Annotated in this window: 423 protein-coding genes, 5 tRNA genes and 2 pseudogenes (2 of these 430 cut by a window edge); 233 read left to right on the forward strand and 197 right to left on the reverse strand. The window is 65.2% G+C overall.

All coding sequences use genetic code 11. The annotated features are described in order from the left end of the window. The 3 genes from AC0KXH_RS05205 to AC0KXH_RS05215 form a co-directional block, all read right to left on the reverse strand. A protein-coding gene (locus AC0KXH_RS05205; protein ID WP_061337653.1) for a putative bifunctional diguanylate cyclase/phosphodiesterase crosses the window boundary here: on the reverse strand, positions 1-673 show its 5' end (the start). It extends 1,379 nt beyond the left edge of the window; only the first 673 of its 2,052 coding nucleotides appear in the window; the start codon lies at positions 671-673; its stop codon lies off the left edge, out of view. Positions 674-942: 269 nt separating this feature from the next. Then, entirely contained in the window at positions 943-1,521 is a 579-nt protein-coding gene (locus tag AC0KXH_RS05210) for a superoxide dismutase (RefSeq protein ID WP_041107408.1), read from the reverse strand. Between the two features lie 338 nt (positions 1,522-1,859). Beyond that, on the reverse strand, positions 1,860-2,471 hold the full coding sequence (locus AC0KXH_RS05215; RefSeq protein WP_043218969.1) for a LysE/ArgO family amino acid transporter: 612 nt from the start codon (positions 2,469-2,471) through the stop codon (positions 1,860-1,862). Between the two features lie 93 nt (positions 2,472-2,564). Between AC0KXH_RS05215 and AC0KXH_RS05220 the strand changes: the two genes are divergently transcribed. Next, entirely contained in the window at positions 2,565-3,455 is an 891-nt protein-coding gene (locus tag AC0KXH_RS05220) for a LysR family transcriptional regulator ArgP (RefSeq protein WP_488224281.1), read from the forward strand. A gap of 7 nt (positions 3,456-3,462) precedes the next feature. Here the strand turns inward: AC0KXH_RS05220 and AC0KXH_RS05225 are convergent, their stop codons facing one another. Continuing rightward, the gene (locus AC0KXH_RS05225; protein ID WP_041107403.1) at positions 3,463-3,729 is read right to left on the reverse strand and encodes a hypothetical protein; all 267 of its coding nucleotides are present in this window, start codon (positions 3,727-3,729) and stop codon (positions 3,463-3,465) included. Positions 3,730-4,055: 326 nt separating this feature from the next. Between AC0KXH_RS05225 and AC0KXH_RS05230 the strand changes: the two genes are divergently transcribed. Beyond that, positions 4,056-4,937 (forward strand): ATPase, encoded by an 882-nt coding sequence (locus tag AC0KXH_RS05230; RefSeq protein ID WP_488224282.1) that lies wholly within the window; start codon positions 4,056-4,058, stop codon positions 4,935-4,937. 327 nt (positions 4,938-5,264) lie between these two features. Beyond that, positions 5,265-6,470 carry a GGDEF domain-containing protein gene (locus AC0KXH_RS05235; RefSeq protein WP_312199524.1) on the forward strand — a complete coding sequence of 402 codons (1,206 nt, stop codon included), beginning with the start codon at positions 5,265-5,267 and terminating at the stop codon, positions 6,468-6,470. Here the strand turns inward: AC0KXH_RS05235 and pncB are convergent. The 5 genes from pncB to hmpA all read right to left on the reverse strand — a co-directional run bounded on the left by pncB (position 6,438) and on the right by hmpA (position 9,868). Further along, positions 6,438-7,637 carry a nicotinate phosphoribosyltransferase gene (pncB, locus tag AC0KXH_RS05240; protein ID WP_061340587.1) on the reverse strand — a complete coding sequence of 400 codons (1,200 nt, stop codon included), beginning with the start codon at positions 7,635-7,637 and terminating at the stop codon, positions 6,438-6,440. The two genes, AC0KXH_RS05235 and pncB, sit on opposite strands and share 33 nt — an antisense overlap. A 42-nt stretch (positions 7,638-7,679) precedes the next feature. Next, a complete protein-coding gene (locus tag AC0KXH_RS05245) occupies positions 7,680-7,865 on the reverse strand; it encodes a hypothetical protein (RefSeq protein WP_076545070.1) in 186 nt (61 codons plus the stop codon). Between the two features lie 154 nt (positions 7,866-8,019). Then, complete coding sequence (locus tag AC0KXH_RS05250; protein WP_041107398.1) at positions 8,020-8,196, reverse strand: con-10 family general stress protein; 177 nt, start codon at positions 8,194-8,196, stop codon at positions 8,020-8,022. Between the two features lie 218 nt (positions 8,197-8,414). Further along, positions 8,415-8,648: a hypothetical protein gene (locus tag AC0KXH_RS05255; RefSeq protein WP_041107396.1), complete on the reverse strand. Its 234-nt coding sequence runs from the start codon at positions 8,646-8,648 to the stop codon at positions 8,415-8,417. Positions 8,649-8,692: 44 nt separating this feature from the next. Continuing rightward, positions 8,693-9,868: an NO-inducible flavohemoprotein gene (gene hmpA / locus AC0KXH_RS05260; RefSeq protein WP_061337645.1), complete on the reverse strand. Its 1,176-nt coding sequence runs from the start codon at positions 9,866-9,868 to the stop codon at positions 8,693-8,695. A 238-nt stretch (positions 9,869-10,106) separates the two neighbouring features. Here hmpA and AC0KXH_RS05265 point away from each other — a divergent pair, with 238 nt between their 5' ends. Further along, positions 10,107-10,331 (forward strand): DUF2188 domain-containing protein, encoded by a 225-nt coding sequence (locus AC0KXH_RS05265; RefSeq protein WP_041107392.1) that lies wholly within the window; start codon positions 10,107-10,109, stop codon positions 10,329-10,331. Here the strand turns inward: AC0KXH_RS05265 and AC0KXH_RS05270 are convergent. The 6 genes from AC0KXH_RS05270 to gcl form a co-directional block, all read right to left on the reverse strand. Continuing rightward, positions 10,304-11,161, reverse strand: coding sequence for an urea transporter (locus AC0KXH_RS05270; RefSeq protein ID WP_488224283.1), 858 nt, complete (start codon positions 11,159-11,161; stop codon positions 10,304-10,306). The two genes, AC0KXH_RS05265 and AC0KXH_RS05270, sit on opposite strands and share 28 nt — an antisense overlap. 78 nt (positions 11,162-11,239) lie before the next feature. Continuing rightward, positions 11,240-12,655: a pyruvate kinase gene (gene pyk, locus AC0KXH_RS05275; RefSeq protein ID WP_488224284.1), complete on the reverse strand. Its 1,416-nt coding sequence runs from the start codon at positions 12,653-12,655 to the stop codon at positions 11,240-11,242. Between the two features lie 20 nt (positions 12,656-12,675). Continuing rightward, positions 12,676-13,947: a glycerate kinase type-2 family protein gene (locus tag AC0KXH_RS05280; RefSeq protein ID WP_488224285.1), complete on the reverse strand. Its 1,272-nt coding sequence runs from the start codon at positions 13,945-13,947 to the stop codon at positions 12,676-12,678. A 330-nt stretch (positions 13,948-14,277) separates the two neighbouring features. Further along, positions 14,278-15,168 carry a 2-hydroxy-3-oxopropionate reductase gene (locus AC0KXH_RS05285; RefSeq protein ID WP_043218982.1) on the reverse strand — a complete coding sequence of 297 codons (891 nt, stop codon included), beginning with the start codon at positions 15,166-15,168 and terminating at the stop codon, positions 14,278-14,280. A gap of 62 nt (positions 15,169-15,230) precedes the next feature. After that, positions 15,231-16,013 carry a hydroxypyruvate isomerase gene (gene hyi, locus AC0KXH_RS05290; protein WP_237145966.1) on the reverse strand — a complete coding sequence of 261 codons (783 nt, stop codon included), beginning with the start codon at positions 16,011-16,013 and terminating at the stop codon, positions 15,231-15,233. A 178-nt stretch (positions 16,014-16,191) separates the two neighbouring features. Further along, positions 16,192-17,973 carry a glyoxylate carboligase gene (gene gcl / locus AC0KXH_RS05295; protein WP_488224286.1) on the reverse strand — a complete coding sequence of 594 codons (1,782 nt, stop codon included), beginning with the start codon at positions 17,971-17,973 and terminating at the stop codon, positions 16,192-16,194. A 114-nt stretch (positions 17,974-18,087) separates the two neighbouring features. Here gcl and AC0KXH_RS05300 point away from each other — a divergent pair, with 114 nt between their 5' ends. Continuing rightward, the gene (locus tag AC0KXH_RS05300) at positions 18,088-18,996 is read left to right on the forward strand and encodes a LysR family transcriptional regulator (RefSeq protein ID WP_013983705.1); all 909 of its coding nucleotides are present in this window, start codon (positions 18,088-18,090) and stop codon (positions 18,994-18,996) included. A 5-nt stretch (positions 18,997-19,001) separates the two neighbouring features. Here the strand turns inward: AC0KXH_RS05300 and uraH (AC0KXH_RS05305) are convergent, their stop codons facing one another. Then, entirely contained in the window at positions 19,002-19,412 is a 411-nt protein-coding gene (gene uraH, locus AC0KXH_RS05305) for a hydroxyisourate hydrolase (RefSeq protein WP_013983704.1), read from the reverse strand. A 16-nt stretch (positions 19,413-19,428) separates the two neighbouring features. Continuing rightward, positions 19,429-19,932: a GlcG/HbpS family heme-binding protein gene (locus AC0KXH_RS05310; protein ID WP_488224287.1), complete on the reverse strand. Its 504-nt coding sequence runs from the start codon at positions 19,930-19,932 to the stop codon at positions 19,429-19,431. A gap of 140 nt (positions 19,933-20,072) precedes the next feature. On the opposite strand from AC0KXH_RS05310, the gene AC0KXH_RS05315 reads away from it, so the two are divergent. The 4 genes from AC0KXH_RS05315 (at position 20,073) to AC0KXH_RS05330 (ending at position 24,315) form a co-directional block, all read left to right on the forward strand. Beyond that, the gene (locus tag AC0KXH_RS05315; RefSeq protein WP_041107372.1) at positions 20,073-20,747 is read left to right on the forward strand and encodes a heavy metal response regulator transcription factor; all 675 of its coding nucleotides are present in this window, start codon (positions 20,073-20,075) and stop codon (positions 20,745-20,747) included. Further along, on the forward strand, positions 20,744-22,102 hold the full coding sequence (locus AC0KXH_RS05320) for a heavy metal sensor histidine kinase (protein WP_488224288.1): 1,359 nt from the start codon (positions 20,744-20,746) through the stop codon (positions 22,100-22,102). Before AC0KXH_RS05315 ends, AC0KXH_RS05320 begins: the two co-directional genes overlap by 4 nt. A gap of 76 nt (positions 22,103-22,178) precedes the next feature. Continuing rightward, positions 22,179-22,976, forward strand: a complete 798-nt coding sequence (gene xth / locus AC0KXH_RS05325; RefSeq protein WP_312200749.1) for an exodeoxyribonuclease III — start codon at positions 22,179-22,181, stop codon at positions 22,974-22,976. Positions 22,977-23,076: 100 nt separating this feature from the next. Further along, complete coding sequence (locus AC0KXH_RS05330) at positions 23,077-24,315, forward strand: sensor domain-containing phosphodiesterase (protein WP_488224289.1); 1,239 nt, start codon at positions 23,077-23,079, stop codon at positions 24,313-24,315. Here the strand turns inward: AC0KXH_RS05330 and AC0KXH_RS05335 are convergent. Beyond that, positions 24,312-24,926 (reverse strand): TetR/AcrR family transcriptional regulator, encoded by a 615-nt coding sequence (locus AC0KXH_RS05335; RefSeq protein ID WP_041107363.1) that lies wholly within the window; start codon positions 24,924-24,926, stop codon positions 24,312-24,314. The genes AC0KXH_RS05330 and AC0KXH_RS05335 overlap by 4 nt on opposite strands. Positions 24,927-25,155: 229 nt before the next feature. On the opposite strand from AC0KXH_RS05335, the gene AC0KXH_RS05340 reads away from it, so the two are divergent. Beyond that, the gene (locus AC0KXH_RS05340) at positions 25,156-27,087 is read left to right on the forward strand and encodes a methyl-accepting chemotaxis protein (protein WP_488224290.1); all 1,932 of its coding nucleotides are present in this window, start codon (positions 25,156-25,158) and stop codon (positions 27,085-27,087) included. Positions 27,088-27,756: 669 nt separating this feature from the next. Here AC0KXH_RS05340 and AC0KXH_RS05345 read toward each other — a convergent pair. The 8 genes from AC0KXH_RS05345 to puuE form a co-directional block, all read right to left on the reverse strand. Beyond that, entirely contained in the window at positions 27,757-28,551 is a 795-nt protein-coding gene (locus tag AC0KXH_RS05345; RefSeq protein WP_488224291.1) for an outer membrane protein OmpK, read from the reverse strand. Positions 28,552-28,986: 435 nt separating this feature from the next. Continuing rightward, positions 28,987-30,537 (reverse strand): cation:proton antiporter domain-containing protein, encoded by a 1,551-nt coding sequence (locus tag AC0KXH_RS05350; protein WP_200293308.1) that lies wholly within the window; start codon positions 30,535-30,537, stop codon positions 28,987-28,989. A 70-nt stretch (positions 30,538-30,607) separates the two neighbouring features. Next, the gene (locus AC0KXH_RS05355; protein WP_488224292.1) at positions 30,608-33,361 is read right to left on the reverse strand and encodes a cation-transporting P-type ATPase; all 2,754 of its coding nucleotides are present in this window, start codon (positions 33,359-33,361) and stop codon (positions 30,608-30,610) included. A 185-nt stretch (positions 33,362-33,546) separates the two neighbouring features. Next, on the reverse strand, positions 33,547-34,776 hold the full coding sequence (locus AC0KXH_RS05360) for a urate hydroxylase PuuD (RefSeq protein WP_439931316.1): 1,230 nt from the start codon (positions 34,774-34,776) through the stop codon (positions 33,547-33,549). A 64-nt stretch (positions 34,777-34,840) separates the two neighbouring features. After that, on the reverse strand, positions 34,841-35,371 hold the full coding sequence (locus AC0KXH_RS05365; protein WP_488224293.1) for an ureidoglycolate lyase: 531 nt from the start codon (positions 35,369-35,371) through the stop codon (positions 34,841-34,843). Between the two features lie 131 nt (positions 35,372-35,502). Further along, the gene (alc, locus tag AC0KXH_RS05370; RefSeq protein ID WP_003298235.1) at positions 35,503-36,498 is read right to left on the reverse strand and encodes an allantoicase; all 996 of its coding nucleotides are present in this window, start codon (positions 36,496-36,498) and stop codon (positions 35,503-35,505) included. A gap of 79 nt (positions 36,499-36,577) precedes the next feature. Then, a complete protein-coding gene (gene uraD, locus AC0KXH_RS05375) occupies positions 36,578-37,093 on the reverse strand; it encodes a 2-oxo-4-hydroxy-4-carboxy-5-ureidoimidazoline decarboxylase (protein WP_041107350.1) in 516 nt (171 codons plus the stop codon). Then, complete coding sequence (gene puuE, locus AC0KXH_RS05380; RefSeq protein ID WP_488224294.1) at positions 37,093-38,022, reverse strand: allantoinase PuuE; 930 nt, start codon at positions 38,020-38,022, stop codon at positions 37,093-37,095. The genes uraD and puuE overlap by 1 nt, the downstream gene beginning before the upstream one ends. Before the next feature lie 293 nt (positions 38,023-38,315). Here puuE and uraH (AC0KXH_RS05385) point away from each other — a divergent pair, with 293 nt between their 5' ends. Further along, positions 38,316-38,669 carry a hydroxyisourate hydrolase gene (gene uraH, locus AC0KXH_RS05385; RefSeq protein WP_488224295.1) on the forward strand — a complete coding sequence of 118 codons (354 nt, stop codon included), beginning with the start codon at positions 38,316-38,318 and terminating at the stop codon, positions 38,667-38,669. An 832-nt stretch (positions 38,670-39,501) separates the two neighbouring features. Here the strand turns inward: uraH (AC0KXH_RS05385) and AC0KXH_RS05390 are convergent. Together AC0KXH_RS05390 and AC0KXH_RS05395 are read right to left on the reverse strand one after the other, a co-directional pair. Then, entirely contained in the window at positions 39,502-40,128 is a 627-nt protein-coding gene (locus AC0KXH_RS05390; protein ID WP_488224296.1) for a LysE family translocator, read from the reverse strand. A 64-nt stretch (positions 40,129-40,192) separates the two neighbouring features. Continuing rightward, on the reverse strand, positions 40,193-41,539 hold the full coding sequence (locus tag AC0KXH_RS05395; protein ID WP_041107342.1) for an NCS2 family permease: 1,347 nt from the start codon (positions 41,537-41,539) through the stop codon (positions 40,193-40,195). A 340-nt stretch (positions 41,540-41,879) separates the two neighbouring features. Between AC0KXH_RS05395 and AC0KXH_RS05400 the strand changes: the two genes are divergently transcribed. Further along, positions 41,880-42,623 (forward strand): GntR family transcriptional regulator, encoded by a 744-nt coding sequence (locus tag AC0KXH_RS05400; RefSeq protein WP_043219002.1) that lies wholly within the window; start codon positions 41,880-41,882, stop codon positions 42,621-42,623. A gap of 671 nt (positions 42,624-43,294) precedes the next feature. On the opposite strand, the gene guaD is transcribed toward AC0KXH_RS05400, so the two are convergent. From guaD to AC0KXH_RS05465, 13 genes are all read right to left on the reverse strand, one after another. Further along, positions 43,295-44,599, reverse strand: coding sequence for a guanine deaminase (gene guaD, locus AC0KXH_RS05405; RefSeq protein ID WP_488224297.1), 1,305 nt, complete (start codon positions 44,597-44,599; stop codon positions 43,295-43,297). 140 nt (positions 44,600-44,739) lie between these two features. Further along, positions 44,740-45,588, reverse strand: a complete 849-nt coding sequence (xdhC, locus tag AC0KXH_RS05410; protein ID WP_269151403.1) for a xanthine dehydrogenase accessory protein XdhC — start codon at positions 45,586-45,588, stop codon at positions 44,740-44,742. Positions 45,589-45,688: 100 nt separating this feature from the next. Beyond that, positions 45,689-48,088, reverse strand: a complete 2,400-nt coding sequence (gene xdhB, locus AC0KXH_RS05415) for a xanthine dehydrogenase molybdopterin binding subunit (protein ID WP_488224298.1) — start codon at positions 48,086-48,088, stop codon at positions 45,689-45,691. Beyond that, the gene (gene xdhA, locus AC0KXH_RS05420; RefSeq protein WP_488224299.1) at positions 48,081-49,529 is read right to left on the reverse strand and encodes a xanthine dehydrogenase small subunit; all 1,449 of its coding nucleotides are present in this window, start codon (positions 49,527-49,529) and stop codon (positions 48,081-48,083) included. The genes xdhB and xdhA overlap by 8 nt, the downstream gene beginning before the upstream one ends. Before the next feature lie 175 nt (positions 49,530-49,704). Continuing rightward, on the reverse strand, positions 49,705-50,679 hold the full coding sequence (locus AC0KXH_RS05425; protein WP_488224300.1) for a 2-oxoglutarate and iron-dependent oxygenase domain-containing protein: 975 nt from the start codon (positions 50,677-50,679) through the stop codon (positions 49,705-49,707). A 139-nt stretch (positions 50,680-50,818) separates the two neighbouring features. Beyond that, positions 50,819-51,901, reverse strand: a complete 1,083-nt coding sequence (locus AC0KXH_RS05430) for a BMP family ABC transporter substrate-binding protein (protein WP_488224301.1) — start codon at positions 51,899-51,901, stop codon at positions 50,819-50,821. Between the two features lie 709 nt (positions 51,902-52,610). After that, positions 52,611-53,966: an 8-oxoguanine deaminase gene (locus AC0KXH_RS05435; protein WP_041107327.1), complete on the reverse strand. Its 1,356-nt coding sequence runs from the start codon at positions 53,964-53,966 to the stop codon at positions 52,611-52,613. A gap of 1,708 nt (positions 53,967-55,674) precedes the next feature. Next, positions 55,675-56,355, reverse strand: coding sequence for an SDR family oxidoreductase (locus AC0KXH_RS05440; RefSeq protein WP_043219013.1), 681 nt, complete (start codon positions 56,353-56,355; stop codon positions 55,675-55,677). Between the two features lie 71 nt (positions 56,356-56,426). Next, entirely contained in the window at positions 56,427-57,353 is a 927-nt protein-coding gene (locus tag AC0KXH_RS05445) for an ABC transporter permease (RefSeq protein ID WP_041107323.1), read from the reverse strand. Between the two features lie 92 nt (positions 57,354-57,445). Continuing rightward, the gene (locus AC0KXH_RS05450) at positions 57,446-58,543 is read right to left on the reverse strand and encodes an ABC transporter permease (RefSeq protein ID WP_041107321.1); all 1,098 of its coding nucleotides are present in this window, start codon (positions 58,541-58,543) and stop codon (positions 57,446-57,448) included. Positions 58,544-58,554: 11 nt separating this feature from the next. Then, a complete protein-coding gene (locus AC0KXH_RS05455) occupies positions 58,555-60,102 on the reverse strand; it encodes an ABC transporter ATP-binding protein (protein WP_395764525.1) in 1,548 nt (515 codons plus the stop codon). Between the two features lie 226 nt (positions 60,103-60,328). Continuing rightward, positions 60,329-61,162 (reverse strand): class I SAM-dependent methyltransferase, encoded by an 834-nt coding sequence (locus AC0KXH_RS05460; protein ID WP_488224302.1) that lies wholly within the window; start codon positions 61,160-61,162, stop codon positions 60,329-60,331. 171 nt (positions 61,163-61,333) lie between these two features. Then, positions 61,334-62,332 carry a DMT family transporter gene (locus AC0KXH_RS05465; RefSeq protein ID WP_488224303.1) on the reverse strand — a complete coding sequence of 333 codons (999 nt, stop codon included), beginning with the start codon at positions 62,330-62,332 and terminating at the stop codon, positions 61,334-61,336. 193 nt (positions 62,333-62,525) lie between these two features. Between AC0KXH_RS05465 and AC0KXH_RS05470 the strand changes: the two genes are divergently transcribed. The 3 genes from AC0KXH_RS05470 to AC0KXH_RS05480 all read left to right on the forward strand — a co-directional run bounded on the left by AC0KXH_RS05470 (position 62,526) and on the right by AC0KXH_RS05480 (position 65,696). Then, positions 62,526-63,833, forward strand: coding sequence for an ABC1 kinase family protein (locus AC0KXH_RS05470; RefSeq protein ID WP_488224304.1), 1,308 nt, complete (start codon positions 62,526-62,528; stop codon positions 63,831-63,833). 17 nt (positions 63,834-63,850) lie between these two features. Next, positions 63,851-64,552: an SDR family NAD(P)-dependent oxidoreductase gene (locus AC0KXH_RS05475; RefSeq protein ID WP_488224305.1), complete on the forward strand. Its 702-nt coding sequence runs from the start codon at positions 63,851-63,853 to the stop codon at positions 64,550-64,552. 136 nt (positions 64,553-64,688) lie between these two features. Further along, positions 64,689-65,696, forward strand: a complete 1,008-nt coding sequence (locus AC0KXH_RS05480) for a potassium channel family protein (protein WP_488224306.1) — start codon at positions 64,689-64,691, stop codon at positions 65,694-65,696. Positions 65,697-65,773: 77 nt separating this feature from the next. Here the strand turns inward: AC0KXH_RS05480 and AC0KXH_RS05485 are convergent, their stop codons facing one another. Continuing rightward, positions 65,774-67,237 carry a sialate O-acetylesterase gene (locus AC0KXH_RS05485; RefSeq protein ID WP_213150792.1) on the reverse strand — a complete coding sequence of 488 codons (1,464 nt, stop codon included), beginning with the start codon at positions 67,235-67,237 and terminating at the stop codon, positions 65,774-65,776. A gap of 212 nt (positions 67,238-67,449) precedes the next feature. On the opposite strand from AC0KXH_RS05485, the gene AC0KXH_RS05490 reads away from it, so the two are divergent. Genes AC0KXH_RS05490 through AC0KXH_RS05520 form a run of 7 tightly spaced genes read left to right on the forward strand, consistent with a single transcriptional unit; the run spans position 67,450 to position 80,980 of the window. Continuing rightward, a complete protein-coding gene (locus tag AC0KXH_RS05490; RefSeq protein ID WP_224109578.1) occupies positions 67,450-68,622 on the forward strand; it encodes an isochorismate synthase in 1,173 nt (390 codons plus the stop codon). Beyond that, positions 68,619-70,244 (forward strand): (2,3-dihydroxybenzoyl)adenylate synthase, encoded by a 1,626-nt coding sequence (locus tag AC0KXH_RS05495; protein WP_488224307.1) that lies wholly within the window; start codon positions 68,619-68,621, stop codon positions 70,242-70,244. The genes AC0KXH_RS05490 and AC0KXH_RS05495 overlap by 4 nt, the downstream gene beginning before the upstream one ends. Before the next feature lie 11 nt (positions 70,245-70,255). Beyond that, positions 70,256-71,122 carry an isochorismatase family protein gene (locus AC0KXH_RS05500; protein ID WP_200628124.1) on the forward strand — a complete coding sequence of 289 codons (867 nt, stop codon included), beginning with the start codon at positions 70,256-70,258 and terminating at the stop codon, positions 71,120-71,122. Then, complete coding sequence (locus AC0KXH_RS05505) at positions 71,119-74,220, forward strand: amino acid adenylation domain-containing protein (RefSeq protein ID WP_488224308.1); 3,102 nt, start codon at positions 71,119-71,121, stop codon at positions 74,218-74,220. The genes AC0KXH_RS05500 and AC0KXH_RS05505 overlap by 4 nt, the downstream gene beginning before the upstream one ends. Before the next feature lie 13 nt (positions 74,221-74,233). Next, positions 74,234-74,986: a 2,3-dihydro-2,3-dihydroxybenzoate dehydrogenase gene (gene dhbA / locus AC0KXH_RS05510; RefSeq protein ID WP_041107305.1), complete on the forward strand. Its 753-nt coding sequence runs from the start codon at positions 74,234-74,236 to the stop codon at positions 74,984-74,986. Between the two features lie 8 nt (positions 74,987-74,994). Further along, the gene (locus AC0KXH_RS05515; RefSeq protein ID WP_488224309.1) at positions 74,995-79,548 is read left to right on the forward strand and encodes an amino acid adenylation domain-containing protein; all 4,554 of its coding nucleotides are present in this window, start codon (positions 74,995-74,997) and stop codon (positions 79,546-79,548) included. After that, entirely contained in the window at positions 79,535-80,980 is a 1,446-nt protein-coding gene (locus tag AC0KXH_RS05520) for an amino acid adenylation domain-containing protein (protein ID WP_488224310.1), read from the forward strand. Before AC0KXH_RS05515 ends, AC0KXH_RS05520 begins: the two co-directional genes overlap by 14 nt. Before the next feature lie 86 nt (positions 80,981-81,066). Here AC0KXH_RS05520 and AC0KXH_RS05525 read toward each other — a convergent pair whose 3' ends face one another. From AC0KXH_RS05525 to AC0KXH_RS05585, 13 genes are all read right to left on the reverse strand, one after another. Continuing rightward, positions 81,067-83,217 (reverse strand): lipase family protein, encoded by a 2,151-nt coding sequence (locus AC0KXH_RS05525; RefSeq protein ID WP_488224311.1) that lies wholly within the window; start codon positions 83,215-83,217, stop codon positions 81,067-81,069. A 6-nt stretch (positions 83,218-83,223) separates the two neighbouring features. Next, a complete protein-coding gene (locus tag AC0KXH_RS05530; RefSeq protein ID WP_234292957.1) occupies positions 83,224-83,988 on the reverse strand; it encodes a hypothetical protein in 765 nt (254 codons plus the stop codon). A gap of 6 nt (positions 83,989-83,994) precedes the next feature. Further along, positions 83,995-84,915, reverse strand: coding sequence for a hypothetical protein (locus tag AC0KXH_RS05535; protein WP_488224312.1), 921 nt, complete (start codon positions 84,913-84,915; stop codon positions 83,995-83,997). A 6-nt stretch (positions 84,916-84,921) separates the two neighbouring features. Then, complete coding sequence (locus AC0KXH_RS05540) at positions 84,922-85,653, reverse strand: hypothetical protein (RefSeq protein WP_200293243.1); 732 nt, start codon at positions 85,651-85,653, stop codon at positions 84,922-84,924. Between the two features lie 65 nt (positions 85,654-85,718). After that, positions 85,719-86,447 carry a hypothetical protein gene (locus tag AC0KXH_RS05545; RefSeq protein WP_488224313.1) on the reverse strand — a complete coding sequence of 243 codons (729 nt, stop codon included), beginning with the start codon at positions 86,445-86,447 and terminating at the stop codon, positions 85,719-85,721. Beyond that, a complete protein-coding gene (locus AC0KXH_RS05550) occupies positions 86,444-87,289 on the reverse strand; it encodes a DUF4123 domain-containing protein (protein WP_488224314.1) in 846 nt (281 codons plus the stop codon). Before AC0KXH_RS05550 ends, AC0KXH_RS05545 begins: the two co-directional genes overlap by 4 nt. Further along, positions 87,286-89,421, reverse strand: coding sequence for a type VI secretion system Vgr family protein (locus tag AC0KXH_RS05555; protein WP_488224315.1), 2,136 nt, complete (start codon positions 89,419-89,421; stop codon positions 87,286-87,288). Before AC0KXH_RS05555 ends, AC0KXH_RS05550 begins: the two co-directional genes overlap by 4 nt. A gap of 137 nt (positions 89,422-89,558) precedes the next feature. Beyond that, entirely contained in the window at positions 89,559-90,509 is a 951-nt protein-coding gene (locus tag AC0KXH_RS05560; RefSeq protein WP_488224316.1) for an ABC transporter substrate-binding protein, read from the reverse strand. After that, positions 90,506-91,345 carry an ABC transporter ATP-binding protein gene (locus AC0KXH_RS05565; RefSeq protein ID WP_041107286.1) on the reverse strand — a complete coding sequence of 280 codons (840 nt, stop codon included), beginning with the start codon at positions 91,343-91,345 and terminating at the stop codon, positions 90,506-90,508. Before AC0KXH_RS05565 ends, AC0KXH_RS05560 begins: the two co-directional genes overlap by 4 nt. Continuing rightward, positions 91,345-92,391, reverse strand: coding sequence for a FecCD family ABC transporter permease (locus AC0KXH_RS05570; RefSeq protein ID WP_488224317.1), 1,047 nt, complete (start codon positions 92,389-92,391; stop codon positions 91,345-91,347). Before AC0KXH_RS05570 ends, AC0KXH_RS05565 begins: the two co-directional genes overlap by 1 nt. A gap of 4 nt (positions 92,392-92,395) precedes the next feature. Continuing rightward, the gene (locus AC0KXH_RS05575) at positions 92,396-93,430 is read right to left on the reverse strand and encodes a FecCD family ABC transporter permease (RefSeq protein WP_488224318.1); all 1,035 of its coding nucleotides are present in this window, start codon (positions 93,428-93,430) and stop codon (positions 92,396-92,398) included. A gap of 58 nt (positions 93,431-93,488) precedes the next feature. Further along, positions 93,489-95,450 (reverse strand): TonB-dependent receptor plug domain-containing protein, encoded by a 1,962-nt coding sequence (locus AC0KXH_RS05580; RefSeq protein ID WP_488224319.1) that lies wholly within the window; start codon positions 95,448-95,450, stop codon positions 93,489-93,491. 63 nt (positions 95,451-95,513) lie between these two features. Continuing rightward, complete coding sequence (locus AC0KXH_RS05585; protein WP_488224320.1) at positions 95,514-96,722, reverse strand: MFS transporter; 1,209 nt, start codon at positions 96,720-96,722, stop codon at positions 95,514-95,516. Positions 96,723-96,886: 164 nt separating this feature from the next. Here AC0KXH_RS05585 and AC0KXH_RS05590 point away from each other — a divergent pair, with 164 nt between their 5' ends. After that, positions 96,887-97,828: a class I SAM-dependent methyltransferase gene (locus tag AC0KXH_RS05590; protein ID WP_313306039.1), complete on the forward strand. Its 942-nt coding sequence runs from the start codon at positions 96,887-96,889 to the stop codon at positions 97,826-97,828. Here the strand turns inward: AC0KXH_RS05590 and rloA3 are convergent, their stop codons facing one another. The 10 genes from rloA3 to AC0KXH_RS05640 form a co-directional block, all read right to left on the reverse strand. After that, complete coding sequence (gene rloA3 / locus AC0KXH_RS05595) at positions 97,829-98,362, reverse strand: retropepsin-like aspartic peptidase RloA3 (protein WP_041107276.1); 534 nt, start codon at positions 98,360-98,362, stop codon at positions 97,829-97,831. Positions 98,363-98,396: 34 nt separating this feature from the next. Beyond that, positions 98,397-98,843, reverse strand: coding sequence for a DUF305 domain-containing protein (locus AC0KXH_RS05600; protein WP_488224321.1), 447 nt, complete (start codon positions 98,841-98,843; stop codon positions 98,397-98,399). Positions 98,844-98,936: 93 nt separating this feature from the next. Then, positions 98,937-99,608 carry a TetR family transcriptional regulator C-terminal domain-containing protein gene (locus AC0KXH_RS05605; protein ID WP_488224322.1) on the reverse strand — a complete coding sequence of 224 codons (672 nt, stop codon included), beginning with the start codon at positions 99,606-99,608 and terminating at the stop codon, positions 98,937-98,939. Between the two features lie 179 nt (positions 99,609-99,787). After that, complete coding sequence (locus AC0KXH_RS05610) at positions 99,788-100,576, reverse strand: outer membrane protein OmpK (protein WP_488224323.1); 789 nt, start codon at positions 100,574-100,576, stop codon at positions 99,788-99,790. A gap of 357 nt (positions 100,577-100,933) precedes the next feature. Next, positions 100,934-102,289: a hypothetical protein gene (locus tag AC0KXH_RS05615; protein WP_041107268.1), complete on the reverse strand. Its 1,356-nt coding sequence runs from the start codon at positions 102,287-102,289 to the stop codon at positions 100,934-100,936. Positions 102,290-102,330: 41 nt separating this feature from the next. Next, a complete protein-coding gene (locus AC0KXH_RS05620) occupies positions 102,331-102,813 on the reverse strand; it encodes a hypothetical protein (RefSeq protein ID WP_041107266.1) in 483 nt (160 codons plus the stop codon). A 257-nt stretch (positions 102,814-103,070) separates the two neighbouring features. Continuing rightward, entirely contained in the window at positions 103,071-103,907 is an 837-nt protein-coding gene (locus tag AC0KXH_RS05625; protein ID WP_043219047.1) for a CsgG/HfaB family protein, read from the reverse strand. A gap of 22 nt (positions 103,908-103,929) precedes the next feature. Beyond that, on the reverse strand, positions 103,930-104,349 hold the full coding sequence (locus AC0KXH_RS05630; protein ID WP_041107262.1) for a curli assembly protein CsgF: 420 nt from the start codon (positions 104,347-104,349) through the stop codon (positions 103,930-103,932). Further along, positions 104,346-104,729 carry a curli production assembly/transport protein CsgE gene (gene csgE / locus AC0KXH_RS05635; RefSeq protein WP_041107260.1) on the reverse strand — a complete coding sequence of 128 codons (384 nt, stop codon included), beginning with the start codon at positions 104,727-104,729 and terminating at the stop codon, positions 104,346-104,348. Before csgE ends, AC0KXH_RS05630 begins: the two co-directional genes overlap by 4 nt. Then, positions 104,726-105,379, reverse strand: coding sequence for a helix-turn-helix transcriptional regulator (locus AC0KXH_RS05640; RefSeq protein ID WP_488224324.1), 654 nt, complete (start codon positions 105,377-105,379; stop codon positions 104,726-104,728). Before AC0KXH_RS05640 ends, csgE begins: the two co-directional genes overlap by 4 nt. Positions 105,380-105,622: 243 nt before the next feature. On the opposite strand from AC0KXH_RS05640, the gene AC0KXH_RS05645 reads away from it, so the two are divergent. The 3 genes from AC0KXH_RS05645 (at position 105,623) to AC0KXH_RS05655 (ending at position 108,227) form a co-directional block, all read left to right on the forward strand. Further along, positions 105,623-106,258, forward strand: coding sequence for a LysE family translocator (locus tag AC0KXH_RS05645; RefSeq protein WP_041107257.1), 636 nt, complete (start codon positions 105,623-105,625; stop codon positions 106,256-106,258). A gap of 91 nt (positions 106,259-106,349) precedes the next feature. Further along, the gene (locus AC0KXH_RS05650) at positions 106,350-107,180 is read left to right on the forward strand and encodes an aldo/keto reductase (RefSeq protein ID WP_488224325.1); all 831 of its coding nucleotides are present in this window, start codon (positions 106,350-106,352) and stop codon (positions 107,178-107,180) included. Positions 107,181-107,255: 75 nt separating this feature from the next. After that, positions 107,256-108,227 (forward strand): SDR family oxidoreductase, encoded by a 972-nt coding sequence (locus tag AC0KXH_RS05655; RefSeq protein ID WP_313281454.1) that lies wholly within the window; start codon positions 107,256-107,258, stop codon positions 108,225-108,227. A 2-nt stretch (positions 108,228-108,229) separates the two neighbouring features. Here the strand turns inward: AC0KXH_RS05655 and metR are convergent, their stop codons facing one another. Further along, complete coding sequence (gene metR / locus AC0KXH_RS05660; protein ID WP_041107251.1) at positions 108,230-109,156, reverse strand: transcriptional regulator MetR; 927 nt, start codon at positions 109,154-109,156, stop codon at positions 108,230-108,232. Between the two features lie 236 nt (positions 109,157-109,392). Between metR and metE the strand changes: the two genes are divergently transcribed. Continuing rightward, entirely contained in the window at positions 109,393-111,699 is a 2,307-nt protein-coding gene (metE, locus tag AC0KXH_RS05665) for a 5-methyltetrahydropteroyltriglutamate--homocysteine S-methyltransferase (protein WP_043219053.1), read from the forward strand. Positions 111,700-111,712: 13 nt separating this feature from the next. Here metE and glpD read toward each other — a convergent pair whose 3' ends face one another. Further along, positions 111,713-113,257 carry a glycerol-3-phosphate dehydrogenase gene (glpD, locus tag AC0KXH_RS05670; RefSeq protein ID WP_488224326.1) on the reverse strand — a complete coding sequence of 515 codons (1,545 nt, stop codon included), beginning with the start codon at positions 113,255-113,257 and terminating at the stop codon, positions 111,713-111,715. A gap of 125 nt (positions 113,258-113,382) precedes the next feature. On the opposite strand from glpD, the gene ybaK reads away from it, so the two are divergent. Beyond that, positions 113,383-113,853, forward strand: coding sequence for a Cys-tRNA(Pro) deacylase (gene ybaK, locus AC0KXH_RS05675; protein ID WP_041107245.1), 471 nt, complete (start codon positions 113,383-113,385; stop codon positions 113,851-113,853). Positions 113,854-113,860: 7 nt separating this feature from the next. Here ybaK and mltF read toward each other — a convergent pair whose 3' ends face one another. Then, entirely contained in the window at positions 113,861-115,321 is a 1,461-nt protein-coding gene (mltF, locus tag AC0KXH_RS05680) for a membrane-bound lytic murein transglycosylase MltF (protein ID WP_041107243.1), read from the reverse strand. Positions 115,322-115,608: 287 nt separating this feature from the next. Here mltF and AC0KXH_RS05685 point away from each other — a divergent pair, with 287 nt between their 5' ends. After that, positions 115,609-115,908: a GIY-YIG nuclease family protein gene (locus AC0KXH_RS05685; protein ID WP_041107241.1), complete on the forward strand. Its 300-nt coding sequence runs from the start codon at positions 115,609-115,611 to the stop codon at positions 115,906-115,908. 56 nt (positions 115,909-115,964) lie between these two features. Next, entirely contained in the window at positions 115,965-116,903 is a 939-nt protein-coding gene (locus AC0KXH_RS05690; protein WP_041107239.1) for a glutathione S-transferase family protein, read from the forward strand. On the opposite strand, the gene AC0KXH_RS05695 is transcribed toward AC0KXH_RS05690, so the two are convergent. Genes AC0KXH_RS05695 through yejK form a run of 3 tightly spaced genes read right to left on the reverse strand, consistent with a single transcriptional unit; the run spans position 116,821 to position 119,559 of the window. Further along, positions 116,821-117,726 carry a DUF4344 domain-containing metallopeptidase gene (locus AC0KXH_RS05695; RefSeq protein WP_488224327.1) on the reverse strand — a complete coding sequence of 302 codons (906 nt, stop codon included), beginning with the start codon at positions 117,724-117,726 and terminating at the stop codon, positions 116,821-116,823. The genes AC0KXH_RS05690 and AC0KXH_RS05695 overlap by 83 nt on opposite strands. Continuing rightward, entirely contained in the window at positions 117,723-118,544 is an 822-nt protein-coding gene (locus tag AC0KXH_RS05700; RefSeq protein WP_488224328.1) for a polyphosphate kinase 2 family protein, read from the reverse strand. The genes AC0KXH_RS05695 and AC0KXH_RS05700 overlap by 4 nt, the downstream gene beginning before the upstream one ends. A 7-nt stretch (positions 118,545-118,551) precedes the next feature. Beyond that, positions 118,552-119,559 carry a nucleoid-associated protein YejK gene (gene yejK, locus AC0KXH_RS05705; RefSeq protein ID WP_041107235.1) on the reverse strand — a complete coding sequence of 336 codons (1,008 nt, stop codon included), beginning with the start codon at positions 119,557-119,559 and terminating at the stop codon, positions 118,552-118,554. A gap of 121 nt (positions 119,560-119,680) precedes the next feature. On the opposite strand from yejK, the gene AC0KXH_RS05710 reads away from it, so the two are divergent. Both AC0KXH_RS05710 and AC0KXH_RS05715 read left to right on the forward strand, forming a co-directional pair. Next, the gene (locus AC0KXH_RS05710) at positions 119,681-120,895 is read left to right on the forward strand and encodes an MFS transporter (RefSeq protein ID WP_061338692.1); all 1,215 of its coding nucleotides are present in this window, start codon (positions 119,681-119,683) and stop codon (positions 120,893-120,895) included. Positions 120,896-121,157: 262 nt separating this feature from the next. After that, positions 121,158-121,349, forward strand: coding sequence for a hypothetical protein (locus AC0KXH_RS05715; protein ID WP_041107232.1), 192 nt, complete (start codon positions 121,158-121,160; stop codon positions 121,347-121,349). A 3-nt stretch (positions 121,350-121,352) separates the two neighbouring features. Here AC0KXH_RS05715 and rlmF read toward each other — a convergent pair whose 3' ends face one another. The 9 genes from rlmF to AC0KXH_RS05760 form a co-directional block, all read right to left on the reverse strand. Beyond that, a complete protein-coding gene (rlmF, locus tag AC0KXH_RS05720) occupies positions 121,353-122,348 on the reverse strand; it encodes a 23S rRNA (adenine(1618)-N(6))-methyltransferase RlmF (RefSeq protein WP_488224329.1) in 996 nt (331 codons plus the stop codon). A gap of 79 nt (positions 122,349-122,427) precedes the next feature. Further along, complete coding sequence (locus AC0KXH_RS05725; RefSeq protein WP_165563797.1) at positions 122,428-123,597, reverse strand: YbfB/YjiJ family MFS transporter; 1,170 nt, start codon at positions 123,595-123,597, stop codon at positions 122,428-122,430. 80 nt (positions 123,598-123,677) lie between these two features. Further along, entirely contained in the window at positions 123,678-125,504 is a 1,827-nt protein-coding gene (locus tag AC0KXH_RS05730; RefSeq protein ID WP_224109597.1) for an SLC13 family permease, read from the reverse strand. Between the two features lie 3 nt (positions 125,505-125,507). Beyond that, positions 125,508-125,804 carry a winged helix-turn-helix domain-containing protein gene (locus AC0KXH_RS05735; protein WP_043219068.1) on the reverse strand — a complete coding sequence of 99 codons (297 nt, stop codon included), beginning with the start codon at positions 125,802-125,804 and terminating at the stop codon, positions 125,508-125,510. 25 nt (positions 125,805-125,829) lie between these two features. After that, positions 125,830-127,212, reverse strand: coding sequence for a sodium:proton antiporter NhaD (gene nhaD, locus AC0KXH_RS05740; protein WP_041107221.1), 1,383 nt, complete (start codon positions 127,210-127,212; stop codon positions 125,830-125,832). A gap of 338 nt (positions 127,213-127,550) precedes the next feature. Then, entirely contained in the window at positions 127,551-130,385 is a 2,835-nt protein-coding gene (locus AC0KXH_RS05745; protein WP_488224330.1) for a valine--tRNA ligase, read from the reverse strand. A 136-nt stretch (positions 130,386-130,521) separates the two neighbouring features. Beyond that, complete coding sequence (locus AC0KXH_RS05750) at positions 130,522-130,890, reverse strand: DNA polymerase III subunit chi (protein ID WP_488224331.1); 369 nt, start codon at positions 130,888-130,890, stop codon at positions 130,522-130,524. A gap of 34 nt (positions 130,891-130,924) precedes the next feature. After that, positions 130,925-131,344 carry a DNA polymerase III subunit chi gene (locus tag AC0KXH_RS05755; protein WP_041107215.1) on the reverse strand — a complete coding sequence of 140 codons (420 nt, stop codon included), beginning with the start codon at positions 131,342-131,344 and terminating at the stop codon, positions 130,925-130,927. Positions 131,345-131,382: 38 nt separating this feature from the next. Continuing rightward, positions 131,383-132,870 (reverse strand): leucyl aminopeptidase, encoded by a 1,488-nt coding sequence (locus AC0KXH_RS05760; protein WP_061340425.1) that lies wholly within the window; start codon positions 132,868-132,870, stop codon positions 131,383-131,385. A gap of 175 nt (positions 132,871-133,045) precedes the next feature. Here AC0KXH_RS05760 and lptF (AC0KXH_RS05765) point away from each other — a divergent pair, with 175 nt between their 5' ends. Continuing rightward, complete coding sequence (gene lptF / locus AC0KXH_RS05765) at positions 133,046-134,164, forward strand: LPS export ABC transporter permease LptF (protein ID WP_041107212.1); 1,119 nt, start codon at positions 133,046-133,048, stop codon at positions 134,162-134,164. Next, positions 134,157-135,218, forward strand: coding sequence for an LPS export ABC transporter permease LptG (gene lptG / locus AC0KXH_RS05770; protein WP_043219078.1), 1,062 nt, complete (start codon positions 134,157-134,159; stop codon positions 135,216-135,218). The genes lptF (AC0KXH_RS05765) and lptG overlap by 8 nt, the downstream gene beginning before the upstream one ends. Before the next feature lie 32 nt (positions 135,219-135,250). Here lptG and AC0KXH_RS05775 read toward each other — a convergent pair whose 3' ends face one another. The 3 genes from AC0KXH_RS05775 to AC0KXH_RS05785 all read right to left on the reverse strand — a co-directional run bounded on the left by AC0KXH_RS05775 (position 135,251) and on the right by AC0KXH_RS05785 (position 136,601). Next, entirely contained in the window at positions 135,251-135,748 is a 498-nt protein-coding gene (locus AC0KXH_RS05775; RefSeq protein ID WP_269262863.1) for an RDD family protein, read from the reverse strand. Positions 135,749-135,843: 95 nt separating this feature from the next. Beyond that, positions 135,844-136,056, reverse strand: a complete 213-nt coding sequence (locus AC0KXH_RS05780; protein ID WP_003298189.1) for a cold-shock protein — start codon at positions 136,054-136,056, stop codon at positions 135,844-135,846. A 458-nt stretch (positions 136,057-136,514) separates the two neighbouring features. Then, positions 136,515-136,601, reverse strand: a tRNA-Leu gene (locus AC0KXH_RS05785). Positions 136,602-136,708: 107 nt separating this feature from the next. On the opposite strand from AC0KXH_RS05785, the gene queA reads away from it, so the two are divergent. The 6 genes from queA (at position 136,709) to AC0KXH_RS05815 (ending at position 142,717) form a co-directional block, all read left to right on the forward strand. Next, positions 136,709-137,755 carry a tRNA preQ1(34) S-adenosylmethionine ribosyltransferase-isomerase QueA gene (gene queA, locus AC0KXH_RS05790; RefSeq protein WP_200628154.1) on the forward strand — a complete coding sequence of 349 codons (1,047 nt, stop codon included), beginning with the start codon at positions 136,709-136,711 and terminating at the stop codon, positions 137,753-137,755. A 17-nt stretch (positions 137,756-137,772) separates the two neighbouring features. Next, positions 137,773-138,888: a tRNA guanosine(34) transglycosylase Tgt gene (tgt, locus tag AC0KXH_RS05795; protein ID WP_165564193.1), complete on the forward strand. Its 1,116-nt coding sequence runs from the start codon at positions 137,773-137,775 to the stop codon at positions 138,886-138,888. A gap of 43 nt (positions 138,889-138,931) precedes the next feature. Then, a complete protein-coding gene (gene yajC, locus AC0KXH_RS05800) occupies positions 138,932-139,261 on the forward strand; it encodes a preprotein translocase subunit YajC (protein ID WP_041107200.1) in 330 nt (109 codons plus the stop codon). Between the two features lie 65 nt (positions 139,262-139,326). Next, positions 139,327-141,195, forward strand: coding sequence for a protein translocase subunit SecD (gene secD / locus AC0KXH_RS05805; protein WP_041107199.1), 1,869 nt, complete (start codon positions 139,327-139,329; stop codon positions 141,193-141,195). Positions 141,196-141,207: 12 nt separating this feature from the next. Continuing rightward, positions 141,208-142,116 (forward strand): protein translocase subunit SecF, encoded by a 909-nt coding sequence (gene secF / locus AC0KXH_RS05810; protein ID WP_488224332.1) that lies wholly within the window; start codon positions 141,208-141,210, stop codon positions 142,114-142,116. A gap of 67 nt (positions 142,117-142,183) precedes the next feature. Then, complete coding sequence (locus AC0KXH_RS05815; RefSeq protein ID WP_041107195.1) at positions 142,184-142,717, forward strand: glycine zipper 2TM domain-containing protein; 534 nt, start codon at positions 142,184-142,186, stop codon at positions 142,715-142,717. A gap of 97 nt (positions 142,718-142,814) precedes the next feature. Here the strand turns inward: AC0KXH_RS05815 and suhB are convergent, their stop codons facing one another. Then, positions 142,815-143,630: a type III secretion system regulator SuhB gene (suhB, locus tag AC0KXH_RS05820; protein ID WP_041107193.1), complete on the reverse strand. Its 816-nt coding sequence runs from the start codon at positions 143,628-143,630 to the stop codon at positions 142,815-142,817. Positions 143,631-143,784: 154 nt separating this feature from the next. On the opposite strand from suhB, the gene trmJ reads away from it, so the two are divergent. From trmJ to AC0KXH_RS05925, 21 genes are all read left to right on the forward strand, one after another. Continuing rightward, on the forward strand, positions 143,785-144,561 hold the full coding sequence (gene trmJ, locus AC0KXH_RS05825; protein WP_041107191.1) for a tRNA (cytosine(32)/uridine(32)-2'-O)-methyltransferase TrmJ: 777 nt from the start codon (positions 143,785-143,787) through the stop codon (positions 144,559-144,561). Next, positions 144,561-145,337 (forward strand): serine O-acetyltransferase, encoded by a 777-nt coding sequence (cysE, locus tag AC0KXH_RS05830; RefSeq protein ID WP_041107567.1) that lies wholly within the window; start codon positions 144,561-144,563, stop codon positions 145,335-145,337. The genes trmJ and cysE overlap by 1 nt, the downstream gene beginning before the upstream one ends. 165 nt (positions 145,338-145,502) lie before the next feature. Further along, complete coding sequence (gene iscR, locus AC0KXH_RS05835; protein ID WP_041107189.1) at positions 145,503-145,994, forward strand: Fe-S cluster assembly transcriptional regulator IscR; 492 nt, start codon at positions 145,503-145,505, stop codon at positions 145,992-145,994. Positions 145,995-146,024: 30 nt separating this feature from the next. Continuing rightward, positions 146,025-147,239 (forward strand): IscS subfamily cysteine desulfurase, encoded by a 1,215-nt coding sequence (locus AC0KXH_RS05840; RefSeq protein WP_041107187.1) that lies wholly within the window; start codon positions 146,025-146,027, stop codon positions 147,237-147,239. A 35-nt stretch (positions 147,240-147,274) separates the two neighbouring features. Further along, complete coding sequence (gene iscU, locus AC0KXH_RS05845; RefSeq protein WP_041107185.1) at positions 147,275-147,661, forward strand: Fe-S cluster assembly scaffold IscU; 387 nt, start codon at positions 147,275-147,277, stop codon at positions 147,659-147,661. A 10-nt stretch (positions 147,662-147,671) separates the two neighbouring features. Further along, positions 147,672-147,995 (forward strand): iron-sulfur cluster assembly protein IscA, encoded by a 324-nt coding sequence (gene iscA / locus AC0KXH_RS05850; RefSeq protein WP_041107183.1) that lies wholly within the window; start codon positions 147,672-147,674, stop codon positions 147,993-147,995. A gap of 7 nt (positions 147,996-148,002) precedes the next feature. Next, complete coding sequence (gene hscB, locus AC0KXH_RS05855; protein ID WP_488224333.1) at positions 148,003-148,524, forward strand: co-chaperone HscB; 522 nt, start codon at positions 148,003-148,005, stop codon at positions 148,522-148,524. A 40-nt stretch (positions 148,525-148,564) separates the two neighbouring features. Beyond that, positions 148,565-150,427, forward strand: a complete 1,863-nt coding sequence (gene hscA, locus AC0KXH_RS05860) for a Fe-S protein assembly chaperone HscA (RefSeq protein WP_200628157.1) — start codon at positions 148,565-148,567, stop codon at positions 150,425-150,427. 2 nt (positions 150,428-150,429) lie between these two features. Beyond that, the gene (gene fdx, locus AC0KXH_RS05865) at positions 150,430-150,768 is read left to right on the forward strand and encodes an ISC system 2Fe-2S type ferredoxin (protein ID WP_043219087.1); all 339 of its coding nucleotides are present in this window, start codon (positions 150,430-150,432) and stop codon (positions 150,766-150,768) included. Between the two features lie 13 nt (positions 150,769-150,781). After that, positions 150,782-150,982 (forward strand): Fe-S cluster assembly protein IscX, encoded by a 201-nt coding sequence (gene iscX, locus AC0KXH_RS05870; protein WP_041107176.1) that lies wholly within the window; start codon positions 150,782-150,784, stop codon positions 150,980-150,982. Positions 150,983-151,105: 123 nt separating this feature from the next. Next, positions 151,106-151,537 (forward strand): nucleoside-diphosphate kinase, encoded by a 432-nt coding sequence (gene ndk, locus AC0KXH_RS05875; RefSeq protein ID WP_041107174.1) that lies wholly within the window; start codon positions 151,106-151,108, stop codon positions 151,535-151,537. Positions 151,538-151,556: 19 nt separating this feature from the next. After that, a complete protein-coding gene (rlmN, locus tag AC0KXH_RS05880; protein ID WP_488224334.1) occupies positions 151,557-152,705 on the forward strand; it encodes a dual-specificity RNA methyltransferase RlmN in 1,149 nt (382 codons plus the stop codon). Positions 152,706-152,715: 10 nt separating this feature from the next. Further along, positions 152,716-153,474 carry a type IV pilus biogenesis/stability protein PilW gene (gene pilW, locus AC0KXH_RS05885; protein ID WP_041107170.1) on the forward strand — a complete coding sequence of 253 codons (759 nt, stop codon included), beginning with the start codon at positions 152,716-152,718 and terminating at the stop codon, positions 153,472-153,474. Then, positions 153,471-154,517, forward strand: coding sequence for a RodZ domain-containing protein (locus AC0KXH_RS05890; protein ID WP_488224335.1), 1,047 nt, complete (start codon positions 153,471-153,473; stop codon positions 154,515-154,517). Before pilW ends, AC0KXH_RS05890 begins: the two co-directional genes overlap by 4 nt. 2 nt (positions 154,518-154,519) lie before the next feature. Then, entirely contained in the window at positions 154,520-155,632 is a 1,113-nt protein-coding gene (ispG, locus tag AC0KXH_RS05895; RefSeq protein WP_041107167.1) for a flavodoxin-dependent (E)-4-hydroxy-3-methylbut-2-enyl-diphosphate synthase, read from the forward strand. 15 nt (positions 155,633-155,647) lie between these two features. Then, entirely contained in the window at positions 155,648-156,937 is a 1,290-nt protein-coding gene (hisS, locus tag AC0KXH_RS05900; protein ID WP_041107164.1) for a histidine--tRNA ligase, read from the forward strand. A gap of 26 nt (positions 156,938-156,963) precedes the next feature. After that, positions 156,964-157,605: a YfgM family protein gene (locus AC0KXH_RS05905; RefSeq protein ID WP_200628160.1), complete on the forward strand. Its 642-nt coding sequence runs from the start codon at positions 156,964-156,966 to the stop codon at positions 157,603-157,605. Next, on the forward strand, positions 157,605-158,753 hold the full coding sequence (gene bamB / locus AC0KXH_RS05910; protein WP_043219095.1) for an outer membrane protein assembly factor BamB: 1,149 nt from the start codon (positions 157,605-157,607) through the stop codon (positions 158,751-158,753). Before AC0KXH_RS05905 ends, bamB begins: the two co-directional genes overlap by 1 nt. A gap of 102 nt (positions 158,754-158,855) precedes the next feature. After that, complete coding sequence (gene der / locus AC0KXH_RS05915) at positions 158,856-160,337, forward strand: ribosome biogenesis GTPase Der (RefSeq protein ID WP_041107158.1); 1,482 nt, start codon at positions 158,856-158,858, stop codon at positions 160,335-160,337. Positions 160,338-160,408: 71 nt separating this feature from the next. Next, positions 160,409-161,557 (forward strand): pyridoxal phosphate-dependent aminotransferase, encoded by a 1,149-nt coding sequence (locus AC0KXH_RS05920; RefSeq protein ID WP_488224336.1) that lies wholly within the window; start codon positions 160,409-160,411, stop codon positions 161,555-161,557. Then, a complete protein-coding gene (locus AC0KXH_RS05925; protein WP_200628163.1) occupies positions 161,545-162,339 on the forward strand; it encodes an amidohydrolase in 795 nt (264 codons plus the stop codon). Before AC0KXH_RS05920 ends, AC0KXH_RS05925 begins: the two co-directional genes overlap by 13 nt. On the opposite strand, the gene AC0KXH_RS05930 is transcribed toward AC0KXH_RS05925, so the two are convergent. The 7 genes from AC0KXH_RS05930 to leuA all read right to left on the reverse strand — a co-directional run bounded on the left by AC0KXH_RS05930 (position 162,330) and on the right by leuA (position 168,221). Continuing rightward, a complete protein-coding gene (locus AC0KXH_RS05930; protein ID WP_061338665.1) occupies positions 162,330-162,533 on the reverse strand; it encodes a hypothetical protein in 204 nt (67 codons plus the stop codon). The genes AC0KXH_RS05925 and AC0KXH_RS05930 overlap by 10 nt on opposite strands. Then, positions 162,530-162,913, reverse strand: coding sequence for a DUF2784 domain-containing protein (locus AC0KXH_RS05935; protein WP_488224337.1), 384 nt, complete (start codon positions 162,911-162,913; stop codon positions 162,530-162,532). Before AC0KXH_RS05935 ends, AC0KXH_RS05930 begins: the two co-directional genes overlap by 4 nt. A gap of 1 nt (position 162,914) precedes the next feature. Further along, a complete protein-coding gene (locus tag AC0KXH_RS05940) occupies positions 162,915-163,550 on the reverse strand; it encodes a DUF2238 domain-containing protein (protein ID WP_488224338.1) in 636 nt (211 codons plus the stop codon). A gap of 67 nt (positions 163,551-163,617) precedes the next feature. Beyond that, positions 163,618-164,331 (reverse strand): endonuclease, encoded by a 714-nt coding sequence (locus tag AC0KXH_RS05945; protein WP_041107147.1) that lies wholly within the window; start codon positions 164,329-164,331, stop codon positions 163,618-163,620. An 82-nt stretch (positions 164,332-164,413) separates the two neighbouring features. Then, positions 164,414-165,277 carry a carboxylate/amino acid/amine transporter gene (locus AC0KXH_RS05950; protein ID WP_488224339.1) on the reverse strand — a complete coding sequence of 288 codons (864 nt, stop codon included), beginning with the start codon at positions 165,275-165,277 and terminating at the stop codon, positions 164,414-164,416. 77 nt (positions 165,278-165,354) lie between these two features. Beyond that, positions 165,355-166,407, reverse strand: coding sequence for an NAD(P)-dependent alcohol dehydrogenase (locus AC0KXH_RS05955; protein ID WP_213150829.1), 1,053 nt, complete (start codon positions 166,405-166,407; stop codon positions 165,355-165,357). Positions 166,408-166,550: 143 nt separating this feature from the next. Continuing rightward, the gene (gene leuA / locus AC0KXH_RS05960; RefSeq protein ID WP_043219106.1) at positions 166,551-168,221 is read right to left on the reverse strand and encodes a 2-isopropylmalate synthase; all 1,671 of its coding nucleotides are present in this window, start codon (positions 168,219-168,221) and stop codon (positions 166,551-166,553) included. Between the two features lie 290 nt (positions 168,222-168,511). Between leuA and AC0KXH_RS05965 the strand changes: the two genes are divergently transcribed. Continuing rightward, positions 168,512-168,931, forward strand: coding sequence for a DUF2946 domain-containing protein (locus AC0KXH_RS05965; protein WP_061338747.1), 420 nt, complete (start codon positions 168,512-168,514; stop codon positions 168,929-168,931). A 51-nt stretch (positions 168,932-168,982) separates the two neighbouring features. After that, positions 168,983-171,181, forward strand: a complete 2,199-nt coding sequence (locus tag AC0KXH_RS05970) for a TonB-dependent copper receptor (RefSeq protein WP_488224340.1) — start codon at positions 168,983-168,985, stop codon at positions 171,179-171,181. Positions 171,182-171,325: 144 nt separating this feature from the next. Here AC0KXH_RS05970 and AC0KXH_RS05975 read toward each other — a convergent pair whose 3' ends face one another. From AC0KXH_RS05975 to xseA, 4 genes are all read right to left on the reverse strand, one after another. Beyond that, positions 171,326-172,618 carry a mechanosensitive ion channel family protein gene (locus AC0KXH_RS05975; protein ID WP_488224341.1) on the reverse strand — a complete coding sequence of 431 codons (1,293 nt, stop codon included), beginning with the start codon at positions 172,616-172,618 and terminating at the stop codon, positions 171,326-171,328. A 92-nt stretch (positions 172,619-172,710) separates the two neighbouring features. Beyond that, positions 172,711-173,253, reverse strand: a complete 543-nt coding sequence (locus AC0KXH_RS05980; protein WP_200293194.1) for a hydrolase — start codon at positions 173,251-173,253, stop codon at positions 172,711-172,713. A gap of 16 nt (positions 173,254-173,269) precedes the next feature. After that, positions 173,270-174,094 (reverse strand): peptidoglycan DD-metalloendopeptidase family protein, encoded by an 825-nt coding sequence (locus AC0KXH_RS05985; protein ID WP_488224342.1) that lies wholly within the window; start codon positions 174,092-174,094, stop codon positions 173,270-173,272. Positions 174,095-174,163: 69 nt separating this feature from the next. Next, on the reverse strand, positions 174,164-175,540 hold the full coding sequence (gene xseA / locus AC0KXH_RS05990; RefSeq protein WP_313307001.1) for an exodeoxyribonuclease VII large subunit: 1,377 nt from the start codon (positions 175,538-175,540) through the stop codon (positions 174,164-174,166). A 111-nt stretch (positions 175,541-175,651) separates the two neighbouring features. Between xseA and AC0KXH_RS05995 the strand changes: the two genes are divergently transcribed. The 5 genes from AC0KXH_RS05995 (at position 175,652) to tadA (ending at position 181,405) form a co-directional block, all read left to right on the forward strand. Then, on the forward strand, positions 175,652-176,203 hold the full coding sequence (locus AC0KXH_RS05995; RefSeq protein WP_313307004.1) for a sugar ABC transporter ATPase: 552 nt from the start codon (positions 175,652-175,654) through the stop codon (positions 176,201-176,203). Positions 176,204-176,296: 93 nt separating this feature from the next. Next, positions 176,297-177,766 (forward strand): IMP dehydrogenase, encoded by a 1,470-nt coding sequence (gene guaB / locus AC0KXH_RS06000; protein WP_041107128.1) that lies wholly within the window; start codon positions 176,297-176,299, stop codon positions 177,764-177,766. A 110-nt stretch (positions 177,767-177,876) separates the two neighbouring features. Beyond that, a complete protein-coding gene (guaA, locus tag AC0KXH_RS06005; protein WP_041107126.1) occupies positions 177,877-179,457 on the forward strand; it encodes a glutamine-hydrolyzing GMP synthase in 1,581 nt (526 codons plus the stop codon). A 68-nt stretch (positions 179,458-179,525) separates the two neighbouring features. Then, on the forward strand, positions 179,526-180,896 hold the full coding sequence (locus tag AC0KXH_RS06010) for a multicopper oxidase family protein (RefSeq protein WP_488224343.1): 1,371 nt from the start codon (positions 179,526-179,528) through the stop codon (positions 180,894-180,896). 17 nt (positions 180,897-180,913) lie between these two features. Continuing rightward, a complete protein-coding gene (tadA, locus tag AC0KXH_RS06015) occupies positions 180,914-181,405 on the forward strand; it encodes a tRNA adenosine(34) deaminase TadA (protein ID WP_488224344.1) in 492 nt (163 codons plus the stop codon). A gap of 3 nt (positions 181,406-181,408) precedes the next feature. On the opposite strand, the gene AC0KXH_RS06020 is transcribed toward tadA, so the two are convergent. Beyond that, positions 181,409-182,518: an ABC transporter ATP-binding protein gene (locus AC0KXH_RS06020; protein WP_488224345.1), complete on the reverse strand. Its 1,110-nt coding sequence runs from the start codon at positions 182,516-182,518 to the stop codon at positions 181,409-181,411. Then, complete coding sequence (gene argF / locus AC0KXH_RS06025) at positions 182,515-183,432, reverse strand: ornithine carbamoyltransferase (protein WP_488224346.1); 918 nt, start codon at positions 183,430-183,432, stop codon at positions 182,515-182,517. Before argF ends, AC0KXH_RS06020 begins: the two co-directional genes overlap by 4 nt. A gap of 277 nt (positions 183,433-183,709) precedes the next feature. Between argF and grxD the strand changes: the two genes are divergently transcribed. Further along, on the forward strand, positions 183,710-184,036 hold the full coding sequence (gene grxD, locus AC0KXH_RS06030) for a Grx4 family monothiol glutaredoxin (protein WP_061340392.1): 327 nt from the start codon (positions 183,710-183,712) through the stop codon (positions 184,034-184,036). A 101-nt stretch (positions 184,037-184,137) separates the two neighbouring features. Here grxD and bfr read toward each other — a convergent pair whose 3' ends face one another. Both bfr and AC0KXH_RS06040 read right to left on the reverse strand, forming a co-directional pair. Then, positions 184,138-184,608, reverse strand: coding sequence for a bacterioferritin (gene bfr, locus AC0KXH_RS06035; RefSeq protein ID WP_041107115.1), 471 nt, complete (start codon positions 184,606-184,608; stop codon positions 184,138-184,140). A 196-nt stretch (positions 184,609-184,804) separates the two neighbouring features. Further along, the gene (locus AC0KXH_RS06040) at positions 184,805-185,020 is read right to left on the reverse strand and encodes a bacterioferritin-associated ferredoxin (RefSeq protein ID WP_041107113.1); all 216 of its coding nucleotides are present in this window, start codon (positions 185,018-185,020) and stop codon (positions 184,805-184,807) included. A 217-nt stretch (positions 185,021-185,237) separates the two neighbouring features. Between AC0KXH_RS06040 and AC0KXH_RS06045 the strand changes: the two genes are divergently transcribed. From AC0KXH_RS06045 to AC0KXH_RS06105, 13 genes are all read left to right on the forward strand, one after another. Next, a complete protein-coding gene (locus tag AC0KXH_RS06045; protein WP_061338590.1) occupies positions 185,238-186,371 on the forward strand; it encodes a GGDEF domain-containing protein in 1,134 nt (377 codons plus the stop codon). 65 nt (positions 186,372-186,436) lie between these two features. Beyond that, the gene (locus AC0KXH_RS06050; RefSeq protein WP_061340760.1) at positions 186,437-186,979 is read left to right on the forward strand and encodes a YaeQ family protein; all 543 of its coding nucleotides are present in this window, start codon (positions 186,437-186,439) and stop codon (positions 186,977-186,979) included. A gap of 112 nt (positions 186,980-187,091) precedes the next feature. After that, complete coding sequence (gene recJ, locus AC0KXH_RS06055; RefSeq protein ID WP_043219124.1) at positions 187,092-188,807, forward strand: single-stranded-DNA-specific exonuclease RecJ; 1,716 nt, start codon at positions 187,092-187,094, stop codon at positions 188,805-188,807. Positions 188,808-188,916: 109 nt separating this feature from the next. Beyond that, positions 188,917-191,016, forward strand: coding sequence for a molybdopterin oxidoreductase family protein (locus AC0KXH_RS06060; RefSeq protein WP_488224347.1), 2,100 nt, complete (start codon positions 188,917-188,919; stop codon positions 191,014-191,016). 89 nt (positions 191,017-191,105) lie between these two features. Further along, the gene (locus AC0KXH_RS06065) at positions 191,106-192,215 is read left to right on the forward strand and encodes an NADH:flavin oxidoreductase/NADH oxidase (RefSeq protein WP_041107103.1); all 1,110 of its coding nucleotides are present in this window, start codon (positions 191,106-191,108) and stop codon (positions 192,213-192,215) included. 24 nt (positions 192,216-192,239) lie between these two features. Further along, on the forward strand, positions 192,240-192,977 hold the full coding sequence (locus AC0KXH_RS06070; RefSeq protein ID WP_488224348.1) for a tellurite resistance TerB family protein: 738 nt from the start codon (positions 192,240-192,242) through the stop codon (positions 192,975-192,977). Between the two features lie 113 nt (positions 192,978-193,090). Then, positions 193,091-194,186, forward strand: a protein-coding gene (gene prfB, locus AC0KXH_RS06075; protein ID WP_102847940.1) for a peptide chain release factor 2 whose coding sequence is annotated in 2 segments (ribosomal slippage) — positions 193,091-193,162 and positions 193,164-194,186 — 1,095 coding nt in all. Because the reading frame shifts where the segments join, the coding sequence is not laid out codon by codon here. 95 nt (positions 194,187-194,281) lie between these two features. Continuing rightward, a complete protein-coding gene (lysS, locus tag AC0KXH_RS06080) occupies positions 194,282-195,787 on the forward strand; it encodes a lysine--tRNA ligase (RefSeq protein WP_488224349.1) in 1,506 nt (501 codons plus the stop codon). 116 nt (positions 195,788-195,903) lie between these two features. Continuing rightward, on the forward strand, positions 195,904-197,199 hold the full coding sequence (locus AC0KXH_RS06085) for a flavohemoglobin expression-modulating QEGLA motif protein (protein WP_213150841.1): 1,296 nt from the start codon (positions 195,904-195,906) through the stop codon (positions 197,197-197,199). A 52-nt stretch (positions 197,200-197,251) separates the two neighbouring features. Continuing rightward, on the forward strand, positions 197,252-197,911 hold the full coding sequence (locus AC0KXH_RS06090; protein WP_488224350.1) for a Bax inhibitor-1 family protein: 660 nt from the start codon (positions 197,252-197,254) through the stop codon (positions 197,909-197,911). 59 nt (positions 197,912-197,970) lie between these two features. Further along, the gene (locus AC0KXH_RS06095; protein ID WP_041107092.1) at positions 197,971-198,717 is read left to right on the forward strand and encodes a TIGR00266 family protein; all 747 of its coding nucleotides are present in this window, start codon (positions 197,971-197,973) and stop codon (positions 198,715-198,717) included. 55 nt (positions 198,718-198,772) lie between these two features. Further along, positions 198,773-199,111 (forward strand): PA3694 family proteiin, encoded by a 339-nt coding sequence (locus AC0KXH_RS06100; RefSeq protein WP_061338582.1) that lies wholly within the window; start codon positions 198,773-198,775, stop codon positions 199,109-199,111. Continuing rightward, the gene (locus AC0KXH_RS06105) at positions 199,108-199,605 is read left to right on the forward strand and encodes an O-acetyl-ADP-ribose deacetylase (RefSeq protein WP_313304647.1); all 498 of its coding nucleotides are present in this window, start codon (positions 199,108-199,110) and stop codon (positions 199,603-199,605) included. Before AC0KXH_RS06100 ends, AC0KXH_RS06105 begins: the two co-directional genes overlap by 4 nt. A gap of 84 nt (positions 199,606-199,689) precedes the next feature. Here the strand turns inward: AC0KXH_RS06105 and lptF (AC0KXH_RS06110) are convergent, their stop codons facing one another. The 3 genes from lptF (AC0KXH_RS06110) to AC0KXH_RS06120 all read right to left on the reverse strand — a co-directional run bounded on the left by lptF (AC0KXH_RS06110) (position 199,690) and on the right by AC0KXH_RS06120 (position 201,448). After that, a complete protein-coding gene (lptF, locus tag AC0KXH_RS06110; RefSeq protein WP_041107088.1) occupies positions 199,690-200,472 on the reverse strand; it encodes a lipotoxin F family OmpA-related lipoprotein LptF in 783 nt (260 codons plus the stop codon). A 38-nt stretch (positions 200,473-200,510) separates the two neighbouring features. Further along, the gene (locus AC0KXH_RS06115; protein WP_488224351.1) at positions 200,511-200,906 is read right to left on the reverse strand and encodes a DUF4398 domain-containing protein; all 396 of its coding nucleotides are present in this window, start codon (positions 200,904-200,906) and stop codon (positions 200,511-200,513) included. Positions 200,907-201,103: 197 nt separating this feature from the next. Beyond that, positions 201,104-201,448, reverse strand: coding sequence for a pilin assembly protein (locus AC0KXH_RS06120; protein WP_041107084.1), 345 nt, complete (start codon positions 201,446-201,448; stop codon positions 201,104-201,106). A 156-nt stretch (positions 201,449-201,604) separates the two neighbouring features. Here AC0KXH_RS06120 and ppc point away from each other — a divergent pair, with 156 nt between their 5' ends. From ppc to AC0KXH_RS06155, 7 genes are all read left to right on the forward strand, one after another. Next, positions 201,605-204,241, forward strand: a complete 2,637-nt coding sequence (gene ppc / locus AC0KXH_RS06125) for a phosphoenolpyruvate carboxylase (protein WP_312571134.1) — start codon at positions 201,605-201,607, stop codon at positions 204,239-204,241. A 232-nt stretch (positions 204,242-204,473) separates the two neighbouring features. Next, positions 204,474-205,121 (forward strand): adenylate kinase, encoded by a 648-nt coding sequence (gene adk / locus AC0KXH_RS06130; protein ID WP_041107080.1) that lies wholly within the window; start codon positions 204,474-204,476, stop codon positions 205,119-205,121. 128 nt (positions 205,122-205,249) lie between these two features. After that, positions 205,250-205,927, forward strand: a complete 678-nt coding sequence (gene tsaB, locus AC0KXH_RS06135; RefSeq protein WP_061338579.1) for a tRNA (adenosine(37)-N6)-threonylcarbamoyltransferase complex dimerization subunit type 1 TsaB — start codon at positions 205,250-205,252, stop codon at positions 205,925-205,927. Between the two features lie 65 nt (positions 205,928-205,992). Then, entirely contained in the window at positions 205,993-206,337 is a 345-nt protein-coding gene (locus AC0KXH_RS06140) for a hypothetical protein (protein ID WP_041107559.1), read from the forward strand. A 3-nt stretch (positions 206,338-206,340) separates the two neighbouring features. Next, positions 206,341-207,198: a DUF72 domain-containing protein gene (locus tag AC0KXH_RS06145; protein ID WP_488224352.1), complete on the forward strand. Its 858-nt coding sequence runs from the start codon at positions 206,341-206,343 to the stop codon at positions 207,196-207,198. Between the two features lie 56 nt (positions 207,199-207,254). Continuing rightward, the gene (locus tag AC0KXH_RS06150; RefSeq protein ID WP_488224353.1) at positions 207,255-207,950 is read left to right on the forward strand and encodes an extensin-like domain-containing protein; all 696 of its coding nucleotides are present in this window, start codon (positions 207,255-207,257) and stop codon (positions 207,948-207,950) included. A 59-nt stretch (positions 207,951-208,009) separates the two neighbouring features. Then, complete coding sequence (locus tag AC0KXH_RS06155) at positions 208,010-208,780, forward strand: class I SAM-dependent methyltransferase (RefSeq protein WP_488224354.1); 771 nt, start codon at positions 208,010-208,012, stop codon at positions 208,778-208,780. 7 nt (positions 208,781-208,787) lie between these two features. Here AC0KXH_RS06155 and AC0KXH_RS06160 read toward each other — a convergent pair whose 3' ends face one another. After that, entirely contained in the window at positions 208,788-209,435 is a 648-nt protein-coding gene (locus AC0KXH_RS06160; protein ID WP_041107070.1) for a TetR/AcrR family transcriptional regulator, read from the reverse strand. Positions 209,436-209,531: 96 nt separating this feature from the next. Between AC0KXH_RS06160 and AC0KXH_RS06165 the strand changes: the two genes are divergently transcribed. Together AC0KXH_RS06165 and AC0KXH_RS06170 are read left to right on the forward strand one after the other, a co-directional pair. Continuing rightward, positions 209,532-210,632 (forward strand): efflux RND transporter periplasmic adaptor subunit, encoded by a 1,101-nt coding sequence (locus AC0KXH_RS06165; RefSeq protein WP_313328266.1) that lies wholly within the window; start codon positions 209,532-209,534, stop codon positions 210,630-210,632. 6 nt (positions 210,633-210,638) lie between these two features. Beyond that, the gene (locus tag AC0KXH_RS06170) at positions 210,639-213,710 is read left to right on the forward strand and encodes an efflux RND transporter permease subunit (protein WP_043219143.1); all 3,072 of its coding nucleotides are present in this window, start codon (positions 210,639-210,641) and stop codon (positions 213,708-213,710) included. A gap of 37 nt (positions 213,711-213,747) precedes the next feature. Here AC0KXH_RS06170 and AC0KXH_RS06175 read toward each other — a convergent pair whose 3' ends face one another. Continuing rightward, on the reverse strand, positions 213,748-214,305 hold the full coding sequence (locus tag AC0KXH_RS06175) for a TetR family transcriptional regulator (RefSeq protein ID WP_224109618.1): 558 nt from the start codon (positions 214,303-214,305) through the stop codon (positions 213,748-213,750). A gap of 224 nt (positions 214,306-214,529) precedes the next feature. Here AC0KXH_RS06175 and AC0KXH_RS06180 point away from each other — a divergent pair, with 224 nt between their 5' ends. The 5 genes from AC0KXH_RS06180 to wrbA all read left to right on the forward strand — a co-directional run bounded on the left by AC0KXH_RS06180 (position 214,530) and on the right by wrbA (position 218,283). After that, complete coding sequence (locus AC0KXH_RS06180; RefSeq protein ID WP_488224355.1) at positions 214,530-215,267, forward strand: MBL fold metallo-hydrolase; 738 nt, start codon at positions 214,530-214,532, stop codon at positions 215,265-215,267. 93 nt (positions 215,268-215,360) lie between these two features. Beyond that, the gene (locus AC0KXH_RS06185; RefSeq protein WP_488224592.1) at positions 215,361-216,140 is read left to right on the forward strand and encodes a PhzF family phenazine biosynthesis protein; all 780 of its coding nucleotides are present in this window, start codon (positions 215,361-215,363) and stop codon (positions 216,138-216,140) included. A 92-nt stretch (positions 216,141-216,232) separates the two neighbouring features. Further along, complete coding sequence (locus tag AC0KXH_RS06190; protein ID WP_041107060.1) at positions 216,233-216,772, forward strand: DUF3087 family protein; 540 nt, start codon at positions 216,233-216,235, stop codon at positions 216,770-216,772. Between the two features lie 122 nt (positions 216,773-216,894). Continuing rightward, positions 216,895-217,593, forward strand: coding sequence for a pirin family protein (locus tag AC0KXH_RS06195; RefSeq protein ID WP_200628187.1), 699 nt, complete (start codon positions 216,895-216,897; stop codon positions 217,591-217,593). A 90-nt stretch (positions 217,594-217,683) separates the two neighbouring features. Next, positions 217,684-218,283, forward strand: a complete 600-nt coding sequence (gene wrbA / locus AC0KXH_RS06200; protein ID WP_061338568.1) for an NAD(P)H:quinone oxidoreductase — start codon at positions 217,684-217,686, stop codon at positions 218,281-218,283. Positions 218,284-218,402: 119 nt separating this feature from the next. On the opposite strand, the gene AC0KXH_RS06205 is transcribed toward wrbA, so the two are convergent. The 7 genes from AC0KXH_RS06205 to AC0KXH_RS06235 all read right to left on the reverse strand — a co-directional run bounded on the left by AC0KXH_RS06205 (position 218,403) and on the right by AC0KXH_RS06235 (position 223,383). After that, positions 218,403-219,062 (reverse strand): c-type cytochrome, encoded by a 660-nt coding sequence (locus AC0KXH_RS06205; protein ID WP_488224356.1) that lies wholly within the window; start codon positions 219,060-219,062, stop codon positions 218,403-218,405. A gap of 14 nt (positions 219,063-219,076) precedes the next feature. Further along, entirely contained in the window at positions 219,077-220,027 is a 951-nt protein-coding gene (locus AC0KXH_RS06210) for a copper resistance protein B (protein ID WP_488224357.1), read from the reverse strand. Continuing rightward, on the reverse strand, positions 220,017-220,337 hold the full coding sequence (locus tag AC0KXH_RS06215) for a hypothetical protein (protein ID WP_488224358.1): 321 nt from the start codon (positions 220,335-220,337) through the stop codon (positions 220,017-220,019). The genes AC0KXH_RS06210 and AC0KXH_RS06215 overlap by 11 nt, the downstream gene beginning before the upstream one ends. Before the next feature lie 11 nt (positions 220,338-220,348). Then, positions 220,349-222,136, reverse strand: coding sequence for a copper resistance system multicopper oxidase (locus AC0KXH_RS06220; protein ID WP_488224359.1), 1,788 nt, complete (start codon positions 222,134-222,136; stop codon positions 220,349-220,351). 139 nt (positions 222,137-222,275) lie between these two features. Beyond that, complete coding sequence (locus AC0KXH_RS06225; protein WP_043219156.1) at positions 222,276-222,626, reverse strand: DUF3147 family protein; 351 nt, start codon at positions 222,624-222,626, stop codon at positions 222,276-222,278. 19 nt (positions 222,627-222,645) lie between these two features. Continuing rightward, positions 222,646-223,092 carry a DUF411 domain-containing protein gene (locus tag AC0KXH_RS06230; RefSeq protein WP_313406409.1) on the reverse strand — a complete coding sequence of 149 codons (447 nt, stop codon included), beginning with the start codon at positions 223,090-223,092 and terminating at the stop codon, positions 222,646-222,648. 21 nt (positions 223,093-223,113) lie between these two features. Next, a complete protein-coding gene (locus AC0KXH_RS06235; RefSeq protein WP_488224360.1) occupies positions 223,114-223,383 on the reverse strand; it encodes a heavy-metal-associated domain-containing protein in 270 nt (89 codons plus the stop codon). 239 nt (positions 223,384-223,622) lie between these two features. On the opposite strand from AC0KXH_RS06235, the gene AC0KXH_RS06240 reads away from it, so the two are divergent. Further along, entirely contained in the window at positions 223,623-224,306 is a 684-nt protein-coding gene (locus AC0KXH_RS06240) for a heavy metal response regulator transcription factor (RefSeq protein WP_213150857.1), read from the forward strand. Further along, positions 224,303-225,685 (forward strand): heavy metal sensor histidine kinase, encoded by a 1,383-nt coding sequence (locus AC0KXH_RS06245; RefSeq protein WP_488224361.1) that lies wholly within the window; start codon positions 224,303-224,305, stop codon positions 225,683-225,685. The genes AC0KXH_RS06240 and AC0KXH_RS06245 overlap by 4 nt, the downstream gene beginning before the upstream one ends. On the opposite strand, the gene AC0KXH_RS06250 is transcribed toward AC0KXH_RS06245, so the two are convergent. Beyond that, positions 225,645-226,985 carry an ATP-binding protein gene (locus AC0KXH_RS06250; RefSeq protein ID WP_488224362.1) on the reverse strand — a complete coding sequence of 447 codons (1,341 nt, stop codon included), beginning with the start codon at positions 226,983-226,985 and terminating at the stop codon, positions 225,645-225,647. The genes AC0KXH_RS06245 and AC0KXH_RS06250 overlap by 41 nt on opposite strands. Further along, positions 226,982-227,659, reverse strand: a complete 678-nt coding sequence (locus tag AC0KXH_RS06255) for a response regulator (RefSeq protein ID WP_488224363.1) — start codon at positions 227,657-227,659, stop codon at positions 226,982-226,984. Before AC0KXH_RS06255 ends, AC0KXH_RS06250 begins: the two co-directional genes overlap by 4 nt. 138 nt (positions 227,660-227,797) lie before the next feature. On the opposite strand from AC0KXH_RS06255, the gene dsbD reads away from it, so the two are divergent. From dsbD to dsbG, 3 genes are read left to right on the forward strand one after another with little or no spacing between them, the layout of a single operon-like run. Next, positions 227,798-229,534, forward strand: a complete 1,737-nt coding sequence (dsbD, locus tag AC0KXH_RS06260) for a protein-disulfide reductase DsbD (protein WP_488224364.1) — start codon at positions 227,798-227,800, stop codon at positions 229,532-229,534. Beyond that, positions 229,534-230,349, forward strand: coding sequence for a TlpA family protein disulfide reductase (locus AC0KXH_RS06265; RefSeq protein ID WP_312379915.1), 816 nt, complete (start codon positions 229,534-229,536; stop codon positions 230,347-230,349). Before dsbD ends, AC0KXH_RS06265 begins: the two co-directional genes overlap by 1 nt. Beyond that, complete coding sequence (gene dsbG / locus AC0KXH_RS06270; RefSeq protein ID WP_488224365.1) at positions 230,346-231,107, forward strand: thiol:disulfide interchange protein DsbG; 762 nt, start codon at positions 230,346-230,348, stop codon at positions 231,105-231,107. Before AC0KXH_RS06265 ends, dsbG begins: the two co-directional genes overlap by 4 nt. 622 nt (positions 231,108-231,729) lie before the next feature. Here dsbG and AC0KXH_RS06275 read toward each other — a convergent pair. The 7 genes and pseudogenes from AC0KXH_RS06275 to AC0KXH_RS06305 all read right to left on the reverse strand — a co-directional run bounded on the left by AC0KXH_RS06275 (position 231,730) and on the right by AC0KXH_RS06305 (position 238,944). Further along, positions 231,730-232,401 (reverse strand): DUF4197 domain-containing protein, encoded by a 672-nt coding sequence (locus tag AC0KXH_RS06275; RefSeq protein WP_041107028.1) that lies wholly within the window; start codon positions 232,399-232,401, stop codon positions 231,730-231,732. Positions 232,402-232,438: 37 nt separating this feature from the next. Beyond that, the gene (gene plsB, locus AC0KXH_RS06280) at positions 232,439-234,925 is read right to left on the reverse strand and encodes a glycerol-3-phosphate 1-O-acyltransferase PlsB (protein WP_043219172.1); all 2,487 of its coding nucleotides are present in this window, start codon (positions 234,923-234,925) and stop codon (positions 232,439-232,441) included. A 163-nt stretch (positions 234,926-235,088) separates the two neighbouring features. Further along, positions 235,089-235,457 (reverse strand): hypothetical protein, encoded by a 369-nt coding sequence (locus AC0KXH_RS06285; RefSeq protein WP_437270553.1) that lies wholly within the window; start codon positions 235,455-235,457, stop codon positions 235,089-235,091. After that, a complete protein-coding gene (locus AC0KXH_RS06290; RefSeq protein WP_488224366.1) occupies positions 235,423-236,127 on the reverse strand; it encodes a class I SAM-dependent methyltransferase in 705 nt (234 codons plus the stop codon). The genes AC0KXH_RS06285 and AC0KXH_RS06290 overlap by 35 nt, the downstream gene beginning before the upstream one ends. A 59-nt stretch (positions 236,128-236,186) precedes the next feature. Further along, positions 236,187-236,969 (reverse strand): class D beta-lactamase, encoded by a 783-nt coding sequence (blaOXA, locus tag AC0KXH_RS06295; protein WP_488224367.1) that lies wholly within the window; start codon positions 236,967-236,969, stop codon positions 236,187-236,189. Positions 236,970-237,047: 78 nt separating this feature from the next. Continuing rightward, positions 237,048-237,617 carry a GNAT family N-acetyltransferase gene (locus AC0KXH_RS06300; RefSeq protein ID WP_437270556.1) on the reverse strand — a complete coding sequence of 190 codons (570 nt, stop codon included), beginning with the start codon at positions 237,615-237,617 and terminating at the stop codon, positions 237,048-237,050. An 8-nt stretch (positions 237,618-237,625) separates the two neighbouring features. After that, a pseudogene (locus AC0KXH_RS06305) lies at positions 237,626-238,944 on the reverse strand (serine hydrolase domain-containing protein). 345 nt (positions 238,945-239,289) lie between these two features. Here AC0KXH_RS06305 and AC0KXH_RS06310 point away from each other — a divergent pair. The 4 genes from AC0KXH_RS06310 to AC0KXH_RS06325 all read left to right on the forward strand — a co-directional run bounded on the left by AC0KXH_RS06310 (position 239,290) and on the right by AC0KXH_RS06325 (position 243,199). Continuing rightward, positions 239,290-240,213, forward strand: coding sequence for an ABC transporter ATP-binding protein (locus tag AC0KXH_RS06310; RefSeq protein WP_043219179.1), 924 nt, complete (start codon positions 239,290-239,292; stop codon positions 240,211-240,213). Further along, positions 240,210-240,941, forward strand: coding sequence for an ABC transporter permease subunit (locus AC0KXH_RS06315; RefSeq protein ID WP_488224368.1), 732 nt, complete (start codon positions 240,210-240,212; stop codon positions 240,939-240,941). Before AC0KXH_RS06310 ends, AC0KXH_RS06315 begins: the two co-directional genes overlap by 4 nt. Positions 240,942-240,954: 13 nt before the next feature. Beyond that, positions 240,955-242,793: a GldG family protein gene (locus tag AC0KXH_RS06320; RefSeq protein ID WP_488224369.1), complete on the forward strand. Its 1,839-nt coding sequence runs from the start codon at positions 240,955-240,957 to the stop codon at positions 242,791-242,793. A gap of 196 nt (positions 242,794-242,989) precedes the next feature. Continuing rightward, positions 242,990-243,199, forward strand: coding sequence for a cold-shock protein (locus AC0KXH_RS06325; protein ID WP_041107010.1), 210 nt, complete (start codon positions 242,990-242,992; stop codon positions 243,197-243,199). Positions 243,200-243,488: 289 nt separating this feature from the next. On the opposite strand, the gene AC0KXH_RS06330 is transcribed toward AC0KXH_RS06325, so the two are convergent. The 4 genes from AC0KXH_RS06330 to AC0KXH_RS06345 form a co-directional block, all read right to left on the reverse strand. After that, positions 243,489-243,860, reverse strand: a complete 372-nt coding sequence (locus AC0KXH_RS06330; RefSeq protein ID WP_043219182.1) for a hypothetical protein — start codon at positions 243,858-243,860, stop codon at positions 243,489-243,491. A gap of 25 nt (positions 243,861-243,885) precedes the next feature. Then, positions 243,886-244,689, reverse strand: coding sequence for a putative RNA methyltransferase (locus AC0KXH_RS06335; RefSeq protein WP_488224370.1), 804 nt, complete (start codon positions 244,687-244,689; stop codon positions 243,886-243,888). After that, positions 244,683-245,831, reverse strand: coding sequence for a succinyl-diaminopimelate desuccinylase (gene dapE / locus AC0KXH_RS06340; RefSeq protein WP_061338546.1), 1,149 nt, complete (start codon positions 245,829-245,831; stop codon positions 244,683-244,685). Before dapE ends, AC0KXH_RS06335 begins: the two co-directional genes overlap by 7 nt. Before the next feature lie 89 nt (positions 245,832-245,920). Further along, on the reverse strand, positions 245,921-248,509 hold the full coding sequence (locus tag AC0KXH_RS06345; RefSeq protein WP_043219185.1) for a glycosyltransferase: 2,589 nt from the start codon (positions 248,507-248,509) through the stop codon (positions 245,921-245,923). Between the two features lie 170 nt (positions 248,510-248,679). Between AC0KXH_RS06345 and tcdA the strand changes: the two genes are divergently transcribed. The 3 genes from tcdA to AC0KXH_RS06360 all read left to right on the forward strand — a co-directional run bounded on the left by tcdA (position 248,680) and on the right by AC0KXH_RS06360 (position 252,221). Next, complete coding sequence (gene tcdA, locus AC0KXH_RS06350) at positions 248,680-249,489, forward strand: tRNA cyclic N6-threonylcarbamoyladenosine(37) synthase TcdA (RefSeq protein WP_043219187.1); 810 nt, start codon at positions 248,680-248,682, stop codon at positions 249,487-249,489. Positions 249,490-249,689: 200 nt separating this feature from the next. Continuing rightward, positions 249,690-251,000: an OprO/OprP family phosphate-selective porin gene (locus AC0KXH_RS06355; protein WP_395764602.1), complete on the forward strand. Its 1,311-nt coding sequence runs from the start codon at positions 249,690-249,692 to the stop codon at positions 250,998-251,000. Between the two features lie 96 nt (positions 251,001-251,096). After that, positions 251,097-252,221 (forward strand): GNAT family N-acetyltransferase, encoded by a 1,125-nt coding sequence (locus AC0KXH_RS06360; protein WP_488224371.1) that lies wholly within the window; start codon positions 251,097-251,099, stop codon positions 252,219-252,221. Positions 252,222-252,256: 35 nt separating this feature from the next. Here AC0KXH_RS06360 and AC0KXH_RS06365 read toward each other — a convergent pair whose 3' ends face one another. The 6 genes from AC0KXH_RS06365 to napE form a co-directional block, all read right to left on the reverse strand. Then, positions 252,257-253,042, reverse strand: coding sequence for a dienelactone hydrolase family protein (locus tag AC0KXH_RS06365; RefSeq protein ID WP_041106996.1), 786 nt, complete (start codon positions 253,040-253,042; stop codon positions 252,257-252,259). A gap of 770 nt (positions 253,043-253,812) precedes the next feature. Beyond that, positions 253,813-254,409: a cytochrome c3 family protein gene (locus tag AC0KXH_RS06370; protein WP_041106994.1), complete on the reverse strand. Its 597-nt coding sequence runs from the start codon at positions 254,407-254,409 to the stop codon at positions 253,813-253,815. A 10-nt stretch (positions 254,410-254,419) separates the two neighbouring features. Next, positions 254,420-254,908 (reverse strand): nitrate reductase cytochrome c-type subunit, encoded by a 489-nt coding sequence (locus AC0KXH_RS06375; protein WP_041106993.1) that lies wholly within the window; start codon positions 254,906-254,908, stop codon positions 254,420-254,422. Between the two features lie 11 nt (positions 254,909-254,919). Beyond that, entirely contained in the window at positions 254,920-257,424 is a 2,505-nt protein-coding gene (gene napA, locus AC0KXH_RS06380; RefSeq protein ID WP_313304568.1) for a nitrate reductase catalytic subunit NapA, read from the reverse strand. Next, entirely contained in the window at positions 257,421-257,684 is a 264-nt protein-coding gene (locus AC0KXH_RS06385) for a chaperone NapD (protein ID WP_041106990.1), read from the reverse strand. Before AC0KXH_RS06385 ends, napA begins: the two co-directional genes overlap by 4 nt. Positions 257,685-257,758: 74 nt before the next feature. Beyond that, the gene (gene napE / locus AC0KXH_RS06390) at positions 257,759-257,932 is read right to left on the reverse strand and encodes a periplasmic nitrate reductase, NapE protein (protein ID WP_041106988.1); all 174 of its coding nucleotides are present in this window, start codon (positions 257,930-257,932) and stop codon (positions 257,759-257,761) included. Positions 257,933-258,205: 273 nt separating this feature from the next. Between napE and AC0KXH_RS06395 the strand changes: the two genes are divergently transcribed. Beyond that, complete coding sequence (locus tag AC0KXH_RS06395; protein ID WP_200628207.1) at positions 258,206-259,390, forward strand: MFS transporter; 1,185 nt, start codon at positions 258,206-258,208, stop codon at positions 259,388-259,390. A 490-nt stretch (positions 259,391-259,880) separates the two neighbouring features. Here the strand turns inward: AC0KXH_RS06395 and AC0KXH_RS06400 are convergent, their stop codons facing one another. From AC0KXH_RS06400 to AC0KXH_RS06415, 4 genes are all read right to left on the reverse strand, one after another. Continuing rightward, positions 259,881-260,375 carry a SprT family zinc-dependent metalloprotease gene (locus AC0KXH_RS06400; RefSeq protein WP_041106984.1) on the reverse strand — a complete coding sequence of 165 codons (495 nt, stop codon included), beginning with the start codon at positions 260,373-260,375 and terminating at the stop codon, positions 259,881-259,883. Between the two features lie 73 nt (positions 260,376-260,448). Beyond that, complete coding sequence (locus AC0KXH_RS06405; RefSeq protein WP_041106982.1) at positions 260,449-261,150, reverse strand: Yip1 family protein; 702 nt, start codon at positions 261,148-261,150, stop codon at positions 260,449-260,451. A gap of 158 nt (positions 261,151-261,308) precedes the next feature. Further along, positions 261,309-261,908 (reverse strand): Yip1 family protein, encoded by a 600-nt coding sequence (locus AC0KXH_RS06410; protein WP_061338541.1) that lies wholly within the window; start codon positions 261,906-261,908, stop codon positions 261,309-261,311. Positions 261,909-262,049: 141 nt separating this feature from the next. Beyond that, on the reverse strand, positions 262,050-262,646 hold the full coding sequence (locus AC0KXH_RS06415; protein WP_165563718.1) for a DNA-J related domain-containing protein: 597 nt from the start codon (positions 262,644-262,646) through the stop codon (positions 262,050-262,052). Between the two features lie 129 nt (positions 262,647-262,775). Between AC0KXH_RS06415 and ttcA the strand changes: the two genes are divergently transcribed. The 12 genes from ttcA (at position 262,776) to AC0KXH_RS06475 (ending at position 272,681) form a co-directional block, all read left to right on the forward strand. Further along, entirely contained in the window at positions 262,776-263,600 is an 825-nt protein-coding gene (gene ttcA / locus AC0KXH_RS06420) for a tRNA 2-thiocytidine(32) synthetase TtcA (protein WP_488224372.1), read from the forward strand. A 578-nt stretch (positions 263,601-264,178) separates the two neighbouring features. Next, positions 264,179-265,255 carry a 3-deoxy-7-phosphoheptulonate synthase gene (locus AC0KXH_RS06425; protein WP_488224373.1) on the forward strand — a complete coding sequence of 359 codons (1,077 nt, stop codon included), beginning with the start codon at positions 264,179-264,181 and terminating at the stop codon, positions 265,253-265,255. 378 nt (positions 265,256-265,633) lie between these two features. Further along, complete coding sequence (locus AC0KXH_RS06430) at positions 265,634-266,305, forward strand: DNA-3-methyladenine glycosylase I (protein WP_212543131.1); 672 nt, start codon at positions 265,634-265,636, stop codon at positions 266,303-266,305. A 74-nt stretch (positions 266,306-266,379) separates the two neighbouring features. Continuing rightward, positions 266,380-266,751, forward strand: a complete 372-nt coding sequence (locus AC0KXH_RS06435; protein WP_041106318.1) for a DUF2946 family protein — start codon at positions 266,380-266,382, stop codon at positions 266,749-266,751. Between the two features lie 88 nt (positions 266,752-266,839). Beyond that, positions 266,840-267,391, forward strand: a complete 552-nt coding sequence (locus tag AC0KXH_RS06440; protein ID WP_041106316.1) for a putative natural product biosynthesis protein — start codon at positions 266,840-266,842, stop codon at positions 267,389-267,391. Between the two features lie 408 nt (positions 267,392-267,799). Then, positions 267,800-267,979 carry a cytochrome oxidase putative small subunit CydP gene (gene cydP, locus AC0KXH_RS06445; protein ID WP_041106314.1) on the forward strand — a complete coding sequence of 60 codons (180 nt, stop codon included), beginning with the start codon at positions 267,800-267,802 and terminating at the stop codon, positions 267,977-267,979. Beyond that, the gene (locus AC0KXH_RS06450) at positions 267,976-269,613 is read left to right on the forward strand and encodes a cytochrome ubiquinol oxidase subunit I (protein WP_043219205.1); all 1,638 of its coding nucleotides are present in this window, start codon (positions 267,976-267,978) and stop codon (positions 269,611-269,613) included. The genes cydP and AC0KXH_RS06450 overlap by 4 nt, the downstream gene beginning before the upstream one ends. Before the next feature lie 10 nt (positions 269,614-269,623). Further along, a complete protein-coding gene (gene cydB, locus AC0KXH_RS06455) occupies positions 269,624-270,766 on the forward strand; it encodes a cytochrome d ubiquinol oxidase subunit II (RefSeq protein ID WP_224109645.1) in 1,143 nt (380 codons plus the stop codon). Positions 270,767-270,917: 151 nt separating this feature from the next. Next, the gene (gene cydX, locus AC0KXH_RS06460; RefSeq protein WP_041106309.1) at positions 270,918-271,043 is read left to right on the forward strand and encodes a cytochrome bd-I oxidase subunit CydX; all 126 of its coding nucleotides are present in this window, start codon (positions 270,918-270,920) and stop codon (positions 271,041-271,043) included. Continuing rightward, positions 271,024-271,326 carry a cyd operon YbgE family protein gene (locus AC0KXH_RS06465; protein WP_041106307.1) on the forward strand — a complete coding sequence of 101 codons (303 nt, stop codon included), beginning with the start codon at positions 271,024-271,026 and terminating at the stop codon, positions 271,324-271,326. The genes cydX and AC0KXH_RS06465 overlap by 20 nt, the downstream gene beginning before the upstream one ends. Before the next feature lie 115 nt (positions 271,327-271,441). After that, on the forward strand, positions 271,442-272,080 hold the full coding sequence (locus tag AC0KXH_RS06470) for a C40 family peptidase (protein WP_041106304.1): 639 nt from the start codon (positions 271,442-271,444) through the stop codon (positions 272,078-272,080). A gap of 79 nt (positions 272,081-272,159) precedes the next feature. Continuing rightward, positions 272,160-272,681 (forward strand): C40 family peptidase, encoded by a 522-nt coding sequence (locus AC0KXH_RS06475; protein WP_312570438.1) that lies wholly within the window; start codon positions 272,160-272,162, stop codon positions 272,679-272,681. 8 nt (positions 272,682-272,689) lie between these two features. Here the strand turns inward: AC0KXH_RS06475 and AC0KXH_RS06480 are convergent, their stop codons facing one another. The 5 genes from AC0KXH_RS06480 to AC0KXH_RS06500 all read right to left on the reverse strand — a co-directional run bounded on the left by AC0KXH_RS06480 (position 272,690) and on the right by AC0KXH_RS06500 (position 277,000). Beyond that, a complete protein-coding gene (locus tag AC0KXH_RS06480; protein WP_041106300.1) occupies positions 272,690-273,496 on the reverse strand; it encodes a metallophosphoesterase family protein in 807 nt (268 codons plus the stop codon). A 159-nt stretch (positions 273,497-273,655) separates the two neighbouring features. Next, positions 273,656-274,750, reverse strand: a complete 1,095-nt coding sequence (gene modC / locus AC0KXH_RS06485) for a molybdenum ABC transporter ATP-binding protein (RefSeq protein WP_061341010.1) — start codon at positions 274,748-274,750, stop codon at positions 273,656-273,658. Then, positions 274,747-275,430, reverse strand: a complete 684-nt coding sequence (gene modB, locus AC0KXH_RS06490; protein WP_061338531.1) for a molybdate ABC transporter permease subunit — start codon at positions 275,428-275,430, stop codon at positions 274,747-274,749. The genes modC and modB overlap by 4 nt, the downstream gene beginning before the upstream one ends. A gap of 1 nt (position 275,431) precedes the next feature. Further along, positions 275,432-276,175, reverse strand: a complete 744-nt coding sequence (modA, locus tag AC0KXH_RS06495; protein WP_488224374.1) for a molybdate ABC transporter substrate-binding protein — start codon at positions 276,173-276,175, stop codon at positions 275,432-275,434. 12 nt (positions 276,176-276,187) lie between these two features. Next, on the reverse strand, positions 276,188-277,000 hold the full coding sequence (locus tag AC0KXH_RS06500; RefSeq protein ID WP_488224375.1) for a TOBE domain-containing protein: 813 nt from the start codon (positions 276,998-277,000) through the stop codon (positions 276,188-276,190). Between the two features lie 147 nt (positions 277,001-277,147). On the opposite strand from AC0KXH_RS06500, the gene AC0KXH_RS06505 reads away from it, so the two are divergent. Further along, entirely contained in the window at positions 277,148-277,693 is a 546-nt protein-coding gene (locus AC0KXH_RS06505; protein WP_312570442.1) for a glutathione peroxidase, read from the forward strand. A 44-nt stretch (positions 277,694-277,737) separates the two neighbouring features. Here the strand turns inward: AC0KXH_RS06505 and AC0KXH_RS06510 are convergent, their stop codons facing one another. Next, positions 277,738-279,030 (reverse strand): OmpP1/FadL family transporter, encoded by a 1,293-nt coding sequence (locus tag AC0KXH_RS06510; protein WP_488224376.1) that lies wholly within the window; start codon positions 279,028-279,030, stop codon positions 277,738-277,740. On the opposite strand from AC0KXH_RS06510, the gene AC0KXH_RS06515 reads away from it, so the two are divergent. After that, complete coding sequence (locus AC0KXH_RS06515; RefSeq protein WP_235366432.1) at positions 278,972-279,127, forward strand: hypothetical protein; 156 nt, start codon at positions 278,972-278,974, stop codon at positions 279,125-279,127. The two genes, AC0KXH_RS06510 and AC0KXH_RS06515, sit on opposite strands and share 59 nt — an antisense overlap. A 113-nt stretch (positions 279,128-279,240) precedes the next feature. Here AC0KXH_RS06515 and AC0KXH_RS06520 read toward each other — a convergent pair whose 3' ends face one another. Further along, entirely contained in the window at positions 279,241-280,083 is an 843-nt protein-coding gene (locus tag AC0KXH_RS06520) for a sulfurtransferase (RefSeq protein WP_488224377.1), read from the reverse strand. Positions 280,084-280,217: 134 nt separating this feature from the next. Here AC0KXH_RS06520 and rnd point away from each other — a divergent pair, with 134 nt between their 5' ends. The 11 genes from rnd (at position 280,218) to AC0KXH_RS06575 (ending at position 288,958) form a co-directional block, all read left to right on the forward strand. Beyond that, positions 280,218-281,342, forward strand: coding sequence for a ribonuclease D (gene rnd, locus AC0KXH_RS06525; RefSeq protein ID WP_312940281.1), 1,125 nt, complete (start codon positions 280,218-280,220; stop codon positions 281,340-281,342). Beyond that, positions 281,339-281,632 carry a YcgL domain-containing protein gene (locus AC0KXH_RS06530; protein WP_041106284.1) on the forward strand — a complete coding sequence of 98 codons (294 nt, stop codon included), beginning with the start codon at positions 281,339-281,341 and terminating at the stop codon, positions 281,630-281,632. Before rnd ends, AC0KXH_RS06530 begins: the two co-directional genes overlap by 4 nt. 87 nt (positions 281,633-281,719) lie before the next feature. Continuing rightward, positions 281,720-282,115: a hypothetical protein gene (locus AC0KXH_RS06535; RefSeq protein WP_224109652.1), complete on the forward strand. Its 396-nt coding sequence runs from the start codon at positions 281,720-281,722 to the stop codon at positions 282,113-282,115. 100 nt (positions 282,116-282,215) lie between these two features. Continuing rightward, positions 282,216-282,665, forward strand: coding sequence for a YcgN family cysteine cluster protein (locus AC0KXH_RS06540; RefSeq protein ID WP_041106280.1), 450 nt, complete (start codon positions 282,216-282,218; stop codon positions 282,663-282,665). A gap of 55 nt (positions 282,666-282,720) precedes the next feature. After that, on the forward strand, positions 282,721-283,938 hold the full coding sequence (locus AC0KXH_RS06545) for a hypothetical protein (protein WP_488224378.1): 1,218 nt from the start codon (positions 282,721-282,723) through the stop codon (positions 283,936-283,938). Positions 283,939-284,186: 248 nt separating this feature from the next. Further along, positions 284,187-286,811, forward strand: coding sequence for an alanine--tRNA ligase (gene alaS / locus AC0KXH_RS06550; RefSeq protein ID WP_488224379.1), 2,625 nt, complete (start codon positions 284,187-284,189; stop codon positions 286,809-286,811). A 93-nt stretch (positions 286,812-286,904) separates the two neighbouring features. Continuing rightward, positions 286,905-288,140, forward strand: coding sequence for an aspartate kinase (locus AC0KXH_RS06555; protein WP_043219228.1), 1,236 nt, complete (start codon positions 286,905-286,907; stop codon positions 288,138-288,140). A gap of 179 nt (positions 288,141-288,319) precedes the next feature. Then, positions 288,320-288,505, forward strand: coding sequence for a carbon storage regulator CsrA (gene csrA, locus AC0KXH_RS06560; RefSeq protein WP_003283978.1), 186 nt, complete (start codon positions 288,320-288,322; stop codon positions 288,503-288,505). A gap of 62 nt (positions 288,506-288,567) precedes the next feature. After that, a tRNA-Ser gene (locus AC0KXH_RS06565) sits at positions 288,568-288,658 on the forward strand. Positions 288,659-288,740: 82 nt separating this feature from the next. Further along, positions 288,741-288,817 (forward strand) — tRNA-Arg (locus AC0KXH_RS06570). Positions 288,818-288,881: 64 nt separating this feature from the next. Next, a tRNA-Arg gene (locus AC0KXH_RS06575) sits at positions 288,882-288,958 on the forward strand. A 41-nt stretch (positions 288,959-288,999) separates the two neighbouring features. Here the strand turns inward: AC0KXH_RS06575 and bamE are convergent. Beyond that, positions 289,000-289,485: an outer membrane protein assembly factor BamE domain-containing protein gene (gene bamE / locus AC0KXH_RS06580; protein ID WP_200628224.1), complete on the reverse strand. Its 486-nt coding sequence runs from the start codon at positions 289,483-289,485 to the stop codon at positions 289,000-289,002. Positions 289,486-289,798: 313 nt separating this feature from the next. On the opposite strand from bamE, the gene mgtE reads away from it, so the two are divergent. Next, on the forward strand, positions 289,799-291,232 hold the full coding sequence (mgtE, locus tag AC0KXH_RS06585) for a magnesium transporter (RefSeq protein ID WP_200628225.1): 1,434 nt from the start codon (positions 289,799-289,801) through the stop codon (positions 291,230-291,232). A gap of 76 nt (positions 291,233-291,308) precedes the next feature. Here the strand turns inward: mgtE and AC0KXH_RS06590 are convergent, their stop codons facing one another. The 3 genes from AC0KXH_RS06590 to AC0KXH_RS06600 form a co-directional block, all read right to left on the reverse strand. Further along, positions 291,309-291,635, reverse strand: a complete 327-nt coding sequence (locus AC0KXH_RS06590; protein WP_041106270.1) for an Arc family DNA-binding protein — start codon at positions 291,633-291,635, stop codon at positions 291,309-291,311. 221 nt (positions 291,636-291,856) lie between these two features. Further along, complete coding sequence (locus tag AC0KXH_RS06595; RefSeq protein WP_041106268.1) at positions 291,857-292,036, reverse strand: PA3371 family protein; 180 nt, start codon at positions 292,034-292,036, stop codon at positions 291,857-291,859. 22 nt (positions 292,037-292,058) lie between these two features. Beyond that, positions 292,059-292,283: a hypothetical protein gene (locus tag AC0KXH_RS06600; protein ID WP_488224380.1), complete on the reverse strand. Its 225-nt coding sequence runs from the start codon at positions 292,281-292,283 to the stop codon at positions 292,059-292,061. A 235-nt stretch (positions 292,284-292,518) separates the two neighbouring features. On the opposite strand from AC0KXH_RS06600, the gene AC0KXH_RS06605 reads away from it, so the two are divergent. Continuing rightward, positions 292,519-292,595: transfer RNA gene (locus AC0KXH_RS06605), tRNA-Arg, on the forward strand. 71 nt (positions 292,596-292,666) lie between these two features. Here AC0KXH_RS06605 and AC0KXH_RS06610 read toward each other — a convergent pair. The 4 genes from AC0KXH_RS06610 to flgA all read right to left on the reverse strand — a co-directional run bounded on the left by AC0KXH_RS06610 (position 292,667) and on the right by flgA (position 295,174). Next, positions 292,667-293,413, reverse strand: coding sequence for a flagellar brake protein (locus AC0KXH_RS06610; protein ID WP_488224381.1), 747 nt, complete (start codon positions 293,411-293,413; stop codon positions 292,667-292,669). 72 nt (positions 293,414-293,485) lie between these two features. Next, entirely contained in the window at positions 293,486-293,956 is a 471-nt protein-coding gene (locus tag AC0KXH_RS06615; RefSeq protein WP_312379965.1) for a flagella synthesis protein FlgN, read from the reverse strand. 28 nt (positions 293,957-293,984) lie between these two features. After that, positions 293,985-294,221, reverse strand: a complete 237-nt coding sequence (gene flgM / locus AC0KXH_RS06620; RefSeq protein WP_488224382.1) for a flagellar biosynthesis anti-sigma factor FlgM — start codon at positions 294,219-294,221, stop codon at positions 293,985-293,987. 197 nt (positions 294,222-294,418) lie between these two features. Then, positions 294,419-295,174: a flagellar basal body P-ring formation chaperone FlgA gene (flgA, locus tag AC0KXH_RS06625; protein ID WP_269262627.1), complete on the reverse strand. Its 756-nt coding sequence runs from the start codon at positions 295,172-295,174 to the stop codon at positions 294,419-294,421. Positions 295,175-295,242: 68 nt separating this feature from the next. Between flgA and AC0KXH_RS06630 the strand changes: the two genes are divergently transcribed. From AC0KXH_RS06630 to AC0KXH_RS06715, 18 genes are all read left to right on the forward strand, one after another. Continuing rightward, positions 295,243-296,175, forward strand: coding sequence for a chemotaxis protein CheV (locus AC0KXH_RS06630; RefSeq protein WP_200628229.1), 933 nt, complete (start codon positions 295,243-295,245; stop codon positions 296,173-296,175). A gap of 32 nt (positions 296,176-296,207) precedes the next feature. Further along, on the forward strand, positions 296,208-297,035 hold the full coding sequence (gene cheR / locus AC0KXH_RS06635) for a protein-glutamate O-methyltransferase CheR (RefSeq protein ID WP_043219241.1): 828 nt from the start codon (positions 296,208-296,210) through the stop codon (positions 297,033-297,035). 173 nt (positions 297,036-297,208) lie between these two features. Beyond that, a complete protein-coding gene (gene flgB, locus AC0KXH_RS06640) occupies positions 297,209-297,613 on the forward strand; it encodes a flagellar basal body rod protein FlgB (protein ID WP_488224383.1) in 405 nt (134 codons plus the stop codon). A gap of 14 nt (positions 297,614-297,627) precedes the next feature. Continuing rightward, positions 297,628-298,071: a flagellar basal body rod protein FlgC gene (gene flgC, locus AC0KXH_RS06645; RefSeq protein ID WP_041106252.1), complete on the forward strand. Its 444-nt coding sequence runs from the start codon at positions 297,628-297,630 to the stop codon at positions 298,069-298,071. A 15-nt stretch (positions 298,072-298,086) separates the two neighbouring features. Continuing rightward, entirely contained in the window at positions 298,087-298,770 is a 684-nt protein-coding gene (flgD, locus tag AC0KXH_RS06650) for a flagellar hook assembly protein FlgD (RefSeq protein ID WP_061340995.1), read from the forward strand. Between the two features lie 30 nt (positions 298,771-298,800). Next, entirely contained in the window at positions 298,801-300,297 is a 1,497-nt protein-coding gene (locus AC0KXH_RS06655; RefSeq protein ID WP_488224384.1) for a flagellar hook protein FlgE, read from the forward strand. Positions 300,298-300,500: 203 nt separating this feature from the next. After that, entirely contained in the window at positions 300,501-301,241 is a 741-nt protein-coding gene (gene flgF / locus AC0KXH_RS06660; RefSeq protein WP_213151086.1) for a flagellar basal-body rod protein FlgF, read from the forward strand. Between the two features lie 28 nt (positions 301,242-301,269). Continuing rightward, positions 301,270-302,055, forward strand: coding sequence for a flagellar basal-body rod protein FlgG (gene flgG / locus AC0KXH_RS06665; protein ID WP_041106246.1), 786 nt, complete (start codon positions 301,270-301,272; stop codon positions 302,053-302,055). Positions 302,056-302,129: 74 nt separating this feature from the next. Continuing rightward, positions 302,130-302,840 carry a flagellar basal body L-ring protein FlgH gene (flgH, locus tag AC0KXH_RS06670; protein ID WP_200628231.1) on the forward strand — a complete coding sequence of 237 codons (711 nt, stop codon included), beginning with the start codon at positions 302,130-302,132 and terminating at the stop codon, positions 302,838-302,840. Between the two features lie 11 nt (positions 302,841-302,851). Further along, the gene (locus AC0KXH_RS06675) at positions 302,852-303,952 is read left to right on the forward strand and encodes a flagellar basal body P-ring protein FlgI (protein WP_061338520.1); all 1,101 of its coding nucleotides are present in this window, start codon (positions 302,852-302,854) and stop codon (positions 303,950-303,952) included. Positions 303,953-303,966: 14 nt separating this feature from the next. Then, positions 303,967-305,142 carry a flagellar assembly peptidoglycan hydrolase FlgJ gene (gene flgJ, locus AC0KXH_RS06680; protein ID WP_213150902.1) on the forward strand — a complete coding sequence of 392 codons (1,176 nt, stop codon included), beginning with the start codon at positions 303,967-303,969 and terminating at the stop codon, positions 305,140-305,142. Between the two features lie 3 nt (positions 305,143-305,145). Continuing rightward, entirely contained in the window at positions 305,146-307,236 is a 2,091-nt protein-coding gene (gene flgK / locus AC0KXH_RS06685) for a flagellar hook-associated protein FlgK (RefSeq protein WP_488224385.1), read from the forward strand. 12 nt (positions 307,237-307,248) lie between these two features. Beyond that, positions 307,249-308,460 carry a flagellar hook-associated protein FlgL gene (gene flgL / locus AC0KXH_RS06690; protein WP_278469369.1) on the forward strand — a complete coding sequence of 404 codons (1,212 nt, stop codon included), beginning with the start codon at positions 307,249-307,251 and terminating at the stop codon, positions 308,458-308,460. Between the two features lie 150 nt (positions 308,461-308,610). Further along, positions 308,611-308,907: a ComEA family DNA-binding protein gene (locus tag AC0KXH_RS06695; RefSeq protein WP_234292983.1), complete on the forward strand. Its 297-nt coding sequence runs from the start codon at positions 308,611-308,613 to the stop codon at positions 308,905-308,907. Positions 308,908-309,224: 317 nt separating this feature from the next. Further along, the gene (locus AC0KXH_RS06700; RefSeq protein WP_488224386.1) at positions 309,225-309,662 is read left to right on the forward strand and encodes a YkvA family protein; all 438 of its coding nucleotides are present in this window, start codon (positions 309,225-309,227) and stop codon (positions 309,660-309,662) included. Positions 309,663-309,779: 117 nt separating this feature from the next. Further along, a complete protein-coding gene (locus AC0KXH_RS06705) occupies positions 309,780-310,106 on the forward strand; it encodes a helix-turn-helix domain-containing protein (protein WP_041106235.1) in 327 nt (108 codons plus the stop codon). After that, complete coding sequence (locus AC0KXH_RS06710) at positions 310,103-310,477, forward strand: hypothetical protein (RefSeq protein WP_041106233.1); 375 nt, start codon at positions 310,103-310,105, stop codon at positions 310,475-310,477. The genes AC0KXH_RS06705 and AC0KXH_RS06710 overlap by 4 nt, the downstream gene beginning before the upstream one ends. Next, positions 310,477-310,944, forward strand: a complete 468-nt coding sequence (locus AC0KXH_RS06715; RefSeq protein ID WP_041106231.1) for an SEL1-like repeat protein — start codon at positions 310,477-310,479, stop codon at positions 310,942-310,944. The genes AC0KXH_RS06710 and AC0KXH_RS06715 overlap by 1 nt, the downstream gene beginning before the upstream one ends. Here the strand turns inward: AC0KXH_RS06715 and AC0KXH_RS06720 are convergent. Both AC0KXH_RS06720 and AC0KXH_RS06725 read right to left on the reverse strand, forming a co-directional pair. Further along, the gene (locus AC0KXH_RS06720) at positions 310,911-312,689 is read right to left on the reverse strand and encodes an EAL domain-containing protein (RefSeq protein ID WP_488224387.1); all 1,779 of its coding nucleotides are present in this window, start codon (positions 312,687-312,689) and stop codon (positions 310,911-310,913) included. The two genes, AC0KXH_RS06715 and AC0KXH_RS06720, sit on opposite strands and share 34 nt — an antisense overlap. Positions 312,690-312,799: 110 nt before the next feature. Further along, the gene (locus AC0KXH_RS06725; protein WP_041106229.1) at positions 312,800-314,887 is read right to left on the reverse strand and encodes a carboxy terminal-processing peptidase; all 2,088 of its coding nucleotides are present in this window, start codon (positions 314,885-314,887) and stop codon (positions 312,800-312,802) included. Positions 314,888-315,059: 172 nt separating this feature from the next. Between AC0KXH_RS06725 and AC0KXH_RS06730 the strand changes: the two genes are divergently transcribed. Continuing rightward, positions 315,060-316,022: an NAD(P)H-quinone oxidoreductase gene (locus AC0KXH_RS06730; RefSeq protein WP_213150921.1), complete on the forward strand. Its 963-nt coding sequence runs from the start codon at positions 315,060-315,062 to the stop codon at positions 316,020-316,022. Positions 316,023-316,060: 38 nt separating this feature from the next. Here the strand turns inward: AC0KXH_RS06730 and AC0KXH_RS06735 are convergent, their stop codons facing one another. From AC0KXH_RS06735 to minC, 5 genes are all read right to left on the reverse strand, one after another. Further along, the gene (locus AC0KXH_RS06735; RefSeq protein ID WP_061338512.1) at positions 316,061-317,350 is read right to left on the reverse strand and encodes a M18 family aminopeptidase; all 1,290 of its coding nucleotides are present in this window, start codon (positions 317,348-317,350) and stop codon (positions 316,061-316,063) included. 65 nt (positions 317,351-317,415) lie between these two features. Further along, positions 317,416-318,051, reverse strand: coding sequence for an RluA family pseudouridine synthase (locus tag AC0KXH_RS06740; RefSeq protein WP_200628239.1), 636 nt, complete (start codon positions 318,049-318,051; stop codon positions 317,416-317,418). Between the two features lie 189 nt (positions 318,052-318,240). Further along, positions 318,241-318,498, reverse strand: a complete 258-nt coding sequence (gene minE / locus AC0KXH_RS06745) for a cell division topological specificity factor MinE (RefSeq protein WP_041106222.1) — start codon at positions 318,496-318,498, stop codon at positions 318,241-318,243. Next, complete coding sequence (gene minD / locus AC0KXH_RS06750; RefSeq protein ID WP_041106220.1) at positions 318,495-319,310, reverse strand: septum site-determining protein MinD; 816 nt, start codon at positions 319,308-319,310, stop codon at positions 318,495-318,497. The genes minE and minD overlap by 4 nt, the downstream gene beginning before the upstream one ends. A gap of 93 nt (positions 319,311-319,403) precedes the next feature. Next, positions 319,404-320,129, reverse strand: a complete 726-nt coding sequence (minC, locus tag AC0KXH_RS06755; protein ID WP_043219281.1) for a septum site-determining protein MinC — start codon at positions 320,127-320,129, stop codon at positions 319,404-319,406. 156 nt (positions 320,130-320,285) lie between these two features. Here minC and AC0KXH_RS06760 point away from each other — a divergent pair, with 156 nt between their 5' ends. Continuing rightward, positions 320,286-321,215: a lipid A biosynthesis lauroyl acyltransferase gene (locus AC0KXH_RS06760; RefSeq protein WP_237145432.1), complete on the forward strand. Its 930-nt coding sequence runs from the start codon at positions 320,286-320,288 to the stop codon at positions 321,213-321,215. A 4-nt stretch (positions 321,216-321,219) separates the two neighbouring features. On the opposite strand, the gene AC0KXH_RS06765 is transcribed toward AC0KXH_RS06760, so the two are convergent. Together AC0KXH_RS06765 and AC0KXH_RS06770 are read right to left on the reverse strand one after the other, a co-directional pair. After that, the gene (locus tag AC0KXH_RS06765) at positions 321,220-321,990 is read right to left on the reverse strand and encodes an MlaA family lipoprotein (protein ID WP_234292952.1); all 771 of its coding nucleotides are present in this window, start codon (positions 321,988-321,990) and stop codon (positions 321,220-321,222) included. Continuing rightward, positions 321,983-323,275 (reverse strand): alpha/beta fold hydrolase family protein, encoded by a 1,293-nt coding sequence (locus AC0KXH_RS06770; protein ID WP_043219289.1) that lies wholly within the window; start codon positions 323,273-323,275, stop codon positions 321,983-321,985. The genes AC0KXH_RS06765 and AC0KXH_RS06770 overlap by 8 nt, the downstream gene beginning before the upstream one ends. Positions 323,276-323,498: 223 nt before the next feature. Here AC0KXH_RS06770 and AC0KXH_RS06775 point away from each other — a divergent pair, with 223 nt between their 5' ends. After that, positions 323,499-323,891, forward strand: coding sequence for a hypothetical protein (locus AC0KXH_RS06775; RefSeq protein WP_488224388.1), 393 nt, complete (start codon positions 323,499-323,501; stop codon positions 323,889-323,891). Here AC0KXH_RS06775 and AC0KXH_RS06780 read toward each other — a convergent pair. Continuing rightward, positions 323,852-325,441: a glycoside hydrolase family 17 protein gene (locus AC0KXH_RS06780; RefSeq protein WP_488224389.1), complete on the reverse strand. Its 1,590-nt coding sequence runs from the start codon at positions 325,439-325,441 to the stop codon at positions 323,852-323,854. The genes AC0KXH_RS06775 and AC0KXH_RS06780 overlap by 40 nt on opposite strands. A gap of 404 nt (positions 325,442-325,845) precedes the next feature. Here AC0KXH_RS06780 and AC0KXH_RS06785 point away from each other — a divergent pair, with 404 nt between their 5' ends. The 5 genes from AC0KXH_RS06785 to AC0KXH_RS06805 all read left to right on the forward strand — a co-directional run bounded on the left by AC0KXH_RS06785 (position 325,846) and on the right by AC0KXH_RS06805 (position 330,563). Beyond that, the gene (locus tag AC0KXH_RS06785; RefSeq protein ID WP_041106209.1) at positions 325,846-326,160 is read left to right on the forward strand and encodes a DUF485 domain-containing protein; all 315 of its coding nucleotides are present in this window, start codon (positions 325,846-325,848) and stop codon (positions 326,158-326,160) included. A 1-nt stretch (position 326,161) separates the two neighbouring features. Beyond that, positions 326,162-327,817 carry a cation acetate symporter gene (locus AC0KXH_RS06790; protein WP_041106208.1) on the forward strand — a complete coding sequence of 552 codons (1,656 nt, stop codon included), beginning with the start codon at positions 326,162-326,164 and terminating at the stop codon, positions 327,815-327,817. A gap of 170 nt (positions 327,818-327,987) precedes the next feature. Then, positions 327,988-328,794 carry an SDR family oxidoreductase gene (locus AC0KXH_RS06795; protein WP_041106206.1) on the forward strand — a complete coding sequence of 269 codons (807 nt, stop codon included), beginning with the start codon at positions 327,988-327,990 and terminating at the stop codon, positions 328,792-328,794. A gap of 106 nt (positions 328,795-328,900) precedes the next feature. Then, complete coding sequence (locus AC0KXH_RS06800; protein WP_437270849.1) at positions 328,901-330,022, forward strand: MFS transporter; 1,122 nt, start codon at positions 328,901-328,903, stop codon at positions 330,020-330,022. 112 nt (positions 330,023-330,134) lie between these two features. Beyond that, a complete protein-coding gene (locus AC0KXH_RS06805) occupies positions 330,135-330,563 on the forward strand; it encodes a hypothetical protein (RefSeq protein ID WP_061338507.1) in 429 nt (142 codons plus the stop codon). 6 nt (positions 330,564-330,569) lie between these two features. On the opposite strand, the gene AC0KXH_RS06810 is transcribed toward AC0KXH_RS06805, so the two are convergent. The 5 genes from AC0KXH_RS06810 to AC0KXH_RS06830 form a co-directional block, all read right to left on the reverse strand. Continuing rightward, on the reverse strand, positions 330,570-330,800 hold the full coding sequence (locus AC0KXH_RS06810; RefSeq protein WP_041106201.1) for a YheU family protein: 231 nt from the start codon (positions 330,798-330,800) through the stop codon (positions 330,570-330,572). Between the two features lie 11 nt (positions 330,801-330,811). Next, positions 330,812-333,556, reverse strand: a complete 2,745-nt coding sequence (locus AC0KXH_RS06815) for a hybrid sensor histidine kinase/response regulator (RefSeq protein ID WP_488224390.1) — start codon at positions 333,554-333,556, stop codon at positions 330,812-330,814. 183 nt (positions 333,557-333,739) lie between these two features. Then, complete coding sequence (locus AC0KXH_RS06820) at positions 333,740-334,933, reverse strand: osmoprotectant NAGGN system M42 family peptidase (protein WP_437270581.1); 1,194 nt, start codon at positions 334,931-334,933, stop codon at positions 333,740-333,742. 103 nt (positions 334,934-335,036) lie between these two features. Then, on the reverse strand, positions 335,037-336,779 hold the full coding sequence (gene ngg / locus AC0KXH_RS06825) for an N-acetylglutaminylglutamine synthetase (RefSeq protein ID WP_041106195.1): 1,743 nt from the start codon (positions 336,777-336,779) through the stop codon (positions 335,037-335,039). A gap of 84 nt (positions 336,780-336,863) precedes the next feature. Continuing rightward, a complete protein-coding gene (locus AC0KXH_RS06830; protein ID WP_041106193.1) occupies positions 336,864-338,636 on the reverse strand; it encodes an N-acetylglutaminylglutamine amidotransferase in 1,773 nt (590 codons plus the stop codon). Positions 338,637-338,813: 177 nt separating this feature from the next. Between AC0KXH_RS06830 and AC0KXH_RS06835 the strand changes: the two genes are divergently transcribed. Beyond that, positions 338,814-339,287 (forward strand): MarR family winged helix-turn-helix transcriptional regulator, encoded by a 474-nt coding sequence (locus AC0KXH_RS06835; RefSeq protein ID WP_041106191.1) that lies wholly within the window; start codon positions 338,814-338,816, stop codon positions 339,285-339,287. A 3-nt stretch (positions 339,288-339,290) separates the two neighbouring features. Here the strand turns inward: AC0KXH_RS06835 and AC0KXH_RS06840 are convergent, their stop codons facing one another. Next, a complete protein-coding gene (locus AC0KXH_RS06840; protein ID WP_041106189.1) occupies positions 339,291-340,145 on the reverse strand; it encodes a LysR substrate-binding domain-containing protein in 855 nt (284 codons plus the stop codon). 93 nt (positions 340,146-340,238) lie between these two features. On the opposite strand from AC0KXH_RS06840, the gene AC0KXH_RS06845 reads away from it, so the two are divergent. Continuing rightward, complete coding sequence (locus AC0KXH_RS06845; protein WP_488224391.1) at positions 340,239-340,478, forward strand: DUF1127 domain-containing protein; 240 nt, start codon at positions 340,239-340,241, stop codon at positions 340,476-340,478. Here AC0KXH_RS06845 and AC0KXH_RS06850 read toward each other — a convergent pair whose 3' ends face one another. The 5 genes from AC0KXH_RS06850 to AC0KXH_RS06870 all read right to left on the reverse strand — a co-directional run bounded on the left by AC0KXH_RS06850 (position 340,479) and on the right by AC0KXH_RS06870 (position 347,429). Then, a complete protein-coding gene (locus AC0KXH_RS06850) occupies positions 340,479-341,234 on the reverse strand; it encodes a sulfite exporter TauE/SafE family protein (RefSeq protein WP_488224392.1) in 756 nt (251 codons plus the stop codon). Positions 341,235-341,326: 92 nt separating this feature from the next. Beyond that, on the reverse strand, positions 341,327-341,884 hold the full coding sequence (locus AC0KXH_RS06855; RefSeq protein ID WP_488224393.1) for a Tll0287-like domain-containing protein: 558 nt from the start codon (positions 341,882-341,884) through the stop codon (positions 341,327-341,329). Positions 341,885-341,957: 73 nt separating this feature from the next. Further along, the gene (gene mnmC, locus AC0KXH_RS06860) at positions 341,958-343,940 is read right to left on the reverse strand and encodes a bifunctional tRNA (5-methylaminomethyl-2-thiouridine)(34)-methyltransferase MnmC2/FAD-dependent 5-carboxymethylaminomethyl-2-thiouridine(34) oxidoreductase MnmC1 (RefSeq protein WP_200628246.1); all 1,983 of its coding nucleotides are present in this window, start codon (positions 343,938-343,940) and stop codon (positions 341,958-341,960) included. 30 nt (positions 343,941-343,970) lie between these two features. Further along, positions 343,971-346,745 carry a response regulator gene (locus AC0KXH_RS06865; RefSeq protein ID WP_488224394.1) on the reverse strand — a complete coding sequence of 925 codons (2,775 nt, stop codon included), beginning with the start codon at positions 346,743-346,745 and terminating at the stop codon, positions 343,971-343,973. 57 nt (positions 346,746-346,802) lie between these two features. Beyond that, positions 346,803-347,429 (reverse strand): trimeric intracellular cation channel family protein, encoded by a 627-nt coding sequence (locus AC0KXH_RS06870; protein ID WP_269262639.1) that lies wholly within the window; start codon positions 347,427-347,429, stop codon positions 346,803-346,805. A 130-nt stretch (positions 347,430-347,559) separates the two neighbouring features. On the opposite strand from AC0KXH_RS06870, the gene AC0KXH_RS06875 reads away from it, so the two are divergent. The 7 genes from AC0KXH_RS06875 to AC0KXH_RS06905 all read left to right on the forward strand — a co-directional run bounded on the left by AC0KXH_RS06875 (position 347,560) and on the right by AC0KXH_RS06905 (position 355,117). After that, positions 347,560-348,453: an HTH-type transcriptional regulator ArgP gene (locus tag AC0KXH_RS06875; protein WP_043219330.1), complete on the forward strand. Its 894-nt coding sequence runs from the start codon at positions 347,560-347,562 to the stop codon at positions 348,451-348,453. A 123-nt stretch (positions 348,454-348,576) separates the two neighbouring features. Further along, positions 348,577-349,479 (forward strand): cysteine synthase CysM, encoded by a 903-nt coding sequence (gene cysM, locus AC0KXH_RS06880; protein WP_041106172.1) that lies wholly within the window; start codon positions 348,577-348,579, stop codon positions 349,477-349,479. Between the two features lie 66 nt (positions 349,480-349,545). Further along, on the forward strand, positions 349,546-350,910 hold the full coding sequence (gene rlmD, locus AC0KXH_RS06885) for a 23S rRNA (uracil(1939)-C(5))-methyltransferase RlmD (RefSeq protein ID WP_061340972.1): 1,365 nt from the start codon (positions 349,546-349,548) through the stop codon (positions 350,908-350,910). Positions 350,911-351,005: 95 nt separating this feature from the next. Beyond that, the gene (relA, locus tag AC0KXH_RS06890) at positions 351,006-353,249 is read left to right on the forward strand and encodes a GTP diphosphokinase (protein ID WP_041106168.1); all 2,244 of its coding nucleotides are present in this window, start codon (positions 351,006-351,008) and stop codon (positions 353,247-353,249) included. Positions 353,250-353,391: 142 nt separating this feature from the next. Beyond that, positions 353,392-354,222, forward strand: a complete 831-nt coding sequence (gene mazG, locus AC0KXH_RS06895) for a nucleoside triphosphate pyrophosphohydrolase (RefSeq protein ID WP_041106166.1) — start codon at positions 353,392-353,394, stop codon at positions 354,220-354,222. A gap of 107 nt (positions 354,223-354,329) precedes the next feature. Then, on the forward strand, positions 354,330-354,869 hold the full coding sequence (locus AC0KXH_RS06900; protein WP_041106164.1) for a DUF2058 domain-containing protein: 540 nt from the start codon (positions 354,330-354,332) through the stop codon (positions 354,867-354,869). 95 nt (positions 354,870-354,964) lie between these two features. After that, complete coding sequence (locus AC0KXH_RS06905; protein WP_165563681.1) at positions 354,965-355,117, forward strand: hypothetical protein; 153 nt, start codon at positions 354,965-354,967, stop codon at positions 355,115-355,117. A gap of 72 nt (positions 355,118-355,189) precedes the next feature. Here AC0KXH_RS06905 and AC0KXH_RS06910 read toward each other — a convergent pair whose 3' ends face one another. Continuing rightward, positions 355,190-356,527 (reverse strand): erythromycin esterase family protein, encoded by a 1,338-nt coding sequence (locus AC0KXH_RS06910; RefSeq protein WP_488224395.1) that lies wholly within the window; start codon positions 356,525-356,527, stop codon positions 355,190-355,192. Between the two features lie 183 nt (positions 356,528-356,710). On the opposite strand from AC0KXH_RS06910, the gene AC0KXH_RS06915 reads away from it, so the two are divergent. Then, positions 356,711-356,941, forward strand: a complete 231-nt coding sequence (locus tag AC0KXH_RS06915) for a hypothetical protein (protein WP_041106161.1) — start codon at positions 356,711-356,713, stop codon at positions 356,939-356,941. Here AC0KXH_RS06915 and pdeM read toward each other — a convergent pair. The 8 genes from pdeM to mfd all read right to left on the reverse strand — a co-directional run bounded on the left by pdeM (position 356,938) and on the right by mfd (position 370,069). Beyond that, a complete protein-coding gene (gene pdeM, locus AC0KXH_RS06920) occupies positions 356,938-357,591 on the reverse strand; it encodes a ligase-associated DNA damage response endonuclease PdeM (protein ID WP_041106159.1) in 654 nt (217 codons plus the stop codon). The two genes, AC0KXH_RS06915 and pdeM, sit on opposite strands and share 4 nt — an antisense overlap. Beyond that, positions 357,588-360,188, reverse strand: coding sequence for a ligase-associated DNA damage response DEXH box helicase (locus tag AC0KXH_RS06925; RefSeq protein WP_041106157.1), 2,601 nt, complete (start codon positions 360,186-360,188; stop codon positions 357,588-357,590). Before AC0KXH_RS06925 ends, pdeM begins: the two co-directional genes overlap by 4 nt. Before the next feature lie 99 nt (positions 360,189-360,287). Then, complete coding sequence (locus AC0KXH_RS06930) at positions 360,288-361,985, reverse strand: ATP-dependent DNA ligase (protein ID WP_488224396.1); 1,698 nt, start codon at positions 361,983-361,985, stop codon at positions 360,288-360,290. Further along, positions 361,982-363,007: a ligase-associated DNA damage response exonuclease gene (locus tag AC0KXH_RS06935; RefSeq protein ID WP_488224397.1), complete on the reverse strand. Its 1,026-nt coding sequence runs from the start codon at positions 363,005-363,007 to the stop codon at positions 361,982-361,984. The genes AC0KXH_RS06930 and AC0KXH_RS06935 overlap by 4 nt, the downstream gene beginning before the upstream one ends. Positions 363,008-363,132: 125 nt before the next feature. Next, on the reverse strand, positions 363,133-363,666 hold the full coding sequence (locus AC0KXH_RS06940) for a hypothetical protein (protein WP_061338492.1): 534 nt from the start codon (positions 363,664-363,666) through the stop codon (positions 363,133-363,135). Positions 363,667-363,741: 75 nt separating this feature from the next. Further along, entirely contained in the window at positions 363,742-366,063 is a 2,322-nt protein-coding gene (locus AC0KXH_RS06945) for a DEAD/DEAH box helicase (RefSeq protein ID WP_488224398.1), read from the reverse strand. A 34-nt stretch (positions 366,064-366,097) separates the two neighbouring features. Beyond that, a complete protein-coding gene (locus AC0KXH_RS06950) occupies positions 366,098-366,619 on the reverse strand; it encodes a CsiV family protein (protein ID WP_200292975.1) in 522 nt (173 codons plus the stop codon). 9 nt (positions 366,620-366,628) lie between these two features. Beyond that, positions 366,629-370,069 carry a transcription-repair coupling factor gene (gene mfd, locus AC0KXH_RS06955; protein ID WP_061338489.1) on the reverse strand — a complete coding sequence of 1,147 codons (3,441 nt, stop codon included), beginning with the start codon at positions 370,067-370,069 and terminating at the stop codon, positions 366,629-366,631. Positions 370,070-370,275: 206 nt separating this feature from the next. On the opposite strand from mfd, the gene AC0KXH_RS06960 reads away from it, so the two are divergent. The 10 genes from AC0KXH_RS06960 (at position 370,276) to sthA (ending at position 380,615) form a co-directional block, all read left to right on the forward strand. After that, positions 370,276-371,727 carry a glyceraldehyde-3-phosphate dehydrogenase gene (locus AC0KXH_RS06960; RefSeq protein WP_041106143.1) on the forward strand — a complete coding sequence of 484 codons (1,452 nt, stop codon included), beginning with the start codon at positions 370,276-370,278 and terminating at the stop codon, positions 371,725-371,727. A gap of 289 nt (positions 371,728-372,016) precedes the next feature. After that, entirely contained in the window at positions 372,017-373,354 is a 1,338-nt protein-coding gene (locus tag AC0KXH_RS06965; RefSeq protein ID WP_061340962.1) for a Na(+)-translocating NADH-quinone reductase subunit A, read from the forward strand. Between the two features lie 3 nt (positions 373,355-373,357). Continuing rightward, positions 373,358-374,569 (forward strand): NADH:ubiquinone reductase (Na(+)-transporting) subunit B, encoded by a 1,212-nt coding sequence (locus tag AC0KXH_RS06970; protein WP_488224399.1) that lies wholly within the window; start codon positions 373,358-373,360, stop codon positions 374,567-374,569. After that, positions 374,562-375,356, forward strand: a complete 795-nt coding sequence (locus AC0KXH_RS06975) for a Na(+)-translocating NADH-quinone reductase subunit C (protein WP_041106138.1) — start codon at positions 374,562-374,564, stop codon at positions 375,354-375,356. Before AC0KXH_RS06970 ends, AC0KXH_RS06975 begins: the two co-directional genes overlap by 8 nt. A gap of 2 nt (positions 375,357-375,358) precedes the next feature. Beyond that, on the forward strand, positions 375,359-376,027 hold the full coding sequence (locus AC0KXH_RS06980) for an NADH:ubiquinone reductase (Na(+)-transporting) subunit D (protein WP_041106136.1): 669 nt from the start codon (positions 375,359-375,361) through the stop codon (positions 376,025-376,027). Continuing rightward, positions 376,027-376,635 carry an NADH:ubiquinone reductase (Na(+)-transporting) subunit E gene (gene nqrE / locus AC0KXH_RS06985; protein ID WP_041106134.1) on the forward strand — a complete coding sequence of 203 codons (609 nt, stop codon included), beginning with the start codon at positions 376,027-376,029 and terminating at the stop codon, positions 376,633-376,635. The genes AC0KXH_RS06980 and nqrE overlap by 1 nt, the downstream gene beginning before the upstream one ends. A gap of 12 nt (positions 376,636-376,647) precedes the next feature. Then, positions 376,648-377,874, forward strand: coding sequence for an NADH:ubiquinone reductase (Na(+)-transporting) subunit F (gene nqrF, locus AC0KXH_RS06990; RefSeq protein ID WP_173425373.1), 1,227 nt, complete (start codon positions 376,648-376,650; stop codon positions 377,872-377,874). A gap of 103 nt (positions 377,875-377,977) precedes the next feature. Continuing rightward, a complete protein-coding gene (locus AC0KXH_RS06995) occupies positions 377,978-378,901 on the forward strand; it encodes an FAD:protein FMN transferase (RefSeq protein ID WP_488224593.1) in 924 nt (307 codons plus the stop codon). After that, on the forward strand, positions 378,898-379,125 hold the full coding sequence (nqrM, locus tag AC0KXH_RS07000) for a (Na+)-NQR maturation NqrM (RefSeq protein WP_041106128.1): 228 nt from the start codon (positions 378,898-378,900) through the stop codon (positions 379,123-379,125). The genes AC0KXH_RS06995 and nqrM overlap by 4 nt, the downstream gene beginning before the upstream one ends. A 95-nt stretch (positions 379,126-379,220) precedes the next feature. Beyond that, entirely contained in the window at positions 379,221-380,615 is a 1,395-nt protein-coding gene (gene sthA / locus AC0KXH_RS07005) for a Si-specific NAD(P)(+) transhydrogenase (protein ID WP_041106126.1), read from the forward strand. Between the two features lie 162 nt (positions 380,616-380,777). Here the strand turns inward: sthA and AC0KXH_RS07010 are convergent, their stop codons facing one another. The 3 genes and pseudogenes from AC0KXH_RS07010 to AC0KXH_RS07020 form a co-directional block, all read right to left on the reverse strand. Continuing rightward, on the reverse strand, positions 380,778-381,500 hold the full coding sequence (locus AC0KXH_RS07010; protein ID WP_041106124.1) for a glycerophosphodiester phosphodiesterase: 723 nt from the start codon (positions 381,498-381,500) through the stop codon (positions 380,778-380,780). Continuing rightward, positions 381,497-381,801, reverse strand: a pseudogene (locus AC0KXH_RS07015) (phosphodiesterase). Before AC0KXH_RS07015 ends, AC0KXH_RS07010 begins: the two are co-directional and overlap by 4 nt. A gap of 4 nt (positions 381,802-381,805) precedes the next feature. Further along, the gene (locus AC0KXH_RS07020; RefSeq protein ID WP_041106120.1) at positions 381,806-382,378 is read right to left on the reverse strand and encodes a PilZ domain-containing protein; all 573 of its coding nucleotides are present in this window, start codon (positions 382,376-382,378) and stop codon (positions 381,806-381,808) included. Positions 382,379-382,472: 94 nt separating this feature from the next. On the opposite strand from AC0KXH_RS07020, the gene AC0KXH_RS07025 reads away from it, so the two are divergent. The 3 genes from AC0KXH_RS07025 to AC0KXH_RS07035 are packed head-to-tail and all read left to right on the forward strand — an operon-like array spanning position 382,473 to position 385,667. Next, complete coding sequence (locus tag AC0KXH_RS07025) at positions 382,473-383,720, forward strand: lipoprotein-releasing ABC transporter permease subunit (protein ID WP_488224400.1); 1,248 nt, start codon at positions 382,473-382,475, stop codon at positions 383,718-383,720. Further along, positions 383,713-384,423 (forward strand): lipoprotein-releasing ABC transporter ATP-binding protein LolD, encoded by a 711-nt coding sequence (lolD, locus tag AC0KXH_RS07030; RefSeq protein ID WP_061340956.1) that lies wholly within the window; start codon positions 383,713-383,715, stop codon positions 384,421-384,423. The genes AC0KXH_RS07025 and lolD overlap by 8 nt, the downstream gene beginning before the upstream one ends. Then, the gene (locus AC0KXH_RS07035) at positions 384,423-385,667 is read left to right on the forward strand and encodes a lipoprotein-releasing ABC transporter permease subunit (protein WP_061338732.1); all 1,245 of its coding nucleotides are present in this window, start codon (positions 384,423-384,425) and stop codon (positions 385,665-385,667) included. The genes lolD and AC0KXH_RS07035 overlap by 1 nt, the downstream gene beginning before the upstream one ends. A 3-nt stretch (positions 385,668-385,670) precedes the next feature. Here AC0KXH_RS07035 and AC0KXH_RS07040 read toward each other — a convergent pair whose 3' ends face one another. Beyond that, positions 385,671-386,186, reverse strand: coding sequence for a DUF2062 domain-containing protein (locus AC0KXH_RS07040; RefSeq protein ID WP_043219377.1), 516 nt, complete (start codon positions 386,184-386,186; stop codon positions 385,671-385,673). Positions 386,187-386,330: 144 nt separating this feature from the next. Between AC0KXH_RS07040 and AC0KXH_RS07045 the strand changes: the two genes are divergently transcribed. From AC0KXH_RS07045 to murB, 8 genes are read left to right on the forward strand one after another with little or no spacing between them, the layout of a single operon-like run. Continuing rightward, positions 386,331-388,604, forward strand: a complete 2,274-nt coding sequence (locus AC0KXH_RS07045; protein WP_488224401.1) for a DNA internalization-related competence protein ComEC/Rec2 — start codon at positions 386,331-386,333, stop codon at positions 388,602-388,604. Positions 388,605-388,632: 28 nt separating this feature from the next. Beyond that, complete coding sequence (locus AC0KXH_RS07050) at positions 388,633-389,265, forward strand: MotA/TolQ/ExbB proton channel family protein (protein ID WP_041106112.1); 633 nt, start codon at positions 388,633-388,635, stop codon at positions 389,263-389,265. Continuing rightward, complete coding sequence (locus AC0KXH_RS07055) at positions 389,262-389,690, forward strand: ExbD/TolR family protein (RefSeq protein ID WP_041106110.1); 429 nt, start codon at positions 389,262-389,264, stop codon at positions 389,688-389,690. Before AC0KXH_RS07050 ends, AC0KXH_RS07055 begins: the two co-directional genes overlap by 4 nt. Further along, positions 389,690-390,691, forward strand: coding sequence for a tetraacyldisaccharide 4'-kinase (gene lpxK, locus AC0KXH_RS07060; protein ID WP_313327029.1), 1,002 nt, complete (start codon positions 389,690-389,692; stop codon positions 390,689-390,691). Before AC0KXH_RS07055 ends, lpxK begins: the two co-directional genes overlap by 1 nt. A 46-nt stretch (positions 390,692-390,737) precedes the next feature. After that, positions 390,738-390,923: a Trm112 family protein gene (locus AC0KXH_RS07065; RefSeq protein ID WP_041106106.1), complete on the forward strand. Its 186-nt coding sequence runs from the start codon at positions 390,738-390,740 to the stop codon at positions 390,921-390,923. Beyond that, positions 390,920-391,690 (forward strand): 3-deoxy-manno-octulosonate cytidylyltransferase, encoded by a 771-nt coding sequence (gene kdsB / locus AC0KXH_RS07070; protein ID WP_488224402.1) that lies wholly within the window; start codon positions 390,920-390,922, stop codon positions 391,688-391,690. Before AC0KXH_RS07065 ends, kdsB begins: the two co-directional genes overlap by 4 nt. Then, positions 391,687-392,151: a low molecular weight protein-tyrosine-phosphatase gene (locus AC0KXH_RS07075; protein ID WP_043219384.1), complete on the forward strand. Its 465-nt coding sequence runs from the start codon at positions 391,687-391,689 to the stop codon at positions 392,149-392,151. Before kdsB ends, AC0KXH_RS07075 begins: the two co-directional genes overlap by 4 nt. Continuing rightward, positions 392,148-393,167, forward strand: a complete 1,020-nt coding sequence (murB, locus tag AC0KXH_RS07080) for a UDP-N-acetylmuramate dehydrogenase (RefSeq protein ID WP_395764635.1) — start codon at positions 392,148-392,150, stop codon at positions 393,165-393,167. Before AC0KXH_RS07075 ends, murB begins: the two co-directional genes overlap by 4 nt. 98 nt (positions 393,168-393,265) lie before the next feature. On the opposite strand, the gene rne is transcribed toward murB, so the two are convergent. Further along, on the reverse strand, positions 393,266-396,325 hold the full coding sequence (rne, locus tag AC0KXH_RS07085; RefSeq protein ID WP_488224403.1) for a ribonuclease E: 3,060 nt from the start codon (positions 396,323-396,325) through the stop codon (positions 393,266-393,268). A 545-nt stretch (positions 396,326-396,870) separates the two neighbouring features. On the opposite strand from rne, the gene rluC reads away from it, so the two are divergent. From rluC to AC0KXH_RS07100, 3 genes are read left to right on the forward strand one after another with little or no spacing between them, the layout of a single operon-like run. Beyond that, positions 396,871-397,824: a 23S rRNA pseudouridine(955/2504/2580) synthase RluC gene (gene rluC / locus AC0KXH_RS07090; protein ID WP_061338476.1), complete on the forward strand. Its 954-nt coding sequence runs from the start codon at positions 396,871-396,873 to the stop codon at positions 397,822-397,824. Then, positions 397,820-398,482: an HAD-IA family hydrolase gene (locus AC0KXH_RS07095; protein WP_488224594.1), complete on the forward strand. Its 663-nt coding sequence runs from the start codon at positions 397,820-397,822 to the stop codon at positions 398,480-398,482. The genes rluC and AC0KXH_RS07095 overlap by 5 nt, the downstream gene beginning before the upstream one ends. Before the next feature lie 9 nt (positions 398,483-398,491). Further along, positions 398,492-399,478, forward strand: a complete 987-nt coding sequence (locus AC0KXH_RS07100) for a S49 family peptidase (protein WP_488224404.1) — start codon at positions 398,492-398,494, stop codon at positions 399,476-399,478. Positions 399,479-399,486: 8 nt separating this feature from the next. Here the strand turns inward: AC0KXH_RS07100 and AC0KXH_RS07105 are convergent, their stop codons facing one another. Beyond that, positions 399,487-400,065, reverse strand: coding sequence for a Maf family protein (locus AC0KXH_RS07105; protein WP_488224405.1), 579 nt, complete (start codon positions 400,063-400,065; stop codon positions 399,487-399,489). Between the two features lie 119 nt (positions 400,066-400,184). Between AC0KXH_RS07105 and AC0KXH_RS07110 the strand changes: the two genes are divergently transcribed. The 17 genes from AC0KXH_RS07110 (at position 400,185) to AC0KXH_RS07190 (ending at position 413,310) form a co-directional block, all read left to right on the forward strand. Next, a complete protein-coding gene (locus tag AC0KXH_RS07110; RefSeq protein WP_076342770.1) occupies positions 400,185-400,712 on the forward strand; it encodes a YceD family protein in 528 nt (175 codons plus the stop codon). 13 nt (positions 400,713-400,725) lie between these two features. Then, complete coding sequence (rpmF, locus tag AC0KXH_RS07115) at positions 400,726-400,908, forward strand: 50S ribosomal protein L32 (RefSeq protein WP_041106089.1); 183 nt, start codon at positions 400,726-400,728, stop codon at positions 400,906-400,908. A gap of 1 nt (position 400,909) precedes the next feature. After that, positions 400,910-401,977 (forward strand): phosphate acyltransferase PlsX, encoded by a 1,068-nt coding sequence (plsX, locus tag AC0KXH_RS07120; protein WP_488224406.1) that lies wholly within the window; start codon positions 400,910-400,912, stop codon positions 401,975-401,977. Between the two features lie 54 nt (positions 401,978-402,031). Then, positions 402,032-402,970 carry an ACP S-malonyltransferase gene (gene fabD, locus AC0KXH_RS07125; RefSeq protein ID WP_488224407.1) on the forward strand — a complete coding sequence of 313 codons (939 nt, stop codon included), beginning with the start codon at positions 402,032-402,034 and terminating at the stop codon, positions 402,968-402,970. A gap of 15 nt (positions 402,971-402,985) precedes the next feature. Then, entirely contained in the window at positions 402,986-403,729 is a 744-nt protein-coding gene (gene fabG, locus AC0KXH_RS07130; protein ID WP_041106083.1) for a 3-oxoacyl-ACP reductase FabG, read from the forward strand. 189 nt (positions 403,730-403,918) lie between these two features. Then, positions 403,919-404,155: an acyl carrier protein gene (acpP, locus tag AC0KXH_RS07135; protein WP_003283670.1), complete on the forward strand. Its 237-nt coding sequence runs from the start codon at positions 403,919-403,921 to the stop codon at positions 404,153-404,155. Positions 404,156-404,320: 165 nt separating this feature from the next. Beyond that, the gene (gene fabF, locus AC0KXH_RS07140; protein WP_043219408.1) at positions 404,321-405,565 is read left to right on the forward strand and encodes a beta-ketoacyl-ACP synthase II; all 1,245 of its coding nucleotides are present in this window, start codon (positions 404,321-404,323) and stop codon (positions 405,563-405,565) included. Between the two features lie 2 nt (positions 405,566-405,567). After that, entirely contained in the window at positions 405,568-406,386 is an 819-nt protein-coding gene (gene pabC / locus AC0KXH_RS07145; protein ID WP_488224595.1) for an aminodeoxychorismate lyase, read from the forward strand. Next, the gene (gene mltG, locus AC0KXH_RS07150; RefSeq protein WP_488224408.1) at positions 406,383-407,450 is read left to right on the forward strand and encodes an endolytic transglycosylase MltG; all 1,068 of its coding nucleotides are present in this window, start codon (positions 406,383-406,385) and stop codon (positions 407,448-407,450) included. Before pabC ends, mltG begins: the two co-directional genes overlap by 4 nt. Further along, a complete protein-coding gene (gene tmk, locus AC0KXH_RS07155) occupies positions 407,447-408,079 on the forward strand; it encodes a dTMP kinase (protein WP_488224409.1) in 633 nt (210 codons plus the stop codon). Before mltG ends, tmk begins: the two co-directional genes overlap by 4 nt. Further along, a complete protein-coding gene (locus AC0KXH_RS07160; protein WP_041106076.1) occupies positions 408,072-409,058 on the forward strand; it encodes a DNA polymerase III subunit delta' in 987 nt (328 codons plus the stop codon). Before tmk ends, AC0KXH_RS07160 begins: the two co-directional genes overlap by 8 nt. Before the next feature lie 32 nt (positions 409,059-409,090). After that, positions 409,091-409,447: a PilZ domain-containing protein gene (locus AC0KXH_RS07165; protein ID WP_041106075.1), complete on the forward strand. Its 357-nt coding sequence runs from the start codon at positions 409,091-409,093 to the stop codon at positions 409,445-409,447. 62 nt (positions 409,448-409,509) lie between these two features. Beyond that, positions 409,510-410,304, forward strand: coding sequence for a TatD family hydrolase (locus tag AC0KXH_RS07170; protein WP_041106074.1), 795 nt, complete (start codon positions 409,510-409,512; stop codon positions 410,302-410,304). 215 nt (positions 410,305-410,519) lie between these two features. Then, positions 410,520-411,905, forward strand: a complete 1,386-nt coding sequence (locus AC0KXH_RS07175; RefSeq protein ID WP_043219419.1) for an amino acid permease — start codon at positions 410,520-410,522, stop codon at positions 411,903-411,905. A 116-nt stretch (positions 411,906-412,021) separates the two neighbouring features. Further along, the gene (locus tag AC0KXH_RS07180; RefSeq protein WP_488224410.1) at positions 412,022-412,855 is read left to right on the forward strand and encodes a CAP domain-containing protein; all 834 of its coding nucleotides are present in this window, start codon (positions 412,022-412,024) and stop codon (positions 412,853-412,855) included. Between the two features lie 79 nt (positions 412,856-412,934). Continuing rightward, positions 412,935-413,078, forward strand: coding sequence for a hypothetical protein (locus AC0KXH_RS07185; protein WP_167650308.1), 144 nt, complete (start codon positions 412,935-412,937; stop codon positions 413,076-413,078). 94 nt (positions 413,079-413,172) lie between these two features. Continuing rightward, on the forward strand, positions 413,173-413,310 hold the full coding sequence (locus AC0KXH_RS07190) for a hypothetical protein (RefSeq protein WP_488224411.1): 138 nt from the start codon (positions 413,173-413,175) through the stop codon (positions 413,308-413,310). Between the two features lie 28 nt (positions 413,311-413,338). On the opposite strand, the gene AC0KXH_RS07195 is transcribed toward AC0KXH_RS07190, so the two are convergent. After that, complete coding sequence (locus tag AC0KXH_RS07195; protein WP_488224412.1) at positions 413,339-413,974, reverse strand: cation efflux transmembrane domain-containing protein; 636 nt, start codon at positions 413,972-413,974, stop codon at positions 413,339-413,341. Positions 413,975-414,037: 63 nt separating this feature from the next. Here AC0KXH_RS07195 and AC0KXH_RS07200 point away from each other — a divergent pair, with 63 nt between their 5' ends. The 17 genes from AC0KXH_RS07200 (at position 414,038) to AC0KXH_RS07280 (ending at position 430,951) form a co-directional block, all read left to right on the forward strand. Then, positions 414,038-414,439, forward strand: a complete 402-nt coding sequence (locus AC0KXH_RS07200) for a MerR family transcriptional regulator (protein WP_041106068.1) — start codon at positions 414,038-414,040, stop codon at positions 414,437-414,439. A 58-nt stretch (positions 414,440-414,497) separates the two neighbouring features. After that, a complete protein-coding gene (locus tag AC0KXH_RS07205) occupies positions 414,498-415,337 on the forward strand; it encodes an IclR family transcriptional regulator (RefSeq protein ID WP_041106067.1) in 840 nt (279 codons plus the stop codon). A 123-nt stretch (positions 415,338-415,460) separates the two neighbouring features. After that, entirely contained in the window at positions 415,461-416,312 is an 852-nt protein-coding gene (locus AC0KXH_RS07210; RefSeq protein ID WP_437270593.1) for a CoA transferase subunit A, read from the forward strand. Continuing rightward, positions 416,312-417,094, forward strand: coding sequence for a CoA-transferase subunit beta (locus AC0KXH_RS07215; protein WP_165563657.1), 783 nt, complete (start codon positions 416,312-416,314; stop codon positions 417,092-417,094). Before AC0KXH_RS07210 ends, AC0KXH_RS07215 begins: the two co-directional genes overlap by 1 nt. Continuing rightward, the gene (pcaF, locus tag AC0KXH_RS07220) at positions 417,091-418,311 is read left to right on the forward strand and encodes a 3-oxoadipyl-CoA thiolase (protein WP_488224413.1); all 1,221 of its coding nucleotides are present in this window, start codon (positions 417,091-417,093) and stop codon (positions 418,309-418,311) included. Before AC0KXH_RS07215 ends, pcaF begins: the two co-directional genes overlap by 4 nt. 83 nt (positions 418,312-418,394) lie before the next feature. Next, on the forward strand, positions 418,395-419,183 hold the full coding sequence (gene pcaD / locus AC0KXH_RS07225; RefSeq protein WP_312198877.1) for a 3-oxoadipate enol-lactonase: 789 nt from the start codon (positions 418,395-418,397) through the stop codon (positions 419,181-419,183). Positions 419,184-419,368: 185 nt separating this feature from the next. After that, a complete protein-coding gene (locus AC0KXH_RS07230) occupies positions 419,369-420,322 on the forward strand; it encodes an AraC family transcriptional regulator (protein WP_200292902.1) in 954 nt (317 codons plus the stop codon). Between the two features lie 214 nt (positions 420,323-420,536). After that, the gene (gene benA, locus AC0KXH_RS07235; protein WP_488224414.1) at positions 420,537-421,898 is read left to right on the forward strand and encodes a benzoate 1,2-dioxygenase large subunit; all 1,362 of its coding nucleotides are present in this window, start codon (positions 420,537-420,539) and stop codon (positions 421,896-421,898) included. Beyond that, positions 421,899-422,387, forward strand: a complete 489-nt coding sequence (gene benB, locus AC0KXH_RS07240) for a benzoate 1,2-dioxygenase small subunit (RefSeq protein WP_061340683.1) — start codon at positions 421,899-421,901, stop codon at positions 422,385-422,387. A 77-nt stretch (positions 422,388-422,464) separates the two neighbouring features. Continuing rightward, positions 422,465-423,475, forward strand: a complete 1,011-nt coding sequence (benC, locus tag AC0KXH_RS07245; RefSeq protein ID WP_488224415.1) for a benzoate 1,2-dioxygenase electron transfer component BenC — start codon at positions 422,465-422,467, stop codon at positions 423,473-423,475. Between the two features lie 147 nt (positions 423,476-423,622). Beyond that, entirely contained in the window at positions 423,623-424,387 is a 765-nt protein-coding gene (locus AC0KXH_RS07250) for a 1,6-dihydroxycyclohexa-2,4-diene-1-carboxylate dehydrogenase (protein ID WP_488224416.1), read from the forward strand. Positions 424,388-424,439: 52 nt separating this feature from the next. Next, positions 424,440-425,780, forward strand: a complete 1,341-nt coding sequence (locus tag AC0KXH_RS07255) for an MFS transporter (RefSeq protein ID WP_488224417.1) — start codon at positions 424,440-424,442, stop codon at positions 425,778-425,780. Positions 425,781-425,806: 26 nt separating this feature from the next. After that, the gene (locus AC0KXH_RS07260; protein WP_488224418.1) at positions 425,807-426,928 is read left to right on the forward strand and encodes a muconate cycloisomerase family protein; all 1,122 of its coding nucleotides are present in this window, start codon (positions 425,807-425,809) and stop codon (positions 426,926-426,928) included. 19 nt (positions 426,929-426,947) lie between these two features. Continuing rightward, positions 426,948-427,238, forward strand: a complete 291-nt coding sequence (gene catC / locus AC0KXH_RS07265; RefSeq protein WP_061338458.1) for a muconolactone Delta-isomerase — start codon at positions 426,948-426,950, stop codon at positions 427,236-427,238. Positions 427,239-427,282: 44 nt separating this feature from the next. Beyond that, complete coding sequence (gene catA / locus AC0KXH_RS07270) at positions 427,283-428,221, forward strand: catechol 1,2-dioxygenase (protein ID WP_488224419.1); 939 nt, start codon at positions 427,283-427,285, stop codon at positions 428,219-428,221. A gap of 138 nt (positions 428,222-428,359) precedes the next feature. After that, positions 428,360-429,589 carry a benzoate/H(+) symporter BenE family transporter gene (locus tag AC0KXH_RS07275; protein WP_269262666.1) on the forward strand — a complete coding sequence of 410 codons (1,230 nt, stop codon included), beginning with the start codon at positions 428,360-428,362 and terminating at the stop codon, positions 429,587-429,589. A gap of 93 nt (positions 429,590-429,682) precedes the next feature. Further along, positions 429,683-430,951 carry an OprD family porin gene (locus AC0KXH_RS07280; RefSeq protein WP_312380046.1) on the forward strand — a complete coding sequence of 423 codons (1,269 nt, stop codon included), beginning with the start codon at positions 429,683-429,685 and terminating at the stop codon, positions 430,949-430,951. A 69-nt stretch (positions 430,952-431,020) separates the two neighbouring features. On the opposite strand, the gene AC0KXH_RS07285 is transcribed toward AC0KXH_RS07280, so the two are convergent. From AC0KXH_RS07285 to AC0KXH_RS07335, 11 genes are all read right to left on the reverse strand, one after another. After that, the gene (locus AC0KXH_RS07285) at positions 431,021-432,121 is read right to left on the reverse strand and encodes a polysaccharide biosynthesis/export family protein (protein ID WP_041106052.1); all 1,101 of its coding nucleotides are present in this window, start codon (positions 432,119-432,121) and stop codon (positions 431,021-431,023) included. A 367-nt stretch (positions 432,122-432,488) separates the two neighbouring features. Next, entirely contained in the window at positions 432,489-433,256 is a 768-nt protein-coding gene (locus tag AC0KXH_RS07290) for a WecB/TagA/CpsF family glycosyltransferase (protein ID WP_061340678.1), read from the reverse strand. Continuing rightward, the gene (locus AC0KXH_RS07295) at positions 433,246-434,124 is read right to left on the reverse strand and encodes a glycosyltransferase family 2 protein (protein WP_061338453.1); all 879 of its coding nucleotides are present in this window, start codon (positions 434,122-434,124) and stop codon (positions 433,246-433,248) included. Before AC0KXH_RS07295 ends, AC0KXH_RS07290 begins: the two co-directional genes overlap by 11 nt. Next, positions 434,084-435,337: a hypothetical protein gene (locus AC0KXH_RS07300; protein WP_043219478.1), complete on the reverse strand. Its 1,254-nt coding sequence runs from the start codon at positions 435,335-435,337 to the stop codon at positions 434,084-434,086. The genes AC0KXH_RS07295 and AC0KXH_RS07300 overlap by 41 nt, the downstream gene beginning before the upstream one ends. A gap of 43 nt (positions 435,338-435,380) precedes the next feature. Then, on the reverse strand, positions 435,381-436,631 hold the full coding sequence (locus AC0KXH_RS07305) for a Coenzyme F420 hydrogenase/dehydrogenase, beta subunit C-terminal domain (RefSeq protein WP_488224420.1): 1,251 nt from the start codon (positions 436,629-436,631) through the stop codon (positions 435,381-435,383). Between the two features lie 58 nt (positions 436,632-436,689). Then, positions 436,690-437,922 (reverse strand): oligosaccharide flippase family protein, encoded by a 1,233-nt coding sequence (locus tag AC0KXH_RS07310; RefSeq protein ID WP_488224421.1) that lies wholly within the window; start codon positions 437,920-437,922, stop codon positions 436,690-436,692. Positions 437,923-437,924: 2 nt separating this feature from the next. Beyond that, positions 437,925-439,112 (reverse strand): polysaccharide pyruvyl transferase family protein, encoded by a 1,188-nt coding sequence (locus AC0KXH_RS07315; RefSeq protein WP_488224422.1) that lies wholly within the window; start codon positions 439,110-439,112, stop codon positions 437,925-437,927. Positions 439,113-439,130: 18 nt separating this feature from the next. Continuing rightward, positions 439,131-440,201 (reverse strand): glycoside hydrolase family 5 protein, encoded by a 1,071-nt coding sequence (locus tag AC0KXH_RS07320; protein WP_213151023.1) that lies wholly within the window; start codon positions 440,199-440,201, stop codon positions 439,131-439,133. Positions 440,202-440,327: 126 nt separating this feature from the next. Further along, positions 440,328-442,538, reverse strand: coding sequence for a polysaccharide biosynthesis tyrosine autokinase (locus AC0KXH_RS07325; protein WP_041106037.1), 2,211 nt, complete (start codon positions 442,536-442,538; stop codon positions 440,328-440,330). Positions 442,539-442,554: 16 nt separating this feature from the next. Further along, a complete protein-coding gene (locus AC0KXH_RS07330) occupies positions 442,555-442,992 on the reverse strand; it encodes a low molecular weight protein-tyrosine-phosphatase (protein ID WP_488224423.1) in 438 nt (145 codons plus the stop codon). Positions 442,993-443,142: 150 nt separating this feature from the next. Then, entirely contained in the window at positions 443,143-444,576 is a 1,434-nt protein-coding gene (locus tag AC0KXH_RS07335) for an undecaprenyl-phosphate glucose phosphotransferase (protein ID WP_041106033.1), read from the reverse strand. Between the two features lie 376 nt (positions 444,577-444,952). Between AC0KXH_RS07335 and yegS the strand changes: the two genes are divergently transcribed. The 3 genes from yegS to AC0KXH_RS07350 form a co-directional block, all read left to right on the forward strand. Further along, positions 444,953-445,852, forward strand: coding sequence for a lipid kinase YegS (gene yegS / locus AC0KXH_RS07340; protein WP_041106030.1), 900 nt, complete (start codon positions 444,953-444,955; stop codon positions 445,850-445,852). An 89-nt stretch (positions 445,853-445,941) separates the two neighbouring features. Beyond that, positions 445,942-446,874 (forward strand): chemotaxis protein CheV, encoded by a 933-nt coding sequence (locus AC0KXH_RS07345; protein ID WP_041106029.1) that lies wholly within the window; start codon positions 445,942-445,944, stop codon positions 446,872-446,874. A 48-nt stretch (positions 446,875-446,922) separates the two neighbouring features. Continuing rightward, positions 446,923-447,464, forward strand: the 5' portion of a protein-coding gene (locus AC0KXH_RS07350; protein ID WP_488224424.1) for an MOSC domain-containing protein. 262 nt of this gene lie beyond the right edge of the window; 542 of the gene's 804 nt are visible here — the first part of the coding sequence; the start codon lies at positions 446,923-446,925; the stop codon falls past the right edge of the window.

Raw genomic sequence — 447,464 nt, forward strand, 5'->3', positions numbered from 1 at the left:
CGGTTTCGACCCAAAGCCCCAGTTCGTTGCGCTCGTGGCCCTTGAGCAACGGCAGCTTGTGCTCGCCGGGGTGGTCGGGGTTGATATGCGCCAGGTGTTCGATGAGCTTGGTCAGCGGGCGCGTCAGCAGCCACTCGTAGATCAGGTAGAGGATGATGCCCAGGGTCAGCGCGCGAAGGATGCCGACAAAGAAGATCACCACCGAGTCGCTGACGAATTCCTCGCCGTAGCGCGCCGTGTCCAGGGTGATCTGCAGATCGCCGTAATACTCGTTGTAGGGCGGCTGGCCGATCAGCGGCACCGAATACTGCTGGTCGGCGCCGAAGATCGCGTCGGTCAGCTCGCGGGTGGCCAGTTTCATGGGCGGCCGGCTCTTGCTGGCCAGCGGTTCCTCGCCAGGGTGGCCGATCATGGCCCGGCGAATCGATTCGTGCTCGAACAGTCCCTCCATGACCTGCTGGCCCATTTCGCGGTCCAGGCTATAGATCGCCTGGGTGGATGGGTCGCGTGTCATGCGCAGGATGCGCTGGGCGTCGTCGCTGATGAGCTGGCGCGTCTTGTAGGCGCCGAAGATGATCTGCGCACAGCTCAAGACAAGGCCGACGGCCAACGCCGACAGCAGTACTACTCGCAGTAGCTTTCTTGACAGGCTGTTGCGCAATTCCAACTTCAAGGGAGTGACCTTAATTTCCGCGCCTGTGCACAGAGACGAGTATTGGCAGAGCGGTTCGTCTCGTCAAAAGCACGGCAATGGTTCGTATGGGAAAACCTCTTGTTGTTATGTGTTTCGCGCAAGGCGATACCCGGGCAGGATGCAGGGTAAAGTTTTCTGTGACCAGTCCTGTTAGCGGCAATCAAGCGCTGGTTCTTAAACGAAAAATGCCCGTTCTGACGAAACGGGCATTTTTCGGACGCTGGCGTCGCGGCGCGACGCCAGAGGACTCAGGCGAAGTTCTTCGCGACGAAGTCCCAGTTGACCAGGTTCCAGAACGCTTCGACGAACTTCGGACGGGCGTTGCGGTAGTCGATGTAGTAGGCATGCTCCCACACGTCGCAGGTCAGCAGCGGCTTGTCGCCGGCGGTCATCGGGTTGCCGGCACCGATGGTGCTCGCCAGGCCCAGGCTGCCGTCGGACTTCTTCACCAGCCAGGCCCAGCCGGAGCCGAAGGTGCCGATGGCGGTCTTGGTGAACTCTTCCTTGAACTTGTCGAAGGAGCCGAACGAGGCGTTGATGGCATCAGCCAGGGCGCCGGTCGGCTGGCCGCCGCCGTTGGGCGACAGGCAGTTCCAGAAGAAGGTGTGGTTCCAGACCTGCGCGGCGTTGTTGAAGATGCCGCCCGAAGAGGTCTTGATGATGCTCTCCAGATCCTTGCCTTCGAATTCGGTGCCCGGGACCAGGTTGTTCAGGTTGGTCACGTAAGCGGCATGGTGCTTGTCGTGGTGGTAGTCCAGGGTCTCGGCGGACATGTGCGGCTCGAGAGCGTTCTTTTCGTAAGGCAGCGGCGGCAATTCGAAAGCCATGTTGTATCTCCTACTCAGGTGAGGATTGGATGCGGCAGCTTGGAAGACGAGGCGACGCCTGCGCGTCGACCGATCAAGCGGAAGTCTGTAGCTTCCTGGGCTCGTCCGGCGTTCCTTCGCTCGCCACACGGATTGCGCAATCTCTGGCCGTCACGGCGGCCGAACAGGCGGGCTGGAGCGCGGCGCTCCGACCCGCAGGCCAGGGATCATAGCACCCGACCTGCGGCAAAACCACGCGGCAACTGTATGGGAAACCAGCTGCAATCGGCAGCGCCGATAGCGATGCCGACTGCACCCAGCGTGGACCTCGGCCACCGGCAGACGTTCCCGCCGAAGCGTCAGCCGGCGAAGGCCAGCTGCGCGGCGACCGCGAACATCATGCCGGCTACCCCCAGGTCGATCAGCCGCCAGGTCAGCGGCCGCGCCAACCAGGGCGCCAGCCAGGCGCCGCCGAGCGCGAGCATCGTGAACCAGGCCAGCGAGGCGCTGGCAGCTCCCGCGGTGTAGGCACCGGGCTCCGGCTGCTGCGCACCGAGCGAGCCGATCAGCAGCACCGTGTCGAGATAGACATGGGGATTGAGCAGGGTGACGGCCAGGGCTGTCAGCAGCACCGCGCGCAGCGAACGCGGCCGCGGCTCGTCGCCCTGTTGCAGGGCCTGTGGCCGCAGCGCACGCAGCAATGCCTGCAGGCCGTACCAGAGCAGGAATGCCACGCCGCCCCAGCGGGTCACGCTGAGCAGTGTCGGACTTTCGGCGAGCAGCGCGGCGAGCCCGAACACCCCCAGGCTGACGAGGACGGCATCGCAGAAGATGCACAGCACGGCCACAGGCAGGTGGTGCTCGCGGCGCAGGCTCTGCGCCAGGACGAAGGCATTCTGTGCCCCGATCGCGACGATCAAGCCGGCGGTCACGGCCAGCCCGTTCAGATAACTGCTCCAGAGGGTTCCCATGATGAAGACCTTGCACGAAACGAAGGCTGGCAGTCTGGGTGGGGTCGCCGTATAAGAGAAACGAATATTCGTTAACCCTCATTAGGAAAGCTGATGTTCGACTACAAGCTGCTCGCCGCGCTCGCGGCCGTCGTCGAGCAGGCCGGCTTCGAGCGTGCGGCCCAGGTCCTGGGCCTGTCCCAGTCGGCCGTTTCGCAGCGCATCAAGCTCCTGGAGGCGCGCGTCGGTCAGCCGGTGTTGCTGCGCTCGATGCCGCCCCGGCCGACCGAGCTGGGCCAGCGCCTGCTCAATCACGTGCAGCAGGTGCGATTGCTCGAGCGGGACCTGCAGAGCCAGGTCCCGGCGCTGGACGACAGCGACCTGCCCGAGCGGCTGCGCATCGCCCTGAACGCCGACAGCCTGGCGACCTGGTGGGCCGCAGCGGTCGCGCCGTTCTGCGCCGGGCATCGGGTGTTGCTCGACCACGTGGTCGAGGATCAGGCGGTCGGGCTCAAGCGCATGCGCGCCGGCGAGGTCGCCGCGTGCGTGTGTGCCGCCGAGCGGCCGCTGGCAGGCGCGCGCAGCCAGTATCTGGGGGCGATGCGTTACCGCGCACTGGCCAGCCCGGCGTTCATCGAACGGCACCTGGCAGGACGGCCTTCGGCCGAAGCCCTGGCCAAGGCGCCGGCCATCGTCTTCGGGCCGGATGATCGCCTGCAGCACCGCTACATCACGGCGGTGGGGGGCTCGGACTGCTTTATCCACCATCTCTGCCCGTCGTCGGAGGGCTTTGTCCGCATGCTGCAGAGCGGGCTGGGCTGGGGGCTCGTGCCGGAGCTGCAGGTGCGCGGCGAACTTGAACGGGGCGAGCTGGTCGATGTGCTGTCCGGGCCGCCGATCGACGTTCCTCTGTACTGGCACCACTGGCGCAACGGCGGCGCCTTGCTGGACGAGCTGACCCGGCACCTGGTGCGCTGCGCTGGCAGCTGGCTGGTGCTCGGCTGAGCGCCGCTCAGGCCAGTACGCGCTGGCCGCGGTAGATGCGTACCGTACCGGCAGTTGCCGGCGGTTCGGCCGGGCGCGCCCTTGGGGCGCTGTCGGTGAGGCTGGCCAGCTGGCGGCCGAGTGCCTGGGTCTGCTCATCGGCCGAGTGCAGGCAGGCGGCAAGCATGGCTGCGATCGCATCGGGCTGGTTCAGGTGAATCTCGATCTGCTGCTCGTCGCGCAGTCGGCGCCGCAGTTGGCGCATGCAGTCGAGAACCGCTTTGTTCAGTTCCATGTATTTCTCCGTGGGCCCGGTGGGCCGACATCCCTGTCGAGGGTGCTGTCCGCTGGCAAGGTGGCTACAGCAAAGGGCGTACCAGCCGCGAGGGCTGCAAGGATCGGCGGCAGCACCGCGGTCGAAGCCGCGCGGCATGCGGCCTGGCCTGGCTGATGCTCCATAGCCCGGACGAGCGGGCTGTCGGTTGTACGCACTGCGATGAGCAGTGCGGGCCTTGATCTGCCTTATCTCGGTGCAGGGCGAGGCGGCGGCCTCGGCACTGCCCGGGCCTTGACTAACCGCTATACTGCGCGTCGATTTTTTCCGCGCGACGAAGGTATTCCATGCGCAACGATGCTCACGATGAAGTGGACCCGATCACCAGCCTGACCGCCGCGCGAGAGCGCGAGACGCCCTATCCACCGCCGGCGCTCGAGCCGATGCCGCGCCCTGCCATGCAGGATGAGGGTTCGCGCAGTCGCCCGCGCCGCCGCGGCGCGAGCACCGCACCGCTGTGGGCGCTGGTCGTGGCGCTGCTGATCGGCCTGGCGGGGCTGGGCTGGTGGAGCAACCAGCGTATCGGAGCGCTGGAGTTGCAGCTGGTGGCCACGCAGGAGAGCTTTGCGCGCATCAGCGAGGATGCGGTCGGACGCCTGCAGGACATCAGCGGCAAGGTCGTCGCCGCCGAGTCGAGCGTCACCACCGAGAGCGAAGCGGTGAAGCTGCGCATCAAGCAACTGGAAAGTCAGATGGCCGAACTCGGCCGCAAGCAGCAGGCCTTTGCGACGGAGCAGCAGAGCCTGCTGGGGCGGCAGGGCAACCAGGACAAACGCCTGGACGAGCAGGGCGCCAAGCTGGAGACGGCCGCCACCGGGCTGCGCAGCCAGCAGACCGAGCTGGCCCGCCAGGGCGATACGCTCAAGACGCTCGCCAGCGAACAGGCTTCGTTGAAAGCGGCACTGGACGGGCAGACGAAACTCGCCGCAGCCGTCGACGCGCTGCGCAAGGATGTCGAGGCTCTGCAGCAACGGGGCAATCCCAGCCAGGCGATCAGCCGGCTCGAGCAGGATCTGCTGGTATTGCGTAGCGAGCTGGACAACCGGCCCGCCGCTGCACAGGGCCCGACGACTGGCGAGTTCGACGCCTTCCGCGCGCAGATGACCCGCCACATCAACACCCTGCAGAGCCAGATCGTCAACCTGCAAGGCCAGATCGACGCCCGCTGAGGCCAGTCGGGGCAGCCGGCAGGCTGCCCCGACCGGCTTACAGATCCCAGCTGATCGACAGGTTCAGGCCCTGATCACGGTTGTCGTTGCCGCGATAGAGCAGGTCTCAGTCAGCGCACTCCAACATCCCGCGTTATCCCTTTTGTCAGTTGAGCGGACGGCAAATGCCGATCTTCTTGTCCTGGCTCAATGAAACGGCTGGTGGCTCCGTTACGATCGCACGCTGGCCGGATGCCATCATGCGAGACCCGTGTATGCGTAACAGGGAGTGTTACGAAATTGGCAAGGCCCCTTTGCGTTATTCCCTGCCGTGGGTAGAACAATAAAATGACTTCGCTGAGCGATCTGCTGCGTACCAGTCTGGCCACCCTGCTGCCGGGTGAGCTCAAGACCTCCGAACTGCGCCACTTGCTGGTGCCGAACCGCCACCCGCTGCTGCTCTGCCAGCGGCGCGCGATGATGATCGTCGACCGGGTACGGCTGTTCGCCTTTCTCTTCGCTGTGCTGACACCGCTGTGGTCGGTGATCGACCTGATGGTGTTCGATACCCAGCTGTGGCTGCGCCTGGCCGGATTCCGCCTGGCGGCCTGCCTGGCCTTCACATCGCTGCTGGTGTTCTACCGGCCGAGCGGCAACCTGCTCGATGCGTATCGGGCGATTGCCATCCTGTTTGCCATTCCCACGGTGTTCTACATCGCCTCGCATACGCTGCTCGGCTCCTATCAGCTCGTGCAGTTCTCGGCGGTGGTCGGCGCCGGCTATGCCTTCCTGCCGTTCGTCCTGATGGCCGGGCTGACGATCTTTCCCCTGACGTTGCTCGAAAGCCTGCTGCTGGGTGTGGTGCTGCTGATGGCACAGGCGCTGGCGGGTTATCTCAGCTGGGCGACGCTGAACTGGCCTTCGTTCGCTGGCGCGTTCTGGTTGCTGATCCTGATCGCCGGGGTGGCGAGCCTGGCCGGTATGAGCCAGCTCGCCTTCATGGTCGCGCTGGTACGCCAGGCCATCCGCGATCCGCTCACCGGCATCTTCTCGCGCGGCAGCGGTGAGGAGATTCTCAAGCTGCAATGGGACTCGGCGCGGCGCAACAACAGCGCGCTGGCGCTGGCGTTCATCGATCTGGATCACTTCAAGGCGATCAACGATCGCTACGGTCATGAGGCCGGCGATGAGGTCCTGCGCGATGCCGCGCGCGCGCTGCTCGGCACGCTGCGCGGTTCGGACAGCCTGGTGCGCTGGGGCGGCGAGGAGTTTCTGCTGATCATGCCCGAGACCGACATGCTCCAGGCCCAGCAGGCGTTGGCCCGGGTCATGCGCAGTGGGCTCGGCTTGCGCCCGGAAGGCACGCCGCTGACTGCGAGTATCGGCCTGGCCGAGCGACGCGCCGACCGCATCACCGATTGCCGCGAGCTGCTGGAGCTGGCCGACCGGCGCATGTACGAAGCCAAGCGCGCCGGGCGCAACTGCCTGCAGCCCGGCGGTCGGCCGCTGCTCGCTGCCGAGTCAGCCTGCCTGCAATCCGAACACGTGGCGTAGGTAGCTGACGAAGGCCGGGTCGCGACACATGGTCTTGCCGGGCGAGTCGGAGATTTTCGCCACCGGCTGCCCGTTGCAGGCGGTCATCTTGATCACCATGTTCGTCGGCCGCACGCCGGGTACATCGCAGGTCAGGCCGGTGCCGATGCCAAAGCTCGGCCGGCAGCGCCCGGCCAGCGCGCGGTAGATCTGCAGGGCCTTGGCGAAGTCCAGGCCATCGGAAAACACCAACTGGCGGGTCCGTGGGTCGATCCCCAGCTTGTGGTAGTGGGCGATGGCCTTTTCCGCCCATTCCAGCGGGTCGCCGGAGTCGTGGCGCAGGCCATCGAAGAGCTTGGCGAAGAACAGGTCGAAATCGCGCAGGAAGGCGTCCATGGTGATGCAGTCGGTCAGCGCGATACCCAGCGCACCGCGGTATTCACGGACCCAGCAGTCCAGCGCGGCTCGCTGGCTGTCGATCAGCCGCGGGCCGAGCTGCTGGTGCGCCATGATCCACTCGTGGGCCATGGTGCCCATCGGCCGCAGCCCCAGCGTGCGCGCCAGATGGACGTTGCTGGTGCCGACGAAGTGCCCGGGAAACAGTCCTGGCAGTTCGGTGGCCACCATCTGCTGCACGGCGTGGGAAAAGCGTCGCCGGGTGCCGAAGTCGGCCAGTGTGAAGCCCGCCAGTTCCTCGGCGCTGGCCTGCTCGCGCAGCCAGTCGCACTTTTCCACCAGGCGGTCGCGCACCTGTTCGAGCCTGACGTGCGGGTAAGCGGCGCGATTGCGTACCTCGCTGATGATCGCCAGCAAGGGCACCTCGAACAGGATCACATGCAGCCACGGCCCGCGAATGTGGATGATCAGTTCGCCGCCCTGGGTTTCGATGCCCAGGTAGCGCAGGTCGAAGCGAAACAGGCCGAGGAAACGGATGAAGTCCGGCTGCATGTAGGGGATGCGCTCGAGAAAGGCGAGCTCCTCAGGCTGCATGCTCAGGTCGGCCAGCCGCTCGATCTGTTCGACGATGGCGCCCAGGTGGGGCGTCAGATCCTCATCCGAACGGCAGCGGAAGGCCCATTCGACTTCGGCATTGGGGTAGTGATGCAGCACGGCCTGCATCATCGTCAGCTTGTAGAAGTCGGTGTCGAGCAGGCTCGGCACGATCTGGTCGGAAAACGCGCTGGGCATCGAAGCCTCCGTGCGGGAGTGAATGGCCGGCGCCGTCAGCGTTCAGCCGCCGCCGATGCCTTCGATGACCTTGCCGGTTCCGCCGCAGGTTGCGCAAGTCGTACCGTTACAGGTGCCGCTGCCCTGGCAGGCGGGGCAAAGGTTTTCACCGCTTCCCAGCGTGCCCGGTGCGCTCTGGTCGCCCGGCTTGAGCGGTGCGCGAGGGGCGTTGCGAATTGTCTTCTGCATGCCTTGATAGTGCTCGCCAAAGTTTCGCTTAAACGTGTCGAATAATTAGCGCTTATAAGTTGACTGCTTGCCGCTGCGCTAATTAAGGAAAGTGCGGCCATAAATAAACATGGGGCAGGAGTCGATACTCATGCCCCATGTTTATCAACAGGTGTTACTTGCTGCTGCTGCGACCGCCGCCGTGGCTGTTCTGGCCACCTTTGCGCCCGGCTTCGGACGCCTTTTCCCGGTCGTTGGCGAAGTTGCCGCCGCTGTTGTGGCCGCCCTTGCGCCCGGCTTCTGACGCTTTTTCGCGGTCGTTAGCGAAGTTGCCCGGATTGTTGTTAGCCATGTCTTTTCTCCTCGATGGATAGAGAGACTTGCAGGGCCGGGAAGTGTTTCCCGGCCTACATGGAGTCAGAGCAAGCACCCTCACAGGAGTTTCACTACAAGCGCAGGCGGCAGACGAGTGGTTTTCCTTAGTTATCGTGCCGGTATGGCGCAATGCAATTGGATCTTCGAAGTTGCCTTTGCCTATATATAAGGACCTTCTTGCACCTTGCGTTGATGTTACGCCGCCAGAGCGAACTGACGTTGAGCGAGCAGGCGCATCACATAGCCGATCTTCAGCCCGGTAGGGCCGAGAATGACCAGTGCGTGACAGAGCACGACCTGCCCGAGCGTCAGCCGCGCGTCGTACAGGTAGGCGCCGGCAACACCGAGTAGAAGCAACAGGACGCCCGTGATCATCAGCAGGTTGGCCAGTTGCAGCAAACGCAAGGGATCGTGGAGAAGCGGTCGCATGGGATTCACCTCGTACGGTTGCGAAAGGGTGCCGGCGCCTTGCCTCATTCGAGCGCGCTCGCCGGGCCGAAGAACTCGTAGCGAACCTGGGTATCGGGCACGCCGAGCGCACGCAGCTGGCGCCTGACCGCCGTCATGAACGGCTTGGGTCCGAGGAAGTACACATCCACGTCGCGCTCCGGCAGCCAGTCGGCCAGCTGCGCCTCGGTCAGCCGCCCGACGGCGTCGGGGCTTGCCGTGGTCGAGGCCGCCTCTTCGTAGCAATAGAAGCGCTCGAGGGCGCCATGCTGCTCGGCGAGGCTGTCGACATGCTCGCGGAAGGCATGCACCTCGGCGTTGCGCGCGCAATGGATGAAGCGGATCGGCCGCGACTGGGCAAGCGCCGACTCGAGCATCGGCAAGGTCGGCGTGATGCCGACGCCGCCGCTGATCAGCACCAGCGGACGATCACCGGGTTGCAGGGTGAACTCACCGGCCGGCGCGAACAGCTCGAGCGCCTCGCCTTCGCTCATGGCGTGCAGTGCATTGGAGACCAGGCCGCCGGCCTCGCGCTTGACGCTGATGCGATAGCTGCGGCCATTGCTCGGCGCCGACAGCGAGTAGTTGCGGCGGACTTCCTCGCCGTCGATCTGCAGGCGCAGGCCGATGTACTGGCCTGGCTGGAAGTCCATCACCGGGCCGCCGTCGGCGGGCTCCAGGTACAGCGAGGTGATCTCGGCGCTTTCCTGCACCTTGCGCGCGATCACGAAGCGCCGCGCGCCACGCCAGCCACCCTGCGCGAGCGCGGCGGCATCGTAGCGCGCCTGCTCGGCACCGATCAGCAGGTCGGCCAGTTGCCCGTAGGCCGCCGCCCAGGCCTCGATGACGGCATCCGTGGCGATCTCCGCGCCGAGCACCTCGCGGATGGCGCGCAGCAGGCAGCGGCCAACGATCGGGTAATGTTCGGGCAACACCTGCAGCGCCACGTGCTTGTTGACGATCTGCCCCACCAGCCCACCCAGCGCCTCGAGCCGATCGATGTGTTTGGCGTACATCAGCACGCCGTTGGCCAGCGCGCGTGGCTGCTCGCCACTGGCCTGATGGGCCTGGTTGAACAGCGGGCGTACCTCGGGATATTCGCTGAGCATGATGGTGTAGAAGTGCGTGGTCAGGGCCTCGCCGCCGCTTTCCAGCAGCGGGACGGTGGCTTTGATCAAGGCACGTTGTTCGGCGCAAAGCATGGATGACTCCTCTTCGGGATGGTGCACCGCAGGCGCGGTGTGTCTGCCCTGGGTGTTTCAACTTCCGTACCAGCTCTGGAATTGACTGAAATCAAGGACCGCAGCGCTGTTAGGGTTGTTTTTACCTTGCAGATGCCGGGTGTATTTAACCGTAAGAGGTTATTTGCACCTGGCCGGCAGGCGAACCCTGGTCGGCGATCCGCCCTCTAACGGCAGGACGGCCACTGAGGAGAACCGCATGCAGCGCTATCACATCACCCATGAAGACGATCGCTGGGTACTCAAGGAGGAGGGCGATCGCCGGGTTCTGGTCGAGGCGACCACGAAGGAAGAAATCATCAGCGAGACCCGCGACTACATGAAGCTGCGCACCGGCTCGGTAAAGATCCACACCCAGGACGGGCGTATCGAGGAAGAGCGCACCTACCCGCGCGATCAGGACCCGCGAGAAACCTGCGGCTGAGCCGGCCTGACCGGCGCGAGCGCACGCAGGCTCCAGCAGGCCAGGATGAACGGCAGCGTCAGAGCCGGCCAGCCATAGCGATGCGCCGCCAGCGACAGCAGGGCCGCGAGCAGGGCGGCGGCGAGCGGTGCCGCCCCGCGCTGTACCTGGCTGCTGGCGAGCGCGGCGAGCGCCGGATTGAATCCGTGCAGGCCGTTGGCAGCGCCCGCCAGGCCGAGGCCCAGCGCGGCGAACGTGCCGATGAGTGCGCCCAGCGCCAGCCACAGCCCGGCACGCCGTTCGGCGAGCAGCACGCCCAGCAGCAGGCAGGCGCCGCTGGCCGCATGCTCGACAAACACCACCTGGCCGATACCAAGCAGGCCGGCCTGCAGCCACGCGGGCCAGATTGCCGCGTCCGCGTCGACGGGCCCTGCCGAGGGGGCTGTCGATAGCGCGAGCAGGCCCCAGCCCAGCAGGACGAAGGGCAGGGTGAAGCCCGGCGGCCAACCGCGCCGGCGCATCGCCAGGAGCAGGCCCGCCTGCAGCGGGCAGCTGAGGACGGCGCACAGCAGGGTCACCGCCAGGCCCGTTGGCGTCAGGCCCCAGCAGAGCGTTGCCAGCGCCCCGAGCAGCGCTGCGTTGTAACCGTACAGGCCCAGCGCGACATCGCCCGGCGGATAACCGCGCAGGCCTGCCCAGAGCGTCGCGCCGCCGACGCCGAGCAGCATGCCGGGTAGCAGCGCTGGAGCGCCGAAGGCCACTGCCAGCAGCACCAGCAGCCCGCAGCCGGCGTGTGCCTGCAGGAATATCTGGCTGAAACCGTGAAGCAGCGAACGCAACGGGCCGGGCATGGCAGAGGCTCGGGACGAACGAAGAGGCGCGAGGCGGGTGAGCGCCTCGCGGTGGGGAAACCCTCGGAGCTGCGGGCGTCAGGCGAGAATTTCGATTCGCAGCGAGTTGGTGGTGCCCGGCTTGCCCAGCGGCACCCCGGCGGTCACCAGCACGGTGTCGCCGCTGCCCGCCATGCCCTGCGCGCGGGCCAGCTCCAGCGCGTTCTGGCAGACCTGCTCCATGTCGCGCATCGGCGCGTCGATCACCGAGTAGACGCCCCAGGCGACGGTCAGCTTGCGTGCGGTGGCCAGGTTCGGCGTCAGGCTCAGGATCGGCGTGGCCGGGCGCTCGCGCGAGGCGCGCAGGCTCGAACGGCCGGATTCGGTGTAGTTGACCAGCACTGCCACCGGCAGGATGCCGCTGATCCGGCGGATCGCGCAGCTGATCGCGTCCGGCAGAGTCGCTTCGGCGTTGGGGCGGTTGACGTCGAGCTGGGCCTGAAAATCCGGGCCGCTTTCGACCTGGCGAATGATCTTGCTCATCATGCTGACGGCTTCGAGCGGGTAGTCGCCGGACGCGGTCTCGGCCGAGAGCATCACCGCATCGGCACCCTCGGCCACCGCATTGGCCACGTCGGTGACTTCCGCGCGCGTCGGTGCGGGCGAGAAACGCATGGATTCGAGCATCTGCGTGGCCACCACCACCGGCCGGCCGAGCTGGCGGCAGGTGCGCACGATGTTGCGCTGGATGCGGGGGACGTTTTCGGCCGGCACTTCGACACCCAGGTCGCCGCGCGCCACCATGATCGCGTCACTCAGCCGGGCGATCTCGCGCAGGTGCTGCACCGCCGAAGGTTTCTCGATCTTGGCCATCAGAAAGGCGCGCTCGCCGATCAGCTCGCGGGCCTCATGGATGTCCTGCGGACGCTGCACGAACGACAACGCCACCCAGTCCACGCCCAGCTCCAGGCCGAAGGCCAGGTCGCGGCGATCCTTGGCCGTCAGCGGCGAAAGCTGCAGCACCGCCTCGGGCACGTTCACGCCCTTGCGGTCGGACAGCTCGCCGCCGGCCATCACCCGGGTCTCGATGGCGCTGTCGGTCTTGGCCTGCACGGTCAGGCGCAGCCGGCCATCGTCGATCAGCAGGGTCATGCCCGGCTCCAGCGCGGCGATGATCTCCGGATGCGGCAGGTTGACCCGGCTGTTGTCACCCGGCGTCTCGTCGAGATCCAGGCGGAAGTCCTGCCCGCGCGCCAGCTGCACCTTGCCCTCGGCGAAGCGGCCGACGCGCAGCTTGGGGCCCTGCAGATCCATGAGGATGCCGATCGGGCGGCCCAGTTCACGTTCGACCTGGCGGATCCAGCCGAAACGCTCGGCGTGGTCGGCGTGCTCGCCGTGGCTGAAATTCAGGCGGAAGAGGTTCACGCCAGCTTCGACCAGCGCGCGCACATCGTCGGCGCAGCGGGTGGCCGGGCCGAGGGTGGCGAGGATCTTGACCTTCTTGTCGGGTGTCATGGCAGGCTCGCAGGAGCGCCTCAGGCGCTCGGTGGCAGGATCAGGATGGCGCGGAAATCGTTGACGTTGGTGCGTGTCGGGCCGGTGACGATCAGGCTGTCCAGCGCGGCGAAGTAGCCATAGCCGTCGTTGCTGGCCAGCGCATCGGCGGCGCGCAGGCCCAGCGCCTCGGCGCGGGCGAAGCTGTCCGGGGTCATCAGCGCGCCGGCGTTGTCCTCCGAGCCGTCGATGCCATCGGTGTCGCCGGCCAGCGCGTAGACGCCGGGCAGGCCCTGCAGGGCTTCGGTGAGCGCGAGCAGGAATTCGGCATTGCGCCCGCCGCGGCCGTTGCCGCGCACGGTGACGGTGGTCTCGCCGCCAGAGAGGATCACGCAGGGTGCGGCGATCGGCTGGCCGTGCAGCACCACCTGGCGGGCGATGCCGGCATGCACCTTGGCCACCTCGCGCGCTTCGCCTTCCAGATCGCCGAGGATCAGCGGGGTGATACCGGCGGCACGGGCCACCTCAGCCGCGGCATCGAGCGACTGCTGCGGCGTGGCGATCAGCTGGAAGTGGCTGCGCGAGAGCATCGGGTCGCCGGGCTTCAAGGTTTCCGAGCGTGGGTCCTCGAGCCAGGTGCGCACATTGGCCGGCACCTCGATGTGGTAGCGCTCGAGGATCGCCAGCGCCTCGGCCGATGTGGTCGGGTCGGCGACGGTGGGGCCGGAGGCGATCACCGTGGCCTCGTCGCCGGGCACGTCGGAAATCGCATAGGTGTATACGCTGGCCGGCCAGCAGGCCCTGGCCAGGCGCCCGCCCTTGATCGCCGAGAGGTGCTTGCGCACGCAGTTCATCTCGCCGATGTGGGCGCCGGAGCGCAGCAGCGCCTTGTTGATCGCCTGCTTGTCGGCCAGCGAGATGCCCTCGGCCGGCAATGCCAGCAGCGAGGAGCCGCCGCCGGAGAGCAGGAAGATCACCCGGTCGCTTTCCTCGAGGTTGCTGACCAGCTCCAGTACGCGGCGGGCGACGCGCTCGCCGGCGTCGTCCGGCACCGGGTGCGCGGCCTCGACCACCTCGATGCGCCGGCAGTCGGCGTGGTGCTCGTAGCGGGTCACCACCAGCCCGGACAGTTCACCTTCCCAGACCTTCTCGATGGCTTCGGCCATGGCCGCGGCCGCCTTGCCGGCGCCGATGACGATGGCGCGGCCGCTGCGGTCTTCGGGCAGATGGTCGGCCAGCACATGGCGCGGATGGGCGGCTTCGATGGCGCTGTCGAACAGCTGGCGCAGCAGGGCTTGGGGATCGATGGGCATCTCTGGCTCCTTGGTCTTTTCTTGCAGAGGGCCGATTGCAGACCTTAACGCTCGGGCACGCAAGCGCTGAGGACTGAAATCGACCCGCCCGGCATTCGAGCCGTGACATCTCCTGCCGGGCAGGTCGAGGTGCCACCCGGAGGTGGCGGATGAACCAGGCGCTGCGCAGGTTCCTGGTCGTGGGGGGACGCTGTGATTCCGGCCCCGCGCAGCGCTGGCTCAACCCTTTGAGCACCGCGGCACCTTGTGCCGCGACTACCACCGCCGGATGGATTGCTGTCTGTCTGAAGGCGGTCGTCGCAGATTCGGGTGCAGCGGGCTCGAAGCGGGTCAGTCCTTGCGGATCGAGAAGTTGGCCATGTGCTCCAGGCCCTTGATCAGCGCCGAGTGGTCCCAGCCGCTGCCGCCGATCGCCGCGCAGGTGCTGAATACCTGCTGGGCATTGGCGGTGTTGGGCAGGTTCAGGCCCAGCTCACGCGCGCCGTTGAGGGCGAGGTTGAGATCCTTCTGGTGCAGGGCGATGCGGAAGCCCGGATCGAAGGTGCCCTTGATCATGCGCTCGCCGTGTACCTCGAGGATCTTCGAGCCGGCGAAGCCGCCCATCAGCGCCTCGCGCACCTTGGCCGGATCGGCCCCGTTCTTCGCGGCGAACAGCAGCGCCTCGGCGACCGCCTGGATGTTCAACGCGACGATGATCTGGTTGGCCACCTTGGCCGTCTGGCCGTCGCCACTCTCGCCGACGCGAGTGATGTTCTTGCCCATCGCCTGGAACAGCGGCAATGCGCGTTCGAAGGCCGCTTCGCTGCCACCGACCATGATCGACAGGGTGGCGGCCTTGGCACCCACCTCGCCACCGGATACCGGGGCGTCGAGGTATTCAGCGCCGGTGGCCTTGATCTTCTCGGCGAACTGCTTGGTGGCGGTGGGCGAGATCGAGCTCATGTCGATCACCACCTTGCCGGCACCGACGCCGGCGGCCACGCCGTCGGCGCGGAACAGCACGTCTTCGACCTGCGGGGTGTCCGGCACCATGACGATGATGAACTCGGCTTCCTGGGCGACTTCCTGCGGATTGGCCAGGCCGATGGCGCCGGCTTCGGTCAGTTCGGCCGGGGCCTGATCGTGGTGCTGGGACAGAAAGATCTGGTGGCCGGCTTTCTGCAGGTTGATTGCCATGGGCTTGCCCATGATGCCGGTGCCGATGAATCCGATTTTAGCCATGAGTGTTCTCCTCGATTCTGTAGGGCAGGCCGCGCGGCGGCCTGCGTTGCCGCGTGAGCGTGTCAGATGGCGTTGTGGCTCTTCAGCCAGCCGAGGCCGGCCTCGGTGGTGGTGGCCGGCTTGTATTCGCAGCCGACCCAGCCCTGGTAGCCGATGCGGTCCAGGTGCTCGAACAGGAAGCGGTAGTTGATCTCGCCGGTCCCCGGTTCGTGGCGGCCGGGGTTGTCGGCCAGCTGCACGTGGTTGATCGCCGCCAGGTTGCTTTCCATGGTCCGCGCCAGATCGCCCTCCATGATCTGCATGTGATAGATGTCGTACTGCAGCGAGAGGTTGGCGTGGCCGACCTTGTCGCGCAGCTCCAGCGCCTGCGAGGTGCTGTTGAGGAAGAAACGCGGGATGTCGCGGGTGTTGATCATCTCCATCACCAGGCGGATGCCGGCCTCCTCGAGCTTCTGCGCGGCGTAGCGCAGGTTCTCGATAAAGGTGATTTCCAGCTGGCCGAGATCGGCACCACGCGGGGCGATGCCGGCCAGGCAGTTGACCTGGGTGTTGCCCAGTACCTTGGCGTAGGCGATGGCCTGGTCCACGCCGGCGCGGAACTCCTCGACCCGCTCGGGGAAGATTGCGATGCCACGCTCGCCACCGGCCCAGTCACCGGCCGGCAGGTTGAACAGCACCTGGGTCAGCTTGTTGGCATCCAGCTGAGCCTTGATCTCCTCGGCCGGGTAATCGTAGGGGAACAGGTACTCGACACCGGAAAAGCCGGCCTGGGCGGCAGCGGCGAAGCGGTCCATGAAGTCCTGCTCGGTGAACAGCATCGACAGGTTGGCGGCAAAGCGGGGCATGGTTTTCTCCTGATCTGTAGGGATCACATTCGGTTCTGCATTGCGGTGGTGTGGTGGCCACCCTGGGTGTTGCGTTTGCGGTGGATATGCTTCGCGATATCCACCCTACGGTTGCACTGGCTGGCATGGCGTAGGGTGGATAACGCCGCTTGCGGCTTATCCACCGTGTCGCATGGGTTCAATCCAGCAACCCAACCGCCGTCGGCGCGTCCTCGCGGCAGCTGGCCAGCGCCTCGAACTCGTTGATCGCGTCGATCTCGGTGCCCATGGCGATGTTGGTCACCCGCTCGAGGATCACCTCGATCACCACCGGCACGCGGTGTTCGGCCATCCACGCCTGGGCCTGCTCGATGGCCGGGCGCAGGTCTTCCTGCTTGAACACGCGCAGCGCCTTGCAGCCCAGGCCCTCGACCACCGCGACGTGATCGACGCCGTAGCCTTCCATGCCGCTCTGGTCGGCATTGATGTTCTCGAAGCCGAGCTGCACGCAGTAATCCATGTCGAAGCCGCGCTGCGCCTGGCGGATCAGCCCGAGGTAGGCGTTGTTCACCAGGATGTGCAGGTAGGGCAGCTTGAACTGCGCACCGACGGCCAGTTCCTCGATCATGAACTGGAAGTCGTAGTCGCCCGACAGCGCCACCACCTTGCGCGCCGGGTCCGCGGCAACCACACCGAGCGCCGCCGGAATGGTCCAGCCGAGCGGGCCGGCCTGGCCGCAGTTGATCCAGTTGCGCGGCTGGTAGACATGCAGGAACTGCGCGGCGGCGATCTGCGACAAGCCGATGGTGCTGACGTAGCAGGTGTCCTTGCCGAAGGCGTTGTTCATGCACTGGTACACGCGCTGCGGCTTCATCGGCACGCTGTCGAAGTTGGTCTTGCGCAACATCGTGCGCTTGCGTTCCAGGCAGTCGGCGGCCCAGGCGCGGCGATCCGGCAGACGGCCTTCGGCCTTGCGTGCCTTGGCCACGTCGACGAACAGCTCCAGCGCGGCGCGGGCGTCGGAGACGATGCCGTAATCCGGCGCGAACACCCGACCGATCTGGGTCGGCTCGATATCGACGTGAACGAAGGTACGGCCCTTGGTATAGGTCTCCAGCGAACCGGTGTGGCGGTTGGCCCAACGGTTGCCGATGCCGAGCACGAAGTCGGATTCGAGCATCGTCGCGTTGCCGTAGCGGTGGCTGGTCTGCAGCCCGCACATGCCGGCCATCAGCGGGTGGTCATCAGGGATCGAGCCCCAGCCCATCAGCGTCGGGATCACCGGCACGCCGACGGTCTCGGCGAACTCCACCAGCAAGGCCTCGGCTGCGGCGTTGTAGATGCCGCCACCGGCGACGATCAGCGGGCGCTCGGCGGCGCAGAGCATGTCGATGGCTTTCTCGATCTGCTTGCGGGTCGCTGCCGGCTTATAGACCGGCAGCGGCTCGTAGGTGTCGACGTCGAACTCGATCTCGGCCATCTGCACGTCGAACGGCAGGTCGATCAGCACCGGGCCGGGGCGGCCGGAGCGCATCACGTGGAAGGCCTGCTGGAACACGCGCGGGACCAGTGCCGGCTCGAGTACGGTGACCGCCCACTTGGTGACCGGCTTGGCGATGGACTCGATGTCCACGGCCTGGAAGTCTTCCTTGTGCAGGCGGGCACGCGGCGCCTGGCCGGTGATGCAGAGGATCGGAATGGAGTCGGCGGAAGCCGAGTACAGGCCGGTGATCATGTCGGTGCCGGCCGGGCCCGAGGTGCCGATGCACACGCCGATGTTGCCTGGCTTGGCGCGGGTGTAGCCCTCGGCCATGTGCGAAGCACCCTCGACGTGGCGGGCGAGGATATGACGGATGCCACCATCGGCCCGCAGGGCGGAATACAGCGGATTGATCGCGGCTCCGGGGATGCCGAAGGCGGTGTCGATGCCTTCCTTGCGCAACACCGCGACGGCGGCATCGATTGCTCTCATTCGGGCCATGGATCGTTCCTCCTGGGTAACTCGATAGTTTTTATACGTGGCCCAAGCATGCCGCCCTGGATTCCGTGGCGGAATTGGCCGAGACTTCAGTTCTGTCGATATCAGGAGTATCGAATGGATCGCTATACGACCCTGCGCAGCTTCGTGCTGGTGGCCGACTGCGGCAGCTTCGCCGCCGCCGCGCACAAGGAGAACGTCACCCCGGTGGTGATGGGCCGGCGGCTGGATGCGCTGGAGCGGCATCTGGGCGTCAAGCTGATGCACCGCTCCACCCGCGGCCTGTCGCTGACCGATCTGGGCGAGCAGTATCTGGAGCGCGCCCGCGGACTGCTGAAGGACTTCGATGAGGTGGACGCCAGCATCAGCCACGACCGCACCTCGGTACGCGGCCACCTGGTGGTGTCGGCGCCGGCGGCATTCGGGCGGCGGCATATCGGCCCGCACGCACCGGCGTTCCAGGCGCGCTACCCGGACCTGCAACTGTCGTTCAACTTCACCGACAGCGTGGTCGACCTGGTGCGCCACGGTTACGACATGGGCATTCGCATCGGCGAGGTGACCGATCCCAACTATGTGGCAGTGCGGCTGTTCCCGAACAGGCGGGTGGTCTGCGGCTCGCCGGAGTACTTCGCCCGCCACGGTACGCCGACGACGCTGGAGGAACTGACCGAGCACAACTGCCTGGCCTTCAACCTGCAGGGCGGTCAGCAGCGCGGCTGGACCTTTCTGCGCGACGGCCGGCAGGTGGCCATCCGCGTGGCCGGCAATCTGGACTGCAATGACGGTGAGCTGCTGTTCGATTGGGTCAAGCAGGGCCTGGGCATCGGCTGGCGCTCGACCTGGGAGATCCAGGCCGAGCTCAAGCGCGGCGAGCTGGTCACGGTACTCGACGAGTACGCATTGCCGGCCTACGACATCCAGGCCGTCTACCCGCAGCAGCGCTACCTGCCGGCCAAGGTGCGTTTCTTCATCGACTACCTGAAGGACATCTACAACGCACCGGGCTACTGGGAGGTGCGCTGAGCGGCTCAGTTGCCGCGGTAGGTGGAGAAGCCGTAGGGGCTCAGCAGCAGCGGGATGTGGTAGTGCTCGACGCTGCCATCGGCTTCGAAGATCACCGGAACTTCGGGGAAAAAGGTGCTGGCCTTCTGCGTGGCGAACCAGTCGCCGGTCTTGAAGGTGACACGGTAGGTGCCTTTCTCCAGCGCCTTGCCTTCCGGGTAGAGCGCGGTGATCCGACCCTGCGCGTTGGTCTCGCCGCTGTTGAGTGATTTCCAGGTGTCACCCTGACGTTGTTCCAGGGTGACGCGCACATCCGGTGACGGCAGGCCGTTCTCCAGGTTCAGCACATGCACGCTGAGCGGGTTGCCGGCGGCCAGGGTGAGACCGGACAGGCCGCTGAGCATCAAGCCGGCGGCGATTGAGCGTAGTGCTTTCATGGTGTTTTCCTTTTCTTCAGTGGGAGGAGGGCAGCAGTTTTTCGATGGCGGCCACGGCGCAGGCCTCGTCGTTCCTGGCACCGCCGGCACCGGCCACGCCGATGGCACCGATCACCTCGTCGCCGACCTTCAGCGGCACGCCACCGCCGAGCAGCAGCAGTTCGTCCAGGGTGTTGAGGTTGGCGGCATCCGGCGTGCTGGCGGCGCGTTCGGCGAACAGGCGGGTCGGCGTTTTGCTCGACTGCGCGGTGTAGGCCTTGCGCTGCGCGGCCAGGGTGTTGTGCGGACCGACGTTGTCGTCGCGGCGCAGGGCAACCAGGTTGCCGCCGCGATCGACCACGGCGACCACCGCGGTGCGGTTTTGCGCATGGCAGGCATCCAGAGTCTGCTGGATCAGGCCGTCGGCCAGCGCCAGCGAGACGTTCTGCTGGGTGATCGGTGTCGGCGTGGCGGCGTTGGCGCTCAGGGCCGGGGTAAGCACTGCCAGGGCCAGCAGTGACAGGGTGGCGGCGATACGCATATCGATTTCTCCGGTGGCTGGATTTCGAGGCGCATGCTGCCGCCCGCCGACCGTCAGAACCGTTGCCTGCGCATTACGCTTTTGTAATGGCTGACAAGTCCATGGCCCCATAACCTATGCGCCATCAATGAGGTAATCCGATGCGAATTCTGGTGGTGGAGGACGAGGCCAAGACGGCCGACTACCTCAAGCGAGGGTTGGAGGAGTCCGGCTACCGGGTGGAGGTCGCGCGCAATGGCGTCGACGGCAAACACCTGATCGAGGAGGAGCCGTTCGACTTGGTAATCCTCGATGTCATGCTGCCGGGGCTCGATGGCTGGCAGCTGGTGCAGGTGGTGCGCCAGCGCTCGGCGCACACGCCGGTGCTGTTCCTCACCGCCCGCGATGCGGTGGAAGACCGGGTGCGCGGGCTGGAACTGGGCGCCGACGACTATCTGGTCAAGCCGTTTTCCTATGCCGAGCTGCTGGCGCGGGTGCGCACCCTGCTGCGCCGCGGCCCGCCGCGCGAGGTCGAACGTTTCCACGTCGCCGACCTGGAGCTGGACCTGCTGCGCCGCCGCGTCACCCGTCAGGGCGAGCGCATCGCCCTGACCAACAAGGAATTCGCCTTGCTGCATCTCTTGCTCAGCCGTCAGGGCGAGGTGCTGTCCCGCGCGCAGATCGCCTCGCAGGTCTGGCAGATGAACTTCGACAGCGACACCAATGTGGTCGACGTCGCGATCCGCCGGCTGCGCGCCAAGGTCGACGATCCGTACCCGCTCAAGCTCATCCACACCGTGCGCGGCATGGGCTACGTGCTGGACCTCTCGGCATGAGTCTGTGGCCACGCTCGCTCAGCCTGCGCCTGGCGCTGGCCTTCGCCCTCGTCGCGGTGGTGCTGCTCGGTGCCATCGGCCTCTACCTGTATCGCTCGCTGGAACGCGAGATCGTCTGGCGCGACGACCAGGCGCTGCTCGGCCGGCTGGAGCGCATGCAGGCACTGCTGGATGACAGCGCCAGCATCGACGCGCTGCGTCAGCGGCCGCAGCTCTACGAGAACATGCTGGGCAACCGCGACAGCCTGCTCTGGCTGCTGGATGCCCAGGGGCGCGCGCTGATCGAGATCAACCCGGCGCGGCTGCCCATTCCGCCGCTGCCGGCCAGCGACGCTGCGGCGCTGCAGGATATCGGCGAGGCGCGGCTGGCCTGGCGGCGGCTGCCGGGCGAGGCGGGGTTGACGCTGGTGGCCGGGCGCATGCCAGCCGAGCGCGAACAGATGCTGGCTGCCTATCGCGCCAAGCTCTGGTGGGCGCTGAGCCTCGGCGCGCTGCTGGCGTCCGTGCTCGGCTGGTTGATCAGCCGGCGTGCCTTGCGCCCGGTGCGCCAGCTGACGCGTCAGGCCCTGGCGATCGACGTGCAGCACCTGCACCTGCGCCTGGACGACTCGACCGTGCCGAGCGAGCTGGAACCGCTACGCGCGGCACTGAACCAGATGCTGGGCCGGCTGGAACAGGGTTTCGCCCGGCTGTCGCGCTTCAGCGAAGACCTGGCCCACGAGATGCGCACGCCATTGGGCAACCTCATGGGCCAGACCCAGCAGTTGCTGCACCGTGCCCGCGCGGCGGAGGATTACCAGGCGCTGCTGGTCTCCAATCAAGAGGAGTACGAGCGCCTGGCGCGGATGATCGACAACATGCTGTTTCTCGCGCGTGCCGAGCAGCCGGCGGTGGCCATCGAGCGGCAGCGCTTTGCACTGCCGGCACTGGTCGAGCAACTGTGCGACTACTTCGAAGGCGTCGCCGAAGAGCGCGGCATCCAGCTGCTCGACGAGACCGAGGGCGAGCTGTGCGGCGACCCCGAGCTGATTCGCCGGGCGCTGGCGAACCTGCTGGCCAACGCGCTGCGCTACGGCGCCAGTGACAGCCCGGTGCGCATCGTCAGCGGCTCAGAGGACGGCTGGCGGATGGTCAGCGTGATCAATCTGGGGCCGGCGATTGCCGCCGAGCACCTGCCGCGGCTGTTCGACCGCTTCTACCGCTGCGATCCGTCACGCGCCGAGCCGGGCGATTCCGGCGGCCTGGGGCTGGCCATCGTGCGGTCGATCATGCAGCTGCACGGCGGCGAGGTGGAGGTGAGCAGCGACGCGCAGGCCACCGTGTTCACCCTGCGCTTGCCGCTCGGTCCCGACTGACGACATGGGGCGGACGGATGCGGGCCTGTGCGGTCACAGCTAAGGTGAACACTACCGGCTGAGCAGCGAGGCGCTTGTGGACCGCTTGAAAATCGCCACCTTCAACATCAACGGCATCCGCGCGCGCCTGCCGAACCTGCTCGAATGGCTCGAGCGCGAGCAGCCCGATGTGGTCTGCCTGCAGGAGCTCAAGGCGCAGGATGCCGACTTTCCCATCGATGACATCCGCGGCGCCGGCTACGGCGCCATCTGGCACGGGCAAAAGTCCTGGAACGGCGTGGCCATTCTTGCCCGTGACAGCGAACCGCTGGAGATCCGCCGCGGCCTGCCCGGCGACCCGGACGACAGCCACAGCCGCTATCTGGAGGCCGCGGTGCACGGGGTGATCGTCGCCAGCCTCTATCTACCCAACGGCAACCCGCAGCCCGGGCCGAAGTTCGACTACAAGCTGGCCTGGTTCGAGCGGCTGATCGAGCACGCCGCCGGCTTGCTCGCCAGCGGGCATCCGGTGGTGCTGGCCGGCGACTACAACGTGGTGCCGACCGACGAGGACATCTACAACCCGCGCTCCTGGCTGAAGGACGCGCTGCTGCAGCCGGAAAGCCGCGAATGTTTCGAGCGCCTGCTGGCGCAGGGCTGGACCGACGCGTTGCGCGCCAGATACCCGGACGAGCGCATCTACACCTTCTGGGACTACTTTCGACAGCACTGGCAGAAGAACTCCGGGCTGCGCATCGACCATCTGCTGCTCAGCCCGGACCTCGCGCCGCGCCTGCAGGACGCTGGCGTGGATCGCTGGGTGCGCGGGCAGGAACATGCCAGTGACCACGCGCCGACCTGGGTCTTACTCGAGGCTGCGCCAGGGAAACGATAGCGCCAAACGGGTGGTCTGAACTTCGAGGGTGCAGTGGCCCCTTGCAATCAGAAGCGCTACGTAAAGTGCCGGCCCGTTCGAGGCAGCGCAGGAGTGAATCATGGTGGGTGAGGAATCGAATCCCGAGGAGGCGACCGAGCGACGAGGGCCTTTCTCGGTGCTGGAGTTCGAGTCCAGCAACATGACCATAAGCGAGATGCTCGCCGAGGCCCTGCATGCGGTCAGGCTGCACCTGGATATGGATGTGGCCTTTATCGGCGAGTTTCGTGAAGGCCAGCGGATCTTCCGCTATGTGGATGGCCGCGCCAGCCCGCTGCCGATCGCCGAGAACACCGGCAGCCCGCTGGACGAGACCTATTGCCAGCGTGTCGTCGACGGCCGCCTGCCCGAACTCATTCCCGATACCGGCCAGCTGCCGGCCAGCGCCTTTCCGCAGACGCCTGGCGTGGTAGTCGGCGCACACCTCGGGGTGCCGATCCACTTCAGCGACGGCAGCCTGTTCGGTACTTTCTGCTGCTTCAGCAGCCAGCCCGACAACACGCTGAACGTGCGTGACCTGCACACGCTGCGCCTGTTCGCCGGTTTCGCCGGCAAGTTGCTGCAACGCCAGACCAGCCGTGCGCGAGTGCAGCGAAGCAAGCTGTCGCGGATCGAAGAGACCTTGCGCTCGCGGGCCTATCACGTGGTCTATCAGCCCATCGTCCAGGTCGAAGCCGGTACGGCGCTGGGCTACGAGGCGCTTGCGCGCTTCAGCGGCGAACCGCTGCGCTCACCGGACCGCTGGTTTCTCGAGGCCGGCGAGGTCGGCCTGCAGCGTGAGCTGGAGATCGCGCTGATCGTCGAGGCGCTCAAGGGACTCGAGCAGTTGCCGGGCGACAGCTATATCTCGCTCAACGTCTCGCCGGAGACCATCATCGGCGGCCAGCTGAGGCCGGTGCTGGAAGAGCAGCCGCTGGCGCGGCTGATGCTGGAGATCACCGAGCACGCCTGCATCTGCGACTACGAGCGGGTCGAGGATGAACTGCGCCCGCTGCGCGAGCGCGGCCTGCGGCTGGCGGTCGACGATGCCGGTGCCGGCTATGCGAGTTTCCGCCACATCCTCAGGCTGCGGCCGGACGTCATCAAGCTCGACGGCAGCCTGATCAATAACCTGGACGGCGACAGCAACTGCCGGGCGCTGGCGGCCGCGCTGATCCGCTTCGCCGCGGAAACCGGCAGCAAGGTGGTTGCCGAAGGGGTGGAAACCGAGGAGGAGCTGGCCGTGCTGCGCACGCTCGGCGTGAAAAAGGCCCAGGGTTATCTGCTCGGCCGCCCGGCGCCGCTGGGCGCGGCCAGCTAGGTGCGCTCGGTGACTTCGCAGCCCTTGAGCACCAGGCGGATGATGGTTTCGGCCGCCGCCTCGTAGTCGCTGTCTTCGAGCGCCGCCTTGCCGGTCACGGTGGAAATCTGCCAGTCGAAGTCGGCGTAGGTCTGGGTGGCCGCCCAGATGCTGAACAGCAGGTGGTTGGGGTCGACCCTGGCCATCAGCCCGGCATCGATCCAGCGCTGGATGCAGGCGATATTGTGCGCCGCCTGGGCGTTGAGCTGGGCCACCCGTTCCGGCGACAGATGCGGCGCCCCGTGCATGATCTCGCTGGCGAAGACCTTCGATGCGTAGGCGTGGTCGCGCGAGATGCGGATTTTCGTGCGGATGTAGGCGCGCAGCACATCGCCCGGCTCGCCGGGCTCGTTGAACGGCGCGGATGCTTCGAGCAGCGGCTCGACGATGCTTTCCAGCACCTCGCGGTAGAGGTTTTCCTTGGACTTGAAGTAGTAGTAGACGTTGGGCTTGGGTAGCCCGGCGCGGGCCGCGATATCGCTCGTCTTGGTGGCGGCGAAGCCCTTCTCGGCGAATTCTTCGCTGGCGGCACGCAGGATCAGTTCTTTGTTGCGCTCACGAATACTCGACATGCGGACCTGCTTGGCTGGCACCGCCCGGCCAGGCGGCGTTGCGCGGCATGCTAGCACCCGCTTCTTCGGCCTCTCAACCGCACCGCCGCTCGTCGGGCGCCGCGTCGGTCGGCGGTTCCGCTATCAAGTTCAGCGGCGGCAGGCCGCTAAGCCTCTTTGCCTGTACTGAAAATTGTGTACAGTGATGGCCAAATGATGTGTACGAAATTACCCGCACGAGGTTGCCTCCATGCCGTTCTTCAAGCGCAGCATCCAGTGGCAGTTGATCCTCAGCATGGGCGCTGCCCTGCTGACGAGTCTGCTGATCGTCATTCTGGTCTACGCCTCTGCCGTCGAACGGCTGGCCGAGCGCTACCTGCTCGACGAGGCGTTGCCGGCCAACATCAACGCCATCGCGCATGACATCGAACGCACCCTGGCCGGCCCGATCACCGCGACCGCGGCGATCGCCGGCAACACGCTGGTGCATGACTGGCTCGGCCAGGGCGAAGACCCGCAGCAGGCCGCCGCCATTGCCCGCTACCTGCACGGCGTCAAGGCGCAGCAGAACGCACTGGCCACCTCCATCGCCGTGCTCGACAGCGGGCACTACTATTCCGACGCGGGGCTCAGTCGCACGCTGTCGCGCTCGGCAGCCGCCGACGCCTGGTTCTACAGCCTGGTCGACGGCAGCCAGGAGCGCCGGCTGGAGCTGGACATCGACAAGGCGACCCGCCAGCCGACGCTGTTCATCAATCAGCGCATCAGCGCCGGCGGGCGTGTGCTCGGCGTCGCCGGGCTGGGCTACAGCCTGAGCAGCATGTCCGCGCTGATCGCCGACTTCCGCTTTGGCGAGCGCGGCGAGGTATACCTCGTCGGCAGCGACGGACAGGTCAAGATCCATCCGCAGAGCGAGCGCAACGGGCGCGCCGCGCTCACCGAGCTGACCGGCGCCGAGGCGGCCGGGCAACTGCAGTCCGGTAGCGGCGGGGTGGTGCGCTTCGAGCGCGACGGCGAGACCTTTCTGGCCATGGCCAAGCCGCTCGAAGGCCTCGGCTGGCAACTGGTCGCCGAGGTGCCGGAAGCCGAGATCTTCGGCGAGGCACGGCGCACCCTGTGGACCACCAGCCTGATCGGCGCGGCCATTGGCCTGGCCTTTCTCGGCGTGATCGTGCTGCTGGCTCGCGGACTGGTACGGCCGATTCGGCAGGTCACGGCCGCGCTGGTCGAGATCGGCGGCGGTGGCGGTGACCTGACCCGTCGGCTCGACGAGAGCCGGGCCGACGAGCTTGGCGACCTGGCGCGAGGGTTCAACCGCTTCATTGCCAGCCTGCGCGGGTTGATCGGCGACGTGCTGAAGACCGGCGAGCAGTTGCGCACGGCGGTCGGCCAGGTTGCGCGGGTGGTCGACGACACCGCGATGCGCGCCGGGCGACAGCACGAGATGACCGACATGGTGGCTACCGCCGTGCACGAGATGGGCCTGACCGTGCAGGAGATCGCGCGCAATGCCAGCAACGCCGCGCAGGCGTCGCAGGGAGCGCGCAGCGAAGCGCTGGAGGCGCGCCAGGTGGTTGGCGAGTCCATTGCCCATATCGAGCGGATGTCCGGGCAGATCGGCCAGGCAGCCGGTTCGGTGACCGAGCTGGCGCAGCAGGTGGCTTCCATCGATCAGGTGCTGGCGGTGATTCGCAGCATTTCCGAGCAGACCAACCTGCTGGCGCTGAACGCGGCGATCGAAGCCGCCCGTGCCGGCGACATGGGGCGAGGGTTTGCCGTGGTCGCCGATGAGGTGCGGACCCTGGCCAGTCGCACCCAGGCCTCCACCGACGAGATCCAGCAGATGATCGCGCGGCTGAAGAGCGGTGCCGAGACCGCCGTCGGCGCCATGCACGCCGGCCAGGCGGCCACCGGCACCGGCGTGGCGGCCAGCCAGCGTACCGGGCAGTCGCTCGGCGAAATCACCGAGCAGGTCGAGTCGATCAGCGACATGAACACCCAGGTGGCTGCCGCGACCGAGGAGCAGAGCAGCGTGACCGAGGAGATCACCCGCAATGTGCAGGGTATCGCCGACCTGGCGCAGGCCACCGCACGCGATGTACAGGCCTGCCGCAGCGACTGTCAGGCGCTCTCGCAACTCGCCGAGGACCTGGGGCGGCAGATGGGAAGCTTCCGGTTGTAAAAGGGGCAGGGGCGAGGCGCAGAACCTCCGTTTCTTGCGCGGCTGGGGTTTGGCCGCTTTGGTTCGCGCAGCGTGATGGCGATTGGCGAGGCGCCTGCCGGCCTGGTGGAGCCTGGCGTTTTCCTAGCGCCGGCCGTCATGCCGCTGGCTTCCCTGCGCGCGGACTTCATTCCGCCTCCGGGGGGCCGTCGGTGTTGCCAGACAGACCCTGCAAGGTGAGCTGAAGCCAAAACAGAGCGGAGCCTGGCGAAGTGCGCTGCTCGAACTTCTCGGTGACGCGGCCGCGCCCGCGCCAGTAGGCCGGGTGGTGCTGCGCACGACAGGGAGGCCGAGCAAGTGACGATGGACGGACGGGGCCGCGAGGCAAGAACGTCCCATCGTGAGGGGGGGCCCAGTGCGGTGCCGGAGCGGGCAGTCGGGCCGTGAAATGGCGAGATCGTGCTGTCGGGCGTTTGCTCGTTTCGCGCCGGCCGGCGATCCGGAGCGAAGCGCAAGTGGCTCGGCTGCAGAGCCGAGGCCCGGGTTGGCAGCTCGCTCGGTACGCGCCCGATCCTTCAGGCAGGCTGCGTCGCAACGCTTGCCGGTCCGCTATCCGTCTCGCTGCCATATCAATTTTCGGCCACAAAAAAGGGCGACCCGCGGGCCGCCCTTTTCGGTGTTGCCGCAGACTCAGAAATGCGCCTTGACGATGGCGCTGAAGGTGTTCTGGTCGGTAGTGAACGCCGAGCTGTCCTCAATGCCGTATTTGTCGGTCCAGTAGTCGTACTCGATACCGACGTACAGCTGCTTCTCGCCCCAGTTCAGCGCCTTGCCCAGGTCGTATTTGATCTGCGGGTTGAAGTGGAAGTTGGCGTGGTATTCCTCGCCGCGCGAGTTGCGGTCGTTGTCCACCACCCAGTCGATGAAGCCGTCGATGAGGATGTCCGAATTGCCCACCGGCAGGGTGTAGCCCCACACCGGGGTGATCTGCCAGACGCCATCGCCGGCGCGATCGCCGTCGGTGTTGCGGTTGTAGATGTTCAGCGAGAAGTAGTCGAAGCCCGGGATGTCGAGATCGAAGCCGGGGCCGATCATGTAGGTTTCCACATCACCTTCGCCGAACTCGTAGGTCATCGCGACCAGCACGTCCTTGATCGGGCCGATGCTCAGGTCGCGCTGGAAGATCTTGCCGAACGACAGGCGCGGCGAAAATTCGCCATAGAACGTGCTGTCATCGGTCCCTCCGAAGTCGCCCTTGCCGTTGTAGTGGATCGAGTCGACGAAGAAGAAGGTGTCGCCGTACTTCCAGCCGTTGGCGTGCTCGAAGGTTACGGTCTGCTGAATGGCCGGGTTGACCTTGTAATTCTTGCCGTACAGGTAGGTCAGGCTGTTGTTCTGCCAGTACAGCAGGCCTTCGGCCATCGCCGGCGCGGCCAGCGTGCTGCCCGCCAGGGCCAGAGCGAGGGGAGCGGTCTTCAGGTGCATGGGGAGGTTCCTGTGGTTGCCAAGTGTCGTTTTTTGCCTCGCATTGTCTTGCAAGCGCAGCGAGGCGGGAAGCGTGCTGCGGCGTCAGCCCGGTGAACCTGCGTCGGTTCGGCTGAGGCATGGCGTCGCAGGCGACGGGCCGGTGGCGTCGGGCGGCTGAGGATTGTCCTGCAGCGCAGGCGGCGGGCCGTGACGTCGGGCAGGCGCTGGACGGGCGAGCGAGGTTCGCGAAAGGGGCGACATGCGTCGGCTGGCAGGGATCTGCCAAGGGTGTGGAGTCATTGCTAAGCCTGCCAGTTGTTGTTGTGTGGTCGTGGGCTTGCGGGGCACGGCCACCGCTGCACGAGGCAGCGGCGCGGTGCCGATAACGTGCTGGACTATAGCAGGCTGTATTCAGCTATGCGAACAATTGAATTGCATTTTGTACACAATGATTCAGGCGTCCGGCTGCAGTTCGCGCGCGACGTTCTCCGCCAGGCCCGTGCCGGCCTCGGTCATCGTCAGGTAGGTCCGATCTGCACCGGCAGCCTGGATGCGCTCGGCGATGTCCTCGTACATCGCATGCGAGACGATCAACCCGGTGAAGCCGATGTCGCGCAGCTTGGTGGTCGAGATGATCTTTGCCTCGGCGTCGTTCATCGCCAGTACCACCGCCTTGACCTGGTTCATTTCCAGGGTCTGCCAGAACATCTGGTCCTCGGCATCGGCGAAGAAGATATTGCGGCCTTCGGTGAGGTTGCGCTGGACCATCACCGGGTCCGAGTCGAGGCTGACCAGGCGGAACCCCTTGCCTTGCAGGTGATCGTAGGCCGCGCGTCCGGTGCGCCCCATGCCCATCACCAGGATCTGCGCGGCGCCGAGCGACACCGGCTGCTCGTCTGGGTGGCGGATGTTGCGTTCCAGCGGGATCAGCCGGCGCGCCAGGCGATCGTAGAGCGGGTGCGAGAGGCGGTTGAGCTGCGCGGAAACGACGAACGACAGCGCCACGGCGACTGCGAGCGGCGTCAGCCATTGCGGCAATACCACGCTGGCGACGATCAGGCCGAACTCGCTGTAGTTGGTCAGGCTCGTGGCGCTGAGAAAGGCGCTGCGCGCGCGCAGGCGGAAGCCCAGGAAGAGAAAGAAGAACAGCACGCCCTTGAGAGGCAGCAGCAGTGCGACGACGGCGGCGAAGATCATCGCGTCGCTGTCGGGCAGGCCGCGGATGCCGATCTGCAGAAAGAAACCGACGAGAAAGACTTCCTTGATCGCCCACAGCGAGTTGGAAAGCTCCGTGGCGCGCTTGTGCTTGGCCAGCATGGCGCCGAACGCCAGCGCACCGAGCTCGGAGCTCAGGCCGACGCTTTCGAAGCCGACTCCGCCGACCACCAGCGCGAGCATCAGGCCGAGCAGCACCAGCAGCTCTTCGTGACCGGAATGGTCGAGCAGGCGGAACAGCAGCGGGCGCAGCAGGGGCAGCAGGAACACCAGCAGCGCCCAGGGCGAGGGGACCTGGCCGGCGGCCAGGCTCATGACCACCAGCGCGATGAGGTCCTGGATGATCAGCACGCCGATTGCGACCCGACCGTGAAAGGCCTTCAGCTCCCGTTTGCCTTCCAGCACCTTGGCCGCCAGCACGGTGCTGGAAAACGACAGCGCGACGGCGATCAACAGGCTGTCGCGCCAGCTGGCATCGAAGATGAACACCACCGCCGGCAACACCAGCAGGCTTGAAATGGCGAAGTGCAGCAGGCTGCCGCCAATGATCTCGCGCCTGACCAGGTTGCTGAGCTTGAGCTTGAGGCCGACGGTGAACAGCAACAGCAGCACGCCGAGGTGGGCCAGGTGCTGAAGGATCTCGCTGTCGTCCGGGCCGACGCCGATGCGCTCGCCGGCCGCGGCCAGGGCAAAGCCGGCGCCGAGGTAGCCGATCAGCGGCGGCAGGCCGATGGACCGGGCCACGAGGCCCAGAACGAACGCGAAGGCGATCCAGCTGGCTTCAATCATCGAGGGGCTTCCGGGACGGGCGGGGCGCCGAATTGTAACGGCCGGACGCCGGTTGTCGAGTACGAGCGGCCTACCGGTCCGCCGCGTCCGGGCGCTGGCCGAGCCGACGGCCCAGCGACGTGCGGCGGATCACCAGTTTTTCCAGCTCGGCGACCAGCAGCACGAGCAATCCCGCGGCGAGCGCCTGCAGCCACTGCAGGAGCGTCAGGTCGACCGAGCCGAACAGCGCCTGCATCACCGGCGCGTGGGTGAACGCCAGCTGCAACGGCAGGCACGCCGCGATCGACAGCAGCACGTAGGGGTTGGCGGTCAGCCCGCGGCGATTCAGCACCGAGGCGAAGATCGAGCGGCTGCTGACCAGGTAGAAGATCTCGGCCATCACCACGGCATTGACCGCCAAGGTGCGTGCGGTCTGCACGTCGCCGCTGCGCTGCATTTCCCAGAGGAACACGCCCAGCGCGCCGATCATCATCAGCAACGAGACCATGACCACGCGCCAGGCGAAGAAGCCGCTGAGCAACGGTTCGCTCGGCGGCCGGGGCGGGCGCGTCATGATGCCCGGTTCGGCCGGCTCGAAGGCCAGCGCCAGCCCGAGCGTGCTGGAGGTGACCAGGTTGACCCACAGTACCTGTGCCGGGGTCATCGGCAGCGCCAGCTCGAAGAGGATCGCTGCGATCACCACCAGCGCTTCGCCGCCGTTGGTCGGCAGCGAGAACAGCACGAACTTCTTCAGGTTGTCGTACACCGCGCGGCCTTCGCGCACGGCTGCGGCGATGGTGGCGAAATTGTCATCGGTCAGCACCATGGCGGCGGCTTCCTTGGCCGCCTCGGTGCCCTTGAGGCCCATCGCCACGCCGACATCGGCGCGCTTGAGCGCCGGTGCATCGTTGACCCCGTCGCCGGTCATGGCGACCACTTCGCCGCTGGCCTGCAGGGCCTCGACCAGGCGCAGCTTGTGCTCGGGGCTGGCCCGGGCGAAGACGTCGACGTCGCGCACCACGCGACGCAGCTCGGCGTCCTCCATCAGCGCCACCTCGGCGCCGGTGATTGCCGCACTGCCATGACCGATGTCCAGCTGCGCTCCGATCGCGCGGGCGGTTTCGGCGTGGTCGCCGGTGATCATCTTCACCTGGATGCCGGCGCGGTGGCATTCGTTGACGGCGGCAATGGCCTCCTCGCGCGGCGGGTCGATGATGCCGACCAGCGCCACCAGGCCGAAGCCGCCGTGCATGTCGCTCGCCTGCAGATGCCCGCTTGCCGGTTCGGCACGCTTGCAGGCCAGGGCCAGCAGGCGCAGGCCGCGCGCGGCGATGTCGGTGGCCATGCGCCGCCAGTAGTCCGCGTCGAGCGGCTGCGCGCCGCTGTCACCGAGCTGGTGGTCGCACATCTCCATCAGCCGTTCCGGTGCGCCCTTGACGAACAGCCAGCAGGCGCCGTCGCTGTCGCGATGCTGGCTGGCCATGAAGCGGTGCTGGGACTCGAAGGGAATCGAGTCGAGGCGTGGCCAGGCGGCATCGGCAATATGCTGGGTGAAGCCGACCTTGCCGCCGAGCACCAGCAGCGCGCCTTCGGTGGGGTCGCCGTCGACCTGCCAATGGCCGTCGCGTTCGTGCAGCCGCGCATCGTTGCACAGCACGCCGATGCGAATCGCCAGCGCCAGGGACGGGTAATGGTCCGGGTCGATGATGCGCCCGTCGAGGGTGCAGTCGCCAACCGGCGCGTAGCCGACGCCGCCGACCTCGAAGCGGTGTGCCGCGCAGACGACGCGTTGCACGGTCATCTCGTTGCGCGTCAGGGTGCCGGTCTTGTCCGAGCAGATCACCGTGACCGAGCCGAGCGTCTCCACTGCCGGCAGGCGCCGGATGATGGCGTTGCGCTGGGCCATGCGCTGCACGCCGAGCGCCAGGGTGACGGTCATGATCGCCGGCAGGCCCTCGGGAATGGCGGCTGCCGCCAGGGCCACGACCATGAGAAACATGTCCTCGGCGCCGTGGCCGCGCCAGAGCGTGCCGAGGGCGAAGGTGAGCGCACAGACGGCGAGGATGACAAAGGCCAGCACGCGGCCGAAGCGGTCGACCTGACGCAGCAGGGGCGTGGCCAGTTGGCGGATGTCGGTCAGCAGGCGATTGATCTGGCCGAGTTCGGTATCGCTGCCGGTGCCGACCACCAGGCCCGTCGCCTGGCCGTACACCACAAGGGTGCCGGAATACGCCATGTCGTAGCGATCACCGAGCGGTGCGCTGGCGGCGACCGCCTCGATGTGTTTTTCCACCGGCAGCGATTCGCCGGTCAGCGCCGCCTCCTCGACACGCAGCTCCCTGACCGTGAGCAGCCGCAGGTCGGCCGGCACGCGGTCGCCGGAGGCCAGCAGCACACGGTCGCCGGGCACCAGCTCGGCGGCGTCGATCTGTCGGCGGCTGCCGTCACGAATGACGGTGGCCTGGGTCGAGAGCATGCCGCGAATGGCATCCAGCGCCGCTTCGGCCTTGCCTTCCTGGATGAAGCCGATCACGGCATTGATCACCGCGGCCGCCAGCAGCACGGCGGCGTCCACCCAGTGCTCGAGCAGCGCGGTGATGACCGAGCTGGCGAGCATCACGTAGAGCAGGATGTTGTGGAACTGCGCGAGCAGGCGCATCAGCGGGCTGCGGGTCTTCGGCGGGGCGAGGCGGTTGGCGCCGTAGCGCTGCAGGCGTGCGCGCGCCTCGTTCTCGCTCAGGCCGCTTGGGCCGGTGTCCAGTCGCCGGGCGACCTCCTCGGTGGGCAGACTGTGCCAATCGGTGCGTGGAGCGCGGCTTGCATCCTGGCTGGAGCGGTCTTTCATCGAGACACCCTGGGCGGCAAAGGCGTGATCGCAGACGTCTCCAGCCTAGCCAAGCGTGACTGGCGATGGCTGACTTCAGGCAAACCGGGGCGTTTTCGAGGCGGTGAATTTGTAACAGCCGACGAACGCGGCGAGGGGCGGGGTGCTGCGAGGGAGGCGCCGGGGCATGACCCCGGCGCTTGTGCTCAATCGATGTGGGCGCCCGTGGCGATCCAACTGGCGATGAGGTCACGCTCGTCCTGCGTCATCTGCGTGATGTTGCCCAACGGCATGATCTGGCTGGCGACGCTCTGGGCGTGGATCTTCGCGGCCTGCTGGCGGATCTGCTCGGGGGTGTCGAACATCACCCCGGCCGGTGCGCTGGCGAACATCGGGCTGCTCGGCTTGGCCGAGTGGCAGACGGCGCAGCGCTCTTCGATGACCTTGTTGACCTCGGCGAAGCTCGGCGCCTGGCCTTGGGCCTCGACCGTGACGCTGGCCTGTTCCGGCGAGGTGGCGGCCAGGTTCGGCGCGCTGTTCGGGCGGTTCGGTGAGGTGACGAAGGCCAGGCAGATCATCCCCACCGCGGCGGCGGGCAGCGCCCAGGCGAAGCGGTTGCTCTCGTGGCGGGTGTTGAAGAAGTGGCGCACCAGCACCGAGAGCGCGGCCAGGCCGGCGAGGATCAGCCAGTTGTACTGGCTGCCATAGGTGCTCGGGAAGTGGTTGCTGATCATGATGAACAGCACCGGCAGGGTGAAGTAGTTGTTGTGCCGCGAGCGCAGCAGGCCCTTGGCCGGCAGTACCGGATCGGGCGTGCGGTTCTGCTCGATGGCGGTGACCAGTGCGCGCTGGGCCGGCATGATGATGCGGAACACGTTGCCGACCATGATGGTACCGATCAGCGCGCCGGTGTGGATGTAGGCCGCGCGGCCGCTGAAAATCTGCGAATAGCCCCAGCAGGCGGCGATCACCAGCACGAACAGCACCAGGCCGAGCAGCGCGGGGGTCTTGCCCAGTGGCGAATCGCACAGCAGGTCGTAGACGAACCAGCCGACGATCAGCGAGCCGAAGCCGATCGCCACGGCGGTGGCGGGCGCCAGGTCGCTGCCCGGTGCGATCAGGTACAGGCCGGGGTTGAGGTAGTAGACCACCAGCAGCAGGGCGACGCCCGACAGCCAGGTGGTGTAGGCCTCCCACTTGAACCAGTGCAGGTTCTCCGGCATCTGCGGAGGGGCGAGCTTGTATTTCTCCAGGTGGTAGATACCGCCACCGTGGATGGCCCAGAGATCACCCGACAGCCCTTCGCGCGGGTTGCTGCGGTTGAGGTTGTTCTCCAGCCAGACGAAATAGAAGGAGGCACCGATCCAGGCGATGCCGACGATCATGTGTATCCAGCGAATTCCCAGGTTCAGCCATTCGGTCAGATGTGCGTCCACGTTGATTACCTCTTGTACGGCGGCTGCAGCTGCCGTCCTTTCTTCTTATGGGTATCGGTCCGAGTCACCGCGCGCGGTTGGGCTCAGCGCGAAACCTGTTGGGGTCGAGGAGGAGTTGCTGATCCTCCGTGAAGAAGTACTCGTCGCAGTTGTTGCCAGAACCGCTGCGATCGACCACCAGGAATTCATCCCGCTTTTCGATCGTCAGCACCGGGTGGTGCCAGACGCCGCGGTGGTAATTGACGCCCTGCCTGCCGTTGCTGCGGAAGGCGCGGACGTGGCCCGGTACAGGTGCATCGCCAAGTGGCGCGACCACGACCAGAAAGGGGTGGCCGAGCAGCGGCACGAAGGCCTGGCTGCCCAGCGGATGACGTTCCAGCATGCGGATAACCAGCGGCATTTCCAGCGCTTCGGCACTGAAGATACTGATGATCGCCCTGTCCTCGGGTTCGGCCGTCTCGACCGTGGCCAGCTTGTGATAGCGGCGGGTCGAGCCGTTGTTGATCATGAAGAATTCGCTGCCTTCGGTCTCGATGACGTCGCCGAAGGGGGCGAAGGCTTCCTTGGTCAGTGGCTCGATGGTCAGGGTGCGCATGGTTTGCTCTTTAGCGGTTGTCTGTAGGAGCGAGCTTGCTCGCGATTCTGGGGTGGATCATTCGCGAGCGAGCTCGCTCCTACGGGAGGTGTCTGAGCCGAAGGCGGAATCCTGCGATCCCGCCTCAGCGATTACTTCGCCACCTTGCCGAACAAGCGCAGCCGGCTGACGCCGCCGTCCGGGAAAATGTTCAGGCGCACGTGGGTCACCGGGCCGAGCTTGGCGATCTGCTCGACGAACTCGTGTTCGGCGTGCATGGAGAGCTTCTGGCTCGGCAGCAGTTCGCGCCAGAACAGGCTCTGGGTCTCGATCTGGCTGTCGGTGCCGCCCTTCACGTAGGCCGCCTGGATGGTGCAGCTGTCCGGGTAGTTGCCCTTGAAGTGCAGGGTATCGACGACGATGCGCTCGATCTCGCCCGGGTGGCCGAGGGCGACGATCACCCAGTCGTTACCGGGCGTGCGGCGGCGGGCGGTTTCCCAGCCGTCGCCCATGTTCTCGCCACGGTTGGGGTTGAGGATGTTGCTCATGCGGCCGAAGTGCTCGTCGGAGCAGGCCAGCGCGCGGCCACCGTTGAGGGCAGCGGCGAGGTCGATCTGCTCGTTGTCGCCGACGCTGCTCCAGTCGCGGTACGGAATGCCGTGCACGCGCAGGCGGGCGACGCCGCCGTCCGGGTAGATATTGAAGCGCAGGTGGCTGACCGGCTTGTCGAAGGCGATCTCGTGGTAGTGATGGCTGTTGCCCTTGAGCTCGACGGCCGGCAGGACTTCGGTCCAGACGGTGTCGTCGTTCGGATCGCCTTCGGCGACGAAGCAGGCTTCCAGCGAGGCCGACGGCGGAAAGTTGCCGGTGAAGTGGCTGGTGTCGATGTCCACGCCCTTGATCCAGCCGGGCACGCCGAGGCGGATCACGGCATGGTCGTAGCCTTCGAAGCGCTTGCGGCGCGACTCCCAGCCGTCCATCCACTTGCCGTTGTCATCGAACACGCCCTCCTTCCATACGGCCGGCGTCGGCTGGAACAGCCGGTTGACGTCGGCGAACCAGTCGTCGGTGACGGAAATGGCGCGGGTGCCCAGGCGGGCGTCGGCCAGGTTGACGTATTTCTCGAAGGGTACGGCGTAAGCTTTCATCGCGATCTGCCTTGAAATGAGTGGAGCGGTTTCTGCCTTTATTGCCTGTGTTGCGGTGTTGCCTGTTTTCCCGTTCCGGCTACATGGCCTGCAGGCGGAACAGGGCGATCCTGTTGATTTCCGCCAACGCCCGGGTGAATTCCTGGTCGGGGCTGTTGTGGATGCGCTCTTCGAACGCGGCGAGGATCTGGTGCCGGTTGCTGCCCTTGACCGCCATGATGAAGGGGAAGCCGAACTTCGCCTTGTAGGCGTCATTCAGTTCGGTGAAGCGGGCGAACTCTTCCGGTGTGCATTCATGGATGCCGGCACCGGCCTGCTCGGAGGTGCTCGATGCGGTCAGCTCGCCGCGGATGGCGGCCTTGCCGGCGAGATCCGGGTGGGCGTTGACCAGCTTCAGCTGGGTGTCGTGGTCGGCGGCGAGCATCGCCTGGGACAGGCGGGTGTGCATCACCTCGACATAGTCCAGCGTCTCGTCGACGCCGGCGCCATAGACCGTCTCGGCGACCCAGGGCGAATGTTCGTAGACATCGGCGAAGGCGGCGACGAAGGCGTCGCGGTCGAGGGTCGAGGGCTTGATCGTCTTGAACGGGGTCATCAGCTGCGCTCCGCGGTCATGGGGTGGGTGGCGTGCCAGTGGCGGGCGATGTCGACGCGGCGGGCGAACCAGACCTTTTCATGACCCTTCACGTAGTCGATGAAACGGGCCAGCGCGGCCATGCGCGCCGGGCGGCCGAGCAGCCGGCAGTGCATGCCGATCGAGAGCATCTTCGGCGCGCCTTCGCAGCCCTCGGCGTAGAGCACGTCGAAGGCGTCCTTCAGGTAGCTGTAGAAATCGTCGCCGGTGTTGAAGCCCTGCACCTGGGTGAAGCGCATGTCGTTGGTGTCCAGCGTGTAGGGGATCACCAGATGCGGCTTGACCGGCGCCGAGTCCGGGTCCCAGTAGGGCAGGTCGTCGTCATAGGTGTCGGAGTCGTAGAGGAAGCCGCCTTCCTCGCGCACCAGGCGCCGGGTGTTGGGGCTGGTGCGGCCGGTGTACCAGCCCAGCGGGCGCTCGCCGGTCAGCTCGGTGAGGATGCGGATGGCCTCGAGCATGTGCTCGCGCTCCTGGGCCTCGTCCATGTACTGGTAGTCGATCCAGCGATAACCGTGGCTGCAGATTTCGTGGCCGTCGGCAACCATCGCCTTGATCACCTCGGGGTGGCGCTGCGCGGCCATGGCCACGGCGAACACCGTCAGCGGGATCCCGTGCTGCCTGAACACCCTGAGCAGGCGCCAGACGCCGGCGCGACTGCCGTATTCGTAGAGCGATTCCATGCTCATGTGGCGCACGCCCTGCAGCGGTTGCGCGGAGACCATCTCCGACAGGAAGGCCTCGGATTCCTTGTCCCCGTGCAGCACACAGCGCTCGCCGCCTTCCTCGTAGTTGAGCACGAAGGACAGGGCGATACGGGCCTCGCCCGGCCACTGCGGGTGGGGCGGGTTGCTGGCGTAACCGATAAGGTCGCGTGGGTAGTCGGCGCTCACGGCAGGGTTCCTATGTGGCGGGTCGCTTGGGTGCGACCGGATGGCTTGATTGTATACAAAATGAAATTCGTTCTGTAAACCACTAAAGGGCTTCATTTCGTCTTTTAGCTACCGGCCCTGCCTCGCCTGCTTTTCCGCCAAGCCCGTAAGGCGGGTGGTGTTCGCCTTGTAGTGAAGCAGGAAGCACGGCAGCCGTTGAGGTAATTTATGTATACAAAAATATCGATTATTGTCTTGAGTGTGGTCGGGCGCTTTGGCTATGCTCGGGCTATTACAAACAAGCGGAGGTGCCCGTGGGACGTCTGACCACTCACGTACTCGATGCTGCTCACGGCTGTCCGGGCAGTGGTATCAAGGTGACGCTGTTTCGCGTCGAAGATCAGCAGCTGACTGTCGTGGCGACGCGCGAGACCAACGCCGACGGGCGCTGCGACCAACCGCTGCTCGAGGGCGATGACTACCGCTCGGGCGTCTACCAGCTGCATTTCCAGGCGGGGGACTACTACCGCCGTCGCGGTGTGACACTCGGCGAGCCGGCGTTTCTCGATGAAGTGGTGCTCAGGTTCGGTATCGATGCCGGGCAGGATCATTACCATGTGCCGCTGCTGATTTCCCCCTATAGCTACTCGACCTATCGGGGCAGCTGACCGGTTCCCTTCAGTGCAGACTCTCTGGAGTCCCTTTACCCGCCTTATGGCGGGTTTTTTATGGGGAGTAATGTCGCCGGGAAAAACCATGGGATGGAAAGCCGCGCAGCGTTTGGCTCCTGGGGCGGCGCGCACGCTTGCGTCTGGCAAGGCGCTTTCCTCGGCTCGGGCTACAGGTTGCGCCTCGCACGGCGCCTCACTGTTCTTTGCACGCGCAAAGAAAAGTAAGCAAAAGAAAGCGCGCCCCTTCATCCGGGTCCGGGAGCTACGCTCCCGGACTTCCCTCCTTCCGCCAGCACTCCGAGGACCGGCGTAAAGGGCCATCCCTGGCCCTTTATCGCGGGGACGCCTAGTTCTCTCGCGGCATCCATGCCGCTCGCTCCCCTGCGTGCTGGCTCCACTCGGCCGTCTGTAAGGCGAAGAGTGGTGTCGCCTGCTGGGCCGTGCATGAAAAAGCAAAGCGAAGCCAGCCGCTGCTCTTTCAGGCGACTCGGATCGGAACCCCCTTCAGAAGGCCGAACGCAGGCATTGCGCAGGGGGACGCGAGGCATGGACGCCGAGCGAGTCACGAAGGGACGTCCCTTCGTGACGACCTCCGGAGCAATGCCGGAGAGAGGGAAGTCTGGGCGCGCAGCGACCAGACCCGGATGTCGGGGTCGCCTTCTCTTTGGTTACTTTCTCTTGGCCAGACAAGAGAAAGTGACGCGCCGTGCAAGGCGCAACCTGTAGCTCGGGCCGAGGAAAGCGCCGCGCCTGACATAAACCTACACGCCACCGGTGGTGGAAAACGCTATGCGGTTTTCCACCCCGCGGATCTCTTCGGCACAGCCCCTCAGCGGCTGATCAACGAAGCCGCCCCCGCGCCGCCAAACAGCGCCGCGCTGGTGCGGTTGAACCACACGTGCCCGCGGCCGGTGCGCAGATAGCGCGCCGCCCCTTGCGCGCCCAGGCCATAGGCCAGCTTGCAGCAGAGGTCGAGCACCGCCCAGGTCAGGATCATCACCAGCAGCTGCGGCAACAACGGCTGCCCGGCGCTGAGAAACTGCGGCAGGAAGGCGGCGAAGAACAGGATGTCCTTCGGGTTGCTGCCGCCGAGAATGAACGCGCGGCCGAACAGCCGGCTGAAACGCGGTGCCGGCGCCGGGGTTTCGATTTCCCGGGCGGTCGGCGCCTGGCGGGCCTCCTGCCAGCTCTGCCAGGCCAGGTAGAACAGGTACAGCGCACCGATCAGCTTCAGCGCGCTGAACAGTCGCTCCGACGCCAGCAGGATGGCGCCGAGCCCCAGCGCCGAGGCGCTGAGCAGGAGGATCGAGGCCGTGACCCCGCCGAGGAACGCCGGCCACGAGCGGCGCACCCCATGGTTCAGGCTGTTGCTGATCATCAACAGCGACAGCGGGCCGGGGATCAGGATCACCACCAGCGCCGCACTCGCATACAACAACCAGGTTTCCAGACTCATCACACCCTCCTGACAAATGAAAAAGCCCCGCCGCAACGCGACGGGGCGGCGATGCGCGCCTCGTTCAGAGGAACGCGAATTTGGCGATGAACACCACGCACAGCACGTACAGGCTCAGCGATACCTTGTCGCGCTGCCCGGTCAGCAGCTTCAGCGTGGCATAGGTGAGAAAGCCCAGGGCGATGCCGTTGGCGATGGAGAAGGTCAGCGGCATCATCACCACGGTGACGATCGCCGGGATGGTATCGGTATGGTCCTTCCAGTCGATGTGGGCCATGCCGCTCATCATCAGCATGGCCACATAGATCAGCGCGCCGGCGGTGGCGTACGCGGGGATCATGCCGGCCAGCGGGGCGAAGAACATCGCGGCGAGGAACAGCGCGCCGACGGTGATCGCGGTCAACCCGGTGCGGCCGCCGGCGGCGACGCCCGAGGCGCTTTCCACGTAGCTGGTCACCGGCGGGCAACCGACGAAGGCGCCGACCACGCTGGAAGTGCTGTCGGCCTTCAGTGCCCGCGAGAGGTTCTGGATGCGGCCGTCCTCGTCCACCAGGTTGGCGCGGTGGGCGACGCCCATCAGGGTGCCGGCGGTGTCGAACATGTTCACGAAGAGGAAGGCCAGGATCACGCTGATCATCGCCACGTCGAAGGCACCGGCGATGTCCATGGCCAGCCAGGTCGGCGCCAGGCTCGGCGGCATCGACACCAGCCCGTTGTATTCGACCAGCCCCAGCGCCCAGCCGATGCCGGTGACGACCAGCATGGCCAGCAGGATCGCGCCGAACACGTTGCGGTGGCTGAGCACGGCAATCAGCAGGAAGCAGATGCCGGCGAGCAGCGCCGAGGGTTCACCGAAGGAGCCGAGCGTCAACAGGGTCGCCGGGCTGTCGACGACGATGCCCGCGGTCTTCAGGCCGATCAGCCCGAGAAACAGGCCGACCCCGGCGCCCATGGCGAAACGCAGGCTCATCGGGATGCTGTTGAGCAGCCATTCGCGGATCCGCGACAGGCTCATGAAGACGAACAGCACGCCGGAGATGAACACCGCACCCAGCGCGATCTGCCAGCTGTAGCCCATCTCGCCGACCACCGTATAGGTGAAGAAGGCATTCAGGCCCATGCCCGGCGCCAGCCCGACCGGCCAGTTGGCATACAGCCCCATGAGAAAGCAGCCCAGCGCCGCGCCGATGCAGGTGGCGACAAAGGCGGCGCCATGATCGACGCCGGCATCGGCCATGATGTTCGGGTTGACGAAGATGATGTAGGCCATGGTGACGAAGGTCGTCAGGCCGGCGAGCAGTTCGGTACGCACGCTGGTGCCGTGTTCGCTGAGCTTGAACAGGCGATCGAGCAGGCGCGGGGACGAGTGCGGCAGGGCAGCGCTCTGGTGCTGCGACTTGGTGCTTTGCATGGGTGTTCCTCATCGTTCTTGTTGTCGATCACCCGGAGCGGTGCTCCCGAGGGCTGGGTGACGTGCGCGCCCTTCGCTTCCTGGTTAGTTGACCAAGAGGTCAGAAAAGGCTCTCAGCGATTATGGAGTTGTATACAAAAAATGCAAACAGATATCGGGCCATTGATCCTTTCGTTTGGCGTGAATAGCGCCATTCAAGGGCTGTGGAAGGTGAATGTGCATACGCGGTTGTGCACAACAAAACAGAGGGTTGCGACAAAATTTCGCTTCGATCGGCTGCCGGTTCGTTCGCAGACACAGTAAAGTGATGACCTCTCGACCCCTCGGATGCGAGCCCTCGATGAATGACCAGCTGCAGCCCCTGAAAAAGCCGACGCGCGCCACGAAGCGAACCGGGACGCAGGACGACATCGTCTACGCCCATATCTTCGATGCCATTCTCGAGCAGCGCCTGGCGCCGGGGACCAAGCTCAGCGAGGAGGCGCTCGGCGAAATCTTCGGCGTCAGCCGCACCATCATCCGGCGTGCCCTGTCGCGCCTGGCCCATGAGGGCGTGGTGTTGCTGCGGCCCAATCGCGGCGCGGTGGTCGCCAGCCCGAGTGTGGACGAGGCGCGGCAGATCTTCTTTGCCCGCCGCCTGGTGGAAAAGGCCATCACCGAGCTCGCCGTGCAGCACGCCACCACCGAGCAACTGGCCGAGCTGCGGCAGATGGTCGAGGACGAACGTGATTGCTTCGACCGTGGTGATCGTGGCGCTGGTATCCGTCTGTCCGGCGAGTTCCACCTCAAGCTGGCCGAGGCGGCGAAGAACGCGCCGCTGGTGAGCTTCCAGCGCAGCCTGGTCTCACAGACCTCGCTGATCATCGCCCAGTACGAAGGCGGCAGCCGCTCGCACTGCTCCTACGACGAGCACAACGAGCTGATCGATGCCATCGCTGCGCGCGACAGCGACAAGGCGGTGCGCCTGATGATGCACCACATGGATCACATCGACAGCAAGCTCAACCTCGAGGAAGAGGGCGCCTCGGGCGACCTGCACGCGGTGTTCTCCCACATCGTCGCGAAGAAAAAGACCCGCGCCTAGGGAGGATGGCCGCAGCCATCCACGCGGTTCGGTGGTCGGCCGGGCTTCGTTATTCGGTTGATGCCGCCGCGTGGAAAACCGCGTTGCGGGTTTTCCACCCTACGTCCGGCGCAAATCCGCCGATGGCGCGGCGTCGTAGGGTGGATGGCCGCAGCCATCCACGCGGTCCGGTGGTCGGCCAGGCTTCGTTATCCAGTTGATGCCCCCGCGTGGAAAACCGCGTTGCGGGTTTTCCACCCTACATCCGGCGCAAATCCGCCGATGGCGCGGCATCGTAGGGTGGATGGCCGAAGCCATCCACGTCGCCCGGTGGTCGGCCGGGCTTCGTTATTCGGTTGATGCCCCCGCGTGGAAAACGGCGTTGCGGGTTTTCCACGCTACATCCGGCGCAAATCCGCCGATGGCGCGGCGTCGTAGGGAGGATGGCCGCAGCCATCCACGCGGTTCGGCGGTCGGCCGGGCTTCGTTATTCGGTTGATGCCCCCGCGTGGAAAACTGCGTTGCGGGTTTTCCGCCCTACATCCGGCGCAAATCCGCCGATGGCGCGGTGTCGTAGGGTGCATGGCCGCAGCCATTCACGCGGTTCGGTGGTCGGTCTGGCTTCGATATCCGGTTGATGCCTCCGCGTGGAAAACCGCTTTGCGGGTTTTCCACCCTACGTCCGGCTCCTGCTAACCCTTGCGGTGCACCGAGACGCCGGCGGCGAAGGTCTCCTTCACCGCGCGGTCGTCGCCAAGGATGGTCAGGGCGAAGAGTTTCTCTTTCAGCGTCCTGGCCTGGCGCATCCGGTAGTCGATCAGCGGCGTCGCCTGGTAGTCGAGCACCACGAAGTCGGCCTCCTTGCCCGGCTGCAGGTTGCCGATCCGATCGTCCAGGTAGAGCGCGCGGGCACCGCCGAGGGTGGCGAGATACAGGGATTTAAAGGGGTCGAGCTTCTTGCCCTGCAGCTGCATCACCTTGTATGCCTCGTTCAGCGATTGCAGCTGCGAGAAGCTGGTGCCGGCGCCGACATCGGTGCCCAGGCCGACGCGCACGCCGAAGCCCTCGACCTTTTCCAGATCGAACAGCCCGCTGCCGAGGAACAGATTGGAGGTGGGGCAGAACGCCACTGCCGAGCCGGTCTCGCCCAGGCGCTGGCATTCCTCATCGCACAGGTGCACACCGTGGGCGAATACCGAGCGCGCGCCGATTAGGCCGTGGTGGTCATAGACGTCCAGGTAGCCCTGGCGCTCGGGGAACAGCTCGCGCACCCACTCGATCTCCTTGCGGTTCTCGGACAAGTGGGTGTGCATGTAGAGGTCCGGGTATTCCTTGAACAGCTGGCCGGCCAGCGCCAGTTGCTCCGGCGTGCTGGTCGGCGCGAAGCGCGGGGTGACGGCGTAATGCAGGCGGCCCTTGCCATGCCAGCGCTCGATCAGTTCCTTGCTGTCGGCGTAGCCGGTTTCGGCGGTGTCGGTCAGGTAGTCCGGGGCGTTGCGGTCCATCAGCACCTTGCCGGCGATCATCCGCAGGTTGCGTTTTTCGCAGGCTTCGAAGAAGGCGTCCACCGATTCCTTGTGCACGCTGCCGAATACCAGCGCCGTGGTGGTGCCGTTGCGCAGCAGTTCGTCCAGAAAGACCTCGGCGACCTCGCCCGCGTGGGCCTTGTCGGCGAAGGCGCGTTCGGTGGGGAAGGTGTAGGTGTCAAGCCAGTCGAGCAGCTGCTCGCCATAGGAGGCGATCATGCCGGTCTGCGGGTAGTGGATGTGGGTGTCGACGAAGCCGGGGGTGATCAGGGCATTCGGGTATTCGACCACCTCGGTGCCGGCCGCCAGCGTCGGCAGCAGCTCGGCGGCGTGGCCGATCTGCGCGACCTTGCCGTCGGCGACGACCAGCAGGCCGTCCTCGAAGTACTCATGGGACCGCTCGATACCCACCTCGCGCGGGTCGGCAACACAGTGGAGCAGGGCGGCACGGTAGGCTTTGGCTTGAGGCATGAAGATTTCTCGAAAAAAAATCGTTATGTGTTGGCTGTGCGGCAGGTCGTGATATGCGCAAAGGCTTCACCTGTAGGAGCCAGCTCGCTGGCGAAGGGGGCCGTTCGCGAGCAAGCTCGCTCCTACGGCAGCATTGCGGTTCAACCTGCCTGTGAACGCCGTGATGCCGGCACGAGCATCGGTACCGGCTTTTCACCGTCCTCGGCTTTCTCACCAAAGCTGGCGTTGTAGGTGGCGATCACCTCGCCGGCGATGGACACGGCGATCTCCACCGGCAGCTTGCCCTTCACCTCGGCGATGCCCATCGGGCAGCGCATGCGTTGCACGGTCTCCGGCTGGAAGCCGCGGTCGCGCAGACGGTGTTCGAACCTGGCGCGTTTGCTCTTGGAGCCGATCAGCCCGTAGTAGGTGAAATCGTTGCGCGAAAGGATCGCGGCGGTCAGTTCCAGGTCGAGCTGATGGTTGTGGGTCATGACGATGAAGTAGCTGCCGGCGGGCATGTTATCCACTTCCTCGACCACATCGTCGTTGACCACCTTTTCCACGCCGCGCGGAATCTCGGCGGGGAATTCGTTATCGCGCGAATCGATCCAGCGCACCTTGCACGGCAGGCTGGCCAGCAGCGGCACCAGCGCGCGCCCGACATGCCCGGCGCCGAACACGGCGATATGCGCCTGCGGCTGGCCCATGGGCTCGAACAGCAGCACCGTGGCGCCACCGCAGCACTGGCCGAGGCTGGCGCCGAGGGAGAAACGCTCGAGGCGGGTGTCACGGCTGCGCTTTTCCAGCATTTCACGGGCGATCTGCTGGGCCTTGTATTCCAAGTGGCCGCCACCGATGGTGTCGTACAGGCGCTCACGGCTGACCACCATCTTCGAGCCGGCATTGCGCGGCGTGGAGCCGCGCTCCTCGATGATGGTCACCAGCACGCTGGGTTCGCCTTTTTGTTGCAGCTCGGCGAGTGCTTCGATCCAGGACAGGTTGCTCATGGCTTGACTCTTCGTAGGGTGGAAAACCGCGAAGCGTTTTCCACCGGAACATTCGTAATGCGGCCGTGGTGGACAAGCAAAGCGTTGTCCACCCTACGGGTCAGTGCGCGGTTTCCACGGCGGGCTCCGTTGGGGACACCGCCGCCTGCTTCAACCTGCGCATCTGCTCCACGCCCCAGAGCACGCGCTCGGGGGTCGCCGGCGCGTCGATCTGCGGCTGCGCCTTGTAGTCGGCCAGGCTCGCCACCGCATCCTTGATCGCGCACCAGACCGAAATGCCGAGCATGAATGGCGGCTCGCCCACGGCCTTGGAGTGGAACACGGTGTCTTCGGGGTTCTTGCGGTTCTCCACCAGCTTGACCCGCAGATCCAGCGGCATGTCCGCCACCGCCGGGATCTTGTAGCTGGCCGGGCCGTTGGTCATCAGCTTGCCCTTGTCGTTCCAGACCAGCTCTTCCATGGTCAGCCAGCCCAGACCCTGGACGAAGCCGCCCTCAACCTGGCCGATGTCGATGGCCGGGTTCAGCGAGGCGCCGACGTCATGCAGGATGTCGCTGCGCAGCATCTTGTATTCACCGGTGAGGGTATCGACGATCACTTCCGAGCAGGCCGCGCCATAGGCGAAGTAGTAGAACGGCCGCCCGCGCGCCTGACTGCGGTCGTAGTAGATCTTCGGTGTGCGGTAGAAACCGGTGGATGACAGCGAGACCTGGCCGAAATAGGCCTGCTGGATCAGCTCCTCGAAGCTGATGTAGTGGTCGCGCAGGCGTACCTGGCCGTTCTTGAACTCGACGTCTTCCTCGAAGATCTGCCACTTGCGTGCGGCGAACTCCACCAGCCGCTGCTTGATGGTCTGCGCCGCATTCTGCGCCGCCTTGCCGTTGAGGTCGGCACCGCTGGAGGCCGCCGTCGGCGAGGTGTTGGGCACCTTGTCGGTGTTTGTGGCGGTGATCTGGATGCGCTCGATATCCACCTGGAACACCTCGGCCACCACCTGCGCGACCTTGGTGTTCAGGCCCTGACCCATCTCGGTGCCACCGTGGTTCAGGTGGATGCTGCCGTCGGTGTAGACGTGCACCAGCGCGCCGGCCTGGTTGAGGAAGCTGGCGGTGAAGCTGATGCCGAACTTCACCGGCGTCAGCGCCAGGCCCTTCTTCAGGATCGGGCTTGCGGCATTGAACGCGCGGATATCTTCGCGTCGCTTTGCATAGTCGCTGCTGGCTTCCAGCTCGGCGGTCATCTCCTCGAGCATGTTGTGCTCGACGGTCTGGTAGTAGTGGGTGACGTTGCGTTCGGTCTTGCCGTAGTAGTTGCGCTTGCGCACCTCGAGCGGGTCCTTGCCCAGCTCGCGGGCCACCGCGTCCATGATCTCCTCGATGGCGACCATGCCCTGTGGCCCGCCGAAGCCGCGGTAGGCGGTGTTCGAGGCGAGGTTGGTCTTGCAGCGATGGCCATTGATGGTGGCGTCGCCCAGGTAGTAGGCGTTGTCGGAGTGGAACATGGCGCGATCGACGATCGAGCCGGAAAGGTCCGGCGAGTAGCCGCAGTTACCGGCGAGGTCGATCTCGATGCCGTGCAGCAGACCGTCATCGTCGAAGCCGACGTCGTACTCGACGTAGAAGGGGTGGCGTTTGCCGGTCATGGTCATGTCTTCCATGCGCGGCAGGCGCATCTTGGTCGGACGGCCGGTGAGGTGCGCGATCACCGCGCACAGGCATGCCGGGCCCGCGGCCTGGGTTTCCTTGCCGCCGAAACCGCCGCCCATGCGGCGCATGTCGATGACGATCTTGTTCATCGGCACGCCGAGCACTTCGGCCACCAGCTTCTGCACCTCGGTGGGGTTCTGCGTCGAGGTGTAGACGATCATGCCGCCGTCTTCGGTGGGCATCACCGAGGACACCTGGGTCTCGAGGTAGAAGTGCTCCTGCCCGCCGATGTGCAGCGAGCCGGTCAGCCGGCGCGGCGCGGCGGCAAGGGCGCTGGCCGAGTCGCCGCGCCGGTGGGTGTGGCTTTCCAGCACGAAATGCTTCTTGTGCAACGCCTCGACCACGTCGAGCACCGGCTCCAGGTCTTCGTACTCGATCACCGCGGCCATGGCGGCCTGGCGTGCGGTTTCCAGGCTGTCGGCGGCCACGGCGAGCACCGGTTGGCCGATGAACTCGACCTTGCCGTCGGCCAGCAGCGGGTCGCCGGGCATCACCGCACCAATGTCCAGCTGGCCCGGCACGTCCTTCGCGGTGATGGCGATGGCCACCCCCGGAATCTGGTAGCAGGGCGCGGTGTCGATGCTGACGATGCGGGCATGGGCGCGCTCGCTCATGCGGGCATAGACGTGCAGCTGGTTGGGGAATTCCAGGCGGTCGTCGACATACACCGCCTCGCCGGAGACGTGCTTGGGCGCGCTGTCATGCTTGACGCTCTTGCCCACGCCAGTGACCAGGTCCGCAGTGAAGAGGGCGGCGATTTCTTCTTGAGTGCGTGCAAGGCTGTGGTTAGACATAAGCGGTCACCCTCGTCTCGGTCGTCGGCGCTTGTTGTTCGAGGAAGCATTTGCGCAGCAGGTTCTGTGCGACCAGCAGGCGGTATTCGCGGCTGGCGCGGAAGTCGGTCAGCGGGGTGAAGTCCTCGGCCAGCGCATCGCAGGCGGCCTCCACGGTCTGCTGGTTCCACGGCGCACCGTTGAGGGTCGCCTCGCAGGCCGCGGCGCGCTTGGGGATCGCCGCCATGCCGCCAAAGGCGACCCGGGCATCGGCAATCACGCCGTCGGTGATCTGCAGGTCAAAGGCGGCACAGACGGCGGAAATGTCGTCGTCCAGGCGCTTGGAGACCTTGTAGGCGCGGAACAGGCGATCCGCCGTCGCGCGCGGCACCCGCACCTTCTCGATGAACTCGCCGGGCTGGCGTGCGGTGACCTTGTAGTCGATGAAGAAATCCTCGAGCGGCAGGGTGCGCACGTTGGCGCCGTGGCGCAGGACGATCTCGGCGCCGAGGGCGATCAGCAGCGGCGGCGAGTCGCCGATCGGCGAGGCGTTGCCAATGTTGCCGCCCAGCGTGCCCTGGTTGCGGATCTGCAAGGAGGCGAAGCGCTGCAGCAGCTCGCCGAAGTCCGGGTACTCGGCGGCCAATGCTGCGTAGCAGTCGGTCAGCGGTGCGGCGGCGCCGATTTCGATATGGCGGTCGGTGAGCTGGACCTGCTTCATCTCGGCGATCTGGCCGACGTGGATCATCACCGGCAGCGCGCGATGGAACTGGGTCACCTCCAGCGCCAGGTCGGTGCCGCCGGCGAGCAGTCGGGCTTCGGGGTTGGCGGCGTAGACCTCGGCCAGTTCGGCGACGGTCAGCGGCGACAGGCAGCGCTTTTCGCCGTCGCTGAGCTCGGCCATTTCACGCGGGGCGATGGCCTTGAGCTGGGCGATGGTCTCGGCTTCGCGGGCATCGAACTGGTCCGGCTGCTTGCTGCAGCAGGCCTGCTCGGCCGCTTCGAGGATCGGCCGGTAGCCGGTGCAGCGACAGAGGTTGCCGGCCAGGGCTTCGTGCGTCTGGTGTGGGTCGTATTCGTTAACCGCGCTGGCGTTCTTCTGCAAGGCGAACAGGCTCATGACGAAGCCCGGCGTGCAGAAGCCGCATTGCGAACCGTGGCAGTCGACCATCGCCTGCTGGACGCTGTGCAGCCGGCCCTGGTCCTTGAGGTCTTCGACGCTGATCAGCTGCTTGCCGTGCAGTGCGGATACGAAGGTCAGGCACGAATTGAGGGTGCGATAGCGCAGGCGGTCGCCGACCAGTTCGCCGACCACCACGGTGCAGGCGCCACAATCACCGGAGGCGCAGCCCTCCTTGGTTCCGGTCTTGCCACGATGCTCGCGCAGGTACTGCAGCACCGTGGTGTTGGGATCGAGCGCGCGCTCGCTGCGCAGTTCTCGATTGAGGAGAAACTGGATCAAGGTAGACCTCCGTTTTCTTGTTCTTGGCTCGGGTATCGCCTGAGCCGGGAACTTAGTCATATCTGACTTCTTGGTCAAGAAAAATTGACTCAAAAGTCAATGTGGCGGACGAGCGCACCTGACGGCGTCGCGCCACGCCCGCAGGCAGCGGTCCCCAGTCTCAAGTAAAGCCCGCTCAGACCGCTTCGGCGCTCGTCTGGCGACGGTAGGCATAGGTGTCGGCGAAGCGCGAGAGCATGTAGGCCGCGCAGGTGGTGGCAGGGTAGCGCGGCGGGTTGTCGGCTGCGTGACAGCCGGGCAGGCAACTGATCTCGGTGTCCGGGTGCGGCTCGGCGAAGAACGGCATCGAATAGCGGTCCACGCCCAGCGGGCTGATTACCCGGTGTGGTGTCGACTTGTAACGGTCATTGCTCCAGCGCGCCAGCATGTCGCCGATGTTCACCACGTAGGTGCCCTCGATGGGCGGCGCGTCGATCCACTCGCCCTTGACGTTCTGCACCTGCAGGCCGCCGGCCTGGTCCTGATGGAGCAGGGTGACGCAGCCGTAATCGGTGTGTGCGCCGGCGCCTTGTTGATCGGCGCTGGTGGCGGTCTGCCGGGGCGGGTAGTGGATCATGCGGAACACGCTGATCGGCTCGACGAAACGTTTATCGAAAAAGTCCCGCTCGAGGCCGAGCGCGAGAGCCAGCGCGCGCAGCAGGGTGCAGGCTAGTGCCTGCATGTCGCGGTAGTGCGCTTCCATCAGCTCGGCCCAGCCGTCGAGCCGGGCCGGGTGCCGGTTGGGCCCGCGCAGCGGTTTGCCGGCCTGCACGTCCGGGTGGTCGGCAGGCATATGGAAACCCATGTCGAAGGTTTCCTTGAGGTCGCACGGCTGGGCCGGGTCGAGCTGCTCGGTGGCGATGGCACCGTAGCCGCGGTGGTGCGGGCTCTTGGTGATGTCGATCTCGAGCTTGATCTCGGCGGGCAGGGCGAAGAAGCGCCGGGCGTAGTCGTCGAGCCGGGCGATGCGTGCGGCGCTGATCGGGTGGCCCTTGATGTAGAAGAAGCCCCACTCGCGGCAGGCGCGGTCGATGGCCTCGGCGACGGCCAGATGGCCGGCCTCGTCGGCGTGGTACAGCGGGGCGATGTCGATGATGGGCAGTGAATTCATGGCTGACTCCAGGGAACGGCGCCGCCGGTCTTCTCGTACCGGCGGCCTTCGAGGGCAATGCCCCCTGCGTGCGATTCGCCGGAGGCGGGACGGCACGCGAGATTTCGCAGTGCGCCGGCCGGACCGGCGCAGGTGACGCTTACTTCGGCATTTCAGCCTTCACGCCTTCGACGTAGTAATTCATTGAGGCGAGGTCCTTGATGCTGGCGGTCTCGCCCTCGGCGATGCGCACTTCGCCAGCCTGGTCCTTGATCGGGCCGGTGAACGGGTGGAACTCGCCGCTCTTGATGCGGGCGATGATCTGCTCGGCTTCGGTCTTCACATCGGCCGGCACCAGATCGCTGATCGGCAGGCTGATGCTGTCCTGGGCCAGACCGCCCCAGAAGTCCTCGGATTTCCAGTTGCCGGCCATTACCGCTTCGGCGGACTTGGTGTAGTGCGGGCCCCAGTCGTTGACGATGGAGGTCAGCACGGCCTTTGGCCCGAAGTGCTGCATGTCCGAGGCGTAACCGACGGAATAGACGCCACGGCGCTCGGCGGCCTGGATCGGCGCCGGGCTATCGGTGTGCTGGAAGATCACGTCCACGCCCTGGTCGATCAGCGCGTTGGCGGCATCGGCTTCCTTGCCCGGATCGAACCAGGTGTTGACCCACACCACCTTGATCTCGGTGCCGGGGTTGTACTTGTCCAGCGCCAGCTGGATGGCGTTGATGTCGCGGATCACTTCCGGAATCGGGAAGGAGGCGATGTAGCCGACCTTCTTGGTCTTGGTCATCTTCGCCGCGAGGAAGCCGCCGACGTAGCGACCTTCATAGGAACGGGTCAGGTAGGTGCCGACGTTCTTCGCCTGCTTGTAGCCGGTGGCGTGCTCGAAGGTGACCTTGGGGAATTGCTTGGCGACCTTGATCGTCGGGTTCATGTAGCCGAACGAGGTGGTGAAGATCAGGTCGTAGCCGCTCTTGGCCATGTTGCGGATGACCCGCTCGGCATCGGCGCCTTCGGGCACGTTCTCGACGAAGCTGGTCTGCACCTTGTCGCCCAGTTTTTCTTCCATGTACTGGCGGCCCTGCTCGTGCTGGTAGGTCCAGCCGTGGTCGCCGATCGGGCCGATATAGACGAAACCGACCTTCAGCGGGTCGGCGGCCGATGCGCTGAGGCTGGCCGTCAGGCCGACGGCTGCGGCGAGGGCGCGCAACAGGGTTTTTCGGGTGTGTTTCTGCATGGGGTGGCGCTCCTGATGGCTTTGCTGGCAAAGCATGTTTATGACTGGGAGCGCTGTAGCAAAAAGCTGACCAACCGGACAAAAACCGCTGGCGCGCGGCCAGGAATGGCGACTGCCCCGGACCCACCGCCGCATGAGAGGTTCGCGTTGGTGCGTCAGGCTCCAGCCGTGCCCAGGGAGGGTGCGCAGGGTGGGCGTATGCCATGCATCCGCGTGGATGGCTTCGGCCATCCACCCTACGGGCATGAACGTGTCACCCCGTAGGGTGGAAAACGCGCAAGGCGCTTTTCCACGCGGGACGTTTACGGATAGGCCTCGTCTGTTTGGCCGGATGCGGCGCTCGCGTGGATGGCTTCGGCCATCCACCCTACGACGGGGGTGAAGGTGTCGCACCGTAGGGTGGAAAAACGCGCAAGGCGCTTTTCCACGCAGGACGTTTACGGGCAGGCCTCGTCTGCTCGGGCGTATGCCACGTATCCGCGTGGATGGCTTCGGCCATCCACCCTACGACGGGCATGAACGTGCCGCACCGTAGGGTGGAAAAACGCGCAAGGCGCTTTTCCACGCAGGACGTTTACGGACTGGCCTCGTCTGCTTGGCCGGATGCGGCATCCGCGTGGATGGCTTCGGCCATCCACCCTACGGACATGAGGGTGCCACCCCGTAGGGTGGAAAACGCGCGAAGCGCTTTTCCACGCGGGCCGCCGCTTCAGCCGGCGATCAGTTGCCGGGCCGCCTGGCTGTGCTCGGCGATCAGGGCGGCCACGTCGAGCCCTTCGATCTGGCCGTCGATCACCCGCCAGCGCCCGCCGACCATCACCCGGTCGGCCCGGTCGGCCGCGCACAGCAGCAGCGCGGCGATCGGGTCGTGGCTGCCGGAGAAGCGCAGTTCGTCGAGCTTGAACAGGGCGAGATCGGCCTGCTTGCCGACCGCCAGTTCGCCGATGTCGCGGCGCCCGAGCAGGCGTGCCGAACCGCGGGTCGCCCAGCCGAGCACCTTCTCTGGCGTGATCTTCTCGGCGCCGTAGCGCAGGCGCCCGATGAACAGCGCCTGGCGCGCCTCGAGCATCATGTTCGAGGCATCGTTCGAGGCCGAGCCGTCGACGCCCAGGCCGATGATGGCGCCCTGGTCCTCGAGTTCCAGCGTGTGGCAGATGCCCGAGGCCAGGCGCATGTTGGAGCTCGGGCAATGGCAGATGCCGACGCCGGCCGCCCCCAGGCGGTGGATCTCCACCTGGTTGAAGTGGATGCCGTGGGCCAGCCAGGTCCGCGGGCCGAGCCAGCCGACGCTCTGCAGGTAGTCCACGGTACGCATGCCGAAGCGCTGCGCGCAGAACTCCTGTTCGTCCAGCGTTTCGGCCAGGTGGGTATGCAGACGCACGTCGCGCGCCTCGGCCAGCTCCGCGCAGGCACGCATGATGTCGGTAGTCACCGAGAACGGCGAGCAGGGCGCCAGGGCGATCTGGATCTGCGCACCGTCGCCGCGCTCGTGGTAGCGGTCGATCAGCCGCTCGCTGTCGGCGAGGATGGTTTCGGCGTCCTGCACCACACTCTTGCAGGGCAGGCCGCCGTTTTCCTTGGACAGGTTCATCGAGCCGCGCGTCAGGGTCGCGCGCATGCCCATCGCGCGTACTGCCTCGACCTGGATGTCGATCGCTTCCTCGAGGCCGGCGGGGAACAGGTAGTGGTGGTCGGCGGCAGTGGTGCAGCCCGACAGCAGCAGCTCGGCCAGCGCCACCTGGCTCGCCAGCTCCAGCGCCCGCGGCGTCAGCCGCGCCCAGACCGGGTAGAGGGTCAGCAGCCAGTTGAACAAGGGCTCGTTGACCACCGGGCCCCAGGCGCGAGTGAGCGTCTGGTAGAAGTGGTGGTGGGTGTTGACCAGCCCCGGCAGCACCACGTGCTCGCGGGCATCGAACGTCTCGCTCACCGGCTGCGCGGGTGAAGCCCCGGCGGCGAGCATTTCGACGATGACGCCGTTCTCGACCACCAGCCCGCCGGGGGCGTGGGTGTCGTTGGCGGTGAACAGGGCAAGGGGATTCTTGATCCAGATACGGTCAGCAGGCATGGCCGGCTTTCTCCTGAGGGTTGAGTTCAGAGTAGCCAGCTCAGTTATGCCCTGTCTGCTGATCCAGGGGGCGCGGGCAAGCCGTGCGCCGGGGAGGAAGATAAAGGGTTTGGGGTGGGTTTGTCACAGGGGGTTGAGTCTCTGCCCGCGAATGGTGGCGTGCGGTGTTTGCTCAGGGGGCGGCGCTTTCGCCCGGCATGGGCTACAGGGGGTGCCGGTTCGGGCGCCTCGTTTTATCTCGCCAGCAAGCTCTCGTGGGGTGGAAAACCGCGGCGTTTTCCACCGGGGTGGCGCGTATCTGAGCGCCTGGCGTAGCGCTTTCCTCGGCGGGGACTACCGGTTGCGCCTCTTACGGCGCGTCACGTTCTCTTTTCTGGTCAGAAGAGCCGTAGGGTGGAAAACCGCGCAGCGTTTTCCACCGGGGTGGCGCGTATCTGAGCGCCTGGCGTAACGCTTTCCTCGGCGGGGACTACCGGTTGCGCCTCTCACGGCGCGTCACTTTTTCTTGTCTGGCCAAGAAAAAGTAACCAAAAAGAAGGCCACCCCTGCATTCGGGTCTGGCCGCTGCGCGACCAGACTCCCCTCACTCCGGCGCCGCTCCGGGGGCACGTCACGAAGGGGCGTCCCTGCCCCTTCGTTCCTCGCTCGGCGTCCATGCCTCGCGTCCCCCTGTGCAACGCCTGCGTTCGGCCTCCTGAAGGGGTAGGGGGGCCGAGTCGCCTGAAGGAATTCGCCTGGCTTTGCTCGGTTTGCTTTTTGCTCTTCGTTTTACTGCACGGCCTGGCGGGCAGCACCCGACTCCCCCTTCAGGAGGGTGAGAACCGTAGGGTGGAAAACCGCGCAGCGTTTTCCACCGGGGTGGCGCATATCTGAGCGCCTGACGTAACGCTTTCCTCGGCGGGGAGTACAGGTTGCGCCTCTCACGGCGCGTCACTTTTTCTTGTCTGGCCAAGAAAAAGTAACCAAAAAGAAGGCCACCCCTGCATCCGGGTCTGGTCGCTATGCGACCAGACTCCCCTCACGCCGGCGCCGCTCCGGGGCACGTCACGAAGGGGCGTCCATGCCTCGCGTCCCCCTGCGCAACGCCTGCGTTCGGCCTCCTGAAGGGGTAGGGGGGGCGAGTCGCCTGAAGGAATGCGGCTGGCTTTGCTCGGTTTGCTTTTGCTCTTCGTTTTACTGCACGGCCTGGCGGCTGCACTCGACTTCCCCTTCAGGAGGGTGAGAACCGTAGGGTGGAAAACCGCGCAGCGTTTTCCACCGGGGTGGCGCATATCTGAGCGCCTGACGTAACGCTTTCCTCGGCGGGGAGTACAGGTTGCGCCTCTCACGGCGCGTCACTTTTTCTTGTCTGGCCAAGAAAAAGTAACCAAAAAGAAGGCCACCCCTGCATCCGGGTCTGGTCGCTATGCGACCAGACTCCCCTCACTCCGGCGCTGCTCCGGCGGGCGCTTTCCTTGTTGCAACCTGTAGCACGCGCGAGGAAAGCGCGGCGTTAGTCACAAACCTGAATGCCATCTGTGGTGGAAAACGCTTCGCGGTTTTCCACCCTCCGGCTCTCATCCCGCCCGCCGAAGGCGAGTCGCCAGGGAGAGGCGCAACCCACTGCGCAGGCCGCGAGCATTGCCACAGCGCGCGGCCCCTCGCGCCACAGCACTGCCAGCACGCCAACCCGGCATCGGCCGCGCGGTCAGCGCAGGCGCAATGCGCCCTACCAGGCCAGTCGCTCCCCCTGGTAGTCGATGTAGCGATGCCCCCCTTGCCCGATCGCCTGGGTCACCTGCTGGACCATCCCGCGGGCGCTGGTCTCCACGTCCAGCGGTGCCTGGTCGCCGCCCATGTCGGTCTTCACCCAGCCCGGGTGCATCGACAGCACCGTCAGCCGGGTTTCGCCCAGCCCGGCGACGAAGGTGCGCGTCAGGTGATTGAGCGCCGCCTTGCTCGCCCCGTAGAGGTCCATGCCCATGCCGGGGCCGGTTTCAACGCTGCCGAGGATCGAACTCATGAACACGACCACGCCCTGCGCCGGGTCGACCAGCGGCAGCAGGCGTTCGGCCAGGCGTACGGGGGCCACGGCGTTGGTGAAGAACAGCTCGCCGACTTCCGCCTGGCTCGCCGCGGTAGCCGGCTTGCCTTGCGGGCCGGCGATGCCGGCGTTGACGTAGAGCACATCCAGGCGGGTGCCGGCGAGGCGCTCGGCCAGGCGCTCGAGGCTGGCGGCATCGTCCATGTCCAGTGCCTCGATGCGCACGCCGCCCAGCGCACGCAGCGCCTCGGCACGCGCCGGGTCGCGCACGGTGGCGATCACCTCCCAGCCTTCGCTGCTGAACTGCCGGGCCAGGCCCAGGCCGAGGCCGCGCGAGGCGCCGATGATGAGGACGGTTCGGGTCATGCTGGGTCTCCTGAAAAAGGCTCGGTCAGGCAGTCTGGCCCAGCACCGCGGCTTTGGCGAGCCGGGTGCCGTCAGTGCCCGATCTTCCACGGCTGCCCAAGGGAGACCGGCGCGAACAGCCGCGTGCGGATCGCATCACGCGAGAGCAGCACCAGCACCAGGATGGTCGCCACGTAGGGCAGCATCGCCAGCAGATTGCCCGGAATCGCCAGGCCGATGCCTTGCACGACCAGGTGCAGGATGCTCGCCAGGCCGAACAGATAGGCGCCGAGCAGCACGCGGCCGACGCGCCAGCTGGCGAACACCACCAGGGCGAGGGCGATCCAGCCACGCCCGGCGGTCATGTTTTCCGCCCACATCGGTGTATAGGCCAGCGACAGGTAGCCACCGGCGAGCCCCGCCATGGCACCGCCGAACATCACCGCCAGGGTGCGCACGCGCAACACCGGCAGGCCCATGGCACTGGCGGCGTCCGGGTTTTCGCCGACGGCCTGGATGATCAGCCCGATACGGCTTCTGAGCAGCACCCAGGCGACCAGGGCGAAGAGTGCGAACGACAGGTACACGAGCAGGTCCTGGCCGAACAGCATGCGGCCGATCAGCGGCAGGTCGCCGAGCAGTGGAATGGCGATCGGCTCGAAGCCGGCCAGTGGTTTGCCGACCCAGGCGGCGCCGACGAACGACGACAGGCCGACGCCGAAAATGGTCAGCGCCAGGCCTGTGGCGACCTGATTGGCGGCCAGGCCGAGGGCGACAAAGGCGAACAGCAGCGACAGCAGCACGCCGGCCAGGCAGGCCATGAGCACGCCAAGCCAGAGGTTGCCGGTGGCGAAGGCGGCGATGAAGCCGACCACCGCGCCGAACAGCATCATGCCCTCCTGGCCGAGGTTGAGTACGCCGGTCTTCTCGCAGACCAGCTCGCCGAGCGCGACCAGCAGCAGTGGCGTGCCGGTGCGGATCATTGCGTAAAGGATGTTGGTCAGCAGGTCGAGATCCATGGGGAATCCTATGTGTGGGCCGTGGCAGGCGTGCGCTTGCTTGCGAAGCGGTAACAGCGGTCGCGCGCAGGGCCGCGCCCGCAGGTTCGTGTTCAGGCCGGGGCCTCGGTGGCAATCGCGCGCTTCGTCCATTTCCATGTCAGCCGCGGCGTGTAGCGAATCAGCACGTCGCAGGCGAGCAGAAAGAACAGCACCATGCCCTGGAACAACTGGGTGATCGATTGCGGCAGGTTGGCCGCCATCTGCGCGTTCTCGCCGCCGAGGTAGAGCAGCGCCATCAGCAGGCTGGCGCAGACGATGCCGAGCGGGTTGAGCCGGCCGAGAAAGGCCACGGTGATCGCCGCGTAGCCATAGCCCGGTGACACCTGCGGCACCAGCTGGCCGATCGGCCCGGTGACTTCGGCGACGCCGGCCAGCCCGGCGAGGCCGCCGCTGATCAGCAGCGCAATCCATACCAGCCTGCTGTCGCGGAAGCCGACGAAGCCGGCGGCCTTGCGATCCAGGCCGAGCACCTTGATCTGGAAGCCGAGAAAGCTCCTGTGCAGCAGCACCCAGACCGCAACGAGCGCCAGCAGCGCAAACCAGAAACCGGCGTGTACGCGCAGCCCGTCGATCAGCTCGGGCAGGCGCGTGGCATCGCCGAACATCGCCGACTCGGGGAAGTTGTAGCCGTCCGGGTCTTTCAGCGGCCCGTGCACGGCGAACAGCAAGAGGTTCAGCGCGATGTAGTTGAGCATGATGCTGGTGAGGATCTCGTTGGCGTTGAAGGCCGTCTTCAGCCAGGCACAGAGGCCGGCCCAGGCGGCGCCGCCGAGAATGCCGAGCAGCAGCGTCAGCAGCAGCGCCAGGCGCGAATCCCAGTCGGTGATGTGCACGGCCAGCGCGCTGCCGGCCAGCGCGCCGATGAGCAGCTGGCCCTCGGCGCCAATGTTCCAGATGCGCGCCTGGTAGACCACCGCCAGGCCCAGCGCGCAGAGCAGGATCGGCAGCGCTTTGACCAGCAGTTCGGAAACCCCGTAAAGATCGCTGACCGGGTCGAGCAGCAGCACCTTGAGCGTTTGCAGCGGGGGGTGGCCGAGCAGGGCGAACAGCAGGGCGCCGCTGGCGAGCGTGAGCAGGGCGGCCAGCAGCGGGGAAAGCCAGAGCATGGCGCGGGACTCGGCCCCGCGCGGTTGAAGGGTGATGGGCATGGCGAGGCTCGTCAGGCAGCGTTGAAAAGGGTGGGTTGGTCGAACTGGCCGGCCATCCAGCGCCCGACGTCGGCCGGTGTGCAGGCGCGTGTCGGGTGTTGCGGCGAAAGCCTGCCCTCGCACAGGGCGGCGAGGCGGTCGCTGATCTGGAACAGCTCGTCCAGATCCTCGGAGATCACCAGGATCGCCGCGCCGGCGTCGCGCAGCGCGATCAGCGCGCGATGGATCGCGGCCGCGGCGCCGACATCCACGCCCCAGGTCGGGTGGGCGGCGATCAGCAGCCTGGGCTGCTGAAGGATTTCGCGGCCGAGGATGAACTTCTGCAGGTTGCCGCCCGAGAGGCTGGCCGCGGGGGCGTCGACGCCCGGCGTCTTCACCGCGAAACGGCTGATCACCTGCTCGGCGAAGGCGCGCACCTGCGTGCGCTGGATCAGCCCGTGACGCAGCATGCCGGCCTGCTGGTAGGCGCTGAGCAGGCCGTTGTCGGCCAGGCTCATGCCCGGCACGGCGCCGTGTCCGAGGCGCTCGGCGGGGACGAACGCCAGCCCGTGGCGCCGACGCTGGTCGGGGCGCAGGTGGCCGACCGGCTCGCCGAGAAAACGAATGCGTTCGGCATCCGTACCCTGCAGCCTGCGCTCGCCGCTGAGCAGGGCGAGCAGTTCGTCCTGACCGTTGCCGGCGACCCCGGCGATGCCGACGATCTCGCCGGCGCAGACCTCCAGGTCGACGTCCTCGAGCGAGACGCCGAACGGATCGGCATTGGTCCAGGCCAGGCGCTCCAGGCGCAGGAAGGGTGCGCGACCCTCGGCCTTGGGGTATTCGGCCTCAAGCCCTTCGGCGTCGCCGACCATCAGCCGGGCCAGCGCCAGGTCGCTGCACTGGCTCGGCACGCAGCTGCCGGAGACACGCCCGCCGCGCAGCACCGTGGCACGCCCGCAGAGCGCACGAACCTCGCCCAGCTTGTGGCTGATGAACAGCACGCTGCAGCCCTCGGCGGCCAGCCGTCGGAGCACGGCGAACAGCTCCTCGGCCTCTTGCGGGGTGAGCACCGAGGTCGGCTCGTCGAGAATCAGCAGGCGGATGTCCTGCATCAGGCAGCGCACAATCTCGACGCGCTGGCGTTCGCCGATCGACAGGCTGTGCACCCGCCGCTGCGGCTCCAGCGGCATGCCGTAGCGTTGTGAAACCTCGCGGATTCGTGCCTCGAGCTGGCGCGGCGTGCCGCCGTCGGGGCCCAGCGCGAGGGCGATGTTCTCGGCCACGGTCAGCGTCTCGAACAAGGAAAAATGCTGGAAGACCATGCCGATGCCGCGGGCGCGCGCCTGGGCCGGGTCGCGCATGCTCACCGGCTCGCCTTCCCAGACAATGCGCCCGGCGTCGGGCTGCACCACGCCATAGATGATCTTCATCAGGGTGCTCTTGCCGGCACCGTTCTCGCCGAGCAGGGCGTGGATCTCGCCGGGCTGGATCGTCAGGTCGATACGGTCGTTGGCCAGGCAACCGGGGTATTGCTTGGTAATGCCGCGCAGGTCGAGGCGGGCGGTGGATGTGGCAGACATGGTCGGCGCTCGTGACAGAGGATGAGCCGACAAAAGCAAAAAGCTGGCCACAAGGTCAGGAAATCCCGGAGCAGGGGCACTCCGGCCTGGGCGGCGTGCAGGAGCGGACCGGCACCTGCCGTTGGCGTGCTGCCTGCTGGTGCGGGACGCGGGGCGGCCCTGCACCCGGACGGTGCAGGGCGTTCAGCGGCCGAGCAGCGGGCGGCCGCGCCTGCGCAGCGATGCCTCAGTCGCGGACGGCGACGACCTGGGCAAGCTCGATCCGCCCGTCTTCGAGGTTGCGCCGCTGGTTCTGTGCCATCGCCTGGAAATCGCTGCCTAGCAGCAGGTGAAAACCCAGCGGCGGCAGGCCTTCGCGCCCGATCCGTTCGGCCAGCGCGATGAACCAGGCACGTGCGGTATCGGTGGTGTCGACCCAGTCGGCGATCCTGAAGCCGGCATCTTCGAGCAGGCGCCGCAGTTCGTTGGGCGGTACCAGGAAGCTGGTCTCCGGCGTGCGTGCCCAGGGCACGGGAAACAGCACCGGCCCGCCTGTGCCGGCGAGAATGTCGTAGATCGCCAGCGTGCCGCCGGGCCTCAGCACGCGGTGCATCTCGCGGTACAGGCGCGGCTTGTCGGCGATGTTCATCGCCACGTGCTCGCTCCAGACCACGTCGAAGGTGGCGTCTTCGAACGGCAGGGCGGTCGCGTCGCCCTGGCGGAACTGCACGAGATCGCCAAGCCCTACGGTTGCCGAAAGCAGGGTGGCGGCACGGCAGTACTCCTCGGTGAGATCGACGCCGATGACCCGGCAGCCGAACTCGTTGGCCAGGCAGCGCGCGGTGCCGCCGATGCCGCTGCCGACATCCAGCACCTGCTGTCCGGCGTGCAGCCCGGCCGCCCGGGCAAGTTCGAGCGTCGCCGCGCGCCCGCGGATGTGAAAGGCATCGACAGGCGCCAGGTCCTCGGGCTTCAGCCGGTCCCTGTCCTTGCCTGCCTTATCCAGTGCGGCGAGGATGGCATCGCCCAGGTCAGCGGCGCGGTAGTGCGCCTGGACGGCATCGTGGATCGGGTTCGACATGGCCTGGGTTCCTCGCTGGCTGGCATGGCTATGAGCCGTTAAAGCGTAGCCTGGCGCGTCTATCACAGCCGTGTCGAGCGCTTGGTGGCGGCGCCATTGAGGGTGCCGCTACGACGGCTGGGCGAAGCGGCGGCGCGGCCTTGCTTCGAATGCGCGGAAGGGCCCGGCTGGTCAGTCGCGCCGGGCCCGCAGGCTCAGCGCGGTCACCGTGATCAGGATCAGCGTCATGCCCAGTATTTGCGCGAGCTCCAGGTGCTCGCTTAGCACCAGCACGCCGAACAGCGCAGCGGTGACGGGTTCGACCATGGCCACCACGGAGGCTACCGCTGGGGCTGTGTGCCGGAGCCCCTGGAGGTAGAGCACGAACGACAGCCCGGCGCCCAGCACGCCGAGCGTCATGAACAGCGGCCAACTGGGGGCCGCCGGTACGGCGGCGATCTGTGCCGCGTCGGCGGGCCAGACGAGCAGCCCGACGAGCACCGCGAAGGCTATCGCCAGGATCGCCTGTGGGCTGCCGTGTGGCGCGGCGTACTTGAAGCCGAAAATGAACACGGCATAGGACAACCCTGAAAGCAGGCCGGCCCCCGCGGCGATGGGCGTGACCTCTGCGGCGCCGGCCTCGTGGATGCCCGTGAGCAGCACGATGCCAAGCATGACCATGGCAATCGCGGCCCATTTGCCGCGCGTGGGTCGCTCGAGCCGGCAGGCGAAGGAAACGAGGTAGACGAACACGGGAGCCGAGTACATCAGGGGCGCCGCCACCGCGACGCTGCCGTGCGCGATGCTCAGGAAATAGAACGAGAAGTTGCCGGCGACGCCCAGCCCGGCGACGACCGCCCAGCACCACAGGCGCCCGCTGGTCAGGCCGCTTCCGCCCGGGCGCAGGGCAAGCCAGAGCAGGACTACCAGCAGGCCGATCGCGCCGCGGTAGAGCGAGACCACCAGCGGGCTCCAGCCTTGCGCCGTGAGCATGCCGCCCATGCCGCCCGACAGCCCCCAGCATAGCGCCGCCAGCACGACCAGCAGCGGCCCGCGGCTCGCCGAAGCGCTGCGTTCGGTGGCGGGTGAGTGCTGCGTCATCGTGTAACCCCGTGTTTTCAGCTCGGCTTCCCGGCGCAGCAGCGGCGGGGTGTTCTCTCTGAGTGGGGCCTGGCGTCCGTTCGGTTCCATGAACGGCGGCCTGAGCCGCTGCGGCCGCTGGCGCTGCGATGGCCACCTGGTGGTAAACCGGGCGCCTGTACCGGGATGGCCAGGCGCTCGATGAACTCGGCTTTCCGCCGTGCAACAAGCGGCAAGCATTGCCGCTTGGATCGTTGCCCGGGCTGTTTCATGATCAGCCTTTGCCTGTCGCCTGGTGGCCTGCATGTCTCGATTTTCACGCCCCTCGGCGTCGGCGCTCGGGCGCTTCCTGCAGCTGGGCGGCACCGGGGCGCGGATCGCCGGCAGCCTGCTCGTGCAACGCATCACGCCCGGGCGGGCGCGGGTCGACTGGGAACCGGTCGGCGCGTTGCTGGGCGATGCGCTCGGGCAGATGAAGGGGCCGGTCCTCAAGCTCGGCCAGCAGGCTTCGCAGTGGCAGGACGTGCTGCCCGGGCCGGTCAGCGCTGCGCTGGCGCGCCTGCAGAATCAGGTGCCGGCGCTGCCGTTCGGCGCGCTGGAGGCAAACCTGCAGCGGCTCTATGAGGGGCAGCTCTACGCGCTGTTCGAGACGATCGAGGCACAGCCGTGCGCAGCCGCTTCGCTGGGCCAGGTGCATCGCGCGCGCGATCGGCAGGGCAGGGCGCTGATCCTGAAGATCCAGTATCCGGGCATCCGCAGCATCTGCGACGCCGATCTGCGGCAGCTGCGTCGGCTGATGCCGCTCGGCCGTCTGTTCGGCACGCCGCCGGCGCGGCTGGAAGCCGTCTACGCCGAGCTGCAGCGAGCCATCGACGAGGAGCTGGACTACGACCGCGAGCGTTGCCACCTCGAGGCCTTCGGCCGCCACTTCGAAAGCTGGCCGGATGTCCGTATGCCGTTCGCCGTGGCAGAACTCTGCCGGCCGGGCGTACTGGCGCTCGAGGAGCTGCCGGGCCGCTCGTTCGCGGACGTCGAGCAGGCACCGGCCGAGCTGCGCCAGCGCCTGGCCGAGACGCTGTGTCGCTGGTTGGCCGAGCAGGCCTTCGGCCTGCGGCGGCTGCATACCGATCCGCACCCGGGCAACCTCGCCTGGCGCGAGGCGGGCGAGCTTCTGGTCTACGATTTCGGCAGCGTGCTGTGCGTCGAGCCGCGCCTGCTGGAGGGTTATGTTCGGATCTTCGAGGCCCTGCGCGGGCCGTCGAGCGAGGCGCTGGAAGCGGGCTTTCAGCTGCTCGGCGGGCGCCAGCCCGGTAGTGCGCCGCCGCACGGGCTGTATCGCCGCATCCACCTGATGCTGCACCCGTTGCTGCAACCCGGCGTGCACTGGGACTTCCGCCAGGCGGCGCTGCACCAGCGCCTCTCCGAGCTGTTTCCGCTGCTGATGTCTGCGCTCGGCAGCCTGCAACCGGCCTCCGGCACGCTGCTGATCAATCGCACGCTGGAGGGCCACTACTGGAACCTTTACCGCCTGGGCGCCCGCCTGCCCATCGCCGATATCCTGGCCGGACATATCGAACGCTGGCAGCAGGACGCACGGCACCCGCAAACCTGATGACACTGGAGCACGAAATGCAGATGCAGTCTTTTCCTTCGGGCTATCGCGCCCTCGTCATCGGTGCATCCGGTGGCATCGGCGCGGCGCTGGTTGCGGCCCTGCGCGAGGACCCGCGTTGTGCGCAGGTGGTCGAACTCGGTCGCGCGACGCAGCCGGCGCTCGACCTCGCCGAGCCGGCGAGCATCGAGCGGGCCGCGGCGGCGCTGGCCGGGCAGGGGGCGTTCCAGCTGATCGTCAATGCTGCCGGCGTGCTGCACGACGAATCCTTCATGCCGGAGAAGCGCCTGGCCGATCTGAACTCGGCGCAGTTGCTGGCCACGTTCCAGGTCAACACCTTCGGCCCTGCGCTGCTGCTGCGCTACTTCTGCGGGTTGCTCGACCGTCAGCGCGGTGTGCTGGCGATGCTTTCGGCCAAGGTCGGCAGTATCGGCGACAACCGCCTCGGTGGCTGGTACAGCTACCGCGCCTCGAAGGCCGCACTGAACATGCTGATCAAAACGGCAGCCATCGAGGTGCGGCGCAGCCAGCCGAACGCGGTGCTGCTGGCCTTGCACCCCGGTACGGTGAACTCGGCCCTCTCGCAGCCGTTTCGTGGTGCCGAGATCGGCCGGCCGGCGGCCGTGGCGGCGCACGATCTGCTGCGGGTGATCGACAGCCTTGGCCCCGAGGCGAGCGGCAGTTTTCACGCCTATGACGGGCAGCCGCTGCCCTGGTAGCGGCCATGCCGGTATCCGCTGGCGGAGCCGGGAGGGCGTGGCGCCTCGCCGGCCACGGGCGGCCGGTGAGCTGAACTTGTGCCGTGCCGCCGCTCCCTAATGGAAACCCGGTCCACTGGAGCCTGTGCGGTTTCCCATGATTTTTCTGCTTGGCGTGCTGCTGTTTCTGCTCACCGCGATGGATATCACCAAGACCACGCTGTCCACGCGTGGCGGTGGTCTGCTTACCAACGCCGTCGCCCGCTCGGTCAGGGCCTGTTTCTTCGTCGCTGCGGGCCGCAGGGGAGAGTCGAGACTGCTCGAGTACAGCGGGCAATGCGTGTTGCTGGCGGTGCTGGCCAGCTGGATTCTGGCGCTCTGGGCGAGTCTGTTCCTGGTCCTGGCGTCCAGCCCCGGCTCGGTGATTTCAAGCAACACCCGAATGCCGGCGGACCTGTGGGAAACGCTCTATTACGCCGGTTTCACCCTTTCGACACTGGGTGTCGGCGACTATGTCGCAGCCGGCGATGGCTGGCGGGTACTGTCCAGTGCTGCGGCGTTCTGCGGCCTGACCTTCATCACTGCCGCGATCACCTACATCGTTCCGGTGCTGTCGGCGGTAAAACTGCAGAATCAGCTCGGCTTGCTGATCAACAGCCTGGGGCGATCACCGCAGGAACTTCTGATCAACAGTTGGAACGGCGCGGATTTCTCCGGCTTCTACGACAACGCGGACAAGTTGCGCGAACTGCTGGTGCAGCACACGCTCAACCACCATGCCTATCCCGTCATCCATTGCTTCCACAACTGCGATGCACAAAGGAGCGTCGTTCCGGCGCTGGTGATCCTCGACGAGGCGGTGCGAATGCTCGAAAGCCTGCCGCCACAGGTGCCGCAGAACAGCCTGAAGCGCCGGATGCTGCGCAAGGCGCTCGACCGCCATATCGAAATGCTGCAGAGCCACCCGGCCGATCCGCAGGCCGGTCGGGCAGAGCCGCCAGCGGACCTGGCGCCGCTGAAGGCCGCTGGCATCCCCATCGACGAGGCGGCTTATCGGCCATGCGAGCAGGCGGCAGCGGCACGCCGCGAGGCGCTGGGCGCCTTGCTCGTCGCCGACGGCTGGAACTGGCGGCACATCTACCGGCAGGCCGCTGCGCCAGGCTAAGGCGATCGCGGTCGCGTTTTGCCAGAGGCCAATGACGAGCGCCGGGCGGCATGCCAGCCGACACCGGCGCCTGCAGGTCAGGCGTCGCTGCCGACCGGGATCTCGAAGGCAATGCTCCAGTTGTGCAGCGGGTAGGGCTTGTCCACCAGCGCGGGGATGTTTTCCTCGGGCTGCATGCCGGGGCGGAACTCATAGTTCGATTCGGCGCGCAGCGTGTCGCTGTCGCGCAGCTGCCCGGCGCCGCCGACACCGAAGCTGGCATAGCTGACCCGCGGCTGGCCGACCATCGGCCGCGCGGTGCGCAGGCGCACGATGGTGTCGGCGGCCAGTTCCACCGCCTCGATGGGCACCTCGCCCTTGTCGTCGTGGAGCATGAAGCCCTTGTTCTTCACTTCGCGCGCCTGGTGGCCGAGGTAGGGCTCGTCGAACACCAGCGGTGGATGCGGCACCTGGAAGTCGATCAGCACCTGGCGAGCCGAGCCGGTCGCGCTGCGTGGGGCCAGCGGCACCCAGCCTTTGCGCTCGACGACCACGCGCTGATAGACCTTGCCGAGCATCTGGCCGAACCAGCGATAGCCGTTCGCCGACAGGTGCACGCCCTTGTCGGTGTAGGGGTAGACCGGCCCGACCAGGTACCAGCCCGGCTCTTCCTTGGACAGCTCCCACTGGGCCATGCCGACCGCCAGCGAGCCGTCCTTCACCGACGACTTGGCATCGGTCTGGTAGCTGAGAAACGCCGGCGGGCGCTGCTGGCCGCTGATCGCCATGGCGTCCATGTCCAGGTCGTCGCGCAACCGGCGCAGCTTGTCCTTGTAGTAGGCCTTGTCGTTGCGCCCGCCATTGGTCTCGCTGTAGTCGTACTCGCCCTGCAGCCAGAAGATCGCGCTGACCGCGTAGCTGCCGCCTTCGGCACCGGCGACGCGCTTGGCTTCGCGCATGGCCTGGGTGGCGCGCTCGTACTCGCCGGTGCCGTCGCGTTTGGACAGCTGGGCGATCGAGCGGCCCGAGGTGGCCGCGTTGCTCGCCAGCAACAGGTGCTGCGGGTCGGCCTTGAGCTTGTGCTGCTGCAGATACAGGCGGCGCGCGAGGTTGAGTGCGCCGACTTCCACCGACTCACCCTCTTCCTGGGCATGCGCGTCCAGCTGCCGCACCTCCGCGCTGGCCAGCAGCTGCGCGGCGTCGCTCTTGCGCTGAACCACTGCGCGCAGCGGCGTGAAGCTCGGTTGGCCGACAGGCGCGAACTTTGCGCCGCTGAACGCCGCCGAGCGGGTCGCCTGGCCCAGCATCAGGTTGTCGTAGCGCGGCTCGACCGACAGGGCCGGCCAGCCTTCGGCGGCCGAGGCCAGCGACTGGCCGTAGGTGATCACGTGGTTGTAGCGGCTGGTCAGCGGCTCGCTGTAGCGATTCTCGGCGGCGAGGCGCTCGGCGGTTTCGCGTTTGTTGCGCGCATCGCGCGTGCGCAGGTCGTCGGCGCTGGCCGCGAGCGGCGCGGCGAGCAACAGCGAAAGGGTGAGGGCAAGGGGCGGGCTGCAGCGATCCATAAAGCAACCTTGTCGAATGATCGGGTGTTTTTCGACGCTTTTCGCTGGCACTAGTTCGATTGCTGCTGGCCTTGTTGATGGCTATTGGCCTGCACCGAATGGGTGCAAATCAACCTCAGAAACAATTTGACGCATCCGCCAGGCGGGTCTAGGTTCCCTTCTCGCATCACTAATGAGAACAATTCTGATTTAGATTAATGGTGGAGGAAGCGGTGAACGCACTCGCTCACGCGGTTGCCCCGATGGCCCAGGCAGGGCCGACAGTGGCGCTTGGTTTCAGATTCTATTCGCCGGCCGGCGGTCTCGAAGCCGCGGGCTGCCTGGAGACGATCGACCAGCCGGCCGGCGACGCAGGCGAGGCGCTCGGCGCGGCCCTGCATGACGCCTTCGGCCGGGCCCGGGCTGCCGGGCTCGACAACCCGACCGCCGTCGGTGTGATCCCCTTCGACAAGACGCAGCCCTCGCGGCTGTTCATTCCCGAACATCTGGTCAGGCTACCGCCGAGCCCCGCGCCGACGGCAGTCTGCGGCTTGCCCTGCGGGCAGCCGCGCAGCTGCCAGGCGCAGCCCGATCGCGCCGGGTTCGAGGCCGGCGTGCGCCAGGCGCTCGAGCACCTGCAGCGCGGCACCTTGAGCAAGACCGTGCTGGCGCGCCTGCTGCGCCTGGAGTTCGAGCGCGCGCCCTGTGTGCCGACGCTGTTCCAGCGCCTGCGCCGGCAAAACCCGGAGGCCTATCACTTCTGCGTCGGGCTGCCCGAAGGCGGTGTGCTGGTCGGCGCCAGCCCGGAGCTGCTGCTGCGCAAGGACGGGCGGCAGGTGCTGACGCATCCGCTGGCCGGCTCGGCACGGCGCCAGCGCGACGTCGATGCCGACGACGCCGCGGCCGATCGCCTGCTGGCCTCGGCCAAGGATCGCCACGAGCATCGCCTCGTCATCGAGCAGATCCGCCGGCAACTGGCACCGCTGTGCGAGCGCCTGGTCATTCCGGCGCAGCCGTCGCTGTTCGCGACGAGCAAGCTGTGGCACCTGGCGACCCGTATCGAAGGCCAGCTGCAGGCCGAGCAGTCGGCGCTGACATTGGCCTGTCGCCTGCACCCGACGCCTGCGCTGTGCGGCTTTCCCACCGACGTCGCCAAGCGTCTGATCGGCGAACTGGAGCCGTTCGACCGCGGCGTGTTCGGCGGCATCGTCGGCTGGTGCGATGCCGCCGGCAACGGGGAATGGGCCGTGGCGATCCGCTGTGGGGTGATCGAGCGGCGCCAGGTGCGGCTGTTCGCCGGCGCCGGTGTGGTCAGCGCGTCGTCGCCGGAACAGGAATGGCAGGAAACCACGACCAAGCTCGGCACCATGCTGGCGGCCTTCGGGCTCGAGGGGGGCGCGGCATGAGCCTGGTGCCCTTCACACCCTGGCCGCAGGCCTTTGCCGAGCGCTATCGCCGCGCCGGCTACTGGATCGGCGAGCCGCTCAGCCAGCTGCTCAGCCGCCAGGCGCAACAGCGACCCGCAGCGACCGCGGTGCTCGACGGCGAGCGCCGGCTCAGCTACGCCGAACTCGAGGCGCTGTCCGGCAACCTCGCCCAGCGCCTGGCCAACCAGGGGCTGGGCTGGGGCGACCGCGCACTGGTGCAGTTGGGCAACCAGGCGGAGTTCTATGTGGTGTTCTTCGCCCTGCTCAAGGTCGGTGTGGTGCCGGTCAATGCGCTGTTCAGCCACAACCGCGTGGAGCTCGATGCCTATGCCGAGCAGATCCAGCCGCGCCTGCTGATCGCCAGCCGCGCGCACCCGCTGTTCGCCGACGACGCCTTTCTCGACGCGCTGATGACGCGGGTGCCGACCCTCGACAGCGTGCTGCTTGCCGGTGCCGACGACGCGATGATCGACCTGCGCGCCTGGCTCGACCCGGTCGTGCCCGAGCGGGCGCCGTGCCCGACGCCGGCCGGCGAGGTCGCGTTCTTCCAGCTTTCCGGTGGCAGCACCGGCACGCCGAAACTGATTCCGCGCACGCACGATGACTACTACTACAGCGTGCGGCGCAGCGTGGAGATCTGCGGCTTCGATGCCGACACGCGTTACCTCTGCGCGCTGCCCGCCGCGCACAACTTCCCGCTGAGTTCGCCGGGCGCGCTCGGTGTGTTCGTTGCCGGTGGCTGCGTGGTGCTTGCGCCGGACCCCGGGCCGGCGACCTGTTTTCCGCTGATTGCGCGGCACCGGATAAACGTCGCCGCGCTGGTGCCGCCGGCCCTGTCGCTCTGGCTGCAGGCCGCGCCACGCCATCGGGCGGAGCTGGCTTCGCTATCGCTGTTGCAGGTCGGCGGCGCGCGCCTGCCCGAAGCTCAGGCGCGGCAGGTACCGGAGCGTCTGGGGTGCCGGCTGCAGCAGGTCTTCGGCATGGCCGAAGGGCTGGTGAACTACACCCGGCTGGAGGACGACGACGAACGGGTCTTCGCCACCCAGGGGCAGCCGATGAGCCCGGACGACGAGCTGCGGGTGGTCGATCGCGATGGCCAGCCGGTGCCTCCCGGCGTGACCGGCGCGCTGCTGACACGCGGCCCCTACACCATCCGTGGCTACTTCCAGACGCCCGCGCACAACGCCAGCGCCTTCGATGCCGAGGGCTTCTATCGTTCCGGCGACCTGGTGCAGCAGCGGGCCGACGGCTATCTGGTGGTGGTCGGGCGCATCAAGGACCAGATCAACCGCGGCGGCGAAAAGATCGCGGCCGAAGAGGTGGAAAACCTGCTCCTGGCCCATCCGGCCGTCACCCATGCGGCACTGGTCGCCATGCCCGACGAGGCCATGGGCGAGAAGAGCTGCGCATTCATCGCCAGTACCGACCCTGCGCTCAAGGGCTCACAACTGCGTCGCTTCCTGCGCGAGCAGGGGCTGGCCGACTACAAGCTCCCCGACCGCTTCGAGCGCCTCGCAACCTTGCCCACCACGGCGGTGGGCAAGCTCGACAAGACCCAGCTGCGCCGGCTGCTCGCTGCCCGGCGTTGTACCCCCGAATAAGGATTTCGTTGATGGCCATTCCCTCGCTCATGCCCTATGCCGTGCCCACCGAATGGGCGGCCAACCGCGTCGACTGGACGCTGGAACCGGCGCGCGCGGCGCTGCTGATTCATGACATGCAGGACTACTTCCTCGACTTCTGGGGCGCGGACAGCCCCTTCGTCGCCGCATTGGTCGAGCGCCTGGCGGCGCTGTGCGCGCACTGCCGGGCGCTCGGCATTCCGGTGATCTACACCGCGCAGCCGGGCGAGCAGGCGGCCGCCGACCGCGCGTTGCTCAACGACCTGTGGGGCCCGGGCCTGACGCGTGCACCCACGCGCCAGGGTATCGTCGCCGGGCTGGCCCCGCAGGCCGGCGATACGGTGCTCACCAAGTGGCGCTACAGCGCCTTCCAGCGCTCGCCGCTCGAGCACCTGCTCGCCGAGCTGCGTCGCGACCAGCTGATCATCGGCGGCGTCTATGGTCACATCGGTTGCCTGATGACCGCCTGCGACGCCTTCATGCGCGACGTGCAGCCCTTTCTCCTGGCCGATGGCATCGCCGACTTCAGCGCGGCCGAGCACCGCATGGCGCTGGACTATGTCGCCGGGCGCTGCGGCAAGGTGCTCGCCTGCCGCGAAGTGCTGAGCCTCGGCAGCGGGGGCGCATTCAATCGCGAGGCGCTGCAGGCGCGCCTGCTCTCACTGCTCGATGAGGTGGACGAGCCGTTCGATGCCGATGCCAACCTGCTCGACTATGGGCTCGATTCGATTCAGGTCATGACCCTGCTCAGCGAATGGCGCGAGCGCGGCCTGGAGCTGACCTTCACCGACCTGGCGCGCACGCCGACGCTCAATGGCTGGTGGGCGCTGATCCAAGCGCAGGGAGGTGCCGCATGATTGCGCTCGGCGTGCCGCAGCAGGGGCTCTGGTCGGCCTACCTGCTGAACGAGGACCGGGCGATGTTCAACACCGCCGAGTGCATCGCCTTTGCCGGCAAGGTCCAACCCGAGGTCTTGCTCGAGGCGCTGCGGGCGGCGGTGGACGACTGCGAGGCGCTCTGCGGACATTTCGCGCGCAGCGGCGACGCCGCCTTCTTCCAGCCCGCGGCGCTGGCGCTGGAGGTGCAGCGCCTCGCCATTCCCGCCGAGGCGGACGCCGAGGCCTGGGTACGCGCCTGGGCGCTGACCGACATTCGCCGGCCGCTCGAGCTGGAAAGCGGCCGGCCGTGTCGCTTCGCCCTGCTGCAGGGCGAGGCGGGCGACTACCTCTACAGCTGTGTGCACCACATTGCGCTCGACGGTTACGGCAGCAACCTGCTGTTCCAGCGCATTGCCGAGCACTATGACGCGCGGCTGCGCGGCGTAGCGGTACCGGCCAGCCGTTTCGGCCAGCTGGCCGAGGTGCACGCCGAGGAGGCCGCGCGCAGCGCCGGCGGGCAGCTGGAGCAGGCGCGGCACTATTGGTGCGAGCAGCTGGCCGGGCTGCCCGAGCCGGCGAGCTTCAGCGACCGCGTCGCGCCGATCGCCGCGGCCTTCCTGCGTCACACGCAACGCCTTCCCGCGCCGCTCTGGGAAGGGTTGCAGGCCTACGCCGCGGAACAGGGCATCGGCTGGGCCGATCTGTTGCTGGCCGTGCTCGCCGCCCAGCTCGGCCAGACCAGCGGCAGCCCGGTGCAGGTACTGGGCCTGATGGTGATGAATCGCATCGGCTCGGCCTCGTGCAACGTGCCCAGCATGCAGATGAACATCGCGCCGCTGGTACTGGCGCTGCCAGAGACGGCAGACCTGGCAGCCTGTGCGCGCCAGGTCGCCCGGCAACGACGCCGCGACCGCCGTCACCAGCACTATCGCTACGAGGCGTTGCGGCGCGATCTCGGCCGGGTCGGCGGCGAGCAGCGGCTGTTCGGGCCGCTGGTCAACATCATGCCGTTCGACCGCCCGCTGCAATACGGCGACCTGGCTGCGCGGACGCTGAACCTGAGTGCCGGGCCGGTCGAAGACCTCACCCTGGAAGTGCTGGTGGGCGCCGACGGCGTGCCGGAGCTCGCCTACGACGCCAACCCCGCCTGCTATTGCCAGGCCCAGCTCGGCGAGCTGCAGGACGAGCTGTTCGGCCTGTTGGCGTACTGGCTGAGCGAGCCGCAGCTGGCGCACGGAGAGGCTCTGCAGCGCTTCTTCGCCGCGCGCCGTGCCGGGCACCTGCTGTGCGCGCCGGCTGACGAACGTGCCGCGCTCGATGCCGCGCTGCCGGTGCTCGATGCCGTGCGCGGGCAGGCGCAGGCCGCCCCCGGGCGCATCGCGCTGGAGCAGGGCGACGTGCGCCTGACCTACGCCGAGCTGCTGGTAAGGAGCGAGCGCGTCGCTGCGGCATTGCAGGCGGCGGGCGTGCAGCCGGGCGAGCGGGTCGGGGTGATGCTCTCGCGCACCCCGGCGGCCATCGTCGCAACGCTGGCGGTGATGCTCGCCGGCGCCGTCTATGTACCGCTCGATCCGGCGCAGCCTGACGAGCGCCAGCGGCTGATCTGCTCGGCGGCAGCGCTCGCGCGGGTCGTGACCGAAGCGGCTTACCAGCACCGCCTGGCCACGGTCTTCGACGGCCCCATAGACCTCTTCGGGCCGCTGGCCGAGGGTGGGCGGCGCCCGCTCGCCCCGGCCGCGAGCGAACTGGCCTACCTGATGTTCACCTCCGGCTCGACCGGCACGCCCAAGGCGGTGGCGGTCGGGCACCCTGCGCTGGCGAGTTTCGTGCAGGGCGCGCGCCTGCGTTATGGCATCCAGGCCGGCTTGCGCGTCTTGCAGTTCGCGCCGTTCAACTTCGACGCCAGCATCGAGGAGATCTTTGTCAGCCTCGCTGCCGGCGCCACGCTGGTGCTGCGTGACGACGCCCTGCTCGAATCGGTCGGCGCCTTCGTCGAAGGGCTCGAAACGCTGGCGATCGATGTTGCCGACCTGCCCACGGCCTTCTGGAACGAATGGGTGGTCGCCCTGCGCAGCGGCCAGGTCGGCGTGCCGGCCGCGCTGTCGACACTGATCATCGGTGGCGAGGCGGTGCACCCCGAACAGCTGGTGGCCTGGCAACAGGCGGCGGGCGGGCGCGTCCGGCTGATCAACACCTATGGCCCGACCGAGGCCACGGTGGTGGCCACCAGCTGTGATCTGCAGGGCTACCCGGCCGACGGCTCGGCCTTGCCCATCGGCTATCCGCTGGCCGCTGTTGCGGCGCTGGTGCTCGAGCGCGGGAATCGTCCGGCTGGCGAGGGCGAGCTGGTGCTGTGCGGTGCCCAGCTTGCCGAGGGCTACCTGAACAGCGACTCGCCGGCGTTCGGCGAGCTGCGCATCGGCGATCGGCCGCAGCGCGTATATCGCACCGGCGACCGTGTGCGGCGCGTCGGCGAACGGCTGGTTTACCTCGGCCGGCTGGACAACGAATTCAAGATCAGCGGATACCGCATCCAGCCCGGCGAGGTGGAGGCGGCGCTGCTGGCGCTCGACGGTGTCGACGAGGCCTGCGTGATCGGCCTCGAACTCGAAGGCGGGTTGCGTCGCCTGGTGGCTTTTGTCGGCGGGCCATGCGACGACCTGCGCGGCCTGCGCCGGGCGCTCGCCGGGCGTCTACCGGCGGCAATGGTGCCGAGCGACTGGCGTCACTACCGGCTGCTGCCACGCACGGCCAGCAACAAGCTCGATCGCCGGCGCTTGCGTGCCGACTACCTCGACGGCGCGCGTGGCGAGACGCTCGACGATGCCACCCAGCGCCGGGTCGCGGCGATCTGGCAGCAGATCCTCGGCGTCGGCGGCCTCGGCGTGCAGGACAACTTCTTCGAGCTCGGCGGCCAGTCGTTGCAAACCATCCAGATCGTCAATCGCCTGGCCGCCGAGTTCGGCATGGCGGTCAAGGTTTCGGATGTCTTCGATCACCCGGTGCTGGGCGACTTCTGCCGGTTCCTCGATGGCCGCCTGCGGCAGCCCGAGGAGCAGGTGGAGCTGGTCTGGTGAAGGAGCGCCGCGCATGAACGAACGGATGGATTTCACGGGGCGCCGCATCTGGGTCACCGGTGCCGGCCGCGGCATCGGTCGCGCCGTGGCCGAGGGCTTTGCCCGCCTGGGCGGCGAGGTCGAGGGCTTCGACCTGGCGTTTCCCGAGGCCGGTTATGGCTTCGCCACCTATCGGCTCGACGTCGGCGATCCGCAGGCGGTGCAACAGACCTGCCGGGACCTGCTCGGTGAGCGCGAGGGCATCGACGTGCTGGCCAGCGTCGCCGGCATCCTGCGCCTGGGTGCGCTCGAGGCCCTGAGCCTGGAGGACTGGGATGACTCGCTGCGGGTCAACCTCAGCGGGCCGTTCTACTTGCTGCGCGAGTTGATGCCACGTTTCAAGGCACGCGGCCGCGGCGCCGTGGTGGCGGTCAGCAGCAACGCGGCGCGCGTGCCTCGCATGCAGATGGCCGCCTACGCCGCCTCCAAGGCAGCGCTGACCAGCCTGGTGCGCACCGCCGGCCTGGAGCTGGCGCCGCACGGCGTGCGCTGCAACCTGGTCTCGCCAGGTTCGACCGATACCCCGATGCAGCGGGCCATGTGGCCCGACGACCGCGGCCGGGCCCGGACGATCGCCGGCTTTCCCGAGCAGTTCAAGCTGGGCATCCCGCTGCAAAAGATCGCCACGCCCGAGGAAGTGGCCCACGCGGTGCTGTTCCTCGCCTCGGATCTCGCCAGCCACATCACCCTGCAGGACATCGTCATCGACGGCGGCGCCACCTTCTAGGAGACCACATGCAAGAGAACATCGTCGGGCTGCTCAAGCACCTGCAACGAAACGGCGTGCAACTGGCGCTCAATGCGCAGGGCCAGTTGGTCTCGCAATCGGCGCGCGAGGCAATCACCGCCGAGCTGGGCGAACTCATCCGCCGCCATCGCGACGCCATCGTGCGCTGCCTGCGGGCGCGCCAGGCGTTCGAGGCGCCGATCGCCGCGCGCGGAGCCACTGGTGGGCCGTTGTCCTCGTCACAGAGCGGGTTGTGGTTCATCGAGCAGTACGAGGAGCGCTCGCACCTGTACAACATGCCGGTGTTCTTTCGTCTGCGCGGCGCGCTCGATGTGGCGGCGCTCGCGTTTGCCTTCGATGCACTGGTTGCCCGTCATGCCAGCCTGAGGACGCGCTTCGTGCGCGACGAGGCCGGGCACGGCCGGCAGGAGATCCTGCCGCACCGCGGTTTCGCCTTGCAGCAGGAGGATTACCGCGCGCTGCCCGAAGCGGTTCGCGAGGCGCGGGTCGCCGAACGGGTGCGAGCGGAAATCGAGCGGCCGTTCGACCTCGCCAGTGGCGAGCTGACCCGCGTACACCTGCTGCGCCTGGCCGACAGCGAGCATGTGCTGCTGATCAACCAGCACCACATCATCTCCGACGGCTGGTCGGTGAAAAACCTCTTCGCCGAGCTGAAAACCGCGTTTCTCGCCTATCAGAACCGCGAGCCGTTGAGCTGGGGCGAGCCGGCGCTGAATTTCATCGACTACGCGCACTGGTTCAACTCGCCGAGCTTTCGCCAATACCACGACGAATACCGCGCGTTCTGGGTCGAGCGCCTGCAGGGCATCCCCGAGGTGCACAGCCTGCCGCTCGATCACCCGCGCCCGGCGCGCCAGGGCAGCGCCGGGGCCGTCGTCTTCAGCCGCCTGGACAACGCCCGCTGGGCGCGCTGGTGCGCCCTGTGCCGGCGCTACAACACCTCGCCGTTCATTGGCCTGCATGCGCTGTTCGCCCTGTTGCTGGCGCGCCACAGCGGCGAACGCGACATCGTCGTCGGCACGCCGCTGGCCTACCGTGAACGCCCGGAAATCGAGGGGCTGCTGGGCTTTTTCGTCAACACGCTGGTGTTGCGCACCCGCTTGCCGGAGCGCCAGCGCTTCTGCGATTACCTGCTGCAATGCCGGGAAGACGATCTGGCTGCCTTCGATCATCAGCTGTTCCGCTTCGAGGCGCTGATCGAGGCGCTGGGGCTGGCGCGCCATACGGCGATCAATCCGGTCTTCCAGATCATGCTGGTGTACCAGGCACGGGTGGATTTCGACGACCTGATCCCCGGTTGCAGCGCGCTGGAGGAAACCTCTCCGGCGCTGCCGGCCAAGACCGATATTTCGGTCAAGGTGACCGAGCTGATGGACGAGGTGCGCATCGACTGGCTTTACGCCACGGCGCTGTTCGAACGCGCCACCATCGAAGATTATGCCGCGCGGCTGCTGTGCCTGCTCGATGCGGTGCTGGAAGACCCCGAGGCCGATATCTGGCGCCTGCCGATGACCCGCGCGGCGGATCTGGCCGCGCTCGATGCCCGCGTGCAGGCATTGCCCAGAGGCTACCCGGCAGGCCAGACCGCGCTGGGCGCGTTCGAGGCGAGGGGGCGCGCGCAGCCGGATGCGCCGGCCCTGTTCGCTGGCGAGCCGATCAGCTATGCCGAGCTGGATGCGCGGGCCGGCCGGCTGGCGCACTGGCTGGTCGGGCAGGGCGCCGCGGGGCGTCGGGTCGGCATCCTGACACGGCGCGAGAACGCCTTTGCCGAAGCGCTGCTGGCGGTCTGGAAGGCGGGGGCGGCCTATGTGCCGCTCGACCCCGCGCAGCCGGCCGAGCGCATCGCTCATATCGTCGCCGACGCCGAGCTGGCCCTGGTGCTTGGCACCGGCGAGGCGGCGTTCCCGTCCGTCGCGGTGCGTTGGGTCGACATCGCCGCGCCGGCCCTGCTGGCCCAGCTGGCGAGCTATCCGTCTCGTTCGCCAGCACTCGAGGCGGACCCGCAGGCGTTGGCGCAGGTGATCTACACCTCCGGTTCCACCGGCCAGCCGAAGGGCGTGATGATCGAGCACGGCGCCTTGCTCAATCTCTTGCGCGATCACGGCCGGCGCCTGCAGATCGGCCCCGGCGACCGCATGCTCGACTGCATGTCGCTGTCCTTCGACGCCGGCAACATGTGTGCGCTGCTGCCGCTGGTGCACGGCGCGGCGTTGCTCTGGGCCGAGCCGGACGAGCGCCTGCTCGATGCCATCGCGGCGAGCCGCGCCACGCACATGATTTTCGCCACCGCCGTGCTCGCAGCCTTGCCCTACAGACGCTTGCCCACGCTAAAGGCCGTGGGCTTCGGCGGCGAGGCGTGCCCGGCCGCGCTGGTCGAGCGCTGGGCCGGGGAGTTCCGCCTGATCAACATGTACGGGCCGACCGAGGCGACCGTCACGGCGCTGACCTGCGAGCTGGCTGTGGGCGCGCGGCCGAGCATCGGCCAGCCGATCGACGGCATGCAGGCGCTGATTCTCGACGAGCAGGGCCAACCCTGCCCGCCGGGCGTGCCTGGCGAGCTGTGCCTGGCCGGGCTGGGCCTGGCCCGCGGGTATCTGAACCAGCCGCAGCGCACGACGCAGGCGTTTCGCATGCATCGGCTCGCCGGTCGTGAGGTGCGGCTGTACCACAGCGGCGACCGCGCACGGCAACGGGGCGATGGATGCTTCGAGTACCTCGGGCGGCTCGACGAGCAGATCAAGCTGCGCGGCTATCGCATCGAGCCTGGCGAGATCGAGGCGCAACTGACTGCCGCCTGCCCGGCCCTGCGGCAGGTCAAGGTGGTGCTTACCGGAGAAGGGCGGCGCCAGGCGCTGGTGGCCTACGCGGCGGTCGATGCCATGCGGCGCCCCTCGGCCGATGCGCTGTTGCAGGACGTGGCGCGCCGTCTGCCCGACTACATGGTGCCGGCGCGCCTGGTGTTGCTCGAGCAGCTGCCGCTGACCGCCAACGGCAAGCTGGACGGGCGTCGCCTGCCCGCCGTCACGCTCGACGCCGAGCCGGCGGTGCCAGCGGCCGGCGCGCTGGAGGCCGAGGTACTCAGGCTCTGGCAAACGGTGCTGGAGCGCCCCTGCGGCGTGGAGTGCGACTTCTTTGCCCTCGGTGGCGACTCGATTCTGAGCATCCAGCTGACTACCCGTTTGCGTGAGGCCGGGCATGCCTGCAGCGTGCGCGAAGTGTTCGAGGCGCGCACGGTACGGCGACTGTGCCGCGTGCTGGGGCAACCGCGCGAGGTGCAGGCGGTGGTCGCCGAACAGGGCGTGCTCGATGACCAGCCCTTTGCCCTGCAGCCGATTCAGCAGTGGTTTTTCGAGCAGCCCTTCGCCTCGCCGCAGCACTGGAACCAGGGCGTGGTGGTCAGCCTGCCGGCGGCAGTCGGCGTCGCCGAGTTGATGGACCTGATGCGAGCGCTGCTGCAGCAACACGATGCGCTGCGCCTGGCGGTCACGCCGGACGGGCAGCGTTACCTGCCGCATGTACCGCTTCGGCGCCCGGCTGAGCTGGACGCCGCCGAGCTCGGTGCGGAAGGCTTGCAGGCGGCCCTCAGTGCGCTGCAGAGCCGGATGCAGCCCGAGCAGGGGCGCACCCTGGCCTGGGCGCTGATCGAGCGGCTGCCCGGTGGCGGTCGCGGGCTGTTCGTCGCCTTTCATCACCTGGTGATCGATGCCGTGTCCTGGCGCATCCTGCTCGACGACCTGGCTCGCCTGGCCCGCGGCGAAGCGTTGCCGCCGAAGACCAGCAGCTACCGCCAGTGGGGCCGGGCGCTGGAGGCCTATGCGCAGCGTGCCGAACATCAGCTCGACTACTGGCGTGCCCTGGTCGCGGGCATGCCACGCCAGGCGCCCCCCGGCTGGCCCCGTTCCACGCAGGCGCAGCAGCATGCGCTCAGGCTCGATGCGGCGCTCAGCGCGCGGCTGAGCCGGGACATCGCGCGCCGCCACGGTGCCGACCTGCGCGAGCTGCTCCTGGCGGCGCTGACCCGGACCCTGCATGAGCTGGGCTTCGGGCCTCGGCAGTGGATCATGCTCGAGGGCCACGGGCGCGAACCCATCGACCCGAGCCTTGACCTCAGCCGTACCCTGGGCTGGTTCACCAGCCAGTTCCCCGTCGCCCTCGACGACCGGCCGGACTGGGCGGCGCTGGTCGCCGAGGCGGTGGCCTGCGTGCGCGCGGTGCCGGACAAGGGCGTGGGCTATCTGCCGCTGCGCCAGCGCTGGCGCGAGGCGCTGCCCTTGCCGCTGATCGCGCTCAACTACCTGGGCAGCTACGGTAGCGGTGGCGGCGACTGGCAAGCGCTGCCGCTGGCGCCGGGGCGGCCGAGCGCTACGGACAACCCGTCGGCCGAGCTGGTCAGCCTGCATGGCGGCCTGTTCGATGGCTGTCTGGTGCTGCGGCAGATCGGTTGCCTGCAGGCGGAGGCGAGCGAGCGCCTGCTCGATCGTCTGCGCGGCAATCTGCTGGCGCTTGCCGAGTCCGAGGAGCCGTCCCATGCCTGTGCTTGAGCGGCAATTCAGCGAGCGCTTCCTGCACAGCGCCGGCCGCCCGGCCCTGGGCTGCCTGGGCGCCTACTTCAGCTATGCCGAACTACAGGCGCGAGTGGCCGCCATCGCCGTGCAGCTGCGCGGGTGCGGGTTGGTGGCCGGTGATCGCGTCGGCCTGCATCTGGCGCGCTCGCCCGACCTGGTCGCCGCCGTGCTGGCCTGCCTGCGCGAAGGGTTGTGCTTCGTCCCCCTGGAGCCGGAGTTTCCGTTGCGCCGGCTGCACGCCATCGCCACCGAAGCGCAACTGGCGCTGGTGCTGCAGGACGAGCCAGTGGCATTTCCGGTGCCGACCTGGCGGCTGCGTCCGGGGCTGTCGGGCGAACTGGAATGGCCCGAGCAGGACGAGGGGCTGCCGGCCTACATGATGTTCACCTCTGGCTCGACCGGCCGGCCCAAGGGTGTGGTCATCGGCCGCGCCGCGCTGGCCGGTTTCCTCGATGCGGCGACGCGGCGCATCGACCTGTCGCCTGCCGCGCGCTGGCTGTTCATCACCACGCCGGCGTTCGATATCTCGCTGTTGGAGATGCTCGGCCCGCTATGGGTCGGCGGCTACGTGGAGGTGGCCTGTGCGCCCGGAAACAAGGACCCGGTCGCGCTGGCCGCGCTGCTAGCCGCGCGCAGTGACCTCGACGTGTTGCAGGCCACCCCGGCGTTCTGGCGGATGCTGTTGGCGGCGGGCTGGCCGGGCAACCAGCGGCTGCTGGCGCTCTGCGGTGGCGAGGCCCTGGACGCGACCCTGGCCGAGCGCCTGGCCGGCTGCGTCGGGCAGCTGTGGAACTGCTACGGGCCGACCGAAGCGACGGTCTGGTCGATGATGGCCAGGGTCGGGTCGCCACCGGCCATCGGCGGCGTGCCTCTGGCCGGCACGCTCGACGGCTATGGTCATCTGGTGCTCGACGAGGCCGGCTGCGAGGTGCAGATCGGCGACGAAGGTGAACTGTGCATCGCCGGTCGCTCGCTGGCCGAAGGCTATTGGGCGCGCGACGAACTCACTGCCGCCGCCTTCATCGATCACGCGGGGCGGCGGCTGTATCGCACCGGCGACCGCGTGCAATGGCTCGGTGCGGACCGCTTCGCCTATCGCGGCCGCCAGGACGACCAGATCAAGTTGCGCGGCTTTCGCATCGAACTCGGCGAGGTCGAGGCCGCGTTACGGGCAATTGCCGGCGTGCGTGACGCGGCGGTGAGGCTGCTCGGCCGCGGCGAACAGGCCGGGCTGGTCGCCTACGTGGTGCCGGTGGCGGGCGCTGAACTCACGCGGGTTGGCATTCGCCGGGCGCTGCTGCAGCAACTGCCGGCCTATATGGTTCCGGCGAAGATCATGCTGCTCGACGACCTGCCGAGAACGGCCAGCGGCAAGATCGATCGCAAGCGCCTGCCGGAGCACGTGTGAGAAGAATAAATCGAGGCGGAGCCGAACTGGCGGCGCCCGCCTCGATGACGTGGTCGTTCGGCCTGGCTTCGAGGCGCGTTCGGGCGTCAGACGACGGCCGGTCTCGGCGCGCCGTCTTGAGCCGCCAGGCGCGCGGCCTCGCGGTTGGCGTCCAGCGCAAGCCAGTCGGAAACCAGGGCCGGCACATCCTCCCGACGCCAGAGTTCGCCCAAGACGTCCTCGGCGGTCAGCGGCCGGTCCGCTTCGCTCAGCAGCCGCTGCCTGGCCCGGTCCAGGGCGTCGCGCTGCCGTGCGGTCAGGCGGCGGACGGCGGTGATGCCCTCGTTGTACAGCTGCAGCAGTTGCGCGTCGGTCTTGTTGTAGAAGCGGCGGTCATGACGGTTTCTGATTTCGTGGCGAAACTCGGCAAAGCTCCGCGGTTGCCAACTGGCCAGTTCTTCTTCGGCGCGACGGATCAGGCTCTGGATATCCTGGATTTCATCCGGCGTGAACAACGCCCCGTCGCGCTCGGTGACCCCGGCATGCCAGCGCAACAGCGTGGTGAGCATGGCGCGGCTGTAGCCGCTGTTGCTGGAGTGCTCGGCCGCCGAGGCCAACTGGTCGATCAGCGCGGCACGCTGTGGCATGTCGTCCTGCAGGTTCAGCGCGCCGCAATAGCGCGCGCAGGCCTGGTCCTCGATGAGTGCGCAGTCGGCTTGCCAGAGCACGGCGCTTTCGCTGCCTCCGCCTGGTTTTCGCGGCACGAAGTGGCGCTGCTCACCGTGGTGCTCGTAGGGGTCACCCTCGAGATTGAGCAAGCCACCCAGCAGCAGGGATATCCCGACTGCCGGAGCGCTGAACAGCGCCACTACCCCGGCGGCTGCCAGTTTCCACTCGGCATCCATCCAGACGAAGGGGACCCCGGGGATGGGATCGTTGTGGTTGACCAGACGGTGGTGAGTGAGGCCGCTCGCCGCCTGGACGAAGGCCCGGTCGGCGGCACGAGGGGCGCCGAAGGTGTAGAGCTGCGTATCGGGCGTCCAGTGCTGGTTCACCCATTCGGCGAGAAGCAGCGCAACGGCTCCGCCGAGGCTGTGCCCGCAGATAACGACGCTCTGCTCCATATAGAACGCTTCCATATAGCGTTCGACGAAGGCCTTGGCAGCGTTGAAGCCGTTATAGAAGCCGCGATGTGCTTGGCCGGTACCGTCCTTGATCGGTACTTGGCGGGCATCGGCGTCGAGCAAGAAATCCTCCAGCTCAAGCGTGCCGCGCACCGAAATGAGCATGACCTTGTCGCTGTGCGTAATGAAGGCCTGGGTGTTGGATTGTTCGTCGTGCAGGAAATGGACATCTTCCGGGGTGCGCCAGCCTTTCAGCGCCTCATCCTGATAGCGCTCCGGGTCGTAAGGCATGATTTCCAGACGCTTTGAATAAGGCACCTCCTCGTAGATCAGGTCATAGCGGGCGCTATCGAACAGTTGCGATTTCTGCAGTTGCGCCAACTGCTCGCGTAGAACATGCCCAATCGAGCCCGGTCTGGTGTAAGGGGGAGGGCTGGAGGTATAGGCGATGCCCGGTTCGCGAGGCTTGCTGAACGGGGCGTAGGCGAAAGTGCTCATCACGGCCAGGTGGTAGGCATTCAAGGCACAGAACGCCTTGCTTTGCGAAAACAGTGGGCTGTAAGCGCGTAGCGCCTTCACTTCCAGCACATGGTGGCTGTTCGAAGCGAGCGCTACCCCAGGCTGCTCGCGGGCAGGGCCGGCGTTTTGCTTGAGCATGACCGACGGCCGCGGGCCCCATGTCGCGTCGGGCTCTGGTAGATGAGCCTTGGCATCAGCGAAGTCACTGACTTCTACGCGATGAAAGACGGCATTCTCCTGCCTTGCGCGTGCTTCGGCGAGATAAGTCCGGCCGTCTGGCCCGCGCGGGCCGGAGGGAGATTGTTCGGCTGCTATTTGTAGTGCGGTTAGGGGGAGCGGGAAAGCGTCCCTGAGAGAAAGTTCTTCATACCAAGGATCTGCATATCGCGACAGCTTGTCCGAAAGGTCAAGAACTAAGGGGCCGCAATGAGTACTGGCTATTAGCGCAAATCCCTCGCCGTCTAAATTACCTTCCAATGTCTGATCATGCCTATCGTGAAGCAGATACCGTAGGCCGGCAAAGGGGCGGCCATCTCCGTGTTCATCTACCAATCGAAAGCTGACCTTGTGATTCTGTAGCGGACATTCGAGGCCCTCCTTGGCCGTGCTATTCATCCCTGTTTACTCCTTGCAGTTTGGGTATACGGTGCAATCTAGGCCGTTCATTTTGAATTTTTTAAATACAGGTGGTTTTTGGCATCGTTGCCATCCTGTTTTGGGTAGGCAGGGCTTCCATCCTGTTGGCGTATTTATCCAAGTGTTTTTCCGAGATGGGCGCTCCGCTGAGTTGACTTTAAATGACAGCTGAACATGTTTTGCTGGAAGTTCAAGGCGGGGTAAATACGCCCCTGCATTTTCGCAGATCAGCAGTTTGCTGATCTCGCCTTGTCTGGATTGCGCTCTACTAAGTTGAAAGAGCCATGTACATTCCGCCGTCTTGCTCAATGTACCGCTTGCGTCGAAGCCTGGAGCGCCCTCAGGCAAGGTGTCGACCAGTAACAGGCCACCGTTGTCATAGGTGCGCTGCCAATCCTTGTCGCCGTAGCGACCGTGAATGAACAGACCGACGCGTGCCAGCTGCATTGCGCAGAGGCCATCGCGGTAGCTGACCGGGATCCGGAATCGATACGCGTGAGGTGTGTCTTCGAAGTCGCGCTGGAAGGAACGCGTCTGGCTACGGCCATCGCAGCCGTTGGTGACGCTGTAATGGGCCTGCGCCTTTATTGCGAAGTCGGCAGGAAGTTGGCCTTCTAGCGTGAAACTCTGGCCTGTAAGCGGGGCGAGCGAGCCGCAGCCGGAGAGAAAACTGGCGAGCAGGCCAATTGTCAGCAGGTCCGGTATAGGGCGGTGTATAGGGGGCTGACGGGTGCTGTTGATTTTTTCCATCCGTGATCACTCTGTACAGTTTGGGTAAACGGTGCATTCACGGTTATTCATCCTGAATTTTCGAAAGAGGGGGCGTGCTGTACACAGTTCTTCGTAATGTGTGCCCCATCGTCCAGTGCAGGGTTTCCAGCCGTGTGATGTTTCTAACCAGTACCCTCGCAAATAAGGTTTTTCTTTAGTGTTGGTTTCTATGTTGAGCTTAACGGTTTTGTTAGTTAATTCACTATATTCCAGGTAGGCTCCTGCGTTATTGCAACTCAATAGTTTGCTTACTTCGCCCTTTCTGGAGCGCGCCTTGCTTAGTTGAAAGAGCCATGTGCACTCCGCCGTTTTGCTCAAGGTGCCGCTCGCGTCGAAGCCTGGAGCACCCTTGGGCAAGGTGTCGACCAGCACCAGACTGCCGTTGTCGTAGGTGCGCTGCCAATCCTTGTCGCCGTAGCGACCGTGAATGAACAGACCGACGCGTGCCAGCTGCATTTCGCAGAGGCCATCGCGGTAGTTGACCGGGATCCGGAATCGATACTCATGAGGCGCGTCCTCGAAGTCGCGCTCGAAGGAGCGTGTTTGACTGCGGCCTTCGCAGCCATTGGCCACGCCGTAATGTGCTTGGGCCCTGATTGCGAAGTTGGCGGGCAGTTGGCCTTCGAGCGTGAAGCGGTTGCCAGTAAGCGAGGCGCAGCCGGCTAGCATGCTGTAGCTCAGGCCGATTACGAGTAGTGAATGGACATGGCGGAGGGGGTTTGGCGAGACTGGCCGCGGTTTCGGTGCGACGGCAGTATTGATTAGATCCGAAGTTACGCGACGAATCTCCTGCTCGTATTGATTGAAAAAATATGGAGAGTACTGGCGCTGTGTGCCTGTTGATCGACAGGAGATCCACAACATATTAAAAAAGCAGTAAACCATCTCGATGGTGCTTATTGTCATCCCTGATTATTCCGTGCAGTTTGGGTAGACGGAGCATTCCCGGCTTTGCATTTTAAATTTTTGGAAGGTTGGTGGGCTTTGACAGCTTTGCCAACCTGGTTTAGGCAGGCAGGGCTTCCAGCCTCCGCGAGTTTTTATCCAGGTGTTAACTTTTGCTGGTTCTTCGTTCTGGCTTAACTTAAATGACAAGCTAACAATTTTGTCCGGTAATTCGCTTGTAACTAGGAATGCGCCGGCGCCTTTGCAAGATAGTAATTTGTCAATTTCGCCCTTGCGCGATATCGCCGTGCTCATTTTGAACAGCCATGTGCACTCCGCCGTTTTGCTCAAGGTGCCGTTCGCGTCGAAGCCTGGAGCACCCTTAGGTAAGGTGTCGATCAGTACCAGGCTGCCGTTGTCGTAGGTGCGCTCCCAATCCTTGTCTCCATAGCGACCGTCAATGTACAGGCCAACACGCGCCAGCTGCATTTCGCAGAGGCCATCGCGGTAGCTGACCGGGATCCGGAATCGATACGCGTGAGGTGTGTCTTCGAAGTCGCGCTCGAAGGAGCGTGTTTGACTGCGGCCGTCGCAGCTATTGGCCACGCCGTAATGTGCTTGCGCCCTGATTGCGAAGTTGGCAGGTAACTGGCCTTCGAACGTGAAGCTGTCGCCTGAGAATGAGGGCAGCGTTCCGCAGGCGGTGAGCAAGCTGCCGATTAAGCTGGCTACGAGCACGTGTCGGAAAGGGGGGGACATATGCAGAGTTTTCGTATAAGTGACCAGATTTCTGTGCTCGCGGCTATCTTTAAATTGCCTAATAGTTATGTGCAGTTTGGATAAAAAATGCATTCATGGCCGTTTAGCTGGAATTTTTTAAAATTTGGGGTGGCTTGGCAGCGTTCTGACTGCTCGGTCCCCTTGCATGGGCGCCAGCCATTATCTGTTTTTATCCACCTGCGGTTAACTGATGGCTCTTCTTCTGCGTTTACGGTGAAAATCAGGCGAACCATTTTGTTAGGGAGATCATTGCTTGCTAAGTAAGCTCCCGCATTTTTGCAGTTCAGCAATTTACTGATCTCGCCTTCTCTAGAACGGGCTCTGCTGAGTTGAAAGAGCCATGTACATTCCGCCGTCTTGCTCAATGTACCGCTCGCGTCGAAGCCTGGAGCGCCCTTAGGCAGGGTGTCGACCAGCACCAGGCCGCCGTTGTCGTAGGTGCGCTGCCAATCCTTGTCTCCGTAGCGACCGTGAATGAACAGGCCGACGCGTGCCAGCTGCATTGCGCAGAGGCCCTCGCGGTAGCTGACCGGGATCCGGAATCGATACGCGTGAGGCGCGTCCTCGAAGTCGCGCTCGAAGGAGCGTATTTGACTGCGGCCTTCGCAGCCGTTGGTGACGCCGTAATGTGCTTGGGCCTTGATTGCGAAGTTGGCGGGCAGTTGGCCTTCGAGCGTGAAGCTCTCGCCTGCAAGGGGGGCGAACGAGCCGCAGCCGGCGAGGAGGCAGGCGACTAGGCCGATGGTCGTCAACTGCGGGGCATGGTGGGTCATGGGTGACTCGGCTCCAGGCGGGCAACCGATCTCTGGCAGCGATCGAAGTGTTGCGCGGGGGACTCGGTGGCTTGAGGCGTCCAGAACGGTTGCGCTGCCAGGGCCGGCTGCAGGCGGCACTGCAGCAGGAAGCGTTGCTGCTCGGGCGTGTGCCATCCCCACTGCTCGGCCTGGGTCAATTGCTCGTCGAGCCAGTCACCCAGCACGACCTGCTCGGCCAGCGTCGTGGTATGGGCGGGATGCTCCTGCCAGAGCCACTGCAACAGGTTGTGATGGCGGATTTGCCGCGAGACGTCCGCTGGCTCTGGGAGTTCGAGCCAGGGTGTTGCGAACGGGGCGGGGCAGGGCCCAGGGCTGGGGTTGTCGAATGTCGACCACGCGTGACCGTCCCAGCACAGTACGCTGACTAGCGGTCCCAGCAGCGGAGCGCGCTGTTCGGGTGCCAGGGCGCCGAGGTGTCGGGCGATGACGCGGTTGTCCTGAAACCGGTACAGGGCACGCTGGCCTTGGTCTTCGATCAGCATGCGTGCCTGCCAGTGGTCCTGCAGGGTGTGAAGGTCGATCCGATCGGCACTGGCCAGCCACCCCCAGTTGCGTTCCGGGGCATCGAGCAGCGGCTGGAGTGCAGCGACGTCCGCTTCGCTCAGCTGGATCAGCCAGGGACCGGCGTCCGCCAGGTCGGCGAATGCGGTGCCTCTGTATAGGTTGAGGTAGTCGTGCATCAGGTCGGCCGCGAACAGCTCCCTGATGGGGTCGGGTTCCGCCAGGCTGTCGACGATCAACAGCAGTTGCCGTTGTTGCTGCTGTTGCTCATCCAGCCACCGATCCACGTAGTCGTTCATCGGGCCGCTCCCGTGTCGCAAAGGCCTTCGCGACACGCCTCGCAGAGCGGGCAGCGGCTGGCGCCGAGCTGGCGGGCCTTGCGGGCGATCTGCAGTTGGGCATTGGCCAGTGCGAGCTTCGGACGAGCGCCGGCCTGGTCCGTTTCGGCGGCGTTGGGCCTTGCGGGAGCCTGTACCTGGATGCCAGCCCCTTTCCCGGCTGCGCCGCCGGAGTTCATCCGGATGGTCGCGCCGCTTAGCGTCACCCCGCTGGGGTCGAGCTTGAGAAAGCTGCCGCCGCCTGAGGCGCTGAGTTCCATGCCGGCGTCGATGACGACCTTGCTGCCGGCGTAGTAGTGAATCTCGTTGCCGGCTTCGACGAATTGCCCGGCGCCGATCTTCAGGTGCTGGCTGTTACCGATGGTGAGGTGGTCGTTGGCGCGGACTTCGGTCTTGCGGTCGGCGTGGGTGGTGCGGTGTTCTTCGGCCTTGAACTCGCTGTGGCTGTTGGCCTCGACGGTGTCGTGGCGTTCGTGGCCGACGCGGATCTTCTGGTCGTGCTCGATGTTCTCGTCCCAGTCGCGCTGGGCGTGGAGGTAGATCTGCTCTTGGCCCTTACGGTCTTCGATGCGCAGTTCGTTGTAGCCGCCACCGCCGGGTGAGCTCAGCGTTTTGAACACGGTGCGGGTCTTGTTCGCCGGCAGCTCGTAGGGGACCACGTGCTCGGCGTGGTACAGGCAGCCGGTCACCAGCGGTTGATCGGGATCGCCTTCGAGAAAGGTCACCAGTACTTCCATGCCGACCCGCGGAATCGCGATGCCGCCGTAGCGGTCGCCGGCCCAGCTGGAGGAGACGCGCAGCCAGCAGCTGGTCTTGTCGTCGGCCTGGCCTTCGCGGTCCCAGTGGAACTGGACCTTCACCCGGCCGTACTCGTCGCAGTGGATCTCTTCGCCGGCGGGTCCCATGACGACGGCGGTCTGGCTGCCGAGGACCTTGGGTTTCGTGTGGCGCAGGGCCGGACGGTAGGGAACGGTCCAGGGCGTGGCGGTGAAGTGGTTGCGGTAACCCTGGTGGAACTCGGTGGCGGCCAGTTTCCCCTCACCCCAGCCCTCTCCCCGGCGGGGAGAGGGGGTTGCACTGTGCAAGTTGGGCGCGCTGGTGATCGATTCCTCCAGCACCTGCGGCTGCTTGCCTTCGTGGAGCACCTCGTCCAGCAGCCAGAGCTGGTTCCAGTCGGCCCTCGGATGCTCGGTCAGCTCGAGGAAGTGACCGCTGACCAGCGAGGGCTGATCGCTCTCGCCCTCGGCCCGTTCGTAGTCGTGGCGGTGGCGTTCCAAGGCGCGTTGGGCCAGGTGCTTGCCGCGGCTGCGGTCGACGAAGCGGCCGGGGTAGTCGTAATCCTCCAGGTCCGGCTGGAAGTCACTCTGAAAGGCGGCCTCCATGGTCAGGCGCGGTTTCTCGAAGTCGTAATCCCGACGGATCACACGGCTGGTGCGAGTCTCCAGGCGCAGGCCGAAGCGCTTGATCACCGGCTGATCGGCGACCAGCCCGGAGTCCTGCTGGTAGGCCACCGGCGCCAGCGTGGGAAACACCGTCTGGTCGTCGCCAAACACCAGCACATGGCCGTCGGCGCTGTGCTGGAAGTGATAGTGGATGCCTTCCTCTTCGCAGAGGCGTTGGATGAAATGCAAGTCGCTCTCGTCGTACTGCACGCAGTACTCGCGTTCGGGATAGACCACCGGGCCGAGGTCGAAGCGATGGCCGACGCCGGCGAGGATGCCGTGCTCCTCGAGCACCCGGGCGACGATCTGCGGCACGGTCAGCTGCTGAAAGATGCGCTGGTTGCTGCGGTGTGCGAGGTAGGCGAGCTGCGGCACCAGCGTCAGGCGATAACGGGTCAGGCGTTTGCCGGACTCGCCCTGGGCGATGCGATGGACCAGGCCGTGAATGCCGGCCCCGTCCGGGGCGAAGGCGAGAAACGCCGGTTGGTGCAGCAGCGACTCCAGCTCCAGGTCGGGGCGTTCGCTGACCAGTTCGACCTCGAAGGCGAAGGGCGTGGAGAGCGCCTCGCGGCCGCGGAATTCGAGCACCTGCAGGTCGTGCTCGACCGGCAGCTGCAGGCTGAAATGGGGGTGGTTGGCCGGGTTGAACATTCCTTGTTCCTCCGTCAGTCCGTTGAGCGGTAAGCGGCCAGCTTTTTACGGCGGGACGGCAGCGGCAGAGCGTACCGGTCGAGGTTTGCGCGGCTCCCGCAGGCCGATCCGTGACCTGTCGCACAAAGCCAGGGCTGTCACCGGCCCGCCGATGCACCCTCGACTGGCCGGGCGTCCCCCTTGCCGAGCAGAGTCTCGACGTCTTCGATCACCTGCAGGGCAGCCAGCGGGCCGCCGACAGAGGTCCACAGCGAACCGTCGACCGTGCCGAAGCGCTTTGCCTGGATCGCCGTCAGCCGCCCGAACGCAGGTGTCCGCTCGGCCTGGCGCATGGCTTCTACCGCCTCGCCGCGGGTGGCAAGGGTACCGATGACCAGCCAGTCGGCGTCGAGCAGTTCTAGCGATTCCAGGCTGAGGGCCATCGAGTGTGTATGGCCGGCGTCCTGCTGGTGCGCCGGTCGACGCAGGCCGAGGTCTTCGATGATGGTGCTGGCGAAGGCATCCTTGAACATGTACGACGGGCCCTTGGGATTCCAGCGCACGATGCTGACGGTCTCGCCCTGATGCGCCGCGAGCCTGGCGCGTGCCTCGGCGACCCGCGCAGCGTAGCGCGCCAGCGCCGCCCGACCCTCGGCCTCGCGCCCGAGGATGCTGGCGGTGCGCCGCGTGCTCTGTTGCCAGGGCTCACCCCAGCTGTAGCTGACCACGGTAGGGGCGATTTCGTTGAGCAGCGCCAGCTGTTCGGGCTTGGCCGGCCCGGTGAGGATGAGGTCCGGCTGCAGCTCGAGCAGCGTTTCCAGATTCGGGTTGTCCAGTTCGCCGACAGTGGGCAGCTCGGCCGGCAGCCTGTCGCTCAGATAGCGCGGCGCCGCGGCCTGGCCGCGACCGTTGCTGGTGCCCACAGGTGTAAGGCCCAGGCTCAGCGTCGTGTCCAGATCGATCTCGCTGAGGGTGACGATACGTTCAGGGCGATCGGGTACCTCGATCTGGTTGCCCAGCGCATCGGTGACCTGTCGGGCCTGGGCGGGCAGGGCGAGCAGGCCGGCGAGCAGCACGGTGACGAGATACGGGAGCGGGTGGTGCTTCATGGCAGCGGTTCCTCTTCTCTTGCAGGTTCCAGGGTGGCTTCGGTGCGCGCTGCCGTGCCGCGCCGCCGACGCGGCACGATCACCGGTGCGCCGTCGTCTGGCGCGGGCACCACGTCGACATCGGTGCCGTAGAGGCGATCGATCAGTGCCTTGGTCATCACTTCGCGGGCCGGGCCGATGGCTTGGATACGGCCGTCGGCCAAGGCGATCACTTCGTCGCAGTAGCGCGCGGCGACACCCAGGTCATGGATGACGATGAGCACGGTGCGCCCGGCCGCGGCGATGCCGTGCACGGCCTCCATCACCTCGGCCTGGTGGCCGATATCCAGTGCGCTGGTGGGCTCGTCGAGCAGGATCAGGTCGGTGTTCTGCGCCAGGATCATCCCCAGCCAGGCGCGCTGCGCCTGGCCGCCGGAGAGCGAAGCGGCGCTGCGCTGCCAGATCGGCGCCAGCTGCATCGCCTCGCGGGCACGCGCGACCTGGCGGGCGTCTTCTTCGCTCCACTGGTTGAACCAGCCCTGATGCGGGTGGCGACCGTACTGCACCAGTTGTTCGACGCGAATCCCTTCGACCATGACCGGCCGCTGCGGCAGAAAGGCCAGTTGCCGGGCCAGGGCCTTGGTCGAATAGCTCGCCAGTGGCTTGTCGTTCACCCGAACCTCGCCGCGCTGCAGGGGCAACTGGCGGGCCAGCAACTTGAGCAGCGTGGACTTGCCGCTGCCGTTCGGGCCGACGATACCGATCAGCTTGCCGCGTGGCAGGCTGAAGGAGACATCGTCGAGCACCGCTTTATCGCGGTAGGCGAAGTGCAGGTGGTGTGCGTGGAGAATCGTCATCAGTCGGACTCGCGTCTGTCCCTGAGCAGCAGGCCCAGCAGCAACAGGCCACCGAGCATGCGGGTCATGGTTCCGGTCGGGATTTCTTCAGGCTGTGCCAGCAGACGCACCAGGGTGTCGCTGCCCAGCAACAGTAGGGCGCCACACAGTGCGGCCAGCCAGATCGGCGCGAGATTGCCGCGCGCCAGCCAACTGGCCAGGATCGGCGCAGCCATAGCGATGAACACCACCGGCCCGCCGATCGCGGTGCCCAGTGCTGCCACCAGAATGGCCAGGCCAAGCACGCCGAGCTGGATCAGCGGCACGCGAACGCCAAGGTTCTGCGCGGTGGCGTCGCCGAAGCGCAGCAGCGCCAGTGGCCGTGCCAGCCAGGCCATCAGCGGGCACAGCGCAAGGAGAAGCGCGGCGATGGGCAGCACGGTGCGATAGCCGGTGCCGGCGAAATGGCCCATCGACCAGAGATAGATGCTGCCCAGGTGCACCAGGGGCCGGGTGGACATGGCGAAGTCGCCGATGGCACCGAGCAGCTCGGAGACGGCGATGCCGATGATGATGAACAGGTAGCCCTGTTCGCCGGGGCGGCGACAGAGGGTGAAGAGCACGGCCGCCGCCAGCAGTGCCCCCAGGGGTGACGCCCACCAAGGCCAGTCGCCGAGGGTGAGGTAAAGGGCGAAGCCGATCACGGCGAGCGAGGCGCCTTCATTGACGCCGACCATGTCCGGCGTGGCCAGGCGGTTGCGCACCAGGGTCTGGATCAGGCAGCCGGCCATGCCCATTGCCAGCCCGGCAACGATGGCGGCGGCCACGCGCGGCAAGCGAATCTTGAACAGCAGGATTTCCTGCATCCGGCTGCCCTGGCCCAGCAGCGTCGCCAGCGCCTCGCGCGGGCCGAGCTGACCGCTGCCCAGGCTGAGGGCGAGCAGCGCCAGGCCAGCGAGCAGGGCCAGGATCGCCAGCGTCAGCAGCCAGCTGCGGCGATGCAGCAACACGCTGATGGAGGCGATGCGCGGGTTCCAGGTGCCGGTCGGCGCGGGCAGGCGGGGCATGGCTTTACCTCACCGTGAGCAAAGAGCGGAAACCGCCACGCAGCACGATGGCGATCAGTGCCGGCGCGCCAAGGGTGGCGAGCAGCGTTCCCACCGGCAGCTCGAACGGCTGGATCAGCCAGCGCGCCAGGACGTCTGCGGCCAGTAGCAGGAGCATGCCGAACAGCGTCGAGAACAGCAGTTGGCGCAGCAGTGCCACCGGCTCGAGCAGACGTGCGCAGTAGGCGGCGAGGAAACCGAGAAAGCCGATCGGCCCGGCCAGCGAGATGGCGCAGGCGGTCAGCAGGGTCGAGGCGAGCAGCACGCCCAGCCGTACCCAGGTGGTGGAAATGCCCAGCGCGCGGGCCTGGCTGTCGCCCATCTGCATCAGCGTCAACTGCCGGCAGAGCAGCGCGGCCAGTGCCAGGCCGGCGGCCGCGAAGGGCACCACGACCGAGACGGCCTGCAGGCTGGTGGCCGACAGCGAGCCGAGGTTCCAGAAGCGGAACTGCTCCAGCGCCACGCGGGTGGACAGCAGCAGGTAGTTCGACAGGCCGCCGAATACCGCGCCCAGCGCCACACCGGCGAGGATCAGCTTGAGCGGGCTGGCCTGGCCGAGCAGCAGGCCAACGCCGAGCACCACCAGATTGCCGGCCAGGGCGCCGGCGCCGGACCACAGCAGGTAGCCCTGGGTGGATTCGACGCCGAAGTAGATCAGGCCCACTACCAGGCCCAGCACCGCGCCGGCGTTGACGCCCAGGAGGCCGGGTTCGGCCAGCGGATTGCGCGTCGCGCTCTGCAGCAAGGAGGCGGCGATCGCCAGGCTGCCGCCGACCACCAGCGCGCCCAGGGTGCGCGGCAGGCGCAGGCTGTCGACGACCATGGCGAGCTTGTCATCGGCCAGCCGCTCGGGTTGGCCGAGCAGATAGCCGAACACCTCGCCGGCACCGTAGATGCCGGCACCGATGCTCAGTGATGCGGCCAGCAGCAACAGCACGAGCCCGGCGGCACAGAGCAGGGCGAATCGCTGGAAGGCGGGCATCGAGTCGGTACGGGTCATCGGGCGGCGCTCGGGTTGTGCCGAAGCCCGGCGACCTTGGCCGCCGGGCGATGGCGGGTCAGAGGTCGTAGCTGAAGCCGACGAACAACGTGCGGCCCATCAGGATGTTGTCGATGGACTGCGCCACGTCGTCACGCTTTTCGTTGGTCAGGTTGTTCATGCCGGCGCGCAATGCCAGCTGCGGAGTGGCCTGATAGCGCGCGCCGAGGTTGAGTACATGGAAGGCTGCGCTTTCCACGTTCGGCTCGGCGGCCGAGACGTAGAGCAGCTGGCTGCCGGTGTACTGGTAGTCGAGGTTCATCGCCAGGTCGTTTCGTACCTGCCAGTCGACGCCCAGGTTGGCGACATGCTGCGGGGTGTTGCGCAGTTGCTCGTCGGTGTCGCGGTCTTCGGCGTCGGAGTAGGTGTAGCTGCCGCGCAGGCCGATGCGGTCGCTCAGCGCATAGCGGCCCTGCAGCTCATAGCCCTGGACGCGCGCCTTGCTGACGTTGCTGTAGGTCATCACGCTCGGCCGATAGCCGGCGCGCCAGCTATCGGTGACGATCATGTCCTCAATGTCGTTGTGGAAGAACATGATGCCCGCCTCGATGCGCTCGTTCTGGAACAGCGTGCCGAGCTCGTAGCTGGTGGCGGTCTCGGGCTTGAGGTCCGGATTGCCGACCAGGGTGCACATGCCGCGGCAGGCCAGCACCCCGTAGGACTCGTCGAACTGGTAAATGCTGGGGGCACGGAACGACTTGCCGGCGCCACCCTTGATCACCCAGTGGTCGGTCAGGTTGTAGACGCCGTAGGCGCGAGGACTGAATTCGCCGCCAAAACTGTCGTGGTCGTCCCAGCGGCCGCCGAGGGTCACGTCGAGCCTGCCGAGCGAGAATTCGTCCTGCAGGTAGACGGCCTTCTGGTCGACCTCGGTCTGTGTGCCCAGATTCTGGTTGTGCTCGAGGGTCGTGCGCCGATATTCGCTGCCCAGGGTCACGAGATGGTCGCCGAGAAAGGCGCTGACCTGGCCGTCGAGCGTGTGGTTGCGCTGCTGCACGTCGCCCTTGACGCCGCGCAGGTTGGTCATGATCGCGGAGTCGTCCATCAGGTCGACGTCCTCGTAGTAGTAGCGCACGCGGGTATCGAAGCCGTCCCACTTGCCGCTGTGGCCGATGCCCAGGCTCCAGCGTTCCATTTCCTGCACGTTGGTGACGACGCTGCCGTAGTTGTTCCAGTCAGCCTCGCGGTCGTCCTTGCGGTAGGTCAGGTCCAGGTCGACCGTCTGGCGCTCGTCCAGCAGCCAGCTGAGCGACCCGAACAGGCTGCCGTTCTGGCGTTGCTCGGCGGCATCGGTGTTCGGGTTGACCGTCTGCTCGGACAGCCAGGCGGCCTGGTCGGTCTTCTCCACGATCAGGTTGCCGCGCAGCCTGTTTTCGATCAGTGCGCCGCTGGTGTAGGCGCTGACGGTATGGCTATCGCCCGATTGCCCCTCGGTCGGGTGCTCGTAGGTGTAGGCAAGCCCGGCCTCGGTCCGCTCGGTCGGCTGGCGCAGGATCACGTTGACCACACCGCCCAGCGCGTCGGCGCCGTACAGCGAGGACATCGGCCCCCGGATCACCTCGATGCGCTCGATGGCGGCCATCGGAATCGAGGACAGGTCGAAGTCGTTGGCGTAGTTGGAGGTCAGGGCGTCACGCGAGTTGACCCGCCGGCCATTGACCAGCAGCAGCGTGTAGTCCGAGTCCAGGCCGCGCAGGCGAATCTCCTTGCGCCCATAGGTCGACGACGGGTTGATGTGAACGCCCGGCAGGTATTTCACCGCGTCGGCCAGGCTGTACACCGGCAGCTTGTCCAGCTCTTCGCGGGTGACCACGGAAACGCTGGCCGGGGCGCTGAGCTCGCTGTGGGCGGTCTGGGTGGCGGTGATGACTTCGTTCTGCAGCGTCACGGGCCCGTCGGCGAGGGCGAGCATCGGCAGCAGGCCGCCGAGCAGGGTCAGGGACAGGTGCCGGGGGCGGCTGATAGTGCTTACAAAGGGCATTGCATACTCCGTTGCGGTTCGAATGATGCGGATGTAAGGCTCATCAGGTGTGCTGCTGCAGGCTCAGGCCTGGCTTGTCGTTGTAGGGGCGGTTGCTTGCGCCCTGCGGCGCAGTGCGTCGAGCAGCGCCAGGACGCCCGCGCCTGCCGCCAGGCCCGCCAGGGCATTGAGCCCGGCGAGTCGTTCGAAGCCCAGCAGCGCGCCAGTGGCGTCGGTGCCGAGGTAACGGGCCGAGGCCAGGCTGCCGAGCCCGGCCGCGACGTTGGAGACAGTGCCCTGCAGGGCCATGAAGGCAGCCCGCTGGTTGGGTGCGGGTATGCCGGCGAGGATCGTCGTGGTGCTGCTGGTACGCAGCGCGCTGAGCGCCATGAACAGGGCAAAGGTCACGAACAGCGGCAGCGGTGCGAGCAGTACGAAGCCGAGCAGCGTGACCAGCGCCAGCAGGCCACTGCTGGTGAGCGCGACGGCGGCGGCATGGCCGCGGTCGATCAGCCCGCCGCCGATGCGCATCGAGGCAATGCTGGCCAGCCCGCCGCATAGATACAGCAGCCCGAGCTGGTCGCGGGCGAACCCCAGTTTGAACTCGAAGAAATTGGCAAAGTGCGGCACCAGCAGGAAGTGTCCGGCCATCTGCAGCGCCACCAGGGCCAGAGCACCCAGGCACAGCGGCGTGCGCAGCAGCGGCAGCAGGCTAGCGGCAGCCCGCGGGTGGCGTGGCGGCGAGGGGAACAGCGCGATGCAGGCGACCGCCAATGCCAGGCCCAAGCCGCCGAACAGCAGGAAGGGCATGCGCCAGCCCCACAGGCGGGACAGCTCCAGCGCGGCGGGCGTCACCAGGATCGCCGCCAGGGAGAAGCCCATCGCGACATGGGCGAGCTTGCGGCCGCGCTCGGCTGGCGGGATCAGGTCGAGCATGCTCGCCATGAGCACGGCGCCCATCGGGCCGGCGACCAGGCCGGAGAGCACGAACAGCAGGATCAGCTGCCCGGCGCTCGTTACCCCGGCGCAGGCGAGCAGCAGGGCGAAACGCAGTGCCAGCAGCACCACCAGCGCGCGCTTGCGCTCCAGCCGATCGAGCCAGGCTGCGCAGGCGGCCGCGCTCAGCGCCGAGGCCAGGGTGGCCCCGCCGGCGATGTAGCCGATGTGCTCGGCGGCCATGCCCAGTTCGCGGACGAAATCCGGGCCGAGCGGCATCACCATCATCAGGCTGCCGATCGACAGCATGTTGATCAGCATGGCCAGCTGGACGGGCTGGGTAGATCCCGGATTCATCGGCTTCCCTTCGCTCCTTGGAGTGGCGCCGTATGGTAGGGTGATGTTAATGCGATTTCAAATACAAATATTTCGCATTAGCATATAATTGATATGAGCCGATTGGTCTGGCGGGTCCGGGCGTTACAATGCGCGCCCTTCCTGGCAACGCACCGAGCAGCAGCATGACCCCAACGGCCCTCGAAACCCTGCGCCAACACCTGATTAACGCGCTGGACGCTGCCCCCGACGAGGCCCGGCGCTTGTTCCACGGTCGCGGCCGTTGCTGGCCGGAGCTCGAGCAGATCACCGTGGACTGGCTGCAGGGCATCGTGCTGGTGGTGCTGTATCGCGAGCCTGCTAGCGAACAGCTGCAGGCGCTGCAGGCGATGCTGCTGGCCTTCGCGCGTTCGCCCGAATGGCAGCGCCGCGGCGCCCATACGCTGCTGCTGCAGCACCGCTACCGGCCGGACAGCCCGTGCGACTGGCTCGTCGGTGAGCCGCGCGAGCAGTGGCCGGTGAGCGAGCATGGCCTGCGCTATCTGCTCGACCTGGGGCGCAAGCAGAACAGCGGGTTGTTTCTGGACATGCGGCTGGGCCGCTGCTGGGTGCGCGAGCATGCGGCGCAGCAGCGCGTGCTCAACCTGTTCGCCTATACCTGCGCCTTCTCGGTTGCGGCGCTGGCCGGTGGCGCGCGGCACGTGGTGAATCTGGACATGGCCAGCGCGGCTCTGGCGCGTGGGCGGGAAAATCACCGGCTCAACGGCCAGGCGCTATCGCAGGTCAGCTTTCTCGCACACGATCTGCTCAAGTCGTGGGGGCGGGTGCGCAAGCTCGGGCCGTACGATCTGGTGATCATCGACCCGCCATCCTTCCAGAAAGGCAGCTTTGCGCTCGGCCGCGACTACGCCAAGGTGCTGCGGCGCCTGCCGGAACTGGTGGCACCACGCGGGCAGGTACTGGCCTGCATCAACGATCCGGAGGTGGCGCCGGGCTTTCTCATCGACTGCATGCAGGCCGAAGCGCCGGCGTTCGAGTTCCAGGAGCGCCTGGTCAATCCGCCGGAGTTCCCGGATATCAGCGCCGACAGCGGGCTGAAGGCGCTGGTCTTCTGCCGTCGCGACTGATCAATCCTGCGCGCGGGCGCAGTTTGGCTCGACGGTAAAGGTCTTGCCCGAATCCACCGGGCCGAGCTTTTCCAGTGTGCGGCGACCGAGCAGTACCGGGTAGTTCATGTCGTCGCGGTCGTTCAGCGAGAACTGCTCGTTGAGCAGCTGGTCGCCGATGCACACTTTCATTCGCACAACCGGCCGATCCTCGGTGCCGCCGGCGCCGCGTACGGTCAGCTCGCGCTCGAGCTTGCGCTCGATGCGCGACTTCACCAGCTTGCCCTTCTCGATGTCTTCCAGGTCCATGTCGAAGCGCACCCACTTCTGGCCGTCCTTTTCGAAGTACTCGACATCCTCGGCATGCAGCGAGGACGTCAGCGCGCCAGTGTCGAGCTTGAACTTCACCATGACCTGCTCGGGGTAGACGAGGCCGCGCTCGACCCAGCCCAGGGGCGTGAGCGGTGCAGCCGACAAGGCGGTGCTCTGGCAGGCCAGGGCGAAACCGGCGGCGAGAAACAGGGTTTGGCTCAAGGGGCGTCGTCTGGATGGCATCGATAGTTCGTCTCTTCGGAGTGGAGGGGAAGCGTCAGTGTTGCAGCTCGGCGATCAGCGCCTTCATCTCGGCGATTTCCTCGCGCTGGGTCTTGATGATGCCGTCGGCGAGTTCACGCACGCGCGGGTCGTCGATGTCGGCGCGTTCGCTGGTGAGGATGGCGATCGAGTGGTGCGGGATCATGGCCTTCATCCACGACACCTGGTCGACGGTCGCCTGGCTGCGGACCAGCCCCAGCGAGACGGCGAACACCGCCGCGCTGCCGAGCAGAATGGCGATGTTGAGGTTGCGATTGCGGTACATGCCGCGCATTAACAGCAGCATGACGATCGCCATGGTCGCCCCCATCAGCAGCGCCATGTAGGCGCGCGTCTCGCTGAACAGCACGTGCTCCAGGCGGTAGGTGTTCAGGTACATCAGGCCGAACATCACCAGTGTCGACGTGGCGATCATCGCGCCGAAGCGCAGGTAGGGCTGCATGGTCGTCTCCTGTGCCGTTTGGCTGCACGTGCTTAAGACGACCCCTAAAGCGCGCCGACGTTCGCTGCCTCTGGCGACCGGCGGCGCGATCGCTCAGCTGCCCGAGACCGGCGGCGTCAGGCCGCAGCCCTTGAGCACGACGTGAACGAGCGTCTCGGTGGCATGGGCGAAATCGGCCTTGGTCATGCGCTTGCCGGTGACGCGGCGGATCTGGTCGGAGAAGTCGGCGTAGTGCTGGGTGCCGGCCCAGATCAGGAAGATCAGGTGCATCGGGTCGATCGCATCCATCTTGCCGGCCGCGATCCAGGCGTCGATCACCGAAGCGCGGCCGCGGAACCAGTTGCGATAGTCCTGGTTGAAGTGCTCGGACAGGCATTCGCAGCCGCTGATGACTTCCATGGCGAAGATCTTCGAGGCCTGCGGGTGGCGCCGCGAGAATTCCATCTTCAGGCGGATGTAGCGCGCCAGAGCGGTGGCGGGATCGTCATCGACGGTGAGGTCGTCGAACGCGGTATCCCACAGTTCGAGGATGTGCCGCATCACCTCGATGTAGAGGTTCAGCTTGTTGCTGAAGTAATAGTGCAGGTTGGCCTTCGGCAGGCCGGCGCGCAGGGCGATGGCGTTCATGCTGGTGCCCTTGAAGCCGTAGCGGGCAAATTCCTCGGCCGCGGCGGCGAGGATGGTTTCCTCGTTCTGCTGGCGGATGCGGCCGGCGGGTTTGCCGCTCGCAGCGTAGAGCGGCGCGGAAGCGTTGTTGTTGTTCATCGTCCCTCGTCCCAGAGCGCGGGCCCGGCCCGCCGTTGCAGGTTGCCGCAGGCCCGGCGGGCCTCGGCCATTCTCGGCCTGATCGCCTTGTGGCCGAGCGCGAGGATTCTGCACGGTTTCGCCGCGCCCTGCAGCCGTTACGGTCTGACGCGGCGCCGCAGGGCCGGCGGCGATGGCTGCTAGAAGTGCGCCTTGACGATGAAGTTGGTGACGTTGTTGTCGGTGTTTAAGGCGCTGCTGTCCTCGATGCCGTACTTGTTCGACCAGTAGTCGTACTCGATACCGACGTAGAGCTTGCCCGGGGAATAGTCCAGGGCCTTGCCCAGGTCGTACTTGAGCTGCGGATTGAAGTGGAAGTTCTTCGCCAGGTAATCGCCCTTGGCCTTGGAGCCCGCGTCGTTCACCACCCAGTCGATATAACCGTCGAACAGCAGGTCGGACTTGCCGAGCGGAATGGTCACCGCCCAGGTCGGTGTGAGCTGCCACTGGCCACCGGGCTGGCCGGTGATGCCGTCGGGCTTGCGATAGTAGGTATTCAGCGAGAAGCGGTCGAAGCCGGGAAGCGCCAGGTCCACCGCCGGGCCGAGCAGGTAGTTGCGATTGCGCCCTTCGCCGCGTTCGTAGGTGGCCGACAGCAGGATGTCGGTGACCGGGCCGAAGGACAGGTCGCGCCCACTGAGCTTGCCCAGCGACAGCCGCGGGCTGAACTCACCGTAATAGGTGTGCCCGTCGCTGCCGGAAAGGCCGTTGAACCACTTGTTGTCGACGAACAGGAACACGTCGCCCCAGGTCCAGCCGCTGGCGTGCTCGAAGGTGAGCGTCTGCTGGATCTCGCCGGCATCGACGGCGAAGTTCTTGCCGTACAGGTAGGTCAGGCTGTTGTTCTGCCACAGCAGGGGGCTGGCCATGGCTTGGCTGCCGCCCAGCAGGCCGGCGGCAAGGGTGGCGGTGGCGAGGTATCGATTCATCGGTGCTCCTTTGGCGTGTTGTGCCGCTCTGATAGTTGTCCGAGCGGTCAGGCTTTGGTCTGTTAGCAAGCGCCACGCCAGATCGGTCCCGATGGTCTCGTTGTGTAGCCAAGCTGCTGAATCGAAAGGTGAAATTGAGTTCGCTGGAATGCGTGCGCGGGGGCCTTTAGCTGACCGCTTGGTCAGTTTGCTTCAGTTTGGCGCGCCGTGAATGGTGCCTGCACGCTGATATCGCAGCAGCAGGCCCTTTCGGCGCCGCGCCGGTGTCGAGGCGGGGCGGGCGCAAGTGCTTCGCCACCGGATTGGCAGAAACGAAACTGCCGGCACGAGGCCGGCAGTTCGTCTGGGGAGATGCGATCAGTTCTGGGTGACGATCGCCAGGTTGTTGGTGCCGTTCTGGTTGATGTAGGCGCTGTTGCCGTAGCCGCTCTGCATGGCGATGGCATCGTTGCCGTGGCCAGCCTGGACGACATTGGCCAGATGGCTTTCGCCGTTCTGGGTCACGTTTGCGTCGTTCCATACGCCGTTCTGGTACACGCGCGCCAGGTTCAGTTCGCCATCCTGAGCGATGTCCACGTCGTTGCCATGGCCCAGGCTGTGGCCCTCGATGCGGTTGTCGCTGCCTTCCTGGGTCGCCACCAAGTCGTTGTGGCCGCCGTCCTGCAGGAAGTTCAGGCTGTTGGCCTTGCCGCGCTGCTCGACGTCGGCCTCGTTGCTGTGGCCGTCCTGAACCAGGTTCGCGTACTGGTTGCGACCGTTCTGATAGACATCGGCCTCGTTGTTCTCGCCGCTCTGGTTGGTGTAGGCGGTGTTATTGCCGCCGAACCAGCCGTTGGTCTGCACGATGCTGCTGTCGTTGCCGGTGCCGGACTGATTGATGAAGGCGTTCTGGTCGTTGCCGCTCTGGTCGACGCGCGCGACGTTCTCGTCACCGATGGAGCTGACGTAGGCTTCCTGGCGGGCGCCGGTCTGCAGGACTTCGGCGTCGTTGAGGTTGCCCAGTTGCTCGACTTCAGCGGTCGAGTAGCGGCTGCCGGCCTGCTGCACGTAGGCGGTGTTCATGTCGCCATCCTGGAACACCGAGGCGCGGTCATCCCAGCTCAGCGTCTGGACGACCTGCGAGTCGTTCCAGGCGCCATTCTGCTCCTGCCGGGTTTCGCTGCCCTGGGCCGCGGTCTGCGAGCTGAAGGCGTCATTGCCGATGCCATGCTGGTCGATGTTGGCGCGGGTGAACGCGGTCGCGGTCTGGTCGATGCGCGAGTCGTTGAATTTGCCGTTCTGATCGCTGGTGGCAACGCTGCCCAGGTCAGCGCTCTGCCGGGTGTTGGCCAGGTTGTGGCTACCCGATTGCTTCTGATCCGCCAGGCTGCCGGTGCTGAATGCCTGGTCGACATTGGCCTCGTTGCCGTGGCCGGTCTGGAATTGCACCGAGCTGGTGCCGAGGGTGTGCGTCTGGCTGGCGGTGGCCTCGTTGAAGTTGGCCAGCTGAGTCTGGCTGGCGCTCGAGCCGGTGGAGTCGGTCTGCTCGATCAGCGCGTCGTTGGCATAGCCGGACTGGTTCTGGCGGGCCATGTTGCCGAAGCCGCCGTCCTGCATCACCTCGGCGACGTTGTCGATCCCGAGCTGGTTCTGCTCGGAGGTATTGCCCGCCGCCAGGGCCTGGGTTGCGGCGAGGGCCAGCATGGCTGCAACGAGGGGTTTGATCTTGAACATTGTTATCTCTCCATGGATTGAGGTGCTGCGGTACTTCCCTATCAGCGGTACTGGCGAACCATTACCGTCAGACCCGAGCCGCGCTGGTCGACACTGGCGCCGTGACCCGAACCGAACTGTTCGATCTGCGCCTGGTTGCCGTTGCCCCGTTGCGAGACGTGCGCGGTGTTGTCGGAACCGAACTGGTCGATTTCCGCGTTGTTGAAGCTGCCGGCCTGGGAGACCCAGGCGCTGTTGCCGTGGCCGAGCTGGTCGACGGACGCCGTGTTGGCGTAGCCGCTCTGCAGGATGTAGGCCTCCAGGTCCGAGCCGCGCTGGGCGATCTCGGCGAGCAGTTCGCTGCCGCGCTGATCGACCATGGCCAAGGCGGCGCCCGGCTGGCTGGCGGAGGTGTGGCGGCTGCCGGCCAGTTCGCTGGGGGCCAGATCCAGATCGGCGGCGAACACTGCCTGGCAGGTGGCGAAGCCTGCGGCCAGCAACGCGGGCAGCAGGAGGCGTTGGGCAATCCCTTGCGCGGTTTTCATGAGGCATCCCTGGCAAAAACCTGATGTGGTTAATCCTTGACCGGGGGCGCCAATCGGAAAATCCATCCAATGATTGAAAATGCATGCCGAAAGACGCTTTGCCGGGCCCCGCCGAAACGACAGAAGGCGGCCTACGAACCGGACGATAAGGTCCGGTCGCAGCCGCCTTCCGAAAAATCCCCGAGGGGGATGGGGTTTCGCGAGATGCCTGTTGCAGCCGGGGTCGCGGTCGGGGCTGGCGGCGCCGACCGCTGCGCTCAGATGGCCGCCGGTTTGCCCAGGTACTTGGCCAGGGCCGGGTGCTCGGTGCTGCTGCCGTCGGCGGTCTGCCACAGCCTGCGGTCGACGCCCTGAGCAATCAGGTGGGCGACGGCCGACTCGATCGCCGAGAGCACGCACAGCTGTGCGGGCTCGTTGGTGGTGTAGCCGGCTTCGGCCTCGAGCAGCTCCTTGAACTCGATGAACTTGTAGACGTTGGCGCTACGCCCGACCGAGAAGATCGTCTTGGTGGTCATCACGTTGGACAACACGCGGCCGCTGCGCACATCCACTGCCCGTAGGTTGACCGTCACTTGGTCGACCCGGTACTCCTGCGAGACGCCGATCCCAAGGTAGCGCGCGCCCGCGCCGCCGCTGCGCACGTTGGTCTCGTAGGCGACGATGGCGCCCTCCATGATGATGTTCGCCGCCAGCAAGGACGGCAGCTCGGCCTGGATGTTGGGGGCCACGTCCGGCTTGGCCTGCGAGGCGCGAATGATCTTGCGCTCGGTCAGCACGTTCTGCAGGCCTTCGCGCTCGAGCACGACGAACCAGCCGCTGGCCTGCATGGCATCGACCAGCATGCTCGCCGCCCCCTGGGTCACGGCGGTGGAGAACGAACTTGCCGGGTTCGGCTTGTACTGGCCGGTCTGGTCACGGAAACCGTAGACCGCGGCAACCAGCGGCCCTTTCGGGCGCGGCAGGGCGAGCAGATCCTGATAGGTCGAGGTGCGTGGTGTGAGGGTTGGTGCCTGGGCGTCGGCCGGCATCGGCTCGCGTACCGAGCACCCCTGAAGTAGCGCCATCATCCCGATGGCAATGAACAGGCTTCTCATGGCCTTTGGCTCTCCGTGCGCGTTAGCGATAGTCGCTGTAACCGTCGACGATGATCTCGGAGATCTCTCCGGTCAGCTTGTCGGTGATGTTCACCGTCAGGTTGCCCAGGTCGTCGTTGACGATGTGGATGATGAAGTCGTCGGTGGTCAGTACGCCTTCCTTGCCCTGCTCGATATTGCTCAGCATCTGCGACAGCAGGCGCGACTCCAGCTGGCTGGTGAAGCGATCCAGCGCGCTGCCGGACAGCGCCGAGCGGTCGATCGCGTCGGGGTCCTTGTGGTCGTCCTGCGCCTGGGCGTTGCCCAGCAGCCAGGCCCCGTTGAGCGGGCTGCCGCCGAACGAGGGGTTGACCGGGGTGTACACCAGTTCCGTGGCGCTTGCGCCGTTGGCCAGCAGCAGACCGGCAAGCAGGGTGCCGGCAAGTGGGATGTGCCGTTTCATAACTCGTCCTTGGCTAGGTCAATGTTGTCGTCGAACAGCGCTTCGATCTTTCGGCGGTTGATTTCCTCGAGGACGAAATCCGCCGCGGCATAGGCCGTCGCCTCCATGTCCGCCACGTTGGGCTGCAGGAAGCGGCGGTACAACGTCTGGTTCTCGTGCTCGACCCAGATCAGCACGCCCCAGCGTGCCGAGGGGCGTTCCTTGACCGCCAGGTTGAAGTCCATCCGGCTGGTGTCGTTCAGCCGTTCGCAGAACTTGACGTAGAACTCCTGGCCCGAGCGGGTGATGGTGCCGTTGGTGATCAGCCCCTGGAGCTCGGCCTCGTCGGCCTGGGCACCGAGCGCGCCGAGCAGCGTCAGAAGCAGGAGCAGGCGTTTCACAGGCTTGGCTCGCAGACGTAGGCCAGCACCATCGAGGCGCCCTGGGCGCGATTGCTGGCACCGAGCTTGCGCAGGGCGTTGTGGATATGGCTCTTGATGGTATGGGTGCTCAGGTGCAGCGAGCGGCCGATCTCGGCATTCGACAGCCCCTTGCCGGCCAGCGCGAGGATCTGCTTTTCACGCACCGTCAGCTGGTCGATGCTCTGGCTGATCGGCGTCAACTGGCGATAGCGCGACACCAGGCGCTCGGTGAGCCCGCGCGGCAGCCAGTCGTTGCCGCCGAGCAGCTTGTGAATGCCGACCGTGAAGCCCTGTCGCGAGGTGCCCCGGTAGAACACGCCGCGCACCCAGGGGTGGGCCTCGACCAGCGTTTCGGCCTGCTCCGGCGCGGCGTTGACCAGCGCCAGCGGCGTGTACTCGGCGCGGCGCAACAGGCGCATCGCCTCGTCCGGTGTGTAGCTGGCCGGATCGAGCAGCACCAGGTCGCAGCGCAACTGGTCGGCGCGTGGCGAGGTGCAGCGCTGCAGTCGATGATCGAGGGTGCCCTGGAGGTGCTGACGCATGGCGCTTTCCAGCAGTTCGCTACCCGAAAGCAGAAGCAGACGTGGGCAGGCCGGCATGGCCGCCGGGAAGGCGTTGGAGTCGTTCATTCGCATGTCCCTTGTCGAATCGGACGATCGATTGTTTGCACCTCCGGTCCGCTGGAGGTGGCTCATTGACATTACGAAATGCAGCTTAGTTCACGGCTGTGACAATAAATCAGCTTTTTCATGTCTGTTCGTCAGTTTTCCGACGAGCGTGATGGCCGGTCAATCAATCCAAGGATTGATTCGCCCGTACCGCAGTGAGCTGCTGCTAGTCTCTGCAGTCGGTTCGTTCAAGGAGGCGCAGCCATGTCTGACCCGGTGTTCTGGGGCGTATTCTTCTCCGCGGCGCTGGCGCTGAACCTGTCGCCCGGGCCCGATCTGCTCTACGTGCTCTCGCGCACCCTCACCGGTGGCCGTCGACTGGGCATGGTCAGTGCCCTGGGCGTGTGCAGCGGGGCGATGGTCCATGTGTCTGCCGCTGCCTTTGGCCTGTCGGCGATCCTGGCGACCTCGGCGCTGGCGTTCTCGCTGGTCAAGTATCTCGGCGCGGCCTATCTCATCTATCTGGGCGTCCAGGCGTTGCGCTCGGCGGGCAAAGGCATCACGCGTCTGCCCGAGACGCGGGGCGCCAGCAGCGCCTGGCAGGCCTATCGTCAGGGCGTGCTGGTGGATCTGCTGAATCCGAAGGCGGCAATCTTCTTCATGGCCTTTCTGCCGCAGTTCGTGCGGCCCGGCCATGGCACGACCGCGCTGCAGCTGTTCTGGCTGGGTTTTCTGGTGGTCGTGGTGGCGATCGTCGTCGAGGGCTCGCTGGTCGTGCTGGCCGCGCGGGCCAGCCGCCTGCTGCGCGGCCAGCAGCGCGTGGCGGCCTGGCTCGATCGGCTGCTCGGTTCGGTGCTCGTGGGGCTCGGCGTACGCCTGGGCCTGAGCGAGCGCATCTGAGGTCAAACAGAGGAAAGACGATGTCCTGCAATGGTTCCGCAACACCGGCGATGCTCGCTTCACCCTGGCCGGTCGGCCGGGAGGCGCAGGCATGACGCGCCCGTTCTGTCTTCTCGATGGCACTCCGGTGTCGCCGGTCGGCCAGGGCACCTGGCACATGGGGGAGGTGCGCGCCGAGCGCGATCGCGAGGTCGCTGCGCTGAAGCTCGGCATCGAGCTGGGCATGACGCTGATCGATACCGCCGAAATGTATGGCGAAGGCGGTGCCGAGACGGTGGTCGGCGAAGCGATTCGCGGCCGTCGTGAACGCGTCTATCTGGTCAGCAAGGTTTATCCGCACAACGCCGGCCGCCGCGGTGCCATCGAGGCCTGCGAGCGTAGCCTGCGGCGGCTGGGCACCGATTGCATCGACCTCTATCTGCTGCACTGGCGCGGCGGCTACCCGCTGGCCGAAACCGTGGAAGCCTTCGAACAGCTGCGTGCGACCGGGCGCATCCGCGCCTGGGGTGTGTCCAACTTCGACGTCGAGGACCTGCTGGAGCTGCCACACGACAGCCGGTGCGCCACCAACCAGGTTCTTTACAACCCGGCCGAGCGCGGTATCGAGTTCGACCTGCTGCCCTGGTGCCAGGCGCACGATATGCCGGTCATGGCCTACTGCCCGCTCGGCCAGGGCGGTGCCTTGCTGCGCAATCCGGCGATCGTGACCGTCGCCCGGCGCCTGGGTGCGCAACCGGCGCAGGTCGCGCTGGCCTGGGCCCTGCGTCAGCCGGGCGTGCGGGTGATTCCCAAGGCCAGCGATCCGCAGCATGTGCGCGCCAATGCCCACGCGGCGCGCCTGCAGTTGAGCGACGAGGATCTGGCCACGATCGACGCCGCGTTCGCCGCGCCGCAGCGCAAGGTGCCGCTGCAAATGGTCTGAGAGCGACGGGCGGTGTGAGTGTTTGCCGGTGCCGGGTGGTCAGCCTAAGACCAATCAACGGCAGGAGGAACACGCATGACGTCCCCTTCACTCGACGGCACCGTGGTGGTGATCACCGGCGCCTCCAGCGGCATCGGCCGCGCCGCGGCTCAGGCTTTCGCCCGGCAGGGCGCGCGCGTTGTCCTGGCGGCGCGCGACCGCCAGGCCCTGGAGGAAGTCGCCGCTGAATGCCGTGGCGAAGGTGCCGACGCCCTGGTGGTGCCGACCGACGTTGGCGTCGCCGACGAGGTCGAGCGGCTGGCCACCGCCGCGGCGGAGTTCGGCCATGGGCGCATCGACGTCTGGATCAACAACGCCGGTATCGGTGCCGTCGGCGCCTTCGACGAAACGCCGCTGGAGGCCCACGAGCAAGTGGTGCAGACCGATCTGCTCGGCTACCTGCGCGGCGCGCATGCGGTACTGCCCTACTTCAAGCAGCAGAGTGCCGGGGTGCTGATCAATACGCTTTCGGTGGGCAGTTGGGTCGCGCAGCCCTATGCCGTGGCCTATTCGGCGAGCAAGTTCGGCCTGCGCGGCCTGACCCAGGCGCTGCGCGGCGAGCTGGTGCAGTGGCCAGGCATTCATGTCTGCGACATCTATCCGGGCGTGGTCGACACGCCAGGCTTTCGTGATGGCGGCAACTACACCGGGCGCGCCCTGGTGCCGCCGCCGCCGCGCTACGATCCGCGGCGTGTCGCCGAAGCCATGGTTCGGCGCGCCTTGCACCCACGTGACACCACGCCGGTGGGGGCCACTGCCAGCCTGCTGCGGCTCGCTCATGCGCTGACTCCGGGCTTCGATCGCCTGAACGGCTTGCTCACCGGGATGGCGCTGCGGCGGGCGAATCAGGCTGCGCGCTCATCCGGCAATCTGTTCGATCCACCGGGCGGGGATCGGCGCATCGATGGCGGCTGGCGCACGGCCGAAGGGCCGGACAAACGCCTGCTGTTGGCTGGCGGCCTGCTGTTCGGCGTGGTCGGGGCGCTGCTGCTGCGCAGGCGACGCTGAGCTCAGCGCGCGCGTGTGGCGGCGCTCACGCCCTCGAGGGTGGCGAACGACGTGTCCTTGGCGGTCAACAGGAAGTCGCGCATGAACGGCGAGTCGAGCATGTCGGCGCGGATTGCCGCGTACAGCGTGGCGAACAGGCCGCGCTCGCCCAGCCGCTTGGCGGTGACGTAGCCGCGCGCGCTGTACTCGTGCAGCGCCCAGTTGGGAACGCAGCACACGCCGCGCCCCGAGGCCACCAGCTGCATCATCATCACGGTCAGCTCGGAGGTGCGGACCTGCGCCGGTTCGACGTCGGCCGGTTCGAGGAAGCGGGTGAAGATGTCCAGCCGGTCACGTTCGACCGGGTAGGTGATCAGCGTTTCGTTGGCCAGGTCCTGCGGCTGGACATAGGCGCGGCCGGCGAGCGGGTGCTGGTTGGCCACCGCCAGCAGGGCTTCGTAGGTGAATAACGGCACGTAGGTGATGCCCGGCAGGTCGACCGGATCGGAGGTGACCACCAGATCCAGGTCGCCGCGTGCCAGCGCCGGCAGCGGCGCGAAGGAAAAGCCCGAGGCCAGGTCCAACTCGACTTCCGGCCAGGCGTCGCGGAACTGGTCGATGGTCGGCATCAGCCACTGGAAACAGCTGTGGCATTCGATCGCCATGTGCAGGCGCCCGGCCGTTCCGCCGGCCAGTCGCGCGAGGTCGCGCTCGGCGCCACGCAACTGGGGCAACAGTGAGTCGGCCAGCTGCAGCAGGCGCAGACCGGCACTGGTGAAGCGCACCGGGCGGGTCTTGCGCACGAACAGTTGCAGGCCGAGCCGTTCCTCGAGCTCCTTGAACTGATGGCTCAGGGCTGACTGCGTCAGGTGTAGCCGCTCGGCAGCCTCGACCAGACTGTCGGTTTCGCGCAGCGCATGAAGCGTTCTCAGGTGACGGATCTCGAGCATAAAGCCTGTCCTTGCTATGCGAGCGAGGCTGCACGCGGTTCTCGGGCCGCCGCGCGGCGCGCGCCTTCATGAATAGAGCTCAACGGGGCTGAAAGTGTGTCGCAGCCTCGGGGCGCTGTCGAGCGCCGCCAGCGTCATGAATGAAATCGAAGTTCATGTTTAGTAAGTTGAGTTTGTTTCAGTTTGGCAGGCGGCCGAGAATTTGCGCATTCATCTGGACGGAATTGGAGTTGGTCATGGTTGTTGCGCATTCCCTCGGCTTTCCTCGCATCGGCAAGGATCGGGAACTGAAAAAGGCTCTGGAAAGCTACTGGAAGGGCGAGCTGGACGAGGCGGGGCTACAGGCGGTGGGTCGCGAGCTGCGCGCCGCACACTGGCAGCTGCAGGCCGAAGCGGGCCTCGATCTGCTGCCGGTCGGCGACTTCGCCTGGTACGACGGCGTGCTGGCCCATTCGCTGATGTTTGGTGTGATCCCCGAGCGCTTCCGCCCGGCCAGTGGCAAGCCAGGCCTGGATACGCTGTTCGCCATGGCCCGGGGCGTTTCCAAGAGCTGCTGCGGGGGGGGCGCGCAAGCACAGGAAATGACCAAGTGGTTCGATACCAACTATCACTACCTGGTGCCCGAGTTCACCGCCGAGCAGCAGTTCGAGCTGTCCTGGGAGCAGCTGTTCGAGGAAGTGGACGAGGCGCTTGCGCTCGGGCATCGGGTCAAGCCGGTGGTCATCGGCCCGCTGACCTATCTGTGGCTGGGCAAGGTACGGGGTGGCGAGGCTTTCGATCGGCTCGAGCTGCTCGAGCGCCTGCTGCCACTGTATGGCCAGCTGTTCGAGCGTCTGGCCGGACAGGGCGTGGAGTGGGTGCAGATCGACGAGCCGATCCTCGCCCTCGACCTGCCGCAGGCCTGGAAGAACGCCTTCGAGCGCGGTTACAACCTGCTGCAGCGGGCGCCGCTGAAGAAACTCGTGGCGACCTATTTCGGTGGTCTGGAAGACAATCTCGGTCTCGCCGCGGGGCTGCCGGTCGACGGGCTGCACATAGACCTGGTCAGAGCGCCGGAACAGTTCCCGCTGATTCTCGACTGGCTGCCGGCCTACAAGGTGCTCTCGCTCGGCGTGGTCAACGGGCGCAACGTCTGGGCCTGCGATCTGGAGCGCACCCTCGCGCTGCTGCGCGAGGCGCATGCCCGGCTGGGTGAGCGCCTGTGGGTAGCGCCGTCGTGCTCGCTGCTGCACAGCCCGGTAGACCTGGCGCGTGAGCAGCATCTGGACGAGGAGCTGCGCAGCTGGCTCGCCTTTGCCGTACAGAAGTGCGAGGAGGTGGCGGTGCTCAAGCAGGCGTTGCTGCAGCCCGACGCTGCCGTGGTGCAGGCGGCCCTGGACCGCAGCCGCCGCGTGCAGGCCAGCCGTGCGGCGTCCAGCCGGATCCATCGCCCGGATGTGCAGGCGCGCCTGCAGGCGATCCAGCCCAGCGACTACCGTCGTGCGTCGGCATTCGCCAGCCGTATCGAGCAGCAGCGCGAGCAGCTGAAGCTGCCGCCGTTCCCCACCACCACGATCGGTTCGTTCCCGCAGACTGCGGCGATTCGCCTGGCACGTCAGGCCTACCGGCAGGGCAAGCTCTCGGCCGGTGATTACACCGAGGCCATGCAAACCGAGATCCGCCATGCCGTCAGCATTCAGGAACAGCTGGGGCTGGACGTGCTGGTGCACGGCGAGGCCGAACGCAACGACATGGTCGAGTATTTCGCCGAGCAGCTCGAAGGCTATGCCTTCACCCGCTTCGGCTGGGTGCAGAGCTACGGCTCGCGCTGCGTCAAACCGGCGATCATCTACGGTGACCTGAGCCGCCCGGCGCCGATGACGGTGGACTGGATCCGCTACGCCCAGCAGCAGACCAGCAAGGTCATGAAGGGCATGCTGACCGGCCCGGTGACCATGCTGATGTGGTCGTTCCCGCGCGAGGATGTCAGCCGCGAAGTGCAGGCCCGACAACTGGCGCTGGCGATCCGTGACGAGGTCTGCGACCTGGAAGCGGCGGGCATTCGTATCGTGCAGATCGACGAAGCGGCATTCCGCGAAGGTCTGCCGCTGCGCCGGGCGCAATGGCAGGGCTACCTGGACTGGGCGGTGAATGCCTTCCGCCTCTGCTCCAGCGGGGTAGGCGACCGCACGCAGATTCACACGCACATGTGCTATAGCGAGTTCAACGACGTGATCGAGTCGATCGCCGCGATGGATGCCGACGTGATCACCATCGAGACCTCGCGCTCGCAGATGGAGCTGCTTGAAGCGTTTCGCGCCTTCGACTACCCCAACGACATCGGCCCGGGCGTCTACGACATCCATTCACCGCGCGTCCCGGACGTTGGCGAGATGGTCGCCCTGCTGGAGAAGGCGGCCGAGCGGATTCCTGCCGAGCGGCTGTGGGTCAATCCCGACTGCGGGCTGAAGACGCGCGGCTGGCCGGAAACCGAAGCGGCGCTGGTCAACATGGTCGCCGCAGCGCGTCAGCTGCGCGGGCGGCTGGCCGGCGCGGCGGCCTGAAACGCGCCGCGCGTCAGGCGCGCAGGCTCTGATCGAAGCTGACCAGATGCGCCGCGGTCTGGCTGTCCAGGTAATGCTGCAGCCGATCGCGGCCACTTCGGTCGATCGACAAACCCAGCTTGCTGCGCCGCCAGAGAATGTCCTCGGCGGTCTGCGCCCATTCTTCGGCCATCAGATAGTCGACTTCGTGCGCATGCAGGCCGGCGCCGAAGTGCTCGCCCAGATCCTGCACACCATCGATTCCCTTGAGCAGCAGCCAGCTGCGACTGCCGTAGCTGCTCGCCCAGCGCTCGGCCAGGCGCTCGTCGAGCCAGGCGTGGCTCAGGCACAGCGCTTCGGTCAGCTCGCGTACGTTGCGCATGTCCTCGCCGCCGGGCAGCGGCGCATGGCGGGTCCAGGCCGGCTGCATGTGCGGGAACCAGGGCGCGAGTTCGGCGAGCGCCGCTTCGGCCAGCTTGCGATAGGTGGTCAGCTTGCCGCCGAACACGGACAGCAGTGGCGCGTCGTGCGACTGACGCGAGAGCTCAAGGGTGTAGTCACGGGTAATCGCCGCCGGTTCGCTCGACTCGTCATCGCACAGCGGACGTACCCCGGCATAGCTATGGCAGATGTCGGTGCGCTGCAGCGGGCGCTTGAAATGCTCGTTCACCACAGCCAGGAGGTAGTCGATCTCCTGCTCGGTGACGCGAACCTGTGACGGGTCGCCGTGGTATTCGCGGTCGGTGGTACCGATCAGGCTGAAGCGGTCCAGATAGGGAATCACGAACACCACGCGGCGATCGCGGTTCTGCAGGACGTAGGCATGCTCGCCGTCGTACAGCCGGGGCACGATCAGGTGGCTGCCCTGAATCAGACGGATGCCATGCGGCGATGGCAGCCGCAGGTCGTCTTCGATGAACTGCGCGACCCAGGGGCCGGTGGCGTTGACCAGGGCTCGGGCGCGAATCGAATAGCGGCTGCCATCGGCGCGCTCCAGGTGCAGGTGCCAGAGCCCCTTGCTGCTGCGTGCGCTGACGCAGCGGGTGCGGCTGTGCACGTGGGCGCCGTGCTCGCGGGCGGCAATCGCATTGACGACCACCAGTCGTGCGTCGTCCACCCAGCAATCGGAGTATTCGAAACCATGGTCGAGTTCCGGCTTGAGCGGGCTGTCGGCGCCGAACCGCAGGCTGCGTGAAGCGGCCAGTCGCTCGCGCTTGCCCAGATGATCGTAGAGAAACAGGCCGGTGCGGATCAGCCAGGAGGGGCGCAGGTGCGGGCGATAGGGCAGGATGAAACGCAGCGGCGTGACCAGATGCGGGGCCTTGGCGAGCAGCACCTCGCGTTCGGCCAGTGCCTCGCGCACCAGGCGCAGCTCATAGTGTTCGAGATAGCGCAGCCCGCCATGCACCAGCTTGCTGCTCGCCGACGACGTGTGCTGCGCCAGGTCGCCCTGTTCGCAGAGAAACACGGCCAGCCCGCGGCCCGCGGCATCGGCGGCGATCCCGACGCCATTGATGCCTGCGCCAATCACGGCCAGGTCGTAGACCTCGGCTACCGGTGCGAGGAGCTTGTGCTGCATGGTCCGTCTCCTTTGTGTCCGATGGCCATGGCCATGGCCGGGCAACGCGGCGCCGATGCCGGCTCGACGCGGCTGGGCCCAACGCCTAAGGTAGCGGCATTTGACCTGATGGATCATTACAGAACATGACACCGGCGATCGACCTGTTGAAAAAGAACCGCGCCGAGCACCGCGTGCACAGCTATCAGCATGACCCCAAGTCCGCGTCCTATGGTCTGGAAGCCGCTGAAAAGCTGGGCCTGGATCCGGCGCGGGTATTCAAGACGCTGCTTGCCAGCACGGAGCGCAACGAGCTGGTGGTGGCCGTGGTGCCGGTGGCCGGCACGCTCGACCTGAAGGCGTTGGCGCAGGCGGCGGGCGCGAAGAAGATGGAGATGGCCGACCCGGCGGCGGCCCAGCGGGCGACCGGCTATCTGGTTGGCGGCATCAGCCCGCTGGGGCAGAAGAAGCGCCTGCGTACCTTCATCGATGTTTCGGCGCGCGCGCACCCGACGGTCTATGTCAGCGCCGGGCGCCGTGGTCTGGAAGTGGAGCTGGCCGCCGAGGTGCTGGCCGAGCACACCGCGGCCAGCTTCGCCGACATCGGCCGTAGCTGAGCATGGCTCAGAGCGGCGGCAGCTGCTCGCTCAGGTCGGTCGCATAGATGCCGGGAATGTGCAGGTCGCTCTGCACCAGTTGCTGGCCTTCCATCTGCGGCTGGGTTACCCAGGTCAGGATGTCGTAGTAGCGGCGGATGTTGGCGACGAAGTGCACCGGCTCACCGCCACGGGCATAGCCGTAGCGGGTCTTGCTGTACCACTGCTTCTGCGCCAGGCGCGGCAGCATCTGTTTGACGTCGAGCCATTTGTCGGGGTTCAGCCCCTCGGCTTCGGCGAGCTTGCGGGCATCTTCCAGATGGCCGGCGCCGACATTGTAGGCCGCCAGGGCAAACCAGGTGCGGTCGGGCTCCTGGATGCTCTCGGGCAGGTTGTCGCGCACCTTCAGCAGATACTTGCCGCCGCCGCGAATGCTCTGCATCGGGTCAAGGCGGTTGGTCACACCCATTGCCTTGGCCGTGCGCAGCGTCAGCATCATCAGGCCGCGCACCCCGGTCTTGGAGGTGGCCTCGGGCTGCCAGTGCGACTCCTGATAGCCGATCGCCGCGAGCAGGCGCCAGTCGATGCCGACTTCCCGGGCAGTTTCGCGAAAGGTCTTTTCGTAGCGCGGCAGGCGTTGTTGCAGGTGCTTGGCAAAGGCATAGGCACCGACGTAGCCGAGCACGTCGACATGGCCGTAGTAGCGTTCACGCAGACGCTGCAGCGTACCGTTGCGCTTGGCCTTGTCGATGAAGCTGTTGGCCGCCTGCAGCAGGCTGTCGTCCTCGCCCTTGCCGAATACCCAGGCCAGGCTGTTCGGCTCGCCGACGTCGAAGCCGGTGCGGATGTTGGTGAAGTAGACCTGATTCATCGACAGCTCGTTGGACTCGACCAGGGTCAGGTCGAGCTGGCCCTCGTCGACCATGCGCAGCAGGTCGACGACTTCCACGGCGTCGGACTCTTCGTAGCGCAGCTCCGGCAGCTGGGCCTGCATGGCGGCGAGCTTCTCGGCCTGGCTGCTGCCCTTGAGCACCATGATGCGCTTGCCGACCAGGTCTTCGGCTCGCGTCGGGCGGCGCTGGCCGTTGCGGTAGACCACCTGGGTGGTGACATCCAGATACGGGTGGGTGAAACGGGCCAGGTGCTGGCGGCCTTCGGTGGCGGTTAGGCCGGCGGCGGCCAGCGACGGGCCGCCGGGGCGGTTGAGGCGGGTAAAGATGTCTTCGAGGTTGTCGGCGGTTTCGATCTGCAGCTCGACGCCCAGGTCGTCGGCGAAGCGCTTGACCAGTTCGTACTCGAAGCCGGCTTCGCCGTTGCGGTCCTGGAAGTAGGTGGCGGGACTGTTGCGGGTGATCACGCGCAGCACGCCTTCCTCCCGAACGCGCTCCAGATCGCTGGGCTTTTCGGCGCAGCTTCCGAGCATCAGGAGGATTCCGGTCGCCAGCAGCCAGGAGGCCCAGCGGTTGCGGAACGCGGTTTGAGCAAACATCGGCGCAGTATACGCAAAGGCGATCGGCCACCATATCTGGACAGCCGGGCGCGCGTCTGCTAGCGCAGGCGGCCGGCAAGGCGCGCGGCGCTGCCGGAGCGGCGACAATTCCCGCCTGTGGCGGGGTGCGGCGGTCCTGGCTGCGGATAGGCGCATGCGGCGAAGCGTGACGCGCACCTCGTAACCGGAGGTGACGGTGGCTTTGCCTGGCAGTGTTTCGCCTTGTCCGCCCCGGGCCGAGTGGCGACAATCGCGCCCGTCCATCCGGCAGGCGGCATGCGCGAACAATGAGCGGCGAGCAACTCAAACCCTGGTACGTCTATCTGGTCCGCGCGGCTAACGGAGCGCTTTATTGCGGCATCAGCGATGATGCCGAGCGTCGCTTCGCCGCCCATCGGCAAGGCCGGGGGGCGCGTTTCTTTCGTTCGAGCCCGGCCGTTGCCCTTGTCTACACCGAGCGCTGTGCGAGCAAGGGCGAAGCCCTGCGCCGCGAACTGGCGATCAAGCGGCTGACCAAGGCGGCCAAGGAAGCACTGGCCCGGCCGGCTTCGTCCGGTGAATGCCCGGGCAATCAGCACAACGGCTAGGCTCGTTCGGACCTGGCGGCTAAGCTCTGACGACTCATCCATCGGCGGAGCCGGCCATGCACGAACTCATCCTGCACCACTATCCCACCTCGCCATTCGCCGAGAAGGCGCGTCTTCTGCTGGGCTTCAAGCAGTTGTCGTGGCGCTCGGTAACCATTCCGCCGGTGATGCCAAAGCCGGACCTGACCGCTCTGACCGGCGGTTATCGGCGCACGCCGGTGCTGCAGATCGGCGCGGATATCTATTGCGACACCGCTCTGATCGCGCGTCGCCTCGAAGCGGAAAAGGCCACGCCGGCACTGTTCCCCGAAGGCCAGGAGTTCGTTGTCGCGGCGCTGGCGCAGTGGGCTGACTCGGTGCTGTTCCTCAACGCGGTGAGCCTGATGTTCCAGCCGGCCTCCCTGGCGCTGCGCTTTGCCGAGGTGCCCAAGGCCTTTGCCGAGGCGTTCAGCAAGGATCGTGCGCAGCTGTTCAGCAGTGGTTCGGTGAGCCGGATCCCGCTGGAGCAGGCAAAGAACGACTGGCCGACCTTCATGGCCCGGCTGCAGCAGCAACTGGCGCGCGAGGAAGGCGAATTCCTGTTCGGCTCGGCGCCGTCGCTGGCGGATTTCGCCGTTGCGCACTGCCTGTGGTTCCTGCGCGCTACGCCGGTGACCTCGGTGCTGGTCGACGAGCATGCGGACGTCGTCAGCTGGCTGGACAAGGTGCTGGCGGTCGGTCACGGCTCGTTCAGCGAGATGTCTTCGGCCGAGGCCGTCGACGTGGCGGCAGCGGCCGAGCCGGCTGCACTGCCCGAGCAGGCGTTCAGCGAGCCCAATGGGTTCACCCTGGGCCAGCAGGTGGCCGTGGCGCCGGTCGATTATGGGGTCGACCCGGTCGAAGGCGAGCTGGTGTTCGCCGGGGACGAAGAGATCATCGTGCGGCGGGAGGACCCGCGGGCCGGGCAGGTGCAGGTGCATTTCCCCCGCGTCGGCTATCGGCTGGAGGCGCGCTGACACCCGGCGAGGCCGCCTGCTGCCGGCTGCGTTGTGCCGCGAGCTGACGGAAATAGGCGAGGCGCTCGTAGCACAGCGTCAGCTCGCCGCCGATGCGGTTGAACCAGGCGTCCGGTGCGCCGCAGCTGGTCAGACGCAAGACCAGGTCGCGTGGCAGTTCGAAGGTCTCGCTGGCCCGGCGCGCGACCGCTTCGAGCTCGCCTGACGCCCGCACCTTGGCCAACAGCTCGGCGCCGCCGGTCATATGCCCGGGCGGCGGGTCGTAGATCACCGTGATGCGATGGCGTACCGGCTCATCGACCGGCCGCCGATAGTAGTCGCGAAACCACGCGACCGCCTGCGCGACCTGCTGGTATTCGTCCGGGCAATACAGGGCCCGGTCGATCGGCAGGCCGCTGATCTCCAGCACCCATTCGAGCCGATCCGGGTCGCTGCCATAGGCGAGGCAGGCGATGTTGTAGAAGCGCTGCGCGTCCAGGGCGTGGCTGTCCCACAGCGGAACTTCGTCCGCGCTGCCCTTGGCGTTCTGCCACTCCAGGCGCCAGTAGTCGGCGACATCCATCAGCTTGTTGTAGAAATCGGCCTCGTGCTGCTCGCGTTGCAACAGAAACAGCCCCATGAACCCGAGCTGGTCGGCGGCGTCCTCCTCGCGGCCGAGGACCGGAATCTGCAGCTCGCTGATCAGCAGATGTCCCATCTCGTGCATCAGGGTGAATTCGGCGTTGGCCACGGTGAAGCGCACCTCGTCGGCTTCGCTCGCCTGGCCTGCGCTGCAGAACAGCCAGCCCGTCGCCAGCAACAGGACAGCCAGCGGGCGCCTCATGGAATGGCGTCCAGGTCGTGGTGGCCGAACGGTGCCGGGCGCCTGGGCCAGTCGAGCGCCAGCTGATCGAAGGCCTTGGCCAGGAGGCTGGCGACCAGCAGGTCGCGTAGCCAGCGGTGGTCGGCGGGTATCACGTACCAGGGCGCGGCGTGGCTGTCGCTTTCGATCAGCACCTGCGCCCATTCGGCCTGGCGCGCGGCAAAGCTGCGATGGCCGAGCAGGTCGCCGGGGCTGAGCTTCCAGCGCTTGTCGGGCGCATCCAGCCGACGGTGCAAGCGGCGCTTCTGCTCGGCATGGGAAATCTGCAGATAGCACTTGAGTGGGCGGATGGCTGCGGTTGCCAGCTGCCGTTCGAAGTGCCGCACTTGCTCCAGGCGCAGCGGTACGTCCTCGGCGCGGCACAGGCCGTCACGGCGGTCGCTGACCAGGCTCTCGTAGTAGCTGCGGTTGAAGACGCCGAGTTGCCCGGGCGTCGGCAGTGCGTGGCGATAGCGCCAGAGAAAGCCACGGGCCTGTTCGTCCGGCGTCGGTGGCTGAAAGCCCGTGACCTTCAGGGCGATCGGGTCGAGTCCGGCCAGCACCCGCCGGATCACGCCGTTCTTGCCGGCACAATCGGGCCCCTGCAGGACCAACAGCAGGGCGTCCCGACGATTGGCCCAGAGCATGGTCTGCTGTTCGCGCAGCCAGGGTTTTAGCCGGGCGAGCCGTTCGAGTGCCTGCTCACGGTCGAGGCCGAAGCGGCGTGCCGGATCGCCGGCGAACGGTGCCGCCGGGTCCAGCCGGCAGGCGTCGAGCACGTCATCGGGCAGGCGCGCCACGGGCGATCTATTCCTTGCGCCGCTTGAGCTGATCCTTCAGCTGAGTGGGCAGCTGGCGAATGATCAGCATGTCGCGGGCCTCGTCGTACTCGATCTTGGAGCCCAGCAGGTGCGACTCGAAGCTGATCGACAGCCCCTCGGCGCGCCCGGTGAAACGACGGAACTGGTTGAGGGTGCGCTTGTCCGGCGGGATCTCTGGCGACAGGCCGTAATCCTTGTTGCGGATGTGCTCGTAGAAGGCCCGTGGGCGCTCCTCGTCGATCACGCCGGACAGTTCCTCGAGCGTCATCGGCTCACCGAGCCGGGCCTGGGCGCTGGCGTAGTCCACCAGCGCGCTGGTCTTTTCGCGCGCCTGTTCCTCCGGCAGGTCTTCGCTTTCGACGTAGTCGCTGAAGGCCTTGAGCAGGGTGCGGGTCTCGCTCGGGGCGTCGACGCCTTCCTGGCAACCGATGAAGTCGCGGAAGTATTCCGAGACCTTCTTGCCGTTCTTGCCCTTGATGAAGGAGATGTACTGCTTTGACTGCTGGTTGTTTCGCCATTCGGAGATATTGATCCGCGCGGCGAGATGCAGTTGCCCGAGGTCCAGGTGCTTGGCTGGTGCCACGTCCAGCGCGTCGGTGACGGTCACTCCTTCGCTGTGGTGCAGCAGCGCGATGGCCAGGTAGTCGGTCATGCCCTGCTGATAATGGGCGAACAGCACGTGGCCGCCAGTGGACAGGTTCGACTCGTCCATCAGCTTCTGCAGATGCTCGACCGCCTGCCGGCTGAAGGCAGTGAAGTCCTGGGCGCCGTCCAGGTACTGGGCCAGCCAGCCGCTGAACGGATAGGCGCCGGACTCCTCGTGGAACAGCCCCCAGGCCTTGCCCTGCTTGGCGTTGTAGCTCTCGTTGAGGTCGGCAAGCAGGTTCTCCATCGCCTGCGACTCGCCGAGCTCGCTATCGCGGGCATGCAGGGTCGAGGCTGAGCCGTCGGGTTTCTTGTCGATCAGGTGGACGATGCAATGGCGGATCGGCATGGTGATCTCATGTTGGGCAAATCAGATGCGGGCAGTTTAACCGAGCTGACCGGCGGCGGATGAGTGTTCCCTGGCCGGGATGTCCGAGTAGACTGGTCGTCTTTTTCTCAGGAAAACGATCATGGCAATGAACTGGCGTACGTGCGGCTGGTTGCTGCTCGGGGCTTCCCTGATTCTGGCGATCTCGCTTGGCGTGAGGCATGGCTTTGGCCTGTTTCTGGCGCCGATGAGCGCCGAGTTTGGCTGGGGGCGGGAAACGTTCGCCTTCGCCATCGCCCTGCAGAACCTGGTCTGGGGACTGGTGCAGCCGTTCACCGGCGCGGCAGCCGATCGCTTCGGTGTAGCGCGCACCGTGCTGATCGGGGGGCTGCTCTACGCGGCGGGCCTGGCGCTGATGGCGGCGGCCGATACTCCGGCCTCGCTGAGCCTCAGCGCAGGCGTGCTGATCGGCCTGGGGCTTTCCGGTACATCGTTCTCGGTGATTCTCGGTGCGGTCGGCCGCGCCGTACCGGCCGAGCAGCGCAGCATGGCCATGGGTATCGCCAGTGCAGCCGGCTCCTTCGGGCAGTTCGTCATGCTGCCGGGGAGCCTCGGCCTGATCCAGTGGCTGGGCTGGTCTACCGCCTTGCTCGCGCTCGGCATGCTGGTGGCATTGATCGTGCCTCTGGCAGCGATGATGCGCGGCCAGCGTGAGGCCCCGGCAGCGCCCGGTGCGCAACAGTCGCTTGGCGAGGCTTTGCGCGAAGCGGCTGGGCACTCGGGCTTTCGCCTGCTGGCGCTGGGCTTTTTCGTCTGCGGCTTTCAGGTGGTGTTCATCGGCGTGCACCTGCCTGCGTATCTGGTCGACAACCACTTGCCGGCGCAGGTCGGCACTACCGTGCTGGCGCTTGTCGGGCTGTTCAACGTGGTTGGCACCTACACCGCCGGCTGGCTGGGCAGCTGCTATTCCAAGCCTCGGCTGCTTGCCGGCCTGTACCTGATTCGCGCGGTGGTGATCAGCCTGTTCCTGCTGGCGCCGCTGACGGAGTGGTCGGCCTATGCTTTCGGTATCGCCATGGGGCTGCTATGGCTGTCGACCGTGCCGCTGACCAACGGCACGGTGGCGACGCTGTTCGGGGTGCGCAACCTGTCCATGCTCGGCGGCATCGCATTTCTGTTCCATCAGTTGGGGTCGTTCTTCGGCGGTTGGCTTGGTGGCTGGCTGTATGACCGCACCGGCAGCTACGACCTCGTCTGGCAGATCGCGATTGCGCTGAGCCTGATGGCGACGCTGCTCAACTGGCCGATACGTGAGCAGCCGGTGGCCCGCCTGCGCGAGCCGGAGCTGGCGTCGTGAGGCTGTTCTGGCCGCTGCTGGCCGCGGCCCTGGCCTTGTTGGCGCTGCTGGCCTGGTGGGGTTGGCAGCGTGGCGGCTTGGCGCTACTGCAGTTGGGACTCGGTACTTGCTGAGCAGTTCGTCGCCATTGGGCGAAAAACGCGTCAGGACGGGAATCAATCGGGGTTCATGGGCTCCAACAAGCGAGACGGGCAGCGGAGCTGTCGTCGAATCGTAACCGAAGCCATGTAAAAAGCTGCCGAGCAGTTTTTTGGAGCCAGAAATGTCCACCCTCACCGAACTCGCCCAACACATCGCCAAGCTCTACCCGCTGCAGGACAAGCAGGCCGGCAAGCGCTACCGCGTGGTAGGCGAGCTGGCCGGCATGACCGAACTCGAAGAGATCAACGGCGAGCCGCGTTACATCCAGACCCTGGCGCTGAAAAACCCTCAGCGCTGGGAAATCGCCGTCTGATCGTCAGCTTCGCTCGACGTCAGCCTTCGGCGCGCGCGTGCGGCTGGCGAGCCACGCTGCCCGGCGGCCTGCATCGAGATAGCTCCAGGCCACGAAACGGCTACGCTTCTGGCCCTGGGCCATGTCGACCACGCGAACGTCCCGAGCGCCCAGCTTGTTCAGGCGGGTCGCCAGCGGCTCGACATTGCCGCCCTTCGAGACGAGCGTACTGAACCACAACACCTGATCGGCAAAGGCCCGGCTCTCGTCGGCGAGCCGGGCGATGAACGCCGCTTCGCCGCCTTCGCACCAGAGCTCTGCCGCCTGACCTCCGAAGTTCAGCACCGGCAGTTTGCGCTTGGGATCGAGTTTGCCGAGATTGCGCCATTTGCGCCGGCTACCGCTGCTGGCTTCGGCCGCCGAGGCGTGGAACGGCGGGTTGCAGAGCGTCGCCTCGAACCGATCGCCGGCGGCGAGCAGCCCGGTGAAAATCCGCTTGGGCTCGGCCTGGCGGCGCAGCGCGACTGCCCCGGTGAGCCGATTGGCGCGGATGATGTTGTCCGCCGATGCCAGCGCCGTGGCATCGATGTCCGAGCCGGTGAAGCGCCAGCCATATTCACGATGACCGATCAGCGGAAAGATGCAGTTGGCGCCGGTGCCGACATCCAGCAGGCGAATGAATTTGCCACGCGGTATGTCGCCGCCGTTGTCTTCGGCCAGCAGATCGGCCAGGCCGTGGAGATAGTCCGCCCGTCCCGGTACCGGCGGGCAGAGATAGCCGGGCGGTATATCCCAGTGTTCGATGCCATAGAACAGCCGCAGCAGCGCTCGATTGAACACCTTGACCGCTTCCGGATCGGCAAAGTCGATGCTCGGTTTGCCGTAGGGGTTGAGAATGACGTAGTCGCCCAGTGGCGGGCAGGCGGCGATCAGGCGGGCAAAGTCATAGCGGCCGCTGTGGCGGTTACGCGGATGCAGGGCGGCCTTGCTGGTCGGGCGGGGTGATTTGCTGGCAGGCATGGGCGTCGGCGGTACGGAGCGGGCGGCTATTGTCCCATATGTCCGACGACTGTCGACGCCCGCCTGCGGCGTCTCGAGGCTAGCGAACGCGCGGCACCATGAGCATCCACAGCAGCCCCCAGAGCAGCGCACCGGCGCCGAGCCAGAAGGCGCTGTGCAGGCTACCGCCCTGACCGACCCAGAGGCTGGTCAGCCAGGGGGCCGCCAGTTGGGTGAGGCTATAGAGTGCAATCAGGGCCGCCGACAGGCGCGGCCCCTGATGAGGATGCAGTGTGCGGGCCAGGCGCTGGGTCAGCAGCACCGTGCCGAGGAAGGTCCCGCCGACCAGCACCGCGCAGAGCAGGATGCCGAGAGCGCCGGGCAGCAACAGGGCGGCGAGCACGCCGATCAGCTGGGCCAGATAACTCAGCCTGAGCGCGATGTCGTCGCCCAGCCGTACGCCCAGTCGATTCCATAGCCAGGGTGAGGGTAGGGTGGCGACGGCGACCACCAGCCAGCTGCTGTCGATCAGAAAGTCGCCCGGTTCGACCTGCAGGCGCGCAACCATCGGCAGAAAGGTCATCGGCAGGATGTAGCCCATGCCGGCGCCGGCATAGGAGAGAAACAGCGGCGTGCTCGAACGATCGAGCAGGCGACCGCTGGGGCTCGCATGGCTGGCCGGTTGGGGCGCCTGGTCGGGCATGTCCAGCCGCGCCAGCTGTCGCCAGCCCCACCAGGCCAGCGGCACCGACAGCACCGCGGCCGGCCACCAGCGATCGGCGCCGGACAGCAGGCCATCGCTCAGGCTGACCAGCAGGCTGGAGAGGATCAGGCCGACGCAGACCCCGAGATACACCAGGCCGCTGGACGAGGCGCGCTGCTGGCGCGCCAGCCATTCGAGAATGAGTGAAGGGCCCTGTACGAACACCAGGCCGTTGGCGATCCCGTTGGCCAGCCGCAGGGCGGCCAGGGCGTCGGCCGAGTCGGCCTGGGTCTGCAACAAGCTGCTCAACACGTGCAGCAGCAGAGCCCAGGGCAGCGAGCGGCGGATCTGCGCGACGCTGTGCCAGCGCAGCGCGAGCAACGCACCGATCAGATAGCCCAGATAGTTCCAGCTGGCGATGCTGGCGCCCTGCTGGATCGTCAGCAGGCCGTCCTCGACGAGCCAGGGCAGCAGCGGGGTATAGACGAAACGGCCGAGGCCGTGCACGACGAGCAGCAGGATGGCCCCGGCAAGCAGCACCGGGAAAAGAGCAGGGCGTTGAGACATCGTTCGTTCTTATCCGTTTTTCGGCCGAGCTTACCGCGTGCCCGGGCCCAGCGGCCATGCCACTTTCGCGGTGCGCGGCCTTAGAACGGGAACAACAGCGGTATCAGCCCCACTGCGAGCAACAGCACGAGGAGGGTGAAGGGCACGCCGACCCGGACGAAGTCGGCAAAGCGATAGCCGCCCGGGTTGAGCACCAGGGTATTCACTGGTGATGAAATGGGCGTCATGAAGGCTGCCGAGGCCGCCAGCGCCACGGTCATCGCGAAGGGGTAAGGCGAGGCCCCCAGGTGCTCGGCAGTAGAGATGGCCACGGGCGCCATCAGCACCGCCGTCGCCGTGTTGGATATGAACAGGCCGGTCAGCGCGGTGATGATGAACAGGCAGGCGAGCAGTGCCAGCGGGCCTGCATCGCCGAACAGGCCAATCAGACCGTCGACCGCCAGGGCGATGCCGCCGGTCTTCTGCAGCGCCAGCGCAAAGGGCAGCATGCCAACGATCAACACCAGGCTCTGCCAGTGAATGGCCTTGTAGGCGCTGTCCATGTCGATGCAGCGGAACAGGCCCATCAGCAGGCAACCGATGAGCGCGCAGAGCACGTTGGGCAGCGTGCCGCTGACCATCAGGCCCACCATCACCGCGACCGCAAGCAGGGCGAACGGCGCCTGCCGCGCCGCCGGCGCGACGTCGTCGACCTCTGCCGGCAGGCTGAGCACGAGAAAGTCGCGGCTCAGCCCCTGCAGGCGATGGATGTGCTTCCAGCTGCCGGCCACCAGCAGGGTGTCGGCCGCCTTGAGCTTCTCGTCCACCAGCAGACCGTCCAGCGCCCGCTGCTGGCGGCGCAGCCCCACGACGTTGAGCTTGTGACGGCTGCGAAAGCCGAGCTCCTGAATGGTCTTGCCCGGCAGACGCGAGTCAGGAGGCAGAGCCACTTCGGCGAGGCCAAGTTCCTGGGCATGGTCGCGGTAGTAGGAGTTCGACAGATGCAGCGGCTCCAACCCTAGTTCGTCAAAGGCGCCGAGCAAACCGATGGCGGGGCTGGCGATATCGGCCAGCAGCACGTCGCCGACGAGCAGTTCGGTGTTGCCGGTGGCCATCAACAGCAGTCGGCGAAAGCGATGCTGGCGCTCGATCGCGATGACGTTGATGCCGTACTGCTTGCGCAATTCGAGGCCGTCGAGGATGCGATTGGCCAGCACCGAGCCTGGCCGCACCCGCAGACGGCGTTCGCGCTCGGCCAGGTGATAGGCGTCGCAGAGATCGGCGAGCGACAGGCGCGGCGTGGCCGCACGTTGCTGGCCCGGCCGGTCCAGCCAGCGTCGGGCCAGCAACATGTACACGATGCCGAGCGCCAGCACCGCCAGCCCCAGAGGAGTGAAGGAAAAGAAGCCGAAGCCCTCCAGGCCAGCACGACGCAGTTCGCTGTTGACCACCAGGTTGGGCGGCGTGGCCACCAGCGTGAGCATGCCGCTGATCAGGCCGGCGAAGGCCAGCGGCATCATCAGGCGATTGGCTGCCGACTGCGTGCGTGCGGCGATCCCCAGCACCACGGGGATGAAGATCGCGACCACGCCCGTGGAACTCATCACCGAACCGAGCCCGGCGACGGCGAGCATCAGCAGGACCAGCAGACGGGCCTCGCTGCTGCCGGCGCTGCGCACCAGCCAGGCGCCCAGGCGATAGGCGATGCCGGTGCGCACCAGGCCATCGCCGATCACGAATAGCGCGGCGATCAGCACCACGCTCGGGTCGCTGAAACCGGCCAGTGCCTCGTTGACCGAAAGCACGCCGGACAGCGGCAGGGCGATCATGGCCAGCAGCGCCACCACATCCATGCGCGGTCGATTCAGAACGAACAGGATGACGCAGGTGGCGAGCAGGACGAGGACCAGTAGCAGATCGCCGTTCATGGCTCAGGGGTAGCCGAGCAGGGCCTTGATCTGTGCCAGATTGGCTTCGACCCAGCTCCGATCGATCGGCCCCCAGTCGCGGATCTCGTAGTGTCCGGCGTTGTGTCGCTCGCCGGCGTCCTGGTGGAACCGGCAGTCGATATCCAGTTCCGCCAGGGCGGCGAGCGTGTCCTGCGCGGTACGCCGCGGCATGCCGGTCGCCTCGGTCAGCGCCGGTACGCTGGTCGCCGTGCCGCTGTCGATCAGCCAGGCGACGTAGAGACGGCGGTAGAAGCTCGTACGAGTCTTGCTGACGGTCATGATCGTGTCCCTGGCCGGTTGACGCTCAACTCAGCAACAGCATGCCGATGTAGGTCGCCGCGCCGGCGGTATAGCCGAGGAAGGCCAGCAGGCTGACACGCTTGAGATACCAGATAAAGCTGATCTTCTCCATGCCCATGGCGGCCACACCGGCGGCCGAGCCGATGATCAGGCTGCTACCGCCGGTACCGGCACAGTAGGCCAACAGCTCCCAGAAGGTGCCGTCGACGACGAACTGACTCAGCCAGCCGGTTTCATGCGGCGCAGCGGCTGCGAGTATTTGCGGGCTGACCAGCGGGTACATCTTCATCGCGCCGGCCACCAGCGGCACGTTGTCCACCACTGCCGAGAGCAGACCGATCGCGTAGTTGATGGCATAGACGTTGCCCAGCGATTCGCGCAGCAGGGTAGCGACCTGGGTCAGATGGCCGGCGGTCGCCAGGCTGGAGACGGCGAGCAGGATGCCGAGGAAGAACAGTACGCTCGGGGTATCGACCTTGCGCAAGACGCCGACCACCGACAGCGGATGCTTGTCTTCGGCGTTCTTCTTGCGGTGCACGATTTCGGTCGCTACCCAGAGCACGCCCAGGCCGAACAGGATGCCCATGTACGGCGGCAGATGAGTGACGGTCTTGAATACCGGCACGAAGAGCAGTGAGCCCAGGCCCAGCGCCAGAACTAGGTTGCGCTCGAAGGCGGTGGTCGACGGTGGCTGCTTCTCGGCCAGGTGCGCGCGCGGGCGCGGGCGCGGGGCCTCGCCGCGCAGGCTGAAAGTGAGGATCAGCAGGGGCACCAGCAGGCAGATCAGGCTCGGCAGGAACAGCCCGGTAATCACCCCGGTCGCCGAGATCTGCGTGCCGATCCAAAGCATGGTGGTGGTGACGTCACCGATCGGCGACCAGGCGCCGCCGGCGTTGGCGGCAATCACCACGACGCCGACATACAGCCAGCGCTCGGGGCGGCCGCGGATCAGCTTGCGCAGTAGCGAGACCATGACGATCGTGGTCGTCAGGTTGTCGAGCACGGCGGACAGGAAAAAGGTGATCAGGCCGATGATCCACAGCAGATTGACGCGCTTGCGGGTCTGGATGCGGTCGGTGATGACCTTGAAGCCTTCGTGCGAATCGATGAGCTCGACGATGGTCATGGCGCCGAGCAGGAAGAACAGGATCTCGGAGACCTCGCCCAGGTGGTGGCGCAGGGCTTCGACGACTACCACCGACGAATCGGCCGGGTCATGGCTGCCGTGCTCGAGCAGCGGCAGGATCTGGTCCGCTCCCAGTACCAGTACGGTCCAGGTAAGAACGGCGGTGAGGATGGCGGCCGCGGCCTTGTCGATCTTCAGGGGGTGTTCGAAGGCTATGCACAGATAGCCGATGACGAACACTACTGCCATGAGCACATACATCGGTGGGTCTCCATTTCCAAGAACCGGCTCGAGCGTTTCACTCGATGCTGGCAGACCTGCGGCCGATGGCTGGCTGGCGAAACAAGTCGGAACCGATGGTTGCGGGCCGGGGCCGGCGAAAACGGTTATGGAGTCAGCGACGTCTAAGAGGCGTTGTCGTTGAGTCGGAGCTCATTTCAGGTTGCCGAGCGGCTGTGCATGCCGTGCGTCTACCAGATGCAATAGGGTGTTTCGGGTGCGGCGGCATAGTGTAACAGCCGGAGCGGCTGTTACTTGTCATCGATCAAGACCGCCGTGTTTGCCAGGCGAGCCCCGGCGGAGGGCTCGCCCGTGCGAGGTCACAGGCTGGCGATACGCGCGCGCTGCTCGACCAGCTTGGCACGCGCCTGCTCGGCCTCGGCCAGCTTGGCGCGCTCCTTGTCGATGACCTGCGGCGGCGCCTTGTCGACGAAGCCGGCGTTGGCCAGCTTGCCGCCGACACGCTGGACCTCGCCGTCCAGGCGCGCGATTTCCTTGTCCAGGCGCGCCAGCTCGGCATCCTTGTCGATCAGGCCGGCCATCGGCACCAGCACCTGCAGGTCGCCGACCAGGGCAGTGGCAGCCAACGGGGCGTCTTCACCCTGGCCGAGCACGCGAATGCTCTCCAGCTTGGCCAGCTTCTTGAGCAGCGGCTCGTTGTCGGCCAGGCGTCGCTGGTCTTCGGCCGAGGCGTTGCCCAGCACCACGTCGATACGCTTGGCCATGGAGATGTTCATTTCGCCGCGGATCTGGCGAATGCCCAGCATGAAGGCCTTGACCCACTCGATGTCGCCTTCGGCGGCTTCGTCGAGGCGCTCCGGGTTGAACTCCGGCCAGGGCTGCAGCATCAGGGTCGGACCGGACTTGCCAGCCAACGGTGCAACGCGCTGCCAGATTTCCTCGGTGATGAACGGCATGAACGGGTGAGCCAGTCGCAGTGCCGTCTCCAGCACGCGGACCAGGGTGCGACGGGTGCCGCGCTGGCGCTCGGCCGAAGCGTTCTCGTCCCACAGTACCGGCTTGACCAGCTCCAGGTACCAGGCGCAGTACTCGTCCCAGATGAACTCATAGAGTGCCTGAGCGGCCAGGTCGAAGCGGAAGGCCTCGAGCTGACGATTGACCTCGGCCTCGGTGCGCTGCAGCGAAGAGATGATCCAGCGATCGACCGAGGACAGTTCGACGGGCTCGCCACCCACCCCGGTGTCCTTGCCTTCGGTGTTTTCGAAGACGAAGTTGGCCGCGTTCCAGATCTTGTTGCAGAAGTTGCGATACCCCTCGACACGGCCCATGTCGAACTTGATGTCGCGGCCGGTAGAGGCCAGCGAGCAGAACGTGAAGCGCAGGGCGTCGGTACCGTAGCTGGCGATGCCTTCGGGGAATTCGGCCTTCGTCTGCTTGGCGATCTTCTCGGCGAGCTTGGGCTGCATCATGCCGCTGGTGCGCTTTTGCAGCAGGGTTTCCAGCTCGATGCCGTCGACGATGTCCAACGGGTCGAGCACGTTGCCCTTGGACTTCGACATCTTCTGGCCTTGCGCATCACGCACCAGGCCGTGGACGTAGACGGTCTTGAACGGGATCTGTCCGGTCAGGTGGGTAGACAGCATGATCATCCGGGCGACCCAGAAGAAAATGATGTCGAAACCGGTGACCAGCACGTCGGTCGGGTGGAAGGTCTTCAGGAAGTCGGTCTGCTGCGGCCAGCCGAGGGTCGAGAAGGTCCACAGGCCCGAGCTGAACCAGGTATCCAGCACGTCCTCGTCCTGGCGCAGCTCGACGTCGTTGCACAGGTTGTACTTGTTGCGCACTTCCACTTCGTCGCGGCCGACGTAGACGTTGCCGGCTTCGTCATACCAGGCGGGGATGCGATGGCCCCACCACAGCTGGCGGCTGATGCACCAGTCCTGGATGTCGCGCATCCAGCTGAAGTACATGTTTTCGTACTGCTTGGGCACGAACTGGATCTGCCCGCTCTCAACCGCGCGGATGGCCTTTTCGGCGAGCGGCTTGGTCGATACGTACCACTGATCGGTCAGCCAGGGCTCGATGATGGTGCCCGAGCGATCGCCGCGCGGTACCTTCAGTGCGTGGTCGTCGATCTTTTCCAGCAGGCCCATGGCCTCGAACTCGGCAACGATGGCCTTGCGCGCATCGAAGCGGTCCATGTGCGCATAGCCATCCGGCAGGCTCGGGTCGATGCGGTCGTTGACGCTGCCGTCGATGTTGAACACCTGCGCGCGGGCCAGTACGCAGGCGTTCTGGTCGAAGATGTTGATCAGCGGCAGGTGGTGGCGCTTGCCCACCTCGTAGTCGTTGAAGTCGTGGGCCGGAGTGATCTTCACGCAGCCGGTGCCGAACTCGAGGTCGACGTAGTCGTCGGCGACGATGGGGATCAGGCGGTTGACCAGCGGCAGCATGACGTGGCGGCCAATCAGATCCCTGTAGCGCTCGTCCTCGGGATGAACGGCGACGGCGGCATCGCCGAGCACGGTTTCCGGGCGGGTGGTGGCGACCACCAGGTAGTCCTTGCCATCGGCGGTGCGCGCACCGTCAGCCAGCGGATAGCGCAGGTGCCAGAGGTGGCCCTTCTCGTCGTGGTTCTCCACTTCCAGATCGGAGATCGCGGTGTGCAGCTTGGTATCCCAGTTGACCAGGCGCTTGCCGCGATAGATCAGCCCGTCCTCGTGCAGGCGGACGAACGCTTCCTTGACCGCTTCGGAAAGACCGGCGTCCATGGTGAAGCGCTCGCGGGACCAGTCCACCGAGGAGCCCAGACGACGGATCTGCCGGGTGATGTTGCCGCCCGACTCCTCCTTCCACTGCCAGACCTTTTCGAGAAACTTCTCGCGCCCCAGGTCATGACGGCTGACGCCCTGCGCCGCCAGTTGGCGCTCGACCACCATCTGCGTGGCGATCCCGGCGTGGTCCGTTCCCGGTTGCCACAGCGTCTTGCGCCCTTGCATGCGACGCCAGCGAATCAGCGCGTCCATGATCGCGTTGTTGAAGCCGTGGCCCATGTGCAGGCTGCCGGTGACGTTCGGCGGCGGAATCATGATGGTGTACGGCTCGCCCGAGCCCTGGGGTGCAAAGTAGTTGTTCGATTCCCAGGTCTGGTACCAGGAGGTCTCGATGGCGTGCGGCTGGTAGGTCTTGTCCATGCGGCGGGACCCTTAAGAACGGCTGATCGGAAAAACGCGCAAGTATAAAGGCAAAACGCCCCGGCGCAGTTCTTGGAGGCGCTTTTTGCCGAGCGGGCGCCGCGAATGCGGCGCGAGAGTCGAACGTCGCCCTGGCTCAGGAGCGCGGCGCGCGGATCAGTTGATCGACTCGGCTTTGCAGGCGGCGTTTGAGCTCGGCTTCGATCTGCGGCACGAAGTCGTCGATGACTTCCTGCAGGATCAGATTTGCAGCGGTGCGCAGCTCATGGTCGAGATGGCGTTCGGCGAGCGAGCGAAACGCGGTACGTACCGCCGGTTCCCGGGCCTCCGGGGCTTGCGCGGCGGCCGGCTGCGCTGGCTGGGCAGGCTCGACGACGTCGCGCAGGGTCGGGATGGCGTCGGCATCGAACTCGCTCGGGGCAACGTCGTCGCTGTCGAGCAGGGCGCGAATCGACTCGAGGTCGTGGAGCAGTTCGGCAGGCTTGCTGGGCGTTTTAGGTGTCATCGCAGTGCGGTCCGGGTGGCGCGTCCGAGCGGGTTCAGAGTTCGACCCTTTTGGGGTCATAGCCGTGCCGCCGATACTGGCGGAAGTTGTCACGGCTGAGCGCCAGGCGTTCCGGTTCCTGGTTGACGATTTCGATCACCCGGCTGAACTGGTCCAGATGGGTCGACAGGGTGGGTGCCAGGTTCACCAGCAGGCCCTGAGGCTGTGCCGGTACTTCATCACCTCCGAGCACGACCGGCGATTGCGGATCGTCGATGAAGCGATCGTGCGGGATGAAGCGTTCGGCGCGAAAGTGCCACAACAGATCGTCGAGCGCGTCGCGCTGCGCGTCATTCTCGCAGCGCACGAAGACCCGCATGCCATGCTGCCAGCCCTTGGCGGCGAGCTGGCAAGCCGCGCGCAGGCGGCTGGCCGGTTCGGCATCGGGCAGCACGTAGAACTCGACGCGCGTCATGGTCGTGCGCCGGAACGCGCGGCGATCCGGTTAAGCATTCAGCCCACCTGGTCCAGCAGGTATTGGGTGAGCAGCGGTACCGGCCGGCCGGTCGCGCCTTTCTCCTTGCCGCCGCTGACCCATGCGGTGCCGGCGATGTCCAGGTGCGCCCAGGGGTAGGCCTTGGCGAAGCGCGAAAGGAAGCAGGCCGCGGTGATGGTGCCTGCCTTCGGGCCGCCGATGTTGGCGATGTCGGCGAACGGGCTGTCGAGCTGCTCCTGGTATTCATCGAACAGCGGCAATTGCCAGGCGCGATCCGCTGCGGCTTCACCTGCCTCGCGCAGCTGGTCGATCAGGTTCTGGTCGTTGCCCAGCAGGCCGGAGGTGTTGCTGCCCAGCGCAACGATGCAGGCGCCGGTGAGCGTGGCCACGTCGATCACCGCGCGCGGCTTGAAACGCTCGGCGTAGGTCAGGGTATCGCAGAGCACCAGGCGCCCTTCCGCATCGGTGTTGAGAATCTCGACCGTCTGGCCGCTCATGGTGGTGACGATGTCGCCCGGCCGCGTAGCGCCGCCACTGGGCATGTTCTCGGCGCAAGCCAGCAGGCCGACGAGGTTGATCGGCAGCTGCATTTCCACCACGGCACGGAAGGTACCAAGCACGCTGGCAGCACCGCACATGTCGTACTTCATCTCGTCCATGCCCAGCCCGGGCTTGAGGCTGATGCCGCCAGTGTCGAAGGTGATGCCCTTGCCGACCAGCGCATAGGGCTGCTCATTCTTCTTCGCACCGTTGTATTGCAGTACCACCAGGCAGCCCGGCTGCTCGCTGCCCTGGGCCACGGCGAGGAAGGCACCGGCGCCGAGTTCGCGCAGCTTCTTCTCGTCGAGCACCTCGACCTTCAGCGACTTGTGGTTCTTGGCCAGTTGACGAGCCTGCTCGGCCATGAAGTTCGGGTGGCAGTGGTTCGGTGGCAGGTTGCCAAGGTCGCGGGCCAGCGCCATGCCGGCGGCAATGGCGCTGGCTTGGCGGGCGGCACGCTCGAAGCTGTCTTGTTGCGATTTTTCGCAAAGCAGGATGACCTTCTTCAGTGCGCGCGGATCGGCCTTCTTGCTCTTGAAACGATCGAACTGGTACTCGCCGTCAGCGAGGATCTCGACCAGCAGGCGCGTGGCGGAGTAGGCATCGCGATTCTTTACCTGCACGTCATGCAGTGCGAGCGCGGCGTCGCTGCCGCCGAGGCCTTTCAGCGCACCGGCAATTGCGCCGACGATCTTGCGCCACTGGCGCGTATCCAGGTCTTCGGCCTTGCCGGTGCCGACCAGTAGCAGGCGCTCGGCCTTGAGCCCGGGGATGTCGTGCAACAGCAGCGTCTGGGCAGCCTTGCCGCCGAGGTCACCGCGCTTGAGGATGGCCGAGATGGCGCCTCCTGTCGCGAGATCGACGCTGCGGGCGTGCTCGCCAAGGCTGCGGTCGTCGCCAACGGGCAGAACCAGCGTGGCAGTTTTCAGCGAAGGCGCTTTGACGGTCTTTACAACGAATTCCATGACGGGTGTCCCCAAGACAAAGAGTCGGGTTTGCAGGATAATGCCGGGCTTGTTTTCCGGTGGTTCGTCTGCCGGGTCGTCGGCGCATCGTGCCCGGCGGCCTGCCGCGGCGGGCCGGTTACGGCGGCTAGTTTGAGCGTAGCCGCCGGAGCCTGACAACCCTGGAGTGTCCGGTTTGATCGTCTTTCGCTACCTGTCCCGCGAGCTGTTGATAACCCTCAGTGCCGTTAGTGCCGTGCTGTTGGTGATCATCATGAGCGGCCGCTTCATCAAATACCTGGCGCAGGCTGCACAAGGCCTGCTCGATCCGGGCGTGCTACTGCTGATCATGGCGTTCCGGTTGCCGGGTTTCCTGCAGCTCATCCTGCCGCTGGGGCTGTTCCTCGGCATTCTGCTGGCCTACGGCCGGCTATATCTGGACAGCGAAATGACGGTGCTGTCGGCGACCGGCATGAGTCAGCGTCGTCTGGTGCTCTACAGCATGGCGCCGGCAGCGCTGGTCGCTGCGCTGGTCGGCTGGCTGAGCTTGGGCCTGGCGCCGCAGGGCATCGCCCAGGTCGACCGGATCCTCAATCAGCAGGATTCGTTGACCGAGTTCGACACCTTGATGCCGGGGCGCTTCCAGACGCTGCGCGATGGTTCGCGAGTGACCTATACGCGCGAATTGTCGGCCGATGGGCGCGAGCTCTCCGGCGTCTTCATCTCCGAAACGACCACGGCAACCCGTGCCGCCAAGGATCGTGGGGTATCGGTGCTGGTGGCCGAGCGAGGCCGTCAGGAGGTGCAGGACGATGGTAGTCGTTACCTGATTCTGGAGAACGGCTATCGCTATGACGGCAAACCCGGCCAGGCCGACTATCGAAAGATCCAGTACGACACCTATGGCGTCCTGTTGCCCAGGCCCGAGGTCAGTCTCGAGCTGAGCGAGCGCGAGGCGATGCCGACTCGCGAGCTGCTCGGTCAGGACGATGTCCGTTTGCGCTCCGAATTGCAGTGGCGGCTGTCATTACCCGTGCTGGTCTTCGTCGTGACACTGCTCGCCGTGCCGCTGGCCAGGGTCAATCCGCGCCAGGGGCGCTTCCTCAAGCTCCTGCCGGCAATCCTTCTATACATGTCCTACCTGGCGTTGCTGATTGCGGCGCGGGGCGCGCTGGACAAGGGGCGTATTCCCATGGCGCTCGGGCTCTGGTGGGTGCACGGCGTGTTCCTCGGCATCGGTCTTTTGATGCTGTTCTGGGAGCCTTTGCGGCTCAGGTTCAAGAAGCGCCGCGCGGTGGAGGTGATCGGTGGCTAAGCTGGATCGCTACATCGGTGTGCACGTCTTTCTCGCCATTCTCTCGGTGCTCGGCGTCATCGTCGGGTTGGCTTTGCTGTTCGCCTTCATCGACGAGCTTGGCGATGTCGAGGGCGGCTACGGGCTGCTGCAGGCGCTCGAGTACGTGCTGCTGACAACGCCGCGCAGGCTCTACGAGATGTTGCCGATGGCCGCGCTGATCGGCTGTCTGATCGGCCTGGGCACGCTTGCCAGCAACAGTGAGCTGACCATCATGCGCGCGGCGGGTGTGTCGCTGGGGCGCATTGTCGTCGCGGTAATGAAGCCGATGCTGGTGCTGCTTCTGATCGGCGTGCTCGTTGGCGAATATGTCGCGCCGCGCAGCGAGGATGTGGCTCAGGCACGCCGCTCGCTCGCGCAGAGTGCGGGCGAGGCACAAAGCAGCAAGCGCGGTCTCTGGCATCGACAGGGCGACGAGTTCGTCCACGTCAACGCAGTACAGCCCGGCGGTGTATTGCTGGGTGTGACGCGTTACCGCTTCGACGACGAGCGCCGGCTGTTGTCGGCCAGCTTTGCCCGTCGTGCCGAATACCAGGGCGAATACTGGCAACTGACCGATATCGCGACCACGCATTTTTTGGGTGACCACACCGAGGTACGCAAGGCGTCAGAAGAGCGCTGGGACGTCCAGTTGACCCCGCAATTGCTGGGCACGGTGGTGGTCGAGCCGGAGGCGTTGTCCATCACCGGATTGTGGCGTTACATCCACTATCTGGCCGACCAGGGATTGAACAATGGTCGCTACTGGCTGGCATTCTGGACCAAGACGCTGCAGCCACTGGTGACCGTCTCGCTGGTGCTGCTGGCGATCTCCTTCATCTTTGGGCCGCTGCGTTCGGTCACGCTCGGCCAGCGCATCTTTACCGGCGTGGTCGTCGGTTTCGTCTTCCGCATCATTCAGGATCTGCTGGGGCCGGCGAGCCAGGTATTCGGCTTCTCTCCGTTGCTGGCAGTCGTGCTGCCAGCGACGCTTTGTGCCTTGATCGGCGCCTGGCTGTTGCGGCGGGCGGGGTGATGGCAGGCCCCGGCTCCGGTCGGCGCCGGGGCTTACTTCTTGTGGATGTTCTTCGGCAGCTGCACGGCCTGACTTTCCGAATAGATGTCGTGCCAGGTCCGCTTTTCCTTGTCCCATAGCATCCAAAGGAAGCCGAGGCCAAGGCAGAGCCAGGAGAGAATCGCCAGCAGAAAGCGCAGTAGCGCCTGCCAAAGGTCGATGGCGCTGCCATCCTTGTTCTGGATGCGAATGCCCCAGACCTGCATGCCGAGCGTCTGGCCGTTGTGGGTCCAGAACTTGGCGAAGAAGCCAAAAAGGCTGAACAAGAGAAGCGTCGACAGTAGCGGATCGATATCCAGACCCCCGGCATCCGCCAGCGCTTTGAGTTGTTCGCTGCCATAGAGCAGGCGCAGCAGTACCTGCTGATAGAACAGGGTGACCACCATCATCAGGGCGATGCATAGCAGGCTATCGTAGAACATCGCCGCGAATCGGCGGACGATGCCGGCGGCAGGGAATTGTCCCTGCGGGGTGAGCATGTGTTTGCGCATGTCGGGTCTCGAAAGGCTGGACGGCGCGTAGTGTACGAAAACCAGGCACAAAAAAGCCCCTGATGTTGCCATCAGGGGCTTTTCGGAGCTGAAGCTTAGCCCAGGATCTGAACCTGGTCAGCCTGCATGCCCTTTTGACCTTGCACTGCGACGAAGCTGACTTTCTGGCCTTCTTTCAGGCTCTTGAAGCCGTTGCCTTCGATCGCGCGGAAGTGCACGAACAGATCCGGACCGCTCTCGGGAGTGATGAAACCAAAACCTTTCTCGTCGTTAAACCACTTGACGGTACCGTTCTGACGATTCGACATATCTTTGTATCCTTGGAACTCAAAAGTAGATGTGCTTCCCGCGTGCAGGAAGCTGGAACTGGTTGCAAGGAGTAAGAGAGTCGAGCGGAGAGCGGATCTTCAGATCTACTGCACCAGGTCACGATTCAACAGCGACCCATGCAAACACAGTGGGCACACTCTACGCCAAGTCTTCGGGCAATCCAACCCCTCGGAGCGATGGAATTTGCCCGATAAGACTGCGCTTCGTCGGCGCTATGTGACTGGGCTGCAGACGGCGGCTGGCGCTCGTCGCAGTGCGCCATGCTCGATCGGGCGATGGTGCGGGCATGATCTGCCCGATGCTCATCGCAAACCTCGAGAGGCGCGTTACCACTGCATTTGCCTGAACGGCGTACTGACTCGACCGCCTGGGTCGATTGTTCGACCCGATCTACCACGATCGTTGATGCCAGGCAGCGGTGCTGCCATGAATCTGATGGTGCCCCGAGAGAGACTCGAACTCTCACGCTGTCGCCAGCGGCGGATTTTGAATCCGCTGCGTCTACCGATTCCGCCATCGAGGCATGAGGCGGCGCAGTATAGGGACGTTGCCAGTCAGGGTCAATCGCCTGCCGTGGTCAGCGCGGTGCGTTTCGGCTAAGCTTTGCGCCCCGTTGCCAACCCGATCGTTATGCAAGTCGCCGATTTCTTTTTTGAGCTTCCCGAATCGCTGATCGCTCGCTATCCGCTTGCCGAGCGCCGCGCCAGCCGTCTCCTCGTTCTCGAAGGGCCGAGCGGTGCCCTTAGTCATCGCCGCTTTGCTGATCTGCTTGACTATGTGCGGCCGGGCGATCTGATGGTGTTCAACGATACGCGGGTCATTCCGGCGCGGCTGTTCGGGCGCAAGGCCACGGGCGGCCAGCTCGAGATACTGGTAGAGCGTGTGCTGGACACGCAGCGTGTGCTGGCTCATGTGCGTGCCAGCAAGTCGCCAAAGGCCGGCTCCAGCATCCTCATCGACGGCGGTGGCGAGGCGCAGGTCCTGGGGCGTCAGGAGAGTCTTTTCGAGCTGGGCTTTAGCGAGCCCGTTCTGCCGCTGCTCGAGCGCGTCGGTCATATGCCGCTGCCTCCTTATATAGATCGGCCCGACGAGGGCAGCGACCGGGAGCGTTATCAGACCGTTTACGCGCAGCGCGCCGGTGCCGTCGCTGCACCCACTGCGGGCCTCCATTTCGACGAGGCCATGCTCGCTGCGTTGCGAGAGCAAGGCGTCGCAACCGCCTACGTCACCTTGCATGTCGGTGCCGGGACCTTTCAGCCGGTGCGTGTCGAGCGCATCGAGGACCACCATATGCACAGCGAGTGGCTGGAGGTGGGGCAGGCAGTGGTCGATGCGGTTGCCGAATGCCGGGCGCGTGGCGGGCGGGTGATTGCCGTCGGCACGACCAGTGTGCGATCGCTGGAGACTGCGGCGCGCTCAGGTCAGTTGCAGCCGTTCGCGGGCGAGACCGATATCTTCATCTATCCGGGCAAGCCCTTTCATGTGGTCGATGCGTTGGTGACCAACTTCCATCTACCCGAGTCCACCCTGCTGATGCTGGTTTCCGCCTTTGCCGGTTATCGCGAGACGATGGCCGCCTACGCCGAGGCGGTCCGCGAAGGCTACCGCTTCTTCAGTTATGGAGATGCCATGTTCATAACCCGCAACCCTGCCGCGCGCGGCCCCGAGGATCGCTGATGAGCCGTACCTGTCGCATGACCTTCGAACTTCTGGCCACCGAGGGCAAGGCCCGCCGCGGCCGTCTGCGCTTTCCGCGCGGGGTCGTGGAGACACCGGCGTTCATGCCGGTGGGCACATATGGCACCGTCAAGGGCATGTTGCCGCGCGACGTCGAGGGAATTGGCGCTCAGATCATTCTTGGCAATACCTTCCATCTCTGGCTCCGCCCGGGGATGGATGTGATTCGTGAGCATGGCAGCCTGCATGGATTCATGCAGTGGAATGGTCCGATCCTGACCGACTCCGGTGGTTTTCAGGTCTTCAGTCTGGGCGCGATGCGCAAGATCAAGGAGGAGGGCGTCTATTTCGCCTCTCCGGTCGATGGCGCAAAGGTGTTCATGGGGCCGGAAGAATCCATGCAGGTTCAGCGTGATCTCGGCTCGGACATCGTGATGATCTTCGATGAGTGCACGCCCTATCCGGCGGACGAAGAGACCGCACGCCGCTCCATGGAGCTGTCGCTGCGCTGGGCGAAGCGCTCGAAGATCGCCCATGGTGATAGCTCGGCGGCGCTGTTCGGCATCGTCCAGGGCGGCATGCATGAGTCGCTTCGCATGCGATCGCTCGAAGGGCTGTGCGAGATCGGCTTCGATGGCCTGGCGATTGGCGGGCTTTCGGTCGGCGAGCCCAAGGAGGAGATGATCCGGGTACTGGATTTCCTTCCGCCGCAGATGCCAGCTGACAAGCCGCGCTATCTGATGGGCGTCGGTAAGCCGGAGGACTTGGTCGAAGGCGTGCGGCGCGGTGTCGACATGTTCGACTGCGTGATGCCGACGCGCAATGCGCGCAATGGGCATCTGTTCACCGAAAACGGTGTGGTGAAAATCCGCAACTCGGTGCACAAGCACGACAATTCGCCACTCGACGCTGAATGCGACTGTTACACCTGCAAACACTTCTCGCGAGCCTATCTGCACCACTTGGACAAATGCGGCGAAATGCTCGGTAGCATGCTCAACACCATCCACAACCTGAGGCATTATCAGCGGTTGATGGCTGGTTTACGCGGCGCCATCGAAGAGGGTACATTGGCCGCCTTTGTCGACGCCTTCTATGCCCGGCGCGGTCTGCCAACGCCGCCGCTCGCATGACAGATCCCACTAGAAAAGATCCTTTCTGCAACAGGAGTGCTACATGAGCTTTCTGATTCCCGTCGCCCATGCCCAAGAGGCCGCCGCCGCACCTGCCGGCACCGGTTTCGAGTGGGTGTTCCTGGTCGGCTTTCTGGTCATCTTCTATCTGATGATCTGGCGGCCACAGGCCAAGCGCGCCAAGGAGCACAAGAATCTCCTCGGTGGGCTGCAGAAGGGCGATGAGGTGGTGACCTCCGGCGGCATCGCCGGCAAGGTGACCAAGGTTGCCGACGACTTCGTCGTGCTCGAGGTCTCCGACAATGTCGAGTTGAAGTTCCAGAAGGCGGCGGTTGCCGCGACCCTGCCCAAGGGCACGCTGAAAGCGATCTGAGCTGACTTACTCAACATCTACGACGGGGCGCGCAAGGCGCCCCGCGTCATTAGACGGGCTGTTCCATGCTCAACAAATATCCTCTCTGGAAATACCTGCTGATCCTGGTGGTGCTTGCGGTGGCCACCATCTATTCGGCACCCAATCTTTACCCTGACGATCCTGCAATCCAGATCACTGGTGCGAGCACTGCCCAGGCCGTGCAGGCTGCGGATCTGGAACGGGCCAGCAAGGCGCTCGCCGAGGCGGGAATCGTCGTCAAGGCGACCAAGCTTTCCGAGACCGGCAGCCAGGGGCTGCTGCGCTTGCAGCAGCAGGATGATCAGCTGCCGGCCAAGGACATCGTGCGGCGCGCACTGGGCGATAGCTTCGTGGTGGCCCTGAACCTGGCCCCGACCACGCCCGAATGGCTGCGCAACCTCGGGGCGAGCCCGATGAAGCTCGGGCTGGATCTCTCTGGTGGGGTGCACTTCCTGCTCGAGGTGGACATGCAGAAGGCCATCGATACCCGGCTGAATGTCTACGAGGGTGAGATCAAGAGCCTGCTGCGCAAGGAGCGTGTGCGCTATCGCAGCCTGCCGGGCCAGAAAGGCGTCATTCAGCTCGGCTTCGCTGACGAGGCGACCGCGAGCGAAGCGCAGGGCCTGATTCGCAAGAACTACAACGACTTCCAGATGAACGTTGCGCCGCGCAACAATCTGCAGGTGCTTACGCTCAACCTCTCCGAGGCAAAGCTCGCCGAGATTCGTGAATACTCGATCAAGCAGAACCTCACTACGGTTCGCAACCGGGTCAACGAGCTCGGCGTCGCCGAGCCGTTGGTGCAGCGCCAGGGTGCCAATCGTATCGTCGTCGAACTCCCTGGTGTGCAGGACACTGCGGAAGCCAAGCGCATCCTCGGCAAGACGGCCAACCTCGAGTTCCGCCTGGCGGCGGAGCCGGATGCGCCGCGTGCGTCCACCGAGAGCTTCGAATTCCGCGAGCCGGGCCGGCCGCCGGTGGATCTCGAACGTACCCTGATCATCACCGGCGACCAGGTGACCGATGCTCAGGCCAGCTATGACGAGAACGGCCGGCCGCAGGTAAATATTCGTCTCGACGGTCACGGTGGTGACCTGATGAACCGTGCGACGCGCAACAACGTCGGACGCAGCATGGCGGTTATCTTCATCGAGCAGAAGCCGGTCACGCGCTATGTGCGCGAGGTGGTGGATGGCGTCGAGCAGGAAAAGCGCATCGAGACCTTCCAGGAAGAAAAGAAGATCATCAGCCTGGCAACGATTCAGTCGCCGCTCGGCAGTCAGTTCCGGATCACCGGTCTGGACGGCCAGGGTGAGTCGTCCGAGCTCGCTTTGCTGTTGCGCGCCGGCGGTCTGGCGGCGCCCATGTACTTCGCCGAGGAGCGCACCATCGGCCCGAGCCTGGGCGCCGAGAACATCGAGCTCGGCGTCGAGGCGGCTCTATGGGGCTTCCTGTTCGTCGCGCTGTTCATCGTGGCGATCTACAAGTTCTTCGGCTTGCTCGCAACGGCGGCCCTGCTGTTCAACATGGTCGTACTGACCGCGCTGATGTCGATCCTCAACGCAACGCTCACCCTGCCGGGTATCGCCGGCATCGTGCTGACCATGGGCATGGCGGTCGATGCGAACGTGCTGATCTTCTCGCGCATTCGCGAAGAGCTGGCCAATGGCATGTCGGTGCAGCGCGCGATCCATGAAGGTTTCGATCGGGCCCTTTCGGCCATCGTCGACGGCAACGTCACTACCCTGTTGGTTGGGGCCATTCTGTTCGCGATGGGAACCGGGCCGATCAAGGGCTTCGCGGTGACGCTGTCGCTGGGCATTCTCACGTCGATGTTTACCGCTGTCATCGTGACGCGCGCCATGGTCAACCTGATCTATGGCGGCCGCGATCTCAAGAAGCTGTGGATCTAAGGGGTTGTGACGATGAAGCGCGTAATCAACTTCATGGGTATTCGTCACGTGGCGTTCGCCCTGACGGTGCTGGTGACCATTGTCTCGCTCGTTAGTCTGGTGACGAGAGGGCTGAATTTCGGCTTGGACTTCACGGGCGGCACGCTCATCGAGCTGAGCTACGAGCAGCCCGTTGCGCTGGACACTGTCCGTGCGCAGTTGGGGGAGGCTGGCTACGGAAGTGCGGTCGTGCAGAGCTTTGGTGCAACCACCGATGTGCTGGTTCGCATGCCTGGCGATGACCCGCTGCTTGGTCAGCGTGTCGCCGAGGCGCTGCAGCGGGCCGATGCCGGTGCCTCGGTGGCGGTCAAACGGGTCGAGTTCGTCGGGCCTGCAGTTGGCGAGGAGCTGCGTGACCAGGGTGGGCTCGGCATGCTGCTCGCACTGGCCGGGATCCTGGTCTACGTGGCCTTCCGCTTTCAGTGGAAGTTCGGTTTCGGCGCGGTGGTATCGCTGTTTCACGATGTCATCGTGGTGCTTGGGGTGTTCGCGCTGTTTCAGATCACGTTCGATCTGACCGTGCTCGCCGCGGTACTGGCCGTGATCGGTTATTCGCTAAACGACACCATCGTGGTGTTCGACCGTATCCGCGAGAATTTTCGCGTGCTGCGCAAGACCGAGCTGATCGACAACATCAACATTTCCACCACGCAGACGCTGCTGCGGACGTTGGCGACGTCGATCTCGACCATGCTCGCAATTCTTGCGCTGATGGTCTTTGGTGGCGAGAACCTGTGGGGCTTCTCGCTGGCGTTGATGGTGGGCGTTGGCGCGGGCACCTATTCGTCGGTTTATATCGCCAGCCTGTTCCTCATCTGGCTCAAGCTCACGCGCGATGACCTGATACCGCCTGCGGTGGAGGAAGTCGACGAGCGTCCATGAACTTCTCGCTGTCCTGCTTGTCCTAGCGGCGAGCAGGGCGCCGCCATATGGCGCAGGAGAAGTTGCGATGAACAAGTCGATGATGGTGGGTGCCGCGCTGGGCGCGGTGGTGGCGACGGCAGGTGGTGCGTTCGCCACCTACAGCCTGGTTGATCGGGGACCGCAGTTTGCTGAGGTGCTCGCGGTCGAGCCAATCAAGGAAACTGTCAGAACGCCGCGCGAAGTCTGTCGCGATGTAACCGTTACACGGCAGAAGCCTGTTCAGGATCAGCATCGTATCGCCGGTACGGCCGTCGGGGCTGTGGTGGGCGGCCTGCTGGGTAACCAGATCGGTGGCGGCACCGGCAAGAAGATCGCCACGGTCGCGGGCGCGGTAGGCGGCGGTTACGCCGGCAACCAGGTGCAGGAACGGATGCAGCGCAACAGTACCTACACCACGACGGAGACGCGCTGCGATACGGTCATGGACAGCCACGACAAGGTCGTCGGCTATAACGTCCGTTATGACCTTGATGGCAAAGTGGGCCAGGTCCGCATGGATCGTGAGCCCGGCGCACAGATTCCGGTAAAGGATGGCCAGTTGGTGCTGGCACAACAGTGATCGATGGCAGGTCGCTTCGGCGAGGCTGCTGCAAACAGAAAGCCCCGGTCACTTGGCCGGGGCTTTCTGTTTCTGCGCTAGAGCTTCTGTATGGAGATCAGCGCTTCATTGAGGGCGTGAGGTGCGGCTGGATAGCCGTCAGCACAGCTTTGAAGCATTTGACGTTGCCGGCGACGATCTGGCCCTTTTCGAGGAATTCGTGACCGCCCGCGAAGTCGCTCACGAGGCCGCCTGCTTCCTGGATCAGGAGGGCACCAGCGGCCATGTCCCACTCGGACAGGCCGAACTCCCAAAAGGCGTCAAAGCGGCCGGCCGCCACGTAGGCCAGGTCGAGGCTGGCGGCGCCGGCACGGCGCAGGCCGGCGGTCTGTCCAACCAGGGCACGGAACATGTTGAGGTAGCTGTCGAGGTTGTCCAGCTGCCCATCGCGGAAGGGAAAGCCGGTACCCAGCAGGGCGCCTTCCAGGCTCTTGCGTGAGCTGACCCGCAGGCGGCGGCCATTCAGCGCGGCGCCACGTCCACGGCTCGCCGTGAATTCCTCCTGGCGCACCGGGTCGAGCACCACGGCATGTTCCAGGCGGCCACGATATTTGCACGCGATGCTGACTGCATAGTGAGGGACGCCGCGCACGAAGTTGGTGGTGCCGTCGAGTGGGTCGATGATCCACTGGTAGTCGGCGCCGTCGCCGCTGCCTTCGAGCGCGCCGCCTTCTTCGGCCAGAATGCCGTGGTTCGGATAGGCCTTGCGCAGCGCGTTGACAATGACCTGCTCAGCGGCGCGGTCGATTTCGCTCACGTAGTCCTTGGCTTCCTTCTCGTTCACCGAGATCACGTCCAGGCGCTCGGTGGAACGGACAATCAGTTCGCCAGCGCTGCGGGCGGCGCGCAGCGCGATATTCAGCATGGGCTGCATGAAACTTTACCTGGTCGTTTAAAGAAAGCCGGAAATCATATCAGGAAAGGCTCCGTACATGTAGCGTCCAGCGAGGTGGTCGGTGCGGTACGCGGTGCGTGAGGCCGACGCTTTGCGGTAAGCTGCAGCGCTTCTTTTTTGGGCGGGAACGAAGGTGTCGTTACACAACATTCGAGTGGTGCTGGTCAATACCAGTCATGCCGGCAACATTGGCGGCGCTGCGCGCGCCATGAAGAACATGGGGCTGTCGCGCCTGGTGCTCGTGCAGCCAGAAGACTTTCCGAGCTCCGATGCGATTGCCCGCGCCTCTGGTGCAACCGATATCCTCGACAATGCCCAGGTGGTCGATACGCTTGAGGAGGCTCTGGCGGGCTGCAGTCTGGTGCTCGGCACCAGCGCGCGCGACCGGCGTATTCCCTGGCCGTTGCTCGATCCGCGCGAGTGCGCTTCGGTCAGTCTGGAGCAGGCGGGGCAGGGGGGGGAGGTCGCGCTCGTCTTCGGTCGCGAGTACGCCGGGCTGACCAACGAGGAGCTGCAGCGCTGTCAGTACCACGTGCACATCCCGTCCGATCCCGAGTTCGGCTCGCTCAATCTTGCGGCAGCGGTGCAGGTTCTGACCTACGAGGTGCGCATGACTTGGCTGGCAGCCCAGGGGCGGCCTACCAAGAGCGAAAAGCTGGAAACGACGGCCATGCTCGATACGCAACCGGTGACCGTGGATGAGCTGGAGCACTACTTCGGGCATCTCGAGCAGACGCTGATCGAGATCGGCTTTCTCGATCCGCAAAAGCCGCGTCACCTCATGCCCAGGCTGCGTCGGCTCTATGGCCGAAGCGGCATTACCAAGCTGGAAATGAACATTTTGCGCGGTATCCTGACCGAGACACAGAAGGCGGCCCGCGGCGAGCCGCACAAGCGGAGAAAGGAATGATGTTCGAACGCATGCGTGAAGATATCCAGAGCGTATTCCATCGCGACCCGGCGGCACGTAATGCATTCGAAGTGATGACCTGTTACCCGGGGCTGCATGCCATCTGGATCCATCGCGCGTCCCATTGGCTCTGGCAGCATGACTGGAAGTGGCTGGCGCGCATGTCCTCCAATCTTGCGCGCTGGTTGACCGGCATCGAGATTCATCCGGGCGCAAGAATCGGGCGCCGATTCTTCATCGACCATGGTATGGGCATCGTCATCGGCGAAACGGCCGAAATCGGCGACGATGTCACGCTCTACCACGGGGTCACGCTGGGGGGTACCAGCTGGAACAAGGGCAAGCGCCACCCGACCCTGGAGGATGGAGTCATCGTCGGGGCCGGTGCGAAGATCCTCGGTCCGTTCACGGTTGGGGCCGGTGCGAAGATTGGCTCCAATGCGGTGGTGACGCGCGCAGTTCCGGCCGGCGCGACGGCTGTCGGCATTCCCGGGCGCATCATCGCCAAGGCCGATGACGAGCAGGAGGCACGGCGCAAGGCCATGGCTGAGAAGATCGGCTTCGATGCCTATGGCGTCAGTGGCGATATGCCAGACCCGGTCTCACGGGCCATCGGCCAGCTGCTCGATCACATGCAGGCCGTCGAGGAGCGCCTCGAGGGTATGTGCGGTGCGCTGAAGGCCCTCGGCAGCGACTATTGCGCCAAGGAGCTCCCGGAGCTGCGTGACGAGGATTTTGCTGAAGTTCAGCCAAAGGAAAACGGTCCGTCGGCTTGAGCATCGCCGGCGCTGGGCTGCTATCATGCGCGCCGCCTGCTAGGACGAGTGGTGATCGGGCGGCCCGGCTCGTTCAATACCCGACTATGGTAATAGGTCTTATAGTTGACCTTAATACTCGGGAATAGCATAATTGCACCAAACCGTGATGCCTGGTGCAAGCCGATGCGATTGACCACTAAAGGCCGTTATGCCGTTACCGCCATGCTTGATCTGGCGCTGCATGCGCAGCATGGTCCGGTATCCCTTGCCGATATTTCCGAGCGGCAGGGGATCTCGCTTTCCTACCTTGAGCAGTTGTTCGCCAAGTTGCGCCGCGGCAGTCTGGTGACGAGCGTCCGCGGCCCCGGTGGCGGTTATCAGCTGTCGCGAGACATGGCCGGCATTCAGGTCGCGCAAGTGATCGATGCAGTCAACGAGTCTGTCGATGCCACTCGCTGCCAGGGGTTGGGCGGATGCCACTCTGGCGACACCTGCCTCACTCATCATCTGTGGTGCGACCTCAGCCAGCGGATCCATGAGTTCTTGAGTGGCATCAGCCTGGCGGACCTAGTCAATCGCCAAGACGTACAGCAGGTTGCCCTGCGTCAAGATATGCGCCGGGCCAACGGGGGCGCTGCGCCTCTGGATAAGATCGAAACGTCGGCCGTTGAATGAGCCGGGCGTTCGCCTGATAGGAGACACTCCATGAAGTTGCCGATTTACCTGGACTATTCCGCGACAACACCGGTCGATCCTCGCGTCGCCGCCAAGATGGTCGAATGCCTGACCACCGAGGGTAACTTCGGTAACCCGGCGTCGCGCTCCCATCTGTTCGGCTGGAAGGCCGAAGAGGCGGTGGAGAATGCGCGTCGGCAGGTTGCCGAGCTGGTCAATGCCGATCCGCGGGAGATTGTCTGGACGTCCGGCGCGACCGAGTCGGATAACCTGGCCATCAAGGGTGTGGCGCACTTCTACGCCTCCAAGGGCAAGCACATCGTTACCACGAAGATCGAGCACAAGGCAGTTCTGGACACCACTCGCCAGCTCGAGCGAGAGGGGTTCGAGGTAACCTACATCGAGCCGGGCGAGGACGGCATCATCACGCCGGCGATGGTCGAGGCAGCGCTGCGTGACGACACCGTGCTGGTTTCGGTCATGCATGTGAACAACGAGATCGGCACGATCAACGACATCACCGCCATTGGCGAGCTGACCCGGTCGCGCGGGATTCTCTTCCATGTTGATGCGGCCCAGTCCACTGGCAAGGTCGAGATCGACCTGGAAAAGATGAAGGTCGACCTGATGTCGTTCTCGGCACACAAGACCTACGGGCCCAAAGGGGTTGGCGCTCTGTATGTGCGTCGCAAGCCGCGTGTTCGCCTCGAAGCGCAGATGCACGGCGGTGGCCATGAGCGCGGCATGCGCTCGGGTACCCTGGCGACCCACCAGTTGGTCGGCATGGGCGAGGCCTTTCGCATCGCCAAGGAGGAGATGGCACAGGAGAACGAGCGGCTCCGCGGCCTGCGCGATCGGTTCCTGCGCAAGGTCGAGGCGCTGGAAGAGCTCTACATCAACGGCAGCATGACGGCCCGTGTGCCTCACAACCTCAACCTGAGCTTCAACTACGTCGAAGGCGAGTCGCTGATCATGGCGCTCAAGGATCTTGCGGTGTCGTCCGGTTCTGCCTGTACCTCGGCGTCGCTGGAGCCTTCCTATGTACTGCGCGCCCTTGGGCGTAACGACGAGCTGGCGCACAGTTCGATTCGCTTCTCGTTTGGTCGCTTCACGACCGAAGAGGAAATCGACTACGCAGCAAGCAAGGTTTGCGAGGCGGTGAACAAGCTCCGCGAGCTTTCGCCGCTTTGGGATATGTACAAAGACGGCGTCGACATTTCCAAAGTGCAGTGGCAAGCCCACTGAGCGGAACGCGAGCGTCTTAGAGAGAGGATTGCACCATGGCTTACAGTGACAAGGTCATCGACCACTACGAGAATCCGCGCAACGTCGGCAAGTTCGATGCGGAAGACCCCAACATCGGTACCGGTATGGTCGGCGCGCCCGCATGTGGTGATGTCATGCGCCTGCAGATCAAGGTCAACGAGCAAGGCGTGATCGAAGACGCCAAGTTCAAGACCTACGGCTGCGGCTCGGCGATTGCCTCCAGTTCCCTTGCCACCGAGTGGATGAAAGGCAAGACCCTGGAAGAGGCCGAGTTGATCAAGAACACTCAGCTTGCCGAAGAGCTCGCCCTGCCGCCGGTAAAGATCCATTGCTCGGTATTGGCAGAAGACGCGATCAAGGCAGCCGTGCGCGACTATCGCGAGAAGAAAGGTCTGCTCTGAGGAGGTATCGATGGCTATCACCATGACGCCTGCGGCGGCATCCCACGTCCGGCGCTCCCTGGATGGGCGTGGCAAGGGCGATGGTATTCGGCTGGGTGTGCGAACCACTGGCTGCTCCGGTCTGGCCTACGTGCTCGAGTTCGTTGACGAGGCGGCGCCGGAGGATGTGGTGTTCGAGAGTCACGGCGTGAAGGTGATCATCGACCCCAAGAGCCTGGTCTATCTGGACGGCACCGAGCTCGACTTCGTGCGTGAAGGGCTGAACGAGGGCTTCAAGTTCAACAACCCCAACGTGCGCGGCGAGTGCGGTTGCGGTGAGAGCTTCAATGTCTGAGGCGCCTGTGGGTAGACCCTGCCATTTTGCGCTGTTCGATCTCAGCCCCGCCTTCGATCTCGACCTGGATCAACTCGCAGCCCGTTATCGCGAGCTGGCCAGACAGATGCATCCGGATCGTTTCGCCGATGCGAGCGAGGCTGAGCAGCGTCAGGCACTGGAGCGCTCGGCGAACCTGAACGACGCCTTCCAGACGCTCAAGAGTCCGACGCGTCGGGCTCGCTACCTGCTGGCGTTGGAAGGTCACGAGGTGCCGTTGGAAACGACGGTTCAGGATCCCGAGTTTCTTCTGCAGCAGATGCAATGGCGCGAAGAGCTTGAGGATCTGCAGGATAGCGCCGACCTTGCTGGGGTGGCCGCCTTCAAGGCACAGCTCAGGCAGGCTCAGGCGGCGCTCAATGAGCGCTTCGCTGCGCTTTGGCAGGAGCCGGCCCAGCGCGAAGCCGCTGAGCGCATGGTTCGACGCATGCAGTTTCTCGACAAGCTTTCCCAGGAAGTACGCGAACTGGAAGAGCGTCTCGACGATTAACCCGCACGGCGCTCGTCGCCGTGCCCGACATCAGATAGCTATGGCCCTACTTCAGATTGCTGAGCCCGGACAGAGCCCGCAGCCGCACCAGCGCCGGCTGGCCGTCGGTATCGACCTTGGAACCACCAACTCGCTGGTTGCTGCCTTGCGTAGCGGTGTCACGGCTCCGCTGCCTGATTCGCAAGGCGAGGTGATCCTGCCGTCGGCGGTGCGTTACCGTCCTGATGGCGTGGAGGTCGGTGCCGTTGCACGTCAGGCGGCGGCCATCGATCCGTTCAACACGATCATCTCGGTCAAGCGCCTGATGGGGCGCGGATTGGCCGACGTCAAGCAATTGGGCGTCCAGCTGCCTTATCGCTTTGCCGAAGGCGAGTCGCAGATGCCGTTCATCGAGACGGTTCAGGGGCCGAAGAGCCCTGTCGAGATTTCCGCCGAGATTCTTCGCAGCTTGCGTCAGCGGGCCGAGCAGACACTTGGCGGTGACCTGGTCGGTGCCGTCATTACCGTTCCGGCCTATTTCGATGATGCCCAGCGACAGGCAACCAAGGATGCCGCGCGCATCGCCGGGTTGAATGTCCTGCGTCTGCTCAATGAGCCGACGGCCGCCGCGGTTGCCTACGGACTCGATCGTCAGGCTGAGGGCGTCGTTGCGATCTACGACCTGGGTGGGGGCACGTTCGATATCTCCATCCTCAGGCTGACCAAGGGTGTCTTCGAGGTGCTGGCGACCGGCGGAGACACCGCGCTCGGTGGCGACGACTTCGATCACGCAATCGCTGGCTGGATTCTGCAGCAGTCAGGTGGTTCCTCCGATCTGCCGCCCAGTGCGCAACGGGCTTTGCTCAGGGTGGCGTGCGACGCCAAGGAGCAGCTCAGCGACTCGGCTGCCGTCGACGTCGCTTATGGTGATTGGCGAGGCGTGCTGACGCGTCAGGCCTTCGAGTCGCTGATTGAGCCGTTCGTGGCGCGCAGCCTCAAGGCTTGTCGTCGTGCGGTTCGCGACTCTGGGGTCGAGCTTGAAGAGGTTACCGCTGTCGTCATGGTCGGCGGCTCGACGCGTGTGCCCTATGTTCGCCGCGTGGTCGGCGAGCTGTTCGGTCTCGAGCCCCTGACCGACATCGATCCCGACGAGGTCGTGGCCATCGGCGCCGCCATTCAGGCCGAAACGCTGGCTGGCAACAATCGCGATGGCGACCAGCTGCTGCTGCTGGACGTCATCCCGCTTTCCCTGGGGCTGGAAACGATGGGCGGGCTGATGGAAAAGATCATCCCGCGCAATACCACGATTCCCGTCGCCCGCGCGCAGGATTTCACCACCTACAAGGATGGCCAGACGGCCATGATGATCCATGTGCTGCAGGGTGAGCGCGAGCTGATCGCCGATTGCCGCTCCCTGGCGCGTTTCGAATTGCGCGGAATTCCGCCAATGGTGGCAGGGGCGGCGAAGATTCGTGTGACCTTCCAGGTGGATGCCGACGGCCTGCTCAGCGTCTCGGCGCGCGAGTTATCCTCGGGTGTCGAGGCAAGCGTTCAGGTCAAGCCGTCGTACGGGCTGACGGATGGCGAGATCGCGCGGATGCTCGAAGACTCGTTCCGCAGTGCGGGCAGCGACAAGCAGGCACGAGCGCTGCGTGAACACCAGGTTGATGCCCAGCGCCTGCTCGAGGCGGTCGAGGCGGCGGTCGCGGCCGACGGCGATCGCCTGCTTGATGACGAAGAGCGCGTGGCGATCGAGGCGCAGATGGCCGAGTTGCGTGCGCTGCTCGATAGTCAGGACGCCGCCGCGATCGAGCAGCAGACGCGGCGCCTGACGCAGATTACTGATGCCTTCGCCGCGCGTCGGCTGGATTCCACCGTCAAGGCGGCGCTGGCCGGCCGGCGGCTCAACGATATCGAGGAATGATGATGCCGCAGATCGTATTTCTGCCCAATGCCGATCACTGCCCTGAGGGCGCTGTCATCGAGGCCAGTGCCGGTGAGACTGTGCTCGATGCCGCGCTGCGCAACGGCATCGACATCGAGCATGCCTGTGAGAAGTCCTGTGCCTGTACCACTTGTCATGTGGTGGTTCGCGAAGGGTTCGATTCTCTTGAGCCGTCCGACGAGCTTGAGGACGATATGCTGGACAAGGCCTGGGGGCTGGAGCCGCACTCGCGTCTTTCCTGTCAGGCGGTGGTCGCCGAGAAGGACCTGGTAGTCGAGATTCCCAAGTACACCATCAATCAGGTTTCCGAAGGTCACTGAGGCAGGGCGCAAGATGAGTCTGAAATGGAACGACGTGCTGGAAATCGCCATCCAGCTGGCCGAAACGCGCCCTGAGGTAGATCCTCGCTACGTCAATTTCGTCGAGCTGCATCAATGGGTCCTGGCGCTCCCGGAATTCGCCGATGATCCGCAGCGCGGCGGCGAAAAAGTCCTCGAGGCGATCCAGGCGGCCTGGATCGAGGAAGCCGATTAGTCGGAGCAGGGCAGCCGTCGACGTCGCAGTCGGTCAGTCGCCTGCCCTTATGTTTTGACCTGAACCCGCGTATGATTCGCGGGTTTATTCATTTGCATCAACCCATCTCTCTGGAGTCCATAAATGGCCCTGCAACGCACCTTCTCCATCATCAAGCCGGACGCTGTCGCCAAGAACGTTATCGGTGAAATCACCACTCGTTTCGAGAAGGCCGGCCTGCGCGTCGTCGCTTCGAAGATGGTTCAGCTGTCCGAGCGCGAGGCTGCCGGCTTCTACGCCGAGCACAAGGAGCGCGGCTTCTTCAAGGATCTGGTCGCTTTCATGACCTCCGGTCCGGTCATCGTTCAGGTTCTGGAAGGTGAGAACGCTGTCGCCAAGAACCGTGAGCTGATGGGCGCCACCAACCCGAAGGAAGCTGCCGCCGGCACCATTCGCGCCGATTTCGCCGTTTCCATCGACGAGAACGCCGTGCATGGCTCCGACTCCGAGGCCTCGGCTGCTCGCGAGATCGCTTACTTCTTCTCCGCCACCGAGCTGTGCGATCGCATTCGCTGAGTGAGCGCAGGTGAATCCAATGACTAGCGAAACCGGCAAGACCAATCTGCTGGGCCTGACCCAGCTGCAACTGGAACAGTTCTTCGAGTCGATCGGCGAGAAGCGCTTCCGGGCCGGCCAGGTCATGAAGTGGATTCACCATTTTGGCGTCGATGATTTCGACGCCATGAGTAACCTCGGCAAGGCCTTGCGCGAAAAGCTCAAGGCCTGTGCCGAGATACGTGGGCCCGAGATCGTCAGTGAGGACATTTCCAGCGATGGCACCCGCAAGTGGGTGGTTCGCGTGGCCTCGGGCAGCTGCGTTGAGACGGTCTACATCCCGCAAAACGGCCGCGGCACGCTTTGTGTGTCCTCGCAGGCCGGCTGCGCGCTGGATTGCAGCTTCTGCTCCACCGGCAAGCAGGGCTTCAACAGCAACCTTACCGCTGCCGAAGTGATCGGCCAGGTTTGGATTGCCAACAAATCCTTCGGCACCGTTCCGGCGAAGATCGATCGCGCCATCACCAACGTGGTGATGATGGGAATGGGGGAGCCGCTGCTCAATTTCGACAATGTCGTGGCAGCCATGCAGATCATGATGGATGACCTTGGCTACGGCATTTCCAAGCGCAAGGTCACCTTGTCCACGTCGGGCGTGGTGCCGATGATCGACGAGCTGGCGAAGGTGATCGACGTCTCTCTGGCCTTGTCGCTCCACGCACCGAATGATCCGCTGCGCGACCAGCTGGTGCCGATCAATCGCAAGTATCCGCTGGACATGCTGCTGGCAGCTTGCAAGCGCTATATCTCGCGGCTGGGCGAAAAGCGTGTACTGACCATCGAGTACACCTTGCTCAAGGGCGTGAACGATCAGCCCGAGCATGCCGGGCAGATGATCGCCTTGCTCGCGGATATCCCTTGCAAGATCAATCTGATCCCATTCAATCCGTTCCCTCATTCGGGATATGAGCGGCCGAGCAACAATGCGATTCGCCGCTTCCAGGACATCCTCCACAAAGGTGGGCACAATGTGACTGTGCGTACCACCCGTGGCGAGGATATCGACGCCGCCTGCGGGCAGCTGGTCGGTCAGGTACTCGACCGCACGCGTCGCAGCGAGCGTTACATTGCCGTGCGTGAACTCCACGACGACTCCGCTACCGCGCGTTCTGTTTCGAATCGATCCTGAGGGGATATCGATGGCTCTGCGCCTTGCGCTGATCATTTTGTTCGCCGGCTGGATGGCCGGCTGCGTATCGACGGGAAGCGTCGACCCGCTGAAAACCGAAGAGGGCCGTAGCCAGGCCCGTGACGCCTATATCCAGCTTGGCCTGGGCTATCTTCGCCAGGGCGCTACCGCCCGTGCCAAGACCCCGCTACGCAAGGCGCTGGAGATAGACCCGCATAGTGCTGACGCGCATGCTGCGCTGGCGCTGGTGTTCCAGACCGAGATGGAGAACGCGCTGGCCGACAAGCATTATCGCGAAGCGCTGTCGGCCCGGCGCGATGCCCGCATCCTCAACAACTATGGCAGCTTTCTGTTCGAGCAGGGCCGCTACCAGGACGCCATGGAGCGCTTCAGTCAGGCCTCCGAGGACAACATGTATCCCGAGCGCGCGCGGGTATTTCAGAACATGGGGATGACCGCGCTCAGGTTGTCGCAGCCAGAGGAGGCGGAGAAGTACTTCAACCGCTCGCTGCGACTGGACAGCCGCCAACCCGGGGCTCTGCTCGAGCTGGCGATGCTTGCCTACGAATCCGGCGAGTACGTGCCGGCCAAGCGCTATTACGATGATTTCAGTGCGCTGTCCGAGCAGAACGCCCGCAGCCTTTTGCTCGGCATTCGATTGGCAAACATCCATGGTGACCGGGATCGCGCCGCCAGTCTGGCCTTGCAGTTGAAACGACTGTATCCAGGCACATCCGAGTACAAGCAATTCCTATCGGAGCAACGATGAGTGCGCCTGAACACGAACCCATGAGCCAGATGGGGGGCAACCCGGGCGAAACCCTGCGAGTGGCTCGCGAGCAGAAAGGGTGGTCCCTGCTGTTGGTGGCCCAGCGGCTCAACCTGCCTACGCGGTCGGTCGAGCACATCGAGGCTGGCGACTTCGGTCGCCTGCCCGGGCATACCTTCGCCCGCGGCTATGTCCGGGCTTACGCCAAGTTGCTCGAGCTTGATCCCAATCGCCTGGTCAACGAGTTCGACCGCTACACCGGCACCGAGGCCACCGGCAGCAGCACGGTGCAGAGCCTGGGGCGCATCGAAGAGCCCGGCCGTCTCTCGCGCAGTGTCATGCGTGTGTTCGGTTTTCTTCTTCTTCTGTTGCTGGTCGGCGCCAGTCTCTACTGGTGGCAGGAACGTTCGGGACGTGACGACGCGGCAGCACCGGTAAGTGCCCTGGAACGCATCGAAGTCGAGAGTGCCGACGGCACGACCCAGGTCCATGTGCTCGAAGACCCGGACGATCAGGAGGTTGACGAGGGCGCGTTGCCTCTGTCGCCCGCGCCCGCAACGGACGAAACCGAAGTGCTCGCTGTCCCCGGCGCCGTGGAGGAACTGGCCAATGACCAGGCACAGGCCGCAAGCGCCGAGGCTGCGGTGGAGCCATCCAGCGTCGAGAGCTCCGCGGTAGATTCGCCTTCACAGCCGGTCGCCCCCCAGCCGGCTGAACAAGCTGAAGCCGCTTCGCCGGCGCAGGCCGAAATGGCTGCAGCAGAGGGCGCGCAGCAGTCCGGTGCTGCACAGTTGGAGGATGGTGAAGGCCGTCTGGAGCTTCGCTTCGTCGCTGACTGCTGGGTCCGCGTGACCGCAGCGGACGGTCGCCAGTTGCTCAGCACGGTAGGCAAGGCCGGCAGCGAGCGTACCGTCGTCGGAACGGCGCCGTTGAACGTGCACCTGGGCTTTGCGCGTGGCGCGGTATTGACCTATAACGGCAACCCCGTCGACGTCAGCCCGTTCATTCGTGGCGAGACTGCTCGCCTCACGCTCGGACAGTAACGATGCATAGTGAGTCGCCAATCAAACGCCGCCAGTCGCGCAAGATCTGGGTCGGCAATGTCGCCGTCGGAGGGGATGCCCCCATCTCCGTGCAGAGCATGACCAATACCGAGACCTGCGACGTTGACGCCACCGTGGCGCAGATCCGTCGATTGGAGGACGCCGGCGCGGACATCGTGCGCGTATCGGTCCCTTCGATGGACGCGGCCGAAGCCTTCGGCAAGATCAAGCAGCAGGTTCGGGTTCCTCTGGTGGCGGACATCCACTTCGATTACCAGATCGCCTTGCGCGTGGCCGAACTCGGCGTCGATTGTCTGCGTATCAACCCCGGCAACATCGGCCGCGAAGAGCGCGTGCGTGCCGTGGTCGAGGCAGCACGTGACAAGGGCATTCCAATTCGTATCGGTGTGAACGCGGGCTCGCTGGAAAAGGACCTGCAGAAAAAATATGGTGAGCCGACTCCCGCGGCGCTGGTGGAATCGGCTTTGCGCCATGTGGAGCACCTGGACCGTCTGAACTTCCAGGACTTCAAGGTCAGCGTGAAGGCCTCCGACGTGTTCATGGCCGTAGAAGCCTACCGGTTACTTGCCACGCAGATCGAACAGCCGCTGCATCTGGGCATCACCGAGGCCGGTGGCCTGCGCTCGGGTACGGTGAAATCCGCCGTCGGCCTGGGCATGCTGCTCGCCGAAGGCATTGGTGACACCATTCGCATCTCGCTGGCGGCCGACCCGGTCGAGGAGATCAAGGTCGGCTTCGACATTCTCAAGTCGCTGCGTTTGCGCTCGCGTGGCATTAACTTCATCGCCTGCCCGAGCTGCTCCCGGCAGAACTTCGACGTGGTCAAGACCATGAACGAGCTGGAAGGGCGGCTGGACGATCTGCTGGTTCCGCTGGACGTGGCGGTCATTGGCTGCGTGGTCAACGGGCCCGGCGAAGCGAAGGAGGCCCATGTCGGCCTGACTGGCGGCAGCCCGAACAACCTTGTCTACATCGATGGCAAGCCGGCCCAGAAGCTCGGTAACGAGGCCCTGGTGGACGAACTGGAGCAGCTGATCCGGCGCAAGGCCGCAGAGAAGCTGGAAGCCGACGCGGCGCTGATCGCCCGCAGCTGATTTCAAGGATTACCTTTGAGCAAGACCCTGCAAGCCATTCGTGGCATGAACGACATCCTGCCTGCCCAGACTCCGGTCTGGCGTTACCTCGAGGGCACTTTCGCCGAGCTGCTGGAGGCGTACGGCTACAGCGAGATCCGTCTGCCGATCGTCGAGTACACCGAGCTGTTCGCGCGGGGCATCGGTGAAGGGACCGACGTCGTCGACAAAGAGATGTACACCTTTCGCGATCGCAACGACGAGTCGTTGACCCTTCGGCCGGAAGGCACCGCCGGCTGCGTGCGTGCTGTGCTCGAGCATGGCATGACCGGTGGCGGTCAGGTCCAGAAGCTCTGGTACACCGGGCCGATGTTCCGTTACGAGAAGCCCCAGAAGGGTCGTTATCGCCAGTTTCACCAGATCGGTGTCGAGGTGTTCAATCAGCCCGGCCCTGATGTCGACGCCGAACTCATCGTGCTTACGGCAAGGCTGTGGCAGCGCCTCGGCATGGCCGATGCGGTCACCTTGCAGCTCAACAGTCTTGGTTCCAGCGAGGCGCGTGCACGTTACCGCGATGCCCTGGTCGCCTATCTGCAGCAACGCTTCGATCAGCTGGATGAGGACAGTCAGCGCCGGCTGAGCACCAATCCGCTGCGCATCCTCGATAGCAAGAACGCCCAGACCCAGGCGCTGCTGGCCGATGCGCCAACTCTGGCCGACTACCTGGACGAAGAGTCGCGGACGCACTTCGAGGGGCTCAAGGCGCGCCTCGACGCCGTTGGTATCGCCTATGAGATCAACCCCAAGCTGGTGCGTGGCCTGGATTACTATGGCCGTACGGTTTTCGAGTGGGTCACCGACAAGCTCGGCGCCCAGGGAACCGTCTGTGCGGGCGGGCGCTACGACGGGCTGGTCGGCCAGTTCGGCGGCAAGCCGACTCCAGGTGTGGGTTTCGCCATGGGGGTAGAGCGCCTGGTGCTCCTGCTGGAGACGCTGGAGCTGGTCCCGGCGAGCCTCTGCCGTGAACCCCACGCCTACATCTGCGCCTTCGGCGAAGCAGCCGAGCTGAGCGCCCTGGCGCTTGCGGAGCGGTTGCGCGACGCGCTGCCCGGATTGCGCCTGCTGGTCAATGCCGGCGGTGGCAGCTTCAAGAGCCAGTTCAAGAAGGCCGACAAGAGCGGCGCACGTTTTGCGCTGATTCTCGGAGAGAACGAACTGGCGTCACGCATGGTAGGGTTCAAGCCGCTGCGCGACGACAGCGAACAACAGAACATTGCCTGGGATGCTCTGCCCGAGCGTCTGGCTGCCTGCCTCGAGCAGGGCTGAACTAAGCGAATGGAAGGAGTGACGGTGTGACCTCGGGTACCGAAGAAGAACAACTCGCGCAGATCAGGGAATGGTGGCAGCGCAACGGTAAACCGCTGCTGTTCGGTGGTGCGCTGGCCCTTGTGCTGGTGTTTGGCTGGCAAGCCTGGCAGAACCGCCAGGTCGCTCAGGCCGAGGCCGCGTCTGCACTTTATCAGCAGCTTCTGGTCGCTGCGCTTGAAATGGCCGAGCCGGACACCGCCGAAGTGGCGCGTCTGGGAGGCGAACTGAAGAACGAATTCGGCGGTACCCATTACGCGCAATTCGCCAGCCTGTTCATGGCGAAGGTGGCGGTTGAGAGCGGGCGCCTGGATGAAGCGGCCAGCGAGCTGCGTAGCGTTGTCGACAAGCCGGTCGACAAGACTCTCGAGGAGCTGGCGCGCCAGCGTCTGGCTCGTGTGCTCGCGGCGCAGAAAAAGGCCGAGGACGCGCTGCGCCTGCTCGATGGTGACGCGGCGACCGGTTTCGCCGCCAGCCGAGAAGAATTGCGTGGCGACCTGCTGGTCCAGCTTGGTCGTGACGACGAAGCCCATGCTGCCTACACCAAGGCCAAGCAGGCGGCCGCCGAAGACGGTGCCATCGGCGGACTGCAATTGAAGCTCGACGATCTGGCCAAGGGAGACGCGTGATGCGCTTTAAGATTGCCGCGCTGTTGGCGGCTGCCGTATTCGCGGCCGGTTGCAGCAGCAACAGCAGCAAGGAGCCGGAGCCGGCCGAGCTGGTCAAGTTCGATGCCGAAATCCAGCTTGACAAGGTGTGGAGTCGCAGCATCGGGGACGGGCAGGGGGACACCTACAACCTGCTGGTGCCAGCGGTGTACGGCGAGCAGATCTACGCCGCCGACGTCGATGGCCTGGTGGTCTCGATGGATCGCACGACGGGCAAGGTCAACTGGAAGCAGGACCTGGACGTATCCATTTCCGGAGCGGTGGGCGCTGGCTACGGCCTGGTGCTGGTGGGCACGCTTTCCGGCGACGTGATTGCGCTGGATGTTTCCACCGGCGAGGAGCGCTGGCGCAGCAAGGTCAGCAGCGAGGTACTGTCGGCGCCGGCAATCAACGGCGACATCGTGCTGGTGCAAACCCAGGACGATCGCCTCATCGCGTTGGAAATGGACACCGGCGCGCAGCGCTGGAGCTATGAGAGCGCGCCAGCTGTGCTGACTCTGCGCGGTACCGGAGCGCCGCTGCTGACCAATCAGCTGGCTATTGCCGGTCTCTCCACCGGCAAGGTCATTGCGCTGGATACCCGACGCGGGCTGCCGGTCTGGGAGCAGCGCGTTGCCATTCCGCAGGGCCGTTCGGAGCTTGAGCGCGTCGTCGACATCGACGGCGGCCTGCTGCTGTCCGGCGGTACGCTGTATGTCGGCACCTATCAGGGGCGCGCGGCGGCGCTCGATGTGGAGAGTGGTCGTGTGCTCTGGCAGCGTGATGCCTCGACTTACTCGGGCGTGGCGCTGGGTTATGGCAGTGTCTATCTGAGCCTGGCCGATGGCACGGTCGAGAGTGTCGACGAGCGCTCGACCACCGCACTGTGGCGTAACGAATCGCTGGCCCGCCGGCAGCTGTCGGCACCGGCGGTGTTTTCCAGTTATGTGGTGGTGGGTGACAAGGAAGGTTACATACACCTGCTGAGCCAGGTGGACGGGCGTTTCGTGGCCCGCGAGCGGATCGACAGCAATGGCGTGCGCGCACGTCCGGTGGTCGATGGCGATTGGCTGTATGTCTACGGTAACGGGGGCAAGCTCGTTGCAATGACCATCCGCCGCGCCGACTGATCGGTCGAGTGCTGGCCGCCGGTAAACGGCGGCCACCGAATTTTGTGGCCGCTGCCTTGCAGCGGCCTTCGTGTTTTCTGAAATATCGTAGTGGAGAGCCGCATGGTTCCCGTAATAGCCCTGGTGGGGCGGCCGAACGTCGGCAAGTCCACCCTGTTCAACCGGCTGACCAAGAGCCGTGACGCCATCGTTGCCGAGTACGCCGGCCTGACCCGGGATCGCCAGTACGGCGAGGCCAAATGGCAGGGGCGCACCTACATCGTCATCGACACGGGTGGCATCTCTGGCGATGAAGAGGGCATCGACGCAAAGATGGCCGAGCAGTCGCTGCAGGCCATCGAAGAGGCCGACGCCGTGCTGTTCATGGTCGACTCACGTGCCGGCCTGACCGCAGCCGACCAGTTGATCGCCGAGCACCTGCGCAAGCGCAACAAGCGTTGCTTCCTGGTGGCCAACAAGGTGGACACGGTCGACCCGGACATCGCGCGCGCCGAGTTCAGTCCGCTGGGGCTGGGCGATGCACTGCCGATTGCCGCTGCGCATGGCCGCGGCATCGGCCAGATGCTCGAGCAGGCGCTGGGCATGTTTCCTCGCGACGATGCCGGCGAAGAAGCGCCAGGCGAACTGGAAGGCGAAACGGGTGAAGTCGAGCCGCGTCCGCGTCTGGAACCGGGGCCAAGCGAGAAGGAAGGCATCAAGATCGCCATCGTCGGCCGCCCCAACGTCGGCAAGTCGACGCTGGTCAACCGTATGCTCGGCGAGGAGCGGGTGATCGTCTACGATCAGGCCGGCACCACGCGCGACAGCATCTACATCCCCTTCGAGCGCGATGAGGAAAAATACACCCTGATCGACACCGCCGGCGTGCGCCGCCGCGGCAAGATCTTCGAGGCGGTGGAAAAGTTCTCCGTGGTCAAGACGCTGCAGGCGATTCAGGACGCCAACGTGGTGATCTTCGTCATGGATGCCCGCGAAGGCGTGGTCGAGCACGACCTCAACCTGCTCGGCTTCGTGCTCGAGACCGGCCGGGCACTGGTCATCGCGCTGAACAAGTGGGACGGCATGGACCAGGGCGAGAAGGACTACGTGAAGACCGAGCTGGAGCGCCGGCTGTTCTTCGTCGACTTCGCCGACATCCATTTCATTTCCGCCAAGCACGGGACCGGCGTCGGGCACCTGTACAAGTCGGTCCAGGCCGCGTTCAAGTCTGCGGTCACCCGCTGGCCGACCAGCCGGCTGACGCAAATCCTCGAGGATGCGGTTCAGGAGCACCAGCCGCCGATGGTCAACGGTCGGCGCATCAAGCTGCGCTATGCGCACCTCGGTGGAGCCAACCCGCCGCTGATCGTCATACACGGTAACCAGGTCGAGGCGGTACCCAAGTCCTACACCCGCTATCTTGAGAACACCTATCGGCGGGTGCTCAAGCTGGTCGGCACGCCAATTCGTATCGACTACAAGGGCGGCGAGAACCCCTACGAGGGCAAGAAGAACACGCTGACCGACCGCCAGGTCAACAAGAAGCGCCGGCTGATGTCGCACCACAAGAAGGCCGAAAAGAAGCGCCGCGACAAGAAGCGGTGAGAGGCGGCCCGGCGGTTGCCGGGCGCACGCGCAACCTTGCTGGCGGGCATTGCCCGCCTCTGGATTGAGGGATGATCAGCAGCAAGCTGCCGGACGTCGGCACGACCATCTTTACCACCATGTCGCAGCTGGCCGCCGAGACCGGTGCGCTCAATCTCTCCCAGGGCTTCCCCGATTTCGACGGACCGGAGGCCCTGCGTGAGGCGGTCGGGCGGCACGTGATGAGCGGGCACAACCAGTACGCGCCAATGACCGGTTTGCCGCAGCTGCGTGAGCAGATCGCCGGCAAGGTCGCGCGTCTGTACGGCCGTCGTGTCGATGCCTCGACCGAAGTGACTGTCACGCCAGGCGCGACCCAGGCGATCTTCTGTGCGATCCAGGCCGTGGTCAGGCCCGGCGACGAGGTCATCGTCTTCGATCCCTGCTATGACAGCTACGATCCTGCCGTCCGCCTCGCTGGCGGCGCCTGTATCCATCTGCCGCTGGCGTTGCCGGATTTCGCCATCGACTGGCAGCGCCTGGCCGACTCGATCGGCCCGCGCACGCGAATGATCGTGCTGAATACGCCGCACAACCCCAGCGGCGCGCTGATCGGGACCGAAGACCTGGATCGCCTCGCTGCGCTGGTGCGTGGCCGCGATCTTTACCTGCTCAGCGACGAAGTCTATGAGCATCTGGTGTTCGACGGCCGCGAACATGCCAGCGTGCTGCGCCACGAGGAACTGTACCAGCGCGCTTTCGTGGTCAGCTCGTTCGGCAAGACGTATCACGTCACCGGCTGGAAGACCGGTTATGTGGTGGCACCCGCGCCGCTCACGGCCGAGCTGCGCAAGATCCACCAATATGTCAGCTTCACCGGGGTGACCCCGCTGCAATGGGCCCTGGCGGATTACATGCTGGCGCATCCCGAGCATGTGCAGGAGCTGCCGGCCTTCTACCAGGCCAAGCGTGACCTGTTCTGCGACCTGCTGGCTGGCTCGCGCTTCGCCTTCACCCGGGCGGCGGGCACCTATTTCCAGCTCGCCGACTATTCGGCGATTCGCCCCGAGCTCGATGACGTCACCATGGCTGAGTGGCTGACCCGCGAGCACGGCGTGGCAGCCATCCCCATCTCGGTGTTCTACCAGCAGCCGCCGGAAGGCCTGCGACTGGTACGCTTCTGCTTTGCCAAACGGGAGGAGACGCTGCGTGAGGCAGCGCAACGACTATGCGCGATCTGAACGAGTTGCCCGACCTCGAACTGGCGCTGATCCAGACCGAACTGGCCTGGCAGGACGCCAAGGCCAATCGCGAGCGCTTTGCCACGCTGCTGGAGCAGGCGCGCGGCGCCGACCTCATCGTCCTGCCCGAGATGTTCACCACCGGCTTCTCGATGGATTCGGCCGCGCTGGCCGAACCGGAGGAGGGCCCGACCTATCACTGGCTGCGCGAGCAGGCCGCGCGCCTGGACGCGGTGGTGACGGGCTCGGTGATCATCGAAGCGGCCGATGGCAGCCATCGCAACAGGCTGCTTTGGGCCCGCCCGGACGGTGAGGTCCTGCACTACGACAAGCGCCATCTGTTCCGCATGGCCGGCGAGCACAAGCATTACACCCCGGGCATGCAGCAGGCGCTGTTCGAGTTGAACGGCTGGCGGGTACGTCCGCTGATCTGCTACGACCTGCGCTTCCCGGTCTGGAGCCGCGATCCGCATGGCACCGACCTGCTGCTCTACACCGCCAACTGGCCGGCGGCGCGGCGCGACGCCTGGAACCGCCTGCTGCCGGCGCGTGCCATCGAGAACCTGTGCTTTGTCGCTGCCGTAAACCGCGTCGGCGAGGATGGCAAAGGCTATCCATATAGCGGCGACACGCAGGTGCTGGATTTCAAGGGCGATACGCTGCTGGGCGCAGGCGACGGCGACGGCGTGTTCCGTTGTACGCTGCGCGCGCGCGATCTGGCAGCCTTCCGCGAGCGCTTTCCGGCCTACCACGATAGCGACGCCTTCGAGCTTCAGCTCTGAGGCGGAGGCGATCTGCCCTGTTCATCCAGGCGGACGCTGCGGACCAGATAGGCCTGCTTGTGGCCCCGCCGTTCGTAGTCGTGCATCGCCCGTTCGGCGCTGCTGCGTTCGGCGAACCGGGCCATTTCGATTTCGTTGCCGTTGTCGTCGATGCGATAGAGCAACCAGGCCAGTCGTTGCGCAGTCTGCTTCATCGACGCAAGTGGCGCGACTGTGCCACGCGTCGGCGCAACAGCCAGGCATAGATCAGTAGATTCGCCAGCAGCACCACGCCGGCGAGCACATACTGCACGGGCAGGCTGAGCCAGCTGGGGTATAGGGCCGGCAGCAGGTAGTGTTCGATGAAGCCCTCGCTGTAGCCGGTATCGCCGGAGATGCTTCTCAGCCGCTGCTCCCAGTGCGTCAATGGGCAGCCGTGATCGGTTATCTCGACAAAGATTGCCCAGGCGGCGGCGGGTAGCTGTACGGCCAGCAAACGAGGTTTCCACGCGGCCAGCAGGCCGCCGAGCAGGGCGAAGAGCACGAAGCCGAGATGCAGGACGAGCAGGCTGTCGGCGGCGAGTCGGTAGAGCACGTCAGCGCGCCTGCCGCGTGTCACCGGCGCGCTCGATTTCGGTGATCTGCCGGTTCTGCAGTCCAGCCAGGGCAAGGAGCCCGAAACACGCGCCGATCAGCGCCAGGAACATGTCCGACTGGGTGTCCCAGGGGTCGCCCTGGGTGCCGAGGAAATCCACGGCGCCACCGCCGGCCAGCAACGCTACCCACCATTCGATCAGCTCGTAGAAGGCACTGATCGCCAGCGCCACGCAGATGGCGAGGAACCCCAGCATCGGCCCTGGGCGCAGGTAGCCGTTGCGCAGGAGGATCTCACGGGCGACCAGCATCGGCACCAGGCCCTGCATGAAGTGGCCGAGTTTGTCGTAGGGGTTGCGTGCCAGCTGCAGCGCATCCTGGACCCAGAAGCCCAGAGGCACGCGGGCATAGGTGTAGGCACCGCCGAGGATCAGGACCAAGGCATGAAAGGCGATCAGCAGATAGAGCAGGCGCGTGAGTGGGAAGCGCCGGTAACTCAGTGCCAGCACGGGGGCGGCGATGAGCACAGGCGCTACCTCGAGCAGCCAGGTTGCACGGTCATAGGGCGCGATGGCCGACAGCCCCAAGGCTGACGCGACGAGCAGGCCCAGTACCGCCAGCAGTCTGTGTTGTGCCATGCGTTCCCTGCCGCAGATGAAGTGCGCACAGCATGCCGCCGTCCCCGGCGCCCGGCAAGCGGCCCGTTCAGCGCACGGCCAGGCGCTCCTGCGGCGTGCATTGGCGCAGGTCCACCTGGCCGACATGCGGGTTCGCATTGCCCTGGATGCAGGCGATCCGACGGTTGCGCCAGCGTTCCCATTCGTTGACCGGATATTGCCGATTCCAGATGTCGAACAGCCGGCGATCCTGTCGCGACAGGCGCAACCCGTAGCGCTCGCTCATGTACAGGTAGGTACGCGCAATGGCCCCGCGGCTGTAGTCGGCGGGCATCGCCGTGCGTTGCTTGAAGTTCACCACGAAGGGGCAGGCGCCATACTGTGTCGGCTTTTGCGCGAGCATGCCGAAGCCGAAGTTGCTGCGGTCGCCATTCACCTCGCCGACTACCGGTACGAGGTTGTGCAGGTCGGCTTCGGCGCGGCTGAATAGCGGATCGTGGCGGGTGCAGTGCTTGCGTCCGCCATCTTGCCAACATTGGCGCTGATGGCCGATGACCCAGGCCGGCACGATGTGCTCCCATTCGACCCGCGCCGCGCGCTGCGGCTGTTTGCGCGGACGGTAGCCGCAGCTCTGCAGGTCGATGCGCTTGCCGCGAAAGCTACAGCCGCAATAGAAATCCACCGGGCGTTCGGCGTAGATATCCCACGCCAGTTTCTTGGCTTCACGAAAGGTGCGTGGAGCGTCGGCATGGGCCTGGAGCAGGGTGAGGCAGGCAAGCAGGAAGAGGGTGATGCGTGGCATGCAGTTCTCGACGACAGACTGAGAAACGCATCCTTGCGTGGGGCCGGCATCTTACCCTGTTTCGTTAAAAAATCCTTTTTAATCAGACGGTTGGGACTTCTGTGCGGCCGATGGCGTTGATCCGCAGAGAGGCCAGGATCAACCCGCCGCCGATGGTGAGGAGGATCAGATCGGCTTTGCTGTCCCAGAACAGCAGATTCAGCACCAGCCCGACGGGTACCGAGAGGTTGTTCATCACAGCCAGGGTCCCGGCATCGACCTGCGTCGCGCCCTTGTTCCAGCAGAACTGACCGATCGCTGTGGCCAGCACGCCCATCCACAGCAGCACGGCCCATTGCAGGTCGGTTGTCGGCAGGCGCGTCGGATCGCCGAACGCCAGCCAGGCCGGCAGCACCACGGCCAGAGCGCCGAGGAAGAAATAGCCGAAGCGTCGGTGCAGCGGCACCGCGGACGGGAACCGCCTGGCCAGGTGCCGGTAGCCGACCTGGCCTGCGGCAAAGGTGAAGTTGGCCAGCTGCATCAGCAGGAAGCCGCCCAGAAAGCCGCTCGAAAGCTGGTCGTAGCGAATCAGCCCGGCACCGACCACAGCCACCGTGGCTGCCAGCAGCGCCCAGGGATTGAAGCGGCGCTCGAGCGCGTCGTCGATCAACGTCACGTGCAGTGGAGTCAGCACGGTGAACAGGAGGATTTCGGCGACACTGAGCAGGTTGAAGCTCAGGTACAGGCAAATGTAGGTGACGCCGAATTGCAGGGCACCTACCAGCGTCACGCCGGCCATGAAGCGCGGCTCGACCCCGCGCCAGCGGGTCAGCGGCAGAAACACCGCAGCGGCGAGCAGTACGCGGGTGAGCACGGCGAAATAGCTGTCCACCTGCCCAGCCAGGTGCGCACCGATGAGGTTGAACGACACTGCCCAGAGCAGCGTGACGAAGATCAGGTAGCCCATAGGCCCTCCGTTGCGAAGGGCCGCGACCTTAGCCGTTCCGGCCGGGCGGGGGAAGCCCGGTGCCGGAACCGCAGCGATCAGGCGTCGAGCGTCGCCATGTCGATGACGAAGCGATACTTCACGTCGCTCTTGAGCATGCGCTCGTAGGCTTCGTTGATCTGCTGCATGTCGATCATCTCGATGTCCGAGACGATATTGTGTTCGGCGCAGAAGTCGAGCATCTCCTGCGTCTCGGCAATGCCGCCAATCAGCGAGCCGGCGATGCGGCGGCGCTTGAAGATCAGGCCAAAGACGCTGGGCGACGGATGCGGCGTTGCCGGCGCACCGACCAGGGTCATGGTCGCGTCGCGCTTGAGCAGGTTGATGAAGGCATCGAGGTTATGCGGTGCAGCGACGGTGTTGAGGATGAAGTCGAAGCTGTTCACGTGTGCCGCCATCTCGTCGGCGTTCTTCGACACCACCACTTCCTTGGCCCCCAGGCGCAGGGCGTCCTCGCGCTTGTCCGGGCTGGTGGTGAACAGCACGACGTGCGCGCCCATGGCGGCAGCGATCTTCACCGCCATGTGGCCGAGCCCGCCGAGCCCGACCACGCCGACCTTCTGTCCGGGGCCGACCTTCCACTGGCGCAGCGGCGAATAGGTGGTAATGCCGGCGCAGAGCAGGGGTGCGACCGCGGCGAGGTTCTCGGTATGGCTGATGCGCAGGACGAACTTCTCGTCCACCACGATGTTGTCCGAGTAGCCACCGTAGGTATTCTCGCCGCCACCGAAGGCCGGGCCGTTGTAGGTGCCGACGAAGCCCTTCTCGCAATACTGCTCCAGCCCTTCGTTGCAGGACGCGCAATGCTGGCAGCTGTCGACCATGCAGCCGACGCCCACGGTGTCGCCCGGCTTGAACTGGCTGACCGAACTGCCGACCGCTACCACCCGGCCGACGATCTCGTGACCGGGGACCGACGGGTAGAGCGTGTTGTTCCATTCGTTGCGTGCGGTGTGAAGGTCCGAATGGCAGACGCCGCAGTAGAGGATCTCGATCTGTACATCGTTGGCACCCGGTGCGCGGCGCTGGAAGCGGTACGGCGCGAGCGGACTGGTAGCGTTCTGGGCAGCGTAGCCTTTGGCCTCGAGCATGATGCGTCTCCTGCATGCGTGAAAAGGGAGGACAGTCTAGGAGCGACCGCGGTTCCTTCACAAACGCCGAAGCGAAGCGTGGCGGGCCGTCGCGCGGGTACGAAAAAGGGGACGCCTGGCGTCCCCTTTGTTCAACGCCCGCTTCAGGCCGCCTGGCTGGCCGAATCCCGCAGGGCGCGGTTCAGCGCACTGAACAAGGCGCGGATGCTCGCCGTGGTGATGTTCTCATCGACACCGATGCCATGCAGCGGACGCTGGCCATCCAGGCGTACTTCGATGTAGGCCGCAGCCTTGGCGTTGCTGCCGGCACCGATGGCGTGCTCGTGGTAATCCATGATCTCCAGTTTCACCGGCAGTGAAGCGACCAAGGCTTCCAGCGGGCCCTTGCCGATACCGCGCCAGTGCTGAGCCTGGCCGTCGGCGAGCACCTCCACATCGAGAGCGCTGGTGCCGTTCTCTTCCTGCAGGCGATGGCTCTTCAAGGCATAGGGCGCGGTGGCCTGCAGGTATTCGCTTTCGAGCAGCGCGAAGATCTGCTGGGCGGTCATCTCCAGGCCGAGGCGGTCGGTTTCCTTCTGCACCACCTGGCTGAACTCGATCTGCATACGCCGCGGCAGGCTGATGCCGTACTCCTGCTCGAGCAGGAAGGTAATGCCGCCCTTGCCGGACTGGCTGTTGACGCGGATCACCGCCTCGTAGCTGCGGCCGATATCGGCCGGATCGATCGGCAGATAGGGGACTTCCCAGACGGCGTCCGGCTTCTGCTGGGTGAAACCCTTGCGGATCGCGTCCTGGTGCGAGCCGGAAAAAGCGGTGTGCACCAGGTCGCCGACATAGGGATGGCGCGGGTGCACCGGCAGCTGGTTGCATTCCTCGACCACCTTGCGCACCGCATCGATGTCGGAGAAGTCGAGCTGCGGGTCGACGCCCTGGGTGTAGAGGTTCAGCGCCACCGTCACCAGGTCGACGTTGCCGGTGCGCTCGCCGTTGCCGAACAGGCAGCCCTCGACGCGGTCGGCGCCGGCCATCAGACCCAGTTCGGTGGCCGCTACACCGGTGCCACGGTCGTTATGGGTATGCAGGCTGACCAGCACACTGTCCCGCCGATCGATATGCCGGCAGAAATACTCGATCTGGTCGGCGTAGATGTTCGGCGTGGCGGCCTCCACGGTGGCTGGCAGGTTGAGGATCAGTTTCTGCGCGGGGGTCGGCTGGAAGACCTCAATCACCGCATTACACACCTCCACGGCAAACTCCGGCTCGGTGGAGCTGAAGATTTCCGGCGAGTACTCGAAACGCCAGGCGGTGCCCGGATTTTCTGCGGCCAGGCGCTTGATCACCTTGCCGGCGTTGACGGCGATCTGCACCACGCCGGCCTTGTCCTGATTGAAGACGATGCGGCGGAAGCTCGGCGCAGTGGCGTTGTAGTAATGGACGATGGCCTGCTTGGCACCCTTGAGCGACTCGAAAGTGCGGGTGATCAGGTCTTCGCGAGCCTGGGTCAGCACCTGAATGGTCACGTCGTCCGGAATGTGGCCGCCTTCGATCAGCTCGCGGACGAAGTCGAAGTCGGTCTGCGAGGCGGACGGGAAACCTACCTCGATTTCCTTCAGGCCGATGGCTACCAGCGTCTTGAAGAAGCGCATCTTCTTCGCCGCGTCCATGGGCTCGATCAGCGACTGGTTGCCGTCCCGCAGGTCGGAGCTCAGCCAGATCGGTGCCTGATCGATCACCCGGCTTGGCCAGGTGCGATCGGGAAGGTTGATCGGGGTGAACGCGCGGTATTTGCGAGAGGGATCCTTGAGCATGGTCATGGCGTTTTCCTGAAGTCACGGGCGTCGCCTGCAGGCGGCGGGCCAATTGTTCGGTTGCGGATGGTGCGAAGTTAGGCGTTGGGTGAGTTTGTTTGCAATAGCTATTAAAAAAATGGTGAATCCTGCTGTTTATCGTATTCGTTCGACATAAAAAATAAGTTATTTGAATTTTTGCGCAATTTCGTTGGCTAGGCAGGTTGCGGCCACATGCCGCAGCCAGGGGCGTGCCGGGCATGCGATCATCGGCCCGCTTCGCGAAGGAGCGTTTTTGGGCAACGCAAGGTGCAGTGGTGAAACGACGGGCCTATTCGACAACGAGCATCTGGCTTGGCCTGTTCGCCATGCTGATGATCCATGTCGGCCCGCTGTACTCGGCCTTGCAGATCGCCGGGCGGCATGCCGAGCCCAGCATGGCGGCCGAGCACGCCGGCCATGGCGGGCACTCGATGCACGCGCAGGCTGGCCATGACCCCAACGCCTCCGTCCATCACCGTCAGGCACGCTACGGCGAGCCACAATGGCTCGCCGCCCTCGAGTTGTGTGGCTACTGCGAGCTGCTGACCCTCAACCCACCGCTGACTCTGGCCGTCGATCTGGCGCTGCCTGAGCATCGCCCCGCCCATTTCGAGCCGCTGCCCGTTGCGCCGTTGGTCGAGGCGCCGCGCCACAGTCGCGGCCATCCGCGAGCCCCTCCGGTTTTCCACGCCTGATCTGCCGGGCCGCAGCCTGCGGCCGTCCAACAATCAGTAGTGGAATCAGCTATGTCCAAGAAGCTTTGCGACAGTCGCGCAGGTGCGCGCCTGTCCACCGGATTTTTCGTTCGCCCGAGCCGCCTGCACTGGCGCCTGGCCCATCTGACCTTTCTCGGCCTGGCAGCCGGCGGCGCCCTCGCGGCCGAGGCCGACGAGCACGCCATGCATGCGGCGCACGAGCAGGCTGTCGAGCTGGCGCCGCTGGTCGTGACCGGCGTGGCGCAGACTACGCCGCTGAAGGTGGTCACCGATCCCAAACTGCCGCGCCAGCCGGTGCCGGCCAGCGACGGTGCCGACTATCTGAAGACCATTCCGGGTTTCTCCGCGGTGCGTAACGGCGGGGTCAACGGCGACCCGGTGTTCCGCGGGATGTTCGGCTCGCGCCTGAAACTGCTGTCCAATGGCGGCGAGATGCTCGGTGCATGCCCCAACCGGATGGATTCGCCGTCGTCCTATATCAGCCCCGAGAACTTCGACCGGCTGACCGTGATCAAGGGGCCGCAGACAGTGCTCTGGGGGCCTGGCGCTTCTGCGGCCACCGTGCTGTTCGAGCGCGAGCCCGAACAGTTCAGCGAGCCGGACTGGCGGCTGAACACCAGTTTCCTGACCGGCTCAAACGGTCGCTTCGACCGTATCCTTGATGCCGCCGCTGGGGCGGAGCAAGGCTATGCAAGGCTGATGGCCAACAGCTCGCAGGCCGACGACTACGAGGATGGTAGCGGCGACACCGTGCCGTCGCGCTTCGACAAGTGGAACACCGATGTGGCGCTCGGCTGGACGCCCGATGCAGACACGCTGCTCGAACTCACCGCCGGCCGCGGTGACGGCGAGGCGCGCTATGCCGGTCGCGGCATGGACGGCAGCCAGTTCAAGCGCGAAAGCCTGGGCCTGCGCTTCGAGAAGAGCAACATCGGCGAGACGTTCTACGGGCTGGAGGCGCAGGTCTACTACAACTACGCCGACCACATCATGGACAACTACAGCCTGCGCGATTTCGTGCCGTCGATGATGATGCCCAACCCGACGCTGTCGCGCGTCGACCGCCGCACGCTGGGTGGCCGGCTGGTCGGCACCTGGCAGTGGAGCGACGTCGAGCTGAAGGCGGGCGTCGATGCGCAGCGCAGCGAGCACCGCAAGGTGATGAATCCAGCCGGTGCCGCCAACCAGATGGTCCAGGCGGCCGGCAGCGATGCGCTGCCTTGGGTGCCGGACGCCATGCTGCATAGCTACGGCGCCTTTGGCGAGCTGACCTGGCAGCTCAACGAGCGCAGGAAAGTCATCGGTGGCCTGCGCCTGGACCTGCACGAGGCGACCGACGAGCGCGAATTCTTCCGTAGCCACGACACCTCGAGCATGCCGATCGTCTCGCGCGACTGGGACAACCCCACCGCCGGCGAGACCCGTCGTGACACCCTCTACAGCGGCTTCCTACGCTACGAAGAGCGGCTCGCGGAGCTGCCGGCGACCTGGTACGCAGGCCTCGGCCACGCCGAGCGCTTCCCCGACTACTGGGAGCTGTTCGTTTCCAACCCCGGCCCGGTCGGCACGGTGCAGCCGTTCGATTCGGTGCGCCCGGAGAAGACCACGCAGCTGGATGTCGGCCTGCAATACAGCCAGGGGCCGCTCGAGGCCTGGGTATCGGCTTACGCCGGGCTGGTCGAGGACTACATCCTGTTCAGTTACGTGCCAGGCGTGATGCCGAACATGATCCGCGCCGAGGTCAGCAACATCGACGCCACCATCGCTGGCGCCGAAGCCGGTCTGGCCTATCGCTTCACCTCGAACTGGAAGGGCGACGCCAGCCTGGCCTATGCCTGGGGCGAGAACCGTAGCGACGGTCGGGCGCTGCCGCAGATTCCGCCTCTGGAAGGGCGTCTGGGCCTGACCTACGAGCGTGACAACTGGAGCACCACCGGTCTCTGGCGTGTGGTCGCTTCGCAAGGCCGGGTAGCCGAGAACCAGGGAACCGTGGTCGGCAAGGACTTCGGCGAGAGCGCCGGTTTCGGGGTGCTGTCACTCAACGGCGCCTATCGGCTGAACGAGACGGTCAAGCTCAGCGCTGGCGTCGACAACCTGCTCGACAAGACCTACAGCGAGCACCTCAACCTCGCTGGCAGCGCAGGCTTCGCCGATTATGGCCTGGATGCCACGAGTCGGATCAACGAGCCTGGGCGCACCCTTTGGGCGCGTGTCGACCTGAGCTTCTGAGCCGGCAGGCAGCGCGGGCTTCGGCCCGCGTTGCTCTCGTAGGCTGGCGCTGGGGCACGGGCGACCGGGTTCACTGGCGCTGGTCTCATGGACGAGGCAATGGGCAGCGCCGGGGTGTGCGTGAACCCGTGCCCCAGCGCCAGCCTACGATCCCTGCGCCTGACTTCGGTCAGGCGCAATCTCTTGCATGCGAGGCTGCGGCCGGTTTACGGCATCGCACCAGTCGCGCATGTCGCCGCCGGATGGATGCTGGAACACCCGCAGACCGAACTCCGGCAGGATCGCCAGCAAGTGATCGAAGATGTCCGACTGGATCGCCTCGTACTCCGCCCAGGCGACGGTGTTGGTGAAGCAATAGATCTCCAGCGGGAGGCCGTCGGCGGTCGGGCTCAGCTGCCGCACCAGCAGCGTCATGCGCTGATGCACCCCGGGATGGCTGCGTAGATAGCGTTCGACATAGGCGCGAAAGGTGCCGATGTTCGTTACGCGGCGCGTGTTGACGGGCTCCTGTCCCCGTTCGGCGAGCTTGGCGTTCCACTCATCGATCTCTTTGCGCTTGTTGACCAGGTACTCTTCCAGCAGGTTGAAGCGGTAGAGCCGCTTGCGTTCCTCGGCGTCGAGGAAATGCACGCTCTGCTGATCCAGGTAAAGGCTGCGCTTGATCCGGCGGCCGCCACTTTCCTGCATGCCGCGCCAGTTCTTGAACGAGTCGGAAATGAAACGCTTGGTCGGAATGCTGGTGATGGTCTTGTCCCAGTTCTGCACCTTGACGGTATGCAGGGCGATGTCGATGACATCGCCGTCGGCATTGAGCTGCGGCATTTCCACCCAATCGCCGACGCGAATCAGGTCGTTGGAGGTGATCTGCACGCTGGCGACCAGCGACAGCAGGGTGTCTTGGAAGATCAGCATCAGCACGGCGGCCATGGCGCCCAGGCCGGAGAGCAGGATCAGCGGCGAGCGGTCGATCAACGTGGCGATGATGAGAATGGTGGCGATCGCGTACAGCCCGATCTTGACTACCTGCAGGTAGCCCTTGATCGGGTGGATGCGCGCATCCGAGCGCCGCTGGTAAAGCATGTTGACGATGTCCAGCACGCCGCCGAGCGCCAGCGCGACGGTCAGTACGATGAAGCCGCCACACACGTTGCGCACCACCATGACCGCGGCTTCGGGCAGGCCGGGCACCGCATGCACGCCGGTGGAGAGCACCAGCGCCGGCACGATGTTCGACAGCCGCTTGATGACGCCGAAATCCTCGATATCGCTGGTGCGCGCATGACGCAGTAGCTTGTACAGCCCGCGCACCAGGATGCGTTTGACGATCCAGTTCGAGACCCAGGCGGCAAGCACCAGTGCGGCGCTTGCCAGGAGCGTCTGCAAGTACGGATGGGCATCGAGCCAGTCGAGCCAACCGGTCAGTTCTTCTGTCGGCATTCAGCTTCTCTCAGGTGGCGGGCAACCGGCCCGGACGCGGCGCGACCCTAGCAAAACCGGCCTGCGGACGAAACCGCAGGGCATGCAGTAGCTCAGCGAATGAACTCGCGGCTGATGGTCTTGAACAGCTCGGTGCCGGCCTGCTCCAACCATTCGAAGGCGACCATCTCGCGCGAGACGATTTCAGCGCCGGCCTGGCGCATGCGTGCCAGGGCCAGCGTCTTGTCGCTGGCGCGGCGCGAACTGACCGCTTCCTCAACGACGAACACGCGATGGCCACGCTCGAGCAGGTCGAGCACCGACTGCATCACGCAGACATGTGTTTCGCAGCCGCAGACGATGAACTGGCGGCGCTCGCCGCCGGGACGCTTGAACAGCTCGCCGTCGCCGGTGGCCGAGAAGTGCAGCTTCTCGACGATGGCCTCGGCCGGTACGCCGTCGCGCAGGGTTGCCACGGTCGGCCCGAGGCCCTTGCTGTACTGCTCGGTCAGCAGCACCGGCACGCCCACGCGGGCAGCGATCTGCTGCAGCCAGGCGCTGTGTTCGACCATCGCCTGGCCGTCCAGGATCACCGGCAGCAGCCGCTCCTGGATGTCGATGATCAGCAGGACGGATTCCTTGGCTCGGATGCGCATGAGGGTCTCCTTTGCTTCAGCGCTTGAAGGCGCCAATGAAAATGGATGGGTCGACGCGAGCGTCATTGAGGCTGACATTCCAGTGCAGGTGCGGGCCGGTGGCGCGGCCGGTGGCGCCGACCTTGCCCAGTACCTGGCCGCGCGCCAGGTGGTCGCCTACCTTCACCGAGGTGCTCGACAGGTGGCAGAACATGCTGATCAGACCCTGCCCGTGATCGACGAACACGGTCTTGCCATTGAAGAAATAGTCGCCGACCAGCGTTACCGTGCCGGCAGCCGGCGCCTTGATCGGCGTGCTGGCGGGAACCGCGAAGTCCAACCCCGAATGAGGGTTGCGCTCCTGGCCATTGAAGAAGCGACGCAGGCCGAAGGGCGAGGACAGCGGTCCGTCGACCGGGCGATCGAACAGCAGGTTGCTTGGCTGCGCGGCGCTGAACCCACGGTAGGCGCGGGTCTGCTCGGCCAGCTCGCGCTCGATGCGCTTGAGGTCGTCCGGGTTCGGATCGACCTGGCGCTGATTCTTCAGCGTGATGTGCTGGGCCCGATACTCGCGGGGGCCCACTTCAAAGGTGACCGGCCTGCCGTCGACCAGCAGCTGCTGGGTGCCGGCTGTCGTGCCGAGCGGGATGCCGACGATGGCGATCCAGCGCTGGCCGTCCTCGCGGATCGTCAGGACGGGTTTGCCGTCATAGCGTGCCTGTGGTGCCTGCGCGTCATTGCCGAGGCCGACCACGGCGACCCCGCCGGGTACCGGCTTGTCGAGCAGGCGGGTGATGAACCCCTCGGCGCAGGCGAGGGCCGGAAACAGCAGGGCGAGCAGAAGGAACAGGCGACGCAGCATGGGTACTCCGGGGCAGGCGGGGCGTCCATCCTCGCGCACTTGCGCCGGCTGGCGAAAGCCCGTCGCGCTTCAGAGTAGCGGTAGCGTGGTCGGTTGCAGATGGTTGTCCTCGACGCGCACGTCCAGTTCGCCTTCGCCCAGGCGTGCCTTAAGGCGCTGGCCCGGCTGGGTCTGCTCGGCGCGGCGGATTGCCCGGCCGCGCTCGTCGAGCAGGATGCTGTAGCCGCGGCCGAGCGTGGCCAGCGGGCTGACGATATGAAGGGTCTGGGCGAGGCCTTGCAGGTGCTGCTGGCGCGTGCCGAGCGCTGCGCGCATGGCGCGGGGCAGGCGCTGGGCGAAATGTTCGAGGCGTTGGCGCAGCAGGTGCAGGCTGCGCCCCGGGTGCTGCGCTGCCAGGCGCGTTTCCAGCCGGGCCAGGCGCTCTTGCCCCGCACACAGCCGGCGATCGATGGCGCGCAGTAGCCGTTGTTCAAGGTCGTCGATGCGTTGGGCCTGTTGTTGCAGGCGCTCGCCGGGATGGCGCAGCCGGCGGCTCAGGCCGTCCAGGCGCAGCGTCTCGTGACGCAGGCGCTCGCGCATGCGCAGCAAGAGACGTTGTTGCAGAGCGCTCAGGCGCTGCTGCAGGTCGGCACTGCTGGGCGCCAGTAGCTCGGCGGCGGCCGACGGTGTCGGCGCACGCACGTCGGCGACGAAATCGGCGATGGAAACGTCGGTCTCGTGACCCACGGCGCTGACAATCGGCGTCCGGCATGCCGCCACCGCGCGTGCCACCGCTTCCTCGTTGAAGCACCAGAGGTCTTCGAGCGAGCCGCCGCCGCGCGCGAGAATCAGTGCGTCGAAGCCCTGCGCATCGGCCAGCGCCAGGGCGCGGACGATCTGCGCGGTGGCTTCGCGGCCCTGCACGGCGGTGGGAATCAGGGTCAGCTCCACCTGCGGCGCGCGGCGGCGGAAAACCGAGACGATGTCGCGGATCACCGCGCCGGTCGGCGACGATACGATGCCGACGCGGCAGGGGTGGGCCGGCAATCTGCGCTTGCGCTCGGCAGCGAACAGCCCTTCGGCCGCGAGCTTGTCCTTCAGCGCCTCGAAAGCCAGACGCAACGCGCCATCGCCGGCCGGCTCGACACTGTCGAGAATCAACTGATAGTCACCGCGGCCCTCGAACAGCGAGACCTTGCCGCGCACCTTGACCGCAAGCCCGTCGCGCAGGGCCTGACGCACCCGCAAGGCGTTCTGCCGGAACAGCGCACAACGCACCTGGGCGTTTTTGTCCTTGAGCGTGAAATAGACGTGGCCGGACGCCGGGCGCGCCAGGTTGGAAATCTCGCCCTCGACCCAGATCTGCGCAAAGACGTCCTCGAGTAGCAGCCGTGCACGGTTGTTGAGCTGGCTGACGGTGAGAACTTCGCGGTCGAGGTTCAGGCGCTGGAAGGGATCGTTGAGCATGGCGGCGATGATAAGCCCGTCCGGCGCCGGCGCCTACCGAGCCATGTCGGGCGGCGCTAAGATGCGCGCCTTTTCGACGCCGGCCGCCGCGTGGCTGGCCAGGGGATAACCGTGCAGCCGAACCAGATCATCGTGGTGCCAAGAATTTCTAGCGTGCCGGGGCGCGAGGCGCGGGCGCGCAGGCTGCTGCGCTGGCTGGTCGAGCGGCGTATCGTCGAGGCCTTGCCGACCACCTGCGGGCCTGGAGCGCGGACGATGGCCTATGCAATCGGCGATGGCGCTCGGCAGGTCGTCGAGCATCCCGAGCGGCTGCCGTTCGGCCAGGCGGTCAATGGCCTGGAGATCGTCACCGAGCGTTGCATCTATACGCCGACCCGCGATTTTGCCGAAGAGGCCGGTTGCCCCGAGTGCCGGCGGGAGATTGGCACAGTGTTGTTTGACAGCCTGGAAGTGTGGATGCCCGGCGAGACGGACAACTTCACCTGTCCGGAATGCGGCTTCGAGGACGATATCAACGGCTTCCTGTTCATTCCGGCCTGCGCCTTTTCCGATCTGGCGTTCGTCTTCAACGGCTGGGCCGACGCCGGCTTCGTACCGGCATTTGTCGAGGCGTTCGCCGAGCGGCTGGGCTTCCCGTGCGCACAGGTGCGAGTCGACGGCTGAGTCCGCTGAGTCACAACCGGACTGCGCGTTGAGCGCGGCGGGGTCGATGGGTATAATGCCGCGCTTCCTTTTTCCCGCCTGGGAGCCCCCGCCATGCTGCGTATCAGCCAAGAAGCCCTGACTTTCGATGACGTTCTCCTGATCCCGGGATATTCCGAGGTCCTGCCCAAGGATGTCAGCCTCAAGACCCGCCTGACCCGCGGTATCGAGCTGAACATTCCGCTGGTCTCGGCGGCCATGGACACCGTGACCGAAGCCCGCCTGGCCATCGCCATGGCGCAGGAGGGCGGTATCGGCATCGTCCACAAGAACATGAGCGTCGAGCAGCAGGCGGCCGAGGTGCGCAAGGTCAAGCGCCACGAGACGGCCATCGTTCACGACCCGGTCACCGTCTCGCCCGATACCAAGATCAGCGACCTGCTGCGCAAGGCCCGCGAGTTGGGCTTCTCCGGCTTTCCGGTGGTGTCCGGCAAGGAACTGGTGGGGATCGTCACCGGCCGTGACCTGCGCTTCATGCCCAACACCGGCGACACCGTGGCGGCAATCATGACCCCGAAGGATCGACTGGTCACGGTCCAGGAAGGCACTTCGCTCGAAGAGATCAAGGCTAAGCTGTACGAGCATCGCATCGAGAAGATGCTGGTGGTCAACGCCAACTTCCACCTGCGCGGCCTGGTCACCTTCCGTGATATCGAGAAGGCCAAGAGCTACCCGCTGGCCTCGAAGGACGAGCAGGGCCGCCTGCGCGTGGGTGCCGCAGTCGGCACCGGCGCCGATACCGAAGAGCGCGTCGCGGCGCTGGCCGCCGCTGGCGTCGACGTGGTCGTCGTGGATACCGCCCATGGCCATTCCCGCGGCGTGATCGATCGTGTTCGCTGGGTCAAGGAGAACTTCCCACAGGTACAGGTGATCGGCGGCAACATCGCCACCGCCGAAGCCGCGCTTGACCTGGTCAAGGCCGGCGCCGATGCGGTCAAAGTCGGCATCGGCCCGGGTTCGATCTGCACCACCCGCATCGTCGCCGGCGTCGGCGTTCCGCAGATTTCCGCCATCGCCAACGTCTCCGCCGCGCTGGAAGGCACCGGTGTGCCGATGATCGCCGATGGCGGCATCCGCTTCTCCGGCGACCTGTCCAAGGCCATCGTCGCTGGCGCCAATGCGGTGATGATGGGCTCGATGTTCGCCGGTACCGAAGAGGCGCCTGGCGAGGTCGAGCTGTTCCAGGGACGCTCCTACAAGGCCTACCGCGGCATGGGCTCGCTCGGTGCCATGGCCCAGGCGCAGGGCTCCTCGGACCGCTACTTCCAGGATTCCTCGGCCGGTGCCGAGAAGCTGGTTCCCGAAGGCATCGAGGGCCGTGTGCCGTACAAGGGCGCGCTGTCGGCGATCATCCACCAGCTGATGGGCGGTCTGCGTGCTTCGATGGGCTACACCGGCTCGGCGACCATCGATGAGATGCGTACGCGGCCGCAGTTCGTGCGCATCACCGGTGCCGGCATGGCCGAGTCGCACGTGCATGACGTGCAGATCACCAAGGAAGCGCCGAACTACCGCGTCGGCTGAAAAAACGGTTTGCCCGTCGCGCGACGCGGCAGATCGATTTCTGGAATGTGAACAACGGGGCTGTTCGATCAGCCCCGTGTCATTTGCGAACACCACGAGAGATGCCCCCAATGGCTCATCCTGACATCCACGCCCACCGCATCCTGATCCTCGACTTCGGTTCCCAGTACACCCAGCTGATCGCCCGTCGTGTGCGCGAGATCGGCGTGTATTGCGAACTTCATCCCTGGGACATGAGCGACGAGGACATCCGTGCCTTCGCCCCGCGCGGCATCATCCTCGCCGGTGGGCCCGAGTCCGTGCATGAGCAGGGCAGCCCGCGCGCACCGCAGGCGGTGTTCGATCTCGGCGTGCCGCTGTTCGGCATCTGCTACGGCATGCAGACGATGTCCGAGCAGCTCGGCGGCAAGGTACAGGGCTCGGATGTTCGCGAGTTCGGCTACGCCCGCGTCGACCTGGTCGGCAAGTCGCGGCTGTTCGATGGCATCGAGGATCACATGGACGACGATGGCGTGTTCGGCCTCGACGTCTGGATGAGCCACGGCGACAAGGTCACCGACATCCCGCAGGGTTTCCACATCCTGGCCAGCACGCCGAGCTGCCCGATCGCCGCGATGGGCGACGACACCCGCGGCTACTACGGCGTGCAGTTCCACCCCGAAGTGACCCACACCAAGCAGGGCGGGCGCATCCTGTCGCGCTTCATTCTCGAGATCTGCGGTTGTGAAGCGCTATGGACGCCTTCCAACATCGTCGAGGACGCCATTGCCCAGGTGCGTGCCCAGGTAGGCGACGCCAACGTATTGCTCGGCCTGTCCGGCGGCGTGGATTCCTCGGTGGTCGCCGCGCTGCTGCACCGCGCCATCGGCGACCAGCTGACCTGCGTATTCGTCGACAACGGTCTGCTGCGCCTGCACGAAGGCGACCAGGTGATGGCCATGTTCGCCGAGAACATGGGCGTCAAGGTCATCCGGGCTGACGCCGAGGCGCAGTTCCTGGCCAACCTCGAAGGCGAGGCGGACCCTGAGAAGAAGCGCAAGATCATCGGTCGCACCTTCATCGACGTGTTCGATGCCGAGGCCAGCAAGCTGCCAAACATTCAGTTCCTCGCCCAGGGCACCATCTACCCGGACGTGATCGAGTCGGCCGGTGCCAAGAGCGGCAAGGCCCACGTGATCAAGTCGCACCACAACGTCGGCGGCCTGCCCGAGGAAATGAACCTCAAGCTGGTCGAGCCGCTGCGCGAATTGTTCAAGGACGAGGTACGCAAGATCGGCCTCGAACTCGGCCTGCCCTACGACATGGTCTACCGCCATCCCTTCCCGGGCCCGGGCCTGGGCGTGCGCATCCTCGGCGAGGTGAAGAAGGAATACGCCGACCTGCTGCGTCGCGCCGACGACATCTTCATCAGCGAGCTGCGCAAGGCTGACTGGTACCACAAGGTCAGCCAGGCCTTCGTGGTGTTCCAGCCGGTCAAGTCGGTAGGGGTGGTCGGTGATGGTCGCCGTTATGCCTGGGTCGTGGCCCTGCGCGCAGTGGAAACCATCGACTTCATGACGGCACGCTGGGCGCACCTGCCTTACGAGCTGCTGGAAAAGGTCTCCAACCGCATCATCAACGAAATCGAAGGCATCTCGCGCGTCACCTACGACGTCTCGAGCAAGCCGCCGGCGACCATCGAGTGGGAGTGATCTGACGCATCAGGGCAGCCAAGGCTGCCCTGATGCTATTGGGGTCGTAGTACCAAGGGGGAGATTCAATGGCTTTCACACGCAGGCAGGTCCTCGGCGGCCTGGTCGGTCTCGGCGTGCTTGGTCTCGGCGTTGGCGGTGCGCGCTATTGGCTGGGCCGTCCTGCGGCTGGTGCCACGCATGACTACGAGCTGATCGCCGCGCCGGTCGACGTCGAGCTGGTGCCCGGGCGCGTCACACCGGCGTGGGGCTATGGTGGGCAGGCGCCTGGTCTCGAGCTGCGTGGACGCCAGGGTGACTGGCTGCGGGTGCGCTTCACCAATCTCTTGCCGGAGCCGACCACCATTCACTGGCACGGTATCCGCCTGCCGCTGGAGATGGACGGTGTGCCCTACGTCTCGCAGCTGCCGGTGCTGCCGGGAGAGTCGTTCGAGTATCGTTTTCAGCTGCACGACGCCGGTAGCTTCTGGTACCACCCGCACACGTCCAGCGGCGAGCAGCTGGGCCGCGGCCTGGTCGGCCCGCTGATCGTCGAGGAGCGTGAACCCAGCGGCTTCGCCCATGAGCGGGCCCTGAGCCTGAAGAGCTGGCACGTCGACCAGCAGGGGGCCTTCACCGATTTCAGCGTGCCGCGCGAGGCGGCGCGGGGCGGCACCCCGGGCGTGCTCTCGACGGTCAATGGCGAGCACCTGCCGACGCTGGATCTGCCAGCCGGACAGATCGTGCGGCTACGCATCCTCAACCTCGACAATACGCTGACCTATCGGCTCAACCTCTCCGCTGGCGAGGCGCGGATCTACGCGCTCGACGGCAACCCGGTGGCTCCTCGTCCACTCGGCAAGGAATACTGGCTGGGGCCGGGCATGCGTCTCGAGCTGGGGCTGAAGGTGCCCGAGGCGGGCACCGAGCTGTCGCTGCGCAACGGGCCTTTGCGCCTTGCCGCATTGCGTGCCGTGGCCAGCGAGCAGTCGCCGGGAGGCTGGCCGGCTGCACTGCCGGCAAACCCGATCGCCGAACCGGATCTGGATCGCGCCGAGACGCTGCGTTTCAACTTCGAATGGGCCGGTGCGCTTTCCACCGACCTGCAGCAGGGTGGGGCGTTCAAGTTCTGGCAGATCAACGGCCAGGCCTGGGACATCAACGACAAGCGCTGTGCCGAGCGACCGATCGCGACGCTGCGCCACGGCGGGCACTATATCTTCGAGCTGCGCAATCTCAGCCAGTACCAGCATCCGATCCATCTGCATGGCATGACCTTCAAGGTGATTTCCTCCAACCGCCGACGTATCGAGCCCTGGTACACCGACACCTATCTGCTGGGCAAGAACGAGACCGCGCGGATCGCATTGGTGGCGGATAACCCCGGCGTGTGGATGTTCCATTGCCATGTGGTCGATCACATGGAAACCGGCCTGATGGCCGCCATCGAAGTGGCCTAGCACGGCGGGACCGGCGGATGAAACGAGTGCAGATCATCGACCGCAGCGGCGACGAGGGCTTCATGCGCGAGGCCCTTGCGCTGGCCGAGCAGGGCGCCGCGCTGGGCGAGGTGCCGGTGGGCGCCGTGCTGGTGCTGGACGGCGAGGTCGTCGGGCGCGGTTTCAACTGCCCGATCTCGCGACACGATCCGAGCGCGCATGCCGAGATGGTCGCCATCCGCGATGCTGCGCTGCGTCTGCAAAACTATCGCCTGCCCGGCAGTACGCTGTACGTCACCCTGGAGCCGTGCAGCATGTGCGCCGGGCTGATCGTGCATTCGCGCATCCAGCGTGTGGTCTACGGCACGACCGAGCCAAAGGCCGGCGTAGCGATCAGTCGCGGGCAGTTCTTCGACCAGGTGTTCCTCAATCATCGGGTACTGGTCGAAGGCGGGCTGCTGGCCGAACAGTGCAGCGAAATGCTCAGCCAGTTCTTTCGCCAGCGCAGGCAGAACGACCGGGACGCCTGAGCGTCAGCGGCTGCTGTAACGGCGAACGCCGGCCTCGGGCAGGGTCTGGTGGGCGGCAACACTGCCCTGGGCCGGGAACACCACCAGGTGGTCGGCCGCAATGGCGATGCCGACTTCCTGGCCTGGCAGATAGTCGGTATGGCTGGCGAAGATGCCTTCGAGCTGGTTGCCGGTTGGCAGTTGCAGGCGATACAGGGTCGATGCGCCGAGGAACGTCTTGCCGACGATCAGCGCACGCAGCGGGCTGTCCGGCCGGTAGACGATATCGTCCGGACGCAGCAGTACATCTACCGAACTCCCGGCCGGCCAGTTGTAGGCGCGGTTGCCGCGGATCACGCCAAGCTCGGTCTGCACCGTTTCCGGGTCGAGCAGCTGGCCGCGGATGAAGTAGCCCTGGCCGATGAAGCTCGCGACGAAGGGGGTCAGCGGTTCGTGATAGAGGTTGAACGACGTGTCCCATTGCTCGAGGCGGCCGTCCTTGAACACGCCGACCTGATCGCTGACGGCGAAGGCCTCCTCCTGATCATGGGTCACCAGAATCGCACTGGTGCCGCGCGCCTTGAGAATCTCCCGGACTTCCAGGCTCAGCCGGCGGCGCAGTTCGACGTCCAGATTGGAGAACGGCTCGTCAAGCAGCAGCAGCTCGGGTTCGGGGGCTAGTGCGCGAGCCAGTGCGACTCGCTGTTGCTGGCCGCCGGAGAGTTCGTGTGGGTAGCGTCGCGCCAGTGGGGCGAGATGCACCAGTTCCAGCAGTTCGCTGACGATACGTTGGCAGTCCGCCTGCTTGCGAATGCCAAAGGCGACGTTGTCGAAGACGGTCAGATGCGGGAACAGCGCATAGTCCTGAAAGACCATGCCGATGCGGCGCTTCTCCGGGGCGAGGGTGTGGCCAGGGCGCGAGATGACTTGCCCGGCCAGCTCGATCTCGCCCTGCTGGACAGCCTCAAAGCCGGCGATGGCCCGCAACGTGGTGGTCTTGCCGCAGCCGGATGGGCCGAGCAGGCAGCCGATGTCGCCGCGGTTCAGGTGCAGGTTGAGGTCGCTGACGACGCGCTGCTGCCCGCCGTAGCCACAGGCCAGGTCGCGCAGCAACAGCAGGGGGGCGTGGCTCATGCGTGGTAGGCGGGTTCGACGAGGAATTCCAATAGTGCCTTTTGCACGTGCAGGCGATTCTCGGCCTGGTCCCAGGCGAGCGAGCGGCAATCGTCGAGCAGGTCTTCGCTGATCTCCTCGCCACGGTGGGCTGGTAGGCAGTGCAGGAAGATCACGTCCGGTGCGGCGGCATCCAGCAAGGCGCGGTCCACCTGGTAGGGGCGGAAGGTCGCCAGGCGCGCCTCGGCCTCGTCTTCCTGGCCCATCGAGGTCCACACATCGGTGCTGACCAGGTGAGCGCCGGCAACCGCCTCGCGCGGGTCACGCGTGACGCTGACCCGGTCGCCGGCCAGCGCAAGCAGCTCGGCCTTAGGCTCATAGCCTTCGGGGCAGGCCACGCGAAGCTGGAAGTCGAACTGGATCGCCGCTTCTATATAGGTGTTGCACATGTTGTTGCCATCGCCGACCCAGGCGACGGTCTTGCCGGCGATGCTGCCACGCTGTTCCTGGAAGGTCTGCATGTCGGCCAGCAGCTGGCAGGGATGCAGATCGTCCGACAGGCCGTTGATCACCGGGACCCGCGAATTGGCGGCGAACTCGGTCAGCGTAGAGTGGGAGAACGTACGGATCATCACGGCATCGAGCATGCGCGACATGACGATCGCCGAATCGCCGATCGGCTCGCCGCGACCGAGCTGGGTGTCGCGCGGCGAGAGAAAGATCGCCTGGCCGCCGAGCTGGATCATGCCGGCCTCGAATGACAGCCGCGTGCGGGTCGAGGCCTTCTCGAAGATCATGCCCAGCACCCGATTCTTCAGTGGCTCGAAGAGAATGCCGCGCTCACGCAGATCCTTCAGTTCGATGCCGCGACGGACCAGGCTATGCAGTTCCTGGGGCGTGCAGTCCATCAAAGAGAGAAAATGCCTTGCGCTCATATCAACTACCTTTCATTGCCGCAGTTTGCGGTCCGAAGGCTTTTCCGGGGAAAACAGAGGGACCGACCACTGGGGGTCGTGATGACCTGGCGAAACGGGAAAGGCGAGATCTTATCCACAAAAGCTGCAGGGGCGCAAACGCCGGTTTACGGCGCCTGCGCGCGTCTGACAGGCGCAACGCTGCGCCTCGTTCGATCGACAAAACCGACTTCGCCACTCGGCTTTGACCCGGCTTATGCTCTACAATGCGCGGCAACCGTGTTAGCCGAGGTACCTCATGGACATCATCGAAACCATCAAAGAACAGATCGCCAACAACTCCATCCTGCTCTACATGAAGGGCTCGCCGAATGCGCCGCAGTGCGGTTTCTCTGCACGTGCCAGCCAGGCGGTGATGGGCTGCGGCGAGAAGTTTGCCTACGTGGATATCCTGCAGAACCCGGAAATCCGCGCGAACCTGCCCAAGTACGCCAACTGGCCGACCTTCCCGCAGCTGTGGGTGAACGGTGAGCTGGTCGGTGGTAGCGACATCATCCTCGAGATGTTCGAGAAGGGTGAGCTGCAGGCGCTGATCAAGTCCGCCGCCGGCAAGGCCGACGCCTGAGCCTCGACCGGCCCGAGGCACCATCCATCTGGTGCTCCGGCCAATAAAAAACGCCATGTCCTTGCGGACATGGCGTTTTTTTATTGCGGTGGCTGGCGGTCTCAGTCGTCCATCTGCGATTGCAGATAATTCTCCAGCCCAACCTTGTCGATGAGCCCGAGCTGGGTTTCCAGCCAGTCGATGTGCTCTTCCTCGGATTCGAGTATGTCTTCGAGCAGCTCCCGGCTGCCGTAGTCGCCGACACTCTCACAGTAGGCGATGGCAACCTTGAGGTCGGCGATGCCGCTCTGCTCGAGCTTGAGGTCGCATTCGAGCATCTCGCGGGTGTTCTCGCCGATCAGCAGCTTGCCCAGATCCTGGAGATTGGGCAGCCCCTCGAGGAAGAGGATGCGTTTGATCAGCTTGTCGGCATGCTTCATCTCGTCGATGGATTCATCGTACTCGTGCTTGCCCAGGCGGCCGAGCCCCCAGTCCTCATACATGCGCGCATGCAGGAAATACTGGTTGATGGCGACCAGTTCGTTGCCAAGGATCTTGTTGAGGTGCTGAATGACCAGCTTGTCGCCTTTCATGGTCGCAATCCCGTCGAAGTCAATGAGAGGTTTGCCGCAGTCTGGCCACGAAGCACAGGCCTGTCAAACCTAACTCCTTGAAAGCAAAGGCTAATAAGGGAAACGAGAACGCTTGCGTTCTGCGATTGAGCGCTAATGCGTTGATTGCAGGCAGAAAAAAGCCGGGCAATCGCCCGGCTCTTCGGTGATCCGCTGGTCAGGCGGGGTAGAACATCGGTGCGGACAGCGCCGGCTGTGCGTTCTGGACGTCCGCCAGGGTTTCGCGCACCACCTGTTTGGCCAGGCAGGCGCACTTGCCGCATTGGGTGCCCACGCCAGTGCTCTCACGCACCTCGCGGTAGCTGCAACAGCCTTCATAGATGGCCTCGCGAATCTGGCCGTCGGTGATGCCCTGGCAAAGACAGACGTACATGCGAACTACCCGTGGGTCGATTGATGAAGCGGATGCTAAATAGAATGAGAATGATTGTCAAAGGTCTTCATCGGTCGGGCCGCTCCGTCGGTCGGTTTGCCGGAGGCAGCAGTGCTGTCGTTATAGTGGCCACCGCGTCGAAACGTTAGAATCGGCAGCCCTTCCCTGATTGCTTCTTCCCGGCCGAGTCCCCGGTCTAGAGGCGTGCGGTGCCGTCATGCAGTTGAGCGTTCCCACCCTCATCGTCGTCGATCTCTACGTACTGTTGCTGGTTGCGCTGCTGATGTTGTTCGCCTGGCGCAGTGGGCGGCGCGAACCCACGCTGGGCTACCTGTGCCTCACGCTTTTCCTTGGTGTCGCATCGACGGCGCTCGGGGCGCTACGCAACCTCGGGATCGACTACGTGCCGATCGTCCTTGGCAATGTCCTGCTCGTGCTGGCGATGGCCTTCAACTGGACGGCCATGCGTGTGTTCGCTGGCCGTCGTCCGCAATGGCGGGGGATACTCGTCGGCCCCGCGGTGTGGGCCGCGATGTGTCTGTGGCCGGCGTTCTACGGCACGCTACGGTTGCGCATTGCGCTGCTTTCGGTGCTCACCATCATCTATATCGGTCTGGCGATGGTCGAGCTGTGGCGAAGCCGCCGGGCCATCCAGGTTTCGCTGCGCCCGGCGATGGCGCTCATGGCCGTGCATGTCGTGCTGTACGCATTGCGCATCCCTCTCGATAACGGCCAGCCGTTCGAGGGGACGCAGCACTTCAACTTCTTCGCCGTGGTGATCTTCGAGACCATGATGTACGCGGTCGGCATCGCGTTCGTCACGCTGGCCATGGTTCGTGAGCGTGCCGAACTCGAGTACCGGCAGGCGTCGCTGAGCGACCCGTTGACCGGCATCGGCAACCGGCGCGCCTTCATCGAGCATGGCGAGCGGCTACTGCATCGTTGCCGGGAAGCAGGCCAGATGGTGACGTTGCTGTTGTGCGACCTCGACCAGTTCAAGCGCCTCAACGACACGCTGGGCCACAAGGCCGGCGACGATGCGTTGATCGGCTTCTGCCACGTCGCCAAGTTGCGGCTGCGTCGGCATGACGTGTTCGGGCGCATTGGTGGCGAAGAGTTCGCCTGCCTGCTTGCCGATGCCGGGACCGATGTCGCTCATGGCGTCGCCGAGCGTATCCGTGGCGAGTTCGCGGCGCTGCCTTTCAGTCGCGCCGGCATGCTCAGCGTGAGCATCGGCATCAGCGATACCGGGCGGTTCGGCTACGACCTCGATCGGCTGCTGTCCGAAGCGGATCGCGCGCTCTATCAGGCCAAGGCGGGCGGGCGCAACTGCATCCGGGTTGCCGCGTAGCCTGGTGAGCCGGTGCCCCTGCGGTTTGCTAGACTGCGGCACCTTTTTTCGGCGGCGACCCCTTCATGGCTCTGCAAGCGACCCCCTATAAAGTCGAACTCAACCTGACCGATCTCGATCGCGGCGTCTACGAGACCCTGCGCTTCACGGTCGCGCGTCATCCGTCGGAAACCGAAGAGCGCCTCGGCGTTCGCTTGATCGCCTATGCGCTGTGGTACGACGAGCAGCTGGGCTTCGGTCGCGGCCTGTCGGATGTCGATGAGCCGGCGCTGTGGCAGAAGAGCCTGGATGAACGGATCCTGCACTGGATCGAGGTCGGACAGCCGGATGCCGAGCGCATCACCTGGTGCTCGCGGCGTGCCGAGCGGGTTAGCGTGCTGGCCTACGGCAACCTGCGGGTATGGCAGACCAAGGTGGTCGATGCGGTCAAAGGGCTGAAGAATGTCAGCATCGCTGCGCTGGCTTCCGAGGCGCTGGAAACGCTGACCCGTGATCTGCCGCGCTCCATCCAGTGGAGCGTGATGATCAGTGACGGTGCACTGTTCGTCACCGACGAGCGCGGCCAGCACGAAGTGCCCATGCAGTGGCTGCTCGGCGAGCGCGGCTGAACGATCTGTCGGCCGGCGCCAAACGACCCGGCCAGGGCTGACCGATTCGGGTATCCTCTGCGGCTTTTCTCGCCGGCGCGCTCGTGCCGGCTCGCTGCTCCGGAACCACACGATGCGCATCGAACCCCGCCCGCTTCCCGACACGCTGCCCGACCTGGGCGATCTCCCGCCATTGCTGACCCGGCTCTACGCGGCACGCGGCGTGACCTCGGCCAGCGAGCTGGACAAGGGCCTGGCGCGGCTCATTCCTTATGCGCAGCTCAAGGGCATCGAGCAGGCCGTCGAGCTGCTGGTCGAGGCGCTGGAGAAGCGTCAGCGCATCCTGTTCGTCGGTGATTTCGACGCCGACGGAGCCACCGCCAGCACGGTCGGCGTGCTCGGTCTGCGGCAGCTGGGCGCGGCGCACGTCGATTACCTCGTTCCGAATCGCTTCGAATACGGTTACGGGCTGACACCCGAGATCGTTGCCGTGGCCCTCGAGCGCGGGCCCGACCTGCTGGTAACGGTCGACAACGGCATCTCCAGCGTCGACGGCGTGGCGGCGGCGAAAGCGGCCGGCTTGAAGGTGCTGGTCACCGACCACCATCTGCCGGGGCCCGTGCTGCCCGATGCCGATGCCATCGTCAACCCGAACCAGCCCGAATGCCGGTTCCCGAGCAAGTGCATCGCTGGCGTCGGCGTGATCTTCTATGTGCTGCTGGCATTGCGCGCCCGGCTGCGCGAGCGGGACTGGTTCGTTCGTCACGGCTGGGCCGAGCCGAATCTGGCCGAGCTGCTCGATCTGGTGGCCCTCGGCAGCGTCGCCGACGTGGTGCCGCTGGACGCCAACAACCGCATCCTCGTCCATCAGGGCTTGGCGCGCATTCGCGCCGGTCGGGCCCGGCCGGGGCTACGGGCGATCCTCGACGTCGCCGGACGTGACCATCGGCGCATCACCTCCACCGATCTTGGCTTCATTCTCGGGCCGCGCCTCAATGCCGCCGGGCGTCTGGACGACATGAGCCTGGGCATCGAGTGCCTGCTCTGCGAAGACGAGGCGCTGGCGCGCGACATGGCCGTACAGCTCGACGAGCTGAACAAGGATCGCAAGGCCATCGAGCAGGGCATGCAGCGCGAGGCGCTCGCCCAGCTCAAGGACCTGCCGCTCGAGGAGCTGCCGTTCGGCCTGTGCCTGTTCGAGCCGGACTGGCACCAGGGCGTGATCGGTATCCTCGCCTCGCGGCTGAAGGAGCGCTATCACCGCCCGACCATCGCCTTTGCCGATGCCGGCGACGGCCAGCTCAAGGGCTCGGCGCGTTCGGTGCCCGGATTTCATATCCGCGATGCGCTCGACGCGGTGGCGGCTCGTCATCCCGGGTTGATCAGCAAGTTCGGCGGGCACGCCATGGCCGCCGGGCTGTCCTTGCCGCAGGAAAACTTCGGCGCCTTCGCCGCGGCCTTCGACGCCGAGGTGCGGCGTCAGCTCTGCGAGGACGACCTGACCGGCCGGCTGCTCACCGACGGCCAGCTCGGTATCGAGGAGTTTCACCTGGAGCTGGCCCGCGCGTTGCGCAATGCCGGGCCCTGGGGGCAGCATTTCCCAGAGCCGATGTTCCATGGCGTATTCCAGCTGGTGCAGCAGCGCATCGTCGGCGAGCGGCACCTCAAGCTCGTACTCAGGAGCGAATGCGGTTCGCTGACGCTGGACGGCATCGCCTTCAACATCGACCGCGACATCTGGCCGAACCCTTCGGTGCGCTGGGCGGAACTGGCCTACAAGCTGGACGTCAACGAGTATCGCGGGCAGGAAAGCGTGCAGCTGATGGTGGCGCATATCGCCCCACGTTGAGGCCATTGCCCGGCTGAATCCGCCGATATTTCGCCCACTCCGTTCGATTGTCCCGCCCGCGGCGCACGCCTAGAGTGCAGGCACAACAAGAACGACGGCGGATAGCGAAATGAGCGATACCAGCGTGCACTACCGTGCCTGTCACCTGTGCGAGGCCATCTGCGGCCTGGCCATCGAAACGCGCGATGGCGCGATCGTCTCGATCAAGGGCGACGCGCAGGACCCGTTCAGCCGCGGCCATGTCTGCCCCAAGGCGGTGGCGCTGCAGGATATCCAGAACGATCCCGACCGCCTGCGCCAGCCGGTGATGCGGGTGGAGAACCAGTGGGTGCCGCTGGAATGGGACGAGGCCTTCGCCCTGGTGGCCGAGCGGCTGGCGGGCATTCGCGAACGCCACGGCAACAACGCCGTCGCCATCTATCAGGGCAACCCGAGCGTGCACAACTACGGGTTGATGACCCATAGCAACTATTTCCTCGGCCTGCTTAAGACTCGCAACCGCTTCTCGGCGACCTCCGTCGACCAGCTTCCGCACCACCTGACCAGCTACCTGATGTATGGCCACGGCCTCTTGCTGCCGGTGCCGGATATCGACCACACCGATTTCATGCTGATCCTCGGCGGCAACCCGCTGGCCTCCAACGGCAGCATCATGACCGTGCCGGACGTGGAAAAGCGCCTGAAGGCGCTACGCGCACGCGGCGGCAAGTTGGTGGTGGTCGATCCGCGACGCAGCGAGACGGCGGCCATTGCCGACCAGCACCTGTTCATCCGTCCCGGGCAGGACGCGGGGTTGCTGCTGGGCATCCTGCATACCCTGTTCGAGGAAGGTCTTGCCCGCGGCAGCCACCTGCCGGTCGACGGGCTCGACGCGGTGCGCGCCGCCATCGCGCCGTTCCCGGCCGAGGCGATGGCCGCACGCTGTGGTATCGCCGCCGAGGATATACGCCAGCTGGCGCGGGACTTTGCCGCCGCCGAGCGGGCCGTGTGCTATGGCCGCATGGGCGTCTCGACCCAGGTCTACGGCACGCTCTGCCAGTGGCTGGTGCAACTGATCAATCTGGTGACCGGCAACCTCGACCGCGTGGGCGGGGCGCTCTGCACCACACCTGCCGTTGACCTGGTGGAAACCGCCTCGCCCGGGCATTTCGGGGCTTGGCGCAGCCGCGTCTCGGGCCTGCCCGAGTACGGTGGCGAGCTGCCGGTGGCGGCGCTGGCCGAGGAGATGCTCGCGCCGGGCGAGGGTCAGGTCCGCGCGTTGATTACCGTGGCCGGCAACCCGGTGCTGTCGACGCCCAACGGGCGCCAGCTCGAAGAGGGGCTGGAAGGCCTCGAGTTCATGCTCAGCGTCGATTTCTACGTCAACGAAACCACCCGTTACGCCGACATCATCCTGCCGCCGACCGCCCCTCTGGAGCACGATCACTACGACAGCACCTTCAACCTGCTGGCTGTGCGCAACGTCACCCGCTTCAACCAGGCGGTGCTGCCGCGCCCCGATGGTGCATTGCACGACTGGGAAATCTTCGTCGGCCTGGCGCGCGCCTTCGCTGCGCGCACCGGGCTCGAGGTCAAGCCGACGCTGGCGCCGGAGCAGATGATCGATCTCGGGCTACGGGCCGGGCCGCATGGCGAAGGTTCCGAGCGCCGGCTGAACCTGGCCGCCCTGCGCGAGGCACCACACGGTATCGACCTCGGTGCGCTCGAGCCGAATCTCGCGCGCCGGCTGAAAACCGAATCTCGTCGCGTCCAGGCGGCCCCGGCGCTGCTGCTGGCCGATCTGGAGCGATTCGCCGCCGACAGTGCCAGCAGCCAGTCGACTGGCTTGCTGCTGATCGGGCGGCGCCACGTGCGCAGCAACAATTCCTGGATGCACAACTACCGGCGCCTGGTTAAGGGCAAGCCGCGCCATCAGCTGCTGATGCACCCGGCGGACCTGGCCGGTCGCGGCCTGAGCGACGGCCAGCGGGTACGGGTTCGCTCGCGGGTCGGCTCCATCGATGTCGAGGTCGCGGCCAGCGACGAGCTGATGCCCGGCGTGGTCAGCCTGCCGCATGGCTGGGGGCATGACCGCGGAGGCGTGCGCCTGCAGATCGCCGGTGAGCTGCCAGGTGCCAGTGCAAATGACCTCACCGATGAGCGGCTGTACGATGCGCTGTCCGGCAACGCGGCGCTCAATGGCGTGCCGGTGGAGGTCGCGGCGGTCTAGCACCCGCTGAAAGTCGGGCTGGGTTTTCTCGGCGAAACGGTCTGTACTCAGGGGTGTCCATACGAACGCCCCCTGTAGTCGAGGTTTCCATGACCCAGCTCTTCCAGCCGTTGACGCTTCGCCAACTCACGCTTGCCAATCGAATTGCCGTCTCGCCGATGTGCCAGTACTCGGCCGAGGGCGGCATGGCCAACGACTGGCACCTGGTGCACCTGGGCAGCCGTGCGGTCGGCGGCGCAGGGCTGGTCCTCATCGAGGCCACCGCGGTACGGCCGGAAGGGCGCATCTCGCCGCAGGACCTGGGCATCTGGAGCGACGAGCACATCGAGCCGCTGCGGCGGATCACTCGCTTCGTCGAGGCGCAGGGTTCGTTCGCCGGTATCCAGCTCGCGCATGCCGGGCGCAAGGCGAGCAGCTGGCAGCCCTGGCTCGGCAAGCGCGGCAGCGTGCCGATCGCCGAGGGCGGCTGGGTGCCGGTCGGGCCGTCGAGCATTGCCTTCGATCCGCAGCATGCTGTACCCGAGGCGCTCGATGCGCAGGGCATCGCAGCGGTGGTGCAGGCGTTCGTGCAGGCGGCCGAGCGCGCGCTGGCGGCCGGCTTCAAGGTTGCCGAAATCCACGCGGCGCATGGCTATCTGCTGCATCAGTTCCTGTCGCCACTGTCGAACCAGCGGCAGGACGAGTATGGCGGCTCGTTCGACAACCGTATCCGTCTGCTCCTCGAGGTGACCGAAGCGGTGCGGGCCACCTGGCCGGACGAGCTGCCTTTGTTCGTCCGACTGTCGGCCACCGACTGGGTCGCCGACGGCTGGAACCCGGACGAAACCGTCGAGCTGGCGCGGCGGTTGAAGGCGCTGGGCGTCGACCTGATCGATGTGTCGTCCGGCGGCACCGCCGCCAACGCCGAGATTCCGGTCGGCCCGGGCTACCAGACGCAGTTCGCCGAGCGGGTGCGCCGCGAGGCGGATATGGCCACCGGCACCGTGGGGCTGATCACCGAGGCGGTGCAGGCCGAGCATATCCTGCGTACCGGCCAGGCCGACCTCATCCTGCTGGCGCGCGAGCTGCTGCGCGATCCGTACTGGCCGTTGCATGCCGCCGAGCACCTGCGGGACAACTCGGTGCCCTGGCCGGCCCAGTATGTTCGCGCGGCACACCGCGACACGCCGATTCGCCAGGTGCCCGACGCACAGGGTTGATCCGTTTATTTCAGGAGTCGCTGCATGAACACCGCAGGTTTGCTCGATCAGCTGCTCAAGTCCGGCAAGGCGTTGCTCGATCAGAAGTCGGGGCAGGGGGTGCCGGCCGCGCCCGCGGGAAAAGCCGGCAATGGCGGGCTCGAACAACTGCTCGGCGGCCTGGGCGGCGGCTCGCTGGGCGGGCTGCTCTCCGGCGCCGGGAGCGGGGCCCTGGCTGCCGGGGCGATGGGCGCGCTGCTTGGCAACAAGAAGGCGCGCAGGTTCGGCGGCAAGGTGGCCACCTACGGCGGGCTGGCGGCCCTTGGCGTGCTCGCCTACCAGGCCTACAGCCGCTGGCAGGCGCAGCAGGCCGACGTACCCCAGGGCGAGCCGCAAACCATCGACCGGCTGCCCGCGAGCGAACAGGTGGAGGCGCATAGCCAGGCGATTCTCAAGGCGATGGTGGCTGCGGCCAAGGCGGACGGACATGTCGACGACCGCGAGCGCGGTTTGATCGAGGCCGAAATGGCCAGGCTGTCCGGCGACCACGAGCTGCAGCAGTGGCTGGACGTCGAGCTGCGCAAGCCGCTGGGCCCTGCGGACGTGGCCGCCGCGGCCGGGACGCCGGAGATGGCCGCCGAGATGTATCTGGCCAGCCTGCTGGCGGTGGACGAGGAAGCATTCATGGAGCGCGCCTACCTCGACGAGCTGGCGCGACAGCTCGGCCTCGACGCAGGGCTGAAAGCGGAGCTGGAAAGCCAGGTGCGTGCCGCCTCGGCGTGATTGCAGGTCGGCCTGCCGCTGGGCCGCCGAGGCTCTCGGCGGGCTGTCGGCGTCGGGCGGCTGGCGTTATACTCGCGGGCTTTTCGAATCCGTCCGCTGGAGAGCCGAACGCCATGGAAATCAACCCGATCCTCAACAGCATCAAGGACCTGTCCGAACGCACTCAGTCCATTCGGGGGTATCTTTGACTACGATCACAAAGCTGATCGTCTGACCGAGGTCAACCGCGAGCTGGAAGACCCGAACGTCTGGAACAACCCCGAATACGCACAAAACCTCGGCCGCGAGCGCGCCATGCTGGCGCAGATCGTCGAGACCATCGACGATCTCACCGGCAGCCTCGCCGATTCCCGCGACCTGCTCGACATGGCGGTCGAGGAGAACGACGAAAGCGCCGTGGCCGATATCGAGAGCGAAATCCAGCGCCTGCGCGAGATTCTCGAGAAGCTCGAATTCCGCCGCATGTTCAGCGGCGAGATGGACCCCAGCAACTGCTACCTCGACATCCAGGCCGGTTCCGGCGGTACCGAGGCGCAGGATTGGGCGAACATGCTGCTGCGCATGTACCTGCGCTGGGCCGACAAGCATGGTTTCGACGCCGAGATCGTCGAACTGTCCGAAGGCGAGGTTGCCGGCATCAAGGGCGCGACCCTGCATATCAAGGGCGAGTACGCCTTTGGCTGGCTGCGTACCGAGATCGGCGTGCACCGCCTGGTGCGCAAGAGCCCGTTCGACTCCGGCAATCGCCGTCACACCTCGTTTACCGCGGTGTTCGTCTCGCCGGAGATCGACGACAACATCGAGATCGAGATCAACCCTGCGGACCTGCGCATCGATACCTATCGTTCCTCCGGTGCCGGTGGCCAGCACGTCAACACCACCGATTCGGCCGTGCGTATCACCCACGTGCCGACCAACACCGTGGTGGCCTGCCAGAACGAGCGCTCGCAGCACGCCAACAAGGACACCGCGATGAAGATGCTGCGGGCCAAGTTGTACGAGCTGGAAATGCAGAAGCGCAATGCGGCGTCGCAGGCGCTGGAAGACTCCAAGTCGGATATCGGCTGGGGCCACCAGATCCGCTCCTACGTGCTCGACCAGTCGCGCATCAAGGACCTGCGGACCGGCGTTGAGCGCAGCGACTGCGACCGCGTGCTCGACGGCGACCTGGACGAGTATCTCGAGGCCAGCCTGAAGCAGGGTCTGTAAGCCGGGGTGGGGCGCCGACAGCGCCCATCCCATGACAACGTATTGATCAGCCTACCTGAGGGTCCGCGGACCCGAGCGACCGGAAAACACCGACCATGAGCGAACAACCGCTGAACGAGCATGCCATCCACGAGGAAGAGAACAAGCTGATTGCCCAGCGCAAGGAAAAGCTCGCCGCGCTGCGCGAGAAGCAGCCGATCGTCTTCCCCAACGATTTCCGCCGCGATGCCCTGGCGGGTGATCTGCAGAAGCAGTACGCCGAGGCCGGCAAGGAAGCGCTCGAAGGCCAGCAGATCAAGGTCAGCGTCGCCGGCCGCATCATGCTCAACCGCGGTGCGTTCATCGTCATCCAGGACAGCAGCGGGCGGATCCAGCTCTACGTCAATCGCAAGACCTTGCCGGAAGAGACGCTCGAAGCGATCAAGCACTGGGACATGGGCGACATCGTCGCGGCCGAGGGCACGCTGGCGCGCTCCGGCAAGGGTGATCTGTACGTCGACATGCAGAACGCTCGCCTTTTGACCAAGTCGCTGCGTCCGCTGCCGGACAAATTCCACGGCCTGACCGACACCGAGCAGCGCTACCGCCAGCGCTACGTCGACCTGATCGTCAACGAGGATGTGCGCCAGACCTTCCGCGTGCGTTCGCAGGTGATCGCGCACATCCGCCGCTTCCTCAACGAGCGCGGTTTCCTCGAAGTGGAAACCCCGATGCTGCAGACCATTCCCGGTGGCGCCGCGGCCAAGCCGTTCGAGACGCACCACAACGCACTGGACATGCCCATGTTCCTGCGCATCGCGCCGGAGCTGTACCTCAAGCGCCTGGTGGTCGGCGGCTTCGAGAAGGTCTTCGAGATCAACCGCAACTTCCGCAACGAAGGCGTCTCGACCCGGCACAACCCCGAGTTCACCATGCTCGAGTTCTACCAGGCCTACGCCGACTACGAAGACAACATGGACCTGACCGAGGCGCTGTTCCGCGAGCTGGCGCAGGCCGTGCTCGGCAGCACCGACGTGCCCTACGGCGACAAGGTGTTTCACTTCGGCGAGCCCTTCGCGCGGCTGTCGGTGCGCGATGCGGTCCTGCAGTACAACCCGGACATCAGCGAGGCCGATCTCGAGAACCTGGAGACCTGCCGCGCGCTGGCGAAGAAGGCCGGTGCCAAGGTCCTCGGCCACGAAGGGCTGGGCAAGCTGCTGGTGATGATTTTCGAGGAAACCGTCGAGCACAAGCTCGAGCAGCCGACCTTCATTACCCGCTACCCGTTCGAGGTTTCGCCGCTGGCTCGCCGCAACGACGAGGATCCGAGTGTTACCGATCGCTTCGAGCTGTTCATCGGCGGCCGTGAAATCGCCAATGCCTACTCCGAGCTCAATGACGCCGAGGACCAGGCCGAGCGCTTCCACGCCCAGGTCGCCGAGAAGGATGCCGGTGACGACGAAGCCATGCACTTCGATGCCGACTTCGTCCGTGCGCTGGAATACGGCATGCCGCCGACCGCAGGTGAGGGCATCGGCATCGACCGCCTGGTGATGCTGCTGACCAACTCGCCGTCGATCCGCGACGTGATTCTCTTCCCGCATATGCGCCCGGAGGTCTGAAGCCGGGTACGGGGCGGGGCGCTGGATGCGACCCCTGTCCCGTCGCGGCGCGGCCGGAGTTGCCGGCGGCGGCGTCGGCTCGTATACAGCCTCGATGATGCGCATGAGGAACCACGATGAACACGCGTGACAATCTGGACGACTATCAACGCATCGTGCGCGACCTTTCCGAGCGCATTGTCGTGGCGCAGACGCCGGTACGGGTGCTCGACGCGGTCAAGTGGGAAGACGACATCCGCCAGCGCTTCTTCCAGGCCAAGGGGCGCGAGCTGCCACCGGTTAACCGTGCCTATTACGAGGCGCGGCCGCTGGCCTACGACTCCAGCGCGAAAAAGCAGGAATTCCAGGACATCGAGCGCGACATCACCCGCCAGCTCGGTCAGTTCAACCCGGTCGGGCAGATCATGCGGCGCATGTGCAAGGAATACCGCATGGTCATCCGCATGCTCGAGGCGCGCGGCACCGCGGACTTCGGCATGATCTCCCAGGAACTCTACGGCGCGGCCTCCGACGCCTTTCACGCCGGCGACCCGACGCTCGCCGACCTCGGCCTGATGCTCTCGGACTACCTGAACAACATCGCCGACCGCGGCGACCTCAAGGACGAGCCGAAGACGCTCAATGCCCAGCAGGCCGTCGAGCTGCTGCAACGGCGCCTGGATGCGGTGTTCGGCGAAGGCGAGGGGGTGATCCGCGTGTTCGAGTCCGACGGCATCCTCGCCGATGCCGCGGCGGGCGCCGACTACATCAAGATCCGCAGCGACGCGCTGTTCAACGAGCGCGACATCCGCGCGCTGGAAGTGCACGAGGGGCTGGTACACGTCGGCACCACGCTCAACGGGCAGAACCAGCCGATCTGCACCTTCCTCGCCAAGGGCCCGCCGTCCTCGACGGTGACTCAGGAAGGCCTGGCAATCCTCATGGAGGTGATCGCCTTCGCCTCCTACCCGACGCGCCTGCGCAAGCTGACCAACCGCACCCGGGCGATCCACATGGCCGAGGAGGGGGCTGACTTCCTCGAGGTGTTCGCCTTTTTCCGCGACCAGGGCTACGCCGAGGACGAGTGCTACAGCAATGCCAGCCGGGTGTTCCGTGGCTCGACGCCGGCCGGCCTGCCCTTCACCAAGGACCTGTCCTACCTGAAGGGCTTCATCATGATCTACAACTACATCCAGCTCGCGGTGCGCAAAGGCCGGCTGGAGCAGATCCCGCTGCTGTTCTGCGGCAAGACCACGCTGGAGGACATGCGCACCCTGCGCCAGCTGGTGGACGAGGGCATGGTGGTGCCACCCAAATACCTGCCACCACAATTCCAGGACCTCAATGCGTTGTCGGCCTGGATGTGCTTCTCCAACTTCCTCAACCACCTGAGCCTCGACCGCATCGAAGCCGACTACGCCAACATCCTTTGAGCCGGCCCGGCGCAGCGCACGAATCAATCATCACGCAAGGAAGCGTAACGACATGGAAAACCCCGTCTTTGCCCGCCGGTCCAGCCCGCTGGACCGCACCCTTTCGGCTGGCGCCTACAACCTTGTCATCGGCCTGACCCTCTGCTGGGGTTTCTGGGTCAACTGGTGGATGGTCGGCAACATTCCCGTCGAGTCCATTCGCAGCATGCATCCCTGGCTGTTCTTTGGCGGCTACTTCGCCAGCTGTCTGACCGGCGCCTGGCTGTTTCATCGTTCCAACCAGCCCTGGGTCAGCTTCCTCGGCTACAACCTGGTGGTGGTGCCGTTCGGCTTGATCGTCAATCTGGTGGTCAGCCGCTATGACGGCGCATTGGTGCATGAGGCGATCCGCATCACCGCGCTGGTGACCCTCGGCATGATGGCGCTCGGCGCGCTGTTTCCGCGCTTTTTCGCCAGCATCGCCGGTGCACTGACGGTGGCGCTGCTGCTGGTGATCCTCGTCGAGCTGGTCGAACTGTTCGTCTTCGGCGTTCATCACGGCGTGATCGACTGGATCGTGGTGCTGATCTTCTGCGGCTATGTCGGCGTCGACTGGGGGCGGGCGAACCGGATTCCCAAGACCCTGGACAACGCCATCGACAGCGCCGCCGCGCTCTACATGGACATCATCAACCTGTTCCTGCGTATCCTGCGCATTCTCGGGCGCAAGTAGGCGAGGGCTGGCCGAGGCCGCTCCCGCTGCGCCGCAAACCACAGGATCAGGAGCTTGCCGTGGCCAGCCATGAACTCGAATACGAAATCCTCGGGCAATCCGCGCAGAGCGTGGAAATCCTTCTCGACCCCGGCGAGACGGTGATCGCCGAGGCCGGCGCCATGAACTACATGACCGAGGGCGTGCGCTTCGAGGCGCGCCTGGGTGATGGCTCGGCCAGCGGTGTGCTCGGCAAGCTGTGGGGCATGGGCAAGCGCATGCTCACCGGCGAGTCGCTGTTTCTCACCCACTTCAGCAATGAAGGCACCGGACAGGCGCGGGTCGCTTTCGCCGCGCCATACCCCGGTACCGTGGTGCCGGTCGATCTCCGCGCGCATGGCGGGCGCCTGACCTGCCAGAAGGACAGCTTTCTTTGCGCCGCCTATGGCACCCGCGTCGGCATCGCGCTGAGCAAGCGTATCGGCGCCGGATTCTTTGGCGGCGAGGGCTTCGTGCTGCAGCGTCTGGAAGGTGACGGCCTGGCGTTCCTGCACGCCGGCGGCACGGTCATTCGCAAGGAGTTGAACAACGAAACGCTGCGCCTGGATACCGGGTGCCTGGTCGCGTTCAGCGAGGGGATCGACTACGACATCCAGCTCGCCGGCGGCCTCAAGAGCATGCTGTTCGGCGGTGAGGGGCTGCTGCTGACCACGTTGCGCGGTACCGGCAGCGTCTGGATCCAGAGCCTGCCGTTCTCGCGCCTGGCCGAACGGGTCTACGAGGCTACGGTGCAGGCACGCGGCGAAACCCGCGCTGGCGGTAGCTGATGCCCGGCTTTGTGCCTGTTACGCTAGCGCTTCTGTTTTTTCCTTCGAGATATCCATGTCCGAACGCAACCCCATTCCACTGATTCTCACCGCTGTCGGCACGGTCGCCGTGACCGTCGGCGTGCTCTGGTACTACGGCTACCTGCACTTCGCCAAACCGCAGGATGCGCTGCTGCTCTCCGACTTCACGATGCTCAAGACCATTCCTGGCGAGGATTACAAGGTGTCGCTGCAGCCAGCCGATCAGGTCGCGCAGTGCATCGATGGCGTGCTCGTGCTGTTCGATACCCAGCAGAAGGGCTTGACCGGCGTGCTGGTGGACAACAAGAAGCGCGCGGTGCGTTGTACCGAGCAGTCGCTGTCTTCGGCGCAACCGGCGCAACCGGCGCAATGAAGCCTGAAATCTGGCGTGGCGACATCACCCGGCTGGAGGTGGACGCTATCGTCAATGCCGCCAACTCCAGCCTGCTCGGCGGTGGCGGCGTGGACGGCGCCATCCATCGCGCGGCCGGGCCGGAACTGGCGCAGTTCTGCCGTGGGCTTGGTGGGTGTGCAGTAGGCGAGGCGAAGCTGACACCGGGTTTCGCACTGGCCCCGCGGTGCATCATTCATACGGTGGGCCCGGTCTGGCGCGGCGGTACGGCCTACGAGGCCGAGCAACTGAGCGACTGTTATCGCAACAGCCTGGCGCTGGCCAAGGCGCACGGGGTGGCAAGCATCGCGTTTCCGGCGATCAGCTGCGGCATCTACGGTTATCCAGCCGAGCAGGCGGCTGCCATTGCCGTGCGCGAAGTCTGCACCGGCTTGCGTGGCGGGCTGGTTCAGCGGGCGGTGCTAGTGGCATTCGACCGCGAGATGGAAGAGCTCTACCGGGCCCTGCTCGGTTGAGCAATCTGGGGCGCCGACCCGCCATCAATCGCGCATGAAAAAGGCCCGGAGCGCTGAGCGTGCCGGGCCTTGGTCAGGACGAGATCAGCGCATCGACGAGCGCGGCTCGACCGGCTGATTGTCGTTGGAGATGGTTACCTCGACACGACGATTCATGGCGCGGCCCGATGGGCTGTCGTTGCTCGCCACCGGATAGGCCTCGCCGTAGCCCTGCGAGACGATCCGCTGCGGATCGACACCCATGCGAATGAGCGCCATGCGCACCGCGTCGGCGCGGCGCTCGGACAAGCGCTGGTTATAGCTGTCCGAACCGGTGCTGTCGGTGTAACCCTCGACGATTACATGCCGTTCCTTGTTCTGGTTGAGGAAGTCGGCCAGCTTCTGCACGCTGCGCAACCCGCCGGGTTTCAGCTCGGCGCGGTCGAGGTCGAACAGTACGTCGCCAAAGGTCACCAGGGTGCCGCGCTCGGTCTGCTTGGCCTGCAGATCCTCCTGCAGCTTGCGGATCTGCGCATCGCGTGCCTGCAGGCGCGCTTCGGCGCGCTGGGTCGAGGCTTTCTCCAGATTGCGCTCGGCATCGCGCAGGGCAATGGTCTGTTCGGCGAACTCGATCCGCCGCTTCGCCAGGTAGGCCAGCTGGTCGACCTTGTCTTCGTCGGCGTCCTCCAGATAGGCCTCGTTGGCCTTGTCCAGGGCCTTGCTGGCGTCCTGGGTCTCGAGTGCCGCCAGCTCGGCCGAGCGGGCATCGCTCTGCAGCGAGGAGAAACTCGCGCGGGCTTGTTCCAGGTTCTCGTTGGGTTGCGAAGCGCAGGCCACCAGACCGATGCTCAGCGCCAGCAAGGTAGGGACGGTAACTAGCTTGTGCATGATGGAATCCTCTGGCTGAAAGGTTGAACGGTCAGCGATCACTGCATGCCGCGCATGCTTTCTTCACGCAGTACCTCGATCCCCTCGCGGGCGTCCTCGACGGCTTTCTGCGCCTTGGCGGCACGCGCCTTGCGCTCAGCCACGCGGGCATCCCACTCGGCCTGTTCCGCCAGTTTGCGGGCCTGCTCGTATTCTTCCTTCTGCATCGCCAGTTCAGCATGTCGCCATTTCTCCTGGGCGGCGCGCATCTCCACCGGGGCGTACTGTGTGCCGCCGGCACTGACCGCTTCACGCACGGCCGATTCGGTTACGGCGAACTGCTCCTTGGGGGGATTGCCGGCGCAGGCGGTCAGCAGCAGACCGCCGAGGGCGATTGCGGTCAGCTTGGGTAGCTGAAAACGTGAAACGGAATTCTCGACGCTGTTTGTCTTCATGGTCAGTCTCCTACTGGAATTGCCTGACAAAAAAGTGCTGCACGGCTTCGCGGTGCGGTTGTGTCAACCGTTTGCCAAGGCCGGACATAATTTTGTGAAAGCAACGGACGCCGATCGTTCAGTTTGATGGCACGTTCCGGCCCTTCGCCGATCAGTCAGGGAGGGCCGGCCTAGAGCGTTTGCCGGGCTGTGCCGGTTCAGGAGGAGGGCTGCGACTGCTCCTGTTGCAGGCGGTGCAGGTGCTGGCGTGAGAGCTCGAGGAAACGCGGCGTAGGCCCGATGTCCTCGTAGATCGGATCGCCCTGTTCATCGGTGGCGATGACCTGTGGGCCCGGCACGTAGGGCAGGCTGCTTTCGACAGCTTCAAGCGCTGCACCGACGAGTTCGCCGAGCAAGGTCTCGAGGCCGCGCTTGGGGTACATCTGTGACAGCGCGGCCAGCCGCGCCGCGCTTTCCAGGTCCAGCGCCACGCTGTAGCGCGTGGCGGCCAGGGGGCCGCGCGCTTCGCGTTCCCAGGTACTGACAAGTTCGGAAATCTTCATGTGGGCTCCACGGGCTGGCGAACAAGGGACGCGCCCAGGCAGGCTTGCCAGAGACAGCGCATGCTGGGCACTCTGATGACCGTCTATGTTCAGCGTAGTCCGGCCCCGGTTTTTTCACAGCGCGGCCCGCCTTGCAGGGCGGGCCAGGAGGCGACGATGGCGACGATCGATGCACGTCTGCGCGAGACCGTTCACCTGCTCGGCGAGCTGCTCGGGCGTACCATTCGCGAGCAGCACGGCGACAGCTTTCTCGACAAGATCGAGCGGATTCGCAAGGGCGCCAAAGCCGCCCGGCAGGGGTCGCGCGAGGGCGCTACCCAGCTGGGCGAAACCCTCGACAGCCTTGATGAGAGCGAACTGTTGCCCATGACCCGGGCGTTCAACCAGTTTCTCAACCTGGCCAACATCGCCGAGCAGTACCACCGCGTGCGGCGCCGGCAGGCCGATGAATCCGAGCCCTTCGAGGCGACGGTGCTGCCGGATCTGCTGCAGCGGCTGAAGGCTGCCGGGCATGGCGCCGATTTCATTGCCCGTCAGGTCGGGCGGCTCGAGGTCGAGCTGGTGCTCACCGCGCACCCGACCGAAGTGTCTCGCCGCACCCTGATCCAGAAATACGACGCCATTGCCGCCGAGCTGGCTGCCCGCGACCACACCGACCTGACCGACCGGGAGCTGGCTCAGATCGAGCTGCGCCTGCAACGCCTGATTGCCGAGATCTGGCACACCGAGGAAATCCGGCGCAACCGGCCGACGCCCATCGAAGAGGCCAAGTGGGGCTTCGCTGCGATCGAGAATTCGCTGTGGCAGGCGGTGCCGAACGTGCTGCGTCAGGTCGACGGCGTGCTGTTCGCCGCGACCGGCCTGCACTTGCCACTGGAGGCTGCACCGATCCGCTTCGCCTCGTGGATGGGCGGCGACCGCGATGGCAACCCGAACGTCACCGCGGTCGTTACCCGTGAGGTGCTGCTGTTGGCGCGCTCGGTGGCCGCCGAGCTCTATCTGCGCGACGTCGAGAATCTCATCACGGCTCTGTCGATGCAGGCGGCCAGCGACGAGCTGCTGGCGCAGAGCGGCGAGAGTGCCGAGCCGTATCGCGCCCTGCTCAAACCGTTGCGTGAACGCCTGATGGCAACGCGCGACTGGGCGGCGACCGCTGCAAGTACGGGGCAGCGACCTTCGCCTGCCGTGTTGCACGACACCGACGAGCTGCGCAAACCGCTCGAGCTCTGCTATCGCTCGCTGCATGCCTGTGGCATGGGCATGATCGCCGACGGGGCGCTGCTCGACTGCCTGCGTCGCACAAGCAGCTTCGGTCTGTCGCTGGTGCGTCTGGACGTACGCCAGGATGCCGCGCGGCATGCCGCCGCGCTGGGTGAAATCACCGAATACCTTGGCCTCGGGCGTTACGACCAGTGGGACGAGGCGCGTCGTCTGGCATTCCTCCAGCAGGAGCTCGACAGCCGCCGCCCGCTCTTGCCCTGCAATTTCCGCCCCTCGGGCGAGACGGCAGAGGTGTTGGCGACCTGCCGGGTGGTGGCCGAGGCGCCGGCCACTTCCCTGGGCTCCTACGTGATCTCGATGGCACGTGCGGCCTCGGATGTGCTCGCCGTGCAGTTGCTGCTCAAGGAAACCGGCCTGGAACGGCCGATGCGCGTGGTGCCGTTGTTCGAGACGCTGGACGATCTCAACCACGCGGCGCCGGTGATCGATCGCCTGCTCGGGTTGCATGGCTATCGGCGCCGGCTGCACGGCCCGCAGGAGGTCATGATCGGTTATTCCGACTCGGCCAAGGATGCCGGGACCACGGCCGCAGCCTGGGCACAGTACCGGGCGCAGGAGGAGCTGGTCGAAGTCTGCCGCCAGCATGGCGTCGAGCTGCTGTTGTTCCACGGCCGCGGCGGCACCGTGGGGCGCGGCGGCGGGCCGGCGCACGCGGCGATTCTCTCGCAGCCGCCGGGCTCGGTGGCCGGGCGCTTCCGCACGACCGAGCAGGGCGAGATGATTCGCTTCAAGTTCGGCTTGCCGGACATTGCCGAACAGAACCTCAACCTCTATCTGGCTGCGGTGCTCGAGGCGACCCTGCTGCCGCCACCGATGCCGCGGCCGGACTGGCGCGCGCTGATGGACCGCCTCGCCGACCAGGGCGTGCACGCCTACCGCGACGTGGTCCGCGACCATCCTCAGTTCCTGGCGTATTTCCGCCAGGCCACACCGGAGCAGGAGCTCGGCCGCTTGCCGCTGGGCAGCCGGCCGGCCAAGCGCCGGGAGGGCGGTATCGAAAGCCTGCGTGCCATTCCCTGGATCTTCGCCTGGACGCAGACGCGGTTGATGCTGCCGGCGTGGCTCGGTTGGGAGCAGGCGTTGAGCGCGGCGCTGGCGAGCGAGGAGGGCGAGCGTCTGCGTACCATGCGCCGCGAGTGGCCATTCTTCTCTACCCGCATCGACATGCTGGAGATGGTGCTGGCCAAGGCCGACGCCGAGGTGGCGCGGCGCTACGACGAGCATCTGGTGGAAGCTTCGCTGCAGCCGCTGGGCGAGCATTTGCGTGACCGATTGTCGCAGGCCGTCGAGGTGGTGCTCGAGCTGACCGAGCAGTCCGAGCTGCTCGATCACAGCCCGCAGACGCAGGAGGCGTTTAGCCTGCGCAACACCTACCTGGACCCCTTGCACCTGATGCAGATCGAGCTGCTGGCGCGTTCCCGGCAGCAGCAGAATCCGCCGGAAAGCCCTCTGGAACAGGCTCTGCTGGTGAGCGTCGCCGGCATCGCCGCGGGCCTGCGCAACACGGGGTAGCCGCGGTTCAAGACGGCGCGAGGAGGGCATTTTGCTGGGCTGTGAACCTCGCGCTGCAGCCCGTCGGGCAGGCCGTTAGGCACCGATCGCGGCTATTTTGTGACCGCTTGTGCCCTTTCGGTGCGCTGTGTATCGTGTTCAACCTTTTGTCGCATAGCGGCACACCGGATTCTTTGATGCGTCAGCCGACGTTGCTGGCGACATGCCTTTGTAAATCTTCGAGGACTCATCCATGCGTGTGATTCTGCTGGGAGCGCCCGGTGCCGGAAAAGGCACCCAGGCACGCTTCATCACCGAAAAGTTCGGTATCCCGCAAATTTCCACTGGCGACATGCTGCGGGCAGCGGTCAAGGCGGGTACTCCGCTCGGCCTGCAGGTCAAGGACGTGATGGACAGCGGCGGTCTGGTGTCCGACGAGATCATCATCGCGCTGATCAAGGAGCGCCTGGCCGAGCCCGACTGCGCCAACGGTTTTCTGTTCGACGGTTTCCCGCGCACCATCCCCCAGGCCGAGGCGCTGAAAGCCGCCGGCATCAAGCTCGACCACGTGGTGGAAATTTCCGTGGATGACGAGGAGATCGTCAGCCGCATGTCCGGTCGCCGGGTGCATCCGGCTTCGGGGCGCGTCTACCACACCGAGCACAATCCGCCGAAGGTGGCAGGCAAGGATGACGTGACCGGCGAGGAGCTGATCCAGCGCAAGGACGATGCCGAAGAGACCGTTCGCCACCGCCTTGGCGTGTACCACTCGCAGACCAAGCCACTGGTGGACTTCTACCAGCAGCTCGCGGCGGTAGAGGGTACGCCCAAGTACAGCCGCATCGAAGGCGTCGGCTCGGTCGAAGAGATCACCGCCAAGGTGCTCGCCGCCCTGAGCTGATCCATCGGTCAGCGTTCGAAACGGCCCGCTTGCGGGCCGTTTTTCGTTGCAGGCCCCGTCTGCAGTCTGCTCGCCGCGCAGTGCTGGGGTACAATCGCCGCCCCTCTTTCCCACCCGGATATTCGCCGATGCCCACGCTGCTGGCCCTGGATACCGCCACCGAAGCCTGTTCCGTTGCCTTGTTGCATGAGGGCCGTACGCTGAGTCGCTACGAGGTGATTCCGCGGCTGCATGCGCAACGCCTGTTGCCGATGGTGCGCGAGGTCATGGACGAGGCGGGGCTGGCGCTCGGCGCGCTGGACGCCATTGCCTTCGGGCGCGGCCCGGGCGCTTTCACCGGGGTACGCATCGCCATCGGCGTTGTACAGGGGCTGGCGTTTGCCTTGCAGCGTCCGGTGCTGCCGGTGTCCGACCTGGCCTGCATCGCTCAGCGAGCCTGGCGCGAGCAGGGTGCGCGGCAGGTTGCCGTGGCCATCGATGCGCGCATGGACGAGGTCTACTGGGCCTGCTATCGCGAGCAGGGCGGCGAAATGCAGCTGGCTGGCCTCGAGGCGGTACTACCGCCCGAGCAGGTCGCATTGCCCCGTGAGGCCACCGACCACTGGTTCGGGGCTGGCACCGGTTGGGGCTATGCTGGGCGCCTGGCGGTGCAGGTCGAGGGGCACGATGCCACGTTGCTGCCCCATGCCCAGGACCTTTTGCAGCTGGCCTCGTTTGCCTGGCAGCGGGGCGAGGCGGTGGACGCCGAGCAGGCTCAGCCGATCTACCTGCGCGACAACGTCGCGACGCCCAAGGCGCACCCTTGAGCGCAGCCATTGTCAAAGCCGGTGCCGCCCGCTAGAGTCGCCGGGCTCTCTCAACAGGTTGCATGATGCGCGTCGCTGGCCTTCCCGTTCCCGCCTACCCTCTTGATCGTTCTGCCCGGCCGGGCAGCGCGCCGGCGGTCTATCGGGATACCCAGGCGCAGACCGAACGCTGGCGCGAGGCCGAGTCTGGCGCAACCCGCAATGACACGCCGCGGCCCGCGCCGGAGCCCAGGCGTAGCGAGGCCGACGCCTTTTCCCTCGAGGTCTATCGCCCGATCCGCTTCGAAGCGCAGCCCGAGCGACCGTTGTCCAGCCGTGCCGCCACGGCACTGGCCAGCTATGCCGTCACCGCGAGTTTCCCCATCGATCCGGATGCGGCCGAGGTGCTCGGCCTCGATCTCTACGCCTGACCGGTGACGCTGCCTTACTTCCTTGGCTGTCCCTCGTGGAATGAGCCCGCCTGGCGCGGCACGCTCTACACGCCAACGCTCGCGGCGGCCGGTTTCCTCGCCCGCTACTGCGAAGTCTTCAATTGCGTGGAGGGCAATACCACGCTTTATGCCTGGCCCTCGGCGGACAAGGTCAGCCGTTGGGCGAGCCAGATGCCGGAAGGGTTTCGCTTCTGCGCCAAGCTGCCCCGCGAGATCAGCCAGGCGGCCGACCTGCGTGACGTGCTGCACCTGGCAGATGATTTCCTCCGGTTGCTCGCGCCGCTGGGGCGGCGGGTCACGCCGCTCTGGCTGCAACTGCCGGCCAGTTTCGGCCCGCGGCGCATCGCCGAGCTGGCTGTTCTGGCGGATGCGCTGGCCGTGCCGCTGGCCGTCGAGGTGCGTCACCCGGCGTTCTTCGCACGCGGGGAGGAGGAGCGGGCCCTCAATCGCCTGCTCCATGAGCGCGGCGTGGAGCGTATCTGCCTGGATACGCGGGCCCTGTTCAGCTGTGCGTCGCCGACGCCCGCGGTGCAGCATGCGCAGCGCAAGAAGCCGCGCTTGCCACCACGACCGGCGGCATTCACGATGGCGCCGCAGGTGCGCTTCGTCGGGCATCCGGACCTGCCGGCCAATGATCCGTTTCTCACGCCCTGGCTCGACAAGGTGGCGGCGTGGATCGACGAAGGGCGTACGCCCCACGTCTACCTGCATACGCCGGACAACCGGCTGGCGCCGGAGCTGGCCTTGCGGTTCCATGCGGGGCTGGCCGAGCGTCTGCCCGGCTTGCCGCCGCTGCCTTCGCTCGGCGAAGGCGCGCAGCTTTCCCTGATCGACGGCTGATCACGTCTTGTAACCACTGCCGGCAAACTCGCGGCGCCCGCCGTTGCCAACAGAACATGAGCATCGGTCGCGTCGTTTTCTTGTTCTTCGTTCTGCTGGTGGCGGGCCTGGCCTACGCCGTGCGAGCAGGGCACCTGGATATTCCGCCGCGCTGGAATCCCTGGGCGCCGCTGGATCTTCGCGAGCCGCCAAACTGGCTGACGTCGCTGAAATTGCGCCGTCTGCGCGAGGATCGCCAACTCTGCGAGCAGGCGCTCGCCACCGCTGAGCTGCGCTACGCAGCCGTACCCGACCGGACACCGGAGCCGCGCTGCCCGATCGAGAATGCCGTGCGCGTGCAGGCCGGCGATGTGCGCTTCAACGGTGCCTTTCTGGCGACCTGTCCGCTGGCGGCCGCCTACGCGCTATTCGAACGTCATGGCCTGCAGCCCGCCGCCCAGGCGGTGTTCGGCCAGCCCGTGACGCAGGTCGATCATTTCGGCAGCTTTGCCTGCCGCAACATCGCGCGCAGCAATCGTCGCAGTCAGCATGCCAGCGCCAATGCTCTGGATCTGGCCGGCTTCCGCCTGGCCGATGGCACGCGTATCACCGTGGCGCGCGACTGGCAGGGCGACGATGCCAAGGCGCGATTCCTGCGCGAGGTTCACGCAGCGGCGTGTCGCACCTTCAATGTCACTCTGGGGCCGGGCTACAACGCGGCGCATCACGACCACTTTCACGTCGACATGGGTGGGTTTGGCGTGTGTCGCTAGCGCATGGCGGCGGGTCGCTCTGGCACAATGAGCGGCTTTCCCGCCCAGGCCGCGATGTCATGACACTGCCGAAGATCCGTATCGAACCGCTTGCGCCTCCGTTTCGTGAAGAAGCCGCCGCCTGGGCGCAGCGGCTCGGGTGCAGTGCGGCCGAGGAGGACGCCGAGTTTGCCCTGCAGGTCGGAGCGGACGGGCTGCAGTTGCAGCTGCTCGGTGAGCAGGCGCCCGGGCCGGTGCGTGTGGATTTCCTCGAGGGCGCGGCTGCGCATCGGCGCCAGTTCGGCGGCGGCAGCGGGCAGATGATCGCCAAGGCCGTGGGCATCCAGCCGGGCGTACGGCCAAGCGTGCTCGATGCCACCGCCGGTCTTGGTCGTGATGCTTTTGTCCTTGCGACTCTGGGCTGCTCGGTCAAGCTGATCGAGCGTCAGCCGATCATCGCGGCGCTGCTGGCCGATGGCCTTCGGCGTGCCGCTGTCGATGCCGAGGTGGGGGCGATCGTCGCACGCATGGAGTTGCTCGAAGGCAACGCCATCGAGCGGATGGCTGGCTGGCAGAGCGAACCACCCCAGGTGGTCTACCTCGATCCGATGTTTCCCCATCGCGACAAGAGCGCGCTGGTGAAAAAGGAGATGCGCCTGTTCCGCCCCTTCGTCGGCGATGACCTGGACGCACCCGCGCTGCTCGCGGCGGCCCTGGCGCTCGCCAGCCATCGCGTGGTGGTTAAGCGCCCGCGCAAGGCGCCGATCATCGAGGGGCCGAAGCCAGGCTACAGCCTCGAAGGCAAGTCCAGCCGCTACGACATCTACCCGAAAAAGAAGCTGAGTAGCTGATGGCCGCTCAGGCGCCGGCAGCCGGCCGCGTCGCACGCAGGAAGAACGCCACGGCGTCGGCAACCTGAGCCTGTGCCTCGGTCGCGTCCGGCTCGACGTCCTGACCGATCAACAGGCGGAAGTGCAGGCCGCCCTTGATCAGTGAGCAGAAATGCTCGGCGGTGCGCAGCGCGTCGGGCGCATGCAGCAGGCCGCGGGCATGCGCCTGGCCAAACAGCTGCTCGAGATCGTCGATCAGCTGCTGTGGGCCCGCCTCATAAAACAGCCGGACCAGCGCCGGGTTCTGCGTGGCCAGGGCGACCATCACGCGATGCAGGCCGATCGATTCGGGGCTGTTCACCAGCGCCTGAAAGGCCAGGCCGATCTCCAGTAACTGTTCGGCGATCGGGCGCTGCGCGTCGAAACCGAACAGCCGCCGTGGCAGCCGGGTTTCGCAGGTCGATTTAACTGCGGCGCAGAACAGCGCCTCCTTGTCCTTGAAATGGCTGTACAGCGTCAGCTTGGAAACGCCGGCCTCGCTGGCAATCGCCTCCATGCTGCTGCCCTCGTAGCCATTGCCGAGAAAAAGCAGGCGTGCAGCGTTGAGAATGGCCTCGCGCTTGGCGAGGTCCTTCGGCCGGCCGGGGCCGGCAGCGGGGGAATGGCGCTCGATCATGGTTGCTATTAATACTGGACTGGCTGGTACGGCATTTTTACTATACCGGCCAGTATAAGTATTCCCGCCGCCCGTGCGACAGAGCGAGAACCCACCGTGCGCCATTCCTTCCTCACCTTAGCGTCCGCTGTTGCCTTATCTCTTGGTCTTTCCGCTTGCGGCAATGGCGAGCCGGTCGAACAGCCGCCGCGCCCGGTGATGGTCGTCCAGCCGCAGCCGGCCGCCGAGGCCAGTGAGCACTATCCCGGCGAGGTACACGCGCGCTACGAACCGGAGCTGGCGTTCCGCATCGGCGGCAAGGTGGTCGAGCGTCTGGTCGAGGCCGGCGATCGGGTCCGCAAGGACCAGCCGTTGGCACGGCTGGATCCGCAGGACGTGCGCCTGCAACTCGAGGGGGTGCGCGCCCAGCTATCGGCCGCCGAAGCGAACCTGCGGGTGGCCAAGGCCGAATACGATCGCTACAAGGCGCTGCAGGCGCGCCAGCTGGTCAGCCAGTCGCAGTTCGACAGTGCCGACAATGCCTATCGCGCCGCCACGGCGCGGCTCAAACAGGCCCGCGCCGAGTACGACGTGGCCAGCAATCAGGTCGACTACGCGGTGTTGCGTGCCAGCAATGACGGCGTCATCGCCCGCCGCAGCATCGAAGTCGGGCAGGTCGTGGCGGCCGGGCAGGCCGCGTTCGTGCTGGCGGCAGATGGCGAACGGGAAGTGGCGATCAGCGTGCCGGAGCAGACACTCGAGCGCTACCGCATCGGCCAGGCCGTCGAAGTCGAACTCTGGTCTTTACCGGGGCAGCGCTTTGCCGGCCATATCCGCGAGTTGTCGCCGGCCGCCGATCCCGGTTCGCGTACCTATTCGGCCCGCGTGGCCTTCGATCAGGCCGATGTGCCGGCCGAGCTGGGTCAGAGCGCCCGGGTGACCATCGTGCGCGACGAAGCGGTGCCGCTGGCGGTGCCGCTTTCGGCCGTGAGTGCGGAAAAGGGGCAGGCGTTCGTCTGGCGTTTGACCGCCGACAACCGAGTGGCTCGGGCGCCGGTACGCACCGGGCCGTTCGGCGAGCGCCTGGTGCCGGTCCTCGAAGGTCTCGGCGCGGACGACTGGGTCGTGCTGGCTGGCGTACAGCTGCTCGAGGAAGGGCAGGAGGTTCGCCCGGTCGACCGCAACAACCGCCCCGTCGAGGCAGGCCGCCAGGAGTAAGTCGCGATGCGCTTCAACCTTTCCGCCTGGGCGCTGCAGCACCGCCAACTGGTCGTCTATCTGATGCTGCTGGTTGCGGTCGTCGGTGCGCTGTCCTACAGCCGGCTCGGCCAGAGCGAGGACCCGCCGTTCACCTTCAAGGCCATGGTGATCCAGACGCAATGGCCAGGGGCTACCGCCGAGGAAGTCTCCCGGCAGGTCACCGAACGGATCGAGAAGAAGCTGATGGAGACCGGCGAGTACGAGCGCATCGTCTCGTTCTCGCGGCCTGGCGAGTCGAACGTGACCTTCATGGCGCGCGACTCGATGCGCTCGAAGGACATTCCGGAGCTGTGGTACCAGATTCGCAAGAAGATCGGTGACATCCGGCATACCTTGCCACCGGGCGTCATCGGTCCGTTCTTCAATGACGAGTTCGGCACGACCTTCGGCAATATCTATGCGTTGACCGGGCCGGGCTTCGATTACGCGGTGCTCAAGGATTACGCCGACCGCATCCAGTTGCAGCTGCAGCGGGTCGCCAACGTCGGCAAGGTCGAGCTGATCGGCCTGCAGGACGAGAAAATCTGGATCGAGCTTTCCAACGTCAAGCTCGCCACCTTGGGCGTACCGCTGGATGCAGTTCGCCAGGCGCTGGAAGCGCAGAACGCGGTGAGCGCTACGGGCTTCGTCGAAACCATCAGCGACCGCGTGCAGCTGCGCGTGACCGGCAGTTTCGAGACGGTCGAGCAGATCCGCGATTTTCCGATCCGTGTCGGCGGGCGCACGTTCCGCATCGGCGACGTGGCCGAGGTACATCGCGGGTTCAACGATCCGCCGGCGCCGCGCATGCGCTTCATGGGCGAGCCAGCGCTCGGTATCGCGGTTTCGATGAAGAGCGGTGGTGACATCCTCATGCTCGGCGAGGCGCTGCAGGCGGAGTTCGCCCGGTTGCAGCAGGAGCTGCCCGCCGGCATGCAGCTGGACAAGGTGTCGGACCAGCCGGCGGCGGTGAAGACCAGTGTCGGCGAGTTCGTCAAGGTGCTGGTCGAGGCGCTCGCCATCGTGCTGCTGGTGAGCTTCTTCTCCCTCGGTCTGCGCACCGGCCTGGTGGTTGCACTGTCGATTCCGCTGGTACTGGCGATGACCTTCACGGCGATGCACTACTTCGGCATCGGCCTGCACAAGATTTCACTCGGTGCACTGGTGCTCGCGCTCGGCCTGCTGGTCGACGACGCCATCATCGCGGTGGAAATGATGGCGATAAAGATGGAGCAGGGCTTCGATCGGCTGAAGGCGGCCAGCTACGCCTGGACCAGTACGGCTTTTCCGATGCTGACCGGTACGCTGATCACGGCGGCTGGCTTCCTGCCGATCGCCACGGCCAATTCCAGCACCGGCGAGTACACCCGTTCGATCTTCCAGGTGGTGACCATCGCGCTCGTCGCGTCCTGGGTCGCCGCGGTGATGTTCGTTCCGTTGCTCGGTGAACGCCTGCTGCCGGACATGGCGGCCAAGGCAGCGCGCAAACACGGAGAGGGCGAGGATCTGCACGACCCTTACGCCACGCCTTTCTACCGCCGCGTGCGAGGCATCGTGGCCGCTTGCGTGCGCCGCCGCAAGACAGTGATTGCGCTGACGCTGGTGGCCTTCGTCGCTTCGATCGGTCTGTTCCGGCTGGTGCCGCAGCAGTTCTTCCCGGCCTCGGGACGCCTGGAGCTGATGGTCGACCTGAAGCTAACCGAGGGCGCCTCGCTCAAGGCCACCGAGGCCGAGGTGCAGCGTCTCGAAGCGTTGCTGAAGGACCGCGTCGGCATCGACAACTACGTGGCCTACGTCGGTACCGGCTCGCCGCGCTTCTACCTGCCGCTGGACCAGCAGTTGCCGGCAACGAGTTTCGCCCAGTTCGTCGTGCTCACCGACAGCGTCGAGTCGCGCGAAGCGCTGCGCAGCTGGCTGATCGAGCGCCTGCGCGAGGATTTCAGCAACCTGCGCGGTCGCGTCACGCGGCTGGAGAATGGCCCGCCAGTGGGCTATCCGGTGCAGTTTCGGGTCACCGGTGAGCACATCGATGTGGTCCGTGCGCTGGCGCGCAAGGTGGCCGCGCGGGTCCGGCAGAACCCGCACGTGGTCAACGTGCATCTGGACTGGCAGGAGCCGAGCAAGGTGGTCTGGCTGAACGTCGATCAGGACCGCGCCCGCGCCCTGGGCGTGAGCACGGCCGAGCTCTCGGCTTTCCTGCGGCGCACCTTTGTCGGCAGCAGCGTCAGCCAGTTCCGCGAGGACAACGAGCTGATCGAGATTCTCTTGCGCGGGACCGACCAGGAGCGCAGCGATCTGTCGCTGCTGCCGAGCCTGGCGATTCCCACGCAAAGCGGCCGCAGCGTGGCGCTGTCGCAGGTGGCGACATTGGAGTACGGATTCGAGGAGGGCGTGATCTGGCACCGCAGCCGGTTGCCAACGGTCACCGTGCGCGCCGATATCTACGATGAGCAGCAGCCGGCGACGCTGGTCGCGCAGATTTCACCGACGCTCGACGACATCCGTGCCGAGCTGCCCAGTGGCTACCTGCTGGAGATCGGAGGCACCGTCGAGGACTCGCAGCGCGGACAGAAATCGGTAAACGCCGGCCTGCCGCTGTTCGCCATCGTGGTGATGACCTTGCTGATGGTGCAGCTCAGAAGCTTCTCGCGCTCGACCATGGTGTTTCTCACCGCCCCGCTCGGGCTGATCGGCGTGACGCTGTTCCTGCTGGTGTTCCGCCAGCCATTCGGTTTTGTCGCCATGCTCGGCACTATCGCGCTGTCGGGCATGATCATGCGCAACTCGGTGATTCTGGTCGATCAGATCGAGCAGGACATCGGCGCCGGGCATGACCGCTTCAACGCCATCATCGATGCCACCGTGCGGCGCTTCCGGCCCATCGTGCTGACAGCGCTGGCCTCGGTGCTGGCGATGATCCCGCTGTCGCGCAGCATCTTCTTCGGCCCCATGGCGGTGGCGATCATGGGCGGGCTGGTGGTGGCCACGGCGCTCACGCTGCTGTTCCTGCCGGCGCTCTATGCGGCCTGGTTCAGGGTTCGCGAAGGGGAGCGCTAGCCCGGCCGGGCGCTAGACCCCGCCGCCGCGCGGCGGCTCAGAGGCCAGCTGCAGCCAATAGCTGCTCGGCGGCAACCTTGGCCTCGCGCGCCTGATCGCCGGGGCCCTCCATGTGCGCCATTGTCAGCGCGCCCTCGAGCAGGTATTGCAGTTGGCGCGCCAGCGAGCGCGGCTGCGCGGCGTGCATCCGTTCCAACAGGTCGTGCAGGTAGCTCTGCAGCTCCGCCTTGTAGGCCGCTGCGCAGCGATGGATCGGGTGGTCGTGCGCGTGGTACTCCGAGGCGGCATTGAGAAACAGGCAGCCGCAGAACGACTCGCGTTCGATCATGGCGTGCAGGCCGTCGAACAGCGCCAGCAGCGCTTCGCGTGGCGGCAACGCCGCGGCACGCTGGTGCAGGCGCTCGAGTATGACGCGGTGCCGTTCCTGCAGGACGGCAAGAATGAGTTCGTCCTTGGACTTGAAGTGCTTGTACAGCGTCATCTTCGCCACCCCGGACTCGCTCAGGATCCGGTCGATGCCCGTGGCGTGATAACCCTCGCGGTAGAACAGCTGCTCGGCCGTCCCCAGCAGTTGTTCGCGTTTGTTCGTGGCCATGGATGTCTCCTTATGCGCGCCATTATGCGCGGCGCCCGGATCCGCTCCAACGGAAGCAGCATGCGAAACTGGATATTGCGATATACAGACAGGTCTGTCTATTATCGGTTCACAGTTTCTCCGAGGGCAGCGCGATGAACCGCCAAGACAGCACCTGGCCCGGCACCGGGCGCGATGACCATCAGGCCGGGCCGCGGGCCGCCGGACGAAGAGGGTGCGGACAGATGCCAGGCCAACTGCTCTGGCTCGTTCTGCTGATGGCGGTGCTGGGGCAGGCCCGTGCCGATCCGTTGCGCTTCAGCCTGATCGAGACCGCCCGTAGCACGGGAACGGGTGAGTTCCGCTTGAACCGCAGTGGCTGGGCCGAGCCCGAGACGGTCAGCCATGTGGTCGTATTGATCGAGCACGGGGAGGCGCGGCTCTTGTTCGGCACCGGCCTCGGGCGGCAGGTCGATGCGCAAATGGCGGCAGAGTTGCCCTGGAGGCCCAGGCGCTACGCAAGGGTGTGGCCGGTTCGCGACCAGCTCGAACGTGCCGGTATCGCCGTGGACCGCATCCTGTTGTCGTCCCCGCGCTGGGATCAGGCCTCCGGGCTGGCGGACTTCCCGGAGCTTCCCGTGCTGGCCAGCCGAGCCAGCCTCGACTATCTGGGCCGCGCGACGCCGCCCGCAGTGTTGCCCAGTCAGTTTCGCCACGCGGTGAACTGGACGGTGCTGGCATTCGACGACGGCCCCTTCGATGGCTACGCCATGAGCACCGACCTGTTCGGCGACGGCTCGGTGGTGCTGGTGTCGCTGGCTGAGCACGGCGCACTCGGGCTGTTCCTCACCGTCGCGGATGGCCGCCGCTTCTTCTTTTCCGGCGACACGCTCGGCCGGGCCACTCCAGCGGATGAGGCGGGCGGCCGCTCCGGGCTTCGCCTGCAGGCCGCCGCCGGCCTCTACCCGCGATGGGTCGAATGAGGGTTTGCCGGCGACGATCGCGCGCCCTATGGTGCGTCGTGCAGGCGGACATCCCGGCCCGCCGTGGCATGTGAGGACGAGATGAGACTGCCGATTTTTCAGGTCGATGCCTTTACCACTGAACGCTTCAAAGGCAATCCGGCCGCCGTGGTACCGCTGGAGCGCTGGCTGGCCGACGAGTGCATGCAGGCGATCGCTGCGGAGAACAACCTGTCCGAAACCGCATTCTTCGTGCGCGAGGCGGATGGCGCGTTTCATATCCGCTGGTTCTCGCCGCTGACCGAGATCGACTTCTGTGGCCACGCGACGCTGGCAAGCGCGTTCGTCATTCTCGAGCAGGCGCTGGCCGAGGCGCCACTGACCTTCCGCGCCGCCGCGGTGGGCGATATCCAAGTCATTCGTCGCAGCGACGGTCTCTTGGAACTGAGCTTCCCGAACCGCGCGCCCGAAGCGATCGCACAGCCGCCGCAGGCGTTGCTCGAGGCGCTCGACATCGTGCCCGAGCGGATCCTGCGCAATGCCCAGGCGTGGTTCGCCGTCTACGCCAATGAAAGTCAGGTGCGCAGCCTTAAACCGGACCTGCAGGCGCTCAAGGCTTTCGCGCCGCTCGATCTGGTGGTGACCGCCCCCGGGGACCGGCACGACTTCGCCTCACGCTATTTCTGGCCGGCCAATGGCGGGGATGAAGATCCGGTGACCGGCTCCATTCATGCCGGCCTGGCGCCGTACTGGGCCGAACGCCTGGGCAAGCGCTCGCTGATCGCGCTGCAGGCCTCGGCCCGCAGCGGGCAGCTCTACTGCCGCGTGGATGACGCGCGGGTGCACGTTGCTGGCGCTGCGGTGTTGTATCTGCAGGGCAGCATCGAAATCTGACCGCGGCCACTCGCCGCTCCGCCGGCATCCCCCGGGGCGGCGCTTGTGGCGCATAATGCGCGCCGCCAGAACCCGCGCAAGGAATCCCGCCGATGGTCGTCTTCGAAATCCAGCCGATGAGTGCCGAGCGTTATCGGCAGCAGACGAGGCGCAGCACGCTGATCGTCACCGCCACCTTTGCCGCGCTGGCTATGCTGCTGGCGGCGCTGGCCGTGCTGTTGTTCGGTGAACCGGGTGGCGACAACCTGCGCTGGAACGTCATCGGCGTGGCCCTGGGATTGGTACTGACCGTGCTGCTGGTGCGCCGGGTGTTCTGGGCGCAGGCGTGGATGGCGGCTGCGGTCTATGGCTGGCGCCTCAAGCGCAGCTTGATGAGCGTCACCAACGTCATGCACCACGTCAAGGCAGGGGTGGCGGCGAATGACGAGCAGGCGATGAAGCTGCTGCGTTTCTATCATCTGGGCGTGACGCAGATGCATCAGCTCGACGGCAACCTGACCGCGCTCAGCGACATGGTCCGCGAGATCGACGCACACCGTGAGGCCATGCAGGCGCTGGGGCTGGATGTCGAGCAGAGCGCCTTGGACGATAGCTGGCTGGCGGCCGTGAAGCAGATTCCCGCCAAGCGCTGAGCGGAATACCTATCGACCGATTTGATGTGTTTGTGCTGATAATCGCGAACAAAGCTTTGTCTGGCTGATAGATCATGCCTCCATCGCGGATCGACCCGTACGGTCCGCCACTGGAGGGCAGCATGATCGAACACCGTCCCCGCGCCGACCTCGGCGCCGCCAACCACGGTTGGCTGGATACCCGCCATCACTTCTCCTTCGCGGACTACCACGACCCGACGCGCCAGCGCTGGGGCAAGCTGCGCGTCTGGAACGATGACAGCATCGCGCCGCAGGCAGGCTTCCCGCCGCACCCGCATCGCGACATGGAGATCATCACCTATGTTCGCCAGGGCGCGATCACCCACGAAGACAGCCTCGGCAACCGCGGCCGCACCGTCGCCGGGGACGTGCAGGTCATGAGCGCCGGCACGGGCATCGTGCACAGCGAGTTCAATCTGGAGGACGAAGAAACCCGTCTGTTCCAGATCTGGATCTTTCCGGAGCGTTCGGGCCTGCCGCCGTCGTGGGGAACACGGCCCTTTCCGGCTGGTGAGCGTGCCGGTGCCTTCGTCACCCTTGCCAGCGGTCTGCCGGGCGATGATGACGCCTTGCCGATTCGCGCCGATGCGCGGCTGGCGGCCGCCACGCTGGCGGCCGGGCAGAGCGCCAGCTATTCCATAGAGAGCGGCCGCAAGGTGTATCTGGTGCCGGCCAGCGGGCGCGTCCGGGTTAACGGCGTCACTGCGGCGGCCGGTGATGGGCTGGCGGTACGTGACGAGGCGCAGCTGCTGGTCGAGGCGCTGGAAGATAGCGAGATCGTGCTGGTCGACGCCGGCTGAGCCGCTCGCGCGAGGGGAACGACCGACGCCGGGCGGTTTTCAAAACCCGGCATCCGCAAGCTGACTTATCCCGACAGAGGAACCACACCGATGGCAAAGATTCTCGTGCTCTACCATTCCATGTACGGCCACATCGAGACCATGGCCAATGCCGTGGCCGAAGGCGCTCGCGGCGTCTCCGGCGCCGAGGTGACGATCAAGCGAGTTCCGGAAACCATGCCCGAGGAAGCCTTCGAGAAGGCCGGTGGCAAGGTCGATCAGGCCGCGCCGGTGGCCAGTCCGGCAGAGCTGGCCGACTATGACGCGATCATCTTCGGTACCCCGACCCGCTTCGGCAACATGTCGGGACAGATGCGCAACTTCCTCGATCAGACCGGCGGCCTCTGGGCGCAAGGCAAGCTGCACGGCAAGGTCGCCAGCGTGTTCACCTCCACGGGCACCGGTGGCGGCCAGGAGATGACGATCACCTCGACCTGGACCACCCTGGCGCACCACGGGATGATCCTCGTGCCGACCGGCTACGGCATCCCCGAGTTCGCCGACATCTCCGAGGTCAACGGCGGCACGCCCTACGGCGCCTCGACGATTGCCGGTGGCGACGGCTCACGCCAGCCATCGGAAAAGGAACTGACCATGGCCCGTTACCAGGGCGAGCTGGTCGCCAAGGTCGCCCAGAAACTCAAGGGTTGAGGGGCCGGCAGGGCGGCTCTACAGCTGTCCGAGCCGCCTTGCCGCGTCTATAGCCAACCCGGCCTCGGCGCCGTTCGTTGAGAGCATCGAGCCGGCTCGGCCTGCGGCGTGGCACTGCGTCAGTGCTGGCGCTCGCTGCCGTCGGCATGCCGATGGATTTCGCCGGCCTGCGGAGCCTCGAGCCCGGCGGGTGTCGGCTCGCTGGCGGGTGCGGCGTGATGCTGGTCGCTGTGGTCGTGCATGCCCGACTCGCCGCCGCCATGCTGATGGCCCCCGCTCGCCGCCACCAGGTCGCGGTACTGCTGCGCGTCGAGGCCTGGCATCTGTTCGAGAAAGGCGACCAACCCCCAGATGTAGTCGTCACCCATGCTTTGGCCCCAGGCCGGCATGCCGCTGGCCTTGATGCCGTGCTTGATGATCCAGAACGCCCGCGCCGGATCGCCACCATGGCCGTGCGCGGCCAGGTTTGGCGGCGCCGGATAGAGGCTTGCGCTCAGCTCGGTTTCGTTCAGGCCCGGCGCCAGGTGGCAGCCGACGCACATGGCCTGGTAGTTGCCCGCCCCGGAGCGAATCAGCGCCTGGTCGTCGAGCGCCGGCACTTCGATGTCGTGCGCACGCCGGGCGATCGAGCGCTCGCGAACGATTTCCAGCACCGCCTCGACCGCTGCCGAGTGCGGTGCGTCGGCGGCGACGTTGATGGCGCCCGAATACACGGTCGCGGCTGCGGCGACGGCCAGTGCGGCGGCGGCCAGTGTCAGGGTCTTGATTGCTGTGTTCATGCGTCAGGCTTTGCTCAAAACCAGAATCGTACGCCGGCCACCAGACGGGTGTCGCTGAGATCCTCGTCTTCGTCACGCAGCAGGTCGGCCGTGTTGCCGTAGGCGCGATTCCAGGTCACGCCGATATAGGGCGCGAACTGGCGGCTGATCTCGTAGCGCAGGCGCAGCCCGAAGTTCGCATCGCTGAGGCCGGAACCGACGCCGCGCACCTCGTCGTTGCGCCCGTGCAGGTTCAGCTCGGCGGTCGGCTGCAGTACCCAGCGCTGGGTCAGCAGGATGTCGTATTCGGCCTCCAGGCGCAGCGCGCTCTGGCCGCCTTCGCCGAGAAACGCCGTGGCTTCGGTCTCCAGGCCGAACAGCGGCATGCCCTGCACGCCAAAGGCTGCCCAGGTCTGCGGCGAGCCGGGCTTGAAGTCCTGGCGCACGCCGGTGACGGTCTCCCACCAGGGGCCGATGGCGTGGCTCCAGAGCAGCTGCAGCTCGGCCTCCTCGGTGTGGCCATTGGTGCGCTCACCCTCGGAACGGAAGGCGAGGCGGTCGATATCGCCGCCATACCAGCCGGAAATGTCCCAGGCCAGGGCGCTGCCGTCGTCGGCGTCCTGCCATTCGAGCTGATCGGCGAGGAACAGGTAGTTGCTGCCACCCTGGTGCATGGCGTGAGGCGGCAGGTCGGGGAATGCCGCGGCGCGATCCGCATCTCTGATGGTGGGGACTGGCGGTCGTTGCTGCTGTTCGGGTGGAACGCCGGTTGCCGGTGGGTGAGGCATCCCGTCGTGGTTCATGTCGCCATGGTTCACGGGCTCATGGCTCATCTGGCTGTGATCCATCTGCCGATGATCCATCTGGCTGTGATCCGCAGGCGCAGCGTGTCCGTCGTGGCCGGAATGATCCATCGTCTGCTGCGCCTGACTCGCCGTCGCAGCCAGGGCGAAGGCGATGGCGACCGGCAGTGTCTTAATGATCATGCTGCTTGCCCTGTTCGGGGCCCTTCGGCATGTCCTTCTGCATCTTTCCGTTGCCCATGCTGCCGTGGTCCATATGGCCGGAACCCATGTGCTGGTCGTGCATGTCCTGCATCTTGTCGTGGTCCATGCCCTGCATCATGCCGCCCTGTTGTTGTCCGGGCTTGGGTTCGCTGGCCTGCGGCGCGGCCTGTTCGGCTGGCGCGTTGGCGGGATGATGACCGTCGTGCTCGCTTTGCGCGTAGGCGGTGTTGAGGCTGAGCGCGGTAGTCAGGCCGAAGGCGAGCAGGGCGTGCTGTTTGATCGTGTTCATAGGCTTCTCCGTCATTCTTCTACGCGGACTTCGCGGAACATCCCGAGGTCCATGTGCATCAGCATGTGGCAGTGGTAGGCCCAGCGCCCGAGGGCGTCGGCGGTGACGCGATAGCTGCGTTTGGAGCCCGGCGGCATGTCGATGGTGTGCTTGCGCACCTGGAAATTGCCGTGTTCGTCCTCCAGATCGCTCCACAGCCCGTGCAGGTGGATGGGGTGGTGCATCATGGTGTCGTTGACCAGGACGAAGCGCACCCGCTCGCCGTACTTGAGGCGGATCGGCTCGGCATCGGCGAAGGGAATGCCGTCGAACGACCAGGCGAAGCGCTCCATATGGCCGGTCAGGTGCAGTTCGATGGTGCGCGTCGGCTCACGGCCGTCCGGGTCGGCGAAGGTGCTGCGCAGGTCGGCGTAGGTCAGCACGCGCCGGCCGTTGTCGCGCAGGCCGATGCCGGGATCGTCCAGTTTGGGCACCGGCATCATGGTCTGCATGTCCACCAGCGGATTGTCGGTTTCGCTGGCCGGATGCGCCTGCATGCCACTGCCGGACGAGCCGTGGCCCATGGCGGCGTGGTCCATCTGGCCCTGATTCATCGCGCCGTGATTCATGTCGCCGTGCCCGGCGTGAGGATCGTCACTCTGCGCAGGCGCAGCAGCCTGGCCATGGGCGGAATGATCGCCATGGCCCATGTCTTCCATGGTCAGTTCGGGGCGCGGATCGGGCTCGGGCACCGGCGCCTGCAAACCATCACGCACGGCCAGGGTGCCGCGGGCAAAGCCGCTACGGTCCATGGACTGGGCGAACAGGGTGTAGGCGTCCTGGCTGCCGTCCGGCTCGACGATCACGTCGAGGGTTTCCGCCACGGCCAGACGCACTTCGTCCACCTGCACCGGTTCGACGTTCTGCCCGTCCGCGGCGACCACGGTGAGCTTGAGACCGGGGATGCGGAAGTCGAAGTAGCTCATCGCCGAGCCGTTGATCAGCCGCAGGCGGATGCGCTCGCCTGGCTGGAACAGGCCGGTCCAGTTGCCGTCCGGCGCCTGGCCGTTGAGCAGGTAGGTGTAGGTGGCACCGCTGATGTCGGCAAGATCGGTCGGCGACATGTTCATCTTCGCCCAGGCCCAGCGTTCGCTGATGGTGTCGGTCCAGCCGTTGTCAGCGACATCGTCGATGAAATCGCCAAGCGTACGCCGGCCCCGGTTGTAGTAGTCCGAGCGCTTCTTCAGCTTGGCCAGCACCCGTGCCGGGCTTTCGTCGGTCCAGTCGGAGAGGAACACCACGTAGTCGCGGTCGTAGGCGAATGGCTCCGGCTCGAGCGGATCGATGATCAGCGGGCCGTAGACGCCGAGTTGTTCCTGGAACGCCGAATGGCTGTGGTACCAGTAGGTGCCGCTCTGTTTGACCTTGAAGCGGTATTCGTACATGCCGTCCGGGGCGATGCCGGCGAAGCTGAAGCCGGGCACGCCGTCCATGTTGGCGGGTAGCAGGATGCCGTGCCAGTGGATCGAGGTGTCGTGGGGCAGCCGGTTGCGCACGCGCAGGGTCACGGTATCGCCCTCGCGCCAGCGCAGCAGCGGGCCGGGAATGCTGCCGTTGATGGCCATGGCGGTGCGGCGCTTGCCAGTGAAGTCCACGCTCATGGAATCGATGGTGAGGTCGAACTCGGTGCCGCTGAGCACCGTCGGCTGACCTGGGCTGGTCAGCGCCCAGACGGGGCGTTGCCAGAGCCCGAGGCCAGCGACGGCACCGCCGGCAGCCAGGCTTTTGACGAAGGTGCGCCGGGATTGGTTGGCGTGCATGTGGATCCTTTGCGGGTTTGTTCAGGCACTGATTGCGCTGCGCTTAGCGCAGCAACAGCGCAACGATAACCGGGCCGAGCTGACCACTGGCTGAGCGGAACATTACGCTTCTGTCAGCGGGTGGCCGCCGTGCGCGTGGCTAGAGCAGCTGTACGCCGAAGCGCCGCAGCAACAGCGCCAGCAGGCCGAAGCAGGCGACGGTCAGCAGGGCGCCGGCCAGCAGCGCGGGCCAGAAGCCCAGCCGCGCCAGCAGGCGTGGGAACAGCAGGAACATCGGCAGCGTCGGCAGCACGTACCAGAAGGTGTACCAGGCATGATTGGCGATCTTCTCCAGCGGTTGGCGCTCGACATAAAGCCAGATCATCGCCAGTACCGTGATCAGCGGCAGGGCAGCGAGAAAGCCGCCGAGCCGATCGCTGCGCTTGGCGACTTCCGATACCAGCACCACCACGGCAGCGGTAAGCAGGTACTTGGCGATGAGCCAGCCCATCGGCGTGCCCGCCTGCGGCTCAGCGCTGCAGCTGATCGCCCTGGTACTCGCCGAGCACCATGTCGCGCCCCTCGCGGGTCAGGCCGATGACCTGGTAACGCTGCTTGGCCTGGCCATAATCCATGCCGGGCGAGCCGGCGGGCATGCCCGGTGCGGCGACGCCGAGCAGGTCATCGCGCTGCTGCAACTCACGGATCGCCGCCACCGGCACGTGGCCCTCGACGAACTTGCCGTCGATCACCCCGGTGTGGCACGAGCCCAGCCGGGGTACGACCCCGAGGCTCTGCTTGACTGCCGGCATGTTGCTTTCCACATGGTCGCGCACCTCGAAGCCGTTGGCTTGCAGGTACTTGATCCAGTCCTTGCAGCAGCCGCAGTTGGCGTCGCGATGCACGTCGATGACCGTGGCGGCCTGGGCCATGCCCGACATCAGCAGGGCGGTGAGCGTGACGAGGTACTTGTTCATGCGCATTCTCCAGAGCGTGTGTCAGCTGCAGCAGCAGCCAGAGCTGCCGCCGCAGCCGGCTTTCTTCGTCGGCGCGGCGGCGGCCTCGGCGATGGGTTCTGCCGGGTAGCCGGCTTCGTCGAGGGCGGCGACGAGCGCCTGGGGCTCGGCGTCGCCGCGGACGCGGACGATACCGCTGGCCAGTTCCACGTCGACCTGTACGACGCCATCGAGTGCCGCAAGGGCGGCGTTGACATGGCGAACGCAGGAGCCGCAGCTCATGCCGGTGACCTTCAGCGTAGTGGTGTTCATGGCGATCTCCTCAGTGGCCTGGCTCGATGCTCGACCTTGACGCTATGGCAAGGTCAAGCCCCTTGCACCGTTGCCGTTGCGGCGGGGATCTGCGGCAGCGTTGGCTGCATGGCGGGACAAGGCTAGCGTCGCGCAGCTGACAGGCGCCTGAGCAAAACATTACTTTTCTGTCAGCTCGTGGCGTCGCCAGCGAACCTGCCTACACTGCGCCGCACCGTTCTGCCGAAGGGGAGGCATGCATGAAACTGCTGGTCGCCGAAGACGAGCCCAAGACAGGCATCTACCTGCAGCAGGGCCTGAGCGAGGCGGGGTTCACCGTCGACCGGGTCACGACCGGCACCGACGCGCTGCAACACGCGCTGAGCATGCCCTACGACCTGCTGATCCTCGACGTGATGCTGCCGGGCCTCGATGGCTGGGAAGTGCTGCGCCTGGTGCGTGCCTCCGGGCGCGAGGTGCCGGTGCTGTTTCTCACCGCGCGCGACCGTGTCGAGGACCGCGTGAAGGGGCTCGAGCTCGGTGCCGACGACTATCTGGTCAAGCCGTTCGCCTTCTCCGAGCTGCTGGCCCGTGTGCGCACCCTGCTGCGACGCGGCAACGCGGCGGCCTTGCAGACCCAGCTGCAGATCGCCGACCTGCAGGTCGACCTGCTCAAGCGCCGCGCCACCCGTGCCGGCCAGCGCATCGACCTGACCGCCAAGGAATTCGCCCTGCTCGAACTGCTGCTGCGTCGGCGCGGCGAGGTGCTGCCCAAGTCGCTGATCGCTTCGCAGGTCTGGGACATGAATTTCGACAGCGACACCAATGTCATCGAGGTGGCGATCCGCCGTCTGCGGGCGAAAATCGACGATGGTTTCGAGCCCAAACTGATCCATACCGCGCGCGGCATGGGCTACATGCTCGACGAGCCGGACCCGTCATGAAGCGGCTGTCGCTCACGGCGCGGCTGAGCCTGATGTTCATGCTCGCGGTGACCGGCGTGCTGGCGGCTGCGGGATATTTCTTTCACCAGCTCAGCGAACGCCACTTCAACGAACTGGACCAGCACACCCTGCACGAGAAGCTTCGCGCCGGCGAGGCGCTACTCGGCGAGCTGCAGGCCGATGATGACTTCGAGCGGCTGCGTCCGCGGCTGCAGGCCCTGCTCGGTGGGCACAGCGAGATAAGGGGGTTCGTCTTCGATGCAGCGGGGCGCCAGCTGTTTCCCGAGCCGCTGCCAGGCGGGGCCGACCCGCGCCTGCTCGCGCTGGCCGCTGAGCGCGATGGCGAGCTGTCGCTGGATGGGCGCCTCTGGCGCGCGGAGGTGGGGCAGGTGCCGGTCGGTCAGTCGACGCTGACGCTGCTGATCCTGCTCGACGTCACCGTGCACAAGGCGTTCTTCCATACCTTCAGCGGCTGGCTGTGGGGTGCGCTGGTGCTCTGCGCGTCGCTCAGCGGCCTGCTTGGCTGGGCCCTGGTGCGCCGCGGCCTGCAGCCGCTGCGCGACGTCACCCAGGTAGCCGCCTCGATCTCGGCCAAATCCCTGCGCGAGCGTATCCCCGACGAGTCCACACCGGCCGAGCTGCAGCAGCTGGTGCAGGCGTTCAACGCCATGCTGGCGCGGCTGGAAGACGCCTTCGTGCGGCTGTCGAACTTCTCCGCCGACATCGCCCACGAGCTGCGCACGCCGCTGAGCAACCTGATGACCCACACCGAGGTGGCGCTGACCCGTGCGCGCACGGTGGAGGCGTACCAGGACAACCTGCATTCGAACCTGGAGGAGCTGCAGCGCATGTCGCGGATGATCGACGACATGCTGTTCCTCGCCAAGGCCGACAACGGGCTGATCGTGCCGGACGCCAAACCCGTCGCGCTGGAAGCGTTGTGCGCGCAGTTGCTGGACTATTACCAGCTCTCGGCCGACGAGCGCGGGGTGCGCTTCGAGCTGTCCGGTGCCGGTACGGTTCAGGGCGATCTGTTGATGCTGCGCCGGGCGCTGTCGAACCTGTTGTCCAATGCGCTGCGCTACACGCCCGATGGCGGTGTGATCCGCCTGGCGATCGAGTCCGGGCCGGGCGAGGTGAGCTTGAGCGTGGCCAACCCCGGCACGACGATTGCGCCGGAGCACCGCGAGCGGTTGTTCGACCGCTTCTACCGCGGCGACCCGGCGCGCCGCGAGGGCAGCCCGAGCAATGCCGGGCTTGGCCTGGCGATCACGCGCTCGATCATCCAGGCGCACCAGGGGTGCATCCACTGCGATTCGGCCGAGGGCTGGACCACCTTCAGCCTGGTGTTTCCGCTGCGTCGCGCAGCGCGACGTTGAGCGATACGCAGAGGCCCTCGGCGCGGTTGTCGAAGTCGAGGGTGCAGCCGCAGCGCTCGGCGATGGCCTGAACGATCGCCAGGCCCAGGCCGCTCCCGGCGCTGTTGGCGTGGCGCCAGAAGCGCCGGGTCAGGTGCGCAAGATGTTCGGCGGCGATACCCGGCCCGCGGTCGCATACCCGGAAGCGGACCTGCCCATCGGCGGGCTCCACGCACAGGCTGACCGTGGTGCCCGCCGCGGTGTGCCGCAGGGCGTTGTCCAGCAGGTTGCGCAGCGCGGCGATCGCCAGCACCGGCGGCATTGCCAGTGGCGTGTCGGGTAGCCCGGGTGCGAGCCGCAGCTCGATGGATGCCTGCTCGGCACCGGCGGCGTCCTCGATGGCCAGGCGCGCGACCTCGGCGGCCGAGCATTGCTGGCCGTCGTCGAAATCCAGACTGCCTTCCACCCGGGCCAGCAACAGCAGTTGCTCGAGCGTGCGCTGCAGGCGGTCGGCACCGGCCTCGGCGTTGGCCAGCGCCCGTTCGGCAGCGGCGCCTTCGGTCATCCGCGCGACCTGCAGGTGGGTCTTGATCGCGGTTAGCGGGCTGCGCAGCTCATGCGCGGCATCGCCGGTCAGTCGCCGTTCGCGCTCGATGGCCTGGGCGATGCGCTCGAACAGCTGGTTCTGCGTCTCGACCAGCGGCAGCAGCTCGGCCGGCAGGCCGGCGGTCGGCAGTGGTTCGAGCGACTCGGCACTGCGCCGGGTCAGCGCCTCGCGAATCCGCTGCAGCGGCGCCAGCCCGCGGCCCAGTCCCAGCCATAGCAGGCCGAGGCTGCCGAGCAAGGCCAGTGCCACCGGCAGTGCGGCGGCCAGCAGTACCGAGCGCTTGAGCGTGGCGCGTTCGTCCAGGCGGTCGGCCGTGGTGATGCGCAGCTCGCCCTGCACCAGGGTAAAACTGCGCCAGGGCACACCCTCGATCAGCTGAACGCGAAAGCCGTTCTGCTCGGCAGCCAGCTGCTGGTCAGGAGTGGCGTGGCTGCGCGCCAGGACTTCGCCACGTAGCGAGCTGACCTGGCAAGCCAGGCCGTTGGGGATGCCCAGCTGTTCGGCGCTCAGGCGCTGCGGCGAGCCGTCGCCGGGCATGGGGCGTGGCAGCTGCACCAACAGGCCGGCGACCATGCGCGCCGAGGCCGCCAGGCGCTGGTCGAGCGAAAGCATCAGCTGGTTGCGCAGGTCGACCAGCATCCAGGTCGCCGCCAGCATCCAGAGCAGGACGAAGGCGGTGCCGAGCATCAGGGTCAGACGCAGGCGCAGGCTCATGGGAGGTCTTCCCCGCCGGCCGGGCCGAGGCGGTAGCCCAGGCCGCGCACGGTCTCGACGATGCCGCTGCCGAGCTTGCGCCGCAGGTGGTGGATATGCACGTTCAGCGCGTTGCTCTCGACGTCGTCGGCCAGGCCGTAGACCGCATCCTTCAGTTGATCGGCGCTGAGCACCCGGCCGCGGCTGTTGAGCAGCGCCTGCAGCAGCGCCTGTTCGCGGCGCGACAGGTCGACCGGGCGGCCGTCCAGGCGCGCCTCGCAGCTGCCGGGGTCGTAGCGGAGGCGGCCGTGCTCGATCTGGGTGACGGCACGCCCGGCGCTGCGTCGCACCAGGGTATGCAGGCGCGCGGCCAGTTCGCGCAGGTCGAACGGTTTGAGCAGATAGTCGTCGGCACCGGCGTGCAGACCGGTCACGCGGTCGCTGACCGCATCGCGCGCGGTGAGCACCAGCACCGGCAGGTCCAGCCCGTGCTGGCGCAGGCGGCGCAGCAGTTCGATGCCGTCCTCGTCGGGCAGGCCGAGGTCGAGCACCAGCACGTCGAAAGCCGCCGTGCGCAGCAGTGCTTCGGCCGCCGCCGCGCTGGCCACGTGATCGACGGTCAGGCCCTGGGCGCCGAGGCCGGCGATGATGCCGCTGGCGATCAATTCATCGTCTTCGGCGAGCAATACGTGCATGCATGGATCCGTGCAAAAAACCAAGTGTCGACCTTAGCGATTAAGGCAGCGTTATGCAGCCGCGGCGAATCCGTTAATGGCGCGTTAATCGGCCGCCGGCATGCTGCACGGCGTTTTCGTGGTCTGTAAGGAATGTTCATGCGCGCCCTGCTGTTTTGCCTGTTCCTGCTTGCGCCCGGTCTCGCGCTGCCGGCCGGCGGCCTGTTCGGCGCCAGTGCGCAAACCGATTTCCTGCCGGTCGATGAGGCCTTCGCCCTGACCGTCAGCCCTGAGGAGTCGGGCGCCACGCGCCTGCACTGGCAGATTGCGCCGGGCTATTACCTCTACCAGCAGCGCTTGAAGTTCGACGGTCTGCCGGCCGAGCGCCAGCCGCCGCTGCCCGCGGGCGAGCCGCACAGCGACGAGTTCTTCGGTGATCAGGCGGTCTATCGCGGCAGCCTCGAACTGATCGTCCCGCCGGGGGCCGAGGCAAGCGTGCGTCTGGGCTGGCAGGGCTGCGCCGATGCCGGGCTGTGCTACCCGCCGCAGACCCGCGAGGTCGCGCTTGATGGGGCTGCCGCGGCGCCAGCACCTGAGGCGCAAGCCAAGGACCAGGCGCTGGCCAGCGGCCTGGCCAGCCAGACGCTCGCCTGGAGCCTGCTGCTGTTCTTCGGCCTCGGCCTGCTGCTGGCCTTTACCCCATGTTCATTGCCGATGCTGCCGATCCTTGCCGGCATCGTCGTCGGCGGGGGCGCCACGCCAAGGCGCGGGCTCGCCCTGGCCGGCAGTTATGTGGTCAGCATGGCGCTGGTGTATGCGGCGCTCGGCGTGCTTGCCGCATTGCTCGGCGCCAACCTGCAGGCGGCGCTGCAGCAGCCCTGGCTGCTCGGCAGTTTCGCTGCGCTGTTCGTCTTTCTCGCGCTGCCGATGTTCGGCCTGTTCGAGCTGCAGCTGCCGGCGGTGCTGCGTGATCGCCTGCAACGTGCCGGTGATCGCCAGCGTGGCGGCAGTCTCGCGGGTGCGGCGGCGCTGGGCGTATTGTCGGGCCTGCTGGTCGGCCCCTGCATGACCGCGCCGCTGGCCGCGGCGCTGCTCTATATCGCGCAGAGCGGCAGCGCGCTGCAGGGCGGCCTGGTGCTGTTCGTCCTGGGGCTGGGGATCGGCACGCCACTGTTGCTGCTGGTCACCGTCGGCAGCCGCTTTCTGCCGAAGCCGGGACCCTGGATGGAGCGGGTCAAGGTGGCCTTTGGCTTCTTCTTTCTCGCCGCGGCGCTCCTGGTCGCGCGCCCGCTGCTGCAGGACTGGCAATGGCTCGGGCTCTGGGGCGCGCTGTTGCTGAGTGGTGCCGTCGTGCTGTTACACCTGGCCGGCCAGCTCGGGCGTGGCCAGGTGCCGTCGCGTGCGGCTGGCGTGCTGTGCGGCCTGTGGGGAGCGGCGATGCTGCTCGGTGCCGCGGGCGGGGCGAGCGACCCTTGGCGGCCGCTGGCCGTCTATGCCGGTGCGGCGCCGCTCGAGCGCGCCCACGAACAGCAGGCGCTGACCTTCAGCGAGCCGGCGGTGCTGGACCGCGAACTGGCGGCGGCGCAGGCGCAGGGCCAATGGGTGCTGGTCGACTATTACGCCGACTGGTGCGTGTCCTGCAAGGTCATGGAAAAGGAGGTGTTCGGCAATGCCGAGGTGCAGGCGAGCCTGGCGGGCGTGCGGCTGCTGCGCCCGGATGTCACCGCGAGCAACGCCGCCAGCCGCGAGCTGCTCACGCGCTATGGCGTGCTCGGCCCGCCGACCCTGCTGTGGATTGGCCCTGATGGCAAGGAGCGTCGTGAGCGGCGTATCACCGGTGAGGTCGGCGCGCGGGAATTCCTCGAACACTGGAAGCAGACACGGGAGCAAGGTTGATGTTGACGCTGAACGTCGGGCCCCTGGCCCTGGCGATGCCGCATGTACTGTTGCTGGGCAGCCTGTTGCTGGCGACGGTGGTCGGTTGGTGGGTTGGCCGGCGCCATGGCTGCAATCCCGAGCGCCAGCTGTTCCACCTGCTGCTGGTGGGCCTGCTCGTTGCCCGGCTGGCGTTCGTGGTGCGCTATTTCGAGCATTTTCAGGGCGAGCCGTGGCGGGTGATCGACATCCGCGACGGCGGTTTCATCGCCTGGCCGGGGCTGCTGGCGGCGCTGGCGCTCGGTGCCTGGCAGGGCTGGCGTGACCGCGGGTTGCGCAAGCCGCTGGGCATCGCGCTGGCGACCGGCGTGCTGGCCTGGGGCAGCGGCAGCTACGTGCTGCATTCGCTGGAGCAGGGCACGCGCCTGCCCGAGCTGGCGCTGCGCGACGCCGAGGGCCGCCCGGTGGCGCTGGAGGACTACGCCGGCCAGCCGTTGGTGGTCAACCTCTGGGCAACCTGGTGCCCGCCGTGCCGACGCGAGATGCCGGTACTGGCCGAGGCTCAGGAACGGGAGCAGGACACGCTGTTCCTGTTCGTCAACCAGGGCGAGGGTAGCGGCGAGATCGAGCGCTTCTTCGCCGCTCAGGGGTTGGCGCTGGACAATGTCCTGCTCGACAGCGGCGGCCGCCTCGGCCAGCACGTCGGCTCCACCGCGCTGCCCACCACGCTGTTCTACGACGCCGAGGGCCGCCAGGTCGGCAGCCATCTCGGTGAACTCTCCCGTGCCAGTCTGGCGCGGGCTCTGGAAGTACTGAAAGAGGAATCCCCGCAGTGATTCGAACCGCTCCGTTTCTCCTTGCAGGCCTGGGCCTGCTGGGCACTTCGTTCGTGCAGGCCGAACAGTGGCCGGAACCGATCCGCGCCGTCGAGGCGCGTGGCGCCCAGGTGGTAGGCAGCTTCGAGGCGCCCGGCGGGCTCAAGGGCTATGCGGCGCGCTACAACGGCCAGGGTATCGCCCTGTACCTGACGCCCGACGGCGAGCACGTGCTGATCGGTAGTCTGCTCGATGCCAAGGGCGAAGATCTGTCTCGCGCTCCGCTGGAAAAGCTGGTCTACGAGCCGCTGGGCAAGGAAATGTGGTCGCGCCTGGAGAAGGCCACCTGGATCGCCGACGGCGAGGACGACGCGCCGCGCGTGGTGTACGTGTTCAGCGACCCCAATTGCCCTTACTGCAACATGTTCTGGAAGCAGGCCCGGCCCTGGGTCGAGTCCGGCAAGGTGCAGTTGCGCCATGTCATGGTCGGCATGCTGCGTGCCGACAGCCTGGGCAAGTCCGCTGCGCTGCTGGCGGCGAACGACCCGGAGGCGGCGCTGGAAGAGCATGAATCCGCCGGCAAGGCCAGCACGCTCAAGCCGCAGGAGAAAGTCTCGGCGGCGATGCGCCGGAAGCTCGACGATAACCTGATGCTGATGGGCGAGACCGGTGCGGCGGCGACGCCGGCGATCTTCTACATGGATGCCAACGGGCGCCTGCAGCAACATCAGGGCGCGCCGCAGCCGGATGCACTGGAGCAGATCATGGGGCCACGCTGAGGCCGGTTCCCGAGGGAAGGGGGGCCTGGGTTGTTAGCGCGCTGGTGGGCTGAAGCCCACCTTAGGGTTCGGGCGGCTCTGGGGGCGGTGTGGAAAAGCGCTGCGCGCGTTTTCCACCCTACGTAGCGTGGATGGCCGAAGCCATCCACGCGGGCAGGCGACCCGGTAGCCGGTGGGTGGGCTGAAGCCCACCCCAGGGTTCGGGGCGGTGTGGACAAGCGCTGCGCGCGTTTTCCACCCTACGTAGGGTGGATGGACGAAGCCATCCACGCGGGCAGGCGACTCGGTAGCTGGTAGGTGGGCTGAAGCCCCCCTAGGGGTTCGGGGCGGCTCTGGGGGTGGGCGGTGTGGAAAAGCGCTGCGCGCGTTTTCCACCCTACGTAGCGTGGATGGCCGAAGCCATCCACTCGGGCAGGCGATCCGGTAGCCGGTAGGTGGGCTGAAGCCCACCCCACGGTTCGGGGGGCGATGGGGGCGGTGTGGAAAAGCGCTGCGCGCGTTTTTCACCCTACGTAGGGTGGATGGCCGAAGCCATCCACGCGGGCAGGCGATCCGGTAGCCCGGTAGGGTGGGCTTCAGCCCACCGCCGGATGTGCAGGCGAGAACGCCCGGATCACAGGTCTCAAAGCGCGCCGAACACCTTCTTCGCCAGGCTCGTGGCGGCCGCTGCCGGGTTCTGCCGGATGCTCGCCTCCTGCTCGGCGATTACCGTGAACAGGCCATCGAGCGCCTGCTCGGTGACGTAGCTCTCGATGTTGGCGTAGTTGCCATTCAACGCGGCCGGCACCTTGGCCGCCACCGCGTTGTACTGCTGGGCCAGGCCGACCTGATCGGTGGCCTGCTTGACGATCGGCAGGAAGCGCGCGCGAATCTGCTCGCGGCTGGACTTGTCCAGGTACTGGGTGGCCGAATCCTTGCCGCCGGCCAGGATCGCCTTGGCATCCTGCACGGTCATCTTGCGCACCGCATCGAGCAGCAGCTGCTGGGCTTCCGGCACGGCCTTCTCGGCGGCCAGGTTCATGCTGTTTTCCAGCTGCTCGACCTGACTGCCCATGCCGAGCATCTTCAGCATGCGCGAGGCCTTGCCGATGTTGCCCGGCAGTTCGATGCGCACGTCCGGGTCGCTGCTGAAGCCGCCGGGGCGGCCGAGCTGCTGCACGGCGACCTTGGCGCCCTGGGCCAGCGCATCCTTGAGGCCGGCGCTGGCATCGCTCTGGGTCAGGTCCGCGAGTGATAGCGCATGAGCGCTGGCGGCCAGCAGCAAGCCGGCGGTGAGGGTGATGAGTCGACGCATGGCGGATTCCCCGATTTGAACTGTGGGCAAGTATGGCTCAGCTGGCCGGCGCTGCCGGTTCGTCATGACGCTCCAGTGCGACCTGGCGGATCGACAGCCGCACCTCGGCCGGCAGCACGCGCTTGGCGGCGCCTTCGGCGAGTTCGCCAAGCATGGCGTGGTAGCCCAGCTTGCCGGCTTCGTCGCGATGCACCACACCCTCGGCCTGCAGCGTGGCGATGAAGTGGCGGAACAGCGTCTTGTCGAAGAATTCCGGCGCGTTGAGCCCATGCAGGATCGACAGGCGCTGGGCCATCACCGTGCTCAGGTTCTCCAGTTCCTCGGCGCTGAGGCTGTACTGGCCGCTGTTGAGCAGCAGCGAGATGGCCATATAGAAGCGCTGCAGGGTCTGCACGATGACCCGCGCCAGTAGCGTCAGCAGGACGAACTGGCGCGAACTTGGCGCCGGGCGCACGTAGCTGTCGCCATCGATCCTGAGCAAACCCTGCTCGACGAAGGCCGCCAGCCAGCGGTCGATCACCTCCGGCAGCTCCTCGACCTCCCAGCGGATGAACAGCTCGGCGCGCAGGTAGGGGTACAGCGCCTCGGTGAAGCGCAGGATCTGCTCGCGGCTGATCCGCGCGCTGCTCTGGAACAGGCTTGCCAGCAGCGCCGGCAAGGCCAGGATGTGCATCACGTTGTTGCGGTAGTAGGTCATCAGGACGGCGTTCTGCTCGTCCAGGTAGAAGATGTTGCCCAGCGCATCCTTTTGCTCGGCGATCAGCCCGAGCGCCTTGACGTAGGCGATCAGTGCCTGGCCGTCGCCGTCGGGCAGCGTTGTGTGCGGCGAGTAGGGCACCGCGCGCAGCAGGGTCTGGTAAAGGTCCAGCACCCGGGACAGCGAGCGCTCGTCCAGCGCCTGGCGGTTGGTCGAGAGCATCGCCAGGGCCACCAGGTTGACCGGATTGATCGCTGCGGCTTCGTTCAGACGCTGGGCGATGCGCTCGGCCAGCCGGTTGGTGGTGTCGTTGAGCCAGGCGGGGCGGGCATCGGCGGCGTAGCTCTGCTGGCGCCAGCCGGGCTGCTCCTGCTCGAGGAACTCGCCGAGCTTCAAGGGCTCGCCGAAGTTGACCCAGACCTGGCCGAAGCGCTGCTTGAGCGCGCCGATGACCTTGAAGATGTCGAGGATCGATTCCTTCTTCTTCGCCGCGCCGCGCAGCTCGCCTAGGTAGGTGCGGCCTTCGAGCACCCGTTCGTAGCCGATGTACACCGGCACGAAGAGCACCGGCAGACGTGAGGAGCGCAGGTAGCTGCGCAGCGTCAGCGCCAGCATGCCGGTCTTGGGTTGCAGCATGCGCCCGGTGCGCGAGCGGCCGCCCTCGACGAAGTATTCGACGGGAAAACCGCGGGTGAAGAGGGTGTGCAGGTACTCGTTGAACACCGCCGTATACAGCGGGTTGCCCTTGAACGAGCGGCGCATGAAGAAGGCGCCACCGCGGCGCAGCAGCCCGCCGACCACCGGCATGTTGAGATTGATGCCGGCGGCGATGTGCGGCGGTGTCAGGCCGTTGCGGAACAGCAGGTAGGACAGCAGCAGGTAGTCGATATGGCTGCGGTGGCAGGGCACGTAGACCACCTCGTGGCCGCGTACCGCCTCCTGCAGCGGTTCCAGGTGATTGACGCGAATGCCGTCGTAGATCTTGTTCCAGAACCAGGACAGCACCACCTCGAGGAAGCGCACCGCCGTGTAGGCGTAGTCCGAGGCGATCTCGTTGCCATAGCGCAGGGCCTTGGCTTCGGCCTTCTCGAGGGAAATCTTCTCGCGCTCGGCCTCGTCGCGGATCGCCTCGCGCACCGCCGGTGCATGTACCAGGCCTTTGACCAGGTTGCGCCGGTGCGAGAGGTCGGGCCCGATCACCGAGGTCTTCTGCTGGCGGAAGTGCACGCGCAGCATGCGATGGACCATGCGCAGCGTGCGCTCGTGGCCCTTGTTCAGCGCCACCAGTTCGTCGAGCTGGATCGGCGTGGAGAACTGCACCCGCGTCTTGCGGCCGAGGATGAGGATGCTCAACAGCTTGCGCAGCCGGCCGGTCACCGCCCAGCTGTCGGCGAACAGCAGCTTCCAGGGACTCGTCTCGCGGTCCGGCGACTGGCCCCAGAACACGCTGACCGGGACGATCTGCGCATTGTCCACCGCATTCTGCTCGAGCGCGCCGACCAGCCGCACCAGCGGCGCAGGCGGTGTCGGCCGGCTGCGGCGGCCGAACCAGTCCGCCGCCGGGGCCAGAAAGAAGAATGCCGCCGGCTCCAGATGGTTGCCCACCGCCACCTCGGCCACCGGCCGCGGCAGCCCGGCCTTGCTGCATTCGGTATCGAGCACGGCGAGGTCGCTCAGCGATGCCCGCGGCAGCACGTAGAACACCGGCTTGCTGCGGTCGAGCTTGAGGGTGAAGGCGGACTGGTTGATGGTCTCCGAGCGCACCCAGAGATAGAGCACACGGCGCAGCAGGGAAAAGACCAGACGGCGAACGGGGGAACGAGTCATGCGGTGGATTCGGCTATGGAAGGGACAGGCCCTCGAAGGCGGCAAGTGTGCCGCAAGCACGGTGGGCGGGCAAAATCTGCGCGGCGCGGTGGTGACCTGGCGGACCGGCAACCGGCCGGCGCGTGACCTGCGATGGCTCGCTAGGCAGCCGTCTCGAGGCGCGTCAACGGGTATGAAGGCGGGCGCCGGCATAGGCCCCGGCGAGGAACAGCAGCGACCAGAGCAGCAGGAACACAAGGCCGACAGCCAGCAACGGGCCGATTGGCAGGAACAGTAGCAGGTACAGCACCTGACCGACGATGACGCCCAGGTACTGTGCCCAGAGCGGTCGTGGCACGATAAAACCGGCCAGCACGCCGGCGGTAAACAGCGCGCCACTGTAGTACAGACCGTCGCCGTCCCAGGGTTCGGCCTGACCGCTGGCCCAGGGCGACAATGCCCAGATCAACGCGCCGGCGAGGGAGGCGATCAGCAGCGCCTGCAGCACCGGCCGCGCGCTAGGGCGCATCGGCCCGCCGCGCGTACCAGGCATGGATCAGCCCGGCCTGGTAGAAGGGCACCGGACTGGCAAAGCCGCCGGCCTCGATGATGGCTGCGACCTGCTCGGGGGGCAGTATCGCCACGTCACGGGCATAGGCTGCACGCATCTGTTCCAGGCCCGCCGCGGGAATGCCGGCGATGCTCATCATGTTCAGCCAGGTTTCCAGCAGCGCCGCATAGGCCGGCGTGGTGACGTCCGCGGCCAGGTCAGAGCTGGCCAATAGCGCGCCGGGGCCGAGGCGGGCGGCTATGCCACGAAAGAAGCCGATACGTGCGTCGCGCTCGAGCATGAACTGGGATACCAGCAGGCAGGTTGCCGCGTCGAACGGCGCCTGCTCGGGCAGCGTCTCCAGGTAGCCCTCATGGAACTGGCAGCGCTGTTCGATTCCGGCTCGGGTTGCCTTGTCGCAGAGGACTTGCAGCATCGCGCCCGATGGCTCCACCGCGGTGAAGGTCCAACCGGGTCGGCACTGGGCCAGGTGCAGAATTTCCTCGCCGGTGCCGGCACCGATGCACAGCACCCGCGCCTCGGCCGGCAGCGGTGCGAATACCGCCTGCAGAAGAAAATGCAGGACATCGCGAATGGGCGCGGTCCTGGCCCAGCGCTCGTCGTAGCTGGCGGCCTGTTGATCGAATACCGCTTTGATCTCGTCGCTGCGCATGGGGGCTCCGTGTGGGGGGGACGCGGCTTCGCCGGCTGCCGCGGATCTGGCCGGAGGCGTCAGTTGGCCGGCAGGATGCCCTTGGCCCGCAGCGCGCCCAGTGCGATCCGCTGGCGCAGGGGCAGATCGGTCGCATCACGGGTGTCCAGGTTCAGCGCGAACAGCCAGGTCTGAGCGCCGACTTCAACATAGCCGATGTACCAGCCGATGCCGGGCTCGCTACGAGCCGCCCAGCCGGTCTTGGCGTACAGGCGGTAAGCCGGGGTGCTGTCGGCGAGCATGAAGGTCTTCAGGGCCTCGTAGCTGCTCGCCCGGTACGGCAGGTTGCGCGCGACCAGCTGGCGTAGCAGGCCTACCTGCTGCACGGCGCTGACCCGCAGCGAGCCATCGAGCCAGAACTCGGTGGCGTTGAAGGGTTCGCGTAGCTGCCCGTAATGCGCCTGGCGGATGTGGCGCGGATAGGCTGCCGCGCCCACTCGTCGGGCCAGCCTCTGGTAGCACCAGACGCAGCTGACCCTGAATGCGCTCTTCAAGGTCTGGTCGCGGTTCCAGTCCTCGATCTCGTAATGAGTGCCGTCCCAGGGGATGATCTCGTCCGCCCCGGCGATGGCGCCTTCCTCCAGTGCGATTAGCGTGTGCAACACCTTGAACGTGGAGGCGGCGGTGAACGGCTGGTTCGCGCGGGCCTCATCGTGAACGTAGCGCTGGCCGGTATCAGCCGATTCGATCACCAGCGTCCCCTCGACGTGGGCCTTGTCGAACAACCGCCCGATATCGAGTTCTTCCGCGTGAGTGACGCCGGAAGCGCCGAGCAACAGAAGCGCTAGCAACAGCCGAGGCATTGAAGAGTGTCCTTGGAGTGGGATGAAAGTCCTGCTGTGCGCAAGCCGCTGCCAGCGGGGTCAGCCATTCGAGCGCGCTCAGTCAGCTGCAGTCGACGGCGCTGCGAAGCGCTCGCGCTCCAGCCGATACAGGCAGTGCCGGCGAAGCGGATGGCCGACGGGCAGCCCCGGATGCTCGAATGCCTGCGACTCGCGCATGCCAAGGCGCTCCATCACGGCACGTGAACGCCGGTTCTCGATCGCGGTGAAGGATACGATTTCAGGAAGGTCGAGGCTGCCGAACCCGAACCTGAGCGCGGCCCGCGCAGCTTCGCTGGCCAGGCCCTGGCCCCAGTGAGCCGCGGCCAGACGCCAGCCGATTTCCACGCACGGCGAGAATGGCAAGGCCGCCGAAGGCGTATGCAGGCCGACGAAGCCGATGAATGTGCCAGTAGCCTTCAGCTCGACGGCCCAGAATCCCCAGCCGCGTTCTTCGATCAGCGCCTGGCAGCGGTCAGCCATCGCGTCGCTCTCGGCCCGGCTGAGCAGTGCGGGAAAGTGCCGCATGACCCTTGGGTCCGCATTCATCGCGGCGAAGGGTGCACGATCGGCTGGCTTCCATTGCCGCAGGAGCAGGCGCGTGGTGTGGATCTCGTTCAGATCAGCCATTGCTGCGTTCAGTCCGGGGCTGTTTGCACCTTTCGCATGCTACCGGGATGTTCGAGCAGATGCTTGGCCACCGCCTCGTAGGCCGGCAGTGACGTCGGATCGTTCGCCGCATTGGCTGCAATCGGGTGGCTGGCGAAGCGCGCGATGACCATCTCCGCCTTCGGGTCGATATACAGCGCCTGACCATGAACGCCGCGGGTCATGAACGCACCGTGGTCGTTATGGGTGACCCACCACATGTTGCGATAGCTCCAGCCCTTCAACAGGCTGTAGCCGGCTTTCGCGAACTTTTCGCGATCCCCGCCGTGCCGAATATCGGCCACGACCTCCGCTGGCAGGATCTGAATGCCGTTGTAGCGACCTTCGTTCCGCACCATTTCGCCAAAACGGGCAAGGTCGCGCAGGCTGGTGTTCAGGCCGCCTCCGGCAAACGGCGTACCGATCGAATCCACCGACATGTAGGCTTGTCCTGCTCCGCGCCCAGCCGGCTCCAGATTCGCTCCGACAACAGTTGGGCAACGTTGCGACCGCTGACTCGCGCGAGCACCCAACCGAGCGCATCGGCATTCGCCGTGCGGTAATGGAAGGCTTCGCCGTGCTGGCCCTCCGGCCGAACGGTGGCCAGGAATTCATAGTAGGTGCGCGGGCCTTTGTAATCCGCCGGCTTTGGCAGGGGATTGCCTGCGGCTGCGTGGGCCCATACTTCAGCCTTGGGATCGGCGTAGTCCTCGCTGAAATGGATGCCGGTGGTCATGTCCATCAGCTGGCGCACGGTGGCGTTGCCGAACGCCGATACGGCCAGTTCGGGCACGTACTCAGCCACCTTGCGGGCGGGGTCGAGCTCACCTTCGGCCACCAGAAGCGCCGCCAATGTGCCGGTAAAGGTCTTGGTAATCGACATGGCGGCATGCTGCCCCTCGGGTTGCAACACGCCGAAGTAGCGCTCATACACCACCCGCCCTCGATGGAGAATGATGATCCCATCGGTGTAATTGGCCTGAAGCGACGCCTTCCAGGTCATTGGCGCGCCACCCCCAAGCGGGACGAAGGTCAGCGCATCGATGCCTTCGCTCGGGTTCGCTTCAAGCACGGTGGGCTCAGTCAGACCGCGTGACACATTGATGGTGGGCATCAGCTGCCGGAAGTTGGCGACACTCCAGCGCATCTGCGGGAAGCGAAAGTAGCTGCCATCGTCGAAGCGCAGGATGCGATCAGCCGGCGGTGGCGAGCCAACCATCCAGCCCAGCGCCGCCGGATCGCTGGCTTCAGCGTCGGGATATCGCGCGGGCTCATCGCCGTGCGCTGAGCTGGCGAGCGCGCCGAGCAGACAATAGAGAGGGAGGCGGTTCTTGCTTGCGTTCGAACGGCTTGACTTCACGGCTTGCCCCTTTGTCAGCCACCGGGCGCGACACCCTCGGGTGCCGCATGGAGATGATGCGAACCACTGTCGCGTCTGTTGCATCGAGACAACCAACGGCGGTGTCTGCAGGCCCGTCGTGTTCCCGGCGGCCCGGTCCGACCAGTGATGCGTGATTCAGCGTAGCTTCTCTCGACGCGGTGGCGCGGTTGCATTCGTCCGGTAGCTGTTCTTATAGTTCGGCCGGCATTTTTGCAGGGCCTGGCTCGGGTCGCGCGGCGGCACGCCAGGCCTCGTGCGCACCGGTGAGAGCCCATGATCGAAATAAGCAACCTGACCAAGCGTTTTGCCCAGCACACCGCGGTCGACGACCTGTCGTTCCAGGTCCGGCGCGGAGAGGTGCTGGGGTTCCTCGGCCCCAATGGCGCGGGCAAGTCCACCACGATGAAGATGCTGACCGGCTTTCTTGCGCCGACCTCCGGCACTGCCCGCATTCTCGGTCACGACATCCGTATCCAGACCCTCCAGGCCCAGCGGCTGATCGGTTATCTGCCCGAAGGTGCGCCTTGCTATGGCGACATGACGGTACGTGGTTTTCTCGAGTTCATCGCCGAGGTGCGCGGTTTCCGCGGCGCGGACAAACGTCAGCGGGTCGAGGCGGCTGTCGCCCAGGTGGAACTGCAGAAGGTGCTGGGGCAGAGCATCGAGACCCTGTCCAAGGGTTTCAAGCGTCGCGTCGGCCTGGCCCAGGCGATCCTGCACGATCCCGAGGTGCTGATCCTCGACGAGCCCACCGATGGGCTCGATCCGAACCAGAAGCACCAGGTGCGCCAGCTGATCCAGGGCCTGGCGCAGGACAAGATCGTCATCATTTCCACCCATATTCTCGAAGAGGTGAGTGCGGTCTGTACCCGCGCCGTGGTGATCGCCAACGGCCGGCTGGTCGCCGATGGCACGCCGCTGGAACTGGAGAGCCGCTCGAAGTATCACCAGGCCGTCACGCTGGTCAGCGCAGGGCCGCTGGACGAAGCCGCCCTGGCGGCCCTGCCGGGTGCTGCCGGTGTCGAGCGCAACGAGCGCGAGCACAGCCTGACCGTGCTGGCGCAGCCCGGGCACGTGATCTTCCCGCAGGTCAATGCGCTGATTGCCGAGCGCGGCTGGGCGATCCGTGAGCTGGACGTTGAGCGCGGCCGTCTCGATGAAGTGTTCCGCACCCTGACCCGTGGAGAAGCCGCATGAGCCAGTTGCCCGTGATCTTCAAGCGTGAGCTGGCAAGCTACTTCGCCACGCCGCTGGCTTACGTGTTCATCCTGATCTTCCTCGTGCTGTCCGGGGTATTCACCTTCTATCTGGGCGGTTTCTACGAGCGCGGCCAGGCCGACCTGACCCCCTTCTTCAGCTTTCATACCTGGCTCTACCTGTTCCTGGTACCCGCTATCGCCATGCGCCTGTGGGCTGAGGAGCGCAAGTCCGGTTCCATCGAGCTGCTGATGACGCTGCCGATCACCCGCTTCGAGGCGGTCGCCGGCAAGTTCCTCGCCGCCTGGGTTTTTGCCGGGATCGCGCTGCTGCTGACGTTCCCGATGGTCATCACAGTCAATTACCTGGGTGAGCCGGACAATGGCGTGATCGTCGCTGGCTATCTCGGCAGCTGGCTGCTGGCCGGCGCCTTCCTGGCCATCGGCTCGTGCATGTCGGCGCTGGCGAAAAACCAGGTGATCGCCTTCATCCTCTCGGTGGCGGTGTGCTTCCTGTTCATCGTCAGCGGTCTGCCGATGGTGCTCGACGCTCTCGCCTGGGCGCCGCAGTGGCTGATCGACGCGGTGGCTTCGCTGAGCTTCCTGATCCGTTTCGACTCCATCAGCAAGGGCGTGATCGACCTGCGTGACCTGCTGTATTTCGTCACGTTGATCGTCGCCTGGCTGGCGGCCACCGCCGTGGTCGTCGACCTGAAGAAAGCCCAGTAAGGAAGCTGCCGACATGAAACGAGTGATCTATTCCGGTGCCGGCCTGCTGCTGATCGCGCTGGCGTTCCTGGCCTTCAACATTCTCTCGGGGCTGAGCCTGACCAACGCCCGGCTGGATCTGACCGAGCAGAAGCTCTACACGATCTCCGACGGCACCCGGCGGATTCTCGAAGGGCTGGACGAGCCCATCGAGCTGAAGTTCTTCTATTCCGACGAAGCCGCCAAGGACCTGGTGGCGCTGCGCAACTATGCACGGCGCGTCGAGGAGATGCTCCGGGCCTACGAGCGGGCCGCCGGCGGCAAGCTCAAGCTCCAGGTGATCGATCCCGAGCCGTTCTCCGAGGCAGAGGACCAGGCCGCCGGGTTCGGCCTGCAGGGCGTGCCGCTGGACCGCGGCGGCGACAAGGTCTATTTCGGCCTCGCCGGCACCAATGCCGAGGGCGCCAGCCAGACCATTCCGTTCTTCCCGCTGGATCAGGAAGAGTTTCTCGAGTACGAGATCAGCCGCCTGGTGCAGAGCCTGGCCAGCGCCAGGATGCCAGTGGTCGGGTTGCTCTCGGGGCTGCAGCTCAACGGTGGCTTCGACATGCGCAGCCAGCAGCCGACGCCGCCGTGGATGGTGCTCGAGGAGATTCGCCAGCTGTTCCATATCGAGAGCCTGCGCCGCGATATCGACGCCATCCCCGAGGACGTCTCGGTGCTGATGCTGGTGCATCCCAAGCAGTTGCCCGAACAGACGCTCTACGCGGTGGACCAGTTCGTCATGCGCGGCGGCAAGCTGCTGGTGTTCGTCGACCCCTACAGCGAAGCCGACCCCGGCATGGGCATCGGCCCGGGCGAGCAGCTGGCCGAGGAGCGTGCTTCGGAGCTCGAACCGCTGTTCAAGGCCTGGGGGGTGCGTCTGGTACCACAACAGGTAGTGGCCGACGCGGCGTTCGCCATGTCGGTAGGCGTCGGCGCCGAACGGCGGCCGGTACGCCACCCGGGCTGGCTGAGCCTGCCACGGCAGGCGATCGATTCGGACGACGTGGTCACCGCGCCGCTGGAGAGCCTGACCCTGGCCACCGCCGGCATGCTCGAACCGCTGGAAGGCGCCAGCACGCGCTTCATGCCGCTGCTGAGGAGCTCTGACCTGGCTGCGCCGCTGGAGGCGCAGCGCTTTGCGTTTCTCGAAAACCCCGAGGCACTGCTGCGCGAGTTGCAGCCGACCGGCGAGCGCTATGTGCTGGCGGCACGCATCCAGGGTCCGGCGAAGTCGGCCTATCCGAACGGCATCGAAGGGCGCAAGGATGGCTTGAAGGAGAGCGAGGGCATCAACGTGATCGCCGTCGCCGACACCGACCTGCTCGCCGATCGCATGTGGGTGCAGGTGCAGGATTTCTTCGGCCAGCGCATCCCGCAGCCCTGGGCTGACAACGGCGCCTTCGTGATCAACGCGCTGGACAACCTCTCCGGCAGCGACGCGCTGATCAGTGTGCGCTCGCGTGGCCGCTTCACCCGGCCTTTCGTTGTCGTCGAGCAGCTGCAACGCCAGGCCGAGGCGCGCTTCCGCGAGAAAGAGGACGTGCTGCAGCAGCGCCTGGCCGCCACCGAGCAGAAGCTCGCCGAGTTGCAAAGCCCCGAGCCGGACAAGGCGCTGGAGCTGAGCGACGAGCAGCAGGTGGCGCTGCAGCAGTTCCTGCAGGAAAAGCTGGCGATCCGCAAGGAGCTGCGCGAGGTGCGTTACCAGCTCAATGCCGATATCGAGGCGCTCGGCCGTACGTTGAAGTTCCTCAACATCGCGCTGGTGCCCGCACTGCTGACGCTGGCCGCACTGGCGCTCTGGCTGTGGCGCCGCCGTCGCCGGGCGTGACGGGCTTGCCGGGCAGGGCGTCGCGCACGGCGACAACCTGCCCGGTGCGGGCTTTCAACCGGCAGACCTTGTTCCTATACTCGAACGCGGTCGTGAACGCGGGCAGGGTGACGATCCGGCAGGACGCGCCAGGCCAGCGGCGAACCGATACCGCCCCTTCGGGGAATAATAAAAAAGCGAGTTGGAGAAGTGTCAGATGGCTGAGCGCGAAGTCGGAACCGTCAAGTGGTTCAACGATGCCAAGGGCTATGGATTCATTCAGCGCGGCAGTGGCGCTGACGTGTTCGTCCACTACCGGGCGATCCGTGGCGAAGGCCACCGTTCGCTGACCGAAGGTCAGCAGGTGGAGTTCTCGGTGATCCAGGGCCAGAAGGGCCTGCAGGCCGAGGATGTTGCCGGCCTCTGACTCCGGCCGCTAAAAGACAAAGCCCGCCGTGATGGCGGGCTTTGTCGTTTCCGGGCGGTGATTTCGGGTGAGAGTGCACGGTGGGCTGAAGCCCACCCTACGGGAAGCGCAGCCGGGCGGTAGGGGCGGGTGGCACTGGGGCTCAGCGACCAGGGGCCGGTCAGGTTGAGGTTGGCGGTGGGCTGAGCCCACCCTGCGAAGGAGTACCTGGGCGGTAGGGTGGGCTTCAGCCCACCAGGAACCGGCGAGGCGGCGGTCTGGGGAGCGGGCGCCTGCGACCCTGGCGCGCTCAACCCGTGCGCCAGACGATCTCCTGCTCGCCATCGGCATCGATGCGGATCCAGCGGTCGGCGTCGTCCTCGGCTTCGTCTTCGCTCCAGCCGCCCGGTGCGCAGCGGACCTGCACGCCGAGCGCCTGATGCGCCGCGCGGGCGCAGGCGATGTCGTCGGCCCAGGGCGTGGCGTCGCTTTCCAACAGCAGGCAGTGCCACTTGCCAACCGCATTGGGCAGCCAGGTCACCGGAATGCCGGCGGCGCTGCACTTGAACGTCTGGCCTTTCTGCTGCCAGGGCGTACAGGGGCCGATGGCTTCGGTCAGCCACTGGCCGACGGCGTCCTGGCTGGCGTCCTTCAGGTAGATTTCGATGTCCGGTTGCCGCATCTGGGCTGCCTCGTGTGAGTCGGTGTCAGTCGCGCTCGATCCAGTCGTAGCGTATCGCAACCCGCACGGCGAGCGGTGCGTCGATCACCGCGGCGCGGCGTTCAGCGCTGGCGCGCCAGCCGTGCGGGGTCATCGCCAGCAGGTCGCTTCGGGCCTGGGCATCGTCGAGCTGCAAGCGGTAGGTCAGCGTCTCGCTGTGCGCAAGGTGCATGCCGTCGGGAATCAGCGCCAGGTGCTTCTCGTCGTCGTATTCGCGCACCTCGTCGTAGAGCCGTTCGCGCAGCTCCCAGAGGTGCTCGTGGGTCGGCCCCATGCGCAGCAGGCCGCCGCCGGGCGCGAGCAGGCGTCGAGCCTCGGCCCAGTCCAGCGGGCTGAACACGCTGGCCAGCAGGTCGCAGCTGGCATCGGCCAGCGGCACGCGCGCCATGCTCGCCACCAGCCACTCCAATTGCGGCGCGCGCTTGCAGGCGCGCTTGATCGCTTCGCGCGAAATATCCAGCGCGTAGCCTTCGGCCGCTGGCAGAGCCTCGGCAAGCTGCGCGGTGTAGTAACCCTCGCCGCAACCGATGTCCAGCCAGGCGCGCGGCGCGCGTTCGGCCGCCAGTTCGGCCAGGCGCCGCGCCAGCGGCGCGTAGTGGCCGCCGTCGAGGAAGCGCCGCCGCGCCTCGACCATGGCCTGGTTGTCGCCCGGGTCGCGGCTGTTCTTGTGTTGCACCGGCAGGAGGTTCAGATAGCCTTGGCGCGCACGGTCGAAACGGTGGTTGGCCGGGCAGGCGACGCCGCGCTCGACCGCGGCGAGCGGCGCCTGGCAGATCGGGCAGGTCAGCATGCGAGCAGGCGCACCAGGGTCTGGTAGTAGATCTCGGTGAGCAGGTCGAGGTCGCTGGCCAGCACGTGCTCGTCGACCTGGTGGATGGTCGCGTTCACCGGGCCGAGTTCGACCACCTGGGTGCCGAGGGTGGCGATGAAGCGGCCATCGGAGGTGCCGCCGCTGGTCGACGGCGTGGTGTCGCGGCCGGTGACCGCGCGAATGCTCGCCGACACCGCATCGAGCAGCTCGCCGGGTTCGGTGAGGAACGGCAGGCCGGACAGCGCCCAGTCGACGTGCCAGTCCAGGCCGTGCTTGTCGAGGATCGCTGCGGTACGGCGCTGCAGATCCTCGACCGTGGATTCGGTGGAAAAGCGGAAGTTGAACACCGCGGTCAAGGTGCCGGGAATGACATTGGTCGCGCCGGTGCCGGCGTTGAGGTTGGAGACCTGGAAACTGGTCGGCGGGAAGAACGCGTTGCCGTCGTCCCAGTGCTCGGCGGCGAGTTCGGCCAGCGCCGGCGCGGCGAGATGGATCGGGTTCTTCGCCAGGTGCGGGTAGGCCACGTGGCCCTGCTGGCCGCGCACGGTGAGGGTGCCGCCGAGCGAGCCGCGGCGACCGTTCTTCACCACGTCACCGACCAGCGTGGTGCTCGACGGTTCGCCGACGATGCACCAGTCCAGCCGCTGGCCGCGCTCGCGCAGGCGCTCGACCACCGCCTTGGTGCCGTGGTGCGCCGGGCCTTCCTCGTCGCTGGTGATGAGAAAGGCGATCTGCCCCTTGTGTGCCGGGTGGTCGGCGACGAAGCGCTCGACGGCCACGACCATGGCCGCCAGGCTGCCCTTCATGTCCGCAGCGCCGCGGCCGTGCAGCATGCCCTGCTCGTCGATGCGCGCGGCGAACGGCGGGTTGTGCCAGGCCTCGACCGGGCCGGTCGGCACCACGTCGGTGTGACCGGCGAAGCAGAGCACCGGGCCCTCGCTGCCGCGCAGTGCCCAGAAATTGTCCACGTCCTCGATGCGCATCGGCTCGACGGCAAAGCCGCAGGCGGCGAGCCGCGCGCTCATCAGCTGCTGGCAGCCTTCGTCCAGAGGCGTCACCGAGGCGCGATTGATCAGCTCGCAGGCCAGTTGCAGGGTCGGGGAAAGGGCAGGGGCGGTCATCGGTGCTCCGGTCGGCAGGGCGGAAAAGGCGGCATATTAAAGCAGAACGCCCGGCGACTGGGCCGGGCGTTGCGGGTGTTGCGGCAGGCTCAGGCGGGCTTGGCCTGCGCATGCTGCTCGGGCTTGGGCAACGACGAGAGCATCGCCATGGCCAGCGCCGCGACATAGGGCAGCGACTGGATCAGCAGCACCGCGACCCAGAACATCACATCCAGCCCCGGCTGCGGCTGGGTGATGGCGATGCCGAGCGCGGCGCCCCACAACAGCAGCATGACGAAGGCCTCCTCGCGCGCCTCCGCCAGCGCCAGCAACAGCCCGTGGTTGCTGCGCATCTTCGGCGTGCGGAAGAACGGAATGCTGCGCGTGACCATGCCGAACAGCACGGCCTTGGCGATGGTGTGCGACAGTGCCAGGCCGGCGATCGCCGCCGACGCCGCATCGCGCATGTTCACGCCCACCGCACGGCGATAGAGGAACAGGATCTTGCCGAGCTTGAAGAAGAACAGTGCCAGCGGCGGCAGGGCGAAGATCAACAGCGGCGGGTCGACCCGGTTGGGGACGATGATCATCGCCGCCGACCAGAGCAGCGCACCGGCGGTGAAGAAGATGTTCAACCCGTCGGCCACCCACGGCAGCCAGCCGGCGACGAAGTGGTAGCGCTGGCCGCGGGTCAGCTCGCTGCCCTTGCCGAAGAACAGGCTGGCCAGGTGGCGCTTCATGATCTGCATTGCGCCATAGGCCCAGCGGAAGCGCTGCTTCTTGAAGTCGATGAAGGTGTCGGGCATCAGGCCCTTGCCGTAGCTCTGTTCGAAATAGGCCGCCGACAGCCCCTTCTCGAACACCCGCAGGCCCAGCTCGGCATCCTCGGTGATGCACCAGTCTGCCCATTTCAGCTCGTCGAGCACCTTGCGCCGGGTCATGGTCATGGTGCCGTGCTGGATGATCGCGTCGCGGTCGTTGCGCGTGACCATGCCGATGTGGAAGAAGCCCTTGTATTCGGCGTAGCAGAGCTTCTTGAACAGCGACTCGTGCTCGTCGCGATAATCCTGCGGCGACTGCACCACGGCGATTTTCGGATCGGCGAAGTGCGGCACCATGTGGCGTAGCCAGTCGGGGCTGACGCAGTAGTCCGAGTCGATCACCGCGACCACCTCGGCGTCCGGATGGGTGCGCTCCAGCGCATAGTTCAGCGCACCGCCCTTGAAGCCGGCCAGTGGCGCGACGTGGAAGAAGCGGAAGCGCTCGCCGAGCGCTTCGCAATGCGCCTGCACCGGCTCCCAGACCGCCGGGTCGCGGGTGTTGTTGTCGATTACCAGCACTTCGAAATTCGGGTAGTCCAGGCGCGCCAGGGCGTTGAGCGTCTGCTTCACCATTTCTGGCGGCTCGTTGTAGCAGGGCACGTGGACCGACACCATCGGCCGGTAGCCGGTCTCGTCGGTCACCGGCAGGAACGGCCGCACGCGCTTGCGCTTCCACACCGTCTCGGCCAGTTCGTGGGCCTCGGTGAGCAGTACCACCATCACGCCCAGGGCACCGAGCGCCAGCAGCACGCCGACGGTCAGGCTGAACCAGGTGCTGTACTGCTGGCTGAAGTCGTAGGCGATCCACACCAGCATGGTCGCGGCGAGAAAGGCGACGATGGTGAGGAAGGTACGCCCGCGCTGGCGCAGGGCGCTGCCGTCGATCAGCAGCAGGGCCAGGGCGAGCAGCGCGAGGATGCCCGAGGCGCTGGCCAGCAGGCGCCACTGCGGGATTTCCACCACCGGCCCGGTGAGCGGGAACTTGGGTTGGCGCGCGGCGTTGTAGACGCCCCAGTAAGCGCCGACCGCACCTTCCTCGCCGGCCTTCCAGGGTTGGTCGAAGGCCTCGATGACGAAGTAGTTGAAGCCCTTGGCGTTGAGCTTGTTGACCAGCGTACGCAGATAGATCGCCTGCTCGGCCTGGTCGGCCTCGGCACCACCGCGGGTCCGGCCGTTGCTCGGCCAGCCGACTTCGGCCAGCAGCAGCGGTTTTTTCGGGAACTGCTTCTTCAGCTCGCGGGCCCGCTCGAGCACGAAGTCCACCGAATCCTCGCGCGGGATGAATTCCCAGTAAGGCAGCACGTGGGCGGCGATGAGGTCGACGTGGCGGGCCAGCTCCGGGTATTTCTGCCAGATGTGCCACTGTTCGGCGGTGGTCACCGGGACCTTCAGCGCGCTGCGCACCCGGTCGAGATAGCCGATCATCTGTTCGACCGTCACCTCCTCGCGAAACAGCGCTTCGTTGCCGACCACCACGCGGATCACGCTGCGTTCGTTGCGCGCGATCTCGATGCCACGCGCGATCTGCCGCTCGTTGGCTTCCAGGTCGTTGCTCAGCCAGATGCCGAGCGTCACCCGCATGCCGAGTTCTTCGGCCAGGTGCGGGATGTCACCGAGCGTGCCGTCGACCGAATAGGTACGGATGTTGTCGGTCTGATTGCTGAGCAGCTCGAGGTCGGCGCGGATCTCGTCGTCGCTCGGGTAGATGTTGTCCTGCGGCGACTGGTGCAGGCGGAACGGGGAAAACGAATAGCCGGAGATCTGGTCGGGCCAGTCCGGTGCATCCACCGGTTGGTTGAACCAGGCCCACAGGCCAGTGAACAGCGAGGCCACGGCCACGACCATGACCAGGTTGAGACCCAATTTGCGAGCAGACATCGGTGCGAAGTTCCAGGAGAAGGAACGAAGGGAAGGACCGGCGGACGCCGGCTGGCGCGCATCCTACTCCCGGCCTCGACGGCTGTATAGAGGGCCCGAAAAGGGCGCGCCGATTGCGATTCGGCAGCCCCGAACACCTATAATCGCGGCTGGTTTTCGGGGGGTGTGAGATGACGGTCGATGAGCAGCGTTTCGGCGGCATAGCCAGGCTTTACGGGCGCGACGGGCTCGAGCGGCTGGCCGCTGCGCACGTGGCGGTGGTCGGGCTCGGCGGGGTCGGTTCCTGGGTCGCCGAGGCCCTGGCGCGCAGCGGCGTCGGCGAGATCAGCCTGTTCGACCTGGACGACGTCTGCATCACCAATACCAACCGGCAGATCCAGGCCATCGACGGCGCCGTGGGCAAGCCGAAGGTCGACGAGATGGCCGCGCGCATCCGCGCGATCAACCCGGCCTGTCGGGTGCATGCCGTGGCCGACTTCGTCACCCGCGAGACCATGGCCGAGTACATCACCGAAGACCTCGACTGCGTCATCGACTGCATTGACAGCGTACCGGCCAAGGCTGCGCTGATCGCCTGGTGCAAGCGCCGCAAGATCCAGATCGTCGCCACCGGCGGCGCCGGCGGGCAGGTCGACCCGACACAGATCCAGGTCGCCGATCTGAACAAGACCTACAACGACCCGCTCGCGGCCAAGGTGCGCTCGCTGCTGCGCCGCGAGTACGGCTTCTCGCGCACACCGGGGCGAACCTACAGCGTGCCGTGCGTGTTCTCCACCGAACAGCTGCGCTACCCCAAGCCGGACGGCGGGGTCTGCCAGAGCAAGAGCTTCGTCGGCGAGGGCGTCAAACTCGACTGTGCCGGCGGCTTCGGCGCCGCGATGATGGTCACCGCGAGCTTCGGCATGGTCGCCGCCGCACGCGCGGTGGACAAGCTGGTAGCCGGTGCGCGGCGGCCCAGCGAGCGCGCCGGGCGCGACTGATCGAGCGCACCGCGGCGCGCTACCGCTCGTCGTCAACGGCTGGCCAGCCGCTCTGCGACGCGCTTCGGGCAAAAGTTCCCGTGTCACAAAACCTTTACGCAACAGCCACTTGGCTGCAATAACCGCTCGCCAACATTCCCCCGCAACACAAAGAGCCCAACTCGTGTGTTTCCGACGCTAAACCTAAAGGGGAATATTGGATGATCCGCAAGCACTTCGCCGGTTTCGCTGCCAGCGCCCTGGCTCTGGCCGTTTCCGCCCAGGCTTACGCCGGTACCGTCACCACCGATGGCGCCGACCTCGTTATCAAGACCAAGGGCGGACTGGAAGTCGCCACGACGGACAAAGAATTCAGCTTCAAGCTCGGTGGTCGCCTGCAGGCCGACTACAGCACCTTCGACGGTGTCTACACCGATAACGGCGATGCGGCCGATGCGGCGTACTTCCGTCGCGCCTTCCTCGAAATCGGCGGTGTGGTCTACCAGGACTGGAAATACCAGATCAACTACGACTTCGCGCACAACGCCGGCAGCGAGGACGATGGCTACTTCGACGAGGCTTCCATTGCCTACACCGGCTGGAACCCCGTGCAGATCAAGGTCGGCCGCTTCGACCCGGACTTCGGTCTGGAAAAGGCCACCAGCTCCAAGTGGGTCACCGCCCAGGAGCGTAACGCTGTCTATGAACTGATGGACTGGGCCAACAGCCACGGCAATGGCATGGGCGTGCAACTGTCCGGCGCGATCGGCGATTCGCTGTACGCTTCGGCAGGCGTCACGGCCAAGGATGCCAACGACGAAGACGGCAAGAGCACCAAGCAGTTCAACATGCGCGGTGTCTTCGCCCCGATGCACGAGAGCGGCAACGTGCTGCACATCGGTGCGAACTGGGCGCAGCGTGACGCCGACATGGAAGGCTTCGACGCGCGCTTCCGCAGCCGTCTGGGCATGCGCGGCATCTCCACCGAAGGTGGCAACGACGCCGGTGACAACGGCAACCGCATGAACTTCGGCAGCGGTTCGAGCAGCTCGGCCGACAGCGATTGGGACACCGATACCGCCTGGGGCCTTGAAGCCGCCTGGGCCACCGGGCCGTTCTCGCTGCAGGGCGAATACCTCAAGCGCACCCTGGAGGCCGACAACCAGGCCGAAGACATCGAGGCCGACGGCTTCTACGTGCAGGCTGCCTACACCCTCACCGGCGAGGCGCGCGGCTACAAGCTCGGCAAGTTCGATTCGCTCAAGCCGCAGAACAAGCAGATCGGCGCGTGGGAAGTGTTCTACCGCTACGACAGCTTCGAAGTGGATGACGGCAACATCGTCGCCGCCACGGCCACCCGCGACGTCGGCGATGCCGAGGCCAAGGTGCACAACCTGGGCGTCAACTGGTACGTGAACGACGCCGTCAAGCTCAGTGGCGTCTACGTCAAGGCCAAGACCGACAGCATCTACAACGCCAACGGCGATGATGATGGCGACGGCATGGTCTTCCGCGCTCAGTACGTGTTCTAACCGACACGTCGTTTCATCTCTTCATCCGTAACGCTCCCTTGAACCCCGCCGACTGGCGGGGTTTTTTTCGTCGCCGAGGCCGGGCAGACTGCGCGCATGCCCATCCAGACTCTTTCCCGGCTCGCGGATATTCCCGCCCAGCACTGGGACGCCTTGCTCGCGAACCGCCAGCCGTTCCTGCGCCACGCCTTTCTGTCTTCGCTCGAGGACAGTGGCAGCGTGGGTGGCCGCAGTGGCTGGCAGCCCGAGCATCGCCTGCTGCTGGATGCCGATGGCGTGCCGCGCGCCGCGTTGCCGCTGTATCGCAAGGCACACTCCTATGGCGAGTACGTATTCGACTGGGCCTGGGCCGATGCCTGCCAGCGGGCCGGCATTCGCTACTACCCCAAGCTGCTCTGTGCGGTGCCTTTCTCGCCGGTCGCCGGGCAGCGCCTGCTGGGTGATGCGCAGGCGGCGGCCGGAGTGCTTGACGAGCTGAGCCACGGGCTCGACGCCGCCGGCCTGTCGGGGCTGCATCTGAATTTCAGCGAGCCGGCAGCCGATGCGCTGCTCGCCGGGCGGGATGGCTGGCTCGAGCGCATCGGCTGCCAGTTCCACTGGCATAACCGCGGTTATCGCGACTTCCAGGACTTTCTCGATGCCCTCGCCTCGCGCAAGCGCAAGCAGTTGCGCAAGGAGCGAGAACAGGTGGCGGGGCAGGGGTTGGCGTTCGACTGGCGCAGCGGCGGGGAGCTGAGCGAGGCCGACTGGGATTTCGTCTACGCCTGCTACGCCAATACCTACCAGGTGCGCGGCCAGGCTCCTTACCTGACGCGCAGCTTCTTCAGCCTGCTGGCCGAGCGGATGCCCGAGGCGATTCGCCTGATCTGGGTGCGCCAGGGCGAGCGGCCGGTGGCGATGGCGTTCTGCCTGTGCGATGACGACACGCTGTACGGCCGTTACTGGGGCTGCCTGGCCGAGTTCGACCGGCTGCACTTCGAGACCTGTTTCTACCAGGGCATCGAGTGGGCGATTGCCAGCGGCCTGCGGCGCTTCGATGCCGGCGCGCAGGGGGAACACAAGCTGATCCGCGGCTTCGAGCCGGTGATCACCCGTTCATGGCATTACCTGGCGCACCCGGGATTGCGTGCGGCTGTTGCCGACTTTCTTGGCCAGGAACGCGTCGGCGTACTGGCCTATCGGCAGGCCGCGCAGGACGCGCTGCCGTATCGCCAGGGCTGAACGAAGCCGGCCGATGCGACCGGCTTGTGCCAGCCTCAGCGGCTGAAGGTTTCCTCAAGGAAGCGTCGCATGTCGTTCCAGGAGCGTTCGTCGGCCTGCTTGTTGTAGGCCAGATCGAGGCCCTTTTCCTTGAAGGCATCGGCGCCCGGGTTGGTGAAGCCGTGCTTGGCGCCCGGCAGGCTGACGAACCGGTAGTCCGCGCCCGCCTTGACCATTTCGACGTTCAGCGCGGCAACATCGTCGGTGCTGACCATGCTGTCCTCGGCACCATGCTCGACCAGCACGCGCGCCTTGACGCTGCCCGGCACGGCGCGCGTCTCGGTGGCCAGTGCGCCGTGGAAACTCACCACGCCGGCCAGCGGCACACCCTGGCGCGCCATGTCCAGTACCACTTTGCCGCCGAAGCAGTAGCCCACCGCGGCGAGCTTGCGGGTATCGGTCTGCTGCTGTTGACGCAGCAGGTCGAGGCCGGCGTTGAAGCGGCCCTTGGCGGCGTCGGCATCGGCCAGCGCGGCCTTCATGAAACTCATCGCATCCTTAGGATGCTCGGTGTTCTTGCCCTCGCCGTACATGTCGATGGCCAGCGCGCTGTAGCCGAGTTCGGCCAGGTCGCGAGCCCTGCGCTTGGCATAGTCGTTGAGCCCCCACCATTCGTGCACGACCACCACGCCCGGACGCGGACCCTCGATCGCATCGTCATAGGCGTAGTAGCCGATCATTTCGGTGCCGTCGGCAGCCTTGTAGGGGATTTCCTGGGTCTGGATTTCGGCGTGGGCAGCGACGCTGGCAGCCATGAGCAGGCCGAACAGGCAGTGGCGCATCGGGGAGTCTCCTTGACGGGCAGTACGGCAGAGTGAGGTGTCACAGAAGGATAGCGACTCTTCGACCCGTTGGCAGAGGAAGGGTTCTGGCGCCAATCGCCCGGCTTGCCGGGAGGCGGGGTGGATGGCGGCGGCGCCTCATTCAGGCGTGGGTTCGGCGGCTGCGAGGGGCCGCCAGGCTCGGTGCCTTACGCAACGGGGCGCGTGGAAAACGCGTTGCGGTTTTCCACCCTACATCCGGTGCCCGGGAGATCAGGCGGCGCCTGTTGGGTATTTGGCCGTAGGGTGGATGACGGCGCAGCCTCATCCACGCGTGGGTTCGGCGGCTGCGAGGGTCCGCCAGGCTCGATGCCTTACGCAACGGGGCGCGTGGAAAACGCGTTGCGGTTTTCCAACCTACATCCGGCGTCCGCCGCCCGGGAGATCAGGTGGCGCTTGTGGGGGGGGCCGTAGGGTGGATGACGGCGCAGCCTCATCCACGCGTGGGTTCGGCGGCTGCGAAGGTCCGCCAGGCTCGGTGCCTTACGCCACGGGGCGTGTGGAGAACGCTTCGCGGTTTTCCACCCTACACCCGGCGCCCGCCGCCCGGGAGATCAGGCGGCGCCTGTTGGGCACATGGCCGTAGGGTGGATGACGGCGCAGCCTCATCCACGCCTGGGTTCGCCGGCTGCGAGGGGCCGCCAGGCTCGGTGCCTTACGCCACGGGCGTGTGGAAAACGCTTCGCGGTTTTCCACCTTACGGTCGCGGCGCTGGCCGAGGGCCAGGCTCGTTACCAGCCCGGCACCCCCTTCATGTCCGGCAGGCGGTGGGCGATCCCCTTGTGGCAGTCGATGCAGGTCGCTTCGCCGTTGGCCAGGGCGGTGGAGTGGAACTTGGCTGCACGCGGACTCTGGCGAGTGAAGTCCATGAAGTCGAAGTCGTGGCAGTTGCGGCACTCCAGCGAATCGTTGGCTTTGAGCCGCGCCCATTCGTGCTCGGCCAGTTCGCGGCGCTTCTCGAGGAACTTCTCGCGGGTATTGATGGTGCCGAAGATCTTGCCCCAGACCTCCTTGGAAGCCTGCATCTTGCGCGCGATCTTGTCGGTCCATTCGTGCGGCACATGGCAGTCCGGGCAGGTGGCGCGCACGCCGGAGCGGTTGGTGTAGTGGATGGTGTCCTTGATCTCGACGTAGACGTTGCTTTCCATCTCGTGACAGGAGATGCAGAACGCCTCCGTGTTGGTCGCTTCCAGCGCGGTGTTGAAGCCGCCCCAGAAGATGATCCCGGCGATGAAGCCGCCAAGGGTGAGCACGCCGAGGCTGTAGTGCACGCTGGGGCGACGCAGCACGCCCCAGTAGCGCTTGAGCATGGCCATTATCGACTTCATTCAGGCCTCCTCAGTTCTGCTTCCCGGTGGCGGGGTTTTCCCGATACAGCAGGTCGTCGATGTTCTTGAACTGGTTTTCCACCAGCGGCTTGGCGTCGTGCTGGGGTACGTGGCACTGCGTGCAGAAGTAGCGCCGCGGGGACACGGCGGCGAGCACCTGGCCGTCGCGGTCGCTGAAGTGGGTGATGCTGATCATCGGCGCCTGGGTGCGCGCGCTGGCCTCGCGGCTGTGGCACGACAGGCACTTGTTGGCGTTCTTGTCGATGGCGTAGCCGCGGATGGTGTGCGGAATGGTCGGCGGTTGCTCGGGATAGTTGCGTTCGCGGCGCAGGTCCTTGTTCTCCTCGTCGCGCAAGGGGGGCGGGGTGAACTCCTGGGTGAGGGTGCCGCCCGGGCGGCGACCGTCCGGCGCCGGGGCATCGAGCGGGTAGTTCACGTCCGCGGCAACGGCCAGGCCGAACACCGCGAGCAGAGACAACGGCAGGAAACGGAATGTCATGTCGGCTCTCCTCAGGCGATGCTGACCACTTCGATCTTCACCGCACACTTCTTGAAGTCGGTCTGCTTGGAGATCGGGTCGGTGGCGTCGAGGGTGACCTTGTTGACCAGCTTGTTGGCGTCGAAGAACGGCACGAACACCAGCCCCTGTGGCGGCTTGTTGCGCCCGCGCGTCTCGATGCGGCCCTGCATCTCGCCGCGCCGGCTGATCACCTTCACCACGCTGCCGCGGCGGGCGTTGAGCTTGCGTGCGTCCTCGGGATGCATGTACACCAGCGCATCTGGCACGGCCTGGTAGAGCTCGTCGACCCGCTGCGTCATGCTGCCGGTGTGCCAGTGCTCGAGCACCCGGCCGGTACTGAGCCAGAAGGGGTAATCCTCGTCCGGCACCTCGGCGGGCACTTCGTAGGGCAGGGCGAAGATGATCGCCTTCTTGTCGGCGTTGCCATAGAACTGCACGCCACTGCCTTTTTCCACGTAGGGGTCCAGCCCCTCGCGGTAGCGCCAGCGCGTCTCCTGGCCGTCGACCACCGGCCAGCGCAGGCCGCGCTCCTGGTGATAGGTATCGAACGGGGCCAGGTCGTGGCCATGGCCGCGGCCGAACGAGGCGTATTCCTCGAACAGGCCCTTCTGGATATAGAAGCCGAAGTCCTCGGCCTCATGGTTACCGAAGCCCTCGGCGATTTCCTCGTTGGGGAAGCGGTCGACCTGGCCGTTGGTGAACAGCACCTGGTAGAGCGTCTTGCCCTTGAGTTCCGGCGCCTTGGCCAGCAGGTCGGCCGGCCAGACCTCGTCGACGGTGAAGCGCTTGGAGAATTCCACCAGCTGCCAGAGGTCCGAGCGTGCTTCGCCGGGTGCCTCGACCAGTTGGTGCCAGAACTGCGTGCGGCGCTCGGCGTTGCCATAGGCGCCTTCCTTCTCCACCCACATGGCGCTTGGCAGGATGAGGTCGGCCGCCTGTGCCGAGACGGTCGGGTAGACGTCCGAGACGACGACAAAGGTTTCCGGGTTGCGCCAGCCGGGCAGGACTTCCTGCATGATGTTCGGCCCGGCCTGCATGTTGTTGGTCACCTGCGTCCAATAGACCTTGAGCACGCCATCCTTGAGCATGCGGCTCTGCTCGACGGCGTGGAAACCGGGCTTTTCCTGGATGGTGCCGGCCGGCAGTTTCCAGATTTTCTCGCTGGTGGCGCGGTGCTTGGGGTTGGTCACTGCCATGTCCGCCGGCAGGCGGTGGGAGAAGGTGCCGACCTCGCGCGCCGTACCGCAGGCCGAGGGCTGGCCGGTAAGCGAGAACGGGCTGTTGCCCGGCTCACTGATCTTTCCGGTCAGCAGGTGGATGTTGTAGATCATGTTGTTCGCCCAGACACCGCGCGTGTGCTGGTTGAAACCCATGGTCCAGAACGACATGACCTTGGTTTTCGGGTCGGCGTAGAGCTTGGCCAGCGCTTCGAGCCGTTCTGCCGGCACGCCGCTTTCGCGCGCGGCATGTTCGAGCGTGTAGGGCTCGAGGAACTTGGCGTAGTCCTCGAAGCTCATGTCGGTCCAGGTATTGGCCACCCCGCGGTTCTTGGCCTTGAGCTCCAGCGGGTCGGTCGGTCGCAGGCCGTAGCCGATGTTGGTCGCGCCCTTGGCGAAGCGGGTGTGCTTGTCGACGAACTCCTTGTTCACCGCGCCGCTCTGGATGATGTGGTTGGCGATGTAGTTGAGGATCACCAGATCGGTCTGCGGGTTGAACACCATGGGGATGTCGGCCAGCTCGAAACTGCGGTGCTCGAAGGTGGACATCACCGCGACCTTTACGTGCGGCGCGCTGAGGCGGCGGTCGGTGACCCGCGTCCACAGCACCGGGTGCATCTCGGCCATGTTCGAACCCCAGAGCACGAAGGCGTCGGCCGCTTCGATGTCGTCGTAACAGCCCATCGGCTCGTCCATGCCGAAGGTGCGCATGAAGCCGAACGCTGCCGAGGCCATGCAATGGCGCGCATTGGGGTCGATGTTGTTGGAGCGGAACCCCGCTTTCATCAGCTTGTTGGCGGCGTAGCCTTCCCAGATCGTCCATTGCCCAGAACCGAACATGCCGATGGCCTCGGGACCGCCGGCCTTGAGGGCCGCCTTGTATTTCTCGGCCATGATGTCGAAGGCCTGGTCCCAGGTGACCGGCTCGAACGCGCCCTGCTTGTCGTACTGGCCGTTCTTCATGCGCAGCAAGGGCTGGGTCAGGCGGTCGGCGCCGTACATGATCTTCGACAGGAAGTAGCCCTTGACGCAGTTGATGCCGCGGTTGACCTCCGCCTTGATGTCGCCGTGGGTGGCGACCACGCGGTTCTCGCGGGTCGCCACCATGACGCTGCAGCCGGTCCCGCAGAAGCGGCACGGTGCCTTGTTCCACTTGAGATTGGTGGCATCGGCCTCGGTGATCAGGTTGCTGGCGGTGCTGGCGATCGGCAGGCCGGCCACCGTCGCAGCGATGGCGGCTGCGTTCGCCTTGGCGAATTCGCGGCGAGTCAGGCTCATGGGGCTTCTCCTTCGAGGCTGAGGAGTTCTTCGTGATAGATCAGCGCGGCATTGAGCACGCCGGGCAGCTGCTGGATGTGCTCCAGCGTGGCGAGAATGTCGCGTTCGTGGTCCGCTTCGAGGACCACCACCAACTTGCCGGCGGGGCTGTGCTGGTGAAGCTCGACGCCGGGCAGCAGGCCCAGGTTCGCTTTCACCGCGTCCAGCCATTGCGGCCGGCAGTGCACCAGCAGGCTGGCGATGTGCAGGGCTGTCTCCATGAAAGACTTCCAACCAGGTCGTGACGAGGTGCGCGGCGAGGGCACCGGTTCAGCTGGGCGTCGGCGCTCCGGGCTCAGCTCGCCGGGCCGGGCGGGCCGAAGAACATCTGCGTGATCCAGACGATGAAGCCGTAGCCGGCCACGAGCAGTACGCTGAGCATGGGGAAGAGGAAAACGATCAGGAAAACGAAGAGGCGGGTTTCTTCGCGCTTGCTGGAGGACTGTTCAGGCGTGTGTGTTGTTGTCATTGCCAAACTCCGAACCGGCGATACAGAGGGAGTCTAGTAAGAGACTCGGTCGCCGCCATTCGGTTCGGTCGTTGACCGACAGGCGGGGCGTTGGAAAGGGCCGCTGGCACGGACGGCTTTGGCGCGCGTCGGTGCCGGGAGCCTGATGTCGAAAGACAGACCGCGCGCCGCCATGGGGCAGCGTCTGGCGTTGCAGGCCTCTTTGGTGGCGTATATGGCCTCTTTGTGTGCTAGGCTCCGCGGCTTTTTTCCACTCTCTCGGCGACGGGAAACATGACGACCGACACCCTTCACACCCACTTGCGGCAGGGCACTGCGGCTTATCGCAGGGCCACGCTGGCGCTGTTCTGCGCCGGCTTCGCCACCTTTGCGATGCTCTATTGCGTGCAGCCGCTGTTGCCGTTGCTGGCGGCGCATTTCGCCGTGTCGGCGGCGACCAGCAGTCTCGCGCTGTCGCTGACCACCCTGTGCCTGGCGCTCTGTCTGCTGGTATCCGGAGCGCTGGCCGAGAGTTGGGGACGCAAGCCGGTGATGGCCGCCGCGCTCGGCCTGGCCAGCCTGCTGGGCCTGGCCTGCGTGCTGGTGGAGTCGTGGAACCTGTTGCTGGTGCTGCGGGCCTTGCTGGGGCTGGCGCTGAGCGGTCTGCCGGCGCTGGCGATGGCCTATGTGGGCGAGGAATTCGACCCGCCGTCGTTGCCGGCGGCGATGGGGCTCTATATCGGTGGAACGGCACTGGGTGGGCTGCTCGGTCGCCTGCTGTCGGGGCTGCTCAGTGACATCGGCGGCTGGGAGCTCGCCCTGGGCGGCATCGCCGGACTCGGCCTGCTCGCGCTGGGCCTGTTCGTCTGGCTGCTGCCGGCTTCGCGCCACTTCAAGGCGCAGCCGCTCTCGCTTCGGGTGCTGCTCGGCAACTTCCGTTTGCATCTGCGCAACCCCAGGCTGCGCGGGTTGTTTCTCCAGGCCTTCCTGCTGATGGGCGGTTTCGTCGCGCTGTTCAACTACATTGGCTTCCGCCTGGCAGGCGCGCCGTTCGGGCTGTCTTCGACGGTCATCGGCCTGCTGTTCGTCGTCTATCTGGCCGGCATCTTCAGCGCCGGCTGGGCCGGCCGGCTGGTGCCTCGCTTCGGCGCGCGTAACGTGCTGCGCGGTGGCGTCGGCCTGATGCTGCTCGGAGTAGCGCTCTGTGCCAGTGCCTGGCTGGCGGCGATCGTGTTGGGCCTGGGCTTGTTCACGCTGGGGTTCTTTGCCGCGCACGCGGTGGCCAGCGGTCAGGTCGGCATCCATGCCCAGGGCGCCAAGGCGCAGGCTTCGGCGCTGTACCTGTGCGCTTACTACCTGGGCTCGAGCGTGGTGGGTTATGTCGCCGGTTATGTCTGGGAACACGCCGGCTGGCTGCCATTGATGGCGGTGCTGGCGGCTCTGTTCGTGATCGCCGCCTGGCGCGCCCGCAGCCTGTAGGGTGGATAACGGCGCAGCCTTATCCACGCGCCAGGTTCGGCTGACGTCCGTTGCTTGGCATGTCGGAATGCGGTGGAAAACGCGCTGCGGTTTTCCACCCTACGCACTGGGAACACGCCGGCTGGCTGCCCGGTGCTGGCGGCTTTGTTCGTGATCGCTGGCTGTAGGGTGGATAACGGCGCAGCCTTATCCACGTGCCAGGTTCGGCTGACGTCCGTTGCTTGGCATGCCGGAACGCGGTGGAAAACGCGCTGCGGTTTTCCACCTACGCACTGGGAACATGCCGGCTGGCTGCCCTGTCGGCGGTGCTGGCGGCTCTGTTCGTGATCGCCGCCTGGCGCGCCCGCAGCCTGTAGGGTGGATAACGGCGCAGCCTTATCCATGCGCCAGGTTCTACTGACATCCGTTGCTTGGCATGTCGGAACGCGGTAGAAAACGCGTTGCGGTTTTCCAGCCTACGCAGGCTGGTTTTCGCCAGGGCGCTGGCTCATCACTCGACGCGCTGCTGGCCGCTGTAGGCGAGCGGGGCACGGCAGCTGCGACACAGGTAACGACGGCCCTTGCGCACCAGCGCGTGGCGCTGGGCGGTGAACGGAAACTCCTGCTCGGGGCAGCGGCAACGGTAGATGTAGCGCGTGCTGGGGCGGCGCTGGATCTCGTAGCTGTGACAGCGATCGGCTGGCAGCTCGTAGACGCCGCGCATGATCAGCTGCCACTCCTCGCCATGTGGCTGGATACGTGGGCCGAACATCTGGTGGGCGATGAGGTGGGCGACCTCGTGCGCCACGGTCTGACGCAGGAAATGCTCGGTATTCTCGCGATACAGCTGGGCGTTGAAACGCAGCAGGTTCTGGTTCAGATGGGCGACGCCGGCCTTCTGGCCGCGCAGCTTGAAGCTCACCTGCGGCCGCTCGAAGCGGCGCGCGAAGAACTGTTCGGCAAGCTGGTAGCAGGCCTCGACACGCGCATGAAGTCGTTCGGGCATAGGGCACTCCTGGGGAGTGCCGCATTATGCCAAAGCGCTCGCCGTCGGACAGCGCCGGCGGACCGGCGTCACGTCACTCGTTCGGCCGTTCGTTGAAGCGGCGCTCGTTGTCCACGCCGCCCGGCGCTTCCTGCGGGCGGTTTTCCTCGAAGCCGTAGCTCTGGTTCTGCACGCCGGAGCGCTCGTAGGTCGGGTCCAGCGCCAGCGACCAGAACAGGATCATCGGCACCTTGAGGTTGACCAGCACGAGCAGCCCGACGGCCCAGGTACTGACGCCGTAGAGAAAGGTATTGCGATCATCGATCCGCATGAACTTCGGCAGGCCAACGAACAGCAGGTAGGTCGAATACAGCCCTGCGGCGACGAGCACGAGAATGGCTGTCCAGCGCGTCGGGTAAAGCGCGCCCAGGCCGGCGATGAAGAACGGTGTGATCAGATAAGCGATGAAGCCGACGCACTGGTTGAATGTCGGTCGTGCCTCGAAGCTGCGTGACATCCAGCGCAGAAAGAAGCCCATGATGAAGGTGCCGAGGATGATCGTCAGGTAGATCAGCCCGCTCAGCTGCAGGGCGCTGCGGGTGTCCAGCCAGATCCGTTCGTTCTCGACCAGGCTCCAGCCGACATAGCGCGTGCCGATGAACATGCAGACTGCGGGCAATAACGCCCAGAGCAGCAGATGGATCAGGTAGTTCGAGCTGTGCTTTTCCTCGTCGCGGCGGATGTCGGCCCAAGCCTGGTCAGGCCGGGTCATCAAGGTAAGAAAGTGAGGACTCATGAGCGATCTCCATCTGCCTGGAAAGGCCCCGCCGAGCGCTGCGCGTCGGCTGGCGTTCCTGTTTAGAACGGCAGATGCGCCAAGGGTTTCCGCCGCAAAGGGGCGGCCCCTGGCGCAGAGATCGGTGAAGCGGGCCGCAGGTCCCGGCCCGCTGATGTTTAGCGCACGTAGACCGGGCCCATGCCCATGCCCCAGACGATCACCGAGGTGGCGATGATGGCGACCAGCACCACCAGGCCAACCGCCAGCACCGAGCTGGAGAACATGAAGCCCTCATCGCTGGGGATGTTCATGAATTTCGGCAGCCCGACGTAGAGCAGGTAGGCCGTGTAGCAGACCGCCGCGGTACCGACTGTCAGTGCGACCCAGATGTGCGGATACAGCCCGGCAAGCCCGCCGACGAACAGCGGCGTGGCGGTATAGGCGGCGAACACGATGCACTGGGTCAGGGTCGGGTTGGCGTCGTAGGTCCGCGCCATCCAGTGGATGAAAGCGCCCATCACCGCGACGCCGGCAAGCATGGCCAGGTAGGACATCACCGCCAGTTGCATACAGCTGGCCTGCGTGAGCTTGACGGGCTCGCCGCCGCCGATGCTCCAGCCGACCTGCGTCGCGCCGATGAAGCCTGATACCGCCGGGATGGCGGCGAGCAGCAGCACGTGAGTCAGGTACATGTGGCTGACGGTTTCTTCCTCTCCGCGAATCGACTGCCACTCCTGACCGGGGTGGGCGAAAAGGCCCCATACGTGATTGATCATGCCGGCGTCTCCTCAATGGTGGTGAGGCCGCTCGCCTGGTTTGCCTTGTGCCGTGGCTTTTGGCTGCGACCTTATGCCGCAGTATAGGAGTGCGGCCCGCGCTTGCAGACCAGCGGATTAGAGCGAATGGAAGCTATGCGCTCAGCGGTAATAGCGCTCCAGAATTTCCAGCGCCAGGTTGATCGACTGCAGCCGCTCCGTACTGCCGCCTCGGTCGGGGTGATGCAGGCTGACCAGTTGCCTGTAGCGCTGTTTGATCATCAGTGCGGTCACCGGCTCGGCGACGCGGTCGAGCTCGAACAGCTCCAGCGCCGCCTGCTTTTCGTCACTGCCCTGCATGCGCGTCCAGAAGCTGGCCAGTAATCGCTCGACATCGTCTTCGTCGGTGTCGCGCAGGTTGCGTAGGTCCAGATAGTAGTCGCGCAATGGATCGCGTTCGGCGAGCGCCGCTTCGCCGCTGTTATAGGGCAGCAGGCGGATCGCCATGGGGCTGATCGACAGATGGGCGATGCCGGCTTCGCCCAGGCGGTCGCGCAGCAGATAGAGCGCATTGAATACCAGGAAATGTGTCCTGAAGAGCACCAGTTTGTCGGCCAGCGGCAGGTTCGGCACGTGCGTGCTGTGCCGCTGCTTGAGCCGCTGGATCAGCTCGTATTCGCTCAAGCCGTGCGGCTGCTCGCGCAGGAGCACGAGCAGCTGCTCGGGCAGGTCGAGGGAAGGGCAGAGGTCATCGTTCATGCGAGGACCCTAGCACGCGGGCAACGTCAGCGTGTGGCGCGGCGTCACAGCCGAGGGTGACGGTCGGGCTGGGGCGATGCGTGCTTTGCGCGTAAAATGCGCGGCTTTGCATTCCTCCGGACATCCACCATGGGCACCCTTTCGGTCAACCAGAACAAGCTGCAGAAGCGCATTCGCCGCCTGGCCGGCGAAGCCATCACCGATTTCAACATGATCGAGGACGGCGACAAGGTCATGGTCTGCCTGTCCGGCGGCAAGGACAGCTACACCATGCTCGACGTGCTGCTCTATCTGCAGAAGGTCGCGCCGATCCGCTTCGAGGTGGTGGCGGTAAACATGGACCAGAAGCAGCCGGGCTTTCCCGAGCATGTCCTGCCCGAGTACCTGAAGGCGCTGGGGGTCGAGTACCACATCATCGAGAAGGACACCTACTCGGTGGTCAAGGAGAAGATCCCGGAAGGCAAGACCACCTGCTCGCTGTGCTCGCGCCTGCGCCGTGGCACGCTGTACACCTTCGCCGACGAGATCGGCGCGACCAAGATGGCGCTCGGGCACCACCGCGACGACATCCTCGAGACCTTTTTCCTCAACATGTTCTACGGCGGCACGCTCAAGGCCATGCCACCCAAGCTGCTTTCCGACGATGGCCGCAACGTGGTGATCCGCCCGCTGGCCTATTGCAGCGAGGCCGATATCGAGGCCTACGCGAAGATCAAGGCATTCCCGATCATCCCCTGCAACCTCTGCGGCTCGCAGGAGAACCTGCAGCGTCAGGTGGTCAAGGAAATGTTGCAGGAGTGGGAGCGCAAGTCGCCGGGGCGCACCGAGATCATGTTCCGCGCGTTGCAGAACGTGGTGCCGTCGCAGCTGGCCGATCGCAACCTGTTCGACTTCAAGAGCCTGCGCATCGACGACAACGCCACGCCGCGCTTCGTCGAGGTGATGAGCCTGTAGGCCGGGCGCCGGAAGCGGGCGTAGGGCGGGCTTCAGCCCGCCATTAGCGTCCACGGGCTGCCGCGGTGGGCTGAAGCCCACCCTACGTATGAAGCCCCCCCCTAGCAAGCTTCTTCGCCAGGCGGGTTGAAAGCCGCACGCCCGGCGGAGTATGGTTCGGCCATCGTCTGGAGATCAGCATGTCCCTGAAACCCGTAGCCGTTCACGTTGTCGATGCCGGTGCCATGTGCGCTGCGCTCGTTCGTGGGCAGATTGCGGCTGCGGTCTATTACTTCTTTGGGTATTGGTTTAGCCATAGGCGCGCCTGATACCCCACAGGCGGCCTAGCAAGCAGGGTCGCCACCAGAGACGTTTTCCAAGAAACCCCCGGTCGGCAACCCGACCGGGGGTTTTGTTTTTTCCGGCCACCACGGCCAATGCAACGAGGAAATGAGCCATGACCACTTACCGCACCGACCGTTACTACCGCTACGACTGGCGATTTAGCCGCTTCACCGCCGCCGCGCTCAAACCTCACGACCGAACACTCGACTAGCGCCGACGCGGGAAACCGCGCCGGCCGAAGGAATCGCCAGATCATGCATACCACCGCTACCGCCCAGAGCCTCATCGAGCCCAGTCCCAGCCAGGCTGGCGCCGCCCGCCGTAGTGCTCAACCCTTGCCCAGCCCCGCCGTCCTGCGTCAGCGCCTGCCCCTATCGGACGCGCTTGCCGCACGTGTACACGCCGATCGCAACGCCATCCGCGCCGTGCTCGATGGCCGCGACCCACGCCTGTTGGTCGTCGTCGGCCCCTGTTCCCTGCATGACCCCGTCGCCGCGCTGGAATACGCCGAACGTCTCGCCGCGCTGGCACCGGAGCTGAGCGACCAGCTGCTGCTGGTCATGCGCGCCTATGTGGAGAAGCCACGCACCACCGTGGGCTGGAAAGGCCTGCTCTACGATCCGCATCTGGACGGCCGCGGCGACATGGCCGAGGGCTTGCGCCTGTCGCGTCGATTGATGCTGGACATCCTCGAAGCCGGACTGCCGTTGGCCACCGAGCTGCTGCAACCGATGGCGGCCAGTTACTTCGACGATCTGCTTGGCTGGGCCGCGATCGGCGCGCGCACCAGCGAGTCGCAGATCCACCGCGAGCTGGTCAGCGGGCTGGACTTGCCGGTGGGCTTCAAGAACGGCACCGACGGCAGCCTGACCATCGCTTGCGATGCGATGCGCTCGGCCGCGCATCCCCATCGGCATTTCGGCATCGACGCGCTGGGCCACCCGGCGCTGCTGGAAACCCACGGCAACCCCGACACGCATCTCGTTCTACGCGGCGGCCATCGCGGGCCGAATCACGATGCCGCGAGCCTGGCCCAGGCCCGGGCAGCGCTGGCCAAGCAGGGGATTGCCGCGCGGCTGGTGGTCGATTGCAGCCACGCAAACAGTGGCAAGGACCCCCTGCGCCAGCCGGCCGTGCTGACAGAGGTTGTCGAGCAGCGGCTGGCCGGCGATGTCAGCCTGCGCGGCGTGATGCTCGAGAGCAATCTGTTCGATGGTTGCCAGCCGCTGTCCGGCGAGCTGCGTTACGGCGTGTCGATCACCGATGGCTGCCTGGGCTGGACTGGCACCGAGCGGCTGCTGCGCGAGACCGCCGAGGCGTTGCGCAGCTGAGATGCGCGGGCGGCGGATGGTGAATGTGCGGATGGCGGCGGTACGGTTCTCTGCCCCGGGCCTGGCCGGGCGCGTGGCGGAGATCGCTGCGCGAGATGTCCGTTCTGTGCCGTAGGGCCGATGGCCGCAGCCATCTACCGGCTCCGCCGGGCAAGGATGTGCTGGCAGAAAGCCTCCGGCTCGGGCCCTGTCGGTGGCTCGCTGTGGAAAGATCGCCGTGCGTGCTTTCCACCCTGCGCCTTCGTCAGCAGGAGGGCCCAAGCTGCACAGCGGCGTGGCTTGATCGCAGCCGCGGTCAGTTGGGTGTCGGCCGTGCTTGCGGCCGGTCGTCATCCTCGGCACCCTTTGCCGTCGTTTGCTCAACCGAAAGGCCCGCCCATGCATGATTACCAGTGGCTGCACGAATACTGCCTCAACCGCTTCGGCTCGGCCGCCGCGCTGGAGGCACGGCTGCCGCAGCCGCGCACTGCCGAAGAGTTGCGCGCGCTGCCGGACGACCGCTACCTGTCGTTGATCGCCCTGCGCATCTTTCGCGCCGGCCTGAAACACAGCCTGGTCGACGCCAAGTGGCCGGCGTTCGAAAAGGCGTTCTTTGGTTTCCAGCCGGACAAGGTCGTGCTGATGGGCGGCGAGCACATCGAGCGTCTGATGCAGAACGCCGAACTGATCCGTCATCTCGGCAAGTTGAAGAGCGTGCCACGCAACGCCCAGTTCGTACTCGACGTGGCGCGGGACAAGGGCAGTTTCGGCAATCTGATCGCCGATTGGCCGGGCACCAACATCGTCGGCCTGTGGCGCTATCTGGCCAGGCAGGGCAGCCAATTGGGCGGGCTCTCCGCGCCGCGCCTGCTGCGCATGGTCGGCAAGGACACCTTCGTTCCCAGCAACGATGTGGTCGCCGCACTCAAGGCTCAGGAAATCATCGACAAGGCCCCCACCAGCCAGCGCGATCTGGCTACGGTGCAGGCCGCCTTCAACCGTTGGCAGGAGCAGAGTGGCCGTTCGCTCTGCCAGCTCTCGGCGATGCTGGCGTTCACCGTGAATCATTGATCGCCCGCTCCTGCGGCGATGCTGCGACGCTTTGCCTCGTTTCGCCGTTGCGGTGGCGGGCATAGAGTTCAAACATGACCAGCGTCAAGAAAAACCGCAGCCTGCTCGCCTGGATGTTGCTGATCCTCATCCTCGCGAACGCCTATGCCTGCGCGCTGGAACATGCCACTCACATCGGTTTTCGCCTGGCGCTGGGTGGCCCGGCGTTGTGCCTGTCAGACCCCGATGCGCCCGGCGCCGATGCGGCGCTTAGCCTCGGGCAGGCGCATGAGTCGGCCGACATGCCGTTCGATTGCCCGCTGTGCAGTTCGCTGCTGCTGCTCGGCGCTCTTCTGCTGTGCCTGGGCTGGCTCGGCCGCCCCGCCAGGCAACGGTTGCGGGCCGCAGACGGACCCTTGCGCACGCCGCGTGCGCATTGGCCGTCGCTGAATCCTCGCGCACCCTGATTCGCTCCTGAACCTTGCCCGGTCTCCGGCGGCTTCGGCTGCCGGTTTGTCGTGCCGCGCTCGGCGTGGCTCACTCAGGAGAAACAACATGACCGCGATGGAAAGATTTGCCCGGGCCGAAGGCCGCGCAGCCTATCGCCTGCCGTTTCCGGATTTCCCCAGCCATGCACGTAGCTTCGTGCATCTGGATGCCAGGCTACTGCCGTATTGGCATGCACTGTTCGACGTATGCCCCGGTTTGCTCAAACTGGACCCGCCCGACGGGCTGAACCTGTTTCGCCAGTTCATGACCTGGGCCTACGGGCGACAGCTGGCGCTCGATTGGACCCTTCACCTCAACGTCTGCCGCTGGTTGCTGGGTTCGCCCTACGGCAGCCGGGTCGACGACGAACTGGTCGACGCGATGCTGGTGGCGGCGGCGGCGCGCTGGGTCAGCAGCGATGAAAGCCCGGCGCTAGGCGTCGTGCTTGGTTGGCAGGGCGGGCCGTGCGTCTACGACTGGAAGCCGCGACTGCGGCTGGGCGGTCGTCAGCCGGCTGCCGAGGCCGAGGAGCTGCCGCCGTTGCCCTGGGATTTCGCCTGGTGTCCGTTGTCCAGCACGGGCGCGACGGCGTTCCGCCGCTGGCTGCAGGTGTCGTGATGCGACAGCCTGCCGCAGCAGGGCGGCTCTGTGGCGTGCGCTTTCCCGTGGGCGGCGGCAGGCTCGGTCGACACCGGCCGGGCTATCTGGCGGCCGCGTTGATCTGGCGCAGTTTTGCCGCGGGTTGTCTGGCTGCCTTCGCCGGCCCGGCATCTACGCTTGTGCGGTCGGCTCCGCACGAGTGCGCAGGGCCTGCGGCAGGCTGTCGCAATTGTTGCCGTTTCGCCTGCGCCGGACACTGCGCCCGTCTGGTGCCGGAGCATTCCACGGCAAGGCGCGAGGCAAGGCGATTGAGCCGGGCAGCCATGGCCGGTCAAGGCCCTCGCCCCATCGGGGGCCGTCAATCGCAGACTGCGCATCGGCTCGCCGGGCGCAGCGGCGACGCGACGCGTTGAAGGAGCAAGAGGCATGTTCAAGTCATCCCTGCGACGCGATGTCGTCATCATCCTGCTGGTCAAGCTCGCCATTCTTACAAGCATAAAAATCATCTGGTTCGATGCGCCCAGCATTCCGCATAACGGTTCGGCACGCGTGGCCGAGCACTTGCTTGAATCACGAAGCCAGAACTTCGAGGGAGGGCCGAGATGATCTCGGAAAGCGTTGTCGATCTATCCCGTCTGCAGTTCGCCATGACGGCGATGTACCACTTTCTGTTCGTGCCGCTGACGCTCGGGCTGGCGTTCCTGCTCGCCATCATGGAGTCGGTCTATGTAATGACCGGCAAGCAGGTGTACCAGGACATGGTCAAGTTCTGGGGCAAGCTGTTCGGCATCAACTTCGCCCTGGGCGTCACTACCGGGCTGACCATGGAGTTCCAGTTCGGCACCAATTGGGCCTACTACAGCCACTATGTCGGCGACATCTTCGGTGCGCCGCTGGCGATCGAAGGGTTGATGGCGTTCTTCCTCGAATCGACCTTCATCGGGCTGTTCTTCTTCGGCTGGGACCGTCTTTCCAAGGTGCAGCACCTGGCGGTGACCTGGCTGGTGGCGCTCGGTTCGAACCTGTCGGCGCTGTGGATTCTCATCGCCAACGGTTGGATGCAGAACCCGGTGGGCTCGGAGTTCAACTTCGAAACCATGCGCATGGAGTTGGTGGATTTCGGCGCATTGCTGTTCAACCCGGTGGCGCAGGTCAAGTTCGTTCACACGGTGTCGGCCGGTTATGTCACCGGGGCGATCTTCGTGCTGGCGATTTCTTCCTTCTATCTGTTGAAGAAACGCGACCTGGGCTTCGCTCGTCGTTCGTTCGCCATCGCCGCGGTGTTCGGCCTGGCGTCGACGATCTCGGTGATCATCCTCGGCGATGAATCCGGCTACGAGATCGGTGACGTGCAGAAGGTCAAGCTGGCGGCCATCGAGGCCGAGTGGGAGACCCACCCGGCGCCGGCCGGCTTCACCTTGTTCGGTCTGCCGAATCAGGATGCCCAGCGCACCGACTACGCGGTGAAGATTCCCTATGTGCTCGGGCTGATCGCAACCCGTTCGCTGGACGAGCAGGTCACCGGCATCAAGGATCTGATCGCCGACCACGAGCGGCGCATTCGCAACGGCATCCTGGCCTACGAGCGGCTGCAACGGCTGCGTGGCGGTGACAAGTCAGCCGAGGCGATTGCCGCATTCAACGAGGTCAAGGGCGACCTTGGCTACGGCCTGCTGCTGAAGAAGTACACCGCCGATGTGGTGGACGCCACCGATGAGCAGATCAAGCAGGCCGCGCTCGATACCATCCCTGACGTGTTCAGTCTGTTCTGGACGTTCCGTGTGATGGTCGCCTCGGGCTTCCTGATGCTGCTGCTATTCGCCCTCGCCAGCTGGGCCTCGATCAAGCGGGATGCGGAAAGCAAGCCCTGGCTATTGCGTTTCGCGCTGTTCAGCCTGCCGTTGCCTTGGATTGCCGCGCAGACCGGCTGGTATGTGGCCGAGCACGGCCGCCAGCCCTGGTCGATCGGCGAGGTGTTGCCGACGCATCTGTCCACCTCGACGCTGGCTGCGGGCGACATCTGGGGCTCATTGATCGCCCTGGTGGGCTTCTACAGCCTGCTGTTGGTGGTGGAAATGTTTCTGATGATCCGCTTTGCACGCCTCGGCCCCAGCAGCCTGCATACCGGGCGTTACCACTTCGAACGTGGGCAGGCCGCAGCCGGCCAGGCGCCGAAATCGCCTGAGGCGATTGCGAGGCCTGTCGCAAAGGATGCCCCCACCGAACCTACCACCGTGTGAGGTAACGAAGATGTTCGATTACGAAGTGCTCAAACTCGTATGGTGGGTGCTGATCGGTGTGCTCCTGATCGGCTTCGCCCTGACCGATGGCTTCGACATGGGCGCCATGGCGCTGATGCCCTTCGTCGGCAAGACCGACAACGAGCGGCGCGCGGCGATCAATACGATTGCGCCGCACTGGGACGGCAACCAGGTGTGGTTCATCACCGCCGGTGGCGCGCTGTTCGCCGCCTGGCCGATGGTCTATGCGGTGGCGTTCTCCGGGCTGTACTGGGCCATGTTGCTGGTGCTGTTCGCGCTGTTCTGCCGGCCGGTGGGCTTCGACTATCGCAGCAAGGTCGAAGACCCGCGCTGGCGCAATGCCTGGGACTGGGCGCTGTTCGTCGGTGGTGCGGTGCCGGCGCTGGTGTTCGGCGTGGCCTTCGGCAACCTGTTTATCGGGCTGCCGTTCCAGCTCGACGAGCTGATGCGCTCGACCTACCAGGGCTCGTTCTTTGCGTTGCTCAATCCGTTTGCGCTGCTCTGTGGCATCGTCAGCCTGAGCATGCTCTGCGCTCACGGCGGTGCCTGGCTGATGCTTCGCACCGATGGCGCACTGGGCGAGCGCTCGCGCCAGGCGACGCGGTTGTGCGCACTGGTGTTTCTGCTCGGCTTCCTCGCCGCGGGTGCCTGGCTGGCGCTGGGCATTCAGGGCTTCAGCCAGCTGTCGGTGAGTGACCCGGGCGCGGCGCTCAATCCGCTGCTGGACAAGCAGGTGGCGCAGGACAATGTCGGCTGGTTGGCCAACTACGGTCGCTATCCGCTGACCCTCATCGCGCCCATCGCCGGCGTGGTCGGTGCCTTGCTGGCACTGCTTGGCTCGACCCGCAACCACGGTGGCGTAAGTTTTCTCGGCACCAGCCTGATGATCGTCGGCAGCATCTGCACTGCCGGGTTCGCGCTGTTTCCGTTCGTTTTCCCGTCGAGCCTGGACCCGGCATCGAGCCTGACCTTGTGGGACGCGGTGTCGAGCCACAAGACCTTGGGGATCATGTTTGTGGTGGCGTGCATCTTCGTGCCACTGATCCTCTGCTACACGCTCTGGAGCTATGTGCGGATGTGGGGGCGGATCAACCAGCAGACCATCGAAGCCAATCCGCATGGCCTGTATTGAGATACCCGGCGTTTGCGCAACGCCGGTTCGCGGCGCACCTGCGCCGTCCTTAATTCAAGCGGGTGGGCAACGGCTGTCCTCGCGCGGTATTTCCGGCTTGTACGGCGCTGCCTGCTTCACCGGTGCCCATCCGGGCCAAGGAGAATGAACGATGTGGTACTTCACCTGGATTCTTGGCGTGTTGCTGGCCTGCAGCTTCGGCATCATCAACGCGCTCTGGCTGGAGGCTACCCAGGACCTCGATGCACCGGCGAATGATGAACACGCCCGGCGCTGAGTCAGCATTCGTGTACCGGCCGGCCGCGCGCACGCTGTCCTTGCTGCTGGCCAGCCCGCTGGCGCTGTTGCTGCTGATCCATCCGGCCGCGATGCTCGATGGCCAGGGTGGCTATAGCCATCCGCAACTGCTGCTGGTGATGTGGGGCATCTCGGCGGGCTTCGTTCATGGCGTCGGGTTCGTTCCGACCAACCGCCCGGTGCGTTGGGGCCTCGGGCCGCTGCCGGCCTGGGGCCTGTGCGCGCTGGGCTATTGGATTCTGGCTCGAGCGCTGCTGGGGTAGCGGCGCTAGACGATTTGTCGCAGTTCATTCGTCACAATTGGACCAATGAAATTTGCTTATCGCTCCGATAGGCGGCATAGTCGCGCGATTCCAATTTCCAGACACGGTCGTGCCCATGCGCTCACGCTTCGCACCCCTCGTGCCTTTCGCACTCATCGCACTGCTGTCGGCCTGCGCCGGCCAGCAGCTTCAGCCCGAACCCGCGCAGCCCAGCGTTTCGGCGCGTGGCTCTGCCAGCACCGAAATCGACTTCGACGCCATCTTCGCCCCGGTGCATGCCGAACAGGCTTCGCCTGGCGAACTGCATGCCGACGGTGGCTATCAGTTGCCGCAGCTGGCCGACAGCGTGATCGAGCTTGGCTTTTCACTGATGGGCACGCCCTACCGTTACGGTGGCACGTCGGCCAAGACCGGTTTCGACTGCAGCGGCTTCGTCAACTTCGTTTTTCGCAAGGAAGCGGGCCTCGAACTGCCGCGCTCCACGCGCGAACTGATCAATCTCGACGCACCCTTGGTCAAGCGCGACGAGCTCGAACCTGGCGACGTGGTGTTCTTCAACAATCGCGGTCGGGGGCGCGTCAGCCACGCCGGTATCTATATCGGTGACGATCGCTTCATTCATTCCGCCAGTCGTCGCAGTGGCGGCGTACGGGTAGACAGCCTGGACGACAAGTACTGGCGCAGCAGTTACCTGGAAGCCAAGCGCGTGCTCGCGCTGGCGCCTGATCTGCCGAGCGCTACCGTTCACCGCTGAGCCATTTTCCCTTGCATGGGGTTGCACCGATCCAGCGGTGCCGGCAGAGTGATGGCTCATTTGCCAGGATCGCTCTGCCATGCCCCTTCCGGCTCGCCTCACGATCATTCTTCTGGCCGCGCTGCTGACCGCCTGCGCCGGTCGCAGCCCTGTCCTCGAGTCCAGCGGCGTACTGCCTGAACCCGTTTCCGCTACCGCTGCCAATGACGTGCTGTTTCGTGCGCTGGGGCTCGTCGGTACGCCTTATCGTTATGGCGGCAACACGCCGGACAGCGGGTTCGATTGCAGCGGGCTGATCGGCTACGTCTATCGTGATGCCGCCGGCCTCGCTCTGCCGCGAACGACGCAGCAGATGAGTCAGGCCCAGGGCGCGAATGTACGGCGTGAGGCGCTGCAGGCCGGCGATCTGGTGTTCTTCGCCACCAGTGGCGGGCGCCGCGTCAGCCACGCCGGAATCTACGTCGGCGAAGGCCGTTTCGTGCATGCGCCGTCCAGTGGCGGCACCGTTCGCCTCGACAGCCTGGGCAACCGCTACTGGAACAAGACTTATCTTGGCGCCAAGCGCGTGCTCGGCAACCCCGCGCTGGCACGCAACCCTTGATGTCGCGGCTACGGCCAGCCCAGATTGAAGTGCGAGCCGAGGACGAAGTGATCGTCGAGCATGTCCCAGCGCTCCACGCAGACTTTCTTGGCCTCGCCGGGGTGCAGCTTCAGCCGGTTGAACGAGTTGGGCGAGGTGCCGCGCAGGCGCGAGGATAGCGTCGTCCCGGCCTGAACCATCCAGATCTCCCGAGACAGCGCGGGATACTGCTTGGACAGCGGCAGCACGTAGGGCAGATGAATGTGCCCGCCCATCACCAGATCCAGACCACAGTCGGCCCAGCCCTGCAGCGCATCTGCTGCGCCATGCTGCAGGTTGCGCAGGTCGCTCGGCAGCATGGCGCCGAAGGGCTGGTGGGCGACGACGATGCGCAGCTTCTTGGCAGAGGTCGCCTGCAGACGGCGGGTCACTGCGGCTCGCTGCGCGGCGGTGATCGCGCCATCCTTGTGGCGCCTTGGGTGGGTGGTATTGAGCCCGATCACCAGGGCGTCGTCATTTTCGAACACCGGCTCGAGCTCATTGCCGAAGTGCCGGCGATAGTTGCGATACGGCGTCAGAAAGCGAGCGAACAGGTTGTACAGCGGGATATCGTGGTTGCCGGGTATGACCAACGTGCGCGGCACGCCATAGCCTTCGAGACGGCGGACAAAGGCCTCGGCGGCAGCGAACTGGCTGCGACGGGCGCGCTGGGTGATGTCGCCGGAAAACACCAACAGGTCGACCGCATGCTCGCGCACGTGCCGTTCGAGCGCCTCGACGACATGCGGCTGTTCGGTGCCGAAGTGAGTGTCGGAAATCTGCAGGATGCTGGTCATCGGCCGGACTGTTCCTTGGGTCTGCTGGCGGTCTTCGCATGATTGCTGTAGGGGCCCGATGGCAACCCTCAGCGGGCGCTGCCCTCTATTCGAAGCCGCCGGTCGATTCGATGTTCCCGGCATCGGCGCACCAGATGCAAGCGCAGGTTGCCGGAGCGATCAGGCCAGCAGGGCGACGGTCTTGATCTGGGCCCAGAGCGACAGCCCTGGCGCGATCCGCAGCTGATCGAGCGAACGCCTGGTGATACGGGCAAGCAGCGGCGTTCCGCCTGCTTCCAGGCGGACCAGTACGTGTGCTGGCGAATCGGCCGCGGCAATCGCTACCACGCGCGCGGGCAGCAGGTTGGTGATGCTGGTGCCCGCGGCGCGTTCCAGCGCAAGGCTGACATCCCGCGCATGGACGCGGAAGCGCAACCGGCTGCCGGGAGGCTCGTGGCGTCGAGCGACGAGCACCTCGCCACCTGCAAAGGCCAGGCGGGTGAGGTGGTAATGGTCGTCGTGACCGGCGACTTGCGACTCGACCACCACGCCGGCGTCTTCCTGCAGGGCGATCGGCAGATCCAGGCGCGCCAGGGTTGCCTGCAGCTCGCCCTGGGCGACGACGCGGCCCTGTTCGAGCAGTACCAGGTGATCGGCGAGCTGCGCGACCTCATCCGGCGAGTGGCTGACGTAGAGGATCGGAATGGCAAGCTCGCCATGCAGGCGCTCGAGATACGGCAGGATTTCACGGCGTCGCGGCAGGTCCAGGGCGGCCAGTGGTTCGTCCATCAGCAGCAGACGTGGACTGGTGAGCAGGGCGCGGGCAATTCCGACGCGCTGGCGCTCGCCGCCGGAGAGGCGGGCGGGCATGCGTTGCAGCAGGTGCTCGATTCCCAGGAGGTCGATGGCCTGCTCCCAGGCGATGCGCCGGGAAGACGCAGCGACGCGGCGCATGCCGTATTCCAGGTTGCGGCGCACCGACAGATGCGAGAACAGATTGGCGTCCTGGAAGACATAGCCGATGGCGCGGCGATGCGTGGGGGTGAACCAGCCGCGTTCGGTGTCCTGCCAGCACTCGCCGTTGACCGACAGCTGGCCATACGCCGCCTGCTCCAGGCCGGCGACGCAGCGCAGGCAGGTGGTTTTGCCAGAGCCGGACGGACCGAACAGCGCGGTAATGCCGCTACCTGGAAGCGCGAGGTCCACGTCCAGCGAAAAGCCTGAGTAGCTGAGGCGAAAACGCGCCTGAATGCCTGAGCTGTCGGCCGGGCTCATCCCTGCCACCCCGCGCGGCCGCGTCCGCTGTAGAGAAACAGCAGCACGGCGAAGGAAAACAACAGCATGCCGCCGGCCAGCCAGTGCGCCTGGGCATACTCCATCGCTTCGACATGGTCGTAGATCTGCACCGAAACCACACGGGTCTGCTGCGGGATGTTGCCGCCCAGCATCAGCACGACACCGAACTCGCCGACCGTGTGGGCGAAGCCGAGAATGCTTGCACTCACGAAACCGGGGCGGGCCAGCGGCAGTACCACGCTGAAGAACCGGTCCCAGGGGCTGGCGCGCAGCGTGGCGGCAGCTTCCAGGGGCTGTTCGCCAATTGCCTGGAACGCATTCTGCAGTGGCTGGACCACGAACGGCATCGAGTACAAGACCGAACCCACCACCAGGCCGGAAAAGGTGAAAGGCAGTGTGCCGAGGCCGAGCGCCTGGGTCAGCTGACCGATGGCGCCTTGCGGGCCGAGCACGACGAGCAGGTAGAAGCCGAGCACGGTCGGCGGTAACACCAGTGGAAGGGCCACCACGGCGCCGATCGGCCCCTTCAGTGGTGAACGCGTGCGCGCCAGCCACCACGCCAGCGGTGTGCCGAGCAGCAGCAAGAGCAGGGTCGTCAGGCCGGCCAGCTTCAGCGTGAGCCAGATCGCAGCCAGTGCCGCGTCGTCCAGGTGCGGCATGTCAGGGAACCCGATAGCCGTAGCGCTCGATCACCTCGCGGGCTTCCGGTCCGCGAAGAAAGGCCAGCAGGGCGACAGCGGCGGGATTGCCGGCGCCGCGTTCGAGCAGAGCGGCGTCCTGGCGAATCGGCCGATGGTAATTGCCTGGCACCAGCCAGCCGCCATCGGGTTCGCCGTTCCGAATGACCTGCGACAAGGCGACGAAGCCGAGCTCGGCGTTGCCGCTTGCCACGAACTGATGCGTCTGCGCGATGTTCTCGCCCTGGACCAGGCGTGCCCGCAGTGGCTCGGCGAGGCCAAGATGCTCGAGGGTGTCCATCGCCGCGGCACCGTAGGGTGCGGTCTTCGGATTGGCGGCGGCCAGATGGCGGAAGTCCCCGGTCTTCAGCGCGTTTTCGTCGAGGGCCTTACGGCTTGGCGACCAGAGCACCAGGCGGCCAATGGCATAGGTAAAGCGGCTGCTCTCAACGGCGTCGCCTTCCTGCGCCAGGCGTGCGGGGATCTTGTCGTCGGCAGCCAGCAGCACGTCGAAGGGGGCGCCATTGCGAATCTGCGCGTAGAACTTGCCGGTTGCGCCGAACGCAAGGCGCGCCTGATGGCCGCTGGCCTGCTCGAACAGCGCCGACAGTTCGCGCATCGGCGCGGCGAAATTCGAGGCGACGGCAACCTGAACCTCGTCGGCCTGGCAGGCGAGCGCTGGAAGCGCGGCCAGCAAGAATGCGGCAAGGACGTGGCGAAGGGACATGGGCGACTCCTTTCAATCGGTGGCGAGAATGACCTGCGAGGCCTTGATCAAGGCGGTGCAGGGCTGCCCGACGGTCAGTTGCAGCTCTTCGGCGGACTCGTTGGTAATCACCGCGCCAAGCGTGCGATTGCCGGGGAGGCTGAGCTTGACTTCGCAATTGACCGCGCCTGGCCGCAACGTGGTGATGGTGCCGTGCAGGCGATTGCGCGCGCTGATGCGGATCTGCGGGTCGGGTGAGAGCAGCACGAAACTTGCCTTGATCAGGGCGATCGCCGGGCTGCCAATGCCAAGCTGCAGTTCGTCGATGCTGTCGTTCGTCAGGGTGGCGGTGATCGTTTGTCCGGCTCCGATATCCAGTGTCACGCTGCCGTTGACGGCGCCTTTCTCGAGGCTGCTGACGGTGCCGCGTAACTGGTTGCGGGCGCTGGTTTTCATGGCAATGGCCTTGAGCAGTCGATCGATATCGTCAAAGTCCTCGATGCCCAGTGCGACCTGCTCGAGGAACCGTTCGTACTCGCGCTGCATGCGTCGCCACACGTGCAGCATTTGCCGGCCGAACTCGGTTAGCCGGGTTCCACCGCCGCCGGCACCGCCGGTCGAGCGCACCACCAGCGGCCGTTCGGACAGATTGTTCATCGCATCCACGGCATCCCAGGCGGCCTTGTAGCTGATGCCGGCTGCCTTGGCGGCGCGGCTGATCGAACCGGTCGCTTCGATCTGTTCCAGCAGGTCGATTCGCTTGCCGCTCAGATAGCCTTTGTCGCTGCGGTTGAAGCGCAGTTCGCCATCGATCTGCAATGTGGGAGGGAGGCGTTTGCTGGCCATGCGGTGCTCCATCGGATTGGGCGCATTCTGGTCTCGTTATATTCTTCTGTATATAGCGCACCGAATTTCGGTTGGCTTGGTGGCGGAGGGTTTGCGGCAGCCCGCAACCGACGCTAGCTTGTGAGCAGACCGTTCGGAGGCATGGCTATGAGACATCGATTCTGGTTTGGCGCCTGTCTGGCTCTGGCGGCGGGCGCCATACAGGCGGGCGAATGCCCGGCACTGCTGCAACATGAGTTACCCGAGTTGCGCTCCAAGGGGCAGGTCAATTTCTGCGAGCGCTTTGCCGGCAAGGCTTTGCTCGTCGTCAATACTGCGAGCCACTGCGGCTTTACGCCCCAGTTCAAGGGATTGGAGGCGCTTTATCAGCGTTACCGGGAGCAGGGGCTGGAGGTCGTCGGCGTACCGTCCGATGACTTTTTTCAGGAGGATGATGACGCCGCCGAAACGGCGAAGGTCTGCTACGTCAATTATGGCGTCACCTTCACCATGACAGCCGAGCAACCGGTGCGTGGCGATGATGCGACCCCGTTGTTCCGCGAACTGGCCGAACAGGCCGGGCGCGCGCCGCGCTGGAATTTCTACAAATACGTGGTGGACCGCGAGGGGCGCGTGGTGGCGTCGTTCTCGAGCAAGGTCACGCCTGACGACCCGGAGTTGCTCGCCGCCGTCGAGAAAGCGCTGGGCAAATAGTCGTCTTTAAAGGAAAACCCCGGCCGAAGCCGGGGTTGATTGCATCAGAAGCGGTAACTCAAGGCAGCGCCGAAGCCGTGAGCGCTGTTCTCGTACTTCGAGCTGTAGCTCTGGCCGACAGCACCACCTGCATAGGTTTTGCTTTGGTCGATGCTGACTTCTTCTTCCATCAGGTAGGAGTAGGCCAGGTCCACGGTGATGTCTTCTGTCGGACTCCAGCCGAGACCCACGCTGACTGCCGTACGGTCGCCAGTGGGGATTCGCGGAGAGCGATGGGTGTTATTCGCCGGGCTCTGATCGAAGGCAAGGCCGGTACGCAGCGTCCATTGCGGATTCAGCTTGTAGGCGGCGCCCAAGGCGTAGGACCAGGTGTCATGCCAATCCTGCTCCTCGGTGATGGTGCCGAATTGGCCGGCCGCGGCCGCGCCCACGCCTTCATTCTCCACGGTGATCTCTTCGAGCCGGCTCCAGCGCGTCCACATGGCGCCAGCATAGAGCGTCCAGTTGGCGTTCAGCTCGTGCGTGATGGAGACGTCCACGGATTCGGGGGTTTCGAGGTCCAGGGACGCATCGTATTCGCCGTAAGCGTTAATGCTCAAACCCGGGATGCCGTTGCCCAGCACCGGATCGCTGCCCGACACTTTGGTGTCGCCTTCGAGCTTGTAGTCCACGCTCGAGTGGTAGGTGATACCGGCGCGCGTGTGCGGAGTGAATTCGTAGAGCAAGCCGGCGTTGAAGCCAAGCGCGGTGTCGTCGCCCTCGATTTTCACCCGGCTGTCATTCGGGCCGGCGATACCCGGCACTGCGCTTTCCAGTTGACCGTCGATACGGTTGATGGTCGGGCCAAAGCCGATCGACAGTTTCTCGTTGAAGCGGTAGCTCACCGTTGGCTGGACGGTGATTACCCGGACCTCGCTGTAGTCGCCGAAATAACGACCCTGGAAGCCACCCTCATAGTCGGTGATCAGGCCGAACGGCACGTAGACGCCGACGCCCAGCGCCCACTTGTCATCGATCGGCTTGACGTAGTAGCCCATCGGGACGGCGGTCGTCGGCACCATGTCGCCATCGTTGCTGCCGCTCGTGGGGCCGCCGATAAGGGTGGGGCCGGCCCCGTTGAAAAAGCTGCCGGAGGCATCGTCGATATCCGTCTTGGCATGAATCGCCGCCATGCCGAAGCTGACTTCCTCACGCTTGAGGCGAGCCATGCCCGCCGGGTTGCCGAACAAGGTGGTAGCGTCATCGGCAGACGAGGAGCGGCCGGCGAAGGAGGTGCCCATGCCACTGATGCTCTGCTCGTTGAGCGCGAAGCCGGAAGCCATCAGCTGGGTGGACATTGCACTTACGGCCACTGCGAGAGCGGTTTTCAACCATCTTGTTTTCATTGTGTACTCCTCAGGTAAAAGCGGCTCGGAACCTACCAACTTTGTCTGAGCAGCAGCAAACGAAAGAGTGCAATTTTTCGTAAATACGGCGACGATCGGTCGTAAATACCTGCAAAAGTCAAGGTGATTGTGAAACCGTCAATCCTCTTGGTGACCGATTGGTCAGGAATCGCCGCGTTCCACCGGTCGTGCGGGGTCTGTGATCCACTCGCTCCATGAGCCGGCATACAGGCGCGGCAGGCCAAGCCCTGCCAGGGACATGGCGAACAGATTGTGGCAAGCCGTTACGCCCGATCCGCAATAGGCAACGAGGGGCCGAGCGTCGCCGTCGCTGATCGATAGAAAGCGCTGACGCAGTTGGTCTGGGGCGAGGAAGCGCCCGTCGCCGCCGAGATTCTCGCTGAACGGTGCGCAGATGGCGCCCGGAATGTGGCCTGCCACCGGGTCCAGGGGCTCGACATCGCCACGGAATCGCGGCTGTGCGCGGGCGTCGAGCAGCTGGAAATCCGCTAGCTGTCGCGCCAGTTCTGTGGCTTCGATCAGCATCTGCGGGTCCGGCTGGCCGGTGAACGTTCCGCATTCTGCGGAGCACTCATGAGCCTCCAGTGGCAGACCAGCCTGTCGCCAGGCGGCAAGCCCTCCATCGAGCAGATAGACATCGTTGCGCTTGCCGAGCCAGGCCAGCAGCCACCAGGCGCGTGCGGCAAAGGCGCCGGGGCCGTCGTCGTAGAGCACGATGCGGCTGTCGTTGTCGACGCCGATTTCACGCAATCGGCGTATCAGCCGCTGCGGCTCCGGCAACGGATGGCGCCCGGTCACGCCGGGTTCCACCGGGCCGGAGAGATCGCGCTCCAGATCCAGGAAGCGCGCGCCCGGCAGATGGCCTTCGAGATAGCTGCGCTGGCCATGGCTGGGGTCTTCAAGGGCAAAGCGGCAATCGATCAGCAGGCTCTGCGGCAGGCTGTCGGCCAGTTGCTGGGCGGTGATCAGGCGTGCAAGCGACATAGGGAGCTCCTTGGCAAGAGCGGAAACACTAGCAGGCCTCCGGTGAGGCAGAAACGCCTGATGCCGGTAACTGGCGATATACTGCCGGCCTCGTTCGGCCGTACGGCGGTCGTCCGCCGAAACAAGGAGGCCGAGTGGCCATCGAAACCCAATGGGTGCTGGATGATGAGCATCTGACCCGTCTGTGCGATGCCTGGCGGCAGCTGTCGTTCGTCGCGCTGGACACCGAATTCATGCGTGTCGACACCTTTTATCCCATCGCCGGCCTGATTCAGGTGGGTGATGGTCGCTGCGCCTACCTCATCGATCCATTGCGGATCAGCGACTGGTCCGCGTTCTGCGGGCTGCTCGAGGACGAGCGCGTGACCAAGGTGCTGCATGCCTGCAGCGAGGATCTGGAGGTCTTGCTGCGGCTGACCGGCAGCCTGCCTTCGCCACTGTTTGATACGCAGCTCGCGGCCGGCTACCTCAACATCGGTTTTTCGATGGGCTATTCGCGGCTGGTGCACGCGGTGCTCGGTATCGAGCTGCCGAAGGGGGAGACGCGCTCGGACTGGCTGCAACGCCCTCTTAGCGAAATGCAGGTGCGCTACGCCGCCGAAGACGCCCAGCACCTGGCTGAACTCTACCTGGCGCTGCTGCCCAGGCTGGATTCGAGCAAGCGTGCCTGGATACTCGAGGATGGCGAAGAGCTGGTCGCCAACCTGCGTCGTCATAGCGATCCGCTGGAGGCCTATCGTGAGGTCAAGCAGGCCTGGCGGCTCAAGCCGCAGCAGCTTGCGGTCCTGCGCGCCTTGACCGCCTGGCGTGAAAGCGAGGCGCGAGCGCGCAACCAGCCGCGCAACCGTATCCTGCGTGAGGCGAGCCTTTGGCCGCTGGCGCGCACCCAGCCGAAGGATCTGGTTGCGCTGGCACGGATCGAGGATATGCATCCACGTACCGTGCGTCAGGATGGCGAGACGATTCTCGCGCTGATTGGCGAGGCTGCAGCGTCAGACGCGGCGACCTGGCCGGCACCGCTGCCTGAGCCATTGCCGTTGGAGGCCGGCGGCCTGCTGAAAAAACTGCGTGCGGTAGGCCAGCGAGAGGCTGAGCGTCTGGACATTGCGCCCGAGCTGATGCTGCGCAAGAAATCCCTCGAGGCGCTCATAAAGAGCGGCTATCCACAGGGTCCCTATCGCCTGCCCGACTCGTTGCGCGGATGGCGGCGCGAGCTCATGGGGCAGGCTCTGCTCGACGTTATGGAACATAAGCAATGAAATTGATCTGCTCGGTGTACAAGAGTCCGCGCAAGCGCGAGATGTATCTCTACGTGGAAAAGAAGGATGCGCTCAAACGCGTCCCCGAGGCTCTGCTGGCTGCTTTCGGCCCGCCGCAGCTGGCGTTCGATCTGGTCCTGAGCCCTGAGCGAAAGCTGGCCCGCGAGGACGTCGACAAGGTGCTGGCGAATGTGCGTGAGCAGGGCTACCACCTGCAGATGCCGCCACCGGAGGAGGAATACATCGAGCATCTGCCCGACGAGTTGCTGCGGATGAACGATCCCGTCTGAATCGCTCGTGAAATTGTTCTCACGCAAGGCCGGCTGGCAGACCAAGGCTATGCTTGCTTTGGGTTGGAACACTCGAGGAGAAGCACGATGGACGCCCGTTCGATTTTGCTGGGTGCGCTGATGCTGGGCGCGGCGGTAGGGGCCTCGGCGCAGGATGCCGCAACCGATGATTCCGCTTGGCAGAAGCACTGGCAGCAGATGCAGGAATATCGCCAGGCGTGGCGCCAGGCCAAGACGCCTGAAGAGCGCATGAAGTTGCGCGAACAGCACTGGCGGAGCATGCAGTCCGGCGCGGGAATGATGGGCGGCTGCCCGCTGGGTGGCCCCGGCGCCGGAGGCATGGGGATGCAGGGCGGTGCGGGCATGGGCCCGGGTGCGTTCGGCGGCGCACCGACCAAGGAAGTGCTCGACATGCGCATTCAGCGCATGGAACAGCTGCTCGAGCAGATGCGCAGTCATCGGCAGATGCTCGACAAGCAGTAGCGTGACGCAAGGTCACCGCACACTGACCATGGCAGGGTCACGCTTGGCCGTGCCATGGCCAGTCGCTAGACTTGCCTCTTTGCAATAGCGGTGACTAAGCATGGCGGCAAAGGTCGAACCTTTCTGGAAGCGCAAGACGCTGGCCCAGCTCGACAAAGAAGAGTGGGAATCGCTTTGCGATGGCTGTGGCTTGTGTTGCTTGCAGAAACTGGAGGATGAGGAAGACGGCAGCGTCTACTACACCCGCATCGCCTGTCGCCTGCTCGACCTTCAGAGCTGCCGCTGTACCGATTATTCCAATCGACGTGCCAGCGTTCCGGACTGCATCGAACTCAGCGTGCGCGATGCGGCTGAGTTCAAATGGCTGCCGCCCACCTGCGCCTATCGGCTGGTGGGTGAAGGAAAGGATCTCCCTCTTTGGCATTACTTGGTCTGCGGCGACCGCGAGCAGGTGCATGCCGAGCGCATCTCCCAGGCCGGTCGCATGCTCGCCGAGGGCAGCGTGCCTGAGCAGGAGTGGGAGGCGCATCTGATTTTCCGCGCAGGGTGAATCCGTATCCCTCGCTAGCGTCATAGCTGAATCCACTCCCAGGAGTCATATCCGAATGCGCGCCCGTCTGCTGACGCTGTTTTCACTGCTGCTGTGTGTCGTCTCCGCCCAGGCGGCCCAGCGTGTCGATCTCGACTATCAGGTACGGCTTATGCCGCAGGACGACCAGGCGGAAGTCCGGTTGGTTCTGGAACGGGGCAAAGTGATACGTAGCCTCGATCTGAACCTCGGCGATGAAGGGCGTTACAGCGATTTCGAGGCGGATGGGGAGTGGATTCAGGAGCAGGCCGGCCGCGGTGTCTGGAAGCCAGCGAACGGCAAGGCGCAGCTCAGGTATCGCGTTCGCCTCAGTCATCAGCGCGAGAATGGCCGTTTCGATGCGCGCATGACCGATAGCTGGGCGCTGTTTCGTGGCGATGATCTGGTACCGTCGGCGCACCTGGACGAAGTCGATGGCACTGAGTTGGTGGCGCGACTGCAGTTCGAACTCCCCGAGGGATGGAAAAGCGTCGAAACGGGCTGGAAGCGCATCGGCAAGAACCGCTTCCGCATCGATAACCCCGAGCGCATTTTTGATCGTCCGACCGGCTGGATTCTCGCAGGCAAGCTGGGCACGCGTCGTGCCCGGCTAGGCGAGACCGATGTCACTGTGGCGGCGCCGGTAGGGGAGGGCGTGCGACGCATGGACATCCTGACGATGCTGACCTTTGTCTGGCCGGAGTTGCAGAATGTCTTCCCGCGCGACCCCGCCAAGCTGCTCATCGTCGGCGCAGGCGATCCGATGTGGCGCGGCGGTCTGTCCGGCCCCAACTCGCTCTACATGCATGCTGACCGACCACTGGTAAGCGAGAACGGCACCAGCTCGCTGGTGCATGAGTTGGTGCACGTGTTCAGTCGCATCAGTGATGCCGATCGCAGCGACTGGATCAGCGAAGGGCTCGCCGAGTACTACGCGATCGAGTTGGTGCGGCGCGCTGGTGGGCTCAGTGAGGATCGCTATCGGATCGTGCGCGAACATCTGGCCAAATGGAGCCGAGGCGTCAGCAGTCTGCGCACCGAGCACTCGACCGGGCCGGTCACGGCGCGTGCCGTGCTGATGCTGCAGGATCTGGATCGCGAGATTCGTCAGCGCAGCAAAGGGCGGCATTCGCTTGACGACGTGAGCCGCGGGCTGATGCGGTTGGACAAGGTCACCACGAACGACTTCATCGACATTACCGAAACCATGCTCGGCGGCGCGGCGAAGACACTTGACATGGACTTGCTGCGCTGACAGCTCGATGCGGGGAGGGGCAGGGCAGCCGTTACCGGCCTCGCTCCGCACAAACGGTGCGTTCTGCCCCTGTCAGGCCTTGTCGAATCGCTTGATTCTATTGCGCCGATCCCCTATACCCGGCGCGCAGGCCCGATATAATGCGGCCCTTTGCCGACTACCTGCTCGGGGTAGTTGTGAATCGCTCGGCGGTGCCGCCACCTCGTGGCGTTTTGCAGCCGTTCGGCCGCCGTCTTCTGGAAGAAATTATGAAAAGCGCAGAAATCCGTGAAGCCTTCCTCCGCTTCTTCGAAGAGAAGGGCCATACCCGCGTCGCCTCCAGCTCGCTGATTCCGGCGAACGATCCGACCCTGCTGTTCACCAATGCCGGCATGAACCAGTTCAAGGACTGCTTCCTCGGCCTGGAGAAGCGCGCCTACACCCGCGCGACCACCAGCCAGAAGTGCGTGCGTGCCGGTGGCAAGCACAACGACCTGGAGAACGTCGGTTATACCGCGCGCCATCACACCTTCTTCGAGATGCTCGGCAACTTCAGCTTTGGCGATTACTTCAAGCGCGACGCGATTCACTTTGCCTGGGAATTTCTCACCAGTGACAAGTGGTTGGAGCTGCCCAAGGAAAAGCTGTGGGTCACCGTCTATGCCACCGATGACGAGGCCTACGACATCTGGACCAAGGAAGTCGGCGTGCCGGCCGAGCGCATGGTGCGGATCGGTGACAACAAGGGCGCCCCATATGCATCGGACAACTTCTGGGCGATGGGCGACACCGGCCCCTGTGGTCCCTGCACCGAGATTTTCTTCGACCACGGCGAGCACATCTGGGGCGGCCCGCCCGGCTCTCCTGAAGAAGACGGCGACCGTTACATCGAGATCTGGAACAACGTGTTCATGCAGTTCAATCGCACTGCAGATGGTGTGCTGCATCCATTGCCGGCACCAAGCGTCGATACCGGCATGGGGCTCGAGCGCATCAGTGCAGTACTCCAGCACGTCAACTCGAACTACGAGATCGACCTGTTCCAGAGCCTGCTGAACGCTGCGGCTGATGCGATCGGCTGCCGCAACGAGGGGCAGGCGTCATTGAAGGTGGTTGCCGATCACATTCGCTCCTGCGGTTTTCTGATTGCCGATGGGGTGACTCCGTCGAACGAGGGGCGTGGCTATGTGCTGCGGCGGATCATTCGTCGAGCGTGTCGCCACGGCAACAAGCTCGGCGCCAAGGGCGCCTTCTTCCACAAGATCGTGGCTGCACTGGTTGCGGAAATGGGCGACGCATTTGCCGAGTTGCGCCAGCAGCAGGCGCATATCGAGCGGGTGCTGCGCAATGAAGAAGAGCAGTTCGCCAAGACGCTCGAACAGGGGCTGCGAATCCTCGAGCAGGATCTCGCTTCGCTCGAGGGTAGCGTCATTCCGGGGGGCGTGGTGTTCAAGCTGTACGATACCTACGGCTTCCCTGTCGACCTGACCAATGACATCGCTCGCGAGCGCAACCTTACATTGGACGAAGCCGGCTTCGAACGTGAGATGGAGGCCCAGCGCGAGCGGGCTCGTTCTGCCAGCGCCTTTGGCATGGATTACAACAGCCTGGTCAAGATCGAAGGTGAAACCGAGTTCCGCGGCTATCAAACGACGCGTGATGCCGGCAAGGTCGTCGCGTTGTTCAAGGAAGGTATGTCGGTACAGAAACTGACGGCGGGCGAGGAGGGCGTCGTGGTGCTGGATCGCACCCCGTTCTACGCCGAGTCCGGTGGCCAGGTCGGCGATTGCGGCTACCTTACTGCCGAGGGGGTGCGCTTCGATGTTCGTGACACCACCAAGGCGGGCGCGGCGTTTCTGCATCATGGCGTTCTCGACAGTGGTTCGCTGGAAGTCGGTGCGCAGATCGAGGCGGTCGTGGATGACTCCGTACGCCAGTCGACGGCGCTGAACCACTCGGCGACCCACCTGCTGCATGCGGCGCTGCGCAAGTTGCTGGGCGAACATGTGAGCCAGAAGGGTTCGCTTGTCGACAGCCAGCGCCTGCGTTTCGACTTCAGTCACTTCGAAGCCATTCGCCCCGAGCAGATCAAGGCGCTGGAGGACCTGGTCAACGCTGAGATTCGCCGCAATACCGCCGTCGAGATCGAGGAAACGGACATCGATACGGCCAAGTCCAAAGGCGCGATGGCGCTCTTTGGCGAGAAGTACGGCGATACGGTCCGCGTTCTTTCCATGGGCGGCGGGTTCTCCGTCGAGCTTTGCGGCGGTACGCACGTTGCGCGTACCGGCGATATCGGCCTGTTCAAGATCATCAGCGAAGGCGGTGTTGCCGCGGGCGTGCGTCGTATCGAGGCGGTGACCGGGGCAGCGGCGCTGGCCTACCTGAACCAGGCTGAGGAGCAGCTTCGGGAGGCCGCCGGCCTGGTCAAGGGCAGTCGCGATAACCTGCTCGACAAGCTCGCCGGTGTATTGGAGCGCAATCGCCAGCTGGAAAAGGAGCTCGAGCAGCTCAAAGCGAAGGCTGCCAGCGCCGCGGGTGATGATCTGGCTGGCTCGGCGATCGATGTCGGGGGCGTCCGGGTGCTTGCAGCACGTCTGGATGGGCTCGATGGCAAGGCGTTGCTGGCCCTGGTCGATCAGCTGAAGAACAAGCTCGGTAGTGCGGTGATCCTATTGGGCGGTGCGCAGGAAGATAAAGTCGTGCTCGTGGCGGGCGTCACCCAGGATCTGACCACGCGCTTCAAGGCTGGCGAGCTGATGAAGCAGGCTGCGGCGGCAGTGGGCGGCAAGGGCGGTGGGCGTCCGGACATGGCTCAGGGCGGCGGCACCGATGTCGGCGCCCTCGACGACGCGCTGGCACTGGCTGCGAAGTTCGTCGAGCAGGGATTCTGAAAGAGGTGTTGCTGTATCCGCCGAGCGTCCATTCGCTCGGCGGGGGATGAATGACAGGTCAATGAACGCCCGTTTGGGCATAGGCGGCATGAAATGGCTTTGATCGTACAGAAGTTTGGCGGTACTTCCGTCGGCACCGTCGAGCGTATCGAGCAGGTGGCAGAGAAGGTCAAAAAGTTTCGCGATGCCGGTGACGACATCGTGGTAGTGGTTTCGGCCATGAGCGGCGAGACGAACCGCCTGATCGATCTGGCCAAGCAGATCAGTGAGCAGCCGGTGCCGCGTGAGTTGGACGTCATGGTGTCCACCGGGGAGCAGGTCACCATCGCCTTGCTGGCCATGGCGCTGATCAAGCGCGGCGTACCGGCCGTGTCCTATACCGGTAATCAGGTGCGCATCCTGACCGACAGTGCCTTCACCAAGGCGCGCATTCTGCAGATCGATTCGCAGCGCATTCAGCGCGACCTCAAGGCTGGACGGGTCGTCGTGGTAGCAGGCTTCCAGGGTGTCGATGAGAAAGGCAACATTACGACCCTCGGCCGTGGCGGTTCGGACACGACCGGAGTGGCGTTGGCCGCGGCACTGAAGGCTGACGAGTGCCAGATCTACACTGACGTGGACGGCGTTTACACCACGGACCCGAGGGTTGTCGCCAAAGCGCAGCGGTTGGACAAGATCACCTTCGAAGAAATGCTGGAAATGGCTAGCCTGGGCTCGAAGGTCCTGCAGATCCGGGCAGTCGAGTTCGCTGGCAAGTACAGCGTACCGCTGCGGGTGCTGCACAGCTTTCAGGAGGGTCCGGGGACCCTCATTACCCTTGATGAAGAGGAATCCATGGAACAGCCCATCATTTCCGGCATCGCTTTCAATCGCGACGAAGCCAAGCTCACCATCCGTGGGGTGCCGGATACTCCCGGTGTGGCGTTCAAGATCCTCGGTCCGATCAGCGCCGCAAACGTCGAAGTCGACATGATCGTGCAGAACGTGGCGCACGATAACACCACAGACTTCACCTTCACCGTGCACCGTAACGACTATAACAACGCCTTGAAAATCCTGAACGCCATCGCTCAACAGATGGGGGCGCGCGAAGTCATTGGTGATACTGACATCGCAAAAGTGTCTATCGTGGGCGTTGGCATGCGCTCGCATGCCGGTGTGGCGAGTCGTATGTTCGAGGCGCTGGCCAAGGAGAACATCAACATCCAGATGATCTCGACGTCAGAGATCAAGGTGTCGGTGGTGATCGAAGAGAAGTATCTGGAGCTGGCTGTGCGCGCCTTGCATACCGCTTTCGAACTGGACGCGCCTGCTGGTTCGGCAGAATAGTCGTCAGAAGGCCCGTTTTAGCGCGCCTTCTGTCGTGTTGGCCTGCCGTCGAGGAACTTTAGCGTCCCGCGTGCTGGTCAATAGCTGGTGTAAGGCTTTTGGCTATATGTCTGACGGACAATATCCGTTTTTATTCTTTGCAGACTGCTTACTGACTGAATCCGTTTAAGGAGAAAGGAATGCTGATTCTGACTCGCCGGGTCGGAGAGACCCTGATGGTGGGTGACGACGTTACCGTCACCGTGTTGGGCGTAAAGGGGAACCAGGTACGTATCGGCGTGAACGCACCCAAGGAGGTTGCGGTGCATCGCGAGGAGATTTACCAGCGGATCCAGAAAGAAAAGGACCAGGAACCAAGCCACTAATTTTTATGTAATTTTTGGCTTTGCAAACGGGGTAAAGATCGGTATTATGCGCCCCGTGTTGCGGAGAGGTGGCCGAGTGGCCGAAGGCGCTCCCCTGCTAAGGGAGTACACCTCAAAAGGGTGTCGGGGGTTCGAATCCCCCCTTCTCCGCCATATTGCATGATCGGGTGGCTTGTCAGAGTGCTTTGTTGCTCTTGACGCTAAGGTTTACCACCCTATAATGCGCACCCTTAGCGCACTCATAGCTCAGCTGGATAGAGTACTCGGCTACGAACCGAGCGGTCGGAGGTTCGAATCCTCCTGAGTGCGCCATATCATGAAGTCTCGTTCTGCGGGGCTGATGAAGCCAGGGCGGTCTGGTTTAAAAAACGCACACGCACTCATAGCTCAGCTGGATAGAGTACTCGGCTACGAACCGAGCGGTCGGAGGTTCGAATCCTCCTGAGTGCGCCATTTGGAAAGGGCCTGCAGAAATGCAGGCCCTTTTTTATTGGCTAGCGCTTGGTGGTTACGCAGCCTTCGTTGTCGAGGGTGACGGTCCGGCTTCGTCCGCGCTCGCTCTCATAGCGCCACTGGGTCCTGCCGTTAGTTGTTGTCACCCTGTCAGGCGTGCCTAGGGCGCTCTGCACGTCCTCTTGGGTCATTCCAGGCACTATCCGTTTCTCGATGATGGCCCTTCGGCGATCTCTGCTGGTCAGCTGGCTTCCGCATTTGTCGTGATGAGTGCCGACGACTACGAGCTCTCTGGCTTCGCCTTGACTGGCGCGTGGCTTGCTTGAGGGCGCCCTACGCCTCGGATTGCTGTGGTCGGTGTTGCCGTGGCTGATCTTTTGCGGTTTGCCGATCGTTTCTTCGGGACAGCCCTGCTGGCGAAAGCTGACGTGGTTGGCGCTGTCGACGCAGCGGTAAACAGTGGTGGCATGTGCGCTGGTGCCTGCGCAGGCGAGCAGGCACCAGGCCAAAACGGTATGTCTTGGCATTCTCGTCCTCCGTGACGTTTGACTGGCTTGTCGAGCCTAGCGTTTCTTGCGTCGTGCGAGGGAAGGTGTCTTCGCCGCTCGTGATGACGTCGACACTGCAGGCGGCGGATTTGTGTTGCGCAACTACTTGTATTGTCACTGAAAGCTCGCATTGCTGAGCGGCTGCGGTGTTATCATTGCGCGGTCCGCCCCGTTGGGCTTGTAGAAACAAATCCCCTCATGGACTTACCCAGTAGTCGTTCCAAATTCCTGCCTGCCCGCTTGATTGTCTGATTCTCCCGGCGTGCCCCAGAGCTGGGGGTGGAGTACGCCCATGACCGAAGTAGAAGCCAAGAAGCCACAAGAAACACTACAGGATCGCCTGGCGCAGGTGCTCGAACTGTTGCATCGCCATGATCTTGCTGAGGTGCTCGCTCAGCAGCATGGCGGGGAATCACTGACGGATCCTGCTCAGATCGATGATCTCGCGCAGTTGCAGTTGAGGCTCGACGAGCTGCACCCTGCAGACGTTGCCCACATTCTCGAAGCGCTTCCGCTCGATGAGCGCCTCGCTGTCTGGCAGCTGGTCAAGACCGAGCGAGACGGCGATATCCTGCTTGAAGTGTCGGACGCGGTCCGTGAAACGCTGATCGCCGACATGGATGATCAGGAGCTTCTTGCGGCGGCCAAGGAGATGGACGCCGACGAGTTGGCTGATCTCGCGCCGGAGTTGCCTCGCGACGTCGTTCACGAGTTGATGGAAAGCCTGGACGCCCAGCAGCGCGAGCGCGTCCGCTCCGCATTGTCCTACGACGAGGACCAGGTCGGCGCGTTGATGGACTTCGAGATGGTGACCATCCGGGAAGATGTCAGTCTGGAAGTGGTATTACGCTATCTGCGTCGTCTCAAGGAGCTGCCAGGGCATACCGACAAGCTGTTTGTGGTCGATTACGACGGTGTGCTCAAAGGTGTGCTGCCGATAAAGCGGTTGCTGGTCAATGATCCCGAAAAACAAGTCGCCGAGGTGATGGCCACCGATCCGGTGACCTTCCATCCCGATGAAGATGCTTACGAGGCTGCGCAGGCGTTCGAGCGATACGATCTTGTTTCAACGCCCGTTGTCGATAAGGGGGGCAAGCTGATCGGGCGCCTGACCATCGATGAAATGGTCGACCTCATTCGCGAAGAGAGCGAGAGTGAAGTTCTCAACATGGCGGGCCTTCGCGAAGAGGAGGATATCTTCGCCTCGGTATGGAAGTCAGTGCGTAACCGTTGGGCCTGGCTCGCTGTCAATCTGGTCACTGCGTTTCTGGCTTCCCGTGTAATTGGGCTGTTTGATGGCTCGATCGAAAAGCTGGTCGCCCTGGCTGCGCTTATGCCGATCGTGGCGGGAATTGGCGGCAACTCCGGAAATCAAACCATCACCATGATCGTGAGGGCCATGGCGCTGGATCAGGTCGGTACAGGCAATACCCTGCGGCTGTTGCGCAAGGAGGCCGGCGTGGGGTTGGTCAACGGCCTGTTGTGGGGTGGGGTGATAGGTTTTGTCGCGTATTGGCTCTACGGTAACTGGGCGCTGGGCGTGGTGATGACTGCGGCAATGACGTTGAATTTGCTGCTGGCTGCGCTTATGGGGGTGCTGATTCCTATGACGTTGGCGCGGCTCGGGCGAGACCCAGCGATGGGTGCGAGCGTCATGATCACTGCGATGACCGACAGCGGTGGTTTTTTCATCTTCCTGGGGTTGGCGACACTGTTCCTGCTATAGGTAGGTGTTTGGTCGCTAACACAAAAAAGCCGGCGAACAACGCCGGCTTTTTTTATGTCTCGCGGCAGCGAGCCTGTCAGGCTTCGTCCTTGGCCAGCTCGGTATCTTGCGCGATCAGTGCGATCAAGGCGTTCTGCTGGCGGTGGGTGAGCTGGCGGAACCGCTGAAGCAGTTCGCGCTCGTGAAGACTCAGCTCAGGGCTATCGAGTCGCATGTTCAGATCATCATCCAGCGCGCCCTCCTGCAGAAGGCTCTGCTCGAGTCGTGCAATGATCTCCGAGTTCATGCTTCGGTGGTGGTTGCGTGATACCTCGGCGATACGCTCGCGCATGCCGTCAGGTAACCGAACCACAAATTTGTCAGCCGTGCGGCTGGAATAAACTGCCTGTTTCATTGGGCGCATAGTAAAACCGGTTAGTCAGGTTGCGTGGTAGCGAATTGCCGTGGAAGTCATCGGTCTGACAACCGCCCACCCGCGCTGTTCCGCTTGTCCTGAAAAAACTATAGATGGTCGGCTTGCTGACGCCAATTGTACGTCTTCAGCTTGATTAGTAAAGGCGTTTTGCTATCAGTAAGCCAATGTGTGACCGGCTGCCCATGCGCATGGTGCTGTTGCACTGCGTGCTAGCGCAGGATGGGATCGAACTTCACTCGACGCCCGATCAGCAGGCCGGCGAACGTTGAGAGACTGAATATCGCCATGCCGTACTGGCTGACAGCGCGAGCTGCTTCGCTTGGCGCCCAGAGTGCGGTCAATCCGCATATGGCCAACAGGACAAGGCTATAAGCCGCTAGCTTGGACATTCTCATTTTCCTCCAAGGATCGTCAGAACACCCAGCGCTGGGCTCTGGTGGGGGCGATGATGTGATCGCCGCTGAGATTGAATAGCTTGGCCGTGGGATGCCGATTCGGTTGGGGGGGGATCGAGCGTGCGTAGGTGGCGGCTGGGCTGGTGTTGGCAGCGTGCTTTTCGGCGGAGGGCAGCTGCAGGGCAAATGCCGCGGCAATCGAGACAGCTGTGGTGCTGATCAAATAAAGGGGCTTCGGCATCTCTGCGTTTCCTTCGCGATCGAAAGTTCAATGCGAAATGCATAGCAGGTGTTGTGCCAAGCAGTTTTATACGAAAAAAATGTTGTAAATCAATAAGTTATGCTTTCAGCTCTAGCGCCTGCGATTTGCACTTTGCAAGCTCTGCCTGATGGCTTCGTGCAAAATGCAAGGGGATAAATGACAGCCGGCGCGGGGCATGACAAACATGCCGGGGGTCGTTAACATGCGCCCCCGAGTCCCAGTAGCTCAATTGGATAGAGCATCCCCCTCCTAAGGGGAAGGTTGTGAGTTCGAACCTCGCCTGGGACGCCACTTGTTTCTCAAGTGCGCTTGAACGGGTTCGTCGGGGGAGGCTTGCCGCTCCCCTGGAGCGGCAGGCGGGTTCAAGCGAACGGCGCGTCGCTTTGTCGTCTGGCTTCGCGTTGCAGCTGATAGACGAAGCGTTCTATCTGGCGCTGAAGCAATCCGCTCATTTGATAAAAACGCATTCCGCAGAAGGTAGCGTCGCGGCGCTCATCATAGCTGACGTGCCGCAGTTCCACGGAGCACTTGGCTGGACCTGAGGGAAGCTCTGCGCAAAAGTCCGGGTAGACCTGCCCAGTCTGAAGACCGGTTTCGACGTTGCCTTTGAAGCTCATCTTGCAGCCTGTGGCTGAAAGATCGAGCAGTCGCCCGGTGAGTGTCCTGCTCAGCGGTGCGCCACCGAGCGTCGCGGTGATAGGTATCGAATCCAGCCGAGCACGGTACGCATTGCGGCGCTGATGATAGGTCAGCTCGTCGGGTAGTGGCGTCCAATAGCAGCGAGCCCCATCGTAGTCGGTTGGATGTACCGTTTGATGGTTTTTCCAAGAGAGGCGGGCCCCCTCATAGAAGGCTTCGGCTTCGAACGGCTCGCTGGCCATCATCAGGCGATCACCATCACTGGGGATGAGCTCGTCGAAAGCGAGCCAGCCCCTGTCACGGTGAAGATCGATTAAATAGCTCTGATAGCGCTGATTGCGCTCCAGAAAGCGGATGCTGACAGGAACGTTGTTGTCCAGCAGCTGCTTGAGATTGGCCTGTATTTCGAGTGGGGCGGTCAGAACCTTCGGGGGTTGCGGACCGGCTTCGTCAAAGAACGGATTCGACACGTCCGCTGTTCTCCAGCACTAGGCAATGCTGCGTAACGGGCCTGGGCCCGAGCATCCTTAGAGTTGTAATGGTCACGCCTGGCTCAGCGGCCGGTGCTGGCTGCTTCTGGCGGTGGCGCCACGACGATTGTACAGGTCGGGCGTTTCGTTGCTGCCTTGCAGAATGGCGAGCAAGCTGCCGACGGCACCCTGATTGGCGCGAATCAGTCGCCCGTTGCGTTCGTTGGCGGCTTGGCAGTCTTGCAGCAGCGCCTCAAGCTCGGACGAGCGGGCCAGAATGGCGTCACCCTGCGAGGAGATCGAAGCAAACGCTTCCAGCCCGCTACGGTCATTGCTCAACTGGCGCTCAGTGAGCATCCTGCTGCGCTCGACGCCATGCTGACCGAGCAGCGCTAACAGAGGCTGCTTTTTCGTCAGAATAATTTCCAGCTCGGCCAGGTTTCGCTCGGCGAGTGCCGCGAGTTCGTGCTCGATCAGTTCGAGCAGTTGCTGGGCGGTATCGATGTCATCGACAAGTTGTTGCAGCAGATTATCGTCGTGCATTTCGAGCCTGGCTGGATCTACCTCGGGGTTACTGCTGCGATTCGAAGGCGGTCAGCTTGGCGGCCAGGCGCTTCGGATCGATCTCATAAGTGCCATCGGAAATCGCTTGGCGAATGCGCTCGACACGCGCCTGGTCGACGACCGGCTGCTGACTGAGCTGCTCGGTGGCCTGCTGCAGCCGCTGCGCTTCCGGGCTCAGCTGTACCGGCTCGCCGGCTGCAGCGCCGGTCTCCGGGCTGCTCACCGCGTTGTCGGAAGGTTGCATCGCAGTCGGGCGCTCACTGCCTTGAATCTGATTGCTACGGCTGGCGCCGGGGCCGGCGGGGCCATTGGGTCTGTTGAAGTCGATAACCATGATGCAAACCTCGAGAATCAGTACGCTTGCCTGGCTTTCGGCGTGGCGTGCTGAAACTTTAGTATTTTTTCTGGCGCCGCGGAGAAAAGCGTCGAGCCTGTGACGCGTTACATCGCGGCCTCGACCTGCCCGGGGCCGGTCACGCGAGCTCTGACTATACGCCCCGAGCGAAGATTCTTCACGCGGATCTGCTCGCCAGGCGCTCCGTCGGTTAACGCCTCGCCTGGCATGCGCACGTTGACCGATTGATTCCCGGCCGAGATAACGACCTGGTCGCCCCTGCGTATTACCTCGGCCAGCTCCAGCATTGCTGGCGTCAGCACCTGGCCTGGTTGCACGATGCGGGTGAGTTTGGTCCCTGCGACTTGCGCTGGGGTCGTCAGGTAACCCTGGGTGAGCAGCGAGATGTCGCGTTCCGCCTCGCTGATATCGCTATCGCCAAGTGCCGCGCCGCGTTGGAGGGCCTTATTGGTAACCAGGACCTTGCGGTACAGCTTGACCTGGGCTGGGACGAACACTGACCAGGGTGAGCTACCGCTACAGCTGACTCTCAAGGTCACGCGGCCCACTGGCTGATCGGGGCTTTCCAATTGTGCGCTAAGGGGTGCGTCGCAATAGGCCAGGCGCAGGCGCGGGTCGAGACGGCTGAAGTGAATTTCCCGCCGGCCGTCGATGGCGCTACGCTGTAAATAATTGTCCACTGCTTGCTCAAGAAAGCTGCGGGCGGCGTCGATAAGTTGATCAGGATGAGTCATGGCTTCGGCGTGCGCGCCGTTGCTGACGGACAATAGCAGGACCGGCCAGGCGAGTATTTGCTTACGCCTGGAGGTTAGATGTCGAGAAATAGTCATTCGCCTGTTCATGCCGTGTTGGTTGCAAAGTACATGCCCGCGTGGCGAACGTCGTTCATTTGATCAGAGAGGTCACTGGCATGGCCGGTGTTTTGGATTCGGTTAATCAGCGCACTCAGCTGGTGGGGCAAAACCGGCTCGAATTGCTGCTGTTTCGCCTGGACGGCGCGCAGCTCTATGGAATCAACGTGTTCAAGGTCAAGGAAGTGCTGCCTTGTCCCAAATTGACCCATATGCCGCAGTCAGCACCCGTCATTCGCGGTGTGGCTTCGATTCGGGGCAGCACGCTGCCAATCCTCGATCTTGCATTGGCAACCGGCAAATCCAGCCTTCAGGATGCCGGCAACAGCTTCGCCATCATTACCGAATACAACAATCGTACGCTCGGCTTCCTGGTGCGGTCCGTGGAGCGCATCGTCAACATGAACTGGGAAAAGATTCTCCCGCCTCCCAAAGGCGCCGGCCGTGACCATTACCTGACGGCTGTGACCCATATTGATGGTAGCCTCGTCGAAATCATCGATGTCGAGAAGGTGCTGGCGGAGGCAACGCCGGGATCCGATTCGATGCCGATGCCCGAGGTAGACTCCGACGTGCAGTCCAAGGCCGTTTCGTGCCGGGTACTGATCGTCGATGACTCTTCCGTCGCCCGCAAGCAGGTGACACGCTGCCTGCAGAACATCGGCGTGGAAGTGGTCTCCTTGAACGATGGTCGCGAGGCGCTGACTTACCTGAAGCGGATGGCTGACGAGGGGCGGGCTCCGGCAGATGAATTCCTGATGCTGATCTCTGACATCGAAATGCCCGAGATGGACGGTTATACGTTGACCACCGAAATCCGCCGCGATCCACGCATGCAGAACATGCACGTACTACTGCATACTTCGCTCTCCGGTGTATTCAACCAGAACATGGTCAAGCGTGTTGGCGCAAACGACTTTCTGGCAAAGTTTCAGCCCGATGATCTCGCCGGGCGCGTCGTGGAACGAATCAGGCAGGCAGATGCAAACTGAGGCTGGGTCCTCGCATTCGACAGTGAGGGAATTTGGTGTCAGTTGATCAGGATTTCGAGCAGTTCCGAACGTTTCTGGAAAAGACCTGTGGGATTCTGCTTGGCAGCAACAAGCAGTATCTGGTCTCCAGTCGGCTCAACAAACTCATGGAGCAGCAGGGTATCAAGAGCCTTGGTGAGTTGGTTCGAAAGATCCAGGCGACTCCGCGCTCGGGCTTGAAGGAGCAGGTGGTCGATGCCATGACGACCAACGAGACGCTCTGGTTTCGCGATACCTACCCCTTCGAAGTGCTCAAGAATCGTGTTTTCCCTGAGTTGGTGAAGTCAGGTGTTGGTCAGCGTCTGCGGATCTGGTCAGCCGCGTGTTCGTCCGGCCAGGAGCCCTATTCCATATCGATGACCGTTGATGAATACGAAAGGGCTGCGCCCAGTCAGCCGAAGCTGGGCGTGCAGATCGTTGCGACCGAGCTGTCGGGGGCTATGCTCGCGGCCAGCAAGGCGGCCGAGTACGACACGCTGGCGATCGCACGCGGGCTGTCGAGTGAGCGGCTCCAGCGCTACTTCGAGCCCAAGGGGCCGGGGCGTTGGGTGGTAAAGCCTGCTGTCCGGGCGCGTGTCGAGTTTCGCGTGCAGAATCTGCTCGACAGCTACGCAGCGCTCGGCAAGTTCGATATCGTCTTTTGTCGCAACGTACTCATCTACTTCTCGGCCGATGTCAAGAAAGACATCCTCAAGCGCATCCACGCCACGCTCAAGCCCGGCGGTTATCTGTTTCTGGGCGCTTCCGAAGCGCTGAATGGTCTGCCCGAGCTGTATCAAATGGTTCAGTGCAGCCCCGGTATCATCTACAAGGCCAAGTGACGGCAAAAAACCGTCACCTCTCGGTCGCTCGGCGGCAAGCAAGGCGGTAATCGCTTGCCGCTTTTGACGCTTCTTCCTACCAACTGAGCAGGCGACCCTTGAATAATCAAGGGCTTGCGCTTGTGGCATGGGCTTTGCTTTTGTCTCGTCAGCGAGTCAATGGAGGCAAGCCGATGAGCATCAGTTTCGACAAGGCTCTGGGCATACACGAGAAAGCCCTAGGGTTCCGTGCGCAGCGCGCAGAGGTCTTGGCCAACAACATCGCCAATGCCGATACGCCGAATTACAAGGCGCGCGACCTCGATTTCAAGACCGTACTTGCGCAGCAGGCTGCCCGCACGCAGGGCGGGTTCGGCGTCGAACGTACCAATGAGCGGCACATCGCCGCTGAAGGTATGGAGTTGGCCGACCCGGCCCTGCGCTTTCGGGTTCCGTCTCAACCTTCGCTGGATCAGAACACCGTCGATATCCAGATCGAGCAGTCCAACTACGCCCAGAATGCGATCGATTTCCAGGCCAGCTTCACCCTGCTCAATAGTAAATTCCGCGGGCTGATGAACGCCCTGCGCGGCGAATAACGGAGCGAACAACCATGTCACTGAGCAGCGTCTTCAACATTGCCGGGACCGGCATGAGCGCCCAGAGCACTCGCCTCAACACGATCTCCAGCAACATCGCCAACGCCGAGACGGTTTCGTCCAGCGTCGATCAGACCTACCGCGCGCGCCATCCAGTGTTCGCCACGATGCTGCAGCAGGCGGGCGGCGACAGCAGCGGTTCGTTGTTCGCCGAGCAGCAGCAGGCAGGCGTTGGCGTTCAGGTGCTCGGTGTTGTTGAAGATCAGGGCGAGCTTCAGGCGCGCTATGAGCCGAATCATCCGGCGGCCGACGAGAAGGGCTACGTCTATTACCCGAACGTCAACGTCGTCGAGGAAATGGCAGACATGATTTCGGCAAGCCGGTCGTTTCAGACCAACGCTGAACTGATGAACACCGCCAAAACCATGTTGCAGAAAGTGTTGACCCTTGGTCAGTGATAGCGAGCGAAGACGATGACGACTACCAGTGGCGTGGGTGCCGGCAGCTCGGTACTGGATCAATACCAGATCGGCAATGACCGCGAGGCCAAGGGCAATGATCTGGGCAAAAACGAGTTTCTCGAGCTGTTGGTTGCGCAGCTGAACAACCAGAATCCACTCGAGCCTCAGGAAAACGGCGAGTTCATCGGCCAGCTGGCTCAGTTCAGCACCGTGGAAGGGGTCGAGAAGCTGAACTCGAGCATGGAAACGATTCTCTCGGGTTATCAGTCATCCCAGGCGCTACAGGCCTCTTCGCTGGTTGGGCGCAAGGTGATCGTGCCGTCCGAGAAAGCGGTGGTCGATACCAGCGAAACCTTCAAGGCGAGCCTGATCCTGCCGACGTCGAGCAGCAACGTGTTCGTCAACGTTTATGACAGCTCCGGAACGCTGGTCAGCCGGGTCAACCTCGGCCAGCAGCAGGCCGGCAACGTGTCGTTCATGTGGGACGGCAAGAACGCCAGCGGTGAAGTGGTGCCGCCTGGTACCTATCGCTTCGAGGCGCAGGCGACCTACCAGAATGAAACCAAAGGGCTGTATACCCTGCTGCCCGCAAACGTGGACAGCGTCACCCTCGGACAGAATGGCGGGGAGCTGATGCTCAATCTGGCTGGCGTCGGCAGCGTCGGTCTCTCTCAGGTCCAGATCATCGGTCAATAAGCGCTGCCAGGCTCGGCAGAGGAGCATCACATGTCTTTCAATATCGGCCTCAGCGGCATGCGCGCCGCCAGCAAGGACCTCAACGTCACCGGTAACAACATCGCCAACGCCGGCACCGTCGGCTTCAAGCAGTCGCGGGCGGAGTTCTCCGATGTCTACGCGGCGTCCGTGCTGGGAACCGGCAAGAATCCACAGGGCAGCGGGGTGCTGCTGAGCAACGTTTCGCAGCAGTTCAATCAGGGCAACATCAATTACACGCAGAATGCCCTCGATCTGGCGATCAATGGCAACGGGTTCTTCCAGGTCAGCAACAATGGCGCATTGAGCTATACGCGTGCCGGTTATTTCGGCACTGACCGTGACGGCTTCATCGTCGACAACTTCGGCTACAAGCTGCAGGGCTATCCGGTCGATGGTAGCGGCAACTTGCAAAACGGTGTGATCGGCGACATGCGTGTCCAGACGACCAACCAGGCGCCGAAGGCTACCAGTGCGATCAACACCACCTTCAACCTGAATTCGGCGTTGAGCACGCCGACTACCTGGCAGGCGACCTACGACGGAGTTATCAATGATCCGGTAACGCCGGAGGTGCAGGCATTGATGGATCAGTACTATGCGGATCAAGGGATTGTTACGCCTACCGCAGATGAGGCGGCTAGCGCCCGCAGAGACGCGGCATTGACGCTTGCTGGTGCCACGTTCGACCCCACCGACCCGACTACCTACAACAGCTCGACTTCGCTCAACATTTACGATTCTCAGGGCAACGCTCACGTACTGACGCAGTATTTCGTCAAGACAGATGCCAATACCTGGGATATGAAAGTGCTGGTCGACGGTCGCAACCCGGCCGATCCGGCGCAAGAGCCGCCTCAGCCGTACGTAATGGGCTTGACCTTCGATTCCACCGGCAAGCTGACCGGTGTCGATAACGGTGGCTCGACCTTGTTCAGCGTATCGCCTGATCTCAAGGTCACGCTCAACAGTGCCACCGCGGCCGATCCCAATGGCGGCTGGGTGCCGGCCATCAGTAATGGCGGCAATCCTCCGACCTGGACGGCCAACGGTGCGCTGGCCAACCCGGCGGGAATCGTCATGGATTTCAGTCAGGCGACCCAGTTCGCCAGCTCCTTTGCGGTCAATAGCGTTGCCCAGGACGGCTATACCACCGGTGAGCTGGCCGGCCTGGAAATCGACGACACCGGCGTGATCTTCGCGCGCTACACCAACGGCCAGTCGAAGGTGCAGGGGCAGATCGTGCTGGCCAACTTTGCCAACGTGCAGGGCCTGACCCCGGTGGGCAAGACTCAGTGGGTTCAATCCTTCGAGTCGGGTGAGCCGGTTGTGGGTACGCCGCGCTCGGGTACGCTCGGCGCCCTGCAAGCCGGCGCGCTCGAAGACTCGAACGTCGAGCTTTCCGATCAACTGGTCAATCTGATCGTTGCGCAGCGCAACTACCAGGCGAATGCCAAGACCATCGAGACCGAAAGCGCGGTGACCCAGACGATTATCAACCTGCGCTAACCCTAGAGGGTGGCAGGTATCACCTTGCCGCCCACGGCAGTATTCCGCCGCTTCACCCGCAGAGGCCCGAAAGGGCCTTTGCCCGTTTTGAATAACTAGCTGATTTAAAAGATAAAAATTAGTTGGTTCTGGCCTGGCATGGGCCTTGCTAAATCTCTATCGACTTCAGCTTGGCGCGTCAAAACCTGCGCCTGGAGAACTCGATGGACAAGATGCTCTATGTGGCCATGACCGGCGCCAGCCAGAACGCACGGGCGCAGCAGGCCCATGCGAACAACCTGGCGAACATCTCGACTACGGGGTTTCGGCGCGATTTCGAGCAGGCACGCTCGATGCAGGTCTTCGGCGACAGTTTTCCGTCGCGCGTGTACGCGATGAGTGAGCGCCCCGGCACGGATTTCACCTCGGGAACCCTGCAGGAAACCGGACGCGATCTGGACGTGGCCGTGGAGGGCGAAGGTTGGCTGGCCGTCCAGGCAGCCGATGGCAGCGAGGCCTATGTGCGCACCGGCAGCCTGAATGTCGATGTTCTGGGCGTGCTGCGCACTGCGGATGGTTTGCCGGTGATGGGTAATGCCGGCCCGATAGCCATTCCCCCGGAAGAGAAGATCGAAATCGGGCATGACGGCACCATCAGCATTCGTGCGCTGGGTGAAGACCCGAATGTGGTGGTCAGCGTCGATCGCTTGAAGCTCGTCAATCCCGATCCGGCGCAGCTTGAGAAGGGCACCGACGGCCTGGTCCGCATGAAGAACGGCCAGCCCGTGGAGGCCGATGCGGCCGTTCGGGTGACCTCGGGTTTCCTCGAGTCGAGCAACGTCAATGCGGTTGCCGAAATGACCTCGATGCTGGCGTTGTCTCGCCAGTTCGAACTGCACGTGAAAATGATGCGAACCGCCGAGGAAGATGCGGCGGCCATGTCTCGCGTCCTGCAAATCAGCTAATCAGCGCGTCGCGCCGAGGAGAAAGCACATGCTTCCAGCACTCTGGGTCAGCAAGACCGGCCTGTCCGCTCAGGACATGAACCTGACCACCATCTCCAACAACCTGGCGAACGTCTCGACGACCGGTTTCAAGAAGGACCGAGCGGAGTTTCAGGATCTGCTTTACCAGATCCGTCGCCAACCTGGTGGCCAATCGACACAGGACAGCGAGTTGCCGTCGGGCCTGCAACTGGGTACCGGTGTGCGCATCACCGGCACGCAGAAGATTTTCACCACCGGCAGCCTGCAGACCACCGAGCAGCCGCTGGACATGGCCATCAATGGCCGTGGTTTCTTTCAGGTCCTGTTGCCCGACGGCACGGTGTCCTACACCCGTGACGGCAGCTTTCATCTGAATGCCGACGGCCAGGTGGTGACTTCCAACGGCTACGCGCTTGAACCGGCGATCGTGGTACCGCCGGAAACCCAGACCTTTACCGTGGGCGAAGACGGGACCGTGTCGGTCACCACCTTCGGCAATCCGCAGCCGCAGATCATTGGCAACCTGCAGACGGCCGACTTCATCAATCCGGCCGGCTTGCAGGCAATGGGCAACAACCTGTTCCTGGAGACCGCTGCCAGTGGCGCGCCGCAAGTCAGCACGCCGGGCCTCAATGGCCTCGGCACGGTGCTGCAGAACACCTTGGAAAATTCGAACGTGAGCGTCGTCGAGGAGTTGGTGAACATGATCACTACGCAGCGCGCCTACGAGATGAATTCCAAGGTGATCTCGACCGCCGACCAGATGTTGTCCTTTGTCACCCAGCAGCTCTGACGGGCGCTGGCCGTTGTAGGCGGGGCATGTCGTTCCGTCGCCGTTTCAATGGCCCTGAAAGGCTTGAGGTACTTATGAGCCGCATGATGTTTGCATTCTCCTTGGCCTCGGTCTTGACGCTGAGCGGCTGTGTCGCGCCGGCGCCCAAGCCGAACGATCCCTACTACGCACCGGTGTTGCCGCGTACGCCGCTCCCGGCGGCGCAGACCAACGGTGCCATCTACCAGGCGGGCTTCGAAACCAACCTGTATGACGACCGCAAGGCCTTCCGGGTCGGCGACATCATCACCATCACGCTCAACGAGCGTACCCAGGCCAGCAAGAATGCCAGCTCGCAGATATCCAAGGACAGCGAAGTCGACATGGGGTTGACGTCGCTGCTCGGTAACGCGGTGAGCGTCAACAATCCGGCTGCAGGGCTGCTCCGTAATGGTGGCCCGCTGTCGCTGGAAACGCAGTTCGGTGGCTCAAGCTCAACAAAAGGTGCTGGCCAAGCAGGGCAGAGCAACAGCCTCTCCGGCTCGATTACCGTTACGGTCTCCGAGGTGCTGCCCAACGGCATCCTGGCGGTGCGCGGTGAGAAATGGCTGACGCTCAACACCGGCGATGAGTTGGTTCGTATCGCCGGCCTGGTGCGTTCGGACGACATTTCGACTGATAACACCGTGTCTTCCATGCGCGTTGCCGATGCGCGCATCACCTATTCCGGGACTGGCGCGTTCGCCGACGCCAGCCAGCCGGGCTGGCTGAGCCGCTTCTTCGTCAGCCCGCTGTGGCCGTTCTGAGGACCACCGACATGTGTGCAAGACTTCTCGTGCTTCTCGGTCTGCTGCTGGTAGGGGTTTCGGCACATGCCGAGCGTCTGAAGGATATCGCCAGCATCAGTGGTGTACGAACCAACCAGCTGATTGGCTATGGCCTGGTGGTCGGCCTCAATGGTAGCGGTGACCAGACTACGCAGACGCCCTTCACCGTGCAGACCTTCAACAACATGATGGCCCAGTTCGGCATCAAGGTACCCAATGGCGGCAATGTGCAGCTGAAGAACGTCGCGGCGGTTTCCGTGCACGCTGAGCTCCCGCCATTTGCCAAACCGGGGCAGACGATCGACATCACCGTATCGTCGATCGGCAACGCCAAGAGCCTGCGTGGCGGCAGCCTGCTGATGACGCCGCTCAAGGGTATCGATGGCAATGTCTACGCGGTGGCGCAGGGCAACCTGGTCGTCGGCGGCTTCGATGCCGGTGGCGCCGACGGCTCGCGCATCACGGTCAATGTGCCGTCGGCCGGTCGTATTCCCAGCGGCGCCACTGTCGAGCGCCCGGTGCCGAGCGGCTTCAATCAGGGCAATACGCTGACGCTGAATCTGAATCGTCCAGATTTCACCACCGCAAAAAATATCGTCGACCAGATCAATGAACTGCTTGGCCCGGGCGTGGCCCAGGCGCTCGATGGGGGATCGATCAGCGTGACCGCGCCGCTGGATCCCGGCCAGCGCGTCGATTACCTGTCGATTCTGGAAAATCTGCAGGTCGAGGTTGGCCAGGCCGTGGCCAAGGTGATCATCAATTCCCGTACCGGCACCATTGTGATTGGTCAGAACGTCCGCGTTCAGCCGGCGGCGGTGACACACGGAAGCCTGACGGTGACGATTACCGAGGATCCGCAGGTCAGCCAGCCGGAGCCGCTCTCGGGTGGGCAGACCGTTGTGGTGCCGAACTCCAAGGTCAAGGCCGAGCAGGAGGCCAAGCCGATGTTCAAGTTCGGCCCGGGTACCACGCTGGATGACATCGTCCGCGCCGTGAATCAGGTCGGCGCAGCACCGAGCGACCTGATGGCGATTCTTGAGGCGCTCAAGCAGGCCGGTGCGTTGCAGGCCGATCTGATTGTGATCTAAGGGGTTTGGCGGTTATGGATACTCGACTCGGCGCCGGCCGGCGTGGCCTGGACAGCGGAAGCTACAACGATCTCAATCGGCTGAGCCAGCTCAAGGTCGGCAAGGAGCGCGACAGCCAGGAGAACGTCCACAAGGTCGCCCAGGAGTTCGAGTCGCTGTTTCTGAACGAAATGCTCAAGTCGATGCGCTCGGCGACCGATGTACTGGCCAAGGACAGTCCATTCAACAGCCCGGCGGCCAAGCAGTACCAGGAAATGTACGACCAGCAGCTCTCTGTGAGCCTCTCCAAGGAAGGCGGCGGTATCGGTCTGGCCGATGTGCTGGTGCGCCAGTTGAGCAAGCAGACCGCGTCGACCAGTCGGCCCAATCCGTTCGCCCAGGTCGAGCGCACCCAGGCGGCGGCCTGGCCGCAGAATCCGGGGCAGGCACCCGAGTCCTCGCGTGACGATTCTCGGTTGCTCAATCAACGACGGCTGGCGATCCCAGGGCGCCTGGCGGAACGGCCACTCGCCGAAACCCCAGCGGCGACGGCCGCGGTTGTCGGCGATGCCACTCCGCAACCGCTGGTGGACCTCAACTGGAAGCCTGCTACCGCATTCGCCGCTCCCAAGGAGCGCGCGCTGATCGTCAATGGCGTCGAGGCAGGAAAGGGCGTCGCAGCCAGCCGGACCCGTTTCGATTCGCCGCAGGATTTCATCTCTACCATGCTGCCGATGGCCGAAAAGGCCGCCGAGCGCCTGGGCGTCGAACCGCGCTTCCTGGTGGCCCAGGCGGCGCTGGAAACGGGCTGGGGCAAGTCGATGATTCGCCATCGCGACGGCACCGACAGCCACAATCTGTTCGGTATCAAGTCGACCGGCTGGCAGGGCGAGTCGGCGGCCGCCACCACTACCGAGTACGTCAACGGCAAGGCCACGCGTCAGGTGGCCGGCTTCCGTGCGTACGATTCCTTCGAGCAGAGCTTCAACGACTACGTGAACCTGCTGCAGAACAATGACCGCTATCGCTCTGCGATCCAGGTGGCCAGCCAGACCGGAGATTCCGAACGTTTCGTCCGCGAATTGCAGAAGGCCGGCTACGCGACCGACCCGCAGTATGCGCGCAAGATCAGTCAGATCGCGCGCAAGATGCAGACCTATCAGACCGTCGCCGATGCAGGATCGGCGCCCGCCATGCGGACCAGAGGCTAATTCATGGCTGATCTACTCAATATTGGCCTGTCGGGCCTATCCGCCAGCAAGACGCAGCTGTCGATCACCGGGCACAACGTGACCAACGTGAATACCCCTGGCTATACGCGTCAGGACGCGACGCAAGCCACGCGTACGCCCCAGTTCAGCGGTGCCGGCTATATCGGTTCGGGCACCTCGCTGGTCGAAGTACGGCGCAGCTATAGCGAGTTCCTGACCGCGCAGTTGCGCAACAGCACCTCCTTGAGCCGGGACGTCGAGGCCTATAAAAGCCAGATCGACCAGCTCGACTCGCTGCTGGCCGGTACCACTACCGGCATCACACCGTCACTCAACAGCTTCTTCTCGGCTCTGCAGACCGCAGCCGAAGACCCTGCCAACATTCCGGCACGTCAGCTGGTGCTCGCCGAGTCCGAAGGGCTGGCGCGCCGCTTCAACACGGTTTACGACCGGCTCTATCAGCAGAACGATTCGCTGAACAAGCAGATGCAGACCGTCACCGACCAGGTCAATCGGCTTGCTGGCAGCATCGGCAGCCTCAATGATGCAATCGCGGTGGCCGCGGCGAACGGCAAGCAGCCCAACGATCTGCTCGACCAGCGCGATGAAGCCGTGCGGCAGCTTTCGCAGTACGTCGGCGTGACGGTCGTTCCGCAGGACGACAGCTCGTTCAACATCTTCGTGGGTAGTGGCCAGCCTTTGGTGGTCGGTGCGACGGTCAACCGCCTGGAGGTTCGCCCCGGCAGCAGCGACCCCACCCGTGCCCAGGTCGACTTCGTCAGCGGCAGTTCGCGGCAGACGGTTACTACGATGCTCAGTGGCGGCGAACTGGGTGGCCTGATCCGCTACCGCGAAGAGGTGCTTGACCCGACCCTGAACTCGCTCGGCCGGCTGGCCCTGAGCGTTGCGGACGAAATGAACGCACAGTTGGGCCAGGGGCTGGACCTGAAGGGCAACGTCGGTGTCGATCTGTTCAAGGACATCAACTCGCCGGATCTGATCGACAAGCGCAGCTATCCGACCGGGGTCGATGTCACGATCACCGATACTTCAAAATTGACTACCAGCGACTACGAGGTTCAGTTCGTCGCGTCGCCGTCGGGCGCGTTTCGTATCCGGCCCATGGGGGGCGAGTGGCTGACGGGTACTTATGCGGTAGGTCAGCCAATTGGGGACCTGGGTTTCAGCATTTCAGCTCCAGCTGATTCCAGCGTCACACAGTATCGGGTCATGCCGACCCGCCGCGGTGCGGCCGGCATCAGCGTCGAGCTGGATCAGGCCGATCAACTGGCTTTTGCCTCGCCGATGCGTGCCGAAGGTAACTTGCAAAACAGCGGAACCGGACTGATCGGTCAGCCTGATCTGGTCAGTGGTCCGTCGCCGATAGACAAGAGTGTGCTCAGCGCAGCCAGCCTTTCTCTCGAGGTAACGCTGAGTGGGGATGGCAAGACCTATACGCTGGGCGAGTTGCCGAATAATTGGTCATTTGTATCAAAAGCAGGAGATCCGCTTGCTCCAAAGCTTGACGGTACTGGCAACCCGATCGTTCCGATGGTCGATCAAGATGGCAGCCCGTTGACTGAATTGACGGATGCGGGGGGGCAGCCTTTTTATGTACCTGAATTAGCCCTAGGCAACAGCAATACGGTGCGACTGGCCTATACCTCAGGCGGAAACTCATATCGATTCGAGCTTTCCTTCAGCGGGCGGCCAATGGGTGGGGACGACTTCTCTGTGTCTTTCAACCAGAGTGGAGTCTCCGACAACCGCAACGCCCTGAAACTGGTCGACCTGCAAAGCAAGCAGACCCTCGGCGTGACGGCCGGTGTCGCCGGTAGCGGCGCCAGCTTCACCGATGGCTACGGCGAGCTGGTCGAGCGTGTCGGTACGCTGACTGCCCAATCCCGCCTGGACAGCGAAGCCACGGGCGCCATCCTCAAGCAGGCTACGGATAATCGAGATTCATTATCGGCAGTCAACCTCGACGAAGAGGCCGCCAACCTGATCAAGTTCGAGCAGTACTACAACGCCTCGGCACAGATCATTCAAGTTGCACGTTCTCTGTTCGATACCTTGATCAGCACCTTCCGCTAACAGGCAGCCGTCATGCGAATTTCCACCTTGCAAGCGTTCAACAATGGCGTCTCGGGGCTGCAGCGCAACTATGCCAATGTGACCCGTACGCAGGAGCAGATCAGTACCGGTAACCGCATCTTGACTCCGGCGGATGACCCTGTCGCATCGGTACGCCTGTTGCAGCTCGATCAGCAGCAGAGTGTGCTCGATCAGTACAACTCGAACCTGACCGCGGCGAAGAACAGCCTGACCCAGGAAGAGGTCACGCTCAATTCGGTCAATACCGTGTTGCAGCGGGTGCGTGAACTCGCCGTGCAGGCTGGCAACGGCGCGCTCGATCCGGAGGATCGCAAGTCGATTGCGTCCGAGTTGCGCGAGCGCGAGGACGAGCTGCTTTCCTTGATGAACACGCGCAATGCCCGCGGGGAATATCTGTTCTCCGGTTTCCAGGGCAAGACTCAGCCATTCGTGCGCACCGGCGATGGCAGCTATCGCTACGACGGTGACGAGGGGCAGCGCAAGCTGCAGATCGCCAGCTCGTTGAGTGTGCCCATCAGCGATAACGGGAAGTCGATATTCGAGAATGTAACCAATGCTGCCCGACTTTCGGCCACCAAGGCAGCGTCCTCGGCCCTCGACATTTCCGAACCGTTGGTTAGCGACGAGGTCGCATTCGCCGGCCGTGGTGATATCACTATCACCTTTGCCGCTAGTCCGAATGAGCGCAATTACACCGTGTCCGATGCGAATGGCCAGTCGTTGGGTTCGGGGACCTTGGAGGAAGCCCCTGAAGCGGAAAATAAGCTGGTAGTCGGTGGGGTTACTGTATTTGTTAGCGGGACGCCCACCGCGGGGGAAACCATTACGTTGACGGAGGACGGGGGTCCAAAGCAGGGGATTCTCGACACCATTGGTGCTTTGCGGCAAGCGCTAGAGGATCCCGGCACCGGCAATGGGGCTGTGCGCGACGCCGTTGGTGCGGCGCTGACCAACCTCGACCATGGCATGGTCAGTGTCGACGCGGCGCGCGGCAACATCGGCGCGCGCTTGAATGTGATCGAGTCGACGCTGACCGACAACGAAGATGTGGCGCTGGTCAACAAGGCGGTTCAGGCGGAACTGCGTGAACTCGACTACCCCGAGGCGCTGTCGCGCCTGTCGATGCAAAGCGTTGTGCTGCAGGCTGCCCAGCAGAGCTATGTGAAAATCAGTGGGCTGAGCCTGTTCAACGTGATGCGCTGAGGTATGAAGCGTTTCGCAAAAATGCCCGGGCAGGTTTGACACCCGACAAGCGCTGCCCGAAGCTGCGGCGGCTACGGAGCAGGATGTCCCGTAGCCTCATCGTTCAGCTCATAAGGACATGACTTCATGAAAATGACGCTTCTGCGTTCCATGCTTTTGGCAACCGCGCTGTGCGGTGTCTCCGCAATCAGTCACGCGGCCCCCAATCAGGCCGATGGCGCACCATCTGCTCCTAGCGCTGCCGCTGTGCAGGCAATGGTCAACCTGAACACGGCAGATGCCGAGACCCTTGGCCGCGAACTGACTGGCATTGGCGCGACCAAGGCCCAGGCTATCGTCGCTTATCGCCAAGCCCATGGCCCGTTCCAGTCAGTTGACGAGCTGCTCGAGGTCAAAGGCATCGGAGCGGCCACGCTGGAAAAAAACCGCAGCAAGCTCCAGCTGTGAAGGAAAGGCGGACCCGTTGGTCCGCCTTTCTCTCGAACCCTCGCTCTGTCGTCAGGTCCGAACTGAAGTCGTTTCGACATCAGGCGGGCCTGGTTATGCACATTTCGCCACACTCCGAACGATCCAGCGCAATGATTCTGAGGAATTCTGATAGGCATAGCTAACTGCTTGTTTTTAAAGCAGTTGATGTGTTGATTAAAAATGCGCCGTTCTGTTGTTGGGCCTTGGCAGTACTGACTTGCCGGCATCGATCCAGGCTATTTCCACAGAGTTGTCCACAGCTTCGGTGGATAACCGAATCCCACGGAGTTGCCGACATGAAAATGCCCCTGAAACTGCTGCCGTACCTGCCAGTAGCGCGCCGACTCCTGGCCGGTGGACGGCTGCCCGGCTTGCTTGTAGCTGTCGCTCGCAAGGGTGGCTCGCGCGGCGTGATGAGCAGGCTCAGGGAACAGCTGGCCTTGCTCAGGCAACTCTGCGTGGCATGGTGGAAAGGTGAATACCGGGCGGTCAGCGTCCAGGCAATGGTGTCGATCGTGGCAGCCTTGCTCTATTTCCTATCGCCGCTGGATGCGTTGCCCGACTGGATACCCGGCTTAGGCTTCATTGATGACGTTGCGGTGCTGAGCTGGGTGTTCCGAAAGTGGTCCGCCGAGCTGGCGGCGTTTCGCATCTGGCGTGACTCGATGTCTGCCTCAGAGCGGGCCGCGCTCGATCAGTTGCCTGCATCTGCGCAGGCTTCGTCCAAAGGCTGATGCGCTTGGCATTCGCAGGCTGAACCCCGTCCAGGCTTGGGGCGAATCCGTGACTCAGCGATGCGTATCCGGTTAACGCTGATAAGATCACGCCACAGCTTTGGTAAGGATGCGACGATGAATGTGCAGGTGATTACTCGCGATGGCGTACCGGAGTATGCGGTCATTCCTTGGGATGAATACCAGGCCTTGCTGGTCGCGGCAGGGCGCGAACCCGCCGCGGAGCAGGCAGCTGCTCCGGCACGGATGGAGCGCCCTTCGCTCTCGCGACTGGCTGAGCTGCGCGAGACAGCTGACCTGGACACCGATAGCCTGGCTCGTTCGATTGGCATCAGTCCGGCCTATATGACATTGATCGAGCGTGGAGAGCGCTTGCCCGATGCGGCCATTCGGCGAGCGCTTGCGCGCGTGTTGGGGGTCGATGGCTGGGAGGAGGACGATTGACCGGCAGATCCGTACGCATCAGTCGTACGCATTGGGAGGCCTTGCTGGCGGAGTTGGCCGACGCCCAGCGGCAGCGTCATCTGGTCACCTACCGTGCGTTGCTCGAGCGTCTGCAACTGCCGGCACCGGCCATGCAGACGCTGGCCGCAGCGCTGGAGCACCTGGCGATGTTGGATGCGAATGCCGAACGACCGCTACGCAGTGCTCTGGTGATCAGCCAGGGGGCTAGCCGTTTGCCGCGCCCGGGTTTCTTCGAATGCGTTGCACGCCTGGGGCGGTTCACTGGTGCGGTCGACGGTACCGCCGCGGCCAGTTGGCATGCTGGAGAGGTCGCCAGGGTGTTTGAATACGATTATTCAAGGACAGCTTGATGCTCAGGAAAATACAGGCCCGGACCGGTTATCTCGTGGCGCGCCGTCTGATGGCGTGGCGAGCAGCGGTCGAGCACGCAAAACTGTGGCGCTGGATGGAAGGGCAGTTTGCGCGCATGGCAGCCTTGGGCGACCGCGATGCGCAAAGCTTCTACGGGCATATGCTCTACTTCCGCGGCCGGGGTTTTGGTGCCAAGCAGGAAGGGGTGCGCTTGCTGCGCCAGGCGGCCCAGGCAGGCGATGCCAAGGCGGCCTACCAGATGGGGGTGATCAGCCTGGGCGAGTACGCCAGTCACGGCCCCGATGGGGTGGAGGCCGCTCGCTGGTGGAGCCAGGCGGTGGAGGGTGGGCATCCGCTTGCGGCGATTCGCCTGGAGCAGCTATATCGCGCCGGAGGGCACGGGCTACCAGCCGATCCGACCTTGGCTGATCGCTACAAGCTCGCTGCACAGAAAATGGGTGCCTGAGCTTCACTCGGAACGTCGATAACATGCAGGCTGAAGCCGGCTTGCTGCTTCGCGAGTCGTTTGGCTTCCGATGCGAGGCCGGCCAGTGCGCTAGCCTCCGTCTGCTCGGCGTGCTCACCCCGCAACCGTACCGCCCCGACAGACAGCGATAGCAGCGCGAAGCATTCGGCCTGGCCGTTGCGATTTTCGGCAACGAAGCAGCCTTCGGCCAAATGTTCGCTGCGATAGAAGCGTCGGCAGCGTGCTTCGAAGCGGTTGAACAGCTGGCGGACTCGCGTCTCCCAGTCGGTGAAGCCCAACACCAGCATGAAATCGTCCCCACCGATATGACCGAGGAAATCTCGCCTCGGATCCAGGCCGTCGCTCAGGCATTCAGCCAGACACAGCAGCAACTCATCGCCTTTTGCATAGCCGTAAAGGTCGTTGAACGGCTTGAAATTGTCGATATCCACATAGCAGATGACTGCATCCTGCCGTTGCTGCAGCAGGCGCGACAGGGCTTGGCGGATAGGGACATTGCCAGGCGGCAGGGTCAGCGGATTGGCGTGGCGGGCCTGTTGGATCTTCATCTCGGTGATCAGTTTGAGAACATCGATGACACGTCCGAGACCTAGATAGCCGCCGTCGACGGTGATCACGAAGTCCTCGTCGACGCGTTGACGGGCGCGACTCGTGAGAAGGCGGCTGACCTGATGCAGCGAACGGTTGACGTCCACGATGAGCAGGTCGTTGCTCATCAGCCGGCTGACTGGCTTGCGAGCCAGCAGATCGGTTGCGAACGGTTTGAGCAGGGCTTCCGAAATGAGGCTGCGATGGACGATGCCCACCGGACGTCCGGTGCCATCCAAGACCGCAATGCTGTTGAGGCTGGCCTGCTGGCGGAAGATGTCGAGCAGTTCGGCGATGGGGCGTTCTGCGCCGATGGCAGGCTGGCGAATCAGCAGAGCGGCCAATGTGGCACCATCGTCTTCGAGGGCGTCGGGGTGAGCGGATGGCAAGTGGGCCGGTTCGCGCAGTGGCTGCTCCTGAGGGCGGCCGAGCAGGTAGCCCTGCACGAGATCGATACCCATGTCGGCGAGCACCCGCAGCTCGTCTTCCAGCTCGATGCCTTCGGCGATCACTTTGCTTCGGGAGGCTTCGGCGATTTTCAGGATCGAGTCGACGAACTCTCGCTTGACCCGGTCCTGGTGAATGCCGTCGATGAAATAGCGGTCGATCTTCACGTAGTCAGGACGCAGTTCCGACCACATCCGCAGGCTCGAGTAACCTGCTCCCAGATCGTCCAGAGCGATCGAGAAGCCCATTGTGCGGTAATGACGCAGGGCCGCGTCGAGCAGCTCGAAGTCTTCGGTGGGCGATTGCTCGGTTAGCTCGATCACCACGCGCTCCGGCTCTATGCCGTACTGGCCAAGCAGCTCCAGTGTCCTGCCTGGCCTGTGGTTCGGGTCTAACAGCGTTTCCGGCGAGGCGTTGAGAAACAGCTTTCCGTGCAGGTCGTGAGCAGTGAAACGACGGCAGGCACTCTGCCGGCAGGTCATTTCCAGATCATGCAGGCGCCCGGCGTGACGCGCGGTAGCGAGAAGATTGATGGGCGAGTGCAGAGGGCTGTCGGAGGGGCCGCGGCTCAATGCTTCGTAGCCCAGAATGCGTTGGCTGGAAAGCGAGACGATCGGCTGGAACAGCGTCGTGATGGTGCCTTGTGTGAGGATGCGTTCCAGCGTGCCCAACTGCTCGGTGACGGTCATGGAAATCTCGAAGACAAAGAAAAGGGCCACCGTGGTGGCCCTCGTATTTCAAGCTTCGACTATTGCAGTTTCATGACGGTGCTGGCGTTGTGCCTTTATGTCGCGCCCCTTCAATGCTTGGCCATCGCCGAGGCGAGGCCGAGATAGTCGATGAGGATACGGCCGCTTTCTGCCAGATACGCGTCCTTTTCTGGCTCGACACGTTCCGTGTCGGCGTGCGCAGCCGCTTCTTCCTCATCGGTTTCCAGCTTGGCTAGCGGCGCCTCGCCCTTCGCCTGACGCAGGGCATTCTCCAGTGCAAGCTGGCGGCGTTCGACTTCGGCCTGCTGGGCACGCCGCTTCTGCTCGTTGAGGCTGACACTCGTCTCGTTCATCAGCTCCTGGGTCAGCGCCAGGCGGTCGCGGGTGAAGACGAAATCAGGGTCGGCCTGTGTACGGGCGTCATGCCGCGCCTTGAGTTCGGTAAGGAAGGGTTTGAACGGATTCATTTCAGGATTGATCGCGGCGCGAATGCTATCCCATGGCAGCGCTTCGGGTAGCGAGCTTTCGCCGATCTCCTTGGTGTCGACATCGGCCGGATAGCTGATGTCCGGAATCACGCCCTGATGCTGGGTGCTCTGCCCGGATACCCGGTAGAACTTGGCCAGCGTGAGCTTGAGCTCGCCGTGGTTGAGCGGTTGAATCGTCTGCACGGTGCCCTTGCCAAAAGTCTGGCCACCCAGGATCAATGCGCGGTGGTAATCCTGCATGGCGCCAGCGAAAATCTCCGACGCTGAAGCGGACAGGCGATTGACCAGTACCGCCATCGGCCCTTTGTAATAGGCGCCCTCACTGTCATCGGCGAGTACGTCCACGCGGCCGTCGGCGTTGCGTACCAGTACCGTCGGTCCCTTGTCGATAAACAGTCCGGTCAGCTCGGTGGCTTCCTGCAGCGAGCCGCCACCGTTGTTGCGCAGGTCGATGATGACGCCGTCGACCTTTTCCTTTTCCAGCTCGCTGAGCAGCTTCTTCACGTCGCGGGTGGTGCTTTTGTAGTTCTGGTCGCCAGCGCGCAAGGCCTTGAAGTCCAGATAGAACGCCGGAACCTCGATCACACCGAGTTTGAAAGCCTGCCCTTCGTGCTCGAGATTGAGCACCGATTTCTTTGCGGCTTGTTCCTCGAGCTTAACCGCTTCACGGGTGATGGCTACGATCTTGCTCGTCTGGTCGCTGGGCGCGTTGCTCGCCGGGATCACCTCCAGGCGCACCACCGAGCCCTTGGGTCCGCGGATCAGCTTGACCACTTCGTCCAGCCGCCAGCCGATGACGTCGACCATTTCCTCGTCACCTTGGGCGACGCCAACGATCTTGTCCGCCGGTGCCAGCTGCTTGCTCTTCTCGGCAGGGCCGGCCGGGACCAGGCGCACCACCTTCACATATTCGCTATCGCTCTGCAGTACCGCGCCGATGCCTTCCAGCGACAGGCTCATGTTGATGTCGAAATTCTCCGCATTGTCCGGCGACAGGTATTGCGTATGCGGGTCGTACGATTGCGCGAAGGCATTGATATAGGTCTGGAAGACGTCCTCGCTACGCGTCTGCGAGAGGCGCGCGAGCTGATTGCGGTAGCGCTTGGTCAGCAGCTCCTGGATGTCCTTAGGCTCCTTGCCGGCGATCTTCAGACGTAGAACCTCATCCTTGACGCGCTTGCGCCAGAGGTCGTCGAGTTCTTTCGTGTCCTTCGCCCATGCCGCTTTTTCTCGATCCACCAGCAGGCTTTCGTCCTGAGTGAAATCGAAGCTGTCGACCCCCTTGTCCAGCAGGCTCAGCGCATAGTCCAGACGGCTCTGCAGGCGTTCGAGATGGCGCTTGTAGATGGTAAAGCCCGGCTCGAGATTGCCGCTCTTGAGCAGGTCGTCGAAGCGATCGCGCCATTGGCGGAACTCGTTCAGATCGGAGGCCAGGAAATAGCTGCGCGACGGATCGAGCATCTCGATGTAGCTGTCGAAAATCTTCTCGGAACGTGCGTCGTTCAGCGGAGGCTTGTTGTAGTGGTGACGCTTGAGCAGCTCGACGATGTTCAGACTGGCGATCACCTGATCACGATCGGGTTGCAGGTAGTCCCACTGCTGGCTGGCGTCGCTCGGCTTGGCCAGCGCCGCGGCGGCCTGGAGGCTGAACAGCAGGGCGGAAAGGGTGCAGAGCAACGTGCGTTTCATGGTATGGGGGCGACGTGAGGCTGAGGAATAACGCATATTAGGCCATCTGAGAGTAAGGCGCCGTGACGCATCCGTCCGGCGGTAGAAGACCCGGGCCCGATGGTTACAGGTGGTGCAATCAGCCAGCAGTAGCGTTGGGGCGGGACGTGGCAAGACTCACTATGGAGGCAGCATGAAGGCATTGCAAGGTATCGAGGGTGAACTGGAGTGGGTGCAGCGGCCGGCCCCGGCATGTGCCGAGGGGCAGGTACGTATCCGGGTGGCGGCCTCCGGCCTCAATCGGGCCGATCTGCTGCAGCGCGCCGGGCACTACCCGCCGCCGGCCGGTGTTACCGATATCCTTGGCCTGGAATGCGCCGGTGTCGTCAGCGAGGTTGGTGCAGGAAGTCACTGGAAGATCGGCGATCGCGTATGCACGTTGCTGGCCGGTGGTGGCATGGCCGAGGAGGTGGTCGTCGACGCACGACACGTGCTGCCCGTACCGCAAGGGCTGTCGCTGCACGAGGCAGCCGTGATTCCGGAGGTCTACGCGACCGCCTGGCTTAACCTGTTCCGCCTTGGCGCGCTGCAGCCGGGAGAAAAGGTGCTGCTGCACGCCGGAGCCAGTGGCGTTGGTTCAGCGGCAATCCAACTGTGCAAGGCGCTTGGCAATCCCTGCTGGGTCAGCGTCGGGTCGGCCGAGCGGCTGGCCTACTGCGAGTCGCTGGGTGCCGAGGGTGGCGTGCTGCGTGGCGAGGACCTGGGGGCGCTGCGCGACTTTGCTCCCTTCGACATGATTCTCGACCCGGTCGGGGCCAAGTACGCGCAAATGAACCTGCAACTGCTGGGGATGGATGGTCGCTGGGTGATCATCGGGCTGATGGGCGGGCGCAAAGCCGAGCTGGACCTGGCTGGCTTGCTCGCCAAGCGCATCCAGCTGATCGGCTCCACGCTGCGCAGTCGCGATGCCGACTACAAGGCCGGCCTGCTCGCGGAAATGCACGAGCGCGTCTGGCCACTGTTCGCCAGTGGGCAGCTCTCTTCGCGCCTGGAACGCTCGTTTCCGATCAGCGATGCGCAGGGCGCTTTCGAAGCGCTGGCGAGCAACACCGTCTCGGGCAAGGTCGTGCTGGTGATCGACGAATCGCTGGAATGATCACAAGGCGCCGGCCCGCTCTGCCGGCGCCCATTTCGCTACGGCAGTTCGCTGCTGCGATAGAAAGCGGTGAGCACCTTGACCAGATGGGCCAGGTCCTGGCTGCCGGCCAGTTCCCGGATCGAATGCATGGCGAAGGTCGGCAGGCCGATATCCACCGTGCGGACTCCGAGCTGGCTGGCGGTGATCGGGCCGATGGTCGAGCCGCAGCCCAGATCGCTGCGGGTCACGAAGCTCTGAACCGGCACCTCGTTTTCCAGGCATAGATGGCGGAAGAACCCGGCCGTCTCGCTGTTGGTGGCGTAACGCTGGTTGTTGTTGACCTTGATGACCGGCCCCGCGTTGAGTTTCGGCCCGTGATTGCCGTCGTGCTTGTCGGCGTAGTTGGGGTGTACGGCGTGTGCGTTGTCGGCCGAGATGAGCAGCGAGCGACTGATGCAACGGCTGAAGGCATCCGGCTCCGGGACGATCCGGCGCAAGACCTGTTCGAGGAAGGGGCCGTCGGCGCCACAATGCGAGCTTGAGCCGACTTCTTCGTGGTCGGTGCAGACCAGTACGCAGCTCTGTTCCGGGCCGCTGGCCAGCAGGGCCTGCAGGCCGGCGAAGCAGGAGAGCAGGTTGTCCAGGCGCGCTCCCGTGATGAAGTCGTGGTTCAGGCCAATCACGGCGGCCGGCTGGGTGTCGTAGAAGCTCAGCTCGTAATCGAGGACCACATCGGCCACCAGGCCGTGCTCGCGGCCCAGTTGTTCGGCCAGCAGGGCGCGGAAGTCCGGTGTTTCCTGGCTATAGACCTGCGCCAGGATCGGCGGCAGCTCATTCTGCGGATTGATCGCCCAGCCCTGATTCGCTTCGCGATTGAGGTGGATCGCCAGGTTCGGGATCACGGCGATCGGCTGGCGGAAGTCGATCAGCTGACTCTCGATGCGTCCGTCACGGCTGTAGGTCACGCGACCGGCCAGCGAAAGGTCGCGATCGAACCAGGGCGCCAGCAGGGCGCCTCCATAGACTTCCACGCCGAGCTGCCAGAAGCCGTTGCGCTGCAGGTCGGGTTGAGGCTTGACCCGTAGACAGGGGCTGTCGGTGTGCGCACCGACCAGACGCAGGCCGCCTTCGAGCAGTGTGCGGCTGCCGATCTGGAAGGCCACCAGCGACGAGTCGTTGCGCGTGACGTAGTAGCGCCCGCCGGGTTCGAGCTGCCAGGCATCGCGTTCGTCGAGGCGCTGGTAGCCTGCCGCCTGCAGGCGGTTGGCGAGGCTCGCGGTGGCATGGAAGGGGGTAGGGGACGCCCGCAGGAATTCGATCAGGCCTTGGTTGAAGGTGTCGTGCATGGTGGACTCCGGACTGCAATGCGCCGGAGTCTACCGTATCGGCCTGGATCGGCCGAGGTGTGCGTTCAGAACGGTGCCGGGCTCTCGAAGCGCAGGCGCTCGCCGGTGTGCGGATGGCTCAGGCAGAGCAGACTGGCGTGCAGGCACAAGCGGTCATGGGCGAGGAGAGCCGCTTCGTGGGCATAGAGTCGGTCGCCGAGCAGCGGGTGGCCGATCGACAGCATGTGTACGCGCAGCTGGTGCGAACGTCCGGTGATCGGTGTCAGCTCGACGCGGCTGTAGTGGCCGCAGCGCTGGAGCACGCGCCAGAACGTCAGGGCATGCTTGCCCAGTTCGTGGTCGACCACATGTCGCGGCTTGGTCGGCGGGTCGTAGCGCAGTGGAAGGTCGATGCTGCCGCTGTCGGCGCTGGGCTCGCCCCAGCAAAGGGCGGTGTAGGCCTTCTCCGTCTCGCGATCATGGAACTGCCGGGACAGCTCGCGATGGCTGTCCGCGTCACGCGCCAGGACGATCAGGCCGGAGGTCTCCCAATCCAGGCGGTGCACGATGCGCGCCTCGGGGTAGCCGTTTTCCTGCAGGCGGGTGACCAGGCAATCGCGGTTGTCCTCGGCGCGACCAGGTACCGAGAGCAGCAGGGTGGGCTTGTTGATCACCAGCAGGGCGGCGTCCTGATGGATGATCTCGATATTGCTCAGCGGCATGGTATTTCCACAAACGAATACGGCGACCCGTGGGCCGCCGTTTTTTATTGCCGGTGTTCAGAGCCTGTCCACGATTTCGCGGGCTAGACACCTGCGGGGCAAAAACAGGCGAGGAAGCGGAGTCTACTAAAGTAAATGAGCATTCCGAGCCTGTTTCTAACGCAGCAGGGCCAGATCGCGGATGGGCTCTCAGCGATCGGGCAGGGTGATGTTCAGTTCTAGGATCGAGCAACTGCCCTGGTCTTCGAGCGCTACCTGTACCTGATCGCTGTCGATGTTCACGTACTTGCGAATCACCTCGACCAGCTCCTTCTGCAGGGCCGGCAGATAATCGGGCTGGGTGCGCTGGCCACGTTCATGAGCGACGATGATCTGCAGGCGCTCTTTCGCGATCGCGGCTGGCGTTTCCTTCTTCTTGCGTTCACGAAAGAAGTCGAAGAGGTTCATTCTCGGCCTCCGAACAGTCGTTGCAGAAAGCCCGGCTTCTTCATGTCGAGGAAACGGTGCGGGACTTCCTTGCCGAGCAGGCGGTCGACGGCATCGCTGTAGGCCTGGCCGGCATCGCTCTGATCGTCGAGGATGACCGGGATGCCCTGGTTGGAGGCCTTGAGCACGGCTTGGGATTCGGGGATCACGCCGAGCAGGCGGATCGACAGGATTTCCTCGACATCCTCGACACCGAGCATCTCGCCCTTGTGCACGCGCTCGGGGTTGTAGCGGGTCAACAGCAGGTGTTCGCGGATCGGCTCCTGGCCGTTTTCCGCACGGCGCGACTTGCTGGCCAGCAGGCCCAGCATGCGGTCGGAGTCGCGCACCGAGGAGACTTCCGGGTTGGTCACCACGATGGCTTCGTCGGCGAAGTACATGGCCAGGTGTGCACCTTTTTCGATGCCGGCCGGCGAATCGCAGATCACGTATTCGAAGTTCTGGCTCAGCTCGTCGATGACCTTGCCCACGCCTTCGAGCGTCAGCGCGTCCTTGTCGCGGGTCTGGCTGGCGGCCAGCACGTAGAGATTCTCCAGGCGCTTGTCCTTGATCAACGCCTGGCCGAGGGTCGCATCGCCATTGATGACATTGACGAAGTCGTACACCACGCGGCGCTCGCAGCCCATGATCAGGTCGAGGTTGCGCAGACCAACGTCGAAATCGACCACGACGGTCTTGTGGCCACGCAGAGCGAGGCCGGTACCGATGGCGGCACTGGTAGTGGTTTTACCAACGCCACCCTTGCCGGAAGTGACTACGAGGATCTTGGCCAAGGTGATTCACCCTAAATATGAATAGTCGGGCCCGCCTGCCGATCGGCGCGGGATAGCCCGGTTTTTGGTGCGGAAAATTCGCGGCAGTATCCGTTAAAGGCGGGTGATGTTCAACACGTCGCCAGCGAGCCCGATCTTCACGGCTTCGGCCCATAAAGGCTCGCGCCGCAGGTCTTCGGCGACCTTGTAATGGCCGGCGATCGAGACCAGTTCGGCGGCCAGTTGCTGGCAGAAGATCCGGGCGTTGGTGTCGCCCTTGATGCCGGCCAGGGCACGGCCGCGAAGCGGACCGTAGACATGGATGTTGCCATCGGCGAGAAGTTCCGCGCCGGGGCTGACCGGGGCAATCACGATCAGGTCGCCGCCCTGGGCATAGACCTGCTGGCCGCCACGGATGGGCGTGGTCACGACGCGGCTCGGGCGGTACTGGGGTTCGCTCGGCTTGGTGGGTGTCTTGCTGTCCAGGTCGAGCTTGCGCTCGCGTGCGCCGGACGGCGGCAGCACCGGAATGTCGAGCACACCCGCCGCCTGTATATAGGCGGCCTGACCGGTCCGCACCGCAAGGGTCAGCAGGCCGTGCTTGCGGCAGAGCGCAACGAGGGCCTGCAGATCCACCTCCAGGCCGCCCTCCGGCAGCTTGTCCAGGCCGAGTACCAGAGGCGTGTTGTTGAAGAAGTCCGGTGCCTGTTCGACCTTGGCGGCAAGCTGCTGGTCGAGATTGTCCAGGTCGTTGCGTACCAGTTCGAGTACGGTGATGGCGAGCATGCTGCCCTTGAGCTGGAAAACGGGGGCTTGGGTATCAGGTTCGGCTTGGCTCATGGTCTGCCTGCTGCGGTAAATGGCGAGGACTTATAACGGGGCGCGCCGCCGCCTGCAAGCCGCCGGCCGGCTGGCGGACGGAACGCCATGCGTCGCGGGTCGGCCTGCACGTGGTTTGCCGCTAGAATGCGCGGTTTGTTCAGTTCGAGTGTGGTTATGGATCGTCCCCGTTTTCGCGCCTATTTCCTGCACCCGCGGTTCTGGTTGCTCTGGCTCGGGCTTGGCCTGTTGTGGCTATTGGTGCAGTTGCCTTACGCGGCGTTGCTGCGCCTGGGGCGCGTGCTCGGAGCACTGATGTACCGAGTGGCCGGGGCCCGTCGCCGCATCGCCCGGCGCAACCTCGAGCTGTGCTTCCCGGCGCTGGATGAGGCCGCGCGTGAGCGCTTGCTCAAGGACAACTTCGCTTCCACCGGCATCGCCTTCTTCGAGATGGCCATGAGCTGGTGGTGGCCGCGCGCGCGTCTTCAGCGCCTGGCCCACATCGAGGGCCTCGAACACCTGCAGGCCGCCCAGGCCGAGGGACGCGGCGTCATCCTCATGGCGCTGCATTTCACCACGCTGGAGATCGGCGCGGCGCTGCTGGGCCAGCGGCATACCATCGACGGCATGTACCGCGAGCACAAGAATCCGCTGTTCGACTACATCCAGCGTCGCGGCCGTGAACGGCACAACCTCGATGCGTCGGCCATCGAACGCGAAGACGTGCGCGGCATGCTGAAGGTGCTGCGTGCCGGCCGTGCGATCTGGTATGCGCCGGACCAGGACTACGGCCGCAAGCAGAGCCTGTTCGTGCCGCTGTTCGGCATCCCCGCCGCGACGGTCACCGCCACGACCAAGTTCGCCAGGCTCGGCCGCGCGCTGGTGCTGCCCTTCACTCAGGAACGCCTGGCCGATGGCTCCGGCTATCGCCTGGTGATCCATCCGCCGCTCGCGGATTTTCCGGGCGAGAGCGAGGAGGCCGACTGCCTGCGCATCAATCGTTGGGTCGAGCAGGTGGTAAGCGCAACGCCCGAGCAATACCTCTGGGCGCACCGTCGGTTCAAGACGCGCCCGGAAGGCGAGGCGAGCCTCTACCGCCGGGCCTGAGGCGTCACTCGGCGACTTGCAGCTCGCGGGCGCGGCTGTAGACGTAGCGAATCTGCTCGTATTCGAACGGTGAGTTCAGCTGGCCATAGCGAAAGCTGGTGGTGTAGCGCATGTCGACCAGGCGCAGTGCGGTGATGCCGAACTCGCCGCCGCTGGCCTGCGCATAGCTGAGGTAGTCGACCTGCCGCTCGAGGGAGAAATCGACTGCCAGCCCGGCGGCATCGCGCAGGTTCGACGGGCCCAGCGCCGGCAGGATCAGATAGGGACCGCGCGGCAATCCCCAGTGACCGAGCGTCTGGCCGAAGTCCTCGGGTTGGCGGACCAGCCCCATGCGGCTGGCCGGATCCCAGAGACCGCCGACGCCGAGGATGGTATTGAACAGCAGCCGCGCCGTGGCGTTCATCGCCCGCTTGCCCTTGAGCTGCAGGAGGCTGTTGGCCAGCGTCGGCACCTCGCCGAGGTTGCTGAAGAAGTTGCTCACACCGGTGCGTACGAAGCGCGGCGTGACGTACTGGTAGCCGCGCACCACCGGCAGCATCACCCACTGATCGAGCCGGTAGTTGAAGTGGTACATACGCCGGTTGAAGGATTCGAACGGATCGTAGATCGCCAGCGCCTGGAAGGTGGCACGCTCGAATTCACGCTGATCCAGCCCCGGGTTGAAGCGCAGCTCACGCAGCGGGTGAGTGAAGCCGTCGTCGTCCACCGTGCGCGGTTCGGCGTGCAGGGCGCCACTCAGCAGGGCTGCCAGCAGCAGCGATAGATACCTAGCCACGAATGAACTCCAGCATGTCTTTGGCATTGACTCGGTAACTGAGGTTGCCGCAGTGGCCGCCGCGCGGATACAGCATCAGCCGGTCGCCAAAGGTGCGGCGCAGAAACCCGATGTCGCCGGGGCCGAGAATGAGATCGTCGGCGTTGTGCATCACGGCGATCTTGCGGCTGCTGCGCAGATAGTCCTCGAGTGCGTAGAGACTGACCTGATCGATCAGTTGCGGCAGGCCGCCCCCGTCATATTGAGCGCGCCACATGGGAATCAGCTGCTCGGTGATGTAGCAGTCGAAGTTGCACTGCATCGCGCGGCGGAAGAACGGCTCCAGGCTGGTGCCTTCGTTGATCGGATAGTCGGGCGGAGTGATCAGGCCGCGTCGATTGATCAGATCGGAGGTAAAGGTGATGTCGGCCGCTGAAAGGCGAAATACCGAGCCGATCAGCATTGCCATCTGCTCGTCGGTCATGCGCTGCGGCGACTGCTGGAGGTCGTAGAGTAGCGCATCGCTCAGGTCGATATAGCCCTTCTGATGGTAATAGCGGGTGAGCTTCTCGAAGATCATCTCGTAGAAGGTGGTGTTGTCGTCGACGCCCTTGACCCGGGTCTGGACCAGTTTGTCCAGGTTGCTGATCGAGGTATAGAGGTTGACCGGCGGGTTGATCAGCAGCACGCGCTTGAAATTGAAGCTCTGACGCGTTTCGTCGAGCTCGCTGACAAAGGCGGCGTTGAGCGCCCCGAGGCTATAGCCGACCAGGTAGAAGTCGGTCACCGGCAGGTCGTGCTGCTGGGCACGCACGGCCTGCATGACGCGATAGAGGTCCTTCGCATCGTCGCGGCTGAGCCCGGGCGTGGCGTAGCGCGAGGCCGCGGCCATGAAGTCATAGCTGGTCGGCGAGGAGAGCTGAACGACGTGGAAGCCGGCCCCGTAGAAGAGCCGCTTGAGCGCTTCGGTCTTGCTGGCCGAGTAGCGCGCGCCGGTTCCCGAGATCACGAAGATCAGCGGTGCCGGGCCGTCCTGGCGGGCCAGGCGGTAACCCAGGCGCTTGACCGGCCAGAAATTGTCCGGCAGGGAAAACTCGCGCTCCGGGCGCAGCCGCAGGCTGTAGTCACGCTGGTCGATGTCGTCGTCCAGCGGTACCGAGGCGCGCAGTTCGAGAGGGGTGCTGGCAATCGTTGCCTCGAACGGGTTGTCCAGCGGAAAGCCGTATTCTTCGGCGCTGATATCCGTCGCATGGGCTGGTAGCGCCAGCAAGGTCAGCAGGGGAATCAGGCGCAGCAGCTGCAGCATGGTCGGTCTCCGACACGGCTCTTCAAATGGGCGAACCGTGAAGCCCCTGGTTCGACGAACGGAAGCGAACGCGCGATGGCTGATGATGTAAGACCAGCGCAGCGGCACTTTGTTAGCACGGCAGCGAGCATGCCGCAGCCCGCCGCGGCAAACCAGCATGCCTCCGCTTGCGCGCGACGTCGCGCCCGCTATGCTGTGCCGCCTCGCCGAGTGGAGCCCCGTGATGCGCCGCGTACCTGCCTTGCTGCCCGTTTCCCTGCTGCTGTGCCTGTGGCTCGCGGCGCTCTACTGGGCGCGCTTCGCCCTGATGGAGGAAGCCACCTGGCTCGAGCGCTGTCTGGCCCAGCCTGAACAGCTCACCTGCCAGGCGCGCGCGGCGCTTGGGCTGATCGTCCATTGGCACCTGCTCGCCTGGTTGGCATTGGCCGGTGCGCTGGTCGCCAGCCTCATTCGCCGGCCGCTGGGCAGCTGGCTGGCGATGTTTTCGCTGTTCTGCGGTGTGGCCGCGCTGGTGCTCTACAGCGCGAGCCTGGCCGCCTTCGCGGTGGTACTGGCCGGCTTGCGACTGGTGCGGCGTCAGGCGGCCGCGGACGATTGTTGCGCCCCGGCGCGGTGATGATCCGCCGCCCGACGAATGCCGCGCCACAGCGCCACGACCAGCAGCGCGGCAGTCCCTGCCCAGGCCAGCGCCTGCTGGTTGTCCAGCCCTTCCTGCAACAGTTGCGGTGCGATGCCGGCGGCGATCAGGGCGGCCAGCAGGCTTAGCTCGCGGCGCGCGGCGACGGCTGGGCGCAGGGTGTAGACCAGTCCCGGCAGCAGCAGCGCGGTACTCGGGAAGCTCCGGTAGCGGGCGTCGAACACCAGCGCCAGCATGGTCACCGCGCCAGCGAAACCTGCGGCCAGAAGCAGCCAGCCGGCGCGTGCCTCGATCCAGGCGAAGGCATGCCCGCGCCAGCCCCGTCGGCTGCCGGCAGCGAGCGCGGCGTGCAGCAGCACCAGCAGATTCAGGACGATCAATGCGCCAGCCCAGGCCGCCTCGCCAAGCGTGCGGCTGGTTACCAGCGCCAGTTCGGCGAATGCCATCGCCAGGGAGGCGCCAAGTGCCGCGAGGATGGGCAGGCTGACGGCTGCACGGCGGTCGCCCGGAATGCCGGCCGCCAGCAGGGCGAGCAGCCAGAGCGCAGCCGCGCCGGCTAGCCACAGCGGCCAGTGCGGCAGGTTGCTGACCGGCCCGACGAGGATGTGCTTGTCCTGTCGGTCAGCGTCGTAGAGCCCCCAAAAGCCGCCGACGGCCCCTTCGCTGATGCGCTTCCATGGCTGGTCGAAGGCCTCGATCAGGTTGTATCGCCAGCCATTGGCTTCGGCCAGCTGCACGAAGCCGCGAACGAACAGCGCCTGGTTGATGCGGCTTGGCACGGCGGTCTCGCGCTGGCGACCTTCGCTCGGCCAGCCGGTCTCGCCGATGAGAATATCCTTTGGTGCGAAGGCATTGCCGAACGTCCGGCGAACCTCGGCGACCTGTCGCAGTGCGTCCTCGATGCCGGTCGGTTCATCTTCCCAATAGGGCAGCAGGTGGATGGTCAGGAAATCCACCGCCGGCGCCACCTCAGGGTGACGCAGCCAGAACTCCCAGACGTCGGCGTAGGTGACCGGGACCGCAACGGCGGCCTTGACCTCTTCGATCAGCGCGACCAGCTGGCCGGCGGTAACTTCCTTGCGCAGCAGTGCCTCGTTGCCGACGATCACAGCATCCACCAGGTCGGCGTTGGCCTGCGTGGTGCGTATCAGTTGCTCGATCTCGCGGCGCGTGGCCTGTGGGTCACGGCTCACCCAGGCGCCCAGCAGCAGCCGCAGCCCGTGCTTGCGAGCCAGTTCGGGCACTGCCTCGAGCCCCTCCATCGAATAGGTTCGCACGCAGCTGAAGCGTTCGGCGAGCAGCGCCAGATCGGCGTCGATGCGCTCCGGGCGCAGCCGCAAGGGCTGGTCGAAGGGGGACTGATCCTTATCGAACGGACTGTAGGACGCGCACTGCAGCTTGCCGGCCCGGGTCAGATCCGGCAGCGGTACGGCTCGGCCCTGCTGGTACCAGAACAGCGCCATGGCGGACAGCGCCAGGACACTGGCAAGCAACAACGGCAGGAGTGGGCGACGGGCGGAAGCGTGCATTGCGAAGGCTCGTTGAGCGGGGCGCGCATCTTAGCCGAGCCTCAAACGGGCAGACAGGGGAGGGCGTTATCTCGATGGCGCCAGCGAGGCGCTTGAGTCCGTGACCCATGTCACGCCGTGGTTATCGGGCTGCATCTGCCATGCCGGTGCCGATGTATGGCCCGCTTCGTCACTTTTTCATGCACAGGATTCATGTTCGTGCGCCATGACAAAAGTCATGCCTGCTGGCACGGAAGGCCCGCGCACCGCGGCTTACAAGATATTTCAGGATGTTGGAGCGGCTCTGAAACGGCCGTTTCAGCGATATGCAGCCAGACTAAAGTCGGGTGGAAATCGCCTTTGCCGACCGTAAATTAGCCGCCTGGTCGCCATCGGGCGGCCTGTGATCGTGTGGAGACAATCCAATGAACAATGAAAATGTTTACCGGCAGATCCATGCCGACCCACGCTTCCAAGAGCTGGTTGCCAAGCGCGGCCGCTTCGCCTGGACGCTGGCCGTCATCATGCTCGCGTCGTACTTCGCCTTCATCCTGGTGATCGCTTTCGATCCCAAGCTGCTCGGCTCCCCCCTGAGCGCCGGTTCCGTGACCACCTGGGGCATCCCGGCCGGTCTGGGGCTGATCTTCCTGTCATTCGCGCTCACCGGCGTCTACGTACAGCGCGCCAACGGTGAGTTCGACCGCATGACTCAGGAAATCCTGAAAGAGGCCCAGAAATAAGATGATTGCCCGTTTTCTGATCGCTGCCGCGCTGCTGGCAGCTTCTCCGGCGCTGTTTGCCGATGCCCTGACTGGCGACGTCCAGAAGCAGGCAACCAACTGGACCGCTATCAGCATGTTCGTGGTGTTCATCATCTTCACGATGGGCATCACTAAGTGGGCGGCCAAGCGCAACACCTCCACCTCCGATTACTACACCGCCGGCGGCAGCATCACCGGCTTCCAGAACGGCCTGGCGATCGCTGGCGACTTCATGTCGGCTGCATCCTTCCTCGGTATTTCCGCACTGGTGTTCACCAGCGGCTATGACGGCCTGATCTATTCGATCGGCTTCCTGGTCGGCTGGCCGGTGATCCTGTTCCTGATGGCCGAGCGCCTGCGCAACCTGGGCAAGTTCACCTTCTCCGACGTCGCGTCCTATCGCCTCGGCCAGACGCCGATCCGCGTGCTCTCGGCGTTCGGTTCGCTGATCGTCGTGGCCTTCTATCTGATCGCCCAGATGGTGGGTGCCGGCAAGCTGATCCAGCTGCTGTTCGGCCTCGATTACCTGGTCGCCGTGGTGATGGTCGGCGTGCTGATGGTCATGTACGTGATGTTCGGCGGCATGCTGGCGACCACCTGGGTACAGATCATCAAGGCCGTGCTGCTGCTCTCGGGCGCAACCTTCATGGCGGTGATGGTGATGTACAACGTCGGCTTCGACTTCAGCCGTCTGTTTGCCGAGGCCGTCGCGCTGCACCCGAACAAGCAGGCGATCATGAGCCCCGGCGGTCTGGTTTCCGACCCGATCTCGGCAATCTCCCTGGGCCTGGCGCTGATGTTCGGCACCGCTGGTCTGCCGCACATCCTGATGCGCTTCTTCACCGTGGGTGACGCCAAGGAAGCCCGCAAGAGCGTGTTCTACGCCACCGGCTTCATCGGCTACTTCTACATCCTGACCTTCATCATCGGCTTCGGCGCGATCCTGCTGGTGATGACCAATCCGGAGTTCAAGGACGCCACCGGCGCCATCGTCGGCGGCAGCAACATGGTCGCAATCCACCTGGCCAAGGCCGTGGGCGGCAACTTCTTCCTCGGCTTCATTTCCGCCGTGGCCTTTGCCACCATCCTGGCCGTGGTTGCCGGGCTGGCGCTGGCCGGCGCTTCGGCGGTTGCGCACGACCTCTATGCCTGCGTGATCAAGAAGGGCAAGGCGCGCGAGGAAGACGAGATGAAGGTCACCAAGCGCACCACCCTGGCGCTGGGTGTGGTCGCCATCCTGCTCGGCATCGCCTTCGAGAAGCAGAACATCGCCTTCATGGTGGGCCTGGCGTTCTCCGTGGCAGCCAGCTGCAACTTCCCGATCCTGTTCCTTTCCATGTACTGGAAGAACCTGACCACCCGCGGCGCCCTGCTCGGCGGCGCGATGGGTCTGATCACCGCGCTGCTGCTGACCATCCTCAGCCCGACCGTATGGGTCGACGTACTGCACTTCGAGCAGGCGATCTTCCCGTACAAGTACCCGGCGCTGTTCGCGATGATCGCGTCGTTCGCGGGCCTGTGGTTCTTCTCGGTTACCGACAAGTCCAAGGCGGCAGAGGAAGAGCGTGCTCGCTTCTTCCCGCAGTTCGTGCGTTCGCAGACCGGTCTGGGCGCGACGGGTGCAGTTGCACACTGACCGCAGCGGTAATGAAAAAGGCAGCCTTCGGGCTGCCTTTTTTCGTTCTGCGGCAGGGGTGACGGCACGGTTTGCCAGGGGCATTCATCGCCCTGATGGTCGACGGCCGCCCACTGCACTTTCGCTAGACTCCGGCCCACCGCGAGCAAACAACAAGAAGGCAGCGAACGATGCAGAACCGCATGATGATTACGGGCGCAGGCTCGGGACTGGGACGCGAGATCGCCCTGCGCTGGGCGCGTGAAGGCTGGCGCCTGGCACTCTCGGACGTCAACGAGGCAGGACTTGCCGAGACCCTGGCAATGGTGCGCGATGCCGGTGGGGACGGCTTTACCCAGCGCTGCGACGTGCGTGATTACAGCCAGCTCATCGCCCTGGCCCAGGCCTGCGAGGAAAAGCTCGGCGGCATCGATGTAGTGGTCAACAACGCCGGCGTTGCCTCGGGCGGGTTCTTCGAGGAGCTATCGCTCGAAGACTGGGAGTGGCAGATCGCGATCAACCTGATGGGTGTGGTCAAGGGCTGCAAGGCCTTTCTGCCGCTGCTGCAGCGCAGCAAGGGGCGCCTGATCAACATCGCTTCGATGGCCGCGCTGATGCAGGCTCCGGCAATGAGCAACTACAACGTCGCCAAGGCCGGTGTGGTCGCGCTCTCCGAAAGTCTGCTGGTCGAGCTGCGGCAGCAGGAGGTGGCGGTGCATGTGGTATGCCCGTCGTTCTTCCAGACCAACCTGCTCGACTCGTTCCGCGGCCCGACGCCGAACATGAAGGAACAGGTGGCCAAGCTGCTGGCCGGCTCGCCGATCACCGCGGCCGACATCGCCGAGTACATCTACCAGGAGATCGCCAAGGGAACCTTCATGATTCTGCCGCACGAAGAAGGACGCATGGCCTGGAAGCTCAAGCAGCAGAACCCGCAGGCCATCTACGAGGAAATGGCGCTGCTGGCCGAGAAGAAGCGCAGCAAGGGAAAAACCTGATCGAGCGGTCGGGAATGCTTGCCGCTTGGCGCGCCCGGGGGTAGGGTTGCCTGCCCCGGCTTGAGCAGGCATGCAAATCGTGAGCAAACCTTCCCGCGCCGTGTTGATGTTGGCTCTGGTACTGGCCGCCATCAACCTTCGCCCTGGCATCACTTCCTTCGCCCCACTGATCGAACGCATTGCCGCCGAGCTCGGGCTCGGTCGCGGCGTGGTCAGCCTGACGACCGCATTGCCGGTGCTGCTGATGGGCCTGCTGGCCCCGCTGGCGCCGCGTCTGGCGGTGCGCTGGGGGCTGGAGCGGGCCATCGCCCTGTGCATGCTGCTCATCGCCGCCGCACTGATCCTGCGCCTCTTAGCCGAACAACCGGTCGTGCTGATCGGCAGCGCGGCCGTCGTCGGTACCGGCATCGCCATCGCCGGTCCGCTGCTGTCGGGCTACATCAAGCGTCACTTCCTCGAACGGATCGGGCAGACGGCCGCCTGGTATTCGCTGAGCATGGCCATTGGCGGCACCCTCGGCGTGGTACTGACTGCGCCGGTCACTCAGCTGCTCGGCGAACGCTGGACGCTCGGGCTGGCCTTCTGGGCGCTGCCCGCGTTGCTGGCGCTGCTGCTCTGGATGCGCTTGCCCAGCCGCGCCGAGCCCGGCACCGAGCAGCGCGCCGGGCTGCCCTGGCACGAGCCGCGTGCCTGGCTGGTGAGCGTCTACTTCGCGCTGCAGGCGGGGCTCTTCTATGCCTTGGCGACCTGGCTGGTGGCGCGTTATCACGAGGCCGGCTTCAGCCTGTTGCAAAGCAATGCCTTCTTCAGCGGCTTCATGCTGATCGGCCTGCCCAGCGCCTTCGCCATGCCCTGGCTGGCACAGCGCTTCGGGCGCCGGCATCTGCTGATGGCCGGGTGCGGCGTGCTGGCCACGGCCTGCCTGGCGGCAATCGCCTTGCGTCCCGGCTGGCAGCCGCTCGTAGTGTGCATGCTGCTCGGAGTGGCGCTCAACGGCACCTTCTCGCTGGCGCTGGTACTGCCAATGTACGAGGCCGGCTCGCCGCTGGCGGTCAGTCGGCTGACCGCGATGATGCTGTGCACCGGCTACAGCCTGGCCTGTCTGTCTCCGGTGCTCAGCGGCCTCGGGCGTGATCTGGCGGGAGATTACCGCACACCCTTTCTGGTGCTGGCGGCGATGGCCGCCTGCATGAGTGTGCTGGCGCTGCGCCTGCGTGCACGGCACTAGCGCGGGGCAGAGCTGTGGCCTGCTTCATATCCCGCCTCAGTCCGGATGACCGCCGCCTCGCGCTGTGCTAGAAAGCTGGCCGTTCCCGCCCAGGCCTGATCGGAGTTGTCGCTTGGAGTCCGAATCCATCGTATACGGCTGCATCCGCGATTGGCCGGCTGCCGACCCCGACGAGTGCCGCCGTCGCCGTGAGTGCAACCGAGTCGCGCTGGAGGCCCTGCCGCGCGGCGAAGCCTGGCCGTTTCTTGGCCGCGAGATGTTTTCCTTCTGCCGCCAGGCGGAGCAGGGCCTTTACCAGACGCAGATCATCCACTTCGGCGCCAGCTATCCGGCCATCGAATACGAGTGGTCGCTCTGGGTGGAGCGCTTCGAGCAACTGTTGCGCCGCCTGTACTGGAGCAGTGCCGTGGTGCACCTGGAAACCGAGCTGAACGGCTCGCACACCTTTCGTTGGGAGACCGACAGCGGCTGCCACAGCCCGGAGCACAGCGATATGCGCCTGCGCTGCGCCTGGGAGCGCGAGAGCGCCCTGCTGGGCTGAGCGCGCTCAGTCCTCCAGCCAGGCCTTGGGCACGTCGCGCTTGAGCGCCAGCTGACATTGCTGGCTGTCCGGGTCGAACACGATTACCGCCTCGCCCTTGTCCAGCGCCCGGCGCACCCGGGCCACGCGCGTGTCCAGCGGCGTCTCGTCGCCGTTGTCGGTGCCCTCGCGGGTGACGAAATCCTCGATCAGACGGGTCAGGGTGTCGGCTTCGAGCAGGTCATGGGGAATCAGCATCGGTCGTCGGGTCACTCGCTGAGCGCTGTATGCAGGTGGCGCTCTAGACAGGCATAGAGCTCGTCGGCGACCACCGGTTTGGCCAGGAAGCCGTCCATGCCGGCAGCGCGCGCCCGCGCTCGCTGCTCGTCCAGCGAATGCGCGGTCACGGCGAGGATGGGGACCCGCGGCCAGCCCTGTTCGGCTTCCAGCGCGCGAATCTGCCGGCTGGCCTCGTAGCCGTCAAGCTCGGGCATTTCGCAGTCCATGAGAATCAGCTGAACGGCACCGGGGTCGCGTCGGTACAGCTGTACGGTGGCCGCGCCGTTCTCGGCCAGCTTCACCTGGTAGCCGCGCTTCTTCAGCAGCCCGCGAAGCACCATCTGGTTCACCGGGTTGTCCTCGGCAATGAGTACTGCGGGCGTCGTGCCGGTTTCGGCGCCGGCTTGCGTGTGGTCGGCCGGCCCGGGAGGCGCCTCGTACAGGCCCTGCAGGGCCTCACGCAGCGGGCCGCTCTGCAGCGGCAGTGGTACGCAGGCCAGGCGCAGATGGTTGGAGCTCGGTGCCTGCCGGTGCAATGGCGAGAACAGCAGCAGCACCGGCTGCAGCCTGGGCAACTGGGCTTCCAGGCGCTTCACCCACTCGCTGGGCGTGCCCGGCCAGGGCTCAAGCAGAACCAGCAGCGGCGGGACGGGATAGTCGTCAAGGTAGTCGACCAGGCGCTCGGGCTCGTGGCAGCGCTCGGTGCGCATGCCCCAGCGTCGCAACAGGTGGCTCAGCGAGTCGAGGCCCTGGTTGTCCAGCGAGGCCAGCAAGGCGGGCTGGCCAGCCAGCAACGGGCGTAGCGGGTCGTTGTCGTCGGCGGCGCTGCGCAGCGGGATGTCGAAGCTGAAACGGCTGCCCTGGCCCGGGGCGCTCTGCACCCGGATCTGCCCCTGCATCATTTCAACCAGCTCCTTGCTGATGGCGAGCCCGAGGCCGCTGCCACCGTAGCGGCGGGTGGTACTCGAGTCGCCTTGCGAAAACGACTCGAATAGCGTGGCCAGGACTTGCGCGCGCATGCCGATACCGCTGTCGCTGACGCAGAAATGCAGGCGCGTCTGGCCTTCGGTGGTCTGGATGCAGGCGACATCCAGGCGTACATAGCCCTGCTCGGTAAATTTCAGCGCATTGCTCAGCAGGTTCATCAGCACTTGCTTGAGCCGAGTCGGATCGCCACGCACGCGGCGCGGCACCTGGGCCTGCAGCCCGACGTGCAGGCTCAGTTGCTTCTTCAATGCCTGCGCGGCGAACAGGCTGATGGTTTCGGAGATCAGCGCCTCGAGATCGAATTCGATGTCTTCGAGGCTGAGCTTGCCCGAGCCGATGCGGGCATAGTCGAGGATGTCGTTGATCACCTTCATCAGCGAGTTGCCCGAGCTGGTGATGGTGTCGAGGTAGAACCGCTGGCTGCGGTCGAGCTCGGTTTCGCGCAGCAGCTGCAGCATGCCCAGCACCCCATTGAGCGGTGTGCGGATCTCGTGGCTCATCTTGGCCAGGAAGCGGCCCTTGGCCTCGCTTTCGCTGTGGGCCTGTTCGGCCGCCTGCCGCGAGCGGAAGCCTTCCTCCTTCAGGCGGTTGATGCGATCGGCGAGGCCAAGCGACAGGGTGATCAGTTCGAAGGTCACGCTGGTCTTGACCACCGCCGGGCCGTACAGGCCGAACAGCTCGAAGCCGAGCGAGCCGGCGGTGACGATGACGAAGGAAGCCAGCAGCACGCCCCAGGCCAGCGTGTAGTACAGCCCGTAACGCACGCCATGGCGCCAGACGAAGGCGCCGGTGGCCAGTAGCCCGACGGAGGTCACGATGACCGTGACGCTTGCCTGCACGCTCCAGGTCTGCAAGGGCAACAGCGGCCCGGAGATCAGCGCCAGCAGCGCAAGCAGCAGGGCGACGCGCAGTGCGCCGTCGAGCCGAGGGAAGTGCTCGCGGGTATGCAGGAAGTGACGGCTGAACTGGATCGCCACGAGGCAGTGGCTGAACATCAGCGCATAGATGGCCGTGGCTACAAGGGCGCTGTGCTCGGGCAGCCAGCGGGCGAGCAGGCCGTCGAAGGCCAGCGCGAACAGGCCGACGTTCAGGTTGTAGATCAGATACCAGAAATAGGCCGGCTCGCGCAGTGAGACGAAGAGAAACAGGTTGTAGCAGAACATCGCGAACAGCACGCCGTAGAAGGCGCCGCTGACTCCGGCGGCGTACTCCTGGGCGCTGGCGCTGGCGCTGGTGCTGGAAAAGTACAGCGGTACGTAGAGGGTGCTGCTGGTCTTGATGCGCAGCACCAGCGTGCTGGTGCCGGGGGGCAATTCGGTGGGGAACCAGAAGCTGCTGACCTTGACCGGGCGCTGCGAGAAGGGCATTTCGTCGCCGGAGAGCTGGCGGCTCAGACGGCCATCGGGAGTCCGGACAAAGAGTTCGATGCGGTCGAGCAGGCCGTAGTCGATCTCGAGAAAGCCTTGCAGCGACTGCGCCAACTGGTTGTCGAGCGATAGCCGCAGCCACCAGGTCGAATCGTTCTTGCCGCGGTTGAGGTGCGTGCCCTGAACCTGATGGAAGTGCCGGTCGGGCAGCCCGAGCACGTCGTCGACGGTCAGCGAGCCCTGTGGGTCTTCCAGGTACTGCACCGCCGGGCCGAGGTTCTGTCGGAAGTCCGGGGAGTCGACTTCGATCGGCGATAGCGCCCAGGCCCTGGCGGACAGGCAGAGGACGAGCAGGGTCATCAGGCAGAGACGCGCCAACATGATCGATTCCGTGAGGCTGGCTGGGCGATGGTGCCAACGGTGCGAGCGCGCAAAAAAGGCTGCCGTTTGGCGTCAATGCCCAGGCAGCCCGGAAAACATCCGCTGACGGGGCGCTACTGTGCCCAGACCTGCCGCTTGCGGCAACCCTTGAGTGATCGAAGCCGGTGCTTTGTCACGCCGGTTTCAGCCTCGGTCCGCCTGCCGACCGAGCAGCGAGTCCACCGGCGGGACACGGGTTTCGCTCTCCATCTGCGCATCGTGCTCCAGTTGATGGCTGAAGCGATCCAGGGAGTCCTGTGCCTGGTGGGCGTCGCTGGCGAACACCGGTTGGCTCAGCATGTAGCCGGCAAGCAGGCGCGCCATGGCAGCCAGGCTGTCGATGTGCGTGCGCTCGTAGCCATGGGTGGCGTCGCAGCCAAAGGCGAGCAGGGCGGTGCGGATGTCGTGGCCCGCCTCGATCGCCGACTGTGCGTCGCTGTGGTAGTAGCGGAACAGGTCCCGGCGCACCGGGATCTCGTTCTCGGTCGCCAGCTTCAGCAGGTGCCGCGACAGGTGATAGTCATAGGGGCCGCCGGAATCCTGCATCGCCACGGTCACGGCGTGCTCGCTCGATGCCTGCCCCTTGGCCGCCGGCGCGATGTCGATGCCGACGAATTCGCTGACGTCCCAGGGCAGGGCACCGGCGGCGCCGGAGCCGGTTTCCTCGGTGATGGTGAACAGCGGATGGATGTCGATCGGCGGCTCGCGGCCGCTGTCGACCACGGCCTTGAGCGCCGCCAGCAGGGCGGCGACGCCGGCCTTGTCGTCCAGGTGGCGGGCGCTGATGTAACCGTTCTCGGTGAATTCCGGCAGCGGGTCGAAGGCGACGAAGTCACCGACATTGACGCCAAGCGCTTCGGTCTCGGCGCGGCTGTAGGTGTAGGCATCCAGGCGCAGTTCGACGTGGTCCCAGCTGATCGGTGCGTCATCCACGGCGGTATTGAAGGCGTGGCCGGAGGCAAGCAGTGGCAACACGCTGCCCCTTATCACGCCGGTATCGGTGAACACGCTGACCCGGCTGCCTTCGGCGAAACGACTGGACCAGCAGCCCACCGGGGCCAGCCCCAGCCGGCCGCTGTCGTGAATTTCCCGGACGATCGCGCCAATGGTGTCGAGGTGCGCCGCGACGGCACGGTCCGGGCTGTAGCGCCGGCCCTTGAGCGTCGCGCGGATGGTGCCGCGACGGGTCAGCTCGAAGGGAATGTTCAGCTCCTTCAGCCGCTCGGCGACGTAGCGCACGATGGTGTCGGTGAAGCCGGTCGGGCTGGGAATGGCGAGCATTTCCAGAAGGATGCGTTGCAGATAGTTGAGATCGGGTTCAGGTAGCGTTGCATGCATTGGCTTGAACTCCATTGCGGCACCGAGCCGCGTGCTTGCAAGGGAATGGAAGCGCGCCGGCCGTGCTTCGCGCGGCCGGTCGACAGAGAGGCCTGCTCGCCGCTCAGTGCGTGTTGTGGCTGAGCGGGAACAGCAGGTCGATGAAGCGCTCGGCCGTCGGTTGCGGCTCATGGTTGGCAAGGCCAACGCGCTCGTTGGCCTCGATGAAGACGTAGTCCGGGCGATCGGCGGCCTCGACCAGAAGGTCCAGGCCGACCACGGGAATGTCCAACGCCCGCGCCGCGCGTACCGCCGCGTCGGCGAGCTCCGGATGCAGCTGCTCGGTGACGTCTTCCAGGGTGCCTCCGGTATGCAGGTTGGCGGTGCGCCGTACGGCCAGCTGCCGGCCTTGCTCCAGCACGCTGTCGACATCGAGCCCGGCTTCCTGCAGGCAGCGGTGGGTTTCGTCATCCAGCGGAATCCGGCTTTCGCCGCCGGTAGCCGCCTGGCGCCGCCGGCTCTGCGCTTCGATCAGCGCGCCGATGGTGTTGCGGCCGTCGCCGATGACCTGGGCGGGACGACGAATCGCGGCGGCGACCACCTCGTAGCCGATCACCACGATGCGCAGGTCGAGGCCTGGGTGGTAGCTCTCCAGCAGCACCCGGCCGTCGAACTGCCGGGCGCGCTCGACGGCGTGCTCCAGCGCCTCGGCGTCGCGCAGGTCGACCGCCACCCCCTGGCCCTGCTCGCCGTTCACCGGCTTGACCACCACGCTGCCATGCTCGGCGAGAAACGCGGCGTTGTCCTGCGCGCTGGCTGCAAGCTGCTGAGCGGGTAGGCGAATACCGGCGCGGGCGAGCGTGCGGTGGGTCAGTTGCTTGTCCTGGCACAGCGTCATGCTGACCGCCGAGGTCAGGTCCGACAGTGACTCGCGGCAGCGTACGCGGCGGCCCCCCTGGGTCAGGGTGAACAACCCGGCCTCGGCGTCATCGATGGCGATCTCGATGCCGCGCCGACGCGCTTCGTCGACAATGATCCTGGCGTAGGGGTTGAGCTCCGCTTCGGGCCCCGGGCCGAGGAACAGCGGCTGGTTGAAGCTGTTCTTGCGTTTGACGGTGAAGGTCGGCAGGTCACGGAAACCGAGCTTGGCGTACAGGGCCTTGGCCTGGCTGTTGTCGTGCAGCACGGAGAGGTCGAGGTAGGCCAGCCCGCGGCCCATGTAATGCTCGATGAGATGCCGAACCAGCGCTTCGCCGACACCCGGGCGCGGGCAGCTGGGCGATACCGCGAGGCACCACAGGCTCGAGCCGAGCTCAGGATCGTTGAAGGCCTTGTGATGGTTCAGGCCCATGACACTACCGAGGATCTGCCCGGAACTCTCGTCTTCGGCCAGCCAGTAGACGGGCCCGCCTTCCTCGCGTGGGGTGCAGCGCCCCGGCTCGACGGGCATCATGCCGCGGCTCTGGTACAGCGCATTGACGGCCTGCCAGTCCGCCTCGTTCTGCACGCGGCGCACGCAGAAACCCCGTACACCTTTTTGCGCCGGGCGGTAATCGGTGAACCAGATGCGCAGCGTGTCCGACGGGTCGAGAAACAGCTGCTGCGGCGCATGCGCCAGCACCTGGTGTGGCGCCGCCACATAGAGGGCAATGTCGCGCTCGCCGGGCTTCTCGTTGAGCAGGTCGGTGGCGAGCTCGGCCGGGTCCGGGTAGGTGTGGCCGATGAGAATGCGACCCCAGCCGCAATGCACGCTGACCGGGGCGCCCGGTTCCTCACGGCCGTCTTCGGCCAGCCGCTGCTGCAGACGCTGGTAGGACGGCGTCTGGCCGCGCAGCAGGCGCTGTCCGTAGGCTTGAGACTTCTGCATGGTGCGTTTCCTTGAAGGTGGCTCAGGCTGCGCCGACGCCGGGCTTCCGCTAGGGAGCCGCGGCTGGCGCGCGCGAGCCTGTGCTTAGAGGCCTTGTTCGCTCAACCATAGGTTGACCGCTGCCAGCTGCCAGAGTTTTGAGCCGCGCAGCGGGGTCAGCTGGCCATCCGGATCGGCGAGCAGTCGCTCGATGGCGTCGGTCTGGTAGAGGCCGCGATCCTGGCTCGGGTCGAGCAGCAACTGACGAACCCAGTCGAGCGTGTCCCCTTGCAGATGCTTGAGGCCGGGCACCGGAAAATAGCCTTTCGGACGGTCGATGACTTCGGCCGGGATGACCTGGCGCGCGGCTTCCTTGAGCACGTACTTGCCGCCCTCGGGCAGCTTGTAGCGTGCCGGAATGCGGGCCGAAAGCTCGGCCACGCGGTAATCGAGAAACGGGGTGCGCGCCTCCAGGCCCCAGGCCATGGTCATGTTGTCGACGCGCTTGACCGGGTCGTCGACCAGCATCACGGTGCTGTCGATGCGCAGCGCCTTGTCCACTGCGGCGTCCGCACCGGGCTGGGCAAAGTGCTGGCGAACGAAATCGCCGGAGAAGTCGCCTTTGTGCCAGCGTGCCTGCATGAGCGCCTGGTACTCCTCGTAGTCGCGGTCGCGGAAGGCCTTCAGGTAGGCGGCGGCCGGATCGCTGGCGCCATCGACCTGCGGATACCAGTGGTAACCGGCGAACAGCTCGTCGGCGCCCTGGCCGCTCTGCACCACCTTGCAATGCCTGGACACTTCGCGTGCCAGCAGATAGAAGGCGATGCAGTCGTGGCTGACCATCGGCTCGCTCATCGCACGAAAGGCCGCGGGCAACTGCTCGAGAATCTCGCGTTCGCGGATGCGCAGCTGGTGATGGCGCGTCTGGAAGTGCCGCGCGACGAGGTCCGAGTACTTGAACTCGTCGCCGCGTTCGCCGCCGGCATCCTCGAAGCCGATAGAGAAGGTCAGCAGGTTCTCGCCGACCCCTGCCTCACGCAGCAGGCCCACCAGCAGGCTCGAATCCACCCCGCCGGAGAGCAGCACGCCGACATCCACCGCTGCGCGCTGGCGGATCGCCACGGCTTCGCGCAGCGTGTCGAGGGTCTTCTGTTGCCAGTCCTCGAAGCTGTAATCCTGCTCGCTCTCGTCCGCACCGAAACGCAATTCCCACCAGCGCTGGGTGGTCACGGTGCCCTGGCTGTCGATGCGCATCCAGCTCGCTGGCGGCATTTTCTCGATGCCGGCGATGAGCGTGTCCGGCGCCGGAACCACGGCGTGAAAGCTCATGTAGTGATTGAGCGCGACCGGGTTCAGCTCGCCGGTGATATCGCCGCCCTGCAGCAGCGCAGGCAGGCTCGAGGCGAACCGCAGGCGCTTGCCGGTACGCGACAGATACAGGGGTTTGATACCGAGGCGATCGCGGGCGATGAACAGCTGGCCGCTGTCGCGCTCCCAGATGGCAAAGGCGAACATGCCATTCAGGCGGGGCAGCAGCGCCTCGCGCCAGGCGTGATAGCCCTTGAGCAGGACTTCGGTGTCGCCCTCGGAAAAGAAGCGATAGCCAAGCCCTTCGAGCTCGGCACGCAGTTCCGGGTAGTTGTAGATAGCGCCATTGAAGACCATCGCCAGGCCGAGCGTCGGGTCGATCATCGGCTGCCCCGAGGCTTCGCACAGATCCATGATCTTCAGCCGGCGGTGGCCGAGGGCGAGCGGGCCCTGGCTATGGAACCCGCAGGCGTCCGGGCCGCGAGCCGTGAGGTGTTGGGTGATTCGTTCAACCGCTGCCAGATCGGCCGGTTGGTTATCGAAGCGAAGTTCTCCAGCTATGCCACACATAAGTTCCTTACCGGTTGTGCCGTTGGGGAGTCTGACTGGCGCGTCGCACGGTTGGTTCAGCCCTGGGCAGGCTGCGCTCGTATGAACCATCGAGCGGGCGACGGGCCGCCACGTCTTTTACACCAAAGCAAATAAATGCTTTGATGTCAAAGTTATAACTCAATGAGTTCTCTAATTGTGAGTGAAGGAAAGCTTTCGAGTGAAACTGATATCGCGGGTGGGGGCATCTTCGACCTGAGCCTGTTCCAGGCCCTGCGGCGCTTGCAGCAGGACGCCGAAGTGCACGCCAAACGCCTGGCGCGTTTCGGCGGGCTGACGCCCGTGCAGCTGATGATCCTGCAGGTGCTGGCCGGCGAGGGGCAGCAGACGGCCAGCGCACTCAGCCGGCGGGTCAGCCTGACGGCGGCCACGCTGTCCGGTGTGCTGGATCGACTCGAAGAGGGCGGCCTGCTGCGCCGCCATCGCGATGAGTCCGATCGGCGCCGCCAGTGGTTGCTGCTGACGGACGAGGGGCGCGCGCTGCTGCAGGAAGCGCCGCCGCTGCTGCCGCCCGAGTTCCGTGCGCGCTTTGCCGCGCTGCCGGACTGGGAACGGCATGCGATCACCGCGGCGCTGCTGCGCGCGGCCAGCCTCTGCGGCGAAGTCGGCTGAGCGCTACTGGCGGAAGCCGTCGACGATGTACTCGGCCAGTGCCTCGGTTACCGGCGACTGGGTCTGTGCGTTGCGCAGTAGCACGATGCTCGACAGCGGCAGCGGCGGCAGCCCTTCGGCCTCGCCGAGGATGCGCAGGTCGGTCGGAATCAGGCTCTGCAGCTGAGCGGTAACTGCCAGGCCGGCGCCGACCAGCGCCATGATCGCCGACAGGCTCGGGCTGGTGTAGGCGATGCGGTAGTCGATTTCTGCCGCCTCCAGCGCGTTGCACACCCAGGCACGGCAGAAACAGCCACTGTTGAACATTGCCAGCGGTATCGGCCGTTGCTGATGCAGGTCGAAGCCGGCCGCTTCGGCCCAGACGAAGCGCTCCTGGCGCAGCAGCTGACCGATCTCGGTGCCCGGTTCGCGGGTGACGATGGTCAGGTCCAGATCCTTGCGCCCCAGCAGTTGCCCGGACGGTTCGCAATGCACCTCCACCTGGACCAGCGGATAGGCCTGGGCGAAGCGCGCCAGGATGCCGGGCAGGAAGCGCATCACGTAATCGTCGGGCGTGCCGATGCGCACCGCGCCGACCATGTGCGGCTGGCGCAGGGTGGTGATCACCTCGCCGTGCAGCTTGAGAATGCGCCTGGCGTAGCCGAGCAGCACCTGGCCCTCGGCGGTGAGCCTTACCTGCCGGCCACTGCGCTCGAACAGCGGGCGCTGCAGCACGTCTTCCTCGAGTCGCTTCATCTGCATGCTGACCGCCGACTGGGTGCGGTTGACCGCTTCGGCGGCACGGGTGAAACCGCCGTGGTCGGCGATGGCGACAAAGCTGCGCAACAGCTCCGTGTCGATGCTGGGGTAGTGGGCCATGGATCAATCTCGCAGATGGCTGGCATCAGAAGTATTCGTTGGATTGATCGTAGCCGGGTGGCGACACTTTCGCCATCCAGAGGAGGACATACGATGAACCGGCAACGAATCCCACTGCATCACCCGCTGCGTTGGTTCGATGAATGGCGGCTGCCGCCGCTCTCGGCAAGGCGGCTGCTGGCGCGCCTGCGGCGCTGGCACCGGCTGGCGCGCCAACGTCGCCAGCTGGCGGCGCTGGACGAGCATGCGCTGAAGGATCTGGGGCTGAGCCGCGCCGACGTCGAGGCAGAGATCAGCCGGCCATTCTGGGACGATCCTCAGGACCGCGGCTGATCAGTGCCCCAGCAGCAGCTTCTGCACCCCCAGCGAAAGGCTGACGGTGACCAGCATCAGCGCGAACAGTCGCTGCAGCAGGGTGCCGCTGAGGTACTGCGCCAGGCGGTTGCCGGTGAGTACGCCACAGGCGCCACCGCCGGCCAGGCCGGCGAGCAGGGCCAATGGCGGCTGTGCGCCGGTCAGGTAGAGCAGAAAGCCCCCGCCGCTGACCAGGGCGATCACCGCCATCGAGGTGCCCATGGCGGCCAGCAGCGGCAGCGGGCTGAACCACAGCAGCGCCGGCACGATGAGAAAACCACCCCCCACACCCATCAGGCCGGACAGCATGCCGACGCCGAAGCCGATGCCGGCGAGCGCCGGGTAGTGCATGGCCCGGCCTTCGCGCAGCGGCAGCTTCGCGCCGCGCCACATGCGCACAGCCGACCACAGCACCAGCAGGCAGAAGGCGACGATCAGCCATTTCTCCGGCACGTAGCGTCCCAACCACTGACCGGCCGCGTTACCGGGCAAGCCACAGAGCGCCAGCAACAGCGCCGGGCGCCAGGCGACCTGGCCGAGGCGGGCGCGGGGCACGGCGCCGACACAGGCCGACATCGCCACCGCGCCAAGGCTGACGCCGATCGCATCGCGCAACGGCAGGTGCAGGCTCAATAGCAGTGGCAGGGCGACCAGCGATCCGCCGGCGCCGGTCAGGCCCAGCAACAGGCCGAGCACGATGCCGATGCCCAACGCTTCGAACAGCAGCGCGTCCATCAGGCGCTGCCGCCTCGGCGCCGGTTAGGTCGAGCGCCACGGGATTTGGTGAACGGCATGCTTTCTCCGGTCGGTGGCGCCGGCGCGCCCGGTTACTGGGACAGAGCCTTGCGCAAGGTGAAGGCGCCGCGCAAGTCGCCCTGGCTGAAGCCGCGCGCCTGATCGTCCGGGTAGTAGCGGGAAATCAGGCTGACCAGCTCCGGTTTTACCGCGGTGCCGTGACAGGCCAGGCAAGGCTCGCCCGTACCGGTGGCTTGCATGTAGCGGTACTCGTTACCGATGACCTCGCCGTGATTGAGCTGTTCCAGCGGCTCGCCAGCCGCGGCGCGCTGTTCGAACTGCTCCAGCACCTTGCGCTCCCAGGCGTCCGGAGCGTTGTCCGGATTGCGCAGGCGCAGCGCGGTCCGGCCGACACGCCAGGGCTCACGGCTGTGTTCCGAGGCGATCACCGGCGCCAGCAGGTGACAGCTCTTCACCGCCTCGGTCGGGCCGCCGCTGGCCATGGCCTGTTTCACCGTGGCCAGCAGTTGCTGCTGGAACGGCGGGATCAGGCTCGCGGCTTCCTGGCGCAGCGGGTCATCGGTGGTGGGAGTGGCGGCATACAGGTGCGCCGAGAGCAGGCTCAGGGCGATCAGGCTGGCTTTGTGCATCGGGCTTTCCTCCGGTTTGAAAGTGCTGATTATAGGGGGGGGAGTATGTTGAAAGCACGATCAGCCGCGTCGCCTACCCCTCGCCGCGCACCAGCCGACGCACCAGAAACCGGTTCGGGTGACAGGCTTCGGCGACGTCACGCGGCAGCGGCAGGGGCTCGTCCTCCAGCCAGGCAGCGATCAGCTCGCCCGACAGCAGCGTGCTGATCATCCCGCGCGAGCCGTGGGCGGTGTTGACGTAGAGCCCGTCCAGCCACGGGCACGGCGCATCGGGAACCTGCCGGGCGTTGCGGGTGAGCGAGGCGTAGGTCTCCAGGAAGCGCTCCTGATCTGCCAGCGGGCCGATCAGCGGCAGGTAGTCGGGGCTGGTGCAGCGAAATGCCGCACGCCCCTGTAGTTGCTCGGGCGGCTGCGCGGCGACCTGCAGCCGTTCAGTCAGGTCATGCGAGATGCCTTCGAGCAGCTCGAGATTGGCCTGATGTTCCTCGACACTGAGTGCGGTGTCGGTGCCCTTGAAATTGAAGCTGGCACCGAGCGTGTGCTGCCCGTCGCGCGCCGGGGCGACATAGCCCTTGGCGCACAGCACGGTGCGCAGCGCGACACTGGCAGCGGTGGTCGGCAGGCAGGTGATCTGCCCGCGAATGCGCTTGAGCGGCAGCCAGGCGCTCTGCGGGAAATCGGCGCTGTCCGCCGCCCCGGCGAGCACGACCACCGGTGCCTCGGCGAGTACCTGACCGTCGGCCAACGCCTGCCAGCTTTCGCCGTGGCGCTCGAGGCTGAGCACGGCGCGGTGCTGGCGCAGCTCGATGTTCGGCTGTGCCAGCAGATAGCGGCAGACCGCCGGCGGGTGCGCCCAGCCGGCCTCGGGATAGAACAGCCCGCCGCCCGGCAGACTGATGCCTGCCAAGGCTTCGGCATCGGCCTGATCCAGCGGCCGTACCAGGCCTTCGGGAAAGGCCCCGGCCAGCTCTGCCTGGCGTTGTTGCTCCTTGTCGTCATAGGCCAGCTGCAGCACGCCACAGGCATCCCAGTCCTGGCCGCGCTGCAGACGCTCGAGCAGGCGGCGGGTGTAGCCGAAGCCGCTGACGACCAGCCTCGACAGCGCGGTGCCATGGGCCGAGAGCTTGAGATAGAGCACGCCCTGTGGGTTGCCGGAACCTTCTTCGGCGGGCCCGGCGTGACGCTCGAGCACGGTGACCTGCCAGCCGCGGCGGGCCAGGCTGGCTGCACTGGCGCAGCCGGCCAGGCCGGCGCCGATCACCAGAGCCCGGCGTTCTCGAGGCGCCTGGCCTGGGCGGGCGAACCACGGGCGTGCGACCGCGGTTGGCGCGCCGATGAACTGGCCTCTTAGGATTTCACGCTTGTGGCCGAAGCCCGGCGCGCGCTGCATGTCGAAGCCCGCGTCGGTCAGCCCTCGGCGCACGAAGCCGGCGCTGGTGAAGGTGCCGAGTGTCGCCCCAGGTGCGGAAAGCCGGGCCAGTTCGGCGAATAGCGCCGGCTGCCACATCTGCGGGTTCTTTGCCGGGGCGAAACCGTCGAGGAACCAGGCATCGATGCGCGCATCCAGCGCCGGCAGGCAGTCGAGCACGTCGCCGACCAGCAGGGTCAGGCTCACTCGCCCATCGGCGAAGTTCAGCCGCTGGAAGCCGGGATGGATTGCCAGGTACTGGTCGAGCAGCTGCTCGGCCAGGGGTTCGAGCTGTGGCCAGAGCGACAGGGCGCGCTGCAGGTCGGCCCGGGTGAGCGGGTGCTTCTCGACGCTGACGAAGTGCAGGCGTGCCCCGGCCGGTGCCTGCCGGTCGAACAGCTGCCAGGCACAAAGGAAATTCAGACCGGTGCCAAAACCGGTTTCGCCAATGGTGAAGGCCTGCCCCGGCGCCAGCTCGGCGAAACGCCGGTCAAGCGCGTTCTGTGCGAGAAACACGTGCTCGGTCTCGGCCAGGCCGCTGGCGCGAGAGAAGTACACGTCGCCATACTGGCGCGATTGCGGCTGGCCGCTGTCGTCCCAATCGAGTTCGGCGTGCTGGAAGCGGGGCGAAGTGGAATGGTCCTGCATGAGCTGTCCTGGGCGGTGTCGGGGCGGCAATCAGGAGGCGCGGTGCGCCTCGTGTTCGAGTCGTTCGATGGCGGCATCGAGCGCGTCCAGCGCCGCCTCGGCGGCCGGGTCGCGCTGCTTGAGCAGGGTCTCGGCCTGCAAGCAGGCCTGACGCAGCTGCGGTACGCCGCAGTAGCGCGTGGCCCCATGCAGCCGGTGCACGCGGTCGACCTGGGCCTGCAGGTCGCCGGCCTGGCGGGCCTGGCGGATCGCGAAGCGCTCCTGGGCCAGCGAGCCGAGCAGCATGCTCAGCATCTCGGCGGCCAGGTCGGCCTTGCCGGCGGCCAGCCGCAGGCCTTCGTCAGTGTCGAGCACCGGCAGCGCTTCGGCCGCCGGCGCGATCACCGGCGCTTCCTCGGGCGGGGCGACGGCGGGCTGCGTGGCCTGGCGCAGGCTCAGGCCGGTCCACTTGAGAATGACCTGGGCCAGTTGGCGGTCGCTGATCGGCTTGGTCAGGTAATCGTCGAGGCCGGCCTGCAGCAGGGCCCGCTTCTCGTTGGCCAGGGCATGCGCGGTCAGGGCAATGACCGGGACCGGGGAGCGGCCGGCCTTGTATTCCCACTGGCGCATCGCTTCGGTGGTCTGACGGCCGTCCATGCCGGGCATCTGCACATCCATCAGCACCAGGTCGAATACCTGCTCCTTGACGGCGGCCAGTGCGTCGGGGCCGTTGTCCACTGCCGTCACGGCCGCCCCCAGGTCGCTGAGCAGCGTTTCGACCAGCAGCAGGTTCGCCGGGTTGTCGTCGACGCAGAGCAGGCGCGGCTGGCGATGCGAGGCGGCCGTCGGCACGGGCGCTACCGGCTGCAGCGGGCGCACCAACTCGGCGAGCACGCGTTGCAGCTTGCGCATGCGCGCCGGCTTGGCCTGCAGCCGGGTGTGGCTGAAGGCGTCGGGCAGGGCATCCTGATAGGCGGCCTGGTCTATCGTGGGGCAGAGCACCACGGTGCGGCAGCCGAGCGCCTCGAAGCGCTCGATGTGTTCGGCCAGCGCCGGTGGCGCGAGCTCGTGGATCGACACGCCAAGGACCGCCAGGTCGATCGGCAGACCTTCGTCGCGGGCCTGGGCGACGCCCTCGAGCATGCCCGCCAGGCTGTCGAACGGGTACGCCTGCAGGCCGCTGCTCTCGAGCTGATGCTGCAGCGCCTGGCGCGCCAGCGAGTGCTGCTCGTACAGCGCCACGCGCAGCTCGCGCAACGCCGGCGGCGGCTGGTCCTCGATGTCGTCGCGCGCTTTCGGCAGGCTCAGGCTGATCCAGAACTCCGAGCCTTCCTCGGGAATGCTGTCGACACCGATCTCGCCACCCATCTGCTCGATCAGGCGTTTGGAGATGACCAGGCCCAGGCCCGTCCCGCCGGGTTGGCGCGACAGTGAGTTGTCGGCCTGGCTGAAGGCCTGGAACAGTGCGCGCAGATCGTCGTCGGTCAGGCCGATGCCGGTGTCCTGCACGCTGATGCGCAGCTGCGCACGCTCGGCGGTTTCGTCCTCGACCATCGCGCGCACGACGATGGTCCCTTCGTTGGTGAATTTGATGGCATTGCTGACCAGGTTGGTCAGCACCTGCTTGAGCCGCTGCGGGTCGCCGATCAGCGACAGCGGCGTGTCGCGGTAGACCAGGCTGATCAGCTCCAGCTGCTTGGTGTGCGCCGAGGGGGCGAGAATCGTCAGGGTTTCCTCGATCAGGTCGCGCAGGTTGAACGGCACGCTGTCGAGCACCAGCTTGCCCGCCTCGATCTTCGAGAAGTCGAGAATCTCGTTGATGATGCCGAGCAGGCTGTCGGCGGACTTCTCGATGGTCGCCAGGTAATCCTGCTGGCGCGGCGTCAGTTCGCTCTTCTGCAGCAAGTGGGTAAAGCCGAGGATGCCATTGAGCGGGGTGCGGATCTCGTGGCTCATGTTGGCGAGAAACTCGGACTTGATGCGGCTCGCTTCCAGGGCCTCCTTGCGCGCGAGATCGAGTTCGATGTTCTGGATCTCGATGGTTTCCAGGTTCTGCTGCACGTCCGCGGTGGCCTGGTCGATGCTCTGCTGCAGCTCTTCCTGGGCGCTCTGCAGCGCTTCGGCCATGCGGTTGATGCCTGAGGCGAGTTCATCCATCTCATGGCTGCCGAGCGCCGGCAGGCGGGTTTCCAGGTGGCCTTCCTTGAGCTGGGCGACCGCCAGCTTGACCCGCTCGAGCGGCTTGCTGATGGCCCGGCTCATGCGCAGGGCGAGCAGCGCGGTGATCAGCAGGCCGGCGCCGATCAGCACCAGGCTGGTGAGCAGGCTGCGGTAGCCGCGGATCAGCGTGCCCTGATGCGAAACCTCGAGTTCGAGCCAGCCGATCAGCGTGGGGTCGTTGGCACGGCTCTCGTCGGCCAGGTTGAGGTGGTGGGCCAGCACCGGCATCAGGATGCGTGTGGTGTCCAGCCCGCTGACCCGAGTCAGGCCCTCGGGATCGGCCGGCGGCGAGGGGGTGACCATGCGCGGCCCGGCGTAGGCGCGCGGCTGGCGGTCCTTGTCGAGAATCGACACGGCGCGCACGTCGGTCTGATCGAGCACCTGGCTGATGATGCGCTGCAGGCGCTTGTCGTAGCCCAGGTTCATCGCTGGCGCCGCCAGCGGCGCCAGTTGCTGGGCGATCAGTTCGCCGCGCTCGTCGAGCTGGTAGCGCAGCTCGGTCAGCTGCATCCAGGTGAAGAAGATACCGAGCACGACTGCCAGCAGGGTGCTCGGCAGCAGCGTCAGTATCAGTACACGACCACGAATTCCCAGGTCTTTGAGCACGGTCCATCCCCCAAGCAAGGGCCCTAGTGTAGCCCGTTGCCGCCAGCCGGCGTGAGGTCAGTCCAGCCCGCGGATGTCCTTGCCGTTGAAGTCCGGCAGCTTCCAGCGAAAGGTCATCGCCAGCACGCGGAACAGGAAGCCGGCCGCCAGCGCTGTCAGCGAGGCCAGCTCGTTGTTGACGCCCAGCCAGAGCAGGCCGACGTAGAGCACGCCGGCGAACAGCGCGACCGTGGCGTAGAGCTCGCGTTGCAGCACCATCGGCACCTGGGTGCAGAGCACGTCGCGCATGAGGCCGCCGAAGATGCCGGTGACCAGGCCGGCGACCACCACGATCGCCGGGTGCGCGTTCATGCTCATGGCCACATCGCAACCGATCACGGTGAATGCCACCAGGCCCAGGCCATCGACCAGCAGGAAGATCATGCGCAGGTGATGCAGGTGGCGGGCGATCACTGCCGTGACGATGGCCGCGCCGATGGTGAACGCCAGGTATTCGGGGTTGGCGATCCAGCCCAGCGGGTAATGCCCAAGCAGCACGTCGCGCGCGGTGCCGCCACCCAGCGCGGTGACCGTGCCGAGCAGGCAGATGCCGAACAGGTCCATGCCGCGGCGCATGCCCATGATGGCGCCGGACATGGCTTCGGCGGTGATGGCGACCAGATAGATGGTGTGCAGCAGATCCACAACGGTGCTCCTGGCGAACGCAGCGGCGGGCTGCGACGAAAAGGTGCGCGATTATGGGGCTGTGCTGGCATCGATTGATGAAGCTAAGTATTTTTTGCCCACCCAAATATTTTCTTATGCAGGCGCCCGCGTGAACCTCGACCCGAAACAGACCGAAGCCTTCCGCGCGGTGATCAAGAGCGGCAGCTTCGAGCAGGCGGCGCAGCGTCTGCATCTCACCCCGCCGGCGATTTCCCAGCGCGTGCGTGCGCTCGAGAGCGCACTGGGCAGCGCACTGATCGTGCGCAGCCGGCCGTGCCGGCCCACCGAGACCGGCCAGCGCCTGCTGCAGTACCTCAAACGCGCCACGCTGCTGGAGGCGGACCTGCTCGCCGAACTCGCCGAGCGCAGCGACGCGCCGCTGGTGGTGGTCGCCGCGCTGAACGCCGACAGCCTGGGCACCTGGTTCTTTCCGGCGCTGGCCGAGGTTCTGATCCGCGAGCGCGTCCTGCTCGACCTGACCGTCGAGGATCAGGATCACACCTACAGCCTGCTGGAAACCGGCCTGGCGATCGGCTGTATCAGCACCGAGCCGAAGCCGATGCGTGGCTGCACGGCCAGTGCTCTGGGCAGCATGCGCTACCGGCTGGTGGCCTCGGCCGCCTTTCGCGACCAACATTTCCCCTCCGGGATGACCCGCGCCGCCGCCCGCAAGGCACCGGTGGTTGCCTATACCCGCAAGGACACCCTGCAATCGTCGTTTCTGCTGCGCCGCTTCGGCCTGCCGGAGGGCGCCTATCCGTGCCACTACGTACCGGGTGCCGAACCGCACTTCAACGCCATTCGCTACGGGCTTGGTTATGGCATGGTGCCGGAGCTGCTCATGCGCGAGGCCCTGAGCGGCGGCGAGGTGGTCGATCTGGCGGCAGACGAACCGCTCGACCTGGCGCTGTACTGGCACACCTGGAAGGTTCAGTCGCCGCGCATGGAGCACCTTTCGCGGCAGATCGTCGAGGCCGCGCCGAGAATTCTCGCGCGGCCCTAGGCGTTGCCCGGCAAGCCCCGGGTCAGGGCGGCATCTCGTCGCTTCGGCTAACGGCTATGCCCGTCATCGGACGATGCCGGTATCATGTGCGCCTTTTCCAGATGCCCGCGGTGCTCCGACGCCATGACTAAGCATTACCCGACCATCGCCGACTGCATCGGCCACACGCCTCTGGTGCGCCTGCAACGCATGCCGGGGCAGACCAGCAATACCATCCTGGTCAAGCTCGAAGGCAACAACCCCGCCGGTTCGGTGAAGGATCGGCCGGCATTGTCGATGATCAACCGCGCCGAGCAGCGCGGCGATATCCGCCCGGGCGACACCCTGATCGAGGCCACCAGCGGCAACACCGGCATCGCCCTGGCGATGGCGGCGGCGATCAAGGGTTATCGGATGATCCTGATCATGCCGGACAACTCCAGCGCCGAGCGCAAGGCGGCGATGACCGCCTATGGCGCCGAGCTGATCCTGGTGAGCAAGGAGGAGGGCATGGAAGGCGCCCGCGACCTGGCGCTGAAGATGCAGGCCGAGGGGCACGGCAAGGTGCTCGACCAGTTCGCCAATGGCGATAACCCGATCGCGCACTACAACAGCACCGGCCCGGAAATCTGGGAGCAGACCGGCGGCAGCGTCACCCATTTCGTCAGCTCGATGGGCACCACCGGCACCATCATGGGCGTGTCGCGCTACCTCAAGGAGCAGAACCCGGACGTGCAGATCGTCGGCCTGCAGCCGATGGAAGGCGCGGCCATTCCCGGCATTCGCCGCTGGCCTGCCGAGTACCTGCCAAAGATCTTCGAGGCCGAGCGGGTCGACCGCGTGGTCGATATGTCCCAGGCCGAAGCCGAGCAGACCATGCGCCGTCTGGCGCGCGAGGAAGGCATTTTCTGCGGCGTATCGTCCGGTGGTGCGGTCGCGGCAGCGCTACGCCTCTCGCAGGAGCTGGAGAACGCGGTGATCGTCGCGATCATCTGCGATCGCGGCGACCGCTACCTTTCCACCGGCGTCTATGACGCGGCCCACTGATCGCTGGCCCGGCCGCGCAGGTGAAGGCGCGGCCGGGTCGCTCCCCGACGACGGCAGGATCTTCTGATGGCAAGACGCAGCGGCGGTTTGCGCTTTCAGCCCGCAGGTGGCGAGCGCAAGGCGCAGGTTCCGCTGGGCAAGAAACAGGTACTGGTGATCGAGCGACTCGCTCACGACGGTCGGGGCATCGGTTTCTGTGACGGGCGCACCTGGTTCGTCGACGGAGCGCTGGCCGGCGAGCGGGTCGAGGCGCGCGTGCTCGGGGCGCATGCCAAGGTCGTCGAGGCGCGCTGCGAGCGCGTGCTCGAGGCGAGCGAACGGCGGCGCCCGGCCGCCTGTCCGCATGCCGACCTTTGCGGCGGTTGCAATCTGCAGCATCTGGGCGAGGCCGATCAGCTGGAGCTCAAGCAGCGCACCCTCGCCGAGCAGCTGCTGCGCTTGGCCGATCTCGAACCCGAACAGTGGGCCGCGCCGCTCAGCGGGCCGGCGTTCGGCTATCGGCGCCGCGCTCGTCTGGCGGTGCGCTGGGACGAGCGGGCCAAGCGACTGGAGGTCGGCTTTCGCGCCGGCGCCAGCCAGCGCATCGTCCCGATCGAGGTCTGTCCGGTGCTGGTGCCGGTGCTCGAGGCGCTGTTGCAGCCGTTGCGGCTGACGCTCGAGCGCCTGCAGAAGCCGGCGGTGATCGGGCACGTCGAGCTGTTCAGCGGCACCGCCACCGCGGTGCTGGTACGCCATACCGCACCACTGCTCGAGGCCGATCGTCAGCAACTGCTCGCCTTTGCCGCAGCGCAGGGCGTGCAGCTCTGGCTGCAGGGCGAGGGCGACCCCCAGCCGGTGGTGCCGGCCCGCCTGGGCTATCGACTCGAGCGCTGGGACCTGGAACTGGCCTGGCAGCCCGGCGACTTCGTCCAGGTCAACGCGGCGATCAACGAAGCGATGATTGCGCAGGCGCTCGACTGGCTGGCACCGGCCCCCGGCGAGCGGGTGCTCGACCTGTTCTGCGGACTGGGCAATTTTTCCCTGCCGCTGGCCCGGAGCGGCGCACGAGTGGTGGGCGTCGAGGGCGTCGAGGCGATGGTCCGACGGGCCCGAGCCAACGCCGAGCACAACGCGCTGAGCGACGTGCACTTTTATCGGGCGGATCTGTCGAAGCCGCTGGCCGAAGCCGCCTGGGCCGCCGAGGGCTTCGCGCGGGTGCTGCTCGATCCGCCGCGGGACGGCGCGCTGGAAGTCGTGCGCCAGATCGGTGCATTGCAGGCCGGGCGCCTGGTCTATGTTTCGTGTAATCCGGCCACCCTCGCGCGGGATGCCGCCGAGCTGAGCCGGCAGGGCTATCGTCTGACGCGCGCTGGAGTGCTGGACATGTTTCCGCAGACCGCTCACGTGGAGGCCATGGCGCTGTTCGAGAGGGGCGCTGGCGTGCGCGCGTAATTTTTTGACAGGCATCTGGCCTGTGGTTCAACCGACCGGCACATAGAATGCAGGCGTAATCGACGCAGAGTTCCTGCGTAGAGGGAAGGTTTTAGATGGTACAGGTGAGAGCGCTTCAGCCGATCAACACCGACGGCAGCATCAATCTGGAAAGTTGGCTCGACCACGTGCTGGGCATGGACCCGGCGCTCGACCGCAGCGCGCTTCGGGAGGCCTGCGAATTCGCCCGCGATGCCGAGCAGCAGGCCAATGCGGCACAGAATCTCTGGAGCGAGGGCGCGTCGAGCTACCAGATCGGCCTGGAGATCGCCGAGATCCTCGCCGACCTCAAGCTCGACCAGGACAGCCTGGTCGCCGCCGTGCTCTATCGCGGCGTACGCGAAGGCAAGATCCAGCTCGCCGACGTGCATTCGCGCTTCGGTCCGGTGGTCGCCAAGCTGATCGAGGGCGTACTGCGCATGGCGGCGATCAGCGCCAGCCTCAATCCGCGCGAGTCGCTGGTACTGCCACCGCAGACCCAGGTCGAGAACCTGCGCAAGATGCTGGTGGCGATGGTCGATGATGTGCGCGTCGCGCTGATCAAGCTCGCCGAGCGCACCTGTGCGATCCGTGCGGTGAAGAACGCCAGCGACGACAAGCGCCAGCGCGTGGCGCGTGAAGTGTTCGATATCTACGCACCGCTCGCGCACCGCCTCGGCATCGGCCACATCAAATGGGAGCTGGAGGACCTGTCCTTCCGCTACCTCGAGCCCGAGCAGTACAAGCAGATCGCCACCTTGCTGCACGAGCGTCGGCTCGACCGCGAGCAATACATCGCCAACGTGGTGCAGCAGCTCAAGGATGAACTGTCGGTGGCCGGCATCAAGGCCGAGATCGACGGCCGCGCCAAGCACATCTACTCGATCTGGCGGAAGATGCAGAAGAAGGGTCTGCAGTTCAGCCAGATTTACGACGTACGTGCCGTGCGCGTGCTGGTCCCGGAAGTCCGCGATTGCTATACCGCGCTCGGTATCGTGCACACCCTGTGGCGGCACATTCCCAAGGAATTCGACGACTACATCGCCAACCCCAAGGAGAACGGCTACCGCTCGTTGCATACCGCGGTGCTTGGCCCCGAGGGCAAGGTGCTGGAGGTGCAGATCCGCACCCACGCCATGCACGAGGAGGCCGAGCTCGGCGTCTGCGCGCACTGGCGTTACAAGGGCACCGACGTCAATTCCGGCTCCGATCACTACGAAGAGAAGATCGCCTGGCTGCGTCAGGTGCTCGAGTGGCACGAGGAACTTGGCGACATTGGCGGCCTGGCCGATCAGTTGCGCGTCGATATCGAGCCGGACCGTGTCTACGTCTTCACCCCGGACGGTCATGCCATCGATCTGCCCAAGGGCGCCACGCCGCTGGACTTCGCCTACCGGGTGCACACCGAGATCGGCCACAACTGCCGTGGCGCCAAGGTCAACGGGCGCATCGTGCCGCTCAACTACAGCCTGCAGACCGGCGAGCAGGTCGAGATCATCACCAGCAAGCAGGGCTCGCCGAGCCGCGACTGGCTGAACCCGAACCTCGGCTACATCACCACGTCGCGCTCGCGGGCGAAGATCGTCCACTGGTTCAAGCTGCAGGCGCGTGATCAGAACGTCGCGGCCGGCAAGGCATTGCTCGAACGCGAACTCTCGCGTCTCGACCTGCCGCCGGTGGATTACGATCGCCTGGCCGAAAAGACCAACCTGAAGACGGCCGAGGACATGTTTGCCGCACTGGGTGCCGGCGACCTGCGCCTGGCGCATCTGGTCAACATGGCCCAGCAACTGGTCGAGCCCGAGCGCGACGAGGATCAGCTTGAGCTGATCCCGCGGCGTTCGGCGCCGCACAAGCCGGGCAAGCGCGGCGACGTGCAGATCCAGGGCGTCGGCAACCTCTTGACGCAGATGGCCGGCTGCTGCCAGCCGCTGCCGGGCGACCCGATCGTCGGCTACATCACGCAGGGGCGTGGGGTGAGCATCCACCGCCAGGACTGCGCCTCGGTGCTGCAGCTGGCCGGGCGCGAGCCCGAGCGGATCATCCAGGTCAGCTGGGGGCCGGTGCCGGAGAAGACCTATCCGGTGGACATCGTCATCCGCGCCTACGACCGCTCGGGGCTGTTGCGCGACGTGTCGCAGGTGCTGCTCAACGAGCGCATCAACGTGCTGGCGATGAATACCCGCTCGAACAAGGAAGACAGCACGGCGCAGATGACGCTGACCATCGAGATTCCGGGGCTCAATGCGCTGGGCCGGCTGCTCAGTCGCATCTCGCAGCTGCCCAACATCATCGAGGCCAAGCGCCAGCGGGCAGCGTAAGACGCAGGGCCGGCGGCGCCGGCCGCGTCACGGTGGATGGGTGAAGGCTCATCCACTCCCAGTTGGCCTGACATTCGTAGCGTGGATGTCGCTTTTTACATCCACCGAAACGCCGCCGCGATAGCCTGGCTTGAGGAATTCTATGTACCAACTCGCCGATCTGCTGCACCTGATGGCCCGCCTGCGCGACCCGCAGCACGGTTGCCCCTGGGACCTGCAGCAGGATTACGCCAGCATCGTTCCGCATACGCTGGAGGAGGCCTACGAGGTCGCCGACGCCATTGAGCGGCGCGATTTCGCACATCTGCCCGGCGAGCTGGGCGACCTGCTGTTTCAGGTGGTCTATTACAGCCAGCTGGCGCGTGAGGAGGGGCGTTTCGACTTCGCCACTGTGGTCGATGCCATCACTCGCAAGCTGGTGCGCCGGCATCCGCACGTGTTTCCCGATGGCGACCTGTACGGCTCGCCCGAACTGCCGCGGCTCGACGAGGCGGCGATCAAACAGCGCTGGGAACAGATCAAGGCCGAAGAACGTGCCGAGCAGGCCGCCGCACCGGAGCAGCTTTCCCTGCTCGACGACGTGCCCCACGCGCTGCCGGCGCTCAGTCGAGCGGCAAAGCTGCAGAAGCGCGCCGCCGGCGTCGGCTTCGACTGGCCGGAAGCGTTGCCGGTGGTCGACAAGCTGCACGAGGAACTGAACGAGGTGCTCGAGGCCATGAGCGAGAACGATCCGCAGGCGATCGCCGAGGAGATCGGCGACCTGTTGTTCGTTGTCGTCAACCTCGCACGCCACCTGAAGGTCGACCCGGAGAACGCCCTGCGCGCGGCCAATGGCAAGTTCGAGCGGCGCTTTCGCTTCATCGAGCAGGCGCTGCGCGACGCCGGGCGCAGCCCCGAAAGCTGCGATCTCGAGGAGCTCGACGCGCTCTGGGACGCAGCCAAGAAGGCCGAACAGCCGCTTTCTTGCGGCTGACGATCCGTGACGGTGGATGTCGCATTTCACATCCACCACAATCCCGGGCTGGATCGCTGAACCGATCCCCCGCGTTCACTTTGATTTCACCACAGACGAGCCGAACCATGAGTCTTTCCCTTCGCGACCAACTGCTCAAGGCAGGCCTGGTCAATGAAAAGCAGGCCAAGCAGGCCACCAAGCAGCAGCAGAAGCAGCAGCGCCTGGAGAAGAAGGGCCAGGTGGAAAAGGACAACAGCCAGCGCGAGGCGGCGCTCAAGGCGCAGGCCGAGAAACAGGCGCGCGATCAGGAACTCAACCGCCAGCAGCAGGAGAAGGCCGAGCAGAAGGCTCGCGCCGCGCAGGTCAAGCAACTGATCGAGCGCAGCCGACTGCCCAAGCTCACCACCGACGACTACTACAACTTCGTCGACGACAAGAAGGTCAAGCGCATCTCGGTCAACAACCTGATGCGTGACAAGCTCTCCAGCGGCTCGCTGGCCATCGTGCGGCATGGCGGTGGCTACGAGATCATCCCGCGTGAGGCCGCGCTGAAGATCCAGGAGCGCGACCCGCGCCGGGTGGTGCTGCTCAACACCCGTACCGAGGAAGTCGATGCGGACGATCCGTACGCCGCCTATCAGGTCCCGGACGACCTGATGTGGTGAGGCCGCGCCGACGGAAGGGCGGATAGAAAAGCGCTGCGCCGCCCTCTACTGGAGGACCGCCCGCCAACCGGGTGGCAGACGTGGAGGGAGAGCCGATGTCAGCGCAACCAACCATCAACGACCGGGACCTGCAGTGGCGCGCCGCCGGCGTGCCGGGCGATCCCGAAGAACCCGGCGTGCCGGACCTGCCGCAGGAACCGGGCGAACCGACGGTGCCCGATCAGCCGCCACCGGCACCGGTGGCCTGACCTGGCGGCGTCGCGCCCAAGCGACGCCTTGACGGCCTGCCAGCACGGCCCGCCGAACGCGGGCCGGTGCGGTCATTCGGCAAACGGATAGGTGTCGGGCAGCGCCTGCAGGTCCGGCTGCTGCGGGCCGATCGGCACGACCGGCGCGGTTTTCTCGAACCACACCAGGGCATCGAACTGCTCGGCGAGCACCGCGCGAAAGTAATGGCTCTGGCGTTCGGTCTGCGGCCGGTAGATGACGCCGATGGCGCGCTCCAGGCGGGGCTGCGCCAGCTGCTCGCGTAGCGTATGGCTACCCGGGCCACGCCAGTCGGTCAGCGACGCCGGCAGCCCGCAGCGCTGGAACAGCTGCTCCCAACTGTCCGGGCGCGACGGCAGCACGTCCTTGATGCGCATCGCTTCGTCCCAGTTGTCGGCCGCCGCCACCTGCCCATGGTCGGTGGCCATGCCGATCAGCACCGCGTCCCGGCCGAAGGCCGTGCGGCACAGCTCGCCGATGTTGAATTCGCCATCCCAGCCCATCGAGGTCGCCGCGGCATTGCCGATGTGCGAGTTGTGGGCCCAGACCACCGCCTTGGCGGTCGCCCCGCGATGCGCCAGCAGCGCACGCAGGGTGTCGAACATGTGCCGGTCGCGCAGGTTCCAGGATTCGCTCGAACGCCGGTACATGGCGCGGTAGTACTGCTCGGCTGCGCGCACGACGTGCGCGTTGCGTTCGGCATCGAAGAAGCGCTCGCCGTCGCGCGCGCTGTAGGTCAAACGCTGTTCGAGCAGGCGGCTCAGCTGCTCGACCACGGCGTTCTCGCAAGAGGGCTCGCCGAGCATCACGTTGTGGCCGTAGCCGGCCGGCTCGTCCTGCCAGGGCGTCAGGCACCCGTAGCGACGCCGGGCTTCGTCGGCGGCGTCCGGGTCGATCTGGTCCAGATAGCGCAACACCTGCTCGATGGAGCTGCCCAGGCTGTACACGTCCAGCCCGCGGAACTCCACGCGCTCGGCCGGCGCCAGGGCGTCGTTGTGTTCGCGTAGCCAGGCGGCGAAGTCTGCCACTTCGCGGTTGCGCCACATCCAGGTGGGAAAGCGCTTGAAGGCTTCGTCGATCCAGGTCGCCGGTTGACCATGGCGGACGTTGGCGTCGATTTGCGCCGCATCCGGCCAGTCCGCTTCCGCGGCGATGATGTTGAAGCCGTGCCGCTCGATCAGCCGCCGGGTGATCGCTGCCCGAGCGCGGTAGAACTCGCTGGTGCCATGGCTGGCCTCGCCGATGAGGACCACGCGGGCGTCGGCGAAGCGCTCGAAGGCGTCGGCAAAATGGGCGTCTTCCGGGGCAGGCAGGGCGATGGCGTGACGCCGGAGGCAGTCGACGATCTGGTCTTCGGACGAGGGTGTGGCGCCTGAGCTGACGAGCGACATGTCGGTTGCTCCTGTGGCGAACAGTGCTATGGATGACAGGGTAGTCCGCGCGACCGTTCGTGCCACTCGACAGAAGGCAGTCGTCGGGCACCGACAGAACTGAAAGACTCGGGGCCGTCTCTAACTGTGCAGGAGGGCGCGCCAGAGCGGTTCGCACGCCACGCATAACGACGAGGGGCAGACATGACGACTTGGATCATCACCTACAGCAAAGACGGCAACACGGCAGTGCTGCGAACCGATTCCGAGCATCAGCCAGACATCGATGAGGCGGTGGAGCTGGTTACCCGCAAGGCGGAGCGCGAGTACGAAGCCGACCTCAATCACGAACACGATGCCGATCTCGACGATACCCCGGCCACGCGCCTGGCCGAACGGTACGGCATCACCATCACCGGCATCGCCCAGGCCTAGAGCGGCCAGACTTCCCCATCCCCGACCAGAAACAGACGCCGGCCTGGCCCGGCGTCGATTTCGGCTGCGCCGGTGAAATCGCCAAAGGCGGGCAGCAGGCTGACCCGTTCGCCGAGGCAGAAGCACGGCAGGCGCAGGCTCTGCCGGCCGCGCCCGCGCAGGCGGTAGGCCGGGTGCAGGTGGCCGGCGAGCACATGGTGCGTCGGGTGTGGTTCGGGCTCATGCTGCAGGGCGAACGGGCCCAGCAGCAGGGGCTCGCCAACGACTTCGATGCCCAGCTCGGGCGGCGGGTCGCCGGCGCGTCGATCATGGTTGCCGCGAATCAGCGTCAGCCGGAGCCCGGCGTGCCGATGACGCCAGGCCGCAAGCTGCGCCAGGGTCGCTGGCGCATGGGATTCGGGCGCGTGGAGAAAGTCGCCGAGAAAGATCAACCGTCTGGCGGGATAGCGTGCGAGCAGGGCGTCGAGTCGCGCCAGATTGGTCTCGGTGGTGCCGCTCGGGACTGGCTGGCCGAGCCGGCGGTAGGCGGCGGCCTTGCCGAAATGGATGTCGGCGATCAGCAGCGCCTGCGGTTCCGGCCAATAGAGTGCCTTGTCGGCAAGCAACCAGAGTTCGGTGGCACAAAGGTCGATGGCGAGGTGCGCAGTCACGGGCTTGGGCTGAGTCCTGGGGGCTTCTTCTTCTGTCGCGGGCGGCCGTCCTTGCCTGTTCGCGGCCGTCGAGGGCGCGGCGTCTCGCGTTCGACGGCCGGCACCGCGGCGGGCTCGGGCTGGTAACCACCCGGGCCGGCCGCCTTGTCCAGTTCGGCGACCATGCGGCGGATGCGGTCGGCGAGTTTCTCCGAACTCAGGCTTTCGCGGAAGCGTTCGACCAGCAACGGGAAGGCCAGCGGCGTCGGGCGCCTGACCTGACGCAGATCGAGCCGGCGTTGCTGCAGCCGTTCGAGCGTCTGGCGCAGGCGGTCGAGTTCGAGCTCCTGACGCAGCACTTCCTCCTGGGCCTGGCTGAGCAGCAGGTTGCCAGGGTCGTACTGGCGAAACACATCGAAGAACAGCCCGCTGGAAGCCTGCAGCTGGCGTGCGCTCTTCTGCGCGCCGGGGTAACCGGAAAACACCAGCCCGGCGATGCGGGCGATCTCGCGAAAGCGCCTGCGCGCCAGCTCGCCGGCGTTGAGGCTGGCGAGCACGTCGTGCAGCAGCCCCTCGGTGTGGAACAGGCCGCTGCCGAGCGCGCCCGGCCAGTCCACCTCGGTAGGGGCCAACAGCTCCAGGCCGTAATCGTTCACGGCGATGGAAAAACTCACCGGCTGGCGCTGGCCCATGCGCCAGGCCAGCAGGCTGGCGAGGCCCAGATGCACATGGCGGCCGGCGAAGGGATAGAGGAAAAGGTGCCAGCCTTCGCGTGATTTCAGTACTTCGGCGAGGAGCGTCGTTTCGCCCGGCAGCGCCGACCAGGCCTGCTGCACCGCGAGCAGTGGCTGCACCAACTGCATCTCGGGACTGGCGAAGCGGCCGTGCGCGGCGGCGCCGAGCTGCTCGACCACTGCGTCGGCCAGCTCGCTGGAGAGTGGCATGCGCCCGCCGTTCCAGCGTGGCACGGCGGCCTTGCGGCCACTGGCGCGGTTGACGTAGACGGTCATGTTCTCCACGCGCACCAGCTCCAGCAGGCGCCCGGCGAAGAGAAAACAGTCGCCGGGGCGCAGCCGGGCGATGAAGCCTTCCTCGACCGAGCCCAGCGAGCGGCCGCCGCCGCCCTTGGCCCAGAACTTCACCGTCAGGCTGGCATCGCTGACGATGGTGCCGATGCTCATGCGATGGCGCAGTGCGACGCGCCGGCTGGGCACCTTCCACAGCCCCGAGTCATCCGGTTCGACGCGCTGGTAGTCGGGATAGGCAGTCAGCGATTCGCCGCCGTGGCGCACAAAGGCCAGCGCCCATTGCCAGTGCGCGGCCGGCAGTTGGCGGTAGGACCAGGCCTGACGCACCTCGGCGAGCAGTGCATCCGGGTGAAAGCCGCCGGCCAGCGCCATGCTCACCAGGTGCTGCACCAGCACGTCGAGCGGCTGGTGCGGGGCCTCGCGCGCCTCGATACGCCGCTCGGCCACGGCGCGTTGCGCAGCGGCGGCCTCGACCACTTCCAGGCTGTGGGTGGGCACCAGCGTCACCCGCGAGGTGCGCCCCGGCGCGTGGCCGGAACGGCCGGCGCGCTGCAGCAGGCGCGCCACGCCCTTGGGTGAGCCGATCTGCAGCACCCGCTCGACCGGCAGGAAATCCACCCCGAGATCCAGGCTCGAGGTGCAGACCACAACCTTGAGCCGACCTTCCTTGAGCCCGAATTCGACCCAGTCGCGCACTTCACGGGCCAGCGAGCCGTGATGCAGGGCGATCAGCCCGGCCCAGTCCGGCCGCGCATCGAGCAACGCCTGGTACCAGAGCTCGGCCTGCGAGCGGGTGTTGGTGAAGACCAGCGAGGTGGCGGCGCCGTCCAGCTCGGCGACCACCTGCGGCAGCATGCGCAGGCCCAGGTGCCCGGCCCAGGGGAAACGCTCGATGCTTTCGGGCAGCAGCGAGTCGATCGTCAGCGGCTTGTCCACGCGCCCCTCGACCAGCCGGCCGCCGCCGGGATGCAGCAGGACTTCCAGCGCGTGCGGCAGGTTGCCGAGGGTGGCCGACAGCCCCCAGACGACCAGCTCCGGCTGCCACTGACGCAGGCGGGCAAGCGCCAGTTGCAGCTGCACGCCGCGCTTGTTGCCGAGCAGCTCATGCCACTCGTCGACGACCACCATGCGCAGCCCGGCGAACGCCTGTCGGGCGTCGGCGCGGGTCAGCAGCAGGGTCAGGCTTTCCGGTGTGGTGACCAGCGCGCTGGGCAGGCGTCGGCCCTGGCGTGCCCGCTCGGCGCTGTCGGTATCACCGGTGCGCAGGCCGACGCTCCAGGCGATGCCAAGCCGCTCCAGCGGCGCCTCCAGGGCGCGAGCCGTGTCGGCGGCCAGCGCCCGCATCGGGGTGATCCAGAGCACGGTCAGCGGCGCCGGCTTGCCCGCCGTGCTGGCGGCGGGTGCCTTCGCCGCGAAGCGGTTCAGCGCACCGAGCCAGACGGCGTAGGTCTTGCCCGAACCGGTGGTGGCGTGGAGCAGCCCGGATTCCCCATCGGCTATCGCTTGCCAGACCTCACGCTGGAAGGCGAACGGCCGCCAGCCGCGACCGGCGAACCATTGCTCGCTCAACAGGCCGGTGGCGTCAGTCATGGGCGTGCCGTGCCGGTTCGCGGTCGAGTGGGGCAATTCCCTTGGGAGCGGCCTTGGCCTCGCGGTCGATAGCCGGGGCGGGGTGGCAGGGCCGGGCGATCATCCCAGCAGCTCCTTGAGCGTCTCCAGCGTATCGGCTTCTTCCACCGGCTTGTCGTGGCGCCAGCGCTGCATGCGCGGGAAACGCACGGCGATGCCGCTCTTGTGCCGGCTGCTGGCGGCAATGCCCTCGAAGCCGAGTTCGAAGACCAGCGTCGGCGTGACGCTGCGCACCGGGCCGAACTTCTCCACGGTGGTCTTGCGCACGATGGCGTCGACCTGGCGCATTTCCTCGTCGGTTAGCCCGGAATAAGCCTTGGCGAAGGGCACCAGTTTGCGTTCGGGATCGCCCGGCGCGCCGTCCCAGACGGCAAAGGTGAAATCGGTATAGAGGCTGGCGCGGCGGCCGTGGCCGCGCTGGGCATAGATGAGCACGGCATCGATCGAGTAGGGCTCGACCTTCCATTTCCACCAGAGCCCGACATCGCGGGTGCGGCCGACGCCATACTGGCCGGCGCGTGCCTTGAGCATCAGCCCTTCGACGCCGAGGCGACGCGAAGCCTCGCGCTGGCGCGCCAGCTCGGCCCAGCTGTCGGCCTCCAGCAGCGGCGAGGCCATCAGGATCGGGTTCGCGCAGCGCTCGACCAGTGCCTCGAGCTGGCGACGACGCAGATGATGTTCCCGTTTGCGCCAATCCTCACCTTCCCACTCGAGCAGGTCGTAGGCGAGCACCGCTACCGGCGCCTCCTGCAGTACCCGGGCGGTGAGGTTCTTGCGGCCGATGCGCTGCTGCAGCAGGGCGAAGGGCTGGACGCCGAAGCGTGGGGCCGGCAACTCGGCCTCATCATCGGCAGCCAGGCGGGCCTGCGGCGAGGGCTGTTGCCAGACCACGATCTCGCCGTCGATCACCGTGCCGTCGGGCAGGCAACCGGCCAGTTCGCATAGCTCGGGGAAGCGCTCGCTGACCAGTTCCTCGCCGCGCGACCAGATCCAGATCATTCCGTCGCGCTTGACCAGTTGGGCGCGAATGCCGTCCCACTTCCATTCCACCAGCCAGTCGGCCGGCGGGCCAAGCAGCTCGTCGAAGCGCTCCGGAACCGCCTGCAGCGGATGGGCGAGAAAGAACGGATAGGGCTGACCGCCGCGCTGGGCGTGCTCGTGCTCGGATTCGGCGGCAATGAGCGCACGATAGCCCTCGGCATCGGGGCGGTGGGAGAGGTCGGTATAGCCCACCAGGCGCTGGGCCACGCGCTTGGGGTCCAGATCAGCCAACGCCGCGAGGGCGCGGGTGACCAGCAGGCGCGACACGCCGACACGGAACGCGCCGGTGATCAGCTTCAGGCTGACCATCAGGCTGCGCCGGTCCAGCTGCGCCCAGAGCGTAGGCAGGCGCTCTGCCAGTGTCTCGGGGGGCAGGCCACGTAGCGGCAGCAATCGCTCCTGCATCCACACCGCCAGCCCCTCGTCGCTGGCCTGTGTCGCTTCGGGGACCAGCAGGGAGATGGTTTCGGCCAGATCGCCGACCGCCTGGTAGCTTTCCTCGAACAGCCATTCCGGCACTCCGGCGACGGCCATTGCGGTTTCCCGCAGCAGCCGCGTCGGCACCAGCTGGCGCGGGCGGCCACCGGCCAGAAAATACACCGCCCAGGCCGCATCCTCGGCCGGCGCCTCACGAAAGTAGTCGCGCATCGCTGCAAGCTTGGCGTTGCTCGAGGTGGTCGCGTCCAGGCGCGCATAGAGATCGGCGAACGCCCTCATGCCGGGGTATCGCCCTGTTGTGCCGGCACGTCGTCTTCCTCGCCGTACTCGGTTTCGAAGGCCTGTGCATCGAGCCCCCGGACCTCGCGCAGATAGCGCACCAGCACCGCCACCGAGCCATGGGTCACCATCACTCGTTCGGCGCCGGATTCGCCGATCGCCCAGAGCAGCCCCGGCCAGTCGGCGTGATCCGAGAGCACGAAGCCGCGATCCACGCCGCGCCGCCGGCGGGTGCCGCGCAGCATCATCCAGCCGCTGGCGAAGGCGTCGGCATAATCGCCGAAGCGGCGCTTCCAGGTGCTCCCGCCAGCCGACGGCGGCGCAATGACAATGGCCTGTCTCAGGCGTGGGTCGCTCTTCGCCAGGTCCCCGGCGTAGAGGGTTTCCGGCAGGGCGACGCCGGCTTCGCGATAGACCCGGTTCAGCGGTTCGACGGCGCCGTGCACGACGATCGGACCGATGCCGGCCTCCAGCCCGTGGAGGATGCGCTGCGCCTTGCCGAAGGCGTAGCTGAACAGCACGCTGGTGCGCCCGACCGCGGCGTTGGCCCGCCACCAGTCGTTGATCTCGCGGAACACCTCGGCCTGCGCCGGCCAGCGGTAGATCGGCAGGCCAAAGGTGGACTCGGTGATGAAGGTATGGCAGCGCACCGGCTCGAACGCGGCGCAGGTGGCATCGGGCTCGACCTTGTAGTCGCCGGAGGCCACCCAGACCTCGCCGCGGTATTCCAGGCGCACCTGCGCCGACCCGAGTACATGACCGGCCGGGTGAAAGCTCAAACGAACACCGTGATGCTCGAGGGTTTCGCCGTAGGCCAGTGTCTGCAGCGGCATATCGGCGCCGATGCGTGCCCGCAGGATGCCTTGGCTGTCCTGGCTGGCCAGGTAGTGCCCCATGCCCCAGCGCGCATGGTCGCCGTGAGCATGGGTGATGACGGCGCGTTCGACCGGGCGCCAGGGGTCGATGTAGAAATCACCGGGCGGGCAGTACAGGCCTTCGGGGCGGGCGACGACAAGATCCATGGCAGACGGTGCGTGGCGGGCTTGCTGGTTTGGAACCCGGCGCGGCCCCGCGAGTTCGCTGGCCGTGCCGGCGGCGTGGTTTAGCGCGGTCGCACACCCTGGTGTAAGCGCTGCGCCAGCGGCGCTCAGTTCGCCAGGGTCAGATGCGAAATGTCCGGCACGCTGCCTGCCGTCTCGCGGGGCAGCTCGCCGAGGTCGCTGCCGACCGGCGCCAGGTCGAAACGGGAAAGATCGAGGGTCGGTGCCGCGGCCGCGGGGCGGGCGTCCTGCAGGTCGGCACCGACCGGCGCGATACCGAAGTCAGGTGCCTGCACCTCGGCGAAGGCAGCCATGTATTCGTCGCGCGGTGCCACCTCGAGGCGACCGACCGGTGCGGGTGCGGCCGCCGCTGGCGGGGGCGCCAGCTCTATCTCCTCGATCTCGCCGGGCATCGGACAGACTTCGATCCGTGCCCCGGCTCGCTCGATGGCCTGTCGATACTTGTCCACCCCGGCCGCGTCGAGGTTCTGCTTGATGACGATGCGCCGCCCGGAGAACAGCTGGGCGATGCGCTGGGCGTCGGCCTGGAACAGCCGGGCCAGGTTGGCGCGGACCTGAGCCGGGTCGGTCCCGGGCAGCAGCTCTCCGCAAAAGGCGATCTCGTAGCGGGCGTCGGTCATGGTGAGTTCACGTCCTTGAAAGGCTTGGCGCACGTTAATCGATGTCGGCCGGCGGGCAAAGCCTGGGATGCAGCTTCAGGGCAGCGGTGCGAAGAGCGCCTCGATATCGCCTGGCTGCAGCTCGGGCAGCTCGCGGGTAGCCCCCTCGAGCACGCCGGTCGCCAGCTCGGCCTTGCGCCGTTGCAGCTGCTGGATGTGCTCTTCGACGGTGCCGCGGGTGATCAGCCGGTAGACGAACACCGGTTTGTCCTGGCCGATGCGGTAGGCGCGGTCGGTGGCCTGGTTCTCTACTGCGGGGTTCCACCAGGGATCGTAGTGGATCACGGTGTCGGCGGCGGTGAGGTTCAGGCCCGTGCCGCCGGCCTTGAGGCTGATCAGGAACACCGGCGCCTCGCCGCGCTGGAAGCGCGCGACCGGCGTGCGCCGATCGCGGCTGTCCCCGGTCAGCTTGAGGTAGCCGATGGCGTGCCGCTGCAGCGCTTGCTCGATAAGCGCAAGCATCGAGGTGAACTGGGAGAACACCAGCACCCGACGCCCCTCGGCGACCAGCTCCCGCAGCATGTCGAGCAGGCTGTCGAGCTTGGCGGAACCCTCGCCCTGTCTGGGGGTGCCCGCCTCGCCCTTGACCAGTCGCAGGTCGCAGCAAACCTGGCGCAGCTTGAGCAAGGCCTCGAGGATGACCATCTGGCTGCTGGCCAGCCCGCGTCGGGCGATTTCTTCGCGTACCTTGCGATCCATGGCCAGCCGCAGATGCTCGTAGCGCTCGCGCTGCGCCTCGTTGAGTTCGACCCAGTGGACCATCTCGCTCTTGGGGGGCAGCTCGCTGGCGACTTCCTCCTTGCGCCGACGCAGCAGGAACGGTGCGATCCGCGCTTTCAGATGGGCCAGGCGATCCGGGTCGCCGTGCTTTTCGATCGGTGCGCGGTAGTCGCGGTTGAAGGCCTTGGCATCACCCAACCAGCCGGGCATGAGGAAATCGAACAGCGCCCAGAGCTCGCCGAGATGGTTTTCCAGCGGTGTACCGGTCAGGCACAGCCGTTGCCTGGCGTCGAACCGGCGCACGGCCTGCGCGGCCTTGCCCGACGGGTTCTTGATGTTCTGCGCTTCATCGAGCACCAACAGGTGCAGCGGTTGCTGGCGCAGCGATTCGATGTCTCGGGTCAGCAATGCGTAGCTGGTCAGCAGGAGGTCGTATTCGCCGAGCTGGGCGAAGTGCTTGCGTCGGCCGCTGCCTTGCAGGGCCAGTACCCGAAGCTGCGGGGCGAAGCGTGCGGCCTCGTCCTGCCAGTTGGGAATCAGGCTGGTCGGCATCACCACCAGCGCAGGGCGGTCGAGGCGGCCGGCCTCCTTCTCGATCAGCAGGTGGGCGAGGGTCTGCAGCGTCTTGCCCAGGCCCATGTCGTCCCCAAGAATGCCTCCACAGTGCAGCTCGCGCAGGGCCTGCAGCCAGGCCACCCCTTGCAGCTGATAGGGCCGCAGCGCTGCACCGAGCCCACTGGGCGGCGAGAGGGGCGCCTGGCGTAGCTGCTGCAGGCGGGTCGCGGCTTCACGCAGCGCTTCGCCGCCGTGCCACTGCAACCCCGCGTCGGCGAGGCCGGCCAGGCGTGCGCCGTCCTCGCGGCTCAGATGCAGCCGACCGCCTTCGAGGGCCTCGTCGAAATACAGCTCGCCGAGCGTGGCGAGGATCGGCCGCAGCCGCGCGAGGGGCAGCAGTACCTGCAACGGCTGGCCATCGCTGCGCCGCGCCTGGTCGAGCTGAATGCGCAGCTGGTCGTCGTCGCTGCGTTGCTGCAGCTGCCGAGGGCGCAGCAGATCGCCATGCTGGCGGATCAGCTTGAGCAGTACCGGAAGCAGCCCGATGCGCTGGCCGTCGACGAGAATGCCGACATCGAGATCGAAGCCGTTATCGGCTTCGCCTTCCTGGATTTCGGCGTACCAGTCATCGATGGGCGTCAGGTCGTACAGAAACCCCGGATGCATGTCGATCTGCCAGCCCTGGCGACGCAGCTCCGGCAACTGCTCGCGGACGAAGCGCAGCCAGGCATCTTCGTTGGGCAGCAGGTACATCTCCGCCGAATCCCTCGGCAGCGCCTGGCTCTGACGCAGCGCTACGCGAAAGCCGAGGGCCTCGAGCTGCCGCCGCAAGGCCTGCTCGGTCTGTGGCTGGCGGGCGATCAGCAGGAGCTCGTCGCCGTCCGGCTGGCGCAGGCGCTCGCCGTCGCGCTTGCCGTGCACCATGGCGTTGCCATAAACGAAGCTCAACCCGGCGCGGTGCTGGTATTCGCTGACCATGCGCTGGCTGCCTGGCTGGTAGTTGATCGCCAGGTGGCTGCCAAGGCTGAGCCTCGGAGCGGGCTGCAGGTCATCGACCAGGCGTTCGGCCCGGGGCGCCGTCACGCGTCGCTCCCGCATTGGCGAGCTGCGCAACCGCTCATGGCGGCGTGACCTTGATCAGCAGGCCGAGGCCTTGGTTGTCGAGGAAGTTGAGCCGGTTCGGCTCCAGGCGCCGCCGCGTGCTCAGGCGCTCGCTGCCGAGCAGTTCGCCATAAGCGCCGAAGCGGTTGATCCAGAAGGTCGCTTCGGCGGTCACGTATTGTCCGGGCTGCAGGCGCAAGGTGCCCTGCACGGGGTAGTGCGCGTAGTGCCGTTCGCCCGCGACGAGTGCGACCGGTTGCGTAGCGTGGGTAATCGGTTGCCGCCAGGCACGATGCAGCAGGACCTGGTAGCCCTGATCGGGTACCAGCTGCGCCGCCAGGGCCATCAGGGCCGGTTCGCGATAGTCGCGGTTACCCAGCAGCCGCGCGCCTTGCGCCCAGTCGTCCGGTGCCGGCCGGCTGGCCAGCAGGACCGGGCCCTGGCGAAACAGGATGAGTTCGATCCGGTATTGCTGCTCGGCCAGCAGGGGCGAGCAGAACAGCGCCGCCAGCACGGCGGCGCAGTACGACAACCGCATAGAGCGTCCTTATTGGTCTGTCGGGGCGAGGCGTTCGAGCAGCGCTTCGAGCGTATTGAAGCGTTCTTCCGGCCGCTCCATCGGGACCTGGAATTTGAACAGCGTAGCGCCCTCGAACTTGTAGCGACTGGGCTGGCTCTGGATCAGCTTGATCAACACCATCGGGTCGACCGAGGTGTCGGCCGAGAACTCGATGCGCCCGCCCTGCGGCCCGGCGTCGATCTTGACGATGCCGAGCTTCTCGGCCTGCAGCTTGAGCAGCGTCAGACGCACCAGGTTCTTGGTCGGCTCGGGCAACAGGCCGAAGCGGTCGATCATTTCCACCTGCAGCTCCTTCAGACCGTCCTCGTCGGCCGCATTGGCGATGCGCTTGTAGAGAATCAGCCGCGCATGCACGTCCGGCAGGTAGTCCTCGGGAATCAGCGCCGGCAGGCGCAGGTTGATCTCCGGGCCGCCGCCCAGTGGCTGCTCGAGGTTGGGTTGCTCGCCTTTCTGGATGGCCTTGACCGCACGCTCGAGCATCTCCATGTAGAGCGTGAAGCCGACCGCCTGGATCTGGCCGCTCTGGCCTTCGCCGAGCAGTTCGCCGGCGCCGCGGATCTCCAGGTCGTGGGTCGCCAGGACGAAGCCGGCGCCGAGATCCTGGGCGTTGGCGATGGCTTCCAGGCGCTTCTGCGCATCGTCGGTCATCTGCTTGCGCGGCGGCGTGAGCAGGTAGGCATAGGCCTGGTGGTGGCTGCGCCCGACGCGGCCGCGCAGCTGGTGCAGCTGGGCCAGGCCGAACTTGTCGGCCCGCTCGATGATGATGGTATTCGCGCTGGGCACGTCGATGCCGGTCTCGATGATGGTCGAGGCCACCAGCACGTTGAAGCGCTTGTGGTAGAAGTCGCTCATCACCTGTTCGAGTTCGCGCTCGCGCATCTGCCCGTGCCCGATGGCGATGCGTGCCTCGGGCACCAGCGTCTGTAGATCCGCGGCGCATTTCTCGATGGTCTTCACGTCGTTGTGCAGGTAATAGACCTGGCCGCCGCGCAGCAGCTCGCGCAGCAGCGCTTCCTTGATGGTCGGGTTGTTTGCCTCCATGACGAAGGTACGAACCGACAGGCGCCGCGCCGGCGGCGTGGCGATGATCGACAGGTCGCGCATGCCGGCCACTGCCATGTTCAGCGTGCGCGGAATTGGCGTGGCGGTCAGGGTGAGGATGTCGACCTCGCTGCGCAGCGCCTTGAGCTGCTCCTTCTGGCGCACGCCGAAGCGGTGCTCCTCGTCGATGATGACCAGCCCCAGATTGCTGAACTTGACGTCGTCCTGCAGCAGCTTGTGGGTGCCGATGAGGATGTCGATCTTGCCCTCGGCGAGTTCGGCGATGGCGTTCTGCACATCCTTGGCGGACTTGAAGCGGCTCATTACCTCGACGCGCACCGGCCAGTCGGCGAAGCGGTCGCGGAAGCTGTTGTAGTGCTGCTGGGCGAGCAGGGTGGTCGGTACCAGTACGCCGACCTGCCGACCGCCGTGCACGGCGATGAAGGCCGCACGCATGGCGACTTCGGTCTTGCCGAAGCCGACGTCGCCGCAGACCAGCCGGTCCATCGGTTTTGGCGCGAGCATATCGGCCCGCACCGCATCGATCGCCGCTTGCTGGTCGGGGGTTTCCTCGAACGGGAAGCCGGCGGCGAAGGTTTCGTAATCGACCTGCGGATCGGTGAATGCGTAGCCCTGGCGCGCCGCGCGCCGCGCGTAGATATCCAGCAGTTCGGCAGCGACGTCGCGTACCTGCTCGGCGGCCTTGCGCTTGGCCTTCTGCCATTGTTCGGAGCCGAGCTTGTGCAGCGGCGCCAGCGCATCGTCGCTACCGGTGTAGCGGGCGATCAGGTGCAGGCTGGACACCGGCACGTAGAGCTTGGCGTCGTCGGCGTACTGCAACAGCAGGAATTCCTGCGCCTGGCCTTCGATCTCCAGCGTGACCAGCCCCTGGTAACGCCCGACGCCGTGGTCGATATGCACCACCGGCGAGCCTTCGCGCAGCTCGGTGAGGTTGCGAATGACGTTGTCGCCACCGTCGCGGCCCTTTTCCCGCCGCCGCCGCTGCATGACGCGCTGGCCGAACAGCGGGCTTTCGGCGATCAGTGCGAGGTCATCGAGCAGCATGCCTTCGTCGAGCGGTGCGATGGTGATCGCCAGGCGTTCCGGGCTTTGCAGGAACCCGGGCCAGCCGTCGACCTCGACCGGGCGCAGCTTGAGTCGCGCCAGCAGCTCTAGCAGCACCTCACGGCGCCCGGCCGATTCGGCGCTGAACAGGACGCGGCCGGGGTATTCGTCGAGAAAGCGGCGCAGCTTGCCGAGCGGCTCGCCAGCCTTGGCTTCGATGGCCAGGTCCGGCAGCGTCTGCACCGAGAAGCGTTGCCGGCCCACGCCCGGCTCGATGTCCTGTGCGCTGGCGATCACGCGCGGCCAGTGCTTGAGCCGCGCGAAGCAGTCTTCCACCGGCATGAACAGCTCGGCCGGCGGCAGCAGGGGGCGTTCGGGGTCGACGCGGCGCTCCTCGTAGCGATTGCGCACGTCGTTCCAGAACTGCTCGGCGGCCTGCTCGATGCCGGGCAGGGAAAACACCTGGGTGTCGTCTGGCAGGTAATCGAACAGCGTCGCGGTCTCGTCGTAGAACAGCGGCAAGTAGTATTCGATGCCGGCAGGGGTAATGCCGGTAGAGAGATCCTGATAGATCGGGCAGCGGCGGAAATCGACGTCGAAGCGCTCACGAAAGCGCGCACGGAATCCCGTGACGGCTTCCTTCTTCAGCGGGAACTCGCGTGCCGGCAGCAGTCGCACCGAGTCGACCTTGTCGACCGAGCGCTGCGATTCGGGATCGAAGGTGCGCAGTGTCTCGATCTCGTCGTCGAACAGGTCGATGCGATAGGGCTGCGCGCTGCCCATGGGGAACAGGTCGATCAGTGCGCCGCGCACGGCGAACTCGCCATGCTCGTAGACGGTGTCGACGCAACGGTAGCCGGCGGCCTCAAGGCGCGTGCGCATCTCCTCGACCTCGAGCTTCTGGCCGACGTCCAGTACCAGGCTGGAGCCGAGCAGGAAGCGCTTGGGGGCCAGCCGATGTAGGGCCGTGGTGACCGGCACTACCAGCACGCCGTGGGCCAGCGACGGCAGGCGGTAGAGCGTGTCGATGCGCTGCGAAATGATGTCCTGGTGTGGCGAAAACAGATCGTAGGGCAGGGTTTCCCAGTCCGGGAAATGCAGCACCGGGAGTTCGGGGGCGAAGAAGGCGAGCTCTTCCTGCAGGCGGTCGGCGCTCTGGCTATCGGCAGTCAGCAGAAGGGTGAATCGGTTGGCGTTGCTGGCGGCTTCGGCGATCGCCAGGCTCAGCGCAGCTCCGGAAAGGTTGCCCCAGTGTTGCTTGCCGCCGGCGGCAGGCAGGGGCGCAAGGCGCAGGACGGACACGAGTGGGCGTGGCTCCGATCGAAAAATAGGCCGGCGGGATTGTAACTATCGACATGCGCGGCTGTCAGTGTTTCGTCCGCTGCACAATGGCGGGCGCCAAGGAGTGACATTCATCTTCCGGCAGGGGAGGGCTGATGACACGCACCTGGCGCGCCGTCATAATGTAGCCCCTTTTTTCAGCCCCTACATGTGGAAGGAACTGTCCCGTGACTCAGAAGCCCGACCAGTGTCTTGGTGAATGGATTGACCGCGAAGCGCTCGCCGAAGCGATGATTCCGCTGATTGGTCAGCTGTACCGTAACAACAACGTGGTGACTTCGATCTACGGACGCGGCCTGATCAATCGTTCGGTCATCGAAATCCTCAAGGCCCATCGCTTCGCGCGTCACCGTCTGGCTGACGAGACCGAGCTGTCGGTTCACGATTCCTTCCAGGTGCTCAAGACCATGAGCGAGATGAACCTGGGCGCGGCGTCGATCGACCTGGGCAAGATGATCGCCAAGTACAAGGAAAAGGGCGAAGGGCGCGGCCTGGAACAGTTCGTGCGCGACGAGCTGTCGGCGGTTGCCGACAAGCGTCATGCCGCCGCAGGACACAAGGGCACCGACGTGGTGCTCTATGGTTTCGGCCGTATCGGCCGCCTGCTGGCACGTATCCTGATCGAGAAGACCGGTGGCGGCGACGGGCTGCGCCTGCGTGCCATCGTCGTGCGCAAGGGGGCGGAGAACGATCTGATGAAGCGCGCCAGCCTGCTGCGCCGCGATTCGGTTCATGGCCCGTTCAATGGCACCATCACCATCGACGAAGCCAGCAACACCATCAGCGCCAACGGCAACCTGATCCAGGTGATCTATTCGAACGATCCGTCTTCGGTCGATTACACCCAGTACGGTATCGAGAACGCCCTGCTGGTCGACAACACCGGCAAATGGCGTGATGCCGAAGGCCTGAGCCAGCACCTCAAGTGTGCCGGCGTCGCCCGCGTGGTGTTGACCGCGCCGGGCAAGGGCGAGCTGAAGAACATCGTCCACGGCATCAACCACGGCGAAATCACCGCCGACGACAAGATCATCTCTGCGGCTTCCTGCACCACCAACGCCATCGTGCCGGTGCTCAAGGCGGTGAACGACCAGTACGGCATCGTCAACGGTCACGTGGAAACCGTCCACTCCTACACCAACGACCAGAACCTGATCGACAACTTCCACAAGGGCAGTCGTCGTGGCCGCAGTGCTCCATTGAACATGGTGATCACCGAGACCGGCGCGGCGACCGCGGCTGCGAAAGCGCTGCCGGTGCTCAAGGGCAAGCTGACCGGCAATGCCATCCGCGTGCCGACGCCGAACGTCTCGATGGCCATTCTCAATCTCAACCTCGAGAAGGCGACCAGCCGCGACGAAATCAACGAGTACCTGCGTCAGGTGGCCATGCACTCGGAGCTGCACAAGCAGATCGACTTCGTCAACTCGCCGGAAGTTGTTTCAACGGATTTCGTCGGTTCCCGCCACGCTGGCGTGGTGGACGCCGAGGCGACCATCTGCAGCGACAACCGCGTCGTGCTCTACGTCTGGTATGACAACGAGTTCGGCTACAGCTGCCAGGTGGTGCGCGTCATGGAGGAAATGGCCGGGGTCAACCCACCCGCCTTCCCGCGCTGAACGCCAGCGGTCGCCAACAAAACGGGAGCCTCAGGGCTCCCGTTTTTTTATTACCCAGAGGTCGAGTTTCCTCTGGGCGTTATTCAGGGTTTGCTTGTCTGCAGTCAAAAAGCAGCCTGCTTCGGGTGGCCATGCGGCAAGGCAGACCTCTATAATCGGGCGGATTTTTTACCTGGACCTGCGGCATAGCGCCGCGCCGAAGTCATGTCGGCGTGGCGGAGCGGCTATTAGGCCGCGATTGTCACGCAGGTGCGGAAAGTGCTTATAAATTAATTGGTTAGGCAAACCGATGATCAATATAAAACGAGGGCTGGATCTGCCCGTCGCCGGGGAGCCCGCGCAGCGGATCGAGGCTGGCAGGCCCATCAGGAGCGTCGCGGTCATAGGCTTTGATTATCCGACCATGAAGCCAACCATGGCCGTGCAAGTGGGTGATCGGGTCAAGCTTGGACAAGTGCTGTTCTCCGACAAGAAAACGCCCGGGGTCCACTACACTGCGCCGGGTGCCGGCGTGGTCAGCGCGATCAATCGCGGCGAGAAACGCGTCCTGCAGTCGGTCGTGATCGACCTGGAAGGTGACGATCAGCTGGAGTTTGCCAGCTATCCTGCCGCCCAACTCGAGGCGCTGTCCGCCGAACAGGTTCGCGAAAATCTCCAGCAGTCCGGGCTGTGGACGGCGCTGCGTACTCGCCCGTACAGCAAGGTGCCGGCGGTCGACGCCATGCCCAGTTCGATCTTCGTCACGGCGATCGACACCCACCCGCTGGCCGCCGACCCTGTCGTGATCATCAGCGAGCAGCCGGAAGCCTTCGAAAACGGCCTGAAAGTGCTCGGCAATATCGCACCGATCTTTCTGTGCAAGGCTGCTGGTGCAGCGCTGCCCGGCGAGGGTTTGGCCAAGGTCCGAAGCGAAGCCTTCCAGGGACCGCACCCGGCCGGGCTTGCGGGTACCCATATCCACTTTCTCGATCCTGTCAGTGCGACCAAGAGTGTCTGGAATATCGGCTATCAGGACGTCATTGCCATCGGCAAGCTGTTCGTCAGTGGCCGGCTCTCGGTAGAGCGTGTCGTTTCGCTGGCCGGGCCGGTCGTCGACAAGCCGCGCCTGGTGCGCGCGCGCCTCGGCGCCAACCTCGACGAGCTCACTGCCGGTGAATTGCAGCCGGGAGCCAATCGCGTGGTCTCGGGTTCGCTGCTCGGCGGCCGCACCGCGCATGGTGCGTTCGCCTATCTCGGCCGCTACCACCAGCAGGTGTCGTGCCTGCGCGAGGGCAAGGAGCGCGAGATGCTGCACTACCTGCGTGCGGGCTCCGACAAGCACTCGGTGCTGAACATCTTCATCTCCAAGCTGATGGGCGCCAAGAAATTCGCGCTTACCACCACCACCAACGGCAGCCCGCGCGCGATGGTGCCGGTCGGTAACTACGAGCAGGTCATGCCGCTGGACATCCTGCCGACCCAGCTGCTGCGTTCGCTGATCGTCGGCGACACCGAGATGGCGCAAAAGCTCGGCTGTCTGGAACTCGATGAAGAGGACCTGGCGCTGTGCACCTATGTCTGCGCCGGCAAGTATGAATACGGCCCGATCTTGCGGGACAACCTGACCCGCATCGAGAAGGAGGGATAAGGCATGGGCATTCGCGCATTCCTCGACAAGATCGAGCACCATTTCGAGAAGGGCGGCAAGTACGAGAAGTGGTACGCGCTCTATGAAGCGGCAGACACCTTTCTCTATCGCCCCGGCAGCGTGACCAAGACCACCGCGCACGTGCGTGACGGTCTTGATCTCAAGCGCATGATGATCACCGTCTGGCTGTGCACCTTCCCGGCGATGTTCTTCGGGATGTGGAACACCGGCTATCAGGCGAACCTGATCTATTCCGCCAACCCCGATCTGCTGCAAGCCCAGGGCGACTGGCAGTTCGCGTTGACCGCGATGCTCGCCGGTTTCGATCCGAACAGCCTATGGGACAACTTCATTCAGGGCGCCGCTTACTTCCTGCCGATCTACGCAGTGACCTTCATTGTCGGCGGCTTCTGGGAAGTGCTGTTCGCCTCGATCCGCAAGCATGAGGTCAACGAAGGGTTCTTCGTGACGTCGGTGCTGTTCGCATTGATCCTGCCGCCGTCCATCCCGCTCTGGCAGGTGGCGCTGGGCATCAGCTTCGGTGTGGTGATCGGCAAGGAAGTGTTCGGTGGCACCGGCAAGAACTTCCTCAACCCGGCGCTGACCGGTCGTGCCTTCCTGTTCTTTGCCTATCCGGCTCAGATGTCCGGTGATGCGGTCTGGACAGCGGTCGACGGTTTCGCTGGCGCGACCACGCTCAGCCTGGGCTTCGCCGGTGGTATCGACAACGTGGTGCAGAATGGCATCACCTGGATGGACGCCTTCGTCGGTACCATCCACGGCTCGATCGGTGAAACCAGCACCCTGGCCATCTTCATCGGTGGCGCTGTGCTGCTGCTGACCAAGATCGCTTCCTGGCGCATCGTCAGCGGCGTGATGCTCGGCATGATCGGTCTCAGCTATCTGTTCAACCTGATCGGCTCGGACACCAATGCCATGTTCGCCATGCCCTGGTACTGGCACATGGTCGCCGGTGGCTTTGCTTTCGGCATGATCTTCATGGCCACCGACCCGGTGTCGGCATCGATGACCAATACCGGCAAGTGGGTGTTCGGCATCCTCATCGGGGTCATGGTGGTACTCATCCGCGTGGTCAACCCGGCGTTCCCGGAAGGCATGATGCTGGCGATCCTGTTCGCCAACCTCTGTGCGCCTTTGATTGACCACTTCGTCGTTCAGGCCAACGTCAAGCGGAGGCTGGCCCGTAATGTCTAGTCAGAAAGAATCCACCGTTCGCACGCTGACGGTAGCCCTGCTGGTCTGCCTGGTGTGCTCGGTCTTCGTCGCCGGCGCGGCGGTCGCGCTGCGACCCACGCAACAGCAGAACGCGTTGCTGGACAAGCAGCGCAGCATTCTTGCGATCGCCGGACTGGGCGAAGCCGGCATGTCCGGCAAGCAGGTGCGCGAGCTGTTCAATGAACGCATCGTCACCCGTCTGGTCGATCTCGAAACCGGCAAATTCAGCGACGAGTTCGAGGCCAAGAGCTTCGATCCGCTGGCCGCCGCCAAGGATCCGCAGCTGTCGCAGGCTCTGCCGGCCGAGCAAGATATCGCCTCGATCAAGCGCCGTGAGCGTTACAGCATCGTGTACATCGTCGAGGGGCAGGGTGAGGGGGCGATCGATACCCTGATCCTGCCGGTCCGTGGTTATGGCCTGTGGTCCACGCTGTACGGCTTCATGGCGCTCGAGGGTGATCTGAACACGGTTGCCGGCCTGGGCTTCTATCAGCACGGTGAAACGCCCGGCCTCGGCGGCGAAGTGGACAATCCGAAGTGGCGCGGCCTCTGGCCGGGCAAGGAGCTGTTCGGTGACAACGGCAACCTGGCGATCCAGGTCGTCAAGGGTGGTGTCGATCCGAAGAGCCCGAAGGCCGACCATCAGGTCGACGCGCTTGCCGGGGCCACCCTGACCAGCAACGGTGTGAACAACCTGTTGCATTTCTGGCTCGGTGAAAACGGCTTCGGTCCTTTTATCGCTAACCTGCGTGCCGGGGAGGCCTGAACATGTCGCAACCCAAAGTCAAAGACGTTCTCCTGAATCCGATCGTCGCCAACAACCCGATCGGTCTGCAGATTCTCGGTATCTGCTCCGCACTGGCGGTGACCTCGAACCTGAAGACCGCGCTGGTGATGTCCATCGCGCTGACCCTGGTGACCGGTTTCTCCAACCTGTTCATCTCGATGATCCGCAGCCAGATCCCAAGCTCGATCCGCATGATCGTGCAAATGGTGATCATCGCCTCGTTGGTGATCCTGGTCGACCAGGTGCTCAAGGCCTATGCCTTCAGCCTGTCCAAGCAGCTGTCGGTATTCGTCGGCCTGATCATCACCAACTGCATCGTGATGGGGCGCGCCGAGGCGTTCGCCATGCAGAACCCGCCACTGCTTTCGTTCTTCGATGGCATCGGTAACGGCCTGGGCTACAGCGCCATGTTGATCGTGCTGGGTATCGTTCGCGAGCTGTTCGGCGCCGGCAAACTGTTGGGTTACACCATCCTGCCGGTGGTCAACGACGGCGGTTGGTACCTGCCGAATGGCCTGCTGTTGCTGCCGCCGTCCGCGTTCTTCCTCATCGGTCTGATCATCTGGGGCATCCGTAGCTGGAAGAAGGAACAGGTCGAGAAACCTGCCTTCAAGATGGCGCCGCAAGTCTCGAGCAAGGAGGCTTACTAATGGAGCATTACATCAGCCTGTTCGTCCGCGCCGTGTTCATCGAGAACATGGCCCTGGCGTTCTTCCTCGGCATGTGTACCTTCATCGCGATTTCGAAGAAGGTCGAAACCGCAATTGGCCTGGGTATCGCGGTGATCGTCGTGCAGACGGTCACCGTGCCGGCCAACAACCTGATCTACACCTACCTGCTGAAGGCCGGGGCATTGTCCTGGGCCGGGTTGCCGGATGTGGACCTGAGCTTTCTCGGTCTCCTGAGCTATATCGGCGTGATCGCGGCCATCGTGCAGATCCTCGAGATGCTGCTCGATAAGTACGTGCCCAGCCTGTACAACGCGCTGGGTGTGTTCCTCCCGCTGATCACCGTGAACTGCGCCATCATGGGTGGCACGCTGTTCATGGTCGAGCGTGACTACAACCTCGGCGAGAGCATGGTCTACGGGCTCGGCTCCGGCGCTTCCTGGGCTCTTGCCATCGCCTTGCTGGCAGGCATCCGCGAGAAGCTGAAGTACAGCGACGTACCGGAAGGGCTGCAGGGGCTGGGCATCACCTTCATCACCATCGGACTGATGTCGCTGGGCTTCATGTCTTTCTCTGGCGTACAGCTGTAAGGACGGGATGAACTGATGAGTTACGAAATTTTCCTCGCCATCGGCATGTTCACCGCCATCGTCATCGCGCTGGTGATGATCATCCTGGCTGCTCGCGCCAAGCTGGTATCCAGTGGCGATGTGTCGATCGAGATCAACGGTGAGCGCACGATCACCGTGCCGGCTGGCGGCAAGCTGCTGCAGACCCTGGCGGCCAACAACATCTTCCTGTCTTCGGCGTGCGGCGGCGGCGGTACCTGCGCCCAGTGCAAGTGCATCGTCGAGAGCGGCGGCGGCGAGATGCTGCCGACCGAGGAGTCGCATTTCACCCGCCGCGAGGCCGGTGAGGGCTGGCGTCTGTCCTGCCAGACACCGGTCAAGGCGGATATGAAGATCGAGGTGCCGGAAGAAGTCTTCGGCGTGAAGAAATGGGAATGCACCGTTGCGTCGAACCCCAACGTCGCGACCTTCATCAAGGAGCTTACGCTCAAGCTTCCCGAAGGCGAGAACGTCGACTTCCGGGCGGGTGGCTATGTGCAGCTGGAGTGTCCTCCGCACACGGTCAACTACAAGGATTTCGACATCCAGCCTGAATTTCGCGGCGACTGGGACAAGTTCAATCTGTGGAAGTACGTTTCCAAGGTCGACGAAACCACCATTCGCGCCTACTCGATGGCCAACTACCCGGAAGAGAAGGGCCTGGTCAAGTTCAACATCCGGATCGCCTCGCCGCCGCCGGGTCGTGATGATGTCCCGCCGGGCAAGATGTCGTCCTGGGTATTCGGCCTCAAGCCGGGTGACAAGGTGACCGTGTACGGTCCGTTTGGTGAGTTTTTCGCCAAGGATACCGATGCCGAAATGGTCTTCATCGGTGGCGGTGCCGGCATGGCGCCGATGCGTTCGCACATCTTCGACCAGCTCAAGCGTTTGAAGTCCACCCGCAAGATGAGCTTCTGGTACGGCGCCCGCTCGTTGCGTGAAGCGTTCTATGTGGAAGAGTACGACCAGCTGCAAGCGGAGAATCCGAACTTCGAGTGGCATCTGGCCTTGTCCGATCCGCAGCCCGAGGACAACTGGCAGGGGCCGACCGGCTTCATCCACAACGTGCTCTACGAAAACTACCTGAAGAGCCACCCGGCGCCCGAGGATTGCGAGTTCTACATGTGCGGCCCGCCCATGATGAACGCCTCGGTAATCAAGATGCTGACGGACCTGGGGGTCGAACCGGAGAACATCCTGCTCGACGACTTCGGCGGTTAGCATGATCAAAGCGCTACTGCAGCCCGTCTTGACTGCCGCTCTCGCGGCAGCCCTGACGGGCTGTCTGTTTCAGGACCGGCTCGAAAGCTTCGACGGGCCGACCATGGGCAGTACCTATTCGATCAAGTATGTGCGGGGCGACGGCGTGCCCGCGCGCGATGTGCTGCAGAAGGAAACCGAGCGGATATTGGCCAATCTGGACCGACAGCTGTCGACCTACAGAGCCGACTCGGACATCGCCCAATTCAACCGGCTGCCGGCCGGGCAGTGCCAGGCCGTGCCTGAGGCTGTACGTGAGCTGGTCGCCGCCGGCGAGCGGCTATCCAGGCAGACTGGCGGCGCCCTCGACCTCACGCTGGAGCCGTTGCTCGACCTTTGGGGGTTTGGCCCGCAGGGGCGCATGGAGCGCATTCCGTCCGAGAGCGAAATCGCCACGGCGCGGGAAAACGTCGGTCACCGACATCTGCGAATCGAAGGCGAGCAGCTTTGCAAGGATGTTGCCGCCCAGGTCGACTTCAACAGTATCGCGGCGGGCTATGCGGTGGATCGGGTCGTGGCGCGGCTGAAGGCGCTCGGCGTGAAGAGCTATCTGGTCGAAATTACCGGTGAGCTCAAGGCCGAAGGGCACAAGCCGGACGGCCAGCCCTGGCGGATCGCGATCGAAGCGCCACGTGACGACCAGCGAGTAGCGCAGCGGATCGTCGAACTCGATGGCCTCGGTGTGTCGACCTCTGGCGACTATCGCAACTATTTCGAGCGGGATGGCCGGCGCTATTCCCATACAATCGACCCGACCACCGGCGCCCCTATCGAGCATCGGTTGGCCGCTGTCACGGTGCTGCATCCCTCGACCCTCGAAGCCGATGGTTTGTCGACGGCACTGATGGTGCTGGGGCCGGACAAGGGACTGGAGTTCGCCAATCGGCACCAGCTCGCGGCCCTCTTCGTCGTGCGGCAGGGTCAGCAATTCGTCAGTACGAGCACCACGGCTTTCAAACAGCTGTTCGGTGAAGGAGAAGACAAATGACCTGGCTACTGGTTTTTCTGGTGATGCTTCTCGTCGTCTTTGGCATGGCCATTGGCGTGATCATGGGGCGCAAGCCGATTGCGGGTTCTTGTGGAGGTATCGCGGCCTTGGGAATCGAGAAGGAATGCTCGATCTGCGGAGGCAGCCGCGAAAAGTGCGAGGAAGTGAACCAGGAGCGAGCGCAGACGCAGAGCGACCTGGCCTACGACGCGACCCGTAAGTGAGTGGATTCGGCCCGTGTCGAGCGCCGTGCGCCCCGCGGGCACTGAAGGATTGTTTGGTGCGGCGCTAGCGTAGCGACCGCGTTTGGGGAGTACATATGGCTGTCTATAACTACGATGTGGTGGTGCTGGGCTCCGGCCCGGCCGGCGAAGGCGCGGCGATGAACGCCGTCAAAGCCGGGCGCAAGGTCGCCGTGGTCGACAATCGACCGCTGGTGGGCGGCAACTGCACCCACCTGGGGACCATTCCGTCCAAGGCGCTGCGTCACTCGGTGCGCCAGATCATGCAGTACAACACCAACCCCTTGTTTCGTCAGATCGGCGAGCCGCGCTGGTTCTCCTTCCCGGACGTGCTCAAGAGCGCCGAGAAGATCATCAGCAAGCAGGTGACCTCGCGCACCGGTTACTACGCGCGCAACCGGATCGATACCTTTTTCGGAACGGCCAGCTTCGCCGATGAGCAGAGCGTCGAGGTGGTCTGCCTGAACGGTATGGTCGAGAAGCTGGTGGCCAAGCAGATCGTGATTGCCACCGGGTCGCGCCCCTATCGCCCGGCTGACATCGACTTCAACCACCCGCGGATCTACGACAGCGACACCATCCTTACGCTGAGCCATACGCCGCGTCGGATGATCATCTACGGGGCCGGGGTGATCGGCTGCGAATATGCTTCCATCTTCAGTGGCTTGGGCGTGCTCGTCGATCTCATCGACAATCGCGATCAGCTGCTGTCGTTCCTCGACGACGAGATTTCCGATGCGCTGTCCTACCACCTGCGCAACAACAATGTGCTGATCCGGCATAACGAAGAGTACGAGCGCGTCGAGGGGCTGGACAACGGTGTGATCCTGCACCTGAAGTCGGGCAAGAAGATCAAGGCCGATGCCTTCCTCTGGAGTAACGGGCGCACCGGCAACACCGACAAGCTGGCGCTGGAGAACATCGGCTTGAAGGCCAACAGCCGTGGCCAGGTTCAGGTCGACGAGCACTACCGCACCGAGGTCGGCAACATCTATGCGGCGGGCGATGTGATCGGCTGGCCCTCGTTGGCCAGTGCAGCCTACGACCAGGGGCGCTCGGCAGCCGGCAGTATCGTCGAGAACGATACCTGGCGGTTCGTCGACGACGTGCCGACGGGCATCTACACCATTCCGGAGATCAGCTCGATCGGCAAGAACGAGCGCGAGCTGACGCAGGCCAAGGTCCCCTACGAGGTCGGCAAGGCGTTCTTCAAGAGCATGGCGCGCGCGCAGATCTCCTACGAACCGGTCGGCATGCTGAAGATCCTCTTCCATCGCGAAACGCTAGAGGTGCTTGGCGTGCATTGCTTCGGCTATCAGGCCTCGGAGATCGTGCATATCGGTCAGGCGATCATGAACCAGAAGGGGGAGGCGAATTCGATCAAGTACTTCGTCAACACCACCTTCAACTACCCGACCATGGCCGAGGCTTATCGGGTCGCGGCGTTTGACGGTCTGAACCGGCTTTTTTGAGAGGCTCCGACCGGTGGCCTGAGCCGGTCGGAGGCACCGGTGATTCCCGGCAATGGCATTGGCCCAACCGGGAAAGCCTTTAGATCAGGTCACGGTAGCGTACCGCATGCTGCCAAGCGTCCAGGCCCGTCGGCACCCGCCGGCGGGCCTTTTCGTTTTCCGCTACCGTCCGGCCAGGGTGGTGGTGGCAAGCCTGGGGAAGTCGGTGATCAGGCTGTCGACGCCCATGTCCGCCAGACGCAGCATGAGTGCCGGCTCGTTCACCGTCCAGGTGGAGACATGCAGGCCTTGTCGCTGTGCCTTGAGCAGTCGCCCGGGCGTACAGAGCGTCCATTTCAGGGCTAGCAGGTTGCAGCCATACGCCTTGGCGACCTTCAGCGGGTCGAGCCAGCCATACTCGGCGACCAGGCCGCGGGAAAGATGCGGGGCCAGCTCGGCAAGCGCCTTGAGCACCACGCGCGATCCGGAGGTCACCGTGATCCGCTCGCTAAGGCCGTGGCGCTCGGCCAGGGTAGCGATCGCCAATACCGTCCGCCTGGCGCGTTCATGCGATGCGCTTTTGACTTCCAATTGCCAATGCTCGAAGTCGCAGCTAGCAAAAAGCTCTTCCAGGCGTGGAATCGGGCACGGCTGTTCCCAACCGGGGCCACCGAGGCGAGCGTCGTAGCTGGCAAGCTCCTGCGCACTGTGTTCGGCGACTTTGCCGCGCCGGCCGGTGGTGCGCTTCAATGTGGGATCGTGGATGACCATCAGCTCGCCATCGCGAGAGAGATGTAAATCGAGTTCGCAGCGGTTCACACCGTCTTGCAGGCACAGCTGAAAGCCGGCCAGTGTATTTTCCGGCGCTTGGCCCTTTGCGCCTCGATGGCCATAGATCTGGGTCACGGTTGCTGCTGATCCTGAGGAAGATGAAGAGGCCGATGGTCGATGACGCTGTCGATGACGCGGTCGCCTTCGAAGTAGACCGAAAAGGTGCGGTAGTCCCAACGGGTGATCGGCGGCTGGCCGACAGGGAATGTTCGTTGTCGGGCAACCCGAAGCGTTCCAGCACTGCGCCCTTGCTAGCCCCGCGCGAGGGTAGCGCCAGCTCGCCGCCGCCCTGTTGGCCGAGCGGAATGATGATCTGTTCGGCCTGTAGCGCACTGCTGAAGGCGAGGGTCAGGCTGAGAAGGGCGTAGCGCAACATCGGATCAATCTCCTTGCGGGGTCTCACGGGCCAGGCGACGTTCCAGCGCCTGTTTCTGCAGGATATGCCGAGCCAGCAGTTGCCGTTGTGCGTCAGTCAGCGCTTCGAATTCCGTGCCGAGCTGAAACTTACCGCCTTCCGCGGCTTCGCAGTGCAGGACGCGTGCAGCGAGCAACAGGCCGAGGCCCTGCGGCAAGAGAACCATCTTGAGGAGCAGCGGCGTGCCAACCCTAATCGGCTGCTCGTGAACGAAGCTAACGCCACCTTCCGACAGGATGACGTCGCGCTCGCAGTCGCCCTCGGCGAGCAATCCCTGCGCCAGCGCCTGGCCGAGCAGGTCGATGCGTCGGTTTTGCACCTTCAGGTAGTTGGCCAGGGTGCGATTCTGATCGGCAATTTGCCGCAACAGATGCTGGGACTCGAAATCCAGCTGATGCAGCTCGGCGAGCAAGGCGAACTGCCGTGGCAGCGCAGGCGGCTGATTGTTACCGTCCGCTTCAGCGGGCAGTATTTCCAGTGCGATGCGGTCCTCGATACGGTAGTATTCCCGGCGTTCTTCAGTGTCTTGTGTCGGCATGGCACGCCCCGCTAACGATGGTGGCGTGAGTCTATCAGGCCTTCGGGCATCAGCCGTCACGCTCGTTTTTCCCCGCCAGCGAATAAGTCGACCTATGTTCAGACCGCTGTCCGTGTTCATCGGAGCGCGCTATACACGCGCCAAGCGCCGCAGCCTGTTCGTCTCCTTCATTTCCTTCACCTCGATGATCGGCTTGGCCCTGGGCGTGCTGGTGATGATCCTGGTCCTGTCAGTGATGAATGGCTTCGATCATGAGATGCGTACCCGTGTGCTTGGCATGGTGCCGCACGCGACCCTCGAACGCGCCGTTCCAATCGATGGCTGGGAGGCGCTCGCCGCGCGAATCCAGGCCAACCCACAGGTGGCGGCCGTCGCCCCGTTCATCCAGGCCCAGGGTCTGCTGACCAATCGAGGCCAGGTGAGCAAGATCCTGATCAATGCGGTCGATCCAACGGCAGAGCGCAGGGTTTCGATCATCGATCAGTTCTTCCGCGAGGGCTCGCTGGACGACCTGGCCCCGGGTGAGTTCGGCATTGTCATCGGCGACAAGGCGGCGCAGAAACTCGGCCTTGCCGTCGGTGACAAGGTGACGTTCGTTGCTCCGGAAGTGACCGTCACGCCGGCGGGGATGTTTCCGCGCATGAAGCGCTTCACCGTGACAGGCATCTTCCATGTCGGCGCTGGCGAGATCGACGGCTACGTTGCGATGGCGAATATTGCTGACCTGGCACGTCTCAAGCGCTGGAAGCCCGGGCAGGTGCAGGGGCTGCGGCTGCGCTTCGAAGACTTGTTCCAGGCGCCTCGCATCGCCTGGGAGTTGGCCGGCCAGCTGGGTGAGGACTACTACTCGCGCGATTGGACGCGTACGCACGGCAATCTCTACCAGGCCATTCGCATGGAAAAGGCGATGATCGGGTTGCTGCTGCTGCTGATCGTGGCCGTGGCCGCCTTCAACATCATCTCGACGCTGGTCATGGTCGTTACCGACAAACGTGGCGATATCGCCATCCTGCGCACGCTGGGGGCAACGCCACGGCAGATCATGGCGATCTTTATGGTCCAGGGCACGGTCATCGGCGTGGTCGGCACGCTGGTCGGAGCCGTACTTGGCATCCTCGCCGCGCTGAACGTCAGTGCCGGCATCGCCTGGCTGGAGCGGCTGATCGGGCACAAATTTCTCAATGCGGACGTCTATTTCATCGACTATCTGCCGTCCCGTCTGCTGGCTGCCGACGTGATCCAGGTCTGCGTCGCGGCACTGCTGCTGAGTTTCCTTGCCACGCTGTATCCGGCCTGGCGTGCCGCGCGCACGCAGCCGGCCGAAGCGCTACGTTATGAGTGAGCTGGCCATGAATGCTGCAAATCCCGAAAGCGCCGTCCTGAGTTGCCGCAACCTGGGCAAACGCTACGATCAGGGCCCGGAATCGGTCGAGGTGCTCGGCAATCTCGAACTGGAGCTCTTTCCCGGCGAGCGTGTCGCCATCGTCGGCAGCTCCGGCTCCGGCAAAAGCACCTTGCTCAACCTGCTCGGCGGGCTCGATACGCCCAGCGAGGGCAGCGTCTGGCTTGCGGGCGAGCAGCTTTCAGCGCTCAACGAGAAGGAGCGTGGACTGCTGCGCAATCGGGCGCTTGGTTTCGTCTATCAGTTTCACCATCTGCTGCCTGAGTTCACTGCGCTCGAGAACGTTTGCATGCCTCTGCTCATCGGCCGAACCGACCTCGCCGAGGCACGACGGCGTTCGACCGAATTGCTCGAGCGGGTAGGGCTTGGCCATCGTCTGGAGCACAAGCCCGCCGAGCTTTCCGGCGGCGAGCGGCAGCGTGTGGCTATCGCCCGTGCGCTGGTCAACCGCCCGGCGCTGGTCCTGCTCGACGAGCCGACCGGCAATTTGGATCACCATACAGCGCAAGGCATTCAGGAGCTGATGCTCGAACTTAGTCGCTCGCTGCGCACGGCGTTTCTGGTGGTGACCCACGACCCGCAGCTGGCGGCTCAGATGGACAAGATCCTGCGCCTGCAGGATGGCCGCCTGGTGGCTGAATGATGTTTCGTCCGCTCAGCCTGTTCATTGGCAGTCGCTACACCCGGGCCAAGCGCCGAAACCACTACATCTCGTTCATTTCGCTGACCTCGTTGATCGGCCTGGCGCTAGGCGTGCTGGCCATGATCCTGGTGCTGTCGGTGATGAACGGCTTCCAGCGTGAAATGAGCGCGCGCATCCTCGGGATGATTCCCCATGCGACGATCTTCGGCCCGGAACCGATCGAAGACTGGCAGTCGCTCGCGGCACGGATCGGGAAGCAGCCGCAGGTACTCGGCGCCGCGCCGCTTACCCAGCTCGAGGGCATGCTCTCCTACAAGGGCGCCATGCAGCCGGTGCAGATCAGCGGGATCGAGCCAAGCGCCGAGGCGCGGGTATCGATCGTCGCTTCGCGCATGATCGCAGGTCGCCTCGACGACTTGCGTCCCGGTGACTACGGCGTGGTGCTGGGGGTGATCACGGCCAGGCGCTTCGGGCTCTCGGTAGGTGACAAGCTGACGCTCATCGTGCCTGAACCGAGTGATGCTCCCGGTGGCGTCACGCCGCGCATGCAGCGGCTGACCGTGGTTGGCCTATTCAAAGTGGGCGCCGATCTCGACGGCAGCCTGGTGATGATCCATCGTGCCGACGCCGCGGCCATTCAGCGCTGGCCGGCCGATCAGGTTCAGGGCGTACGAGTGCGCCTCGCCGATCTGTATCAGGCGCCGGCTATCGCGGCCCGGATCGCCGCCACCTTGGGGCCGGGCTATCACGCTGAAGACTGGTCGAAGACGCAGGGTAGCCTGTTCAGCGCGATGAAGATGGAAAAGACCATGATCGGGCTGTTACTGATGCTGATCGTCGCGGTCGCCGCCTTCAACATCATCGCCACGCTGATCATGGTCGTTGCCGACAAGCGGGCGGACATCGCCATCCTGCGCACGCTGGGCGCCACGCCTCGGCAGATCATGGCGATCTTCATGGTGCAGGGCAGCATTATCGGCCTGAGTGGCACGCTGATCGGCGTGGTGCTGGGTGTGCTCGGCGCGCTCAATGTCAGTTCGCTGGTGGGTTGGCTCGAGCGCGTGTCGGGCCAGCACATCTTCAGCTCGGACGTCTATTTCATCAGCAGCCTGCCATCAGAGTTGCAGGTACTGGATGTCGTGGTCGTGGCTGCGGTGGCGCTTTCGCTCAGCTTTCTGGCGACCCTATATCCAGCCTGGCGCGCCGCGCAGACGCAGCCGGCCGAGGCATTGCGCTACGAGTGAGGCTCAGCGGCGCCCGTGCTGGCGCCGACGCCAGCTGCGGCCGACCCACCAGCGCCAGTAGGCCTGGGTGCCGAAGTAGCCCAGCAGGGCCAGAACCGCAGCCATCACCAGCGAGCCCAGGTACAGGGGCTGCCAGTTATCCCTGAGCAGATGCGTCACCCAGGCCAGGCTCAACTCCTCTGGCATTCCGATCGCCGGTGTATCCATCAGCCAGGCGCCGAGCTTGTAGTTGCAATAAAACACCGGCGGCATTGTCAGCGGGTTGGTCAGCCAGACCAGGCCGATGGCGATCGGCAGATTGGCTCTGGCAGGGAGCGCACAGAGCGCCGCTGCGAGCATCTGCATGGGCATCGGAATCATTGCCCAGAACAGGCCGATGCCCATCGCGCGGGCAACTGAGTGGCGGTTCAGGTGCCAGAGATTGGGATCGTGAATCAGGCCGCCAAGAAATCTCAGTGACTTGTTACCCTTGATGCGGTCGGGGTGGGGCATGTAGCGCTTGAAGATGCGACGCGGCATGTCGGGACTCGGGTGTACGTGAGCGCGTAATTATGCCGTGCTCCGAGGCTCTCGCCGACAGAACTTTTGTCACAGGCTTGTGCGCCGCTACGGATTGCGGCGAGCAGGTTTTCTGCGGCTGCGGCCGGCTTGCCAGGAGGGCACATGAAGGCGCGCACAGGGATGGCCGCGCTGGCGGTGGGTTTGCTGGTGCCGCGCTGGCTGCCCGAGTTGCCGGCAGGCGCTCTGTTGGCACTGCTGGGTGCAACGGCGGTTGGCGCGATGTGCTGGAAGCGCACGCGCCCCTTTGCGTGTTTCGCCTTGGGCCTGGTATGGGCCTGTTGGCAGGCGCAGCTCGCCCTCGATGACCGACTCCCGGTCGATCTGGATGGCCGCACCTTCTGGCTCGAGGGCGTGATCGTCGGCTTGCCTGCAACCATCGACGGGGTGGTTCGCTTCGAACTGACCGATATCCAGTCGCGCCATGCCGGCCTGCCGTCGCGCCTTCGCCTTGGTTGGCACGGCGGGCCTGCGCTTCGGGCCGGTGAGCGCTGGCGACTCGCGGCACGTCTGAAACGGCCTCGCGCAATGGTCAATCCACAGACCTTCGACTATGAGGCCTGGCTGCTCTCAAGGCACATCGGCGCGATAGGTACGGTAAAGGCGGGCGAGCGAGTCGCGGCCTCCGTTACGACCGCCGGCTGGCGCGATGCGCTCAGGCAGCGGCTGGCTGCGCTCGATGCCCATGGTCGCTCGGGTGCGATTGCGGCGCTGGTCGTCGGCGACGACTCCGGGCTCACGCCCGGCGATTGGCAGATCCTGCAGGACACCGGCACGGTGCACTTACTGGTAATTTCCGGTCAGCATGTGGCGATGCTGGCTGGACTGCTCTATGGGCTGGTCCATTTGCTCTACCGTCTGGGCTGCTGGCCTTCGCGCCTGCCGTGGCTGCCGGTTGCAAGCGGTCTCGCTTTCGGCGGCGCCCTGGGCTATGCCTGGCTGGCGGGGTTCGAGGTGCCGGTACAGCGCGCCTGTGTAATGGTTGCGGCAGTGCTGCTTTGGCGGCTGCGCTACCGGCATCTCGGCGTCTGGTTCCCCTTGCTGCTCGCCCTGGTCCTGGTGCTGCTGGCCAACCCGCTGGTCAGCCTGCAGCCAGGGTTCTGGCTGTCGTTCGCCGCAGTCGCGTTGCTGGTGTGGGTCTTTGCCGGCCGGCTCGGGGCTGCCGGCTGGTGGCGCACGCTCTTGCGTGCGCAGTGGGCAATGACGCTCGGCCTGCTACCGATGATGTTGATGCTTGGGCTTCCGGTCAGCTTCAGCGGGCCGCTTGCCAACCTCGTAGCGGTACCCTGGGTCAGCCTGACCGTTCCGTTTGCCCTTGTGGGAACTGCCGCGCTTTATCTACCGCTGGGGCTCGGGGAGAGCCTGCTGAATGGGGTAGGTTGGTCATTGCAGGGCTTGTTCGGCTTGCTGGCCTGGGTCGCTGGCTGGCAGCCGGCCTGGCTCGCGCCGCAAGCCTCCGGCTGGATGCTGCTGGCCGCGAGCCTTGGTGCGCTGATTCTGCTGCTGCCGGCAGGCATTCCGTTCCGTCTGTTCGGCGGTCTCCTGATGCTGCCCTTGCTTTTCGTCGGCAGCGAACGCCCACCTCCGGGACGTGCCGAGATCCATGTACTGGATGTCGGTCAAGGGCTGTCAGTCCTGGTCCGCACGCAGAGCCACGATCTGCTCTACGATGCCGGCCCCCGTTATGGTCGCTTCGATATCGGCGAGCGCGTGGTGGTGCCTTCGTTACGTCGACTGGGGACCCGACAGCTTGATCTTTTGTTGCTCAGCCACGCCGACAGTGACCATGCTGGTGGCGCCCAGGCGGTACTTCGCTCTTTGCCGGTGCGCCGGATGCTAAGCGGTGAGGCGCAGGCATTGGACCTTCCGGCTGTAGAGGACTGCCGGCCCGGCGAACGCTGGCGCTGGGATGAGGTGCGCTTCGAGACATGGCGCTGGCTGCGTGCAGGCGACGGAAACCAGGCGTCCTGCGTGCTGGCGGTCGAGGCCGCCGGCGAACGGATTCTGCTGACGGGCGATCTGGACAGCGCCGCCGAGCAGGCCCTGCTCGGCAGCCGCTTTAACCCTCGAAGCGACTGGTTGCTGCTTGGACATCATGGCAGCCGCACTTCGACTTCTGTCGCCTTTCTCTCGGCCGTTGCGCCAAGCGCGGCGTTGGTGTCGCGTAGCGCACACAACCCGTTCGGGCACCCGCACTCCGAGGTGCTGCATCGTTTGGATGAGGCGGGCATACCGCTCTACGACACGGCTCGGGACGGCGCCTTGCGCATAGTACTGGGCAGCTTCACTGCGCCCCAGGGTTTACGCTGGGAGCGTCGGTTCTGGCGGGAAAATGAGAACGGCAGCCGTCGGCTGGCGGCAGGCCCTGTGCTAGAGTGACGCGGTTTTTTCGAGGGGGATTCGACTCGTGTGGGAGCTGGTCAAAGCTGGCGGCTGGATAATGCTGCCGATCATTCTGTGTTCAATCGTTGCGGCCGCCATCATCGCTGAGCGGCTGTGGACCTTGCGTCCGAGTCGCGTCACGCCTCCGCACCTGCTCGGTCAGGTATGGAAGTGGATCAAAGACAAGCAGCTCAGCAACCAGAAACTCAAGGAACTGCGTGCCGATTCGCCACTCGGTGAGATTCTTGCCGCGGGCCTCGCCAACTCCAAGCGCGGGCGGGAAATCATGAAGGAGTGCATCGAGGAAGCGGCCGCTCGCGTGGTCCACGACCTGGAGCGCTACCTGAACGCCCTGGGCACCATCGCTGGTATCGCGCCATTACTCGGCTTGCTCGGCACGGTGCTGGGCATGATCGAGATTTTCAGCTCCTTCATGGGCTCCGGCATGGCCAATGCGCCACAGCTGGCCGGCGGCATATCCAAGGCGCTGATCACCACCGCGGCGGGGCTGATGGTGGCCATTCCCGCACTGTTCTTTCATCGTTTTCTCAGCCGGCGAGTCGATGAATTGGTCGTGGGCATGGAGCAGGAGGCGATCAAGCTGGTCGAGGTGGTTCAGGGCGACCGTGATGTCGACCTCAGCGAGGGCCGGCCGTGAAGTTTCGCCGCAAGCCGCGGGAGAACGTCGATATCGGGCTTGCGCCGCTGATCGATGTTGTATTCATTCTGCTGCTCTTTTTCGTGGTAACCACGACCTTCACCCGAGAAACCCAGCTGAAGGTCGATTTGCCCGAGGCGGCCAGCGGGACGCCGCCACAGCAGACCGAGGTCAAGCAGCTCGAAGTAGTGATCGACATCGAAGGCAACTATTCGCTCAATGGCAAGGCGCTGCTCAAAAGCGATCTCGACGCCCTCATGGCTGCGCTGAGCAAGGAGTCTGGCGGCGATAACAGCCTGCCGTTGATCATCAGTGCCGATGGCAAGACACCCCATCAGGCCGTGATCACCGCGATGGACGCCGCCGGCAAGCTCGGCTTCGCTCATCTGCGGATTACCACGGTCGAGGCGCAGGCTGCGCCCTGATGACGCTCGCGCAAAAACTTCAGCGCGCCTGGTACCAGGGGCACCCGGCATTAGCCTTGCTGGGCCCGCTCGAGGCGTTGTATCGCATGGTCGTCACACGCAAGCGGCAGCGTTTCCTGCAGGGCATGACTGCCAGCTATCGAGCGCCGGTTCCAGTTGTCGTGGTGGGCAACATTACGGTCGGTGGTACAGGCAAGACGCCGCTGATCCTGTGGCTGGTGGAGCATTGCCGGGCCCTCGGGCTACGCGTCGGGGTGGTCAGTCGCGGTTACGGTGCAAAGCCGCCGGAATATCCCTGGCGCGTCACTTGCGATCAGGATGCCAGGACGGCCGGCGACGAGCCGTTGCTGATCGTGCAGCGCACCGGCGTCGCGCTGATGATCGACCCCGACCGCGCCCGCGCGGTACAGGCACTGCTGCAGGCCGAGCCGATCGATCTCGTGCTCTGTGACGATGGTTTGCAACACTACGGTCTAGGCCGCGATCTGGAGTTGGTCCTGATCGACGCGGCACGAGGCTTGGGTAATGGCCGCTGCCTGCCAGCTGGCCCGCTGCGAGAGCCAGCCAGCCGCCTGGAGTCCGTGGACGCGGTACTGTACAACGGCGGTACGACGCAAGCCGATGCCTTCGGCTTCAGCCTGCAACCGAGTGGGCTAGTCGAAATCGTCAGCGGCCGGGTACTGCCGGTGAATCATCTGGCATCGCTGCAGGCCGTGCACGCGATCGCCGGTATCGGCAATCCAGAGCGTTTCTTCGCTACGCTCGAGGCGCTAAACTGGCGGCCGATTCCGCATCCCTTCGCCGATCACGCCGTGTATACCGCCGAGCAGCTCAGTTTTGCTCCGGAGCTGCCACTGGTGATGACCGAGAAGGACGCGGTCAAATGCCGGGCGTTCGCGCGTCCCGGCTGGTATTACCTAGAAGTGCAGGCCAGGCCCTGCGATGCCTTCATTGCCTGGTTCGATGAACAACTGGCCCGCCTGATTCCCGTCCACACCTAAGTCGCTCGCCTGCCGCTGCAGTCGAACGCCCTCAAAGGACTGCGCAATGGATACCAAACTGCTCGATATTCTGGCGTGCCCGCTGTGCAAAGGGCCGTTGAAGCTCGCCGATGACAAGTCTGAGCTGATCTGCAAGGCGGATGGTCTCGCCTACCCGGTACGAGACGGCATTCCGGTGATGCTCGAAAGCGAGGCGAGAACGCTGGATGTAGACGAGCGCCTGGACAAATGAGCACGGATTTCTGCGTTGTCATTCCAGCGCGTTTTGCTTCTACACGTCTGCCGGGCAAACCGTTGCAGGACATCGGCGGCCTGCCAATGATCCAGCACGTCTGGACCCAGGCCTGCAAGAGTTCGGCACGTCAGGTTGTGGTTGCGACCGATGATCCGCGCATCCTCGATGCCTGTCATCGCTTCGGGGCCGAGGTCGTGCTGACTGCAGCGGAGCACAATTCCGGTACCGACCGGCTTGCCGAGGTGGCGGCACGACTAGGGCTGGCGGCCGATGCCATCGTGGTCAACGTGCAGGGCGACGAACCGCTGATACCGCCAGCGGTGATCGATCAGGTTGCGGCCAATCTGGCGGATCATCCCGAGGCGGCGATTGCCACGCTCGCCGAGCCGCTGCTCGACGCCGCCGGGCTGTTCAATCCCAACGTGGTAAAAGTCTTGTCGGACATGAACGGTCTGGCGCTGACCTTTACGCGTGCGCCTCTGCCATGGGCGCGCGACGCCTTTGCGGCGAGCCGGGACCAGCTGCCGGCGGGTGTGCCGTACCGCCGGCATATCGGTATCTACGCCTATCGTGCCGGTTTTCTCGCTGACTTCGTGGCCTGGGGACCTTGCTGGCTGGAAGATGTGGAATGCCTGGAGCAGCTCCGCGCGCTCTGGCATGGCAAAAGGATCCATGTCGCCGATGCCGTCGAGCCGCCTCCCGCCGGCGTGGATACCATGGAGGATCTCGAGCGAGTTCGCCGCCTGCTGGGGCATGTGCAGTGAAGATACTCTTCGTCTGCCTCGGCAATATCTGTCGTTCGCCGACTGCCGAAGGCGTATTTCGTCAGCGTTTGCGTCATGCCGGTCTGGAAGCACGCGTCGTGGTCGACTCGGCTGGCACTGCAGGCTGGCACCGGGGAAAGGCGCCCGATGCACGTTCCTGCATGGCGGCCGCGGCGCGTGGATACGAGCTGTCAGGCTTGCGTGCGCGCCAGGTAGCGCTAGACGACTTCCAGCGCTTCGATCTGATACTGGCGATGGATCACGATAACCTTGCCCACCTGCAAGCGATGCAGCCAGCCGGCTCCCGGGCCGAGACCGACCTGTTCTTGCGTCGCTATGGCATAGGCTGCGACGCGGTGCCCGATCCTTACCATGGCGGCGAGGAAGGCTTCCAGCAGGTGTTGGATCTGATCGAGCAGGCGGCTGACGGCCTGCTGCACGAAGTGCAGGAGCGGCTGTGACCCTGCGTATCGAGCGCGACCACTCGCTCAAGGCCTTGAACAGTTTTGGACTCGAGCAGCGAGCGCGATTCTACGCCGAGGCGCATGACGACGCCGATGTCGCGGCTGCGGCCGCCTTTGCCGTGGCCGAAGGCTTGGCGCTCATGCCGCTGGGCGGCGGCAGCAACCTGCTGCTGACGCGCGATATCGATGCCCTTGTGTTGCGTCTGGCAAACCGAGGACGGCGAATCCTGCGGGCGGATTGCGGCGGCGTGATCGTGGAGGCAGAGGCCGGTGAACCCTGGCATCCGTTTGTGCTTTGGACGCTAGATCGCGGTCTGGTGGGGCTGGAGAATCTGAGCCTGATTCCAGGGACCGTTGGCGCTGCACCGATCCAGAATATCGGCGCCTACGGCGTGGAAATCCGCGATGTGTTCGAGGGGCTCACCGCTTACGATCTCTGGCACAGGCGGATCTGTGAAGTGTCGCTGAGCGATTGTGCCTTCGACTATCGCGACAGCCTGTTCAAGCGCCAGGCGGGACGTTACGTGATATTGCGCGTCAGGTTTCGCCTGGCACACGATGCCAAGTTGCACCTCGATTACGGGCCGATCAGGCAGAGGCTTGCGGAGTTGGGCGTCACCCAACCGACCGCTGTCGATGTAAGCCGCGCCGTCTGCACGATACGGAGCGAGAAGCTGCCCGATCCCAAGGAGCTTGGAAACGCCGGCAGCTTCTTCAAGAATCCGGTCGTGTCTACCGAGCAGCTTGAGCGGTTGCGACGACAGTTTCCCGATGTCGTGGCCTACCCCCAGGGTGATGATCGGGCCAAGCTGGCTGCCGGGTGGCTGATCGATCGGGCCGGCTGGAAAGGCTTTCGGGAGGGCGACGCTGGCGTCCATCGCGCCCAGGCCCTTGTACTGGTCAATTACGGTCACGCCACCGGTAAGGAAATATTGGCCTTGGCGCAGCGGATTCAGGCTGACGTGTACAGGCGATTCGCCGTCGAGTTGGAAATCGAGCCCAACGTGCTTTGACATCCGCTGCTTGCGGTCTTGCCTGAAACGAAAAAGCCCCGGTGATACCGGGGCTCTTTCGTTTCAGGGCACACAACGTGTGCCCTGGTTTCCAGGCGTCAGGCCTTCGGCTTGTCATCCTGTTCCGGCTCAACTTCCGGCGCGGAGGAGGGCTCAGCCTCGTCCTGCTTGGTCGCTTCGTCGGTAGGTCGATGCGCCATTTCGCCGCCCTCGGACTCACTCGGTTCAACGGCTGGAGCGGTGTCCTCAGCCAGCACCACGGGTGCTTCCGGCGTACCGGTCAGGGCTTCCGCGCGTTCGTTCTCCTCGGTCGTCCTGTTTTCCTGGCTGGCCGGCGGCGTTACCACAATCTCCGGGCTGGCTGCAGCCTGCTCTTCGACCGGCGCGGGCTGGGCAGCTGCTTCGGCCTCAGCCTTGGCTGCCTCCTGTGCGAGGCGTTCGGCTTCACGCTGGCGGCGGCGAACTTCGCGTGGGTCGTTCGGTGCGCGACCAGCCGGCCGCACGGGTGCGATGACCTCGCTGGCAGGCGCTTCGACAGCAGCCGCTTCGGTGGCCGGTTCGGTGGCCGGTGCTTCGGTCGGCTCTGCTACCGGCACGGCTGGGGCGACTTCTGCTTCTATTTCGGCGACTGGCGCAACGGGCTGCTCGGCTTCGGCCTGCGGTGCAGGTTGTGGCTCTGCACCCAGCGTTGCCGCTTCGGCTGCAGCTTCCGGCTGCTGTTCGGCAGGGATCGCTGACGGCTGGGCCGCCTCGGTATCTGCTGAATTGGCGGCCAGTGCAGCGGCGGTGGCTGCGACTGCGATCTCTTCGGTTTTCACCGGCGCGTTGCTTTCGTCGATTTCCTCGATTTCATTCCCGTTGGCGTCGCGTTGGCGCTCGCGACGGTTGCTGCGTCGACGCTGACCACGCGAGCGGCGGCGCGGGCGCTCGCCCTCGGCACCTTCCTGGGTTTCCTCGGCAGTCTCTTCCGCCTGAGTGCTCAGCACTTCCTCTTCGCTCGCTGCCGGCTCGTTGCGCGGGCGACGCTCCTCCCGGGGCGGTCTTGGCTTACGTTCACTCGGCTCCTCGACGGCGCTCGATACTGCTTCGTCAAGCGGGGCACGCAGCTCGCGCTTGCGCTCTTCACGCGGTTGACGCTCTTCACGTGGCGCACGCTCACGCCGTGGCTGAGTGGACTCTGTGCCTTCGGCCTGCTCGCGGGGCTTGCGCTCCTCGCGCGGTGGACGAGGCTGACGCTCTTCACGAGGAGCACGCTCTTCGCGAGGCTGACGCTCTTCGCGCGCTTGGCGTTCTTCGCGCGGCTTGCGGTCTTCGTCCCGATTGCGCCCATCGCGGCGACGGTTCTGCTGACGGCCGGAGCGACGCTCGTCGTTTCGCGGTTGGCGGCTGGTGGCGGGCTTCGGCTCGGTGACGGCAGCTACCTCAGGCTCCTGCTTGCCGGCGAAAAGGCCAACAAGCGACTTGATCAGCCCTTTGAACAGGCTGGGCTCTGGCGTCGCCGGTGCGGGTGCCGCGGCCGGGGTTTCGGCAACGGGTTCGGCCGGAGTCGGTGCCGGAGCGGTACGCTGAGGCGCGGTTTTAACGGCGGCCTCCTGGCGGACCAGTGTGCGCGTCGAGCTGATCGGCTGAACCTCGTCGGCCTCGGTCTGAGCCATCTCGTAGCTGGCCTTGCCGGCGATGATGTCTGGGCTATCGTCACGCAGGCGCTGCACTTCGAAGTGCGGAGTTTCGAGATGATCGTCCGGCAGGATGAAGATGCGCGCTCGGGTGCGCAGCTCGATCTTGGTGATCGCGTTGCGCTTTTCATTGAGCAGGAAAGCCGCTACCTGGAAGGGCACACGCGCGCGGACTTCGGCGGTGCGATCCTTCAGAGCCTCTTCTTCGATCAGGCGCAGAATGGCGAGGGAAAGCGATTCTACGTCGCGGATGATTCCTTGGCCGTTGCAGCGGGGGCATACGATGCCGCTCGTCTCGCCGAGCGACGGCCGCAGACGTTGACGCGACATTTCCAGCAGGCCGAAGCGGGAAATACGGCCGACCTGGATACGGGCGCGGTCGGCTTCCAGTGCTTCGCGCACTTTCTCTTCGACGGCGCGCTGATTCTTGGCCGGTGTCATGTCGATGAAGTCGATGACGATCAGGCCGCCAATGTCGCGCAGACGCAGTTGGCGAGCGATTTCTTCGGCCGCCTCCAGGTTGGTCTGCAAGGCGGTTTCCTCAATGTCGCCGCCTTTGGTTGCGCGCGCCGAGTTGATGTCGATCGAAACCAGCGCCTCGGTCGGGTCGATTACGATGGAGCCGCCAGATGGCAGTTTCACTTCGCGTTGGAAGGCGGTTTCGATCTGGCTTTCGATCTGGAAGCGATTGAACAGCGGTACGCTGTCTTCGTACAGCTTGATCTTGCTCGCGTACTGCGGCATGACCTGCTGGATGAAGGAGAGTGCTTCGTTCTGTGCTTCGACGCTATCGATCAGTACCTCGCCGATGTCCTGGCGCAGGTAGTCGCGGATCGCGCGGATGATGACGTTCGATTCCTGGTAGATGAGGAACGGCGCGGCGCGGTCCTGGGAGGCTTCCTTGATGGCGCTCCACAGTTGGAGCAGGTAATCGAGGTCCCACTGCAGTTCTTCGCTGGAGCGGCCGAGGCCGGCCGTGCGGACGATCAGGCCCATGTCGGCCGGGACGTTGAGCCCGTTCAGCGCTTCGCGCAACTCGTTGCGTTCTTCACCCTCGATACGGCGTGAGATACCGCCAGCACGCGGGTTGTTTGGCATCAGCACCAGATAGCGGCCTGCCAGGCTGATAAAGGTGGTCAGCGCTGCACCTTTGTTGCCGCGCTCTTCCTTTTCGACCTGGACAATGACTTCCTGGCCTTCCTTCAGAACTTCCTTGATGTTGACCCGGCCGCCTTCTGGCGTTTTGGAGAAGTATTCGCGGGAGATTTCCTTGAGCGGCAGAAAACCGTGGCGCTCGGCGCCGAAATCGACGAAGGCAGCCTCAAGGCTGGGCTCCACGCGGGTAATACGACCCTTGTAGATATTGGCCTTTTTCTGCTCGCGGGCCCCGGATTCGATATCCAGGTCGAACAGGCGCTGGCCATCGACCAGTGCGACACGCAACTCTTCAGGCTGAGTTGCGTTTATTAGCATTCTTTTCATGTAGTACCGTCGGTTTCCGTGGCATCCGGAAACCGCGTTCGGCACACACGACTCTCGCGGTCGGTGTCAGGTGCGTCAGGAATGGTTGTAAGGCACTCCAGTGTCTAGCGATGTGGGGCCAGAAAAGGCCGGCGTCGCGACGACGTCTCCTGCTTGCTGTCTGAACAGAAGCAATGCGGGGAGGAGGAATCAGCTACCGATAGCGGACGAAACTAAGCGTCTAACAAGCCTGTGCTACGCCATCGGTTACTGTGCGTCTCCACCCAACACGCATACTTTGAAAATCGGGTGCCGCCCGCAGAATCCAGAGCGGTTGTCGATTTCGCGATTCCCCATTGAGGGCACGCATCATGTCTTCAAGGCTAATTTCGGTGTTTGCCTGCAACTCAGGAAACCCCGTCGGACGGCCTCACGTCCTCGAACCTTTTTCAACGAGTCGGAATGGCGTATCGCTTGCATTCCGGCCTGACCGCTTTTGGCGGCGTTCGCGACTATAACAGCAATGCCAGAGTGCTTCAAATAGACGAAATTGGTATCATGCCGCGATGACCAATACCCCCTCTCAGACCTCGGGCGTGCAGTTGCTCGAGGTGTCGCCGGAGCTTGCCGGCCAGCGCATCGATAATTTCCTACGTACTCAGCTTCGCGGTGTTCCCAAGACGCTCATCTATCGCATCTTGCGAAAGGGGGAGGTTCGCGTGAACAAGGGGCGAATCAAGCCCGAGTACAAATTGCAGGCTGGTGATGTAGTTCGCGTCCCGCCGCTGCGGCTGGCCGAGCGAGACGAGCCCGAGCCGTTGGCTCAGGGGCTGCTGGAGCGGCTCGAGGCCTGCATCGTTTACGAAGACAAGGCGCTGATTGTAATCAACAAGCCTGCCGGAATAGCCGTGCATGGCGGGAGTGGGCTGAGCTATGGCGTCATCGAGGCGCTTCGTCAGTTGCGTCCCGATGTGCGCGAGCTGGAGCTTGTGCACCGCCTGGACCGTGATACGTCCGGTCTATTGATGGTCGCCAAGAAGCGCAGCATGTTGCGGCACTTGCATCAGGCGCTGCGCAGCGATGGCGTCGACAAGCGCTACCTTGCGCTGGTGCGCGGTCGCTGGGAGGCGTCCAAGAAGCAGATCAGTGCGCCGCTGCAGAAAAACACGCTGCGTTCGGGTGAGCGCATGGTCGAGGTATCGGGCGATGGCAAGGAGGCGCTGACCCTGTTTCGTGTGGTGAGGCGCTTCGGTGATTTCGCTACGCTGGTCGAGGCCAAGCCGGTTACCGGGCGAACTCACCAGATCCGCGTGCATGCGAGGCATGCCGGCCACGCGATCGCTGGCGACAATAAATATGGTGATGAGGAATTCAGTCGCGTTATTCGCGAGCTGGGAGGCAAGCGGCTGTTTCTGCATGCCTACTCGCTGCGAGTGCCATTGCCCGAAGGGGGCGAGCTGACGCTCGAAGCGCCGGTCGATGAAGTATGGGGCAGGACCTTGGAGCGGCTGGGTGATTAACCGTTATCCGCTGTTGATCTTTGACTGGGATGGCACGCTGGTGGATTCCATCGCGCGGATCGTCGAGTCCATTCACGTCGCAGAGGCTGCGTGCGATCTGGCGCCGCAAAGCGACAAGGCGATCAGAGGTATCATCGGTCTTTCGTTGTCTGAAGCGTTTTGCGTCCTGTATCCCCATGTGATCGATGATGGGCGGCTCGTCGAGCATTTTCGCGCTGCCTACAGTGATCACTATCTGGCGCTCGAGTCCGAGCCGTCGCTTCTCTATCCGGGTGTCGCTGATACGTTGGCGCAGCTGCGCGAGCGTGGTCATCTGCTCGCTGTGGCGACCGGCAAGGGGCGGCGTGGGCTTGATCGCGTTCTGGCGGGGCAGGGTTGGCTGGATTTCTTCGATGTGACGCGGTGTGCGGACGAGACGGCGGGCAAGCCCGATCCTCTGATGCTTCACGAGATTCTGGCTTTCACGGGTCATCAGCCAGGGCAGGCGCTGATGGTCGGCGACTCGGTGTTTGACATGCAGATGGCGCAACGAGCAGGCGTGGATAGCGTGGCGGTGAGTTACGGGGCTCAGTCTGAAGCGGCGCTGCGAGAGTGGTGCCCGCGACTGGTCGTTGATGATTTCTCCGAGCTGGATGAATGGCTGGCGCGGTGTGATTGAGAGGGCGGTATGACCGATGAGTGGAAGGCCTCTTCCGAGGTGAGCGGCAAGGATGATCGCAGTAGCTGGAAACTGCTGGAAAAGACCTTGCTGGCAGGTATTCAGGAGCAGCGTCGAGCGCGACGCTGGGGGATATTCTTCAAGCTGCTGACCTTCGTCTATCTGTTCGGGGCGCTGTTGATCTTCTCGCCGGTCATGGAGATGGGCGGTGATGGTGCGCGCGCTGAGAGCCATACGGCGGTCATCAATGTTCGCGGCATGATCGCCGATGAGGAATCGGCCAGTGCCGATAACATCGTGGGCGCATTGCGCGCGGCATTCGAGGACTCCAACACAAAGGGCGTGATTTTGCGGATCAACAGCCCAGGCGGTAGCCCGGTTCAGTCGGGGTACGTGTATGACGAGATTCGCCGGTTGCGGGCCGAATACCCGGCGATCAAGCTCTACGCGGTCATCGCTGATCTGGGCGCGTCCGGTGCTTATTACATTGCCAGCGCCGCAGATGAGATCTATGCGGACAAGTCCAGCCTGGTTGGCTCGATCGGAGTGACAGCAGCGACCTTTGGTTTTGTTGATGCCATGCAGCGTCTGGGTGTGGAGCGCCGTGTCTACACCGCGGGCGAGCACAAGGCCTTTCTTGATCCATTCCAGCCGCAGAAGCAGGAAGAGACGCAGTTCTGGCGCGAAGTTTTGGCGACCACGCATCGTCAGTTCATCGACAGTGTGAAGAAGGGGCGTGGTGATCGGCTGCGCGACAGCGAGCACCCCGAGCTGTTTTCCGGTCTGGTCTGGTCCGGCGAGCAGGCGCTTGAGCTCGGCCTGGTCGATGGCTTGGGTAGCACCTCCTACGTCGCCCGCGAAATCATTGGCGAACCGGAACTCGCTGACTTTACGGTCAAGGAGTCGCCGCTCGATCGCTTTACCAAGAAGCTGGGTGCCGGCGTTGCGCAGGAGCTTGCAATGTGGATGGGGCTGCAGGGGTCTGCGCTGCGCTGATTCGACGCTCAGGGTATCTCGAAGCCGGCGGCGTTGAGCATGTCGACCAGACGGATCAGCGGTAAGCCAATCAGGCTTGTTGCATCCGGGCCCTCGGTCGATCGAAACAGGCTGACGCCAAGTCCTTCGGCTTTGAAGCTGCCGGCACAGTCGTATGGCGTGTCTGCGCGCAGGTAGCGGTCGATCTGCGCGTCGCTCAGCTGCTTGAAGTGAACGGTGAACGGGACGCAGTCCAGCTGCAGTGTTCCGGTCGCCGCGTCGAGCAGGGCAATGCCGGTGAGGAAGCGAACCGATGCGCCGCTCGCTGCGGAAAGCTGCCTGAAGGCTTCGGCGTGATTGCCCGGCTTGCCGAGAATCCGATTGCCAAGTACGGCGACCTGGTCGGCACCGATGATCAAGTGGTTCGGGTGCGTGTCGGCCAGAGCCATGGCTTTCTCGCGCGCCAGGCGGCGAACCAGTTGTTCGGCGGGTTCCTCGGGTGCTGGAGTTTCGTCGATATCGGGCGCGCAGCATTGAAAGGGCAATCCGAGTCGTTCAAGCAGTTCGCGTCTGTATCGTGAGCTTGAGGCAAGCAGTAGGGGTTGCATGGTTTCTCCTGGGTTTTTCCTCCTTATATATACGAGCGCGGTCGCGACTGCATGCGCTCGGTCGGTGGGGATGGAATTCCTTTGACAGCTCCGGGGCGCGACCCTAGAATGCCGCGCTTATGTTGAAAGGACCGATACCTCCGCACGTTGATCCGCGCAAGTTGGCCGATCGAGACGCAACGCTCGATGGAGACTTGCAGCTGTCTCAGCTGAAGCGGCTCGCCGATGCTCTGGAGGATGATGAAGGCCTCGCCCATGTTCGTCTCCATTTCGGACGTGATGAGCAGCGCGCCCTGATCATCCGCAGCGAGCTGGACGTTGACGTCAAAATGATATGCCAGCGTTGTCTGGGGCCGGTTGTTCTGCCTGTTCACAGTGAGTGCACTTATGCCGTTGTGAACGAAGGCGCGAGCAGTGACCACCTTCCCAGGGAGTATGACGTGCTGGAAGTGGGAGAGGATCCGCTGGATCTGCTGGCGCTGATCGAGGACGAGCTTTTGCTTGCTCTGCCGATTGTTCCACTCCATGACCCTGAAATTTGCCAGCCGCCGGCTGGGCTCGATGAGCCTGAGTCGACAGAGGACGAGGTGACGCGGTCCAACCCGTTCAGCGTTCTGGCGCAGTTAAAGCGTGACCCAAACGTTTAGGAGTTGATCCAAAATGGCTGTTCAGCAGAACAAAAAATCCCGTTCCGCCCGTGACATGCGCCGTTCGCACGACGCGCTCGAGGCGAACGCCCTGTCCGTGGAAAAGAGCACTGGTGAAGTACACCTGCGCCACCACGTTTCCCCGGATGGTTTCTACCGCGGTCGCAAAGTGATCGACAAGGGCGCTGACGAGTAACTTGTCCGCTCCGATCATCGCGATCGATGCAATGGGCGGGGACATCGGTCCCCGCTGCATTGTTCCGGCCAGCATCTCCTGTCTGGCTGAAGACCCTGCGTTGCACCTGGCCCTTGTTGGCCAACCCTCCGTTATAGAAGAACTCATCGCACGATCTGGCTCGGTCGATCGGTCGCGGCTGCGTGTCGTGGCTGCCGATCAGGTCATTGGCATGGATGAGCGCCCCTCCCAAGCGCTACGCAGCAAGCCGCAATCATCGATGCGTGTCGCCCTCGAGTTGTTGCGCGACGGTCAGGCCCATGCATTGGTCAGTGCGGGTAATACCGGAGCACTCATGGCGCTGGCTCGTCAGGTGCTGAAGACGCTGCCCGGTATCGACCGGCCCGCCATGGCGACTCTGTTGCCGACTTCACGAGGCGCCTGCTTGCTGCTTGACCTTGGGGCGAACGTGGACTGCGAGCCCGAGCAGCTTTACCAGTTCGCAGTCATGGGTGCAGCCGCGGCACAGTCGCTGGGTGTCGATAATCCACGTGTCGCCTTACTGAACGTCGGGATCGAAGACGTCAAAGGCAATCAGCAGGTCAAGGCCGCTGCTCAGTTGCTTCAGCAGGCTGGGGAAAGTCTTAACTACCGAGGGTTCATCGAAGGTGATGGGCTTTATCGTGGCGAGGCGGATGTGGCGGTCTGTGACGGCTTTGTCGGCAATGTCGTGCTCAAATCCAGCGAAGGGCTGGCCGAGATGGTCATGGCGCGTGTGCAGGGGTTGTTCACCTCGTCCTGGCGCGGACGCCTGGTCGGAGCGCTGGCGCTGCCTTTGCTGCGTCGGCTGCGTGATGATTTCCGTCCTGCCAGATACAACGGAGCGAGCTTTCTCGGTGTACAGGGCGTGGTTGTCAAAAGCCATGGCTCGGCAGGGGAAGAGGGGTTCAAGGCGGCGATCCGTCGCGCGGCGCTGGATATCGAGCACGATTTGCCGGGGCTTCTGCGCACACGCCTCGATCAGCTGATGCGCCCCCATACGACCGCGGGCGGTGATGTGACTGCTTCCGGCGGTACGTCATCCAACTGAAATCGCTGTGTCTGCATGCAGGCGCATTCATTCGGAACCACAAGAGAGTCGCTCATGACTGCATCACTCGCTTTCGTCTTTCCGGGGCAAGGCTCCCAGTCGCTGGGCATGCTGTCGGAACTTGGCAGCCAGCAGGCCGTTATCCGCGATACCTTTGCCGAAGCATCGACTGTCCTTGGCTATGATCTTTGGGCTCTGACGCAGCAGGGGCCAGAGGCGCAGCTCAATCAGACCGACAAGACCCAGCCGGCTATCCTGACCGCTTCGGTCGCGCTGTGGCGTCTGTGGCTTGCCGAAGACGGTCCGCGCCCGGCATTCGTTGCCGGTCATAGTCTGGGCGAGTACTCAGCGCTGGTCGCAGCGGGCAGTCTGGGCTTTGCCGATGCGGTCAAGCTCGTCGAGTTGCGTGGTCAGCTGATGCAGCAGGCAGTCCCGGCCGGACAGGGCGGTATGGCCGCCATCCTCGGATTGGAAGACGCCGACGTGCTGGCGGCCTGCGCCGAAGCCGCGCAGGGTGAGGTGGTCAGCGCGGTGAATTTCAATGCCCCGGGCCAGGTCGTGATTGCTGGCAGCGCTGCTGCGGTAGAGCGGGCGATCGAGGCGTGCAAGGCGCGCGGCGCCAAGCGAGCCATGGCATTGCCGGTCAGCGTGCCCTCGCACTGCGAGCTGATGCGTCCTGCCGCCGAACGCTTTGCCAAGTCGGTGGCTGCGCTGGCCTGGCAGGCTCCGCAGATCCCGCTGGTACAGAACGTCAGCGCGGCGGTCGTTGCCGATCTCGAAACCCTGAAAACCGATCTGCTCGCTCAGCTCTACAGTCCGGTTCGCTGGGTAGAGTCGATGGTGGTGTTGGCGGATCGTGGCGTGACTGACGTCGTCGAATGTGGCCCGGGCAAGGTGCTGTCGGGGCTCAACAAGCGCTGTGTCAAGGGCGTCACCGCCTACAATCTGGACACCCCCGAATCTTTCGCCGCAGCTCGACAGGCGCTGGCGTAACCAAGGAGAAACACAATGAGTCTGCAAGGTAAGGTTGCCCTGGTCACCGGCGCTACACGCGGAATCGGTCAGGCCATCGCATTGGAGCTGGGGCGTCAGGGCGCAATCGTCATTGGCACGGCGACCTCTCCGGCAGGGGCAGAGCGCATTGCCGAAACCCTGAAGAGCAATGGCATCGAAGGTGCCGGCCTGGTGTTGGATGTAGGTGATGATGAGTCGGTGCGCTCGACGCTCGAGCATATCCAGCAGCATCTGGGGCAGCCCGCCATCCTGGTCAACAACGCCGGCATCACTCGCGACAACCTCATGCTGCGCATGAAGGACGACGAGTGGCACGACGTGATCAATACCAACCTCAACAGCCTGTATCGCCTGACCAAGGCCGTGCTCAAGGGCATGACCAAGGCTCGTTGGGGGCGGATCATCAATATCGGCTCGGTGGTTGGTGCCATGGGTAACGCCGGGCAGGTAAACTACGCCGCCGCCAAGGCTGGCCTGGAGGGCTTCGGCCGAGCGCTGGCGCGCGAAGTCGGTTCGCGAGGCATCACCGTGAACTCTGTGGCGCCCGGCTTTATCGATACCGACATGACGCGTGAGCTGCCGGAGGCTCAGCGCGATGCCCTGCTGGGGCAGATTCCGTTGGGCCGTCTCGGTCAGGCGGAAGAGATCGCCAAGGTAGTCGCCTTCCTCGCTTCGGATGGCGCTGCCTATGTGACCGGCGCTACGGTGCCGGTGAATGGCGGCATGTACATGAGTTGAGTGTGACGCCACGCGGGATGCGACAGTCTCACGGCTGTCTTTGTTCGCTAGCGATCACGGCAAATTTATAGACATAGGTTGGAAGCCGGGCCATGCTTGCCTGCTTCCAGCTTGAAATGCGGAAAACGCTTTCTATACACTACCGCGCAGACCAGCTGCCTGATTTTTCCATAGGAGTGAAAACAAGGTATGAGCACCATCGAAGAACGCGTCAAGAAGATCGTTGCTGAGCAACTTGGCGTCAAAGAAGAGGAAGTTACCAACAGCGCTTCCTTCGTCGAAGACCTGGGTGCCGATTCTCTTGACACCGTCGAGCTGGTAATGGCTCTGGAAGAGGAATTCGAAACCGAAATTCCGGACGAGCAAGCAGAAAAGATCACCACCGTTCAAGAAGCCATCGATTACATCAACGCGCACGCGCAGTAAGTTGTAATCCGGTTTCGAACGAAAGGAAAGCCGCACTGCCTTGCATGAGGTAGTGCGGTTTTTCTTTGATGGGCTATCGATAACGGGCCGAGTTCTGCGGCCGGGATAGCGCCCCGGCGCAGTGTTCGCCGGGCTCCGAGTAATCCAGGTATAGGAGAGTTTGCTGTGTCGCGTAGACGCGTCGTGGTTACCGGTATGGGCATGGTTTCGCCGCTGGGTAACGATGTGCCGAGCACCTGGCAGGGCATCCTGGCCGGTCGCAGCGGTATCGGCCTGATCGAACACACGGACTTGTCCGCCTATTCCACCCGTTTCGGTGGTTCGATCAAAGGCTTCGAGGTTGAGCAGTACTTGCCTGCCAAAGAGGCGCGCAAACTCGATCTGTTCATCCAGTACGGCCTGGCAGCCAGCTTTCAGGCGGTCCGTGATTCCGGTTTGGAAATCACCGATGCCAATCGAGAGCGCGTTGGCGTGGCCATGGGCTCGGGCATTGGTGGGCTGACGAACATCGAGAACAGCTGCCGTGCGCTCATCGATCAGGGGCCGCGACGGATTTCGCCGTTCTTCGTGCCCGGATCCATCATCAATATGGTGTCCGGCTTCCTGTCAATTCATCTGGGTCTGCAGGGACCGAACTACGCCATTGCCACGGCTTGCACCACCGGTACGCACTGCATCGGCATGGCGGCGCGGAACATCGCGTACGGTGAGGCAGATGTCATGGTAGCCGGTGGCTCGGAAATGGCTGCCTGTGGCCTGGGTATCGGCGGTTTTGCAGCGGCACGAGCTCTGTCCACGCGCAACGACGATCCGGCCGCAGCCAGTCGCCCGTGGGACCGTGATCGGGATGGCTTCGTGCTCTCCGACGGTGCCGGTGCATTGGTCCTCGAGGAACTCGAGCATGCCAAGGCGCGCGGTGCGACGATCTACGCCGAGGTCATCGGTTTCGGCATGAGTGCCGATGCGTTTCACATGACCTCGCCGCCGGACGACGGTGCCGGCGCCGCACGCTGCATGCGCAGCGCGTTGAAAGACGCCGGAATCAACGCCGATCAGGTGCAATACATCAACGCTCATGGCACCTCGACGCCCGCTGGCGACATGGCTGAGGCCGCCGCGATTCGCAGCGTCTTCGGGGAACACGCCTATCGCCTGTCGGTCAGCTCGACCAAGTCGATGGTCGGTCATTTGCTCGGTGCTGCGGGCGCGGTCGAGTCGATCTTCAGCATTCTGGCGATTCGCGACCAGGTGGCTCCGCCGACGATCAACCTGGAAAACCCAGACGAAGGCTGTGACCTGGATTTCGTGCCGCATCAGGCCAAACCGATGCCGATCGATGTTGCCGTGTCCAACTCCTTTGGTTTTGGCGGCACCAACGGCTCGCTGGTGTTCCGCCGGTTCTCCGAGTGAGCCTGTGCCGGGTGAACGGGCAGCCCGCCGAGGGGGTGCCCGTTCGCGACAGAGGCCTGGCCTATGGTGACGGGCTTTTCGAGACCATACGTGTCCAGGCCGGGCAGCCGAAGCTGTTCGAGCGCCATCTGCAACGTCTGGAGCACGGGGTGGGGCGCCTGCGTATCCCTTGTGATCTGGATCGGTTGGCGCTGGAGGTTCGCCTGTTCGCGGCCGAGCTTGGCGAGGGTGTCGCCAAGCTGATCGTTACCCGCGGCATTGGTGAGCGCGGTTACGCGCCGAACGCCGGGGCGGAGCCGACGCGGATCCTGCTGGGTTCGGCATCGCCTGGCTATCCCGCGCATTATGCGCAGGACGGCATCGGCCTGTACCCCTGCGCGACCCGCCTGGCAGAGCAGCCGCTGCTCGCCGGTCTGAAACATCTGAACCGTCTCGAACAGGTAATGGCCAGGGCCGAATGGACCGATCCTGCATACGCCGAAGGCTTGATGCGCGACCTGGGCGGCAGGGTCATCGAAGGGGTTTTCAGCAATCTGTTTCTGGTTTGCGAGGGGCGCCTGCTCACGGCTGATCTGTCGCGCTGCGGCGTCGCCGGCGTGATGCGCGCGCACATTATCGAGCATGCCGCTCCTGCACTTGGCCTTCCGCCGGAGATTCGCGACCTCGACTATGAGGAACTGCTCGCGGCTGACGAAGTGTTTATGTGCAACAGCCTCTACGGTATCTGGCCAGTTCATTCGCTCGATGCGCGTCGCTGGTCGCCCGGAGCGGTGACTCGTAAACTGCAGGCCGTTCTCGCTGAATCAACGAGTGGCACGTGATACGCAAGATTTCTCTTTCTCTCCTGGGCATGGCTGTGCTGGCCGGACTTGTGCTCGGTTTTGCACTGTGGAAGCAGCATGCCGCGCTGGAGCAACCGCTCGCGCTGGATGAAGCCGTTTTGCTCGAGGTGCAGCCTGGCGATACGCCGGGCGGGCTGTTTCTACAGCTGGAAAACGAAGGGCTCCTGGGCGACGCCTTCTGGTTGCGAATTTACTGGCGGCTCAATCTGTCCGGCCAGACCCTGCACAGCGGCGAATACCAGCTGACGCCGGGCATGAGCGTGCGGGACATGCTCATGCTGTGGCGCAAAGGGGAGGTGGTGCAATACAGCCTTACGCTCGTCGAGGGCTGGAATTTCCGCCAGCTGCTGGCCGCATTGCGGGCGCAAACGAAGCTGGAGCAGTCGCTCGCGGGCTTGGACGAGCGCGAGATCATGGCCAGACTCGGCAAGCCCGATCTGCATCCCGAGGGACAGTTCTTTCCCGATACCTACAACTACACCCGCGGTACCAGCGATCTGGACCTGCTCAAGCGTGCTGCGGCGCGCCTGGAGAGTGTGTTGCAGGAAGAATGGGAGCAGCGCGCCGAGGGCCTTCCCTACAAGGATGCCTACCAGGCGCTGGTGATGGCTTCGATCATCGAGAAGGAAACCGGCGTGCCACACGAGCGCGGCGAGATAGCCGGTGTGTTCGTGCGCCGACTGGAGCGCGGCATGCTGCTGCAGACCGACCCCACCGTGATCTACGGCATGGGCGACAGCTATCGCGGTCGCATCACACGCAAGGACCTGCGCACCCCCACGCCCTATAACACCTACACCACTTCAGGTCTGCCGCCCACGCCGATCGCGATGGTCGGTCGCGAGGCCATTCATGCCGCCTTGCATCCGGCACCCGGCAAGACGCTCTATTTCGTGGCGCGCGGTGATGGTAGCCACGTGTTCAGCGAAACCTTGAACGAGCACAACCGTGCGGTGCGCCAGTACCAGCTGAACCGTCGCGCCGATTATCGATCCAGCCCGGCTCCGAAACCGGCTCCGGCAGCCAGCGGAGAAGCCCAATGAGCGGCCTTTTCATCACCCTCGAGGGCCCGGAAGGCGCCGGCAAGAGCACCAACCGCGACTACCTGGCGGCGTTGCTCCGCGAGCACGGCGTAGACGTGGTGCTGACCCGCGAACCGGGTGGCACTCCGCTGGCCGAACGCATCCGCGAACTGCTGCTGGCACCGGCGGACGAGCCGATGGCCAGCGATACCGAGCTGCTGCTGGTCTTCGCGGCCCGCGCCCAGCATCTGCAGCAGGTCGTGCGCCCAGCCCTGACACGCGGCGCAGTGGTGCTCTGTGATCGCTTCACCGACGCGACCTACGCCTATCAGGGCGGCGGTCGCGGGGTGCCGGCCGAACGGATCGCATTGCTGGAAGACTTCGTACAAGGCGCGCTGCGTCCCGATCTCACCCTGGTGTTCGACCTGCCGGTCGAGGACGGGCTGGCGCGTGCCGCTGCACGGGGCCGCCTGGATCGCTTCGAGCAGGAACGCCTGGAGTTTTTCGAGGCGGTGCGCAGTACCTACCTGCAGCGCGCCGCTCAGTCTCCCGAACGGTATCGCGTGCTCGATGCCGCACAGCCGCTCGATGCGGTGCAGCAGAGGATCGCCGGGCTGCTGCCGCAGCTTCTGGAGCGTATCCATGGCTGAGGCGCTGCCCTGGCAGGAGCGGGTCTGGCAGCAGCTGGCCAGCCGCGAGCACCACGCCCATGCCTACTTGCTGCATGGGCCGGCCGGCATCGGCAAGCGGCTTTTCGCCGAGCGCCTGATGGCGCGGTTGCTCTGCCAGGCAGCGCACGCCGGAGATGCCTGCGGGCGCTGCAAGAGCTGCCAGCTGCTGGCGGCACAGACGCATCCGGATCATTTCGTGCTCGAGCCCGAGGAGGCCGACAAGGCCATTCGGGTCGACCAGGTCCGCGAACTGGTTGGCTTCGTCACGCAGACCGCGCAGCTCGGCGGGCGCAAGGTGGTGCTGCTCGAACCGGCCGAGGCGATGAACCTGAATGCGGCCAATGCGCTGCTCAAGAGTCTGGAAGAGCCCTCCGGCGACACCGTGCTGCTGCTGATCAGCCACCAGCCCAGCCGGCTGTTGCCGACCATCAAGAGCCGTTGCGTGCAACAGGCCTGCCCGCTGCCGAGTACGCAAGAGAGCCTCGAGTGGCTCGCTGCGCGGCTCCCCGACCTGTCGCCGGAGGTCCGCCAGGATCTGCTCGCCCTGGCGGGCCATTCTCCGCTCAGGGCCGCGCGGCTGCATGCGCAGGGTGCGCTGGAGCAGCGCGCCCTGATCGTCGAAGGCGTGAAGAAGTTGCTCAAGCAGCAACAGGCGCCGAGCCAGTTGGCCGAAAGCTGGAACGCCGTGCCGCTGCCGCTGCTGTTCGACTGGTTCTGCGAGTGGGCGCACCTGTTGCTGCGTTATCAGATGACCGGCGATGAAGCGGCGCTGGGCGCGGCCGATATGCAGAAGGTGTTGCAGTATCTGGCCGGCAAGTCGTCGCGCCCGGCCGTGCTCGGCATGCAAAGCTGGCTGCTCGAACAGCGCCAGAAGGTGCTCGGCAAGGCCAACCTCAACCGTGTCTTGCTTCTCGAAGCACTGCTGGTCCAGTGGGCAAGCCTGCCGGGCAGCAGATAGAATCGACCGTCAACGCTGCAAGGGAGCACCGCATGAGCCTGCCTGCCAATCTTGGCCCGCGAAATGGAATCCTCTCGCTGACGATCAAGGACAAGTCGGTGCTTTATGCCGCCTACATGCCGTTCATCAAGCATGGCGGCCTGTTCATCCCCACCAACAAGAGCTACAAGCTCGGTGACGAAGTGTTCATGCTGCTCAACCTGATGGACGAGCCGGAGAAGATTCCGGTCGCCGGGAAGGTTGTATGGATCACGCCGAAGGGCGCGCAGGGCAACCGGGCCGCTGGCATCGGTGTGCAGTTCAACGAGGGTGACGCCACCGCGCGCAACAAGATAGAGACCTACCTGGCCGGCGCACTCAAATCCGATCGTCCGACCCACACCATGTAGAGGCTCGCCATTGGCGCCGCCTGCCTTACAATCGCCGCTTTTCGTCGAACAGCGGTGTTTCAATGCTCGTAGATTCCCATTGCCACCTCGATAGACTCGACCTGGCGCAGCATGACGGCTCGCTCGATGCCGCCCTGCAGGCGGCGCGCGACCGTGGCGTCGGGCATTTTCTCTGTATCGGCGTCAGCGCCGACAATGCCGCCGCGGTCAAGGCGATCGCCGAGCGCTACGCTGATGTCGACTGCTCCGTAGGTATTCACCCGCTGGATCTGCAAGCCGACCAACAGCCGGCGCTCGACTGGCTGCTCGCCGAACTGGCGCACCCGCGTGTGGTGGCGATCGGCGAGACCGGGCTGGACTATCACTACGAACCGGATGCTGCGCCACGCCAGCGCGAAGCCTTTCGCCTGCATCTCGAGGCAGCGCGCCGGACCGGCAAGCCGGTCATCGTGCACACCCGGGAAGCGCGCGCCGATACCTTGGAATTGCTGCGCGAAGCCGCCTTGCCCCAGGCCGGCGTGCTGCACTGTTTCACCGAGGATTGGGACATGGCGCATGCGGCGCTCGATCTCGGGTTCTACATTTCGCTGTCGGGCATCGTGACCTTTCGCAATGCCGATGCGTTGCGCGAGGTGGCGCGCCGGGTGCCTGCCGACCGCCTGCTGGTGGAAACCGACTCGCCTTATCTGGCGCCGGTGCCGCACCGTGGCAAGGCCAACCTGCCGCAGTATGTCTACGAGGTCGCGCGCTTTCTGGCTGAGCTGCGCGGCGAGGATTTCGAGGCGTTCGCCGGGCAGACGACACAGAATTTCAAGCGTCTGTTTCCGTTGGCGCGTCTCGAGCCGCCGCGGCACTGACGCCGGCCAGGCGACTGGGCCTGCACCCGCGGAAAACCGGGCGGCTGGGTCGCAGCTGGCGTTTTACCTGCGCGGCGGGTGATGACGTACAATGCCGCCGCTTCGCCTGGCCGGGTCCAGGCTCGCACGGCATCGGCCGCAAGCCCCTGTCATTTCTCCGCCGCCGCACTGGCGCGGCGATGTCTTCCCGTCACGGATAACGCAAGGTGACGTCCATGAACCGCGACACCCTACACGCCGGCCCGCTTCAGCGCGGGCTGAAGAACCGGCATATCCAGCTCATCGCGCTGGGCGGAGCCATCGGCACCGGGCTTTTCCTCGGCTCCGCCGGCGTGCTGCGCAGCGCCGGACCGTCGATGATCCTCGGCTACGCGATCGGCGGCCTGATTGCCTTTCTGATCATGCGCCAGCTGGGCGAAATGATCGTCGAGGAGCCGGTTGCCGGTTCCTTCAGCCACTTCGCCCATCAGTACTGGGGGCCGTTCGCCGGCTTCCTGTCAGGCTGGAACTACTGGGTGCTCTATGTGCTGGTCGGCATGGCCGAGCTGACGGCCGTCGGCAAGTACGTACAGTTCTGGTGGCCCGAGATCCCGACCTGGGTCACGGCGGCTGCGTTCTTCGTGCTGATCAACCTGATCAATCTCACCAACGTCAAGGCCTTCGGCGAAGCCGAGTTCTGGTTCGCCATCGTCAAGGTGGTGGCGATCATCGGCATGATCCTGCTCGGCCTGTTCCTGCTCTTCAGCGGCCAGGGCGGCGAGCAGGCCAGCATCACCAACCTCTGGAGCCACGGCGGGTTCTTTCCCAACGGCATCGAAGGCCTGGTGATGGCGCTGGCGATCATCATGTTCTCGTTTGGCGGTCTGGAATTGGTGGGGATCACCGCGGCGGAAGCCGCCGATCCGAAGACGGTCATTCCCAAGGCGATCAATCAGGTCGTCTACCGCATCCTGATCTTCTACATCGGTGCGCTGACGGTGCTGCTGGCGCTCTATCCCTGGGACAGCCTGCTGGAAACCCTCGGCTCGGCCGCCGACCCCTACAGCGGCAGCCCCTTCGTGCAGATCTTCTCGCTGATCGGCAGCGACACTGCAGCGCATCTGCTGAACTTCGTGGTGCTGACGGCCGCTCTTTCGGTCTACAACAGTGGCGTCTACTGCAACAGCCGCATGCTCTACGGTCTGGCGGAGCAGGGCGATGCGCCGCGTGCGCTGCTCAAGGTCAACCGCCGCGGCGTACCGGTGCTGGCCATCGGAGTGTCGGCACTGGTGACCCTCGCCTGCGTGCTGGTCAACTACCTGGTGCCGCAGAATGCCCTGGAGCTGCTGATGTCCCTCGTGGTCGCGGCATTGGTGATCAACTGGGCAATGATCAGCCTGGCCCATCTGAAATTCCGCAAGGCCATGCAACAACGCGGCGTGGAGCCAAGCTTCAAGGCCTTCTGGTATCCGCTGAGCAACTACCTGTGCCTGGCTTTCGTCGCCGCCATTCTGGTCATCATGCTGTGGATTCCCGGCATCCGCATGTCGGTCTATGCGATCCCGTTCTGGGTGCTCCTGCTCTGGATGGTATTCCGCGTGCGCCAGGTGCGCGCGGCCTGAAGCGCGGGCGCCTGGCGGACAGGTGACAAGCCGGCCGGCGTATCGCAGGATGGCGCTCTGCCTCGCATCGGCCGCCGACAGGATGGCCGATGCGCCATCCCTGTCGGAGAGTCCGCATGCGTGTCTTCTGGGTCCTTGTTCTGCTGGCCGGCTGGATCAGCCAGGCCGGCGCCGATGAAGCGAAACAGCTGATCGAGTCGATCAACCTCTACCGCAGCGAACCGCAACGCTGTGGCGAACGCTCCAGCGAGGAACTCCCGCCGCTGAGCGAGGACACCCGGCTGGCGCTGCCGGTTGAGGCGCCGGGCGACCTGCAGGAGCTGCTCGGGCGCGCGGGCTACCCCATGGTCAATGTCCAGGCGATCAGCCTGTCGGGCCCGCGCGACGCCCAATCGGCCATGCGTGCGCTGCGTGAGAGCTTCTGCAAGGTCCTGCTCGACCCGCAGTTCGTCGATATCGGCGTGAGTCGGCTTCAGCGCGACTGGCGCATCACCCTGGCGCGCCCGCTGCTCGATGGGCATCTGGGTGATTCCGCAGCCGAAGGGCGCAAGATGCTCGAACTTCTCAACCAGGCCCGCTCCAGCGCGCGCCAGTGTGGCGACCAGCGCTTTGCCCCGACGTCGGCGCTCGCCTGGAACGGCAGTTTGGCCGAGGCGGCCGGCGGCCATAGCCGGGCGATGGCCAATGACAATTTCTTCAGCCACCTGGGCCAGGACGGCCGCACGCCCGGCGATCGCGCCGAACTGGCCGGCTATGAGGGGCGCCAGGTAGGGGAAAACATCGCGGCCGGGCAGGGCGATGCACGCAAGGTGGTCGATGGCTGGCTGGCCAGCCCCGGCCATTGCGCCAACCTGATGAACCCGCAGTTCCGCGATTTCGGTGGCGCCTATGCGGTTGATCCGCAAAGCGACGCGAACATCTACTGGACGGGCCTGTTCGGCGCCCCATGATCCGGCGGCCCGAACCGGTGCGCCTGGCCGGGCTCCAACGTCCAGGGCCGCACGTCGCGGCCGCCGCCGGGAGAAGCACATGACCGATCCAAAGCACCCGCTCGAAGATGGCCTGACGCCAAAGGACTACGACGAATACGGCGACGTACCCGATTCAGCGGAAAACGCCGACGAAGACAAGCCTGATGTGCCTGACAGCCCTGGCGAAAGCCCGCTGGGCTGACGGCCTCGCGCTGCACGGGCTTCCCCCGGCAGGCGCGACCGGGCATGCTTGCCGCCCGCGCGAGGTCGCGCGGGCGTGACAGAGCAGGTGGACGATGAGAAAGAAAAAACCGCTGGACCCGGTCCGGCAGGCACAGAAGAACCGTGCGCACCGTATCGGCTGGCTGATCGCCCTGGTCGGCATCCTCTGTGGTTTCGCGCTGCTCGCGCTCGACCCGGCGCGAGGGCTCTAGGCAGCCGGCGGGCAACGCGTCGTGCCGCTCAGCCCTGGCCAAGCGTGACGGGCTGAGCGCGCAGCTCTTGCCGCGCATGGCGGATGATCTGCACGGCAGCACTGATCGAGAGCAGGGCCATCAGGGCGGCGACGATCAGGTCCGGCCAGCCGGAACCCGTACCGAACACACCCAGCGCCGCGAGCATCACTGCGAGGTTGCCCAGCGCGTCGTTGCGGCTGCACAGCCAGACGCTGCGCATGTTGCTGTCGCCCTCGCGATAGGCATAGAGCAGGGTGGCGACCAGCAGGTTGGCCAGCAGTGCGATGACGCCCACCACGCCCATGGTGGGGGCATCCGGCACGCTGCCGTCGACGAAGTTGGCGACCGCCATGCTCAGAATGAACACCCCGAAACTGCCCATGGTCACTGCCTTGGCCAACGAGGCCTTGGCGCGCATCGCCACGCCCAGGCCCAGTACCCAGAGGCTGACGCCGTAGTTGGCCGCATCGCCGAAGAAGTCCAGCGAGTCGGAAAGCAACGACACCGAGCCGGCATGCAGGCCCGCGCCGATCTCGACGAGAAACATGCCCAGGTTGATCGCCAGGGCGACCCACAGGATGCGCCGATAGCGGGCGCTCGTTGCGCCGCTGGTGTTGCTATGACTGCACGAACATCCGCTCATGTGGTGGCTCCAGATTACTGACCGGAGTTACGCTAAACCCTGTAGCCGCTACAGGGTCAAGCCATGCCATTGACGATTGGAAAGCTGAGCCAGCACACCGGGGTGAACGTCGAGACCATCCGTTATTACGAGCGCATAGGCCTGCTTGCACCGGCGGCGCGTACCGGATCCGGCTATCGCAGCTACCCCGATGAAGCCATTGGCCGCCTGCGTTTCATCAAGCGTGGCCGCGAGCTGGGTTTTTCGCTGGAAGAAATCCGCACCTTGGCCGGGCTGGCGGAGAACCCCAGCCAACCCTGTGCCGAAGTCGACCGGCTGGTGCAGCATCACCTCGCTGAAGTCCGCCAGCGTATCGCCGACCTGCAGCGGTTGGAGGCCGAGCTGGCGCAGCTGGCCGGCTGTCACCGGAGTTCCGTGCGCGAGTGCCGCATCGTCGAGGCGTTGAGTGCGCCGGGGCAAAACTGAGCTATACGTTGATCGAACACTGGTTCGATAATCGGTCGACTTCAGCAGGGAGCTTCACATGAGCGAGCACACACCAAGCAATCCACCCCTGGCTCGTCCGATCATCGCCTCGCCGGCCCGGCGAATCGAGGCGTTCACCGGCGATCCCGACTTCATGACCTCGCTGGCCCGTGGCCTGGCGGTGATCCATGCGTTCCAGGAGCGCAAGCGGCAACTGACCATCGCGCAGATCAGCCACCGCACCGAAATTCCCCGCGCCGCCGTACGGCGCTGCCTGCTCACGCTGATGAAACTGGGTTACGTGGCCACGGACGGTCGAACCTGGTCCCTGCTGCCCAAGGTCCTCACCCTCGGCCATGCCTACCTGTCTTCGACGCCCTTGGCGGTGACGGCCCAGCCGATCCTGGATCGCCTCAGCGATCAGCTGCACGAGGCCTGCTCGATGGCCACGCTCGAGGGTGACGAGGTGCTCTATCTGGCACGTTCGGCCACGCCGCAGCGGCTGATTTCGGTGGATCTGTCGGTGGGCAGCCGGCTGCCGGCCTATTGCACTTCGATGGGGCGGGTCCTGTTGGCCGGCCTGAGCGATGCGGCATTGGAAGACTACTTGGCGCGGGCCGATCTTCAGATCAAGACCAGCCGCACCCTGCACACGCCCGAGGCGCTGCGCGAGAACATCGCTGAAATCCGCCGCCAGGGCTGGGTGATCGTCGATCAGGAGCTCGAGACCGGGCTGCGCTCGCTGGCGGTGCCGCTGCACGATTCGGCCGGCCAGGTACTCGCCGCGCTGAATGTCGGAACCCACGTCAGCCGGGTGTCGCGCAAGGAGCTGGAAACGCGGTTTTTGCCGGTGCTCTTGCAGGCGAGCGAAGAGCTTAGCACCCGCCTGTTCCACTGATTTGCGCAAAACGTACGGGAATATCTGTTCGATAATCGAACGGTATGACCGATTACCGTATTGTTCGCCTGCGCCGTCTCTCGTTACCGTTTGGTCCACGCACCAAACCACGCGAGACCTCCCATGGCTGAATTGCTCACGCTCTCCGAGGCGATCCGTCGCTTCATCGGCGATGGCGACACCGTCGCCCTCGAAGGCTTTACCCACCTGATCCCTACCGCGGCCGCGCACGAAATCGTGCGCCAGGCGAAAAAAGACCTGACCCTGGTGCGCATGACGCCCGACCTGGTCTACGACCTGCTGATCGGCGCCGGTTGCGCGAAGAAGCTGATCTTCTCCTGGGGCGGCAACCCCGGCGTCGGCTCGCTGCACCGCCTGCGCGATGCGGTGGAGAAGCAGTGGCCGCAACCGCTGGAGATCGAGGAGCACAGCCACGCCGACCTGGCCAATGCCTACGTCGCCGGCGCCTCGGGCCTGCCGTTCGCCGTGCTGCGCGCCTATGCCGGCTCCGACCTGCCAAAGGTCAACCCGCTGATCAGGTCGGTCACCTGTCCGTTCAGCGGCGAAGTACTGGCCGCCGTGCCCAGCGTGCGCCCGGACGTCACCGTGATCCACGCGCAAAAGGCCGACCGCCAGGGCAACGTGCTGATCCAGGGCATTCTCGGGGTACAGAAGGAAGCCGCCCTGGCCGCCAAGCGCTGCATCGTCACCGTCGAGGAAATCGTCGACGACCTGAATGCGCCGATGAACGCCTGCGTGCTGCCGACCTGGGCGTTGACCGCGGTCTGCGTGGTGCCGGGCGGCGCGCATCCGTCCTATGCCCACGGCTACTACGAGCGCGACAACCGCTTCTACCAGGCCTGGGATCCGATCGCCCGCGACCGCGAGGCGTTCAACGCCTGGATCGACAGCTACATTCGCGGCACGGCCGATTTCGCCGAGTTCCAGCAAAAGCTCGCAGGGGAGGCCAACTGATGAGCGCCTACAGCACCAATGAAATGATGACCGTCGCCGCCGCCCGCCGCCTGGGCAATGGCAGCGTCTGCTTCGTCGGCATCGGCCTGCCTTCGAAGGCCGCCAACCTGGCGCGCCTGACCCACGCGCCGGAAGTCGTGCTGATCTACGAATCCGGCCCGATCGGCGCCAAGCCTTCGGTGCTGCCGTTGTCGATCGGCGACGGCGAGCTGGCCGAGACCGCCGATACCGTGGTGCCCACCGGCGAGATCTTTCGCTACTGGCTGCAGGGTGGGCGCATCGACGTGGGCTTTCTCGGCGCCGCCCAGGTGGACAAGTACGGCAACATCAACACTACCGTGATCGGCGACTACCACCAGCCGAAGGTGCGCCTGCCGGGCGCCGGTGGCGCACCGGAGATCGCCGGCAGCGCCAAGGAGGTGCTGATCATCCTCAAGCAGTCGCACCGTACCTTCGTCGACCGGCTGGCGTTCGTCACCTCGGTCGGTTTCGGCGAGGGCGGCGAACATCGCAAGCAGCTCGGTCTGCCCGGCAAGGGGCCGGTGGCGATCATCACCGACCTGTGCATCATGGAGCCCGAGCCCGGCACCCACGAGTTCATCGTCACCGCGCTGCACCCGGGGGTGAGCCGCGAGCAGGTGATCGAGAACACCGGCTGGCCGATCCGTTTTGCCGAAGAGCTGGCCACCACCGAGGCGCCGCGCGCCGAAGAACTCACGGCGCTGCGTGCCCTCGAAGCCCGCACGGCCGCCGCACATGGTCAGCCGGGAGGAGAAGAGTGATGCGTGAGGTATTCATCTGCGATGCGGTGCGCACGCCTATTGGCCGTTTTGGCGGCGCCCTGGCCGGCGTACGTGCCGACGACCTGGCTGCCGTGCCGCTGAAGGCGCTGCTCGAGCGCAACCCGGGGCTCGACCCGGCGGCGATCGACGAGGTGTTCATGGGTTGCGCCAACCAGGCCGGCGAGGATAACCGCAACGTCGCGCGCATGGCCGCGCTGCTCGCCGGTTTGCCGGAGACGGTGCCCGGCGTGACCCTGAACCGGCTGTGCGCCTCGGGCATGGACGCGGTAGGCACGGCCTTTCGCGCCATCGCCTGCGGTGAAATGGAGCTGGCCATCGCCGGCGGCGTGGAATCCATGTCCCGCGCGCCCTATGTGATGGGCAAGGCCGACACGGCGTTCTGCCGCAGCCAGAAGCTCGAGGACACCACCATCGGCTGGCGCTTCATCAATCCGAAGATGAAGGACATGTACGGCGTGGATGCCATGCCGCAGACCGCCGATAACGTCGCGGACGACTGGCAGGTCAGCCGCGCCGATCAGGACGCTTTCGCTCTGCGCAGCCAGCAGCGCACCGCCCAAGCGCAACGAGCCGGTTACTTCGCCGAGGAGATCGTCCCGGTGGTAATCAGAGGCAAGAAGGGCGAAACGGTCGTCGACACCGATGAGCATCCGCGCGCCGATACCAGCGCCGAAGCGCTGGCCAAGCTCAGGCCGGTCAACGGTGAGGCCAAGACCGTCACTGCCGGCAACGCCTCGGGCGTCAACGACGGCGCGGCGGCGATGATCCTGGCCAGCGCCGACGCGGTGAAGCGGTACGGGCTCACGCCGCGCGCCCGGGTGCTCGGCATGGCCAGTGCCGGCGTTGCGCCGCGGGTGATGGGCGTCGGCCCGGTACCGGCCGTGCGCCGCCTGTGCGAGCGGCTGAGCCTGGCCGTCGAGGACTTCGACGTGGTCGAACTCAACGAGGCCTTCGCCGCTCAGGCACTCGCCGTCACGCGCGATCTCGGCCTGCCCGATGACAGCCCCAGGGTGAACCCCAATGGCGGCGCCATCGCCCTCGGCCATCCGCTGGGCATGAGCGGTGCGCGCCTGGTGCTGACGACGGTGCATCAGCTGGAACGCAGCGGCGGCCGCTTCGGCCTTGCGACCATGTGCGTCGGCGTCGGGCAGGGCCTGGCGCTGGCGCTGGAACGCGTGTCCGGCCCGCTGGCGTGACCCCCAACTAGACTGTGACGGTCTGCGCCGGTCCCGTGGCCGGCGCACCGACCAAGCCAACCCTGATTGAAGCGAGAGCCACGATGCCGACAGTGCAACTAAACGATATCCACCTGAATTACCGTCTCGATGGCCGCGAGGATGCCCCGGTGCTGGTGCTGTCCAACTCGCTGGGCACCGACCTGCACATGTGGGACGCACAGGTCCCCGCGTTGGCCGAGCACTTTCGCGTGCTGCGCTACGACACCCGCGGCCACGGCGGCTCGGGCGTCACGCCGGGCCCCTACAGCATCGAACAGCTCGGCCGCGACGTGCTGGGGCTGCTCGATGCACTGGGTATCGAGACATTTGCCTTCTGCGGCTTGTCCATGGGCGGGCTGATCGGCCAGTGGCTGGGTATCCATGCCGGTGAGCGTCTGCAGCGCCTGGTGATTTGCAACACCGCGGCGAAGATCGGCGAGGCGGAGGGCTGGAACCAGCGCATCGAGAGCGTCCTGGCTGGCGGTGCGCAGGCGATGGCGGCGATGCGCGACGCGGCCATGGGTCGCTGGTTCACCGACGCCTTCCGAGAACGCGCCGCGGCAGAGGCCTCGCGCATCGCCGACATGGTCGCCAGCACCTCGCCGGAGGGCTATGCCGCCAACTGCGCCGCGGTGCGCGATGCCGATTTCCGTGGCCTGCTCGGTGCCATCGCCCGGCCGACGCTGATCGTTTGCGGCGAAAGGGATGCGGTGACCACCCCGGAGGACGGGCGCTTCATGCAGGCACGCATCGCCGGCGCGCAGCTGGTCGTGTTCGAGGCTGCGCACCTGTCCAACGTCGAAGCCGCCGAGCGCTTTACGGCGCAGGTCCTGGGCTTTCTGCGCGGCTGACGGAACGGTCCGGTATCGCTGTTTCGTAATAGTTTGTAATCCGATGCTGTTCGACTATCGACCAGATTCGGCTGCAGGCAGTCGCCAGCAGGCCCCGCGCGGTGTCTACTAACCAGGCAATCAGCGTGCTCCGGAGCGCCGCAGGGAAGCTCCGGAACCATTACAAAAATAATCAGGTGCCACCGATGGACAGTCTGCTGAAACTCAAGAGCAGGATTTTCGATCATGCCGACCCGCATGCGGTTTCCGACTACGTGAACGAGCATGTCGGCCCGCATTGCATCCGCCTCAGTGCCAAGACGCGGCCGGAAGCGAGCCTGAGCCATCGCAAGTTCGGCCGCATCGACCTGTGTCAGATCAGCTATGGCGGGCGCGTGCAGGTCACCTCGCCGGCGCTGGAGAACCTCTATCACCTGCAGGTGCTGCAGCGCGGCCACTGCCTCTGGCGCGGCGGGCGCGGGCAGGAGCACGTGTTCACCCCCGGCGAGCTGCTGCTGATCAACCCCGATGACGGGGTCGACCTGACCTACTCGGACGACTGCGAGAAGCTGATCGTCAAGCTGCCCGCCGCGTTTCTCGAGCAGGCCTGCCTGGAGAACCGCTGGAAGGCTCCGCGCGAAGGCATCCGTTTCGCCGAGAGCCGCTACCGCCTGGAGCAGATCGACGGCTTCGACAGCCTGCTCGGGCTGGTCTGCCATGAGGCCGAAAGCGCCAGCAGCGTCGGCCTGGTGCAGGAGCAGTACAGCCGTATCATCGCCAGCAAGCTGCTCTGCCTGTTGACCAACAACGTCAGCCGCGAAGGCCTGGAAAGCTGCCCGACCTTCGGTCGCCTGGTCGACTACATCGAAGAACACATCAAACAGGACATCACCGTCGAGCAACTGGCGGAGCTGGCACACATGAGCCCGCGCTCGCTCTATGTGCTGTTCGAGCGCAAGGCCGGCACCACGCCGAAGTCGTTCATCCGCCAGCGCAAGCTCGAGCGCGTGCGCTGCTCGCTGAGCGACCCGGAGGGCGGCGTGCGCAACGTCACCGAGGTCGCCATGGACTACGGCTTCCTGCACCTGGGGCGCTTCTCCGAAAGCTACCGCAACGCCTTTGGCGAGCTCCCTTCGGACACCTTGCGTCGCGCGCACTGACGTATCCGTTCTCCGCTGCGTCCCCCCTGGCCGGCCACCGATGGTGCGCCGGCTTTTTTTTGCGCTGCGCTCTTTCTGCGGGCTGACCGCCCATCACGGCTGCTGTCATCGGTCTGCAAGAAACGGATGAGGGTCCTGCAGAAAGCGGATATTGGCCGCCGCACCGGCTCCCTAACCTTGGCCCCGTAGGCAACAAGAACAATGGAGCCCGGCCATGACCCTCGGATTCGACTATCTCCAGTCCTTGCTGGAAGAAGACAAGGAAAAGGGCATCTACCGCAACAAGCGCGAGATGTTCACCAACCCGCAGCTGTTCGAGCTGGAGCTGAAGTACATCTTCGAAGGCAACTGGGTATTCCTCGCCCACGAAAGCCAGATCCCGGAGAAGAACGACTACTTCACCACCAACATGGGCCGCCAGCCCATCATCATCGCGCACAACAAGGAGGGTGAGCTCAACGCGTTCATCAACGCCTGCAGCCACAAAGGCGCGGTGCTGTGCCGCTTCAAGAGCGGCAACAAGTCCAGCTACACCTGCCCGTTCCACGGCTGGACCTTCAACAACTCCGGCAAGCTGCTCAAGGTCAAGGATCCGAAGGAGGCCGGCTACCCGTCGAGCTTCAACTGCGACGGTTCCCACGACCTGAAAAAGGTCGCGCGCTTCGAGTCCTACCGCGGCTTCCTGTTCGGCAGCCTGAACCCCGACGTGCAGCCGCTCGAAGACTTCCTCGGCGAGGCGCGGAAGATCATCGACATGGTGGTCGACCAGTCGCCGGATGGCCTGGAAGTGCTGCGCGGCTCGTCCAGCTATGTCTACGAGGGCAACTGGAAGCTGACCGCCGAGAACGGCGCCGACGGTTACCACGTCACCGCCGTGCACTGGAACTACGCGGCTACCCAGCAGCAGCGCAAGCTCAAGGAAGCCGGCGACGACATCCGTGCCATGAGCGCCGGCGGCTGGGGCAAGAAGGGCGGCGGCTTCTATTCCTTCGAGAACGGCCACCTGCTGCTCTGGACCCGCTGGGACAACCCCGAGGATCGCCCGCTGTTCAACCAGCGTGAGCGCCTGGTCGCCGAATTCGGCGAGGCGCGTGCCGACTGGATGATCGGCCACTCGCGCAACCTCTGCCTGTACCCGAACCTGTACCTGATGGACCAGTTCGGCTCGCAGCTGCGCATCGCCCGGCCGATCTCGGTCGACCGGACCGAAGTCACCATCTACTGCATCGCCCCCAAGGGTGAAAGTGCCGAGGCGCGTGCCCGGCGCATCCGCCAGTACGAGGACTTCTTCAACGTCAGCGGGATGGCCACGCCGGACGACCTGGAAGAATTCCGCGCCTGCCAGGCCGGCTACCAGGGCCGCGCGATGGAGTGGAACGACATGTCGCGCGGCGCCGAACACTGGATCGAAGGCCCGGATGAAGCCGCCGTGCAGATCGACCTCAAGCCGGCGCTCAGCGGCGTGCGCACCGAAGACGAAGGCCTGTTCGTACGCCAACACGAGTACTGGCAGCAGCAGATGGTCAAGGCGCTGGAGCGCGAAGCCGATCAGCTGATTCACGTGGAGGGCGCGTAAATGACCGTCTCCTACGAAGCCGTGCGCGATTTCCTCTACCGCGAGGCGCGCTACCTCGACGACAAGGACTGGGACAGCTGGCTGGAGCAGTACGCACCGGATGCGACCTTCTGGATGCCGGCCTGGGACGATCGCGACCGCCTGACCGAAAACCCGCAGACCGAGATCTCGCTGATCTGGTATGGCAACCGCGGCGGCCTGGAAGACCGGGTGTTCCGCATCCGCACCGAGCGCTCCAGCGCGACCATCCCGGACACGCGGACCTCGCACAACATCAGCAACATCGAGCTGGTGGAGCAGGGCGAGGGCTACTGCAAGGTGCGCTTCAACTGGCACACCCTGAGCTTCCGCTACAAGACGGTCGACCAGTTCTACGGCACCAGCTTCTACACGCTGGACACCCGTGGCGAGAACCTGCTGATCAAGGCCAAGAAGGTCGTGCTGAAGAACGACTACGTGCGCCAGATCATCGACGTCTACCACATCTGAACCACGACCCTGGCGCTGGCCCGGGCCGTGAGGCCCGCCCCCCGCCTGGTCCCCGACCCGTGCAAGCGAGGTGCAGCATGACGCATACCATCGCGTTGAACTTCGAAGACGGCGTGACCCGTTTCATCGACATCAACCCCGGTGAGACGGTGGCCGACGCCTCCTATCGCCAGGGCATCAACATCCCGCTGGACTGCCGCGACGGTGCCTGCGGCGCGTGCAAGTGCCAGGCCGAGTCCGGCCTCTACGACCTCGGCGAGGAGTTCATCGAGGACGCGCTGAGTGACGACGAAGTCGCCCAAGGCTACGTGCTGACCTGCCAGATGCGCGTGGAGAGCGACTGCGTGGTCCGCGTGCCGGCGTCCTCGGCGGTCTGCAAGGCGCCGCAGGGCAGCTACGAGGCGGCGATCAGCGAGGTGCGCCAGCTTTCGGAAAGCACCATCGCGCTGTCGATCCGCGGCGAATCGCTGAGCCGGCTGGCCTTTCTGCCCGGCCAGTACGTCAACCTCAAGGTGCCTGGCACGGAGCAGACCCGCGCCTATTCCTTCAGCTCGCTGCAGAAGGGCGGGCAGGTGAGCTTTCTGATCCGCAACGTGCCCGGCGGGCTGATGAGCTCCTTCCTCAGCAGCCTGGCCAAGGCCGGCGACAGCCTCGAACTGACCGGGCCGCTGGGCAGCTTCTACCTGCGCAAGATCAGGCGCCCGCTGCTGCTGCTGGCCGGCGGCACCGGCCTGGCGCCGTTCACCGCCATGCTCGAAAAGATCGCCGACGAAGGCAGCGAGCACCCGGTGCACCTGGTCTACGGCGTGACCCACGACCACGACCTGGTGGAGATGGAGCGCTTGGCCGACTTCGCCGCGCGCATCCCCAACTTCACCTTCAGCGCCTGCGTGGCCAGCCCGGACAGCGCCTACCCGCAGAAGGGCTACGTCACCCAGCACATCGAGCCGACGCACCTCAACGATGGCGAAGTCGACATCTACCTCTGCGGGCCGCCGCCGATGGTCGAGGCGGTCAGCCAGTTCATCCGCGAGCAGGGCATCGAGCCGGCCAATTTCTACTACGAGAAGTTCGCCGCCAGCGCATAAGGGCATGAACCGCACGGACTGGCAGGCGCGGGCTTGCCCGCGAAAAAGGGATCGGCACCGGTGCTTGGATCACCGCACCGAAAACTTCGCGAGCAGGCTCGCTCCCACAGGGGTTTGTGCATCGCTTCGAGCATCGAGGGAAGGTAGATGAACACACGTTTCCACAACAAGGTTGCCGTGGTCACCGGTGCCGCCCAGGGCATCGGCCGGCGGGTCGCCGAGCGGCTGCTGGCCGAGGGCGCGAAGGTCGTCGCGGTGGACCGCTCCGAGTTGGTCTACGAACTGGCCGGGCCTGATGCGGTGCTCTGTCTGACCGCCGATCTGGAGCAGTACGGCGACTGCCGGCAGGTCATGCGTGCCGCGGTCGAGCGCTTCGGTCGGCTCGACATTCTGATCAACAACGTCGGCGGCACCATCTGGGCCAAGCCGTTCGAGCACTACCGCGAGCAGGAGATCGAAGCCGAAGTGCGGCGCTCGCTGTTTCCCACCCTGTGGTGCTGCAACGCCGCGCTGCCGCAGATGCTCGAGCAGGGCAGCGGTGCCATCGTCAACGTTTCCTCCATCGCCACGCGCAGCGTCAACCGCGTGCCCTACGGCGCGGCCAAGGGCGGCGTCAACGCGCTGACCGCCTGCCTGGCGTTCGAGACCGCGCAGCGCGGTGTGCGGGTCAACGCCACGGCGCCGGGCGGCACCGAGGCGCCGCCGCGGCGCATCCCGCGCAACGCCGGCGAGCAGAGCGAACAGGAGAAGGGCTGGTACCAGCAGATCGTCGACCAGACGATCGACAGCAGCCTGATGAAGCGCTACGGCACGCTCGACGAGCAGGTCGGCGCGATCCTCTTTCTCGCCTCGGACGAGGCCTCCTACATCACCGGCGTGACCCTGCCGGTAGGCGGCGGGGACCTCGGCTGAGGCCGGCTCCGCCCGCAGACGATTCAGAACAACAACAAAAGAGAGTCAAGCCATGCGTACGATCGAGACAAACCAGATCATCGACAACGCGCGCTTCAGCCGCTTTCACTGGATGGTGATGGCGCTGTGCGCACTGCTACTGATCTTCGACGGTTACGACCTGTTCATCTACGGCGTGGTCCTGCTGGTGCTGATGCAGGAGTGGGGGCTGACGCCGATGCAGGCCGGCGCGCTGGGCAGCTATGCGCTGTTCGGCATGATGTTCGGCGCGCTGGGCTTCGGCACCCTGGCCGACCGCATCGGCCGCAAGAAGGGCATCGCCATCTGCTTCGCGCTGTTCAGCTCGGCGACCATTCTCAACGGCTTCGCCAGCAGCCCGACCGAATTCGGCATTTTCCGCTTCATCGCCGGGCTCGGCTGCGGTGGGCTTATGCCCAACGCCGTGGCGCTGATGAACGAGTACGCGCCCAAGCGCCTGCGCAGCACGCTGGTGGCGGTGATGTTCAGCGGCTATTCGATCGGCGGCATGCTCTCGGCGGGCGTCGGCATCTACATGCTGCCGCGCTTCGGCTGGGAATCGATGTTCTTCGCCGCCGCGGTGCCACTGCTGCTGTTGCCGGTGATCCTCTATTACCTGCCCGAGTCGGTCGGCTTTCTGGTGCGCCAGGGGCGCCAGGCCGAAGCGCGCGAGCTGCTCAAGCGGGTCGACCCGACGGCCGGACTGCCGGCCGATGCGGCACTGGAAGTCGCCGACGTCAAGGGCGCCAGCGTCTCGGTGCTGGCCCTGTTCAAGGAAGGCCGCACGGTGCGCACGCTGTCGATCTGGGTGGCGTTCTTCTGCTGCCTGCTGATGGTCTACGCACTCAGCTCCTGGCTGCCCAAGCTCATGGCCGGCGCCGGCTACAGCCTGGGTTCGAGTCTCTCGTTCCTGCTCGCACTGAACTTCGGCGGCATGGCCGGGGCGATCGTCGGTGGCTGGCTGGGCGATCGCTTCAACCTGGTCAAGGTGATGATCGGCTTCTTCGTCGCGGCGGCCGTGTCGATCAGCCTGCTCGGTTTCAAGAGCCCGACGCCGCTGCTCTATGGGCTGATCTTCATCGCCGGCGCCACCACCATCGGCACGCAGATCCTGCTCTACGCCTGCGCGGCGCAGTTCTACGGCCTGTCGATCCGCTCCACGGGGCTGGGTTGGGCCTCCGGTATCGGCCGCAACGGCGCCATCGTCGGCCCGCTGCTGGGCGGTGCGCTGATGGCCGTGAACCTGCCGCTGCAATTGAACTTCATGGCCTTCGCCATCCCCGGTGCGATCGCTGCGCTGGCGATGACGGTGTTCGCCCTGAGCCGCCCGCGGCAAGCGGTGACGGGCGCGGCGCTGGCCGGCGCCAAGGCCTGATTTGACTTTTCTCAACGGATACGGACATGCACGACATCCAGATCGAAAGCATCCAGGCGGTCATCGTCGACCTGCCGACCATCCGCCCGCACAAGCTGGCCATGCACACCATGCAGAACCAGACGCTGGTGGTGATCCGCCTGCGCTGCTCCGACGGCATCGAAGGCCTCGGCGAGTCCACCACCATCGGTGGGCTCGCCTACGGCAACGAAAGCCCGGAGAGCATCAAGCAGAACATCGACAGCCACCTGGCGCCGCTGCTGGTCGGCCAGGACGCCACCAACGTCAACGCCGCGATGCTGCGTCTGGACAAGGCGGCCAAGGGCAACACCTTCGCCAAGTCCGGCCTGGAAAGCGCGCTGCTCGATGCCCAGGGCAAGCGCCTCGGGCTGCCGGTCAGCGAGCTGCTCGGCGGGCGTGTGCGCGACGGGCTGGAAGTGGCCTGGACGCTGGCTTCCGGCGATACCGCCCGCGATATCGCCGAAGCCGAACAGATGCTCGATCTGCGTCGTCATCGGCTGTTCAAGCTGAAGATCGGTGCCAACGAGGTGGCCCATGACCTCCAGCACGTGGTCGCCATCAAGCGAGCTCTTGGTGAGCGCGCCAGCGTGCGTGTCGACGTCAACCAGGGCTGGGACGAGTCCCAGGCGATCCGCGCCTGCCAGGTGCTCGGCGGCAACGGCATCGACCTGATCGAGCAGCCGATTTCGCGTATCAACCGTGCCGGCCAGGTGCGCCTGAACCAGCGCAGCCCGGCGCCGATCATGGCCGACGAATCCATCGAGAGCGTCGAGGATGCCTTCAGCCTGGCGGCCGACGGCGCGGCCAGCGTGTTCGCCCTGAAGATAGCCAAGAACGGCGGCCCGCGGGCCGTGCTGCGCACCGCGCAGATCGCCGAGGCCGCCGGCATCGCGCTCTACGGCGGGACCATGCTCGAGGGCGCGATCGGCACCCTGGCGTCGGCGCACGCCTTCATCACCCTGCGCCAGCTGACCTGGGGCACCGAACTGTTCGGCCCGCTGCTGCTGACCGAAGAGATCGTCACCGAGCCGCCGGTCTACCGCGACTTCCAGCTGCAGGTCCCGCGTACGCCGGGCCTGGGCCTGACCCTGGACGAAGAGCGCCTCAAGCGCTTCGCCCGCTCGTGATTCCGAGGAGGACCTTGCGATGTTGTTCCACGTAAAGATGACCGTAAAGCTGCCGCACGACATGCCTGCCGAGCGCGCCGCGCAGCTCAAGGCCGACGAGAAGGAACTGGCCCAGCGCCTGATGCGCGAGGGCACCTGGCGCCACCTGTGGCGCATCGCCGGCCAGTACGCCAACTACAGCGTGTTCGACGTCCAGAGCGTCGAGGCGCTGCATGACACCCTCATGCAGCTGCCGCTGTTCCCCTACATGGACATCGAGGTGACCGGCCTGTGTCGCCACCCTTCGTCCATTCATGCCGATGACCGCTGATCACCGCGCCCCGCACCTCACAAGAACAATTCGAGGAAACGAAAATGACCGTGAAAATCTCCCAGACCGCGCAAGTTCAGGACTTCTTCAAGGAGGTCAGCGGCTACAACAACGACAGCGGCGATTCCCGCGTCAAGCAGCTGATACTGCGCATCGTCAATGACGTAGCGAGGATCATCGAGGACCTCGAAGTGACCCAGGACGAGTTCTGGCTGGCGGTGGACTACCTCAACCGCCTGGGTGGTCGCCACGAAGCCGGCCTGCTGGTTGCCGGCCTCGGCCTGGAGCACTTCCTCGACCTGCTGCAGGACGCCAAGGACGAGCAGATCGGCCTCACCGGTGGCACCCCGCGCACCATCGAAGGCCCCCTCTACGTCGCCGGCGCGCCGATCTGCCAGGGCGAGGCGCGGATGGACGACGGCAGCGAGCTGGACGAAGCCACCGTTATGTTCCTCCAGGGCCGCGTGCTGGACGCCGAGGGCAACCCGGTCGCCGGGGCCACCGTCGACCTGTGGCACGCCAACACCAAGGGCAACTACTCGTACTTCGACAAGAGCCAGCCCGACTTCAACCTGCGTCGGCGCATCGTCACCGACGCCGACGGTCGCTACCGCGCGCGCAGCATCGTGCCCTGCGGCTACGGGTGCGACCCGCAAGGCCCGACCCAGGAATGCCTCGACCTGCTCGGCCGGCATGGCCAGCGCCCGGCGCATATCCACTTCTTCGTTTCCGCCCCCGGCTATCGCCTGCTGACCACGCAGATCAACCTGGCTGGCGACCAGTACCTGTGGGATGACTTCGCCTACGCCACCCGCGACGGCCTGGTCGGCGACATTCGTTTCATCGACGACGCCGAGCAGGCGCAGGCGCGCGGCGTCGCGGGGCGCTTCGCCGAGCTGGACTTCGACTTCCAGCTGCAGGCCGCGCCGAGCCCGACCGCGGAACAGCGCAGCAAGCGCCCGCGTGCACTGCAGGAGGCCTGAGCGAACCCGGCCGGCGGCTTGCCCGCCGGCCGCAACGCCCACATGAGGTGGGCGAGGCCGGACGACAGCCTCTGTCGCCGGCCCCGTTGAAAAACAAGAGCGGCCCGAAGAGGCAGCCCGAATTCCTTGCGAGGCGGTATGAAAGCGTTGCTCAGAGACTTCTCACTCTCGGCCGCGGTCGCCGGCTTCATCGCGACCGTGATTTCCTATGCCGGCCCCCTGGTGATCATCTTCCAGGTTGCGCATGCCGCGGACCTTGCCGACACCGTGCTGTCGTCGTGGATCTGGACGATCTCCATCGGCAGCGGCGTGCTCGGCATCCTGCTCAGCCTGCGCTACCGCGCGCCCATCGTCATCGCCTGGTCGGCGCCGGGCTCGGCCCTGCTGATCGGCCTGCTGCCGGAGATCAGCCTCGGCCAGGCCGTCGGCGCCTACCTGGCCACGGCGCTGGTGATCCTGCTGGTCGGGCTGTCCGGTACGTTCGACCGCATCATCCGCCATATCCCGGCGGCGATCGCCGCCGCAATGATGGCCGGCATCCTGTTTCGCTTCGGCACCGGGCTGTTCGCCTCGTTGGAATCGGCGCCGCTGCTGGTGCTGGCGATGTTCAGTGCGTACCTGCTTGGCAAGCGCATGATGCCGCGCTACGCGGTGTTCGCCGTGCTGGCGGTGGGTTTGGCGGTTGCGCTGGGCACCGGTGAGCTGCGCCCCGATGCCGTGGTGCTGGGGCTGGCGACGCCGCAGTGGATTGCGCCGCAGTTCGACTGGCAGGTGGTGCTCAACGTCGCCTTCCCGCTGATCATGGTGGCGCTGACCGGACAGTTCGTGCCCGGTATGGCGGTGCTGCGCAGCGCCGGCTACGCGACGCCGGCGAGCCCGCTGATCAGCGGCAGCGGGCTCGGCTCGCTGCTGCTGGCGCCCTTCGGTTGTCACGGGCTGACCCTGGCGGCGATCACCGCGGCGATCTGCACCGGCCGCGACGCCCACGAGGACCCGTCTCGGCGCTACGTCGCCGGCGTTGTGGGTGGCGTGGTGTACCTGATCTTCGGCGTGTTCGGCGCGACCGTGGTGTCGCTGTTCGCCGCCTTTCCGCAGGCATTGATTGCCGCGCTGGCCGGGCTGGCCCTGCTGGGTGCGATCGGCAGCGCGCTCAGCGGCGCGATGTCGGTCCCGGCCGATCGCGAGGCCGCGCTGGTGACCTTTCTGGTCACCGCCTCGGGCATGAGTTTTCTCGGTCTCTCGGCGGCCTTCTGGGGCCTGATCTTCGGTCTCGTCACGCATCTGCTGCTGAGCTGGCGCAGCCCAGGCCTGGCGCAGGCGGCGCCGGCCAGCCCGTGCAAGGAACCGGGCCGCGCCGCCTCCCGCTGACCGACTCGCTAACCACCTGATCGCCACTGTGCTCCCGCCTCGGGAGCGCACGGCGGCCTGCACCTGAAAACAACAACAAAAGAGAGCGATTCCATGACTGACAAAGCGATGTTTTCCCGCCTTGCCCTGGCCATCAGCCTCAGCGCCGCCGGCGTCCAGACGGCGCAGGCAGCCGAGGAGGGCCTGCTCGCGGGCGCCAGCGCCACGCTGCAGGCGCGCAACTATTACTTCAGCCGGGACTTCTCCGACATCGTCGGCCCGTCGACCCAGTCGAAGGCGGAGGAGTGGGCCCAGGGCTTCGTCCTCAACCTGCAATCGGGCTACACACCTGGGCCGGTGGGCTTCGGGATCGATGCCATCGGCCTGTTGGGCATCAAGCTCGATTCCAGCCCCGACCGTGCCGGCAGCGGGCTGCTGCCGGGCGCCTACGGCGATCCTGCGCCCGACGACTACAGCCGGCTGGGTGTAGCGGCGAAGCTGCGCGTCTCTAACACCGTGCTCAAGGTCGGCGAACTGCAGCCGAACCTGCCGGTGCTGACGCTCACCGACAACCGTCTGCTGCCCAACACCTATCAGGGCGCCTCGCTGGTTTCCAACGAGATCGAGGGGCTGACCCTGCAGGGCGGGCAGCTGCGCTCGACAAGCCTGCGCAACGAGGCCGGCGATGGCGAGATGGCCACCATCATCGGCTATCGGCCGAACTTCAGCGCCACGTCCGACCGCTTCAACTATGCCGGTGCCGACTACGCCTTCAATGCCAAGCGCACCAGCGTCGGGCTCTGGTACGCGCAGCTCGAGGACATCTACAACCAGCGCCACGTCAGCTTCAAGCACAGCCAGCCGCTGGGCGACTGGACCCTGGCTGCCAATCTCGGCTACTACGACTCGACCGAAGACGGCGACCAGCTGATCGGCCGCCTCGACAACCAGGCTTTCTACTCGCTGTTCTCGGCCAGGCGCGGTGGGCATACGTTCTATCTGGGCTATCAGGCCATGTATGGCGACGATGGCTTCCCGCGGCTGTTCGTCACCGTCAGCCCGCTGGGCAACGAGGTGCCGACCTATGAGTTCGCCTCGCCCGACGAGCGTTCCTGGCAGCTGCGGTATGACTACGATTTCGCCGCCATGGGCGTGCCGGGCCTGGTGGCCGGGGTGCGTTATCTCAAGGGCGACAACGTGGATACCGGCAGCGCGCGCGAGGGCGAGGACTGGGAGCGCGACCTGGACGTCGGCTACGTGGTACAGAGCGGCGCCCTCAGGGGGCTCGGTGTGCGCGTGCGCAACGTCACTGCGCGTTCGAACTACCGCACCGACATCGACGAGAACCGGCTGATCCTGACCTACACCTGGACGCTGTTCTGAGTCGCCAGCCCGGCGAAACGAAAAAACCCCGCCAGGTTGGCGGGGTTTTTTGTGCCCGGTGGGCCGAGCTTAGCGGGACAGGTTGTAGTCCGCCGCGGCACCGGTACCGACGATGCTGGCCGACGGCAGCAGTCCGCTGATGAAGCGATTCCAGCGGGTGATGTTGGCCGGGCCTACGAAGACGATGTCCTGCGGCTGCAGCGGGAAGTGCTTGGCCAGCGCGAAGGCGGTCGGCGAAGCGGCAGCGAGCTGGAACACCTTGGCCTTTTCGGTGGCGATGTTCTCGGCGCCGCGGATCACGTAGATGGCATCGCCATCGGCAGTGTCCTGGCGAACGCCGCCGGCCGAGCCGAGCGCATCCATCAGGTTCAGGCTGGTGGCCTTGAAGGTCATGGCCTGCGGCAGGGTCACTTCGCCGAGTACGTAGACTTTCTTCTGATCGTTGTACGGCAGGTGCAGCTGGTCGCCGTCCTTCAGGTAGACCTGGTTCAGCCAGGAGTCGGCGCGGTTCAGCGAGTCGACGTTGAGCATGTACTCGCGGCCGTCACGCTTGAGCACCAGCCCGGTGAGGTCGGCGGTATCGGTATCGACGCCGGCCTGGCCGATGGCCTGGACGATGGTCATCGGCGCGGTGGTCAGCGGGACTTCGCCGGCGGTGTTGAACGCACCGGAGACGACCACGCGCTGGCTGCCGAAGCGCAGGATGCTGACATCCACCTGCGGGCTGTCGATGTAGTTGGTCAGACGCTGGGCGATGTTGCGGCGCAGCTCCTCGATGGTCTTGCCGGCGGCCTGCACGTTGCCGATGTAGGGGTAGAACAGGGTGCCGTCCGGGCGCACGAGGCGGCCGTTGGCGTCGATCTGCTGCTGCGGGCCGGACGGTGCGGTCAGCTCGGGGTGATCCCACACGGTGATGTAGAGCAGATCATTGGCGCCGATCCGGTAGTCGCTGGGCTTGTAGCTCAGCAGCTCCTGCTTGCTGGAAGTGCCGCGATCGGAGGCCAGGTCGCCCTTGAGCAGGTCCGGCGTGATGCGGATCAGCTCGACGGTGCCGTCTTCGGTCACGCCGCCGTTGTCGAAGTCATCCGGATCCAGGTACTGGCCGGGAGCGAAGGCGCAACCCTGCAATGCCAGGGCGGAGGTCAGTGCGATAGCAAATAGTGGTTTCATGGGATTCATCCTTGACGGAGTTATTGAAGCTCACGGTGTGAGGCGGCGTTTTCGAGGTGATGCAAGGCGATTTGCGGGGCGAGGCTCCCGCATCGGTCGAAGCTGAGCGTCATCGGTTCACACTCCTCAGCGACCCACAGTGGGTAGTCAAAGTTGTCTCTCCTTCTGACCCTGGCCGGACTTCAGCACCGGCACCGTTGTTGTTCTGCCCATCCCTGCAGGGCTTGTGGCGAGAGCGGCACGCTGCAGGTAATGGCCTGGCGATGTCTTTTTGCCAGTGCTCGATCTGCAGTACCGATAGACCGTCTCGCTCAAGGCTGGTTCAACGCCGTTCCCCAGTGCTTGCATCGAATTTTTCGCTGTTTCGCTACACGTCCTGATTCAGAGCGCGCGCGCCCTGCGGCCGAGCCGATTTTTCCCGGCGATAGGCCGGCACGATGAACATCGCGTCGTGCAGATAGCGGCCCACCAGCCGGCGCGGCTCGGACAGCATGCGGTGCAGCCATTCCAGTCGGCAGTTCTGCATCCAGCGCGGCGCACGTTTGACGGTGCCGGTGGCGAAGGAAATGGACGCGCCGATGCAGAAACCCATGCCGGTGCGCTCGTGGCTCTCTATGGAGCTGGCGAGGATTTCCTGCCGCGGCGCGCCGACCGCATAGAACACCAGCTCCGAGGGATGCTCGCGGACGAAGCGCAGGCACCGCTCGACTTCCTGCGGGTCGTTGATGAAGCCCATCGGCGGGTTGTGGTGATGCAGCGTGATGCGCGGGTAGAGCGCCCGCAGCCGTGCGCATTCGGCCTCGGTCGCACCGATCAGCACCACGCTTAAGCCGTCGCGATCGGCCCAGCGCAGCAGGTCGATGGTCAGGTCGCTGCCAGGAATGACTTCTTCGACCGGCACGCCCAGACGGTGCAGCAGCGGCATCAGGATGCGGCTGTCGCACAGGCGCAGGCGTGCCTTGGCGTAGGCGTTGCGCAACGAAGGGTTGTTCTGCAGCTGCGCCAGGTGATCGACGTTGGGCGTGACCACGAAGGAATAGGGCTGCTTCACGCCCTCGCGTATGGTCGCGAGCAAGGCGGCCTTGCTGCCGGTATAGAAGTCCACACCGAATGCATGGTTCGTTTTACTCGACACTCATCGTTACTCCCTTGAAGGCGCCCTTGATGCCGGACCAGGCCAGGGCCGGGTGGTTGTACTCCTTGATCAGCGTGATCGCCGACAGGAAACACGCCGAAGCCAGCGCGAACGGCGCGCCGTAGAAGCGCTTGTTGAATCGCGTGGCGGCGCGGTTGCGGTAGTAGTGGTAGAACGCCGAGCGGCCGCCGGAACTCAGCGAGCCGTAGTGGTAGAGCCGGCTCTGCGGCACCACCTTGATCGTCACGCCGAGCTTGCGGGCCTGGAACTGCCAGTCGACTTCCTCGGAATACATGAAGTAGTCCTCGTCCATCAGACCGATGCGCTCGAGCAGGCGGGCGGAGAACGCCAGGCTGCAGCCCATCAGGTAGTCGGGCTGTTCCTGTTGTTGGGCCATGGACTCCAGCGTCTGCCCCTTGCCGAGCAGCTTGGCCTTGCCCAGCAGCGGATAGAGCTTGCCGCCGCCGTAGCACTCCAGGTGGCCGTCGTCGGCACTGAGGATCACCGAGCCGACGAATTGCCGGTCGTTGCGCTTGAGCTCCTCGAGCAGCGGAGAAAAGGCGTCTTCGTCGACATAGGTGTCGTTGTTGACGATCCAGTAATGCTCGACCGGCAGGTTGGCCTGGGCCCAGCGGATGCCGTAGTTGTTGCCGCCGGCATAGCCGTTGTTTTCCGGATTGGCGAGCACGGTGACGTTGTGCGCCGCCTGCTCCTGCTGCCAGGTCTGGAAGGCGACCAGCGAGCCATCCTGCGAGTCGTTGTCGATCACGATGATGTGGTCGATCGCCCGACAATGCGTGCGCAGGCTCTCGATGCAGCTGATGGTTTCAGTAGCTGCCTTGTAGTTGAGAATAAGTGCGACGTTCATAGAGTCTTTCCTGGCTGCGAAGGTGACGGGCTCTCAGGGAGTGGATGACGAACAGCATGGCGATGACCGGCTGGCCGTACTCCATCAGGCCGTTGAGCGGCCAGATCACGAAGTAGGCGAGCATCACCGCGTAGATGAAGCTCAGGTCGCGGTCGATGTTCTTGGCGATGCGCTGGTAGACCAGCAGCGTCAGCGGAATGATCAGAAAGGTGAGGAAGCCGAAGCGGAACAGGGTGCCGACGATGCCCACGTCGGAGAGGAAGAAGTGCTCGCCGAAGTAGGGGATGAAGCCGTCGCGCCACATCAGCGAAAGCGAACCGCTCGGCAGCCAGTTGACCAGGTCCAGGTGGCGCATGATGGCGGCAATGGTGATGGGCCGGGCGCCGTCCTCCACGTTGGTCACCGACTGGCTGTAGAAGTCGACGTTCAGGCCCAGCACCTCGAGCAGGCTCGGGTAGAAGTACAGCGGCGACAGCAGTACGCACAGCGAGGCGGCCCAGACGATGGCCTTGGCGCGCAGGCAGAACAGGGTGAAGGCCAGGCAGAGGACGATCAGCTGGCGGGTCTGGGTGGCGAATACCAGGGTCAGCAGCAGAAGCGCGGCGAGGATCAGATACAGCGTGCGGCTGCGCTTGGCACCGTTGATCGGCGACGCCGCCTTGTGCCACAGCTGGATGCAGTAGAAATAGCCGAAGCAGATCAGGAACGGGCCGATGGACGAGCGGTCCGGGCGGTCGTCGGAGCGGACTTCGGCGCGCATGTCCGGGATCACCCCGAACTTGAAGCACCAGGAGAGAAACGCAGCGAACAGCGCCGCGTAGATCAGCGCACGTTCGAACTGCAGCGTACTGACCCGCTTGGACAGGAACAGCAGCGGCGCGAAGCCCAGGCAGAACAGCACCCGGCGCTCCTCGATCAGCCCGTAGACGATCGGCTGGCCGTAGGTGAAGTAGGCGAACACGGCCGGCAGCAGCTGGAACACCACGACCGTGTACAGGCAGTAGTACATCAGGATGCGCAGTTCGCGCGAGGCTTCCTCCGACTGCGCCAGGATCAGCAGAAAGGCGAACACCATGCAGATCGCCAGAAAGGCTTCGTTGATGCCTTTGAGGCCGTAGGGATTGTGCGGACTTTCGCCGAACACCGAAAAGTGCAGCACGATCGCCAGAAACAGCAGCGGAAAGAAAAGGAAGCGTGAACTGAAAGTCGTCATCAACCTGAATCCTTAGGTTTGGGTTCCTTGTTCGCCGGCTGGATCACGCAGTTTCCAGCGCGCGGCGCTTGATCTTCTTGCGGCGCACCAACAGGCCGGTAAAGGCCTTGAAACTCTGATACAGACCGATCTCCCGCATCCCCTTGCCGAGCTCGAAGCCCTTGTAGCTCGGGGTTTTCAACATCAGCAGCTTCATCGCCCAGAGGCGTGGCAGGATCGTCGTGCGCCGGTAGTACTGGAACGGCTGGATCGCGAAGATGCTGCCCGTGTCGAAGGCCTCGGCTTTGACAACACCATCGGCCTCGGCGTTGCGAAAAAGTTCGCGACCGTTCGGCGTACGGACCAGAATCAAAGAATTGCCTTCGCGTTCTTCGAACGACGGGTAGCCCTTTTCATCGCCTTCCCAGCCGTCGGCACAGACGATGTCGGCGAACTCGCCGATGCCGTCCGGGCAGATCTTGCAGCGCGTCTGCAGATGGCGGTTGAGCACCTTTCCCCAAGAGTCGTTGTAGGTCATGGTGCGTGCTTCGCCGTTCTTCAGCGTGGCCTTGGTCAGGCCCGGCCAGCCGTCGCCGCGATAGCGGAACGCGGTGACGTCCTCGCGCTTGGCGTCGAGTTTTTCCAGCACCTGCTCGGTGCCATGCAGGCTCGGCGTACCGGCGCACATGAAGGACACGACGTAGGGGATGTTCTCTTTCAGCCGCGGGTTGCGCGCCTGCATCTGGCGAACCGCGGCGACGTCGCAGGGCTTGCCGACGAACAGGTACTTCTCTGTGGACATCGCCACCCAGCGCAGCGCTTCGGCAGGCGAGGCCGGCGCGTAGCGCGAGCCGGAGGAGGCGATGACGTTCTGCCGCGAGCGGCTGATGATCGCCACGTTTTCCAGCGGGTCCTGCTGTGAGGCCTGGATCTGGATGACGCCGTCGACCAGCTTGCGGTCCAGGCAGTACTGCGCCAGCGCCGAGATCACGCCCCCGGACGAGCCGGCCTGGCGGATCTCGTCGTCGGCCGCGTAGCCCTTGAGGGTGTCGAGGATCTCGCCCCAGATCGGGTGGTAGTTCTTCGACTTGTACGGCCGGATGTCCAGGTTCAACGCCGGGCATGACTTGGCAAAGGCACCGGTGGTTGGCGCATCGGCGATTTCCTTGTCCCGATACGCCGGGTTGAGCGCCGGACGGTGGTAGCCGTCGGCGTTCAGGCGCATGCGCAGGGCGTCGTCGGACGCCACCGAGCTGCACATGCCGCAGCCACTGCACAGGTCGTTTTTCAGGACACGATCGAGTAGCGCTTTCATAGCAGCCTTCCCTTGAGCTGCGGGCCACGGTCGGCGGCCCGGTGTTTGACGATGCCGGTCATGCGGCTGCCCGCCGCTTGCGGTAGATGTTCTGCACCGCATAACCGTAAATGAGCGTCAGGACGACCATGCCGAGGGTGGAGACCCAGGGCGCCGCCTGTATGCCGTGACGGGGGATGAAGACCCAGTAACAGGTCACTGTGACAACGCCGGAGAAAATGATTCCAAACGTGCGCAAAAAACCTGTCCCCATGGCCATCAGCTGCACCCCCAGGCCGGCTGCGACGAAGCGCGCCGCGGTGAAGCAGGCGAAGGCCAGCCAAAGCGTGTTGAGTTCGGCGTAGCCGGCGCCGAGGAAGTAATCGGTGAAGAGCGGCCCGACCAGGTAGAAGCCCAGCGCCAGTGCCAGGCCCAGCCCGACGTACTCGGCGAGGATGCGCGCGCCGTAGCGGCGCAGGCCCGGGCTGTCGTGATGCAGCAGATGGGCGAAGCGCGGGATGTGCACGCTGGCCAGCAGTACGCTGAACGGCACCGCGCCCTGTACCAGACGCGACCCGGCGAAGTAGATGCCCGCGGCCTCGCGCCCGGCGAGATGGTTGACGAGGATCACGTCGAGCTGAGCGAAGATGTTCGTCGCGCCGCTGTCCACGGCGAAGCTCGTCGAGGTGCGGAAGCGTTCGGCCAGTGTGCGGCGCGAAGTCTGCAGCATGCCGCCCAGCGCCACGATCTTCGACAGCGCATGCAATGCGCCGGCGGCATAGATCAGGCGCGACACCAGGAAGGCCAGGCCGATGGCGATCACCTCGTTGCGCAAGAGGATGGCCAGGCCGATGAAGACGAAGTGCAACAGGGCGGTCACCACGACGATGCGGGTTTCGCGCTGGAACTGGCCGATGCTGCGGAACACCGTCAGCGCGAGGTCGCCGTAGGACGAGGCCAGCGTGCCGAGCAGGAACAGCACGGCCGCGATGCGCTCGGCGCTGGTCAGCTCGAGCACGAAGAGGATCACCGGCAGCAGGATCAGGCAGGCGGGCAGCACCAGCACGCTCTTGGCGGCAAGGCTGGCCGACATGATCTCGCCGGCACGCTCGCGCTCGGCGCCGATGTCGCGCAGCGCGCGCATGCCGAAGCCGTAGTCGGTCACCAGGGCAACGATGGTCGACCAGGTGATGACGATGGAAATGAAACCGAAGTCCGAGGGGCCGAGCGTCCTTGCCAGGATCAGTAGCGTGCCCAGCTGCACGGCGGTACGGGCCGCCGTGGTGACTCCCATCAGGGCATGATCGCGCATGGTTATCTCTGGTAGACCGCCTGGCTCTGGTGCAGCGACAGCAGGATGCGCTCGAGCGCATCACTGTAGGCATCCAGCTTGCGGCGGATGATCGCGCCGCTGGCGGCGACCTCGGCCTTGAGCTGTTCGCGCTCGTCCAGGTGCGCCAGCACGGCGGTCAGCGCGCTTTCGGTCGTTTCGGTTTTCAGGTCCACCACGCGGTGGTAGTCGAGCGACTGGTAGAGCCCGGCGAATTTGCGGCTGTAGGCCAGCGGCACGACCGGCACGCCTGCGGAGAACGCACCGATGGTCGCGTGCATGCGCGCGCCGATGAAGAAATCCAGCCCACTGATGTAACTCTTCGCCTCGATCGGGCCGCGGAAGCGTGGGGCCAGCTTGAGCGCCGGGTAGCGCTTCTGCAGCGCCTGCGACACGCTGAAATCGTCCTCGGCCGGGAAGCCGAGCGGAATCACGTGAGGCACCAGGTGGACCTCATGCCCGCGCTCGAACAGCGTCTGGATCAGCTCGTCGGTCAGCGCCTTGTAGTCGGCGCGCAGGCCGAACTGGTTGGCGGTGCCTTCGTAGCCGCCGTGGTGCAGCAGCGCCGAGACGCTGATGCCCACCGCCAGGCGGGCCGGATCGCGCGCCTCGGTCTGCCGCTCGAAGGGCAGGTGGAAGGCGACGTCCATCACCTCGTCGCGGTTGGGCACGCCGAGCTGTTCGAGCACGGCAAAGGACTGGTGGTCGCGGGCGAAGACCATGCTGCTTTTTTTCATCACCCAGGCTGCCGCGCGCGTGCCCCAGTCCGATTTGAACGGGCCGATGGTCTGTGGCGAGAGGATCAGCGGCACGCGGGCACCGAGCGCCATGCCCTTGCTGACCAGGAGCTTGATCAGGCGCTTGACGCCGTAGATGTCCGAGAAGCTGTCGCCCTCGCCAATGTCGAAAATCGCGTCGCAGGAGGCGATCGCCTTGTACAGACCGTGCGGGTTCTTCAGCAGCGTCTTCTCGTTGAACTCGATGAACTCGTACTTGAAGCGCTCGCTCGACGGCGGGTAATCGCAGGGGCCGGACGAGCCGATGATCAGGAATTCCGCACTGATCCCGCAGCGGCGGGCCGCCTCGTCGATCAGCAGCATGTTGGAAATGCTCAGCGCGCCGACGCCGAGGTTGCCGGAAGAGAACGAGTGCCAAAGCAGTCCGAATTTCATCGTGTGGGTACTCCAGGATCAGTCAGCGCTTGGCGCGGGAGAGGGGCCGAAGGCGGCGCAGTCGTTGGCAAGGTGCTTCTGCAGGATCGCCATCTGCGGGCGGTCCTGCCCGTCGCGCGGTTCGATCGCGAGCCGGTACTGGCCCCAGCCCGGACCACCGGCCCAGTAGGCGCTCGGGATGCAGTTGTCATTGAGGTAGGCGAGCAGGTTGTCCATGGCCACGCTCGCTTCGGGCAGGTCGTCCGGGATGCCGTATTCGCCGAGAAAGCCCTTCTGGCCGTGCTTCTGCAGCCACTCGACGAAGGGGCGGGCGCGTTCGACGCCGAGCATCGGGTCGATGTTGCGGCTCTTGCCTGGCAGGTACTTGCCGGAGAAGTCTTCGTCGAAGTACAGGTGCGCTTCGTAGACGATGCGCTCGGCCGGGTCCTTGACCAGGAAGTTGGCGTTGACCAGCGGCCAGTGATAGGCGCTCGACCAGCGCTCGCCCTCGACGAAGATCAGCGTTTGCTGATCGACTTCGCGGATGGCATCGACCGCCGCCTGCGCCGCGCCCGGCCAGAGCCCGACCGTGCCGTGCGGCTCGTTCATGATGTCGTAGCCGAGCAGCGCCGGGTGCCCGCCGAAGCGCTTGGCCAGTTTTTGCCAGACCTGGGCATAGGCTGCGTAGGGCACGTCGCTGGAGCCGATCAGGTGGCCCTGATAGCGCCCGTAGTTGTGCATGTCGAGGATGACTTTCTGCCCATGCTGCATGGCGAAGTCGAGGGTCCGCTTGAGCAGCCGGAGCTGTTCGCCGTCCAGGTCTTCGCCAAGGTTGTGCTGCACGCGCTCCCAGATGAACGGGAAGCGGATCAGGCGGATACCCTTGTCGGCGTAATACTTGAAGTGGCGCTTCTCGGGGTAGAAGTAGTTCGTGCCGTGCTTGCCCGGGACCACATGCGGGGCGAAGCCGGCGCCGGACAGGTTCACGCCGATCAGGTCGATACCGGCACTGCCGCCTTCGTCGCGCGCGGCCGCCCAGGGCGCCGAACCGGCCAGCGCCGCCGCCAGTACCAGGCGCGTCACCTGTCGGAGAGTTGTGCGAGGAATCATCGAACTGCCTGCCTTCGGGCAATAGCCTTCCGCTGAGACTGCTGACTCAGGAAAGGCGACTGGAAAACTGCGAGCCGTGGCTCGCGTTGCGGGGCGATGCGGCGGGCAGCCGCATCGCCCGGAGCATCACTTGCTTACGTACTCGTACTGGTAGTAACCGTACTCGCCGTAGGTGGATGCCTTGCGGACCACGGCGTTGAAGATCACGCCCTTGACCAGCAGGCCGTTCTGCTCGAGGCGGCGCTTGGCGGCTTCGATTTCCTTGACGCCGTTCATGCCGTAGCGGGTGACCATCAGCGTGGTGCCGGCCTGGCTGCCGACCAGCGCTGCATCGGTAACGGCTAGGATCGGCGGGGTATCGAAGATCACCAGGTCGTACATGGTCCCGACTTCCTTGACGAAACGGGAGAAGTTCTCGTGCATCAGCAGTTCCGACGGGTTCGGCGGCAGCTGGCCGTGGGTGATCACGTGCAGGTTGTTCAGCTGGGTCTTCTGGATCGCGTCGAACAGGGTGATGCGGCCGGACAGGATGTCGGACAGACCCTTGTTGCCGTCGCAGCGCATGACCTTGTGCAGATAGCCCTTGCGCATGTCGGCGTCGACCAGCAGCACGCGCTTGCCGGACTGGGCGATCACCGCCGCGAGGTTGGTGGTGACGAACGACTTGCCGACCGCCGGGCTCGGGCCGGTAATCATCAGCACGTTGTTCTTCGCCTCGATCATGGCGAAGTGCAGGCTGGTGCGCAGGCTGCGCATCGCTTCGGTGGCCAGATCCGCCGGGTCGTTCACCGTCAGCAGGTAGGAAGCCGTGCTCTTGTCGCGCTTGAAGTTCGCCAGGCGCTTCTCGATCGCCGACTGCTTGTCGCTGAACGGAATCGCCGCGTAGACCGGGGTGCCGGTGCGCTCGATGTCTTCGGGGTTTTCCACGCCGCGCTTGAGCGCCTCGCGGACATAGACGAAAGCAGTGGCGAGGATCAGGCCGAGCAGCGTCGCCACGATAACCACCAGCGGCTTGTTCGGCTTGACCGGGTTTTCCAGGTCCGCGGCAGCGTGGTCGATGATGCGCACGTTGCCCACGGTGCCGGCACGGATGATGTCCAGCTCCTGGGTCTTGTTCAGCAGCATCGAGTAGGTTTCCGAGGAAACTTCCACGTCACGCGTCAGGCGCAGCAGCTCCTGCTGGGTGGAGGGCAGCGTACCGATCTGCTTCTCCAGTTCGGCCTTCTGCGCCTGCAGCTGGCTGATCTGGTTCATCAGCGCCTGGAAGTTCGGGTGCTGGCGGGTGAAGCGGCGCTCCATCTCGGTGCGCTTGAGGTTCTGCTCGGAGATCTGCTTTTCCAGGTCGACGATGCGATCGAGCACCGACTGCGTCTCGGCGGTGATGTCGACGGTGCCCGAACCGGTCTGGTACTTGTTCAGCGCCGTCTGGGCCGATTCGAGCTTCTTGCGTACGGCCGGAACCTGCTCGGCGAGGAACTCCAGGCTCTGCGTGGCTTCGGCGGCGTTGCGTGCGACGTTCTGCTGGACGTAGCGACTGGCCACTTCTTCGAGCACGCGCACCGCCTGCTCGGGGTTGGTGTCCTCTAGGGTGACGTTGACGATGCCCGACTGCTTGCCATGCTCGCCGGCGGACAGGCGGTTCTGGTAGTCCTCGGTGGTGTTGTAGGTGCGGTTCTTGATCACCGTGAAGGTGGTGCCGGGGCGCGCCAGCAGCTCTTCTACGTTGATGCGGTAGTCCTCGGTCTCGACTGGTTCGCCAACCACGCCCTGGGCGACCACTTCGTCATCGGTATCGCGCAGGATGAAACCGTTGTTCTCCGCGGCCTCGAGGGTCAGCTCTTCGCCGTGCATCTTGTCCGGCACTTCGAGCAGGGTGATTTTCAGCTTCTCGCCGCCCCAGGCATAGGCGTCGAAGCCGGCCGGGTACCAGCCCAGCTCGTTCTCTTCGGTCGGCTCGAAGCGACGTGCCATGAAGCCGCCGATGATCGGGAAGTGGTGCGGCTTGATGATGATGTCCAGGTTCAGGTTCTCGACCGCGCCACCCACGACCGAGCGCGACTTGAGCAGGGCGATCTCGGTCTGTGCCGGAGATACCGGCGGGTTGGTGTTGACCACATCGGTCAGGCTGGGCAGGCCGGTCTTCGGTTCGATCTGGATCATGGCGCTGGCCAGGTATACCGGGGTTGCCAGCAGCGCATAGGCGATGCCCAGCGCGGCGAAGAAGCCGGTGATGCCAAGGATCAGCACGCGGTTGTTGATGAAGGTGTCAAAGAGGTGGGCAAGGTCAATGTCCTTTTCCTCTTTGGTCTCGTAGATCGGGCGAGGCATGGTGGTCATTGAAGTTCCTTCTTCTTTATTTCAGGTAAGGAATCCAGCTTTCGACGGCTTGCGTCAGAAGCGTGTGTACGTGATCGAATGCAGGCTTGGACTGGCGGTAGGGATCGGGGATCTCCATCTCGTCCCGCCATTTGCCGATCAGGAAGGTCTTGCCATGGACCTCGGGTGCCATCTGGCGGATGTGGTGGATGTGGCTGTTTTCCATGGCGAGGATGAGATCGGCCTCGTGCAGCATGTGGGCATCCACCTGCCGCGCCCGGTGGGCCGTATGCTCCAGCCCGTGCTCCTGCAAAACCTCGTGTGCGGTCTTGTCCATCGGGTTACCTACTAGTGCGCCGATACCTGCCGAACTGATCGTCAGGCCCTTTCCACTGAGCCTGTGCTGGAGCATCGCTTCGGCCATCGGGCTTCGGCAGATGTTTCCGACACAGACGATGAGAATGTTGTTGAACATAAAAAACTCTGCCTCATCGGCCGGCCCGCGAGGGCCCGCCGATTTGGAACGCAAATGAGATAGTGTCTGTCGCCATTAGTTCCTCCCTGATCGCGGCGCCGGCGAGCCATGTGTGACGGCCCTTTGCGGGTGACCGGCGCGGGCGCGTTATCAGTACACGTCCTTGTTCGACAGCAGCGCGGGAACGGTGCGCAGGAGGATGTAGATGTCGAACCAGACGGACCAACGCTCGATGTAGTCGAGGTCGTACTCGACGCGCTTCTCGATCTTCTCGAGCGTGTCGGTTTCGCCGCGGTAGCCGTTGATCTGTGCCCAGCCGGTGATCCCGGGCTTGACCCGATGACGTGCCGAGTATTCGGCCACGGCTTCTTCGAACAGCACGCCAGCGGCCTTGGTCGCGGTGGCATGCGGGCGCGGGCCGACCATCGACATGCTGCCGAGGAACACGTTGAGCAGCTGTGGCAGTTCGTCCAGGCTGGTCTTGCGGATGAAGTGCCCGACGCGGGTGATGCGGTCGTCGCCGCGCGTGGTCTGCCGGTCGGCGTTGGCGTCGCTCTTCTCGTGGTACATCGAGCGGAACTTGAACACTTCGATCAGGCGGTTGTTGTAGCCGTAGCGCTTCTGCTTGAACAGCACCGGGCCGGGCGAGTCGAGCTTGATCGCCAGCGCCACGACCAGCATCACCGGAGCCGCGAAGAGCAGGGCGATGCTCGACAGCACGATGTCCTCGAGGCGCTTGAAGAATGGCGACCAGCCGCGCAGGGGCACGTCGGAGGCGATCAGCGTCGGCAGGCCGGCAACCTCGGTGATGCGCTTGTTGGCCCGGCGGAAGGCAACCATGTCCGGTACCAGCAGCACGTTTACCGGCAGCTGGCGCAGGTGGTCGATGACCTGGCCGATACGGCTGTCGGCGAACCAGGGCAGGGCGACCAGGACCTGGGTGACCTTTTCCTCGCGGATCATGCGTTCCAGATCACGGGTGTTGCCCAGCAGCGGCAGGTTCGCCAGCTCGGACGGCAGGCGTTCCAGTCGGTCGTCGATGAAGCCGAGCACGCCGGTGCGAATGTCTCGGTTGTGCTGCAGGTATTCGGCCACGCGGATACCGTTATCGGTACCGCCGAGAATCACCGCGTTCTGCAGGTACATGCCGCGCGCCATGCGGCGGCGGAACAGCGAAAGCATGGCCAGCCGTTCGGCACCGAACAGCGCCAGGCTGGTGAAGAACCAGAATGCCAGGTGCTCGCTCTGCAGGTAGCTGAACATGCCCATGCCCTGATGCATGAAGATCAACAGGCTGAACGCGGCGGCCCAGGCCAGCAGCATGATGCGGAAGCGCAACAGGGTGCTGAACACCTCCTCGCTATAGATGCCCAGCGACTGGAAGATGATCACCGAGATCACCCCGAAGAACACCAGAAAGGCACTGAACGGACCGCCGGACGACGGCAGATCGGGCAGCAGAAGGAGCAGCAGGAGCCCGGGCAGGATCGCCGTCAGGCCGTGAATCAGCCGGATGCTGGCGAGAAAGTAATCAACGAAGCTTGGGTGAGCATACTCAAGGGTTCCAACGGACTGTAAACGCATTACAAGGCTCCTTCCTCAGCTAAAGCAGCTGACTCAACGCTCGAATTAATCGCCCGCGGATGCCGGCCTTGATGGCAGGCCGCTATCGCAACCGACTCGGGACTCCTGCTCCGACCCTGGGGCCCAACAGGAGTTCAGTCGCTCTCGTCGTGTCGTCGGAAAAATAACGAACTTCGATTTGCCTGCGTAAGTGACTGATTTGTATGGGAAATGAATAGAAGGGCGCTTTTAGAGCGGTTGCCTGCTAGGCGACGAAGGTGAACGCGTGGGGCGCGTCCTATCGAAGTTTTGGATTAATTCCGGGCGACGCAGCACGGCACAAACTTTCGTTTCCGGGTTCAGTCTCATGCGCAACAACCGCAGAAGGATGCGTTCGATGAATCCACCCAAGGCACTGCTGATCCTGCACGGCAAGCAGGCGTCCAATGCCGACGTTCGCGAGGCGGTCACGCTGCAGCGTGAACTCGGCTGGGAGCTGGCGGTACGCGTGACCTGGGAGCCGGGTGATACCGAGCGCCTGGTGCATGAAGCGCTGGCTGCCGGCTACCGCACGCTGATCGCCGGCGGTGGCGACGGAACCTTGCGCGAGACGGTGCAGGCGCTCGTCGCCAGTGGCAGCGATGCCAGCCTGGCGCTGATGCCATTGGGTACCGCCAACGATTTCGCGCGCGCCGCCGGCATTTCCCTGGTGCCGGGGGAGGCGCTGGCCCTGCTCGATGAGCCGCCGGTACTCATCGACCTCGGCGAAATGAACGGTGAGCCGTTCGTCAACATGGCCACCGGCGGGTTCGGCAGCCGGGTCACCTCCAGTACCTCCGAAGAGCTCAAGCGTGTGCTGGGCGGCGGCGCCTACCTGTTGACCGGGCTGACGCGCTTCGCCGAGATCGGCTCGGCGCACGGCCGGTTCCGCGGGCCGGGCTTCGATTGGGAAGGCGACTTTCTGGCCTTTGGCGTTGGCAACGGCAGGCAGGCCGGCGGCGGTCAGCTGCTGTGCCCGCAGGCACAAGTCGATGACGGCCTGCTCGATGTGTGCATCGTGCCGGCGCCGGACGACGCCGTCGGTACGCTCGGCACGCTGCTCAGCGGCGGGCTGCTCGGGGTCGACGCGGTTTCAGTCAGCGCGCGGGTGCCCTGGCTGGAGATCGACGCCCCGCAGCCGATCGACGTCAATCTCGATGGCGAGCCGGTGCTCGGCGAGCAGCTGCGCTTCGGCGTGCGCCCGCGAGCATTGCGCATGCACCTGCCGGCCGGCTCCCCGCTGCTTGTCGGCAACTGACGCCGGCTGCGAGAAATCCGCCTGCAACGGTAAAGCCTGGCGCGACGCGGCCGATACCTCGGTATCCCGCGTTAACCAAGGAGTCCGCCATGGCCGGAATTCTCGACTCAGTCGATCAACGTACCCGTCTGGTGGGGCAGAACCGCCTGGAAATCCTTATGTTCCGGCTGGCCGGGCGGCAGAAGTTCGCGATCAACGTGTTCAAGGTGCAGGAAGTCGTCCAGCTACCGAAGATGACGCTGATGCCGCATCGCCACAGCTCGGTGTGCGGGGTGATCAACCTGCGCGGCCAGACGCTGCCGGTGATCGATCTGTCCCTGGCGATCGGCCTGCGCCCGCTGGTGCCCGATGAGCGCAGCACCATCATCGTCACCGAATACAACCGTACCGTGCAGGCGTTTCTGGTTGGCAGCGTCGACCGCATTCTCAACCTGAACTGGGACGAGGTGATGCCGCCGCCGAGCACCGCTGGCCGCCAGCATTACCTCACCGCGATCACCAAGGTCGAGAACGAGCTGGTCGAGGTGATCGATGTGGAGAAGGTCCTCGCCGAGATCGTCCCCTACGACACCAGCATTCCGGCCGAACGCCTGGCCGACCCGCTGCTCGAGCGCGCGCGCGGTCGCGAAGTGCTTTGCGTCGACGATTCGAGCGTCGCCCTGGCCCAGCTGCGCGATACCTTGGTGCAGCTCGGCGTGACGATCCACACCGCCACCGACGGCCTCAAGGGGCTGAACATGCTGCGTGCCTGGGCCGATGCCGGAGAAGTGCTGACCGACAAGCTGCTGATGGTCTTCACGGATGCCGAAATGCCGGAGATGGACGGCTATCGGCTGACCACCGAGATCCGCCATGACCCACGCATGCGCGACCTCTACGTGGTGCTGCACACCTCGCTGTCCGGTTCGTTCAACCAGGCGATGGTGCAGAAGGTCGGCTGCGACAACTTCCTTTCCAAGTTCCAGCCGGAAAAGCTCGTCGACGTGGTGCGCGATCGCTTGCAGCGCGACGAACCGCACTGACGCGGCCTGCGTTATGCTGCGGCGCTTCCCTGCCGTTGGAGGCGTCGCATGCAGCTTTCCTCGATCTACCGCTTTGCCCTCAAGTCGGCCGCTGGCGAGTCCCTGTCAGCGGCACGAACCGACTCGCTTGGTCTGGTCGGCGATCGGCGCTGGATGCTGGTCGATGCGCAGAGTGGGCGCTTCCTGACCCAGCGCCTGCTGCCGCAGATGACCTTGCTCCAGGCGCGCTGGCTGGCAGCCGACACACTGGGCCTGACGGCGCCGGGCCAATCGCCTATCGAAGTGAAGGTTCCCGGCGCGGACAGCCCGCGCTGCGGTGTGCTGATCTGGAAGGAGACGCTCAGTGTGCCGGATGCCGGTGATGCCGCGGCCGCCTGGCTGAGCGACTGGCTGCAGCGCCCGTGCCGCCTGGTTTATCTGCCGGCCGAGCAGGGCATCCAGATCGACCAGAACTATGCCCGGCCGGGCGAGCGAGCGGCCTTCAGTGACGGTTTTCCCTTCCTGCTGATCGGCCAGGCCTCGCTGGATGATCTGATCGAGCGCGTCGGACGTCCGCTGAAGATGCTGCGCTTTCGTCCCAACCTGGTGGT

This window comes from Stutzerimonas sp. CXK-1, assembly GCF_057738225.1.

Coding starts and splice junctions, on each gene's coding strand:
- AC0KXH_RS05210 (WP_041107408.1), bottom strand. CDS start 1,521: ATGGCTTTCGAATTGCCGCCGCTGCCTTACGAAAAGAACGCTCTCGAG.
- AC0KXH_RS05215 (WP_043218969.1), bottom strand. CDS start 2,471: ATGGGAACCCTCTGGAGCAGTTATCTGAACGGGCTGGCCGTGACCGCC.
- AC0KXH_RS05220 (WP_488224281.1), top strand. CDS start 2,565: ATGTTCGACTACAAGCTGCTCGCCGCGCTCGCGGCCGTCGTCGAGCAG.
- AC0KXH_RS05225 (WP_041107403.1), bottom strand. CDS start 3,729: ATGGAACTGAACAAAGCGGTTCTCGACTGCATGCGCCAACTGCGGCGC.
- AC0KXH_RS05230 (WP_488224282.1), top strand. CDS start 4,056: ATGCGCAACGATGCTCACGATGAAGTGGACCCGATCACCAGCCTGACC.
- AC0KXH_RS05235 (WP_312199524.1), top strand. CDS start 5,265: ATGACTTCGCTGAGCGATCTGCTGCGTACCAGTCTGGCCACCCTGCTG.
- pncB (WP_061340587.1), bottom strand. CDS start 7,637: ATGCCCAGCGCGTTTTCCGACCAGATCGTGCCGAGCCTGCTCGACACC.
- AC0KXH_RS05245 (WP_076545070.1), bottom strand. CDS start 7,865: ATGCAGAAGACAATTCGCAACGCCCCTCGCGCACCGCTCAAGCCGGGC.
- AC0KXH_RS05250 (WP_041107398.1), bottom strand. CDS start 8,196: ATGGCTAACAACAATCCGGGCAACTTCGCTAACGACCGCGAAAAAGCG.
- AC0KXH_RS05255 (WP_041107396.1), bottom strand. CDS start 8,648: ATGCGACCGCTTCTCCACGATCCCTTGCGTTTGCTGCAACTGGCCAAC.
- hmpA (WP_061337645.1), bottom strand. CDS start 9,868: ATGCTTTGCGCCGAACAACGTGCCTTGATCAAAGCCACCGTCCCGCTG.
- AC0KXH_RS05265 (WP_041107392.1), top strand. CDS start 10,107: ATGCAGCGCTATCACATCACCCATGAAGACGATCGCTGGGTACTCAAG.
- AC0KXH_RS05270 (WP_488224283.1), bottom strand. CDS start 11,161: ATGCCCGGCCCGTTGCGTTCGCTGCTTCACGGTTTCAGCCAGATATTC.
- pyk (WP_488224284.1), bottom strand. CDS start 12,655: ATGACACCCGACAAGAAGGTCAAGATCCTCGCCACCCTCGGCCCGGCC.
- AC0KXH_RS05280 (WP_488224285.1), bottom strand. CDS start 13,947: ATGCCCATCGATCCCCAAGCCCTGCTGCGCCAGCTGTTCGACAGCGCC.
- AC0KXH_RS05285 (WP_043218982.1), bottom strand. CDS start 15,168: ATGGCTAAAATCGGATTCATCGGCACCGGCATCATGGGCAAGCCCATG.
- hyi (WP_237145966.1), bottom strand. CDS start 16,013: ATGCCCCGCTTTGCCGCCAACCTGTCGATGCTGTTCACCGAGCAGGAC.
- gcl (WP_488224286.1), bottom strand. CDS start 17,973: ATGGCCCGAATGAGAGCAATCGATGCCGCCGTCGCGGTGTTGCGCAAG.
- AC0KXH_RS05300 (WP_013983705.1), top strand. CDS start 18,088: ATGGATCGCTATACGACCCTGCGCAGCTTCGTGCTGGTGGCCGACTGC.
- uraH (WP_013983704.1), bottom strand. CDS start 19,412: ATGAAAGCACTACGCTCAATCGCCGCCGGCTTGATGCTCAGCGGCCTG.
- AC0KXH_RS05310 (WP_488224287.1), bottom strand. CDS start 19,932: ATGCGTATCGCCGCCACCCTGTCACTGCTGGCCCTGGCAGTGCTTACC.
- AC0KXH_RS05315 (WP_041107372.1), top strand. CDS start 20,073: ATGCGAATTCTGGTGGTGGAGGACGAGGCCAAGACGGCCGACTACCTC.
- AC0KXH_RS05320 (WP_488224288.1), top strand. CDS start 20,744: ATGAGTCTGTGGCCACGCTCGCTCAGCCTGCGCCTGGCGCTGGCCTTC.
- AC0KXH_RS05330 (WP_488224289.1), top strand. CDS start 23,077: ATGGTGGGTGAGGAATCGAATCCCGAGGAGGCGACCGAGCGACGAGGG.
- AC0KXH_RS05335 (WP_041107363.1), bottom strand. CDS start 24,926: ATGTCGAGTATTCGTGAGCGCAACAAAGAACTGATCCTGCGTGCCGCC.
- AC0KXH_RS05340 (WP_488224290.1), top strand. CDS start 25,156: ATGCCGTTCTTCAAGCGCAGCATCCAGTGGCAGTTGATCCTCAGCATG.
- AC0KXH_RS05345 (WP_488224291.1), bottom strand. CDS start 28,551: ATGCACCTGAAGACCGCTCCCCTCGCTCTGGCCCTGGCGGGCAGCACG.
- AC0KXH_RS05350 (WP_200293308.1), bottom strand. CDS start 30,537: ATGATTGAAGCCAGCTGGATCGCCTTCGCGTTCGTTCTGGGCCTCGTG.
- AC0KXH_RS05355 (WP_488224292.1), bottom strand. CDS start 33,361: ATGAAAGACCGCTCCAGCCAGGATGCAAGCCGCGCTCCACGCACCGAT.
- AC0KXH_RS05365 (WP_488224293.1), bottom strand. CDS start 35,371: ATGCGCACCCTGACCATCGAGCCACTGACCAAGGAAGCCTTCGCCCCC.
- alc (WP_003298235.1), bottom strand. CDS start 36,498: ATGAAAGCTTACGCCGTACCCTTCGAGAAATACGTCAACCTGGCCGAC.
- uraD (WP_041107350.1), bottom strand. CDS start 37,093: ATGACCCCGTTCAAGACGATCAAGCCCTCGACCCTCGACCGCGACGCC.
- AC0KXH_RS05390 (WP_488224296.1), bottom strand. CDS start 40,128: ATGAGTCTGGAAACCTGGTTGTTGTATGCGAGTGCGGCGCTGGTGGTG.
- AC0KXH_RS05395 (WP_041107342.1), bottom strand. CDS start 41,539: ATGCAAAGCACCAAGTCGCAGCACCAGAGCGCTGCCCTGCCGCACTCG.
- AC0KXH_RS05400 (WP_043219002.1), top strand. CDS start 41,880: ATGAATGACCAGCTGCAGCCCCTGAAAAAGCCGACGCGCGCCACGAAG.
- guaD (WP_488224297.1), bottom strand. CDS start 44,599: ATGCCTCAAGCCAAAGCCTACCGTGCCGCCCTGCTCCACTGTGTTGCC.
- xdhC (WP_269151403.1), bottom strand. CDS start 45,588: ATGAGCAACCTGTCCTGGATCGAAGCACTCGCCGAGCTGCAACAAAAA.
- xdhB (WP_488224298.1), bottom strand. CDS start 48,088: ATGTCTAACCACAGCCTTGCACGCACTCAAGAAGAAATCGCCGCCCTC.
- AC0KXH_RS05425 (WP_488224300.1), bottom strand. CDS start 50,679: ATGAATTCACTGCCCATCATCGACATCGCCCCGCTGTACCACGCCGAC.
- AC0KXH_RS05430 (WP_488224301.1), bottom strand. CDS start 51,901: ATGCAGAAACACACCCGAAAAACCCTGTTGCGCGCCCTCGCCGCAGCC.
- AC0KXH_RS05435 (WP_041107327.1), bottom strand. CDS start 53,966: ATGCCTGCTGACCGTATCTGGATCAAGAATCCCCTTGCCCTGTTCACC.
- AC0KXH_RS05440 (WP_043219013.1), bottom strand. CDS start 56,355: ATGACCCGAACCGTCCTCATCATCGGCGCCTCGCGCGGCCTCGGCCTG.
- AC0KXH_RS05445 (WP_041107323.1), bottom strand. CDS start 57,353: ATGGATCTCGACCTGCTGACCAACATCCTTTACGCAATGATCCGCACC.
- AC0KXH_RS05450 (WP_041107321.1), bottom strand. CDS start 58,543: ATGCCCATCACCCTTCAACCGCGCGGGGCCGAGTCCCGCGCCATGCTC.
- AC0KXH_RS05455 (WP_395764525.1), bottom strand. CDS start 60,102: ATGTCTGCCACATCCACCGCCCGCCTCGACCTGCGCGGCATTACCAAG.
- AC0KXH_RS05460 (WP_488224302.1), bottom strand. CDS start 61,162: ATGTCGAACCCGATCCACGATGCCGTCCAGGCGCACTACCGCGCCGCT.
- AC0KXH_RS05465 (WP_488224303.1), bottom strand. CDS start 62,332: ATGGAACCGAACGGACGCCAGGCCCCACTCAGAGAGAACACCCCGCCG.
- AC0KXH_RS05470 (WP_488224304.1), top strand. CDS start 62,526: ATGTCTCGATTTTCACGCCCCTCGGCGTCGGCGCTCGGGCGCTTCCTG.
- AC0KXH_RS05475 (WP_488224305.1), top strand. CDS start 63,851: ATGCAGATGCAGTCTTTTCCTTCGGGCTATCGCGCCCTCGTCATCGGT.
- AC0KXH_RS05480 (WP_488224306.1), top strand. CDS start 64,689: ATGATTTTTCTGCTTGGCGTGCTGCTGTTTCTGCTCACCGCGATGGAT.
- AC0KXH_RS05485 (WP_213150792.1), bottom strand. CDS start 67,237: ATGGATCGCTGCAGCCCGCCCCTTGCCCTCACCCTTTCGCTGTTGCTC.
- AC0KXH_RS05495 (WP_488224307.1), top strand. CDS start 68,619: ATGAGCCTGGTGCCCTTCACACCCTGGCCGCAGGCCTTTGCCGAGCGC.
- AC0KXH_RS05500 (WP_200628124.1), top strand. CDS start 70,256: ATGGCCATTCCCTCGCTCATGCCCTATGCCGTGCCCACCGAATGGGCG.
- AC0KXH_RS05505 (WP_488224308.1), top strand. CDS start 71,119: ATGATTGCGCTCGGCGTGCCGCAGCAGGGGCTCTGGTCGGCCTACCTG.
- dhbA (WP_041107305.1), top strand. CDS start 74,234: ATGAACGAACGGATGGATTTCACGGGGCGCCGCATCTGGGTCACCGGT.
- AC0KXH_RS05515 (WP_488224309.1), top strand. CDS start 74,995: ATGCAAGAGAACATCGTCGGGCTGCTCAAGCACCTGCAACGAAACGGC.
- AC0KXH_RS05520 (WP_488224310.1), top strand. CDS start 79,535: ATGCCTGTGCTTGAGCGGCAATTCAGCGAGCGCTTCCTGCACAGCGCC.
- AC0KXH_RS05525 (WP_488224311.1), bottom strand. CDS start 83,217: ATGAATAGCACGGCCAAGGAGGGCCTCGAATGTCCGCTACAGAATCAC.
- AC0KXH_RS05530 (WP_234292957.1), bottom strand. CDS start 83,988: ATGGAAAAAATCAACAGCACCCGTCAGCCCCCTATACACCGCCCTATA.
- AC0KXH_RS05535 (WP_488224312.1), bottom strand. CDS start 84,915: ATGACAATAAGCACCATCGAGATGGTTTACTGCTTTTTTAATATGTTG.
- AC0KXH_RS05540 (WP_200293243.1), bottom strand. CDS start 85,653: ATGTCCCCCCCTTTCCGACACGTGCTCGTAGCCAGCTTAATCGGCAGC.
- AC0KXH_RS05545 (WP_488224313.1), bottom strand. CDS start 86,447: ATGACCCACCATGCCCCGCAGTTGACGACCATCGGCCTAGTCGCCTGC.
- AC0KXH_RS05550 (WP_488224314.1), bottom strand. CDS start 87,289: ATGAACGACTACGTGGATCGGTGGCTGGATGAGCAACAGCAGCAACAA.
- AC0KXH_RS05555 (WP_488224315.1), bottom strand. CDS start 89,421: ATGTTCAACCCGGCCAACCACCCCCATTTCAGCCTGCAGCTGCCGGTC.
- AC0KXH_RS05560 (WP_488224316.1), bottom strand. CDS start 90,509: ATGAAGCACCACCCGCTCCCGTATCTCGTCACCGTGCTGCTCGCCGGC.
- AC0KXH_RS05565 (WP_041107286.1), bottom strand. CDS start 91,345: ATGACGATTCTCCACGCACACCACCTGCACTTCGCCTACCGCGATAAA.
- AC0KXH_RS05570 (WP_488224317.1), bottom strand. CDS start 92,391: ATGCCCCGCCTGCCCGCGCCGACCGGCACCTGGAACCCGCGCATCGCC.
- AC0KXH_RS05575 (WP_488224318.1), bottom strand. CDS start 93,430: ATGACCCGTACCGACTCGATGCCCGCCTTCCAGCGATTCGCCCTGCTC.
- AC0KXH_RS05580 (WP_488224319.1), bottom strand. CDS start 95,450: ATGCCCTTTGTAAGCACTATCAGCCGCCCCCGGCACCTGTCCCTGACC.
- AC0KXH_RS05585 (WP_488224320.1), bottom strand. CDS start 96,722: ATGAATCCGGGATCTACCCAGCCCGTCCAGCTGGCCATGCTGATCAAC.
- AC0KXH_RS05590 (WP_313306039.1), top strand. CDS start 96,887: ATGACCCCAACGGCCCTCGAAACCCTGCGCCAACACCTGATTAACGCG.
- rloA3 (WP_041107276.1), bottom strand. CDS start 98,362: ATGCCATCCAGACGACGCCCCTTGAGCCAAACCCTGTTTCTCGCCGCC.
- AC0KXH_RS05600 (WP_488224321.1), bottom strand. CDS start 98,843: ATGCAGCCCTACCTGCGCTTCGGCGCGATGATCGCCACGTCGACACTG.
- AC0KXH_RS05605 (WP_488224322.1), bottom strand. CDS start 99,608: ATGAACAACAACAACGCTTCCGCGCCGCTCTACGCTGCGAGCGGCAAA.
- AC0KXH_RS05610 (WP_488224323.1), bottom strand. CDS start 100,576: ATGAATCGATACCTCGCCACCGCCACCCTTGCCGCCGGCCTGCTGGGC.
- AC0KXH_RS05615 (WP_041107268.1), bottom strand. CDS start 102,289: ATGTTCAAGATCAAACCCCTCGTTGCAGCCATGCTGGCCCTCGCCGCA.
- AC0KXH_RS05620 (WP_041107266.1), bottom strand. CDS start 102,813: ATGAAAACCGCGCAAGGGATTGCCCAACGCCTCCTGCTGCCCGCGTTG.
- AC0KXH_RS05625 (WP_043219047.1), bottom strand. CDS start 103,907: ATGAGAAGCCTGTTCATTGCCATCGGGATGATGGCGCTACTTCAGGGG.
- AC0KXH_RS05630 (WP_041107262.1), bottom strand. CDS start 104,349: ATGAAACGGCACATCCCACTTGCCGGCACCCTGCTTGCCGGTCTGCTG.
- AC0KXH_RS05640 (WP_488224324.1), bottom strand. CDS start 105,379: ATGAACGACTCCAACGCCTTCCCGGCGGCCATGCCGGCCTGCCCACGT.
- AC0KXH_RS05645 (WP_041107257.1), top strand. CDS start 105,623: ATGTCTGACCCGGTGTTCTGGGGCGTATTCTTCTCCGCGGCGCTGGCG.
- AC0KXH_RS05650 (WP_488224325.1), top strand. CDS start 106,350: ATGACGCGCCCGTTCTGTCTTCTCGATGGCACTCCGGTGTCGCCGGTC.
- AC0KXH_RS05655 (WP_313281454.1), top strand. CDS start 107,256: ATGACGTCCCCTTCACTCGACGGCACCGTGGTGGTGATCACCGGCGCC.
- metR (WP_041107251.1), bottom strand. CDS start 109,156: ATGCTCGAGATCCGTCACCTGAGAACGCTTCATGCGCTGCGCGAAACC.
- metE (WP_043219053.1), top strand. CDS start 109,393: ATGGTTGTTGCGCATTCCCTCGGCTTTCCTCGCATCGGCAAGGATCGG.
- glpD (WP_488224326.1), bottom strand. CDS start 113,257: ATGCAGCACAAGCTCCTCGCACCGGTAGCCGAGGTCTACGACCTGGCC.
- ybaK (WP_041107245.1), top strand. CDS start 113,383: ATGACACCGGCGATCGACCTGTTGAAAAAGAACCGCGCCGAGCACCGC.
- mltF (WP_041107243.1), bottom strand. CDS start 115,321: ATGTTTGCTCAAACCGCGTTCCGCAACCGCTGGGCCTCCTGGCTGCTG.
- AC0KXH_RS05685 (WP_041107241.1), top strand. CDS start 115,609: ATGAGCGGCGAGCAACTCAAACCCTGGTACGTCTATCTGGTCCGCGCG.
- AC0KXH_RS05690 (WP_041107239.1), top strand. CDS start 115,965: ATGCACGAACTCATCCTGCACCACTATCCCACCTCGCCATTCGCCGAG.
- AC0KXH_RS05695 (WP_488224327.1), bottom strand. CDS start 117,726: ATGAGGCGCCCGCTGGCTGTCCTGTTGCTGGCGACGGGCTGGCTGTTC.
- yejK (WP_041107235.1), bottom strand. CDS start 119,559: ATGCCGATCCGCCATTGCATCGTCCACCTGATCGACAAGAAACCCGAC.
- AC0KXH_RS05710 (WP_061338692.1), top strand. CDS start 119,681: ATGGCAATGAACTGGCGTACGTGCGGCTGGTTGCTGCTCGGGGCTTCC.
- AC0KXH_RS05715 (WP_041107232.1), top strand. CDS start 121,158: ATGTCCACCCTCACCGAACTCGCCCAACACATCGCCAAGCTCTACCCG.
- rlmF (WP_488224329.1), bottom strand. CDS start 122,348: ATGCCTGCCAGCAAATCACCCCGCCCGACCAGCAAGGCCGCCCTGCAT.
- AC0KXH_RS05725 (WP_165563797.1), bottom strand. CDS start 123,597: ATGTCTCAACGCCCTGCTCTTTTCCCGGTGCTGCTTGCCGGGGCCATC.
- AC0KXH_RS05730 (WP_224109597.1), bottom strand. CDS start 125,504: ATGAACGGCGATCTGCTACTGGTCCTCGTCCTGCTCGCCACCTGCGTC.
- AC0KXH_RS05735 (WP_043219068.1), bottom strand. CDS start 125,804: ATGACCGTCAGCAAGACTCGTACGAGCTTCTACCGCCGTCTCTACGTC.
- nhaD (WP_041107221.1), bottom strand. CDS start 127,212: ATGTATGTGCTCATGGCAGTAGTGTTCGTCATCGGCTATCTGTGCATA.
- AC0KXH_RS05745 (WP_488224330.1), bottom strand. CDS start 130,385: ATGGACAAGACCTACCAGCCGCACGCCATCGAGACCTCCTGGTACCAG.
- AC0KXH_RS05750 (WP_488224331.1), bottom strand. CDS start 130,890: ATGACACCTAAAACGCCCAGCAAGCCTGCCGAACTGCTCCACGACCTC.
- AC0KXH_RS05755 (WP_041107215.1), bottom strand. CDS start 131,344: ATGACGCGCGTCGAGTTCTACGTGCTGCCCGATGCCGAACCGGCCAGC.
- AC0KXH_RS05760 (WP_061340425.1), bottom strand. CDS start 132,870: ATGGAATTCGTTGTAAAGACCGTCAAAGCGCCTTCGCTGAAAACTGCC.
- AC0KXH_RS05775 (WP_269262863.1), bottom strand. CDS start 135,748: ATGCGCAAACACATGCTCACCCCGCAGGGACAATTCCCTGCCGCCGGC.
- AC0KXH_RS05780 (WP_003298189.1), bottom strand. CDS start 136,056: ATGTCGAATCGTCAGAACGGTACCGTCAAGTGGTTTAACGACGAGAAA.
- queA (WP_200628154.1), top strand. CDS start 136,709: ATGCAAGTCGCCGATTTCTTTTTTGAGCTTCCCGAATCGCTGATCGCT.
- tgt (WP_165564193.1), top strand. CDS start 137,773: ATGACCTTCGAACTTCTGGCCACCGAGGGCAAGGCCCGCCGCGGCCGT.
- yajC (WP_041107200.1), top strand. CDS start 138,932: ATGAGCTTTCTGATTCCCGTCGCCCATGCCCAAGAGGCCGCCGCCGCA.
- secD (WP_041107199.1), top strand. CDS start 139,327: ATGCTCAACAAATATCCTCTCTGGAAATACCTGCTGATCCTGGTGGTG.
- secF (WP_488224332.1), top strand. CDS start 141,208: ATGAAGCGCGTAATCAACTTCATGGGTATTCGTCACGTGGCGTTCGCC.
- AC0KXH_RS05815 (WP_041107195.1), top strand. CDS start 142,184: ATGAACAAGTCGATGATGGTGGGTGCCGCGCTGGGCGCGGTGGTGGCG.
- suhB (WP_041107193.1), bottom strand. CDS start 143,630: ATGCAGCCCATGCTGAATATCGCGCTGCGCGCCGCCCGCAGCGCTGGC.
- cysE (WP_041107567.1), top strand. CDS start 144,561: ATGTTCGAACGCATGCGTGAAGATATCCAGAGCGTATTCCATCGCGAC.
- iscR (WP_041107189.1), top strand. CDS start 145,503: ATGCGATTGACCACTAAAGGCCGTTATGCCGTTACCGCCATGCTTGAT.
- AC0KXH_RS05840 (WP_041107187.1), top strand. CDS start 146,025: ATGAAGTTGCCGATTTACCTGGACTATTCCGCGACAACACCGGTCGAT.
- iscU (WP_041107185.1), top strand. CDS start 147,275: ATGGCTTACAGTGACAAGGTCATCGACCACTACGAGAATCCGCGCAAC.
- iscA (WP_041107183.1), top strand. CDS start 147,672: ATGGCTATCACCATGACGCCTGCGGCGGCATCCCACGTCCGGCGCTCC.
- hscA (WP_200628157.1), top strand. CDS start 148,565: ATGGCCCTACTTCAGATTGCTGAGCCCGGACAGAGCCCGCAGCCGCAC.
- fdx (WP_043219087.1), top strand. CDS start 150,430: ATGCCGCAGATCGTATTTCTGCCCAATGCCGATCACTGCCCTGAGGGC.
- iscX (WP_041107176.1), top strand. CDS start 150,782: ATGAGTCTGAAATGGAACGACGTGCTGGAAATCGCCATCCAGCTGGCC.
- ndk (WP_041107174.1), top strand. CDS start 151,106: ATGGCCCTGCAACGCACCTTCTCCATCATCAAGCCGGACGCTGTCGCC.
- rlmN (WP_488224334.1), top strand. CDS start 151,557: ATGACTAGCGAAACCGGCAAGACCAATCTGCTGGGCCTGACCCAGCTG.
- pilW (WP_041107170.1), top strand. CDS start 152,716: ATGGCTCTGCGCCTTGCGCTGATCATTTTGTTCGCCGGCTGGATGGCC.
- AC0KXH_RS05890 (WP_488224335.1), top strand. CDS start 153,471: ATGAGTGCGCCTGAACACGAACCCATGAGCCAGATGGGGGGCAACCCG.
- ispG (WP_041107167.1), top strand. CDS start 154,520: ATGCATAGTGAGTCGCCAATCAAACGCCGCCAGTCGCGCAAGATCTGG.
- bamB (WP_043219095.1), top strand. CDS start 157,605: ATGCGCTTTAAGATTGCCGCGCTGTTGGCGGCTGCCGTATTCGCGGCC.
- der (WP_041107158.1), top strand. CDS start 158,856: ATGGTTCCCGTAATAGCCCTGGTGGGGCGGCCGAACGTCGGCAAGTCC.
- AC0KXH_RS05920 (WP_488224336.1), top strand. CDS start 160,409: ATGATCAGCAGCAAGCTGCCGGACGTCGGCACGACCATCTTTACCACC.
- AC0KXH_RS05925 (WP_200628163.1), top strand. CDS start 161,545: ATGCGCGATCTGAACGAGTTGCCCGACCTCGAACTGGCGCTGATCCAG.
- AC0KXH_RS05930 (WP_061338665.1), bottom strand. CDS start 162,533: ATGAAGCAGACTGCGCAACGACTGGCCTGGTTGCTCTATCGCATCGAC.
- AC0KXH_RS05940 (WP_488224338.1), bottom strand. CDS start 163,550: ATGGCACAACACAGACTGCTGGCGGTACTGGGCCTGCTCGTCGCGTCA.
- AC0KXH_RS05945 (WP_041107147.1), bottom strand. CDS start 164,331: ATGCCACGCATCACCCTCTTCCTGCTTGCCTGCCTCACCCTGCTCCAG.
- AC0KXH_RS05950 (WP_488224339.1), bottom strand. CDS start 165,277: ATGGGCTACCTGATCTTCGTCACGCTGCTCTGGGCAGTGTCGTTCAAC.
- AC0KXH_RS05955 (WP_213150829.1), bottom strand. CDS start 166,407: ATGCTCGAGGCCAAAGGCTACGCTGCCCAGAACGCTACCAGTCCGCTC.
- leuA (WP_043219106.1), bottom strand. CDS start 168,221: ATGACCATGCTCAAGGATCCCTCTCGCAAATACCGCGCGTTCACCCCG.
- AC0KXH_RS05970 (WP_488224340.1), top strand. CDS start 168,983: ATGTCCAAGAAGCTTTGCGACAGTCGCGCAGGTGCGCGCCTGTCCACC.
- AC0KXH_RS05975 (WP_488224341.1), bottom strand. CDS start 172,618: ATGCCGACAGAAGAACTGACCGGTTGGCTCGACTGGCTCGATGCCCAT.
- AC0KXH_RS05980 (WP_200293194.1), bottom strand. CDS start 173,253: ATGCGCATCCGAGCCAAGGAATCCGTCCTGCTGATCATCGACATCCAG.
- AC0KXH_RS05985 (WP_488224342.1), bottom strand. CDS start 174,094: ATGCTGCGTCGCCTGTTCCTTCTGCTCGCCCTGCTGTTTCCGGCCCTC.
- xseA (WP_313307001.1), bottom strand. CDS start 175,540: ATGCTCAACGATCCCTTCCAGCGCCTGAACCTCGACCGCGAAGTTCTC.
- guaB (WP_041107128.1), top strand. CDS start 176,297: ATGCTGCGTATCAGCCAAGAAGCCCTGACTTTCGATGACGTTCTCCTG.
- guaA (WP_041107126.1), top strand. CDS start 177,877: ATGGCTCATCCTGACATCCACGCCCACCGCATCCTGATCCTCGACTTC.
- AC0KXH_RS06010 (WP_488224343.1), top strand. CDS start 179,526: ATGGCTTTCACACGCAGGCAGGTCCTCGGCGGCCTGGTCGGTCTCGGC.
- tadA (WP_488224344.1), top strand. CDS start 180,914: ATGAAACGAGTGCAGATCATCGACCGCAGCGGCGACGAGGGCTTCATG.
- AC0KXH_RS06020 (WP_488224345.1), bottom strand. CDS start 182,518: ATGAGCCACGCCCCCCTGCTGTTGCTGCGCGACCTGGCCTGTGGCTAC.
- argF (WP_488224346.1), bottom strand. CDS start 183,432: ATGAGCGCAAGGCATTTTCTCTCTTTGATGGACTGCACGCCCCAGGAA.
- grxD (WP_061340392.1), top strand. CDS start 183,710: ATGGACATCATCGAAACCATCAAAGAACAGATCGCCAACAACTCCATC.
- bfr (WP_041107115.1), bottom strand. CDS start 184,608: ATGAAAGGCGACAAGCTGGTCATTCAGCACCTCAACAAGATCCTTGGC.
- AC0KXH_RS06040 (WP_041107113.1), bottom strand. CDS start 185,020: ATGTACGTCTGTCTTTGCCAGGGCATCACCGACGGCCAGATTCGCGAG.
- AC0KXH_RS06045 (WP_061338590.1), top strand. CDS start 185,238: ATGCAGTTGAGCGTTCCCACCCTCATCGTCGTCGATCTCTACGTACTG.
- AC0KXH_RS06050 (WP_061340760.1), top strand. CDS start 186,437: ATGGCTCTGCAAGCGACCCCCTATAAAGTCGAACTCAACCTGACCGAT.
- recJ (WP_043219124.1), top strand. CDS start 187,092: ATGCGCATCGAACCCCGCCCGCTTCCCGACACGCTGCCCGACCTGGGC.
- AC0KXH_RS06060 (WP_488224347.1), top strand. CDS start 188,917: ATGAGCGATACCAGCGTGCACTACCGTGCCTGTCACCTGTGCGAGGCC.
- AC0KXH_RS06065 (WP_041107103.1), top strand. CDS start 191,106: ATGACCCAGCTCTTCCAGCCGTTGACGCTTCGCCAACTCACGCTTGCC.
- AC0KXH_RS06070 (WP_488224348.1), top strand. CDS start 192,240: ATGAACACCGCAGGTTTGCTCGATCAGCTGCTCAAGTCCGGCAAGGCG.
- lysS (WP_488224349.1), top strand. CDS start 194,282: ATGAGCGAACAACCGCTGAACGAGCATGCCATCCACGAGGAAGAGAAC.
- AC0KXH_RS06085 (WP_213150841.1), top strand. CDS start 195,904: ATGAACACGCGTGACAATCTGGACGACTATCAACGCATCGTGCGCGAC.
- AC0KXH_RS06090 (WP_488224350.1), top strand. CDS start 197,252: ATGGAAAACCCCGTCTTTGCCCGCCGGTCCAGCCCGCTGGACCGCACC.
- AC0KXH_RS06100 (WP_061338582.1), top strand. CDS start 198,773: ATGTCCGAACGCAACCCCATTCCACTGATTCTCACCGCTGTCGGCACG.
- AC0KXH_RS06105 (WP_313304647.1), top strand. CDS start 199,108: ATGAAGCCTGAAATCTGGCGTGGCGACATCACCCGGCTGGAGGTGGAC.
- lptF (WP_041107088.1), bottom strand. CDS start 200,472: ATGCACAAGCTAGTTACCGTCCCTACCTTGCTGGCGCTGAGCATCGGT.
- AC0KXH_RS06115 (WP_488224351.1), bottom strand. CDS start 200,906: ATGAAGACAAACAGCGTCGAGAATTCCGTTTCACGTTTTCAGCTACCC.
- AC0KXH_RS06120 (WP_041107084.1), bottom strand. CDS start 201,448: ATGAAGATTTCCGAACTTGTCAGTACCTGGGAACGCGAAGCGCGCGGC.
- ppc (WP_312571134.1), top strand. CDS start 201,605: ATGGCGACGATCGATGCACGTCTGCGCGAGACCGTTCACCTGCTCGGC.
- adk (WP_041107080.1), top strand. CDS start 204,474: ATGCGTGTGATTCTGCTGGGAGCGCCCGGTGCCGGAAAAGGCACCCAG.
- tsaB (WP_061338579.1), top strand. CDS start 205,250: ATGCCCACGCTGCTGGCCCTGGATACCGCCACCGAAGCCTGTTCCGTT.
- AC0KXH_RS06140 (WP_041107559.1), top strand. CDS start 205,993: ATGCGCGTCGCTGGCCTTCCCGTTCCCGCCTACCCTCTTGATCGTTCT.
- AC0KXH_RS06150 (WP_488224353.1), top strand. CDS start 207,255: ATGAGCATCGGTCGCGTCGTTTTCTTGTTCTTCGTTCTGCTGGTGGCG.
- AC0KXH_RS06155 (WP_488224354.1), top strand. CDS start 208,010: ATGACACTGCCGAAGATCCGTATCGAACCGCTTGCGCCTCCGTTTCGT.
- AC0KXH_RS06160 (WP_041107070.1), bottom strand. CDS start 209,435: ATGATCGAGCGCCATTCCCCCGCTGCCGGCCCCGGCCGGCCGAAGGAC.
- AC0KXH_RS06170 (WP_043219143.1), top strand. CDS start 210,639: ATGCGCTTCAACCTTTCCGCCTGGGCGCTGCAGCACCGCCAACTGGTC.
- AC0KXH_RS06175 (WP_224109618.1), bottom strand. CDS start 214,305: ATGGCCACGAACAAACGCGAACAACTGCTGGGGACGGCCGAGCAGCTG.
- AC0KXH_RS06180 (WP_488224355.1), top strand. CDS start 214,530: ATGCCAGGCCAACTGCTCTGGCTCGTTCTGCTGATGGCGGTGCTGGGG.
- AC0KXH_RS06190 (WP_041107060.1), top strand. CDS start 216,233: ATGGTCGTCTTCGAAATCCAGCCGATGAGTGCCGAGCGTTATCGGCAG.
- AC0KXH_RS06195 (WP_200628187.1), top strand. CDS start 216,895: ATGATCGAACACCGTCCCCGCGCCGACCTCGGCGCCGCCAACCACGGT.
- wrbA (WP_061338568.1), top strand. CDS start 217,684: ATGGCAAAGATTCTCGTGCTCTACCATTCCATGTACGGCCACATCGAG.
- AC0KXH_RS06205 (WP_488224356.1), bottom strand. CDS start 219,062: ATGAACACAGCAATCAAGACCCTGACACTGGCCGCCGCCGCACTGGCC.
- AC0KXH_RS06210 (WP_488224357.1), bottom strand. CDS start 220,027: ATGATCATTAAGACACTGCCGGTCGCCATCGCCTTCGCCCTGGCTGCG.
- AC0KXH_RS06215 (WP_488224358.1), bottom strand. CDS start 220,337: ATGAACACGATCAAACAGCACGCCCTGCTCGCCTTCGGCCTGACTACC.
- AC0KXH_RS06220 (WP_488224359.1), bottom strand. CDS start 222,136: ATGCACGCCAACCAATCCCGGCGCACCTTCGTCAAAAGCCTGGCTGCC.
- AC0KXH_RS06225 (WP_043219156.1), bottom strand. CDS start 222,626: ATGGGCTGGCTCATCGCCAAGTACCTGCTTACCGCTGCCGTGGTGGTG.
- AC0KXH_RS06230 (WP_313406409.1), bottom strand. CDS start 223,092: ATGAACAAGTACCTCGTCACGCTCACCGCCCTGCTGATGTCGGGCATG.
- AC0KXH_RS06235 (WP_488224360.1), bottom strand. CDS start 223,383: ATGAACACCACTACGCTGAAGGTCACCGGCATGAGCTGCGGCTCCTGC.
- AC0KXH_RS06240 (WP_213150857.1), top strand. CDS start 223,623: ATGAAACTGCTGGTCGCCGAAGACGAGCCCAAGACAGGCATCTACCTG.
- AC0KXH_RS06245 (WP_488224361.1), top strand. CDS start 224,303: ATGAAGCGGCTGTCGCTCACGGCGCGGCTGAGCCTGATGTTCATGCTC.
- AC0KXH_RS06250 (WP_488224362.1), bottom strand. CDS start 226,985: ATGAGCCTGCGCCTGCGTCTGACCCTGATGCTCGGCACCGCCTTCGTC.
- AC0KXH_RS06255 (WP_488224363.1), bottom strand. CDS start 227,659: ATGCACGTATTGCTCGCCGAAGACGATGAATTGATCGCCAGCGGCATC.
- dsbD (WP_488224364.1), top strand. CDS start 227,798: ATGCGCGCCCTGCTGTTTTGCCTGTTCCTGCTTGCGCCCGGTCTCGCG.
- AC0KXH_RS06265 (WP_312379915.1), top strand. CDS start 229,534: ATGTTGACGCTGAACGTCGGGCCCCTGGCCCTGGCGATGCCGCATGTA.
- AC0KXH_RS06275 (WP_041107028.1), bottom strand. CDS start 232,401: ATGCGTCGACTCATCACCCTCACCGCCGGCTTGCTGCTGGCCGCCAGC.
- plsB (WP_043219172.1), bottom strand. CDS start 234,925: ATGACTCGTTCCCCCGTTCGCCGTCTGGTCTTTTCCCTGCTGCGCCGT.
- AC0KXH_RS06285 (WP_437270553.1), bottom strand. CDS start 235,457: ATGCCTGGTACGCGCGGCGGGCCGATGCGCCCTAGCGCGCGGCCGGTG.
- AC0KXH_RS06290 (WP_488224366.1), bottom strand. CDS start 236,127: ATGCGCAGCGACGAGATCAAAGCGGTATTCGATCAACAGGCCGCCAGC.
- blaOXA (WP_488224367.1), bottom strand. CDS start 236,969: ATGCCTCGGCTGTTGCTAGCGCTTCTGTTGCTCGGCGCTTCCGGCGTC.
- AC0KXH_RS06300 (WP_437270556.1), bottom strand. CDS start 237,617: ATGGCTGATCTGAACGAGATCCACACCACGCGCCTGCTCCTGCGGCAA.
- AC0KXH_RS06310 (WP_043219179.1), top strand. CDS start 239,290: ATGATCGAAATAAGCAACCTGACCAAGCGTTTTGCCCAGCACACCGCG.
- AC0KXH_RS06315 (WP_488224368.1), top strand. CDS start 240,210: ATGAGCCAGTTGCCCGTGATCTTCAAGCGTGAGCTGGCAAGCTACTTC.
- AC0KXH_RS06320 (WP_488224369.1), top strand. CDS start 240,955: ATGAAACGAGTGATCTATTCCGGTGCCGGCCTGCTGCTGATCGCGCTG.
- AC0KXH_RS06325 (WP_041107010.1), top strand. CDS start 242,990: ATGGCTGAGCGCGAAGTCGGAACCGTCAAGTGGTTCAACGATGCCAAG.
- AC0KXH_RS06330 (WP_043219182.1), bottom strand. CDS start 243,860: ATGCGGCAACCGGACATCGAAATCTACCTGAAGGACGCCAGCCAGGAC.
- AC0KXH_RS06335 (WP_488224370.1), bottom strand. CDS start 244,689: ATGCTGACCTGCCCGATCTGCCAGGCGCCGCTCGCCGCGGTCGAGCGC.
- dapE (WP_061338546.1), bottom strand. CDS start 245,831: ATGACCGCCCCTGCCCTTTCCCCGACCCTGCAACTGGCCTGCGAGCTG.
- AC0KXH_RS06345 (WP_043219185.1), bottom strand. CDS start 248,509: ATGTCTGCTCGCAAATTGGGTCTCAACCTGGTCATGGTCGTGGCCGTG.
- tcdA (WP_043219187.1), top strand. CDS start 248,680: ATGACGGTCGATGAGCAGCGTTTCGGCGGCATAGCCAGGCTTTACGGG.
- AC0KXH_RS06355 (WP_395764602.1), top strand. CDS start 249,690: ATGATCCGCAAGCACTTCGCCGGTTTCGCTGCCAGCGCCCTGGCTCTG.
- AC0KXH_RS06360 (WP_488224371.1), top strand. CDS start 251,097: ATGCCCATCCAGACTCTTTCCCGGCTCGCGGATATTCCCGCCCAGCAC.
- AC0KXH_RS06365 (WP_041106996.1), bottom strand. CDS start 253,042: ATGCGCCACTGCCTGTTCGGCCTGCTCATGGCTGCCAGCGTCGCTGCC.
- AC0KXH_RS06370 (WP_041106994.1), bottom strand. CDS start 254,409: ATGAAGTCGATAATGGCCATGCTCAAGCGCTACTGGGGCGTGCTGCGT.
- AC0KXH_RS06375 (WP_041106993.1), bottom strand. CDS start 254,908: ATGACATTCCGTTTCCTGCCGTTGTCTCTGCTCGCGGTGTTCGGCCTG.
- napA (WP_313304568.1), bottom strand. CDS start 257,424: ATGAGCCTGACTCGCCGCGAATTCGCCAAGGCGAACGCAGCCGCCATC.
- AC0KXH_RS06385 (WP_041106990.1), bottom strand. CDS start 257,684: ATGGAGACAGCCCTGCACATCGCCAGCCTGCTGGTGCACTGCCGGCCG.
- napE (WP_041106988.1), bottom strand. CDS start 257,932: ATGACAACAACACACACGCCTGAACAGTCCTCCAGCAAGCGCGAAGAA.
- AC0KXH_RS06395 (WP_200628207.1), top strand. CDS start 258,206: ATGACGACCGACACCCTTCACACCCACTTGCGGCAGGGCACTGCGGCT.
- AC0KXH_RS06400 (WP_041106984.1), bottom strand. CDS start 260,375: ATGCCCGAACGACTTCATGCGCGTGTCGAGGCCTGCTACCAGCTTGCC.
- AC0KXH_RS06405 (WP_041106982.1), bottom strand. CDS start 261,150: ATGAGTCCTCACTTTCTTACCTTGATGACCCGGCCTGACCAGGCTTGG.
- AC0KXH_RS06410 (WP_061338541.1), bottom strand. CDS start 261,908: ATGATCAATCACGTATGGGGCCTTTTCGCCCACCCCGGTCAGGAGTGG.
- AC0KXH_RS06415 (WP_165563718.1), bottom strand. CDS start 262,646: ATGAACGATGACCTCTGCCCTTCCCTCGACCTGCCCGAGCAGCTGCTC.
- ttcA (WP_488224372.1), top strand. CDS start 262,776: ATGGGCACCCTTTCGGTCAACCAGAACAAGCTGCAGAAGCGCATTCGC.
- AC0KXH_RS06425 (WP_488224373.1), top strand. CDS start 264,179: ATGCATACCACCGCTACCGCCCAGAGCCTCATCGAGCCCAGTCCCAGC.
- AC0KXH_RS06430 (WP_212543131.1), top strand. CDS start 265,634: ATGCATGATTACCAGTGGCTGCACGAATACTGCCTCAACCGCTTCGGC.
- AC0KXH_RS06435 (WP_041106318.1), top strand. CDS start 266,380: ATGACCAGCGTCAAGAAAAACCGCAGCCTGCTCGCCTGGATGTTGCTG.
- AC0KXH_RS06440 (WP_041106316.1), top strand. CDS start 266,840: ATGACCGCGATGGAAAGATTTGCCCGGGCCGAAGGCCGCGCAGCCTAT.
- cydP (WP_041106314.1), top strand. CDS start 267,800: ATGTTCAAGTCATCCCTGCGACGCGATGTCGTCATCATCCTGCTGGTC.
- AC0KXH_RS06450 (WP_043219205.1), top strand. CDS start 267,976: ATGATCTCGGAAAGCGTTGTCGATCTATCCCGTCTGCAGTTCGCCATG.
- cydB (WP_224109645.1), top strand. CDS start 269,624: ATGTTCGATTACGAAGTGCTCAAACTCGTATGGTGGGTGCTGATCGGT.
- cydX (WP_041106309.1), top strand. CDS start 270,918: ATGTGGTACTTCACCTGGATTCTTGGCGTGTTGCTGGCCTGCAGCTTC.
- AC0KXH_RS06465 (WP_041106307.1), top strand. CDS start 271,024: ATGAACACGCCCGGCGCTGAGTCAGCATTCGTGTACCGGCCGGCCGCG.
- AC0KXH_RS06470 (WP_041106304.1), top strand. CDS start 271,442: ATGCGCTCACGCTTCGCACCCCTCGTGCCTTTCGCACTCATCGCACTG.
- AC0KXH_RS06475 (WP_312570438.1), top strand. CDS start 272,160: ATGCCCCTTCCGGCTCGCCTCACGATCATTCTTCTGGCCGCGCTGCTG.
- AC0KXH_RS06480 (WP_041106300.1), bottom strand. CDS start 273,496: ATGACCAGCATCCTGCAGATTTCCGACACTCACTTCGGCACCGAACAG.
- modC (WP_061341010.1), bottom strand. CDS start 274,750: ATGAGCCCGGCCGACAGCTCAGGCATTCAGGCGCGTTTTCGCCTCAGC.
- modB (WP_061338531.1), bottom strand. CDS start 275,430: ATGCCGCACCTGGACGACGCGGCACTGGCTGCGATCTGGCTCACGCTG.
- modA (WP_488224374.1), bottom strand. CDS start 276,175: ATGTCCCTTCGCCACGTCCTTGCCGCATTCTTGCTGGCCGCGCTTCCA.
- AC0KXH_RS06500 (WP_488224375.1), bottom strand. CDS start 277,000: ATGGCCAGCAAACGCCTCCCTCCCACATTGCAGATCGATGGCGAACTG.
- AC0KXH_RS06505 (WP_312570442.1), top strand. CDS start 277,148: ATGAGACATCGATTCTGGTTTGGCGCCTGTCTGGCTCTGGCGGCGGGC.
- AC0KXH_RS06515 (WP_235366432.1), top strand. CDS start 278,972: ATGCCACTGATGCTCTGCTCGTTGAGCGCGAAGCCGGAAGCCATCAGC.
- AC0KXH_RS06510 (WP_488224376.1), bottom strand. CDS start 279,030: ATGTCCACCCAGCTGATGGCTTCCGGCTTCGCGCTCAACGAGCAGAGC.
- AC0KXH_RS06520 (WP_488224377.1), bottom strand. CDS start 280,083: ATGTCGCTTGCACGCCTGATCACCGCCCAGCAACTGGCCGACAGCCTG.
- AC0KXH_RS06530 (WP_041106284.1), top strand. CDS start 281,339: ATGAAATTGATCTGCTCGGTGTACAAGAGTCCGCGCAAGCGCGAGATG.
- AC0KXH_RS06535 (WP_224109652.1), top strand. CDS start 281,720: ATGGACGCCCGTTCGATTTTGCTGGGTGCGCTGATGCTGGGCGCGGCG.
- AC0KXH_RS06540 (WP_041106280.1), top strand. CDS start 282,216: ATGGCGGCAAAGGTCGAACCTTTCTGGAAGCGCAAGACGCTGGCCCAG.
- AC0KXH_RS06545 (WP_488224378.1), top strand. CDS start 282,721: ATGCGCGCCCGTCTGCTGACGCTGTTTTCACTGCTGCTGTGTGTCGTC.
- alaS (WP_488224379.1), top strand. CDS start 284,187: ATGAAAAGCGCAGAAATCCGTGAAGCCTTCCTCCGCTTCTTCGAAGAG.
- AC0KXH_RS06555 (WP_043219228.1), top strand. CDS start 286,905: ATGGCTTTGATCGTACAGAAGTTTGGCGGTACTTCCGTCGGCACCGTC.
- csrA (WP_003283978.1), top strand. CDS start 288,320: ATGCTGATTCTGACTCGCCGGGTCGGAGAGACCCTGATGGTGGGTGAC.
- bamE (WP_200628224.1), bottom strand. CDS start 289,485: ATGCCAAGACATACCGTTTTGGCCTGGTGCCTGCTCGCCTGCGCAGGC.
- mgtE (WP_200628225.1), top strand. CDS start 289,799: ATGACCGAAGTAGAAGCCAAGAAGCCACAAGAAACACTACAGGATCGC.
- AC0KXH_RS06590 (WP_041106270.1), bottom strand. CDS start 291,635: ATGCGCCCAATGAAACAGGCAGTTTATTCCAGCCGCACGGCTGACAAA.
- AC0KXH_RS06595 (WP_041106268.1), bottom strand. CDS start 292,036: ATGTCCAAGCTAGCGGCTTATAGCCTTGTCCTGTTGGCCATATGCGGA.
- AC0KXH_RS06600 (WP_488224380.1), bottom strand. CDS start 292,283: ATGCCGAAGCCCCTTTATTTGATCAGCACCACAGCTGTCTCGATTGCC.
- AC0KXH_RS06615 (WP_312379965.1), bottom strand. CDS start 293,956: ATGCACGACGATAATCTGCTGCAACAACTTGTCGATGACATCGATACC.
- flgM (WP_488224382.1), bottom strand. CDS start 294,221: ATGCAACCTTCCGACAACGCGGTGAGCAGCCCGGAGACCGGCGCTGCA.
- flgA (WP_269262627.1), bottom strand. CDS start 295,174: ATGAACAGGCGAATGACTATTTCTCGACATCTAACCTCCAGGCGTAAG.
- AC0KXH_RS06630 (WP_200628229.1), top strand. CDS start 295,243: ATGGCCGGTGTTTTGGATTCGGTTAATCAGCGCACTCAGCTGGTGGGG.
- flgB (WP_488224383.1), top strand. CDS start 297,209: ATGAGCATCAGTTTCGACAAGGCTCTGGGCATACACGAGAAAGCCCTA.
- flgC (WP_041106252.1), top strand. CDS start 297,628: ATGTCACTGAGCAGCGTCTTCAACATTGCCGGGACCGGCATGAGCGCC.
- flgD (WP_061340995.1), top strand. CDS start 298,087: ATGACGACTACCAGTGGCGTGGGTGCCGGCAGCTCGGTACTGGATCAA.
- AC0KXH_RS06655 (WP_488224384.1), top strand. CDS start 298,801: ATGTCTTTCAATATCGGCCTCAGCGGCATGCGCGCCGCCAGCAAGGAC.
- flgF (WP_213151086.1), top strand. CDS start 300,501: ATGGACAAGATGCTCTATGTGGCCATGACCGGCGCCAGCCAGAACGCA.
- flgG (WP_041106246.1), top strand. CDS start 301,270: ATGCTTCCAGCACTCTGGGTCAGCAAGACCGGCCTGTCCGCTCAGGAC.
- flgH (WP_200628231.1), top strand. CDS start 302,130: ATGAGCCGCATGATGTTTGCATTCTCCTTGGCCTCGGTCTTGACGCTG.
- AC0KXH_RS06675 (WP_061338520.1), top strand. CDS start 302,852: ATGTGTGCAAGACTTCTCGTGCTTCTCGGTCTGCTGCTGGTAGGGGTT.
- flgJ (WP_213150902.1), top strand. CDS start 303,967: ATGGATACTCGACTCGGCGCCGGCCGGCGTGGCCTGGACAGCGGAAGC.
- flgK (WP_488224385.1), top strand. CDS start 305,146: ATGGCTGATCTACTCAATATTGGCCTGTCGGGCCTATCCGCCAGCAAG.
- flgL (WP_278469369.1), top strand. CDS start 307,249: ATGCGAATTTCCACCTTGCAAGCGTTCAACAATGGCGTCTCGGGGCTG.
- AC0KXH_RS06695 (WP_234292983.1), top strand. CDS start 308,611: ATGCTTTTGGCAACCGCGCTGTGCGGTGTCTCCGCAATCAGTCACGCG.
- AC0KXH_RS06700 (WP_488224386.1), top strand. CDS start 309,225: ATGAAAATGCCCCTGAAACTGCTGCCGTACCTGCCAGTAGCGCGCCGA.
- AC0KXH_RS06705 (WP_041106235.1), top strand. CDS start 309,780: ATGAATGTGCAGGTGATTACTCGCGATGGCGTACCGGAGTATGCGGTC.
- AC0KXH_RS06715 (WP_041106231.1), top strand. CDS start 310,477: ATGCTCAGGAAAATACAGGCCCGGACCGGTTATCTCGTGGCGCGCCGT.
- AC0KXH_RS06720 (WP_488224387.1), bottom strand. CDS start 312,689: ATGACCGTCACCGAGCAGTTGGGCACGCTGGAACGCATCCTCACACAA.
- AC0KXH_RS06725 (WP_041106229.1), bottom strand. CDS start 314,887: ATGAAACGCACGTTGCTCTGCACCCTTTCCGCCCTGCTGTTCAGCCTC.
- AC0KXH_RS06730 (WP_213150921.1), top strand. CDS start 315,060: ATGAAGGCATTGCAAGGTATCGAGGGTGAACTGGAGTGGGTGCAGCGG.
- AC0KXH_RS06735 (WP_061338512.1), bottom strand. CDS start 317,350: ATGCACGACACCTTCAACCAAGGCCTGATCGAATTCCTGCGGGCGTCC.
- AC0KXH_RS06740 (WP_200628239.1), bottom strand. CDS start 318,051: ATGCCGCTGAGCAATATCGAGATCATCCATCAGGACGCCGCCCTGCTG.
- minE (WP_041106222.1), bottom strand. CDS start 318,498: ATGAACCTCTTCGACTTCTTTCGTGAACGCAAGAAGAAGGAAACGCCA.
- minC (WP_043219281.1), bottom strand. CDS start 320,129: ATGAGCCAAGCCGAACCTGATACCCAAGCCCCCGTTTTCCAGCTCAAG.
- AC0KXH_RS06760 (WP_237145432.1), top strand. CDS start 320,286: ATGGATCGTCCCCGTTTTCGCGCCTATTTCCTGCACCCGCGGTTCTGG.
- AC0KXH_RS06770 (WP_043219289.1), bottom strand. CDS start 323,275: ATGCTGCAGCTGCTGCGCCTGATTCCCCTGCTGACCTTGCTGGCGCTA.
- AC0KXH_RS06775 (WP_488224388.1), top strand. CDS start 323,499: ATGCGCCGCGTACCTGCCTTGCTGCCCGTTTCCCTGCTGCTGTGCCTG.
- AC0KXH_RS06780 (WP_488224389.1), bottom strand. CDS start 325,441: ATGCACGCTTCCGCCCGTCGCCCACTCCTGCCGTTGTTGCTTGCCAGT.
- AC0KXH_RS06785 (WP_041106209.1), top strand. CDS start 325,846: ATGAACAATGAAAATGTTTACCGGCAGATCCATGCCGACCCACGCTTC.
- AC0KXH_RS06790 (WP_041106208.1), top strand. CDS start 326,162: ATGATTGCCCGTTTTCTGATCGCTGCCGCGCTGCTGGCAGCTTCTCCG.
- AC0KXH_RS06795 (WP_041106206.1), top strand. CDS start 327,988: ATGCAGAACCGCATGATGATTACGGGCGCAGGCTCGGGACTGGGACGC.
- AC0KXH_RS06800 (WP_437270849.1), top strand. CDS start 328,901: ATGTTGGCTCTGGTACTGGCCGCCATCAACCTTCGCCCTGGCATCACT.
- AC0KXH_RS06810 (WP_041106201.1), bottom strand. CDS start 330,800: ATGCTGATTCCCCATGACCTGCTCGAAGCCGACACCCTGACCCGTCTG.
- AC0KXH_RS06815 (WP_488224390.1), bottom strand. CDS start 333,556: ATGTTGGCGCGTCTCTGCCTGATGACCCTGCTCGTCCTCTGCCTGTCC.
- AC0KXH_RS06820 (WP_437270581.1), bottom strand. CDS start 334,933: ATGCATGCAACGCTACCTGAACCCGATCTCAACTATCTGCAACGCATC.
- ngg (WP_041106195.1), bottom strand. CDS start 336,779: ATGCAGAAGTCTCAAGCCTACGGACAGCGCCTGCTGCGCGGCCAGACG.
- AC0KXH_RS06830 (WP_041106193.1), bottom strand. CDS start 338,636: ATGTGTGGCATAGCTGGAGAACTTCGCTTCGATAACCAACCGGCCGAT.
- AC0KXH_RS06840 (WP_041106189.1), bottom strand. CDS start 340,145: ATGGCCCACTACCCCAGCATCGACACGGAGCTGTTGCGCAGCTTTGTC.
- AC0KXH_RS06845 (WP_488224391.1), top strand. CDS start 340,239: ATGAACCGGCAACGAATCCCACTGCATCACCCGCTGCGTTGGTTCGAT.
- AC0KXH_RS06850 (WP_488224392.1), bottom strand. CDS start 341,234: ATGGACGCGCTGCTGTTCGAAGCGTTGGGCATCGGCATCGTGCTCGGC.
- AC0KXH_RS06855 (WP_488224393.1), bottom strand. CDS start 341,884: ATGCACAAAGCCAGCCTGATCGCCCTGAGCCTGCTCTCGGCGCACCTG.
- mnmC (WP_200628246.1), bottom strand. CDS start 343,940: ATGCAGGACCATTCCACTTCGCCCCGCTTCCAGCACGCCGAACTCGAT.
- cysM (WP_041106172.1), top strand. CDS start 348,577: ATGACTAAGCATTACCCGACCATCGCCGACTGCATCGGCCACACGCCT.
- rlmD (WP_061340972.1), top strand. CDS start 349,546: ATGGCAAGACGCAGCGGCGGTTTGCGCTTTCAGCCCGCAGGTGGCGAG.
- relA (WP_041106168.1), top strand. CDS start 351,006: ATGGTACAGGTGAGAGCGCTTCAGCCGATCAACACCGACGGCAGCATC.
- mazG (WP_041106166.1), top strand. CDS start 353,392: ATGTACCAACTCGCCGATCTGCTGCACCTGATGGCCCGCCTGCGCGAC.
- AC0KXH_RS06900 (WP_041106164.1), top strand. CDS start 354,330: ATGAGTCTTTCCCTTCGCGACCAACTGCTCAAGGCAGGCCTGGTCAAT.
- AC0KXH_RS06905 (WP_165563681.1), top strand. CDS start 354,965: ATGTCAGCGCAACCAACCATCAACGACCGGGACCTGCAGTGGCGCGCC.
- AC0KXH_RS06910 (WP_488224395.1), bottom strand. CDS start 356,527: ATGTCGCTCGTCAGCTCAGGCGCCACACCCTCGTCCGAAGACCAGATC.
- AC0KXH_RS06915 (WP_041106161.1), top strand. CDS start 356,711: ATGACGACTTGGATCATCACCTACAGCAAAGACGGCAACACGGCAGTG.
- AC0KXH_RS06925 (WP_041106157.1), bottom strand. CDS start 360,188: ATGACTGACGCCACCGGCCTGTTGAGCGAGCAATGGTTCGCCGGTCGC.
- AC0KXH_RS06930 (WP_488224396.1), bottom strand. CDS start 361,985: ATGAGGGCGTTCGCCGATCTCTATGCGCGCCTGGACGCGACCACCTCG.
- AC0KXH_RS06935 (WP_488224397.1), bottom strand. CDS start 363,007: ATGGATCTTGTCGTCGCCCGCCCCGAAGGCCTGTACTGCCCGCCCGGT.
- AC0KXH_RS06940 (WP_061338492.1), bottom strand. CDS start 363,666: ATGACCGACGCCCGCTACGAGATCGCCTTTTGCGGAGAGCTGCTGCCC.
- AC0KXH_RS06950 (WP_200292975.1), bottom strand. CDS start 366,619: ATGCGGTTGTCGTACTGCGCCGCCGTGCTGGCGGCGCTGTTCTGCTCG.
- AC0KXH_RS06965 (WP_061340962.1), top strand. CDS start 372,017: ATGATCAATATAAAACGAGGGCTGGATCTGCCCGTCGCCGGGGAGCCC.
- AC0KXH_RS06970 (WP_488224399.1), top strand. CDS start 373,358: ATGGGCATTCGCGCATTCCTCGACAAGATCGAGCACCATTTCGAGAAG.
- AC0KXH_RS06975 (WP_041106138.1), top strand. CDS start 374,562: ATGTCTAGTCAGAAAGAATCCACCGTTCGCACGCTGACGGTAGCCCTG.
- AC0KXH_RS06980 (WP_041106136.1), top strand. CDS start 375,359: ATGTCGCAACCCAAAGTCAAAGACGTTCTCCTGAATCCGATCGTCGCC.
- nqrE (WP_041106134.1), top strand. CDS start 376,027: ATGGAGCATTACATCAGCCTGTTCGTCCGCGCCGTGTTCATCGAGAAC.
- AC0KXH_RS06995 (WP_488224593.1), top strand. CDS start 377,978: ATGGGCAGTACCTATTCGATCAAGTATGTGCGGGGCGACGGCGTGCCC.
- nqrM (WP_041106128.1), top strand. CDS start 378,898: ATGACCTGGCTACTGGTTTTTCTGGTGATGCTTCTCGTCGTCTTTGGC.
- sthA (WP_041106126.1), top strand. CDS start 379,221: ATGGCTGTCTATAACTACGATGTGGTGGTGCTGGGCTCCGGCCCGGCC.
- AC0KXH_RS07020 (WP_041106120.1), bottom strand. CDS start 382,378: ATGCCGACACAAGACACTGAAGAACGCCGGGAATACTACCGTATCGAG.
- AC0KXH_RS07025 (WP_488224400.1), top strand. CDS start 382,473: ATGTTCAGACCGCTGTCCGTGTTCATCGGAGCGCGCTATACACGCGCC.
- lolD (WP_061340956.1), top strand. CDS start 383,713: ATGAGTGAGCTGGCCATGAATGCTGCAAATCCCGAAAGCGCCGTCCTG.
- AC0KXH_RS07035 (WP_061338732.1), top strand. CDS start 384,423: ATGTTTCGTCCGCTCAGCCTGTTCATTGGCAGTCGCTACACCCGGGCC.
- AC0KXH_RS07040 (WP_043219377.1), bottom strand. CDS start 386,186: ATGCCGCGTCGCATCTTCAAGCGCTACATGCCCCACCCCGACCGCATC.
- AC0KXH_RS07045 (WP_488224401.1), top strand. CDS start 386,331: ATGAAGGCGCGCACAGGGATGGCCGCGCTGGCGGTGGGTTTGCTGGTG.
- lpxK (WP_313327029.1), top strand. CDS start 389,690: ATGACGCTCGCGCAAAAACTTCAGCGCGCCTGGTACCAGGGGCACCCG.
- AC0KXH_RS07065 (WP_041106106.1), top strand. CDS start 390,738: ATGGATACCAAACTGCTCGATATTCTGGCGTGCCCGCTGTGCAAAGGG.
- kdsB (WP_488224402.1), top strand. CDS start 390,920: ATGAGCACGGATTTCTGCGTTGTCATTCCAGCGCGTTTTGCTTCTACA.
- rne (WP_488224403.1), bottom strand. CDS start 396,325: ATGAAAAGAATGCTAATAAACGCAACTCAGCCTGAAGAGTTGCGTGTC.
- rluC (WP_061338476.1), top strand. CDS start 396,871: ATGACCAATACCCCCTCTCAGACCTCGGGCGTGCAGTTGCTCGAGGTG.
- AC0KXH_RS07100 (WP_488224404.1), top strand. CDS start 398,492: ATGACCGATGAGTGGAAGGCCTCTTCCGAGGTGAGCGGCAAGGATGAT.
- AC0KXH_RS07105 (WP_488224405.1), bottom strand. CDS start 400,065: ATGCAACCCCTACTGCTTGCCTCAAGCTCACGATACAGACGCGAACTG.
- AC0KXH_RS07110 (WP_076342770.1), top strand. CDS start 400,185: ATGTTGAAAGGACCGATACCTCCGCACGTTGATCCGCGCAAGTTGGCC.
- rpmF (WP_041106089.1), top strand. CDS start 400,726: ATGGCTGTTCAGCAGAACAAAAAATCCCGTTCCGCCCGTGACATGCGC.
- fabD (WP_488224407.1), top strand. CDS start 402,032: ATGACTGCATCACTCGCTTTCGTCTTTCCGGGGCAAGGCTCCCAGTCG.
- fabG (WP_041106083.1), top strand. CDS start 402,986: ATGAGTCTGCAAGGTAAGGTTGCCCTGGTCACCGGCGCTACACGCGGA.
- acpP (WP_003283670.1), top strand. CDS start 403,919: ATGAGCACCATCGAAGAACGCGTCAAGAAGATCGTTGCTGAGCAACTT.
- tmk (WP_488224409.1), top strand. CDS start 407,447: ATGAGCGGCCTTTTCATCACCCTCGAGGGCCCGGAAGGCGCCGGCAAG.
- AC0KXH_RS07160 (WP_041106076.1), top strand. CDS start 408,072: ATGGCTGAGGCGCTGCCCTGGCAGGAGCGGGTCTGGCAGCAGCTGGCC.
- AC0KXH_RS07165 (WP_041106075.1), top strand. CDS start 409,091: ATGAGCCTGCCTGCCAATCTTGGCCCGCGAAATGGAATCCTCTCGCTG.
- AC0KXH_RS07170 (WP_041106074.1), top strand. CDS start 409,510: ATGCTCGTAGATTCCCATTGCCACCTCGATAGACTCGACCTGGCGCAG.
- AC0KXH_RS07175 (WP_043219419.1), top strand. CDS start 410,520: ATGAACCGCGACACCCTACACGCCGGCCCGCTTCAGCGCGGGCTGAAG.
- AC0KXH_RS07180 (WP_488224410.1), top strand. CDS start 412,022: ATGCGTGTCTTCTGGGTCCTTGTTCTGCTGGCCGGCTGGATCAGCCAG.
- AC0KXH_RS07185 (WP_167650308.1), top strand. CDS start 412,935: ATGACCGATCCAAAGCACCCGCTCGAAGATGGCCTGACGCCAAAGGAC.
- AC0KXH_RS07190 (WP_488224411.1), top strand. CDS start 413,173: ATGAGAAAGAAAAAACCGCTGGACCCGGTCCGGCAGGCACAGAAGAAC.
- AC0KXH_RS07195 (WP_488224412.1), bottom strand. CDS start 413,974: ATGAGCGGATGTTCGTGCAGTCATAGCAACACCAGCGGCGCAACGAGC.
- AC0KXH_RS07200 (WP_041106068.1), top strand. CDS start 414,038: ATGCCATTGACGATTGGAAAGCTGAGCCAGCACACCGGGGTGAACGTC.
- AC0KXH_RS07205 (WP_041106067.1), top strand. CDS start 414,498: ATGAGCGAGCACACACCAAGCAATCCACCCCTGGCTCGTCCGATCATC.
- AC0KXH_RS07210 (WP_437270593.1), top strand. CDS start 415,461: ATGGCTGAATTGCTCACGCTCTCCGAGGCGATCCGTCGCTTCATCGGC.
- AC0KXH_RS07215 (WP_165563657.1), top strand. CDS start 416,312: ATGAGCGCCTACAGCACCAATGAAATGATGACCGTCGCCGCCGCCCGC.
- pcaD (WP_312198877.1), top strand. CDS start 418,395: ATGCCGACAGTGCAACTAAACGATATCCACCTGAATTACCGTCTCGAT.
- AC0KXH_RS07230 (WP_200292902.1), top strand. CDS start 419,369: ATGGACAGTCTGCTGAAACTCAAGAGCAGGATTTTCGATCATGCCGAC.
- benA (WP_488224414.1), top strand. CDS start 420,537: ATGACCCTCGGATTCGACTATCTCCAGTCCTTGCTGGAAGAAGACAAG.
- benB (WP_061340683.1), top strand. CDS start 421,899: ATGACCGTCTCCTACGAAGCCGTGCGCGATTTCCTCTACCGCGAGGCG.
- benC (WP_488224415.1), top strand. CDS start 422,465: ATGACGCATACCATCGCGTTGAACTTCGAAGACGGCGTGACCCGTTTC.
- AC0KXH_RS07250 (WP_488224416.1), top strand. CDS start 423,623: ATGAACACACGTTTCCACAACAAGGTTGCCGTGGTCACCGGTGCCGCC.
- AC0KXH_RS07255 (WP_488224417.1), top strand. CDS start 424,440: ATGCGTACGATCGAGACAAACCAGATCATCGACAACGCGCGCTTCAGC.
- AC0KXH_RS07260 (WP_488224418.1), top strand. CDS start 425,807: ATGCACGACATCCAGATCGAAAGCATCCAGGCGGTCATCGTCGACCTG.
- catC (WP_061338458.1), top strand. CDS start 426,948: ATGTTGTTCCACGTAAAGATGACCGTAAAGCTGCCGCACGACATGCCT.
- catA (WP_488224419.1), top strand. CDS start 427,283: ATGACCGTGAAAATCTCCCAGACCGCGCAAGTTCAGGACTTCTTCAAG.
- AC0KXH_RS07275 (WP_269262666.1), top strand. CDS start 428,360: ATGAAAGCGTTGCTCAGAGACTTCTCACTCTCGGCCGCGGTCGCCGGC.
- AC0KXH_RS07280 (WP_312380046.1), top strand. CDS start 429,683: ATGACTGACAAAGCGATGTTTTCCCGCCTTGCCCTGGCCATCAGCCTC.
- AC0KXH_RS07285 (WP_041106052.1), bottom strand. CDS start 432,121: ATGAAACCACTATTTGCTATCGCACTGACCTCCGCCCTGGCATTGCAG.
- AC0KXH_RS07295 (WP_061338453.1), bottom strand. CDS start 434,124: ATGAACGTCGCACTTATTCTCAACTACAAGGCAGCTACTGAAACCATC.
- AC0KXH_RS07300 (WP_043219478.1), bottom strand. CDS start 435,337: ATGACGACTTTCAGTTCACGCTTCCTTTTCTTTCCGCTGCTGTTTCTG.
- AC0KXH_RS07305 (WP_488224420.1), bottom strand. CDS start 436,631: ATGAAAGCGCTACTCGATCGTGTCCTGAAAAACGACCTGTGCAGTGGC.
- AC0KXH_RS07310 (WP_488224421.1), bottom strand. CDS start 437,922: ATGCGCGATCATGCCCTGATGGGAGTCACCACGGCGGCCCGTACCGCC.
- AC0KXH_RS07315 (WP_488224422.1), bottom strand. CDS start 439,112: ATGAAATTCGGACTGCTTTGGCACTCGTTCTCTTCCGGCAACCTCGGC.
- AC0KXH_RS07320 (WP_213151023.1), bottom strand. CDS start 440,201: ATGATTCCTCGCACAACTCTCCGACAGGTGACGCGCCTGGTACTGGCG.
- AC0KXH_RS07325 (WP_041106037.1), bottom strand. CDS start 442,538: ATGACCACCATGCCTCGCCCGATCTACGAGACCAAAGAGGAAAAGGAC.
- AC0KXH_RS07330 (WP_488224423.1), bottom strand. CDS start 442,992: ATGTTCAACAACATTCTCATCGTCTGTGTCGGAAACATCTGCCGAAGC.
- AC0KXH_RS07335 (WP_041106033.1), bottom strand. CDS start 444,576: ATGCGTTTACAGTCCGTTGGAACCCTTGAGTATGCTCACCCAAGCTTC.
- yegS (WP_041106030.1), top strand. CDS start 444,953: ATGAATCCACCCAAGGCACTGCTGATCCTGCACGGCAAGCAGGCGTCC.
- AC0KXH_RS07345 (WP_041106029.1), top strand. CDS start 445,942: ATGGCCGGAATTCTCGACTCAGTCGATCAACGTACCCGTCTGGTGGGG.